The sequence below is a fragment of the Agrobacterium sp. YIC 4121 genome, assembly GCF_002008205.1.
GTDB lineage: Bacteria > Pseudomonadota > Alphaproteobacteria > Rhizobiales > Rhizobiaceae > Agrobacterium > Agrobacterium leguminum.
The window spans coordinates 279150-736281 of sequence record NZ_MRDI01000001.1; the positions used below are offsets into that span (position 1 = coordinate 279150).

439 protein-coding genes, 8 tRNA genes, 1 pseudogene and 1 riboswitch (1 of these 449 running past the window's edge) are annotated in these 457132 nt (G+C 59.7%); of the genes and pseudogenes, 201 read left to right on the forward strand and 247 right to left on the reverse strand.

The genetic code is table 11. The features are described 5' to 3' along the window. Nucleotides 1-154 precede the first annotated feature (154 nt). The 5 genes from BTE54_RS01460 to BTE54_RS01485 form a co-directional block, all read right to left on the reverse strand. Nucleotides 155-1030, reverse strand: coding sequence for a dienelactone hydrolase family protein (locus BTE54_RS01460; protein ID WP_078051230.1), 876 nt, complete (start codon nt 1028-1030; stop codon nt 155-157). 118 nt (nt 1031-1148) lie between these two features. Further along, the gene (adhP, locus tag BTE54_RS01465) at nt 1149-2177 is read right to left on the reverse strand and encodes an alcohol dehydrogenase AdhP (protein ID WP_004432721.1); all 1029 of its coding nucleotides are present in this window, start codon (nt 2175-2177) and stop codon (nt 1149-1151) included. 149 nt (nt 2178-2326) lie between these two features. Next, nucleotides 2327-2728, reverse strand: coding sequence for an MAPEG family protein (locus BTE54_RS01470; protein ID WP_065654414.1), 402 nt, complete (start codon nt 2726-2728; stop codon nt 2327-2329). A 112-nt stretch (nt 2729-2840) separates the two neighbouring features. Next, nucleotides 2841-4346, reverse strand: a complete 1506-nt coding sequence (gene guaB, locus BTE54_RS01475) for an IMP dehydrogenase (protein ID WP_065654415.1) — start codon at nt 4344-4346, stop codon at nt 2841-2843. Between the two features lie 284 nt (nt 4347-4630). Continuing rightward, nucleotides 4631-5632, reverse strand: coding sequence for an MBL fold metallo-hydrolase (locus BTE54_RS01485; RefSeq protein ID WP_198939046.1), 1002 nt, complete (start codon nt 5630-5632; stop codon nt 4631-4633). Nucleotides 5633-5841: 209 nt separating this feature from the next. Here BTE54_RS01485 and BTE54_RS01490 point away from each other — a divergent pair, with 209 nt between their 5' ends. Next, complete coding sequence (locus BTE54_RS01490) at nt 5842-7239, forward strand: MDR family MFS transporter (RefSeq protein WP_078051232.1); 1398 nt, start codon at nt 5842-5844, stop codon at nt 7237-7239. On the opposite strand, the gene BTE54_RS01495 is transcribed toward BTE54_RS01490, so the two are convergent. The 3 genes from BTE54_RS01495 to BTE54_RS01505 form a co-directional block, all read right to left on the reverse strand. After that, nucleotides 7240-7980 carry an RlmE family RNA methyltransferase gene (locus BTE54_RS01495; protein ID WP_078051233.1) on the reverse strand — a complete coding sequence of 247 codons (741 nt, stop codon included), beginning with the start codon at nt 7978-7980 and terminating at the stop codon, nt 7240-7242. After that, nucleotides 7977-9605, reverse strand: a complete 1629-nt coding sequence (locus BTE54_RS01500) for a Ppx/GppA phosphatase family protein (protein ID WP_198939047.1) — start codon at nt 9603-9605, stop codon at nt 7977-7979. Before BTE54_RS01500 ends, BTE54_RS01495 begins: the two co-directional genes overlap by 4 nt. A 234-nt stretch (nt 9606-9839) precedes the next feature. After that, nucleotides 9840-9916 (reverse strand) — tRNA-His (locus BTE54_RS01505). Nucleotides 9917-10232: 316 nt separating this feature from the next. Here BTE54_RS01505 and BTE54_RS01510 point away from each other — a divergent pair. Continuing rightward, a complete protein-coding gene (locus BTE54_RS01510) occupies nt 10233-14027 on the forward strand; it encodes an ATP-binding protein (RefSeq protein WP_078051235.1) in 3795 nt (1264 codons plus the stop codon). Between the two features lie 78 nt (nt 14028-14105). Next, complete coding sequence (locus BTE54_RS01515; RefSeq protein WP_198939048.1) at nt 14106-15770, forward strand: iron ABC transporter permease; 1665 nt, start codon at nt 14106-14108, stop codon at nt 15768-15770. A gap of 310 nt (nt 15771-16080) precedes the next feature. On the opposite strand, the gene BTE54_RS01520 is transcribed toward BTE54_RS01515, so the two are convergent. From BTE54_RS01520 to BTE54_RS01540, 5 genes are all read right to left on the reverse strand, one after another. Further along, nucleotides 16081-16893, reverse strand: a complete 813-nt coding sequence (locus tag BTE54_RS01520) for an ABC transporter permease subunit (RefSeq protein ID WP_065654420.1) — start codon at nt 16891-16893, stop codon at nt 16081-16083. Nucleotides 16894-16897: 4 nt separating this feature from the next. After that, nucleotides 16898-17806: an ABC transporter permease subunit gene (locus BTE54_RS01525; RefSeq protein ID WP_078051236.1), complete on the reverse strand. Its 909-nt coding sequence runs from the start codon at nt 17804-17806 to the stop codon at nt 16898-16900. A gap of 11 nt (nt 17807-17817) precedes the next feature. Beyond that, a complete protein-coding gene (locus tag BTE54_RS01530; RefSeq protein WP_065654422.1) occupies nt 17818-18975 on the reverse strand; it encodes an ABC transporter ATP-binding protein in 1158 nt (385 codons plus the stop codon). A gap of 165 nt (nt 18976-19140) precedes the next feature. Further along, on the reverse strand, nt 19141-20238 hold the full coding sequence (locus BTE54_RS01535; RefSeq protein ID WP_078051237.1) for a polyamine ABC transporter substrate-binding protein: 1098 nt from the start codon (nt 20236-20238) through the stop codon (nt 19141-19143). A gap of 152 nt (nt 20239-20390) precedes the next feature. Further along, nucleotides 20391-21806, reverse strand: coding sequence for a helix-turn-helix domain-containing protein (locus tag BTE54_RS01540; protein WP_078051238.1), 1416 nt, complete (start codon nt 21804-21806; stop codon nt 20391-20393). Nucleotides 21807-22061: 255 nt separating this feature from the next. Between BTE54_RS01540 and aceA the strand changes: the two genes are divergently transcribed. Continuing rightward, complete coding sequence (aceA, locus tag BTE54_RS01545) at nt 22062-23351, forward strand: isocitrate lyase (RefSeq protein WP_004432607.1); 1290 nt, start codon at nt 22062-22064, stop codon at nt 23349-23351. An 84-nt stretch (nt 23352-23435) separates the two neighbouring features. Then, nucleotides 23436-23693, forward strand: a complete 258-nt coding sequence (locus tag BTE54_RS01550) for a hypothetical protein (protein ID WP_003493954.1) — start codon at nt 23436-23438, stop codon at nt 23691-23693. Nucleotides 23694-23706: 13 nt separating this feature from the next. Here BTE54_RS01550 and BTE54_RS01555 read toward each other — a convergent pair whose 3' ends face one another. The 3 genes from BTE54_RS01555 to BTE54_RS01565 all read right to left on the reverse strand — a co-directional run bounded on the left by BTE54_RS01555 (nt 23707) and on the right by BTE54_RS01565 (nt 26504). Next, nucleotides 23707-24579 (reverse strand): LysR family transcriptional regulator, encoded by an 873-nt coding sequence (locus tag BTE54_RS01555; RefSeq protein WP_078051239.1) that lies wholly within the window; start codon nt 24577-24579, stop codon nt 23707-23709. 252 nt (nt 24580-24831) lie between these two features. Then, a complete protein-coding gene (locus tag BTE54_RS25410) occupies nt 24832-24966 on the reverse strand; it encodes a hypothetical protein (RefSeq protein WP_262621252.1) in 135 nt (44 codons plus the stop codon). 353 nt (nt 24967-25319) lie between these two features. After that, nucleotides 25320-26504, reverse strand: coding sequence for an NAD(P)/FAD-dependent oxidoreductase (locus BTE54_RS01565; RefSeq protein ID WP_078051241.1), 1185 nt, complete (start codon nt 26502-26504; stop codon nt 25320-25322). 123 nt (nt 26505-26627) lie between these two features. Here BTE54_RS01565 and BTE54_RS01570 point away from each other — a divergent pair, with 123 nt between their 5' ends. The 6 genes from BTE54_RS01570 to BTE54_RS01595 all read left to right on the forward strand — a co-directional run bounded on the left by BTE54_RS01570 (nt 26628) and on the right by BTE54_RS01595 (nt 35215). Beyond that, nucleotides 26628-28064 (forward strand): glutamine synthetase family protein, encoded by a 1437-nt coding sequence (locus tag BTE54_RS01570; RefSeq protein WP_035260676.1) that lies wholly within the window; start codon nt 26628-26630, stop codon nt 28062-28064. Between the two features lie 14 nt (nt 28065-28078). Next, nucleotides 28079-29365: an FAD-binding oxidoreductase gene (locus tag BTE54_RS01575; protein WP_078051242.1), complete on the forward strand. Its 1287-nt coding sequence runs from the start codon at nt 28079-28081 to the stop codon at nt 29363-29365. A 136-nt stretch (nt 29366-29501) separates the two neighbouring features. Beyond that, nucleotides 29502-30977: a glucose-6-phosphate dehydrogenase gene (gene zwf, locus BTE54_RS01580; protein WP_065654429.1), complete on the forward strand. Its 1476-nt coding sequence runs from the start codon at nt 29502-29504 to the stop codon at nt 30975-30977. A gap of 10 nt (nt 30978-30987) precedes the next feature. Beyond that, nucleotides 30988-31686: a 6-phosphogluconolactonase gene (gene pgl, locus BTE54_RS01585; protein ID WP_078051243.1), complete on the forward strand. Its 699-nt coding sequence runs from the start codon at nt 30988-30990 to the stop codon at nt 31684-31686. A 128-nt stretch (nt 31687-31814) separates the two neighbouring features. Beyond that, entirely contained in the window at nt 31815-33635 is a 1821-nt protein-coding gene (gene edd, locus BTE54_RS01590) for a phosphogluconate dehydratase (protein ID WP_078051244.1), read from the forward strand. Nucleotides 33636-33850: 215 nt separating this feature from the next. Further along, nucleotides 33851-35215 (forward strand): metallophosphoesterase, encoded by a 1365-nt coding sequence (locus BTE54_RS01595; protein WP_078051503.1) that lies wholly within the window; start codon nt 33851-33853, stop codon nt 35213-35215. Nucleotides 35216-35236: 21 nt separating this feature from the next. On the opposite strand, the gene BTE54_RS01600 is transcribed toward BTE54_RS01595, so the two are convergent. From BTE54_RS01600 to BTE54_RS01625, 6 genes are all read right to left on the reverse strand, one after another. Next, entirely contained in the window at nt 35237-35593 is a 357-nt protein-coding gene (locus BTE54_RS01600; RefSeq protein ID WP_035236048.1) for a hypothetical protein, read from the reverse strand. A 240-nt stretch (nt 35594-35833) separates the two neighbouring features. Continuing rightward, a complete protein-coding gene (gene ugpC, locus BTE54_RS01605; protein ID WP_078051245.1) occupies nt 35834-36922 on the reverse strand; it encodes a sn-glycerol-3-phosphate ABC transporter ATP-binding protein UgpC in 1089 nt (362 codons plus the stop codon). Between the two features lie 20 nt (nt 36923-36942). Further along, the gene (locus BTE54_RS01610) at nt 36943-38598 is read right to left on the reverse strand and encodes an alpha-glucosidase family protein (RefSeq protein WP_078051505.1); all 1656 of its coding nucleotides are present in this window, start codon (nt 38596-38598) and stop codon (nt 36943-36945) included. A gap of 37 nt (nt 38599-38635) precedes the next feature. Continuing rightward, complete coding sequence (locus BTE54_RS01615) at nt 38636-39796, reverse strand: carbohydrate ABC transporter permease (protein WP_078051246.1); 1161 nt, start codon at nt 39794-39796, stop codon at nt 38636-38638. Nucleotide 39797: 1 nt separating this feature from the next. Then, nucleotides 39798-40811, reverse strand: coding sequence for a sugar ABC transporter permease (locus BTE54_RS01620; protein ID WP_078051247.1), 1014 nt, complete (start codon nt 40809-40811; stop codon nt 39798-39800). Nucleotides 40812-40916: 105 nt separating this feature from the next. Further along, complete coding sequence (locus tag BTE54_RS01625; protein WP_078051248.1) at nt 40917-42278, reverse strand: ABC transporter substrate-binding protein; 1362 nt, start codon at nt 42276-42278, stop codon at nt 40917-40919. Between the two features lie 273 nt (nt 42279-42551). Between BTE54_RS01625 and BTE54_RS01630 the strand changes: the two genes are divergently transcribed. Then, nucleotides 42552-43577, forward strand: a complete 1026-nt coding sequence (locus BTE54_RS01630) for a LacI family DNA-binding transcriptional regulator (protein WP_078051249.1) — start codon at nt 42552-42554, stop codon at nt 43575-43577. 196 nt (nt 43578-43773) lie between these two features. On the opposite strand, the gene folD is transcribed toward BTE54_RS01630, so the two are convergent. The 29 genes from folD to motA all read right to left on the reverse strand — a co-directional run bounded on the left by folD (nt 43774) and on the right by motA (nt 71292). Next, nucleotides 43774-44673, reverse strand: coding sequence for a bifunctional methylenetetrahydrofolate dehydrogenase/methenyltetrahydrofolate cyclohydrolase FolD (gene folD / locus BTE54_RS01635; protein ID WP_078051250.1), 900 nt, complete (start codon nt 44671-44673; stop codon nt 43774-43776). A 77-nt stretch (nt 44674-44750) separates the two neighbouring features. Next, nucleotides 44751-46523: a GumC family protein gene (locus tag BTE54_RS01640; protein WP_078051251.1), complete on the reverse strand. Its 1773-nt coding sequence runs from the start codon at nt 46521-46523 to the stop codon at nt 44751-44753. Nucleotides 46524-46637: 114 nt separating this feature from the next. After that, entirely contained in the window at nt 46638-47312 is a 675-nt protein-coding gene (locus BTE54_RS01645) for a WecB/TagA/CpsF family glycosyltransferase (RefSeq protein ID WP_078051252.1), read from the reverse strand. A 202-nt stretch (nt 47313-47514) separates the two neighbouring features. After that, nucleotides 47515-48048, reverse strand: coding sequence for a flagellar basal body-associated FliL family protein (locus tag BTE54_RS01650; RefSeq protein ID WP_004432561.1), 534 nt, complete (start codon nt 48046-48048; stop codon nt 47515-47517). Further along, the gene (locus BTE54_RS01655) at nt 48048-48416 is read right to left on the reverse strand and encodes a hypothetical protein (RefSeq protein WP_026363659.1); all 369 of its coding nucleotides are present in this window, start codon (nt 48414-48416) and stop codon (nt 48048-48050) included. Before BTE54_RS01655 ends, BTE54_RS01650 begins: the two co-directional genes overlap by 1 nt. Nucleotides 48417-48445: 29 nt before the next feature. Beyond that, complete coding sequence (locus BTE54_RS01660; RefSeq protein ID WP_065654443.1) at nt 48446-49003, reverse strand: rod-binding protein; 558 nt, start codon at nt 49001-49003, stop codon at nt 48446-48448. Between the two features lie 115 nt (nt 49004-49118). Further along, on the reverse strand, nt 49119-49538 hold the full coding sequence (locus BTE54_RS01665; protein ID WP_004432556.1) for a hypothetical protein: 420 nt from the start codon (nt 49536-49538) through the stop codon (nt 49119-49121). Nucleotides 49539-49552: 14 nt separating this feature from the next. Continuing rightward, nucleotides 49553-50308: a flagellar biosynthetic protein FliR gene (gene fliR / locus BTE54_RS01670; protein ID WP_004432553.1), complete on the reverse strand. Its 756-nt coding sequence runs from the start codon at nt 50306-50308 to the stop codon at nt 49553-49555. Further along, a complete protein-coding gene (gene flhA, locus BTE54_RS01675; protein WP_004432552.1) occupies nt 50305-52392 on the reverse strand; it encodes a flagellar biosynthesis protein FlhA in 2088 nt (695 codons plus the stop codon). The genes fliR and flhA overlap by 4 nt, the downstream gene beginning before the upstream one ends. A 157-nt stretch (nt 52393-52549) precedes the next feature. Beyond that, nucleotides 52550-52816: a flagellar biosynthesis protein FliQ gene (gene fliQ, locus BTE54_RS01680; protein WP_003503352.1), complete on the reverse strand. Its 267-nt coding sequence runs from the start codon at nt 52814-52816 to the stop codon at nt 52550-52552. Nucleotides 52817-52864: 48 nt separating this feature from the next. Further along, nucleotides 52865-53335, reverse strand: coding sequence for a flagellar hook assembly protein FlgD (gene flgD / locus BTE54_RS01685; protein WP_065654445.1), 471 nt, complete (start codon nt 53333-53335; stop codon nt 52865-52867). Then, a complete protein-coding gene (gene flbT / locus BTE54_RS01690) occupies nt 53326-53775 on the reverse strand; it encodes a flagellar biosynthesis repressor FlbT (protein WP_003503362.1) in 450 nt (149 codons plus the stop codon). Before flbT ends, flgD begins: the two co-directional genes overlap by 10 nt. Beyond that, nucleotides 53772-54116, reverse strand: a complete 345-nt coding sequence (gene flaF / locus BTE54_RS01695; RefSeq protein WP_004432537.1) for a flagellar biosynthesis regulator FlaF — start codon at nt 54114-54116, stop codon at nt 53772-53774. Before flaF ends, flbT begins: the two co-directional genes overlap by 4 nt. A gap of 34 nt (nt 54117-54150) precedes the next feature. Beyond that, nucleotides 54151-55254, reverse strand: a complete 1104-nt coding sequence (locus BTE54_RS01700; RefSeq protein ID WP_078051253.1) for a flagellar hook-associated family protein — start codon at nt 55252-55254, stop codon at nt 54151-54153. Between the two features lie 3 nt (nt 55255-55257). Further along, nucleotides 55258-56736: a flagellar hook-associated protein FlgK gene (gene flgK, locus BTE54_RS01705; protein WP_065654447.1), complete on the reverse strand. Its 1479-nt coding sequence runs from the start codon at nt 56734-56736 to the stop codon at nt 55258-55260. A 22-nt stretch (nt 56737-56758) separates the two neighbouring features. Further along, nucleotides 56759-58054 carry a flagellar hook protein FlgE gene (locus tag BTE54_RS01710; protein WP_065654448.1) on the reverse strand — a complete coding sequence of 432 codons (1296 nt, stop codon included), beginning with the start codon at nt 58052-58054 and terminating at the stop codon, nt 56759-56761. 105 nt (nt 58055-58159) lie between these two features. Then, nucleotides 58160-58831, reverse strand: a complete 672-nt coding sequence (locus BTE54_RS01715; protein WP_004432529.1) for a response regulator transcription factor — start codon at nt 58829-58831, stop codon at nt 58160-58162. 282 nt (nt 58832-59113) lie between these two features. Continuing rightward, entirely contained in the window at nt 59114-59680 is a 567-nt protein-coding gene (locus tag BTE54_RS01720; protein WP_059760571.1) for a lytic transglycosylase domain-containing protein, read from the reverse strand. Further along, nucleotides 59628-60989, reverse strand: coding sequence for a flagellar hook-length control protein FliK (locus BTE54_RS01725; RefSeq protein ID WP_065654449.1), 1362 nt, complete (start codon nt 60987-60989; stop codon nt 59628-59630). Before BTE54_RS01725 ends, BTE54_RS01720 begins: the two co-directional genes overlap by 53 nt. Next, the gene (motC, locus tag BTE54_RS01730) at nt 60986-62263 is read right to left on the reverse strand and encodes a chemotaxis protein MotC (RefSeq protein WP_078051254.1); all 1278 of its coding nucleotides are present in this window, start codon (nt 62261-62263) and stop codon (nt 60986-60988) included. Before motC ends, BTE54_RS01725 begins: the two co-directional genes overlap by 4 nt. After that, entirely contained in the window at nt 62260-63567 is a 1308-nt protein-coding gene (locus BTE54_RS01735; RefSeq protein WP_078051255.1) for a MotB family protein, read from the reverse strand. Before BTE54_RS01735 ends, motC begins: the two co-directional genes overlap by 4 nt. After that, nucleotides 63564-64220: a hypothetical protein gene (locus BTE54_RS01740; RefSeq protein ID WP_078051508.1), complete on the reverse strand. Its 657-nt coding sequence runs from the start codon at nt 64218-64220 to the stop codon at nt 63564-63566. The genes BTE54_RS01735 and BTE54_RS01740 overlap by 4 nt, the downstream gene beginning before the upstream one ends. A gap of 313 nt (nt 64221-64533) precedes the next feature. Further along, a complete protein-coding gene (locus BTE54_RS01745; protein ID WP_065654453.1) occupies nt 64534-65826 on the reverse strand; it encodes a flagellin in 1293 nt (430 codons plus the stop codon). Between the two features lie 308 nt (nt 65827-66134). Continuing rightward, the gene (locus BTE54_RS01755; protein ID WP_004432518.1) at nt 66135-66572 is read right to left on the reverse strand and encodes a hypothetical protein; all 438 of its coding nucleotides are present in this window, start codon (nt 66570-66572) and stop codon (nt 66135-66137) included. Between the two features lie 5 nt (nt 66573-66577). Then, complete coding sequence (gene flhB / locus BTE54_RS01760; protein WP_004432517.1) at nt 66578-67660, reverse strand: flagellar biosynthesis protein FlhB; 1083 nt, start codon at nt 67658-67660, stop codon at nt 66578-66580. 128 nt (nt 67661-67788) lie between these two features. Beyond that, a complete protein-coding gene (gene fliG / locus BTE54_RS01765) occupies nt 67789-68832 on the reverse strand; it encodes a flagellar motor switch protein FliG (protein WP_020811423.1) in 1044 nt (347 codons plus the stop codon). A gap of 27 nt (nt 68833-68859) precedes the next feature. Beyond that, nucleotides 68860-69399 (reverse strand): flagellar motor switch protein FliN, encoded by a 540-nt coding sequence (gene fliN / locus BTE54_RS01770; protein WP_065654454.1) that lies wholly within the window; start codon nt 69397-69399, stop codon nt 68860-68862. Nucleotides 69400-69463: 64 nt separating this feature from the next. Continuing rightward, on the reverse strand, nt 69464-70423 hold the full coding sequence (locus BTE54_RS01775) for a FliM/FliN family flagellar motor switch protein (protein WP_065654455.1): 960 nt from the start codon (nt 70421-70423) through the stop codon (nt 69464-69466). Further along, a complete protein-coding gene (gene motA, locus BTE54_RS01780) occupies nt 70420-71292 on the reverse strand; it encodes a flagellar motor stator protein MotA (protein WP_020010426.1) in 873 nt (290 codons plus the stop codon). The genes BTE54_RS01775 and motA overlap by 4 nt, the downstream gene beginning before the upstream one ends. Before the next feature lie 186 nt (nt 71293-71478). Here motA and BTE54_RS01785 point away from each other — a divergent pair, with 186 nt between their 5' ends. The 17 genes from BTE54_RS01785 (at nt 71479) to BTE54_RS01865 (ending at nt 85090) form a co-directional block, all read left to right on the forward strand. Next, the gene (locus BTE54_RS01785) at nt 71479-72258 is read left to right on the forward strand and encodes a DUF1217 domain-containing protein (protein ID WP_035263933.1); all 780 of its coding nucleotides are present in this window, start codon (nt 71479-71481) and stop codon (nt 72256-72258) included. Between the two features lies 1 nt (nt 72259). Beyond that, a complete protein-coding gene (gene flgF / locus BTE54_RS01790; RefSeq protein WP_065654457.1) occupies nt 72260-72994 on the forward strand; it encodes a flagellar basal-body rod protein FlgF in 735 nt (244 codons plus the stop codon). A gap of 11 nt (nt 72995-73005) precedes the next feature. Then, the gene (fliI, locus tag BTE54_RS01795) at nt 73006-74412 is read left to right on the forward strand and encodes a flagellar protein export ATPase FliI (RefSeq protein WP_078051257.1); all 1407 of its coding nucleotides are present in this window, start codon (nt 73006-73008) and stop codon (nt 74410-74412) included. A gap of 3 nt (nt 74413-74415) precedes the next feature. After that, nucleotides 74416-74979 (forward strand): hypothetical protein, encoded by a 564-nt coding sequence (locus BTE54_RS01800; protein ID WP_143240687.1) that lies wholly within the window; start codon nt 74416-74418, stop codon nt 74977-74979. Between the two features lie 171 nt (nt 74980-75150). Further along, nucleotides 75151-75543: a flagellar basal body rod protein FlgB gene (gene flgB, locus BTE54_RS01805; RefSeq protein ID WP_078051258.1), complete on the forward strand. Its 393-nt coding sequence runs from the start codon at nt 75151-75153 to the stop codon at nt 75541-75543. Between the two features lie 3 nt (nt 75544-75546). Then, nucleotides 75547-75966: a flagellar basal body rod protein FlgC gene (gene flgC / locus BTE54_RS01810; RefSeq protein ID WP_004432501.1), complete on the forward strand. Its 420-nt coding sequence runs from the start codon at nt 75547-75549 to the stop codon at nt 75964-75966. Beyond that, nucleotides 75963-76298 (forward strand): flagellar hook-basal body complex protein FliE, encoded by a 336-nt coding sequence (locus BTE54_RS01815; protein WP_020811276.1) that lies wholly within the window; start codon nt 75963-75965, stop codon nt 76296-76298. The genes flgC and BTE54_RS01815 overlap by 4 nt, the downstream gene beginning before the upstream one ends. Before the next feature lie 18 nt (nt 76299-76316). Beyond that, nucleotides 76317-77105: a flagellar basal-body rod protein FlgG gene (gene flgG, locus BTE54_RS01820; protein WP_004432499.1), complete on the forward strand. Its 789-nt coding sequence runs from the start codon at nt 76317-76319 to the stop codon at nt 77103-77105. Nucleotides 77106-77125: 20 nt separating this feature from the next. After that, nucleotides 77126-77614, forward strand: coding sequence for a flagellar basal body P-ring formation chaperone FlgA (flgA, locus tag BTE54_RS01825; protein ID WP_078051259.1), 489 nt, complete (start codon nt 77126-77128; stop codon nt 77612-77614). Further along, nucleotides 77611-78732, forward strand: coding sequence for a flagellar basal body P-ring protein FlgI (locus BTE54_RS01830; protein ID WP_078051260.1), 1122 nt, complete (start codon nt 77611-77613; stop codon nt 78730-78732). Before flgA ends, BTE54_RS01830 begins: the two co-directional genes overlap by 4 nt. Next, the gene (locus BTE54_RS01835; RefSeq protein ID WP_078051261.1) at nt 78729-79265 is read left to right on the forward strand and encodes a MotE family protein; all 537 of its coding nucleotides are present in this window, start codon (nt 78729-78731) and stop codon (nt 79263-79265) included. Before BTE54_RS01830 ends, BTE54_RS01835 begins: the two co-directional genes overlap by 4 nt. Beyond that, nucleotides 79262-79981 (forward strand): flagellar basal body L-ring protein FlgH, encoded by a 720-nt coding sequence (gene flgH / locus BTE54_RS01840; protein ID WP_078051262.1) that lies wholly within the window; start codon nt 79262-79264, stop codon nt 79979-79981. The genes BTE54_RS01835 and flgH overlap by 4 nt, the downstream gene beginning before the upstream one ends. A 28-nt stretch (nt 79982-80009) precedes the next feature. Further along, nucleotides 80010-80510 carry a flagellar basal body-associated FliL family protein gene (locus BTE54_RS01845; RefSeq protein ID WP_065654462.1) on the forward strand — a complete coding sequence of 167 codons (501 nt, stop codon included), beginning with the start codon at nt 80010-80012 and terminating at the stop codon, nt 80508-80510. Continuing rightward, nucleotides 80507-81244, forward strand: coding sequence for a flagellar type III secretion system pore protein FliP (gene fliP, locus BTE54_RS01850; RefSeq protein WP_059760555.1), 738 nt, complete (start codon nt 80507-80509; stop codon nt 81242-81244). The genes BTE54_RS01845 and fliP overlap by 4 nt, the downstream gene beginning before the upstream one ends. Nucleotides 81245-81616: 372 nt before the next feature. Next, nucleotides 81617-82537, forward strand: a complete 921-nt coding sequence (locus BTE54_RS01855; RefSeq protein ID WP_065654464.1) for a flagellin — start codon at nt 81617-81619, stop codon at nt 82535-82537. 408 nt (nt 82538-82945) lie between these two features. Beyond that, entirely contained in the window at nt 82946-83908 is a 963-nt protein-coding gene (locus tag BTE54_RS01860) for a flagellin (protein ID WP_078051263.1), read from the forward strand. Between the two features lie 240 nt (nt 83909-84148). Next, nucleotides 84149-85090: a flagellin gene (locus BTE54_RS01865; RefSeq protein WP_065654466.1), complete on the forward strand. Its 942-nt coding sequence runs from the start codon at nt 84149-84151 to the stop codon at nt 85088-85090. A gap of 187 nt (nt 85091-85277) precedes the next feature. Here the strand turns inward: BTE54_RS01865 and BTE54_RS01870 are convergent. Continuing rightward, nucleotides 85278-85352 (reverse strand) — tRNA-Thr (locus tag BTE54_RS01870). A 227-nt stretch (nt 85353-85579) separates the two neighbouring features. Here BTE54_RS01870 and BTE54_RS01875 point away from each other — a divergent pair. From BTE54_RS01875 to BTE54_RS01920, 10 genes are all read left to right on the forward strand, one after another. Further along, nucleotides 85580-85774, forward strand: coding sequence for a hypothetical protein (locus tag BTE54_RS01875; protein ID WP_316965206.1), 195 nt, complete (start codon nt 85580-85582; stop codon nt 85772-85774). A 106-nt stretch (nt 85775-85880) separates the two neighbouring features. Continuing rightward, on the forward strand, nt 85881-87173 hold the full coding sequence (gene murA, locus BTE54_RS01880; protein WP_004432483.1) for a UDP-N-acetylglucosamine 1-carboxyvinyltransferase: 1293 nt from the start codon (nt 85881-85883) through the stop codon (nt 87171-87173). A gap of 113 nt (nt 87174-87286) precedes the next feature. Beyond that, nucleotides 87287-87727, forward strand: a complete 441-nt coding sequence (locus tag BTE54_RS01885; RefSeq protein WP_078051265.1) for a DUF2948 family protein — start codon at nt 87287-87289, stop codon at nt 87725-87727. A 132-nt stretch (nt 87728-87859) separates the two neighbouring features. Next, nucleotides 87860-89158 (forward strand): histidinol dehydrogenase, encoded by a 1299-nt coding sequence (hisD, locus tag BTE54_RS01890; protein ID WP_078051266.1) that lies wholly within the window; start codon nt 87860-87862, stop codon nt 89156-89158. A 3-nt stretch (nt 89159-89161) separates the two neighbouring features. After that, nucleotides 89162-89635 carry a UPF0262 family protein gene (locus BTE54_RS01895; RefSeq protein ID WP_004432477.1) on the forward strand — a complete coding sequence of 158 codons (474 nt, stop codon included), beginning with the start codon at nt 89162-89164 and terminating at the stop codon, nt 89633-89635. Between the two features lie 2 nt (nt 89636-89637). Beyond that, nucleotides 89638-90126 carry a low molecular weight phosphatase family protein gene (locus tag BTE54_RS01900; protein WP_004432476.1) on the forward strand — a complete coding sequence of 163 codons (489 nt, stop codon included), beginning with the start codon at nt 89638-89640 and terminating at the stop codon, nt 90124-90126. A gap of 143 nt (nt 90127-90269) precedes the next feature. Next, nucleotides 90270-90488, forward strand: coding sequence for a translation initiation factor IF-1 (infA, locus tag BTE54_RS01905; RefSeq protein WP_003503453.1), 219 nt, complete (start codon nt 90270-90272; stop codon nt 90486-90488). A gap of 33 nt (nt 90489-90521) precedes the next feature. Beyond that, nucleotides 90522-91145, forward strand: a complete 624-nt coding sequence (locus BTE54_RS01910; protein WP_020010410.1) for a Maf-like protein — start codon at nt 90522-90524, stop codon at nt 91143-91145. 3 nt (nt 91146-91148) lie between these two features. Beyond that, nucleotides 91149-91376 carry a DNA gyrase inhibitor YacG gene (gene yacG, locus BTE54_RS01915; RefSeq protein WP_065654468.1) on the forward strand — a complete coding sequence of 76 codons (228 nt, stop codon included), beginning with the start codon at nt 91149-91151 and terminating at the stop codon, nt 91374-91376. Nucleotides 91377-91526: 150 nt separating this feature from the next. Beyond that, the gene (locus tag BTE54_RS01920) at nt 91527-92360 is read left to right on the forward strand and encodes a DUF6030 family protein (RefSeq protein ID WP_198939049.1); all 834 of its coding nucleotides are present in this window, start codon (nt 91527-91529) and stop codon (nt 92358-92360) included. Nucleotides 92361-92372: 12 nt separating this feature from the next. Here the strand turns inward: BTE54_RS01920 and galE are convergent, their stop codons facing one another. The 3 genes from galE to mscL form a co-directional block, all read right to left on the reverse strand. Beyond that, complete coding sequence (gene galE, locus BTE54_RS01925) at nt 92373-93404, reverse strand: UDP-glucose 4-epimerase GalE (protein ID WP_078051267.1); 1032 nt, start codon at nt 93402-93404, stop codon at nt 92373-92375. A 327-nt stretch (nt 93405-93731) separates the two neighbouring features. Next, complete coding sequence (locus BTE54_RS01930) at nt 93732-94898, reverse strand: pyridoxal phosphate-dependent aminotransferase (RefSeq protein ID WP_078051268.1); 1167 nt, start codon at nt 94896-94898, stop codon at nt 93732-93734. Between the two features lie 154 nt (nt 94899-95052). Beyond that, nucleotides 95053-95481 (reverse strand): large conductance mechanosensitive channel protein MscL, encoded by a 429-nt coding sequence (mscL, locus tag BTE54_RS01935; protein WP_065654472.1) that lies wholly within the window; start codon nt 95479-95481, stop codon nt 95053-95055. A gap of 219 nt (nt 95482-95700) precedes the next feature. Here mscL and BTE54_RS01940 point away from each other — a divergent pair, with 219 nt between their 5' ends. Further along, nucleotides 95701-99210: a hybrid sensor histidine kinase/response regulator gene (locus BTE54_RS01940; RefSeq protein ID WP_078051269.1), complete on the forward strand. Its 3510-nt coding sequence runs from the start codon at nt 95701-95703 to the stop codon at nt 99208-99210. Between the two features lie 55 nt (nt 99211-99265). Here the strand turns inward: BTE54_RS01940 and BTE54_RS01945 are convergent, their stop codons facing one another. From BTE54_RS01945 to BTE54_RS02005, 13 genes are all read right to left on the reverse strand, one after another. Next, a complete protein-coding gene (locus tag BTE54_RS01945; RefSeq protein WP_078051270.1) occupies nt 99266-101113 on the reverse strand; it encodes a methyl-accepting chemotaxis protein in 1848 nt (615 codons plus the stop codon). Between the two features lie 143 nt (nt 101114-101256). After that, complete coding sequence (locus BTE54_RS01950) at nt 101257-101958, reverse strand: helix-turn-helix transcriptional regulator (protein ID WP_003522758.1); 702 nt, start codon at nt 101956-101958, stop codon at nt 101257-101259. Between the two features lie 53 nt (nt 101959-102011). Then, a complete protein-coding gene (locus BTE54_RS01955) occupies nt 102012-102743 on the reverse strand; it encodes a helix-turn-helix transcriptional regulator (RefSeq protein WP_065654475.1) in 732 nt (243 codons plus the stop codon). A gap of 370 nt (nt 102744-103113) precedes the next feature. Then, nucleotides 103114-104796 carry a flagellar basal-body MS-ring/collar protein FliF gene (gene fliF, locus BTE54_RS01960; RefSeq protein ID WP_035262795.1) on the reverse strand — a complete coding sequence of 561 codons (1683 nt, stop codon included), beginning with the start codon at nt 104794-104796 and terminating at the stop codon, nt 103114-103116. Nucleotides 104797-104925: 129 nt separating this feature from the next. Further along, nucleotides 104926-105309, reverse strand: coding sequence for a hypothetical protein (locus tag BTE54_RS01965; protein ID WP_065654477.1), 384 nt, complete (start codon nt 105307-105309; stop codon nt 104926-104928). A 14-nt stretch (nt 105310-105323) separates the two neighbouring features. Continuing rightward, nucleotides 105324-105869 carry a chemoreceptor glutamine deamidase CheD gene (gene cheD, locus BTE54_RS01970; protein ID WP_003522762.1) on the reverse strand — a complete coding sequence of 182 codons (546 nt, stop codon included), beginning with the start codon at nt 105867-105869 and terminating at the stop codon, nt 105324-105326. Next, nucleotides 105866-106255 carry a chemotaxis response regulator CheY2 gene (cheY2, locus tag BTE54_RS01975; protein WP_003503467.1) on the reverse strand — a complete coding sequence of 130 codons (390 nt, stop codon included), beginning with the start codon at nt 106253-106255 and terminating at the stop codon, nt 105866-105868. Before cheY2 ends, cheD begins: the two co-directional genes overlap by 4 nt. Then, nucleotides 106255-107310 (reverse strand): protein-glutamate O-methylesterase CheB, encoded by a 1056-nt coding sequence (cheB, locus tag BTE54_RS01980; protein ID WP_003522763.1) that lies wholly within the window; start codon nt 107308-107310, stop codon nt 106255-106257. Before cheB ends, cheY2 begins: the two co-directional genes overlap by 1 nt. Continuing rightward, on the reverse strand, nt 107307-108215 hold the full coding sequence (gene cheR / locus BTE54_RS01985) for a protein-glutamate O-methyltransferase CheR (protein WP_003522764.1): 909 nt from the start codon (nt 108213-108215) through the stop codon (nt 107307-107309). Before cheR ends, cheB begins: the two co-directional genes overlap by 4 nt. Nucleotides 108216-108228: 13 nt before the next feature. Then, a complete protein-coding gene (locus tag BTE54_RS01990) occupies nt 108229-110484 on the reverse strand; it encodes a chemotaxis protein CheA (RefSeq protein WP_078051273.1) in 2256 nt (751 codons plus the stop codon). 16 nt (nt 110485-110500) lie between these two features. Further along, a complete protein-coding gene (gene cheY1 / locus BTE54_RS01995) occupies nt 110501-110866 on the reverse strand; it encodes a chemotaxis response regulator CheY1 (RefSeq protein WP_003493773.1) in 366 nt (121 codons plus the stop codon). Continuing rightward, entirely contained in the window at nt 110863-111162 is a 300-nt protein-coding gene (locus BTE54_RS02000; RefSeq protein WP_003503483.1) for an STAS domain-containing protein, read from the reverse strand. The genes cheY1 and BTE54_RS02000 overlap by 4 nt, the downstream gene beginning before the upstream one ends. After that, the gene (locus BTE54_RS02005) at nt 111162-112820 is read right to left on the reverse strand and encodes a globin-coupled sensor protein (RefSeq protein ID WP_348555731.1); all 1659 of its coding nucleotides are present in this window, start codon (nt 112818-112820) and stop codon (nt 111162-111164) included. The genes BTE54_RS02000 and BTE54_RS02005 overlap by 1 nt, the downstream gene beginning before the upstream one ends. Before the next feature lie 454 nt (nt 112821-113274). Here BTE54_RS02005 and BTE54_RS02010 point away from each other — a divergent pair, with 454 nt between their 5' ends. The 8 genes from BTE54_RS02010 (at nt 113275) to BTE54_RS02050 (ending at nt 120399) form a co-directional block, all read left to right on the forward strand. After that, a complete protein-coding gene (locus BTE54_RS02010; protein WP_078051275.1) occupies nt 113275-113652 on the forward strand; it encodes a hypothetical protein in 378 nt (125 codons plus the stop codon). A gap of 106 nt (nt 113653-113758) precedes the next feature. Beyond that, on the forward strand, nt 113759-116677 hold the full coding sequence (locus BTE54_RS02015) for a monovalent cation/H+ antiporter subunit A (RefSeq protein WP_003522769.1): 2919 nt from the start codon (nt 113759-113761) through the stop codon (nt 116675-116677). Further along, entirely contained in the window at nt 116677-117012 is a 336-nt protein-coding gene (locus BTE54_RS02020) for a Na+/H+ antiporter subunit C (RefSeq protein ID WP_020810384.1), read from the forward strand. Before BTE54_RS02015 ends, BTE54_RS02020 begins: the two co-directional genes overlap by 1 nt. Continuing rightward, entirely contained in the window at nt 117009-118655 is a 1647-nt protein-coding gene (locus tag BTE54_RS02025) for a monovalent cation/H+ antiporter subunit D (protein WP_035239397.1), read from the forward strand. The genes BTE54_RS02020 and BTE54_RS02025 overlap by 4 nt, the downstream gene beginning before the upstream one ends. Next, nucleotides 118652-119140 (forward strand): Na+/H+ antiporter subunit E, encoded by a 489-nt coding sequence (locus tag BTE54_RS02030; protein WP_198939050.1) that lies wholly within the window; start codon nt 118652-118654, stop codon nt 119138-119140. The genes BTE54_RS02025 and BTE54_RS02030 overlap by 4 nt, the downstream gene beginning before the upstream one ends. Further along, nucleotides 119137-119418: a K+/H+ antiporter subunit F gene (locus BTE54_RS02035; RefSeq protein WP_078051276.1), complete on the forward strand. Its 282-nt coding sequence runs from the start codon at nt 119137-119139 to the stop codon at nt 119416-119418. Before BTE54_RS02030 ends, BTE54_RS02035 begins: the two co-directional genes overlap by 4 nt. Further along, nucleotides 119415-119759: a monovalent cation/H(+) antiporter subunit G gene (gene mnhG, locus BTE54_RS02040; protein WP_003522773.1), complete on the forward strand. Its 345-nt coding sequence runs from the start codon at nt 119415-119417 to the stop codon at nt 119757-119759. The genes BTE54_RS02035 and mnhG overlap by 4 nt, the downstream gene beginning before the upstream one ends. A gap of 379 nt (nt 119760-120138) precedes the next feature. Continuing rightward, entirely contained in the window at nt 120139-120399 is a 261-nt protein-coding gene (locus tag BTE54_RS02050; protein ID WP_078051277.1) for a helix-turn-helix transcriptional regulator, read from the forward strand. Here BTE54_RS02050 and BTE54_RS02055 read toward each other — a convergent pair whose 3' ends face one another. The 7 genes from BTE54_RS02055 to BTE54_RS02085 all read right to left on the reverse strand — a co-directional run bounded on the left by BTE54_RS02055 (nt 120400) and on the right by BTE54_RS02085 (nt 127747). After that, the gene (locus tag BTE54_RS02055; RefSeq protein WP_078051278.1) at nt 120400-120990 is read right to left on the reverse strand and encodes an alpha-ketoglutarate-dependent dioxygenase AlkB; all 591 of its coding nucleotides are present in this window, start codon (nt 120988-120990) and stop codon (nt 120400-120402) included. It abuts the gene before it with no gap. Between the two features lie 160 nt (nt 120991-121150). Continuing rightward, nucleotides 121151-121226, reverse strand: a tRNA-Phe gene (locus tag BTE54_RS02060). A 238-nt stretch (nt 121227-121464) separates the two neighbouring features. Next, the gene (locus BTE54_RS02065) at nt 121465-121890 is read right to left on the reverse strand and encodes a hypothetical protein (protein ID WP_078051279.1); all 426 of its coding nucleotides are present in this window, start codon (nt 121888-121890) and stop codon (nt 121465-121467) included. A 154-nt stretch (nt 121891-122044) separates the two neighbouring features. After that, the gene (locus tag BTE54_RS02070) at nt 122045-124261 is read right to left on the reverse strand and encodes a 3-hydroxyacyl-CoA dehydrogenase NAD-binding domain-containing protein (RefSeq protein ID WP_078051280.1); all 2217 of its coding nucleotides are present in this window, start codon (nt 124259-124261) and stop codon (nt 122045-122047) included. Nucleotides 124262-124449: 188 nt separating this feature from the next. Beyond that, complete coding sequence (locus BTE54_RS02075; RefSeq protein ID WP_078051281.1) at nt 124450-125658, reverse strand: acetyl-CoA C-acetyltransferase; 1209 nt, start codon at nt 125656-125658, stop codon at nt 124450-124452. Between the two features lie 38 nt (nt 125659-125696). Next, nucleotides 125697-125936, reverse strand: coding sequence for a hypothetical protein (locus BTE54_RS02080; protein ID WP_078051282.1), 240 nt, complete (start codon nt 125934-125936; stop codon nt 125697-125699). Nucleotides 125937-125950: 14 nt separating this feature from the next. Further along, complete coding sequence (locus tag BTE54_RS02085; RefSeq protein WP_078051283.1) at nt 125951-127747, reverse strand: acyl-CoA dehydrogenase C-terminal domain-containing protein; 1797 nt, start codon at nt 127745-127747, stop codon at nt 125951-125953. A gap of 375 nt (nt 127748-128122) precedes the next feature. Here BTE54_RS02085 and podJ point away from each other — a divergent pair, with 375 nt between their 5' ends. The 4 genes from podJ to BTE54_RS02110 all read left to right on the forward strand — a co-directional run bounded on the left by podJ (nt 128123) and on the right by BTE54_RS02110 (nt 134484). Next, entirely contained in the window at nt 128123-131872 is a 3750-nt protein-coding gene (podJ, locus tag BTE54_RS02095) for a cell division protein PodJ (protein WP_078051284.1), read from the forward strand. A 263-nt stretch (nt 131873-132135) separates the two neighbouring features. Next, complete coding sequence (locus BTE54_RS02100) at nt 132136-133062, forward strand: sulfite exporter TauE/SafE family protein (protein WP_003522786.1); 927 nt, start codon at nt 132136-132138, stop codon at nt 133060-133062. After that, nucleotides 133059-133886 carry a TIGR02186 family protein gene (locus BTE54_RS02105; RefSeq protein WP_035265149.1) on the forward strand — a complete coding sequence of 276 codons (828 nt, stop codon included), beginning with the start codon at nt 133059-133061 and terminating at the stop codon, nt 133884-133886. The genes BTE54_RS02100 and BTE54_RS02105 overlap by 4 nt, the downstream gene beginning before the upstream one ends. 160 nt (nt 133887-134046) lie before the next feature. After that, on the forward strand, nt 134047-134484 hold the full coding sequence (locus BTE54_RS02110) for a universal stress protein (RefSeq protein WP_035265148.1): 438 nt from the start codon (nt 134047-134049) through the stop codon (nt 134482-134484). A 48-nt stretch (nt 134485-134532) separates the two neighbouring features. On the opposite strand, the gene pdeM is transcribed toward BTE54_RS02110, so the two are convergent. After that, nucleotides 134533-135261 (reverse strand): ligase-associated DNA damage response endonuclease PdeM, encoded by a 729-nt coding sequence (gene pdeM / locus BTE54_RS02115; RefSeq protein ID WP_065654494.1) that lies wholly within the window; start codon nt 135259-135261, stop codon nt 134533-134535. 34 nt (nt 135262-135295) lie between these two features. Beyond that, nucleotides 135296-137815: a ligase-associated DNA damage response DEXH box helicase gene (locus tag BTE54_RS02120; protein WP_078051515.1), complete on the reverse strand. Its 2520-nt coding sequence runs from the start codon at nt 137813-137815 to the stop codon at nt 135296-135298. A 121-nt stretch (nt 137816-137936) separates the two neighbouring features. Here BTE54_RS02120 and BTE54_RS02125 point away from each other — a divergent pair, with 121 nt between their 5' ends. Continuing rightward, nucleotides 137937-138440 carry an Rrf2 family transcriptional regulator gene (locus BTE54_RS02125; RefSeq protein WP_003519926.1) on the forward strand — a complete coding sequence of 168 codons (504 nt, stop codon included), beginning with the start codon at nt 137937-137939 and terminating at the stop codon, nt 138438-138440. Between the two features lie 97 nt (nt 138441-138537). Next, nucleotides 138538-138999 (forward strand): carboxymuconolactone decarboxylase family protein, encoded by a 462-nt coding sequence (locus BTE54_RS02130; RefSeq protein WP_078051285.1) that lies wholly within the window; start codon nt 138538-138540, stop codon nt 138997-138999. 26 nt (nt 139000-139025) lie between these two features. On the opposite strand, the gene BTE54_RS02135 is transcribed toward BTE54_RS02130, so the two are convergent. The 3 genes from BTE54_RS02135 to BTE54_RS02145 all read right to left on the reverse strand — a co-directional run bounded on the left by BTE54_RS02135 (nt 139026) and on the right by BTE54_RS02145 (nt 141426). Next, on the reverse strand, nt 139026-139667 hold the full coding sequence (locus tag BTE54_RS02135; RefSeq protein WP_078051516.1) for a YitT family protein: 642 nt from the start codon (nt 139665-139667) through the stop codon (nt 139026-139028). Nucleotides 139668-139738: 71 nt separating this feature from the next. Continuing rightward, nucleotides 139739-140350: a YitT family protein gene (locus BTE54_RS02140; protein ID WP_035236585.1), complete on the reverse strand. Its 612-nt coding sequence runs from the start codon at nt 140348-140350 to the stop codon at nt 139739-139741. Nucleotides 140351-140484: 134 nt separating this feature from the next. Then, a complete protein-coding gene (locus BTE54_RS02145) occupies nt 140485-141426 on the reverse strand; it encodes a class I SAM-dependent methyltransferase (RefSeq protein WP_198939051.1) in 942 nt (313 codons plus the stop codon). A gap of 168 nt (nt 141427-141594) precedes the next feature. Here BTE54_RS02145 and BTE54_RS02150 point away from each other — a divergent pair, with 168 nt between their 5' ends. After that, a complete protein-coding gene (locus BTE54_RS02150) occupies nt 141595-141861 on the forward strand; it encodes a DUF6460 domain-containing protein (RefSeq protein WP_003493739.1) in 267 nt (88 codons plus the stop codon). A 1-nt stretch (nt 141862) separates the two neighbouring features. Continuing rightward, nucleotides 141863-142360 carry a CAP domain-containing protein gene (locus BTE54_RS02155; RefSeq protein ID WP_078051286.1) on the forward strand — a complete coding sequence of 166 codons (498 nt, stop codon included), beginning with the start codon at nt 141863-141865 and terminating at the stop codon, nt 142358-142360. A 190-nt stretch (nt 142361-142550) separates the two neighbouring features. Here the strand turns inward: BTE54_RS02155 and BTE54_RS02165 are convergent, their stop codons facing one another. After that, the gene (locus tag BTE54_RS02165; protein ID WP_078051287.1) at nt 142551-143642 is read right to left on the reverse strand and encodes a quinone-dependent dihydroorotate dehydrogenase; all 1092 of its coding nucleotides are present in this window, start codon (nt 143640-143642) and stop codon (nt 142551-142553) included. Continuing rightward, a complete protein-coding gene (locus tag BTE54_RS02170) occupies nt 143642-143995 on the reverse strand; it encodes a DUF952 domain-containing protein (RefSeq protein ID WP_078051288.1) in 354 nt (117 codons plus the stop codon). Before BTE54_RS02170 ends, BTE54_RS02165 begins: the two co-directional genes overlap by 1 nt. Before the next feature lie 244 nt (nt 143996-144239). Between BTE54_RS02170 and BTE54_RS02175 the strand changes: the two genes are divergently transcribed. Together BTE54_RS02175 and BTE54_RS02180 are read left to right on the forward strand one after the other, a co-directional pair. Next, nucleotides 144240-144890: a response regulator transcription factor gene (locus tag BTE54_RS02175; RefSeq protein ID WP_035265127.1), complete on the forward strand. Its 651-nt coding sequence runs from the start codon at nt 144240-144242 to the stop codon at nt 144888-144890. A 112-nt stretch (nt 144891-145002) separates the two neighbouring features. Further along, entirely contained in the window at nt 145003-145653 is a 651-nt protein-coding gene (locus tag BTE54_RS02180; RefSeq protein ID WP_003519935.1) for a helix-turn-helix transcriptional regulator, read from the forward strand. A gap of 55 nt (nt 145654-145708) precedes the next feature. Here the strand turns inward: BTE54_RS02180 and BTE54_RS02185 are convergent, their stop codons facing one another. Then, complete coding sequence (locus BTE54_RS02185; protein ID WP_078051289.1) at nt 145709-146461, reverse strand: polysaccharide deacetylase family protein; 753 nt, start codon at nt 146459-146461, stop codon at nt 145709-145711. A 26-nt stretch (nt 146462-146487) separates the two neighbouring features. After that, nucleotides 146488-147783 (reverse strand): Wzy-type polysaccharide biosynthesis protein UppY, encoded by a 1296-nt coding sequence (gene uppY, locus BTE54_RS02190; protein ID WP_078051518.1) that lies wholly within the window; start codon nt 147781-147783, stop codon nt 146488-146490. A 287-nt stretch (nt 147784-148070) separates the two neighbouring features. On the opposite strand from uppY, the gene uppX reads away from it, so the two are divergent. Continuing rightward, the gene (gene uppX / locus BTE54_RS02195) at nt 148071-149363 is read left to right on the forward strand and encodes a Wzx-type polysaccharide biosynthesis protein UppX (RefSeq protein ID WP_162934018.1); all 1293 of its coding nucleotides are present in this window, start codon (nt 148071-148073) and stop codon (nt 149361-149363) included. Between the two features lie 36 nt (nt 149364-149399). Here uppX and BTE54_RS02200 read toward each other — a convergent pair whose 3' ends face one another. Next, nucleotides 149400-150161 carry a transporter substrate-binding domain-containing protein gene (locus BTE54_RS02200; protein WP_078051290.1) on the reverse strand — a complete coding sequence of 254 codons (762 nt, stop codon included), beginning with the start codon at nt 150159-150161 and terminating at the stop codon, nt 149400-149402. 170 nt (nt 150162-150331) lie between these two features. On the opposite strand from BTE54_RS02200, the gene BTE54_RS02205 reads away from it, so the two are divergent. Beyond that, on the forward strand, nt 150332-152302 hold the full coding sequence (locus tag BTE54_RS02205) for a glycosyltransferase family 2 protein (RefSeq protein ID WP_174038779.1): 1971 nt from the start codon (nt 150332-150334) through the stop codon (nt 152300-152302). A 177-nt stretch (nt 152303-152479) separates the two neighbouring features. On the opposite strand, the gene BTE54_RS02210 is transcribed toward BTE54_RS02205, so the two are convergent. The 4 genes from BTE54_RS02210 to BTE54_RS02225 form a co-directional block, all read right to left on the reverse strand. Continuing rightward, a complete protein-coding gene (locus tag BTE54_RS02210) occupies nt 152480-152773 on the reverse strand; it encodes a hypothetical protein (protein ID WP_003519942.1) in 294 nt (97 codons plus the stop codon). 52 nt (nt 152774-152825) lie between these two features. After that, a complete protein-coding gene (aqpZ, locus tag BTE54_RS02215) occupies nt 152826-153551 on the reverse strand; it encodes an aquaporin Z (protein ID WP_078051291.1) in 726 nt (241 codons plus the stop codon). Nucleotides 153552-153683: 132 nt separating this feature from the next. Then, a tRNA-Gly gene (locus tag BTE54_RS02220) sits at nt 153684-153757 on the reverse strand. A 56-nt stretch (nt 153758-153813) separates the two neighbouring features. Then, nucleotides 153814-154911 (reverse strand): 2'-deoxycytidine 5'-triphosphate deaminase, encoded by a 1098-nt coding sequence (locus BTE54_RS02225; RefSeq protein ID WP_078051522.1) that lies wholly within the window; start codon nt 154909-154911, stop codon nt 153814-153816. Nucleotides 154912-154984: 73 nt separating this feature from the next. Next, nucleotides 154985-155063: riboswitch (SAM riboswitch) on the forward strand. A 43-nt stretch (nt 155064-155106) separates the two neighbouring features. Between BTE54_RS02225 and BTE54_RS02230 the strand changes: the two genes are divergently transcribed. Next, nucleotides 155107-156291 carry an O-succinylhomoserine sulfhydrylase gene (locus BTE54_RS02230; protein ID WP_078051292.1) on the forward strand — a complete coding sequence of 395 codons (1185 nt, stop codon included), beginning with the start codon at nt 155107-155109 and terminating at the stop codon, nt 156289-156291. A gap of 232 nt (nt 156292-156523) precedes the next feature. After that, nucleotides 156524-156916: a Co2+/Mg2+ efflux protein ApaG gene (gene apaG / locus BTE54_RS02235; RefSeq protein WP_003503545.1), complete on the forward strand. Its 393-nt coding sequence runs from the start codon at nt 156524-156526 to the stop codon at nt 156914-156916. Between the two features lie 49 nt (nt 156917-156965). Here apaG and BTE54_RS02240 read toward each other — a convergent pair whose 3' ends face one another. From BTE54_RS02240 to BTE54_RS02250, 3 genes are all read right to left on the reverse strand, one after another. Further along, nucleotides 156966-157955 carry an Hsp33 family molecular chaperone gene (locus tag BTE54_RS02240; protein WP_078051293.1) on the reverse strand — a complete coding sequence of 330 codons (990 nt, stop codon included), beginning with the start codon at nt 157953-157955 and terminating at the stop codon, nt 156966-156968. A gap of 242 nt (nt 157956-158197) precedes the next feature. Next, nucleotides 158198-159115, reverse strand: a complete 918-nt coding sequence (gene argF / locus BTE54_RS02245) for an ornithine carbamoyltransferase (RefSeq protein ID WP_003519982.1) — start codon at nt 159113-159115, stop codon at nt 158198-158200. 57 nt (nt 159116-159172) lie between these two features. Beyond that, complete coding sequence (locus BTE54_RS02250; RefSeq protein WP_035265073.1) at nt 159173-160372, reverse strand: aspartate aminotransferase family protein; 1200 nt, start codon at nt 160370-160372, stop codon at nt 159173-159175. 431 nt (nt 160373-160803) lie between these two features. Here BTE54_RS02250 and BTE54_RS02260 point away from each other — a divergent pair, with 431 nt between their 5' ends. Beyond that, nucleotides 160804-161337 carry a GcrA family cell cycle regulator gene (locus tag BTE54_RS02260; RefSeq protein WP_078051295.1) on the forward strand — a complete coding sequence of 178 codons (534 nt, stop codon included), beginning with the start codon at nt 160804-160806 and terminating at the stop codon, nt 161335-161337. Nucleotides 161338-161716: 379 nt separating this feature from the next. Here BTE54_RS02260 and phoB read toward each other — a convergent pair whose 3' ends face one another. The 7 genes from phoB to phoR all read right to left on the reverse strand — a co-directional run bounded on the left by phoB (nt 161717) and on the right by phoR (nt 169651). Then, a complete protein-coding gene (phoB, locus tag BTE54_RS02265; protein ID WP_078051296.1) occupies nt 161717-162400 on the reverse strand; it encodes a phosphate regulon transcriptional regulator PhoB in 684 nt (227 codons plus the stop codon). Between the two features lie 30 nt (nt 162401-162430). Further along, nucleotides 162431-163156 carry a phosphate signaling complex protein PhoU gene (gene phoU / locus BTE54_RS02270; RefSeq protein WP_065654531.1) on the reverse strand — a complete coding sequence of 242 codons (726 nt, stop codon included), beginning with the start codon at nt 163154-163156 and terminating at the stop codon, nt 162431-162433. Between the two features lie 96 nt (nt 163157-163252). Beyond that, a complete protein-coding gene (gene pstB, locus BTE54_RS02275) occupies nt 163253-164068 on the reverse strand; it encodes a phosphate ABC transporter ATP-binding protein PstB (RefSeq protein WP_003519986.1) in 816 nt (271 codons plus the stop codon). Between the two features lie 14 nt (nt 164069-164082). After that, entirely contained in the window at nt 164083-165405 is a 1323-nt protein-coding gene (gene pstA / locus BTE54_RS02280) for a phosphate ABC transporter permease PstA (protein ID WP_003519987.1), read from the reverse strand. Beyond that, nucleotides 165402-166886, reverse strand: coding sequence for a phosphate ABC transporter permease subunit PstC (gene pstC / locus BTE54_RS02285; protein WP_065654532.1), 1485 nt, complete (start codon nt 166884-166886; stop codon nt 165402-165404). Before pstC ends, pstA begins: the two co-directional genes overlap by 4 nt. A gap of 263 nt (nt 166887-167149) precedes the next feature. Further along, nucleotides 167150-168184: a substrate-binding domain-containing protein gene (locus BTE54_RS02290; protein ID WP_065654533.1), complete on the reverse strand. Its 1035-nt coding sequence runs from the start codon at nt 168182-168184 to the stop codon at nt 167150-167152. A 195-nt stretch (nt 168185-168379) separates the two neighbouring features. After that, nucleotides 168380-169651: a phosphate regulon sensor histidine kinase PhoR gene (phoR, locus tag BTE54_RS02295; protein WP_078051297.1), complete on the reverse strand. Its 1272-nt coding sequence runs from the start codon at nt 169649-169651 to the stop codon at nt 168380-168382. A gap of 233 nt (nt 169652-169884) precedes the next feature. On the opposite strand from phoR, the gene ppk2 reads away from it, so the two are divergent. Next, on the forward strand, nt 169885-170766 hold the full coding sequence (ppk2, locus tag BTE54_RS02300) for a polyphosphate kinase 2 (protein WP_078051298.1): 882 nt from the start codon (nt 169885-169887) through the stop codon (nt 170764-170766). A 49-nt stretch (nt 170767-170815) separates the two neighbouring features. Here ppk2 and BTE54_RS02305 read toward each other — a convergent pair whose 3' ends face one another. Next, complete coding sequence (locus BTE54_RS02305) at nt 170816-171961, reverse strand: hypothetical protein (protein ID WP_078051299.1); 1146 nt, start codon at nt 171959-171961, stop codon at nt 170816-170818. 255 nt (nt 171962-172216) lie between these two features. On the opposite strand from BTE54_RS02305, the gene BTE54_RS02310 reads away from it, so the two are divergent. Together BTE54_RS02310 and BTE54_RS02315 are read left to right on the forward strand one after the other, a co-directional pair. Beyond that, complete coding sequence (locus tag BTE54_RS02310) at nt 172217-173179, forward strand: nitronate monooxygenase family protein (protein WP_078051300.1); 963 nt, start codon at nt 172217-172219, stop codon at nt 173177-173179. Between the two features lie 136 nt (nt 173180-173315). Further along, nucleotides 173316-173391: transfer RNA gene (locus BTE54_RS02315), tRNA-Thr, on the forward strand. Nucleotides 173392-173489: 98 nt separating this feature from the next. On the opposite strand, the gene BTE54_RS02320 is transcribed toward BTE54_RS02315, so the two are convergent. Next, nucleotides 173490-173753 carry a hypothetical protein gene (locus BTE54_RS02320; RefSeq protein ID WP_078051301.1) on the reverse strand — a complete coding sequence of 88 codons (264 nt, stop codon included), beginning with the start codon at nt 173751-173753 and terminating at the stop codon, nt 173490-173492. Between the two features lie 262 nt (nt 173754-174015). Here BTE54_RS02320 and BTE54_RS02325 point away from each other — a divergent pair, with 262 nt between their 5' ends. Both BTE54_RS02325 and BTE54_RS02330 read left to right on the forward strand, forming a co-directional pair. Next, nucleotides 174016-174174, forward strand: coding sequence for a YqaE/Pmp3 family membrane protein (locus BTE54_RS02325; RefSeq protein ID WP_020811433.1), 159 nt, complete (start codon nt 174016-174018; stop codon nt 174172-174174). Nucleotides 174175-174491: 317 nt separating this feature from the next. After that, nucleotides 174492-174734 carry a DUF982 domain-containing protein gene (locus BTE54_RS02330; RefSeq protein ID WP_065654540.1) on the forward strand — a complete coding sequence of 81 codons (243 nt, stop codon included), beginning with the start codon at nt 174492-174494 and terminating at the stop codon, nt 174732-174734. A gap of 82 nt (nt 174735-174816) precedes the next feature. Here BTE54_RS02330 and BTE54_RS02335 read toward each other — a convergent pair whose 3' ends face one another. The 6 genes from BTE54_RS02335 to BTE54_RS02360 form a co-directional block, all read right to left on the reverse strand. After that, nucleotides 174817-175209 (reverse strand): PRC-barrel domain-containing protein, encoded by a 393-nt coding sequence (locus BTE54_RS02335; protein WP_078051302.1) that lies wholly within the window; start codon nt 175207-175209, stop codon nt 174817-174819. Nucleotides 175210-175337: 128 nt separating this feature from the next. Then, nucleotides 175338-176219 (reverse strand): AraC family transcriptional regulator, encoded by an 882-nt coding sequence (locus tag BTE54_RS02340; protein ID WP_198939052.1) that lies wholly within the window; start codon nt 176217-176219, stop codon nt 175338-175340. Between the two features lie 109 nt (nt 176220-176328). Next, nucleotides 176329-178518, reverse strand: coding sequence for a TonB-dependent siderophore receptor (locus tag BTE54_RS02345; protein WP_078051303.1), 2190 nt, complete (start codon nt 178516-178518; stop codon nt 176329-176331). A gap of 179 nt (nt 178519-178697) precedes the next feature. Beyond that, nucleotides 178698-180374, reverse strand: a complete 1677-nt coding sequence (locus BTE54_RS02350) for an iron ABC transporter permease (protein ID WP_078051304.1) — start codon at nt 180372-180374, stop codon at nt 178698-178700. Nucleotides 180375-180447: 73 nt separating this feature from the next. Beyond that, nucleotides 180448-181464 (reverse strand): extracellular solute-binding protein, encoded by a 1017-nt coding sequence (locus BTE54_RS02355; protein WP_003503602.1) that lies wholly within the window; start codon nt 181462-181464, stop codon nt 180448-180450. 148 nt (nt 181465-181612) lie between these two features. After that, on the reverse strand, nt 181613-182668 hold the full coding sequence (locus BTE54_RS02360) for an ABC transporter ATP-binding protein (protein WP_078051305.1): 1056 nt from the start codon (nt 182666-182668) through the stop codon (nt 181613-181615). Nucleotides 182669-183027: 359 nt separating this feature from the next. Here BTE54_RS02360 and BTE54_RS02365 point away from each other — a divergent pair, with 359 nt between their 5' ends. Next, a complete protein-coding gene (locus BTE54_RS02365; protein ID WP_078051306.1) occupies nt 183028-184740 on the forward strand; it encodes a long-chain fatty acid--CoA ligase in 1713 nt (570 codons plus the stop codon). A 139-nt stretch (nt 184741-184879) separates the two neighbouring features. Then, a complete protein-coding gene (gene pgi, locus BTE54_RS02370) occupies nt 184880-186505 on the forward strand; it encodes a glucose-6-phosphate isomerase (protein WP_078051307.1) in 1626 nt (541 codons plus the stop codon). A 61-nt stretch (nt 186506-186566) separates the two neighbouring features. Here the strand turns inward: pgi and BTE54_RS02375 are convergent, their stop codons facing one another. The 17 genes from BTE54_RS02375 to BTE54_RS02460 form a co-directional block, all read right to left on the reverse strand. Next, nucleotides 186567-187295, reverse strand: a complete 729-nt coding sequence (locus BTE54_RS02375) for an alpha/beta hydrolase-fold protein (RefSeq protein WP_078051308.1) — start codon at nt 187293-187295, stop codon at nt 186567-186569. Continuing rightward, nucleotides 187292-188257, reverse strand: coding sequence for an acetylxylan esterase (locus BTE54_RS02380; protein WP_078051524.1), 966 nt, complete (start codon nt 188255-188257; stop codon nt 187292-187294). The genes BTE54_RS02375 and BTE54_RS02380 overlap by 4 nt, the downstream gene beginning before the upstream one ends. Nucleotides 188258-188381: 124 nt before the next feature. Continuing rightward, nucleotides 188382-189308 (reverse strand): carbohydrate kinase, encoded by a 927-nt coding sequence (locus tag BTE54_RS02385; protein WP_003520009.1) that lies wholly within the window; start codon nt 189306-189308, stop codon nt 188382-188384. 100 nt (nt 189309-189408) lie between these two features. After that, on the reverse strand, nt 189409-190107 hold the full coding sequence (locus BTE54_RS02390) for an orotate phosphoribosyltransferase (protein WP_003520012.1): 699 nt from the start codon (nt 190105-190107) through the stop codon (nt 189409-189411). A gap of 164 nt (nt 190108-190271) precedes the next feature. Further along, nucleotides 190272-191309: a dihydroorotase gene (pyrC, locus tag BTE54_RS02395; RefSeq protein ID WP_078051525.1), complete on the reverse strand. Its 1038-nt coding sequence runs from the start codon at nt 191307-191309 to the stop codon at nt 190272-190274. Nucleotides 191310-191422: 113 nt separating this feature from the next. Further along, nucleotides 191423-192460 carry a 4-hydroxyproline epimerase gene (locus BTE54_RS02400; protein ID WP_065654548.1) on the reverse strand — a complete coding sequence of 346 codons (1038 nt, stop codon included), beginning with the start codon at nt 192458-192460 and terminating at the stop codon, nt 191423-191425. 127 nt (nt 192461-192587) lie between these two features. Continuing rightward, entirely contained in the window at nt 192588-193910 is a 1323-nt protein-coding gene (locus BTE54_RS02405; protein WP_078051309.1) for an alpha/beta hydrolase, read from the reverse strand. Nucleotides 193911-194093: 183 nt separating this feature from the next. Further along, nucleotides 194094-195590: an acetyl-CoA hydrolase/transferase family protein gene (locus BTE54_RS02410; protein ID WP_078051310.1), complete on the reverse strand. Its 1497-nt coding sequence runs from the start codon at nt 195588-195590 to the stop codon at nt 194094-194096. Nucleotides 195591-195881: 291 nt separating this feature from the next. Beyond that, nucleotides 195882-196682, reverse strand: coding sequence for a phosphodiesterase (locus BTE54_RS02415; protein ID WP_078051311.1), 801 nt, complete (start codon nt 196680-196682; stop codon nt 195882-195884). A 66-nt stretch (nt 196683-196748) separates the two neighbouring features. Continuing rightward, on the reverse strand, nt 196749-198041 hold the full coding sequence (locus BTE54_RS02420) for an ABC transporter substrate-binding protein (protein WP_003503651.1): 1293 nt from the start codon (nt 198039-198041) through the stop codon (nt 196749-196751). 42 nt (nt 198042-198083) lie between these two features. Next, nucleotides 198084-198905 carry a carbohydrate ABC transporter permease gene (locus BTE54_RS02425; protein WP_065654553.1) on the reverse strand — a complete coding sequence of 274 codons (822 nt, stop codon included), beginning with the start codon at nt 198903-198905 and terminating at the stop codon, nt 198084-198086. Then, a complete protein-coding gene (locus BTE54_RS02430; protein WP_078051312.1) occupies nt 198905-199831 on the reverse strand; it encodes a sugar ABC transporter permease in 927 nt (308 codons plus the stop codon). Before BTE54_RS02430 ends, BTE54_RS02425 begins: the two co-directional genes overlap by 1 nt. Next, nucleotides 199828-200973, reverse strand: a complete 1146-nt coding sequence (locus BTE54_RS02435; RefSeq protein ID WP_198939053.1) for an ABC transporter ATP-binding protein — start codon at nt 200971-200973, stop codon at nt 199828-199830. The genes BTE54_RS02430 and BTE54_RS02435 overlap by 4 nt, the downstream gene beginning before the upstream one ends. Nucleotides 200974-201190: 217 nt before the next feature. Then, nucleotides 201191-202003, reverse strand: a complete 813-nt coding sequence (locus tag BTE54_RS02440) for a class I SAM-dependent methyltransferase (RefSeq protein WP_078051313.1) — start codon at nt 202001-202003, stop codon at nt 201191-201193. A 175-nt stretch (nt 202004-202178) separates the two neighbouring features. Further along, nucleotides 202179-202255 (reverse strand) — tRNA-Arg (locus tag BTE54_RS02445). Nucleotides 202256-202472: 217 nt separating this feature from the next. Continuing rightward, nucleotides 202473-203891 (reverse strand): HAMP domain-containing sensor histidine kinase, encoded by a 1419-nt coding sequence (locus BTE54_RS02455; protein WP_162934014.1) that lies wholly within the window; start codon nt 203889-203891, stop codon nt 202473-202475. A 250-nt stretch (nt 203892-204141) separates the two neighbouring features. Then, a complete protein-coding gene (locus BTE54_RS02460; RefSeq protein WP_078051315.1) occupies nt 204142-206190 on the reverse strand; it encodes a methyl-accepting chemotaxis protein in 2049 nt (682 codons plus the stop codon). A gap of 352 nt (nt 206191-206542) precedes the next feature. Here BTE54_RS02460 and rpmH point away from each other — a divergent pair, with 352 nt between their 5' ends. From rpmH to yihA, 4 genes are read left to right on the forward strand one after another with little or no spacing between them, the layout of a single operon-like run. Further along, nucleotides 206543-206680, forward strand: a complete 138-nt coding sequence (gene rpmH / locus BTE54_RS02465) for a 50S ribosomal protein L34 (protein WP_003493611.1) — start codon at nt 206543-206545, stop codon at nt 206678-206680. Between the two features lie 36 nt (nt 206681-206716). Further along, nucleotides 206717-207100, forward strand: a complete 384-nt coding sequence (gene rnpA, locus BTE54_RS02470; RefSeq protein ID WP_065654558.1) for a ribonuclease P protein component — start codon at nt 206717-206719, stop codon at nt 207098-207100. Next, nucleotides 207100-208902 carry a membrane protein insertase YidC gene (yidC, locus tag BTE54_RS02475; RefSeq protein WP_078051316.1) on the forward strand — a complete coding sequence of 601 codons (1803 nt, stop codon included), beginning with the start codon at nt 207100-207102 and terminating at the stop codon, nt 208900-208902. The genes rnpA and yidC overlap by 1 nt, the downstream gene beginning before the upstream one ends. Further along, nucleotides 208899-209552 carry a ribosome biogenesis GTP-binding protein YihA/YsxC gene (gene yihA / locus BTE54_RS02480; RefSeq protein WP_078051317.1) on the forward strand — a complete coding sequence of 218 codons (654 nt, stop codon included), beginning with the start codon at nt 208899-208901 and terminating at the stop codon, nt 209550-209552. Before yidC ends, yihA begins: the two co-directional genes overlap by 4 nt. A gap of 12 nt (nt 209553-209564) precedes the next feature. On the opposite strand, the gene BTE54_RS02485 is transcribed toward yihA, so the two are convergent. Continuing rightward, nucleotides 209565-209942, reverse strand: coding sequence for a hypothetical protein (locus BTE54_RS02485; RefSeq protein WP_078051318.1), 378 nt, complete (start codon nt 209940-209942; stop codon nt 209565-209567). 270 nt (nt 209943-210212) lie between these two features. Here BTE54_RS02485 and argB point away from each other — a divergent pair, with 270 nt between their 5' ends. After that, nucleotides 210213-211097: an acetylglutamate kinase gene (gene argB / locus BTE54_RS02490; RefSeq protein WP_003503698.1), complete on the forward strand. Its 885-nt coding sequence runs from the start codon at nt 210213-210215 to the stop codon at nt 211095-211097. Nucleotides 211098-211143: 46 nt separating this feature from the next. On the opposite strand, the gene BTE54_RS02495 is transcribed toward argB, so the two are convergent. Continuing rightward, nucleotides 211144-212061 carry a DMT family transporter gene (locus BTE54_RS02495; RefSeq protein ID WP_078051528.1) on the reverse strand — a complete coding sequence of 306 codons (918 nt, stop codon included), beginning with the start codon at nt 212059-212061 and terminating at the stop codon, nt 211144-211146. A 106-nt stretch (nt 212062-212167) separates the two neighbouring features. Here BTE54_RS02495 and BTE54_RS02500 point away from each other — a divergent pair, with 106 nt between their 5' ends. Next, nucleotides 212168-212881, forward strand: coding sequence for a pyrimidine 5'-nucleotidase (locus BTE54_RS02500; RefSeq protein ID WP_078051319.1), 714 nt, complete (start codon nt 212168-212170; stop codon nt 212879-212881). A gap of 100 nt (nt 212882-212981) precedes the next feature. After that, entirely contained in the window at nt 212982-213599 is a 618-nt protein-coding gene (locus BTE54_RS02505) for an EF-hand domain-containing protein (RefSeq protein WP_078051320.1), read from the forward strand. Between the two features lie 41 nt (nt 213600-213640). Here BTE54_RS02505 and BTE54_RS02510 read toward each other — a convergent pair whose 3' ends face one another. Next, nucleotides 213641-213898, reverse strand: a complete 258-nt coding sequence (locus BTE54_RS02510) for a DUF1150 family protein (protein ID WP_003520040.1) — start codon at nt 213896-213898, stop codon at nt 213641-213643. 56 nt (nt 213899-213954) lie between these two features. Further along, nucleotides 213955-214380, reverse strand: coding sequence for an Hsp20 family protein (locus BTE54_RS02515; protein ID WP_003520041.1), 426 nt, complete (start codon nt 214378-214380; stop codon nt 213955-213957). A 206-nt stretch (nt 214381-214586) separates the two neighbouring features. Between BTE54_RS02515 and BTE54_RS02520 the strand changes: the two genes are divergently transcribed. Continuing rightward, nucleotides 214587-215531 (forward strand): nucleoside hydrolase, encoded by a 945-nt coding sequence (locus BTE54_RS02520; RefSeq protein ID WP_065654563.1) that lies wholly within the window; start codon nt 214587-214589, stop codon nt 215529-215531. Between the two features lie 70 nt (nt 215532-215601). Here BTE54_RS02520 and BTE54_RS02525 read toward each other — a convergent pair whose 3' ends face one another. Both BTE54_RS02525 and BTE54_RS02530 read right to left on the reverse strand, forming a co-directional pair. Further along, nucleotides 215602-217935 carry a methyl-accepting chemotaxis protein gene (locus BTE54_RS02525; RefSeq protein ID WP_078051321.1) on the reverse strand — a complete coding sequence of 778 codons (2334 nt, stop codon included), beginning with the start codon at nt 217933-217935 and terminating at the stop codon, nt 215602-215604. Nucleotides 217936-218101: 166 nt separating this feature from the next. Next, nucleotides 218102-218962, reverse strand: a complete 861-nt coding sequence (locus BTE54_RS02530) for a TIGR00730 family Rossman fold protein (protein ID WP_065654856.1) — start codon at nt 218960-218962, stop codon at nt 218102-218104. Nucleotides 218963-219106: 144 nt separating this feature from the next. Between BTE54_RS02530 and dapD the strand changes: the two genes are divergently transcribed. Genes dapD through BTE54_RS02545 form a run of 3 tightly spaced genes read left to right on the forward strand, consistent with a single transcriptional unit; the run spans nt 219107 to nt 221753 of the window. Continuing rightward, nucleotides 219107-219961, forward strand: a complete 855-nt coding sequence (gene dapD, locus BTE54_RS02535) for a 2,3,4,5-tetrahydropyridine-2,6-dicarboxylate N-succinyltransferase (RefSeq protein ID WP_059759385.1) — start codon at nt 219107-219109, stop codon at nt 219959-219961. A gap of 15 nt (nt 219962-219976) precedes the next feature. Then, nucleotides 219977-221173, forward strand: coding sequence for a succinyl-diaminopimelate desuccinylase (gene dapE, locus BTE54_RS02540; protein WP_078051323.1), 1197 nt, complete (start codon nt 219977-219979; stop codon nt 221171-221173). After that, on the forward strand, nt 221157-221753 hold the full coding sequence (locus tag BTE54_RS02545; protein WP_003520047.1) for a hypothetical protein: 597 nt from the start codon (nt 221157-221159) through the stop codon (nt 221751-221753). The genes dapE and BTE54_RS02545 overlap by 17 nt, the downstream gene beginning before the upstream one ends. Nucleotides 221754-221775: 22 nt before the next feature. Here BTE54_RS02545 and truA read toward each other — a convergent pair whose 3' ends face one another. Genes truA through def form a run of 3 tightly spaced genes read right to left on the reverse strand, consistent with a single transcriptional unit; the run spans nt 221776 to nt 224072 of the window. Further along, a complete protein-coding gene (truA, locus tag BTE54_RS02550) occupies nt 221776-222579 on the reverse strand; it encodes a tRNA pseudouridine(38-40) synthase TruA (protein ID WP_078051324.1) in 804 nt (267 codons plus the stop codon). Beyond that, a complete protein-coding gene (gene fmt / locus BTE54_RS02555; RefSeq protein WP_078051325.1) occupies nt 222579-223514 on the reverse strand; it encodes a methionyl-tRNA formyltransferase in 936 nt (311 codons plus the stop codon). Before fmt ends, truA begins: the two co-directional genes overlap by 1 nt. Nucleotides 223515-223559: 45 nt before the next feature. Continuing rightward, nucleotides 223560-224072, reverse strand: a complete 513-nt coding sequence (gene def / locus BTE54_RS02560) for a peptide deformylase (protein WP_003503724.1) — start codon at nt 224070-224072, stop codon at nt 223560-223562. 148 nt (nt 224073-224220) lie between these two features. Here def and BTE54_RS02565 point away from each other — a divergent pair, with 148 nt between their 5' ends. Both BTE54_RS02565 and BTE54_RS02570 read left to right on the forward strand, forming a co-directional pair. Next, a complete protein-coding gene (locus BTE54_RS02565; protein WP_003520050.1) occupies nt 224221-225414 on the forward strand; it encodes a DNA recombination protein RmuC in 1194 nt (397 codons plus the stop codon). A gap of 53 nt (nt 225415-225467) precedes the next feature. Then, nucleotides 225468-226367, forward strand: a complete 900-nt coding sequence (locus BTE54_RS02570; RefSeq protein ID WP_065654857.1) for a ribokinase — start codon at nt 225468-225470, stop codon at nt 226365-226367. A gap of 12 nt (nt 226368-226379) precedes the next feature. Here BTE54_RS02570 and trmB read toward each other — a convergent pair whose 3' ends face one another. The 27 genes from trmB to sppA form a co-directional block, all read right to left on the reverse strand. Beyond that, the gene (gene trmB / locus BTE54_RS02575; protein WP_078051327.1) at nt 226380-227078 is read right to left on the reverse strand and encodes a tRNA (guanosine(46)-N7)-methyltransferase TrmB; all 699 of its coding nucleotides are present in this window, start codon (nt 227076-227078) and stop codon (nt 226380-226382) included. A gap of 170 nt (nt 227079-227248) precedes the next feature. Then, nucleotides 227249-228511 (reverse strand): methionine adenosyltransferase, encoded by a 1263-nt coding sequence (gene metK / locus BTE54_RS02580; RefSeq protein WP_003520054.1) that lies wholly within the window; start codon nt 228509-228511, stop codon nt 227249-227251. A gap of 190 nt (nt 228512-228701) precedes the next feature. Next, nucleotides 228702-229121: a helix-turn-helix domain-containing protein gene (locus tag BTE54_RS02585; protein ID WP_003520055.1), complete on the reverse strand. Its 420-nt coding sequence runs from the start codon at nt 229119-229121 to the stop codon at nt 228702-228704. 133 nt (nt 229122-229254) lie between these two features. Next, the gene (lnt, locus tag BTE54_RS02590; RefSeq protein WP_078051328.1) at nt 229255-230844 is read right to left on the reverse strand and encodes an apolipoprotein N-acyltransferase; all 1590 of its coding nucleotides are present in this window, start codon (nt 230842-230844) and stop codon (nt 229255-229257) included. Nucleotides 230845-231066: 222 nt separating this feature from the next. Then, a complete protein-coding gene (locus tag BTE54_RS02595) occupies nt 231067-232212 on the reverse strand; it encodes a hemolysin family protein (protein WP_078051329.1) in 1146 nt (381 codons plus the stop codon). 15 nt (nt 232213-232227) lie between these two features. After that, nucleotides 232228-232734 carry an rRNA maturation RNase YbeY gene (gene ybeY, locus BTE54_RS02600; RefSeq protein ID WP_078051330.1) on the reverse strand — a complete coding sequence of 169 codons (507 nt, stop codon included), beginning with the start codon at nt 232732-232734 and terminating at the stop codon, nt 232228-232230. Between the two features lie 9 nt (nt 232735-232743). Next, a complete protein-coding gene (locus tag BTE54_RS02605; protein ID WP_078051331.1) occupies nt 232744-233799 on the reverse strand; it encodes a PhoH family protein in 1056 nt (351 codons plus the stop codon). A gap of 40 nt (nt 233800-233839) precedes the next feature. Beyond that, a complete protein-coding gene (miaB, locus tag BTE54_RS02610; protein ID WP_065654573.1) occupies nt 233840-235243 on the reverse strand; it encodes a tRNA (N6-isopentenyl adenosine(37)-C2)-methylthiotransferase MiaB in 1404 nt (467 codons plus the stop codon). Between the two features lie 65 nt (nt 235244-235308). Continuing rightward, entirely contained in the window at nt 235309-236103 is a 795-nt protein-coding gene (locus BTE54_RS02615; RefSeq protein ID WP_065654574.1) for a lysophospholipid acyltransferase family protein, read from the reverse strand. Nucleotides 236104-236133: 30 nt separating this feature from the next. Next, nucleotides 236134-236562, reverse strand: coding sequence for a Fur family transcriptional regulator (locus BTE54_RS02620; protein ID WP_003503749.1), 429 nt, complete (start codon nt 236560-236562; stop codon nt 236134-236136). 63 nt (nt 236563-236625) lie between these two features. Then, nucleotides 236626-237120: an N-acetyltransferase gene (locus BTE54_RS02625; protein WP_078051332.1), complete on the reverse strand. Its 495-nt coding sequence runs from the start codon at nt 237118-237120 to the stop codon at nt 236626-236628. Nucleotides 237121-237172: 52 nt separating this feature from the next. Then, nucleotides 237173-237841, reverse strand: coding sequence for a tRNA (adenosine(37)-N6)-threonylcarbamoyltransferase complex dimerization subunit type 1 TsaB (tsaB, locus tag BTE54_RS02630; protein WP_078051333.1), 669 nt, complete (start codon nt 237839-237841; stop codon nt 237173-237175). Nucleotides 237842-237860: 19 nt separating this feature from the next. Further along, entirely contained in the window at nt 237861-238424 is a 564-nt protein-coding gene (locus BTE54_RS02635; protein ID WP_078051334.1) for a NifU family protein, read from the reverse strand. A gap of 144 nt (nt 238425-238568) precedes the next feature. Beyond that, nucleotides 238569-239060 carry a universal stress protein gene (locus BTE54_RS02640; RefSeq protein WP_003503758.1) on the reverse strand — a complete coding sequence of 164 codons (492 nt, stop codon included), beginning with the start codon at nt 239058-239060 and terminating at the stop codon, nt 238569-238571. Between the two features lie 114 nt (nt 239061-239174). Then, nucleotides 239175-240239 carry a tryptophan--tRNA ligase gene (trpS, locus tag BTE54_RS02645; protein ID WP_059759352.1) on the reverse strand — a complete coding sequence of 355 codons (1065 nt, stop codon included), beginning with the start codon at nt 240237-240239 and terminating at the stop codon, nt 239175-239177. Between the two features lie 100 nt (nt 240240-240339). Then, the gene (locus tag BTE54_RS02650; protein ID WP_078051335.1) at nt 240340-240747 is read right to left on the reverse strand and encodes a VOC family protein; all 408 of its coding nucleotides are present in this window, start codon (nt 240745-240747) and stop codon (nt 240340-240342) included. Then, complete coding sequence (murJ, locus tag BTE54_RS02655; protein WP_078051336.1) at nt 240747-242336, reverse strand: murein biosynthesis integral membrane protein MurJ; 1590 nt, start codon at nt 242334-242336, stop codon at nt 240747-240749. The genes BTE54_RS02650 and murJ overlap by 1 nt, the downstream gene beginning before the upstream one ends. Before the next feature lie 4 nt (nt 242337-242340). Next, on the reverse strand, nt 242341-245169 hold the full coding sequence (locus tag BTE54_RS02660; RefSeq protein ID WP_065654578.1) for a [protein-PII] uridylyltransferase: 2829 nt from the start codon (nt 245167-245169) through the stop codon (nt 242341-242343). Between the two features lie 96 nt (nt 245170-245265). Continuing rightward, nucleotides 245266-247980, reverse strand: coding sequence for a DNA mismatch repair protein MutS (mutS, locus tag BTE54_RS02665; protein WP_198939054.1), 2715 nt, complete (start codon nt 247978-247980; stop codon nt 245266-245268). Nucleotides 247981-248107: 127 nt separating this feature from the next. Continuing rightward, on the reverse strand, nt 248108-248989 hold the full coding sequence (locus tag BTE54_RS02670; RefSeq protein WP_065654580.1) for a GNAT family N-acetyltransferase: 882 nt from the start codon (nt 248987-248989) through the stop codon (nt 248108-248110). 94 nt (nt 248990-249083) lie between these two features. Beyond that, nucleotides 249084-251330 carry an ATP-binding protein gene (locus BTE54_RS02675; RefSeq protein ID WP_078051338.1) on the reverse strand — a complete coding sequence of 749 codons (2247 nt, stop codon included), beginning with the start codon at nt 251328-251330 and terminating at the stop codon, nt 249084-249086. Nucleotides 251331-251385: 55 nt separating this feature from the next. Further along, a complete protein-coding gene (gene lspA / locus BTE54_RS02680) occupies nt 251386-251874 on the reverse strand; it encodes a signal peptidase II (RefSeq protein ID WP_078051339.1) in 489 nt (162 codons plus the stop codon). Beyond that, complete coding sequence (locus BTE54_RS02685; RefSeq protein WP_078051340.1) at nt 251874-252734, reverse strand: RNA methyltransferase; 861 nt, start codon at nt 252732-252734, stop codon at nt 251874-251876. The genes lspA and BTE54_RS02685 overlap by 1 nt, the downstream gene beginning before the upstream one ends. Then, nucleotides 252731-253864: a class I SAM-dependent rRNA methyltransferase gene (locus BTE54_RS02690; RefSeq protein WP_121490396.1), complete on the reverse strand. Its 1134-nt coding sequence runs from the start codon at nt 253862-253864 to the stop codon at nt 252731-252733. Before BTE54_RS02690 ends, BTE54_RS02685 begins: the two co-directional genes overlap by 4 nt. Before the next feature lie 93 nt (nt 253865-253957). Continuing rightward, nucleotides 253958-254299: a LapA family protein gene (locus BTE54_RS02695; RefSeq protein WP_065654584.1), complete on the reverse strand. Its 342-nt coding sequence runs from the start codon at nt 254297-254299 to the stop codon at nt 253958-253960. Nucleotides 254300-254361: 62 nt separating this feature from the next. Further along, the gene (locus BTE54_RS02700; RefSeq protein ID WP_219256707.1) at nt 254362-254688 is read right to left on the reverse strand and encodes an integration host factor subunit beta; all 327 of its coding nucleotides are present in this window, start codon (nt 254686-254688) and stop codon (nt 254362-254364) included. A gap of 2 nt (nt 254689-254690) precedes the next feature. Beyond that, complete coding sequence (gene sppA, locus BTE54_RS02705) at nt 254691-255644, reverse strand: signal peptide peptidase SppA (RefSeq protein ID WP_078051531.1); 954 nt, start codon at nt 255642-255644, stop codon at nt 254691-254693. Between the two features lie 234 nt (nt 255645-255878). Between sppA and lptC the strand changes: the two genes are divergently transcribed. The 6 genes from lptC to ptsN all read left to right on the forward strand — a co-directional run bounded on the left by lptC (nt 255879) and on the right by ptsN (nt 261109). Then, a complete protein-coding gene (gene lptC / locus BTE54_RS02710; protein WP_059759327.1) occupies nt 255879-256544 on the forward strand; it encodes an LPS export ABC transporter periplasmic protein LptC in 666 nt (221 codons plus the stop codon). Between the two features lie 16 nt (nt 256545-256560). After that, nucleotides 256561-257121: an LptA/OstA family protein gene (locus BTE54_RS02715; protein WP_170318979.1), complete on the forward strand. Its 561-nt coding sequence runs from the start codon at nt 256561-256563 to the stop codon at nt 257119-257121. Nucleotides 257122-257154: 33 nt separating this feature from the next. Then, the gene (gene lptB, locus BTE54_RS02720) at nt 257155-257940 is read left to right on the forward strand and encodes an LPS export ABC transporter ATP-binding protein (RefSeq protein WP_035236624.1); all 786 of its coding nucleotides are present in this window, start codon (nt 257155-257157) and stop codon (nt 257938-257940) included. Between the two features lie 267 nt (nt 257941-258207). Beyond that, nucleotides 258208-259758 (forward strand): RNA polymerase factor sigma-54, encoded by a 1551-nt coding sequence (rpoN, locus tag BTE54_RS02725; protein WP_078051342.1) that lies wholly within the window; start codon nt 258208-258210, stop codon nt 259756-259758. 234 nt (nt 259759-259992) lie between these two features. Next, complete coding sequence (gene raiA, locus BTE54_RS02730) at nt 259993-260565, forward strand: ribosome-associated translation inhibitor RaiA (RefSeq protein WP_059759321.1); 573 nt, start codon at nt 259993-259995, stop codon at nt 260563-260565. Nucleotides 260566-260647: 82 nt separating this feature from the next. Then, a complete protein-coding gene (gene ptsN / locus BTE54_RS02735; protein ID WP_003503792.1) occupies nt 260648-261109 on the forward strand; it encodes a PTS IIA-like nitrogen regulatory protein PtsN in 462 nt (153 codons plus the stop codon). Nucleotides 261110-261190: 81 nt separating this feature from the next. On the opposite strand, the gene grpE is transcribed toward ptsN, so the two are convergent. Both grpE and hrcA read right to left on the reverse strand, forming a co-directional pair. Further along, complete coding sequence (gene grpE / locus BTE54_RS02740) at nt 261191-261826, reverse strand: nucleotide exchange factor GrpE (RefSeq protein ID WP_078051343.1); 636 nt, start codon at nt 261824-261826, stop codon at nt 261191-261193. Nucleotides 261827-261938: 112 nt separating this feature from the next. Further along, complete coding sequence (hrcA, locus tag BTE54_RS02745; protein ID WP_020811203.1) at nt 261939-263030, reverse strand: heat-inducible transcriptional repressor HrcA; 1092 nt, start codon at nt 263028-263030, stop codon at nt 261939-261941. Nucleotides 263031-263165: 135 nt separating this feature from the next. Between hrcA and rph the strand changes: the two genes are divergently transcribed. From rph to hemW, 3 genes are read left to right on the forward strand one after another with little or no spacing between them, the layout of a single operon-like run. Further along, nucleotides 263166-263882 carry a ribonuclease PH gene (rph, locus tag BTE54_RS02750; protein ID WP_003503798.1) on the forward strand — a complete coding sequence of 239 codons (717 nt, stop codon included), beginning with the start codon at nt 263166-263168 and terminating at the stop codon, nt 263880-263882. 17 nt (nt 263883-263899) lie between these two features. Beyond that, nucleotides 263900-264544: an RdgB/HAM1 family non-canonical purine NTP pyrophosphatase gene (rdgB, locus tag BTE54_RS02755; protein WP_078051344.1), complete on the forward strand. Its 645-nt coding sequence runs from the start codon at nt 263900-263902 to the stop codon at nt 264542-264544. A 5-nt stretch (nt 264545-264549) separates the two neighbouring features. Further along, nucleotides 264550-265749, forward strand: a complete 1200-nt coding sequence (gene hemW, locus BTE54_RS02760; RefSeq protein ID WP_078051532.1) for a radical SAM family heme chaperone HemW — start codon at nt 264550-264552, stop codon at nt 265747-265749. Between the two features lie 72 nt (nt 265750-265821). On the opposite strand, the gene dnaA is transcribed toward hemW, so the two are convergent. From dnaA to mutM, 4 genes are all read right to left on the reverse strand, one after another. Continuing rightward, nucleotides 265822-267282, reverse strand: coding sequence for a chromosomal replication initiator protein DnaA (dnaA, locus tag BTE54_RS02765; protein ID WP_003520091.1), 1461 nt, complete (start codon nt 267280-267282; stop codon nt 265822-265824). 868 nt (nt 267283-268150) lie between these two features. Continuing rightward, nucleotides 268151-268417, reverse strand: coding sequence for a 30S ribosomal protein S20 (rpsT, locus tag BTE54_RS02770; RefSeq protein ID WP_003493474.1), 267 nt, complete (start codon nt 268415-268417; stop codon nt 268151-268153). 195 nt (nt 268418-268612) lie between these two features. After that, complete coding sequence (locus BTE54_RS02775) at nt 268613-269386, reverse strand: enoyl-CoA hydratase (protein ID WP_078051345.1); 774 nt, start codon at nt 269384-269386, stop codon at nt 268613-268615. Nucleotides 269387-269417: 31 nt separating this feature from the next. Beyond that, the gene (mutM, locus tag BTE54_RS02780; RefSeq protein ID WP_078051346.1) at nt 269418-270314 is read right to left on the reverse strand and encodes a bifunctional DNA-formamidopyrimidine glycosylase/DNA-(apurinic or apyrimidinic site) lyase; all 897 of its coding nucleotides are present in this window, start codon (nt 270312-270314) and stop codon (nt 269418-269420) included. A 143-nt stretch (nt 270315-270457) separates the two neighbouring features. On the opposite strand from mutM, the gene ubiE reads away from it, so the two are divergent. From ubiE to BTE54_RS02795, 3 genes are all read left to right on the forward strand, one after another. Next, entirely contained in the window at nt 270458-271234 is a 777-nt protein-coding gene (ubiE, locus tag BTE54_RS02785; protein WP_078051347.1) for a bifunctional demethylmenaquinone methyltransferase/2-methoxy-6-polyprenyl-1,4-benzoquinol methylase UbiE, read from the forward strand. Nucleotides 271235-271270: 36 nt separating this feature from the next. Next, nucleotides 271271-272845 carry a 2-polyprenylphenol 6-hydroxylase gene (gene ubiB / locus BTE54_RS02790; RefSeq protein WP_078051348.1) on the forward strand — a complete coding sequence of 525 codons (1575 nt, stop codon included), beginning with the start codon at nt 271271-271273 and terminating at the stop codon, nt 272843-272845. Between the two features lie 165 nt (nt 272846-273010). Beyond that, nucleotides 273011-273925: a sterol desaturase family protein gene (locus tag BTE54_RS02795; RefSeq protein WP_065654590.1), complete on the forward strand. Its 915-nt coding sequence runs from the start codon at nt 273011-273013 to the stop codon at nt 273923-273925. A 9-nt stretch (nt 273926-273934) separates the two neighbouring features. On the opposite strand, the gene BTE54_RS02800 is transcribed toward BTE54_RS02795, so the two are convergent. The 3 genes from BTE54_RS02800 to BTE54_RS02810 form a co-directional block, all read right to left on the reverse strand. Further along, nucleotides 273935-274309, reverse strand: coding sequence for an MmcQ/YjbR family DNA-binding protein (locus BTE54_RS02800; RefSeq protein ID WP_078051349.1), 375 nt, complete (start codon nt 274307-274309; stop codon nt 273935-273937). Beyond that, the gene (gene coaBC / locus BTE54_RS02805; protein ID WP_078051350.1) at nt 274306-275511 is read right to left on the reverse strand and encodes a bifunctional phosphopantothenoylcysteine decarboxylase/phosphopantothenate--cysteine ligase CoaBC; all 1206 of its coding nucleotides are present in this window, start codon (nt 275509-275511) and stop codon (nt 274306-274308) included. The genes BTE54_RS02800 and coaBC overlap by 4 nt, the downstream gene beginning before the upstream one ends. Before the next feature lie 69 nt (nt 275512-275580). Further along, entirely contained in the window at nt 275581-277164 is a 1584-nt protein-coding gene (locus BTE54_RS02810) for a peptide chain release factor 3 (RefSeq protein WP_003520100.1), read from the reverse strand. 90 nt (nt 277165-277254) lie between these two features. Here BTE54_RS02810 and dut point away from each other — a divergent pair, with 90 nt between their 5' ends. From dut to cysK, 3 genes are all read left to right on the forward strand, one after another. Next, nucleotides 277255-277725 (forward strand): dUTP diphosphatase, encoded by a 471-nt coding sequence (gene dut, locus BTE54_RS02815; RefSeq protein ID WP_078051351.1) that lies wholly within the window; start codon nt 277255-277257, stop codon nt 277723-277725. Between the two features lie 87 nt (nt 277726-277812). Continuing rightward, a complete protein-coding gene (locus tag BTE54_RS02820; RefSeq protein ID WP_078051533.1) occupies nt 277813-278430 on the forward strand; it encodes a LysE family translocator in 618 nt (205 codons plus the stop codon). A gap of 141 nt (nt 278431-278571) precedes the next feature. Next, entirely contained in the window at nt 278572-279540 is a 969-nt protein-coding gene (gene cysK, locus BTE54_RS02825) for a cysteine synthase A (RefSeq protein ID WP_003520103.1), read from the forward strand. 218 nt (nt 279541-279758) lie between these two features. Here cysK and BTE54_RS02830 read toward each other — a convergent pair whose 3' ends face one another. The 10 genes from BTE54_RS02830 to rsmI all read right to left on the reverse strand — a co-directional run bounded on the left by BTE54_RS02830 (nt 279759) and on the right by rsmI (nt 289600). Then, entirely contained in the window at nt 279759-281291 is a 1533-nt protein-coding gene (locus BTE54_RS02830) for a YifB family Mg chelatase-like AAA ATPase (protein ID WP_078051352.1), read from the reverse strand. A 185-nt stretch (nt 281292-281476) separates the two neighbouring features. Beyond that, on the reverse strand, nt 281477-282436 hold the full coding sequence (gene gshB / locus BTE54_RS02835; protein ID WP_065654862.1) for a glutathione synthase: 960 nt from the start codon (nt 282434-282436) through the stop codon (nt 281477-281479). A gap of 244 nt (nt 282437-282680) precedes the next feature. Continuing rightward, a complete protein-coding gene (locus BTE54_RS02840) occupies nt 282681-283193 on the reverse strand; it encodes a cupin domain-containing protein (protein ID WP_065654595.1) in 513 nt (170 codons plus the stop codon). A gap of 109 nt (nt 283194-283302) precedes the next feature. Continuing rightward, complete coding sequence (locus tag BTE54_RS02845) at nt 283303-284403, reverse strand: sn-glycerol-3-phosphate import ATP-binding protein UgpC (RefSeq protein WP_078051353.1); 1101 nt, start codon at nt 284401-284403, stop codon at nt 283303-283305. A gap of 10 nt (nt 284404-284413) precedes the next feature. After that, nucleotides 284414-285256, reverse strand: a complete 843-nt coding sequence (ugpE, locus tag BTE54_RS02850; RefSeq protein WP_003520108.1) for a sn-glycerol-3-phosphate ABC transporter permease UgpE — start codon at nt 285254-285256, stop codon at nt 284414-284416. An 11-nt stretch (nt 285257-285267) separates the two neighbouring features. Further along, nucleotides 285268-286236 (reverse strand): ABC transporter permease subunit, encoded by a 969-nt coding sequence (locus BTE54_RS02855; protein ID WP_170985783.1) that lies wholly within the window; start codon nt 286234-286236, stop codon nt 285268-285270. A gap of 83 nt (nt 286237-286319) precedes the next feature. Then, nucleotides 286320-287618 (reverse strand): extracellular solute-binding protein, encoded by a 1299-nt coding sequence (locus tag BTE54_RS02860; protein WP_078051354.1) that lies wholly within the window; start codon nt 287616-287618, stop codon nt 286320-286322. A gap of 108 nt (nt 287619-287726) precedes the next feature. Next, nucleotides 287727-288287 (reverse strand): sugar O-acetyltransferase, encoded by a 561-nt coding sequence (locus BTE54_RS02865; RefSeq protein ID WP_078051355.1) that lies wholly within the window; start codon nt 288285-288287, stop codon nt 287727-287729. A gap of 13 nt (nt 288288-288300) precedes the next feature. Next, complete coding sequence (locus BTE54_RS02870) at nt 288301-288669, reverse strand: YraN family protein (protein ID WP_065654598.1); 369 nt, start codon at nt 288667-288669, stop codon at nt 288301-288303. Beyond that, nucleotides 288659-289600, reverse strand: coding sequence for a 16S rRNA (cytidine(1402)-2'-O)-methyltransferase (gene rsmI / locus BTE54_RS02875; protein ID WP_065654599.1), 942 nt, complete (start codon nt 289598-289600; stop codon nt 288659-288661). Before rsmI ends, BTE54_RS02870 begins: the two co-directional genes overlap by 11 nt. A 267-nt stretch (nt 289601-289867) precedes the next feature. Between rsmI and dnaN the strand changes: the two genes are divergently transcribed. The 6 genes from dnaN to BTE54_RS02905 all read left to right on the forward strand — a co-directional run bounded on the left by dnaN (nt 289868) and on the right by BTE54_RS02905 (nt 294587). Beyond that, a complete protein-coding gene (gene dnaN, locus BTE54_RS02880; protein ID WP_065654600.1) occupies nt 289868-290986 on the forward strand; it encodes a DNA polymerase III subunit beta in 1119 nt (372 codons plus the stop codon). Nucleotides 290987-291179: 193 nt separating this feature from the next. Further along, a complete protein-coding gene (gene pmtA / locus BTE54_RS02885; RefSeq protein WP_078051356.1) occupies nt 291180-291773 on the forward strand; it encodes a phospholipid N-methyltransferase PmtA in 594 nt (197 codons plus the stop codon). A gap of 95 nt (nt 291774-291868) precedes the next feature. Next, on the forward strand, nt 291869-292465 hold the full coding sequence (locus BTE54_RS02890; RefSeq protein ID WP_078051357.1) for a histidine phosphatase family protein: 597 nt from the start codon (nt 291869-291871) through the stop codon (nt 292463-292465). Between the two features lie 4 nt (nt 292466-292469). After that, complete coding sequence (gene pyrF / locus BTE54_RS02895; protein ID WP_003503850.1) at nt 292470-293177, forward strand: orotidine-5'-phosphate decarboxylase; 708 nt, start codon at nt 292470-292472, stop codon at nt 293175-293177. Between the two features lie 20 nt (nt 293178-293197). After that, a complete protein-coding gene (locus tag BTE54_RS02900; protein ID WP_065654603.1) occupies nt 293198-293485 on the forward strand; it encodes a DUF1330 domain-containing protein in 288 nt (95 codons plus the stop codon). Between the two features lie 121 nt (nt 293486-293606). Further along, entirely contained in the window at nt 293607-294587 is a 981-nt protein-coding gene (locus tag BTE54_RS02905; RefSeq protein ID WP_078051358.1) for a complex I NDUFA9 subunit family protein, read from the forward strand. A gap of 607 nt (nt 294588-295194) precedes the next feature. Here BTE54_RS02905 and BTE54_RS02915 read toward each other — a convergent pair. Next, the gene (locus BTE54_RS02915) at nt 295195-296001 is read right to left on the reverse strand and encodes an undecaprenyl-diphosphate phosphatase (protein WP_078051360.1); all 807 of its coding nucleotides are present in this window, start codon (nt 295999-296001) and stop codon (nt 295195-295197) included. Between the two features lie 159 nt (nt 296002-296160). On the opposite strand from BTE54_RS02915, the gene BTE54_RS02920 reads away from it, so the two are divergent. The 13 genes from BTE54_RS02920 (at nt 296161) to guaA (ending at nt 309722) form a co-directional block, all read left to right on the forward strand. Beyond that, entirely contained in the window at nt 296161-296853 is a 693-nt protein-coding gene (locus tag BTE54_RS02920) for a glutathione S-transferase family protein (protein ID WP_003520121.1), read from the forward strand. Nucleotides 296854-296983: 130 nt separating this feature from the next. Beyond that, complete coding sequence (gene queG, locus BTE54_RS02925; protein WP_078051361.1) at nt 296984-298135, forward strand: tRNA epoxyqueuosine(34) reductase QueG; 1152 nt, start codon at nt 296984-296986, stop codon at nt 298133-298135. Nucleotides 298136-298138: 3 nt separating this feature from the next. Next, complete coding sequence (locus BTE54_RS02930; RefSeq protein WP_078051362.1) at nt 298139-299011, forward strand: SDR family oxidoreductase; 873 nt, start codon at nt 298139-298141, stop codon at nt 299009-299011. Between the two features lie 428 nt (nt 299012-299439). Next, the gene (locus BTE54_RS02935) at nt 299440-299808 is read left to right on the forward strand and encodes a septal ring lytic transglycosylase RlpA family protein (RefSeq protein ID WP_059759243.1); all 369 of its coding nucleotides are present in this window, start codon (nt 299440-299442) and stop codon (nt 299806-299808) included. 61 nt (nt 299809-299869) lie between these two features. Then, nucleotides 299870-301159 carry an RsmB/NOP family class I SAM-dependent RNA methyltransferase gene (locus BTE54_RS02940; protein WP_078051363.1) on the forward strand — a complete coding sequence of 430 codons (1290 nt, stop codon included), beginning with the start codon at nt 299870-299872 and terminating at the stop codon, nt 301157-301159. A 155-nt stretch (nt 301160-301314) separates the two neighbouring features. Then, complete coding sequence (locus BTE54_RS02945) at nt 301315-302592, forward strand: imelysin family protein (protein ID WP_078051364.1); 1278 nt, start codon at nt 301315-301317, stop codon at nt 302590-302592. Nucleotides 302593-302650: 58 nt separating this feature from the next. Beyond that, on the forward strand, nt 302651-304174 hold the full coding sequence (locus BTE54_RS02950; RefSeq protein ID WP_078051365.1) for a di-heme oxidoredictase family protein: 1524 nt from the start codon (nt 302651-302653) through the stop codon (nt 304172-304174). Then, nucleotides 304174-305295, forward strand: coding sequence for an imelysin family protein (locus BTE54_RS02955; RefSeq protein WP_078051366.1), 1122 nt, complete (start codon nt 304174-304176; stop codon nt 305293-305295). Before BTE54_RS02950 ends, BTE54_RS02955 begins: the two co-directional genes overlap by 1 nt. Nucleotides 305296-305299: 4 nt before the next feature. Further along, a complete protein-coding gene (locus BTE54_RS02960) occupies nt 305300-306394 on the forward strand; it encodes a DUF1513 domain-containing protein (protein WP_078051367.1) in 1095 nt (364 codons plus the stop codon). Between the two features lie 51 nt (nt 306395-306445). Then, complete coding sequence (locus BTE54_RS02965) at nt 306446-306898, forward strand: TspO/MBR family protein (protein ID WP_078051368.1); 453 nt, start codon at nt 306446-306448, stop codon at nt 306896-306898. Nucleotides 306899-306976: 78 nt separating this feature from the next. Continuing rightward, nucleotides 306977-307426 carry a PaaI family thioesterase gene (locus tag BTE54_RS02970; protein ID WP_078051369.1) on the forward strand — a complete coding sequence of 150 codons (450 nt, stop codon included), beginning with the start codon at nt 306977-306979 and terminating at the stop codon, nt 307424-307426. Further along, nucleotides 307423-308061, forward strand: a complete 639-nt coding sequence (locus BTE54_RS02975) for a 5'-methylthioadenosine/S-adenosylhomocysteine nucleosidase (protein ID WP_078051370.1) — start codon at nt 307423-307425, stop codon at nt 308059-308061. Before BTE54_RS02970 ends, BTE54_RS02975 begins: the two co-directional genes overlap by 4 nt. Nucleotides 308062-308144: 83 nt before the next feature. Further along, the gene (guaA, locus tag BTE54_RS02980; protein WP_078051371.1) at nt 308145-309722 is read left to right on the forward strand and encodes a glutamine-hydrolyzing GMP synthase; all 1578 of its coding nucleotides are present in this window, start codon (nt 308145-308147) and stop codon (nt 309720-309722) included. A 40-nt stretch (nt 309723-309762) separates the two neighbouring features. Here the strand turns inward: guaA and BTE54_RS02985 are convergent, their stop codons facing one another. Continuing rightward, complete coding sequence (locus BTE54_RS02985) at nt 309763-310251, reverse strand: hypothetical protein (protein WP_065654663.1); 489 nt, start codon at nt 310249-310251, stop codon at nt 309763-309765. A gap of 143 nt (nt 310252-310394) precedes the next feature. Further along, nucleotides 310395-310973, reverse strand: a complete 579-nt coding sequence (locus BTE54_RS02990) for a TetR/AcrR family transcriptional regulator (RefSeq protein WP_065654664.1) — start codon at nt 310971-310973, stop codon at nt 310395-310397. 189 nt (nt 310974-311162) lie between these two features. Between BTE54_RS02990 and BTE54_RS02995 the strand changes: the two genes are divergently transcribed. After that, nucleotides 311163-311879, forward strand: a complete 717-nt coding sequence (locus tag BTE54_RS02995) for a 2'-5' RNA ligase family protein (protein ID WP_078051372.1) — start codon at nt 311163-311165, stop codon at nt 311877-311879. Nucleotides 311880-312071: 192 nt separating this feature from the next. Here the strand turns inward: BTE54_RS02995 and BTE54_RS25035 are convergent, their stop codons facing one another. After that, entirely contained in the window at nt 312072-312239 is a 168-nt protein-coding gene (locus BTE54_RS25035; RefSeq protein WP_003503889.1) for a hypothetical protein, read from the reverse strand. Between the two features lie 237 nt (nt 312240-312476). Here BTE54_RS25035 and BTE54_RS03005 point away from each other — a divergent pair, with 237 nt between their 5' ends. The 3 genes from BTE54_RS03005 to BTE54_RS03015 all read left to right on the forward strand — a co-directional run bounded on the left by BTE54_RS03005 (nt 312477) and on the right by BTE54_RS03015 (nt 314640). Continuing rightward, nucleotides 312477-312824: an ArsC family reductase gene (locus BTE54_RS03005; protein ID WP_078051373.1), complete on the forward strand. Its 348-nt coding sequence runs from the start codon at nt 312477-312479 to the stop codon at nt 312822-312824. A gap of 12 nt (nt 312825-312836) precedes the next feature. Then, complete coding sequence (ybaK, locus tag BTE54_RS03010; protein ID WP_078051374.1) at nt 312837-313313, forward strand: Cys-tRNA(Pro) deacylase; 477 nt, start codon at nt 312837-312839, stop codon at nt 313311-313313. A gap of 88 nt (nt 313314-313401) precedes the next feature. After that, nucleotides 313402-314640, forward strand: a complete 1239-nt coding sequence (locus BTE54_RS03015; protein WP_078051375.1) for an aminopeptidase — start codon at nt 313402-313404, stop codon at nt 314638-314640. Nucleotides 314641-314646: 6 nt separating this feature from the next. Here BTE54_RS03015 and BTE54_RS03020 read toward each other — a convergent pair. Then, nucleotides 314647-315508, reverse strand: a pseudogene (locus BTE54_RS03020) (EamA family transporter). Nucleotides 315509-315589: 81 nt separating this feature from the next. Between BTE54_RS03020 and BTE54_RS03025 the strand changes: the two are divergent. From BTE54_RS03025 to BTE54_RS03035, 3 genes are all read left to right on the forward strand, one after another. Then, on the forward strand, nt 315590-316090 hold the full coding sequence (locus BTE54_RS03025) for a MarR family transcriptional regulator (protein ID WP_174024128.1): 501 nt from the start codon (nt 315590-315592) through the stop codon (nt 316088-316090). A 107-nt stretch (nt 316091-316197) separates the two neighbouring features. Then, a complete protein-coding gene (locus BTE54_RS03030; RefSeq protein ID WP_078051376.1) occupies nt 316198-316905 on the forward strand; it encodes a FadR/GntR family transcriptional regulator in 708 nt (235 codons plus the stop codon). A gap of 48 nt (nt 316906-316953) precedes the next feature. After that, nucleotides 316954-318156, forward strand: coding sequence for a mandelate racemase/muconate lactonizing enzyme family protein (locus tag BTE54_RS03035; RefSeq protein ID WP_078051377.1), 1203 nt, complete (start codon nt 316954-316956; stop codon nt 318154-318156). Here the strand turns inward: BTE54_RS03035 and xseA are convergent, their stop codons facing one another. After that, complete coding sequence (gene xseA / locus BTE54_RS03040; RefSeq protein ID WP_078051378.1) at nt 318157-319755, reverse strand: exodeoxyribonuclease VII large subunit; 1599 nt, start codon at nt 319753-319755, stop codon at nt 318157-318159. Between the two features lie 189 nt (nt 319756-319944). Here xseA and BTE54_RS03045 point away from each other — a divergent pair, with 189 nt between their 5' ends. Both BTE54_RS03045 and BTE54_RS03050 read left to right on the forward strand, forming a co-directional pair. Beyond that, entirely contained in the window at nt 319945-320187 is a 243-nt protein-coding gene (locus BTE54_RS03045; protein ID WP_078051379.1) for a hypothetical protein, read from the forward strand. A 12-nt stretch (nt 320188-320199) separates the two neighbouring features. After that, nucleotides 320200-320571 carry a hypothetical protein gene (locus BTE54_RS03050; protein WP_078051380.1) on the forward strand — a complete coding sequence of 124 codons (372 nt, stop codon included), beginning with the start codon at nt 320200-320202 and terminating at the stop codon, nt 320569-320571. Here the strand turns inward: BTE54_RS03050 and BTE54_RS03055 are convergent. After that, nucleotides 320568-321551, reverse strand: a complete 984-nt coding sequence (locus BTE54_RS03055) for a Gfo/Idh/MocA family oxidoreductase (RefSeq protein ID WP_078051381.1) — start codon at nt 321549-321551, stop codon at nt 320568-320570. The genes BTE54_RS03050 and BTE54_RS03055 overlap by 4 nt on opposite strands. 180 nt (nt 321552-321731) lie before the next feature. Between BTE54_RS03055 and BTE54_RS03060 the strand changes: the two genes are divergently transcribed. The 4 genes from BTE54_RS03060 to BTE54_RS03075 all read left to right on the forward strand — a co-directional run bounded on the left by BTE54_RS03060 (nt 321732) and on the right by BTE54_RS03075 (nt 324779). After that, the gene (locus BTE54_RS03060) at nt 321732-322292 is read left to right on the forward strand and encodes an isochorismatase family protein (protein ID WP_078051382.1); all 561 of its coding nucleotides are present in this window, start codon (nt 321732-321734) and stop codon (nt 322290-322292) included. Further along, on the forward strand, nt 322292-323275 hold the full coding sequence (locus BTE54_RS03065) for a GlxA family transcriptional regulator (protein WP_078051383.1): 984 nt from the start codon (nt 322292-322294) through the stop codon (nt 323273-323275). Before BTE54_RS03060 ends, BTE54_RS03065 begins: the two co-directional genes overlap by 1 nt. A gap of 108 nt (nt 323276-323383) precedes the next feature. Further along, nucleotides 323384-324334 carry an aldo/keto reductase gene (locus BTE54_RS03070; protein WP_078051384.1) on the forward strand — a complete coding sequence of 317 codons (951 nt, stop codon included), beginning with the start codon at nt 323384-323386 and terminating at the stop codon, nt 324332-324334. A 1-nt stretch (nt 324335) separates the two neighbouring features. Then, nucleotides 324336-324779: a GNAT family N-acetyltransferase gene (locus tag BTE54_RS03075; RefSeq protein WP_078051385.1), complete on the forward strand. Its 444-nt coding sequence runs from the start codon at nt 324336-324338 to the stop codon at nt 324777-324779. Here the strand turns inward: BTE54_RS03075 and BTE54_RS03080 are convergent, their stop codons facing one another. After that, nucleotides 324780-325670 carry a LysR family transcriptional regulator gene (locus BTE54_RS03080; RefSeq protein ID WP_078051386.1) on the reverse strand — a complete coding sequence of 297 codons (891 nt, stop codon included), beginning with the start codon at nt 325668-325670 and terminating at the stop codon, nt 324780-324782. Between the two features lie 115 nt (nt 325671-325785). On the opposite strand from BTE54_RS03080, the gene BTE54_RS03085 reads away from it, so the two are divergent. Beyond that, complete coding sequence (locus BTE54_RS03085; protein WP_078051387.1) at nt 325786-326787, forward strand: aldo/keto reductase; 1002 nt, start codon at nt 325786-325788, stop codon at nt 326785-326787. Nucleotides 326788-326846: 59 nt separating this feature from the next. Here BTE54_RS03085 and pheT read toward each other — a convergent pair whose 3' ends face one another. From pheT to infC, 6 genes are all read right to left on the reverse strand, one after another. Next, nucleotides 326847-329270, reverse strand: coding sequence for a phenylalanine--tRNA ligase subunit beta (gene pheT, locus BTE54_RS03090; RefSeq protein ID WP_078051388.1), 2424 nt, complete (start codon nt 329268-329270; stop codon nt 326847-326849). 24 nt (nt 329271-329294) lie between these two features. Further along, nucleotides 329295-330377: a phenylalanine--tRNA ligase subunit alpha gene (gene pheS, locus BTE54_RS03095; protein ID WP_078051389.1), complete on the reverse strand. Its 1083-nt coding sequence runs from the start codon at nt 330375-330377 to the stop codon at nt 329295-329297. Then, on the reverse strand, nt 330370-331248 hold the full coding sequence (locus BTE54_RS03100; RefSeq protein WP_078051390.1) for a phosphotransferase: 879 nt from the start codon (nt 331246-331248) through the stop codon (nt 330370-330372). The genes pheS and BTE54_RS03100 overlap by 8 nt, the downstream gene beginning before the upstream one ends. Before the next feature lie 176 nt (nt 331249-331424). Beyond that, nucleotides 331425-331829, reverse strand: a complete 405-nt coding sequence (gene rplT / locus BTE54_RS03105) for a 50S ribosomal protein L20 (RefSeq protein WP_003493358.1) — start codon at nt 331827-331829, stop codon at nt 331425-331427. Between the two features lie 40 nt (nt 331830-331869). Then, nucleotides 331870-332073, reverse strand: a complete 204-nt coding sequence (gene rpmI / locus BTE54_RS03110) for a 50S ribosomal protein L35 (RefSeq protein ID WP_035264590.1) — start codon at nt 332071-332073, stop codon at nt 331870-331872. Between the two features lie 189 nt (nt 332074-332262). Beyond that, nucleotides 332263-332799, reverse strand: coding sequence for a translation initiation factor IF-3 (gene infC, locus BTE54_RS03115; protein ID WP_078051391.1), 537 nt, complete (start codon nt 332797-332799; stop codon nt 332263-332265). Between the two features lie 187 nt (nt 332800-332986). On the opposite strand from infC, the gene BTE54_RS03120 reads away from it, so the two are divergent. Beyond that, nucleotides 332987-333775, forward strand: coding sequence for an alpha/beta hydrolase (locus BTE54_RS03120; RefSeq protein ID WP_065654682.1), 789 nt, complete (start codon nt 332987-332989; stop codon nt 333773-333775). Nucleotides 333776-333893: 118 nt separating this feature from the next. Continuing rightward, nucleotides 333894-334508 carry a transglutaminase-like cysteine peptidase gene (locus BTE54_RS03125; protein WP_003524508.1) on the forward strand — a complete coding sequence of 205 codons (615 nt, stop codon included), beginning with the start codon at nt 333894-333896 and terminating at the stop codon, nt 334506-334508. Nucleotides 334509-334564: 56 nt separating this feature from the next. On the opposite strand, the gene mbfA is transcribed toward BTE54_RS03125, so the two are convergent. Continuing rightward, a complete protein-coding gene (gene mbfA, locus BTE54_RS03130; RefSeq protein WP_078051392.1) occupies nt 334565-335548 on the reverse strand; it encodes an iron exporter MbfA in 984 nt (327 codons plus the stop codon). 140 nt (nt 335549-335688) lie between these two features. On the opposite strand from mbfA, the gene BTE54_RS03135 reads away from it, so the two are divergent. Together BTE54_RS03135 and BTE54_RS03140 are read left to right on the forward strand one after the other, a co-directional pair. Further along, nucleotides 335689-336159 carry a truncated hemoglobin gene (locus tag BTE54_RS03135; RefSeq protein WP_142844134.1) on the forward strand — a complete coding sequence of 157 codons (471 nt, stop codon included), beginning with the start codon at nt 335689-335691 and terminating at the stop codon, nt 336157-336159. A 162-nt stretch (nt 336160-336321) separates the two neighbouring features. After that, nucleotides 336322-337425, forward strand: coding sequence for a TRAP transporter substrate-binding protein (locus tag BTE54_RS03140; RefSeq protein WP_065654685.1), 1104 nt, complete (start codon nt 336322-336324; stop codon nt 337423-337425). Between the two features lie 6 nt (nt 337426-337431). Here the strand turns inward: BTE54_RS03140 and BTE54_RS03145 are convergent, their stop codons facing one another. Then, the gene (locus tag BTE54_RS03145; protein WP_174035470.1) at nt 337432-338526 is read right to left on the reverse strand and encodes an AraC family transcriptional regulator; all 1095 of its coding nucleotides are present in this window, start codon (nt 338524-338526) and stop codon (nt 337432-337434) included. A 145-nt stretch (nt 338527-338671) separates the two neighbouring features. Between BTE54_RS03145 and BTE54_RS03150 the strand changes: the two genes are divergently transcribed. After that, nucleotides 338672-339745: an alpha/beta fold hydrolase gene (locus tag BTE54_RS03150; RefSeq protein ID WP_078051394.1), complete on the forward strand. Its 1074-nt coding sequence runs from the start codon at nt 338672-338674 to the stop codon at nt 339743-339745. Between the two features lie 18 nt (nt 339746-339763). Here the strand turns inward: BTE54_RS03150 and BTE54_RS03155 are convergent, their stop codons facing one another. The 3 genes from BTE54_RS03155 to BTE54_RS03165 form a co-directional block, all read right to left on the reverse strand. Further along, nucleotides 339764-340282: a GNAT family N-acetyltransferase gene (locus tag BTE54_RS03155; protein ID WP_078051395.1), complete on the reverse strand. Its 519-nt coding sequence runs from the start codon at nt 340280-340282 to the stop codon at nt 339764-339766. A 20-nt stretch (nt 340283-340302) separates the two neighbouring features. Further along, nucleotides 340303-340884 carry a helix-turn-helix domain-containing protein gene (locus BTE54_RS03160; RefSeq protein WP_078051396.1) on the reverse strand — a complete coding sequence of 194 codons (582 nt, stop codon included), beginning with the start codon at nt 340882-340884 and terminating at the stop codon, nt 340303-340305. Between the two features lie 95 nt (nt 340885-340979). Beyond that, entirely contained in the window at nt 340980-341381 is a 402-nt protein-coding gene (locus BTE54_RS03165) for a ketosteroid isomerase-related protein (protein WP_078051397.1), read from the reverse strand. Between the two features lie 73 nt (nt 341382-341454). Here BTE54_RS03165 and BTE54_RS03170 point away from each other — a divergent pair, with 73 nt between their 5' ends. From BTE54_RS03170 to lepA, 3 genes are all read left to right on the forward strand, one after another. Next, nucleotides 341455-342063 (forward strand): GNAT family N-acetyltransferase, encoded by a 609-nt coding sequence (locus tag BTE54_RS03170; RefSeq protein ID WP_161987707.1) that lies wholly within the window; start codon nt 341455-341457, stop codon nt 342061-342063. Further along, a complete protein-coding gene (locus BTE54_RS03175) occupies nt 342060-342929 on the forward strand; it encodes a carbon-nitrogen hydrolase family protein (RefSeq protein WP_078051399.1) in 870 nt (289 codons plus the stop codon). The genes BTE54_RS03170 and BTE54_RS03175 overlap by 4 nt, the downstream gene beginning before the upstream one ends. A 61-nt stretch (nt 342930-342990) precedes the next feature. Beyond that, nucleotides 342991-344829: a translation elongation factor 4 gene (gene lepA / locus BTE54_RS03180; RefSeq protein ID WP_035240402.1), complete on the forward strand. Its 1839-nt coding sequence runs from the start codon at nt 342991-342993 to the stop codon at nt 344827-344829. Between the two features lie 69 nt (nt 344830-344898). Here lepA and BTE54_RS03185 read toward each other — a convergent pair whose 3' ends face one another. Next, on the reverse strand, nt 344899-345306 hold the full coding sequence (locus tag BTE54_RS03185; RefSeq protein ID WP_078051400.1) for a DUF2000 family protein: 408 nt from the start codon (nt 345304-345306) through the stop codon (nt 344899-344901). Nucleotides 345307-345400: 94 nt separating this feature from the next. On the opposite strand from BTE54_RS03185, the gene BTE54_RS03190 reads away from it, so the two are divergent. Then, nucleotides 345401-346177 carry an AraC family transcriptional regulator gene (locus BTE54_RS03190; RefSeq protein ID WP_198939055.1) on the forward strand — a complete coding sequence of 259 codons (777 nt, stop codon included), beginning with the start codon at nt 345401-345403 and terminating at the stop codon, nt 346175-346177. Here BTE54_RS03190 and BTE54_RS03195 read toward each other — a convergent pair whose 3' ends face one another. After that, entirely contained in the window at nt 346178-347065 is an 888-nt protein-coding gene (locus BTE54_RS03195; protein WP_078051401.1) for an NAD(P)/FAD-dependent oxidoreductase, read from the reverse strand. A gap of 154 nt (nt 347066-347219) precedes the next feature. Here BTE54_RS03195 and BTE54_RS03200 point away from each other — a divergent pair, with 154 nt between their 5' ends. Beyond that, nucleotides 347220-347678, forward strand: coding sequence for an Rrf2 family transcriptional regulator (locus BTE54_RS03200; protein ID WP_059759145.1), 459 nt, complete (start codon nt 347220-347222; stop codon nt 347676-347678). 71 nt (nt 347679-347749) lie between these two features. On the opposite strand, the gene BTE54_RS03205 is transcribed toward BTE54_RS03200, so the two are convergent. After that, nucleotides 347750-348067, reverse strand: a complete 318-nt coding sequence (locus BTE54_RS03205; RefSeq protein WP_003524488.1) for a hypothetical protein — start codon at nt 348065-348067, stop codon at nt 347750-347752. Between the two features lie 72 nt (nt 348068-348139). Beyond that, complete coding sequence (locus BTE54_RS03210) at nt 348140-349552, reverse strand: PLP-dependent aminotransferase family protein (RefSeq protein ID WP_198939056.1); 1413 nt, start codon at nt 349550-349552, stop codon at nt 348140-348142. A 116-nt stretch (nt 349553-349668) separates the two neighbouring features. On the opposite strand from BTE54_RS03210, the gene BTE54_RS03215 reads away from it, so the two are divergent. Further along, nucleotides 349669-350544 carry a DMT family transporter gene (locus tag BTE54_RS03215; RefSeq protein WP_078051402.1) on the forward strand — a complete coding sequence of 292 codons (876 nt, stop codon included), beginning with the start codon at nt 349669-349671 and terminating at the stop codon, nt 350542-350544. A 12-nt stretch (nt 350545-350556) separates the two neighbouring features. Here the strand turns inward: BTE54_RS03215 and BTE54_RS03220 are convergent, their stop codons facing one another. The 4 genes from BTE54_RS03220 to BTE54_RS03240 all read right to left on the reverse strand — a co-directional run bounded on the left by BTE54_RS03220 (nt 350557) and on the right by BTE54_RS03240 (nt 353407). Further along, nucleotides 350557-351669 carry a GH25 family lysozyme gene (locus BTE54_RS03220; RefSeq protein ID WP_078051403.1) on the reverse strand — a complete coding sequence of 371 codons (1113 nt, stop codon included), beginning with the start codon at nt 351667-351669 and terminating at the stop codon, nt 350557-350559. 178 nt (nt 351670-351847) lie between these two features. Then, nucleotides 351848-352036, reverse strand: a complete 189-nt coding sequence (locus tag BTE54_RS03225) for a YegP family protein (protein WP_059759498.1) — start codon at nt 352034-352036, stop codon at nt 351848-351850. A gap of 58 nt (nt 352037-352094) precedes the next feature. After that, the gene (locus BTE54_RS03230; RefSeq protein ID WP_198939057.1) at nt 352095-352820 is read right to left on the reverse strand and encodes a type 1 glutamine amidotransferase; all 726 of its coding nucleotides are present in this window, start codon (nt 352818-352820) and stop codon (nt 352095-352097) included. A 137-nt stretch (nt 352821-352957) separates the two neighbouring features. Next, nucleotides 352958-353407, reverse strand: coding sequence for a DoxX family protein (locus tag BTE54_RS03240; protein WP_003524478.1), 450 nt, complete (start codon nt 353405-353407; stop codon nt 352958-352960). Between the two features lie 145 nt (nt 353408-353552). Between BTE54_RS03240 and BTE54_RS03245 the strand changes: the two genes are divergently transcribed. Together BTE54_RS03245 and BTE54_RS03250 are read left to right on the forward strand one after the other, a co-directional pair. After that, nucleotides 353553-353858: a SelT/SelW/SelH family protein gene (locus BTE54_RS03245; RefSeq protein ID WP_003524477.1), complete on the forward strand. Its 306-nt coding sequence runs from the start codon at nt 353553-353555 to the stop codon at nt 353856-353858. 119 nt (nt 353859-353977) lie between these two features. Further along, nucleotides 353978-354064: transfer RNA gene (locus tag BTE54_RS03250), tRNA-Leu, on the forward strand. Nucleotides 354065-354250: 186 nt separating this feature from the next. Here the strand turns inward: BTE54_RS03250 and BTE54_RS03255 are convergent. Then, a complete protein-coding gene (locus BTE54_RS03255) occupies nt 354251-354634 on the reverse strand; it encodes a pilus assembly protein N-terminal domain-containing protein (protein ID WP_003507407.1) in 384 nt (127 codons plus the stop codon). A 440-nt stretch (nt 354635-355074) separates the two neighbouring features. Between BTE54_RS03255 and BTE54_RS03260 the strand changes: the two genes are divergently transcribed. The 9 genes from BTE54_RS03260 (at nt 355075) to BTE54_RS03300 (ending at nt 363981) form a co-directional block, all read left to right on the forward strand. Continuing rightward, complete coding sequence (locus BTE54_RS03260) at nt 355075-355266, forward strand: Flp family type IVb pilin (RefSeq protein WP_003524475.1); 192 nt, start codon at nt 355075-355077, stop codon at nt 355264-355266. Between the two features lie 99 nt (nt 355267-355365). Continuing rightward, a complete protein-coding gene (locus tag BTE54_RS03265) occupies nt 355366-355878 on the forward strand; it encodes a prepilin peptidase (RefSeq protein WP_078051406.1) in 513 nt (170 codons plus the stop codon). A gap of 127 nt (nt 355879-356005) precedes the next feature. Next, nucleotides 356006-356812 carry a Flp pilus assembly protein CpaB gene (cpaB, locus tag BTE54_RS03270; protein WP_078051407.1) on the forward strand — a complete coding sequence of 269 codons (807 nt, stop codon included), beginning with the start codon at nt 356006-356008 and terminating at the stop codon, nt 356810-356812. Beyond that, nucleotides 356809-358392: a type II and III secretion system protein family protein gene (locus tag BTE54_RS03275; RefSeq protein ID WP_065654703.1), complete on the forward strand. Its 1584-nt coding sequence runs from the start codon at nt 356809-356811 to the stop codon at nt 358390-358392. Before cpaB ends, BTE54_RS03275 begins: the two co-directional genes overlap by 4 nt. Nucleotides 358393-358448: 56 nt before the next feature. Beyond that, nucleotides 358449-359141: a CpaD family pilus assembly protein gene (locus BTE54_RS03280; protein ID WP_078051408.1), complete on the forward strand. Its 693-nt coding sequence runs from the start codon at nt 358449-358451 to the stop codon at nt 359139-359141. Nucleotides 359142-359175: 34 nt separating this feature from the next. After that, nucleotides 359176-360459 (forward strand): CpaE family protein, encoded by a 1284-nt coding sequence (locus tag BTE54_RS03285; protein WP_078051409.1) that lies wholly within the window; start codon nt 359176-359178, stop codon nt 360457-360459. 33 nt (nt 360460-360492) lie between these two features. After that, on the forward strand, nt 360493-361965 hold the full coding sequence (locus tag BTE54_RS03290) for a CpaF family protein (RefSeq protein WP_065654706.1): 1473 nt from the start codon (nt 360493-360495) through the stop codon (nt 361963-361965). Between the two features lie 15 nt (nt 361966-361980). Further along, complete coding sequence (locus BTE54_RS03295) at nt 361981-362985, forward strand: type II secretion system F family protein (RefSeq protein WP_065654707.1); 1005 nt, start codon at nt 361981-361983, stop codon at nt 362983-362985. A 9-nt stretch (nt 362986-362994) separates the two neighbouring features. Then, nucleotides 362995-363981, forward strand: a complete 987-nt coding sequence (locus tag BTE54_RS03300; RefSeq protein ID WP_065654708.1) for a type II secretion system F family protein — start codon at nt 362995-362997, stop codon at nt 363979-363981. Between the two features lie 72 nt (nt 363982-364053). Here BTE54_RS03300 and BTE54_RS03305 read toward each other — a convergent pair whose 3' ends face one another. Beyond that, nucleotides 364054-364878, reverse strand: coding sequence for a tetratricopeptide repeat protein (locus BTE54_RS03305; protein WP_078051410.1), 825 nt, complete (start codon nt 364876-364878; stop codon nt 364054-364056). A 142-nt stretch (nt 364879-365020) separates the two neighbouring features. On the opposite strand from BTE54_RS03305, the gene BTE54_RS03310 reads away from it, so the two are divergent. Then, a complete protein-coding gene (locus tag BTE54_RS03310) occupies nt 365021-366415 on the forward strand; it encodes a M17 family metallopeptidase (protein WP_078051411.1) in 1395 nt (464 codons plus the stop codon). Nucleotides 366416-366516: 101 nt separating this feature from the next. Here the strand turns inward: BTE54_RS03310 and pncB are convergent, their stop codons facing one another. From pncB to BTE54_RS03345, 7 genes are all read right to left on the reverse strand, one after another. Continuing rightward, nucleotides 366517-367821: a nicotinate phosphoribosyltransferase gene (pncB, locus tag BTE54_RS03315; RefSeq protein ID WP_065654709.1), complete on the reverse strand. Its 1305-nt coding sequence runs from the start codon at nt 367819-367821 to the stop codon at nt 366517-366519. 210 nt (nt 367822-368031) lie between these two features. Further along, complete coding sequence (locus BTE54_RS03320; protein WP_078051538.1) at nt 368032-368391, reverse strand: hypothetical protein; 360 nt, start codon at nt 368389-368391, stop codon at nt 368032-368034. A 95-nt stretch (nt 368392-368486) separates the two neighbouring features. Then, nucleotides 368487-369338 (reverse strand): NlpC/P60 family protein, encoded by an 852-nt coding sequence (locus BTE54_RS03325; protein ID WP_078051412.1) that lies wholly within the window; start codon nt 369336-369338, stop codon nt 368487-368489. A gap of 18 nt (nt 369339-369356) precedes the next feature. Further along, nucleotides 369357-369701 carry a MarR family winged helix-turn-helix transcriptional regulator gene (locus BTE54_RS03330; protein ID WP_003524457.1) on the reverse strand — a complete coding sequence of 115 codons (345 nt, stop codon included), beginning with the start codon at nt 369699-369701 and terminating at the stop codon, nt 369357-369359. Between the two features lie 364 nt (nt 369702-370065). Next, the gene (locus BTE54_RS03335; protein WP_059759132.1) at nt 370066-371172 is read right to left on the reverse strand and encodes a DUF475 domain-containing protein; all 1107 of its coding nucleotides are present in this window, start codon (nt 371170-371172) and stop codon (nt 370066-370068) included. Nucleotides 371173-371463: 291 nt separating this feature from the next. Beyond that, nucleotides 371464-372381 carry a DMT family transporter gene (locus tag BTE54_RS03340; RefSeq protein ID WP_065654713.1) on the reverse strand — a complete coding sequence of 306 codons (918 nt, stop codon included), beginning with the start codon at nt 372379-372381 and terminating at the stop codon, nt 371464-371466. A 123-nt stretch (nt 372382-372504) separates the two neighbouring features. After that, nucleotides 372505-373386, reverse strand: coding sequence for a LysR family transcriptional regulator (locus tag BTE54_RS03345; protein WP_077984612.1), 882 nt, complete (start codon nt 373384-373386; stop codon nt 372505-372507). 106 nt (nt 373387-373492) lie between these two features. Between BTE54_RS03345 and BTE54_RS03350 the strand changes: the two genes are divergently transcribed. After that, nucleotides 373493-374989, forward strand: a complete 1497-nt coding sequence (locus BTE54_RS03350) for a CoA-acylating methylmalonate-semialdehyde dehydrogenase (RefSeq protein WP_003524451.1) — start codon at nt 373493-373495, stop codon at nt 374987-374989. A gap of 92 nt (nt 374990-375081) precedes the next feature. On the opposite strand, the gene BTE54_RS03355 is transcribed toward BTE54_RS03350, so the two are convergent. Next, nucleotides 375082-376131 carry a Fe(3+) ABC transporter substrate-binding protein gene (locus BTE54_RS03355; protein WP_223215597.1) on the reverse strand — a complete coding sequence of 350 codons (1050 nt, stop codon included), beginning with the start codon at nt 376129-376131 and terminating at the stop codon, nt 375082-375084. 173 nt (nt 376132-376304) lie between these two features. On the opposite strand from BTE54_RS03355, the gene rirA reads away from it, so the two are divergent. The 7 genes from rirA (at nt 376305) to BTE54_RS03390 (ending at nt 382574) form a co-directional block, all read left to right on the forward strand. Continuing rightward, nucleotides 376305-376775 carry an iron-responsive transcriptional regulator RirA gene (gene rirA / locus BTE54_RS03360; protein ID WP_059759126.1) on the forward strand — a complete coding sequence of 157 codons (471 nt, stop codon included), beginning with the start codon at nt 376305-376307 and terminating at the stop codon, nt 376773-376775. Between the two features lie 170 nt (nt 376776-376945). Then, nucleotides 376946-377992: an AbrB family transcriptional regulator gene (locus BTE54_RS03365; protein ID WP_078051540.1), complete on the forward strand. Its 1047-nt coding sequence runs from the start codon at nt 376946-376948 to the stop codon at nt 377990-377992. 141 nt (nt 377993-378133) lie between these two features. Next, a complete protein-coding gene (locus BTE54_RS03370) occupies nt 378134-379045 on the forward strand; it encodes an ABC transporter substrate-binding protein (protein ID WP_003524447.1) in 912 nt (303 codons plus the stop codon). A 93-nt stretch (nt 379046-379138) separates the two neighbouring features. Next, nucleotides 379139-380305, forward strand: a complete 1167-nt coding sequence (locus BTE54_RS03375) for an ABC transporter permease (protein ID WP_198939058.1) — start codon at nt 379139-379141, stop codon at nt 380303-380305. Then, nucleotides 380302-381240 (forward strand): ABC transporter ATP-binding protein, encoded by a 939-nt coding sequence (locus tag BTE54_RS03380; protein ID WP_078051414.1) that lies wholly within the window; start codon nt 380302-380304, stop codon nt 381238-381240. The genes BTE54_RS03375 and BTE54_RS03380 overlap by 4 nt, the downstream gene beginning before the upstream one ends. After that, nucleotides 381237-381977 (forward strand): ABC transporter permease, encoded by a 741-nt coding sequence (locus BTE54_RS03385; protein ID WP_020812937.1) that lies wholly within the window; start codon nt 381237-381239, stop codon nt 381975-381977. The genes BTE54_RS03380 and BTE54_RS03385 overlap by 4 nt, the downstream gene beginning before the upstream one ends. Before the next feature lie 108 nt (nt 381978-382085). After that, entirely contained in the window at nt 382086-382574 is a 489-nt protein-coding gene (locus tag BTE54_RS03390) for a gluconokinase (protein ID WP_162934145.1), read from the forward strand. On the opposite strand, the gene BTE54_RS03395 is transcribed toward BTE54_RS03390, so the two are convergent. The 7 genes from BTE54_RS03395 to BTE54_RS03425 form a co-directional block, all read right to left on the reverse strand. Continuing rightward, complete coding sequence (locus tag BTE54_RS03395) at nt 382571-383872, reverse strand: FAD-binding oxidoreductase (protein WP_198939059.1); 1302 nt, start codon at nt 383870-383872, stop codon at nt 382571-382573. The two genes, BTE54_RS03390 and BTE54_RS03395, sit on opposite strands and share 4 nt — an antisense overlap. Nucleotide 383873: 1 nt before the next feature. Beyond that, nucleotides 383874-385235, reverse strand: coding sequence for a glutamine synthetase family protein (locus BTE54_RS03400; RefSeq protein ID WP_198939060.1), 1362 nt, complete (start codon nt 385233-385235; stop codon nt 383874-383876). A 254-nt stretch (nt 385236-385489) separates the two neighbouring features. Next, the gene (locus tag BTE54_RS03405) at nt 385490-386737 is read right to left on the reverse strand and encodes an FAD-binding oxidoreductase (protein ID WP_078051417.1); all 1248 of its coding nucleotides are present in this window, start codon (nt 386735-386737) and stop codon (nt 385490-385492) included. A 101-nt stretch (nt 386738-386838) separates the two neighbouring features. Beyond that, nucleotides 386839-388479, reverse strand: a complete 1641-nt coding sequence (locus tag BTE54_RS03410; RefSeq protein WP_078051543.1) for an ABC transporter ATP-binding protein — start codon at nt 388477-388479, stop codon at nt 386839-386841. Between the two features lie 5 nt (nt 388480-388484). Continuing rightward, nucleotides 388485-389630, reverse strand: coding sequence for an ABC transporter permease (locus BTE54_RS03415; protein ID WP_078051418.1), 1146 nt, complete (start codon nt 389628-389630; stop codon nt 388485-388487). Beyond that, on the reverse strand, nt 389630-390724 hold the full coding sequence (locus BTE54_RS03420; protein ID WP_065654722.1) for a microcin C ABC transporter permease YejB: 1095 nt from the start codon (nt 390722-390724) through the stop codon (nt 389630-389632). Before BTE54_RS03420 ends, BTE54_RS03415 begins: the two co-directional genes overlap by 1 nt. Nucleotides 390725-390864: 140 nt before the next feature. Further along, the gene (locus tag BTE54_RS03425) at nt 390865-392709 is read right to left on the reverse strand and encodes an extracellular solute-binding protein (protein WP_078051419.1); all 1845 of its coding nucleotides are present in this window, start codon (nt 392707-392709) and stop codon (nt 390865-390867) included. Nucleotides 392710-392914: 205 nt separating this feature from the next. Between BTE54_RS03425 and mepA the strand changes: the two genes are divergently transcribed. The 4 genes from mepA to dapB all read left to right on the forward strand — a co-directional run bounded on the left by mepA (nt 392915) and on the right by dapB (nt 396451). Continuing rightward, entirely contained in the window at nt 392915-393964 is a 1050-nt protein-coding gene (gene mepA / locus BTE54_RS03430) for a penicillin-insensitive murein endopeptidase (protein WP_078051420.1), read from the forward strand. 100 nt (nt 393965-394064) lie between these two features. Continuing rightward, nucleotides 394065-394448 carry a methylglyoxal synthase gene (locus BTE54_RS03435; protein ID WP_003524431.1) on the forward strand — a complete coding sequence of 128 codons (384 nt, stop codon included), beginning with the start codon at nt 394065-394067 and terminating at the stop codon, nt 394446-394448. 22 nt (nt 394449-394470) lie between these two features. Then, entirely contained in the window at nt 394471-395493 is a 1023-nt protein-coding gene (locus tag BTE54_RS03440) for a glucokinase (RefSeq protein WP_078051421.1), read from the forward strand. A gap of 130 nt (nt 395494-395623) precedes the next feature. Beyond that, entirely contained in the window at nt 395624-396451 is an 828-nt protein-coding gene (gene dapB, locus BTE54_RS03445; protein WP_078051422.1) for a 4-hydroxy-tetrahydrodipicolinate reductase, read from the forward strand. A gap of 8 nt (nt 396452-396459) precedes the next feature. Here the strand turns inward: dapB and phnF are convergent, their stop codons facing one another. Then, nucleotides 396460-397197 carry a phosphonate metabolism transcriptional regulator PhnF gene (gene phnF, locus BTE54_RS03450; RefSeq protein ID WP_078051423.1) on the reverse strand — a complete coding sequence of 246 codons (738 nt, stop codon included), beginning with the start codon at nt 397195-397197 and terminating at the stop codon, nt 396460-396462. A gap of 82 nt (nt 397198-397279) precedes the next feature. On the opposite strand from phnF, the gene phnG reads away from it, so the two are divergent. From phnG to BTE54_RS03530, 16 genes are all read left to right on the forward strand, one after another. Then, nucleotides 397280-397741, forward strand: coding sequence for a phosphonate C-P lyase system protein PhnG (gene phnG / locus BTE54_RS03455; protein WP_078051424.1), 462 nt, complete (start codon nt 397280-397282; stop codon nt 397739-397741). Next, nucleotides 397741-398349 (forward strand): phosphonate C-P lyase system protein PhnH, encoded by a 609-nt coding sequence (gene phnH, locus BTE54_RS03460; RefSeq protein ID WP_198939061.1) that lies wholly within the window; start codon nt 397741-397743, stop codon nt 398347-398349. The genes phnG and phnH overlap by 1 nt, the downstream gene beginning before the upstream one ends. Nucleotide 398350: 1 nt before the next feature. Next, nucleotides 398351-399460: a carbon-phosphorus lyase complex subunit PhnI gene (locus tag BTE54_RS03465; protein ID WP_078051426.1), complete on the forward strand. Its 1110-nt coding sequence runs from the start codon at nt 398351-398353 to the stop codon at nt 399458-399460. 133 nt (nt 399461-399593) lie between these two features. Further along, nucleotides 399594-400496, forward strand: coding sequence for an alpha-D-ribose 1-methylphosphonate 5-phosphate C-P-lyase PhnJ (locus BTE54_RS03470; RefSeq protein ID WP_078051427.1), 903 nt, complete (start codon nt 399594-399596; stop codon nt 400494-400496). Further along, a complete protein-coding gene (gene phnK, locus BTE54_RS03475; RefSeq protein WP_003524419.1) occupies nt 400493-401269 on the forward strand; it encodes a phosphonate C-P lyase system protein PhnK in 777 nt (258 codons plus the stop codon). Before BTE54_RS03470 ends, phnK begins: the two co-directional genes overlap by 4 nt. A gap of 4 nt (nt 401270-401273) precedes the next feature. Continuing rightward, nucleotides 401274-401981, forward strand: coding sequence for a phosphonate C-P lyase system protein PhnL (gene phnL, locus BTE54_RS03480; protein ID WP_003524417.1), 708 nt, complete (start codon nt 401274-401276; stop codon nt 401979-401981). Then, nucleotides 401978-402595 (forward strand): DapH/DapD/GlmU-related protein, encoded by a 618-nt coding sequence (locus BTE54_RS03485; protein ID WP_065654732.1) that lies wholly within the window; start codon nt 401978-401980, stop codon nt 402593-402595. Before phnL ends, BTE54_RS03485 begins: the two co-directional genes overlap by 4 nt. 233 nt (nt 402596-402828) lie before the next feature. After that, nucleotides 402829-403689 (forward strand): phosphonate ABC transporter ATP-binding protein, encoded by an 861-nt coding sequence (phnC, locus tag BTE54_RS03490; protein WP_003524414.1) that lies wholly within the window; start codon nt 402829-402831, stop codon nt 403687-403689. Nucleotides 403690-403774: 85 nt separating this feature from the next. Beyond that, entirely contained in the window at nt 403775-404680 is a 906-nt protein-coding gene (gene phnD, locus BTE54_RS03495; RefSeq protein WP_078051428.1) for a phosphonate ABC transporter substrate-binding protein, read from the forward strand. A gap of 70 nt (nt 404681-404750) precedes the next feature. After that, entirely contained in the window at nt 404751-405737 is a 987-nt protein-coding gene (phnE, locus tag BTE54_RS03500; RefSeq protein ID WP_078051429.1) for a phosphonate ABC transporter, permease protein PhnE, read from the forward strand. Further along, nucleotides 405737-407086, forward strand: coding sequence for a phosphonate ABC transporter, permease protein PhnE (gene phnE / locus BTE54_RS03505; protein ID WP_078051430.1), 1350 nt, complete (start codon nt 405737-405739; stop codon nt 407084-407086). The genes phnE (BTE54_RS03500) and phnE (BTE54_RS03505) overlap by 1 nt, the downstream gene beginning before the upstream one ends. A gap of 271 nt (nt 407087-407357) precedes the next feature. Then, a complete protein-coding gene (locus BTE54_RS03510; protein ID WP_174014058.1) occupies nt 407358-408056 on the forward strand; it encodes a DUF1045 domain-containing protein in 699 nt (232 codons plus the stop codon). Further along, the gene (locus BTE54_RS03515) at nt 408053-409189 is read left to right on the forward strand and encodes an alpha-D-ribose 1-methylphosphonate 5-triphosphate diphosphatase (RefSeq protein ID WP_078051431.1); all 1137 of its coding nucleotides are present in this window, start codon (nt 408053-408055) and stop codon (nt 409187-409189) included. The genes BTE54_RS03510 and BTE54_RS03515 overlap by 4 nt, the downstream gene beginning before the upstream one ends. Then, nucleotides 409186-409785, forward strand: coding sequence for a phosphonate metabolism protein/1,5-bisphosphokinase (PRPP-forming) PhnN (gene phnN, locus BTE54_RS03520; RefSeq protein WP_162934000.1), 600 nt, complete (start codon nt 409186-409188; stop codon nt 409783-409785). Before BTE54_RS03515 ends, phnN begins: the two co-directional genes overlap by 4 nt. 87 nt (nt 409786-409872) lie before the next feature. Beyond that, nucleotides 409873-410913 carry an AraC family transcriptional regulator gene (locus BTE54_RS03525; protein ID WP_078051432.1) on the forward strand — a complete coding sequence of 347 codons (1041 nt, stop codon included), beginning with the start codon at nt 409873-409875 and terminating at the stop codon, nt 410911-410913. A 464-nt stretch (nt 410914-411377) separates the two neighbouring features. Further along, entirely contained in the window at nt 411378-411623 is a 246-nt protein-coding gene (locus BTE54_RS03530; protein WP_078051433.1) for a LuxR C-terminal-related transcriptional regulator, read from the forward strand. Nucleotides 411624-411843: 220 nt separating this feature from the next. Here BTE54_RS03530 and BTE54_RS03535 read toward each other — a convergent pair whose 3' ends face one another. From BTE54_RS03535 to BTE54_RS03570, 8 genes are all read right to left on the reverse strand, one after another. After that, the gene (locus tag BTE54_RS03535) at nt 411844-412833 is read right to left on the reverse strand and encodes an Ldh family oxidoreductase (protein WP_078051434.1); all 990 of its coding nucleotides are present in this window, start codon (nt 412831-412833) and stop codon (nt 411844-411846) included. Nucleotides 412834-412983: 150 nt separating this feature from the next. Next, on the reverse strand, nt 412984-413910 hold the full coding sequence (locus BTE54_RS03540) for a TonB family protein (protein ID WP_078051435.1): 927 nt from the start codon (nt 413908-413910) through the stop codon (nt 412984-412986). Further along, on the reverse strand, nt 413907-414383 hold the full coding sequence (exbD, locus tag BTE54_RS03545) for a TonB system transport protein ExbD (RefSeq protein WP_065654742.1): 477 nt from the start codon (nt 414381-414383) through the stop codon (nt 413907-413909). The genes BTE54_RS03540 and exbD overlap by 4 nt, the downstream gene beginning before the upstream one ends. A 6-nt stretch (nt 414384-414389) precedes the next feature. Beyond that, nucleotides 414390-415595 (reverse strand): tonB-system energizer ExbB, encoded by a 1206-nt coding sequence (gene exbB / locus BTE54_RS03550; RefSeq protein ID WP_198939062.1) that lies wholly within the window; start codon nt 415593-415595, stop codon nt 414390-414392. A gap of 193 nt (nt 415596-415788) precedes the next feature. After that, nucleotides 415789-416526, reverse strand: coding sequence for a histidine utilization repressor (gene hutC, locus BTE54_RS03555; protein ID WP_078051436.1), 738 nt, complete (start codon nt 416524-416526; stop codon nt 415789-415791). 34 nt (nt 416527-416560) lie between these two features. Next, nucleotides 416561-417346 carry an ABC transporter ATP-binding protein gene (locus BTE54_RS03560; RefSeq protein WP_020809178.1) on the reverse strand — a complete coding sequence of 262 codons (786 nt, stop codon included), beginning with the start codon at nt 417344-417346 and terminating at the stop codon, nt 416561-416563. Continuing rightward, entirely contained in the window at nt 417346-418119 is a 774-nt protein-coding gene (locus BTE54_RS03565) for an ABC transporter permease (RefSeq protein ID WP_078051437.1), read from the reverse strand. The genes BTE54_RS03560 and BTE54_RS03565 overlap by 1 nt, the downstream gene beginning before the upstream one ends. A 138-nt stretch (nt 418120-418257) precedes the next feature. Continuing rightward, nucleotides 418258-419199 carry an ABC transporter substrate-binding protein gene (locus BTE54_RS03570; RefSeq protein ID WP_065654746.1) on the reverse strand — a complete coding sequence of 314 codons (942 nt, stop codon included), beginning with the start codon at nt 419197-419199 and terminating at the stop codon, nt 418258-418260. A 206-nt stretch (nt 419200-419405) separates the two neighbouring features. Between BTE54_RS03570 and BTE54_RS03575 the strand changes: the two genes are divergently transcribed. Continuing rightward, nucleotides 419406-420116: a YoaK family protein gene (locus BTE54_RS03575; RefSeq protein ID WP_078051438.1), complete on the forward strand. Its 711-nt coding sequence runs from the start codon at nt 419406-419408 to the stop codon at nt 420114-420116. Between the two features lie 12 nt (nt 420117-420128). On the opposite strand, the gene BTE54_RS03580 is transcribed toward BTE54_RS03575, so the two are convergent. Beyond that, nucleotides 420129-420647, reverse strand: a complete 519-nt coding sequence (locus tag BTE54_RS03580; RefSeq protein ID WP_003524381.1) for a hypothetical protein — start codon at nt 420645-420647, stop codon at nt 420129-420131. Nucleotides 420648-420725: 78 nt separating this feature from the next. Here BTE54_RS03580 and BTE54_RS03585 point away from each other — a divergent pair, with 78 nt between their 5' ends. Then, a complete protein-coding gene (locus BTE54_RS03585) occupies nt 420726-421364 on the forward strand; it encodes a trimeric intracellular cation channel family protein (protein WP_003524379.1) in 639 nt (212 codons plus the stop codon). Nucleotides 421365-421439: 75 nt separating this feature from the next. Here BTE54_RS03585 and irrA read toward each other — a convergent pair whose 3' ends face one another. Further along, a complete protein-coding gene (irrA, locus tag BTE54_RS03590) occupies nt 421440-421859 on the reverse strand; it encodes an iron response transcriptional regulator IrrA (RefSeq protein ID WP_003507276.1) in 420 nt (139 codons plus the stop codon). Between the two features lie 317 nt (nt 421860-422176). On the opposite strand from irrA, the gene fabA reads away from it, so the two are divergent. From fabA to BTE54_RS03620, 5 genes are all read left to right on the forward strand, one after another. Then, complete coding sequence (gene fabA / locus BTE54_RS03600) at nt 422177-422692, forward strand: 3-hydroxyacyl-[acyl-carrier-protein] dehydratase FabA (protein ID WP_003507274.1); 516 nt, start codon at nt 422177-422179, stop codon at nt 422690-422692. A gap of 75 nt (nt 422693-422767) precedes the next feature. Then, nucleotides 422768-423991 carry a beta-ketoacyl-ACP synthase I gene (fabB, locus tag BTE54_RS03605; protein ID WP_003524377.1) on the forward strand — a complete coding sequence of 408 codons (1224 nt, stop codon included), beginning with the start codon at nt 422768-422770 and terminating at the stop codon, nt 423989-423991. Between the two features lie 6 nt (nt 423992-423997). After that, entirely contained in the window at nt 423998-424804 is an 807-nt protein-coding gene (fabI, locus tag BTE54_RS03610) for an enoyl-ACP reductase FabI (RefSeq protein WP_020812529.1), read from the forward strand. 187 nt (nt 424805-424991) lie between these two features. Continuing rightward, a complete protein-coding gene (locus tag BTE54_RS03615) occupies nt 424992-425588 on the forward strand; it encodes a TadE/TadG family type IV pilus assembly protein (RefSeq protein WP_003524373.1) in 597 nt (198 codons plus the stop codon). Then, entirely contained in the window at nt 425585-426178 is a 594-nt protein-coding gene (locus tag BTE54_RS03620) for a TadE/TadG family type IV pilus assembly protein (protein ID WP_003524372.1), read from the forward strand. The genes BTE54_RS03615 and BTE54_RS03620 overlap by 4 nt, the downstream gene beginning before the upstream one ends. Before the next feature lie 38 nt (nt 426179-426216). Here BTE54_RS03620 and BTE54_RS03625 read toward each other — a convergent pair whose 3' ends face one another. From BTE54_RS03625 to BTE54_RS03640, 3 genes are all read right to left on the reverse strand, one after another. Next, on the reverse strand, nt 426217-427986 hold the full coding sequence (locus tag BTE54_RS03625; protein ID WP_078051439.1) for a sulfite reductase subunit alpha: 1770 nt from the start codon (nt 427984-427986) through the stop codon (nt 426217-426219). Further along, nucleotides 427983-433484: a glutamate synthase-related protein gene (locus BTE54_RS03630; protein WP_078051440.1), complete on the reverse strand. Its 5502-nt coding sequence runs from the start codon at nt 433482-433484 to the stop codon at nt 427983-427985. The genes BTE54_RS03625 and BTE54_RS03630 overlap by 4 nt, the downstream gene beginning before the upstream one ends. 406 nt (nt 433485-433890) lie before the next feature. After that, entirely contained in the window at nt 433891-435219 is a 1329-nt protein-coding gene (locus BTE54_RS03640) for an MFS transporter (protein WP_065654755.1), read from the reverse strand. Between the two features lie 249 nt (nt 435220-435468). Here BTE54_RS03640 and cyoA point away from each other — a divergent pair, with 249 nt between their 5' ends. From cyoA to BTE54_RS03685, 9 genes are all read left to right on the forward strand, one after another. Next, on the forward strand, nt 435469-436599 hold the full coding sequence (cyoA, locus tag BTE54_RS03645; protein WP_065654756.1) for a ubiquinol oxidase subunit II: 1131 nt from the start codon (nt 435469-435471) through the stop codon (nt 436597-436599). 76 nt (nt 436600-436675) lie between these two features. Next, nucleotides 436676-438679, forward strand: coding sequence for a cytochrome o ubiquinol oxidase subunit I (gene cyoB / locus BTE54_RS03650; protein WP_078051442.1), 2004 nt, complete (start codon nt 436676-436678; stop codon nt 438677-438679). Nucleotides 438680-438685: 6 nt separating this feature from the next. Continuing rightward, nucleotides 438686-439312: a cytochrome o ubiquinol oxidase subunit III gene (cyoC, locus tag BTE54_RS03655; RefSeq protein ID WP_003524364.1), complete on the forward strand. Its 627-nt coding sequence runs from the start codon at nt 438686-438688 to the stop codon at nt 439310-439312. Then, a complete protein-coding gene (gene cyoD / locus BTE54_RS03660) occupies nt 439312-439707 on the forward strand; it encodes a cytochrome o ubiquinol oxidase subunit IV (RefSeq protein ID WP_003514416.1) in 396 nt (131 codons plus the stop codon). The genes cyoC and cyoD overlap by 1 nt, the downstream gene beginning before the upstream one ends. Before the next feature lie 278 nt (nt 439708-439985). After that, entirely contained in the window at nt 439986-440747 is a 762-nt protein-coding gene (locus BTE54_RS03665; protein ID WP_174038693.1) for an SURF1 family protein, read from the forward strand. A 113-nt stretch (nt 440748-440860) separates the two neighbouring features. Beyond that, nucleotides 440861-442081, forward strand: a complete 1221-nt coding sequence (locus BTE54_RS03670; RefSeq protein WP_078051444.1) for a phosphopentomutase — start codon at nt 440861-440863, stop codon at nt 442079-442081. Beyond that, nucleotides 442078-443055, forward strand: coding sequence for an adenosine deaminase (locus BTE54_RS03675; RefSeq protein ID WP_078051445.1), 978 nt, complete (start codon nt 442078-442080; stop codon nt 443053-443055). Before BTE54_RS03670 ends, BTE54_RS03675 begins: the two co-directional genes overlap by 4 nt. 95 nt (nt 443056-443150) lie before the next feature. After that, a complete protein-coding gene (gene upp / locus BTE54_RS03680) occupies nt 443151-443780 on the forward strand; it encodes a uracil phosphoribosyltransferase (RefSeq protein WP_003524359.1) in 630 nt (209 codons plus the stop codon). Between the two features lie 134 nt (nt 443781-443914). Then, nucleotides 443915-444436, forward strand: coding sequence for a TIGR02281 family clan AA aspartic protease (locus BTE54_RS03685; RefSeq protein ID WP_065654762.1), 522 nt, complete (start codon nt 443915-443917; stop codon nt 444434-444436). Here BTE54_RS03685 and deoA read toward each other — a convergent pair. The 10 genes from deoA to BTE54_RS03735 all read right to left on the reverse strand — a co-directional run bounded on the left by deoA (nt 444429) and on the right by BTE54_RS03735 (nt 453652). Continuing rightward, a complete protein-coding gene (deoA, locus tag BTE54_RS03690; RefSeq protein ID WP_078051446.1) occupies nt 444429-445745 on the reverse strand; it encodes a thymidine phosphorylase in 1317 nt (438 codons plus the stop codon). The two genes, BTE54_RS03685 and deoA, sit on opposite strands and share 8 nt — an antisense overlap. Next, nucleotides 445742-446515, reverse strand: coding sequence for a deoxyribose-phosphate aldolase (gene deoC / locus BTE54_RS03695; protein ID WP_003524355.1), 774 nt, complete (start codon nt 446513-446515; stop codon nt 445742-445744). The genes deoA and deoC overlap by 4 nt, the downstream gene beginning before the upstream one ends. A gap of 2 nt (nt 446516-446517) precedes the next feature. Then, nucleotides 446518-447318: a purine-nucleoside phosphorylase gene (locus BTE54_RS03700; protein ID WP_078051447.1), complete on the reverse strand. Its 801-nt coding sequence runs from the start codon at nt 447316-447318 to the stop codon at nt 446518-446520. Further along, complete coding sequence (locus tag BTE54_RS03705) at nt 447318-447707, reverse strand: cytidine deaminase (RefSeq protein WP_003524353.1); 390 nt, start codon at nt 447705-447707, stop codon at nt 447318-447320. Before BTE54_RS03705 ends, BTE54_RS03700 begins: the two co-directional genes overlap by 1 nt. 19 nt (nt 447708-447726) lie before the next feature. After that, complete coding sequence (locus BTE54_RS03710; RefSeq protein ID WP_078051448.1) at nt 447727-448698, reverse strand: ABC transporter permease; 972 nt, start codon at nt 448696-448698, stop codon at nt 447727-447729. 6 nt (nt 448699-448704) lie between these two features. After that, nucleotides 448705-449808, reverse strand: coding sequence for an ABC transporter permease (locus BTE54_RS03715; protein ID WP_003524352.1), 1104 nt, complete (start codon nt 449806-449808; stop codon nt 448705-448707). 7 nt (nt 449809-449815) lie between these two features. Beyond that, on the reverse strand, nt 449816-451321 hold the full coding sequence (locus BTE54_RS03720; protein WP_078051449.1) for an ABC transporter ATP-binding protein: 1506 nt from the start codon (nt 451319-451321) through the stop codon (nt 449816-449818). Between the two features lie 81 nt (nt 451322-451402). Further along, the gene (locus tag BTE54_RS03725; RefSeq protein ID WP_003524348.1) at nt 451403-452395 is read right to left on the reverse strand and encodes a BMP family ABC transporter substrate-binding protein; all 993 of its coding nucleotides are present in this window, start codon (nt 452393-452395) and stop codon (nt 451403-451405) included. Between the two features lie 214 nt (nt 452396-452609). Then, nucleotides 452610-453260 (reverse strand): peptide-methionine (S)-S-oxide reductase MsrA, encoded by a 651-nt coding sequence (gene msrA / locus BTE54_RS03730; RefSeq protein ID WP_078051450.1) that lies wholly within the window; start codon nt 453258-453260, stop codon nt 452610-452612. A 74-nt stretch (nt 453261-453334) separates the two neighbouring features. Continuing rightward, nucleotides 453335-453652, reverse strand: coding sequence for a hypothetical protein (locus tag BTE54_RS03735; protein WP_078051547.1), 318 nt, complete (start codon nt 453650-453652; stop codon nt 453335-453337). Between the two features lie 220 nt (nt 453653-453872). Between BTE54_RS03735 and BTE54_RS03740 the strand changes: the two genes are divergently transcribed. The 3 genes from BTE54_RS03740 to dnaJ form a co-directional block, all read left to right on the forward strand. Then, nucleotides 453873-453962, forward strand: a tRNA-Ser gene (locus BTE54_RS03740). A 309-nt stretch (nt 453963-454271) separates the two neighbouring features. Next, nucleotides 454272-456173, forward strand: coding sequence for a molecular chaperone DnaK (gene dnaK / locus BTE54_RS03750; RefSeq protein ID WP_003524342.1), 1902 nt, complete (start codon nt 454272-454274; stop codon nt 456171-456173). A 90-nt stretch (nt 456174-456263) separates the two neighbouring features. Next, nucleotides 456264-457132 carry the 5' portion of a molecular chaperone DnaJ gene (gene dnaJ, locus BTE54_RS03755; RefSeq protein WP_004439156.1) on the forward strand. The gene runs 268 nt beyond the window's last position, so 869 of the gene's 1137 nt are visible here — the first part of the coding sequence; it begins with the start codon at nt 456264-456266; its stop codon lies beyond the right edge, outside the window.

Genomic DNA, 457132 nt, shown 5'->3' on the forward strand with positions numbered 1-457132 from the left:
AGAGGCCCTCTTGTCGCTTTATCTCAAGCTTCAAGATGCACTAGACATCGCCGCAGATCGATCTCCCCCCTTGAGGGGGAGATGCCCGGCAGGGCAGAGGGGGGTGAAGCCGCACCCACCTCCGGTTCGCATACAATGCCCGCCCAAAACCCCATCACGCCAGATATTTCTTGAAGAACTCCGTCGTCCGGCCCCAGGCGAGATCTGCGGCCGCCTTGTCGTAGCGCGCCGAGGACGTGTCATTGTTGAAGGCGTGGTTGACGCCGTCATAGACGAAGATTTCAAAGGTCTTGCCGTTTTCCTCCAGCGCCTTTTTATAGGCATCGATGCCGGCATTGATGCGCTCATCGAGACCCGCATAGTGCAAAAGCAGCGGCGCCTTGATGGCTGATACATCGGCCGCCGGGGCCTGCTGGCCGTAATAGGCGACGCCGGCATTCAAACCTGCCGATTTGGTGGCGAAACGGTTGACCAGCCCGCCGCCCCAGCAGAAACCGACCGCGCCCACCTTGCCATTCGCCCCCTGCCGGGCCGCAAGCCACACCCGGCCCGCTTCGGCATTGGCAACGGTCGCGTCCATGTCAAGACCGCTGAACATCTGCCGTGCCTTCTCCTCATCGGCGGGCGTGCCGCCCTGCGGTGAGAGGAAATCGACAGCAAGCGCCCGAAAACCGGCGAGCGCCACCCGCCTTGCCACGTCACGAATATGGTCGTTCAGACCACGGTTCTCGTGGATGACGATGACGGAGCCGATGGGGCCGGAAACGGATTTCGGTGTAACGAGGTAACCCTTCATCTCGCCGCCGGCGGCGGGATAGGTCACCTCCTCGGCGACGATCCTGTCGTCATCGGCCGCGATGACAGCCGCACGGGCGCTGTTGGCCGAAAGAAGCGGGGCGATGGCCGCCGCCGCTGCACCAGACCCTGCCAATACGGTGAGCTTTTCCATGAATTTGCGGCGATCAAGGCTGAGATGGGTATATTCATCGTAAGCGTCGATCATGGCCTGCGTGATCTTGGGCTTGTCCATCGCTCTATCCTCCTTGAACGCACGGATGCGGAAGGATAGCGCAGATCGCCCCGTGGGGAACGAGGCGGGGGCAAGCGGCGCCACACATTTACGTGAGCGCCGCCAGCCAGTTTTCACATCAGGCGGCGAGGTCCACGACGATACGGCCGTCGATCTTGCCCTCTTCCATGCGGTGGAAGATATCGTTGATGTTTTCGAGCTTGTCCCACGAGAAGTGAGCCGCCACCTTGCCTTCGCCGGCGAAGGTCAGCGCTTCCTCCAGATCCTGCCGCGTGCCGACGATGGAGCCGCGCACCGTGATGCGCTTCAGCACCGTGTCGAACACCGGAATGGAGATGAAGCCCGGCGGCAGGCCGACAAGCGCCATGGTGCCCTTGGAGCGCAGGAAGCCGTAAGCCTGCTCCATGGCCTTGGGCGACACCGCCGTCACCAGCGCGCCATGGACACCGCCCGTCGCTTTCTGTACCTGCTCCACCGCATCTGGCGCGCGGCCATTGACGGTGACATCGGCTCCGAGTTTTTTCGCAAGCGCCAGCTTGTCGTCGAAAATATCGGCGGCAACGACATGCATGCCCATGGCCTTGGCATATTGCACGGCCATGTGGCCAAGCCCGCCAATGCCTGAAATGACCACCCACTCACCGGGCCTGACTTCGGTTTCCTTCAGCCCCTTATAGACGGTAACGCCGGCGCAGAGCACCGGTGCGGCCGGGCCGAAATCGAGATTATCCGGCAGGCGGCCGACGAATTTCGGATCGGCGAGGCCGTATTCCGCAAAGCTGCCATTGACGGAATAGCCGGAATTCTTCTGGCTCGGGCACAGCGTTTCCCAGCCCGTGCGGCATGGAATGCAGCATCCGCAGGCGGTGTAGAGCCAGGGCGTGCCGGCGCGGTCGCCTTCCTTGATGCCCGTGACGCCAGCGCCGATCTTGGCGACGTAACCCACACCTTCGTGGCCGGGGATGAAGGGCGGGTTGGGTTTGACCGGCCAGTCGCCGGTTGCGGCGTGCAGGTCGGTGTGGCAAATGCCCGTCGCCTTGTAGTTGATGAGAATTTCACCCGGGCCGGGATCCGGTATCGCCACTTCCTCGATGGTCAGCGGTTTTCCAAACGCGCGGACGACGGCTGCCTTCATTGTCTTAGCCATGACATACTCCCTAATCTCTGCTCGCCTGGAATCCTCGACGGCAGGCAGAGATTAACGGGGATGGGGCGTCATGGAATTGACCCATCGCAAATCGGAGCATTTTGCAAGGCGGGATTGTCTCACTTATGAGGCAACCTCACGGTGCTGATTTACTCCAGCGCCAACCATATGGCGAGCCACGCCCACAGGCAGACGACCAGCGCAAAGCCGATGCCGAACAATGCGCCACGCTGACGCAGGCGGTTGCTGGTGACGTGGACATAGGAATGGGCATAACGCGAGAGCACGAACAGCCATGCCAGAACGACGGTGACGATATTGTCCGCATCAGTGATGTAGAGCAGCAGGCAGGCGATGTGGAACAGCACCGGCAGTTCGAACTGATTGGCGATGTTACGGTTCACCAGATGGCTTTCACGCGCCTCTTCGCCCTGGTCGCGCAGCTTGATCGCCGATTCGCGATCCTTGAAGGTGTATTTGTTACGCCGGATGATCAGGAGCGCATAAAGGCAAAAGACCAGAAAGACATGGGCGATCATCGGCCAGAACATTGCGGTCGTGGGTGACATGCTTTCTTCTCCAATCATGAAAACGCTCCCCGATCCGGCATGAATCGGGGAGCGCCAAATACTCAGTATCCTTTTACGGATTCGCCTCGAAAGATCAAACCGCGCCGGGGTAGTTCGGGCTTTCGCGGGTGATCGTCACGTCATGGGCGTGGCTTTCGCGCAGGCCCGCGCTGGAGATGCGAACGAAGGTGGCGCGCTCCTGGAATTCCTTGATGTTGCTGCCGCCGACATAACCCATGGCGGCTTTCAGGCCACCTGCCAGCTGGTGCAGGACGCCGGAAACCGGGCCCTTATAGGGAACCTGACCTTCGATGCCTTCCGGAACGAGCTTCAGCGTGTCGCGTACTTCCGCCTGGAAATAACGGTCTGCCGAGCCGCGCGCCATGGCGCCCACGGAGCCCATGCCGCGATAGGCCTTGAAGGAACGGCCCTGGTAGAGGAACACTTCGCCCGGGCTTTCATCCGTGCCGGCAAGCAGCGAGCCGATCATGACGGCGGAAGCGCCGGCGGCGATTGCCTTGGCCAGATCGCCCGAGAACTTGATACCGCCATCGGCGATGACAGGAATATCAGCCGCATTGGCGACTTCAACCGACGACATGATAGCCGCAAGCTGCGGAACGCCGACGCCGGCGACGATGCGGGTGGTGCAGATGGAGCCGGGGCCGATACCGACCTTGACGCCATCGGCGCCGGCATCGATCAGCGCCTTGGTGCCGTCGGCGGTGGCGACATTGCCGGCGATGATGCGAACCGAGTTCGACATCTTCTTGACCTGCGAGACGGCATCCAGCACGCGCTGCGAATGGCCATGCGCGGTATCGACGACCAGAAGGTCGACGCCGGCATCGATGAGGCGCTCGGCGCGCTCGATGGCGTCAGCGCCGACGCTGATGGCGGCAGCGGCGCGAAGACGGCCCTGCGCATCCTTGGTGGCGTTGGGGTTGAGCTGCGACTTCTCGATATCCTTGACGGTGATGAGGCCGACGCAATTGCCCTTGGCATCCACAACCAGCAGCTTTTCGATGCGGTGCTTGTGCAGCAGGCGGCGCGCTTCCTGCTGATCGACGCTGCTTTCCTTGACCGTGACCAGGTTTTCGCGGGTCATCAGTTCGTAAATCTTCTGCTGCGGATCGGAGGCGAAGCGGACGTCGCGGTTGGTCAGAATGCCGACAAGGCGGCCGTTCTTGTGGCCGCCGGAACCGCCATTTTCCACGACCGGAATACCGGAAATGCCATGCGCCTTCATCAGCGCCTGTGCTTCAGCAAGCGTCGCATCCGGCCCGATGGTGACGGGGTTGACCACCATGCCGCTTTCGAACTTTTTCACCTGCCGGACTTCTTCGGCCTGCTCGATGGGGGTCAGGTTGCGGTGGATGACACCGATGCCGCCGGCCTGAGCCATGGCGATGGCAAGGCGGCCTTCGGTAACCGTATCCATGGCGGAAGACAGGATCGGCAGGTTGAGATCGATATCGCGGGCGATGCGGGTGGCGATATTCGTCTGTCCCGGCATGACTTCGGAATGTCCGGGTTGCAGCAACACATCGTCAAATGTGAGAGCGTCCAAACCAGTGGGTGTTTGAATGATGCGTGCCATGACCAAATTCCTTCATACTGAAAATGCGTGGCCGTTCCGGAACGAAAAGTTCACCCCGGCGCCCTGCAAGGATTGCTTGGAAGTTGGCGAGGGCTGGTAACACGTTCATGACAGGAAGGGAATAGAAAAAACCCGGAATTGCCTTCCGGGCTTTCTTTGTTGCTGCATTGCAGCAGACGTTATAGCGCGTCGTGTGGGTCCTTGCCCCACACGACGCGCTATAACTGCTTGTTTTTATGCATGTCGTTATCGCAAAACCGCTGAACACTTTTGCGCGACATGCATTAGATGTCGAACTGATAGGATTTCGGCACGAAACGATAGCCGGTATCCAGCTTTTCCGCGTAACCGACCGCCGGGAAAGGCATGTGATACCCAAGGAAAGGCAAACGGTCGGTGGCGATCATGTCATAGACCTTCTTGCGGGTCGCGGCGGCAGCCGCCTTGTCCATGTCGAATTTCACCTCCCAATCTGGCTTCTGAAGGGAAAGGACGAAATGGTTGGCCGTATCCGCCGTCAGGATGAGTTGTTTGCCTTCCGATTCGACACGGAAAATCATGTGACCAGGCGAATGACCGAAGGCCGCCACACCGGTAATCCCGGATACGACACTGGCGCCGTCGCCGATGAAGGTCGCCTTTTCCGCCAGCGGCTTGACCTTCGTGAGAACGCCCTTGTGACCGCCTTCGGCAGGCGTGCCGACACGTTTCTCATCCGTCCAGAAATCATATTCCGCCTGGCCGAACACGTAGCGCGCCTTGGAAAAAGCCGGAGCACCCTTTTCCATCAGCCCACCGATATGGTCGCCATGCATGTGGGTCAGCACCACCACGGTCACATCTTCCGGCGTATAACCGGCCGCCGCCATGCCCTCGATCAACCGGCCATTGCCCGCACCGCGCCCGGCTTCACCGAAACCGGTATCGAACAGCACGAGATCCGTGCCGGTATTGACGAGGACCGGCGAGAAGGAATTGACGAATTGCTCCTTCGGCAGAAAATTGTCTTCCAGCAATTTTCCGACCGTCTCGGCCGACTGATCGGTCCCGAAGGTCTCGCCGGGATTGGGGGCCGCGCGTGCGCCATCCTTCACCACCAGCACTTCGAAATTGCCGAGCTTGAAGCGGTTGGTTTCAGGCGGCATCGCGTGTTCTATCTCCATGGAGGTTTGCGGCTGGCTGGTCTGGGCCGTTGCCGTGCGCGCCATCAACAGCGGCGCACCGAGAACGCTTGCGCCCGCCGCACCGATGAGGCCGCGTCTGCTCATGTTCAAGGATTGGGTCATCATCTTTCTCCCGATATCGCCAACTGGCCGTGATCGCCAACTGAACCATGCCAACGGACAATAAAGCGATAAAGTTGCAAGAAAACCGGCCTCACGCAGGTTTGATCGGAACTTGAGAAATTGATAATTAACGTGTTGGCAAGCCCGCTTATCAGGCGTAGGAGGAACGGCGATATCCTTTGTCGCAGCGGAAAGCCGCAGGCAGCCTCATGAACCGCATCATTCCCCTCATCCTGGCAGTCGCTCTCTTCATGGAGCAGATGGACTCCACCGTCATCGCCACCTCGCTGCCGGCAATTGCCGCCGACCTTCATGTCGGCCCGATCACGCTCAAGCTCGCATTGACGGCCTATATGGTGGCGCTGGCGATCTTCATTCCCATCAGCGGCTGGATGGCCGACAAATACGGCGCGAAGAAAATCTTCCGTTTCGCCATCGGCGTCTTCGTGGTGGGGTCGATCTGCTGCGCAGTGTCGTCCTCGGTGTTCGAATTCGTGCTCTCGCGTTTCCTACAGGGCATGGGCGGGGCGATGATGACGCCCGTTGGCCGCCTCGTGCTTTTGCGCACGACCAAGCGCAGCGAACTCGTCTCCGCCATGGCGCTGCTGACAATTCCGGGGCTGGTGGGACCGCTTACCGGCCCACCCATCGGCGGCTTCATCACCACCTATTTTTCATGGCACTGGATTTTTCTGATCAATGTGCCGATCGGCGTCATCGGCATTTGGCTCTCGACGATCTTCCTGCCGGAAATCGAAACCACCAACCCGCCGCCGATGGATGGCAAAGGCTTCGTGCTATCAGGCATCGCCGCCTCCGGTGTGGTGTTCGGCCTCTCCGTCGTCAGCCTGCCGGCGCTGCCGCCGGCCATCGGCATCGCCTCGACGATCATCGGTTTCATCTGCGGTTTTCTTTATCTGCGCCACGCCGCGCGCCACCCCGCCCCCATTCTCGATTTTCGCATATTCCAGAACGCGACCTTCCGGGCGGCGTCCGTCGGCGGCACCGTTTTCCGCATTTCCACGGGCGCCATACCCTTCCTGATGCCGCTGATGCTGCAGATCGGTTTCGGGCTCAATCCGTTCCAGTCGGGCATGATCACCTTTGCCGGCGCAATCGGCGCGATCACCACGAAATTCATGGCCAAGCGGGTGTTTGCGGCAACCGGATTCCGCTCGACACTGATCGGGGCCGGCATCGTCGGCGCCTGCACCACGCTCGCCAACGGCTTCTTCACCCCGGAAACGCCTTATCCGCTGATCATGATCTTCCTTGTGACAGCGGGATTTGCCCGGTCCTTCTTCTTCACCGGATCGAACGCGCTCAGTTATTCCGATATCGAGGACAGTCAGGCCAGCCAGGCGACCTCGATGGCGTCGGTGCTGCAGCAGATTAGCCTGGCGCTGGGTGTTGCTTTCGCCGCCTCCATTCTGGAAGTCAGCAGCGTGATGTCCGGCACGCACCTGCAGCTCGCCGATTTCCACATCGCCTTCATCATCGTGGCGCTGGTATCGCTGTTCGCCATCGTGCCGATCATCCGCATGGACGGCAATGCCGGGGCGGCCGTCTCCGGCCACCGGGGCAAGGTCTCACAACCGGCGGAGTGATCAGTCTTCGGAAGCCTCTTCGGCTTCGGATGCGTCGGTCGGCTCGCCCTTGCGGCCCTTGAAGTGCTTAGCAAGCAGGAACATTTCCACAGATTCCGAGCGTGAGGACGCCGGCTTGATGTGCAGAACCTGCTTGAAGTTCTTCTTCAGCATATCCAGCAATGCCTTTTCCGTGCCGCCCTGAAAGGTCTTGGCAAGGAAGTGGCCGCCTTCCGCCAGCACCTGAACGGCGAAATCGGCCGCGACTTCGCACAGATGCATGGTGCGGATATGGTCGGTCTTCTGGTGACCGGTGGTGGGCGCGGCCATGTCCGACAGCACCAGATCGGGCGTGCCGCCAACAGCCTCCATCAGCTTTTCCGGCGCGGAGGGATCGAGGAAGTCGAGCTGGAGGATTTTCACACCGGGAATGGGATCGATCTCGAGGAAATCGATGGCGGCAACGCGAATATCGTCTTCGGTGGAATCCGTCACCTTCGAAGCGATCTGCGACCAGCTTCCAGGTGCCGCCCCAAGGTCGATGATGCGGCGCGCGCCTTTGAGGATCTGGTGCTTGTCGTTGATTTCCAGGAGCTTGAAGGCGGCGCGGGCGCGATAGCCCTCAAGCCTGGCGCGCTGCACATAGGGGTCGTTGATATGACGTTCCAGCCAGCGGCGCGACGAGGCCTTGAGCTTGGTCTTCTTGACCTTCTGGCCGATCTTGCGGCCGGTGCGGTTGTTGCTTGTCGGCGCCTTGCTCATGTCAAACCTTCCGTCCTGTCCTGCCGTGTCATCTGCATGCGCCTGATGCGGTTGCGCCGCCATGCGCCGTCATCCGCCATCATATCCGTCAAAAGGCCTTCGCGCAGACCGCGATCCGCCACGCGCATACGGCGTGCCGGCCAGCGGCGGCGAATGGCCTCGAGAATGGCGCAGCCGGCCAGAACCAGATCGGCCCTGTCAGGCCCGATGCAGGCATTGGCGGCGCGGCCGGCGAAATCCCAGGCCAGCAGCTTGTCCTGCATCGCCGTCACCTCGGCGTCCGACAACCACAGGCCATCCACCTTGCGGCGATCGTATCGTGGCAGATCGAGATGGACGCCGGCAAGCGTCGTGACCGTGCCCGAAGTTCCGATAAGATGAAAATCCTCGTGATGGGTTTGCGGCGCGAGAGGCGGGCAATGGAAGGCATCGAGCAACCCTTCGACTTCCCGCACCATGGCGGCGAAGACGTCCGGCGTCACATCGCGCCCGCCATGGCGTTCCGAGAGCGTGACGACACCGACCGGCAACGAGGTCCAATGGGTGATGTGATTGGCGAGCCGGTTCGAGCGGTTTTCGCCAACCTTGATGACGGCGATTTCCGACGATCCGCCACCGATATCGAACAGCACGACCGAACGCGCCTCGCGCCCAACGAGAGAAGCGCAGCCAGACACCGCAAGGCGGGCTTCCGTCTCGCGGCTGATGATTTCGAGCTTCAGTCCCGTTTCCCGCGTAACCCGCGCCAGAAACTCTTCACCATTCGACGCAGCGCGGCAGGCCTCGGTCGCGATGAGCCGCATGCGCCTGATCGGGCGACCGGAGAGTTTCGCGGAGCAGACTTTCAGCGCCTCGACAGCTCGATCCATGGCGTCGTCGGAGAGCCGGCCGCTCGACACCAACCCCTCGCCCAGCCGGACGATGCGCGAAAAGGCATCGACGACCCGGAACTGACCGGGTCGCGTCGGCTGCGCGATCAGAAGCCGGCAATTATTGGTGCCGAGATCGAGCGCGGCATACATATCCGCCTGCGGCTCCTGGCCATGCTCATGCTGGCGGCTTGCGTGCCGAGCGGGTAGTTCAGATTGCCGATGCGGTTCCTGCCCGGCCCCATTGGCGCGACCGTTCTGCTTGCCGACGTGTTTCGGCGCATGGGTTGGAACCAGCGGACGGCCCTGTGGGTCGCGGCTGCGCGGATCGCGGTGACCACGCTTGCGGTGGCGCGGCTTTCGCCCTGCGCCCGGTGGCACGGCGGATGGATTGGCGGCATCTGTTGCGGCTGGAGCCTGCGCCGGCACGATGGAAGCTGGGGCAGCCTGCTGAGACGCACCCTTGCCGCGAGAGCGCCTGCGGCGCTTTCTCTTGCGCGGCTCGGCATCCGGCTCAAGAGCCGATGCATAGGAGGAACCGGCCGGAACATCCGCGGCAACATCATGCGACAGCACAGCAGCGTCACGGGGCTGACCGTCACGCTTGTGTTTCTTGCCACGACGGGATCGCTTCGCTTTCCCTTTGTTCGCCACCGACGCCCCTTGTTCCGACGGCTTTGGGCCGTTTCCGGGGTCGATCACTGTCTTGTCCATTTCGCCGCGCACAAGCGTAGACGCTATGCTGCTGGCTTTCATAAGGTTTCGTTGGGCGGACAATACCAGCGCAAGCGATTTTAGCCAAATGGTTTTTGCCGGGCGGCGTGTGGCAAAGGCTCACACGTCACCAAGGTTGCGTGGGAACCACCACGGACATGGCAATAATTTTGCGGATTTTCAGAAATCGGGAGGTGCCTGCGCGGACCGGTCTGGATAAAGTATTCCCCTCTCCCGGAAAGTCCTTGTGACGCATAACTTACTGGGAGAGGGCAATGGTACGGTTGAGTGGGGTCGAACCACCGACCTCAGGTGCCACAAACCTGCGCTCTAACCAACTGAGCTACAACCGCACATGAAACGCCGAAGCGGCGTCACGGGGGGTGACATAAAAGGTGTTTTCCCCATTTGCAAGTGCCTCTTCGAATTTTGCGAAAAAAGGCTGAGAAAGGCAAGTGCTTTTCAAGGGGCCGGGCTGACATAAAGAGGCCGCAGCGGCCTGTTGATGTTAACTCTATTTGGCGATTCATCCGGCGGATGGTGGACCAGACCGCGCTGTGAAGTTATTTAAAATTCTGTTAACGTGATGCCTCGGCGGGTTTACGTTTAGAGCTTCATGAGGAAGCCGAAAAGCCCGCAAGGTCCGGTAGTGCCAGAATAGGTTTCGACATGCCCGCCGTCCAGTATCCCTTTATCGATATCGCAGTGCATGAACGGGTGCGTGAAGGTTTCGGGCGTGGCGAGGCCATGGCGTTGTTCTCGCTCGACCTTAAAAACGCCCTTTGGGCCAATGGCCGGGGTGCGGCGCTGTTCGGCACGCCGATGGTTTATGATTTTCTGGAACAGGGCCCGAAACCGCAGGACGTGACCTTCCGGCAACTGGCAGCCACGGCGGCGCGGCTTTCCAAAGCAGGCGACAGCCTGCCGTTTACCATTCGCATTACGTCGGGTTTCCGCAGCCTTGCCGTTACGGCGCGCGCGGAAATCATCGAGGCCGAGCCCGGACAGCCCGCCATCCTGTTTTCCGCCCTCACCGACCAAGTCGCACCCGACACGGCGGAATGCGCTCGGCGCATGATCGAAGGTTTCGACGACCCCGATATCCATATGGCGGTTCTGAACGGCGAGAACGAGATTGTCGCCGCCTCGCCCGGCTTTTCGTCGCTCGGCATCACACCGCATACCGCACGGACACTGGTGAAAATGGCAGCCGGACAGTCCGGCCATCTCGTCAAGCGGCCGGTGCCGACCGGCAAGGGCTATCTGCCCGCCGCCACCGGCCAGATTGCGGCATCGCCCGAACTGAACCTGATGTTCGTGGTCGAAACCGCGCTGGGCACACTCGATCCCGTCAATGGTTTCGCAGAAGACAGGCCGCAGGAAACGCCAGCCGCCGCCGAGCCCGCCCTGCCGGTTGCGGAGGTCGCGCCTGTTGCCGCTGCAACCTCCTTCGATTCCGTGCTCGATGCCGTCGCTGGCATCGAGGATGTGGAAGAGGTTCAGGAACTGCCGGCCGATCCCGAAGAGGAAGAGGCAGCGCAGCAGGATGAGAACAGCCTTTCGTCATTGCCGGAAAACGGAGCGGTGGCCCCGGCGGCGATTTCCGCGCAGGACGCCGACGCCGCGGCACATGTGGCGATGACCGACGACATCGCCGATCTTTTCGAACTCGATGAGGATGAAGCAGAAGCTCCCTTAACCGAGCGGGCAATCGCCGATGCCCCTGCCGAAGAGACCCGGGTCGAAGAAAACGCAGTCGCGGACGATGAAATCGTCGAAACAGTGCCGTCAGACGCTGCTCCTGCCGCGGATGGGGAGATAACGGCGGAGGCGGAGACCGAGGAGACGGACATCGGCGCTGGTGCAGAAGCACAGCCTTTTGTTTTCAATGCCGGTGCGCGCGCTTCCCGTTTCGTCTGGAAAATCGATGCGGAAGGACGCTTCAGTTCGATCTCGCATGAATTTGCGGAGGCTGTGGGCGCCAAGGCGGCTGCCGTGGAAGGCATGGGCTTTGCCGATGTCGCGGCCCTGTTCAATCTCGATCCCGACGGCAAGATCCGCGAGCTTCTCGGCCGTCGCGACACATGGTCGGGCAAGACGATCTACTGGCCGGTGGAAGGCACATCGCTAATGGTGCCGATCGATCTCGCCGCCCTGCCCACCTATACGCGCTCACGCGAATTCGACGGTTTCCGCGGTTTCGGCATCGTGCGGCTTGCCGATGCCGCCGAAGACCCGCATGCCACCGGCCTCACCTTCCTCAACGGCGAAGAGGCCGATGCGGAAGCACTGCCGCAGCCCGCTATTGAGGATGAAAGCCACGAATTGCTGGCCTTTATCGATGAGGATGACGAGGCAGGTGAAGATTCCGATTCCATCGCTGAGGATGCGATCCGGGTAACCGAGGCCGATGCGGCGGATGCGGCGGATGATGCATCGGACGTGGTTTCGGCCGAAGAACAGCACCATGATTATACCCCGCCGGAATTCGAAGCGCCGCTTGCAGCACCCGCGCTGGAGCCGGACTATTCCGACAAGGTCGTCCATCTGGAGGAGCGCCGCTCGCGCTCCCGCGAGGGGCTGACCGCAGGCGAGCAGGCCGCCTTCCGCGAAATCGGCCGGGCGCTTGCGTCGGCGGATGCTGCTTCCGAAGAAGACCGGGAAACGGATGCGGAAGCCATTTCCGCTGAGCCGACCATGCAGGATATCCAGCGGGATATCGATGCGGATGCTTCGGAAAGCGCGGCCTCCGAAACGGAAAATGACGACAGGGAAACCGAACCGGCGGAAGAAGACGATCTTTTCGCCGATTACGTTCGTGGCGAGCAGCCTGCGGCCATTCGCGCACCGGCGGATGAAAGCGGTTCCGACGAAAAGGAAGAGCCTGCGGCTGACGAGCGGCCGGCTGCCGATATTGCCGCCGCCATGGTCAGCCCGTCCGTTCGCCCCGCAAATGCCTTGACGGCCGAGACGCTGGACCAGATGCCCGTGGCGCTTCTGGTGCATGCCGGCGACAGGCTGATCCACGCCAACCCGGATTTCCTGCGCTTGACGGGCTATGGCTCTCTCGCCGAGCTCGAAGAGGTGGGCGGTCTGGAAGCGCTGCTGCAGCGGCAGGAGCTGGAGGAGATGCCGGACAACGAAGGCGGCATGGTGGTCGTCAGCTCTGACAACGACATCATTCCCGTCAAGGCGCGGTTGCAGTCCATTCGCTGGGAAGAAACCAAGGCGCTGATGCTGTCGCTGGTGCCGCTTGAGGAAAAGCAGGCGCCGGTTGCGGCCGCCAACGAAAATATTGCTGCCGGCGATGCCGAAAATGCGGAAGCAGGCAGCCTCTCCCTGTTGCAGGGCGAAGTGGAGGAACTGCATTCCATTCTGGAAACGGCCACCGACGGCGTGGTGCTTCTGGGAGACGAAGGCGAAATCCGCTCGCTCAACCGTTCCGCCAGCGCACTGTTCAACTATGACAATGGTGAAATCGCCGGCAAACCTTTCGTCACCCTCTTTGCCCATGAGAGCCAGCGCGCCGTGCTGGATTATCTCTCCGGTCTCGCCAATAACGGTGTCGCCAGCGTGCTGAATGACGGCCGCGAAGTGATCGGCCGCGAAGCATCCGGCGGCTTCCTGCCGCTGTTCATGACCATCGGCCGGCTGAAATCTTCGCATGGCTATTGCGCGGTTATCCGCGACATCACCCAGTGGAAGCGCACCGAAGAAGAACTGCGCAACGCCAAGCGGGCGGCGGAAACCGCCAATGCCCACAAGACCGACTTCCTGGCGCGCGTCAGCCATGAAATCCGCACGCCGCTCAATGCCATCATCGGCTTTGCCGACATGATGGCGACCGAACGTTTCGGGCCGATCGGCCATCCGCGTTATGTGGAATATGCCAATGATATCGGCCGTTCCGGCCGGCATGTGCTCGACATCGTCAATGATCTGCTCGATATTTCCAAGATCGAGGCCGGGCAGATGGATGTGGATTTCGTCGCCGTGCCGCTCAACGAAACGGTCGCCGAGGCGGTCTCGCTGGTGCAGCCGCAGGCCAACAACCAGCGCGTCATCATCCGCACCGCACTTGCGCAATCCGTGCCGCAGATCGTCGCGGACCTGCGCTCGATCAAGCAGATCGTGCTGAACATCCTGTCGAACGCGATCCGCTTCACGCCGTCCGGCGGCCAGATCGTGGTATCCACCGCCTATGAGGCCAATGGCAGCGTGTCGCTGCGCATTCGCGACACCGGCATTGGCATGACCCGGGCGGAACTGGAACAGGCCATGAAGCCGTTCCGGCAGGTGGCCTCCTCCGGCAAGCGCGTGCGCGGCGACGGCACCGGGCTCGGCCTGCCGCTGACCAAGGCCATGGTGGACGCCAACCGGGCGAATTTCTCCATTACCTCCACGCCGAATGAAGGCACGCTGGTGGAAATCACCTTTCCCTCGCAGCGGGTTCTTGCCAACTGAGGCCATGCGGGCGTAGCAATGCGGAGGCCGCCGGCACGATGGTCGCCGGTTGAGGCCTTTGCACGACAGTAGACTGGCATGTCCATGACGGTTTCCCTTCCGGCAACAAGACGCTTCTCGGTGTTGCCCATCACGGCGGTCATCGTCGCGGCCATTGCCGCCATGCCCATTCTGGCAATTTTCTGGCTGGCGCTGACCGGCAGCACGGAAGGATGGCAGCATCTTCTCGCCAATGTCCTGCCGCGCGCCGGGTTTCGCACCTTCCTGCTCCTGGGGATGACGGCCGCGACGACGGCTTTCTTCGGCATCGTCTGCGCCTGGCTTGTCACCACATTCGAATTTCCGCTGAGGCGGTTATTGTCCGCGACGCTCGTGCTGCCGCTCGCCATCCCCTCCTATCTCGCCGCCTATGCGTTCGGCGAGTTTCTCGACTTTACCGGCCCGGTGCAAAGCGCGTTGCGCGCCGCTTTCGGTTATCACAGCATCCGCGATTACTGGTTTCCAGACATACGCTCGCTCGGCGGTGCGGTGATCGTTCTCAGTTCGGTCCTCTATCCTTACGTTTATCTCTCGGCCCGCGCCGCCTTTTCCATGCAGGGACGGTTTGCGGCCGAAGCGGCCCGCACGCTCGGCGCAAAACCGCTGAACGTGTTTTTCTCCGTGCAATTGCCGACGGCCCGGCCGGCCATCGCCATCGGGCTTTCTCTGGTCCTGATGGAAACGCTGAACGATATCGGCGCGGTTGAATATCTCGGCGTCCAGACGCTGACCTTCACCATCTACGAAACCTGGCTCAATCGCGGCAATCTCGCCAATGCGACGCAGATCGCCGCCGTCATCCTCGTCATCGTCGGTGCGCTGATCGTCATCGAACGCAATGCCCGTGAAAAACAGCGCTTCGGCGCGCCGAAAGCGACAAGCATGGCGCAGCGTCACCGGCTGAAGGCGCTCACCGGCTGGCGGCGGTGGGGTGCAAGCCTTTTCTGCTTCGTTCCCGTGGCGAGCGGCTTTTTCATTCCCGTCATCGTGCTGGGCGGTTACGCCGCGAGGAGGCTCGATGCGCTGTTTGCGCCGAAGCTTCTGAAAGCACTCGGACACAGTCTCGAAGTCTCGCTTTCCGCCGCCTTCGTGACGCTGATTGCCGCTTTCGTGTTTTCCTATGCCATCCGCACCGAGCGCTCGCGCACCTCGAAGGTGGCCGCCCGCTTCGGCTCCATGGGATATGGCGTGCCGGGAACCGTGCTCGCCATCGGGGTGCTCATTCCGCTGGCCAGTCTCGACAATGGCGTCGATGGCTTCATCCGCGCACATTTCGGCTTTTCCACCGGGCTGCTGCTCTCCGGCACCGCCTTCGCCATCATTTACGCCCATGCCGTGCGCTTCATGACCATGGCGGAAGGCACGCTCGATGCTGGTTTCCAGAAGCTTTCGCCGCATATCGACATGGCCTCGCGGACGCTTGGGCGCAACCGGGCGCAGACGCTGTTCAAGGTGCTGTTGCCGAACATGCGGCCCGCGGCGCTGACGGCTTTTCTTCTCGTCCTGATCGAATCCATGAAGGAATTGCCGGCCACCATCCTGCTTCGGCCTTTCGGTTTCAACACGCTGGCCACGCTGGTTTATGAGGATGCATCGCGCTCAAGGGTGCAGGATGCGGCCGTGCCGGCGATCATCATCATCATTGCCGGGCTTATTCCCGTGCTGCTCGTCTCGAAATCGATGGATCATCCAGAAAACCGCTGAGTGGCACGGGCCTTTGCGGCAAAAAGAAAGGCGGCCTTACGGCCGCCTGGATAAGTTGTGCTTTTCAACGAGAGAAAGGGGGACAATCTCGCCAGATGGAAATTATCAGTCCCGGCTATCAAAAATTTGACGGCCCTGCGTTGGGTTTACTTTCCGCCAACTCCTATTAACAAGCGGTTAAAACCAAAATCGATCAATTACCGACGAAAATTCCTATTCTGAGACCGTAAAGCGCCGAAACTAAATTAACAGTTTCTACTTTTCTCGCGATTTCAACAGTAACGCGTAAAAATCAACGCGGGATATTCGATCAGTTCCGTGCCGCCGCATGTTCGTCCCGCATCCGCTGCAATTCGGTGCGTTTGGAAGCGATGGAGGCGACGATCACGCCGATGGTGACAAGCCCGATCAGGATCGTGCAGATGGCGTTGATTTCCGGCGTCACACCAAGGCGAACCTGCGAATAGATCTTGATCGGCAGCGTGGTTGCACCGGGGCCGGTGGCGAAGCTGGCGATCACCAGATCGTCCAGCGAAAGGGTGAAGGCCAGCATCCAGCCGGCAATGACCGCGGGGAAGATGAGCGGCAGGGTGATGCGAAAGAAGGTTTTGACCGGCGGGCAGCCGAGATCGAGCGCGGCTTCCTCGAGACTGCGATCAAAGGTCAGGAGCCGGGACTGCACGACGATCGCCACGTAACACATGGTGAAAGTCGTATGGGCGATGACCACCGTCCAGAAACCGCGATCCACCCCGACGGCCACGAAGAGCAGCAGCAGCGACAGGCCGGTGATGACTTCCGGCATGACGAGCGGCGCATAGATCATGCCGGAAAACAGCACCCGGCCCGGAAATCGCGCGAACCGCGTCAGCGACAGCGCCGCCAGCGTTCCGAGGATGGTGCCGATGGTGGCGCTGAGGATACCGACACGCAACGTTACCCAGGCCGCATCCATCAGCCCCTCGTTCGACCACATGGAGCGGTACCATTGCAGCGAGAAACCGCCCCAGACGGTGACGAGCTTCGAGGCGTTGAAGGAATAAACGATCAGGATGATGATCGGGATATAAAGAAAGGCAAAACCGAGGGTGAGGACGGTGATGTCGAATTTTCCGCGCTTCATGGTCTCACCCCACCTTCTTCTGCTGGTTCTGGAAGATGGCGATGGGTACCACCAGCAACAACAGCAGCAACACGGCGACGGCGGATGCCAGGGGCCAGTCGCGGTTGCCGAAGAATTCCGTCCACAGCGTCTTGCCGATCATCAGCGTCTGGGCGCCGCCAAGCAGATCGGGGATGACGAATTCCCCTGTTATCGGAATAAAGCAGATCATCGAGCCGGCCACGACGCCCGGCAGCGACAGCGGGAAGGTGATCTTCCAGAAGGCCTTCCATGGCGGGCAGCCGAGATCGGCGGCCGCTTCCAGCAGCGTATTGTCGAGCTTTTCCAGCGCCGAATAGAGCGGCAGCACCATGAAGGGCAGATAGGAATAAACGATGCCGATGAAGATCGCCGTCTCGGTGCGGAAGATATTGACCTGCTGGTCCGGCCCGAGAAGACCGAGCCATTGGAACAGCACCGTCAGCAGGCCTTCTGGCTTCAGAATGCCGATCCAGGCGTAAACGCGGATCAGGAACGAGGTCCAGAACGGCAGGATCACCAGCATCACCAGCGTCGGACGAACGGAAGACGGCGCGCGCGCCATGGCGAGCGCCATGGGATAACCGATCAGCAAAAGCAGAAAGGTGGAGATGAAGGCGATGCGCAGCGATGATAGATAGGCGTCAATGTAAAGCGGGTCTTCCGTCAGGAAGAGGTAATTTTCGAAATCCAGTTCGGAGAAGAAGGCGCCGAGCTTCGAAAACCCTTCGAAAACCGGCGTATAGGGCGGCATGGAGATCGCCGTATCCGACAGCGAGATTTTGAAGATGATGAAAAACGGTGCTGCGAAGAATAGCAGCAGCCAGAAATAGGGAACCGCGACGACCAGCCAGCGCCAGGGGCTTTGCCGGTTTTCGGGAGTGGTGATCGCCATGAAAGCCTCCCTCAGCGTGTCAGGACAAGACCTGAATCCGGTTTCCAGTTCAGCCACACCATATCGCCGAAGGTGATCGGGCGATCGACGAGACGCGAGACATTCGCCTGCGCGGCGCGAATGACGCGGCCATCGGCAAGCTTGACGATGAAGACGGAGAAGTCGCCGAGATAGCCGATATCCCAGACCTCGCCATAGGCGGAATTGATGCTGCTATCGGCGGGCTGATCGAGCGAGATGCGGACCTTTTCAGGGCGGATGGCGAAAGCCACCTGGCTGCCGGTCGCAGCGGCGCATTCCTGCTCCACCGCCACCTTCAGCCCTTCGCAATCCAGCGTCACCAGACCCGGTTTGCCAATATCGGAAGCATTGGCGACGACATTGGCGTCGAAAATATTGATATCGCCGATGAAATCCGCCACGTAGCGGCTGTTCGGCGCTTCGTAAATCTCGGCCGGCGTCGCCACCTGCACGACATTGCCCTTGTCCATCACCGCAATCCGGTCCGACACCGTCATCGCCTCTTCCTGATCGTGGGTAACGATGAGGAAGGTGAGACCGAGATTGGTCTGGATGTCCATCAGTTCGAATTGCGTTTCCTCGCGCAGCTTCTTGTCGAGCGCGCCGAGCGGTTCATCCAGCAGAAGCACCTTCGGCCGCTTGGCAAGCGACCGGGCGAGCGCCACGCGCTGCCGCTGGCCGCCGGAAAGCTGGCTGGGCTTGCGTTTGGCGAACTCACTGAGTTTGACGAGCCGCAGCATTTCCTCGACGCGCGAGGCGATTTCCGCTTTTGGCAGGCCGTCCTGTTCGAGACCGAAGGCGATGTTCTTTTCCACCGACATATGCGGGAAAAGCGCGTAGGACTGGAACATCATGTTGGTGGGGCGCTTATAGGGCGGCACGCCGGAAATATCCTTGCCCTGCAGCAGGATGCGGCCTTCGGTCGGTTCCTCGAAACCGGCCAGCATGCGCATCAGCGTGGTCTTGCCGCAGCCGGAGGGACCGAGCAGCGAGAAGAATTCGCGTTCATAGATATCGAGCGTCAGATTGTTGACGGCGACGAAATCGCCAAAACGTTTGGTGACGTTTTCAAAGCGGATGAAGGGCACCGCATCGGGATTGTCCCAAGGGCTAAATTTGCGTTTGACCGGCCCCAGAGTTTTCGCCATTCACCCTACCCTCAAATCCCGTTGGTCGTGTAGATTTGAGCATCGGATTTTCCGACTTTCGGTCCGATGCTTTGAGGCGGGCAGCGCCGGCAGGTAACGGAACCTGCCGGCAAAGGATCAGAGAAACAGGCCCGCCGGCCGTTCCTCAACCAGCGGGCGGAAGTGTCAGCTGCCGGTCTTTATCTGCGTCCAGACGCGGTTCAGGACGCGCTGTTCCTTCGGTCCGTAGGGCGAGATGGTGAAGAGCTTCTTCAGCGTCTCGGCATCGGGATAAACCGCCGGGTTCTTGGCGACGGCCTCATCCATCAGCGCCTGCGAGGCGAGGTTGCCATTCGCATACTGAACATAATTGGAAGCCTTGGCGATGACTTCCGGCCGCATCAGATAATTGATGAAGGCGTGGGCTTCCTCGACATTCTTGGCATCCGCCGGGATGGCAAGGTTGTCGAACCACATATAGGTGCCTTCCTTCGGAATGACGTAGTTCACCTCGACGCCGTTCTTGGCTTCCTCGGCGCGGCTTTTCGCCTGCAGGATATCGCCGGACCAGCCGATGGTGATGCAGCTGTCGCCGTTCGCCAGCTCATCGATGTAGGCGGAGGAGTTGAAGGTCTTCACATAGGGGCGAATCTTCATGTAGACGTCGCCGCCCGCCTCGAGATCGGCGGTTTCCTTGCTATCCGGATTCTTGCCGAGATAGTTCATGGCGATGGCGAAGGTCTCGTCCGACGCATCGAGAATATTGATGCCGCAGGATTTCAGCTTTTCGGCATTTTCCGGCTTGAAGAGAATATCCCAGCTGTCGACCGGAACATCGCCGAGCGCCGCCTTCACCTTGGCGACATTATAGCCGATGCCGGTGGTGCCCCACATGTAGTTCACGGCATATTCGTTGCCGGGATCGTATTTGGCCAGACGCTCGGAAACCTCAGGCCACATGTTCTTCAGATTCGGCAACTTGGACTTGTCGAGTTTCTGGAACACGCCGGCATTGATCTGGCGGGCGAGGAAGGGCCCGGTCGGCACCACGACATCGTAACCGGAGCTGCCGGCCAGAAGCTTGGTTTCCACAAGCTCGTTGCTGTCGAAAACGTCATAGACGACCTTGATGCCGGTTTCCTTGGTGAAATCGGCAAGGATCGATTCGTCGATATAATCCGACCAGTTATAGACGTGGACGACCTTCTCCTGGGCCATTGCCGAGCCTGCTGCAACGAGCGCGGTGGTGAGAGCCAAGGTCAGGCGGAGAGAACGGTTTTTCATGATGTCTCCTGTTAACGCATCCTCACGATGGGAGCGTGATCCCCTTTTTTGGGAGAGACTAGAAAGGAAAACAAAAGGGAGCAAGCGGGAAATGTGCAGCACAGCATTTTCAACCAAATGTGTTCCGGCCACAAAAAAGCGAATGGAAACACCTACTGGAAGTCGAAAACACTGAGACCGGTCACCATTTCATCGAGCCCGAGCGGCCGCGTCAGCGGCGCTTCGGCCCGCGACAGACAGCCCTGCCTTTCGCACAGCCGGCACGAAGGCCCGACGGCGACAGGCGCAGCACCAGAAGTTGCGGGGCCATAGACGGTCTCTCCGGCCTGGGCGAGATCGCAGCCGAGAAGCACGGCCGTTCGCCGCACCCTTTCGCCGAAACCCGCCTGCGGACCTTCCAGCGTGCGCGACACCGTGAGGAATGCGTCGCCATCCGGCATCTCCACCGCCTCCACCAGCACCTGTCCCGGCTGGGCGAAAGCGGCATGGATGTTGAGACGCGGACAGAGGCCGCCAAAGCGCGCCCTTGGAAAACCGCCGGCCCCTGCAAGGCGGAAACGGTTGCCGGCATTATCGATCTCCATCAGGAAAAACGGGATCGCCGCGGCTGACGGCCGCTGCAGGCTGACAAGGCGGTTGGCTGCCTGTTCGAAAGAAACGTTGAAGCGCGACCGCAAAACCTCGAGATCGTATTTCGCCCGCTGGGCGGCGCTGAGGAATGCGCCATAGGGCATCATCAACGCATGGGCGGCATAACGCGCCAGTTCGAAGCGGGCGATGCGCCTCGCCTCCTCCCCTTTCAGGCCGAGCCCTTCAAGCTCGGTCCCGATTTCTTCGCGAAGCGCCAGAAGACAGGTCTCCATCGCCATTTCCCTGAGCTGGTCCGGTTGCGACAGGCGTTCGGATAAAAATAGCCGCATCGAATGGCGGTCATAACGCCGCCTGAGGTTCGGCATGGCATGAACCGGCAGGGTGCGGACCACGATGCCGTGGTTTTTCTGAAGCCATGCACGAAGGCCGGAGGCCAGATCGTCGCCCGCCGACAGGTGTTTGTGAAGTTCTTCCGCCGCCGCATCGATGGCATGGAAATAGACCGGCCGGTTTTCAAAGACATGCCGCACCTCGTCAATCGGCAGGCGGGTGGAGGAGAGTGCCGTCTCATGCCCCTCCCGCGCCAGAAGATCGGAGAGATCGGAAAGGCGCTGCGCCTGTTCCCTATAGGCCCGGTAAAGCTTGAGGACACCGCTTGCCGCATTGGGCGCGGCATCGGCAACCTCGATCAGTTCCTGCGGTGATGGCACCTCACCCGCCAGCAGCGGATCGGCGAAGACCTCACGCAGCTGCCCGGCGGAACCGGCGCTTTCACCCTGCAGGTCATCCAGATCGACCTTGTAGACGGAGGCAAGCTTCAAAAGCAGCTGCACCGTCAGCGGCCGCTGGTTGCGCTCGATGAGATTGAGATAGGACGGCGAAATCGCCAGCGCCTCGGCCATTGCCGTCTGGGTCAGCGCCAGGCCGTTGCGAATGCGGCGCACGCGCGGGCCTGCAAAAATCTTGTTTTCCGACACCGCCTCACCTCCCCGTGCCTGCGACTCATACAAACCTGTTACAAACTCGCCGGGCAAAAGACTTTTACAAAATTTACAATTTTACATCTCCACCCTGTCACGCACACTACAGGATAACCTCTTTCAAGTCACTGTTTTTATGTTTGTTCTGGCGCTCAAATCTCGAAAAATGTAAATGTAGTCACATCAAACGGCGCCATATGATGTTGAAGAGGGCCCGTTACGGAAACCGCATTTATCATGGGAGAGAGAAGTATGACGGATTTTTACAAACTTGTTCCGGGCGCACCGCAGGGACGTTTCGATGGCATCGAGCGCACCTACACCGCCGCCGACGTGGAGCGGTTGCGCGGCTCCGTCGACATCCGCCATTCGCTGGCCGAAATGGGCGCGAACCGGCTGTGGAAGCTGATCAACGAGGAAAATTTCGTCAACGCGCTCGGCGCGCTTTCCGGCAACCAGGCCATGCAGATGGTTCGCGCCGGACTGAAGGCGATCTATCTTTCCGGCTGGCAGGTTGCGGCGGATGCCAATACGGCGTCGGCCATGTATCCGGACCAGTCGCTTTATCCCGCCAATGCGGCGCCGGAGCTTGCCAAGCGCATCAACCGCACCCTGCAGCGCGCCGACCAGATCGAGACGGCGGAAGGCAAGGGCTTGTCGGTCGACACCTGGTTCGCGCCGATCGTTGCCGATGCGGAGGCCGGTTTCGGCGGGCCGCTCAATGCCTTCGAAATCATGAAGGCCTTTATCGAGGCAGGTGCTGCGGGTGTTCATTATGAAGACCAGCTGGCATCGGAAAAGAAATGCGGCCATCTCGGCGGCAAGGTTCTGATCCCGACGGCGGCGCATATCCGCAACCTGACCGCGGCGCGGCTTGCGGCCGATGTCATGGGTGTACCGACGCTGGTTATCGCCCGCACGGATGCGGAGGCCGCGAAGCTCCTGACCTCCGATATCGATGAGCGCGACCGTCCCTTCGTGGATTACGATGCCGGCCGCACCGTCGAGGGCTTCTATCAGGTCAAGAACGGCCTTGAGCCCTGCATCGCCCGCGCGGTGGCCTATGCGCCCTATTGCGACCTGATCTGGTGCGAGACTTCCAAGCCGGATCTCGAGCAGGCGCGCAGGTTTGCGGAAGGCGTGCACAAGGTGCATCCCGGTAAGAAGCTCGCTTACAATTGCTCGCCGTCGTTCAACTGGAAAAAGAACCTCGACGACGCGACGATTGCCAAGTTCCAGCGCGAGCTGGGCGCGATGGGCTACAAGTTCCAGTTCATCACGCTTGCCGGTTTCCACCAGCTGAATTTCGGCATGTTCGAACTGGCACGCGGTTACAAGGATCGGCAGATGGCGGCCTATTCCGAGCTTCAGGAAGCGGAATTCGCAGCCGAGGCCAATGGTTACACCGCCACCAAGCACCAGCGCGAAGTCGGCACCGGCTATTTCGACGCCGTGTCTCTGGCGATCTCTGGCGGCACGTCGTCCACGACAGCCATGAAGGAATCCACCGAGCACGACCAGTTCCGCCCGGCGGCCGAATAAAATCGAGAAACTGCCCTTCCCGGTGACGGGAAGGGCTTGCAAACCGGATCAAGAACCCCAACCAATAATGAGAGGAGAAATGCCATGAATGCCCATAACCCCATCAAGACCCACGTCAAGGAACGCGCCGAGGAGCAGTCCTCCGCCATGACGCAGGATCAGCAGGCCGCCATCCGCATGCTGGCCAATGATCTGCACCGCCTCAACCAGGCCGTCATGAAAGCCGTCGAGGCCGGCGTTTCCGTCGAGCTAGTCCGCTCGGCCCGCCACCATGGCGGCGGCGGCAACTGGGGCGATCTGCTTATCCCCGTCATCGTCGCACAGGGAAGTGCCGCCGCCTGAAACGGCCTTCTTTCTATGCCGGGCGGCTCTTGCGCCCGGCATAGAGATCGGAATGGCTCTTGATCAGACGGGTCATCCGATCCGCCACCGTCCTGATATCGCGGCGGTGGCGATCGTCATTGTTCATCACGATCCATTGATTGTGGCGAAGGCTCTCCAGCTCTTCGCCTTCCCGAGCGAGCCGCGCATCGGCATCGCCCACGAAACAGGGAAGCACCGCGACCCCCGCCCCGGCCAGCACCAGATCGAGAAGCGCCGTCGGACGGTTCACCGTTACCACGATCCCGTTGTTACGATTTTCGTGCGGCCAGCGCAGATAGGTTGAAATGGCGTTTTCCTCCGCCACCGCAAGCCAGCGGTCGGCGACGGAAACGGCGGCGTTGCGCAGCCTGTAAGGCGCATAGGCCACCTCCCCCGTTCGGATGGCGGCAAGGTTCTTTTCCTGCGGTTCGAAAGCGCGAATGCCGATATCGTTTTCGCGATGGGCCAGAGACGCCCTCTGTTCGGCGATGAAAAGGTCGATGCGGAAATCGTCGCGGTCGGTGCAGATGGCGGAGAAATTCCCGGTCAGCAGCCAGGCGTTCCAGGTGCCGACGGCAATGCGCACGACAGACGAGGCCGACGACGCCTTCTGCCATCCCTCGATGTCCCTCGCCGCATTCTCCATCGCCTGAAGCCGATCGAACAGCGTGCGGCCGTCTGCCGTCAGGGCGTATCCCGTCTGGCTGCGCTGGAACAGCGCCTTGCCGATACGCTCCTCCAGCTCTACCATGCGTCGTCCCACCGTCGCGGGGCTCAAGCCCGTCAGCGACGCAGCACCCGTCAGGCCGCCGCTGCGTGACACATCGAGGAAAAGCTGATAGGAATCCCAAGTGACGTTTTTCATGGGTGAAAAACGTAGCGCATTTTCTTGCGCAGATAAATCAAGAAACGGCGTGCATCATGGCCCTCCGCATTAAAGGAGAGCGACATGCACGCGATTTTTGCAGCACGGGCCATCATCGAAAACCAGCAGCCGCGCACACGGCGCGAAGCCATTCTACAAGAAGAGAAATTTTATGCCGATATGGCGCAGGCATCTCGGCCGTGGCGGCTTTTCAGCGCGCTTATAAGCCGGATGAAGGCAAAGAGCCGCGGATCAGTGAAACAGAGCGATCAGAGCTGCCAGAGCACCGGCGGCGATGAGGCTCAGGCGAAAGGCCAGCTGACGGCTCTCGTTGTCAGTGCGGGCGATGGCAATGGCGCGAGGGCGGCGATGTGCAGATCTGTTCATGCGCGGGTTCCTGACGAAAAACTCAATCGACCCATGCCCTGTTAAGGCCTCCAGCAGGACATCATGTGCAGCGGGATCCGTGAGCGATCCGGCTTTGCTGGCATTTGGTCAGGATGCCTCCGGGCCCGTTAACAGGTTGTTAAAAGGGGCGAAGAGGGACAACTCAGCCAGCAAGTTTGGCGCACAGGCCTCATCATACTCCGTCACCCCGGACTAGATCCGGGGTCCAGCCGACGCACGTCTGTGCGGCGAGAGTAGTCTTTTCAGCCCGAAGACTTGGGCTGACTGGATACCGGCTCAAGGCCGGTATGACGGAGGAGAAAGTTGCGAACTTACTCCATGGCCAGAGACAGTCACGCGAATTCGCCTGCCGCCTGCCCAGACGCCCAGGCCCACTGGAAATTATAGCCGCCCAGCCAGCCGGTCACATCCACGCATTCGCCGATGAAATAGAGGTTGGCCAGGGATTTCGCCGCCATGCTGCGGGAATCGAGGCCAGTCGTATCAACACCGCCAAGCGTGACTTCCGCCGTGCGATAGCCTTCGGAGCCGGCGGGCTTGATCTGCCAGTCCTGCACCTCATTCGCTAACGTCGTCAGAGCCTTGTCGGACATATCGGCAAGATTGCCGGTGAGGCCTGATTTTTCGACCACATGTTGGGCCAGCCGTTTCGGCAGGATTTCCGCAAGAGCCGTTTGGGCCGACTGTCGGCCGTTCTTCTGCTTCGCTTCCTTTAGCAAGGCGACTATATCGCGCGCCGGTTCCAGCTTGAGGCGGATCGTATCGCCCTCACGCCAGTAGGAGGAGATTTGCAGGATGGAAGGGCCGCTCAAACCGCGATGGGTAAAGAGCAGCGCTTCCTCAAAAGAGGTCTTGCCGTGGAAAACCTCGGCCGGAACCGCGACGCCGGCAAGCGGGCTCAGCCTTTCAAGCGCTGCGGGATCGAGTGTCAGCGGCACGAGGCCCGGACGGGTCTCGATGAGCTTGAGGCCGAATTGTTCGGCGATCTGATAGGCAAAACCGGTCGCGCCCATTTTCGGGATCGACTTGCCGCCCGTCGCCACAATGAGGCTTTCCGCTTCGATGACGCCGGCGGATGTCGTGACGCGAAAACGCCCGCCATCATGGGTGACGGCCGAGACGGCAGTTTCGAGCCGCAGCTTTGCATTCACCGCCTGCATTTCGCCAAGCAGCATACGGATGATGTCCTTGGCGCTGTCATCGCAAAAGAGCTGGCCGAGCGTTTTTTCATGCCAGGCGATGCGGTGTTTTTCGACAAGGGCGATGAAATCGCGCGGCGTATAGCGGGCGAGCGCGGATTTGGCGAAATGCGGGTTGGCGGAGAGATAATTCTTCGGCCCGGCATGGATATTGGTGAAGTTGCAGCGGCCGCCGCCAGAGATGCGGATCTTTTCGCCCGGCGCCTTCGCATGGTCGAGAATGACGACGGAGCGGCCGCGCTGGCCGGCGCGGATGGCGCACATCATGCCGGCGGCGCCCGCCCCCAAAATCAGCACGTCACATTTCTCTGTCATCATTCCATCCGATCCGTTTCCTTTCCTCTTTTCGAAGTGCCGCCGCTTGTCAATGGCGCTTTCCCCCTCGCCAATTGCCAAACTACGGTTATGATGGCGCCAGTCGAAACACAGACCCGGTGATACATGCCCGCCAAGAAAACCATGCTCCGCCCGAAGAAACAGGCAACCATGGCAAAGACACCTCCCCTCGACCTTTCCTCCCCCCGTGGCGTTTCCTCCTGGCGCGAAGCCGCACAATGGCTGCGGGCGCGCGGGATCGAAGACATAGAATGCATCACGCCCGACCTTGCCGGCGTTCCGCGCGGCAAGATGATGCCGACGGCGAAATTCACGGGCGATACCTCGCTTGCCCTGCCCTCCGCGCTCTACCGCCATACGATCTCCGGCGAATATCCCGATGAGACCGCGAATTTCCGTTACGAGCCGCGCGACAGCGACCTGAAGCTGGTGCCAGATCTTTCCACCCTCTCCGTGGTGCCCTGGGAAACGGACCCGACCGCGCAGGTGATCTGCGACGTGGTGGATGCGGAAGGCAATTTCGTACCCTACACGCCGCGCAACGTGCTGAAGAACGTGCTTTCGCTCTATACCGAAAAGGGCTGGAAGCCGGTCGTGGCGCCGGAAATCGAGTTCTACCTCGTCGCCATGAATGACGACCCTGACTATCCGCTGCATCCGCCGAAGGGCCGGTCCGGTCGCTCCATTGTTGGCGGTCAGAGCTATTCCATCGCCGGCATCAACGAATTCGACGAGTTGATCGACGACATCTACCATTTCTCCGAAAAGCAGGGCCTCGAGATCGATACGCTGATCCATGAGGAAGGTCCGGCGCAGCTTGAGATCAACCTGCGCCATGGCGACCCGATCGAGCTTGCCGACCAGGTGTTCCTGTTCAAGCGCACCATCCGCGAAGCGGCGCTGAAGCACGGCATCTACGCCACCTTCATGGCCAAGCCCATGCAGGGCCAGCCGGGTTCGGCCATGCACATCCACCAGTCCGTGGTGGAGATCGACAGCGGCCGCAATATCTTCTCCAATGCCGATGGCAGCCCTTCGAAAGAATTCTTCTCTTTCGTCGGCGGCATGCAGCGTTATGTTCCGAATGCGCTCGTCATGCTGGCGCCCTATGTGAATTCCTATCGCCGCCTGACGCCCGACATGGCCTGCCCGGTCAACAATGCCTGGGGTTACGACAACCGCACGACCGCCTTCCGCGTGCCGATTTCCGGCCCGCAGGCGCGGCGTGTCGAAAACCGCCTGCCGAGTTCGGACGCCAATCCCTATCTCGCGCTTGCCGCCTCGCTCGGCTGCGGCTGGCTTGGAATCGTCAACAATATCGAGCCGACCGAACCCACCGCCGATACGGCCAATGAAGGCTCCATCGAACTGCCGCGCGGTCTCCTGGAGGCCGTGGCGCTGCTGGAAGGCGAAGAGCAGTTCGACCGGGTATTCGGCCATGAATTCGTGGGCCTTTATGCCGGTTTAAAACGCGGGGAATTCGAGACCTTCATGCAGGTCATCAGCCCCTGGGAGCGGGAATTCCTGCTTCTCAACGTGTGAGGGGTTCTTAAAGCATGACATGGCAGAGCCCGATTGCGCCGGGACTATCCTGGTATCAGGCAACCGTCGGAGAGCGGCCGGACTATCCGGCGCTCGACGGGTCGAAGCCGGTTGATGTCGCGATCATCGGCGGTGGTTATACCGGCCTTCAGGCCGCCTGTAACCTCGCCGAAAACGGCGTCTCCGTCGCCCTCATCGAGGCGCATCGTTTCGGCGATGGCGCTTCCGGCCGCAATGGCGGGCAATTCGGCACCGGCCAGCGTTCCTTCCCCGACGAGATGGAAGGCGAGATCGGCTTCGAGCAATCCAAGCTGCTGTTCGACATCGCCGAGGACGCCAAAAACTACCTGCGCGGCTTCGCCGTCAGCCGCGGCATCGACATGGAATATCTTCCCGGGCAGCTCTATGTGGCGCACAAGGCCGCCTACGAGGACGATTATCGCCGAAGTGTCGATGCGATGAACAACCGTTATGGCTATCCGCATATTTCCTACATGGAACGCGCAGAAGCACGCAAACGCGTCGGCTCCACCCATTATTTCGGCGGCACGCGCGATACCGGCACCGGCCATATCCACCCGCTGAAGCTGCTGGTCGGGCTGGCTAAGGCTGCAAAAGCGGCGGGTGCCGGCATTTATGAAATGACGCCGGCGAAATCCATCCGCCAGACGGGCGGCAAAACCATCATCGAAACGCCTTTCGGTACGATCACCGCGCCGCGGGTGCTGATCGCCACCAATGCCTATATCGGCAATCTGGAACCGGTCACGGCCGCCCATATCATGCCAATCCGTTCCTTCATCGGCGCCACCGTGCCGCTGGATGCGTTTCCCGACATCATTCCCGACCGGGAAGCCGTGGCGGATTCGCGGTTCGTGGTGCGCTATTTCCGCAAGACGGCCGATAACCGGCTGCTGTTCGGCGGCCGCGAAGCCTACACGGCCGATACGCCGCGCGATATTTCCAGCCACATCCGCCGGCAGATCGCGGAAATCTATCCTGCGCTGAAAGATATAGAGATCAGCCATTCCTGGGGCGGCTCCGTCGGCATTACCCTGCCGCGCAAAGTCTTCGTGCGCGACGTCATGCCCGGCGTCACCTCCATCGGCGGTTATTCCGGCCATGGGGTGATGCTGTCGAACTATTGCGGCAAGCTCTATGCCGATCTCGTTCTCGGCAAAAAGGACATGCTGGCGCCCTTCGCGCAGCTGAAGGTGCCCTCTTTTCCCGGCGGGGCGTCGCTGCGCGCGCCGCTGCTTTTCCTCGCGCTCTCGTGGTACGCGTTGCGAGACAGGTTTTAGGCCAATGTTTACAGACTGTTGCCGGCGGCGGACGAGTTGGCGGAAGCAAAATTCATAATTTCACATAACTGAGTCTGGCATTTTTAAATCGATTAGATTATTGATGCCCCAACCTTTGAAGATCGAGAGAATCGATATGAGCAGTCAGATCATTCCTGTTGAACCTTTTGATTGTGTCGTTTTCGGCGGCACGGGCGATCTTGCCGAGCGCAAGCTTCTGCCGGCCCTTTATCACCGGCAGGTCGAAGGCCAGTTCACGGAGCCGACCCGCATCATCGGCGCGTCGCGTTCGGTCATGACCCACGAGGAATATCGCAAATTCGCGCAGGACGCGCTGAAGGAGCACCTGAAGGCCGGCGAATATGACGATGCGCAGGTCGCCACCTTCCTGAACAGGCTTTTCTACGTGCCAGTCGATGCCAAGGGCAATAATGGCTGGGACGTGCTGAAGAAGCTGCTGGACGAGGGCAAGGAGCGCGTGCGCGCCTTCTATCTGGCCGTCGCGCCCGGCATTTTCGGCGATATTGCCGACAAGATCCGCGAGCACAAGCTCATCACCCGCTCGACCCGCATCGTCGTTGAAAAGCCTATCGGCCGCGATCTCGCTTCCGCGCAGGAACTGAACGACACCATCGGCCACGTCTTCAAGGAAGAGCAGATCTTCCGCATCGACCACTATCTCGGCAAGGAGACGGTGCAGAACCTGATGGCGCTGCGTTTCGCCAATGCGCTTTATGAGCCGCTGTGGAATTCCGCCCATATCGACCATGTGCAGATCACCGTTGCCGAAGCTGTCGGCCTTGAAGGCCGCGCGGGTTATTATGACAAGGCCGGTGCGCTGCGCGACATGGTGCAGAACCATATTCTTCAGCTGCTTTGCCTTGTCGCCATGGAACCGCCGGCATCGATGAATGCCGAAGCCGTGCGTGACGAAAAGCTCAAGGTTCTGCGCTCGCTGAAGCCAATCGACACCAGCAACGTCGAAAAGCAGACGGTTCGCGGCCAGTACCGTGCCGGCGCTTCCGCCGGTGGCCCGGTCAAGGGCTATCTGGAAGAGCTGGAAGGTGGCGTTTCCAACACCGAAACCTTCGTCGCCATCAAGGCTGAAATCGCCAACTGGCGCTGGGCCGGCGTTCCTTTCTACATCCGCACGGGCAAACGCCTCGCGACCCGCGTTTCGGAAATCGTCGTCACCTTCAAGCAGATCCCGCATTCGATCTTCGACGATGCGGCCGGCAAGATCGAGGCCAACAAGCTGGTCATTCGCCTGCAGCCGGACGAAGGCGTCAAGCAGTCGCTCCTCATCAAGGACCCCGGCCCGGGCGGCATGCGCCTGCGTCAGGTCTCGCTGGACATGAGCTTCGCCGAAGCCTTCAACGTGCGCAGCCCGGATGCCTATGAGCGGCTGTTGATGGATACGATCCGCTCCAACCAGACGCTGTTCATGCGCCGCGACGAAGTGGAAGCGGCGTGGGATTGGGTCGATCCCATTCTCAAGAGCTGGGAAGATCTGGGACAGGGCGTGCAGGGTTATACCGCTGGCACCTGGGGTCCGAGCGGCTCGATCGCACTGATCGAGCGTGACGGCCGCACCTGGCACGATGCCGATTGAGGGCCCGGCGATGAGCGAAACGATACACGTCTTCGACACCGCCGCCGAACTGGCAACCGCTCTTTCGGCAGAGGTTGCCAAGCGCCTTGATGCGGCAACGAAGGATCGCGGTGCGGCAAGCATTGCCGTCTCCGGCGGTTCGACGCCCAAGCTGTTCTTTCAGGCGCTTTCCAAACACGATCTCGACTGGCCCAATATCAGCGTGACGCTGGTGGACGAACGTTTCGTGCCGCCGGAAAGCGACCGTTCGAACCACCGCCTCGTTGCCGAGAACCTTTTGCAGGACAAGGCAAAGTCGGCCTATTTCGTGCCGTTGTTCCAGCCGGCGGCCTCGCCGGAGGATGCCGCGACGCTTGCGACCGTCAAGACCGAGGCGATCTGCGACCCGTTCGATGTCGTCATTCTCGGCATGGGAACGGATGGCCATACGGCATCGTTTTTCCCCGGTGGAGACAATCTCTACGAAGCGCTGGACCTCGATGAACCGCGCGGCGTTTTGACCATGGCGGCGGAGAATGCGGGAGAGGAGCGGTTGACCTTCAACTTCTCCAGCCTGCACGATGCCGGGTTTCTGGTGCTGCATATCGAGGGTGCTGCCAAGAAGGCGACGCTGGAGAAGGCACAGTCGGGCGAGGATGAGGATGAAATGCCGATCCGCGCCGTGCTGAACCGGGCAGAAACGCCCGTGGATATATACTGGGCGCCATAAGCCGAACGCCACCGCCGCGATTGCGGCCCGGCGACAAAGCGCCCCGAAGACATGAAGACTGAAACACGACAACCGGCCGTTCACCTCCCGGAACGCCGGTTGCCGACCAACGAACAGGATGAACGCCCATGTCCGCCGATTCCCGCATTCAGGCCATCACCGCCCGCATCGTCGAACGTTCCAAGCCCTACCGCGAGACCTATCTCGAGCGGCTGCGGCTGCAGGTCTCGAAGGGCGTTCACCGTTCCGTGCTTTCCTGCGGCAATCTTGCGCATGGATTTGCCGTCTGTTCCCCCGCCGACAAGGACATCCTTGCCGGCGACCGGGTTCCAAACCTCGGCATCATCACCGCCTATAACGACATGCTTTCGGCGCACCAGCCCTATGAGACCTTCCCCGCGATCATCCGCGATGCGGCAAAAGAAGCGGGTGGCATAGCCCAGGTGGCAGGCGCGGTTCCCGCCATGTGCGACGGCGTGACGCAAGGCCAGCCGGGCATGGAGCTTTCGCTGTTTTCCCGCGACGCCATCGCCATGGCGGCTGGCATCGGCCTGTCGCACAACATGTTCGACGCCGCCGTCTATCTCGGTGTTTGTGACAAGATCGTGCCCGGCCTCGTCATCGCAGCCCTCGCCTTCGGCCATCTGCCCGCCGTCTTCGTTCCCGCCGGCCCGATGACATCCGGCCTGCCGAACGACGAGAAGTCGCGCGTGCGCCAGCTTTATGCAGAAGGTAAGGTCGGCCGCGCCGAGCTTCTGGAAGCGGAATCGAAATCCTATCATGGTCCCGGCACCTGCACCTTCTACGGCACCGCCAATTCCAACCAGATGCTGATGGAGATCATGGGTTTCCACATGCCCGGTTCCTCCTTCATCAATCCCGGCACGCCGCTGCGCGATGCGTTGACGCGCGAGGCAACGAAGCGGGCGCTGGCAATTACCGCGCAGGGCAACGAGTTCACCCCGGCGGGCGAGATGATCGATGAAAGGTCGGTCGTCAACGGCGTCGTCGGCCTGCACGCAACGGGCGGTTCCACCAACCACACCATGCATCTGATCGCCATGGCGCGCGCCGCCGGCATCATCCTCACCTGGCAGGATATTTCCGATCTCTCCGACATCGTGCCGCTGCTCGCCCGCGTTTACCCGAACGGTCTTGCCGATGTGAACCATTTCCACGCCGCCGGCGGCATGGGCTTCCTCATCAAGCAGCTTTTGAAACAGGGCTTCGTGCATGACGATGTGCGCACCGTCTTCGGACAGGGCCTCGAGGCTTATACCGTGGATGCCATGCTTGACGAGAAGGGCGCGGTTGTCCGCCAGCCCTCCCCCGAGCAGAGCCACGACCCGAAGGTGCTTTCCAGCATCGAGACCCCGTTCCAGCCAACCGGCGGCCTGAAGATGCTGACCGGCAATCTCGGCAAATCGGTTATCAAGATTTCCGCCGTCAAGCCGGAACGTCACATCATCGAAGCGCCGGCTATCGTGTTCCACGACCAGCAGGAGCTTCAGGACGCGTTCAAGGACGGCAAGCTCAACCGCGATTTCATCGCCGTCGTCCGTTTCCAGGGGCCGAAGGCCAATGGCATGCCTGAGCTGCACCGCCTGACACCACCGCTCGGTGTGCTGCAGGATCGCGGCTTCAAGGTGGCGCTGGTGACCGACGGGCGCATGTCCGGCGCTTCCGGCAAGGTGCCGGCCGCCATTCATGTCACGCCGGAAGCCTCCGATTGCGGCCCGATCTCGCTTATCCGCGATGGCGACATCATCCGTCTCGACGCCATTTCGGGAACGCTGGAAGTGCTCGTTTCCGCCGCCGAACTGGCGAAACGCGAACCCGCGCGGGCCGATCTTTCCGGCAATGATTGGGGCATGGGCCGCGAGTTGTTCGCCCCCTTTCGCCGCAATGCCGGTCCGGCCGATCAGGGCGCCAGCGTTCTGTTCCATTGATTTTTGATGGGCGAAGGCCGGTGCGGCTTTCGCCTTTCAATCTCACTTTGCGGTATCGCCTGAATGCACCTCTCATCACCGAGAGCTGGCGCAGAAACCGCTTTATTTCCCCTGTCTTAAACGTCAGACTTGTCATGCGGCTGTGATGATCGCCCTTTAGGGCCTTCTTAACCGGCCGCGGGACGGCGGTGCAGTTTCGGATGATGGGGCCTGACATGACGATTTTCTCGAGCAAACGCCGCGATGTGCTGAAGCTTATGGCGGGCACCGCCCTGTTGCCGCTGATGGCGGCGGCAAAGCCAGCGCTAGCGCAGGACGTGGCGCTGCGTGCAATCGTCATCTCCGACCTGCATTCGGCCTATGAGCGTATCGGCCAGCTTCTCGCAGCCATCGAAACGCGCATCGCCGCCGACAAGGCGCCCCATATCGTCTTGCTGAACGGCGACCTTTTCGAAATCGGCAATGCGGTGGCCACACGGTCTGCCGGGGAAATCGAATGGACGTTCCTGGCGGCGCTCGCAAAGCTCGCCCCCACCGTCGTCAATATCGGCAATCATGAGCCCGATATCGACAACGATCTCGCCAATTTCGTAAGCCGCGCCCAGGCGCTCGGCATCACCGTGCTGTCCAACATCGTCGACAAGCGCAACAGCAAACCCTATGCGGCGGCCAGCGCCGAAGTAAGCGTCGGCGGGCGGAAGGTCGTTGTGGCGGGTCTCGCCACCAATGCGATCAACACCTATCCGAAGGCCACACGCGAGATGCTGGACATTCCGCAGCCGGTCGAATGGGCGAAGGCCAATCTGCCTGGGATCGTCAAACCGGATACTATCAACATCGTTCTCAGCCATGCCGGTGTCGTTGCCGACCGCGATATCCTGCCCCTGCTGCCGGACGGCACGTTGATGATCGGCGGCCATGACCACCTGAACTTCGTGCATGAACAGGGCGCGACCCGATATATTCACACCGGCTCCTGGTGCACCTCCATGACGATTGCGACCATTGCGACACCCGGCAAGGCGGCTGCCATGGAAACGGTCGCGATCGACCTCAATGCGCCTGCCTCCCCGGCTCTCAAAACGCTGATCGAGCAGACGCTCGAAAAGCACCTGACGGCGGAAGAGCGGGCCATCGTCGGTAAAAGCGCGAAGGCGATGAACGTCGATGAGGCGGGCCGCCATGTGGCGCAGCTCATCGCCGCAAAAACCGGCGCGGATGTCGGCTTCATTGCCCATACCTCGCTGGGCGCGGGCCTGCCTGATGGCGATATTCGCCGCTATGATTTTAATGCCTCGGTGCGTTTCGACGGCACGCTGATGGTGACGGAAGTGGATGGCGCGGCGCTTGCCCAAATCCTCAAGCGCTGCAACCAGCACGGCGACATTCCGCTCGCCGCGCGCACCGGCGATTATCTTTACGCCATGCCGGAAAAGCCCGAAACGAAACAGCGCTACAAACTCGTCTGCAACGACTGGTCCGCCATCAATCAGCAAAAATATTTCGGCCGCAGCGATCTTGCCTTCACGGAAGTGCCAGAGTTGAAGTTGAAGCAGACGGTTCTGGGTGGGCTCTCTTAAGCCCACTTCATCACATTGCCTTCAGAACGACCGGATATCGAGCTTCCGGTCTCTATGCGCCGGATGCGTGCTGAACACGAAAATGCGGTCCAGTTCCTTCTGCGTCAGCATGCGCAGGAAGCGGACGTGGATGGTGTTGTTGGCGTTGACGCGCAACATCACGCAGCCGATCTTGGTGATGCGGGCGTCGGGAATATCGAGATAGAACTGGTTCGGCAGGTTATATTTCGTCAGCAGCGCCAGCACCGCTTCGGTCTGAGAGATGCGGATGACATCGCAGCGGCGCGCCGCCATGTGCATCACGGCCTTTTCGGTATATTCGATGCGTGCGGCGTTCATGGTATCTTCCATGCGAAACCGGCTTTCGCGGTCATACATGAAGGATTCTTCCTTGCTCAGGTAATGGTTCCTGATGACACCCGTACCGCTCTGCACGCCCAGACTCCCATGCTCGATCAATGGATTGAGACTAGGTCATAGTCTTTAACAATTCATATCAGCGCAGGCTTAAACAGACCGGAAGCGGGACATTTCCGAGATTTTTCCACAGCGGTAAAAAGGTCAGCCCAAACCCCGGAACGAGGAGGTTCCGGGGCATGGTTTCGGTATCGACGGCGATTAGCTGCGATAGGTCTTGCCCTCGGCGTCGAAGAGGTGGAGCTTTTCCTGCGGTGCCGCAAAACGCAGGGTTTCGCCCTTGCCGATGGAAACGATGCCCGGCACCTTGACGATGATCGGCTCCTGCCCCTTGGGCGCTTCGAGATAAAGCAGCGTCACTTCGCCGAGCGCCTCGACGATCGCGACTTTTCCCTCGAAAAGATAATCGTCCCCGGTGACGATGCTCAGATCTTCCGGCCGCACACCGAAGCTCGCAGCCTTGCCCTTTTCGGTTGCGGGCGTCGGAACATAAACGGCGAGCGTCTTGCCGCCGGCAAGTTCGATGGAGGTCCTCTCACCGGTTTCGGTGATCTTTGCAGCGATGATGTTCATGGCGGGCGAGCCGATGAAGCGCGCCACGAAGAGATTGGCCGGCCTTTCGTAAAGTTCGAGCGGCGCACCCACCTGTTCCACACGGCCCGCATTCAAAACGACGATACGGTCCGCCAGCGTCATCGCCTCCACCTGGTCGTGGGTGACGTAGATCATCGTCGTATCGGCCATCTGCTCGTTGAGCTTGGCGATCTCGATGCGGGTGGCGACGCGCAGCGCCGCATCGAGGTTCGACAGGGGTTCATCGAACAGGAAGACCTTAGGATTGCGGCAAATGGCGCGGCCGATGGCGACGCGCTGGCGCTGGCCGCCGGAGAGCGCCTTGGGCAGCCGCTCCAGATATTGCGTCAGTTGCAGGATTTCGGCAGCGGCGCGAACGCGGCGGTCGATCTCCTGCTTGTTCTCTTTCGCGATCTTCATACCGAAGGCCATGTTGTCGTAAACCGTCATATGCGGATAGAGCGCATAGGACTGGAACACCATGGCGATACCCCGCCGCGAGGGCGGGATTTCATTGACGAGCTGGCCGTCAATATACATCTCGCCACCGGTGATTTCCTCCAGACCGGCGATCATGCGCAGCAGCGTCGATTTTCCGCAGCCCGAGGGACCGACGAAAACGATGAATTCGCCCTGTTCGATCTGAAGATCGATGCCGTGCAGGACCTTCACCTGCCCGTATGATTTGCGGATATCCTTGAGAACGAGACTTGTCATGGGTGTTCCTCCCTCATCTGTCAGGCGTAACGGGCGAAGAATGCGCCCCATGCCGGAAGTTCTACGCTTCTGCCTTCAAGACCGCCTGCAAAGCCGTGGCCTTCGAGAACCTCCCAGTTCCCTTCCGGCAACGTGGCCTTTGCCGGCGCTGCGGACAAATTGAAGAGGCAAAGAACGGTTTCGTTGCCCAGCTTGCGGGTATAGCTCAGCACCTCGCCCTGCACCGGCTGGAATTCGATACCACCCTTCGCGAAAGCCGGGTGCTGCCTGCGGAAAGCGAGGAAGCGGCGGTAATGTTCCAGCACCGAAGCTTCATTGCCCTGCTGGGCGCTGACGGCGCGCTGCTTGTGCTCGGCCGGAATGGGCAGCCACGTCTTGTCGGCGGTCGAGAAGCCCGCCTGCGCATGGCCGGCATCCCACACCATCGGCGTGCGGCAACCGTCGCGACCCTTGAATTCCGGCCAGAACTGTATGCCGTAGGGATCCTGCAAATCTTCGAAAGCGATGTCCGCTTCGGTGAGGCCGAGTTCTTCACCCTCATAGATGCAGACGGAACCGCGCTGTGTCATCAGCAGCGCCGAAAGCACCTTGGCGAAGGCGTCCTTATCTTCGACATGCTCGCCCCAGCGGCTGACATGGCGTACCACATCGTGGTTGGAGAAGGCCCAGCAGGCCCAGCCTTCCGGTGCGGCTTTCGCAAAATCCGCCTGCACATCGGCGACGCGCTGCGGGGTGAGCGCATCGGGGGCGAGGAATTCGAAGGCGTAGCACATCTGCATCTTGTCATCGCCGGAGGTATATTCACCGACGATTTCGAGGCCGCGCTGGCTGTCACCCACTTCGCCGACGGCGGCGATGTCGGGGAATTCGTCCAGCACCGCGCGGAAGCGCTTCAGGAAGGCGATATTTTCCGGGCGGTTCTTGTCGTAGAGATGCTCCTGGAAGTTATAGGGATTGACCGCCGGAGCCGTCGAGGCGTTGCGGCGCTCCGGCGCCAGCGCCGGGTTGTCGCGCAGCTCGAGGTCATGGAAATAGAAGTTGATGGTGTCGAGGCGGAAACCGTCGACGCCGCGCTTCAGCCAGAAGCGGGTGATGTTCAGCAGCTCTTCCTGAACTTCCGGATTATGCAGATTGAGGTCCGGCTGCGAGGTCAGGAAGTTGTGCATGTAATATTGCATGCGGGTCGGATCCCACTGCCAGGCGGACCCGCCGAAGATCGACAGCCAGTTATTGGGCGGTGTGCCGTCCGGCTTGCTGTCCGACCAGACGTACCAGTCCGATTTCGGATTGTTGCGGCTGGCGCGGCTTTCCACGAACCACGGATGCTGGTCCGACGTGTGCGACATCACAAGGTCGATCATGACGCGGATGCCAAGGCGATGGGCCTCGGCGATCAGCCCGTCGAAATCGGCAAGCGTGCCGAACATCGGATCGACATCGACATAATTCGAGACGTCGTAACCGAAATCCTTCATCGGCGAGGTGAAGAAGGGCGAAATCCAGATCGCGTCGGCACCCAGATTGGCAATATGCGCCAGACGGTCGGTGATGCCCTTGAGGTCGCCAATGCCATCGCCATTGGAGTCCTGATAGGAGCGCGGGTAAATCTGATAGATAACAGCGCCGCGCCACCAGTCCTTGTTGGGTGTCAAAGCGGAAGTCACCGAAGCGGTCATGGAAGTGTCCTGTCTGGTATGGGCGTTCATGGAATAATCAGCCTCCCTTGACGGAGCCTGCGAGCAGGCCACGCACGAGATAACGTTGAAGAGCGAAGAAAACGCAGAGCGGCACGACGATGGTGACGAAGGCCGAGGCGGTGAGGATTTCCCAGTTGCCGCCGCGCGAACCGAGCAGCGCATTGAGCGCACCGGTCAGCACCAGCTCGTCCTTCTGCGTGCCGAGGAAGACCATGGCCACGAGCAGGTCATTCCAGGTCCACAGGAACTGGAAGATGGCGAAGGAGGCGAGCGCCGGAAAGGAGAGCGGCAGGATGATCTTGACGAATATTTCAAAATCGCTCGCGCCATCGACACGGGCGCTTTCGATGATCTCTTTCGGCAGGCCGGAAATATAGTTGCGCAGCAGATAGATGGCGAGCGGCAGGCCGAAGGCGGTGTGCGCCAGCCAGATGCCGGCATAGGTCTTGGATGGCACGCCGAAGATGGTGCCGATTTCATTATAGAGCCTGAGAAGCGGGATCAGCGACATCTGCAGCGGCACGACGATAAGGCCCACTACCATGGCAATCAGCAGATTGCGGCCGGAAAAGCTCATCCATGACAGCGCATAGGCGGCGAAGGCGGCAATCAGGATCGGGATGACGGTCGCCGGCACGGCGACGGTGAGCGAGTTGACGAAGGACTGGCCGATGCCTTCCGAGGTCAGGACCGTGCGATAATTATCGAGCGTGAAGACGGGCGGCGTCGCGACGGAAATATAGACGCGCTTGCCGCGAGAGCCTTCGAAGCTCGCGGCCTTGCTGTATTCGTAGCTACCGTCCGTATTAACGAGTAATGTTTCGCCGTCACCGATCTCGGCCGCCTCGCCGGCTTTGAACGCCGTGGGTTCCTGTACGCGAACGCCGAAGGCCGCAACCTTGCCGCCCTGTCCGTTTTCGAAAACATTGCCTGATATGACATAGCGGCTGCCGTCCTGCTTCTGCACGGAAGCATCGGCGAGGCGCACTGCCGAGGTCTGTTCGGAACTGGAGAAGGCCGTCCACCAGCCCGACACGGTGATCTGGTCCTTGTCGCGCAGCGAGCTGACGAGAATGCCGAGCGTTGGCAGCAGCCAGAGCAGCACGACGACGAGAACACTGGCATGGACGATGAGGCGCGGCAGGCCGACGCGGCGAAGGCGTTTGAAAATATTCATCTCAGCGGCCCTCCATCTCGCGGTTTGCCTGGCGGATATTCCAGACCATGATCGGGGTGACGGCCGCCATGATGATGAGCGCGATGACCGCACTTCGGCCGCTGTCGCCACCGCCGCGGAACATCCAGTCGAACATGAGATTGGCGAGAACCATGGTGTTCCATTGCCCGTTGGTCATGGTCAGTACGATATCGAAGACCTTGAGCACGAGAATGGTGATCGTCGTCCAGACGACGGCGATGGTGCCCCAGATTTGCGGAACCATGATCTTCCAGAAGATCTGCCAGCCATTGGCCCCGTCGATGACGGCCGCCTCGATGGTTTCTTCCGGAATGCCGCGCAGCGCCGCCGACAGGATGACCATGGCAAAACCGGTCTGAATCCAGATGAGGATGACCATCAGGAAGAAATTGTTCCAGAAGGGCATGGAAATCCAGACCTCGGGATTGCCGCCGAAAAACTCGACGATGGCGTTCAAGAGGCCGATCTGCACCTGCCCTTCGGCGCGATACTCATAGATGAACTTCCAGATTACCGATGCGCCAACGAAGGAGATCGCCATCGGCATGAAGACGATGGATTTGGCGATATTGCCCCACCAGATGCGGTCGGTCATGACCGCGATAACGAGGCCGAAGAAGGTGCAGGCGGCCGGAACGACGGCCAGCCAGAGGATATTGTTGAAGATCGACTGCCGGAAACCGGCATCGAAAAACGCCCAGCGATAATTGGCAAGACCGACGAATTCGCTGCCGGTCCGGTCATAGAAAGACAGGATCAGCGTGGCGATGACAGGGTAAACCAGATAGACCAGCAGGAGGATCAAAGCCGGACCGATGAACAGCCAGGGCCGGACCGCCGCGCGGCGATTGAGGTTACGGGATGCCTGCAATACGTCTCCCGAGCGGACCGGAAAGATCGCCTGAAGCACCTTGTCGGATAGCCAGTAATAGGCAGCGCAGGCAAAGACCCCCGCCACCATCACGCCGATGGCCGAAACGAGTTGTTGAGCCATGTTCCCTCCCTTGATCCTCTCCGCGCCGCGCTGATTTATGCGGTCGTCGGGGCAGCGCCGTTGGTAAGGGCCCGGCAGCAAACCGCCGGGCCCGATCCGATATCTTTACTTCAGGCCGTCCCAGGCCTTCTGGATATCGCTCGCGACCTGATCCGCGGACTTGCCGCCGACGAAATCGATCATGCCGGTCCAGAATGCACCAGCGCCGATCTTGCCGGGCATGAGGTCGGAACCGTCGAAGCCGAAGCTTGTCGCGGTCGTCAGGATTTCACCCTGTCGCTTCATCTGCTCATTGGCATAGGCATCGACATTCACACCCTTATAGGGCGTGAGGAAGCTGGACTGCGCCATCCAGACCTCATGGGCGATCGGCGTTTGCAGGAATTCGACGAAAGCCTTGGCGGCAGGCGCTTCCTTGGTGATGGTGACCAGCGTGCCAGCGCCGAGAACCGGCTTGCCGAGGTCAGGCTTGGACGCGTAAGTCGGCATGTAGAAGAAATCCGCATCCGTCCCCACTTTGGTGCCTTCCGGGAAGAAGGACGGAATGAACGACGCCTGATGGTGCAGGTAGCACTTCGGCGGAATGTCGAAGAGGCCCTTGGGGCTGTCGCGGAAATCGGTGGAGGCCACGGCCGCGACGCCGCCGCTGACATATTTTTCGTTCTTGGCGAATTTGCCGAATTCGTTGATCGCTTCGACCACGGCCGGATCGGCGAATTTGACCTCGTTGGTCGTCCATTTCTGGTAGACGTCGAGCGGCTGGGTGCGCAGCATCAGGTCTTCCACCCAGTCCGTTGCCGGCCAGCCGGTGGCGCCACCGGAGCCGAGACCGATGCACCAGGGCGTGCCGCCATCGGCAACGATCTGGTCCGTCAGCTTGAACAGGTCTTCCATGCTCTCGGGCACCTTGTAGCCCGCTTCCTCGAAGTTCTCAGGCACGTACCAGACAAGCGACTTCACATCCGCCTTGAAGGGAAAGGCGAAATAGGCCTTATTGCCGTCCTTGCCCTTGTAGCTGCCGAGATCGACCCAGGACTGGCCCGCGCCGTAATTTTCCTTGACCCAGTCGGCGGTCTTGTCGCCGAGCGGCACGAGGAAGCCCTTGGCGGCCAGATCGGCCAGAAGGCCGGGCTGCGGCAGGATGGCGATATTGGGGGGCGAGCCCGCCTGCGTATCGATGACGATCTGCTGCTCGTAATTTTCCGACGAGGAATAACGGACGTTCACGCCGGTCGCATCAGCGAAATAGGCAAGCACCGACTGGAACAGGGCCTCGTCTTCACCGCGCCACGGGCCGAAAATCGTCAGCGTCTGGCCTTTCAGGTCGGCATGGGCCGCCTTGAAGTCCTCGTAGCTTTTCCAGTTGAACTTGGCGTCGCCGCCGGGTGCAAACTTCAGGTCGGCGGCAAAGGCCGCACCGGACAGCCAAGCCATGACGGCGGCCGTCGCCAAAAGAGTCTTCTGCATGTGATTTACCTCCCATCACATAAAAGGCTCAAAGCGTCCTCTCCAATCAAAGCGCTTTGGCTGCCTATTCATCTCATTGTCATTAAGACGGAGTCAAGAGGCTCTTTCTGCGGAAACGTTGCAGCGCCCTATGAATAGTCATATTTAATTCGGAAGGCGGCTATCCTTTTCGATTGAGAAATACGGTGGAGACTGGTAAAAATCTAAAGCGCTTTGGGAATTGAGGAGAGGCTTTGCCGTATTCCCGGGCGCGCGCATGGAGGAATGACAGACATGAACCTGAAACAGCTGTCGCAACTGCTGGGCATTTCACAGACGACCATCAGCAGGGCGCTCAACGGCTATCCGGAGGTCAGCGCCGAAACGCGCCGCCGCGTCATGGAGGCTGCCGAAAAGACGGGATACCGCCCGAATGCCGCGGCACAGCGGCTGGCGACAGGCAAGGTCGGCTCCATCGGGCTTGTCATGCCGATTGGCGAGCATCACCGTTCCGACGTGCATTTCGGCGAATTCCTGAGCGGTCTCGGAGAAGAGGCATCACGCAGCGGCTTTCATCTCGTGATCATGCCGACCGAGCCGGAAAAGGAGCGCGAAGCCCTGCGGGGGCTCGCCGCAAGCGGCAGCGTCGATGGCATCTATCTCGCCTATATGAAGAAGAACGACCCGCGCATCGCCATGATGCAATCGCTCTCCCTGCCCTTCCTCGTGCATGGCCGCTCCGTCGGCGTGGAGGAGGATTATCCCTATCTCGACGTGGACAATGAGGGTGCCTTCCGCGATGCGACCCAGCTTCTCCTCCAGCTTGGCCATACGCGGATCGGGCTTCTGAACGGCCCGGAGGGTTATGATTTCACCTACCGGCGCTGTCTCGGGGTCGAAAACGCGCTTTCGGCAAATGGCCTGACATTGCATGCGAACAACAAGAGACACAGCAGCATGACCGACGAGGAAGGTTATCTCGGCATGGAAGCGTTGCTGTCACGCCCGGAAAAACCGACCGCCATCCTTTGCGCCAGTACCGCGCTTGCGCTCGGCGCGATCCGTTCGCTCAACCAGCGGGGCTTGAAACCCGGCAAGGATATTTCGCTGATCGCCCATGACGACGTGCTGCCACTTTTGAAGCCCGATAATTTTTCCGTGCCGCTGACCACCACCCGTTCGTCGCTGAGGGCGGCGGGGGTGCGCGTGGGCCAGCGCCTGATCAATCGCATCAAGCTGAACCAGACGGAACCGCATCAGGAACTCTGGAAGGCGGAACTCGTGGTGCGCGCCTCGACGGGGCCGGCTCCGAAAGCGTAAAGTCTGGCCTCAATCCCCCGGCCGTCATACCGGCCTTGAGCCGGTATCCAGCCAGCCCAAGTCCTTGGGCTGAAAAGAGTCGTCTCGCCGCGCAGACGCGCGTCGGCTGGATTCCGGCTCCAGGCCGGAATGACGGAAGTGAGGGCGCAGCGCACAAAAATCGCTGTGCCGTGTAGTTTGATTGAACGCAACAGGATTAAAACTTTGGCGCGGTCAGACCCAGCGCGCGATGGGCGGCGATGACGGTGTTGGCCATCAGCATGGCGATCGTCATCGGGCCGACGCCGCCGGGAACCGGCGTGATAGCGGCGGCGACGGCGCTCGCCTCGTCATAGGCGACATCGCCCACCAGCTTCGACTTGCCTTCGCCTTTTTCCGGCGCCGGAATGCGGTTGATGCCGACATCGATGACCGTCGCGCCGGGTTTTACCCAGTCGCCCTTGACCATCGCCGCGCGACCGACCGCCGCGACCAGAATATCCGCCGTTTTGCAGATGCCGGCCAGATCCTTGGTGCGGGAATGCGCCATCGTCACCGTGGCATTGGCATTCAGGAGAAGCTGGCCCATGGGCTTGCCGAACAGGTTGGAGCGGCCGATGACCACGGCGTTGAGGCCGGAAAGGTCTTCGCCGTGAATACCACGTACCAGAAGCATGGCGCCGGCAGGCGTGCAGGAAATGAGACCGGTTGCGAGATCGCCGGTCGCGAGCTTACCGGCATTCAGCACGCTCAAGCCATCCACATCCTTCTCCGGCAGGATCGACTGGATGATCTCATCGGAATTGAAGTGTTTCGGCAGGGGAAGCTGCACCAGAATGCCATGGATGGAGGCATCGGCATTCAATTCGCCGACAAGCTTCAGGAGTGCGGCCTGCGTGGTTTCCTCCGGCAGCGTGTGCTGAATGGAGTTGAAACCGCATTGCTTGGCCATCTTGCTCTTGGAGTTCACGTAAGCGTGGCTGGCCGGATCGTTTCCGACGATGACAACCGCGAGACCGGGCTTTACGCCCTTTTCCGCCTCAAGCGCTTCTGCCGATTTGCGGACCGCCTCCGTTACCGAAGCCGCCTTCGCCTTCCCGTCAATCACAACTGCCATGCGTCCTGCTCCTGCTGGGTTACGTAGGCTCCGTATGGTGCCCCCTTCGCAGGAATGCAAGCGAAAATGCGGCGTTTTCAGGCTGTTTTGCGGTAGTCTTCGCGGCGATCGGCGTAATCGGCAAGACGCTCTCTCAGGAACGCCAGTTCGCGTCGCAATTCCATCAGTTCCTCGGCTTCGGCCTGGGCATGGTCGAAGTCCCCGGCCAAGGCTTCGGCCAGAAGCGGTGGAAGTCCGGAAGAGGCCGGATCAGCACTCCTGACCGTGCGGTTGCCCATCAGGACCTGCCGCACGCGCTCGTCCAGCGGCATGTCGTCGTCGTCATTGACGGCCTCGCCGTAATAATCGGCAAAGCCGTCTTCCTCCGGCTTGATGTCCTCTGCGGCGACGTCCGGCAGATCGTCGAACACAGCGGGCTCGATCGGTTCGAATTCGGAAATCTGCAGAGACTCGACCGGCGGCTCGACGGAGGATGGAAGTTGCGCGCCCTCTTCGCTGAGCAATGCGCCCTCCTCTTCCTCATCATGGCGACGGTAGCTCAGGAGATAAAGACTGCCCATCAGGCCGATCAAGGCGCCGCCGCCCGCCAGCATGGCAGCTTGCGTCAGATCGCGGGTCAACTCGCCGGGGGCGGCCTTTTTCACCAAACGGGTCTCGACCGCGGGCGTGGCGGAGGCGGAGAGGTCGCGGCGTTCGCTTGCCTCGAGATAGACATTTCGCGCCGTTTCCAGTTCGCCCTGCAATCTGGAGAACTCGCCGGGGGCGACACCGAGTTCGTTCAGGCGGTCGAGGTATTTCTTTTGCTCGCCATTGGCGGTCGCGATCTCCTGAGAGATGCGCTTTTCATCCGCCCGCAGCCCTTCCAGCAATTGCCGCAATGCGGGGGCGGCAAGCGCCTGTGCGGCATCCACCGCATTCTGGGCGGCGATGCGGCGGGGGTGTTTCGGGCCGTAATCGACCGAAACCGCAGCAAGCGCCATGCTAGCGGTCGAGTGTTTCTGCCTGATATCCTCAAGCGCCGAAAAACCCACGCCGGCCGGCAGAGGCTTCGCAAAGACATCATTCGGCTTCAGCGCCGATGCCGCCGTCAAATCGGCCTGAATGGCCAATTGCTGCCGGGTGGTTCGCTCCAGACTGTCGTTTACGTCGCGCAGCTGCTGTTCGAGTTGCTGCGCCTCGGCCATCACGGCGTCACCGTGGCGCATCTGGAAACCGTTCAGCGCCGCTTCCGCTTCATCGAGCCTTGTCCGCGCCCTCTCCGTCTCGCGCATGGCGGGCGTCATGGTGCCGGCCTTGCCATCGGCGATCACGCGCATCGAGAGGTAATCGGTCAGCCGCATGGCGGTTTCCGGCGTTGCGGCCTTGCCGGTCACGATCAGCGTATTTTCATCCGGAGTGAGTTCCAGCCGGATCGCTTCGCCCACCGCACCGTTCAGCGCCTCACGCTCGGATAGCGGACGCGCATCCGCGCCGGTCAGAAGGTCGAAAAGCAGGCCAAGCTCGCCCTGATTGCGAACGCCGACCATATCGGCGGACTTCAGCTTGAGATCGGCGGTTATGCGGTCGAGCCCGGAGTGTGAAAGCAGGGTACGACGCGCCATCGCCAGAAAGCGGGCAGCATCGGGGGCATCGTAAGCGGTCTGTGAGACCTCGATCCGGGCCTGCGAAACATAACCGCGAAAGCCCGAATCGACCAGCAGAAGCGGAAGGGCAGCCCCGGCAACGGTGGCAGCGGCGATGCAGCCGGACGTCAGGAGCCGCCGACAATGTCTGCGCCATTGCGATACGGGCACAGCGACATCATTCTCGTCAGGGCGGATCGCCATCATGTCCGGATTGTCATCAACCATCTGAAGCCGTCTGCCGCCCTCGGTGCCGCCCGTAACGGGCGACTGTCAAAACCTTACGAGAGGTTAAAGGATCGTGGCAAACAAATGGTTAACGCAACGCCTGCGAGAACGGCATCAGCTCTTGCCGAGCGCGATGTGCCAGGGTTCGGCGCAGAGGCTGTAGAGCCAGCTCATGTGAAGCTTGCGGAAAATTTCCGGCATGCCGGCCACTTCCGAAGACAGGACCTTGAACAGCGGGCCAACCGCGATGGTGACCCGTGCATTCTCACGGCTGACGGTGCGGTGCAGCCATGTCTCCTGGTTTTCCTTCGACATTCCCGCCAGCAGAACATCCACCTTAACGCCCGATGCATCGCGGTTCAGCATGACGAAATCGTGCCAGGGCGCGTGCGCCCGCAACCTGGCGAGAACTTCGCCGATCTGCGCCGCATCATCTCCCGCCACACCGATACGCTTCGGCACGGCCATATAGGTCAGAAGCGCCATCACAAAGGCGACGCCGTCGATGGGCGCAGGCAAAGGCTCACCATTCTCGTTGCGCGCGGCGACCCTCATTGCCTTGCCCTGCGGCAGAAGCAGGCAGCTTTCCAGAATCTGCCGGTAGGCGTTGTCCCTGAGCGAAAGCTTCGCCTTTTCGATGGTGAGAAAGGACAGCATCGTGTGTCCTTCACAGGCAGACGCCCTGCCGCTGACCAATTCCAGCGCCCCATTCCAGTCGAGATCACAGACGCGCAGTCCGTGGATATTCCGTTGCGATTCCGGCCGCGCGAAACCTGACGCAAAACTCATTGCCAACCCCCAAATGCCAAACCCATCGCCACCGATCCAATGCAGGGTCTGCGGGATGGTGGTTCATGGGTTCGTTATACAGGTGCAGGTTGAATTTAGCTTGAAAGCAATCTCTAGAATGCCTGGGGATGCGGCAAGAGACAATTAACCAGAAGGATGCTCCGCATCCCTTATCCGGCCGACGCCCCTCGCCTGCTGGTCGTCAGTGGCTTGGCGCCGCTTCTTTGCCGGCTTCGGCCTTCTCGCCCTCGACGAGCTTGACCGAACGGGGCGTGCCATTGCCGTTCTGCTCGCGGATGTCGGCTTTCGACAGATAATCGAGCTGTTCAATCAGCACGTCCTCGACCACCTCGTCATCGAGCCTTTTGTTCAGCCCCTCGCGGATGCGCTGCTTGAAGGCTTCGGGATCGAAGGTGGAAATATTGGCGATATTGACCATGGAAGAACCCGCAAGCAGCGTGAACAGTTCATCGGTCATCAACTGCGTTGCCGGCAGCTCGATCTTCGCCATCTTGGTCTTGTCGACGCGCAGCGAAATGCGGCTGAGGAAATAGCCGTTTACCCCGCCATCATTGATGACGGGGATCGTGATGCTTTCGCCCTTGACCAGTTGCAGATTGGCCTTTTTCGCCCCCGCCTCATCCGGCGCGGGCGCCGTCGCCAACTGGACGGAGAAATACACCGCGCCGAGCGTGACGGCGCAAACCCAGACGCCAGTGAGAAGAAGCTTCAACATCAGGAGGCTGCGCCGTACATGAACTGTTCCTGCGAATAGGTGCCGTCCGTATCGGCTTCCTGAATGGCGTTCTTCAAGAGGTCCGCAACCGCGCGAACCGCATTCAGATGCGCCTCGACGCGGCTGGCATTGGTGGCGAGCTTGGACTTGATGCCCTTGACCTGCTCCATGTAACCGGCGGCGATTTCCTCGCGCGGCGTATCGCGGAACAGCATCGTCAGCTCATAAAGGCAACGGCTCTTGTGGGCGTTGGAGACCTTGAAATCGAACTGGGGGTCCTTACCGATATTGTCGTTCTCGTTGTCGATGATCATCTCAAGGCGGCCGAGAACGGATTGGATACGGTGGTCGTTCGACATAAGGTCCATGCTTGTCTCCTCGTTAAGGTTTTTCATTCTCAAGCCTCGTCCGTTTTCTCATTGGAAACGCCGAGGACCTGCCGCTCGAACTCCGCCACCATCCGAATTGCAGCATTATTGTCTTTTTCATTCATCGATACGTCGGTAATGCCTTTGCTTTCAGCCTTCCGAAGCGCATCCTTGTAAGCCTGTTCCGCGATGCCGACGCCGCCATTTCTGGAAATCGTGTCGGCAAACTGTTCGGCCATCATGCTCTTCCAGATCTCGCCGGCATTGCCCTTGCCGTAAACTTCCTCGCTGTCTTTCGGCAGCATGTTGGCCACGAAGGTCTGGAGCACCGAGGCTTCATATTTACGGTATGTTTCCGGGATTTCGGTGCGGGCCGCGCGAATATTGGTGTCGCCGAGACCGGCCTTCGAGGAGGCGCCATCCAGCATGTCGACCGCAGCGCCAAAACCCTTGCCGGCATCGGCAAGGCTGGTTGCGGCAAAAGCCGCCTTGTTCGCCTTGAGTTTTTCCTGGGCGACCTGAACTTCCTGGGGGTCCGCAGCGCGAACCACATCCATCACCAGATCACTTATCACCGATATCGCCACGTCCAGATCTCCCGAGCTGACGAATGGGCGGCACAGAAAGCCGGCGCATCCGCTCCATCAAGAAACATCGCCGGAGACGTCGTCAAAAACGCCCGCGATGCAACAATGGGACAGACTATGGATCGCCAACCTTGCTGGAGGCTGGTGTGTGGGAAACATTCGTAATTTCTAACAAATCATAGATTGCATTATCGTCGGCCTCGCGGTCCTCAAGATCGCGCGCAAGGTGCATCCTGTCCTCGAGCCGGTCAGCCTTGGTCTTTTCCTTCAGGACCTTGTTTTCCTGAAATTGCTGAACGCCTTCAAGCTGGCGGTCCTGGACGACGAGACGGCCGTACCGGTCCGAATAGTGCCGGGAAAATGTCTGATGCACCGGTTCCATGGAACTCATGGCCTCCAGCACGTTCTCCATGGATTGCGCAACTTCCGCCCGTGTGCGGGTGGTATCGGCCAGTTCCACCTCGGCCATTTTTTCCATGTGCCGCTGGACAGTTACCAGACGCTTGAGTTTGGCCGAGCGCTTGTCCGAAGCCATCGTATTTCTCCCGATCAAAAACCGATGAAGACCGGGCCGAAACCATCCACGAATTGGCGGATGAGGGCCGCAATCGACAAATAGAGCATGAAAAGACCACCCGCGAGAACGAAGGGCGTCGAGATAAAGAAGACCGGAATCTGCGGCGCGAGCTTGTTGATGAGGCCGACCGCGACGTTGAACATCAAGCCATAAATCACGAAGGGGCTGGCAAGCCGAAGCATGATCGAAAAAGACGCCCTGAGCGTGTCGGTCAGCGTAATCAGCATCTTCTGGCCGCTGATCAGTGCGCCGACCGGCGTGGCGGTGTAGGAATCCACCAGCGCTTTGAGGACGATGTGGTGGAAATCGAATATGAACAGCACCAGCAGGCCGCCGAAGGTGATGAAGTTGGATATCTGGTTTTCCTGCACGTCTTCGATCACATCGGCCCCGCCCGGCGCACTGAGACCGATGGAAGCGCCGATGAGCGCACCGGTGAACTGGAAACCGAGGGTGTAGAACCGCGCGATCAGGCCATACATCGAACCGATGACGACCTCTGTGAAGATGAGGCCGACGACCGTGCCCTGGCTTGCGCCGGAAACTTTCGGATAGATCGTGTCCCACAGCACGGGCAGAAGCGCCATGGACACCGCGACGCACAGAAGCATGCGAATCTGCGGCGAAATGCGCGAGCTTGAAAAGCCCGGCATGGTCATGAAGCATGCGCCGATACGGCAGATGGCAAGGAACAATGCAATGATTGTCCCCTGCGGGTCGGTTATCATGAAATGGCGCCCAGAATCTTGATCTCGAGACCCTTGGCCAGTTCCACATGCGAAAGAACCGGCAGGGTCGCAAAGAGTCGCTCGATAATCATGCGCACATAGGACCGCGTTTCCGGCGAGGTTACAAGGACAAAGGGCAGGCCGCGATCCATGAATTCACGGATAACTTTGGATGCCTGCTCGGAAAACTCCTCAAGATGGCGGGGATCGATGTCGAATTCGACGATTTCGCCCTTCTGGTCGCGCTTCAGCGCCTGATGGAAGACCATGTCCCATTTGTTGCCGAGGCGCAGGACGCGCAACACGCCATTGTCGGCAAGATCGCCGCAGAGCTGCTGCGACATGCGCACCCGCACATGTTCGACGATCTGTTCCGTCTTGCGCACATGCGGCGCAAGTTCGGCGACCGCTTCGAGAATGAGATGCAGGTTGCGGATTGAGACGCGCTCGGCGAGCAGCAGTTTCAGCACCGCCTGCAGGCCGGAATAGGACATGTGCGACGAGCAAATCTCGTCGGCCAGCTTCTTGTATTCCGGATCGAGCCTGTCGATGAGGATTTTGACATCCTTGTAGGACAGGAGCTGCGGCAGGTTGTTTCGGATGACTTCGCTGAGATGCGTCAGCACCACGGAGACGTTGTCGATCGGATGGAAGCCTTCGCGTTTCAGATCCTCGGTGAAGGTTTCGAGAATCGAGACGGCGGGCATGCCGAAAGCCGGTTCGCGGATTTCGTCACCGGGAATGCTCGGCTTGCGCCCTGCCCCGGTCACGACAAGAACGTCGCCGACGCGCAGGTTGCTGGACGCGATGGTCGTGCCGTGAACGCGGATCTGATAGGCCTTTTCCGGGATCATGATGTCGTCGGAAACCTTGATCTCCGGCACGACGAAACCGTATTGGGTCGCGAATTTCTTGCGCATCTTGCCGACACGGAAGGCCAGTTCCTGATGCGCCCCGAGAAGGCGGGTGGAAACCTGCTTGCCGAGCGCCAGTTCGATCTCGGCCGTCTTCAGCACCTGCTTGACCGAATCCTTTTCCGCCTCGGTGGTCTGGAGAACCTTGTTCTCCTCTTCCTGACGCCGCAGCGCGCTTTCGGCCTCCGCCTGGCGCGGAATATACCAGCTGCCGAAGGCCATGATGCCGCCGAGGAAGATGAAGGGCAGGAAGGGAAGGCCCGGAATGATGGCGAGCAGTCCCATCAGCATGGCCGAGACCATCAGCGCGCGCGGATAACCGCTCAGCTGGTTGACGACCGCCTGGTCCGTCGAGCCGGCGGTGCCGCCGCGCGAGACCAGAAGGCCGGCTGCCAGCGATACGATCAGGGCCGGGATCTGCGAGACGATACCGTCACCGACCGAAAGCTTGACGAAAACGTCGGCCGCTTCGCCAATGGGCATGCCGTGGCGGAAATAACCGATGATGATGCCGCCGAAAATATTGATCGCGGTGATGATGAGGCCGGCAATGGCGTCGCCGCGCACGAATTTCGAGGCGCCGTCCATCGAGCCGAAGAAGGAGCTTTCCTCTTCCAGCTCGCGGCGGCGGCGCTGCGCTTCCTTTTCGTCGATGATGCCGGCGGACAAATCCGCATCGATCGACATCTGCTTGCCGGGAATGGCGTCCAGGGTGAAACGTGCGCCGACTTCGGCGATACGCGTCGCACCCTTGGTGATGACGATGAAGTTGACGGTGATCAGGATCAGGAAGACGATCAGACCGATCACGAAATCGCCGGACATGACGAGGCTGGAGAAGCCCGCAATCACCCCGCCCGCCGCCGTCGGCCCTTCATTGCCGTGGGAGAGGATAACGCGCGTCGTCGCGATGTTCAGCGACAGGCGGATCATCGTCGCGATCAGCAGCACGGTCGGGAAGGACGAGAAATCCAGCGGCCGCTGAATCCAGAGCGCCACCATGAGGATGAGGACCGAAAGCGCAATCGAAAAGGCCAGACCGATATCCACCAGCATGACCGGAATGGGCAGGAAGAGAACGCAGAGGATCGCCACGATGCCCAGTGCGAAACCGATGTCACGCGTGCTCGGACTGACCTTGGGCAGGGAGATGACTGGTGGTTGCGCCATAAATTCGTCCTGTCTCTTCATGAGAAGGGCGACGGAAAAGCCGCCGCACGGTTCCGTAACAACGGTTTTCGAAAAGCGCACGCAATTCGGCCCGATGCTTTGCGCCTATCACTAGCGGCTGAAGCTTGCGCGAAGGTGGCATCCGCAGCGGACGGCGTCAGAAGCCGGACTGGATGCGGGAAAAGACGAGATTGGAAAAGAGCGATATCTGCGCGCCCACAAAGGGCGCGGCGACGCCGAGCACGAGCATGATCGTGACGATCTTGGGAACGAAGGTCAGCGTCATTTCCTGAACCTGGGTCAGGGCCTGAATGAAGGCGATGACGACACCGACGATCATGGCGGCGAGAACCGCGGGACCGGCCGCGACGAGAACCGTCCAGACAGCCGCCTGCATGATGTCAAGCGCATCGGCCTCGTTCATCGTCGCATCCTTAATCCGGAAAGGCGGCGTCATGCCGCCTCTTCAATGTCAGGAACCGGTCGCGCTATCCGAATCGGTTCCGCTATCAGATGTACTCGTAATCGGGCCGTTGGAGAAGGTCACGCCGGCCTGCAGCAGCACCTTGTCACCAGCTTCGGTGATGGCGACAACGCCGTCCGAATAGACCTCGACTTCCTTCACCACGCCGGTGACGGTGTCGTCGGCGCTCTTGACCGTCTTGCCGACCAGATCGGAGGCGCGCGTCAGGGCTTCCGCCTGCAGCATGCTCTTCAGATGGGTGTTGGTCTTGATGGTCTGCTCGACCTGCGAGAAGCTTGCGAGCTGCGACATCTGCTCGCCGGCATCCATCGGGCTGGTCGGATCCTGGTTCTTCATCTGGGCGATGAGGAGCTTCAGGAAGCTGTCGTAGTTCAGCGACGCCGCGCTGCCGTCGGAGCTGCTCGCCCCGGCATTGGCCCAGGGATTTGACGCTGCCGAAGTGACTGCATCTACCGCCATGGTGCGATCTCCTTGCGAATCTGCTCGATCGTTGCGGGGGTCATTTCCTGATTGTTGAGGATTTTTTCCTCGATCGGGTAGAGACCGCGAATGGCCTTCAGCGCTTCGAAAGCCTTGCCCGAGGCAACCAGCCCGTCGATCCGCTTGAGTTCCGCCAGAACCTCGTCATGCTGGAAGCAGTTCAGGAGCATGCTGACCGACTTGCGGAACATGTTGGTAGACTGGTCGCGCCCTTCCGGGTTGATGAGGATCATCTGCGCGATGAAATAAAGCTGTCTCAGCGGCGTCGTCGCCTGATCGGGCTGCAGAACGTGGTTTTCAAGCAGAAACGTGACATCGTTCAGGAATTCGAGCGCCACCTTGCGATCCACACGCAGAACCGCGCCGTTGATAAAAATCTTTTCGCCCGATTTCAGCGAAATCCGAAGTGTACTTTTCATTTAAGTCCATCCCTGATGATGGTTGTCACGTCAATTATGCCCTGGAAATTCGTCGACTGACGTTTCCGGATCAGTTCGCACTCTTTCAATATCCAGATCGCGATGGAAATCAGATTGGCCCTGAGCTCCATGGCAAGCTGGTTGTCGGGTTGCTTGAGATCCTCAATGAAGCGGATCCAGACCCGTCGAGTGTAAAAAAGCGCTTCGATCGTGTGGCGCTGCGAAGAGGAATCCCTTGCCTCCACCAGAAGGTCGATCGATTTTGTCAACGCCTGCCGCTCGCGATCCTTCGCGTTGGCGACACCATCCTCCATGATTTCGGCGTAGGAAAACTGGTACATTCATGTATCCTTTATCTGCCGCCACCCCTGTTCATCAGAGGTAGTTCACCAGACTCATTTTTTGCAGACGCGACGTGAGGCTGTATGCGATTTCAATCTGCTGCTGCAGCAGATCGAGGCGGGTCTTCGCCTCGTAGGTATCGATCCCCTCAATATCCAGCAGATGCGTTTCGATGATCTTCTTCTGGGCTGCCAGCGAATCATTGGCTTTCGAAACGCGGCTTTCGGAAAGGCCGAGCTGGCTTTGCTGCTGGTTCAGGCCACTGATGGCGGCGCCGATATTGGTCACCGACTTGGTCGCCACCATTTCGCGAACGCCGCTATCCACCTTTTCGTCGAGGAAGGTCATCGCCGTCATCGCCGTCAGTGCAAAATAACGCATGCCCTGCGAATTGCTGTTGCTGGAGGTTTCCACGACCTCGTTCTGGCTGATGCGGCTCGTCATGTTGGTGTCGCTCGCCTTGGAGCCGAAAGTCGTCCAGAAATCGTAGTTCTGGCCGGCCGTCAGGCTGCTATGGGGCGGGTTCGTTACCGTCGTGGTGCCGTTGAACACACCTTCGATATGCGTCATGAAGGCTTCGGCCTGGGTCTTGGACAGGCCGGTAATGTCGCCAACCGCCGGCGTCTGCGCCGCCATGAATGCGTTCAGCTCGGTCTCATAGGCTTCCTTCAGGGTAGACCCTTCAGCGAAATAGTCATCGACGGGCTTCACATCCGTATTGATGCCGGAGAACAGAAACTCGCCATTGACCGCCGTATTGGCGAAGCTGGTGAAATTGTTGAAGGCATTCGAGATGGTTTTGGCAACCGTCGTCAGCGTCGGCGCTTCGCTGCTGGTATTGGGGACGAGAACCTTCTGAATTTCCTGTGCGGCCTGCGCCATGCCGTCCAGCGCCGTCTGCGAGGATTTGAGGCGTTGCGTTGCAATCGAATTGACGCTCACCAGCGAAGAGATGCGGTCGATATCGCGATTGAGATCGAGGCTGCGGGCGGTGTTGGCGCCCAGCGTCACGCCGAGATCGGCATGCTTGCCCGTCGTCAGCTCGGTATTGAGATTGGTCATCTCGAGCTGAGCCTTGAGGATGGTGCTGCGCATGCTGTTCTGCATCGCCAGCGATGAAATGAATGACGTTTTCATCGTTTACCTCACCATGTCCATCAGGGACTTGAGCATTTCGTCAACGGTCGTCACCAGTTTGGTCGCGGCCTTGTAGGATTGCTCGATATCCATGAGCAGCGACAGTTCCTCGTCCAGACTGACCGCCGTATTGTTCGAATAGGACGTGGCGGAGCGCTCATAAAGCGCGCTTTTCGCTTCGTTCGCAGAAGTCGCGCCGGAACGTTCCTGTTCGAGCCACCCCATCGAGTTGGTGCCGTATTTCAGGATGCTGGTATTCGTATCGATACGTGTCGACGCGGCAAAATTCATGGGCGCGTCGAAAGCAGTAACATAGCTGCGGATCAGCTCGGAGAAACCGGTTCCCCCCGACGCTGCGGTATTGATCACGTAATCGGTACCGTTGATACCGCCGTCGCGCAACAATTCCGGATTGCCACCTTTGGAAATAATTAACGCCGGGTTGACGGTAATGCTGGCTGCGAGCCCGGGAGAGACAATCCCGTCGGCCGGAATGGTCGTCGCCGCCGGCGAGCCGTAGGTGAAGAGACCCGGCATATCCGGCAGGCCGCTGGTCGCGTCGGCCGGCTTTTCCGCAAACATGGTGATGAGGCCGCGGGCGATTTCGTCGAGCTGGCTCTGCATCGTCGGCGCCAGATCGTCACGAACCTGCATCAGGCCCTGAAGCGAGCCCTCAGACGTCGTGTTGCTGCCGCTTCCTGCCTTCAGCGCTACGCCATCGACATAGATTGCGTTGCCCGTGGTCGTCGCATCATAGCCCGGCTGCGTCTTGAAGGTGACGCTGCGCGGCACGATTTCGAACAGCGTCGCGCCATCCGTCGTATAAAGCGCCACATCGTTGTTGGGACGATTGACGACATTGATGCCGATGATGGAGGAAATATCCTTCAGAAGCGTCTCGCGCTGATCGAGAGCGTCGCTTGGATCGCCGCCTATCGCCGTCTGCGCCTTGACCTCGTTATTGGCTTCCTCGAACTTCGCAAGCAGCCCGTTCAGCTTGTCGACCTGAAGGGCGATTTCCTTGTCGGCGCGCAGACGCATCGCCTGCAATTCGTTCGAGGCCTTGTTCAGGGAACTGGCAACATCGGTGGCCGAGGTGACGGCCGTTGCGGCCAGAGCGGCATCGCTCGGCTTGGCGGCGTAAGCGTCCAGGCTCTTCAGCAGTTCCTTCATATAGGTGGCCGGCGAACTCTCATAATCGTTGCCGCCGAAAATGCTCTTCATTTCCTCAAGGCCGGTCAGAACCGTGCTCTGGCCGGAAGCGAGAGAAGAGCTGGAAATCGTCTGCCTGAGAAGACTTTCATTCTGGGCACGGCCGTTGGAGACGATACTCGCTCCAGCCATGGTCGTGCCGAGAATGGCGGTTCGCTTGACGTAGTTAGCATTGCCGACATTGGCAATGTTCTTGGAGGTAACGTCCGTCTGCTTACCTGTATTATTGAAAATCGACTGCGCAGTATTCATTGCTGACGTGAGCGACATTCATCTGTCCTCGTGAGAAGTATTATCTCTTCAGATTGATCAGGACGTCCATCAAATCCGATCCAGTCTGGAAGACTTTCGAATTCGCTGTGTAGATACGCTGGGATTCAATCATGTCGGTGAGTTCGCTGGCGATATCGACGTTCGAGCCTTCCAGCGCGCCCTTCTGGATGTAACCGAAGCTGCCGGTCTGCGCGAAGCCGATGGTGACGACACCCGACTCGTTGCTAGGCAGATAGACGTTACCGTTCTGCGGGCTGAGATTGTCGACGCTCGGCACCGTGGCTAGCGCCAGCTGGTAGATATTGCGGCGACCGCCATCCTGATAGACCGCCGTCACCAGGCCATCCTTGCCGATTTCGACGTCCTTGATCTGGCTCGGGCCGTTACCGTTCAGAACAGCGGTGCCAGGCGTGAACTTCGAGGAGAACTGCGTCATCTGCGACAGGTCGATCTCGATCGCCTGCGCCACGCCGCTGTTGTTGTCATTAATCGTGATCGAGCTATCCGATCCGGTGGTGAGCTTGTTGGTGGCGGGATCGAAGGTCAGGGTGACCGTTTCCTTGACGAGCGTAGCCGGGGCAGTTGCCGTATAGGGGAAGCCGCCATCCGTCGACTGATCCTGACGATAAACCGACACTTCCCACTGCGGATTGCCGGACGCATCGTTGTCAATGCGCGTGTAATAGAAGTCGTAAAGAACCTTGGCTCCGCCGCTGTCGAACGCCGTGAGCGACGTCTTGCTGCCAACCGTCGACGTTGCGACGTTGGCACTTGGGCGCGATCCCGCAGCAACGATTGCCTCATCACGATTAAGGTTGGCCGGGAAGCTGCCCTGTGTGGAGGGAGACGCCGTCAGACCGAAGTCATTGATATTGATGGCCTCAAGGCCGGTAAAGCCGTTGACGACCGCAGCCGGCGGGTTGGCGCCGTAAGGGTAACCCATCAGCATGAAGCCTGCCGCATTCTCCAGATAGCCTTCCGAATTCTTCTGGAAGGAGCCGGCGCGGGTGAGGTAGGGCGTGCCTGCACCGTCCTGAACCACGAAGAAACCGTTGCCCTGAACGGCAAGGTCGGTGCTGGAGGTCGTGTAGGAGAGGTTGCCCTGCTCCGAAATGCTGTAGCGAACGTTGGACTGCACGCCGCCGGACGCATAGCTGCCCGACGAGGAGGGCAGAACGAGCGAGGAGAACGACGTCGATGCGCGCTTGTAGCCGGTGGTGCTTGCGTTGGCGATGTTGTCGCCCACGGTGCCCAGCTTGTTCGCCTGCGCATTCATGCCGGACACACCGGTTCGCATAGTGCCGAAAATACTCATTCAAAAACCCTCGTGGTCATCTTTCAGGGAGAAGGTAAAGCGTTTGGCTTGCGTGAAGCTGTCGGAAATACCGCGTTTGAAAAAGACCACGCGGGTCAATGAAAATCATTGCCAATCAATGCTGTAGCCGAGGAAACGTTTGGAATCGACCGGATCGTAGCCAAGCTTCTTACGCAGCTTCTTGCGCAGCTTGCTGATGTGGCTTTCAACGACGTTTTCTTCGACGTCGTCATCGAAGATGCCGTAGATGGCATTGAAAATCTGCGCCTTGGAAACGCGGCGTCCGCGATTGGCGATCAAATATTCGAGGATGCGGCGCTCACGGCGCGGCAAGGGGAACACTTCACCACCCACTTCCGGGTCGCGGCCGTCGGAGAAAACCCGGATCGGACCAGCATCGGTGAAGTTCGAGATGACCTGCAATCGGCGACGGATCGCCGCCGCACGTGCAAGGATTTCACGGGGGTGTACGGGCTTGCGCACGACGTCGTCGACGCCGCTGTCGAAAAGCGCCAGCGTCGATTCCAGCGAGGGCTGGTCGCTGACCGCGATCACCGGGGCCGTCGTGCGATCCCTGATCGCCTTCGGCAAAGAAAAGCTCCGGTCGCCCTGGCCGATCAGGAAGGCTTCCACAGCCGCAAGATCGCTTTCCGCCGCCGTCGAGACCCACTCCCCGAATTCGACCGGATCGAACCCGGTCGAGGGAATGCCCTCACGCCCAAATAGAGATGTATAGCCGTCTTTAACGAGCTCGCGCTCATCAACCACTACGATCATTCGTCCGCCTCCGAATCAGTGTGGTGTTTTCCAATGAGGCATTGGTACGAATCGGGCGATTCAGGGACAACTGTAGGAAATCATCGATATATATTAATAATTGATTAACCATTTTGTGCCGATTTGATCTATATATAGTGGGTGTTAACCATATATGGCACAAAATTTTTGTGTAGAAATTTCAAAATTCCGAAAAAACCGCTTGAAATGCCTTTTTTCGATCAATCTATCGCCACATTTCAAAATACGAGTCCCGCGGCGCCTTAAAGCAATTTCCGGTTGTTAACCGTCGCAGAAATTTTTCGCGTTGGCGGTCCATTTTCCGTAGCCCGTCGCCACCAGATTGGCGATGACACGGCAGACATATTTCTTCTGCGCCGGATCATTGTTGGGGCCGGCATGATAACGGGCGACCGCCATGGTCCAGGTTTCATGCCTGTTGTGGAGGTTGCGCAGAAACATGGCGGCATATTCCACATTGCGGCGAGGATCGAACATTTCCCGTGCGGATGCGAAGTTTTCGCCATGGAAATAATGATTTATCTGCATGCATCCGAGGTCGATCAGCTTGGCGCCGTTGCGCTTCGCCGCCTCAAAAGTGGTCAAAGCTTCCTCTGTGGAGGAGGCAAATACCGGTTTTCCCTCGATATTCATGGCATTGGGGTCGAGACGCCCCTTGCGGCCCGTTTCGGTCAGCCCCACCGAATAGAGAATTCCCTCCGGCACGCCATATTTGCGGGCCGCCGACTGGATCTCTCTTTCACAGACACCTGACGTTGCCGAAGCGGACGCGTTCTCAGAGGTAGACGCCATTGTCAGCAGAAGAGCGGGCAGAGCCAGAAACGCCATCCATGCCTTCATTATGCACCCCCAAATTATCGCCATTGCCTTGCCGGTCGCCCCGTGCTCCGGACTCGTCACGGTTGCGCCCGGCGGCGGCCTGCTGACCCTGCTGCTGCGCCTGCTGATTTTGCTGATTGTTGCCTTGTGTGCCCGTTTGGTCACTCTTGTCGGAAGAAGCGATGCTGATGGTGATGTTATCGACCGTCAGACCCTGCGCCTTGAGGCCATCGAGGATGCTCTTGCTGTCTTCCTGGAGCTTTTTATAGGCCGCAACACTCTCCACCGTCATGTGAACGGCAAGCTCGTCACCGGCAAGACGCAGCGACATTGTCACCGATCCAAGCTCGATCGGCGTCATGTGCAGCTTCAGCGTATGGACGACTTTGCCGGTGCTGCTCTGGGCCGCCGCATTGGAGAGCGACGAACCGGGCTGCATGGCGCTCACCCATTCCGGATCGTTGACGATCAGGCCGGTCAGGGCCGACGCGTTGGTCGAGGGCGCCAGGCCGATGAACCGCCGCGAATCGAGAACCGTTATGGTGTCGGCCGCCTTGCCGGTGCTTTCGCGTGCATCGAACTCGACACGGCCTTCACGCTGAACGGTGCTCATATCCAGAGCCCGCGCCGCGCCTGAGCGCGGAGACGAAAAACGGAATGCCGAGGCATCCCCCTCGTTTTCCGAAGCAGAACCCGCCTCGTTACCGGCTGGTGCGATCCCTGTCGGCATGTCCTTGACCGAATGCTCGACCTTGCCCCGGACAGGTTCAGCGCGGTCTGATTTCACCGCGTCGGCCTTGCCGGCAATCGCCTGTGCAATTTCCTCAAGCGGTGTCTTGGCCGTCGCCATATCGGCGGCATTGGCGCTCACCAGCTGCAGTTCCGCCAGCTTCGGATCGATCGTATCGTCCGTCACCTCGGCGTCCTTGTCGGCGTCGTCCTTGAGCTTCTTGCCGGTCTTGCCGTTTTCCGGCGTCGTGCGGGCCGTTTTCACGGCGTTTTGAAACTCGGCCACCGTCTCCTGGGCACGACCTTCGCCGGCATGCTCGTTGACGATCACATTGAGAAATGTTGCGGGCCGCTTGACCGGGACATCCATCTTTTCCGCCTCGCCATCGGGCTGCGCCTGCTGCTCTTCAGCCGGGTTCTCGTCCTGCTGATGCCGCGAATGCAGCGCCTGCGGCGGGCGCTCGTCCCGAACCGTGGAAAGGGCATCGCCGAAACTGCCGCCCTTGGCGTCGTCCCTGACGCTGGCGCTGCCGGCGCGCGGATCGGATGGCGGCGCATTCATTATCGCATTGATGGCTGCGTCGATCATGGGGCCCCCTCGCCTTTCTTCAACAGGCTGTCGATTTCATCGAGCTTGCTGCGACCGCTCGTCACGAGTTGCCGCACGTTGTCGCCCTCATCGTCAGCCTTCTGGGTTTCGACCCGCCATATGCTCTTTGCATCGGCAGCGTTCGCTTCGTTTTCGGGCGCATTCCGCCCGGTGTCCTTCGTGGCCGCAGTGTCAGCCTCGACGCCGGACTGCGGGGAAGGAGGACGAACCACCTGCTCGGCAATCGCCCTTGCCGCCTCCCGCAAGGCCCTGTCCCGATCCGAAAGCTGCGCTTCGGGAATCTGCCCTATTGTCTCGATTGCGCTCACCACATCGGGCGTGCCGATGTTGGAAAGGCTTTCATAGAGATTTGCCTGCACTTCCGGCTCACCCGGCAGAGCAGGAGACAGCGCCTTCGCCTTCAACGCCGCCATGCGCGCCAGCGAATCCTTGCCGCTGATCGCCGCGAGGCGGGAAAGCCGCAGATAGGCTTCCTTCTGCCTCTCTGTATCCATCATGGCGAAGGTTTCCTGTATCGCCTCCTCCCCGATGGAATCGGCGCGCTTGACCACCAGCGAGACCAGAAGGTCCGCGAACTGGCTGGCATAGGGCGAATGCAGGAACCGCCGCGCATAACGCTGCGCATATTCGACGCCTCGTGCCGCATCGCCGTCCTCGACCGCGATGGCGAGCGAACGGCGCAATGCGGCCTCCTCAACGATGGTGCCCGGCGCTTCGAGCCGGGCGATATCGTAAAAACCAAGCGCCGCCAGCGGATCGCGCGGGATCGTCACATTGCCGCCGATCAGCGCCAGATAAGCGCCAATCCGCTTGCCGCGATATTCCGGCACCATGGCCGCAATGCTCTGCGCGACAAGCGTTCCCTTGCCGGAGAGGTATTTGCGCAGGATATCGGCAACGCGGCTATCGAAATTGCCATCCACATCGCGCGCGACCAGCAGTTCCAGCGTCGCCGGATTGCCGCCGCTCATCGCATAGATGAGCGCCGCATCGACATTACGCGGATCCTTGAAGATCGCCGAAGGCGCGCTCTTCAGCCGCTCGTCGATGGTCTGGAGTAGAAACCGCTGCATTTCCGAAGCGGAATGGTCGCCCATGGCGACCGAATCCTGCACGAATTGCAGTGAGCGGAGCATGGCATAGGGCATGAGATTGTCTTGCGACTGCGAAAACGCCCTGCCCGGCTCGGAGCCGAGACCGCAAAGCGTCGCCGCAAGAAGAAGCCAGCGTTTCGAGGTTTTCGTCACACTCACCCCCGATCGGCCTCAAGCAGAATTTCGATGCGGCGGTTGGCGTCCGCCAGAGGGTCCGCCGGCACCTGCAATCTGCGGTCCGCAAAACCCGAGACCTGCTTTACCCGCTCTTCCGACAGGCCGCCGCGCACCAGCATGTAATAGGCGCTATGGGCGCGATCCATGGAAAGCCGCCAGTTGTCATTGGCCTCACCCTTGAACTGCCGTCCGTCGGTATGGCCGCGTATCACCACGCTGCCACCGCGCTCCTGAAGCAGTTTGCCGATTTTTTCCATGGCCAGAACCATTTCACGCCGGGGAACGGCCGATCCGATATTGAACATCGGCGTTTCCGTCTGGTCGGAAATGGTGAGCAGCAATCCGCCTTCGGCCGGCGTCACCACCAGACCTTCGGAAAGCTTGCCGGTAATGCCGGATATCTGCTTCTCGATCTCTTCGCGCAGCGTGTCGGCCTTTTCCCAGTCGGCGTCGCTGGCCTTTTGCTCTGCATCGCTTGCCTGGTGCGGCTCGTCCGGCTTTGGCTGTGCGAGCGCTGCCTGCTCGGCGGCATCCGGGCGCTGCTGCGGCACAACGGCGGCGACTTCCATCGGTTTGCCGTCTTCCACCTTGTCGGCCGGTGTCTCGGACGCCTTGAGCGCGACCGCCTGAGCGTTTTCGGCCGCATCCTCCTGCTTGTTCTCGGCGACTTGCTGCTGTTCAACCGGTTTCTGCGGCTGATCGGCGCGGGTGATTTTCACCTGCTGGGTCCAGAAATCGGGATCGAACGGATCGCGATAGGCTTCACCGCCGCTTGCGCCCGTCGCCGGGCCGGAATCGGCGGCGCCGCCCTCGCCCTTGGCGCTGACATTGGCCTGCTGCCCCACCTGCTGGGCGATTTCCGCCAGCACGGAATAGGGATTTTCGAAAAAGTCGGCTTCGGAGAAGTTCGACTGCTCACCGGTTTGCGAGGTAAGGTCTTCGCCCGTCGCCGCGGCCGAGCCTTTGGTGACCTTTTCCGCCTGGATGTTGGACTGGTCCTTCTTCTGGACGCCCTCCTCCTTGTCCACTGGCTTTTCCAGCCCCTTGGACGAGGGTTTCTCATCGGACAGCTTGATCGGGTTGAAATAGCTGGCGACCGAGGCCTTGGTTTCCTCATTGGCGGCATTGACCAGCCACATGACGAGGAAGAACGCCATCATAGCCGTCATGAAGTCGGCATAGGCGATTTTCCACGCGCCGCCATGAGCGCCGTCATGACCGCCCTTGTGGCGCTTGACGATGATGATCTCATTTTTACCGTGGTGGTGATTTTCGCCTTCACTCATTTCATCACCTTGCGAAGACTGGACGCCCAGGCGGACATGCGCGTCACGAACACGCTTTCACCCAACTCGACGGAAAGATCGATATCGGTGGTCTCGGTAAATTTCATCGTTTCTTCTTCAAAGCCCGGCTGCGTCTTCAGCCGCTCGAACAAATCTTTCGGGCCTTTCACGACAAGCGTGACCCCTTCGCCATCCGGCATGGCGCTACGCACCACATCCGCCAGCGCCGAGACTGCCTTGAGCGACAGTTTTTCCGTCAGGACCGGAGCAAGGATGTTGGCGGTCTGTTCGCTGAGATTGGCCGCAATCGCGTCGATACCCTCGCGCAGACCACGGGACAGGGAAGACGCGATTTCTTCGAGATGACCCGAACGCAGGGCCTCCAGCTCGGCCGCATGGGCAGCGATCAGCTCTTCCCGCTCCGCCTGCATCTTCTCGGTGATCTCGCGGGTAGCATCTTCCCGGCCGCGGTCATAGGCCGCCTGCTTCTCGCTCTCCACATCGACGGGAGCAAATTCGTCAAAACCGGAAGCGCCGTCGTCAAAGCCGGACAGGAAATCCGTATCGGCCAACGGGTCGCCGAAGGCCTGCGCCGCCGGTTGCGGTTGCGCTTCACCGAAGTCCTTGAGAAACCGTGCGATGGACGCGCTCATGCCTGCCCCCGGCAAAACAGGAGAAAGCGGCCAGACATGTTTCGTTGCCCGCGCGAATCGCAAAAGCCTCGCCGCATTTCCGGACGGAAAACCGGGGTCCACTTTTCCTGGAAATGCTCTAAGCCGTTTGGCGGCACCACCGTCATCCTTGCTACCCTGCCCGTCTCTTCCATGTTTCCCGGCCGGATCACGCCATGCGATCCGCCCCATATTGACCCGACGTTAGGTGTTCAAACTTGTGCGAGGATGAAGGCGGGCTCGATCAGGAAGCCTGCGCCAATTCATCCCCGCGCGCCCACGCCGGCCAGAGCCGTTACTTGAAGAGCTGGAGGATATTTTCCGCATTGGCGTTGGCGATGGAGAGCGCCTGGATGCCGAGCTGCTGCTGCGTCTGCAGCGCCTTCAGCCTGGTCGATTCCTCGTTCATGTCGGCATCGACGAGACGGCCGATGCCCTTGTCGATCACATCCATCAGGCTGGAAACGAAGTTGTCCTGCATGCTGATGCGGCTCTGCAGCGAACCCAGGCTGGAAGCCGTGCTGGTCATCGCCTCAAGCTGCCCGTCGACGAAGGACATCATCATGTCGATGGCGTCTGCGTCGGTATAGGTCGTGCCACCGCCGGCAAAACCGCCCATGGCCGCGGCAACGATATCGAGATTGCCGAGATCGAGGGTGGAAACGGAAAAGCCGAGGGAACGAGCGGCTGAAGCCGCTCCGCTGCTGGTATCGTAAAACCAGTCGTTGCTGCTGGTGTCGCGATAGGCAGGAGAAACGGTGGTGCCGCCGCTCGACGGATCCGTCCCCGTCACCTTGACCCATACATTTTCGGCAAGGCGGAGATAATTGGCGGTGCCGTCGCTATAGACATTCGGATCCGTATTCGTATCCGTCGTTGCGGCATTCAGCGCGCCGATTTCTGCGTCGGTGAGCTTCGGTACGACAAAACCCGCCTGCGTCGCCGTGCCGGCGGTCGTCGAGGTCTGGGTGACTTCATATTCCGTCTTGCTGACGAAAACGGCGTTTTTGTCGAGAATGCCGAGCTTTCCGCCACTGAGGTCGAAAAGCACGGTGCTGCTGTCGAGCGTGTAGTCAACGGTGGTGACCCCGACATTGCCCGAGCCAGTGCGGGTGAAGGATGCAACAACCTTTTTGGTGATCGATTCTTCAACCGGAGGCGTGCCACCGTTGCTGATACTGGCCTGCAGCCAGTTTTCACCCGAGAAGGAGGCCGATTCGGAGATGCTCTTCAGCTGTTCCTGAAGCTGCTTGATTTCATCCTGAATCTTGCTGCGGTCGGCACCCACGCCATAGGCGGCGACGAGCTTGGCCTTGATCTGCTTGACGACCTCGATCGTGCTTTCAAGCGCGTCATAGGCGGTATCGACCTTGGCGGCGCCCAGACCCAAAGCATCCTGCACGGCCGAAAGCGCATTATTGTCGGAGCGCATTGTCGTTGCAATGGACCAGTAGGCCGCGTTGTCCGCCGCAGTCTCGACACGATAGCCTGAAGACACGCGCGCCTGCGTCGTTTCCAGATTCTTGTCGATCATCCGCAGGGTTTGCAGCGCGGCCATTGCCGCCGCATTGGTCAAAATGCTGGTCATGGGGTCCACCCAACTCAAAATTTAAGAAAAAATCCGGCGCTGTGCCGACAACGAGCAGGGGCATCATGCGCATCGGCAATGGTCTGAACCGACCACCGCGACCTGCCGTTCGTTAACAAATCGTTAATACGATAGGTAACAAACAACGAGACTGATTTGCAAGGCGTTCCTCGCTTTCGCAGCCGGGTTTCGCATAAACCGGCAGGCTTCAGGCAAGCTCGGATTAAAACGCACCGGAATGAGGCTGCTGCGCCCGCGATTTCGGCGCGCGCAACGGAGATGACGGAAATAGGGAGCGGGTGATCCGGTTAAGCCGCTTCGCCCTGACGGGTGGGCACGAATCGGGCAGCCGTCAGGCTTTGACGAAGAAACTCGGTGTTCTCGTCCGGATTTTCCGAAGGATTCTGAAACGAGACGTGATTGATTTCAATCGCCGCATGTTCGTTGGCGAGCGTCAATCGCGCATAGACCGTGGCGCCCTTCGGCTTCAGTTCGAGATCGAGAACGATCTCCGGCGCGCCTTCCCATTCGAGCTTATATTCGCCGCCGGCGCCGAAATTGATCGTACCGGGATGATAATAAAGCTCCGCAGCCGATGAAACGAGGTCGGCGATACTGCCGTAGCACTCGAATCGAAGCAGCGAAATCAGGTCGGCCGGGTCTAACAATCGAAGTTCGGTGGCAATCGGGTTGATCGCCTCTGCGACGATCATTTCCCGCTGTTCGGAATAGGCGGATTTTTTCATTGGTTTTATTGAACCCGTATTTTCGATGACTTCATGGCGTAAACCCGGTGAACGAGCTCAGCCACAGCCTTGTAAAAGACTGGTGGAATCACACTATCTACCGAGACTTGCGCAAACATGGAGCGTGCAAGCGGCGGGTCTTCAAAAACGGGGATATTGTTTTCTTCCGCAATCTCGCGGATTTTCAATGCGATAAGGTCCTGACCCTTGGCGACGACGACAGGTGCGTCGCCTTCTTCGCGAACATAACGCAGCGCCACCGCAAAGTGTGTCGGGTTGGCGATGACGAGTGTGGCGCGCGGCACATTGTTGATCATGCGGCGGCGGGCACGGTCGCGGGCGATGGAGCGCTGGCGGGATTTGACCACGGGGTCGCCCTGCGACTGCTTGTATTCTTCCTTCACCTCATGCTTCGTCATCTTCAGCTGGCTGAACCAGTGGTGGCGCGTCCACAAAACGTCGACGGCGGCAAGCAGCGCGGTCGAAAGCAGAATAACGACCATCATCTTTTTGACGATCTCGACGACGCGGACGAAAATCACCTGCGGATCGGAGAACATCAGATCGATGAGGCTGTAAAAATCGCCACGCAGGGCAAGGAACATGATGACCGAGACGATCATGATCTTGAATACGGATTTGCCGAATTCAACGAAGCCCTGCTTACTATAGATGCGCGTGAAGCCCTTCGCCGGCGAGACGCGCGACCATTGCGGACGCACCCGCTCAAGCACCGGCGACGGCAGGTTCTGGAAAAATGACGAGGCAAGCCCGAAGACGATGAACATAATCATCGCCGGCATGAGCAGATAGGCCATCGAGGTGCCGAGAAAATATAATAGCGACAGGGCATCCGGCCGGGTGCTGAGGTCCCACTGTTCGGGCTGGCCGAACAGGTCCTTCAATGTGACGCCAAGACGACCGGCGCCATCGGGCAGGAAGAAGACCAGGTAACAATAAAAGGCAAGCGACGAGGCAAAGATCGGCACTTCGCGGGAAAAGGGAAGATTGCCCTTCTCCGCCGCATCGCGGAGTTTTTTCTCCGTCGGGGCTTCTGTTTTACTGTCCTTGTCCTGATCGTCTGCCAAGGCACGTCCCCGGGATCAAAAAAAGGCCCGCCGATCCCGGCAGGCCGTCATTCCCGAAACTAGCGCCCGTGACCGGCCATCGCAATGGCCGCTTCCGCCGTAAGGGCGGGTTATCAACCGGCTTCCGCTCAAGCGGCGGCCGGTTGTTCCTCCGCGGAAGCTTCCTTCAGCTGGATCTGGCCGGAATTGGCCAGCCGGATCGCTTCCTGCGCGACGGCGCGGCGTGCGATTGCCACTTCGCGGGTGTTGATCGAGGCCTGCGGCACCGCAAGGTCCGATTCGATCATGCGGCGCTGGCGCGGGCTGATGCTGGAGAGCACGCATTCCTTGATTTCCATCGTGGCGCCGCGCAGCGCCATCGTCAGAACATCGGCCGAGACATCGTTGAGCAGCAGGACACGGCTGCGCTGCGGCATGAACATGAGGTCGTCGAAGAGGAAGATCTTTGGCTTGACCTTGTTTGCGGCTTCCTTGCTGAGCGTCTCGAGCGAGCTGAGCAAGGTATCGACCTGCGGCTTGTCCAGTTCGTTCATCAGATCGGCAACCTTCGTGGAACCGCCGGCATTACGCTCGGCCTCGATTTCGTTGATGAGGTTGACCACACGCTTCTCGATGATCTGGGCAGCCGTCGGGCTGACTTCCTTCATATTGACGGTACGGTTCATGATATCGGCGCGCTGCTCTTCCGGAATGGTCAGGAGAACCTTAGCGCCGAAGGAAGAAGGCAGCATGGAGAGGATATAGGCGATGGTTTGCGGATGTTCGCGCAGCAGGAACTTGCCGACGAATTCCGGCTCGGCTTCCTGCAGGCGGTCCCAGATCGACGCTTCATAGGCCTGGAAGGCCGCGCGACGGCCAAGAAGGCTGTCCACCTCTTCAGGGGTGAGGCCTTCTTCGAGAATGCTTTCGATTGCCTTGGCATTGTCCATCAGACCCGTTCCTTCGGTGAACAGGTCCTCGAACTCGGCGACTATCTGGGCAAGTTCATCGGGAGGAATGACGCGCAGGGTCTGGGCCGAGGAAATGATCATCTGCAATTCGTGCTGCGTGAAAAATTTCAGCAGCTTGCCGGCGACGCCCTTGCCCATGGCAAGAAGCACCGCGGCCGCCTTGTCGGCCTGAGACAACGGTTTCCCTGCCAGGGGGTTACCGAAATCCTCGAAGTCCATCATGGTCTTTCCTCTCCGTCCCCACAGGGATCAGGCTTTCTTCGTACTCAGTACTTCAATCAATTTTACGCCGAAGCGCGTATCGTCGTCTTCCAGAACCGTTATTTCACCGCGCGCAATACGGCGGCCATTCACCATGATCTCGACCGGCTCGCCGATCTTGCGATCAAGCGCGATCGTTGCGCCCTCTTCAAGGCTCATCAGCCCCGAAACGAGCATTCTGCTGGTGCCAAGCACGATCTGGACATCGATCGGGATGTCCATGATCATTTCCATGTTTTCGGACAATCCGCTGCCAAGCGGGGCCTTAACGCCCGCAACCTGCGGGGCGGCGGCAAAATCATCCATCCCAAAATCGGCCGTTCCGCCACCGAAAGCGGAAAGGTCGGTATCCGTCGAGACCTCGTCCGTGCTGCCGAAATCGCCGAAGTCGCCGAAATCGGAGAGCGAACCTTCCGCATCCGTCTTGAGGACGCCACGCAGATCGCCGATAGCCTGGTCGAGGTCGCCGCCGTCTTCAAACGACGGCAACGCCGCATCATCGGTCACAGGTGTTTTCTTCGTAGCCATGCGCTGATTATTCCCTTTGAAACTTGCGTCAGCCTGCCCAGAACCCGAAAAGGCCAGGCAGGATTTAACCCATCAAATGTCGTAAGATCTCGTCGTCCGTGCTGACATTGTTCTTCACCCGAACCATGTACCGGTCGCCGGACTTGCCGAATTCGCAATTGTAGAGCTTGGAACCGTTGGCGCTGACCTCGACGCCGATATCGTCCTGCTTCAGAGCCTGGAACGGGATGACATCACCGGCCACCAGCTTGGAAATCGTCCTGAGCGTCAGTGTTTCAAGCTTGATGCGCGCCTCGAGCGTGACCTGCGACCGCTTCACCTGCTCCGAGATCATCTCCATCCATTCCTCCTGCTTCTTCAGCGCCTGGGCTGAAGCCTTGGGGGCAACGATGGAGGTCTTGAGCAGGGGGCGCTGCGGCACGATCAGCGAGAATTCCGAGGATACCTTGCCGATAACGATCTTCATGCGGATGGTCACGCCGTAAAGGCCGGCGATCATCTCGTCGAAGGCGCTCTTTCCGTTGGAATTGAAGGGCGGCTCAATGGTCGCTTCAAAACCGCCCGGCGCGTTGACACCGGAGCGCAGGACGCCAGCGATGCGGCCAAGAACCATGGCCGCGAGGTCGAGCTCGATATGGGACAGGCTGCGCTCGTCCGGTTCGCCGATCATGTCCGGCGACGCGCCCAGCATGCGCTCCATGAGCGCGATGACGAAGCCGTTGCCGACCGTCATCATGAAATTGGGGCACCAGTTGCGCAGGGAACAATCGGCAACCGCGACGTTGCGCCCGACATTGGCGATCAGGTCGGTCATCAGTCCCGATTCGGAGCCGACATATTCGACGTCGATGGCGATGCCGGTCTCGCTGTGGAAGATATCAGGCAGGAATTCGCTGTAGAGATGGCCGATATCGGAACCGATCTTGGCGATCGTCTTGCGGTCGGACAACCCACCCGTCAATTTTGCGAGAAGGGCGGTGTCGATGGCGGGTGCTTGTTGTGCTGCAGCTTTTGCCATCGTCATGCCGCCTTGTTTTCGCCGCCGGGGTTCATCATCTCCTGTTCGACGGCGTCAATCGACGGCCGCTCGTAGTTGGAGATGGTCTTGCGGCCGTATTCGAGCGCGACCTGCGGCACCGAGCCGTTCATGTAGGCGATCAGCGTCTGCTTGACGATGATGTACAGGCGGTGCTGCTTGGTGCGGACGATCTTGACCTGGGACGCCAGCGGGTTGCAGATCGAATAGGACAGGATGATGCCGAGCATGGTGCCGACGAGTGCGGCGCCGATCAGGCCGCCCAGCACTTCCGGCGATTCGTTGATCTTGCCCATGGCCTTGATGACGCCGAGAACCGCCGCGACGATACCGATGGCGGGGAAAGAATCGCCCATGGTGGTGATCGCGTGATAGGGTTTCAGCTTGTCGTTCAGGATGGTCTCGATTTCCTCATCCATCAGCGCCTCGATTTCGTGGCTGCGGGCGTTGCCGATGATGATGAGGCGGACATAGTCACAGATGAACGAGGTCAGTTCCTTGTTTTTCAGAACCGAGGGCGCGCTCTGGAAGATCGAGGATTCTTCCGGATTGTCGATATGGGCCTCGATCTCGTTGCGCGATTTCGTGCGCAGATCGCGCATCAGCGAATAAAGCACGCCGAGCACGTCGAGATAGTTTCGCTCCTTCGGGACCGAATGCTTGAAGGCCTCGCCGAGCGCCTTGCCCGAGTCCTTCACGACCTTCATGGGGTTCGCCATGATGAAGCCGCCGAGACCGGCGCCGCCGATGATCATCAATTCGAACGGCTGAACCAGCACGTCCAGATGACCGCCCATCGCCATATAGCCGCCGATGATGCAGCCGAAGGTGATTATAAGTCCAATTACAATATTCATTGATCGACCACGCCCGAACAGTGTTCCATGCCCCCATGTCTAAAAAATGTGGCTTGCGTGAACCTGTCCGCAAAGCCTCTCCAGCGCTGCCGCCTCCAGCCAGTTTCGCACAAGCAAGCCACGGCACTATGCCGGCAAAGGCGGACGTGCGCCTTGAGATCGGGATCAAACGAGAGCGGCGGTTCAGTGACTTCCACCTACACCAGCTACAGACTGATCAGTCAGGATATCGGCAAATCGCTTGAGCGTGTGTCGGAGCAGCCCGACGTGGCGCGCGAGACCGAATATTACCGCGCGAAGATCGGCGATGTGAAATCCATCGACGACTTCATGGCCGATACGCGCCTTTACAATTACGCGCTGAAGGCCCACGGGCTCGAGGATATGGCCTATGCGAAGGCCTTCATCCGCAAGGTGCTGACGGAAGGCACCTCGGACAAGGACGCCTTCGCCAACAAGCTCTCCGACAGCCGTTATGCGGATTTTGCGAAGTCGCTGGATTTTGCCGGCCTGGGGGCCGCGGCGACCTCCACCGAGGCCGCCAAATCGGGCGTCATCGGCAAATACACCCGCCAGACGCTGGAACAGGAAGCGGGCGACGACAATAACGGCGTCCGGCTTGCCCTTTATTTCGAACGCAAGGCGTCAACCATTACATCCGGCCTCGACTTTCTGGCGGACGATGCGCTCGCGCAGGTGTTTCGCACGGCCTACAACCTTCCCGACGAGTTTGCCGCCGCCGATGTCGACAAACAGGCGGCGCTCATCGAAAAAACCATCGATATCAAGGATCTGCAGGATCCCGAAAAGGTCGGCAAGCTGCTCGAGCGTTTCACCATCATGTGGGAAATGCAAAACCCCTCGACGACCTATGATCCTCTTGCCGTTTTCGGCTCCTCCAGCGGCTACGGCATTTCCCCGGACCTGCTGATCTCCATCAACTCCCTGAAACTCGGAGGCAAATGATATGCAATCCGGACTATACGTCGCCCTGTCCTCGCAGATCGCGCTTGAGCGCCGTCTCACCACCATTTCCGACAATATGGCGAATGTGAACACGGTCGGCTTCCGCGGCTCCGAAGTGAAATTCGACGAAATGGTCGCCAAGAACCACAATGACATGAATGCCAAGGTGGCTTTCGTTTCGCAGGGCAACGACTATCTTTCCACCCGTCAGGGCGCTTTCGAGCAGACCGGCAACTCCTTCGATTTCGCCATTAAGGGCGACGCCTGGTTTTCGCTGGATACGCCCGATGGCCAGATTCTGACCCGCGACGGCCGCTTCACCATGCGTCCGGACGGCGCGCTCATCTCCTCCAACGGTTATCCCGTTCTCGATGCCGGCGGCGGCCCGATCCAGCTCAACCCGAATGGCGGCCCGATCACTGTCGGTCTCGATGGCGCCATCCGGCAGAACGAAAACATCGTCGCCACCCTCGGCATCTTCCAGGCGGATTTCTCGCAAGGGTTCCTGCGTCATCCCAATAGCGGCGTGAAGCCGGTAGCCCAGCCGGTTCCGGTGGTCAACAATCATGAAGTGGGCGTCGTTCAGGGTTATCTCGAACAGTCGAACGTCAATGGCATTTCCCAGATGACCCAGCTCATCCAGGTCAACCGCGCCTTTGAAAGCATCTCCTCGCTGATGCGCGATACCGAATCGACCTTCGGCGAAGGCATCAAGACGCTTGGCGGCGCGCGTTGAGGAACTGAGTAATGACAATGCCGGAATCCATGCTCTCGGCTGACGCCATTTCACCGAAGCTCGCACAGCTGGCCAGCCTTGCCGGGCATTATGCCGATCCTGAGTTCTCGGTGGCGCATGGCGGCCATGTCCGCACCATCGCCGCCGGGCACTATACGGTTTCCGGCCTGTCACGGCATGTGCGGCTCGGAGAATTCGTCGCCCATCGCAGCGCGACCGGCATTCATCTCGGCGAAGTCGTGCGCGTGGAGCCGGACATCTGCTATGTCTGCCCCATCGAGCCCGGCGAGCCGATCGGCATTCACGACACCGTCATCCGCAAGGGCGCCTTCCGCGTCTCGCCCGACGACAGCTGGTGCGGACGCACCATCAATGCGCTCGGCGAACCCATCGACGGCCAGGGGCCGCTGGCCTCCGGCATCGAGCGCCGTTCGATTTCCAACAATGCGCCACCCTCGATGACGCGCAAAAGGGTGGAAACGCCTTTCAAGACCGGTGTGCGGGCAATCGATATCTTCTCGCCGCTTTGCCTCGGCCAGCGCCTCGGCATTTTCGCCGGTTCCGGTGTGGGCAAATCCACGCTGCTGTCGATGCTCGCCAAGGCAGACGCCTTCGACAAGGTGGTGATTGCTCTTGTCGGCGAACGCGGCCGTGAAGTGCGCGAATTCATCGAAGACACGATGGGCGAGAATATGAGCAAGTCCATCGCCGTCGTTGCGACAAGCGATGAAAGCCCGATGCTGCGCAAGATGGCGCCGCTTTCCGCCGTCACCATCGCCGAACATTTTCGCGATCAGGGCGACAATGTCCTCTTGATCATCGACAGCGTGACGCGCTTTGCCCATGCCATCCGCGAAGTGGCGGTCGCTTCGGGCGAGCCGCCGGTGGCGCGCGGCTATCCGGCCTCGGTCTTCACCGAACTGCCGCGCCTTCTGGAGCGGGCGGGACCGGGCGCGGAAGGCACCGGCACCATCACCGCCATCGTCTCCATTCTGGTGGATGGCGACAATCACAACGACCCGATTGCCGATTCGACGCGCGGTATTCTCGATGGCCATATCGTGCTTGACCGCAGCCTTGCCGAAGAAGGCCGTTACCCGCCAATCAATCCGCTCGCCTCGATCTCGCGTCTCGCCAAGAAGGCCTGGACACCGGATCAGGAAAAGCTGGTGTCGCGCCTCAAGGCGCTGGTGCATCGCTTCGAGGAAACGCGCGATCTTCGCCTCATCGGCGGTTATCGGCCCGGCACCGATCCTGATCTCGACATGGCGGTGAAGCAGGTTCCGATCATCTACGAAACGTTGAAGCAGCTGCCGAACGAACCGGCGGCGCAGGATGCCTATGCTGATCTGGCGACCGCCTTGCGGAGCGGCGCGCAGAACGGTCAGCCGCAGGTAACTCCCAGAGCGAGAGGCTGACCCGTGAAGAAAAAACGGACCAACGATAGCCATGATGAAGACGTGCTGCCCAAGCCCGCTTTCTTCACGCCCGACCGTATTCTCGCATGGACAGGCATTACGCTTGCTGCCGCAGCAGCCTTCTTTCCCTGGTACGTTTTCTTCAACGAAGAAAAGTTCGGCATGAAAGTGGCGGGCGGCGACCGCACCCGCGATCTGCCACATACCGGCCCGCGGGAAGTCTTCAGCGTTTCGCCGATGGCCATGACCAATCGCAACAAGGAAGACACCCCGCCGCCGGCGGAGTTGCCCGACATGCTGACGACGGCGACCGTGAACGCAGGCGGCAAGGAAAAGCAGAACAATCTGGCAGCCGGAATCGAGGACCAACCGTTCCCCGGCCAGACCTCCTTCCGTCTGCTGCATGTTTCCAACGGGCGCGCCCTGATCGAGGACGGTTCGGGCATGTATATGGTGAGGGTCGGTTCGACCCTGCCGGACAATGCGTTGCTGACGAAGATCGAACAGCGCAACGGCGAATGGCTGATAGAGACGTCTTTCGGCAAGACCTATCGTCCTGAAAAATAAAAGATTTTTCTCTGGTTCAAAAGGCGCGCCGCATCTGCCGGCGCGCCTTTTTTGTTTTTGGCAGGCCGCATCCATATCGGCGTCTTGCGCCGTTCCACGCCTTCTCCCCTCTCCGCAAGTCTGACGCAAGATTAGCCCCGTAGGTTCGGGCCATACGAGATGGAGAAGTCTATGCAACCGATTCAACTGTTCGATCTGGCATCCCGCCAAGCGGAATGGCTGAGCGTGCGGCAGGAAGTCGTGGCGACCAACATCGCCAACGCCAACACACCCAAGTTCCGCGCCAAGGATGTCAGCCCTTTCGAAGCGGTCATGCAGGCCACCAGCCAGCAGGTCGGCATGGTGAGGACCAACCCTGCCCACTTCGGCGAGAGCACACTCAGCGACAATATCGCGGTGCGCGACAACCCGGTCAATAACGAGATCGGCATGCAGGAATCGGGCAATTCGGTCGCGCTTGCGGAAGAAATGACCAAGACCGGCGAGATCAAGCGGCAGTACGAGCTGAACGCCAATCTCGTCAAATCCTTCCATCGCATGATGCTGATGACGGTTAAGAGGTAAGCCATGGATCCCTTGAGTGCGGCGAGCAAGATTGCCGGCAGCGGCCTGGAAGTGCAGTCCACGCGACTGCGCATCGTCTCCGAAAACATCGCCAACGCCCGATCGACCGGCGACACCCCCGGCGCCGACCCCTATCGCCGCAAGACCATCACTTTCGGTTCCGAGCTGGACCGCGTCAGCGGCGTGGAACGCGTGACGGTGAAAAAGCTCGGCGTCGACCGTGGCGATTTCGTCAACGAGTACGATCCCGGCAACCCGGCCGCCGACAGCAATGGCATGGTGAAGATGCCGAACGTCAATATCCTGATCGAAATGGCGGACATGCGCGAAGCAAACCGCAGCTACGACGCCAATCTTCAGGTCATCCGCCAGACACGCGACCTCGTCGCCTCCACAATCGACCTTCTGAAGGCATCGCAATGATCGACGGTATCAAGCAAGTCAGTTCCCTTTCGCTCACCCGCGGCGCAAGCGGCATTTCCTCACTGACGGAAAGCGTGTTCGGCAGCGAGCAGACGACGCCCGCCCAGCAGACGGGCGCAAGCTTCGCCAGCGTTCTCGGCAATATCTCGGTGGATGCGATGAACAATCTGAAGAAGGCGGAAGTCGCTTCCTTCGAAGGCATTCAGGGCAAGGCGAATACGCGTGAAGTGGTCGACGCCATGCTTTCGGCCGAACAGTCGCTGCAAACCGCCATCGCGCTCCGAGACAAGATCGTGTCGGCCTATCTCGACATTACCAAGATGCAGATCTAGCCCAGCAGGAATATTGACATGAGAGCTCTTGCCATCGCTGCCACCGGTATGGACGCCCAGCAGACCAATCTGGAAGTCATCGCCAACAACATCGCCAATATCAACACCACCGGTTACAAGCGCGCGCGTGCGGAGTTCACCGATCTTCTTTACCAGACCGAGCGCATGCAGGGCGTGCCGAACCGCGCCAACCAGGCGATCGTGCCCGAAGGCGCCAATATCGGCCTCGGCGTGCAGACCTCGGCCGTGCGCAACATCCACACCCAGGGCAACCTGATCGAGACCGGCAACAAGCTGGACGTGGCGATCATCGGCCAGGGCTGGTTCCAGATCGAGGCGGCGGACGGTTCGACGCTCTACAGCCGCGCCGGCGCCTTCAACAAGAATGCCGATGGCAATCTGGTGACGATCGATGGCTATAACGTCATTCCGAATATCAATATCCCGACCGATGCGCAGGACATCACCGTTACCCGCACGGGCCAGGTGACCGCCCGTATCGGCAATGCCACGGAATTCACCGAACTCGGCCAGCTCACCATCGCCAACTTTGCCAACGAAGCCGGCCTGAAGCCGCTCGGCGACAACCTCTTCGCCCAGACGCCGGCCTCCGGCGACGCGGTGATCGGCGTGCCTGACGATCCGAGCTACGGCTACATTAAGCAGTCCTATCTCGAAGGCTCGAACGTCGACGCCGTCAAGGAAATCACCGACCTCATCACGGCGCAGCGCGCCTACGAGATGAATTCCAAGGTCATCACCACCGCTGACGAAATGGCTTCGATTGTCAGCAAGAACCTGAAGTAAGAACGGAAAGGCAGGCGAACATGAGGTTTGGCCGGAAACATAGCAGCAGCAGAACGGCGCTCGTCCGTATATGCCTTGCGTCTGCCTTTTCACTGGGCGCCCTGACGCCCGCTCTTGCCCAGGCGCCGATGGCGCTGGTTCCCACCCGCACGATCTATCCGGGCGAGACGATCACGCCCGAACAGGTAAAGCCGGTGGAAGTGACCAATCCCAATATTTCCTCGGGTTATGCGAGCGATATCAGCGAAGTGGAAGGCATGATCTCCAAGCAGACCCTGCTTCCCGGACGCACGATCCCCGTTGCCGCCCTGCGCGAACCCTCGCTTGTGGTGCGCGGCACCAGCGTCAAACTCTTCTTCACCATCGGCAACATGACGCTGATGGCTTCGGGAACGCCGATGACCGACGGCTCGCTCGGCGAAATCGTGCGGGTGCGCAACATCGATTCCGGCGTCATCGTCAACGGCACGGTCATGAAGGACGGAACCATTCAGGTGATGGCGAAATGAGAGTGCTTCGTATTCTGGCCGCGGCCATTCTGTTTTCGGCCCAGCCCTTCCTTTCCGTTCCGGCAGCCCACGCGGATACATCCCGCATCAAGGATATCGCATCGCTGCAGGCGGGGCGTGACAACCAGCTGATCGGTTACGGTCTCGTGGTCGGCCTGCAGGGCACGGGCGACAGCCTGCGCTCCTCGCCGTTTACCGAGCAATCCATGCGCGCGATGCTGCAGAATCTCGGCATCACCACGCAGGGCGGCCAGTCGAACGCCAAGAACATCGCCGCCGTGATGGTGACGACCAATCTGCCGCCCTTCGCCAGCCCCGGCAGCCGTGTCGACGTGACGGTCAGCTCGCTGGGCGACGCCTCGTCGCTGCGCGGCGGCACGCTCATCATGACCTCCCTTTCCGGCGCGGACGGCCAGATTTACGCGGTCGCCCAGGGTGCGCTGATCGTCAACGGCTTTTCGGCACAGGGGGATGCCGCGACGCTGACGCAGGGCGTCACCACCTCCGCCCGCGTGCCAAACGGCGCGATCATCGAGCGGGAACTGCCGTCCAAGTTCAAGGATTCGGTCAATCTGGTCCTTCAATTGCGCAATCCCGATTTTTCGACAGCGGTGCGCGTCGCGGATGTCGTCAACGCGTTTGCGCGCGCCCGTTATGGCGATCCCATCGCCGAGCCGCGCGATTCGCAGGAAATCGCGGTGCAGAAGCCCCGTGTCGCGGATCTGACCCGGCTGATGGCGGAAATCGAAAACCTGACCGTGGAAACGGATACGCCGGCCAAGGTCGTCATCAACGAGCGCACCGGCACGATCGTCATCGGCGCGGATGTGCGCATCTCCCGCGTCGCCGTCAGCTACGGAACGCTGACCGTGCAGGTAACGGAAACGCCGCAGGTCATCCAGCCGGCGCCCTTCTCACGCGGCCAGACGGCCGTTCAGCCGCAGACGGATATCATGGCATTGCAGGAAGGCAGCAAGGTTGCCATCGTCGAAGGGCCTGACCTTCGCACGCTGGTTGCCGGTCTCAACAGCATCGGGCTCAAGGCGGACGGTATCATCGCCATTCTGCAAGGCATCAAATCCGCCGGCGCCCTTCAGGCGGAGCTTGTGCTGCAATGATGGAAACTCGGAAGAACAACTCTTTCCCGAACGGCCTTGTCCGCTTCGCGGCCGTCGCCTCGCTGCTTTTCCTGCTTCCCGCTGCTGGCGCGGAAAGCCAGCAGAACGTGGTTTCGGAACTCAGCACGCAGGATGAAATCCAGAAATTCTGCACCAACATCGCCGATGCGGCCCGCGACCAGCGCTATCTGCTGCAAAAGCAGGAGTTGGAAAAGCTGCAGTCCGACGTCAATGAGCGCATTGCCGTGCTGGAAGACCGCAAGGCGGAATATGAGGACTGGCTGGCCCGCCGCGAACATTTCCTCAATCAGGCGAAAAGCAATCTCGTCGATATCTACAAGACGATGAAGGCCGATGCCGCCGCGCCGCAGCTCGAAAAGATGCATGTGGAAATAGCGGCCGCCATCATCATGCAGCTGCCCCCGCGCCAGTCGGGCCTCATCCTCAGCGAGATGGATGCGCAGAAGGCCGCCGTCGTCGCCGGCATCATGTCGCAGGCAACCGATAAAAACACTTCGAAGGATCCTTCATGAGCACGCGTCGTCTTCCGGCCCTCCTCCTGCCGCTCGCCTTGCTTGCCGGCTGCCAGAACAACCAGACCCTGAAGGAAATCGGCAACGCACCCGCGATGAGCCCGATCGGCAGCGGCCTGCAATTCAGCCAGACGCCGCAGATGGGCATGTATCCGAAGCAGCCGAAGCACATGGCGAGCGGCTATTCGCTGTGGAGCGACAGCCAGGGCGCCCTGTTCAAGGATCTGCGCGCGCTCAACATCGGCGACATCCTGACCGTCAACATCCAGATCAACGACAAGGCCGACTTCGACAACGAGACCGAGCGCAACCGCACCAATTCCAGTGGGCTGAACTGGAAGGCCAAAGCTCAGATTCTGGGATGGACGCCGGATGCGGATTCCAGCATCAATTACGGTTCCGACACCGACACCCAGGCAAAGGGCAAGACCAAGCGTTCTGAAAAGCTGACGCTGCTGGTGGCCGCCGTGGTGACCGGCATTCTGGAAAACGGCAACCTCATCATCAGCGGTTCGCAGGAAGTGCGCGTGAACCACGAAATCCGCATCCTCAATGTCGGCGGTATCGTCAGGCCGCAGGATGTGGATGCGCAGAACATGATCTCCTACGAGCGCATCGCCGAAGCGCGCATCTCCTATGGCGGTCGCGGACGTCTGACGGAAGTGCAGCAGCCCCCGGTCGGGCAACAGGTCGTCGACCTGTTCTCGCCGCTCTGACCTCGGCACACGGGAACGGGACTGACCCATGGAAAACGAACAGGCTGAGGGCAAGAAAAAATCCTCCCCTCTGGTCATGACCATCGCAGGCGTTGCGATCCTCACCCTGCTCGGCGCGGGCGGCGGCTGGCTGGTGGGCGGCATGATCGCGCCGAAGATCGCCGGCGCGGAGGCGCATGCCCCGGCTGCCGCCGGCGGACACGGCGAGAAAAAGGAAGAGGGCATCGAGAAAATCTCGGCCGAGGCCAACGGCATCGTCCAGCTCGATCCCATTACCACCAACCTCGCCTATCCCTCGACGAACTGGGTGCGGCTGGAAGTGGCGCTGATGTTCAAGGGGCCGGTCGAGGTGGGTCTCGCGGAAGAAATACACCAGGACATCATGGCCTATGTCCGTACCGTTTCCCTTCAGCAGCTGGAAGGGCCGCGCGGCTTTCAATATCTTAAGGATGACATTCAGGAACGAGTTGACCTGCGCTCTCAAGGGCGCGTATCCAAGGTCATGTTCCGGACCTTTGTCATCGAATGATTCGATTTCTTGTAACCATCGCCGTCCTCCTTGCCTTGCCGGGTCTTGCCAGTGCCCAGCAATTCCCGTCCGATCTGTTCAACACGCAGATAGACGGCTCCGTCGCGGCATGGATCATCCGCACCTTCGGCCTGCTGACGGTTCTCTCGGTCGCGCCGGGCATCCTGATCATGGTCACGAGCTTTCCGCGCTTCGTGATCGCCTTTTCGATCCTCAGATCCGGCATGGGACTGGCTTCGACCCCGTCCAACATGATCCTGCTGTCGATGGCGATGTTCATGACCTTCTACGTCATGTCGCCCACCTTCGACAAAGCCTGGACCGACGGCGTGCAACCGCTTCTGCAGAACCAGATCAACGAACAGCAGGCCGTGCAGCGCATCGCCGAGCCCTTCCGCACCTTCATGAACGCCAATACGCGTGACAAGGATCTGAAGCTTTTCGTGGACATCGCCCGCGAGCGCGGCCAGGAAGTGATGACCGACAATGTCGTCGATTACCGTGTGCTGGTTCCGGCCTTCATGCTGTCGGAAATCCGGCGCGGTTTCGAGATCGGTTTTCTCATCATCCTGCCGTTTCTGGTCATCGATCTGATCGTCGCAACCATCACCATGGCAATGGGTATGATGATGCTGCCGCCGACCTCGATTTCGCTGCCGTTCAAGATCCTGTTCTTCGTGCTGATCGACGGCTGGAACCTGCTGGTCGGCAGTCTCGTCAGATCGTTCAACTGACGGCCTCTGTGCCTGATTGACACCCGTTAACCCTGTTTTTTAACCCCGCGTGCCCAGCTACGCGGGTTTTGCGCGTTTTTACGTTTTGGTTACCAGTTTTTATGGCGACTTGGTAACTATATTTTTCAATAAAAAAATTACCATTTAACTAAATCAAAAAGTAACTATAAGTATTTTCCAATATTTCTTGGCGCTCAAATTAATAATTGGGCAATTTTTCGCTGCGAGTTTCTTTCTACACGCAGCGGGTTTGGTTTCTGAAACTAAGCATTTCCGAACCGAGTGGCATGAAGCCGAAACGTTGCGACCGGTAATACCAAACCCGGTATGTCCCCACTCCAGTATCTCGTAAAAACAAGGGACACATTTATTATGGCAAGCATTCTCACCAACACCAACGCAATGGCCGCTCTCTCGACCCTGCGTTCCATCGCTTCCGACCTGTCGACCACGCAGGACCGCATTTCTTCCGGCCTGAAGGTTGGTTCGGCTTCGGACAACGCTGCTTACTGGTCGATCGCGACCACCATGCGTTCGGACAACAAGGCTCTCGGTGCAGTATCTGACGCACTGGGCATGGGCGCTGCCAAGGTTGACACCGCATCTGCCGGTATGGACGCCGCCATCAAGGTTGTCACCGACATCAAGGCAAAGGTCGTTGCCGCCAAGGAACAGGGCGTTGACAAGGCCAAGGTTCAGGAAGAAGTCACGCAGCTGCTCGACCAGCTGAAGTCGATCGGCACGAGCGCGTCTTTCAACGGTGAAAACTGGCTCGTTTCCAGCGCCAACGCCACCAAGACGGTTGTTTCCGGCTTCGTTCGTGACGCCAGCGGCAACGTCAGTGTCAAGACGACGGACTACGCTCTCGACGCCAACTCCATGCTTTACACGGAAGCTACGCCCGGCACGATCGACGCCAACTCCGGCATCCTGAACGCCACCGGTGCGACGACGACTGTCGGCGCCAAGACCTACACCCAGATCTCCGTTCTCGACATGAACGTCACCACCGACGATCTCGACAACGCCCTCTACTCCGTTGAAACCGCTCTGACGAAGATGACCAGCGCCGGCGCCAAGCTCGGTTCGCTGTCTGCACGTATCGACCTGCAGACCGACTTCGCCGACAAGCTGTCCGACACCATCGAAAAGGGTGTTGGCCGCCTCGTCGACGCCGACATGAACGAAGAGTCCACCAAGCTGAAGGCTCTGCAGACGCAGCAGCAGCTGGCAATTCAGGCTCTGTCGATCGCCAACAGCGACTCGCAGAACATCCTGTCGCTCTTCCGCTAAGAGCTGAGCTTCTCATAGCCCTTCGGGGCTGGGGGACCCATTTTCTTCCCACATGCATTCGGGGGCTGACCAAATGCATATCCGGGCAGAAAGCATAAAGGTTCGATAGGCTGAATCGAACCGAATGCACCAGACAGGCCGCATCCCGAATAAGGATGCGGCCTTATCTTTTTTTTAAATATTTCGGGATACGCGCGCGCACGCGCGAGAGTTGTAATTTTGAATTTTCATAATGCTGATTTTCTTTTCCCGCTTATCAATTCATTAACCAAACTGGCGTTACCTAAGCTCATCGAAACGGCGAGCTAACGTTAAAAATCAGCCAGTTAGCAGGCATGATGCTGTGCGCCGTTCCCGGTGAAACCGGAATGTCCCTTCTTTAATCAGCCATTCAAGGGGCACACTACTATGACGAGCATTATTACCAATGTCGCAGCAATGTCTGCGCTCCAGACTCTGCGCACCATCGGCCAGAACATGGAATCCACCCAGGCACGCGTTTCCTCCGGCCTCCGCGTTGGCGAAGCTGCTGACAATGCTGCCTACTGGTCGATCGCGACCACCATGCGCTCCGACAACATGGCGCTTTCCTCGGTTTCCGACGCTCTCGGCCTCGGCGCCGCCAAGGTAGACACCGCTTCTGCCGGTATGGAATCGGCAATCGAAGTCGTTAAGGAAATCAAGGCAAAGCTGGTCACGGCAACTGAAGAAGGCGTCGACCGCACCAAGGTTCAGGAAGAAATCGATCAGCTGCAGAACCAGCTCGTATCGATCGCACAGGGCGCATCCTTCTACGGCGAAAACTGGCTCGTAGGCACTTCGACCCTCGGCGCTGCCACGCCCGGCACGGACCCGGACAAGTCGGTCGTTGCTGGCTTCGTTCGCTCCACCGGCGGTGCCGTTAACGTCACGACCACGAAATACGCCCTCGACAACACCGCAACCGGCAACACTCTTTTCGGTTCGGTTGACGCCACGGGCGCCCCTGACACGAGCGGTATTCTCGGCACGACCGGAACGTTCACGACCGTCGCCGCCCAGTCCGTCTACACACTGGACATCACCCAGTATGCAGCCGCAGACCGCGCCACCAACATGGCCGAAGCACTGACGCTGGTTGAAAACTCCCTGAAGGCAATGACGAGCGCCGCAGCCAAGCTCGGCTCGCTCTCCATGCGTATCGGCCTGCAGGAAGACTTTGCTTCCAAGCTGTCCGACTCCATCGACAAGGGCATCGGCCGCCTCGTGGACGCTGACATGAACGAAGAGTCCACCCGCCTCAAGGCCCTGCAGACCCAGCAGCAGCTCGGCGTTCAGGCTCTCTCGATCGCCAACAGCAACTCCGAAAGCATCCTGTCGCTCTTCCGTTAATCGAAGACCGAAAGCGAAAAAATCAACCGCGCCGAAAGGCGCGGTTTTTGTTTGTGCAATTGACTGCAAAATTTAGAAATTTCTTGATTAAGACTTCATTAACCAAATCACCGCTAAATCAGGCCATCGAAACGACTCGTTAACCAAGACGAAAAAGAGGTTAACAGGCATCACGCCGCGTTGTCGTTTCCGGCGATCCCGGAATGTCCCTTCCCATTTAGCCAGCTCAGAGGGGCAATTATGACAAGTATTCTGACAAACACCGCCGCCATGTCGGCGCTTCAGACACTGCGTGCGATCAGCGGCCAGCTCGAAGAGACGCAATCCAGAGTTTCTTCCGGGCTGCGCGTTAAAACGGCTTCCGACAACGCCGCTTACTGGTCGATCGCGACCACCATGCGTTCGGACAACATGGCCCTTTCCGCGGTTCAGGATGCACTGGGACTGGGTGCTGCGAAGATCGATGTCGCTTATTCCGCAATGGAAAGCGCCGTCGAAGTCGTGAAAGAAATCAAATCGAAAATCGTCGCGGCAACTGAAGAGGGCGTCGACAAGACGAAGATCCAGGAAGAAATCGACCAGCTGAAAAAGCAGCTGGAATCGATTGCGCAGGGCGCATCTTTCAGCGGCGAAAACTGGTTGCTGGGCACCGGCGCAAAGACCGTCGTTTCCGGCTTTGTCCGTGACGGCAGCGGTTCCGTCAACGTTACGAAAACCGATTATACCCTTGTTGACACGACGACCGCGACGGAAACACCCAATGTGATTTTTGGCCTGACCGGCACGCCCGCAACGCTCGATACCACAAAAGGCATCATCGGAGAGGCCGGCGTAGCCTCGGGCATTTCCGTATGGGACATCGATCTCAAGCTTTTCGATAGCGCAACGCCGCCGACCTACACCATCGGCAATCTTCTCACCGATGTCGAAACCGCGTTTCAGTCGCTCAGCAGCGCATCTTCCGCCCTCGGCTCCATCAAGATGCGCATCGGTCTGCAGGAAGATTTCATCTCCAAGCTTACCGACTCCATCGACAGTGGCATCGGTCGCCTGGTGGATGCGGACATGAACGAAGAATCAACACGCCTCAAGGCATTGCAGACACAGCAGCAGCTGGGCATCCAGTCGCTTTCCATCGCCAATACCAGTTCCGAAAATATCCTGTCGCTATTCCGTCAGTAAGCGGCGCCCGATGGCTACGGGCGGTTTCGTCCCGCTCTGGCAGCAACAGAATATTCGGATATGGAAACCGCGCTTCGCAAGGGGCGCGGTTTTCCATTTGCCGCGAAATGCGTGGCGCGCGCATGCATCAACCGCTGCAGGCGACCGGTTCAACAACCGCGTAAACATTTGAAACTTTGGAGAGAAATGGTGCTGCTAGAGAGATTTGAACTCTCGGCCTCTCCCTTACCAAGGGAGTGCTCTACCCCTGAGCTATAGCAGCATCCGGTGCCGAAGCGTTTGCTTCAGCATCAAGCGTGGCGGCCTATTGCCATAGGTTTTTGACGAGCGCAAGTCGCAAAACGATATTCTTCATCAAGCGAGGCAAAAAAGCGTGCCCCCTGTTGAAAAATACATTTTTCAGATATTGCTGAATCTATGAACGAACATCATGACAAACAGGCAAAGGCAGCGGTTTCCGCCGGCTCTTCCGCGCAAGCATCCGCCCCGGTGGCCGATGGCAAGCCGCAGGCGGGGCCAGGCGAAAAGGCGCGACAGCGCGAGGCGGAACGCAAGGCGCGGGCGGCCAAGAAGCTTCGTGAAAATCTTTTGAAGCGCAAACAGCAGGTTCGCGCGCGCCGTGCCGGCGAAGAGGACGAGACGATTGGCCTGCCTGCCGCAAAAACGGACGAATCATCCTCATAGAGAATTCACCAAGCATAAATTGAAACGCCGCGGAAATTCGTCTAAGGACGCGCCTTTCCGCAAGGCACGATAAAGAAAGGCGGGCACAACAGGCCCGTAGGGACGCATGGATCGCATCAGAATTACGGGTGGCAACAAGCTAAACGGCATCATTCCCATCTCCGGCGCCAAAAACGCCGCCTTGCCGTTGATGATCGCATCGCTTCTGACCAGCGACACGCTGACGCTCGAAAACGTGCCGCATCTGGCGGACGTGGAGCAGCTCATCCGCATTCTCGGCAATCATGGCGTCGATATTTCCGTCAATGGCCGCCGCGAAAGCCAGGGCGAAGCCTATTCCCGCACCGTGCACTTCACCTGCCGCACCATTGTCGATACCACCGCCCCTTACGAGCTGGTCTCCAAGATGCGCGCAAGCTTCTGGGTCATCGGCCCGCTTCTGGCGCGTGAGGGCCGCGCCCGCGTTTCCCTGCCCGGCGGCTGCGCCATCGGCACGCGCCCGGTCGACCTGTTCATCGAGGGCCTCGAAGCGCTCGGCGCAACGATGGAGATCGATGGCGGCTACATCAACGCCACGGCACCCAAGGGCGGCCTGATCGGTGCGGTTTACACCTTCCCGAAGGTTTCCGTCGGCGCGACACATGTGATGCTGATGGCCGCAAGCCTTGCCCGCGGCACCACCGTCATCCACAACGCAGCCCGCGAGCCTGAAGTGGTGGACCTGGCGCAATGCCTGATCGCCATGGGCGCGAAGATCGAAGGCGCCGGCACCTCCACCATCACCATCGAAGGCGTGACCTCTCTCTCCGGCGCGCGCCACCGCGTTCTGCCGGATCGTATCGAGACCGGCACCTATGCCATGGCAGTGGCAATGACCGGCGGTGATGTGGTGCTGGAAGGCACGCGCGCAGCGCTGCTCGACAACGCGCTCGACACGCTCAGACTTGCGGGCGCCACGATCAGTGAGACGGAAACCGGCCTTCGCGTCGTGCGCAACGGCAATGGCATCCAGCCGGTCGATATCGTCACCGAGCCCTTCCCCGGCTTCCCCACCGACCTGCAGGCGCAGTTCATGGCGCTGATGACCCGTTCGCAGGGTGTTTCGCATATCACCGAAACCATCTTTGAAAACCGCTTCATGCATGTGCAGGAACTCGCCCGTCTCGGTGCGAAGATTTCGCTTTCCGGCCAGATGGCCCGCATCGAGGGCGTCTCCCGCCTGAAGGGCGCGCCTGTCATGGCGACCGATCTGCGCGCTTCCGTATCGCTGGTCATTGCCGGCCTCGTGGCGGAAGGCGAGACCATGGTTTCGCGCGTCTACCACCTCGATCGCGGCTTCGAACGCCTTGAGGAAAAGCTCACCCGCTGCGGTGCGCTGGTCGAACGCGTCAGCGATTGATCCTGTCTTCGCCGCTCATCCGTTTTCTACCGTTGCAGAGTGAGCCCGGACTGCCTATTTCCAATGTAAGTCATGGAAATAGCGGTCCGCACCGCAAAAGAAGGAAGAAAAAGATGAGCGGCCTGAAATTGCTCGCGCTGGATACTGAAGATCTCTCCGTCATCTCGACGCATATGCAGGACAGTGTCTTCAAGCTGAAGGATGTTGCCTTCGAGCCGAAGCACGGCCAGTTCACGCTTTCCGCCAACCGTTTCGTCTGGGAAAGCACTGACAAAAAAAACCTGCCGCCGGAACGCTGCCGCAGCGTCGTTTTCCTGAAACGTGTCTCCGCCGTCCGCTCGCACGGCATCAACCGTGCCGACGGGGAACAGGTGCTGTCGCTTCTCGCCATCCGCTTCGTGCAGAACGGCGAAGGACCTGATGGAGCCGTGGAATTGACGCTTTCGGGCGGCGGCGCCATCGCGCTCGATGTCGAATGCATCGAGGCGCAATTGACCGATGTGAGCGGCGCCTGGGAAACGGCTGCCAAACCGCATCATCCAGACAGCGAATAAGCACACCGCACCATTGCAACGGTTGCCTTTCGTCACCGTTTCGATTTATGCCACATACCAGAGCCGCAATTTTTCTGCGGAAGTTCGTGCACCTCGCGGGATCGCCCGCGGGGACAATGAAAGGGTAATGGCGTGGCAATCTGGCTGGAGCAGGCGTCGGCGGATTTCGAACAGAAATTCGCGGCCTTCCTGACAACCAAGAGAGAAGTTTCCGAAGACGTCAACGCAACCGTTCGCGACATCATCAACGATGTCCGCCATCGCGGCGATGCGGCCCTTGCCCATTATTCCCAGAAATTCGACGGCATCGATTTCACCAAGGTCTCGATGCGTGTCACGACGGACGAGATCGATGCGGCCTTCGCCGCCGTCGACAAGAGCGTCATCGAGGCGCTTGAACTCGCCGCCCGGCGTATCGAAAAACACCATGCACGGCAGATGCCAAAGGATGATATTTACGAGGACGATATCGGCGTGGGCCTCGGCTCGCGCTGGACCGCCATCGAGGCCGTGGGCCTTTATGTGCCCGGCGGCACGGCCAGCTATCCAAGCTCGGTGCTGATGAATGCCGTTCCTGCCAGAGTTGCCGGTGTGGAGCGCATCGTCATGGTCGTTCCGGCCAATGGCGGCGCGGTCAATCCGGCGGTGCTGGCTGCAGCGCGTATTGCGGGCGTCGAGGAAATCTATCGCATCGGCGGCGCGCAGGCCGTCGCAGCCCTTGCCTATGGCACGGAAACCATCGCGCCGGTCGCCAAGATCGTCGGCCCCGGCAATGCCTATGTGGCGGCCGCAAAGCGCCAGGTTTTCGGCACCGTCGGTATCGACATGATCGCCGGTCCCTCCGAAGTGCTGGTTATTGCCGACAGGGACAATGATCCCGACTGGCTTGCCGCCGATCTTCTGGCGCAGGCGGAGCATGATCGCGGCGCGCAATCCATCCTCATCACCGACAATGCCGAACTCGGCAAGGCTGTTGAAGCCGCTGTCGAGCGGCAGCTGAAGCGCCTGTCGCGCTCCGAGACGGCGGCGGCAAGCTGGGCCGATTTCGGCGCGGTCATTCTGGTCGAAAAGCTCACCGACGCCATTCCGCTCGCCAACCGCATCGCTGCCGAGCATCTGGAACTCGCCGTCGATGACCCGGATGCCCTGATGGGGCATATCCGCAATGCGGGCGCGATCTTCGTCGGACGCCATACGCCGGAAGTGATCGGCGATTATGTCGGCGGCTCCAACCACGTGCTGCCGACAGCGCGGTCGGCGCGCTTCTCGTCTGGCCTCTCGGTGCTGGATTTCGTCAAGCGCACCTCGATCCTGCGGCTTGGACCGGAGCAGCTGCGACAGCTTGCGCCCGCGGCCATCACCCTTGCCCGGTCTGAGGGACTGGACGCGCATGCGCGTTCCGTCTCCATTCGCCTCAATCCGGAAAGTTAAGCGATGGCTTCAGGCGATTTCCGGCTCTGCGACGTGGTACTGGACGACAGCATCGGCCGGTCCACGCCCGACGTGGAGCATGAACGCGCCGTCGCCATTTTCGACCTGATCGAAGAAAACAGCTTCGAACCCTTCGGCCATGATGGCGGCCCCTATCGGCTGCATATATCGCTGGTCGACGCCAAGCTGGTTTTTTCAATCCGCACCGAAGACGAGAAGGATGTCGCGACCCACATTCTGTCGCTGACGCCGTTCCGCCGCATCATCAAGGATTATTTTCTGATCTGCGAAAGCTATTACGAAGCGATCCGCTCCTCTACGCCGAGCCAGATCGAGGCGATCGACATGGGCCGGCGCGGCATTCACAATGATGGCTCGCAGACGCTGATGGACCGGCTTTCGGGCAAGATCAGGATCGATTTCGACACGGCGCGCCGCCTCTTCACCCTTGTCTGCGTGCTTTATTGGCGGGGTTAGAGATGATCGATCCTGCCGCAGCGCCAAACGAGGGACGAGCGCCCAAATCGGTCCTCTTCATGTGCGGCATGAACTCCATCCGTTCTCCCATGGCGGAGGTCATTGCCAAACGGCTGGTGGCGCCCGGCATCTACATCCAGTCCGCCGGCGTGCGAGCCGGCGAGCGCGATCCATTCGTGGATGCGGTGCTGGAAGAACAGGGTTTTTCGCTGGGCAAACACAAACCGCGCACTCTGGACGAGATCGAGGATGATTTTTTCGATCTGATCATTACATTGACGCCAGAAGCCCATCACGCCGCACTGGAACTGACGCGCTCAAATTCGCTGGACGTGGTCTATTGGCCGACCATGGACCCAACGGTGATCACAGGCACGCGCGAGCAGATTCTCGACGCCTATCGCGAGGTGCGGGACCATCTGGCAAAGCTGATCTCGGAACGACTGCCGAGGCGGCAGCAGCCGGTGGCGGATACGCTTTCAAAAGACTGAAAACTGCCTCGGCCTGTTAAAATCAATCGCGATTTTCAAGCCGATGCTTTAGAGGTTCACAAATGTGCCGGGATTGTGTAGTTTCCGCGCAATTTTCCCGGACTCGATATGTCCGGCACTATCAACAGGAAGAAAACCCTTACATGACAAAAGAAGAAGTCCTTGAATTCCCGGGCATCGTAACCGAATTGCTGCCGAACGCAACATTCCGCGTGAAGCTTGAGAACGACCACGAAATCATCGCCCACACGGCGGGCCGCATGCGTAAGAACCGTATCCGCGTTCTGGCAGGCGACAAGGTGCTGGTCGAAATGACGCCTTACGACCTCACCAAGGGCCGCATCACCTATCGCTTCAAGTAATCCACCTTCCGCATCGGACGCCCGGGCAGCGCAATGACCAATTCAAAACAAAAGCTCGTTCTGGCATCCGGCTCGCCGCGGCGTCTGGAGCTGCTGCATCAGATCGGTATCGAACCGGCACGTCTGATGCCGATGGATATCGACGAGACGCCGGCCAAGCTCGAGCATCCGCGCACGCTCTGCCGCCGTCTGTCCTTGCAGAAGGCGGAAGCCGCGCAGGCGGCGCTGAAGAACGAACAGGCGTGGAAAGACGCCTATGTTCTGGGATCCGATACGGTGGTCGCCGTCGGTCGCCGCATCGTCGGCAAGGCCGAATATACGGAAGAGGCCTCGGCGGCGCTGCATCTTCTCTCGGGACGCAGCCATTGGGTCTACACCGGCATCTGCCTTGTGACCCCCGGCGGCAAGATCCGCCAGAAGGTCGCGGAGACCAAGGTGCGCTTCAAGCGCCTCTCCACGAGGGAGATCGAGGCTTACATCGCGTCGGGCCAGTGGCGCGGCAAAGCGGGAGCCTATGGCATCCAGGGCATTGCCGGCGCATTCGTGCAGAAACTGACCGGCTCCTATACCAATGTCGTCGGCCTGCCGCTTTATGAAACCATGTCGCTTCTTTCCGGAGAAGGATTTGAGGTGACTTCGGGCTGGCTCGAAGGATAGGCCATGGCAAAGTCCCCCACCGAAGGCGCTGGAAACGTCACCCCGCTTCGCAAATCCCAGCCATGCCCTGAATGCGGGCGGCCCTCGACGCGCGAAGACTATCCTTTCTGCTCGGATCGCTGCCGCTCGCTCGATCTCGCCCGCTGGCTGAACGGCTCCTACGCCATTCCGGTTGCGGACGATGAAAGCAGCGCCGGCGGACAGGACGGCGGCAAGAATAACGCCGAATGAGAACCTGCACCGCCGAAAACTTCGGCGGTGAATTGCATAAGATTTTCAGAGCCACCGCTCGCACCACATATTCACCGGGTTGCAGACAGCCCGAAAAACCATATCAGAACCGGCTGGCGCCTTTTTCCGCCAGCCCCTTAAGGTCTTGCGATGGACGCAGGCTTGCAGAAGAGAGTGAGCCATGGCGCGCTGCTGTTTGCGGTGCTGGCCGTTTGCCTTGCCATAGGCGCGACGGTGCTGCTGGCCAATGACAAGAAGCACCTCAAAAGCCTGCTGGCCTATCTCAATCTGGCGCCGGCCATACAGTCCGCCACGCCACCGAAGATGAAGCCCGTCAAACGGCAGAAACTCGCCGTCCAAAAAGTCTCTTTGCCGCCACATCTGCTGAAGTTCGAGCAAGTGGGCGACAGAGCATCTTTCGCCCGCGATTTCGTTGTTTCCGGCAAGGAGCTTTGCGACCGCTTTACCGCCTCTGGCTTCTCCAACCCGCGTGGCTGGCACGCGAGCCCGGTCAACATCCGCAGTTTCGAATGCATGGCCGATTTTGCGGCAGGAAACGCATCGGACCCGGCCGAGCGGGCATCGCTCTTTCTTGAAATCAGGGGGGAAGCCTCGGGAGAAATTCGCTCCATCCGGATAAAGGCCGTTGCGCCCAAGACACCGGACGGGGCGGCCGTTCTGACGAAGCTCGATGATACGCTCGCCATGATTATCGGACAGACACGCTGGGCCGATCTGGCGGACATGCTTGAGCCTGCACGCCGGATGCAGCCCTATCAGGCACAACATTTCGGTATTTCGGTTTCCATGAAACCGGAACCGACGGCGCCGCATCGCCTGAACGTGATTTTGCTCGCAAGCGAACAATCGCCGGGATTGAAGCTGACACGCAGCTTCTTCGACAGGGATCGCTGGCTTAGCCCAGCCGCTCCACTGGATCGGCCGGCGCTCTATGCGTCCGTCAAGATAGACCGTGTCCGGTGAGGCGAAGGCCGCTCAGCCTATTGCAGCCAGCTTGCGCCGCACCGGCGGAATCCTGTCGCTTTGCTGGGCCTGACGTTTGGCTTCCCACTGAAGCGCGGTGCGAACGATGATCGCCAGATCGTCGAATCGGGGACGCCAGCCCAGTTCCGACTGGATACGCGACGAATCCGCTACCATGGTCGCAATATCGCCCGCGCGGCGCGGACAATGGATGATCGGGAAATCACGTTCCGATTCCCGCTGCACGGCCTGCAGGACATCCAGAACCGAATAACCGACGCCATAACCGCAATTGAGCGTGCGGGTGCCGCCACCGGCGCGCAGATGCGCCATGGCCAGCATATGGGCGTCGATCAGATCGCTGACGTGAATATAGTCGCGGACACCGGTGCCATCGGCGGTCGGGTAATCCGTGCCGTAAATTTCCACCCGGTCGCGGCGACCGGTTGCGGTTTCGCAGGCGACTTTGATGAGGTTCGCCACGCCCGTGGGCGAAGGCCCGGCGCGGCCCTGCGGGTCGGCTCCGGCGACGTTGAAATAACGCAGCGCCACATAGTTGAAATCATGCGCCTGCACGACATCGCGCAGCATGATTTCAGAGGCGAGTTTCGACAGGCCGTAGGGGTTTTCCGGGCTGAGGATCGCGGTTTCAGGAACCGGGCCATTAAAGGGCTGGTTTCCATAGACGGCGGCTGTCGAGGAGAAAATGAAATTGCGGATGCCATGGGCGACCGCCGCAGCGACGAGGGCGCGGGTCGTGCCCGTATTGTTTTCGTAATATTCGAGCGGCTGGCTGATCGATTCAGGAACGCTGACAGAGCCCGCGAAGTGGAAAATGGTCTCGATCTGGTTTTCTTCGAAAATCTGGTCGAGCAGGGCGCGGTCCGCCGCATCGCCCAGATAAAAACGCGCCGCCGGCGCAACAGCCCAACGCGACCCCGTCGAAAGCCGGTCGACAACAACGACCTCTTCCCCGGCATCGAGCAAAGCCCACACCATGTGGCTTCCTATATAACCGGCCCCACCCGTGACCAGAACAGCCATGACACTACTTCCCTGTTTGCTTTTCTTAAGCTCATCAAAGCCAATAATTCTTCATCATTGATTACTTGCACAGCGAATACGCGACCAACCCCCCGCCCCATTTAAAAGGTGGCTTACGATTGGTTAGCGCAATGAAGTGCTTTTTATCGATTAGTGAAAATGTTCTCATAAATGGAACAAGGAGCGCATATCACAGAAAATCCCCCACGTCGATGGTTGCGCCGTGGGGTTGCAGTTTTAGGTCTTCGCTGTGATTTTGTTGTCGATTTCCCTACCGCAGCGCGATCCCGGCGCGGCAGGAGAAACCATTGCACGGAAAGCCGACGCTTACCTGCCGAGGATATAGGATGCCAGCCGGCCAGCCGCGTCTTCTATCTGCCTGGGGTTGCGCAGGAAGCAGGCCCGGAGAAACAGTTCCCCTCCCGGACCGAAGGCCGTGCCGGGCGCAAGACCAACCCCGGTCTTGTCGACGATATCGAGCGCCGTCGCCCGGCTGTCGGTTACGCCGTCAATCTTGAGAAAGGCGTAAAGGGCGCCGTCCGGCTTCAGGGTTTCCACACGGTTCGTCGCGATGAGCGCATCGCAGAGAATGTCGCGGGATGTCAGAGCGCGTTCGTAATTCTCACGGACAAAACCATCGCCGTGATCGAGGGCGGCGACCGCGCCGCGCTGCATGAATTGCGCCACGCCTGAGGTGGAATATTGAATGAGATTCTCGATCACCTGACCGATGGCCGGCGGGGCGACAAGCCAGCCGACGCGCCAGCCAGTCATGGACCAGTTCTTCGAGAAAGAATTGGCGAAGACGATCTTGTCTTCCGGCTCCATGACGTCGAGGAAGGACGGCGCACGGCTGCCGGAATAATGATAGAGCGCATAAATCTCGTCAGCGACGATCCACAGATCGTGTTTGCGGGCGAGAGCCAGAACGTCGCGGAGATTGTCGAGCGTCGCCGTCCAGCCGGTCGGGTTGGAGGGCGTATTGATGAAAAGTGCCTTCGTCTTATCCGTGATCGCGCTTTCCAGCCTGTTGATGTCGAGATCCCAGCGGCCGTCGCGGAAATCGATACCGACCGGAACCGCCTTCGCACCCGCCACGCCGATGGCGGCCACGATATTCGGCCATGTCGGAGACAGATAGACCATTTCGTCGCCCGGCGAGGTCAGCGCCTGCACGGCTAGCACGATGGCCTGCATACCGGAACCGGCAGCGTAGAAATGCTCCGGCGGCAGCGACGCCGCGAAATGGCGCTCGTAATAACGGCTCAGCGCCTGCCGCAGTTCGGGAATGCCACGCTGCCAGGTATAGAAGGTTTCGCCATTATTCAGCCCGTCGATGGCGGCCTGATTGATGAAGTCTGGGCTCGGCAGATCGCCTTCGCCAACCCAAAGCGGCAGGAGATTGTCCCGCCCCCGGGCATAATTCACGACTTCAACAATGCCGCTCTCGGGAGCCGCCAGAGAGCGCGCACTCAGACTGTTCAAAATGGACATTAAAGACACTCCGTTTGGTGCCTTCTTATCGCATCGAACCAGCCGTGTGCATGATATTCCGTGAGGCGATCATGGATTTTCTTTATGGGTCATCCCCGGCAGGAGATCGCCGGCCGCATGGGGCGGCACATCAGGCCGGGGACGATGACGACAATCAACGCGTCTTCAGCAGATCGCGGATTTCGGTGAGGAGCTTGACGTCTTCCGGCGGCGGTGCTGCTTCCGGCTTTTCCTCGACCTTCTTGCGCTCAACGGACTCACGAAGCTTGTTGACGCCCTTGACCATCAGGAAAATGATCCAGGCCAGGATAAGGAAGTTGATGAGAACCGTCAGAAAGTTGCCGTAGGCGAAGACGGCGCCCTGCTCGCGGGCGGCGGCGAGCGAGGGGGCGTTGACGTTGGAACTCAACGGCAGGAAGTAGTTCGAAAAATCGAACCCGCCGAAGATCGCGCCGACAATCGGCATGATGAGATCGTTGACGACGGAGTCGACGATCTTGCTGAAAGCCGCACCGATAATAACACCCACGGCCAGATCCATGACATTGCCGCGGGCAATGAAGGTTTTAAATTCGTTAAGCATTCAGATTGTCCCTCTCTCCTGCTTCGCGAGCTGAAGCTATGTGACTGTCCCTACGGGTCAAACCATATAGGGTACGGGCTTCATTTGGAATCCGCGGGATTGCATTTATTAGCTTTTTTGCACGCTCACCTTGAACTTTATGCTCAGACCGCGCTCATTCTCAACGGCGCGGAATTCGCCTATGCTTGATATCAGGGAATTCTTGCATGGGGAGGATGCGTGCTTCCTGGGTGGATCATATTCGGTTCGGCCTTCGCTTATGTCCTGCTGCTGTTTGCGGTTGCAAGCTATGGGGACAGGAAGAGCCGCAAAAGAAACGCTCCGAACAAGGGGCGTCCGTTCGTCTATGCGCTCAGCCTGGCGATTTATTGCACCTCCTGGACCTATTTCGGCGGTGTGGGGCTTGCGGCAGACAGGGGGCTGGAATTTCTCGGCATCTATACCGGTCCGATCCTCGCCTTCACCATCGGCATGCCGATCATCCGCCGCATCGTCGAACTGGCGAAAACGGAAAAGCTGACGTCCGTTGCGGACTTCATTGCCGCCCGTTACGGCAAGAACTCTACAGTGGCGATGATCGTCGCCATCATCGCTCTCGTCGGCGCCATTCCCTATATCGCTCTGCAACTGAAAGCCGTTTCCAGCTCGGTGGCGACGATGGTCGATCCCGGCGATTACGGCATTGGCAGCGGCAATCTTTATTTCCTCGATCTGCCGCTGGTCGTCACCATCGTCATGGCGGGGTTTGCCGTCATGTTCGGCACCCGCCACACCGATGCCACCGAACATCAGGACGGGCTCATTCTGGCGATCTCGATGGAATCGCTGGTCAAGCTCGTCGCCATGTGCACCGTCGGCTTTTATGTGCTCTTCGTGCTCTTCGACGGTCCCGTGCATCTGTGGCAGCTCGCCTCCGATAACGAACAGGCCATGCGGGCCATATCCTATCACACGCCCGTCAGCCGCTGGATCGTTATGACCCTGCTTTCCGGCTTCGCCATCATCCTGCTGCCGCGCCAGTTCCACGTTACCGTGGTTGAAAACCGCACGCCGCAGGAGCTGCGCATGGCTGGGTTCCTGCTGCCGCTTTATCTCATCGCGATCAACATCTTCGTGCTGCCGATAGCGCTGGCCGGCATTCTGACGCTCGGCGCCAATGGCGATGCCGATCTCTACGTGCTGCAATTGCCGCTCAATCACCAAATGCCGGTCGTGTCGCTGATCACCTTCATCGGTGGATTTTCGGCGGCGACCGCGATGGTGATCGTCGCTTCGGTGGCGCTATCGATCATGATTTCCAATGATATCGTCATGCCGATCTTCCTGCGGCAGAAGCTGCTGAACCGTTCTCCGCACCGGGACGACTTCGCCAAGACGCTGCTCAACATCCGCAGGACGGCAATCTTTGCGGTGCTGCTTCTGGGCTATGGCTATTATCGCGCCGCCGACAGCGCCACGGGCCTCGCCTCCATCGGCCTTCTCGCATTCGCCGCCATTGCGCAGATGGCCCCTGCCTTATTCGGCGGGCTGTTCTGGCGGCGCGCCAATGCGCGCGGCGCAATCGCCGGCTTAAGTTCCGGCTTTTTCGTCTGGGCCTATCTGCTGTTCCTGCCAAGCTTCGGCGGGCCCGATAATTCCGAGGTCGCGGCGAATATTCTCGGCTTCCTGTTTTCCGGCAGCACGGTGTTCAATGGGCCTGAAGCCGACCCGTTCGTGAATGCGGTCATTCTCAGCCTGCTCGTCAACAGCCTTGCCTTCGTGCTCGGCTCGCTTTCGCGCAATCCGAGGCCGGTGGAGCGCATCCAGTCCGGCATCTTCGTCAAGCGCCACTCGAAATCGCAATTTGCGACACGCGGCTGGAAAACCCGTGTCAGCGTCGGCGACCTCAAAAGCGCGGTGGCGCGCTATCTTGGCGAAGAGCGCATGCTGCGGTCACTCGCGACCTATGAAAAGACGGCGGGCAGGAAGCTCAATGACGATCAGCCGGCGGACATGGCGCTGATCCATTTCTCCGAACAGTTGCTGGGCAGCGCCATCGGCTCCTCCTCAGCCCGCCTGGTCCTTTCGATCATTCTTCAGAAGGCGGAAGATACCAGTGCGGACACGGCATGGCTGCTCGATCAGGCAAGCGAGGCCCTGCAATATAATCAGGACATGCTGCAAACGGCGCTCGCCCAGATGGATCAGGGCATTGCGGTTTTCGACAGTTCGCAGCAGCTGACCATCTGGAACCGGCGCTTCCGCACGCTGCTGGATTTGCCCGAGCAATTCGGGCAGGTCGGCGTACCGCTGACGGATATCGTTTCGATGCTGCAGGAACGGGGCGATATGCCTGATGGCGACACGAATGAGCTGATTACCAGCTTCCTGACCATGGACCTGCCCTTCTCGCTGGTGCTGGCGGGCGGCGAGCGCATCATCGAAGTGCGCTCCAACACCATGCCGGACAAGGGCATCGTCGCCACCTTCACCGATATCACCCAGCGTGTGGCGAGCGATCAGGCGCTGAAACAGGCAAACGAGACGCTGGAGCAGCGCGTGGCGGAGCGAACCGTGGAGCTTACCCGCGTCAACCGGGAACTGGCAGAAGCGCGAGCATCCGCCGACGAGGCTAATATCGGCAAGACACGGTTTTTCGCCGCCGCCGGCCACGATATTCTCCAGCCGCTGAATGCCGCCCGCCTCTATTCCTCCTCCCTGGTCGAACGGCTTGGCGCATCGGGAGAAAGCGATCTCGTCCACAATATCGATTCGGCGCTGGAATCGGTCGAAACCATTCTCGGCGCGGTTCTCGATATTTCCCGTCTCGACACCGGCTCGATGAAGGCGCGCATGACATCCGTGCCGCTGAATGAGCTGCTGAAACGCATCGAAACCGATTTCGCGCCGATGGCGCAGGAAAAGAACCTCGACCTTGTGGTCATGCCAACCTCGCTCACGGTCCGCTCCGACCCCAATCTCCTGCGGCGTCTGATACAGAATCTCGTTTCCAACGCCATCAAATACACGTTGAAGGGCAAGGTGGTCGTCGGTGCGCGCCGCCGGGGCGGCGAAGTGGTCATTCAGGTGACGGATTCCGGTATCGGCATTCCCTCTTCCAAGTTTCGCACTGTCTTCAAGGAATTCGCCCGATTGGACGAGGGCGCAAGAACAGCATCCGGCCTCGGGCTCGGTCTTTCCATCGTCGACCGGCTGTCGCGCATGCTGCACCATCCGGTACAGCTGATTTCCACCCCGGGAAAAGGCACGACCTTCCGCATCCACCTGCCGCGCGAGGCGGATCGCCTCGTACCGGCTAAAGCCGATAGTGGGTTAACCAGTCCGGCAGCCAGCGACCGCCTTCAGGGCGTCCGGGTGCTCTGCATCGACAACGAGCCGAAAATCCTCGAGGGCATGACGCTGCTCTTGACGGGATGGGGTTGTGAGGTTTTACCCGCAGGTTCCGTGGCGACGCTGGAGGAGCCCTTCCTCACTTTGGCCGCAGCCCCCGACGTCATCGTCGCCGATTACCATCTGGACGATGGCGACGGCATCAGCGCCATCCGCCTCATCAGGACATTTTACGGCAAGACGATCCCGGCCCTGCTGGTGACGGCGGATCGCAGCCCGGAAGTGCGCAGCGATGCCGAAAAATACGGGATTTCGGTTCAGCACAAACCGGTCAAACCGGCAGCGCTGCGGGCCTATATCAACCAGATATCCAGTACGGTGCGGGCAGCGGCCGAATAAAAACTCCCGGACCTTGCGATCCGGGAGCGGTTTTGACCTTCAAAAAACAGACGTATCAGGCCGCCTGATTGTAGCGATCCCTGCCGGTCGCCGAACCCTGTTCCATCTGGAACCGCTGCACCAGATCGAGCAGTGCTTCCACCTCTCCTGACAATACCCGGCTGGCCGCGCTCGATTGTTCGGCAAGCGCCGCATTCTGCTGCGTCATCTGGTCCATCTGGTTGACGGAGCTGTTGACGTTATGAAGCGCGGAGGACTGGTCCTGCGTTGCCGTCGCGATGGTTTCGACATGCTGGCTGACGGTAACGATCTGCTGGCTGATGGCGGAAAGAACCGTGCCCGCCTCCTGTACCAGCTTCGAGCCGGAGCTGACCTCATGCGTCGACTGGTTGATGAGCTGCTTGATCTCGCGGGCCGCGTCGGCGGAGCGCTGGGCGAGCTCGCGCACTTCCTGCGCCACCACGGCAAAACCCTTACCCGCCTCGCCTGCACGCGCCGCCTCGATGCCGGCATTGAGCGCAAGAAGGTTGGTCTGGAAGGCAATATCGTCGATGACCTCGATGATCTGCTCGATCTTGCGCGAGGCGTCTTCGATGCGTCCCATGGCGTCGACGGCGTTGCTGACGACCGAACCGGAACTGTCGGCGCTCTGCTTGGTGATGCGCACGGCCTCATTGGCCTCCCGCGCCCGCTCGGCCGACGATCTGACTGTAACCGTGATTTCGTCCACGGCGGCGGCGGTTTCTTCCAGCGAGGCGGCCTGATTTTCGGTGCGCTTTGACAGATCGACCGACGATTGCTCGATTTCAAAGCCGCTATGCTGGATGATGAGCGTGCGCTCGCGGATCTGCCCCAGCGCATCGCGCAGGTTGAGAAGAGATTCGTTGAAATCCGTGCGCAGACGATCAAGACGACCAGCGAAAGGAGTCTCGATCGTGCGGCTCAGATCGCCACGCGAGAGCCTGCCGAGGCCGGAAGCAATCTCGCTGACCGCAAACTCGATCTGCCCGTCGAGCTCCTGTTTCTCGGCGTCGTTGCGGTGACGTTCGGACTCGGCTGCGGAGCGTTCCTCGGCGCTTTTGCCTTCAATCGCCAGTTTCTCGATCGCATTCTCGCGGAAAATCACCAGCGCGCGGGCGATGTTGCCGAATTCATTGGTGTTAGTGGCATAGGGGATCGGCGTGTCGAGATTGCCGTCCGAAAGGGACTTAACCGCATCGGTCAGCTTGCCAAGCGGCTGGAGCGTGCGCTTGATGACGAAATAGGCGAGCAATCCGACGCCGAGCATGGCGAGCGCGCCGCAGATCAGCATCATGTCGCGCAGGCTGTATATCTGCGCATCGTAGACATCCATGGGAACGCCCACGAACAGGATGCCGACGGTTGCGCCGGTCTTGTTCGTAACCGGCATGTAACCGGTCATGTAGCTGGTGCCGAACAGCGTGGCGGTGCCGAAATAGGCCTCACCCTTGGAGACTTTCGCAAAAGCGGGATGATCGGTAGCAAGCTTGGTGCCGGCTGCTCTCTCGCCCTTTTCGTTCTTCAGATTGGTGGTCATGCGAATGAACTCGCCGCCCTTGGCTTCAAACACGGTAGAAATACCGCCGTTACCGGCTGCGGTGCGGTCGACGAGATCATTGTCGCGCATCGTTCCGATGCTGGCGCGACCCACACTTTTGAGGTCCCCATCCACCATTTCGAGGGCGACGCCGCCGACCTTCAGTTCGTAAAGGATCGCCATGCTGCGCATTGCGCTGTGCGTATCACGCAGCGCGGTGGTGATGATGTTGTCCTTCAAGCGAATGTAGGTCGAAAAACCAACTGCCGCCACGCTGAGCGTGATCAGGCCGATCGTCAACGCGACGACCTTGCCGGCAACGGACTTAAAGAGCCGGTTGTGCATGAAACAGTTCCCCAAAACCAAACTTATAAAAGTTCTAGTAGGCAACTGTTAAAAAAACGCGAAGCGTCGGTAGCGCCTTTTAGGGGGGCACAAGCCGGGCCGGCGCCTGCCGGCTTATGAGGGACGGGAAAACCCGTCCACCATCAGTGGATATAACCGAGCCGGATGGCCTTGGCGATCGCCTGGATACGGTTGACGGAATCGAGCTTGATCGTCGCCGAACCGAGATAGGCGTTTACGGTATGCACGGAAAGCCCGAGCTTGACCGCGATTTCTTCGCTGATACGGCCGTCCCCCGCCAGTTGCAGACAGGCGATTTCCCTCTCGCTCAGCGCTTCCGAAGGCGCCGCCTTGCGCTCGTCCAGCGCCAGCATGTCCACCATGATCTCGCAGCATTTGATGTGCTGTTCGATCACGACCTCATTGTCGAGAACGAGGTTGGTGCCGCAGAAGACAATGTAACCGTTGCCGATGGTGCCGAGCCGCACCGGGAGCGCCAGCCCCGCATAGGGCAATGTGTCATTTTCGATGCGGCGCAGAAGTGCGGGCACATCGGGAAGATCGGCAAAGCCGCCGGCATTCTTGTTGCGCCAGATGACCGGCAGGAGCGATGTCTCGATATGATCGAGAAGAATGTCGCCGACGGCGCGGATGAACTGCGCGCTCTGCTCTGCGGCATTCATGCCCCAGTTTTCCAGCTCGCAGGTCAGCTTCTTCTTGTTCGGGAAACCGGAAGCCGCAGCCTTCGTCACCACGAAATTGCGCGCGCCGACCAGCTTCTGCATGGCGACGAGCTTCGGAAAAAGATCCGACCGGCTCGTCACGACAGGGCTGCGGTAAAACATGCCCGTCTGACCTGAACCCTCATTGTCTTTCGTCTGTACCATCCGTCCGACCATTATACGAGGTTGTTGCGCACGGCGTAGGCAATTGCCTCCGAGCGGGTTTTCGTCGCGGTTTTACGCATCACGCTTGTAATGTAATTATTGATCGTATTGCGCGAAATGCCAAGGATCATCGCAATTTCATCGCTCGTCTTGCCTTCCGCAATCCAGAACAGGCATTCGAGCTCGCGCTCCGTGAGATCGATATCGCGCACGGTTTTTGCTTCGCTGGCAATGCCGAAGCTGACGCAATAGCCCGTCAGCAAGGCGATTTCGCGCAGCCTTTCCGGCGAAGGCACCGCTTCTTCGGGAAACAGAAGCAGCAGCGAAAGCCGGATGCGTCCCACACAGAAAGACAGCGCCGAATATTGCCGGTCTATGCCGTAGGGAACCGAAACATCGTCGGGAAGGAAGAGCAGCCGCGGCTGCAGAAGCGAAAGGCATTTCTCCATTTCGCTCGATCTGTTCTGGCTGTTGGCCAGTTCGACACCAAGCCTGCGGACCAGATCGAAAGGCCAGTCGGAGGTGACGATGAATTTCAGTCCGGTTTCTTCGAGAAGATCATCCCGCGCCAGCAGATAATGCGAGGCGCCAGCGTAGGTTACGAGCAGATCCAGTGCGCCTGCAACGTTACCGGCAGCAGCCGTGGCTGCGACGTTTTTAGCAAGCTGATCGCGCGGCAAGGGTTTACCCATGCCCTCCATAGGCTTGGCAGACAGCCTGCGGATATCAACATCGACTTTCAATCGCCTACGCCCTCTTGCTCCCAGTGGGAGATTATACCTCGGGATGGAATCATTCCATTCGAGAAGCTTACCAAAATGGGACGGCAAGCCCCCGGAGACCGAATCACTTCATTTTATGGAACGGACTGGGATTTGCCATTACCTGACACCAGCCTTTCCACGTATTTCCCTGCTCGTCTATTACTAAAAAAACATACTGAAAAGCTGTTCAATCCATAAACGGCATTCTCAGCCAATTCCCAGCAAACTGTATCGTTGCTGAATTTTTTGTAAACACTGTCCTGAAACGAGATTGCCACGGCTCGCCCGCCAAGCATAGTGAAAAGCCCAAAAACGGAAAAAAGGCCGGGTAAAACCGGCCTTTTCGATATTATGCTGCTTTTTCCACCGCCCATTTGCGCAGGATCTTGGCGGCTCTTTCCTCGCTGATTTCCACCATGCGGGAGAGCCTGCGTTCCGGTCCTTCGCGAACCCGGCGGTTGAATGTGCCCTCGCCATCGCCGCCCGCCAGAAGGTCGTCGGTGCTGTCGAAGCCGAAATCCGCCCCGAAACCCTCCATGAGACCGCCTGCGCCCGCATCCATGCCGGGAGAGAAATCCGGCAGTTCGAGACCGGCGGCCTCCTGGCTCAGCTGGCCTGCGGCGGCACCGTTGCCGGTCACCGTGCGGACCAGAGGGCGTACGCCGAGCCAGACGACAAGGAAGGCAACCGCGACAAAGGCAAGCGAGTTGATGATGCCGGCGGAATTGCGGCTCAGCACTTCCATGATGCCCGGGCCGGTTGCGGCCTCATCCAGCAATTGCGTTTCGAGGAAGTCCATCGCCGTCAGCGAGACGATGTCGCCACGGTCGGAGGAAATGCCCGCTGCCGAGGTGACGATCTTCTGCATTTCGGCAAGATAGGCGTCGATCTTCGCCTGATCGGCGGGCTCGCCGACCATCTTGGCGATCCGGCCCTTGTTGACGACGACCGCGACCGAAATCTTCTCGACGGTGTAGCCGTTCTTGACCGTGGCTACCGTCTTGGAATTGATCTCGTAATTGGTCTGCTCTTCCTTCTTGGCCGACTGGTCGGAGGACTGCGGACCGCCGCCGCCGCCCTGGGGCGCTGCCTGCGGTACGTTCTGTTCCACGGTCGCGGCCGTGTCCGGCTGCGTTTCCTGGGACTTCTGGTCTTCCTTCACCGTGCGCACGGAGCGCTCAACGCGCGATTCCGGATCGTAGACGGTTTCCTGAATCTGACGGCTGTCGGTATTGAGCTGCGCCGTGACGCTGGAGCGGAAATTGTCCATGCCGAGGAAAGGCGCCAGCGCCTTGTCGATATTGGTTTCGATTTCCTGCTGCACATTCTGCGCCAGCGTCAGCGAGCGGTTCATGGCTGCATTGGTGACATCATCGCCGGAAGCGAGAAGCTGGCCGGTCGAATCAAGCAGGGTCACATCATCGACTTCAAGGCCGGGAACGGCCGAGGCGACGAGGTGGCGGATGGATGCGGACGCCTTGCGGCCGGCCGAAGCACTGGCGCGAATCATCACCGATGCGGTGGGCTTCTGTTCGCCACGGCGGAAATTGCCGACGTCAGGCATGACGATATGGACGCGTGCGGCCGCAATGCCGTCAATCTGCTGGATGGAGCGGCCGATCTCGCCCTCAAGGGCGCGAACGCGCGTCACTTCCTGCATGAAGGAGGTCAGGCCGAGAGAGCCGACATTGTCGAAAAGCTCATAACCGGCATTGGCGCTGTCGGGCAGGCCGCGCTCAGCCAGAAGCAATCTTGCCTTGCTGGTGAGGCCGACGGGAACCTGAAGGCTGGAACCATCGGTCCCCACCTGAAAGTCCAGACCCGATTCGGCAAGCGCAATGCTGATCTTGTTAAGGTCGCTTTTTTCAAGCCCCACGTAGAGGGTCTCGTAAGCGGGACGGTTCACGTAAAGAGCTGCGGCAAGGATGATGGCCATGGACACAACGCCCACGCCGCCCAGCATCAGCAGCCGTGTCTGCCCCAGCGCCGCGACATTCTTTAAGACCTGAGGGATTTGATTTAACAGATTCATTCTGTTCCGCACCGTCATTCATAGAGTCCGAGACCTTTTGGCCCCGTCGTGACAATAGGGTGCGAAGCTTGCGCGAGCGTTGCCTTTCTCCGCATTCCGCGAAGGACGGCAACGCTGGCCGAAATAGTTCTAGAACAGGTCGAAGTCGCCCGAGGCCTTGTCGAGCGGCTGGGAATGGCCATGGCGGAAGGCCGCGCCGAGCGCCTTCTGCATTTCGGCCAGCTTGACCAGGCTGAGGGCGATGGAAACATCCACGATCCAGTCTCCGGGGATGGAACCGGTGATGGTATCGATGAATTCCGCAAGGCCGCGGGTTTTCTGGACGGCAAGGTCGATGCCCTGCAACAGCTTGACGCCTTCACTGGACAATTGACCGCTGGTCACTTCAAGCAATTGCGGCTCGATGCGCTCGATGAGATAGGCGACGTCGTGCAGTTCCGATACCACGCGCATCAGAACGTCCGGCAGGGCTTCTTCGAACGGAGTGGCGGCGGTGTGCTCTGCAAGCTGCATTGGAAACTCCGTGACTAGAAAAATTCGATGTCGTTGGCGACCGGCTTGGGGGCCGGCACCGGACGCGTTTCCATGGCAACCGTCTTCTGGGTTTCCGCGCCGCTGAGCGGATGCTGACGTGCACGCCCGGAGACCGGCCAGAATTCGATCTTTCGGCCGTGGTCCCCGCCCGTGGAGGAGCTTAAGACCGGAATACCTTCATCCTTCAGAAACTGCATGGCGAAGATGGCATTCTGCTCACCGACATTGGAGAAGCTGGCAATCGTCTTGGCGCCGCCGAAAACCTTGGCTTCCAGCCGGTCGCGCCTTGCCCCCTGCTTCAGGAGGCCGTTGATCAGGAGCTCCATGAGGTGCACGCCGTAACGCGTGGCGTCTCCGCCGGTCACATTTCCCGTTCCCGGCAGCAGGAAGTGATTCATGCCCCCTAAGCCGGCAACGGGGTCTCTCAGACAGGCGGCCACGCACGAACCGAGTATCGTCGTCAGCACCACATCGGGATCGCTGACGACCTTATACTCGCCCTGAATGATATGTACGCGCTTGGCCGCAGCTTCAATCATTTCAGCGATCCGAAAACCGCCTCGATGGCAGCGCGCATCTTGTCGATCGTGAAGGGCTTGGCCAGCACGTTGTTGGCGCCGAGCTGGGCTGCCTTCTGCACCAGCGCGCGGTCACCCTGCGCGGTGAGGATGATGAAGGCGGCCTTCTTGGTGGTCGGGTTGGCCCTGACGGCGTGCAGGAAACCGAGACCGTCCATCTTCGGCATGTTGAAATCGGAAATGACGAGATGATGGGGCTGCTGCTCCATGATCTTCATTCCCTGCTCGCCGTCACCGGCGGCGGTGATCTGCTTGAAGCCGAGCTGTGTCAGCGCATCGCTGAGGAGCAGCCGGCTGGTCACCTGATCGTCGACGATCAGAACTTTGATCTTTTCTGCGAGAGACATTAGTCAGCACCTTCTTTACGGGCAGTGGTTAGTTTCAGGATTTCTTCGCCGATGGAGGCCAGCGGGAGTTGCTGTTCCACGGCGCCAAGTTCATAGGCCACGCGGGGCATGCCGTAGACGACACATGTTTTTTCGTTCTGGCCGACGGTGCGCGCGCCGGCATGACGCATCTTCAACAGCCCGGCTGCGCCATCGCGGCCCATGCCGGTCAAAATGACGCCGACGGCGTTACGGCCGGCAAGCTCGGCCACCGAATCGAACAGCACATCGACGGAGGGGCGATGGCCGTTGACGGGATCACGCTCGACAAGCCGGCAGCAGGGTGCGGACCGGTTGGCGATCTGCAAATGGCGCTCGCCGCCCGGCGCAAGATAGATCTTGCCGGTTTGCAGACGCGCACCGTCTGTCGCCTCTTCCACCACGGGGGCGCAGATGCGGTTCAGCCGTTCGGCAAAACTCTTGGTGAAGGTCGGCGGCATGTGCTGGGTGATGACGGTCGGCGGGCAATTGGCCGGGAATTTCTGCAGCACGGCGATCAGCGCTTCGACACCGCCCGTGGAGGAACCGATGGCCACGACCTTGCGCCCAGCCCGATATTCACTGACCGGGACCGGCTGCGGCGCGGCGGCGGCTTCCGGGCGCGCCGCACGGTAGGCGGCGTGTTGCGAGCGGGCTGCGGCCTTCACCTTGTCGGCGAGATCGCCGAAGGGGCGTGCATCGCCCGGCGCCGGCTTACCGACACAGTCGAAGGCACCGATTTCAAGCGCGGCCAGCGAAGCATCCGCGCCGCGATGGGTCAGCGACGAGACCATGATGACCGGCATGGGCCGCAGGCGCATGATCTTTTCGAGAAATTCGAGACCGTTCATTTCCGGCATCTCGATGTCGAGCGTCACGACATCGGGATTAAGCTGCTTGATGGCAGCGCGTGCTTCCATGGCGTTGCCGGCCTGCCCGACCACCTCGACTTCCGGATCGGCCTTGAGGACAGCCGAAATCAGGCCGCGCATGGTGGGGCTATCATCGACGACGAGTACCCGTGCGAGTGCGCTCATGCCTTCCTCCCCGAAGCGTGGCCAGTGAAGCGGTAGGTGGTGATGCCCGTATTGTCGAACAGGTTCTTGGCGTCACCGGAGACGCGTTCGGAATGCCCGATATAAAGATGACCGCCTTCCGGCAGCAGCCCGGCAAAACGCGACCAGATGCGCATCTGCGTCGGCTCGTCGAAATAGATGACGACGTTGCGGCAGAAAATGACGTCGAAATTGCCTTTGAAGGGCCATTGCGTCATCAGGTTCAATTCGTTGAAGGTGATGAGGCGCTTGACCTTGTCATCGATGCGGAACTTGCGGCGACCGCCGGCATCGACTTCCGTGAACCATTGCTTGCGCATGGCGGGAGACACGGTTTCGAGCGCATTGTCATCATAGACCCCTGCCCGGGCCTGCGCCAAAATCTTGGGGTCGATATCCGTCGCCAGGATTTTGAAATCGTAATCCGCCGCATTCGGGAACATGGCAAGCACGGTAAGCGCGATGGAATAGGGCTCCTGCCCGTCCGAGCAGGCGGCCGACCAGATGCGGACACGCCCGCCGCTCTTCGCCCGGGCGATGAGGCCCGGCAGGACCTCGTCACGCAGATGTTCGAAATGATGGTTCTCGCGGAAGAAGCGGGTGAAATTCGTCGTCAGGTGCGACAGCATTTCGCGCCGCGCCTGCGCGCCATCCGGCGAGGACACCAATGCGCAATATTCGCGAAAACCCGACAGGCCGAGATTGCGGATATGCTTCGACAGGCGGGAATAAACCAGCGACGCCTTGGTGTCGTTGAGATAGATGCCCGCATCGGCATAGATCATCGCCGCGATTTCCGACAGGTCGCGTCTCGTCAGCGGGTATTCGCCGCTGGCAAGAACCTCGTCGGGAGACTGGCGCTGATCGCTGAAATTAAGTGCTGCCATGAACGATCCGCTCTCAACCCGTCGCCGCAAGCGACATTTCCTGCTTCAGGGGCTGTCCGCGCGAGGCGCTGACGATGGCATCGACATCCAGGATGAGCGCGACACGTCCGTCACCGAGGATGGTGGCGGCGGCAATGCCCGGAACATGGGTATAGTTGGCTTCCAACGACTTGATGACAACCTGACGCTGGCCCTGGATCGCGTCGACCATCAGGGCGCGCTGGCCGCCGCCTTCCGATTCCACCAGAAGGGCGACGCCTTCAACCGGATCGGCCTGGGTCGGGCGGAAGTTCAGCACGCGACCGACATCGACCAGAGGGCAGAAGGAGTTGCGGATGGAGATCAGCCGCTGGTTCGCGCCGAAGGAATGAATGTTCTTCGCTTCCGGCTGCAGGGTTTCGACGATTGCCGTCAGCGGCACCACCAGCGTCTGGCCCGCAACGGTTACCACCATGCCGTCAAGAACGGCGAGCGTCAGCGGCAGGCTCATGGTGAAGGTCGAGCCATGGCCGGGGCGCGAGGAGATGCTGATACGGCCGCCAAGCGCCTGAATGGAGCGCTTGACCACATCCATGCCAACGCCGCGGCCGGAAATGTCGGAAATCTTGTCGGCGGTGGAGAAGCCCGGCGCGAAGATCAGATTGTCGATCTCTTCATCCGTCAGGTTCGCATCGGCGGCGATGAGATCGTTGTCGATTGCCTTCTGGCGAACGCGCTCGCGGTTGATGCCCGCGCCATCGTCCTGAAGCTCGATCAGGATACGGCCCGAACGGTGCTTCGCCGAAAGCTTGATGGTGCCTTCCGGGTTCTTGCCCGCCGCTTCGCGTTTTTCCGGCGTTTCGATGCCGTGGTCGACGGCGTTTCGGATCATATGCGTCAGGGGTTCGGCCAGCTTGTCGATGACCGTCTTGTCGACTTCCGTGTTCTCACCTTCGGTGACGAGGCGGATTTGCTTGCCGATCATGTCGGCGACTTCGCGGACGATACGCGACATGCGCTGGAACACCGGCTTCACCGGCTGCGCACGGATCGCCATCACGCTATCCTGGATTTCGCGCGTCAGCTGCTGCAGCTCGTCCAGACCCATATTGACGGCGGACGTGCCGCTCGCATCGTTTTCGATGACGCTCTGCGAGAGCATCGCCTGATTGATGACGAGTTCGCCGACGAGGTTGATCAGGCGGTCGACACGGTCGAGGTCGACGCGGATGGTCTGGCCGGCGCTGGCATTGGCCGCCGCGTTGGCATTCGCCTGGGCTGCGGCAGGCGCTGCCGCCGCTTCACGCTTTTCGATGGCGGCATTGACGCTCTGGGCGATCTGCGTCGTCGCAACGGCAGTTTCGACGGCTGCGGCAACGTAGGACGCTTCAGCCGTGGCGGTTTCAACAGCGGGCTGCTCTTCCGGTCCGCTATCGAGGGCCGAAAGATCGAACGGCACCGGGATCATCGGAAGCTCTTCCGCGTCGTCTGCGGCATCCGAAACAACCGGCACGATTTCGAGATCGCAGTCCCATTCGGCGAATTCGAAGACGCTGCGGATGCCCTCTTCGCCCTTGTCGGTCGCAATCGAAACCGTCCAGGAGAGATAGGATGCTTCAGGATCGAGCTTGTCGAGCGAGGGCAGCTCCGACATGTCGCAATTGATGCTCATTTCGCCGATGCGCGAAAGATCGCGCAGGAGAAGTGCCGCCTCGTTGCCTTTCGAATAAAGCGACGCATGCGGCTTGAAGGTGATCTGGAAGGACGGCGCTTCCATCAGCGGTGTGGTTTCGTCGGCAAAGTCCGTGAAGGAGAACGGGATCGGCTCGAAACCGCTCTCATCCGTCGGTTTGGCCTTCACGGGTTCCGGCGCCTTCACTGCGACGGGAGCGGATGCCGGAACGGCTTCGCCGTTTGCCAGCGCTTCCAGTTCCTTGACGAGGCCGCGGGTGCGGCTTTCATCGACGCTGCCGCCGTCTCTTGCCGCATTGGTCAGGTCCGCCAGCACGTCGGCGGAGCGTAGCATGACTTTCAGAACATCCTGTGTCGGCTCCAGCTTGTTGGAGCGGACGCAGTCGAGGGTCGTTTCAAAAACGTGGGCGAAGGCCACGAGATCATCGAGACCGAAGGCACCCGCCCCGCCCTTGATGGAATGAACGGCACGGAAAACGGCGTTGACGGTTTCCGGATCGCGGTCGCCGTCATTCAATTTAAGAAGCCCCGATTCCAGTTCAGCGAGCTGCTCCTCGCATTCCTGGAAAAAGATTTCCTTGATTTCGTTCATATCCATCGTGAAATGTCCCGTATCAGGCGGTTACGCGTTCAATGGCATCGATGAGTTTCGCAGGGTCGAACGGCTTGACGATCCAGCCCGTCGCACCGGCCTGACGGGCGCGGTTCTTCTTCTCTGCGTCGCTTTCGGTCGTCAGAACGAGGATCGGGATCGCACGATACTTTTCGTTGCGCCGTACACCCTCGATGAAGCCGAAACCATCGAGACGGGGCATGTTGATGTCCGTCACGATAACATCCGGGTTGCTCTGCTCGAGCACTTCGAGGCCCTCGATGCCGTCTTCAGCCTGAATGGTTTCGAAACCGGCATTGTTGAGCGTGACCAGGAGCATGTTCCTGATCGTCCGGGAATCATCCACGGTAAGAACTTTTTTCTTCACTTTTGCATCTCCTTGGGGAGCAAATGGTCAATATCGACGCCTATCAGTTTCATCGTCTTGTCGAATGCATCGGACACCCTGGCAAAACCGAAGGGCTTGCCATCCTCTTCCCAGGATTTCGCGCCGGCCATGAGGACCTGGGCGCAAAGCGCACCTATACGCTCCACCTCGGACGCATCTACCGACAAAGGTGCTCCCCTCAACGTCATCAGCTTGCCGTGCAGGGCCGATGCTTCGTTGAGATCCAGCACCGGTGACAGTTTCAGCGTCGCCTCAGCTGCTTTTCTGGCTGCCATTACATGACTCCCTGACGTCTGAATTGTTGGTAATCCTGGCCGTAATCCGTGCGATTATCCGCACGGGCCATAAATGAAGTGTCCTGTCGGTCCGCACCGGACACCGCTCTCGCCTGTACCTGACGGGCAATGCGGAATTCGCGGATGGTGCGGCCGAGTTCGAGGATGACGGTTTGAAGCGCGTCCGCCTCGGAGGCGCTCGCGCTGATATCGACGGCGTTCCGGCCGGCCTGCCTTTGCTGCTCGCCAACATCGGCGGCAACCGATTGCAGTTCGCCGGCCTGCTCGGCCGTATGCCGGGAGACTTCCGCGATCATGTCGTTGATGCCAGAGACCTGCCGGACGACACCGCCGATTGCGTCCTGCGTGCGGTTGACCATGCGCACGCCGCCCTCAACCTGCGTCTTGGTGGTGCCCACAAGGCTCTTGATTTCCCTTGCAGCGTCGGCGGAACGCTGGGCGAGCGCCCGCACCTCCTGCGCGACGACAGCGAAACCACGTCCGCTTTCACCCGCGCGCGCCGCCTCGATGCCAGCATTGAGGGCGAGAAGGTTGGTCTGAAAAGCGATCTCGTCAATCGTGCCGATGATCCTGCCGATCTGTTCGGCGGATTGTTCGATATCCGACATGGCGTCAATCGCCTCGCCGATAGCCTTGCCGCTTTCGACCGCCGCCTCGCGGGCGCGGGAAACAGCCGTTTCCGTGGCCGATATGCGCGCGCCGTTTTCAGCAACGTTCCCGATCATCGTCTGGATGGCGCGGGAGGTTTCGGCAAGGGCTTCGGCCTGCTGGCGGGAGCGCTCGGCCATGGAGCGGCCCATATTGGCAAAGCGCGCGCCGAGCGCCTCGGCCTCGCCGATGCTGTTTTGCGCCGCGATCAGCGATGCGCCAATCGTTTCCAGGGCCGTATTGAAGGAAGCAGCAACATCGCGATAGGCTTCCGGCACTTCTCCGTCGATGCGGGCCTGCAAATCGCCAGCGGCAAAGGCCGTCAGCGCTGTGCCCAGCAACTTCGCCGCTTCGGAGCGGTCATTGTCGCGCTGTTCCGCCAGTTCGCGGCCATGGCGCAGGCGCAATTCGTTGAAGCGCAACGAGACAGCGATTTCGGTATCGACCATCACCAGACGGACGACATTCTTGACGGCTTCCGCCAGTTCACGGGTCTTCTTGCGGTTGCCGGGCAGGATGGAGCGCGGCGCATGTTCGGCCACCAGCCCGCCGACGAGATGTTCCAGAACCACCGCGTGGCTGGCGATCTGCCAGCGCGGATCGAGACCCATGCGGCTGGCATTGTCGGAAAGAACCTTCACCCGCTCGGCATAGAGCGCGTCGAAACGCGCATCGGTCAGAACGCTCCAATGCGAGGATTGCAGATCGTGCAGGCGGTCGAGCTGGTTTTCGCTTTCGAAAGACGGAGAACAGTCCGGCATGGACTGGAAACGGGTCATCACGTCCCGCAGGCCGGCCTTGACGTAAGGCTCCAGCATGCTGCGATAGCTGCGCAGGAAATCGGATTGCGTCTCGTCGAGGCCGGCAAAACGCAACCGTCCCGCCAGGCTTCCGCCTGCCGATCTGCGCGCTTGATCTGATGGCAAATCCTGCCCCAACCGACGTCCCCAACAACATGACGGCCGGTAAAACCCGGCCAAATTGGCCAAGGTTCAGAACGCCAGCACCCTAAGGGGATTTTTGAACGAACATACCCATCGCGGACGATGCGGCATCGACGCCTGCCAGACCTTCTTGAACCAAGAAACGAAAATACCGGATCGGCACCGGTACGGCAGTGCGGCGTCATGCCTGGAAGGGGAGAGAACCCCATTCCGCCGTGGAAATACCATCAATCTTTATGGTTAATTCCTTGCTTGAAAGTTAAGAAACACAGGCGTCGGCGTCAAACGGTAAAATTTGTAAAAGCTTTTAGCCAATGCCGCCCTCACTTTGCCGCAAACGGGCAAAAACGAAAAGGAATCGGACGCTGCGGGCGGTTTTTCCCGCATGCGCGCTGGACAAGCATGTCCGGCTTCCCCTAAAACAAATCAACAGGATATTCGCTCAACGGTGATGCTTTAAAGAGACCTTTACGATCAAGGAGATGCCAACTTGCCATGGATGGAGAAAAGCCGCAGTTCAAGGCGCCATCCGCAAGTGTTGATCGGCCTCGTGGTCGCGAGCCTGCTGGTCATGATCGGCTTTCAGGCGCCGGCCGGCGTCAAGCCCCTTTCCAAAACCAGCCGTCTCGAACGATTGCAGAGCGTCGATCCGGGCCGTTCCCTTTCTCTTCGCCAAAAGGATTGCGATAGCGGCAATGATTTCGGCTGCAGGACCGGCGATGCTGGTTCAGGCCTTCGCCTGGACGCGTTTGCCTCACCCACGCCAAGCCTCAGGGATAATGCCGACGTCTCGCTCGTTGCTGTTGCCATCGTGCCACAAGCTTTCCGAGACTTTGCCAGCGTGGTTCCACGCGCGCCTCCGCATATTATGTATTAGTCATTCCGGCGGTCCTCATCATTCGGTTCATTGCGAACCTTGAGGGATCGGAGTCGTCGGAAACCCGCCGTAGGCTCCCATTCCAGAGAGAAAACCGCCGCCGCATATGACACTTGCAACCATTCTTCCATTCATTGTCGCATTGCCCTTCGTTGGCGCGCTTCTGACGGCCTTCATGCCGCGCGAGGGTGCGGCCGCCGGTCCCGCCTCCGTTGCGGGCGCAGTCGCCCTTTTCGGCCTTGTCAGCAGCATTTTTCTTTATACGAGCGTCAGCGGCGGCGCGGTTCTCAAGTATGATGTGGAATGGCTGCCCCAGCTCGGCCTGAACTTTACCCTGCGGCTGGACGGATTTGCCTGGATTTTCACGATGCTCATTACCGGCATTGGCCTGCTGGTGGTGCTCTACGCGCGTTATTATATGTCGGCCGAAGACCCGATCCCCCGTTTCTTCGCCTTCCTGCTCGCCTTCATGGGCTCGATGCTCGGCGTGGTGCTCTCCGGCAACGTCATCCTGCTGTCGATCTTCTGGGAAATGACCAGCATCTTTTCGTTCCTGCTGATCGGCTACTGGCATCAGAACGCCGGTGCGCGCGACGGCGCACGCATGGCGCTGACCGTGACCGGCATCGGCGGCTTCAGTTTGCTGGCGGGCCTGCTGATCCTCGGCCATATGGCGGGAAGCTATGATCTCGACAAAATCATCGAGGCCGGTGCGGCCATCCGCGCCCATTCCCTCTATGTGCCCGCGCTCATCCTCATCCTCGGCGGCGCGCTGACCAAGAGCGCGCAGTTTCCGTTCCATTTCTGGCTGCCCAACGCCATGGCGGCGCCCACACCCGTTTCCGCCTATCTGCATTCGGCCACGATGGTGAAGGCCGGGGTTTTCCTGCTTGCGCGGTTCTGGCCGGTGCTGGCGGGCACGCCGGAATGGTTCTGGCTGGTGGGCGCGGCCGGCATCATAACCCTGCTGCTCGGCGCCTATTTCGCCATGTTCCAGCAGGACCTCAAGGGTCTGCTCGCCTATTCCACCATCAGCCATCTCGGCCTCATCACGACGCTGCTCAGCCTCGGCAGCCCACTTGCGGCAGTGGCGGCCATCTTCCACATGGTCAACCACGCCACCTTCAAGGCCTCACTCTTCATGGCGGCCGGCATCATCGACCATGAGACGGGCACGCGCGACATGCGGCGCTTAAGCGGGCTTTATACCTATATGCCCGCAACCGCGACGCTCGCCATGGCGGCAAGTGCGGCCATGGCCGGCGTGCCGTTGTTTAACGGCTTCCTTTCCAAGGAAATGTTCTTTGCCGAGGCCGTTGAAACCCATGCCGACTCGCTGCTGGACCGGGCCCTGCCCTATGTCGCGACGCTGTCGGGCGCATTTGCCGTCGCCTATTCGCTGCGCTTCATCCATACGGTCTTCTTCGGCCCCAAGCCCGTCGATCTGCCGAACCCGCATCCGCACGAGCCACCGCGCTGGATGCGTTTCCCCATCGAATTCCTCGTCTTCGCCTGCCTGATCGTCGGTATCGTGCCGAGCCTCTCCATCGGCCCGTTCCTGCACTCGGCCGTGCTTTCAGTGCTTGGTGCGCAAACGCCGGTCTACAGCCTGTCGATCTGGCACGGTTTCAACCTGCCGCTGATCATGAGTATCGCGGCGCTGATCGGCGGGGTTACGATCTATGCCCTGCTCGGCGGTTATTTCTCGCGCTGCGACGACGGCCCGCCGGTCTTCCGGCATTTGCGTGGACAGCGCATCTTCGAGCGCATTCTCGTCACCGTGTCCTGGAAATGGGCGCGGTGGCTGGAAAGCACGCTCGGCACGCGGCGTCTGCAGCCGCAGCTGAGGCTTCTTATCCTCGTGGCGCTTCTTGCCGGTTTCTCGCCTCTCTTCCTTTCGGAATTCTCCCTGTCGCTGCCGCGCGTCACGACCTTCGATCCGATCTTCGCCATTCTCTGGCTGATCGGCATGATCGCGGCCATGGGTGCGGCCTGGCAGGCGAAATATCATCGCCTCGCCGCGCTCGTCATGCTCGGCGTCTCGGGCCTCGTCACCTGCCTCACCTTCGTCTGGCTTTCCGCGCCGGATCTGGCCATCACCCAGCTGCTGGTGGAAATCGTCACCACGGTTCTCATCCTGCTCGGCCTCAGATGGCTGCCGAAACGCGTCGAGAAGGTCGACAGCAGCGATGAGCTGCCAGCGCAGCTTCGCCGCGCCCGCGACTTCCTGCTCGCCGCAGGCAGCGGTATCGGCATGTCCGTCATCGCCTATGCCGTAATGACGCTGCCTGTGCCGAACGCGATTGCGACCTATTTCCTCGAACGCGCCTATACCGAAGGCGGCGGCACCAATGTCGTCAACGTCATCCTCGTCGACTTCCGTGGCTTCGACACCTTCGGCGAGATCGCGGTGCTGGCCATCGTGGCGCTCACGGTCTTTGCGCTGCTTCGCCGTTTCCGCCCCGCCCATGAAAGCATCGGGGTGCCAGAGCAGCAGCAGATGCAGAACGCCTTCGATGCCGAACGGCCGGACCGCAGCAATGGCGATACGGTTCGCGACTATCTCTATGTACCGTCCATCGTGATGCAGTGGATGTTCCCGGTCATCATCACCTTCTCGATCTTCCTATTCATGCGCGGGCACGACCTGCCGGGCGGCGGCTTTGCGGCCGGCATCACCATGGCCATCGGCTTCCTGCTGCAATATCTTGCCGGCGGGGCGCGCTGGGCGGAGGACCGCATCCGCATCCTGCCACTGCGCTGGATGGGTTTCGGCCTTTTGATGGCGGCGGCGACGGGTATCGGCTCCTGGTATTTCGGCTACCCGTTCCTGACCTCCTATTTCCAGTATACGGAGATACCCTATATCGGCAAAATGCCGACGGCATCCGCCCTGCTGTTCGACCTCGGCGTCTTCTCGCTGGTCGTCGGCTCCGTTGTTCTTATCCTGATAGCACTGGCACACCAATCGTTGCGTAACTACCGCGTTCGCACGCCTGAAGCCGCAAAAGCGGAGGACGTGTAATGGAACTCATTCTTGCCATCGGCATCGGCATCATGACCGGCTCCGGCGTTTGGCTGGTGCTGCGCCCGCGCACCTATCAGGTCATCGTCGGGCTTTCGCTGCTGTCTTACGCCGTCAACCTCTTCATCTTCGGCGTCGGCGGCATCAAGACCAATGCGCCGCCGGTGCTGGTCAACGGCGTCGACAGCTCCACGCTCGCCGACCCCGTGCCGCAGGCGCTGGTGCTGACGGCCATCGTCATCGGCTTTGCCACCACCGCATTGTTCCTTGTCGTGCTGCTTGCCGCCCGCGGCCTCACCGGCACCGACCACGTGGACGGGAGGGAGACGAAATGATGTCGTTCCCCTTCCACATCGTCATCGCGCCTATCCTGCTGCCGCTGATTACCGCAGCCCTTCTGCTGTTCTTCGACGAGCGCCAGCGCGTGGCGAAAGCCGCCATCAGCCTCACCTCGACGGTACTGTTGCTGGTGGTCGCCATATTGCTGTTCCGCGAGGTCAACTCGACGGTCAATACCGAGATCGCCGCCGTAGTGTCGAGCGGTGTCTATCTGCTCGGCAACTGGCCGGCGCCCTTCGGCATCGTGCTCGTCGCCGACCGTCTTTCGGGCCTGATGGTGCTATTGACGGCGCTGCTCGCCATTCCATCCTTGATCTATTCGATGGCGAAGTGGCACAGGTCGGGCGCGCATTTCCATTCGCTGTTCCAGATGATGCTGATGGGCGTCAACGGCGCATTCCTGACCGGGGACCTCTTCAACCTCTTCGTCTTCTTCGAAGTGATGCTGGCCGCGTCCTACGGTCTGCTGCTGCATGGTTCCGGCCAGCAGCGCGTCAAGGCCGGGCTGCATTATATCGCCATCAACCTCGTCGCCGCCCTGTTCTTCCTGATCGGCGTCAGCCTCATCTATGGCGTTACCGGCACGCTGAACATGGGCGATCTCGCCCATCGCATCGAGGGGCTCAACCCCGATCAGCGCATGCTCTTGGAAACCGGCTCGGCCATCCTCGGCATCGCCTTTCTGGTCAAGGCCGGCATGTGGCCGCTGAATTTCTGGCTGCCCTCTGCCTATGGCGCGGCGTCGGCCCCGGTGGGCGGGCTCTTCGCCATCATGAGCAAGGTCGGCATTTATGTCATCGCCCGCCTGTCCTTCCTGCTTTTCGGACAGACGGCCGGGGAATCGGCCGGTTTCGGCCATGATGCCCTGCTGGTCGGCGGCATCGCCACCATCATCTTCGGGGCTATCGGCGTTCTGGCGTCGCAGGCGCTGGGGCGGCTGGCCGGCTTTTCGGTTCTCGTCTCGTCGGGAACGCTGCTTGCCGCCATGGGCACCGGCAATCCCACGGTTGCGGCCGGCGCGCTTTATTACATGGTCAGCTCCACCCTCACCATCAGCGCCTTCTTCATGCTGATCGAACTGGTGGAGCGTGGGCAGGATGCCGGCGCGAACGTTCTTGCCGTGACCATGGAGGCCTATGGCGAGGGCGACGAGGAAGAGGAGGAAGAAGAGGTCGGCGTGACCATGCCTGCCACCATGGCGGTGCTCGGCGCCTGTTTTGCCGCCTGCGGCATTCTTCTGGCCGGCCTGCCGCCGCTTTCGGGCTTCATCGCCAAATTCTCGATGCTGACCGCCATTCTCAACCCTTCCGGGCTCGGTGCCAATGACAGCGTGTCCACGCTGTCCTGGTGGCTGGTTTTCCTGATCGTCTTTGCCGGTTTCGCCTCGCTGATCTCGATGACGCGCGCCGGCATCCGCACCTTCTGGGCCTCCATCGAAGGCACTGTGCCGCGCGTGCTCGTCATCGAAATCGCCCCCGTGATGCTGCTGCTCGGCCTGACGCTTGCCATGACCGTGCAGGCAGGACCGGTAATGCGATACATGCAGGAAACGGCGCGTATTCTCGACCTGCCGGCAAGCTATATTCAGGGCGTTATTTCCGCGCCCCGGGCGGGAAGCAACCCGGAGGCAGAGCCATGATAAGCCGTGTCCTGCCCTACCCGCTGCTGACAATCTCGCTGATATTCTTCTGGATGACGATCAACAGCTTTTCGCCGGGGCATCTGCTGCTCGGCACCGGTGTCGCGCTCATCGCCTCCTGGGCGATGGCGTCGCTCCGGCCCGCCAAGCCGCGCATCCGCAACTGGCACAGGCTGGTGCAGCTCATCCTGATCGTGCTTTACGATATCGTCAGGTCCAATCTCTCGGTCGTGAAGATCATCCTGTTCAAGCGCGAGAGAGACCGCAAATCCGGCTTCCTGGCTGTGCCGCTCGATATTCGCGACCCGATGGCGCTTGCGGTGCTGGCGACGATCCTGACCTCGACGCCGGGAAGCGCATGGCTCGAATATAATTCCAGCCAGGGTACGCTGCTGCTTCACGTTCTCGACGATGTGGATGAGGCGGCCTGGATAAGCCTCATCAAGAACCGTTATGAAAAACTGCTGATGGAGATATTCGAATGAGTTCGATTATCCTTTTCTGGTCCTTTTCGCTGGCGCAGTTCATGCTCGCCATCGCCATGGCGATCTCGGTCTATCGCATCGCCATCGGCCCGCGCGCGCAGGACCGCGTGCTGGGCATGGATACGCTCTATGTCAACGCCATGCTGCTTCTTTTGACCTTCGGCCTGCGCACCGGCAATGACATCTATTTCGAGGCATCGCTGCTGATCGCCATCCTCGGCTTCGTCTCCACCGTCGCCCTTTCCAAATTCCTGATGCGCGGTGAGGTGATCGAATGAGCGAGGCGCACGAATTTCCCCTCTGGGCCGCCATTGCCGTGGCCTTCTTCGTCCTGCTCGGCGCCTCGCTGACACTGATCGGCACCATCGGCTTTGCCAGGCTCAACAGCTTCTATGAGCGCCTGCATGCGCCCACACTGGGCACCAGCTGGGGCACCGGCGGCATCGTCATGGCCTCGATCATCTATTTTTCCGTCTCCGGCGACCGTTTCGCCTTCCACGAAATCTTCATCGGCATTTTCATGACGGTGACGACGCCGGTTTCCCTGATGCTGCTGGGGCGCGCTGCGCTTTATCGGGACCGGGCGGAGCAGAATACGGACAATCGGGAGCATCTGTAGGTTAAGGCTCTTTACGGCGGCGAAGCTCCGCGCGCACCCGCCGCCATTTGCCCTGTTCGAAATTCCGGGAATATCGCCAGGCGCGATCTTCCTCGATGACCGCGAATTCCTCGGCAGCATTTCCATATGTCTTGCTTAAGATATCGGCGATGCGCGTTATCTCGGCGCGCGGGACAAGCATGGGTCGCACAGCTTGCTGCCAAGTGACATATATAAGAGCAAATAGCCCACATGCTCCAATTACCCCAATTAAAAGCAAGCTTGACGCGGATAGCTCCATGACCCCACTCCATGCAAATCCGCATGAATATATCCCATAATGGGATAATTCCAAATCAGGATTAATCCGTGAGCTCCTGAAATTTCGGGTCTGGAGCGCGTGACAAAGTCTACACATACAACCGAGTATCGGCTTCTTGTTGAGATACTGACCGACACGCGGCGAAAAGCAGGGTTAACCCAGCAGCAAGTCGCAGATCGGCTGGGAAAGCCTCAGTCCTATGTGGCAAAGGCTGAAGGAGCTGAAAGGCGAATAGACGTCGTTGAATTTGCAAAATTGTCGGCCGCAATGGGCGAAGACCCGACCGCGCTTCTTCAGCTGTTGCTCACAAGAATGGAGGAACGAGGCGTTCCTCTCTGATCAAGACTGTTTCGAAGCGATAACCTTGCGAAAAGTGAGGGAAATTCGCCTGTCTCGGGCTTTCCTAACTCCGTTCACGATATCCGATTTGCGAGCCGGAATTTCATGGGTCCAGCCGTAGCGGCCAGCGTCTCTCAGCAAGACGCCGGAGCGAGGTTGAAGCAAGACGCCGCATATGGCTGACCCACGCAATTCGCGGAAAACCATCTCGCAGGCAGATAGAAGGCTTAGCGATACGATCCCATCGTCAAAACAGGGCACACAATCGACATGCGCACTGATGCCCTGCCCCGGAAGATATTCGTTCGCGATAACCTGATCGGGCAAATCCCGACAATAACCTGTGGTAACCAATCGCTCCGCGAACACGCCAAGCCATGGCGGCAACGGCCCGATATACGCATCCGCGGTAACAGCGCGCGCCTTATAGTCGTACCGATAACCGAAATGCTGCACGCGGCGCTTCAACTCCGTGCTCCACACACCCGCATCCAGTTCGTCGGCGACGGCGATCTCCTCTTCTGGAGAGAGAAAGCCGTCAAAATAGACTATGCCGGGCGGTAGAAGAGGTAGGCTTGTGACACGATCCATTTGCGGGCTGCTCTCCAACTGCCTGCAACAAACAGGGTTGGCCTATGGTTACACCGGGCCTATCAAAAGCATAAGATGGCAGTAGCTACTCATCGAAATTTGCCTGCAAATTGACAAGCCGTCCATGCGCACAATTCATCAACAATGCTATTGAGATAAATGGTGCCCGGAGGCGGATTTGAACCACCGACACGCGGATTTTCAATCCGCTGCTCTACCAACTGAGCTATCCGGGCACTTCAGGTCCTTGAAGAACCTCCGCTTTTGGCGGGCGGGGCTGTTTGGCGCCCCGAAAGTGAGCGGGGTTATAACATCTTGTTCGGACATGGCAAGCGCCATCGCGAAGTTTTTTGACAGTTTTTTCACGGCACCTGTGGATGGTTGAAATCTATGCCCGACGAAGGCGGGATTGCGGCGGAAAACCGCTCTTGGGCATCCGCCGGGCCGGCGGGTGGCGGCACGGCAGGTGGCGGCTTACGCCCCTTCGCTGCGCCGTGCGGCAAGGCCAAGCGCAATTGGCACCACGGCCACCAGCGCCGCCATGACGGGCGAGGAGGCGAAGATGCGGCTTGCCAGCGAGGTGACGGCAACCGAGCGCACCACCGTCATCAGGCGCGAATTCTCGCGGTCGCGCTCGTGCCGGGCATCGGCGGATTTATGATGCGGCGTGTTGGAGGCGGCTTCCAGCCGTTTGACGTCGCGGCGAATTTTTTCGAGCTGTTTGCGAAGGTCTTCCAACTCCTCCCTCAAGGATGATTCCGCCGGGGCGGCGGCACGCGCCCTTCGGGCAGCAGCGGGTTTTACAGCCTCCTTCTCCGCGGCCTCTTCGTCCAGTTCGGCCAGATGGTCGTCAAGGTCCGAGGGCTTGTCGAAACCGTGGGATCGCAGTGGTGCTTTCATCGCTATCTCCTGGGGCCTGCTGAATTGCGGCGGCGGGCGCTTTTGCCCGGTCAGCCTTTTCAACGCCTCAGCCGGGCAAAAGGATGCACGAAAAGCGGGGAGACAGGCATAATAAAACAGGCCCCGAAGGGCCTGTTCAATGTCTCGCGGAGCCTCAGGCCGCCTTGGCAGCGCTGGCATAGGGATCGAAGCGGCCGTAGAAGGTCTCGCCCTTGGCGGCCATGTCCTTCAGCAGCGGTATCGGCTTGAAGCGCGGGCCATAGGTCTCGCTGAGTTTCTCGGCGAGTGCCACGAAGTTCTTCACGCTCATGCCGTCGATGTAGGACAGCGCGCCGCCGGTATAGGGCGCAAAGCCGAAACCGAGGATGGAGCCGACATCCGCCTCACGCGGGTCGGTGACGATGCCTTCTTCCACCGTGCGGGCGGCTTCCAGCGCCACGGTGACGAGGAAGCGCTGTTTCAGCACCTCCATATCCACCGCTTCAGGCTTCTGCTGCGGATAAAGGTCCTTCAGGCCGGGCCAGAGGGATTTTTTGGCAGGCTTTGGCGGATAGTCGTAAAAACCTTTGGCGTTCTTGCGGCCGAAACGGCCCTCGCCTTCCACCAGCGTCTTCACCAGCTCCATATGGCGCGGATCGACGGCCTTTTCGCCGAGATCGGCAACGGTGGCTTTCAGGATCTTGTAGGAAAGATCGATCGCCACCTCATCGTTCAGCGCCAGCGGGCCGACCGGCATGCCGGCGAATTTCGCGGCATTTTCGATCATGGCGGCGGGTACGCCTTCGATCAGCATATCGTAGCTTTCCGCCATGTAGCGCAGCACGCAGCGATTGACGAAGAAGCCGCGCGTATCGTTGACCACAATCGGGGTCTTCTTGATCTTGGCCACATAGTCCAGCGCGACGGCGAGCGCCTTGTCGCCGGTTTCCTTGCCGAGGATCACTTCCGTCAGCATCATCTTCTCGACCGGCGAGAAGAAGTGGATGCCGATGAAATCCGCCGGGCGCTTCGAGTTCTTCGCAAGGCCGGTGATTGGCAAAGTGGAGGTGTTGGAAGCGAAGATAGCGCCCTGCGGCAGCACGGCTTCCACGGCTTCGATGACGGCCTTCTTCACGTCGCGGTCTTCAAAGACGGCCTCGATGACGAGATCGGCATCGGAGAGCGCCTTGTAATCCGCCGTCGGGGTGACGAGGTCGAGCAGAGCCTTGCCCTCCTCCTGCGTCAGCCTGCCCTTGCCGATGGCCGCCTTGACGCTTTCTTCGCAATGACCCTTGCCCTTGTCGGCGGCTTCCTGATCGCGATCCACCAGCGTGACGGGGATGCCGGCGGCAGCCGTGACATAAGCGACGGCAGCGCCCATGAAGCCCGCACCAACGACGCCAACCTTCTTGAACTCGGTCTTCGGCTGGCCGGCCGGGCGGCGCGCGCCCTTGCCCAGTTCCTGCATGGAAATGAACAGCGAGCGGATCATGCCGAAGGCTTCCTTCGAGCGAAGGATTTCGGTGAAATAACGCTGCTCCACCTTCAGCGCCGTGTCGAAGGGCAATTGCAGGCCTTCATAGACGCATTTGAGGATGGCGAGTGCGGCCGGGTAATTGCCGGCGCTTTCACGGCGCAGAATGGCCGGTGCTGCGGGCCAGAGCTGGGCAGCGGCCGGCGTCCAGATGCCGCCGCCGGGAGCCTTGAAGCCCTTTTCATCCCAGGGCGCGACTGGTTTCAGGCCGTCCTTGATCATCTGCTTAGCAGTGGAGACCAGCTGATCCGGCTCCACCACCTGATGCACCAGACCCATAGCCTTGGCGCGCGCGCCGGTCAGCGACTGGCCGGTGGTCATCATCTGCAATGCCGATTGCGCATCCGTCAGACGCGGCACACGCTGGGTGCCGCCGGCGCCCGGGAAAATGCCGACCTTGACTTCCGGCAGGGCGATCTTGAGGTTCTTGGCGCTGGAGGCGACCCGGCCGTGGCAGGCGAGCGACAGTTCGAAAGCGCCGCCCATGCAGGTGCCGTTGATGGCCGAGACCCAGGGTTTGCCGTTGGTCTCGATCTTGCGGAACAGGCCCGTCATGCGGCCAACCAGTTCGAACAGCTTTGCCGCCGCCTGATCCGGGTTCTTCGTCTTCTCATCATTATAGAAGGAGAACATCGACTTGATCATCGAAAGATCGGCGCCGCCGGAAAAGGTGCTTTTGCCTGACGTGAAGACAACGCCCTTGACGGCGCTGTCGGCGACGGTGGCATCAACAATCGCTTTCAGCTCGTCCATCACTTCTGATGTGAAGACGTTCATGGATTTTTCCGGCATATCCCAGGTGACGAGGGCGATGCCGTCTGCGTCCGTCTCGATGGTGAAATTGGTATAAGTGCTCATTTGGGATTCCTCTTCCCTGAATTTCGTTGTGCCATCTTCAATCCCTAGCCGTCATTCCGGCCCTGAGCCGGAATCCAGTGACGCGACGTCTGTCGCGTCAAAGAGCCCTTTCGCGCGGCAGACGCCGCGCTGCTGGATCCCGGCTCAAGGCCGGGATGACGGAGGAGGGGTTGGCGGCCATACCCAAATCAAACCCGCTCGATAACCGTCGCCGTGCCCATGCCAGCGCCGATGCAGAGCGTGACGAGCGCGGTGTTCAGATCGCGCCGCTCCAGCTCATCCAGCACCGTGCCGAGGATCATCGCGCCGGTTGCACCGAGCGGATGGCCCATGGCGATGGCGCCGCCATTGACGTTCATCCGATCGTGCTCGATGTCGAAGGCCTGCATGTAACGCAGCACGACGGCGGCGAAGGCTTCGTTGAGTTCGAAAAGGTCGATATCGGCAAGCGACATTCCGGTCTTTTTTAGAAGCTTCTCAGTCACATCCACCGGGCCGGTCAGCATCAGCGCCGGATCGGAGCCGATATTGGCGAAAGCCTTGATGCGAGCACGCGGTTTCACGCCCATTGCCTCGCCGCCAGCCTTCGAGCCAACCAGCACGGCGGCAGCGCCATCGACGATGCCGGACGAATTGCCGGCGTGATGGACATAATTGATCCGCTCCACTTCCGGATGCGCCATGATGCCGACGGCTTCGAAGCCGCCCATTTCACCCGGCATCTGGAAGGAAGGGTTGAGCGAGGCAAGCGCCTGCATGTCCGTGCCGGGGCGCATATGCTCGTCACGGTCGAGGATCGTCAGGCCGTTTGAATCCTTCACCGGAATGACCGACTTGTTGAAATAGCCTTTTTCCCAGGCATGCGCCGCGCGCTTCTGGCTTTCGACGGCATAGGCGTCGACATCGTCACGGGAGAAACCATACTTTGTGGCGATGAGATCGGCCGACACGCCCTGCGGCATGAAGAAGGCCGGGAAGTTGACCGAAGGGTCCATGTACCACGCGCCGCCAGACATGCCCATGCCGACGCGCGACATGCTTTCGACGCCGCCGGCGATGACGATATCGTCAGACCCCGCCTTGACCTTGCCGGCCGCGAAGTTGATGGCGTCGAGACCCGAAGCGCAGAAGCGCGAGATCTGCATGCCCGGCGCTTTGTTGGAATAACCGGCCTCGAAGGCGGCGGCCTTGGGGATCACCGCACCGGCATCCATGACGGGATCGACGCAGCCCATGATGATGTCATCGACGGCAGAAGTGTCGAGCCCGTTGCGGTCGCGGATGGCTTCCAGTGTCTTGGCGGCAAGGCGAACGGAGGGCACCTCATGCAGGCTGCCATCCTTCTTGCCGCGTCCGCGCGGGGTGCGGACATGGTCGTAGATAAATACGTCGGTCATAACTCTCTCCCTTGCACCGTATTCTCAGTGCACCAAACTCATTTAAGCGTCCATTTTCCGCGGCGATCGTCATCAGCGGCAACGAGACGGCCCTTTTTTCTCAACTCCGTCGCTGCCCATCGCATGTCGTATTGCCAAGAATAAAAAAGATCGTGCCCGCGCAGGTCCTTTTCATGATGGTCCCAAATGTACTGCGCTACGTACAGAATTGATCCTTCGCCTTTGTTCGCCTTAAGCGCCTCGACTACCCAATCTGTTAAATCTGCCTTGGTAACCATCGAAACCCTCGTTCTCAGAATGCTTCCGCAGCCAGTTCCATCATGGTGTCCGCGCCGGTTTCGATGCGGGCCTTGCGCAGCGCCGTTTCCGGCATGATGCGCTCCATATAAAACTTCGCCGTGACAAGCTTGGTCTTGAGGTAATCCTCGTCCGAAGCGCTGCCTGCTGCAAGCGCTTCGCTGGCGGCTTTCGCCATGCGCGCCTGCATGTAGCCCAGCACCACGATGCCGAAGAGATGCATATAGTCGGTCGAGCCGGCACCGGCATTGTCGGGTCTCGCCATGGCGTTCTGCATGAACCACATGGTTGCGGCCTGCAGGTCGTTCAAGCCCTTCTTCAGGCCCTTGGTGTAGAGGCTGAGCTTTTCGTCAGCACGGTTTTCCTCACAGAAATCGCCGATTTCCTTGAACAGCGCCATCACGGCGCGGCCGCCATTCATGCCGAGCTTGCGGCCCACCAAATCGAGCGCCTGAATGCCGTTCGCGCCCTCATAGATCATGGTGATACGCGCATCGCGGACATATTGGCTCATGCCATGTTCCTCGATGTAGCCGTGGCCACCGAAGACCTGCTGCGCCATCACCGCATGGTCGAAGCCCTTGTCGGTCAGCACACCTTTCAGGATCGGGGTGACGAGGCCGAGCAGGTCGTCCGCCGCCTGCCGCTGTTTTTCGTCAGTGGCGCGGTGGGCGATGTCGGATTGCAGCGCGGTCCACAGAAGGAAGGCGCGGCCGGCCTCGTTATAGGCCTTGATGGTCATCAGCGTGCGGCGGATATCGGGATGCACGATGATCGGGTCGGCCTTCCTGTCGGGGAACTTAGCACCGGAAAGCGAGCGGCCCTGAATGCGCTCACGGGCATATTCGACCGCGTTCTGATAGGCGATCTCACCGACCGAAAGACCCTGAAGGCCGACGCCGAGGCGGGCTTCGTTCATCATCACGAACATGGCCGAAAGGCCCTTGTTCTCAGCGCCGAGCAGATAACCGGTCGCGTCATCGTAGTTCATGACGCAGGTGGCGTTGCCGTGAATGCCCATCTTGTGTTCGATGGCACCGCAGGTGACGCCGTTGCGCTCGCCCGGCGTGCCGTCTTCCTTCACCAGGAACTTCGGTACGATGAAGAGCGAAATGCCCTTGGTGCCCTCAGGCGCGCCTTCGATGCGGGCGATTACCAGATGAACGATATTGTTCGTCATGGAATGTTCGCCGGCGGAGATGAATATCTTCTGGCCGGAAATTTTGTAGCTGCCGTCAGCCTGCGGCACAGCCTTGGTGCGCAGCATGCCGAGATCGGTGCCGCAATGGGGTTCGGTCAGGTTCATGGTGCCGGACCATGTGCCTTCCACCATCTTCGGCAGGTAGGTGTCCTTCTGCTCCTGCGTGCCATGCACCAGAATGGCGGCAATCGCACCCTGCGTCAGACCGGGATACATCATCAGCGACAGGTTGGCCGACGACATATATTCGCCAATGGCGGCGTGCAGCGTATAAGGCAGGCCCTGACCGCCGAATTCCGGCGGAACGGCAAGGCCGATCCAGCCGCCCTCGCAATAGGCGTCATAGGCCTCCTTGAAACCATCCGGCACGGAAACCGAACCGTCATCGGCGCGCTTGCAACCCTGTTGGTCGCCGGAAAGGTTGAGCGGGAAAAGCCGCTCTTCGGCAAGCTTGGCAGCTTCACCGGTAATGGCCTCGATCATGTCGGGGGTTGCATCCTCGAAGCCGGGCAGGTTGTTATACCGCTCCAGGCCGAGAACGTCGTTCAGGATAAAAAGCGTGTCTTTAACTGGGGCCTTGTAAACAGGCATTACCGATGTTCCTCCGCATCGTGGGCGCCGGCGATAATCCGGCCGATATGGGATGACAATATTTGACGTGCGCGTAAACGTCAAATAAATTTCAGCGGAATATCCTTCTCCTTTTTCGCGGAATGGACCTCCGACCCGGCGCAGGGCTGTCGCCTGCCGTAAAAGTTAAAAAATTCCGACCATAGTTAACCACTTCTTTACCACGTTTCGTGAATTCTCCCGACAGAGGTAACTGCTTCGTACTCCGGCGCATTTTCCTCAACGGGGGCGAATACCGGCTCTAGGATTGCTGCATGTTGCGGCGACGGCGTGTCCAGGCAGGCAACGTCGCACAGATAACCGGGCACGGCGGGCGGAAGCGAAGCGAGCGAAAAGATGAACGGATTGCGATCGAAAACCCAACAGCCAAGCGACAGATCGTCTCTTGATGCGCTCAATCGCACCATTGAAGGCCTCGAAGCCCGTATCGAAGGGCTGATGAGCCAGAAGTTCCCGCGCGACCCCCGGGCCGCGAGCGCTCAGCCCGAAGCGAAAAGCGAGGCTTATGCCGCGTCGCGCGAACCGCGCACCAGTGTTACCCCGCCGCAGCTCGATCCCGTCAATGAAATCCGCCAGCGCCAGCGCCTTCTCGAAGCGAGCTTCCAACGTCCGCAGGAACCCGCTCTCCGCCCGGAACGGACGATTACCAGACCGCTTGCACCGGAATACCGGCCGAGGGACGCCCAGCAGGCGGCCGCTTCCGCACCGCGGGCCCGCGCCATTCCGCCCCATCAGGAACAACAACGCAATGACGCAGCCCTGCAGGAAATCGCCCAGGCGCTCGTCAATCTGCGGCATGAGCTGAAGCACGACATTGCCGAAGGCGTTGCCCGCGAAGCGCAGGGCCTGCGCACCGAGATCCGCAATATTCGCGCGGTGGCGGAAGACCAGCAGTTCATCGGCGATCTGCGCGACGACATAGCGCGGTTGGCCGGCAGCATCGACCAGCTCGGCAATCTGGCGTCTCCGGATGCCTACGGGCTGCGCAACGAATTCGAGGACCTGCGCCTGACGATCGACCAGCTTGCGCGCGAGGACAGCGTGCACCGGATCGAAAGCCGCTGGAACAATGTGGAAGACACGCTGCGCGGTTTCGACGCCGGCGCGTTGCAGGATGAGATCGTTTCGCTCGCCTATCGTCTCGATGACATCAAGACTCAGCTCGGCGGCATGAGCAACAATCCGGCCGTGCGCGTGCTCGAAGACAAGCTGATCGCCATTGCCAGCGCCGTGGAGCAGCTCGGCAAGCACATGCAGCCGAACGAAGCGGCCTTTACCGAACAGTTTTCCGGCCTCGACCAGCGGCTGGACGAAATCAGCCGCGCCATTGCCGCAACCGGCACGCGCGCCAATGCGCAGGCAACGGACAATGCGCTAGCGCAGCGTCTGGAAAACCGGCTGAACGGCCTTGCCGAACAGCTCGGCGACATCAACCGCCTTGCTGCCGCAAAACCTGAACCGGCGCTGGACCTGACCGCCCGTCTTGAAGCGCTGGCCGGCAAGATCGACGAACTCAGCACCGCCCGCGACGCCGCCCAGTTGCATGAGCGGCTGGACCAGCTTTCCCTGCTTCTGGAGCGTTCGCAGCGCCCCTCGCAACAGGCGGAGCTGACGTCTTTCCTCAGCGACATTTCCCGCAAAATCGATGCGCTGGATCACGGTGCCGTCAATGACGGTCTGGCAGAGCGGCTCGACCTGCTCTCGCGCCGGATCGAGGACCTCGATTATCGCTACAGCCAGCCGCAGCCGGCATCGGGCCTCAGCGAAAGCGCCTTCTCGCGTCTGGAAGAGCGGCTCGGCAATATTGCCGCCCGTCTCGACGAGACCGCCCATGCCGCGCCTGCCGACAGCCACGCGCTGGCAAGCCTCGAAAACCAGATCGCCCATCTCTCGACGCTGATCAGCCAGCCGGTGCAGATGCAGGCCGCAGGCATGCCGCCTGAACTCGATGCCCGCATGGCGGCCATCGAAGACTACATGGCGTCCAACGACGAATATATCATCGAAGCAGCCCGGCAGGCGGCCGAGGCCGTTCTCGACGCCTATACCCGCAATAATCTATCCGCCGGCGCAAACCTTGCCGACATGACCATGCTGACCGATCTTGCGACCGATCTGCGCAATCTCGAAGCTTTGAGCCGCAACACCGAAGAACGCACGCACCGCACATTCGAAGCGCTGCATGAGACGCTGGTACAGATCGCCGGCCGGCTGGATAACCTCGACAATGCCCCCGTCTACCGCGAAGAGGCCGCGCCCCGCAACGTCGCGAAGCCTGTGTCGGCCCCCGCGCACGAAGATGTATCCATGCCGGCCGCCATCTTCCCGAAAGAGGGTTATATCGCCGAAGAACAGGCCATTCTCGACGCCGACGGGAAAGATGGGGATGCCATCGTGCCTCCCGCTGCGGCAAAGCCCGCGAAGGCGGAAAAAAAGAGCCTGCTTGCCGGCCTGACGAAGCGTTTCAAGACGGGTACTGCAAAGACCGTCAAGGCCGCAGAAGAACCCGTATCGGCCTCCTCCTCCGCCCGCACGCAGGTCGAGCCCGCCCCGTCGCTCGATCCTATCGACGTTCTGCCGGCGGGTCAGGAGAACGAACTTCTGGAGCCGGGTTCGGGTGCGCCCGATATCAAGAAAATCCTCGAGCGCGTGCGCGCCAGCCAGGTGGCCGCCAGCGGCAAGGCCGCAGACGCCGAAGGACGGACGGATTTCATTGCCGCCGCCCGTCGTGCGGCGCAGGCCGCCGCCATGGAAACATCGCCGGAGAAGCTTGATACCGGCAAGAAGGGCCGCAAGGCCGAGGCATCGGGGCTCTCGCGCTATCGCCGCCCGCTGCTGCTCGGCATCGGCGCCATTCTTCTGGCGATGATGGCCATGCCGCTCGTCAAGACGCTGATCGGCGGCGCGGAAGCTCCGGCTCCGGTCATCGAGCAGAAGCAGGACAATGGCCCGGTTTCCGCGCTTCCCGAAGCCGGCGACAAGGCCGTGACCATTCCGTCCGATCTCGCCGTCGATCCGGAACAGGCCGCATCCTCCGACAGCATCGAAAACACCGCACCGGCGGAAAACATCATCGATCCCCGCACCGTCGGCGGCGCACCGCTGCCTGACGAGCCGCCGGTTGCCGACGTTCCTGCCGTGGATGCGGCAAATTCCGGCACCGTCGCGCAGAACGAACCTTCGGCTCCGGCACAGGTCGCCGCCACGGCTGCTCCTGCCCAGGACGCCATCACCGTTCCCGCCGGCATCGAGCCGGCATCGCTTGCCGAAGCGGCCGCCAAGGGCGACACACAGGCGCTGTTCGAGATCGCAGCCCGCTACACCGATGGCCGCGGCGTTGCCGCCGACCGCACCGAGGCGGCAAAGTGGTACAAGCTCGCCGCTGATCGCGGCCTTGCACCCGCGCAATATCGTCTCGCCAATCTCTACGAGAAGGCGAACGGCGTCGAACGCAACCTTCCCGAAGCCAAGCGCTATTACACGCTGGCTGCGGAACAGGGCAATGCGGGCGCCATGCACAATCTTGCCGTGCTGCTTGCTTCCGATGCAGCCGGCCAGCCGGATTTCGCCGCAGCCGCGCAATGGTTCATCAAGGCTTCCGACCTCGGCGTTCGTGACAGCCAGTTCAACCTCGCCATTCTCTATGCGCGCGGCAGCGGCGTGAAGCAGGACATCGAGGAATCCTACAAGTGGTTCGCCATCGCAGCTAAGGATGGCGACGCCGACGCCGCCCAGAAGCGCGACGAAGTGGCAGGGGCCCTGAACCCGCAGCAGCTTCAGAGCGCCAAGGCCAAGGTGGACGCCTGGAAGGTCAAGCCGCTTTCGGAAGATGCCAACAGCGTCAACCCGCCCGAGGAATGGGCCGGCAAGGAAGGCGTGAAAACCGCCTCCGTGGACATGGAAAAGGCGATCCGCAACATTCAGGCGATCCTGAACAAGAACGGTTTCGATGCCGGCCAGCCTGACGGCAAGCTCGGCAAGAACACGGTGATGGCCATCAAGGACTTCCAGAAGTCCGTGGGCCAGACGCCGGACGGCCGCATTACCAACGAGCTGGTAACCGCGCTCCTCGCCCGCAACAAATAAACATTCGAGAACCGGCGAAGCGGCCCCCGGGCCGCTTTCGATCAGCCCGCCGCAGGAATGTGGCCGGCTGCCGACACACGGCCGCTATCTTTCCAAATTATCAACGTATTTACCGTTGAATGTTGACAGGTCAGGCCCTCGCGGGCATGACGGATGAAGGCCGGGCATGCCCGGTCTTTTCAGACAGAAAGTGTAAATCGCGGCGCGGCCCCCTCACCCGGACAAGCCCTGCCGCCCGGAACCATTTGCCCGAGGTCCGAGCCGTGACTGTCTATCTGCCGATCGCAGAACTGTCGGTGAATATTTTCATCATTCTCGGCATGGGCGCGGCCGTCGGTTTTCTTTCCGGCATGTTCGGCGTGGGCGGCGGCTTTCTGATTACCCCGCTTCTGATCTTCTACAATATTCCGCCTGTGGTGGCCGTGGCGACGGGGGCAAACCAGGTGGTCGCCTCCTCCGTGTCAGGCTCGATCACGCATTTTCGGCGCGGCACGCTCGACGTCAAGCTCGGCAGCGTGCTGCTTGTGGGCGGTCTGGTGGGGGCGACGGTCGGCGTGTGGATATTCTCCTTCCTGCGCAGCATCGGCCAGCTCGATCTCATCGTCTCGCTGCTTTATGTCATCCTGCTCGGCACCGTCGGCGGGCTGATGCTGAAGGAAAGCATTTCGGCGCTTCGCCGCGCCGCCCGCAACGAAACCGTGACGCTGCGCCGGCCGGGCCATCACAACTGGGTGCACCGCCTGCCGCTGAAAATGCGGTTCAAGAAATCGAAGATCTATCTCAGCATCATTCCCATCGTCACGCTGGGTTTCGGCATCGGCATCCTGACCTCGATCATGGGTGTGGGCGGCGGCTTCATCATGGTGCCGGCGATGATCTATCTCTTACGCATCCCCACCAGCGTGGTTGTCGGCACCTCGCTGTTCCAGATCATTTTCGTAACCGCCTATACGACCGTGGTTCAGGCGGCGACCAACTATTCCGTCGATGTAGTGCTGGCCTTCATCCTGATGGTGGCGGGCGTCATCGGCGCGCAATATGGCGTGCGCGTCGGCCAGAAACTGCGCGGCGAACAGCTGCGCGCCCTGCTGGCGCTTCTCGTTCTCGCTGTTGCGCTTCGCCTTGCCGTATCGCTGGTGGTGCGCCCGGAAGACCTGTTTTCGGTGGCCGTCGGGGGGTTAGGTTATTGACCCGCCATTTGCTGCTTGCCGCCCTTGCGCTGGCCTCATGTCTCACTTTCGGGCAGACCGCTTCGGCCCAGACGCCGCCGCTTGCCCTGCCGCCCGGCCCGCAGCAGCGATCCCTGCTGGAAAATATCGAAATCGGCGCATCGACGACCGAAATTCCAATTGCTTCCGATTTTCGCGGCGCGGATTTCACACTTTTCGGCGCGCTGAACAATACCGACCAGTTGCTGCTCGCCATCGGGCAATACGACATTGTCGTGACGCTCGAGGGACCGAGCGACTATATGACCGTGCGCAAGAAGGAACGCGTGGCGGGCATCTGGATCAATACCAGCGCCATCACCTTCACGCCGCTGCCGGAATCCTATTCCATGGCCAGCACGCGCAATATCAGCGATGTCGCTTCGCCCGGAACGCTCCGCGCCATGGGGCTTGGCGTCGATCATCTGTCACTGAAAAGCGCGGTCTTTTCCGGCGTGCCCGACAATGTCTTCGATTTTCAGGAAGCCTATCGGCGTCTGAAGCTTTCGAGCGGCATCTATCGCAACGACACGACCGGGGTGCGGCTGGAGCGCACCGGCCTGTTCTGGGCGACTTTGCGCCTGCCGGCCAACGTGCCGAACGGCGTGCACACCGCCCGCGCCTATCTCTTCAAGAGCGGCAAATTCATTGCCCAGCGCGAACTGAAACTGCGCGTCGTCAAGACCGGCATGGAACAGGCGATCACCGACGCCGCGCATCAGACGCCGCTTGCCTATGGTGCGCTCTGCGTTCTGCTCGCCGTCGTGACCGGCTGGGGCGCCAGCATCATCTTCCGCAAGGACTGATCGGTTTTCATCCCGCAAAAGAGAGCGTTTGCCGCCCCTGTCGGCAAAGATAGCATTCGCTTCCGTCATCGGTTTGCAGTAAAATTCAAGGCGTTACAATCATACGTGCAGCTCCAGGCGAGCATGTGTGGTTGTGACCGGGATGAAAAGGAGAAATGTCATGTTCAAGCACATTCTCATTCCCACCGATGGCTCGCCGCTGGCGCAGATCGCAATCGACCAAGGGTTCGCTCTCGCCAAGGAGGCAGGCGCAAAGGTGACCGTCGTGACGGTATCGGAACCCTTTCACGTGATTGCCAGCGATGTCGAGGACATTGCCGCCATTGCCGAAGAAGAATTCCACCGCTGCGAGGAAGCGGAACATCTGCTGAGGGATACGCAGGCGCAGGCCACTTCCATGGGGCTGAATTGCGAAGCGCTGCTGGCGCGAGCGGGAAGGCCCGACGAGGCGATCATCGAAGCCGCCAACAGGAGCGGCTGCGATCTCATCGCCATGGCCTCGCACCGACGCAGGAGCTTCGTGGAGATGCTGCTCGGCAGTGTCACGGCCAAGGTGCTGAAGAATTCGAAGATACCGGTGCTGGTCTACCGGCAATAGAGCATTTCCAGTAAAGCTGCGTTGCGGTTTTACGTCCGGAAGAGACGCTCAGCCGAGAAGATTTGAAAACCGCACCGAATAGATGCGGTCCCTCCCCATCAGATGCGCGACGAGAGCGGCATGATCGAACAGGCCGCGCATGGCTTTGTGCCGCAGATCCAGCCCGCCGCTCATCACCCCGAAAGCCGGCATCAACAGACGCGAACCGTCGGTGGCGAAACAGGGCCGCCGCACCGTCTTTTCACGGCGGCGGACCGTGGCAGAGGGATGCAGGTGCCCGGCGATCTCGCCGGCGGCATCGCCCGGTTTCGGCTCGTGGCGGAAGACGAGAGTGCCGTAAAACATTTCGTCCACCGAAGAGCCCGGTAGATCGACCGTGCCGTCGGGATCGTGATTGCCGTTGATCCATATCCATTCGCGGCCACGGGCCATGTCGCGAATGAGTTCGCGCAGCGGCAGCGGCAGGTGCTCGGAACCGACCCGGTCGTGGAAATTATCGCCGAGGCTGACCACGATCTTCGGATCGTAACGGCTGACAAGGGAGGAGAGGATTTTAAGCGTGGCGATGGTGTCGTAAGGCGGCAGCATGCGTCCGCGCCTTGCAAAGGCCGCGCCTTTTTCCAGATGCAGGTCGGAAACGACGAGCAGCGACAGGTCCGGCAGGTAAAGCCCGCCCAAAGGATCGCACCAGGCGGCGACGCCATTGATGGCAGTTTCGCTGCCGAGGCATTCGAAGCCATTGGAAAACCTGTCGCTCAATGTCAGCCGGCTCAGCACTTTTGCCTTTGTTCCTTCATTCCGCCCAGATGTTTCAGGACATGGCCTCGGCGATCAGCTCGTCGGCGGCCTCGGCCAGCACATCGTCCATCGCCTCACCCGCCACCGTCTCGCGGCCAATTTCCAGCATGACCGGAACGGCAAGCGGCGAGACATGTTCCAGCGCGCGATGGGTGGTGTGGCCCTTGATTCGCTTCAGCATATCGCCAAGACGGCCAATGTCCAAAAGTCCCGCTGCGGCATCGCGCCGCGTCGCTTCCAGCAGGATATGATCCGGCTCATGGCTGCGAAGAACGTCATAAATAAGATCGGCGGAGACCGTGACCTGCCGGCCCGTCTTTTCCTTGCCGGGATGGCGGCGTTCGATCAGGCCGGAAATGACGGCGCAGTTGCGGAAGGTGCGCTTCAGCATGAAGGATTCATCCAGCCATGCCTCCAGATCGTCGCCCAGCATGTCCTCGTCCAGCAGGTCCGCAAGCGAAAGGCGGCGGGATTTCAGCCGCATGCCGATATCCTCCATGGCCCAGATGGCGAGTGAATAATCGGTGGCGACGAAACCCATGGGTTTTGCGCCCGCCCGTTCCAGCCGCCGCGTCAGCAGCATGCCGAGCGTCTGGTGCGCCAAGCGTCCCTCGAAGGGATACATGACCATGAAGAAGCGCTTGCGGAAGGGAAAGGTCTCCACCAGCAGCTCGTCGCGCTTGGGAATGATCGACTTTTCCTTCTGGATCGCCAGCCAGTCGCGCACCTGATCCGGCAGCGCATGCCAGCGCGTCGGGTCCGAGAGCATGGAGCGCACCTGATCCGCGAGATAGGTGGAGAGCGGAAACTTGCCGCCGGCATAGGAGGGAATTTTCGGGTCCATCGAGAAGGCCTGGGAGACCAGGCATTCATTCTCCCTGATACCCTCGAAGCGCAGCACCTTGCCGGCGAAGAGGAACGTATCGCCCTGCACCAGCTGCTCGAGGAAATATTCCTCGACCTTGCCGAGCGACATACCCCCGCGCCCGACCGTGCCCTTGGCATTGCGCTTGACCATGCGGACGTTCAATTCCGCCGCCTCGACGATGGTGCCGAGATTCAGGCGATATTGCTGCGCGACCGCCGGATTGGAGACGCGCCAGCGACCGTCCTTCATCTGGCGGATGCGGGCGTAACGCTCATAGGTGCGTAGCGCATAACCGCCGGTGGCGGTGAAATCCACCACCCGGTCGAAGGTGGCGCGCGGCAGGTCGGCATAGGGCGAGGCGCTGGTTACTTCGCGATAAAGATCATCCGCATCGAAGGGCTCGGCGCAGGCCATGCCAAGTATGTGCTGGGCGAGAACATCGAGCGCGCCCTCGGCAATCGGCGGCGTATCCTGCGCGCCGATATAGTTCGCATCAAGGGCTGCCCGGCACTCCATCACCTCGAAACGGTTGGCGGGAACGAGGATCGCCTTTGACGGCTCGTCCATGCGGTGATTGGCGCGGCCGATGCGCTGGGCAAGACGGCTTGCCGCCTTCGGCGCGCCGACATGCACGACGAGATCGACATCGCCCCAGTCTATGCCGAGATCGAGCGTGGAGGTGGCGACAACGGCACGCAATTTGTTTTCCGCCATGGCCGCTTCCACCCTGCGGCGCTGGCCGGCATCCAGCGAACCGTGATGCAGTGCAATCGGCAGATTGTCGTCATTGATGGTCCAGAGTTCCTGGAAGATCCGCTCCGCCTGCGAGCGGGTGTTGACGAAGATCAGCGTCGTCTGATGGTCCTTCAGCGCGGCATACAAATCCTTCATGGCGTAACGTGCCGAATGGCCGGACCATGGGATGCGCTCTTCCGTGCTCAGGATGGAGATATCCGGCTTTGCCCCGCCTTCGACGGTGATGAGGCCGGCGGGCGGCTCATCCTGCCCCTGCGGCGCGAGGTAACGGCGCAAATCCATCGGCTCCGCCACCGTGGCCGAAAGGCCAATGAAGCGCACATCGGGTGCGTGCCGGCGCACACGGGCGAGCGCCAGCGCCAGCAAATGGCCGCGTTTGGAGGTGACGAGCGAATGCAACTCGTCGAGCACCACATATTTCAGGTCACGGAAAAAGCGCTCGGCCTCCCTGTTGGCGAGCAGCAGCGAGACCTGCTCCGGCGTCGTCAGCAGAATATCCGGCGGCTTTACCTTCTGGCGCTGGCGTTTGCCCTGCGGCGTATCGCCGGTACGGGTCTCGATGGAAATCGGCAGGCCCATTTCGGAGACGGGTCTGGTGAGGTTGCGTTCGATATCCACCGCCAGCGCCTTGAGCGGCGAGATATAGAGCGTGTGCACGCCGACGAAGCCGGAGCCCGGCGGCACCTTGCCGCGCTCTGCCAGATCGGTGAGAGAAGCCATGAAGCCGCCCAGCGTCTTGCCGGCGCCCGTGGGCGCGATCAGCAGCATGTTCTCGCCGCCGCGTGCGCGCGCCATCAGATCCAATTGATGTGCGCGCGGAGACCACCCCTTTTCGGCAAACCATTTCTGGAATGGAAGGGGTAAAGCGCCGACATGGGTGCCGGAAATGGGAGACTCGGTGTGTTTCACATCTTCAAGGTAGTGAAAAACCTGCAAAAAAGAAGGGCGGAACGGGGCCGCTTGACAGAAAGCATAATCGCGGATAAATTTTATCCATGATATTGAAACGAACCGCACGGGGACAAGTCGGATGAAACTCGGCGACGGCGTGGAACAGGCCATTCACAGCGTGGGCATGCTGGCGGGACTTTCCGAAGGCGGCGTGCTGTCGGCGGCGGCGCTGGCGGAATTTCACGGCGTTTCCACGAGCTATCTGCTGAAGCATCTCCAGTCGCTGTCCAATGCCGGGATTGTCGCCACCGTGCCGGGGCCGAAGGGCGGTTACCGTCTGGCTAGGGCGACCGACAGGATCACTCTGCTCGATATCGTGCTGGCCGTCGAAGGGCCGCAGCCTGCCTTCCGCTGCGCGGAAATCCGCCAGCGTGGGCCGAACCCCTTGCCGGGGCGTTATTTCACCAAGCCCTGCGGCATCAATGCCGCAATGCTGAAAGCGGAAAAGGCCTATCGGGCCGAACTCGCCAAGACCACCATCGCCGACATTCTGGGCGATCTTGCCGCCAATGACGATGGCGGGATTGCCGCGCGTGGCTGCGCCTTTCTGGAGCTGAACGAGCGCAAAACAGCGACGCGCTGAGACCCAAAAAGACAGGATCACCGAAATACCGGAAACCTCACAGCTTTCCGGACCGATGACGCATGACTTCAAACAGACCCAACCAATGGAGAGACCCATGAAAACCCGTATCAACTATGCCAAAGCATCCCCCGAAGCCTTCAAGGCCGTCATGGCTCTGGAGAATTATGTCCAGAGCAGCGGGCTTGAGCGCCGTTTCGTTCACCTTATCAAGCTGCGTGCCTCGATCATCAACGGCTGCGCTTTCTGTGTGGACATGCATGTGAAGGAGAGCCGCCATGACGGGCTTTCCGAACAATGGATCAACCTGATGAGCGTGTGGCGGGAATCCCCCGTTTATACCCAGCAGGAACGGGCGCTGCTCGGCTGGGTGGACGCGGTGACGAAGATTGCCGAAACCGGCGCCCCGGATGACGCCTTCGAGACGCTGAAGGCGCATTTTTCCGATGAGGATATCGTGAAGATCACCGTCGCCATCGGCGCGATCAACACCTGGAACCGCATCGCCGTCGGTTTCCGCTCGCAGCATCCGGTCGATGCGGCTGCGAAGGCGGCCTGACTCCTTAAACCCGAAACGGGCGGCCGCTACATGGCAATGTAGCGGTCGTTTCTGTGATTGATGGCGAGCGTGAGGTTCATGACCAGCGCGCCGAGGACGGAGCAGATGATGACGAAGGGTGTGGCCACGAAAAACGAGCAGGCCAGCACCATGCCGTCGAAGGCGAGCTGCACGAGGCCTGCACGCCAGCCGAAACGATCCTGAAGATAAAGCGCCAATATGCCGAAACCGCCGAGGCTGGTGCGGTGGCGAAACAGCGCCAGCATGCCGGCCGCGACCGTCAGCCCGCCGAAAAGTGCGGCGGCAACCGGATTGATGCTCTGAAATGCGAAAAAGCCGGGCATATATTCCGACAGCAGCGCCGTCATGGCGATGGCGCAGAAGGTCTTGACCGTGAAGGCAGGCCCGAGGCGACGGAAGGCGAGATAATAAAACGGCAGATTGACGAGGAAGAACACCGCGCCGAAGCTTAGATCGGTGCCGTAATGCACGAGAAATGCCAGCCCGACCGTGCCGCCCGTCAAAAGGCCGGCAGCGGAAAACAGCGTGACGCCGAGCGAAACCAGCATGCTGCCCGCGAGAACGCCCTGCGCGTCTTCCAGCAAGGAATGACGATCCGGCGCGGAGGCCCACAGGTTCAGACGCCTGCGCGCAGTCGTATCATCCATGCCCATTCCCCTGTCTTTCGGCCCCTGCCGAGCTATTGCGCCGAAGCGCGACGGATTTCAACCGCTGTCGCTCAGCGCACGACGATATATCTGTCCGAGCGGTGATTGATGGCCAGAAACATGTTGAGCACGAAAGCGCCGACAATCGAATAAACGACGGTGGCCGGATCGATGACGAGGAAGGCGCAGAGCATCACGAAGGCGTCGAAGGCGAGCTGGATGAGACCGGCGCGGATGCCGAAGCGATCCTGAATATAGATGGCGAGAATGCCGATGCCGCCGAGGCTGGCGCGGTGACGATAAAGCGCCAGCAAGCCGTAACCCAGAAGCAGACCGCCCAGCAGCGCCGCCCAGAGCGGGTTGATGCTGTCGATCACCATCCAGCGCGCTTCGACTTCCGTCAGCACCGAAACAAGGCCGATGGCGATGAAGGTCTTGAAGGAAAAGGCAAGACCGAGGCGGCGGAAGGACAGGTAATAGAAGGGCAGATTGACGAGGAAGAACAGGAGGCCGAAGCTGATACCGAAGGCATAATGAAGCAGGAAGGCGACGCCGGCGGTGCCGCCGGTCAGAAGGCCGACCTTGTTCAGAAGATAAAAGCCGAGCGCCGAGACGATGGCGCCGGTGACGATGCCCTGCACGTCTTCCACCGGTGCATGCTTGGCCGGATCGGAACTCCACATGCCGTAAACGCTTCTCGTTCTGCTCACGCTTTTTTCCTCAGCTTCAGGCATATTTTGCACTGCAAAAAACATCTGAGCAAGATGGATACGTAAGGAAGCCTGACCTATCGCGAAAATGGCAAGAAACGGAATGTTCAGGCTTTGGCACGGGCAAGAAAAAGAATGCCGGAAAGGGGTTTTCCGGCATCCTTGCGAATGGTGGTTTTGCGGATTTCGATGAGGGAAAAGCCCGTCCGCTCAAGAAGCTCGCTCACATAGCTCTTCGAATGGGCGTAACGAAGGGATTCCCGCAGCACGAAACCGTCTTCCTCCCCCGCATCCTCCACCGAAAAGGCAAAAAAGCCTGAAGGCGCAAGCAGGGCGGAAACGAGCGGCATGACGGTTTCGAGACTGCCGAGATACATCATCACATCGGCGGCGGCCACAAGGCCGGCGCGGTGCTGCGCAAGCGTGGAGGTGAAGAGCCCCGAGGCCTCCGGCTCCAGCGAAAGATCGGCCTGATCCAGATGATCGTAAAGCCCCTTTTCCTCCGCCTTGGCCAGCATGTTCTGGGAAATATCGAAACCTTCCAGCCGGTTTGCGAAGGTGCGGATTTCAACGCCAAGGAGACCGGTGCCGCAGCCAATATCGACAATGGTGTCGAAGACGCTGCCTTTCGCCGCCTTGCCGATCAGTTCGGCCAGCTTTTGCGGCACGCTGTAATCCAGCTTTTCCACGAGCGAGGTTTCGAAACGGTCGGCATAATCGTCGAAGAGCCCTTCCACATAGCGGCTCGGCGGTTGCTCAGGCGTTTCGGCGGCGCCGAGAACCGCGAGTTTCAGCTCGGCTGCAAACAGTCCTTCGGTGTCCAGCTCGGCGACTTTCCCGTAGGCCGCCACGGCTTTTTCAGTTTCGCCCGCTTTTTCGTGATATTCCCCGAAGCGAAACCAGCCCGCCGTCCACCGCGGCGCAAGCTCCAGCGCCTGTTCCATGAGTTCGGCGGCGGCGGGAAAGTCACCGCTCTCCGCCAGCATGCGGGCATAGTCCGCCCGGCGGTCGGCAATGACGTCACCGGAAGAAAACTGGTTTGGGGCCATTCAAGATTCCTGAGAAGATGTCGGCTGTCATTTATCAAGCCATAAAAAAACTCAAGTCCTATTTCATGGCGGCCTCGTGGAATTGGCGAATTTGACGCGATATAGTGCGGCGAAACTTGCATCGAAGCGTCGTGCTTCATATGTCAGGACAAAACAGGAGACGTGCTGATGGCCGGTGAGGTCAACAAAATGCTGGGTGACACGGTGGCCCGTACCGTGGTGAAGCTGCTGGTGGTTTCATTGCTCGTCGGCTTTCTGATGGCGATCTTCGGATTGACGCCATGGAACATCATCTACGGCGCGCGCGATTTCGTGGTCGACCTGTGGCGCAGCGGTTTCCATGCGCTGGGCGCAATCGGTGACTATCTGATCCTCGGGGCAACGATCGTCATTCCGGTTTTCATCATCCTGCGCCTCCTGAGCTACCGCCGCTGACATGACCCACTCCACGTTTCAAACGCTTTCACGGCGCGGCTTCGTGCTGTTTTCCGCCGGCTCCGTTCTTTCCGCCTGCGTTTCCATGCCCACCAACAAGGGCATGCCCTCCGGCACCCGCGACGAGACGGCGGCGGCGCTTCCCATGGTCAACGATCTGCGCCGCTCCAAGGGGCTTTCGCCGCTTGCCATCAATGGCGCGGCAAGCGGTGCTGCCGCCTATCAGGCCGGCCGCATGGTCAAGGCGCAGAAGATGGCGCATCTGATCGGCCTGACCGACAGTTTCCTGATCCGCATGAAAGACGGCAATGTGCCGCTTCCGGCAGCGGAAAACGTGGCCGCTGGGCAGGACAGCGTCGAGCGGGTGGTGAAGGCCTGGATCGGCTCACAACATCACCTCGAAAACATGCTCGGGCCTTATAACGGCCTCGGCGTCGCGGTCGCTTATGACGCGGCCAGCCGCAACCGGCCCTATTGGGCGATGGTGCTCTGCGCCTGAGATAGTGGTGGGGAACTAGGGCTACCCTCGTGATCCTCATTCCTGTGCTCGTCACAGGAATCCAGCCGACGCGCGTCTGCGCGGCGAGAGGACTCTTTTCAGCCCAAGGACTTGGGCTGGCTGGATCCCTGTGACAAGCACAGGGATGAGGGTAGAGAGGAAGCGCTACCTCAACCTTCCAGGTCTGCGCTCAACCGAGCTTGCGATCCGCCCAGCGGTCCACCGCGCTGTCCCGCAGGTCGCGAATGGACTGTACGCCCTCGCGGGCGACCAGCTTCGACAGGCCCTTGACGATGGCCGAGGGCAGGCCGGGACCTTCATAGACCATGCAGGAATAGAGCTGCACGAGATCGGCCCCTGCCCTCACCTTTTCCAAAGCTGTCTCTGCCGATGACACACCGCCGACGCCGATGATCGGCAGGTTGCCGCCGACGCGGCGGCGCATCTTGGCGAGAACCGTGGTGGAAAGCTCGAAGAGCGGCTTGCCCGAGAGACCGCCTGCCTCGCCCTTGTGCGGGCCTGGCCTCAGACCTTCGCGGGAAAGCGTGGTGTTCGAAACGATCAGGCCATCGAGATCATGGGCGAGCGCCTCTTCGGCAACGTCGTCCAGCCCCTCTTCGGTCAGATCGGGGGCGATCTTGAGGAAAACCGGGATGCGTTTGCCGAAACGTTCGGCTTCCACTTTCCGGCGTTCCAGCACGGCGGCGAGAAGCGCGGCAAGGCTTTCGCGCACCTGAAGATCGCGCAGGCCGGGCGTGTTGGGCGAGGAAATATTGACGGTGAAATAGGATGCAACCGAATAAAACGCCTCGATGCCCTGCACATAATCGGCAATGCGGTCTTCGCTATCCTTGTTGGCGCCGATATTGACACCGACGATGCCACGCAGCTTTGCCTGCTTCAGGCGCTCCAGCGCGGCCGCATGGCCTTCATTGTTGAAGCCGAGGCGATTGATGACACCTTCGTCTTCGACCAGACGGAAGATACGCGGCCTGGGATTGCCGGATTGCGCCTTGGGCGTGACGGTGCCGATTTCGGTAAAGCCGAAACCGAGCCTCAGAAGCGGCCCCGGCACTTCCGCATTCTTGTCGTAACCCGCCGCCATGCCGAGCGGATTGGGGAAGACGAGGCCAGCCACGGTCTGCTGCAGACGGGGATCGTGCGGCACCATGCAGGTGGGCAGGAAGCCGCTTTTCAGCGCCGCAATGGACAGGCCATGCGCCTTTTCCGGATCGACCAGAAACAGGCCCTTGCGGCCGATTGAGGAAAATAATCCGCTCATCACAAAATCTCCGGAAACTGGTGCTGGCCGTCGTGACCGAGCGAAAGCGGCGTTTCCCAAAGCACGGCGGTCAGGGGAAGAGGCGCATAAAGATGCGGGAAAAGATCGCCGCCTCTGGAGGGTTCATAAACCAGCCTGTCGCCGAGGGCCGCGCCGTCGACCGCGATCAGAAGCAGATCGACCTGGCCGGAAAAATGCCGCGCGGCGGTCTCTGCCGCCTGTTTTGCCGTTGAAAAATGAATGAAGCCGTCGGTCAGGTCGATGGCCGCACCTTCGAAGACGCCCTTCGCCTTTGCCGCGCTCCATAACGTCTCCGGCACGATTTTATAGATGATCGCGGGCGTTTCCTGCATAGGGCTCTCCAAGGCTTTCCACTCAGCGGGATTTGCCGCAAAGCTCGAAGATTGTCCACAGTTTCCACGGCATTTTTATTGCGGAGAGCCTGAAAGACCGCCTGTCCACAAGCTTTTCCTTGTAATGCGGGACCGATTGGCGCAACCTTTCGCGGAGGAGCCGGACGTGTTTTCGACCGCCGGCAAATGGGAGTGAGCCAGTATCAGAAAAAGAACCGCATAACGCCCTTGGGAGGGGGCCAGAATGTCGGAACTTGTCATTATCATCGCAGATGACCACCCGCTTTTTCGCGGCGCCCTGAAACAGGCCGTATCCGGCCTCGACGGGCAACAGAGCATTATTGAAGCTGGGGATTTCGAGGCCGCCCGCAGTGCAGCCGCAGCGCGCAACGACGCCGATCTCATGCTTCTCGACCTCGCCATGCCAGGGGTCAGCGGATTTTCAGGCCTGATGGCGCTCCGGGCGGAATTCTCCAGCCTGCCGATCGTCATCGTTTCGGCAACGGACGATGCGACAACCGTGCGCCGCTCCATCGAACTCGGTGCTTCCGGTTTCATTTCCAAATCCTCGGGTATCGACGATATCAGGGACGGCATCCGCGCGGTTCTGGAGGGCGATGTCTGGATACCGGCGGGTCATCAGGGCGATAAGGAACAGGATCCTGACGTGGCCGATCTCATCGGCCGGCTCAGAACGCTGACGCCGCAGCAAAGCCGGGTTCTGGGCATGCTGGCCGAAGGGTTGCTGAACAAGCAGATCGCCTATGAGCTCAATGTTTCCGAAGCCACCATCAAGGCGCATGTCTCCGCAATCCTGCTGAAGCTCAAGGTCGACAGCCGCACCCAGGCGGTGATCCAGCTCGCCAAGATAAATACATCGGCCATGGTGGCGTAGAAAAGGATTTTATTCCTTTCCTTGCTTTACTCCTGACCGGATATGGTCTAGATTCCGGTCAGTAAACGACAGGAGCTTTTCCGCTATCGGCTCCACTTGCGGGCTTTCTATCATGCTGTCACACGAGACGATCTGGAGCGCCATCGATACGCTTGCCGAACGCCACCAGCTAACGCCTTCGGCATTGGCGAAGCGCGCCGGCCTCGATCCCACCTCGTTCAATAAATCGAAACGTTTCGGGCCGGATGGCCGCAAACGCTGGCCTTCGACTGAATCCGTCTCCAAGGTGCTGGAGGCGACGGGGGCAAGCGTCGACCAGTTTTTCGGTTATGCTTTCGGCAGGGCGCAGACCATGCAGCCTTCCGGCGCCGACAACGCCATTCCCCTGCTCGGTTTCGCCCAGGCGGGCTCCGGCGGCTTTTTCGACGATGGCGGTTTTCCGGCGGGTCAGGGCTGGGATGTGGTGGAATTCCCCTCCTCTCCAGAGCGCAGGCAGGGCGTCTATGCACTGGAAGTGCAGGGCGAGAGCATGATGCCGCTCTACCGCGACGGAGATATCCTCATCGTGGAGCCCGGCGCGCAGGTGCGGCGCGGCGACCGCGTGGTGCTGAAAAGCCGCGACGGCGAAGTGATGGCCAAGGTGCTGGCGCGGCAAAGCCCCAAAAACATCGAGCTTCTTTCGCTCAACCCGGAACATCCGAACCGCAGCTTCGACATGGCCGATGTGGAATGGATCGCCCGCATCATCTGGGCCAGCCAATAACCCGCAACTGCGTTTTCCGCGGTATCGACCGGGCACGCGCGCTGAGAATATTCCTCTAAAGACCGAGTGTCCTTGCGGCGGCATCGACCGTCATGATCTTCGCGCCACCCGACACCGCCCTGCGGACGAGGCCCTGAAATCTGCCTTCCGGGCAACCGTAAAAGCTCGGCGTCTGCGAAACATCATGGGTGAAGATGATGAGCCAGCCACCTTTTTGCAGAACATCCTCCAGCCAGCCATCGGCGGCGTCGAGATAGTTTTGATCCGAACGCAACTCGACTGCGGCAAGATTATGCGGGTCGACACTGCCCCGGTTGATCCCTGGCATGATGCCGCGCGCCGTCCTGAACCGGCGTCGCAGCAGCGGCTGCATGACCGGTGAAGCCATGCCGAAGGGAACGGAAAAATTGCGCCCGTGGCGGCTTGTATCGAATGAGCCGAGCACGCGGTCATTGCGATCGAGATCCTCCTCAAGCCCCCGTCGGGAAAAGCTCGAGAGTTTGCGATGGGAAAAGGTGTGGCAGGCAAGCTCATGGCCGGCTGCCGCCAGTTCCGAGCAGCCTTTCGCGGAAATCATCTGCTGCTGTTCATCGTATTGGTCGATAAACACGCCGGCGATATAAAACGTGCCGCAAACGCCCTCGTTTTCCAGAATGCGCGCACCCGCCGTCCAGGCGCTTGCCGGCACATCGTCGAATGTGAAGGACACGATCGGTTCGGACGTTTCGATCCGCACCGCCGGTCCCGGGAAATAGCGCACCAGCCGGTTATTGATCCGGTCGGTAAAAGTCCCGATTTTTTGCGTCATACAAAGCCCCCCGGCCTGTCTGCAAATTACTGTCCCTCTTCGAGTATGTCGTAAGCCTGATGCCTCAAACAATAGATGGCGATTAGAAGAGAAGACCAGATAGGCCCGGTTCCGGTAAAGAAATTGCTCTCTAAACACGAAGAAAGTAACGCATACACCCAAATTCTGGCAAAAAGTCGGGTAAGTGCCGGGTCCGTGCCCTTGTCCACCGCAGTGCGGAAATCGTTCGCGGGTATGATGACCAGCCAGATGACGGTGAGAATGAAGGCCGGCAGGCCGCCATTCAGCAGGCTTTCAATATAGCCATTATGGGCATGGAAGGCCGTTACCGCCCAGGTGCCGGCAATATCGGCCTGCGACAGGAGCCTGTCGCTCGTCCAGAATGCCTGGAACCCCTGCCCGAAGATCGGCGATTGCGCGAAAGTGTCGAAGGATAGCCGCCATATGTCCGTCCGCCCGGTGAAGGTGGAATCGATGCCCAGGCCTTCGACGAAATTCTGTATACTCGGAAAATAGGTGGAGCCGACCGCGGATATGTTGATGAAGGCCAGAAGACCGCCGATCATCAACAAAGTACGGTTGGCATGCCTTTCCATGATCCAGATCAGCGCCACGGTGACGGGCAGCAGCATGGCCGCGGTTTTTCCGTTGGTCTTCCAAAGGAAAAACCCCGCCAGCAGCGTGATGGCGAGGCCGCCCAGCGTCGACCAGGCATTGCGCAGGTAAAGCCCGATCATGAAGAGAATGATCATCGCCGGCGCGGCGGCATTCTTGTGATTGAAGATACCGCGCCAATCACCCGCCAGCGCTTTTTCATCGAGATCATAGGGCTGATGGATCGAGCGCGAGCTAAGGAAGATCACCCCCAGATAGCACAGCGCCAAGAGAATGATCGCGAAGATGGCCATCATCCGGTCGAACTGCCGCCGGTCGCGCGGCATGACGACAAGGACGCTGGTTATGAAGCACAGGAGCGCCGTGAAGATTAGACGTTGCAGCGACGTGCCGGGCTGGGTTCCGACCACCGAGCATATCGCCAGCCAGAAAAACAGCAGCAGAATGGGCAGCCGCGGCCGCAGCAGAAGCCCCGTCAGCCGGTGGCGCAGCGCAAAAACGCCGAGGATCAATGCGATCACGAGGCCGGTCAGCTGGTTTGCGGCAGCGTGCGGCACCGGCGGTGCTGCGAGATTTTCGAAAGGCGCGACGGAAATCCAGATATAGAGCATGGTGGCGACGAAGAAAAACGCGTCGCGCCGGCCGCCGGCAAGGGAAATGGCGCTGCCTTGCGCAGAGACGGGCTGCGTATCAGCCAAACGCGGCATGGTCGCCTGCATCGAAAATGGATAGTCGGATCATTGGCCTGCCTTGTGACGAACAACGAAACCCTTCTGAAACAGGGCCATGTCCAAATAACCATAAACAGTCATTATCATCATTATTATGCAATTGCTTTAACCCTCTCTTACCTCAAGAGGGATAAGACAGGATAAACTGCCATTCATTCGGGTCGCGGACTTTCGCTTTATTGGCCGGTTGCGGCTTTTTCAGTTCGCCAGATTTTAAAAAGCAGCGCAGTCATTTTTGAATTCGCCCGGCAATGCCGGAAAACATGGAGAATGAGGTGTCGTTCAATACGCCGCGGCTCGGCCATCTAGTCAGATTGGGATTGACCTACATGGCATCCGGCGGAGCGCTCCTCATGTCCAGCGCCGCCCAGCTTCTGACCTTTGCGCTGCTTGCCCGCCATCTCGGTGTCGAACAATTCGCGCTTTACGCCTCCATCACGGCCGTCACCAATCTCGGCGTCCAGATCTGCGGTATCGGCTCGCAGGAATCGCTGATCCGCCGTGTCGCGCAGGATCGCAGCATGTTTCCCGTCATGCTCGGCCACAGCTATCTTTTGAGCGCCGCGACAGGCGTGGTGCTGACCATCATCGGCATGGTGACGATCCCGGTATTTTTCCCGACCTCGGAAACATTGCTGCACACGCTGATCACCACCTTCCTGATCCTGTTCACGAACCTCGTCCTCCTGAAAGTCATCTCGCTTTCTACGCAAAGCTTCATCGCCCATTCCGACTTCGCCTCCGCCAACAAGCTGGAAGTGATGTTTGCCGTCGCCCGCACCATTGCCGCGGTGGTCGCCTGCCTCATCTTCAAGGTGGAAACAGTGGAGGCCTGGGCGCTATGGAACCTTGCCGCCCACACCATTGCAGCCATGATCTCGGTCAAGGCGATAGCGAGACTCGGCCGCCCGGTGTTCCGCATCGTGCGTGAGGAAATCCGCATCGGCGTCCTGTTTTCCACCCAGTTCCTGTTCAAGGCCGTGCGCGGCAATGCCGATATTCTCGTTCTCGGCGCCATTGCCAGCGCCGAGGTGCTGGGCAGCTATTCCATCGCCCGGCGCATTCTCGACAGTTCCTATCTCTCCGTCGAGGCCCTCAACCGGCTGATCTATCCGGGTTCGGCTTCCGCCGCCCTGCAAGGTATCAGCAAAACCATAGAACGCGCCTATAACGTGCTGAAGGCCGCACTTTTCATCGCGACCGGCAGTGCGCTCGTCATTTTCATCATCGCGCCCTTCCTGCCACTTTTGTTCGGCGATGAATATGTTTCGCTGCCCATCATCACCCGCGTGCTTTGCTGGGCGGTTCTGCCCATGGCCGTTGCCGCCACCGCGCTCGAGGCGCTCGGCGCATCCGGGCGGCAGGATATTCGCGCGAAGATCTGGAACAGCGGCAACCTCATCGGCTCCGTCATCGTCGCTTTCTTCACCTGGTCCTTCAGCATTTCAGGAACGATCGGCAGCTATTTCATGGTGGAAACCGCCATCGCCGCCGCCGTATGGATCGCGCTGCTACGACTGCGCCGCAATGAAGAAGTTTTCGCGCCAGCCAAATAGGAGCGGCACAGGAACCGATCCGGTGGCCTGCTCTCCCTAATAGAGCCCATAAGGGAAATAACGCCGGTAGATTTCTTCCAGCCTGCCGTTGCGGGAAAGGGCCGCCAGCGCCTGATCGAAAGCCGGAACGAGCACGTTATCGGGATCGACAGTCATGATGGACAGGCCTTCACCGAGAAACCTGTCGGACATATAGGGACCGCCGAAGAGTGCGCAACAGCCTTCGGAAGCGCTTCCTGAAACCCAGAAAGGCAGGCGCAGGCCGTCGGCGAAGATGGCGTCCACCTTGCCTTTCTTCAGCGCGTCATACATCGGCTCGTAACCATCGAAGCCCTCAGCCGCGGCCTTTGGAAAGAATGCCTTCAGCATCTGTTCGTGCCGCGAGCCGGCAACCACACCCACCTTCTTTCCCGAAAGCGCATCGGCACCCGCGCCGGTGAATTTGGCCGCCTTGTTCACCGCAAGACGGGCGGGCATCAGGAGATAGGGCCGCGAGAAGGTAAAACTCTTGCGCAGGTCGGCGGTGGTGGCGAGGCCGGAAATCACCGCTTCGCCCTCGCCCATTTCCAAAGCCGCCTCCAGCTCATCAAACGGCAGCGCCTGCACCTGGCATTTGCTTTCGACCTTCAGTTGCGCGCAGATTTCACGCACCAGATCGACATGGAAACCCGCAAGCCGGCCTTCCTGATCGGTAAAATTGAAGGGCGGGAAATCGACCGACATCAGAAATCTGATGCGGGGAACGGAAGAAAGATCGCCGCCCGGAAACCGCTCCTGCGCATCGAACAGCACCGGCATCCGGTTCCCGTCCGACAGGCCCTCCGCACGTACATCGCTAAAAAAACCAGTAAATTGTAAAGCGAAAGCTAAAGTAAATCCGAGACCTATATTCCGCGTTACATTCGTCATTCTCATCTATACTATCCGTGACAGGAAGTGGGGCGTTACCATGACGGCGGCGGCGATGCATGGATTATTTTAGGCAATATACACGAGATTCGTTTCGCACGACGCCGGCGACACGAAAAATTACATTTTCCCACGCCAGTGAAAATCCCCTTTCAACCGCTCCCGAACAGGACCAGACCGGACAGGCCCGCTTTCTCTCTTCGCTGGGATTTGGCAGGCCCTATATCGAGGCATTCGAACAACGGGCTCTGGAAAATGGCTCGACTTTGGAGGACGAATTGCTGGCAAGCGGTCTCGTCACGACGGATGCCTATTTCGGCGCTTTCGCCCGATTCCTGCGATTGCCGTTTCTCCCTGAAATCGGCCCGGACCGTGTGACGGATTTGAATAAGCTGGACACTCAACTCTCGGAACCGAGGTTTCTGCGGCTGACACCGCTGAGCGGCACGCCAACGCTGCTGATCGTACCGGAACTGGCGCGAATGGCATCGCTGAAAAACATGCTGGATCAACGTCCGCGTCTTCTCGACGAATTTGCCGTGACAACCCCGCAGGCCATGCGCAGCGCAATCTGGAAAGCGGGCGAGGCCCGCCGCTCGGCGGAAACCCAGCAGCGGCTTTTCAACACGGCGCCGCACCATTCCGCCAGAATCACGCTACAGGGCCAGCAGGGTTTTTACAGCGGCGTTCTCCTTACACTGCTCATTCTGTCGCTCCTATTTTACACGGAAGCGGCATTTGCTTATCTGCACGTCACCCTGACGATGCTTTACCTTTTGACCCTGCTTTTCAGGCTGTTCGCACTCGTCCATGCGCCCCGGGGAAACGACGCGAAGAGCATCTTGCCTCTTCGGCAGGAAAACGAATTGCCTGTCTATACCGTTCTGGTGGCGCTTTACCGGGAAGAGGCCATCGTCGGGCAGCTCATCGGGGCATTGGAACGTCTGGACTGGCCCAAATCCCGGCTGGACATCAAGCTTGTCTGCGAAGCAGACGACGCTGCGACGATCGAGGCGATCCAGCGGATAAATCCCGGCCCGCACATAGAGGTCGTCAGGGTGCCGCCCTCCCTGCCGCGCACCAAACCAAAAGCCCTCACTTACGCGCTTTCCGGCGCGCGTGGCGCATTCGTTGCGGTCTATGATGCCGAGGATCGGCCCCATCCGCAGCAATTGCGTGAAGCCTATGCCACCTTCCGCAACGAGCCGGACGAGGTGGCCTGCCTGCAGGCGCCGCTCATCATCAGCAATGCCTCTTCCTCCTGGCTCAGCGCCTGTTTCGCACTGGAATATTCCGGTCTCTTCCGCTGCATGTTGCCTGCCCTTGCCGCACACGGCTTGCCGCTGCCGCTTGGCGGCACCTCCAATCATTTCCGGACCGCCGTGCTGCGGAAGGCCGGCGCCTGGGACCCCTATAATGTAACTGAGGATGCCGATCTCGGCCTCCGGCTGCATCGGCTGGGTTATCGTTGCGGCGTCATCCGGCGACAGACGCTGGAGGATGCGCCGACCTCGCTACCCGTGTGGCTGAACCAGCGAACACGCTGGTACAAGGGCTGGCTGCAAAGCTGGCTGGTGATGACCCGTGCGCCCTTTGCGACCGCGCGCGACATGGGATGGTTTGCCTATGTGGTCTTTCAACTGCTGATCGGCGGCATGCTTCTGTCGTCGCTGGCGCACCCCCTGCTCTTCGTTTCGCTCGCATTCATGACCATCGCCCTCCGGGAAAATGGCGCTGACCTGCTGCTCACCTGGCAGGGTCTTCTGTTTTTTATCGATGTGCTGAATATCGTCGGAAGCTACACGATCTTCGTGCTGATGGGCCGCGGCAGAATGATTGCCTATGAAAGAAGGCATGTCGGAAGGCGGTGGCTGGCAATACCCGCATATTGGCTGATGCTGTCCATCGCGGCCTGGCGGGCCGTGGTGGAACTCAACACCAAACCCTTCGCATGGAACAAGACGCCACACGCGCCTGTCGCCAAAAATACTCATGATCCGGCATCTTCGGCAGAGCCGAAACAGTCCTGATACTTTTTCCGATCAGCCGCGACAGCCGTTCTCGGCTTCACTCACATTGCCGCTCCGGCAAAGCCGTTTCAGGCCTTACGTTACTGCCGTCATCGGTAACGGCAGCCAGTGCCTTGCCGAACGAAGCTCCTCCCTCGGCAAGGACCGTCATTTCATCCTGAAGGTGGCCGAACCGCTCTACTTGGTAACGAGCTTGTTCTTGATCAGGCCGACGATGATCTGCACGATCAGACCGCCGACACCGCCGCCAACGAGCTGGCCGGCGAGAGCGCCGATATCCACGCCTCCGGCTGCCGCATCGCCCGCCGCGCCGAGCAGCGAACCGAGCACGGTTCCGCCGCCGAGGCCGCCGATGGCGCCGGCAATCAGATTGCCGAGCGAACCAAGATCGGAGTCCTTCACTATCTTTCCGCCTGCCGTGCCGCCTACCGCACCGCCGACGATCTGGGCCAATATCGAAGCAAGATCCATGTCATCCTCCTCAGTCGTTTCCCCGACTATTCGAGGAAACAAAGCCTCTTATTCAAGTCTGCGCAGGTTGAACCGAACCGGCATGGCCGGCCTTCTCTTCCTCGCCGAAGATTTTCCAGATCACGGCCCCGATGGCGCCGCCGAGGATCGGAGCGAGCCAGAACAGCCAGAGCTGCTGCAGCGCCCATCCGCCAACGAACAATGCCTGTCCCGTGGAGCGGGCCGGATTGACGGATGTGTTGGTGACCGGAATGGAAATCAGATGAATAAGGGTAAGGGCAAGACCGATGGCGATCGGCGCGAAGCCGGCAGGAACCCTGCCATGCGTAGAGCCCAGAATGACGATCAGGAAAAACGCCGTCAGGATGACTTCGATCAGCAGCGCCGATACGAGAGAATATCCGCCCGGCGAATGTTCACCATAACCATTGGCGGCAAAACCGCCGATTTCAGCCCCCGCCTTGCCGGTGAGGATGACATAAAGCGCCGCAGCCGCGACGACCGCCCCCAGAACCTGCGCCACTATGTAAGGCACGAGGTTCGCCGCCGGGAACTTACCGGCAACAGTGAGGCCGACTGAAACGGCCGGATTGAAATGACCGCCCGAAATGCCGCCAACCGCATAGGCCATGGTCAGAACCGTCAGACCAAAAGCGAAAGCGACACCAAGGAAGCCAATGCCGAGTTCAGGAAAAGCGGCGGCAAAAACCGCACTGCCGCATCCTCCGAAGACGAGCCAAAAGGTTCCCAGAAATTCCGAAAGAAGTTTGCGACTCATAACACTTCCCCCATGTTACGACCGCATCAACTACTACGTGCAATTTAATCGTAGTCAAGCTAAATTGCATATTCGCGTGGCTACCGACACAATGGTGGCTAAACGCAGCAAGAGTGTCAGATGTCTGGAAAATGGAGCGGGTGAAGGGAATCGAACCCTCGTATTCAGCTTGGGAAGCTGCTGCTCTACCATTGAGCTACACCCGCACCGCGCATAAGACATCGGATAGTTCGCAGCGGGTGTCAAGCACCCGCCGGGGTCGTTATTCGGCTCGAAAATGCTTGGAGAGCTTCAGCCCCTGCGCCTGATAATTGGAGCCGAGGCCGGTGCCATAGAGGCCTTCCGGTTTCTGCAGCATGTGCTCGTAAACCAGCCGGCCGACGATCTGGCCATGTTCGAGGATGAAGGGAACCTCGTGGCTGCGCACTTCTAGCACGGCCCGGCTGCCGGTGCCGCCGGCCTGCGCATGGCCGAAGCCGGGATCGAAGAAGCCGGCGTAGTGCACGCGGAATTCACCTACCAGCGGGTCGAAGGGTGTCATTTCGGCCGCATAGAGCGGTGGAACGTGCACGGCTTCGCGCGAGACGAGAATATAGAATTCATCCGGGTCGAGGATCAGTTCGGCGCGGCCGCGGGCATAGAGCGGCTCCCAGAAATCGAGAACGTCGTGCTGGGCCTTCTTGTCGACGTCTACCACGGCCGTGTGATGTTTGCCGCGATAACCGATCAACCCGTGTTCACCGAAACCCTTGAGGTCGATCGAGAGCGCAATGCCGCCGCCGGTCACGTTGGGCGTGTCGCTGGCAACCAGCGTTTCCGTCTCGTGCAGCTTCAGCAGTTCACTTTCGTTGAGCAGCGAATGGCCGATGCGGAAGCGGATCTGCGACAGGCGCGAGCCGCGTCGCACCACGATCGGGAAGGTGCGCGGGCTGATTTCCAGATAGAGCGGGCCGGCATAACCGGCCGGTATCTTGTCGAATTCCTGCGCACTGTCAGTCATGACGCGGGTGAAGATATCGAGACGGCCGGTCGAGCTTTTCGGATTGGCCGAGGCCGACATGTCCGCGGGCAGCGCAAGGCTTTCCATCAAGGGAACGATATAGACACAACCGGTTTCCAGCACCGCGCCCTGGGTAAGGTCGATCTCGTGCAGGCTGAGACGATTGAGTTTGTCGATGACGCGGTTTCCGGGGCCGGGCATGAAGCTGGCGCGCACGCGATAGGCCTTCGAGCCGAGCCTGAGATCGAGGCTGGCGGGCTGCACCTGATCAGCATCGAGATCGGCCTCGCTCTTCAGCTTGCCGCCCGCAAACAGCGCCTTGATTGCGCCATCCGCCAAAATGCCCGTGGTTCTGGTCATGGTCATCATTCCTTTTTACGGCGACAAAACCAAAAGGAAAGCATTGACGCAAGCCGGTAACGGCAGTATGGCAAGCTTATCCCGTGGTGATTTGGCCGGTCGGCTTGCAGCCACGTTAAACAAGTGGCTAAAAAGACCGGGTGCTAGGAACCGGTCTGCTTTTGCGGCCGGTTTTTTTGTTTTGAAGGTGATCACATGAGCAATAAATGGCGCCCGGCAACCCAGCTCGTTCACGGCGGTACGCTACGCTCCCCTTACGGTGAAACGTCGGAAGCGATCTATCTGACCCAGGGTTTCGTCTATGAAAACTCCGAAGCCGCCGAAGCGCGCTTCAAGGGTGAAACGGATGGGTTCATCTACGCCCGCTATGCGAGCCCGACCAACGACATGTTCGAAAAGCGCATGTGCCTGCTGGAAGGCGCTGAAGACGCCCGTGCACTTGCCTCCGGCATGGCTGCCGTCACCGCCGCCATCATGTGCCAGCTGCGCGCCGGCGACCATATCGTTGCGGCCCGCGCCCTCTTCGGCTCCTGCCGCTGGGTGGTCGAAACGCTTGCTCCGAAATATGGCATCGAATGCACGCTGATCGACGGTCGCGATCTCGGCAACTGGGAAAAGGCTATCCAGCCGAACACCAAGCTGTTCTTCCTCGAAAGCCCGACCAATCCGACGCTTGAAGTGGTGGATATTGCCGGGGTAGCAAAGCTCGCCAACCAGATCGGCGCCAAGGTGGTAGTCGACAACGTCTTCGCCACGCCGCTTTTCCAGAAGCCGCTCGAACTTGGCGCCCATATCGTGGTTTATTCGGCCACCAAACATATTGATGGCCAGGGCCGCTGCCTTGGCGGCGTGATCCTTTCCGACAAGAAGTGGATCGAAGAAGAGCTGCAGGATTATTTCCGCCATACCGGCCCGGCCATGTCGCCTTTCAATGCCTGGACGCTTCTGAAAGGCATCGAGACCCTGCCGCTGCGCGTCAAACAGCAGACGGCCAATGCCGGCAAAATCGCCGATTTTCTCGCCGACAGCGTCAAGGTCGCCAAGGTCATCTATCCCGGCCGCGCCGATCACCCGCAGGCCGATATCATCGCGCGGCAGATGTCCGGCGGCTCGACGCTGGTGGCTTTCGAGCTGAAGGGTGGCAAGGAAGCAGCCTTCAAGCTGCAGAACGCGCTTGAGATCGTGAAGATTTCCAACAATCTCGGCGATGCCAAGAGCCTCATCACCCATCCCGGCACGACGACGCACAAGAACCTCACCGACGAGGCGCGTGCCGAACTCGGCATTTCCGGCGGCACCCTGCGCCTTTCCTGCGGCATCGAGGATACCGACGATCTGCTGGAGGATCTGGCGAAGGGTCTGGCGGCCGTTTCGGCCTGAAATTCAATCCGCAAGGCACCATGGCCTGACCGCGTGTCGGGCCGTGGTTCGCCTGTCCGGTCCGAAAAGACCGCTTCAGGCAACCAATATTTACCTTTACCGTTATCCCTAACGGTGGAAAACAGCGCAACAGGAGACGCCTCCTGCCCGTCAAGTCATTCATTTTCTTGACGATAGCCAGAGCCTATAGTGTAGGATGCGGCGGCAGGCATAATATCGAGGTGTGGCGCGTATGTATCGTGCTCTGACAAGGGATATCGAGGTAACGGTCGATCCGTATTATCTCGAGGAACAATCCGACCCGGATGACGATCGTTACGTCTGGGGCTACAAAGTCGTGATCGCGAACAATTCCGATATTCCGGTTACCCTCGTCAATCGCTATTGGCACATCACCGATCAGAACGGACAGGTGGATGAGGTCTATGGGCCGGGCGTTGTGGGTGAGAAGCCGCATCTGAAACCGGGCGACAGCTACGAATATTCTTCCGGCTGCCCGCTGGACACACCTTCCGGCCTGATGTTCGGCCATTATGAAATGGAAACGGAAAATGGCGAGGTGTTCAACGTCACCATACCCGCCTTTTCGCTGGATTCTCCCGGCCTGATGCGGGTCCTGAACTGACATTCAACCGGCAATGAAAAAGCCGCGCCCTTCAGGACGCGGCTTTCATTCAGGCATTCTCAAATTCCCTGACATCGTAGCGATAGGTGGTGGAGCAGAACTCGCAGGTCACGGCAATGGCGCCGTCTTCTTCGCTTGCCTCGATCTCCTCAGCAGTGAAACCGGACAGGACGCCCTTAATCTTGTCCCGCGAGCAGCTGCAACGGTCGAAAACCGCCTGCGGATCGTAGATGCGCACACCGCTCTCGTGGAAAAGCCGGAAGAGAAGGCGTTCCACCGGCACCTGCGGATCGGTCAGCTCGTCGGTATCCACCGTGTTCAGCAGCGTTACCGCCTCCGTCCAGGCATCGTCTTCCTGAACCTCGTGACCGCCTTCATCGCCATCGCCGCCATGCAGGTCGCGCATACGCAGCCGCTCAGGCGCCTGCGGCAGGAACTGCGCGATAACGCCGCCCGCACGCCAGCCATGGCGCGGCTTGCCTTCGCCATCACGGTCGAAGAATTCGGCAACGCCCAGGCGCACGCGGGTGGGAAGCTGTTCCGACTGGCGAAAATAAACCCCGGCAATGTCTTCCAGCGAGGAGCCATCGAGCGGCACGATACCCTGATAAGGCTGCATGCCCGCACCCTGATCGATCGTGAAGGCCAGAATGCCGTTGCCGAGCAATTGCTCCGGCGACGTCGCCCCGGCCGCAATCGCCTCCGCCAGCCGCTCCTCATCGAAACGGGCATAAGCGCGCATGCTTTCCGGTGCGGTGAAATCCGCAACCAGCAGGTCGACCGGGCCGTCACCCTTGGTCTGGACGGTCAGCTTGCCGGAAAACTTGAGCGACGTGCCGATCAGCGCCGTCAGAACGGTCGCTTCCGCCAGCAGGCGGGCGACCGCCGGGGGATAGTCATGCCGCTCGAGGATGGCATTCAGCAGCGGACCCACCTGTACGGCGCGGCCGCGCACATCCAGACCTTCGACCTGGAAGGGCACAACCTTGTCGTCGCCAGCAAAATCGAGATCGTCCAGTTCAACCGTTACATCTGCCATGTCATACTCCCTGGCGCAGCCGTGGCGCCGCTACCGTCCAAAAGTCCGGCTTTTAAAATGTGCTTTTTTCGCTTGTCGCACAGAGACCCGGGAAGAGAAACCGCTTCCGGGGAAAAACGTGCAAATCGTGAATGTGGCCCGCCAGCAAAACCGACGAGCCTCTTCGAAGTCCCACAGATGGTAATCTATGCGGTCAAGTTCAAGCACCCGGCGTGACGCGTGTCAGGCCGGGCGATTGCTCATCAAATGACGCCCATGCACCATGCGATGATGGACTTCTGTGCGTGGAGGCGGTTTTCCGCCTCGTCGAAGACGACGGATTGCGGACCGTCGATCACGGCATCCGTCACTTCCTCACCGCGATGGGCCGGCAGGCAATGCATGAACAGCGCGTCTTTTTCCGCCTTGGCCATCAGGGCTTCATTGACCTGATAGGGCTGGAAGATGTTATGGCCGCGCGCCTTGTGTTCCTGGTTCATGGACACCCAGGTATCGGTGACGACGCAGTCCGCACCCGCAACGGCCTTGTCGGCGTCGTGGCACAGCATGATCTCGCCGCCATTGTTGCGCGCCCAGTTCAGGAACTTGTCATGCGGTTCGGAGCCCATCGGCACGGCCATCGTCATGCGGTAACCGAAACGGGCCGAGCCCTCCACGAAGGAATGCAGGACGTTGTTGCCGTCACCCGTCCAGGCAATGGTCTTGCCTTTGACCGGGCCGCGATGTTCCTCGAAGGTCATGATATCCGCCATGATCTGGCAGGGATGCGTGTCGTCCGTCAGGGCGTTGATGACTGGCACCGTCGCATGTTCGGCAAGCTCCAGCAGGCGCGAATGATCCGTCGTGCGGATCATGATGGCGTCGACGTAACGCGACAGCACCTTGGCCGTATCGCCGATCGTTTCGGCGCGACCGAGCTGCATTTCCGTACCGGAGAGGAAAAGCGTCTCGCCACCGAGCTGGCGCATGCCGACATCGAAGGAGACGCGGGTGCGGGTGGAAGGCTTTTCGAAGATCATTGCCAGCATCTTGCCGGCAAGCGGCTTTTCCGCCGTTCCGGCCTTCGTGGCCGCCTTGCGTGCGCGGGCATCGTCGAGAATTGCCCGCAGGTCCTGCGAGCTGACGGCCGACAGGTCAAGAAAATGTTTAGGTGAAGCCATTTCAAACTGTCCCATGCTCGCGAGCCTCGGGGAAGAAGCCCGCCCTTTATTGTTTCCTCAGGCGATTTTTGCCTGTTTCGCTGTCAGGGAAGCGGCAGCCGCTTCCACGCGTGACAGACCCTCGCGGGCCTCTTCCGCCGTGGTGACGAGCGGCGGCAGAAGACGGATGACGTTGTCGCCCGCCGGCACACCCAGCAGATGCTCGGCGCGCATGGCCTGCAACAGCTCGCCCGATGGAACCTTGGCCTTGATGCCGAGAAGCAGGCCTTCGCCACGGATTTCCTCGATAACGTCAGGATAACGATCCTTCAGCGAAGCAAGGCCCTGGCGGAAGACCAGCGCGACATCACGAACCTTTTCCAGAAAGCCCTCGGAGAGGACGACATCGAGCACGGCGTTGCCGACAGCCATGGCCAGCGGGTTGCCGCCATAGGTGGTGCCATGCACGCCCGCCGTCATGCCGGAAGCGGCATCCGCCGTCGCAAGGCAGGCGCCGAGCGGGAAACCGCCGCCGATACCCTTGGCAACCGCCATGATATCCGGTGCAACGCCCGTCTGCTCATAGGCAAAGAGTTTGCCCGTACGGCCAACGCCGGTCTGGACCTCGTCGAAAATCAGCAACATGCCATGCTCGTCGCAGAGCGACCGCAGCAGCTGCAGGAATTCCTTGGCTGGTGCGCGAATGCCGCCCTCACCCTGAATGGGCTCGATCAGAAGCGCGGCCGTCTCGGCCGTGATGGCGGCTTTCAGCGCATCGACGTCACCGAAGGGCACCTGGTCGAAACCTTCGACCTTGGGGCCGAAACCTTCGAGATATTTCTGCTGGCCGCCGGCGGCAATCGTCGCCAGCGTGCGGCCATGGAAAGCGCCTTCGAAAGTGACAATCCGGAATTTTTCCGGATGCCCCTTGGAATAATGATAACGGCGCGCGGTCTTGATCGCGCATTCAAGCGCTTCCGCGCCGGAATTGGTGAAGAAGACCTTGTCTGCGAATGTCGCTTCCGTCAGGCGCTTTGCAAGCTTTTCCTGGCCCGGCACTTCATAAAGGTTCGAGACGTGCCAGACCTTCTCGGCCTGGGTCTTGATCGCTTCCACGAGGTGCGGATGGGCATGGCCTAGCGAGTTGACCGCGACGCCGGCCGCAAAATCCAGATATCGTTCGCCGCTTTCCGTGAACAGCCAGACGCCCTCGCCTCGCTCGAAGCGCAGGGGGGCTCTTGCAAACGTATCGAACAATGGCGCGGCGGCTTCGGCCATGGCTGTATCACTCCTTGCGCGGATGCGCTGTCAGACGGTTGTCAATAGGCTTTCGGGGTTATCCCTTGCCTGAAAATCAAAAATGCCGCCTCGCGGCGGCAGGGGCACTATTGTCACTTCGCCTGCCGATGTCAACAAAAGTCCGCGTTTCCCGGGCTTCTCAAGCCCTAGTAGGTGGCGGCGAATGAGGCCCAAGGTGTTGCCTTTCAGACTCAACTCGCCAGCAAGTTGGGGAAAACCGGAAAATCGATTCGAGATGATTCCCGCGACTCTTGCCACGGAGTCTGCGTGGCACTAGGTTAATCGCTAATTACTAGACTGCATTGCGGCGGAACTAGTCACCAAAAATCAGGCAGAGACCACGCTCGCGGCACGCCCGCGAGGCGGAGAGGGATTCTGCCGACATTATACGCGACGAGCGGAGAAGCGGCATGAACTGGACAGACGAACGGGTCGAAAAACTCAAGAAATTGTGGTCCGAGGGGCTTAGCGCCAGCCAGATAGCAGCACAGCTGGGCGGCGTCAGCCGCAATGCCGTCATCGGCAAGGTCCATCGCCTCAACCTGCCGGGACGCGTGAAGGCCGGCGGCCCGGTTACTTCGGCGCGTTCCGCGCCCAAGCGCACTGCCGCCCCTGCCCCGCGCGCGACGAATTTCGCAGCCCGCGTCAGCGCAGCACCTGCACGCGCCCTGAACCGCTCGAGCGCGGCAACGGCGCTGCACGAGGAGATCGATATCGAGACCGCCGAAGTTCTCGATTACGTTCCCTCCAAAAATGTCGTGACGCCAATCTCCCGCCGCCTGACGCTGACGGAACTGACGGAGCGCACCTGCAAGTGGCCGGTCGGTGATCCGCTGAAGGATGATTTCCATTTCTGCGGTTGTGAAGCACTGGAATCTTCGCCCTATTGCAAGTTTCATGCAAAGCTTGCCTACCAGCCGGTAAGCGAGCGTCGCAAGGCTTGAGTGTTGCGGCACGCATTCGACACTCAAAAACTACGGGCCTTCGGGCCCGTTTTTTTACGGCAAAATCCAAGGTGGTTCTGGAACAGAGCGCACGCTGTCTAAGAGGCGCTCCCTATCCCTGTTCTTGCGCATTCTCCGGATGTAAAACCGCGATGGGCCCCTTGCGGCAAATGCTCAGAATTTATCGGCGACGTGCCGCGCCCTTCCTCCCGACAGGTTTCACCGCGCAATCCGGCTTTCAGCAGACCTTCTATCGCTCAAAAGAACAAGGATACGCATGTGCGGAAGGTTCAAAATCGAAAGGCCCGACACCGTTCCGGTCTCGGGCCTTCTGATTTTTAGGGAATTTATCCCGAGTGAAACCATCGGTTTCGGTTTTTCAGGCTTCCATTGAATATCCGGCGCCGCGCACGGTGCGGATGACATCCTGCATATGCGAAAAATTGAGCGCCTTGCGCAGACGTCCGACATGCACGTCGACGGTACGTTCATCCACATAGATATCGTGACCCCAGACGCCATCCAGCAATTGCGAGCGGGAAAACACCCGGCCGGGAGAGGTCATCAGGAATTCCAGCAGGCGGAATTCCGTCGGGCCGAGGCGCACTTCGCGGCTCTTGCGGTGAACGCGATGGGTCTCGCGATCCAGTTCGATATCGCCGCATTTCAGCACCGAAGACAGAACCTCGGGGCGGGCGCGGCGCAGCATCGCCTTGACGCGGGCCATGAGTTCCGGTGTCGAGAACGGCTTGACGACATAATCGTCGGCGCCGGTGGCGAGGCCGCGAACCCTTTCGCTTTCCTCGCCGCGCGCCGTCAGCATGATGATGGGCAGGCGCTCGGTTTCCGGCCGCATCCTGAGCCGACGGCACAGTTCGATACCGGAAACGCCGGGAAGCATCCAATCCAGGATAAGGAGGTCCGGAATACGTTCCTGCAGCCTGATTTCTGCCTCGTCTCCACGGGGTATCGTGTCGACCTCATATCCCTCAGCCTCGAGATTGTAACGAAGCAGGACGCTCAGCGCTTCCTCATCTTCCACAACTGCAATCTTGGGCACCATATACTAACTCCGCAAGCCGCTGCCTGTCTGTTACTCGGTCACCGAACCGAGGGTGTTGGAACTGTCGTCCTTCGGACGCTCGCCTTCCGGCTGGCTGCCGGTGGTCATGTAATAGATCGTCTCTGCGATATTGGTGGCGTGGTCGCCGATACGCTCGATGTTCTTGGCGCAGAACAGAAGATGCGTGCAGGTGGTGATGTTGCGCGGATCTTCCATCATGTAGGTCAAAAGCTCACGGAAGAGCGACGTGTACATGGCGTCGATTTCTTCGTCGCGCTCGCGAATGGCATTGGCCTTCTCGGCGGAACGCGTGGAATAGACGTCCAGCACTTCCTTGAGCTGCACCAGCGCCAGTTCCGACAGGTGTTCGATGCCACGGGCGAGCTTGCGCGGCACGCCGGTGCCGGCAACCGCGATGACGCGCTTGGCGGTGTTCTTGCCAAGGTCGCCGACGCGCTCAAGGTCAGCTGCAATACGCAGAGTGCCGATGATCTCGCGAAGGTCGGCCGCCATCGGCTGGCGTTTGGCGATGGTGACGATGGCCTTGTCGCCGATCTCACGCTCGGCGTGGTCGAGGATCGCATCGTCGGAAATGACCTTCTGTGCGAGCGCGGCATCGGAATTGACGAGCGCACGCACGGCGTCGGCGCACATCTGCTCCGCAAGACCGCCCATTTCGGCGATACGACGCGTAAGGAATTTCAGTTCGTCGTCATAGGCCGACAGAATATGCGAATGGGTCGTTGTCTGTGTCATGGTCTAGTCCTCCGGCTTGGCCTGCATGCGCGTACCCGGAAGCGGGCACGGCAGAAGCACCAGTCTTGTTCGGTTTCGATAAAGCGCCGGCCGGGATCAGCCGAAGCGGCCCATGATGTAATCCTGCGTGCGCTGGTCGTCCGGATTGGTGAACATCTTGTCGGTTTCGTTTTCCTCGACAAGATGACCAAGATGGAACATGGCCGTGCGCTGGGAAACACGCGCCGCCTGCTGCATGGAGTGCGTAACGATGACGATGGTGTAATTGGTGCGCAGCTCGTGGATCAATTCTTCGACCTTTGCGGTCGCGATCGGGTCGAGAGCCGAGCAGGGCTCGTCCATCAGGATCACTTCCGGGCTGACGGCAACTGCGCGTGCGATGCACAGACGCTGCTGCTGACCGCCGGAAAGACCGGTGCCGGATTCGTGCAGACGATCCTTAACCTCGTTCCAGAGACCCGCTTTCTGCAGGCTCTGCTCGACGATCTGGTCCATATCCGCCTTATTGCGGGCGAGACCATGGATGCGCGGACCGTAGGAAATGTTTTCGTAGATCGACTTCGGGAAGGGGTTCGGCTTCTGGAACACCATGCCGACGCGGGCGCGCAATTCCACGACGTCAATCGCCTGATCGTAGATATCGTCGGTGTCGAGCGTGATCTTGCCGGTGACCCGGCAACCGTCGATCGTGTCGTTCATACGGTTCAGGGTACGCAGGAAGGTGGATTTGCCGCAGCCGGACGGGCCGATAAGCGCGGTCACCGTATTTTCCCGAACGTTGAGGTTCACGTCGTAAAGCGCGCGCTTTTCGCCGTAATAAACCGAAACGTCCTTGCCGATCATCTTGTATGAGACTTCATTCATTTTCTTGTCCAGCGCCTTTTCAACTGCTGCTTCCGACAACATGTTCATTGCTCAAGCTCCCTCTACCAGCGCCGTTCGAAGCGGCGACGCAACAGGATTGCGCCAACATTCATGACGATGAGGAACAGAAGCAGAATGATGATAGCGCCGGATGTCCTTTCGACAAAGGCGCGCTCGGCTTCGTTCGCCCACATGTAAATCTGCACCGGCAGGGCCGTGGACGGATCCATCGGCGTTGTCGGATAATTCGCAACGAATGCCACCATGCCGATCAAGAGCAGCGGCGCCGTTTCGCCCAGCGCGTGGGCGAGACCGATGATGGTGCCGGTCAGAATGCCGGGCATGGCGAGCGGCAGCACATGGTGGAAGATCGTCTGCATCTTGGAAGCGCCGAGGCCAAGGGCGGCGGCGCGGATAGACGGCGGCACGGCTTTCAGGGCAGCGCGCGTCGCGATGATGATCGTCGGCAGGGTCATCAGCGTCAGGACGAGGCCGCCGACCAGCGAGGCCGAGCGCGGAAAGCCCATGAAGTTGATGAAGACCGAGAGGCCGAGCAGGCCGTAAACAATCGAAGGGACGGCCGCGAGATTGTTGATATTCACCTCGATAAGATCCGTCAGACGGTTCTTCGGGGCGAATTCCTCGAGATAGATGGAGGCCGCAACGCCAATCGGCAATGACAGCACCAGCACGATCAGCATCATGTAGAAGGAGCCGATCAGCGCCACACCGACACCCGCCGCTTCCGGACGGCTCGACGCGCCGTTGACGAAGATGCCGGTGTTGAAATGTTTGCCGAGCTGGCCGCTTTCGGCGAGCTGGTTCATCCAGCCGAGTTGCTGGTTCGAGATACGGCGATTGGCTTCATCCGCCGTCAGGTCGACCTGGCCCTTGAAGGCGCTGTCGACGTCGCCCGACGCCAGCAGCGTGACGGTGCGCGTGGTGCCGATGACGGCGGGATCGGCGACGACGATATCGCGAAGCTGCGTGCGCACGCTGTCCGAGATCAAGAGGTTGACGGCGCGAAGACCGGCGCGGTCAGTCGGTGCAACACCAAGGACCTTGGCGACAGCATCGCGGGCGATGACGGGATAATTGGCCGTCATCAGCTTAGTGGGATTTGTGGCACGCTCATTTTTCGGATCGATGATCTGTTCCGAAAACTCAACCGGAACGGTGATCATCGTCTGCTGGAAAGCGGTGTAACCCTTGGAAACCACCGAGAAAAGCAACAGGAAGAGAAAGATGAGGCCGAAGGAAATCGCTGCCATGCCGTAGGCACGGAAGCGGCGTTCGGCGGCATAACGGCGCTTGATGCCGATATCACGGCGCGTGGCCTTGTTGACGGCGCTCGCGCCGGCTGCGGGAGAGACGATGTCGGTCATTCATATTGCTCCCGGTATTTGCGCACGATGTAAAGCGCGTAGATATTCAGGCAAAGCGTGATGGCGAAAAGCGTGATGCCGAGCGCAAAGGCAACCAGCGTCTGCGGCGAGGTAAATTCAAGGTCGCCGGTAAGCTGGCTGACGATCTTGACCGTCACCGTGGTCATGGGCTCGAAGGGATTGAGCTGCAGGCGGGCAGCAACACCGGCCGCAAGAACCACGATCATGGTTTCGCCGATGGCGCGCGAAGCCGTCATCAGCACGGCGCCGACGATGCCGGGAAGAGCGGCCGGAATAATGACTCTCTTGATCGTCTCGGAACGCGTGGCGCCAAGACCGAGCGAACCGTCACGCAGCGAGCGCGGCACGGCGGTGATGATATCGTCCGACAGCGACGACACATAGGGGATCAGCATGATGCCCATGACAAAGCCGGCGGTGATGACGCTCTGCGCCTGGATGAAGTTGGCGTAGTTGCCCGTCGCCAGACCGTTGATCTGCGTGGAAATGTCTCTGAGGAAAGGACCGACCGTCGTGAGCGCGAAGAAGCCGTAGACGATGGTGGGAATGCCGGCGAGCACTTCAAGCAGCGGCTTTGCCATGGAGCGGAAGCGCGGCGAGGCATATTCCGCCATGTAGATCGCCGAGAAGAGACCGACCGGAACCGCAACCAGCATGGCGACGAAGCCGATATAAAGCGTGCCGGCGAGCAGCGGGATCAGGCCGAACTGGCCGGAGGAATCGGTGGCGCCTGCCGCCGCAAAACGCGGATCCCAGACCGTTCCGAAGAAGAACTGGTGCGCAGGGACCATGGTGAAGAACTGGATCGCCTCCGTCAGCATCGACAGGACGATGCCGATGGTCGTGAGGATGGCGATGGACGAGGCGACGAGCAGGGCCGCGAGAATGACTTTCTCGACCTGGTTGCGCGCCCGGAAACGCGGCGCGATTGCACGCAGCGCATAGGCGCCGCCGCCGAGCGCGGCCAGCAGCACGACGGCGATCATCGCAATACGGCTGGTGGAGGTCATGCTGTTGAGCGTGTGGGCGGCATCGACCATGAACCGCTCGGGATCGCCGGCGATTGCAACACCCTTCGATGCCAGAAGCGGCCGAACCGCAGCCGTATCGGCCTCGACCTGCGCGGTTTCCTCCGGCGTCAGCCGCTGGAGGCCACGGGCGATGGAGGTCACCATACCGTAGGTCAGGCTCTGCTGCGCTTCGGATTGCGCCCGGACATCCTCGGGGAAACTACCGCGCACCGCCGAAGTGACGAGCAATGGGCTGACAATGAGCCAGGCACAGAGAATGAACGCCGCGGGCAGCACCGCCCAGACGACCGCGTAGGAACCGTGATAACCGGCACGGGAATGCATGCTGGAGGGGCGACCGCCAGACAGGGCAACGGCACGGCGGCTGCCGAGCAGATAGCTGCCGATGCCGATGAGCGCCAGTATCAGCAAAAGGATCGATGTGTTCATTAGAGTTCCCTCGGCGTGCCTCAAGAGCACGGTGCGATATCGGGCAAATCAAAAAGTCATCAAAACGAGACCGCTGGACCATCCCATGATGCCTGCCGCCTGACTGTATCATAGTCTGGCAAGCGTCAAGGTTGATACATCCTATCCATCTGTAATCCATCGACAATCATGTGGATGGCGATGAGTAGGAACTGTCAACCGCGGACGACGGCCCAAGCGAAGCCGAATGAGGGGCACGGCAAAGCCGCACCCCTCTTTCTTCATTACATCGTGGAGCCGGCCGAGAACTTCGAGCGGATTTCTTCGCGCTCTGCGTCCGGAGCAGCAACCAGGCCGTAGTTGGCGAGCGGGGAATCCGGGCCGATCATTTCATCGGAAACGAAGAACTCGACATATTCCTTAAGGCCCGGGATAACGCCCAGGTGAGCTTTCTTCACGTAGAAGAACAGCGGGCGGGAAACCGGGTACTTGCCGCTGGCAACGGTTTCGGTGGACGGAACGACGCCCGAAACGGTCGCGACCTTCAGACGGTCAGCGTTGTTTTCATAGAAAGCGAGGCCGAAAACGCCGAGGCCGGTCTTGTTGGCATCGATGCGAGCAAGCGTTTCGGTGTAGTCGCCGTCGATGTCGACTGCCGCGCCGTCCTTACGGACTGCAACGCACTTGGCAGCAGCCTGCTTGGCGTCGGTGATGAGCGTCTTGATGACGTCGGTCGCCTTGGCTTCCTTGCAGCCGTCAGCCATGATCTTCTCTTCGAAGACTTCGCGCGTGCCGTGCTTGGAACCCGGGATGTAAGCAGCGATTGCTACATCAGGCAGTTCCTTGTTGATTTCCGACCATTTCTTGTAAGGGTTGGCAACGAGCTTGCCGTCCTTGACGACTTCAGCGGCGAGCGCAAGGTACAGATCCTTCGGCTCGAGCTTGATGTCCTTGTTGGAAGAGTCCATTGCGAAGACGATACCGTCGTAACCGATCTTCACTTCCTGAACGTCGGCAACGCCAGCAGCCTTACAGGCGGCCAGTTCGTCGCTCTTGATCTTGCGCGAAGCGTTTGCAATGTCGATGGTGCCTTCGCCGACACCCGAGCAGAAAGCCTTCAGACCGCCGCCCGTGCCGCCGGACTCAACAACGGGAGCCTTGAAGTTCGGGAAGGTTTCGGCAAAGGTCTCGGCAACGATCTTGGCGTAAGGCAGAACTGTGGAGGAACCGGCAACCTGGATCTGGTCGCGAGCAGCGGCGGCGCCAGCGAAGGCGACAGAAGCCACCAGAGCTGCTGCGGAAAATTTAACGATGTTCATTTGTCTCTCCCGTCGTGGGCTTTGTTGTGGACGCAGCCGATAGCGACACTCGCTCTTAGCTTGCGCTCGGCGACCTTTTCTTAACCACCGTAGCCCCATCCTTTTATGTCACTTTGACGAAAGATTTGTGACAATCTAACCTATTGATTTTATTTATAAATATTCGCGACATTAAAAGCAGATACATATTTTATGTCAGAATCTCACAGTGAAGTCCGTGCCGCTGCCCAATTCCGATTTAATGATGAGGCGGGCGCGGTGGCGGGTGAGGATGTGCTTGACGATGGCAAGTCCGAGACCCGTGCCCTTTTTCGAGCGGCTGTCGGCGACGCTGACACGATAAAAACGCTCCGTCAGCCGCGGCACATGTTCGGCGGGAATGCCCGGCCCCTTGTCGATAACGCTCACCTCCACCGGCTTGCCGGGTTCGGCCCGCAGCCAGACATCCACGACCTTGCCTTCCTGGCCGTATTTGCAAGCATTTTCAACGAGGTTCTGGAATACCTGCACCAGCTCGTCGCGGTCTCCCTGCACCTCTGCCGGCCGGTCGGGCAGGTGCAGCGTGATGGTCACATCCAGCTCGTCGGCAAGCGGCAGCAGGGTATCGCGCACATGGCCGATGACGGGAACAAGATCGACCTTCTGGTCGGGCGCGATGTTGGCCCGCAATTCCAGCCGCGACAGCGACATGAGATCGTCCACCAGCCTGCTCATGCGGGTTGCCTGATCCAGCATGATGGCAAGGAAACGTTCCTGCGCCTTCGGGTCGTTGCGCGCCGGCCCCTGCATGGTTTCGATGAAACCGCGCAGCGAGGCGAGCGGTGTGCGCAATTCATGGCTGGCATTGGCGACGAAGTCGCTGCGCATGCGGTCGATGCGGCGAAGCTCCGAGACGTCGCGGAACGACAGGATATAGAATGGCGGGCCTGCCCCCTCTCCCACATCCGCACGGGCGATACGAACGATGAAGACCCGTTCGGAAGGGAAGCGCTCCGAATGTTCGACCTGGTTAGGCTGGCCGGTGGTGATGGTTTCGCGAATGACATCCAGGAGGCCGGGAGAGCGCAACCGGGCGGAAATATGCGCCCCGGCGGGCAACTGGCCGAAGGCACGCTCGGCCGCGCCGTTCTGAAACAGCACGCTGGCGTTCCTGTCGAGAATGAAAACGGGGGTATCCAGAACCGCGAGGCCCGCCCTTACGCCGGAAATGACGCTTTCGCCGGGCATTTCCTGCTCATCTGCCTCCTCAACCGGGCTCCCGTCGTTTGCGGGAGCCGCCGCCGGCCCCTCCCGGGCGGCGAGGATGGCAATGACGGCGCAAAGCCACAGGGCGGCGGGCATATAGGGCGTGTTGAGCTCGGCAACGGCCACGATGGCTAGCATGCTGACGATGAGAACGGGCAACCAGTTTCGACCGAGCTTCCTTCCCAAACGCCTTAACCCACCATCGCCTTCCATGACTGCCATTTCAGCCTGCTCTTTCCACTTTCATCTGACAGCGCATCGAAATCTCATAGGCCAGTTTCATGACAGAGATTCATCATCGCGCATTTTCCACAACGTATATGCGCAAAATCGACGCCGCAATCGCTGCCGCCGCAGCACCCCGGTCAAGCGCTCCTGTTTCACTTGAATTCTGGCTATGGATGTGAACTCATTGGCGTCGAGTTGCCTTTACACAACAACAGCCGGAGGAAACCATGGGCGAAGAAACGAAGAAGCGGGCGGTCGATATCACCATAGGCGGCAAACTGCGCAGCTTCGACATCGACGATCCGGTTCTTCCTGACTGGGTTGAGGAAAAGAAACTCTCCGCCGGCGATTTTCCCTACGACAAAAAGATGAAGCGGGAGGACTACGACAGCGCCCTTGAGGCGCTGCAGGTGGAGCTGGTCAAGGTGCAGTTCTGGCTGCAGGCCACCGGCAAAAGGGTCATGGCGGTTTTCGAGGGCCGCGATGCGGCGGGCAAGGGCGGCGCGATCTTCGCGACCCGGGCCTATCTCAACCCCCGCTATGCCCGTGTGGTGGCGCTGACCAAACCGACGGAAACCGAACGTGGCCAATGGTATTTCCAGCGCTATATCTCACATTTTCCGACCGCCGGCGAATTCGTTCTCTTCGATCGCTCGTGGTATAACCGCGCCGGGGTAGAGCCGGTCATGGGTTTCTGCACGCCGGAGGAACACAAGCGTTTCCTCAAGGAAACGCCGCGCCTGGAAAAGATGCTGGTCCATGAGGACGTTCATCTGTTCAAGTTCTGGCTCGACATCGGCCGCGAAACGCAGATCGAACGCTTCCATGACCGCCGCCACAGCCCGCTGAAATGCTGGAAGCTTTCGGATATGGACATAGCCGCGCTGACGAAATGGGACGACTACACGCAGAAGCGCGACGAAATGCTGGAAAAGACCCACACCGACGCCGCCCCCTGGACGGTGGTGCGCGCCAACGACAAGCGCCGCGCGCGGGTAAACCTCATCCGTCACATTCTTCTTGCGCTCGACTATGAGGGCAAGGACAAAAAGGCAATCGGCGAAATCGACGACAAGATTTTGGGATCTGGGCCGGATTTTCTCAAATAGGACCGGAAGACGCTGACAGGCGCCTCCATTCGAGACGCCTGTCTTTCCCTTACTGGCCCGGCAGAATGCGCACGGAATAAAGATTGACCGGGCGGCCGCTGCCATCGATATCGCTGTTGATGAAGATCCTGCCCGGCGCATTGGGGGCAAGAGATCGTTCGAATGTCGCGTTCAGCAGCATGTCCGCGCGCTCGGCCGTGGCGGTGAAGCGGTGGCGGGAGCAATCGCCCAATGTCGCGAAATCGCAGGCGACGGACACCTGGGTCTGACGGTCGCTGGAGGATTGCAGCGTGATCGAAATGGTCGAGGACTTGCCCGCCATATCCCGCATCACCTCCACCGGAACCTCGACGCTGACGGCGCCATCCTGCGAGACACTTCTCGAGGTTACCTTTATAGCCTTGCCGGCGGGTGTGGCGATGTTTTCGACATTGGCGCGTGGACCAGCCGAAACACCGGAACTGCCACGCTCCGCATTGAAGACTTCCACCCAGTCATCGGAAAAACCACGACCGGCGGAAAGGCTCGGCGCGGGCTCCGTCCCGTTGAAATCCTCCGCCTGCACCTGCGCCGGCGGATTGGGCACGCTGGTATCGCGCTGCTCCGGCGAGAGCAGGAGGCCTGAGGAATAGACCCACCAGGCGCCGAAACCGATAAAGGCCAGAAGAGTCACATAAATGAAAAGCCGGGCGAACAGCCCCCGGCGCTTGCGGCGGCCAACCGCGCCTTCCGGCCGGAAGGCAAGCGAAGAATCGCCCGCGCGGGAGCCTCTCTTCGGCGGCTTGCCATTGCGCTGCCCCGCACTCAGCGGCTCCGCAGCAGCGGCGGCGCCCGGCCGGACATCGCGTGTTTCGCCACGCAGTTCCGGCTCAACACCCATATCGCCGTGATCGGACGGCTGCGAAACGGGATCGACCGAGTGATCGTCCGGCGCCGGACTTTCCGGTGCGGGCGGGCGCAATTGCTGCTCCACCCTGTCCAGAAGCCGGTTGCGCTCTTCATTCTCGATCTGGTGGATCAGGCCTTCAAGCCGCTGGCGCTGCTGGGAGACAACCTGCGGATCGTCTATGCCCTGCTTGCGCAGGCCCGCTTCCAGTGCCTGGCGGGAGGATTGGTAAATCCGTGCACGAACTTCGGCGTTCGATCTGTCCGATTTTTCCAGAGCATTTCTGATTGCCGTTTCCAGTCCGCTCACGACCGATCCTTGTTCTATTGCGCTTTGCAAAAAATATGCGGCGCTGCGCCATGGGTTCACGATTCGGTAACGGCTATACCGCCCCTCCGCAAGCATCGTTTGTGATAAAGACCGGATTGCCTTGGGGAAAATCAATTCATTGTGGCGCTACGAACGCAGATTCCATAGGCGAACGCCACGCTGTTTTCGCTTTCAATCTGCTGCTGAACGCGATATTGACTTACGTGCGCGTAAACGTAATTCGTGGGAGGAGACATGCTACCGTCCGTGCTGAAAGACAATCTGCGTCTTCCGGTCATAGCATCACCGCTATTCATCATTTCACATCCGCAGCTGACGCTGGCGCAGTGCAAGGCGGGCGTCATCGGCGCTTTCCCGGCGCTTAATGCGCGGCCCGAAAGCCAGCTCGACGAGTGGCTGGCAATGATCACCGAGGAGCTTGACGCTCACAACCGGGCCAATCCCGAGCGCCCGGCGGCGCCCTTCGCGGTCAACCAGATCGTGCACATGTCCAACCGGCGGCTGGAGCACGATCTCGGCCTTTGCGTGAAATACAAGGTGCCGGTGGTGATTTCCTCGCTTGGCGCTGTGCCGGAGGTCAATGCGGCCGTGCATTCCTATGGCGGCATCGTGCTGCATGACGTCATCAACGACCGCCATGCCCGCTCCGCCATTCGCAAGGGCGCGGATGGGCTGATCGCGGTGGCGACGGGTGCCGGCGGACATGCGGGCACGCTTTCGCCCTTCGCCCTCGTTCAGGAAATTCGCGAATGGTTTGACGGCCCGCTGCTGCTGGCCGGCGCCATCGCCAATGGCGGCTCCATTCTCGCGGCGCAGGCCATGGGCGCGGATATGGCCTATATCGGCTCCCCCTTCATCGCCACCGAGGAAGCGCGCGCTTCCGAAGGCTACAAGCAGGCTATTGTGGACGCGCAGGCCAAGGATATCGTCTATTCGAACTATTTCACGGGCGTACACGGCAACTACCTGAAAAGCTCGATCGTCGCCTCCGGCATGGATCCCGACAATCTGCCCGAAGCCGATCCTTCGAAAATGGACTTCGAAACGGTCTCCGGCGGCGCCAAGGCCTGGAAAGATATATGGGGCGCAGGGCAAGGCATCGGCGCCGTCAAGGCGGTGGAACCGGTGGCAGCGCTCGTCGATCGTCTGGCAAATGAATATGAAACGGCCAAAAAGCGCATCTGCTGGAAAGGCTGACGTCTCCGGCAAACAATGGACAGGCAAAGCTTTTTGCGGAAATTTCAAAACCAGCACATTCAAGGCTTGAAATCCATCGGCATTGCCTGTATCAGCCCGCCATGAAGCTGATCCGCAACAAACGGGTCATAATCGGGCCGCTTTAGCTCAGTTGGTAGAGCACGTCATTCGTAATGACGGGGTCACGTGTTCGAGTCACGTAAGCGGCACCATTTTTCTCACAGACTATTATCTGAATAGAAACGCGCTGTCAGGACCAGCCCGAGACATAGGGCCGGCCGTGCAGACCCGCGAGATAAAAGCGCCGCGATTAACGAACAATCACGCCGTACTGACCGTAATACGGTGGGCGCGGGCGGTGGCGATAGTCACCGCGCCATTCCCTGCGATCCCGCCACTCTCTGTGTTGCCGCCAGTTCCGGCGGTCATAGTCGCGGTAATATCTGTCTCGATCATAAGCTCGATAATAGACGCCGGACGAATAATATCCGCCCGTGCGGTAACCGCCATCGTCAACGCATCCGCTCAGGATGCCGACCGACAAGAGGCAGATTGCTGCGGTTAGAATCTTCATGAACTCATCTCCCAATAACCGACCTCAACGTCCGTCCGTGTCCTCGGTTCCGTTAGGAAGAGTGATGCGGCAGGCCTGAACGAGGGCTGAATGATACCGGTCGCTCTGACCTGATGCCTCATACGGGAGTGGGTTCATCAGAATTGGCGGCTTCCGGCTGCCGGCTACACCGATGGAAGGAAGGTATTCGTCGTCACGCTGAAACCAACCGGGCTCCACTCACGTTGATTGTCTAGTTTTGATTAACTTGAAAGCTCTCAACATGGACGTCATTCGTATCCTGATCGCGATCATCCTTCCGCCCGTCGGCGTGTTTCTTCAGGTCGGGCTCGGCCTGCATTTCTGGCTTAATATTCTCCTCACGCTGTGCGGTTATGTTCCCGGCATTATCCACGCGATCTGGGTGATCCTGCGGAGGTGATATCCGCTCTCATCGGCGATGGGACGTCCGCAACATTTTAGTACGTGATTAAATTCTCATTGGCTGCTGGAACCTCGTCTTCTCCCTCACGTTATGGTGATGACACCAGTCAAGGAGAAAATCATGAACCAGATCATCTACATCGTCGGCCTCGTCGTCATCGTTCTGGCGATCCTGTCGTTTTTCGGCTTCCGCTGATCCCAGTTGTCAATTCGATCGCTTGCGCATATCCTAAGCAGCAGTGACACACGACTGCGTTCATGGGTTGCTTCGCTGTCGGGTGTATTTCGGGATCGCGTTGCTCTGGGAGGTGCACGATGAAGAACGAGAGATGGACAGAGCCTGTCGAGGTCAATCTCGAGGCGAATGGCAAGAGTGTCATCGCTGGCCCCTTCGAAGCATTGACATTATTGACCGAAGGCTGGCCCAAAACTGGCGGATTGAGCTTTGTGAGAGCGAGAAGCGCCTGCCGTGCCGCCCTTGACGGACGTAAATCGCCCGAAGAAGCACGCAAGTGCTTCACCGACGCGGTTTCCGAGATGCAGAAAAACCCGCATTGACGCACCCAAAAGAAAACGGCTCCTGAAAAGGAGCCGTTCTTTTATTTACGACGCGTTCGGCGATCGAACGGCCGGAAGCGCTTTACATCCAATAGGGTGCGATGCCGTAATAATCATAGACCTTGCTGTCCTTGGCGTTCAGCAGATCGTTATCGTCGAGATTGGCGAAGTGCGGCGCGTTTTCGATCTCTTCTTTGGTGAGATCGATGCGGTAGCCGTCGAGTTCTTCGTCGTAATGCAGCTTTTCCCAGGGCAGCGGATAATAGTCGTCACCGATGCCGAGGAAGCCGCCAAAGCTCAAGACCGCATAGGCAACGCGCCCGCCGCGCTTTTCCAGAATGATGCGCTGGATCGAGCCAATATGCTTGCCGTCGGCGCCGTAAACACGCGTGCCTTCCACCTTGTCGCTGGCGATCAGGCTCGGCGTATCCTTGACATAGGGGTCCTGTCCGGCGCGGGGTTCCTGATGCATCATCTGCCTTTCCTCCTTGATTTTCCTCGTTTGTGTCACGTCTGGTAAACCCTTCGACGGACAATTCGTTCCGCGGCGTTTCAGGCGCTTCGGCGGGAATTTTTTTGAAGTGGAATGGAACGAAAACGACCTTATTGGCGGATTTTCTGCCAGACAGAGGGAGAAACACCGACCATCTTGCGAAAGACGCGGGAGAAATGCGCCTGATCCGAAAACCCGGCGGCAATGGCGATGTCGGTCAGCGCCATGTCTGTCCGCATCATCAGTTCCTTGACGTGATCAATGCGCGCCTGCATCTGCCATTGGTGGGGCGGCACGCCGGTGGAGGCCTTGAAGGCATGGCTGAAATGCGATTGCGACAGGTTGGTGAGGTCCGCCAGCTCCTCCAGCCGGATCGACCGCAGGCAATGTTCGCGGATGTAATCCGTCGCCGCCCTTAACTGCCAGGCGGCGAGCTTGCTGCGTTTTTTGACCGGCTCCCTTTTCACTTTCAGGAAATCCGTCAATAGCGCCAGCACGAGGCTTTCGCCATAAAGGTCATGCAGCGGATCGGGATTATCGCATTCGGCGGCAATCAGTCGCGCCAGCGCCAGCAGGCGCTCATCCTCGAACATCAGATGCGGATCGAGCAGGCTGTGCGGGTCGAAGCCCTGCACCAGCCGGGCACCCAGCAATCCCGCATCGAAATGCAGATCAAGGTGGCGCACGAAGGAGACGTTGCTCAGTTCGGCATGCACATCCAGATCGGCGGGGACGAAGGAAATTCGGTTCGCCTTGGACGACCCGTAATTGTCGCGGCGGAAGCGGTTTATCATGAACCTGCCGTCATCCGTCCCGTCCATATCCAGCAGGAAAACGAAACGCGGATCCTTGCCGACGTAACGGCCGCCGGCCTTCGGGGCGCAACGCACATCCCAGAGATCGGCGACGATGCCGTTCCAGACCCGCGAGCGCGGCCCGCCAATGACGGCAAAGCCCTCGATCTCATTTTCCATCCGCACGCGGAAAGCCATGGCCTCTCGATCCCGCAGGGCGCCATGGCGCCACTATAAACATGATAAATCTATTCATGTTTATAGTGGCAAACTGCTTTCCCCGCAACTGCCGGCCTTCAGCCAAGTCTTACCACTTCTTGGAAAGCTTGAAGGTGATGGTGCGGCTATCGCCCCAGCCGCAGACGGAGACGCCGGCGCAGCTCTTTACATATTCCTTGTCGAAGACATTGGCGACGTTGATCGATGCGGTCCAGTCGTTCTTCTCATAGCGGATTGCGGCGTCGAAGACGGCAGCATCCGGAACGCGCAACGTATTTGTCTCATCCGCCCAGGACTTGCCCTGATACCGCACGCCGCCGCCGAGGCTGAGGCCTTCCAGCGCGTCTGTGGTAAAGGCATAGTCCAGCCACAGCGAGGCGGTGTGGGCGGGCACGATCCATGGCGATTTGCCGATAAGGTTAGGATTGGCATCGCGGGTAATCTCCAGATCCGTATAGGAATAGGAGGCGATCGCCTTCCAGTTGTCGGTGAGATTGGCCTTGGCCTCCAGCTCGAGGCCAGTGGCTTCCACCTGCCCGAACTGGCCGCTCGTGGTGACCCCGCCAGCCGTATAGGAAACGATGGCATTGTCCTTCACCAGCTTGAAGACGGAGGCCGTGATGCTGCCATCGAAGAAGGTCGGCTCATATTTGATACCGGCCTCGAACTGGTGTCCCTCTTCCGGAGAAGCGGGAGTGCCATCCGCAAGCGTATCGATGAGCGGATTGAAGAAAGTGGCGGCCGAGACATAGGGTGTCAGGCCATTGTCGAATTCATAGGCGAGACCGGCGCGGCCGCTCAGCGCATCGTCATTCGAGCGGCGGGAGAGGCCCGCAGGCAGCCTGTTGTTCAGTTCCGTGTCGACATAGTCGTAACGGCCATTCAGCGTGACCAGCCAGCCATCGCCGAAACGCAGCTGGTCCTGCGCGTAGATGCCGATCTGCTGCTGGGTCACGATATTGTCGGCATAAACGAAATTCGTTCCCTGCGTCGAGCCATAGACCGGGTTGAGCGCACCGATTGCATTCGATCCGCAGCAGGCCTGCACCTGGTCCAGCCGGTAATATTTATAGTCGAGACCGAAGAGCAGCGAATGATTGACCGCACCGGTATCGAACTGGCCTTCGACCCGATTATCCACGCCGAAACTGTCGACTTTCGACACGCCATCGTAACCGAAGCGGGTCAACATATAGTCGTTGGTGGTGGCATCGAGGATCGGCTGACCGTTTGCATCTGTATTGGCCCAGCCACCGGCATAGGGTCCGGTTTCGTGCTTGTAGAGGTGGCCATAGCGGGCGTTCTGGCTGATCTTCCAGCCATTGTCGAATTCGTGGCTGACCTCGTAACCCACCATGGACTGATAGACGCGGCCATTGTCGATATCCGGCTCGCCATAAAAGGCCTTGCGGTCGAGCTTGCCGAAGGGCGCGTCGACCACGGTGCCGACATAGGGCAGGAAGCCGTTGCCGATATGAACCTGATCGAGCGCCGAGAAATAACCGTAAAGCGTGGCGCTTGTCTGCGCGTCCGGCTCGAAGGTGATCTGCGGCATGATGAAGCCGCGCAAATCCTCGGAATAATCGGTGTAATTGTCGCCGCCGGAGACCTTGCCGGTGACGCGGTATTTCCACACGCCTTCACCATCGACCTTGTCGCCGAGATCGAAACCGAAGAAGGCATTGCCGAAATTATTGATGCCGATTTCCGTTTCGCGCACCGGCTCATCCTGCGTGCGCTTGCGGACCATCTGCACGATACCGCCGGGATTTGCGCCGCCATAAAGCACCGAGGCCGGGCCTTTCAAAATTTCCACGCGCTCCAGACCGTAGGCATCCATCTGGAAACCGCCGAAACCGTAGCTGAACAGGTTCAGACCATCCAGAAACACGCCGGTCTGGGTGGCCTGAAAACCACGGATGTAAATCCAGTCCGTGTCCGGGTCGGTGCCGAAGGGCTCCGCCGTCACACCGGGGGTGTAACGCAGTACCTCGTCGATTTTCGTCACCGCGCCGCGGTCATCCATTTCCTGGCGGCCGACGACCGATACGGATTGCGGAATATCCCTGGTTTCCGTCTCGGTTTTCGAACCGGTCGCGCTTTTCTTCGCGACATAACCCCGGACCGGACCCGTCGCGTTTTCCGCGCCCTGCCCTTCAACGGTAATCTGCTGCAGAACGGTCGTGTCCTGCGCGTGGCCCATCGCTGGCGCCAGCAAAACAACGGCGGCCGTGCCCAAAGCCAGACGGCTCAAAAACATCCCATGCAAATTTTTCAAGATATGCCCCGAAACAGATCGCGGCCGATGTCCAAATTCGACAGGCCGCGGCACCTCAATTAAGCTGAGTATTTACATCAGGATTAAGGCGGGATGCTTGTCGTTTTCTGGCAGGATTTGAAGCTTATTGGCCTCTCGCACAGTTTTGCGTCCATCATTTATCAGGCAGGGCTTCGATATCAACCCTTGCGCCGGCCGATCCTTGCAAGCTGCATGACCGGAAGCATGCCGATGACGACGATTGCCAGCGCTGCGATTGCCGCCTCCTCATAGGTGCCGCGCGCCGCTTCGCCATAAAGATGGGTAGCGAAGGTTTCGAAATTCAGCGGCCTCAACAGAAGCGTGGCGGGAAGCTCCTTGACGCAATCGACAAAGATCAGCAGCGCCGCTGCCGCAAGCGACGCCTTGGATAACGGCAGATGAATCTGGCGGAATGTCTGCGTCGCGGATCGCCCGAGCGTTCGCGAAGCGTGATCGAAGGATTGGGGTATGCGGCTGAGGCCGGCATCCACACCGCCCGCCGCAATGGTGAGGAAACGCGCCGAATAGGCGTAGATCAGCGCGGCACCGCTGCCGATGAAGATGAGGCCGGTAGACATGCCGAACCAGTCACGCATGGTCTGGTCGACAAACCGGTCGAAGCCGCCAAGCGCGATCAGCACGCCGATGGCGATGACCGTGCCGGGGGCCGCATATCCGACCGTCGAAAGGCGATAGGACCAGAGCGAGAGACGCCCCGGTGCAAGGCGCATGGCGTAAGCAACCGCAAGGCCGAGGATAAGGGTGATGATCGTCGCCAGGCCGGCAAAGACGATGGTGTTCAGAGCCTCATCGGCAAAGCGGGCGGAGAGGCCGCTGAAACGGAACCGTTTCCATGCCTCGATGACGAGATAGGCGGCCGGCGCCACAAAGCCGATCAGGACCGGCAGGCCGCCGAGTACGAAAGCGGCCCAGCCCTTCAGGCCGTTGAGTCGCAGCGGCTCCAGTTCCCTGCTTTTCTGCGCCGAAACGGCATAACGCTGCTTGCGTCGCGCCCAGCGCTCCAGCGCCACGAGGGCGACAACGATGAACAGCATGGAAAGCGCGATCTGCGCCGCACCCGGCAGGTCGGATTTCGTGACCCAAGTGGTGTAGACGGAAACGGTGAGGGTGCGGACGCCGAGGAATTCCGATGCGCCTATATCGTTCAGCGCTTCCATCAGGGCAAGGCTGATGCCGACCGCAATCGCCGGGCGCGCCAGCGGCACCGCGACCTTGAAGAAGGCCGCGCGTCTGGAAACGCCGAGCGTTCGCGCCGCTTCCAGCAGGTTGCCCGCCTGTGTCAGGAACATGGCGCGCACGGGAATATAGACATAAGGAAACAGCACGAAGCCGAGAAGGACGATGCAGCCCGCCATGGACCTTATGTCCGGCAGGCGAAATTCGCGCGGGCTGGAATAACCGAGCAGCCAGCGGATCGCGCCCTGCACCGGTCCTATGGGATGCAGAATATCCAGATAGGCGTAAGCGACGATATAGGTGGGCATGGCCAGCGGCAGCAGCAGCGCCCATTCCAATATTTTGCGGCCGGGAAAATCATAGGCGGTGACCAGCCAGGCGGCATAGGTTCCGACGACGCCGGCCAGCAACCCGACCCCGGCGAGAAGGATCGCCGTATCCGGAAGCGCCGTCCAGAGCACGGTCGAGCCGAGATGCGCCCACAGGCCTTCAGAACCCTGCAACGCCTGCGATACAAGCGCCAGAACCGGCACCATGGCGCCGCAGACCCCCAGCACGGAAAGGCACAGCCACCAGAAGGAGGATGAAAACCTGGCTCGGGCACGAGGTGTCAATGGCTGGATGGCGTCTGGATTCATGTGCTTTTAGAAAATACGCGGAAAGGCGCCCGCGAATGCGAACGCCTTCCACCATGTTATCGCTGATTGGCCCTTACTTGTCGAAACCGACCTTGTCGACCAGCTCGCTCGCCTGCTTGCGGTGCGAGACGATTTCCGTCAGCGGCTTGTTATCGATCTTCAGCGTACCGAAGGAAGCGATGATCTCGTTGAGAGCCGCACCCTGCTTGACCGGATATTCGTAGTTGGCTTCAGCATAGATTTTCTGGGCTTCGTCGGAGACGAGATATTCCAGCAGCTTGACGGCTTCCGCCTTGTTCGGTGCATTTTTGGCCACAGCCGCGCCGCTGATATTGACCTGCGTGCCGCCATTCTTGAAGGTCGGCAGAACCACCTTGATGGCGTCGCCCCACTTTACCTGCTCCTCGCCGCCCTTGCCCGAGCGCATCAGACCGACATAATAGGAGTTGGCGATGCCGATATCGCAAATGCCGCCGAGGATATCCTTGGCAACGTCACGGTCGCCGCCGCCTGCCTTGCGGGCCAGGTTTTCCTTGACGCCGGCAAGCCACTTTTCGGTGTCCGCAGCGCCGTAATGGGCGATGTAGTCGGCAAAAAGCGCCGTGTTATAGGGGTGCTGGCCGGCGCGAATGCAGACCTTGCCCTTCCACTTCGCATCCGCCAGATCTTCATAGTTGAAGGAGGCGAGATCGACATCCTTCGCCGCATAAAGAACGCGGGCGCGCATGGAGAGCGCGAACCAATGGCCCTTGGCGTCGCGAAGTTCAGCCGGGATAGCCTTGGTCAGGGTTTCGGATTCGACCGCCTGGGTGACGCCCTTTTCGGCGAGATCGACGAGGTTGCCGGCATCCACCGTCATCAGAACGTCGGCAGGCGAGCTTGCGCCCTCGCTCAGAACGCGCTCGGCAAGACCGTCCTTCAGGAACACGGTATTGACCTTGACGCCGCTCGAGGCGGTGAAGGATTCCAGCAGCGGCTGGATCAGGCCCGGTTCGCGGGTGGTGTAAATGTTGAGTTCCGCAGCGCTGGCCGTTCCAGCTGCAAAGGCAACCGTGCTGGCAAGCAGGGCAAATCTGGTAAATTTCGTCATGTTTTGTCTCCCTCTCCGATAGCGGCATATAGAGGGAGCAGACATCATACATGATGACCCAAATCAAGTTTTATTTCTCTGTTTTTCGGGCGGATTCGATCACCAAGAGTTGAAAATGGAGCGGAAATGAACATGCAAATCCGCTCACTCAACTTGCAGTAAATATCAGCACTCCCTTGGGGTCGATACCGAAGCGCACCGCTGTCGTCCGTGCGGGTGTGCGCTGCATTGTCCTCACACGCAGATCGGCCGACAGTCCGGGCACGGCTATGCCAAGCTGCTCGATTTCCCCGAGGAAGACACGGCTCGATATTTCGCCGGCAATTCCTTCTTTCGCCGCACCGTCCTCGATGATCGAAATCGCATTTGGGCGAACATAGGCAACGGCGGCGAGACCGTCAGGCAGATCGGACGCATCGCCCAGAAGCCCGAGCGGCGTTTCGACTCTTCCCTGTTTTACCCGGCCTTCGATTTTGTTGAAGGCGCAGAAAAAATCGGCGGCATAACGGGTCTTGGGATGATCGTGGATTTCGTAACCCGTGCCGCTCTGCACGATGCGCCCGCGCTGCATCAGAACCACGCGGTCACCTGCCGAAAGCGCCTCTTCCGGATCATGCGTCACCATGATCGCCGTCGTGCCCAGTTGCCGCAACAGGCCGAGCGTTTCCTCGCGCACGCTGTCGCGCAATCCCCTGTCCAGATTGGAAAAGGGCTCGTCCATCAGGAGCAGGCCGGGCTGCGGGGCAAGCGCGCGGGCGAGCGCCACACGCTGCTGCTCGCCGCCAGAAAGCGTATGCGGATAACGTTTCGCCAATTCCTGCAGGTGAACATGTTCTATCATCTCGGCAGCGCGGCGGCGGGCTTCCACCTTCGGCAAAGACCGAAGACCGAACATGACATTCTGCTCGACGGTCAGATGCGGAAACAGCGCATAATCCTGAAAGACAAAACCGATATTGCGCTTTTCCGGCTCGACGAAAACAGCAGGGCCGGCAACGACAGCGCCGTTCAGGGAAACGCTGCCATGGTCCGGCGTCTCCACGCCCGCCACGATGCGCAGCAGGGTCGATTTTCCACAGCCGGAGCGCCCTACCAGACAAATGATTTCGCCGCGTTCGACGGAAAGATCGATATCGGACAGCACTTCCGTCTCGCCGAATCTCTTCCCGACCGATTTCAGTTCAAGCGCTGCCCTGCCTGCCATTTCCAATCCTGCCCTGCTTTGCGAATTATGTTGATCGCTCAAATCAGGATTAAAGTCAAAAAAGCCGGGCAAAATGCTTTTCCCTTCACGAGTTGGCGAGATGTGCGGCAGCAATATTGACGTTTACGTTAGAGTTAAATAGGTTTTGCCGACGAGATAGACGTCAAGGGATTAGGCGTCTATCATTCGTCACCGGGGAGCGAGAGGAGCGGTCGATCCGGTGACGCCACATGAGGTTCCCTCAACCCGGCCGATTGGGCCGGCTGAATGCGGGAGCTTCGTGAACATCAGGCAGCCGAAAGCGCCCTTCACGCGTTTCAAGGAATGCGCGGCGCGACAAAGACTCTGGGAGGAGAAGCATGAGTGAACTGTCCCTGGGACACCCGGAAAACGTCAGCGCAGAGAAGCGTTGGCTGGCATCCTATCCGCCGGGCGTACCCTCCGAAATCCCCGCATCCGCCCATGCCTCCCTTGTCGAACTTCTCGAAAAGAGCTGTGCGCAATTTGCCGACCGCAAGGCCTTTTCCAGCATGGGAAAGTCCCTGACCTATCGGGAACTGGACGCTGAAACCCGCGCGGTCGCTGCCTGGCTGCAATCCAGAGGGCTGGAAAAAGGCGACCGGGTTGCCGTGATGATGCCGAATATCCTGCAAAATCCCGTCGCGGTGTACGGGATTTTGCGGGCGGGCATGATCGTGGTCAATGTCAATCCGCTCTATACCCCGCGCGAGCTGGAACATCAGCTCAAGGATTCCGGCGCAAAGGCGATCTTCGTTCTGGAGAACTTCGCCCATGTGGCGCAGCAGGCGGTGCCGAAAACCGCGGTGCGGCATGTGGTCGTCGCGGCGATGGGCGATCTCCTCGGCCTGAAGGGACATATCGTCAATCTGGTGGTTCGCAAGGTCAAGAAACTGGTGCCCGCCTACGCCATTCCCGGTTCCATCAGCTTCAAGGCGATGCTGAAGGAAGGCCAGGGATTTTCGCTGAAGCCGGTCAGCCTTACGGCGCAGGACATCGCCTTCCTGCAATATACCGGCGGCACAACCGGCGTATCCAAGGGTGCGGTTCTCACCCATGCCAATCTTCTGGCCAACAAGCTTCAGATCAGCCTGTGGCTGGACGCCGCTTTTAATGGCCGAAAGGACCGCCCGGAAGTTCTCAACTTCATCTGCGCGCTGCCGCTCTGCCACATCTTCGCATTGACGGTGAATTCGCTGATGGGCATTGCGCTCGGCGGTCATAATCTGCTCATCGCCAATCCGCGCGACATTCCCGGCTTCGTGAAGGAGCTGACGCATTATCAGCCGCATGTTTTCCCTGGCATCAACACGCTTTTCAACGCGCTGATGAACAATGAGGATTTCCGCAAGCTCGATCTGTCGTCGCTTATTCTGGTTCTCGGCGGCGGCATGGCGGTGCAAAGGCCCGTGGCGGAGCGCTGGCTTTCGATCGTCGGTTGCCCGATTGCAGAAGGCTACGGCCTCTCCGAGACATCCCCGGTCGCCACCGTCAACCGCCTCGATTCCACGGAATTCAGCGGCACCATCGGCCTGCCCATCTCCTCGACCGAAATCGATATTCGCGACGAGGACGGCAACAGCCTGCCGACAGGCGAAGTCGGCGAGATCTGCATTCGCGGGCCGCAGGTCATGGCCGGCTATTGGCAGCGGCCGGATGAAACCGCAAAAGCCATGACCGCCGACGGCTTCTTCCGTTCCGGCGACATGGGTTTCATGGACGAGCGCGGTTACACCAAGATCGTTGATCGCAAGAAGGACATGATCCTCGTTTCCGGTTTCAACGTCTATCCGAACGAGGTGGAAGAAGTGGCCGCCAGCCATCCGGGCGTGCTGGAATGCGCCGCAATCGGTGTTCCGGATGAACATTCCGGCGAAACCGTCAAGCTTTTCGTGGTCAAGAAGGACCAGTCACTCACGGAAGCGGAGCTCAAGGCCTTCTGCGCCAAGAACCTGACGAACTACAAAAGGCCGAAAATCATCGAGTTCCGCACCGAGTTGCCGAAATCGAATGTCGGCAAAATCTTGCGGCGCGAATTGCGCAATCTGAACTGATTGTCTCGCGCAATGGGGAGAGCCGGGCGACCGGCTCTTTCTTTCGTCCCGGCCCTTTTCTTTTATCAAAGTCGCCTTGATTTGGCCGCCTGAAAAAGAATAGTTTCCTCATCCTTCCACGGAAGCCGAGGAGCACAAGATGCAGGCCACCATCGAAAAACTGAAAGCAACGGCGAGCAGCACAGCCGCAACCGATCTTCGCGCCGCCTTTGCGGCCGACGACAAGAGATTCAGCCGTTTCAGCGCCAAATTCGATGACCTGCTGATGGACTATTCCAAATGCGCCGTGAATGAGGAGATCGTCACGCTTCTCGAACAGCTCGCACGCGAAGGTGGCGTCGAGGCAAAGCGCGAGGAGATGTTCTCGGGCAAGGCGATCAACTTCACCGAAGACCGCGCCGTGCTGCACACCGCACTGCGCAATCGCTCCAATACGCCGGTTCTCGTGGACGGCAAGGACGTGATGCCTGACGTGAACGCCGTTCTCACCGCCATGGGCAAGTTTGCCGATGCGATCCGTTCCGGTTCGCTGAAGGGCGCGACCGGCAAGAAGATTACCGACGTCATCAATATCGGCATTGGCGGTTCCGATCTCGGCCCTGTCATGGCGACGCTGGCGCTCGCGCCTTTCCATGACGGCCCGCGCGCGCATTTCGTCTCGAACATCGATGCCGCCCATATCGCCGACACGCTGAAGCTCGTCGACCCGGAAACCTCGCTGTTCATCGTCGCGTCGAAGACCTTCACCACCATCGAGACGATGACGAACGCCGCCACCGCGCGCCGTTTCATCGCCGAGAAACTGGGTGAGGCAGCTGTCAAGCATCACTTCGCCGCCGTTTCCACCGCACTGGAAAAGGTTGCCGCCTTCGGCATCGAAAGCGACCGCATCTTTGGTTTCTGGGACTGGGTGGGCGGACGTTATTCGATCTGGTCGGCCATCGGCCTGCCGCTGATGATCGCCATCGGGCCGGATAATTTCGGCAAGTTCCTGGATGGCGCGCATGCCATGGACAGGCACTTCCGCGAAGCGCCGATCCGTGAAAACCTGCCGATGCTGCTCGGCCTCATCGGCTTTTATAACCGCAACGTGCTGAATTATCCGACCCGGGCGATCCTGCCCTATGACCAGCGTCTGTCGCGTTTCCCGGCTTATCTGCAGCAGCTCGACATGGAATCGAACGGCAAGGGTGTGACCATCGACGGCACGCCTGTCGAAGGCCAGTCCGGCCCGGTCGTCTGGGGCGAGCCCGGCACCAATGGCCAGCACGCCTTCTACCAGCTGATCCACCAGGGCACGAGCGTCATTCCGGCCGAATTCATGATCGCCGCCAACGGTTTCGAGCCCGAACTGCGCCACCAGCACCAGCTTCTCATCGCCAATTGCCTGGCACAATCGGAAGCGCTGATGAAGGGCCGCACGCTGGCTGAGGCAAAAGCCCAGCTCACCTCCAAGGGCATGGAAGACAAACTCGCCGATTTCATCGCGCCGCATCGCGTCTTCACCGGCAACCGCCCCTCCATTACCTTCGTCTACGACAAGCTGACGCCGTTCGCGCTTGGCCGTCTGATCGCACTCTATGAGCATCGCGTTTTCGTCGAAGGCGTGCTGTTCCGCATCAACTCCTTCGACCAATGGGGCGTAGAGCTTGGCAAGGAACTGGCGACCGGCCTGCTGCCGGTCGTGGAAGGCAAGGAAAGCGCTGCCGGCCATGACAGCTCTACGCAGGGGCTGGTGAAAGCGCTGGCCGGTCTGGCAGGCTGAGTGACGTTACGACCGCAATCTTAAAAGCCGGAGACACCTCCGGCTTTTTTATGCGGCGGCCTTAAATATAAAGCGCCGCCATCTTGCGCCACGCTCCGGCCCGGTGGGCGCGGCCATCCCAGACATGCATTTGATGCCCCACCTGCTTCTCCGATAGAACCCGGCTCAGATGATGGTTGTTGTGGAGAAACGGGTCAGCATCGCCGATGGTGAAAACCATGTCGATGTGGCGCAGGTGTTCAAGCCGCCATGGGCAGGCGAGGCCCGGCAGGAAATGGCTCGGCATGTGGAAATAGATGTCGTCGTCGTAATAGCCATCGAACAGATCGCCGAAGAATTCCACCTTCATCGTCAGATCGTAACGGCCGGAAAAGGCGACGAGCTTGCGAAAAAGATGCGGGTGGCGAAAAACGAGACTGGCGGCCTGAAACGCACCCAGGCTGCAACCCTGCACGATCGTATCGTTATTCGGGTTTTTCTCTGCCATCAGCGGCAGCACTTCGTTCAGAATATACTCTTCGAAGGCGGCATGGCGGCGAATGCGATCGGCGGGATGATGCCCGGCCGCGTAGAAGGTCTCTCTGGCAAGCCCCTCTATGCAATAGAGCTGAAGGTGGCCCGCCTCCAGCTTGTCGGCCAGACTGCCGACAAGACCCAGTTCCTCATATTCGAAGAAACGCCCGTCGCGGGTGGGAAACATCAGCACCCTGGCGCCGGAATGTCCGAATATTAACAGCTCCATGTCGCGATGGAGCCTTTGACTATACCAGCGGAGATATTCGCGTTTCATGGCACCTTGAAAAACCGTCTGACCTTGTCCTTATGGACCGCATCTTGCGATGCGCTGTCAGGGTAATCGAAATGCCCGGCGTCGAGGATGAATATTTCATTAAATTTTGATTTCGGCAGCGCATTGGCCACCGCGAACTGGCAGGGCGGCGCGACCGCCGGATCGAAAAGCGCGGGTGCGACCAGCATCGGCACTTTTATGCGGGTGGCGGCAATGGCGGCGTCGAACAGGCGAAGCGTCTCAAGCACATTGGCATGGGTCTTCTGATAGGTCTGAACCGCATCCGCGCTGCCAACGGTGGGCAACGTCAGCCAGAACGGCCGGTGACCGAATGTCGGCACGACAAGATGGCCGCGATCAATGCGCTCGTCGAAAGGGATGGCCAGTGCACCGATGCCGCCGCCGAAACTGATGGCGCTATAACCCACCTGCCCTTCCAGCCACGGATAGAGGCTGATGAGCGTGGAAACGGCAACCCACAGATCATCGACGCAGCCGCCGATGATGTAATCGTCTTTCCTGTCGATATTATAGAGAACATGAAGCGACGGGTCGGACGAAATCGGCGGACAGGCGCTCAGCGAAAGCCCGCGAAAACAGGGAAACAGCACGGCCGTTTCTTCCACCGGCACGTCGAAATCGGGTTCCCCTCGCCCACCATAACCATGGCCGACAACGAGGCCGCGGCGCACCTGCCCTTCGCGCGGCAAAAGCAGCCACCCGCCGATGCGAAAACCGCCGGTGGAGGTGTAGGTCATATCGAGGACATGCCAGCGGGGGTCGGTGAGCCTGCTCTTGCGTAGCACCGGCCGGGAATCCGTGGCGAGCGCGCGGCGATAGCGCTTTTTCCAGAAATCATCGAAGCCCGGCGGCGCTTCGGGCGGGGTGATGGCCAGCAGCTGCTCGCGCTGCATGCCATAGGTCGGGTCGAAATCGAAAGGATGGGACTTGGGAACGCTCATGCGACGCTTGTTTCGTGAAAAAACAGCGGACACAAGCTTCATAATATCGAAATAACGGTTTTTTACGGTTCTAAAGCCGCGAAGAGTGTTGAACCACCTTTTCAAAATGGTTCAACCGCGCTCATCACAAACCGATTTCATGCGCAAAGGGTGGGTTCGCGCCGGCCCGCGAAACGGTGACAGCGGCCGCTTTCGCGCCGAGCGCCAGAGCCTTCCTGATCTGGTCTTCCGTCAGCGAGGCAACCTGCGCCTTGGTCAGCAAACCCTGCATTTTCAGCGAGGCAAGAATGCCGGCATCGAAGGTGTCACCCGCGCCGACAGTGTCGACCACTTCCACCCGCTCGGAGGCCACTTCAACCTTGAGATTGGCGCTATACCCCACCGCGCCTTTGGCGCCACGGGTGACGACGACGAGTTTCGCGCCATGGTGCAGCCAGTGGCGGGCAAGCGTGTCCTCATCGCCTTCCAGCCCGAACCAGGCAAGGTCCTCATCCGAGAATTTCACGATATCCGACATGGCCGCCATGCGGCGGATGCGGGCCATGTGGGACTGCTTGTCCTTGATGAAGCCGGGGCGGATATTCGGATCGAGCGAGATGACACGGCTTTCATGCTCGCGCGTCATCAGCGCCTCATAGGTGCTGCCGCAAGGCTCCGGGATGAGGCTGATCGCACCGAAATGCAGCGCCTCGCAATCGGCGCCCAGTGCCGGAAGCTCCGCTTCGGTGATCATCCGGCCGGCGGTGTTTTCGTCATAGAAGGCATAGGTCGCATGGCCATCCACCAGCTTCACGAAGGCGATGGTGGTCGGCCGCGAAAGGGTGGCGCAATAGCTGAAGTCGACATTGCTGGCGCGCAGGGTTTCCCGCAGGATATCGCCCATCATGTCATCGGAAAGGCCCGTGAAGAAGGCGGATGGAACGCCGAGACGCCCCAGCGCAATCGCCGTGTTGAAGACCGCTCCGCCTGCATAGGGGGCAAAACCCGCCTCACCCAGCGTCGTCTGCCGGGGCAGCATGTCGATCAGGGCTTCACCACAACACAGGATCATTACGGTCCTCCTCAAAACAGCAAATCAAATGGACTTAAATCGATTTAGACGAAGATCGATCGGAAGGCCAGCCGCAAAACCGGGCTGGCCGCATCCGAAATTAAGATTGCGGCAATTCGCTGACACCGCCGCGTTTTGCCGACCATGGCAGCGGGTTATCGAGGAAGGCTTCGACCTCCGAGAGGGTCTTTTCGTCGAACAGTTTTTCAGCCCGGGCAACCGCCAGAACATCGCGCCAGGTGGTCAGGTAATGCAGCTTGACATTGCCGTTGGCGAAGCGTGCTTCAGCCTCTTCGAAGATGCCGTAATAGAACAGCGCGATACCGTGATCGACAATGCCGCCCGCCGCACGGATGGCGTCGATGAAGGTGAACATCGAGCCGCCGGCCGTCGTCAGATCCTCGATGACGAGAACGCGGGCGCCTTCCGGCATATGGCCTTCGATCTGGGCGTTGCGGCCATGGCCTTTCGGCTTCTTGCGGCAATAGATCATCGGCAGGCCGAGGCGCTCGGCAAGGAAAGCGGCAAAGGGAATGCCCGCCGTCTCGCCGCCTGCCACACAGTCAAACTTCTCGAAACCGGCCTCGCGCATCACCGCCGCCGCCGCGAAATCCATGGCGGCGGAGCGGATGCGCGGGAACGAGATGAGCTTGCGCATGTCGATGTACACCGGGCTCTTCATGCCCGAAGCGAAGGTGTAGGGGCTTTCCGAATTAAAATGGACCGCCTTGATTTCCCACAACATCTTCGCAACCAGTTCCGCAACGACGGCGCGGTCAGTGAATGTGAAATGGTTCATAGGCGTTCTCCTTTTTCGGCCTTGGTTTATCGCTCCGAAAACCCGGATCGGTTTTCGGAAAGCACAACGTCTCGGTTCAGCATTGCAGGCATCCGCAGGCGGCGCCGAAGGGCGAATGCCTGAGGACCATAACAAAACCGCCGGCAGTGCCGGCGGTTAAAAAATCAACTCACATCCCAATGGAGCGGGAACATCGGATCGAACACGGTGACCGGCCCGGCGCCCGTCTCGATTTTTTCAGGAAAGGCCACCGCTTCCTCGCGCTTGACCAGCGTGATCGTCTCCTCGTTCGGCGCAAGACCATACCAGGCCGGGCCGTTCAGCGAAGCGAAGGCTTCCAGCTTATCGAGGGCGTTTTCATCCTCGAAGACGTGGGCGAGACAGCTCATGGTGTTGATGGAGGTATAGATGCCGGCGCAGCCGCAGGCGCATTCCTTCAGCGGGTCCACATGCGGGGCGGAATCCGTGCCGAGGAAGAAGCGTGCATCGCCCGAAGTCGCGGCAGCCCGCAGCGCCAGCCGGTGTTCTTCGCGCTTGGCGACGGGCAGGCAATAATAATGCGGCTTGATACCGCCGACCAGGATGGCATTGCGGTTGATGATGAGGTGATGGGTGGTGATGGAGCCGGCGATGTTGGCCTTGGACGACTGGATATAGTCCACGCCGTCGCGGGTGGTGATGTGCTCCATCGTTACCTTGAGTTCCGGCAGGCGCTGGCGCAGAGGCTCCAGAACCGTATCGATGAACACCTTCTCGCGGTCGAAAATATCGACTTCCGGCGTCGTGACCTCACCATGCACGCAGAGCGGCAGGCCGATCTTCGCCATGCGCTCCAGAACCGGCATGGCCTTGTTGAAATCGCGCACACCGCCGTGGGAATTGGTGGTCGCACCGGCCGGGTAGAGCTTTACGGCCGTGATGAGACCGCTTTTTTTGCCCTCTTCCACATCGTCGGCCTGCGTGTCCTCGGTGAGATAGAGGGTCATCAGCGGCTCGAAACGGTCACTCGCGGGAATGGCCTTGACGATGCGTTCGCGATAGGCGCGGGCATCGGCCGTGGTGACAACCGGTGGCACCAGGTTCGGCATGATGATGGCACGGGCGAAATGGCGGCTCGTATCCCCGATCACCCCTTCCAGCATTGCCCCATCACGCAGGTGCAGGTGCCAGTCATCAGGGCGGCGCAGGGTGAGCGACTTCATCGGGATACCTCGGAGCATGACGGAATTGGCGCCCGCTTAGCATCTTTTGCCGCGGGAAAACAGCCGCCAAAGTCCATCCGGCGGCTGTAAATGGCATTTTTTTAAAGCACGCTTCAGATGTTGCCCGCTTCCGGACCCCAGACATCGGTCATGGCGAAACCATCGGCCAGCGGATCAAACGGATCGAGACCCACCTGATGCAGGCCGAAGGTGAAGCCGCGCCCGGCAATGGTGGGAATGACGGCCGGGCGGCCGGCCACCTCGGTGACGGCGGAAAGGCCGACATCGAATTCCGAACCGATGATCGAGCGGGATTTATACTCGTCTCCCACCTTCACCTTGCCGCGCGCATATAGCGTGGCGAGATTGGCCGAATTGCCGGTGCCACAGGGCGAGCGATCCGCCCGGCCCGGCCACATGGTGGTGCAGGTGCGGATGGAGCCATCCGCATCCACATCGCGGAACATGACATAGGCGACGCCGGAAATGGCCGGGATTTCCGGATGAACGACGGTCATTTCACGGTTGACCAGATCTTTCAGGATCATGCCCGCCGAGACCAGCTTTGCCGCATTGGTCTTTTCGATGGTGAGGCCGATCTGGCGGACATCGACCAGCGCATAAAAAATGCCGCCATAGGAAATATCCATCGTCACCCTGCCCCATTCGGGCGTGTCGATGCTGACATCCAGCTCATGCACGAAAGATGGCACCATGGTCAGCTTGACCTTTTCGCAACGACCGTCGCGGCAGGTGGCTGTGGCCTTGACCAGACCGGCCGCCGTTTCGAGGATGATAACGGTTTCCGGCTCCTGCATTTCCACCATGCCGCTTTCCAGAAGCGCCGTCGTCGCGCAGATGGAATTGGACCCGGAGCTGGCATGCGCCTGGTCCGGCTGGAGAATGACGAAGGCGGCGTGCGCATCCGGGTGCTTCGGCGGCAGGAGTAGATTGACCGACCCCATCGGCGTGCCGCGCGGCTCCAGCGTCAGGAAGCGACGAAGCGCCTCTCCCTGCGGATCGGTGTTCATCCAGTGAAGCTGTTCGGCCACGGTGTTGCCGGGGATTTTCGGCGCGCCGCCGGTGACGACACGGCCGATTTCGCCTTCACAATGAACATCGAGAAGCTGGAGGGTGCGTTTCCAACGCATGGGGGTCTACTCCGGAAGTTAGGTTATGGACATGACCATACAGATAAAAATACAAGGTGTATACAAATCTGCGGACGCGTGATGACAAAAACGCTTAACGTTTTCGCCACCCTGCACGCATTGTCGTTTAGCGGCTACGGCATTCCGCCCGGTTTCGATTGGCGGCGGCATCGCAATTCACTCTGGAGGATTGAACCGCCTGATCGTCCACCACGGAACCGGCTGTATCGCCCACCGATCCGACGGTGTTTTCGACGGAACGGCCGAGCCGCTCCACCTGCCTGCCGTAATTCTCCCGCGTCCGTGGATCGAAGACCGCAATCGGCGCGCTGACCACGACGCTGGCCGCGGTTCCGACTGTTTGCGCGGCACCGATACTGACGGCACCCAGCGCCTCGCCCAGACCGACGTCGGAATCCGTCACCGTCTGGCCCGCGATAAGACGGTCGCCGATCAGGCGAACGACCTCCGGGCTCTCGGCAAATTTTCCATGGTTCAGACGATCACCGGATTGCAGCTTGGTGAGATCGAGAACCGTGATGCCAGCCTTCTCAAGCTGGCTGCGATAGGGCTCGACGGAAGGATCGATCTGACCGAGTCGATCAACATTGCCGGAAATGCGGCGCGACAGGCTGAGCGCGCGGTCATCCTGCGAGACGAAAAGCGTGAATTTCGGCGGTATCTTGCCGAGGCTGGTGAATTGCCGGCTGAAGACGTCCACATCGAGATCAGGCGCCGCCAGAATGACATTGCTGATCTTAGAATCAACGCGGCCGTTGCGGATGGCCATCTGGCGCAGCGCCTCCACCGCAAGCCAGGTGCCCATGGAATGGGCCATGACCGTGACTTCGCGAATGGATTTGTCCTTCGCCAGCCGCGTCAGCATCTCCTCCAGCGAATCGCGGGAATAGTTGGTGCTTTCCTTATCGTAATTATAGTCGAAGATGCTTGCGCGCGACGGCCAGGTGAACACGACAGGCACGACATCCGTGCCGGAATCATGGACGATCTGGGCGAAACGATAGACGGATTCCTCGTAACGATTGTTGAAACCATGCACGAAGACCAGCACCCGGCGGTCCTTCGCGATATGCTTAGTGATCCAGCTTCTGGTCTCTGCTTCGGAGCGGATCGGCTCAATCGCAACCGTGGTGAAATCTTTCAGCGGATTGGGCGGCAGTTTTTTCGGCCATTGCACCTGACCAACCTTGCGGTTGGCAGCAGGCGGAATGGAAACCGTGACCGCATCGACCTTCAGCCCCGTTCCCCGCTCGCCGCCGAAAAGAACCGCAGGATTTTCGGAAGGCGCGCGCGTTGTCGCAACGAGGAGATTGACCGGCGTCGTACCAGCCACAGTTTGTCCCGTTGGCGTCATCACACCGATCGGCCGCCCGCCGCAACCGGCAAGCAGGGCGACAATCGCGATCATGGCGACGAAGCGAATGGGCATTACATCACTCTCCTGCAACCCTGAGGCAGCTCGATAGCGGCCGGGAGGAGAGGATTTTCTACCGGAGGCGGAACAGTCGCGCCAGCAACCTAAGCGGCGTGGCGGGCACTTTCCCCAGCGGTGTGTCCAAACAGACCCAATTACTAATCGAAAAACCGGCAAGTGGACACCCTGTTTCAACACCTATTGCTGAGGTCGCATCGTGCTCTTTTCCCGCAGCGCCTGATGCCACGACAGCGCCTCTTCGATGAGATGCGGCGTATGCCCGCCCCGCGCTGCCGCCCGGTGATAATAGTCAGCCAGTGCATCGCGATAATCGGGATGGACGCAATTGGCGATGATGACAGCCGCGCGCTCGCGGGGGGCGAGACCGCGTAGATCGGCGAGGCCCGTTTCGGTGACCAGAATATCGACATCATGTTCGGTGTGATCGACATGGCTGACCATCGGCACCACGCTTGAGATCGCGCCACCCTTGGCGATCGACTTGGTAACGAAAATGGACATATAGGCATTACGGGCAAAATCGCCGGAACCGCCAATGCCGTTCATCATATGCGTGCCACCGACATGGGTGGAATTGACGTTTCCGTAGATATCGAATTCCAACGCGGTGTTGATGCCGATGATACCGAGGCGACGGATGACTTCCGGATGGTTGCTCACCTCCTGCGGACGCAGGATCAGCCTGCTTTTGTAATCGCCCAGTCGCGGCATCACCTGCTCGTTCATGACAGAAGAAAGCGTGATCGACGAACCGGAGGCAAAGGTCAGCTTGCCAGCATCGAACAGTTCGAAGGTCGAATCCTGCAGGACTTCCGAATACATTTTCAGATCGTGAAACGGCGTGTCGATGAAACCATGCATCACCGCATTGGCGATGGTGCCGATGCCGGCCTGAAGCGGCTGGAGTTCATGGGTCATGCGACCATGACGCACCTCGTTCAGCAGGAACTCGGTGAGATGGCCGGCAATCGCCTTGGTCTCGTCATCCGGCGGCAGCACCGTGGAGAAACTGTCGCTCTTGTCGCTCAGCACGATGGCGGCGATCTTTTCAGGCGGCACCGGAATAAACGGCAGGCCCACACGGCTGTCCGTCGCCACGACAGGAATGGGCATGCGGGTCGGGCGTTTGGCGGGAATGAAGATGTCGTGCAGCCCTTCCAGCACCTCGGGCTGCGACAGGTTGATCTCAACGATGACCTTGTCCGCCAGAATGGCGAAGCTTGCGGAATTGCCGACGGAGGTGGTGGGCACTATGCCGCCGTCTGCCGTAATCGCAACTGCTTCAACGATGGCGATATCGACGCCGTGGATCTGGCCGCCGCGCAATTGCTCGACCGTTTCGGAAAGATGCTGATCGATGAACATCACCTTCCCGTCATTGATCGCCTTGCGCAAAGCCGGATCCGACTGGAACGGCATGCGGCGCGCCAGCATGCCCGCCTCCACCATGGTCTTGTCGAGATCGTTGCCGAGGGAGGCGCCAGTCATCAGGGTGATTTTCATGGGGTTCGTCTTGGCGCGTTCGGCCAGCGCCAGCGGCACCGCCTTCGCTTCGCCGGCGCGCGTAAAACCGCTCATGCCCACCGTCATGCCGTCCTGAATGAGACTGGCGGCCTCTTCGGCGCTGACGATCCTGTTCAAGAGGGACGCGTTGCGGATACGCTTTTCAAGCATGCAATTCTCCATGATCTGTCATCACGATGGCACGGCATTCGGCTGGCCACCTTTCGGCGACTATGACGTGCAGTTTCATCGATGAAACTGACATAGATCAAGGGTGCGCACGGAACCATGGTTCCGACGCATCACATCCCGTTCAACAAACCAGAAGTGGCGCATCGGCGCGACAGGCCACGGGGCTCTTCTCACCGCCGCAGCCTTGCAATCGTCAAAAATCTCTCCCTCACCACCGGCAACAGGCGACGAGGCGAAGGTCATCTTCGTGCAACGCGGAAAAGTCCGGTGTCAGGGGCCTTCGCAGACGGGCGCCTGACCAAGCACGACCTGCCCCACTTCCGCATCATAGGCCCGCAGACCGAATGCACCCAGACTTATGACCCGGTAACAGGGATTGCCACCCGTCCACAGCGGATCGACAACATCAATATCGGTGATGAAACGGTGGGCGCAGGCCTGACCGGAACTGTAGGCGATGCCTTCGGCGGTCGTACCTGCCATCGGCACATGGATATGGCCAAAAATGATATGACGTATACCGGCCGGATGAGCGGCGAGACGGCGCATGACAGCTCCGTCATCATGCATGCCGATATGTTCGAAATGGCGGATGCCGCAATCCATCGGCGGGTGATGAATGAACACCGTCACCGGCAAGTCACCCGCGCTTTCCAGCGCACTCTCCAGCCATGCCAGACGATCCGCACCATACATACCGCCGATCACATCGGCCTCATGGCTGTCGAGAAACAGCAGCCGACCGAATTCGGTATCGATGAAGGATTGGATATATCCGTTATCGTCGCGCGGCTGCTCCGGAAAGGCGGCGACGAATTCCGGGCGGCGGTCGTGATTGCCGAGCATCAACCGCACGGGGATCGAGACGGGCGCGAGGATGTCGCGAAGCAGCTCATAGGCTTCCGGTTCGCCGTAATTGCAAAGATCACCCGTCATCACAAGAAGATCGGCGTCGGCATGTTTTTCGACAATATCGGCCACCGCCGCGCGCAGCTGCTTTTCCGGGTCGACGCCGTTTACAGCAATGCCGGGGGGTACGAGATGGGTGTCGGTGATCTGGATGATCTTCATAACAGGTCTTTCTGCGCAAAATGGCTGCGGGAACGGATTTCCCCGCAGCCTTTTCGATGGTTTTGCTTATTTCAGCAGGGCGTTCGTCTGCTCGACGATCTGCTTGAGACCGGCTTCCGGCGTCACCTCACCGCGCATGACGGTGCCGATGATGTCGCGCTGGGTGCGCCAGATACGGACGGAATCGCCACCCGGATAACCGGCCCAGGGCAGAGAACGGTCAGCCTGAAGGGAAGCGGTCTTCACATTCGGGTTCTCGACATAATAAGGAGCGAGGAAATCCGGGCCGGTGGCCAGCTTGTTGGTGGGCAGGTAACCGGTGATGCGAACGATGGTGTTCTGCGCTTCCGGACCGGTGATCCACTTCAGGTACTTCCAGGCGGCGTCCTGCTTGGCCTTTTCCTGGGTCAGGATAACAGCCGAGTTGCCGCCGGTCGGAACGCCGCCCTTTTCCTTGTTGTCGAGCGGGAAGGTCGCGGTCTTCAGCTTGAAGCGGTCGCCGACCAGACCCTGGATCGTCTGAACATGGGCAGGCGTCGAGAAGATGAAACCGGTGAGGCCTGCACCGAACTGCTGGCGCGACTGATCCCAGTCGAGCAGGTTCTGGCCGCCTTCGGTGACGAACTGACGGGTCATCTTCAGGGCGTTGAGGCCGATCTCGTTATCGAAGCCAACGGTCTTGGCCTTCTCGTCAACGAGCTTGCCGCCCTGTTCGACGATGAGCGCCTGCCACAACCAGTCATCCGGCCAGCCGTTGATGTCGTAGCTCATGCCGGCGAACTTGGGGTCGAGAGCCTTGATCTTCTTTGCTAGAGCAATGAGCTCCGCAAAGGTCGTCGGCATCTTGTCCGGATCGCCGCCAGCCTTGGTGACGAGGTCGGAGTTGATGTAAATGATCGGCGAGGACGCGTTGACCGGCAGGCCGTACTGCTTGCCGTCGATCTGGCCGAGGGCGGCCATCTTTGGGCTGTAGTTCTTGTCGAGGAAGGCCTGACCGCCTTCAGCCTGAATGAACGGGCCGAGATCGGTGATCTGGTTGCGCGGTGCGAGCGTGTGAACGAGTTCCGCCGTCAGGTTGTAGCCAGAGAAATAAACATCCGGCAGATTGCCTGTGACGGCGGAACGCAGAACCTGCTGCTGGCCTTCATTATAACCGGCGGCCGGAGCGAGGAAGTTGATCTTTACGTCCGGGTTCTTCTTCATGAATTCATCGGCCAGCGGCTGATGGAACTTGGTGAAGCCCGGCAGGTTGTAAAGAACGTTGAGCGTGATTTCATTGGCCAGAACCGGCTGAGCGAGGCCCGCAAAAGCCATGCCGAGAGCCAGACCGCCCATCACAGCGCGTCGGTTGAGTTTCATGTCAGTCTCCAGAGAGGTTGGGAGGAGGAAATCTGAACGGCGTCACTTGACGCCGGTCATGGTAATACCGGCGATGAAGTGCCGCCGTGCGAGGAGGAAGCACAGCACCATCGGCGCGGTAATCAGTGTGGCGCCCGCCATCAGCGCACCGTAATTGGCGCCAGATTCGACGTCGGCGAAAAGCATCATGCCGAGCGGCGGCGGGGCGAGATTGGTGTCGGAGACCACGATCATCGGCCAATAAAGGTCGTTCCAGTGGGCGACGAGCGAAAAGATCGAGAAAGCGGCGAGCGAAGGCAGCGACCCGCGAAGGACCAGCCCCCAGCAAATCTCCATTTCCGAGAACCCATCCATGCGGGCAGCCTCGATGATCTCATTCGGATAGCTGCGGAAGGACTGGTTGAACAGGAAGATGGCGAAGACCGAAAGGAAGAACGGCATCATCATCGCAAAATAGGTGTTGAGAAGCTGCGTCTTGGCCAAACCGACGAAGAGCGGTAACGCCAGCGCCTGAATGGGAACGCAGAGCGCCGCAATGACGAGGCCCAGCAGCAGCTTGCGGCCCGGGAACCGGAGCTTCGCCAGCGCATAGGCAGCCGGAACCGAAGTCAGGATCTGCACGACGAGAATGCCGACGCAGACGATGACGCCGTTCAGCATGAAACGCGCCATCGGCACCTGACCCGCCGCCCGGGCGTAATTATCGGCCGCGTCGAATTTCTGCGGGATTGGCCAGAGCGAGACATCGAAAATCTCTGCCGGTGAGCGGATCGAGGTCAACACCATCCAGTAGAACGGCAGGAGCATCACGAAAGCGCCAAGGGCAAGCACGAGATGTGGGAGATATTTGCGGAGTGCGGCCATCAGTAATGCACCTTCCGGTCCATGTGCAGCGTCTGGCCGATAGACAGGACCAGCACGATCGCGAGGAAGATAATCGTCAGCGCGGCGGCATAACCGGTGTTCGAATATTCGAAACCTTCGAGATAGAGATCGAACAGCAGAGTTTCCGATCCGAAGCGGCCCTTGGTGAGCACAGCCACCGTCTCGAACACCTTGAAGGCCGAGATGGAGGTGGTGACCACCACGAACATGGTCGTCGGTCCGAGCATCGGCCATGTGACGGTTAGAAACCGGTCTATCGGGTTCTTGGCGCCATCCAGCCGAGCGGCCTCGTGCAGATCCTTCGAAATGGCGGTGAGGCCCGCGAGGAACAGCACCATGTTGAAACCCAGGATCTGCCAGACGCCCATCAGCGCCATGGTGGGAATGAGGAGGACGGGATTGGAGAGGAAGGCGACCGGCTCGAAGCCCAGCCATTTGATCGCCGCATTCACCGGACCGAGCGAGGGATGCAGCAGGAACTGCCACACGGTCGCCATGGCAACGAGGGTTGCGGTGACGGGGAGGAAATAAGCCACCTCCCAGAAAGCCCGGCTGCGCTTGCGGTTATAAACTAGCAAAGCCACGCCGAGCGCCAGAAACACACCGAAGGGAATGACGATGAGCGCATAGATGGCGGTATTGGCCAGAGAGCGCAGGAAAACCGGATCCTGAAACGCCTTGACGAAGTTTCCGAGGCCGACAAAGCGGGTGGAGAGCGAACCGAGCTGGTAATCGGTGACGGAAAAACCGGCCAGAACGAGCATCGGCACGATATAGATTGCCAGAAGCAGCAGGCTTGCGGGGGCCGCGAACATCAGGCCGCGCCAGATCATCCGCCGGTCCGCCTTTGACAGCCGCGGGCGAGGCTTCGCGCGCGCGGCCGTGGAAAAATCGACCGCCGTCATGCCGGCACCCGTTCGCGCACCGTCACCTTGCGGCGCAGGCCATCGGCCGCGAACAGATGCGCGCGTTCCGGTGCAAAGCCAAGATTCATCACGCCATTCATATCCGCGCCCACGGCATCGCCGGCGCCCTGACGCAGGGTGATGGCGACCGTCTCGTCGCTCAGCAGGCGGCAGCTCACGAAGCGGTCGGCGCCGTGGGTTTCACTGCGCACCACACGCACGGCAAAACCTTCTTCGCCCGGGCGCAAATCTTCGGCACGAAGGCCGAGCGTCGCCGGGCCAGCATCGCGGCCCACACCCTCGATGCCAAGATCGCGCCCAAAGGCCGTGACTTTACCCTGCGCGTCGATTTCGACCGGCAGCAGGTTGATCGATGGCGTGCCGATGAAACGCGCGACCGTCAGCGTCGCGGGCTTGCGGTAAAGCTCGTCGGGCGTGCCAAGCTGCTCGATGCGGCCTTCCGACATCAACGCGATACGGTCTGACATGGTCATGGCTTCGATCTGGTCGTGGGTGACATAGATGAAGGTCGCCCCCAGCCGACGGTGCAGGCCGGCCAGTTCCTCACGCATGTGGGCGCGGAGCTTCGCATCGAGGTTGGAGAGCGGCTCGTCCATCAGGAAGGCAGCGGGCGAACGCACCAGCGCCCGGGCGAGCGCCACGCGCTGACGCTGGCCGCCGGAAAGCTGCGCCGGCTTGCGATCCAGCAAATGCGCGATCTGTAGCGTCTCGGCCGCCTGTTCGACGGCGGCGTCGATCTGGCTTAGTGTTTCTGCCGGGGCCGCAAACCGTCCGACCAGCGGCAGGCGGGCGGCAAAGGGCAGACGCCGCATCCTGAGCGGCGTGGCAATGTTCTGGCGCACGTTCATATGCGGATAAAGAGCGTAGGACTGGAAAACCATCGCCAGATTACGATCGCTTGGATCAACCCCAGTCACATCCTGATCGCCGATGGAGACCGAACCGCGATCCGGTGTTTCCAGCCCCGCAATGATACGCAGAAGCGTGGACTTGCCGCAGCCCGACATGCCGACGAGAGACAAAAACTCTCCGGGACGGATGGAGAGATCGATCTCATTCAGAACATCGTCAGCCCCGAAGCCTTTGCCGATGCCCGAAAGTTCAAGTGATTGTGGCGTCATTCTGCGCTCCTTTTCTGGAGCGCATATGCTTATATTGTATGACAATATGACGAAGGTTTGCGGAAAGTTCGATGACACTCGAAAGCCCGGTAATCTCGGACTATCGGAAAATCCTTTGGTACAGGCCTCCACCCAAAACCACTAATATTTAGGGGGGTATTGCTCAAATATTCCCCGTTCGCACTTATAGACTGAGAAGCGGGCCGGCAGCGTCGGTTTAAACGGCGGCGAGAATCACATGCGCCTGAATTTTCGCGGCAACCGCGCCACCGCCATGCCGCGCTTCGATGGCCGCGGCGGCACAATCTGTCGCGGTGTCGAGCCCTCCCGGTACTCTCGCCTCAATTTCCGTCCGAAGCACGGTTCCCTGACAATAAGCCATGGCCGGAATGCGCGGTGAAGAGGCGCGGCTCTGCGCGGCCACCGTCTCAATCGTCACGCGGGAAAAACCGGCCTCCTCCAGCTCGCGGCGAATGAGTGCCGTGTCATGATAACCGTGCGGGGTACGGAGCATGAAGCGCGGCGGATCATCGGGGAACAGGCGCGCCAGGGCGTTCGTCACGTCATCCGCGAAGTGATTTTCCTCGATGCGGTCCCATACATTGAATAGATAATGTCCGCCGGGCTTCAATACCCGCTTTGCCTCGCGATAGGCCGACAAGCGGTCAGTAAAAAACATCGCGCCGAACTGGCAGAAAACGAGATCGAACACAGCGTTTTCAAAAGGCAACGTCTGAGCATCCACCTGCTGCCATTTTATGCGGCGATCCGGCGCCTGTTGCGACGCCGCAAAATCGAGCATCGGCTGGTTGAGGTCGGTTACCACATAGTTTGCCACGGGCAATAAGCGGGGAGCCAATTCGCGCGTGACGGCGCCGGTGCCTGCGGCGATTTCCAGAATATCAATCGGCATCAAGGCAGCCGCCCTGCGCGCCAGATCGGCGGCGAATGGCGCAAAAATCAGCGGCACCATATAGCGGTCGTAATTTTCCGGAATCGAACCCGCAAACACCTTGTCCGCTTCCAACATGGCTTTCACCCCGGGGGACATCTGATGACGGGGTGACTTTAGCACATATTCGGGATCTTCGGAATTCACTCGGTCCTGCGGAGCGTCGAAGCATTCGCCTGAACGGACTTGCCGATATCAGCGATATCGCGCGTGAAGGCGATTGTTTCAGGACTTTATTTTATGGGAAGAGAAATGGCGCACCCGAAGAGATTCGAACTCCTGACCCCCAGATTCGTAGTCTGGTGCTCTATCCAGCTGAGCTACGGGTGCGTGCCGTTCCGGTCGTTTCCGGTGGCGTGGCGATCCTCTAAAACGTCCTCATTCCGAATGCAAGCGATTTCGCTTCGAAATTGTCATTTTTCCGCAGCAATTCATGTATCTCATTGATTTTATTATAAATTCCATGCGGATCATTTTCCACGGGCCAGATACCCTGTCCGTTTGGGCGGGGAGAATGACTGCGCGAACCGGCTGCGGAGCTGGTTTTTCAGGCGGTTCTGGCCGCCTGTACGGAGGCGGCGCGGTCGGCTATCTCGATGCGGAACTGCGTGCCGGGACCGGGCTTTTCGACGAGCGCGATCGTGCCGCCATGGGCAAGCACGAGTTCGCGGGCAATGACCAGCCCGAGGCCCGTGCCTCCGGAGCGCGCCGAACCCCTGAAAGCGGAGAACAGGTTTTCCTTGGCCTTGCGCGGCATGCCCGGCCCATTGTCGTCGATGACGATGCTGACGACGCTGCCGGCCCTCTGGGCCGAGATGGAGAGATACCGAAGCCCGGCATTCGCGGTATCGGATTGCAGGGCCTGAACGGCATTGCGACAGAGATTGTGGATGACCCTGAAAAGCTGCTCGGAATCCGCATCGACTGTGAGGTCGGATGGAACGCTGTCCTGAAATTCGATGCCACTGTCCGGATCGAGCGCAAGAATATCGCGCACATCCCGCACCAGAAGGCTCAACTGCACCATCTTGCGTTTCGGTGCGCCTTCGGTCGCCTGGCCATAGGCCAGAACCTCGCCGGTATAGGCCACGGCGCGGTCGATGGTGCGCAGCAGTTTCGGCGCAAAGCTCCTGACCATCGGATCCTTTGCATCCACAAGACGGTCCGACATGAGCTGCGCGGAAGACAGGATGTTGCGCATGTCGTGATTGATCTTCGAGACCGCGAGGCCGAGATCCACGAGGTTTTTCTGCTGGCGCAGGGTCTTCTGCAGTTCGGTCTGCATGTCGGCGAGGTGGCGGCCGGCAACCGATAGTTCATCCGTTCCCTCCTCAGGTACGAAAATCCGCTCGGGATTGCCCGGATCCTCCGAGAAGTTCTGCATGCCGAGCGTCAGTCGGCGTATGGGCCGGATCATGATGCGGTTGATGGAGATGAAGATCAGGCCTGCGGTGATCAGCGACAGGACAATGGAAATCAGGAAAACGTTGCGCGCATAGGCAAGCATTGCCGCCCGCAGCTTGTTTTCGCCGAGCACCAGTTCGATGATCGTATCGCTGTCGCCGACGACATCGAAAACACGGATGACGCGGTTGCCGCCGAACAGCAGGGTGGAAAAGGCGTCCCGCACCGCCGCCACCTGCGAAACGTCGGAAAGGTCATATTGCTCATCGACGCCAGGAGGCGTTTCCGCCACGGCGAGCAGGCGTGAGGTGCCGTCCTTGCGCAGCGCGATAAGCTTCGCCCCGGTTGCCATCAGCGTGTCGTTCTGCACGCTTCGCGGCAGTTCGGCCTGCAGGCCGTCGATGACAGCGCCGGCGGCCGCGGCCGTATTCAGGCGGTCGCGCAACCACGAAAGTCGCATATTGGCGACGGAAGGCACGAAGATCAGCACTTCGGCGATCATCACGAAGATGACAGTGAGCAGCAGCAGCCGTCCCGAAAGACCGGCGGTCAATCCCGGCATGCAATGCACCGGATCGTCTTGCGTGCGGTCCAAGCTGTCTACGCCTTTAGAAAACACCGGGCCATGATCCTGTATGCGCGCCGCTGCTTGCGTGGAACGGCTCGGTTTATATGCAGCGATGATAATAGGACCTAATGGATATTTTTCCAATGCGCTGCAAAATAAAGGTTTTCATTGCCGGAAAAACAAACGCCGCCCGGCAGGGGCGGCGTTCGAAGGTCAGCCGGTTTTGAAGCGGACCGCTGGTCGTCTAGAACTCCTGCCAGTCGCCATGTGCGGGTGCTGCCGCAGGCTGGGCATTGAGCGCGCGGCTGACGCTGTTCATCAATTTGCGGGCCGGAGACGCCACCGCCGGCGTCCTGCCAGACACTGCCACCGGTCCGGCGGAAACCGTCATCGGCCTCGCGGGCTGCTCGATGCGGGGGCTGCGCTGCACATTCTCCGCGCCGACATTGAAGCGCGCCACGAGCGTCACAAGATGGTCGGCCTCGCTGCTCAGCTTATGGGTTGCAGCCGAGGTTTCCTCCACCATTGCTGCGTTGCGCTGCGTTACCTGGTCCATCTGGTTGATGGCGGTATTCACCTCATGCAGACCGGTGGACTGCTCCCTGGCGGCCGTGGCAATCGAATGGATGTGCTCGTTGATTGCCAGAACGCGGGTCTCGATCTCGCTCAGTGCGCCGCCGGTTCTCTGCACCAGCGATACGCCACGCCCGACCTCTTCGCCGGATTTTGTGATCAGCGCCTTGATGTCCTTCGCTGCCGTTGCGGATCGTTGCGCAAGTTCTCGCACTTCCTGAGCGACGACGGCAAAGCCCTTGCCCGCTTCACCCGCACGGGCGGCTTCCACGCCGGCATTCAGCGCCAGCAGGTTGGTCTGGAAGGCGATTTCGTCGATGACGTTGATGATCTGGCTGATTTCGCGCGAGGCATGCTCGATGCGATCCATGGCGGACACGGCGTCGCGCACGACATTGGCGGACTCTTCCGTCTTCTGCTTCGTTTCGGCAACCATGGCGCTGGCTTCCTGCGCACGGTCGGTCGAATTGCGGACGACGGCGGTAATCTCATCCAGAGCGGCGGAGGTTTCCTCCAGCGCCGCCGCCTGCTGTTCGGTCCGCTTCGACAGGTCGTCGGCCGCCGAGCGCAATTCGTTCGCGTTGCCGCTGATGCCCTCCGTGCTGCCGCGCACTTCGCGCATCGTCTCGCGCAGCTTGGTCAGCGTCTGGTTGACGTTCCCCTGGAGTTCAGCAAATACGCCCCGGAACTCGCCATCCATTCTCTCCGTCAGATCGCCCCGCGCAAGGCCTTCGATGACGCGGCTGGTCTCGGATACGCCATTATGGACACCGGTGAGGAGCGAATTGATCGTCGCGGCGAAACGATTGAGGTTGTCGTCGCCATAGTCCTTGTTGATGCGGCGGCTGAAATCGCCCTGGGCCGCAGCGTCGACGACGATGGCCATGCCGGCCTGCAGATCGTCGCTCTTGGCGCGCATGGCGGCTTCCTGCGCATTCATGCGGCGCACTTCGCTGCCGTTTTTCTTAAAGACCTCGACGGCCGCAGCCATTTCGCCGATTTCGTCGTTGCGGCCGAGATAGGGAACGTCCGCGTCGAGATTTCCATGGGCCACGGCATTCATCACCTGCGAAACCCTGCGGATGGGGGCGCTGAGCTGCCGCGTTCCGATGTAGAGACCGAAGGCGGCTCCCGCGCCGACACCGGCAACCGTCACCCCGACGATCACCCAGAATATCGCGGTGCTGAAAGAATCTACTCCTGCCTTCACGACTTCGAGTTCGGCGAGGTCGTTTTTCACGACGCTGTCGATCTCCGCCTGATAGGCTTTGCGGTTGGCGCGGTTCGCCTCGTTATTGCCCTGCTGGCTGGCCGCCTGCGGCCCGTTTTCCTTCGCCAGCCGCACGGTTTCCAGACGGAAAGTGCGGAATTCCTTGGAGCGGCCGACAAGCTTGTCGAAACTCGCCTGTTGTTCCGCCGGCACGAGCGGCGCCCAGCTGGCAATGAGCTTTTCCATGGCGTCGAGGTTTTTGACCATACCGTCGGCAAAGGGGGTGGCTGCCGCCACATCGGCTGCCGCGTAGACACCGCGTGCCTCCATGACGACTGCCGTTACCAGACGGTTGAGCGCCTCGCCCTTGTAAGCCCTTTCGGCGGTTCCCTCGAAATGATGCGACCGAACCCAGAATTCGTTGATCGCATAGATGGACAACCCGCCAATGGTACAGGCGACAAGGCTCATCAGCCCGACAAGTAGATTGATACGACCGCGAATTCTCAACTTCGTTCCCCCAACAAAAACCAGCCGCGCGATGAAAATGGGAAGCTGGCATAACTTTTTCGCGTCACAAGATTTATCAACGCTGCGTTAAGAAAGAATTTCGGATTTTATCGATTGCGCGCCGGAATCGGCCTCCATCGGCGGTCGGCGAAGGAGATGGCGGTGCGTTTTCCGCAAAAGGTGAAGCGCGAAAACCCCTTCGGCAATTGACTTTGCTCGGCCTATGCCCTTATAAGCCGCGCACGCTCGGCCATTGAAAGCTCGCCCAGGCGGGGTTAGCCGTGCAAAAAACGAAACGCTCTTGCAAATTATTGCAAATTCAAGAAGGGCCGCACACCGCGGTATTAAATAAATGTCGAAGCGTACTTACCAACCGTCCAAGCTTGTCCGCAAGCGTCGCCATGGCTTCCGCGCCCGTATGGCTACCGCCGGCGGCCGCAAGGTTCTCGCAGCCCGCCGTGCGCGCGGCCGCGCTCGTCTTTCGGCTTAATTGCCGCCTCTGTGACCCGGTGAAAGTCGCGGGCACATGAGTAAGACAGGAAAACTGCCCGGCCGGCTTAAAAACCGGTCGGATTTCCTTGCCGTTCAGGCAGGAGAAAAACGGCGGGGAGGCACCTTTCTTCTGGAAGTGCTTGACCGGAAAACCCCGGAAACCGAGCCTCGCGTCGGTTTTACCGTAACGAAAAGACAAGGCAACGCGGTAGAGCGAAATCGCATGCGCCGCCGTCTCAAGGAAGCCGTCAGGCTTTCTGCCGGATTCGCAATGAAGCCCGGTCATGACTATGTGATTGTCGCCCGCAGGGACGTGCTCGATACGGCCTTCCCGAAACTTCAGTCTCTCCTTAACGAGCGAATTGAAGGAACGGCGAAACCGAAACGGTCCCAGGAGACCCGCTCCAGGAAAGAATGATGGAAAAGAACCGTAATTACTTCATCGCGATAGCCCTTTCGGTTGTCATCGTCCTCGCCTGGCAATTCCTTTACATGAATCCGCGTATCGAGCAGCAGCGCCGCGCCGAAGAGGCCCGCCAGGCGCAGCAGCAGACGACGCAGCAACAGCAGCCGGCGCCGGGCGCCGCACCAGGTGCTGCCGTTGAAGGCGCACCGCCCGCCTCCTCACCGCAGACTGCCGCCACGGCGACCCGCGAAGAGTCGATTGCAAGAACCCAGCGCGTGGCCATCGAGACCAACGCCATCGCCGGCTCGATCAACCTTACCGGCGCCCGCTTCGATGACATCCGGCTCAAGGACTACCATGAGACCGTCGATGACTCGAGCCCGATCATCACGCTGTTCTCGCCCTCCGACACCAAGGACGGTTACTTCACCGAACTCGGTTACGTTGCAGCACAGGAAGTCGGCGGCGTTCCCGGCCCGACCACCGTGTGGACGCTGGCAAGCGGCGAAAAGCTGACGGAAACCACCCCGGTCACCCTCACCTACACCAATTCCAAGGGCGTGATTTTCTCCCGTACGGTTTCGATCGACGAGCATTACATGATCTCGGTCGCCGACAAGGTGGAGAACCCCGGACAGGCGGCGATCTCCTTTGCCACCTATGGCCGCGTGACGCGCAACAACAAGCCCGCAGTCCCCCCGGTCTTCGTCATCCATGAAGGTTTCCTCGGCGTTTCGGGCAAAGACGGCAGCCTGACGGAAGAAAAATACAAGGACGTCGAGGAAGCACCGGTAACGGTTGCCAAGGCGACCGGCGGCTGGCTCGGCATCACCGACAAATATTGGGCCGCGGCCATCGTTCCGCCACAGACGACGCCGTTCGAGACCCGTTATTCGCACATCACCGGCAATCAGCCGAGCTATCAGGCCGATTTCAAGAGCGACCCGCTGACGGTCGAGCCCGGCCAGTCGATCGAGCTGAAGAGCCTCGTTTTCGCCGGCGCCAAGGAAGTGCCGCTGGTCGACCGTTACGAGACGACCTACGCCATTCCGAAGTTCGACCTTCTGATCGACTGGGGCTGGTTCTACTTCATCACCAAGCCGATGTTCAAACTGATGGATTTCTTCTTCCGTTATTTTGGTAATTTCGGCGTGGCGATCCTGCTCACCACCATCGTCGTCAAGGCTCTCTTCTTCCCGCTCGCCAGCAAGCAATATGCTTCCATGGCGAACATGAAGCGCGTGCAGCCGAAGATGGAAGAGCTGAAGGCCAAGCATGGCGATGACCGCATGGCCATGCAGCAGGCGATGATGCAGCTCTACAAGGAAGAGAAGATCAATCCTGTTGCCGGCTGCTGGCCGATGCTTTTGCAGATCCCGGTCTTCTTCGCGCTCTACAAGGTCATCTACGTCACCATCGAAATGCGGCATGCGCCGTTCTTCGGCTGGATTCACGACCTTTCCGCGCCGGATCCGACGTCGCTGTTCAATCTCTTCGGCCTTCTGCCTTATGATGTGCCGCACTTCCTGATGATCGGTGTCTGGCCGCTTGTCATGGGCATCACCATGTTCCTGCAGATGCGCATGAACCCGACGCCGCCCGATCCGACGCAGGCGATGATCTTCAACTGGATGCCGCTGATCTTCACCTTCATGCTGGCCTCCTTCCCGGCCGGTCTGGTCATCTACTGGGCATGGAACAATACGCTCTCCATCACCCAGCAGGCCGTCATCATGAAGCGCCAGGGCGCCAAGATCGAGCTGTTCGATAACATCAAGGGGCTGTTCAAGCGAAAGCCGGTGCAATCGAAATGAGTGAGACCGGCACGACAACCGAAAAGCCCCTGTTCGGGCGACCCTGGATTTTCATTCGCGGCGTTCCCGCAATGAAATTCCTGCCGCCCGAAGGCCCGCCGGAGATTGCCTTCGCCGGCCGTTCGAATGTCGGCAAGTCCTCGCTCATCAATGCGCTGGTGGGCCACAAGGGGCTTGCCCGCACGTCCAATACGCCCGGACGCACGCAGGAACTGAACTATTTCGTTCCGGATGGTTATTCCGGCGAAGCTGGCGACCTGCCGCCGATGGCGCTGGTCGACATGCCCGGTTACGGTTATGCGCAGGCCCCGAAGGATCAGGTCGATGCCTGGACCAAGCTCGTCTTCGATTATCTGCGCGGCCGTGCGACGCTGAAGCGCGTTTACGTGCTGATCGATTCCCGCCATGGCGTGAAAAAGAACGACGAGGAGGTTCTGACCCTGCTCGACAAGGCGGCCGTTTCCTACCAGATCGTGCTGACGAAGACGGACAAGATCAAGGATGCCGGCGTTCCGCGGCTGATCGGCGAAACGCTGGAGAAAATCCGCAAGCGTCCCGCCGCCTATCCGGAAGTTCTCGCCACATCCTCGGAAAAATCATTCGGGCTGGATAGCCTGCGGGCCGAGATCGTCAGAACGATCTCTCTTTGAAAGACACGCCTCTCAGGCGATGGTGAAAAGCAGAACGGCGGTCCAGAGCATCGCCGTCAACGCCAGAAGGCGCCAGAAGCGCACGGAATGCCAGACCTCCGAAAGCATGGCTGCGAACATGCTGCCACCCCGTAACGGCTGGCCCCTGAATGGCAGGCCGGAGCGGCTTGGCTCCCGTTCCAGCAGCGCGGCGACGGTCGCGTTTTCGCGATGTTCGGTTTCCGCCAGATTGTCCCGCCAGCGCCTGACCATGGCGGCGAACTGGCGGTCGCGTTTGACGCGCTTGGCAAGCTCCGCCATGCTTTCCGGCGGCAGGGCACCCAGCACATATTCGCCCGCAAGGACTTCATCCCGCAAACCGCTTTGCTTGTCTCTATCGGGTGCCGTCATGTGGTCTCTCGCTCCTCGGTCGTTCAGGTCAGCATCGCTCCCGCGGCGCGCGACATCCCATGTCGCCCTGAATTAACCCCTCCCCTTTCCATGGAAGGCTGGTCCCATTGGGCCTTTATGTCAATCTCATTACGGGGCCGGGACAGCCAAAAAAAAGAAATTTGACCGCTGCCGACACAATAAGGCCAGGAGGTTATTTCATCCGTCAAAGACTTGCTTTAGAGCGGTGACAGGCTTTCAACAGCCGCAACCACAGACCGAGGTTTTTAGATGACGTCTTCCGAAAGCGAAACTCAGGCGCGGCTGCTCGCACAGGCTCTGCCTTTCATGCAGAAATACGAGAACAAGACCATCGTGGTGAAATATGGCGGCCACGCCATGGGGGATTCCACGCTCGGTAAGGCTTTCGCGGAAGACATCGCCCTTTTGAAGCAATCGGGCATCAACCCCATCGTCGTGCATGGCGGCGGCCCGCAGATCGGCGCGATGCTGACCAAGATGGGCATCGAATCGAAATTCGAGGGCGGCCTGCGCGTCACCGACGCCAAGACGGTCGAGATCGTCGAAATGGTTCTGGCCGGCTCGATCAACAAGGAAATCGTCGCCCTCATCAACCAGACGGGCGAATGGGCCATCGGCCTGTGCGGCAAGGACGGCAACATGGTCTTTGCCGAAAAGGCGAAAAAGACCGTCATCGACCCCGACAGCAATATCGAACGTGTGCTCGATCTCGGCTTTGTCGGCGAAGTCACGGAAGTCGACCGCACCCTGCTCGACCTGCTCGCCAAGTCGGAAATGATCCCGGTCATCGCCCCGGTCGCGCCTGGCCGCGATGGCGCCACCTATAATATCAACGCCGATACCTTCGCCGGCGCGATTGCGGGTGCGCTTCACGCCTCGCGTCTGCTGTTTCTCACCGACGTTCCCGGCGTTCTCGACAAGAACAAGGAACTCATTAAGGAACTCACCGTCTCGCAGGCGCGTGCGCTCATCAAGGACGGCACGATTTCCGGCGGTATGATCCCAAAGGTCGAGACTTGCATCGACGCCATCAAGGCCGGTGTTCAGGGCGTGGTGATCCTCAACGGCAAGACGCCGCATTCCGTCCTTCTGGAAATCTTCACGGAAGGCGCCGGCACGCTCATCGTGCCCTGACAGGCTTCAGGTGGCGGACGGCAAGCCGGTCCGCCACAACTGGCATTCAGCCGAATGCCAAAAGTGACAGCACGCCCACGACAATCAGCAGGCAGCCGGACAGTTCGAGCCGGTTGATCTTCTCCTTGAAGAAAAGCACGGTCGATGCGAAGGCGAAAAGCATCTCCACCTGCGCCAATGCCTTCACCACGGCGGCCTGCTGCAGGGTCATCGCCGTGAACCAGCCGAACGAGGCCGTAGCGCCCACGAAACCGACCGCCAGCGACGGTTTCCATACCTTCGCGATGCGCCGCAACTCTTCCCGCTCGCGCCAGACGATCCACAGGAACATCGAAACCGTCTGCATGACGATGACGACAACGAGGGTAAAGCCCGCCTGCATCATCGCGTCCGGAGCGGGAAGGCTCGGTGCAAGCGCGAGCGACGCCGACCGGTAGGCAACCGATGACAGGCCGAAGAAAGCCCCCGAGGCAAGGCCGATACCCGCTGTCCGGCTGAAGATCGACGTGAAGAAGGAAGCGGGCGTGACTTCCGTGCGCGCCACCGAAATAAGCATGACGCCGGCGACCGTGATGGCGATGGCCGCCAATGTGCCGCCATTGACGCTTTCCCCGATGAAAATAAGCGCAAACAGCGCCGCCTGCGCCGGCTCGGTGCGGGAATAGGCCGTTCCAACCGCAAAATTACGGAAGGAGAACAGGTGCACCAGCAGGAAGGTGGCGGCGATCTGCGCCATGGCGCCGACCGTCGCCCACACGGCGAAGGACATGTTCGGCACCGGCAGAGGGCGGCCGAGCCCGAAATGCAGAAAAGCAAGATAGGCGAGAGCGAAAGGCATGCCGAAAACGAAGCGCACGAAGGTCGCGCCCGTGGTGCCCATCATGCCCTTGAGGTGCTTTTGCAGGGTCGAGCGCAGGTTCTGCAAGAACGCGCTTGCGAAAGTGATGCCTATCCAGAGTTCCATGGCCTTGGCGGTATCATGCACCGGAGGCCCCAGCCAAGCCCGATTTTCTGATCAATCGTCGTCTTTTCGATTTTCTTCGGCCTTCGAAACGGGCATAAAGCAGCCCATGGACACAAAGCCGAAAAACCTGCCCGAAGCCGCCGATTTCGACCATGTGAGCGAATGGGTCTTCGATCTCGACAACACGCTCTATCCGCATCACATCAATCTGTTTTCGCAGATCGACCGTAACATGACGGCCTATGTGGCGGAGCTTCTGAAGCTCGATCCCGACGAGGCCCGGGCGCTGCAGAAGCGCTATTATCATGACCACGGCACGACGCTTCAGGGCCTGATGATCCACTACGGCATCAGCCCGGACGAGTTTCTGGAACGCGCCCATGCCATCGATTATTCGGCGCTGAAGCCGCATCCGGAACTCGGCGAGGCGATCAAGGCTTTGCCGGGCCGCAAATTCATCCTTACCAACGGCAGCGTCAAACATGCGCAGGCGGCGGCCGGTGCGCTCGGAATTCTCGATCATTTCGAGGATATTTTCGATATCGTCGCTGCGGGCTATCTGCCGAAACCGGCCAGCGCGACCTATGAGAAGTTCGCGGCGCTTGCGAAACTCGACACGCAAAAAGCCGCCATGTTCGAGGATTTGCCGCGCAATCTCGCGGCGCCCAAGGCGCTCGGCATGAAGACCGTTCTGCTCGTCCCCGCCAATCTCGAGGGCGTCATCATGGAACGCTGGGAAATCCCAGCGGCCACGGATGCGCATATCGACTACATCACCGACGACCTGACCGGCTTCCTGACGAAAACCATCGCAGGCTGAGCAGCGAACATTACCGAAGCTTCATGCACCTTACGGATGTTTAAGTGGTGAGGCGTGCTGGACGTCATTATCTTCTCTTCAGGGACACCAAAGAAAGGTAATGACGATGACCACACGAAAAATCGCCCTGTCTGCTCTTGGCGCAGCCCTTTTGATCGGCACGGCCGCGACGGCAAGCTTCGCCGCCCCACCCGCTCCGGGCAAAGGCCATGGCGAGCGCATGCCGATCCGCCAGGAAGCGGCCTTCGTTCACCTGCTGAAGGTGGCTGACAGCAACAAGGACGGCAAGATTTCCAAGGAGGAATTCGCCGCCCGTCAGGACGCGCTCTTCACCGAGATCGACAAGGACAAGGACGGCTCGATCACGCCGAAGGAAATGCGTGAGTATCGTCAGGCGAAGATGGAAGCTTTCCGCGCCGCCAATCCGCGCCCCGAGCGTGAGGACGCCAAAGCCGAAGACGGCAAGGGCCCCCAGGGCAAGCGCGCCGAAAGACATGCCGAGCGCGAACATGGCGGCCGTTTCGGCCATCAGGGCTGGGGCAAGCATGGCGGCAAGGGCGCAGGTTTCGCGCTGATCCGCTGGGCCGATACCGACGAGAACGGTCAGGTCAGCAAGGCCGAATTCACCGCCGCCGGCGAAAAGATGTTCGAACGGCTGGACAAGAACAAGGACGGCGTCATCTCCATCGACGACATGCCGGACCGCCCGTTCCTTTAACCCGCTAAAGAAAAAGCCCGCTCAAAAGCGGGCTTTTTTCTTCAATGCAGGCTGACGGTCTGGAGATCGTCTTCGGCAGCCTTGAAAAACGTACTGGACCGGTTGTCCGTCAGGAGGATCGGCGTACCATCTGCACCGAACAGCGCCCAAAGGTCCAATTGCGGATCGAGATCGGGCGCTTCCGGGAAACAGCGGCTGACGTCTTCCGCGCGGATCTTGCGGATATATCCCACTTCTCCTTCGCCGATATGGGCGAGCTGGGATTGGGTGAGACGCGCATGCGCTTCTTTCAACAGCATATTTCAGCCTCCTTCTTCACGCCGAGCGATTCGTGTCGGATTCCGGCGTTCACGTTCTACTCTGAGACGGAAATATTAATTTTCTTCACCACGTTTGAAATTTCCGGCCGCACCAGATCGATGGAAAGAAGCCCGTTGCGCAGACGCGCTTCCCTGACCTGCATGCCATCGGCAAGCACGAACACCCGCTGGAACTGGCGGGCCGCGATGCCGCGATAGAGAAAATCGCGTTTCTCCTGTTCCTGCTGGCGTCCGCGAATGACGAGCTGGTTATCGGCCGTCGTCACATCCAGATCGTCCTGCGAGAAACCGGCAACCGCGATGGTGATGCGCAGGCGTTCCGGCACATCGCCGCTACCCGGCAGGCGCTCGATATTATAGGGAGGATAGCCGTCATTGGCCTTCGCCATGCGCTCCAGCGTTTTTTCCATGGCATCAAAACCCAGCAAAAGCGGGTGGGTGAATGGCGTCATGCGGCTCATGTCTCTTTTGTCCTTGCAACCAAGCGACGTTTCGCGGTCCCGCTTCCGGCAACCTCGCCGGTCAGTCGCACCGGCCCCTGCAATATGGGAAGCACAACCGCAATACGCAAGACGCGGCGACGAGCAAAGGGGACACCGGGGAATGAGGCTTGACAAGTGAGCACCCGCCGCTCGAAAAAAGCGCTCATCTCAACGGCGGGCAAGACATGGCAGAACGCAGAAAAATCATTATCGACACCGATCCGGGCCAGGACGACGCGGCGGCAATCATGCTCGCCTTCGCAAGCCCGGAGGAAATCGACATTCTCGGATTGTGCGCCGTCGCCGGCAACGTTCCGCTGAAGCTGACCAGCCGCAACATCCGCATCATCAGCGAATTGTGCGGCCGCACCGATATTCCCGTCTATGAGGGCGCCGAGAAGCCGCTGGTGCGCAAGCCCATCACCGCAGAGCACGTTCACGGCAGCACCGGCCTCGATGGCCCGGTTCTCGATGAGCCGACCATGGAAGCGCAAAAGCAGCACGCGGTCGATTTCATCATCGAAACGCTGATGCGGGAACCCGCCGGCACCGTAACGCTCTGCACGCTCGGCGCGCTGACCAATGTGGCGCTGGCGCTCCTGAAGGCGCCGGAAATCGCCGACCGCGTCAAGGAACTGGTGATGATGGGCGGCGGCTTCTTCGAGGGCGGCAACATCACCCCGGCGGCGGAATTCAACATCTATGTCGACCCACAGGCCGCCGATATCGTCTTCCGCTCCGGCATGCCGATCGTCATGATGCCGCTCGACGTCACCCATCAGTTGCTGACAACCAAGGCTCGGGTCAGCCGCATTCGCGACATTGGCACGCGGCCGGCCATCGCCATGGCGGAAATGCTGGAATTCTTCGAGCGTTTCGATATCGAAAAATACGGCTCGGACGGCGGCCCGCTGCATGATCCGACCGTCATTGCCTATCTCGTCAAACCCGAACTGTTTCAGGGTCGCGAGTGCAATGTCGAAATCGAGGTCCATTCGGAACTCACCATGGGCATGACCGTGGTGGACTGGTGGAATGTTACCGAACGACCCGCCAATGCCCGCGTGATGCGCAATGTGGATGCCGACGGCTTCTTCGAATTGCTGACGGAACGTTTCGCCCGTCTGTAACGGAAGCGGACATGAAAAAGGGCCGCTGGCGATACCAGCGGCCCTTTTTATTTGAGACGGAAATGGCGCGTCAGAATTCCGTCCAGTCATCCTGCGCCAGCGCGTTTGCGCCGCTGGTTCTCGGACGGGCGCGGGGCGCGGCCGGGCGGCCCGACGCCTGGGTCGGAGCGGCGGGTGCGCGCATTGCCGCCGCCGTGGCGCGCAGTTGCTGGCTGGAATGGCCGCCGGAAACAGAGAAACCGGCAACGAGCGACTTCAGCGTTTCGGCCTCGCTGTTCAGCGTCACACTCGCAGCGGTAGTTTCTTCCACCATCGCCGCATTCTGCTGGGTCACCTGATCCATCTGGGTGACGGCGGAGTTGATCTCCTTGAGGCCGACTGCCTGCTCGCTGGCGGAAGCGGAAATCTGCCGTATCAACTGGTTGATCTGCAGAACCTGATCGGCGATCTTTTTCATCGTCTCACCGGCCTTGCCGACCAGCTGGACGCCCTCGCCCACCTGCATGGCCGAGGTGTTGATGAGACCCTTGATCTCCTTGGCGGCAGTGGCGGACCGCTGCGCCAGTTCGCGCACTTCCTGTGCGACGACGGCAAAGCCCTTACCGGCATCACCGGCACGGGCGGCTTCCACGCCCGCATTCAGCGCCAGGAGGTTGGTCTGGAAGGCGATCTCGTCGATAACCCCGATGATGCGCGAGATTTCGGCCGAGGATTGCGCGATGCCTTCCATGGAATTCACGGCCTGCTGCACGACCTCACCCGACTTGCCCGCATCGTCGCAGGCATGGCTGACGGCTCCGGCCGCCTCTGCGGCGTTTTCCGCGCTGGAATTAACCTGCGCGGTCAGCTCATTGAGGGCGGCAGCGGTTTCTTCCAGGCTTGCAGCCTGCTGTTCCGTGCGATGCGAAAGATCGCTGGCGGCGCGGGTGATCTCGCCCGTGCCGTTGCCGATGCTGACGACGGTTGCGTTGACGGTGGAAACCGTTTCCTCAAGGCTCGCAAGCGCCGAGTTGAAGTCTTCGCGCAGCTTCGCATATTCGCCGGGGAACTCGTCCTCGATGCGGTAGGTGAGATTGCCCTGCGAAAGCGCATTGAGACCAGCACCCAGCACGCCGACAATGTGCTGCTGCATCCGGCTGTTTTCAGTACGCTCGGATTCCGAGCGCTGGCGCGCCGTTTCCGCGTGACCACGCTGGGCCTCGGCTTCGGCCTCCATCTCGCGGATGCCGGCAAGCTTCGCGCGGAAACCTTCAAGCGCAGTAGCCACGGCACCCGTTTCATCCCGGCGCTCCTGTCCGGAAACGGGCACATCGTAGCGACCGTCGCTCAGCGTCCTGACGTCGGACACCAGGGAGGCAAGCGGATTGCGGACGAAATGGCGCACGGCGAAATAAAGCGCGGTGATGACGGCGGCGAGAATGACGATCGCGCCGATGATCATCATGTAGGTCTGTTCCTGAACCGGTGCGTTCAGGGCCTGATGGGGAATATCCACCAGCACCACCCAGGTCGCGTTGAGACCCGGAACGGCGAAGGGATAAACGAGACGATTATAGGGCGCGTCCGTATCGAGGCCGAGATTTTCGATGAGGCCCTGCTTGCCGGACGTGATCGCCGCCTGAACGGTGCTTGCACCGTCTCCGTCATAGGCTTTCATGTTCTGCGCGGGCGTCGGCGGCACCAGCCACTGGCCACCCTGCGAAACGAGCGTTACGCGGCCGGTCTCAAAAGGGTGCAGCGCCTGCAGCTTCTGCGACAGCGAGGCCAGCGAAATATCGACACCCGCCACGCCGATCATCTTGCCGTCCGACATGACCGGATAGGCAAGCGAGGTCATGGTTGTGGGTACTTCCGTGCCCTCTGCGAGATAGGGCTGGGTAATGGCGCCCTTACCGGATTTGGAAGCGAGCGCATACCATTCCGCCGCATAATCATTCTTGAAGGTCGAGAACTGGATGTCGCCCTTCTGGGTCTTCGACCAATAGGGCGCAAACGCACCGTTTTCATTGGTGCCGAGATCAAGCCTGCCCGCAATCTCCTTGCTCTGCCCGTCAAAGAGACCGAGCTGCTCGCAGAACCAGCTTCCGAAAGCGAAGGCATTCTGCTCGACATTGGCCTTGAGGATGTTGACGATGCCGGGGCGATCCATCGATTTCGCCTGATGCGCACGGCCGATGACGCCGGCCATGGAGCGCGCGGCGCTGCCAAGTTCACCGACATCGGCGGCGATTACGTTGGCGATGGCGCGGGCTTCCGTATTGGCCTGATCCATGGTCAGCGCGTGCACGCGCTCACTGGTCTGGGAGATGAGGAAAGAATTGGATGCAACGAGAACCGTGGTGATGGCACAGCCGGTTACGAGGATCAGCTTGGTCGCAAGCGACTTCACTTTGAGATTGAACATTTAGGCCCCAATGGAAATCGTCAACCCGAAGGAGCTGACGTCAACGGATGACAATCTCCGTCATGGAGGCCCGTCCGCATGGGACAGTGCGCTGCAGCGCGACGGGGCAAAATTAGAATATGATTGCTAATTAAGCCCTAATATTACTTCGCCGCGCCGTGCATCTTCAATGTTCGTAGTAGTCGGAAATGATTTTCCAGGCATCGTCCGCCGTTTCGGCAAAGTGCAGGAGATTCATATCCTCGGGAGCGATGGTGCCGAAATCCGCCAAAAACTCAAAATTGACGACGGATCGCCAAAACTTTTCTCCAAAAAGAATGAGAGGGATCGGGGCCATTCGCTTGGTCTGGATCAGCGTCAAAGCCTCGAAAAGCTCATCCAGCGTACCAAAACCGCCGGGGAAAACCACCACGGCCTTCGCCCGCATCAGGAAGTGCATTTTCCGGATCGCGAAATAGTGGAAATTGAAGCTCAGTTCCGGCGTTACATAAGGGTTGGGCGCTTGTTCGTGCGGCAGGACGATATTGAGGCCGATGGAGGGTCCTCCGGCATCCATGGCGCCTCGGTTACCCGCCTCCATGACGCCGGGACCGCCGCCGGTGACAACCACATATTCCAGGTGACCGGATTTCGCGCCGTAGTCGGTGCAAAGGCGAGCGAATTTGCGCGCTTCGTCGTAATAGACCGAGGATTGCTCCAGATTGCGCTTCTGCGTCTCATTGCGCGCCGCCCAGGCTTCGCCGCCGGGTTCGGGAATGCGGGCGCCGCCGAACATGACGACGGTGGATTTGATGCCGCGCTCGGTCAGCGCCATTTCCGTCTTCAGCAGTTCCAGTTGAAGCCTGACGGGGCGCAATTCCTCGCGGCAGAGGAAATCCATGTCCACATAGGCGAGGCGATAGGACGGGGAATCCGACTGCGGTGTTTTTTGAACGACCTCGGCCTGCTGCTTGTCCACGGCACTGCGCTTCAACGGGTCCCATACCCCGTCCTTGCGCCGCAACTTGCCGTTTTTCAGTCGTGTCATTTCCATGCCTTTCGTCTGACGCGCCAAATCACCCAAATCACATTGACGCCTTTCCAACACTCCCTTAGATCAAATGACCAAAGCCTTCCAGCGGCGCGGGACCATCCGTGACCACGAACACCACGCGACTTTAAGGAATTTTCCATGAGCCTTACGGATCTCACCTCCCTCGAAACCATCATCGAAACCGCTTTCGACAACCGCGATGGTGTGAACGTATCGACGAAGGGCGAGGTTCGCGACGCCGTGGACACATCTCTTCAACTTCTCGATAGCGGCAAGGCACGCGTGGCCGAAAAGCAGGCTGACGGAAACTGGAAGGTGAACCAGTGGCTGAAAAAGGCCGTGCTTCTCTCCTTCCGCCTGAACGACATGGAGATTGTTACCGGCGGACCGGGCGAATCCACCTGGTGGGACAAGGTGCCGTCGAAATTCGAAAACTGGGGCGAAAACCAGTTCCGCGCCGCCGGTTTCCGCGCCGTGCCGAACGCCGTCGTGCGCCGCTCCGCCTATGTCGCCAAGAACGTGGTGCTGATGCCTTCCTTCGTCAATCTCGGCGCCTATGTCGATGAAGGCACGATGGTAGACACCTGGGCAACCGTCGGCTCCTGCGCGCAGATCGGCAAGAATGTGCACCTCTCCGGCGGCGTCGGCATCGGCGGCGTTCTGGAGCCCTTGCAGGCGGGCCCGACGATCATCGAGGACAATTGCTTTATCGGCGCCCGTTCGGAAGTCGTCGAAGGCTGCATCGTGCGTGAAGGCGCCGTTCTCGGCATGGGCGTCTTCATCGGCAAGTCCACCAAAATCGTCGACCGCGCCACCGGTGAGATCACCTATGGCGAAGTGCCGCCCTATTCCGTCGTCGTTGCCGGCACCATGCCGGGCAAGCCTTTCCCGAACGGCGAACCGGGCCCGAGCCTTTATTGTGCCGTCATCGTCAAGCGCGTCGATGAAAAGACCCGCTCCAAGACCGGCATCAATGAGCTTCTGCGCGACTGATATAAAGCGACTGCCATGACCACGACCGATCCCGTTGCCAATCTCGCCGCCCTCATCCGTTGCCCTTCGGTGACGCCTGCGGAAGGCGGCGCGCTTTCCCTGCTCGACACCCTGCTTTCACCGCTTGGTTTCCAGGTGGACAGGATGGTGGCGAGCGAGGCGGGAACGCCTGACGTGGAGAACCTTTACGCCCGGCTCGGCACCGAAGGTCCGCATCTGATGTTTGCCGGCCATACGGATGTCGTTCCGGTGGGCGATGAGGCCGCATGGAGCCATCCGCCCTTTGCGGCTGAAATCGCCGGCGGCGAAATGTTCGGTCGCGGTGCAGTGGACATGAAGGGCGGCATCGCCTGTTTCGTTGCCGCCATCGCCCGCCATATTGAAAAACACGGCAAACCGCAGGGCTCCGTTTCCTTCCTGATTACAGGCGATGAGGAGGGCCCGTCGATCAACGGCACCTCCAAGCTGCTGGAATGGGCGGCCGCCAAGGGCGAGACCTGGGATGCCTGCGTGGTGGGCGAGCCGACCAATCCCGACCAGCTTGGCGACATGATCAAGATCGGGCGCCGGGGATCGCTTTCCGGCCGCATCACGGTCCATGGCGTGCAGGGCCATGCGGCCTATCCGCATCTCGCCGACAACCCCATTCGCGGGCTGCTGCAACTGACCCATGCGCTGATGCATCCGCCCTTCGATCATGGCACCGACGATTTCCAGCCCTCCAATCTGGAAGTAACGACCGTCGATACAGGCAATGCCGCCACCAATGTAATCCCGGCGCGGGCGACGGCCTCCTTCAACATCCGTTTCAACGATACGTGGACTGCAGAGAGCCTGCGCGCGGAAATCATCCGCCGCCTCGATGCCGCCGCGGCGGAAGGCGAGCTTCGCCCCGACCGTGCACCGGTGAAATACGATATCGTCTGGGCCGACCGCCCGGCCCATGTCTTTCTTACCCGGAACAATGCCCTCATCTCGTCGCTTTCCGGCGCGGTGGAAGCCGTGACGGGCAAGGAACCGAAGCTTTCGACCACCGGCGGCACCTCGGATGCACGCTTCATCAAGGATTATTGCCCGGTGGTGGAATTCGGCCTCGTCGGGCAGACCATGCATATGGTCGATGAGCGTGTGGCGGTTGCCGATCTCGAGACGCTGACGCGCATTTACGAGACCTTTATCGAACGCTGGTTCGCCCATGCCGACGGCGAGTGAAATAAGGCTCTATCTGACGGGCCTGTGGCTTCTGCTGCTCGGCGACCATAATGGCGCTCGTTATCTGGACCTTTCAGAGCGCGGCATGTGGCGGTCCTTCTATTCCGCCCTCTGGTGCCTGCCCGCCATGCTGGTTTCCTGGCTGTGGCTGCGCGCCGCCTTCCTCGCCAGCTATCCGCCCGGCACCGGAACGGGCTTTATCTTCTTCTTTCGTCTGGCAATGGTCGAGGCGATCTGCTGGATCGTGCCGCTACTGTTGATCGGCATGCTGCTGTTTGCCTTCGGCGCACGGGAAAAATTCGCGCCGCTCGTCACCACCATGAACTGGCTGTCGCTGCCCTTTTCCTACGCCTATGCGGTTCTGATCCTGATCGCATTCTTCCTGCCGCCCTTGCAGGGGCTGATCGCCATTCTCTGGCTGGCGCTGCTTCTGTCGCTGGTCTTCGCCTTCTCGCGAATTGTGCGGTTCTTCATCCGCGACCAGTCACTGCTCGTCTCGGCCATCGTCATGACGCTGCTGGTGCCCGGCATGCTTCTGTCAGAAGCGCTGCAGCGTTTTCTCGGCGTTTATCCGGCCTGAGAGCCGGCGTGGGTTTTAGCGGTCAATCCGCGTCCTCAGCCATATCGGCTTCAGGGTACCTGCGACGCGGCGGAATGACGTCGGGATAATCCACCTGCATGAAGTAGAGACCGTCCGGCGGTGCGACCGGGCCGCAGGCCTTGCGATCGCGCGCCTCCAGTGCGGCGCGCACATCCTCGGGCGTCGTCGTGCCTTCGCCCGCCAGTTTCAGCGTGCCCGCAAAAGAGCGGATCTGGTTATGCAGGAAGCTCTGCGCGGTCGCACGTATCTCGATGAGATCGCCGGTGCGCGTCACATCCAGCCGGTCGAGCGTGCGCACCGGGCTGTTCGCCTGACAATGCACGGAGCGGAAGGTCGTGAAATCATGCCGGCCGACGAGCATCTGGGCGGCTTCATGCATGCGCTCATGGTCCATGTCCTTCGAAACCCACCATGCCCGCTTGTGCTCCAGCGCCAGCCGGGCCTTGCGGCAGATGATGCGGTAAAGGTAGTGCCGACGAAGGGCGGAAAACCGGGCGTCGAAATCCTCGGTCACGGAAGCAGCATCGAGGACGGCCACGGCTTCACCCGCCATGGCGAGATGCGCATTGAGCGCGTTGCGAAGCTTGTAGGGCTCCCAGTCTCGGGAAAGATCCACGTGGACGACCTGCCCGACGGCATGCACACCGGAATCGGTGCGGCCGGCGCCGCGAATGGAGACGCTCTCTCCCGTCAACGAGCGAACCGCAGCCTCCAGCGCACCCTGAACCGAGGGGCCGTTATCCTGTCTCTGCCAGCCATAATAAGGCGTGCCGTCATATTCGACGGTCATGCGGAAACGTGGCATCAGCCGAGCCTCGTTGTGGTCGGAACCGGTGTGCCGCGCACGAAATCGGCCGCCGACATCGGCTTGCCGCCCGCCTTCTGCAGACGGGTGAGCCGCACGGCGCCGCTGCCGCAGGCAATGGTAAGGGCATCATCGAGCGCCGCACCCGCTTCTCCCATACCGCTTGCCAGTGCAGAGGCCAAAACCTTTACGCGCTCCGCCTTGCCGCCAATGTCCATTTCCAGCCATGCACCGGGAAACGGCGAAAGGCCGCGAATGTGGTTATGCACGTCCTGCGCCGGCCTCGAAAAATCGATGCGGGTCTCGCCCTTGTCGATCTTCGCGGCATAGAGCACGCCTTCTTCCGCCTGCGTGACGAGCGGCAGGTCGCCGGTTTCCAGCTTGTCCATAGCCTGCCGCATCAGCCGCGCACCGGCCAGCATCAGGCTATCGTGCAATTCTCCGGCGGTCATGTTCTCATCGATCGTGACCCTGGCGGTCAGCGCGACGGGGCCGGTATCGAGCCCCTTTTCCATTTTCATGACCATCATGCCGGTCTCGGCATCGCCGGCCATGATCGCCCGCTGGATGGGGGCAGCGCCGCGCCAGCGCGGCAGCAGCGAGGCGTGGCCGTTATAACAGCCAAGGCGCGTGCCGCTGAGGATCGCTTCCGGCAGCAGCAGACCGTAAGCCACGACGACCGCAACATCGGCATTGAAATCCCTGAACTGCTGTCGGTCTTCCTCTGCCTTGAAGTTCACCGGCGTCAGCACAGGCAGGCCCAGCAGTTCGGCGGCCTGATGCACCGGTGACTTCTGCAGATCGAGGCCACGGCGGCCGCCGGGACGCGGCGGCTGGGTGTAGACCGCAGCAATCTCGTGGCCGGCCTCCACCAGTGCACGCAGGGTGGGAACGGAAAAATCCGGCGTACCCATAAAAATGACGCGAAGAGCCATCGTCGCCCCCTGCCCCGTCGTCCATTCCGGTCCACAGAGGACGGATCAGATCTTTGCGCGGGCCGCTTTCGTGAATTTCTTGATGACCATGTCGCGCTTCAGCCGCGAAATATGGTCGATGAAGAGAACGCCGTTCAGGTGATCGATCTCGTGCTGCAGGCAGGTGGCGAGCAGGCCGTCCGCCTCGACCGTCTGCTGCTTGCCGTCACGGCCGACATATTGCACCGTGAGCGACGCGGGACGCTCAACCTCGGCGTAATAATCGGGGATGGAGAGGCAGCCTTCTTCATAGGTCGAGACATCGTCCGACACCTTGAGGATTTCCGGATTGATGAAGACGATCGGGGTCTTTTCCTCGCCTTCACGCGCAACGTCGATCACCAGCATGCGGCGCGCCACGCCGATCTGAATGGCGGCGAGGCCGATACCCGGCGCATCATACATGGTTTCCAGCATGTCGTCGGCAAGACGCAGCACCTCGGCATCCACCTTTTCGATGGGCTTCGATTGCTGGCGCAGCACGGGATCGGGCAAAATGATAAGCGGTTTGATGGTCATGGCTTCCCATAACGTATCTCTTGCGCGGAGGAAATAAAAAACACGAGGTTCAATCAGCCTCCGGCATCCGTCCCGCCCGACTCATTTCCGCCGCAGGAATGTTCTTGTTTTGATCTTCCGAATCACAAGAAACCTGCTAGATTTAATTATGAGCATAGATTTCTCCGTTCTCCTCGATCCCGCGTTACGGGCCGGCTCCGTCGACATCAGCTTCGGCGCGCTGCTCGCGGCTCTGGTTTTCGGTCTGGTCACGACCTGGCTGGTGACGGCGAACCGTGCGAAAAAAGCAGGAGCCGACGGCGAAATCTCCGACCTCCTGAAAACACAGTCCGAACTGCATGGCCGCATCGCCGCCATGGCGGAAACGCTCGGCACCCGCCAGACCGAGATGAGCCAGACGCTGAACCAGCGCCTCGACGGCATGTCGCAGCGCCTTGGCGAAACACTGACGGAGCAGACCCGGTCGACGCATGAGAATCTGAGCCGCCTGCAGGAGCGCCTCGCGGTCATCGATGCCGCGCAGGGCAATATTCAGGATCTGGCCAAGGACGTCGTCGGGTTGCAGGCCATCCTTTCCAACAAGCAGACGCGCGGCGCCTTTGGACAGGCCCGCATGGAGACGCTGATTGCCGATGCGCTTCCGGCCGGGGCCTTCCAGTTGCAGCCGACGCTTTCGAACGGTTATCGGCCGGACTGCACCATCAAGATGCCCAACAATGCCCCGCCGCTCGTCATCGACGCCAAGTTTCCGCTGGAGGCGTGGAACGCCATCAAGGCGGACGAGACGCCCGAAACCAAACGCGCCGCCGTGCAGCAGTTCCGCCGCGATATGGAGGTGCATATTCGCGATGTCGCCGAGAAGTATCTCATTCGCGGCGAAACCCAGGATACGGCCTTCATTTTCGTGCCGTCCGAATCGATCTTCGCCGATATCCACCAGCACTTCGAATATCTGGTGCAGCGCGCTCACCGCGCCCGCGTCGTCATCGTTTCGCCGTCACTTCTGATGCTGTCGGTACAGGTCATCCAGTCCGTGCTCAAGGATCAGCGCATGCGCGAGCAGGCGCATCTCATTCAGGGTGAAGTGGCATTGCTGATGGACGATGTGCGGCGGCTGGACGACCGGACGCGCAAGCTGCAGGCCCATTTTGGATTGGCGCAAAAGGATATCGACATGATGCTGATCTCCTCCGACAAGGTGCTGGCGCGCGGCCAGAAAATCGAAGGTCTCGATTTTTCACCGACGGAAAAAGAGACGTCGCATGGGGAAATAGAGCAGGCTCGACGCTTTGCCGAGAACAGGGCGGGAACGGCAAAGTTGCGGGTGGTTGACGACGAGTGATCCGCTCGGGCAAAGTCGCCGCCTTGCTTGAATTCTATACGGATACGCCCTCCATGATTACTGTTTTCGGCTCCATCAACATGGACCTCGTCGCCACCGCCAAACGCCTGCCCAAGCCGGGTGAAACCGTGACGGGCGAGACCTTCTCCACGGCCGCCGGCGGCAAGGGAGCCAACCAGGCGCTGGCCGCACGGCGTGCGGGCGCCACGGTCAAGATGGCAGGAGCTGCGGGCGATGACACCTTTGCCGCGCCGGCGCTGACATTGCTGCGCGACGCCGGCACCGATCTCTCACTCGTGAAGACCACGCCCGGCCCTACCGGTACGGCAGTGATCCTTATCGGCGAAGGCGGGGAAAACATGATCTCGGTCATTCCCGCCGCCAATGGTGAAGTCTCCGCATCCGACGCCGCGAAAGCCCTGGCGGAAATGTCGGCGGGCGATATTTTGATGCTGCAGTTCGAGATACCCGCGCCCGCTATCGAAGCGGCGCTGACGGCTGCGAAGGCAAAGCGCGTCACCACCGTCATCAATACTGCGCCACTGACCGCCGATGGGCCGCGGCTTGCGGGCCTTGCCGATATCGTCATCGCCAATGAAACCGAGTTCGAATTGCTGATCGGAAAGAACGGCCTTTCCGGTTCTGAGCGGGAAACCGAACTGAAAGCCCTGCATGACAGGACCGGCCAGACATTGATCGTGACGCTCGGTGCCGATGGCGTGATCGCCATGCGCAACGGCAAGGTTTTCCGGGCTTCCGGCCTCAAGATCGAACCGGTCGATACGGTCGGTGCGGGCGACACCTTCTGCGGTTATCTCGCCGCGAGCCTCGATCAGGGTATGGATTTCGAAAGGGCGCTGAAGCGAGCCGCCGTCGCAGGCTCACTTGCCTGCACCCGCGCCGGCGCCCAGCCTTCCATTCCGCTTGCCGCGGAAGTGGATGCGGCACTCTGAGGGATCAGCCGCTCAACGACGAATGAAGGTGAGATAGGCCGAGCTGCGGCCTTCTCTTTTCGCCTTGTTCTCATAACGCGTTCCCGGCCAGTTGGCGTAGGGCGTGCGCCAGTCATCAGCACTCGTCGCCGTCCATTCGAAGCCGCCATGGCGGGCGCAATGCTGCAGCGTCCAGTTCACGTAGGTATCGATATCGGAAGCGAAGCAGAACTTTCCGCCGGGTTTCAGCACACGATGGAAACGGGCGAGGTTGACGTCTGAAACGAAACGACGCTTCCAGTGCTTCTTCTTCGGCCACGGGTCAGGATAGAGAAGGTCGATATGATCGATCGATCCCTCGGGCAGCCAGTCCAGCAATTGCGTCGCATCATCGTCGTAAAGGCGGATATTCATCAGCTCGCGTTCACGCACGGCGGCGAGCAGCTTGGCCATGGAATTGACGAAGGGCTCCACGCCGATGAAACCCGTCTCCGGGTTTTCAACCGCGCGGTGGGCGAGATGCTCGCCGCCGCCAAAGCCTATCTCCAGACGGATCGACCGCACATCCGCGGGAAAAAGAGCGGCGAGATTTTGCGGCGGGGCGCTTTCCAGATCGATTTTCAGCAAAGGCAACAGGTTCTCGATTGTATCGACCTGCTGATTGCGCAGGGGCTTGCCCTTGCGTCTGCCAAAAAACGCTTCCGTCGCGCGCGAACGCCGTTCTTCCGTCATCTCATACTCTCAAGAACAAATAGACTTAACCCGCACAGCGCCACATGAGGCACTGTGCGGGTTACAAAATTGGTGACGGTATCTCTCAATCGCCGTCAAATAACAAGCGCGATATCTGGTTGACGCATTTTCCGGACGTAAAACCGCTACGCGATTTTACCGGAAATGCTTCAAGCGCTCAAAGCTTCCTTGAGCGGCTTCACCAGATCGAGCTTCTCCCATGAGAAGGAGCCGTCACGGCCGGCCTTGCGGCCGAAATGGCCGTAGGAAGACGTCTTGGCGTAGATCGGCTTGTTGAGATCGAGATGACGGCGGATGCCCGACGGCGACAGGTCCATGACCTTGCGGATCGCGGCCTCGACCTGATCTTCGCTGACCTTGCCGGTGCCATGCAGATCGACATAAATCGACAGCGGCTGGGCGATGCCGATTGCGTAGGAAATCTGGATCGTGCAGCGCTCGGCAAGACCGGCAGCCACGACGTTCTTGGCGAGATAACGGGCGGCATAGGCGGCGGAACGGTCAACCTTGGTCGTGTCCTTGCCGGAGAATGCACCGCCGCCGTGGGGCGCTGCGCCGCCATAGGTGTCGACGATGATCTTGCGACCCGTCAGGCCGGCGTCACCATCGGGACCGCCGATGACGAACTTGCCGGTCGGGTTGATGTACCACTGGCAATCGTCAGCGATCTTCAGGTCGCCCAGAGCTTCGCGAATATAGGGCTCGACAACGGCGCGAACCTTCTTCGAATCCCAGCTTGCATCGAGATGCTGCGTGGACAGAACGATGGATACGGCTTCCGCCGCCTTGCCGTCGACGTAACGAACCGTGACCTGGCTCTTGGCGTCGGGGCCGAGCTTGGCCGCCTCGCCTTCGCCGCTTTTACGGGCGGTGGCGAGCAGCTGCAGGATGCGGTGAGAATAATAGATTGGAGCCGGCATGAGGTCAGGCGTTTCCTTGCAGGCGTAACCGAACATGATGCCCTGGTCGCCGGCGCCCTCGTCGCCCTGCTTGTCGGAGGCGTTGTCCACGCCCTGCGCGATATCAGCAGACTGCGGATGCAGGAGAACGTCGATCTTGGCGGTCTTCCAGTGGAAACCATCCTGCTCGTAGCCGATGTCGCGGATCGCCTTGCGGGCGGCGGACTTGAACTTCGAGGGGTTGATGACCGGGTGGCCAGCGGCGTCCTTGAGGACCTTGCCGTCCTTGTCCTTCTTCAGAAGCGTATCGGGAACCCGAACCTCACCGGCGATAACGACGCGGTTGGTCGTCGCAAGCGTTTCGCAGGCAATGCGCACGGTCCACGGGTCAACGCCCGTCTTGGACGCTTCACGATAGATGAGATCCACAATTTCATCGGAAATACGATCACAAACCTTGTCCGGATGACCCTCGGCCACGGACTCGCTGGTGAACAGATAATTGGCACGCATGCGGGATTCCCCTCAAAGAACGGTCTTGGAGTTTGTTAGTCATTTCGGCCGTGAAAAACAAGGACACAACCACATAAATATATCTTTATGTGAGAATTCCTTTCCAATCGGGCACAAAAAAACGGTCCTTGCGGACCGTTGAGTGCCCGGCATCCCGTGCCGGAAATTTTCTGCGTCGCGCGGGCTGCGCTTACTCGGCGTCACCTTCGGCGGCGAGCGCCTTGACGAGATCGACGAGACGGCGGCGAACCTTCGGGTCGGCGATCTTCACGAAGGCGCGGTTCAGCTGCAGACCTTCAGCCGAGGACAGAAAGTCGACCACATAGTTGGAGCTCGACGCCTCCGCCATGCCGGGTGTGCCGCCAGCCTGATCGCCGGGTGCATCTTCGAAAAAAAAGGAAACGGGCACATTAAGGATCGCGGAAATATTCTGGAGGCGGCTGGCGCCAACGCGGTTCGTGCCTTTTTCATACTTCTGGATTTGCTGAAAGGTAATTCCGAGACTTTCACCCAGCTTCTCCTGGCTCATTCCGAGCATGGTTCTGCGAAGGCGAATTCGGCTTCCGACATGAATGTCGATGGGGTTAGGCTTTTTCTTATTCTCGGTCATCATGCGGTCCTGACACTCGGAAAGGGTTGATATCTCGCTTCATTACTATTCGAAGAAATGAGTCGGCAATTCGACAGCGTCTAAACTTGTTTTACGACTGACGTATTCACTATGCAATTACAGGGGTTCCCGGTCAATTCTGGCGCCGAGCGAAACTCAAGGCGGGAAATACCGCAACGATCATCAAGATAGAAAAAATCAACCAGAAATACGTCCGATGTATGTCGTAAGTAAATGCGTCGTTTGACCCACCACTCAAAGTGGCGTCAACAATTCCCACCCGGCCGTAATCGAGCCCCGCAATAATGCGGCCATAGGGGTCTATGACGGCGGAAATTCCGGTATTGGCACCGCGAATCACCGGCACGCCCGTCTCAACGGCCCGGACCCTCGCCTGCAGAAAATGCTGATAGGGGCCGGGCGTATCACCGAACCAGCCATCATTGGTCACATTCAGGATGGCGGCCGAGCCGGCCAGCCCCGGCGTCATCTCACCCGGGAAAATGATCTCGTAACAGATGAGAGGATAGAAGGTCTTGCCCGAAGGAAGCGTGAGCGGCGTGCGCGAGGAAGCGGCGGAAAAACCTCCCGGCAGGGCGATGACATTGTCGATGCCGAACTCCCGCAGGATGCCTTCAAAGGGGACATATTCGCCAAAAGGAGTGAGATGCACCTTGTCGGTCGCGCCGATGATCTCGCCCTGGCTGTCGATCGCATAGACCGAATTATAATAACGCGGCGGGCGGCCTGCCCCCTGATCTTCCATTCTCACGGCGCCGGTGAACAGCACCTGCCCATCTTCCAGGGTTTTGGCGATTTCCGCCAGAGCATCCGGGTTTTGCGTCAGAATGAACGGCACCGAGGTTTCCGGCCAGACGATGATATCAGGGCGCTTTTTCCCTTCGCCGGGCGGCAGAGCCGAGAGCCGCAGGTGCTCGCCAAAAATCTCCGCCCTGTCCGCGTTCAGCATCTTGCGTGACTGATCGATGGAAGGCTGCACGATCCGAACGGTCAGTGCGTCTGCGGGCACCTCCGCCGGCGTCTGGAGACGGTAGAAGCCATAACCGAAATGGCCGGCCAGTAGCAGCCCCGCCACGGCGAGACCCGACCACATTCCTTTTTTCGTGCCTATCAGCGCCGGCGAGGCGAATATGAAAACCGCAAGCGTCGTCACGCTGAAAAGACCAAGCAGATGTGCCGACTGCATCATGATCGGGATGGGCATGATGCCGTAACCGATGGCGTTCCAGGGAAAGCCGGTGGCTAGGAAGCTGCGCAGCCATTCCGAAAAGCCGAACGCGGCAGCAAGTGCAGCGATACGGCCGAGGCCCTCCGACCAGAGGAGATTGGCTGCGGCAACCGCAAAACCGTAAAACAACGCCAGAAAAGCGGGAAGACCAAGGATGGCGAGCGGCAGCGCCCAGGCGAATTCATCGGCTTCCAGCAGGAGAGCATTGCCGAGCCACCACAGGCCAGCGACGAAGTAACCAAGCCCGAAACACCAGCCGATGCCGAAGGCTGGCAGGATGCGGCTGAAGAGGCCGCCGCCCGGTTTTCCAGTGCAGCCATCCACAAGCCAGACAAGCAGAGTGAAAGAGAAAAACAGCGCTGCAAAAAAGCCGAATGGAGGCAAAGCGAGCGCCCCGACCGCACCTGCGGCAATCGCCATAACTGCGCGGCTCATGCCGCCGGCCAGCATTACCCTGCCTGCAAGACGCTCCATGCCATCTCCGTTTATGCGCGTCCGGAAAAGCCCGCCGCCGACAAGGCCGCGCCACGGAATTTCCCCTCAGACCCGACGTAAAGGAAAAAAGATTCGCAGTCCACAGGAGGCGTGGCGACCGAAGCGCCACTTGTTCTTTTCGACGCCGAACACGGGCATTCATACCTGTCGCATTGATATGTCGAAAGGTGGAAGCGACGGGGAAAAACCCGTCGACCTTCCTTAATCGGCGTTCTGCTGGTGCGTGATAAGGCGAACATCCGGAGCAGGCAGCGCAATCACCTCATTGGCGCCCGCTTCGCCCGGAGCGCGATCATCCTCACCTTCGGAGCCGTGATCCCGGACGATACGAACGCCCTTGATACGCCTGCTATCCGCATCGAGGATCTGGAACTCGAAACCTGGCACGGCCCTGACCACCTCGCCCTTGGCCGGAATGCGGCCGAGCGCGAAGAAGATGAGACCGCCGAGCGTATCGATTTCCTCCAGATGTTCACGCACATCGAATTCCGGCCCGATCGCCTCGGCGAGTTCGGTGAGTTCTGCACGCGCATCCGCGACAAGCACGTCGGCTGAAAGACGCGAAAACATCGCCTCGTCCTTGTCGTGCTCGTCATCGATGTCACCCACGACCATCTCGACGATATCCTCATGGCTGACGAGACCGTCGGTGCCGCCATACTCATCGATCACCAACGCAAGCTGGGTTCTCTGGGCCTGCATCGTCTTCAAAAGGTCGGAGGCCAGCATGGAGGGCGGTGCGAAAAGAATTTTGCGCACCAACCCGGCAGCGGCGACCGTCTGCTCCAGATCGACACGTGCCAGGTCGAAATTCGGCCGCGGTGAACGCGGCGCCTTCACCTCACCGTAAGCGACGCTTCGCGAACCGGCCCGGCGTTTGTTGCGGGCTTGCTTGGCGACATAGGCCAGCAGATCGCGAATGTGGATCATGCCCTTCGGATTATCCAGCGTCTCGTCATAGACCGGCATGCGCGAACGCCCGGTTTCCTCAAAGAGGATCAGCGCATCGCCGATCGTCATATTCTCATCGAGACCGTCGATGTCCACACGCGGGATCATGATATCTTCGACCCGAATCTCGCGGAAACGCAGGATATTGTTGAGCATCGCCCGTTCTTCGGGCGAAAAAGCCGCACCGATTTCGGTGTCGTCCATCAGCGCGTCGGTCAAATCCTCGCGCAGGCGCTCGCCCTGGGATGGTTTCAGCAACCGTGCGATGCGTGACCAGATGGTCGATTTCGGCTTGGCGTTGTAGTCGTGACGTAAGTGACTACTGCCCTCCTCCGAAGAGGACTGCTCGCCGTTTTCTCTGCCCTCATTGGCAGGTCGTGCAGAATGTTCGTTCATGGCTCCAGACAATATTTAAAGCGGTTCCTGACCCGCGTAAGGATCAGATAGGCCAAGCACCGCCAAAATGCGAGTCTCAAGCGACTCCATTTCTTCCGCTTCTTCCTCGTCCATGTGGTCGTAACCGAACAAATGCAGGAACCCATGAACGAGCAGATGGGTCAGATGATCCCCGAAACTCTTCTCAAGTTCAAGGGCCTCGCGTTCAACCGTCTCGCGCGCGATGACGATATCGCCCAGCATGGGGCCCGGCATTCCGCCCGGCTTCAGCGGAAAAGCCGGGAAAGACAGGACATTGGTTGCCTTGTCCTTGTCGCGCCACTCAGCGTTGATTTCGCGAATATTTTCGTCGTCGGTGAAAACCAGCGACAGTTCCACCGGCATTTTCGGGAAGGGTTGGTCCTCTTCCCGCTTCAGGAAATCGACCGCCGCATCCAGCACCCTGGTGGCGAAGGCCAGCAGATCCCCTTCCGAGGACCAGCCTTCGGCCTCGACGCTGATTTGAATATCCAGAGCTGTCATTGCTTTACGTCAGCTGCCCTTTACGAGGCTTTCATCCGGCACGGCCGTGTGGGATTCGTAAGCCCGGACGATACGCGCCACCATCGGATGACGAACGACATCGACATCCTTGAAGCGCACGACGGACACGCCTTCGACATCGGTGAGGATTTGCAGGGCCTCGACAAGACCGGATTTCACGCCGCGCGGCAAATCCACCTGGCTTGGGTCACCGGTCACGATCATGCGGCCGTTCTCACCAAGGCGGGTGAGGAACATCTTCATCTGCATGGTCGTGGTGTTCTGGGCTTCGTCCAGAATGACGGCGGCATTGGCCAGCGTGCGGCCGCGCATGAAGGCCAGCGGTGCGATTTCGATGACGCCCGCCTGAATGGCTCGCTCCACCTTGTCACCCGGCATCATGTCATAAAGCGCGTCGTAAAGCGGACGCAGATAAGGATCGACCTTTTCCTTCATGTCGCCCGGCAGGAAGCCCAGACGCTCACCCGCTTCGACGGCGGGGCGCGACAGGATGATGCGGTCAACCGCGCCGCGCTCCAGAAGCTGCGCCGCATGCGCCACGGCAAGATAGGTCTTGCCGGTGCCGGCGGGGCCGACGCCGAAAACCAGTTCGGACTGCTCCAGCGCCCGCATGTAGACATCCTGTGTCGGCGTGCGGGCAGCGATGGTCTTCTTGCGGGTGGAAATCTGTGCCATGGAAATCTTCGCCTTGCGTTCCATCGTCGGCAAGGTCAGCTGGTCGTCCGCGGCCATGGCCATGCGGATCGCGCCTTCGACATCGGAGACCTCGGCGGTTCCGCCCTTGAGCAGCCGTTCATAGAGGAAATCCAGCGCCCGACGAGCCTGATTGGTGGCAACGACATCGCCGGTGATGGCAACGGAATTACCGCGTGGGCGAGCGTCGATATTGAGGCGCTGTTCCAGAAGCTTCAGGTTCTGATCGAACTGACCGAATAGCTCTCCCGCTATCCTGTTATTCTCGAACGTGAGGACGAAGTGATTGGCGTCGGTCGCGGCTTGGCGTGGCTGGCGCGATGAATTTGATACCAATTCGTGTGCGTTCAAGCGGTCAGGCTCCTGTCCCAATCAGTGTCGGCTCCTCACTCTAACTCCCTGCCACCTCGGCAAACAAGCTGTTTGGACCCGTTGCGGTGATTCGTACATTAACAATGTCACCGATTTTCAAAGTCTTTGCATCAAGATTCACGGATTGCAGCCATGGAGAGCGACCTATCAACTGCTCAGGCATGCGGCCGGGCTTTTCCAGCAGCACATCCATGGTTTTTCCGACCAGCGATTCCGCAAATTCCTTCTGCTGCCGCAGCAACAGGGCCTGCAATCTTTCCAGTCGCTCGGCCTTCACCTCTTCCGCAACCTGATCGGTGAGATCGGCTCCCGGCGTGCCGGGACGGGTGGAATATTTGAACGAGAAGGCCTGCGCATATTTCACCGTCTCGACCATCGCCATCGTATCTTCGAAATCGCGATCCGTCTCACCGGGGAAACCGACAATAAAGTCTCCCGACATGGCAATATCAGGGCGGGCAGCGCGGATTTTTTCGATAAGCTGGATATATTCCTCACCCGTATGGCGACGGTTCATCGCTTTCAGAATGCGGTCCGAACCCGATTGCACCGGCAGATGCAGATAGGGCATCAGGATGCGCAAATCGCGATGCGCGCCGATCAGGCGCTCGTCCATGTCGCGCGGATGGCTGGTGGTGTAGCGAAGCCGTGCAAGGCCGGGAATTTCCGCCAGCCGGTAAAGCAGCTCGGCAAGGCCCCATTTCTCACCCTTCGGGCCTTCGCCCTGCCAGGCATTGACGTTTTGGCCGAGCAGCGTGATCTCGCGCACGCCGGCATCGACGAGCTTCATCGCCTCATCGACGATCTGGCGCACGGGGCGGGAGACTTCCGAACCGCGCGTATAGGGCACGACACAGAAGGTACAGAACTTGTCGCAACCTTCCTGCACCGTCAGAAACGCCGTTACGCCGCGCGTGCGCAGCGTCGCCTTTTCGGCGACAGGCAGGTGCTCGAACTTATCCTCAACCGCATATTCGGTCTCGATGACACGCTCGCCGCCGCGCACCCGCTTCAGGGCGTCCGGCAGGCGATGGTAGGTCTGCGGGCCAATGACGACATCAACGGCGGGCGCACGGCGAAGGATTTCCTCGCCTTCCGCCTGCGCAACGCAACCGGCAACGCCGATCATGAATTCGCGGCCCTGCTCTTCGCGCGATTTTTTCATGTCGCGCAGGCGGCCGAGCGCCGAGTAGACCTTTTCAGCCGCCTTTTCGCGGATATGACAGGTGTTCAGCAGAACCAGATCCGCCTCGCCCATATCTTCCGTCTGAACGTAGCCGTCCTTCGCCAGCGCATCGCTCATACGGACGGAATCGTAGACGTTCATCTGACAGCCATAGGTCTTGATGAAGACCTTTCTGCTGTTCGAACCCTCGCGGGCAATCATGGGTGGGGCGTCGAGGCCAAGCGTTTCCTGGGTCATGGCGGCTATCTAGTGTTTTTCACGGCCAGATTAAACAGAAAAATGCCGGAAAAGCTACGATCTCGCTAATTCCGCCAGCCGCCGCGCAGGCTGAAGGCCAGCATGGAGCGGATGGAGGCGGCGATATCGGTCGCCAGGCGCTTGCGGTTATCCGTGCTGTGAAACGGAACGCTGTCACCGAATGTCACGTCGACATCGATGGCGCCGGCCCTGATGATGCCGAGCAGATGCGGCACGAGCGTGATGCTGCCCGGCCAGGCGGCGATGACGCGATGGTAACGCCCCATGGCCATGCCCTGCACCCTTGTATAGGCGATGGCGACCGGCTGCACATAAACCAGCTTGCCCGGAACCTGTTCAGCGGCGGTGGAGGCCGCACCGAACAGCGAGGATTTGACGGCAAGCATACGGTTGCCGTCGGAGGTGGTGCCTTCGGGAAACAAAACGACGATCTCGCCATCGGCCATGCGGCTGGCGATCTCGCTCACCTGCGCGCCGGTGCTGCGTTTCTGCTCACGCTGAACAAAGATGCTTTTCTGCAAGCGGGCAAGCCAGCCGAACACCGGCCAGTCCCGCACTTCCGTTTTGGCGATGAACACCACGTCGGCAATGCTGCCGAGAACGAGGATGTCCTTCCACGAGGCGTGATTGACCGCAAGCATCAGCGGTTTCGCCCGCTCCACATCGCCATGCACATGCACGCGGATACCGAGAACATGGCAGGCGATGCGATGCCAGAGGCGCGGAATGCGGCGGCGAAGCCGCCAGTCGAAGGCAAGGCCCAATAGTTGCAGCGGCAGCAATATGATCGTGACGATCAGAAGAACGACCGCGATATAGGCTGTCCGGAGCCACATCATGATTGGAACGCCCGTCTGCTCACCGGCGTCTCAGTGTTCGCCGGGCTTCAACGGCACGCCGTAAAGTTCCAGCCGGTGATCCACGAGCTTGAAGCCGTGTTCCCTGGCGATCTTTTCCTGAAGTGCCTCGATCTCGGCGGAATGAAATTCGATGACCACGCCGTTCTTCAAGTCGATCAGGTGATCGTGATGTTCCTCGGGCACGGTCTCATAGCGCGAACGGCCGTCGCGAAAATCGTGACGCTCGATGATGCCGGCATCCTCGAACAGCTTCACCGTTCTATAGACGGTGGAAATCGAGATGCGCGGATCCACGGCGGAGGAGCGGCGGTAAAGCTCCTCGACATCGGGATGGTCGGCTGACTCCTGAAGGACGCGGGCGATGACACGGCGTTGATCCGTCATCCGCATGCCGCGTTCGGCGCAAAGCTCCTCCAGCGTTTTCGAAAGGTCTGTCACGTCTTCTGGCCTTTTGAGAATTCCGGTTTGCGGCTTTCGCCGAAAAATGCCTGTCGCAGGGAACTAGCGAAGATCGCGGCGCATGACAAGCGCCGTCGACTTCGTTCCATCCTTTGCTGCGTAATAGGCCTTGCGTTCCGCGACGGTTTTGAAGCCGAGCTTCCTGTAAAGCCCCAGCGCAGAGGCATTATTATTATCCACCTCAAGAAACATGGTTTCGGCGCCGCGCATCATGGCCTCGCGGATGGCCGACTGCATCAGACGCCAGCCGAGACCGGCGCGTGCGAACTTGTCGGCCACGGCAACGGTCAGGATTTCCGCCTCGCCCGCCACTTCCCGCGCCAGCACGAAACCACCGAGCGGCTTACTGAAAAAGGCGTTGGTCTGGCGTGCGACAGCACCGAAAACCGACCCTTGCGTCAGCAGCCCGGAAAACTCCCCGTCGTTCCACGGGCGCGGAAAGCGCAGCGCATGCAACTCCGCCACCGCGGCGCAATCCTCATGCTGCATCGGCACGATCTCGAAATAGGGCTTCCAGGTCAGATAGTCGTCAAACATAACAGGAATCGGGCATCACAGGAATCATTCGCACATGTTGACGAATGCCCTATCAGGCAACGCCCTGACGTGCCAGCGCAAAACCGGTCTGCGGCCGGGCATCCGGCCCGCGCAGATAAAGCGGCGCGGGTTTCGGCTGGCCAGCTGGCTTGCGCGCAGCAGCACGCGCGACCGAGGCAATCGGGAAGTGATCCGGTCCCGAACCCGCCTCCAACCCCGCCAAAAGCGGCGCGGCTGAACCGATAACGGCGCCATCAAAACCGGTGGTAACCGTTTTGGCGTCGTCCAGGGGCAGAAGCGCAGCATCGCTCAGCGGCGATCCATCCGCACCGAATGTCTGGAGATAGGCTTCGCCGCGCTTGGCATCCAGCGCAACGGCCACGGACCGGCCGGGATTTGCAAGCAGATGATGAAGCGCCAGCGTTTCAAGCGTGGTGACGCCCACGGCCTCGACGCCGAGCGACAGGGCAAAGCCGCGCGCGGCGGCGACCCCGACGCGGATACCGGTGAAAGACCCCGGCCCGATGGTCACGGCGATGCGCCCGACATTCTGGAGCGCCAGTTGCGCCTGCTCCAGCGCACCGTCGATCACCGCCATCAACCTTTCGGCATGGCCCTTGCCGATCGTTTCGCATACCTCGCCGAGCACCCTGTCGGAGGCGCTGTCATAAACGCAGGCGGAACAATCCACACCTGAGGTGTCGAGTGCGAGAACAATCATGATGGCCTGGCTTGCGCTTTTATACCGCTTCGACTTCGCGCACTTCCGGCACGAAATGGCGAAGCAGATTCTGAACGCCATGCTTCAGCGTGGCGGTGGAGGACGGGCAACCCGAGCAGGCGCCCTTCATGTTCAGGAACACCGTGCCGTCGCGGAAACCGCGGAAGGTGATATCGCCGCCATCCTGCGCCACGGCGGGGCGAACGCGGGTATCCAGCAACTCCTTGATGGTGGCGACGATGGTTTCGTCACCCTCTTCGAAGAATTCGCCTTCCTCATCCGATACTTCAGCCGCAACAGCCGTGCCCATGATCGGGCGGCCGGACATGAAATGTTCCATGATCGCGCCCAGAATGGCGGGCTTTAGGTGCTGCCATTCCGCGCCGTCCTTGGTGACGGTGATGAAATCGAAACCGAAATAAACGCCGGTCACGCCCGGAATGGTGAAGAGGCGCTCTGCCAGCGGCGAAGCCTGCGCCTGCGACGGGTTGAGAAACTCCACCGTGCCGCTTTCCAGCACCACCTTGCCCGGCAGGAACTTCAGCGTCGTCGGGTTCGGCGTGGCTTCCGTCTGAATGAACATCGTCTGTCTCCTTCGAGGTCGCCGTTCACGCCCCGTAATTTAGAATTCTTCCAAAAAATACGCCCGGCGAAGCTGCACTTCAAGCCCTGACATGATAATTACATTCAAGAAATCGTCAGCCCCTCAATCTTGCCCGAACAAGGGTCAGCAGAGTGCGTCGATTTCCTCGTCCGACAGCGTATCCGGCAACACGGTGACGGGAATGGGAAAGGCTGCCCCACGTCCGGCGATGGAGGAAACAAGCGGTCCCGGCCCTTCCTTCGTCGAGCCTGCTGCCAGAACGAGAATCGCGATATCGCGGTCTTCCTCGATCAGCCCGTGGATCTGCTCGGTTGCGCTGCCTTCTCGAATGACTGCTTCCGGCTCTATGCCGATTGTTTCGCGTACCTTCTGAGCGATCTTGGCGAGAGTGGCTTCCGCTTCCTCACGCGCTTCGGCCCGCATGATCTGCTCGACACCCAGCCATTGCTGGAAATCGCCTTCCGGGATCATGTAGAGCAGCACCAGCCCGCCATTGGAGTTCTTGGCACGACGACCGGCATAGTGCACGGCCCTTTCGCATTCCGGTGTGTCATCGATAACAGCGAGAAATTTGCGACGATGCCCTTCCAGACGCGACAGCCGTTTTGAAACCATTCTGCACTCCCTAGGTCCGCCGTGATCCGTAAAACCGCCCGACGGTTCGGGCGGAGATTATATCAAATCACGGCAGGCGCAAACCGCCCGCCGCATTCGCGCAGCAGCGACCTGTCAGCGCAGGAAGCCGATGATGTCGCGTACCTCGTTCATCGTCTTTTCGGCGATGGTGCGTGCCCGCTCGCCGCCCTGTTTGAGGATGGCGTCGATATGGGTCGGGTCATCGAGAAGGCGGCGCATCTCGTTGTTGACGGGGGCCAGAACATTAACCGCAAGCTCGACGAGGGCCGGCTTGAACGCCGAGAACTGCTGTCCGCCGAATTCGGAAAGAACATCCGCCTTGGTCCTGTCGGAGAGAGCAGCATAGATGCCGACGAGGTTTTCGGCCTCGGGACGGCCCTTCAGGCCTTCCACTTCGCTCGGCAGCGCGTCCGGATCGGTCTTTGCCTTCTTGATCTTCTTCGAGATCGCATCGACATCATCCATCAGGTTGATGCGCGAAAGATCGGAAGGGTCGGACTTCGACATTTTCTTGGTGCCGTCCTTGAGCGACATCACGCGCGGCGCCGGGCCGCCGATCAACGGCTCCACCATCGGGAAATAGGCGTGCACCGGCTCATCGCCCACGGTGATATCGAGCCCGAGACCCGCCTTGCGGATATGATCGCCGAAATCGATATTGAACTTCTGGGCGATATCGCGGGCAAGTTCCAGATGCTGCTTCTGGTCATCACCAACCGGAACATGCGTGGCGCGATAGACGAGAATGTCGGCAGCCATCAGGCTCGGATAGGCCAGCAGGCCGAGCGAGACCTGTTCGGCATTCTTGCCGGACTTGTCCTTGAACTGCGTCATGCGCTCCATCCAGCCGATGCGCGCCACGCAGTTGAACACCCATGCGAGTTCCGCATGCTGCGGCACGGCCGACTGGTTGAAGACGATATGTTTTACAGGGTCGATGCCCGAGGCGATGAAGGCGGCCGCAATCGAGCGGGTCTGCGCCTTCAGGTCCGTATGAACGAGCTGGGCGGTGATGGCATGCATATCGACGACGCAATAGATGCAGTCGTTATCTTCCTGCAGCGCCACGAATTTGCGGATGGCGCCGAGATAATTACCGAGATGCAGATTGCCGGTCGGCTGGACGCCCGAGAAAACCAGCGGCTTGAATGCGTTCATTGTCGTCCTCGAAAAGGCTTGTGGAGGGCCCCGCCCCGTGATTGGAATTGCACGCGCGCTTATGCACCCGCAGCCCCTCGCAATCAAGCGGTTTCAAGGGCTATCCAAGGCGCGGCTGAAGGAGGTCCCAGCGATTTCCGTAAGGGTCGGCAAAGACCGCGACGGAACCATAAACCTCATGGCGCGGCTCTTCCAGAAAGCGCACGCCGCGGGCGAGCATGGTCTCGTAATCGCGCTGGAAATTATCGGTGTGCAGGAAAAATCCGACACGGCCGCCGGTCTGGTTGCCGATCGCAAGGCGCTGCTCTTCGCCATCGGCCTCGGCAAGCAGCAGGCCCCCGCCATCGGTTCCTTGCGGCTTCACCACCAGCCACCGCTTGCCGTCGCCAAGCGGCTGATCGGACAGGCATTCGAACCCGAGAATGTCGCAATAAAACGCCTTCGCCCGATCGTAATCGTCCACGACAAGCGTGACGAGCGCGATGCGGCGGTTCTCGGCAAAGGACATCAGCCCGCCTCCGTTTCGACGTTCTTTTTGCCGCGCTTGCGGATGGCTCGCTTGACCATGCCGATATCGGCTCCACCCGAAACAAAGGCCAGCACGAAATAGACCAGCATGGCTGCGAAAACGAGAGCCATGATGGTGCCCGCCCGCACGAAAATGGACGAGGCGGAAGACAGTTCGAAAGTCAGCCAGGTCAACGCGTAGTGCACGAAAACAGCCATCAACGCCGCAGCCAGCAGCAAACGCGGAATGCGGGTGAGCAGCGGAATATCCACATGCCAGTGCCCGCGCCACAAAAGCATGCCGAACAGAAGGGCGGCATTGACCCAGCCGGCGGTGATTTCGGCGATGGCGATGCCCGGACCGCCAAGACGCGGGAAGAGCGTCAGCGCCAGGGATACGTTCACGACGACGGAAATCGCCGCGAAGATCATTGGTGTGCGCGTATCCTCACGGGCGAAGAAGCCCGGAATGAAGGCCTTAATCAGCACAAAAGCCGGCAGACCAAGACCATAGATACCAAGGATTTGCGCGACGGTGACAGTGGCTGAAGGCGAGAAATTGCCGCGCTCGTAAAGAAAACGAACGATAGGCTCCGCCATGACGAGAAGTGCTGCGGCAGCCGGCAATGTCAGGAACAGTACGAATTCGACCGAGCGGTTCTGCAGGCTTCCGGCCTCCACCATATGCCCGCCGCGCAACGCCCGCGCCAATTCCGGCAGAAGCACGGTGGCCACCGCGATGCCGACGACGCCGAGCGGCAGCTGGTAGATTCGGTCGGCATAGGCAAGCGACGAGATCACGCCCTCGCCGGCAGAGGCGATATTGGTGTTGATCAGCAGATTGATCTGGGTGATGCCGCCGGTAATCGCTGCCGGCAGCGCAAGAACCAGGAGGCGCTGCACATTCTTCGTCAGCCGGGGCCTGCGGAAACCGATGCGCATGCCGGCATTGCGCACGGCTATCCAGACAATGGCGAGCTGCACCAGACCCGCTGCCATCACACCCCATGAAAGCGCATAGCCGACTTGAAGCGGATCGTAATTCTTCCACCAAGCCAGCGCGAGCACGCCGATGAGAATGATATTAAGGAATACGGGAGCAATCGCCGCCGCAAAATAACGGTGCAGAGAGTTCAGCATGCCGCCCATCATTGCCGCCAGAGACATGCAGGCGAGATAGGGGAACATGATGGTGGCGAGATGCACGGTGTTGTCGAATTTCACCGGGTCTTCCAGAAAGCCCGGCGCGATCACCGTGCGCACGATGAATGGCATCGACAGTTCCATCAGGATCGTCAGGGCCAAAAGCACGGTGAACAGGACGCCGAAGACTTCCTCGGAAAAGCGTCTCGCGCCTTCCATGCCGTTCGCCTCGATTTCCTTGGCGAAAAGCGGCACGAAGGCCGAGTTGAAAGCGCCTTCAGCAAACAGCCGCCGGAAGGTATTGGGGAAACGGAAAGCAGCATTGAAAGCATCCGCCACCGGGCCGGTGCCGACGGCGGCTGCCATCAGGGTTTCGCGCAGGAAGCCGAAAATGCGGCTGCCGAGCGTGGCTGTGCCGACGGTGGCGAACTTGCCGATCAGGCTCATAATCTCAAGCCTTTGCCGTGCGCGCGGCCGGCAGGGCCGCCACGTCTGGGTGGGCGATGATGCCATTCGGCATACGGTCTCGCAATTCGTCTTCCTGCTCGCTCATCACCGCCTTCAGGCGCGTGGCGATGCTGGCCTGCCGGTTGTCATTCGTCACCTTCTGGCCGAAGAGGTCCGTCACATAGAAGGTGTCGATGACCTTCTCCCCGAAGGTGGTGATGCGGGCGGAGTGAATATCGAGCGACAGATCCGCGATAACGGCCGTCATATCCGCCAGAAGCCCCGGCCGGTCGAGGCATTCCACTTCGATGACGGTGAACTTGTTCGACAGCCCGTTGGAGATGATGACGGAGGGCGGAATAGTGAAGGCGCTCTTCTTCTTGCGGCTCTTGGTGCGGGTAGCGATCATTTCCGGCAGGCGCTGCTTGCCGGAGAGAACCTCCTCGATGAGCTTGCCGACATTGTTGCCGCGCCGCGTCTCGTCCTCATCGATCGGAAATTCGCGGTTGATGAGGATCGTATCGAGCGCCCGCCCATCGGACGTCGTGAAGATTTGCGCATCGGCGATATTGGCGCCGGCGGCAGCACAGGCGCCGGTGATGATGGACAGCAGACGCGGATGGTCGGGCGCCAGCACGGTGATTTCGGTGATGGCGTGGAAGGAATGGGTGCGCACCATGGTCGACAGCGCTTTTTCCTGCTTGTCGGCCTCCCGGATGAAGCGGGTGTGACGCACCTGGTCTTCGAGCGCCACCGTCAGCAGATAGGGCTCGTAGTGCAGCTTGGTATATTTGCGCCGCGCCTTCTGGCCCCAGTCGTCGAGGGCGTCGTAGAGCGCCTGCCGGGCGATCTGCGCGCGCTCCTTGCGGGAGACTTCCGAGAAGCCGCCCGACAGCAGCAGTTCGGTCTCGTAATAAAGCGAACGCAGCAGCTGCCCCTTCCAGCCGTTCCAAACGCCGGGACCGACGGCGCGGATATCGCAGACCGTCAAGATGAGCAGCATCTTCAGCCGCTCCATGGATTGCACCTTGTCGGCAAAATCGGTGATGGTCTTGCGGTCATGCAGATCGCGCGTCTGGGCGACCATGGACATCAAAAGATGCTGCTCGATCAGCCAGACCACCGTTTCGGTCTGCTTGCCGGTGAGGCGAAAACGTTGGCAGAGCTTGCGGGCAACACGCGCGCCGGCAATCGAGTGGTCTTCCTGCCGGCCCTTTGCCACATCGTGCAACAGAACGGCAACATAGAGCGCCTCACGTTCCTCGACGCTGGGCATCAGCTGGTTGGCAAGCGGATGGGCATCGACGGCCGTTCCCTTGTCCACTTCCGACAGCACGCCGACAGAGCGGATCAGATGCTCATCCACCGTATAGTGATGATACATGTTGAACTGCATCATCGCGACGATCTTGCCGAATTCGGGGATGAACTTGCCGAGCACGCCTGCCTCGTTCATGCGGCGCAGGGTCAACGCCGGATCGCGCCGTGATGTCAGGATCGACAGGAAAAGCCGATTAGCCTCCTCGTTTTCCCGCAGCTCGTCATTGATGAGCGACAGCGAGCGGGTGACGACACGCAGCGCATCGGGATGCAGTTCGAGATTGTTGATATCGGCAATGTGGAACAGCCGGATCAGATTGACCGGGTCGTTCTTGAAGACGTCGGGTTTGGCAAGCGCGATACGCCCCCGATCCTCGACGAATTCCACCGAGCCGGGGATTTTACGCACGCGATGGGCAAAGCGGCTCAGCACACCGGAAAGGCCCGGCACATCCTTCGCCTGCCGGTCTTCCAGTGCGGCGCAGACGATGCGCGTCAGATCGCCGACATCCTTCGCCACGAGAAAATAGTGCTTCATGAAACGCTCAACGGCGGAGAGGCCGGGGCGCGGCTGATAATTCAGGGCATCAGCAATCTCACGCTGGATGTCGAAGGAAAGGCGCTCTTCCGCCTTGCCGGTGATGAAATGCATCTGGCAACGCACAGCCCAGAGAAAATCATCGGCCTTTTCGAACAGCCTGAGTTCAGGCCGCGACAGGACGCCGAGCTTGACCAGATCGGCCGTATCGCGGACGTGATAATAATATTTGGCGATCCAGAACAGCGTGTGCAGGTCGCGCAGGCCACCCTTGCCTTCCTTGACGTTCGGCTCCACCAGATAACGCGTATCGCCCGCCTTGCGGTGGCGCTGGTCGCGCTCGGCGAGCTTGGCGGCGATGAATTCCGGGCCGGTTCCGGTGACGACTTCTGACTCGAAGCGCTTTTCGAGATCGTCGGTCAGGGATTTCTTGCCGCAGATCGCCCGCACTTCCAAAATAGCGGTGCGGATCGTCATGTCGGATTTGGAGAGGCGGATGCATTCATCCACCGTGCGGGTGGCGTGGCCGACCTTGAAGCCGAGATCCCAGAGGAGATAGAGCACGAACTCCACGGCCTTGTGCATGTCAGGTGTGTTCTTGGTGGGAAGCAAGAACAGGAGGTCGATATCCGATCCCGGCGCCAGTGTGCCGCGTCCATAACCGCCAACCGCGGCGACCGCGATCTGCGGCGCATCTTTCGGATAGACGTATTGGCAGGCGAGATCATAGAGCGTTTCGATCAGCCGATCCTGGAGCCAGGAGATGCGCCGGGCGCAGTCAATGCCGCTGCCATCGGCTTTCAGTAGTTCTCTGGCCTTTTCCCGGCCTTCCGTACTGGCCTTGCGGAAGATCGGCAGTAGATCGGACTTGATATCGGCGATGCGTTTGCCGTCTTCCTTGAAGATGATGTCACAGTCACGCTTCAGCGCCGATACATCGAGAATGTCGGAAAAATCCAGGTCCTTGATGGCCATCTATGCCGGTATCCATGTCCTGTGGGAAATCCCACCACTTGCGATGGGAGTGTCCTATAGCGAGTTTTAAAGGCGATGGACAGGCAGTCTATCCTCTTAAGCCTTGCCAAGTTCTTTCTTCAACGCATAGAGCGCGTCCAATGCCTCACGCGGCGTCATTTCGTCGGGGTTGAAGCCTTTCAGAGCTTCCTCCAGCTTCGATGGTCCGGCCTTGCGGGTTTCCTCGCGGCGAACCGCGATCTGGAACAGCGGCAGATCGTCGATCAACTGGCTGGCCGGGTTCTTGCGGTCGGCATCTTCAAGCTTCGTCAGCACCTCGCGGGCGCGTTCCACCACCGATGCAGGCAAGCCCGCAAGCCGGGCCACCTGAATGCCATAGGAACGATCCGCAGCACCCGGTCCGACCTCGTGCAGGAAGATGACGTCACCTTCCCACTCCTTCACCCGCATCGTGGCATTGGAAAGGCGGCCGAGTTTTTCCGACAGCACTGTCAATTCGTGGAAGTGGGTAGCGAAGAGACCACGGCAACGATTGACCTCATGCAGATGCTCCACCGCCGCCCAGGCGATGGAAAGACCGTCAAAAGTTGCGGTGCCCCGGCCGATCTCATCCAGAATGACCAGCGAGCGATCCGTCGCCTGATTGAGGATGGCGGCGGTTTCCACCATTTCCACCATGAAGGTCGAGCGGCCGCGCGCCAGATCATCGGAGGCACCGACACGGGAAAACAGCCGATCGACGACACCGATATGGGCGGCTTCCGCCGGAACGAAGGAACCGATCTGCGCGAGGATGGCGATCAGCGCATTCTGGCGCAGGAAGGTCGATTTACCGCCCATATTCGGGCCGGTGAGCAGCCATATCGCGCCGTTCTTACCACCGTTGACGGCTGACAGATCGCAATTATTGGCGATGAAGGGTCCGGCAGACTGCCGCCGCAACGCCTGCTCCACCACCGGGTGCCGCCCGCCCTTGATGACAAAGGTCATGGAAGCATCAACGATCGGTCGGCAATAGGCCTGTTCGGTAGCGAGATAGGCAAGGCTCGAGGCAACATCGATCACCGCAAGCGCCAGTGCGCCGGCCTTGATCGCTTCCGCCTGTTGCACAACGGCCCTGACCATGCGCTCGAAGGCTTCCAGTTCCATGGTCAAAGCCTGCGCAGCGGCATTGGCGATGCGGCTTTCAAGATCGGAAAGCTCGGTGGTGGTGAAGCGCATGGCGCCTGCCATGGTCTGGCGGTGGATAAAACGCGCCTTGGCCTCGTCCGTCGCTGTCATCACATCGGCATTGCCAGCCGTCACCTCGATAAAATAGCCAAGCACATTGTTGTGCTTGATCTTGAGCGACTTGATGCCGGTCTCATCGGCATATTTCAGTTGCAGCCCGGCAATCACCCGGCGCGACTGGTCGCGAAGCGCCCGCACCTCGTCGAGTTCGGGATTGGCGCCTTCACGCAGGAAACCGCCATCACGCTTCAGAAGCGGGAGATCGTCGGCAAGCATCGAGCCGAGCATGGCTTCGAGACCGCCGGGCAGGGCTTTTAAATCGGCGAGCGCCGCCGCCAGCTCGTCCGGCAACAATCCCTGATCGAGAATGGCGGCAATCCTCTCGGCAGAAGCCAGCCCCTGCCTGATGGCGCCGAGATCGCGCGGGCCGCCGCGCTCCAGCGCAAGACGGGAGAGCGCACGCGGCATATCCGCAACCTGTTTCAGCGCATCACGCAGGCCGTCACACAGCGAGACGTCATCGATCAGATAGGCCACGGCATCGAGGCGAGCGTTTATTTTTTCCGGGTCGGTCAAGGGCGACATCAGCCGCTCGGCCAGAAGCCGCGCGCCACCGCCTGTTACCGTACGGTTCAGGGCATGCAGCAGCGATCCGTCCCTTTCGCCCGACAGCGTCTTCACCAGCTCCAGATTGGCGCGGGTGGCGGGGTCGATGAAAAGGGTCGAAGCGGCGCTTTCGCGCTCCGGCGCACCGAGTGGCGGGCGCTCGGCGATCTGGGTCTTTTCGACATAGGCAACGGCAGCGGCGGCGGCCGCCATTTCCACCCGCGAAAAGGTGCCGAAGCCGTCCAGCGTCGAGACGTTGAAATAACGCGCGATGCGCCCTTCCGCCGTGGCGCTGTCGAAGAGGATCGCCGGCTGCGGCACCGCCACGCGGCCAAGCACATCGAAGACCGGCCGCAGTTCCTCGTCATGGAAGAGGCTGTCGGCGACGATCAACTCGCGCGGATCGATGCGCCAGATATCGGCCAGAAGCCGCGTCAGCGTGGTTTCCGCCAGACGGAAGACGCCGGTGGAAATATCGATCCAGGCGAGCGCAAACTGCGCTTCGGCGCTGCCGCGAATGCGGGCGAGCGCCATCAGATAGTTGGATTCCGTCGGCGACAGCAGTTTTTCTTCGGTCAGCGTACCGGGCGTGACAAGCCGCACCACATCACGCTTGACCACGGATTTCGATCCGCGCTTCTTGGCTTCCGCCGGATCTTCCACCTGTTCGCAGACGGCGACGCGATAACCGCGCAGGATGAGTTTCTGCAGATAATCATCCGCCGCATGGACGGGGACGCCGCACATGGGGATATCATGACCCATATGCTGGCCGCGTTTCGTCAGCGTGATGCCCAGAGCGCGGGAAGCCTCAACCGCATCGTCGAAGAACAATTCGTAAAAATCGCCCATGCGGTAGAACAGCAGCGAACCGGGATTGTTCGCCTTGATCTCGATATATTGCTCCATCATCGGAGTGGCCGTCGCGCGGCTCTCTTCCGAGATCAGGGAAGCGGTTGTCAGAACGTCCGTCAATGGCCTGCCGATGTCATATCGTGTTGCGGAAAAGAAGGGCCGACACTAGCGGCAATCTCCACCTCAACACAACACGCGCGGGAACGCTGCCCACAGGAACATCCCGCCCGACTGCGCCGAAACCCGGTCAGCCGTTGATGCGCTCGGCCTCGCCGCCATAATAGCTGATGTAACGGCCGGCGATGGACGAAACCGGCAGGACCACGAGGACGTCTGTAGTATTGAAGGCATGGTCCACGACCGCGCCGGAGCCGAACATGGCGCCAAGGCGCATATAGCCCTTGATCAGCGGCGGCATGGCGTTCAGCGCCTTGCGGGCGTTGAGCGCCTCTGCCGGAACGAGGTCCATCTCATGATAAAGCTCGGGAAGGGCGGAGGCTTCCCACTCGCCCTTGGCCACGCAATTATGGTGCAGGAAGGACAGGGCAAGCGCGTGGGCTTCCGGCTGCACGCCGGGGAAGGAGGCGCAACCGATCATGGCATCCATGCGGTGTTTCACGGCATAGGCCCAGTTGCCCTGCCACAGAAGCTCGACGGTGCGTTTGGTGCGATATTCGGGCAGCACGCAGGAACGGCCAAGCTCCATGAAACGCTTGCCCGGATGGCGCGCAACGAGACCGGCGATGTCGAATTCGCTGGCGGAATAAAAACCGTTATTGGCAAGCGCGATTTCCTGCCGCAGCAGGCGATAGGTGCCGACGATCTGGTCTTCGCTGTCGCCTTCGATCGCCTTGTCGAGCACCAGCAGATGATCGCAGACACTGTCCCAGGCGTCGATGTCGCGCTTGCGGCGCATGGCTTCCGCGGGAAGCCGCGCCTTCATTTCCTCGACGAAAACCCGGTAACGCACGGATTGCGCGGCATCGATCTCGCGTTCATTTCTGGCGAGCCGTGTTTCCAGCGTGCCGATACGGCCGAAAAGACCCTCATTGTCCTGAGCTGCCTCGGGACGAGGATGAATGACAACATTGTTTTCACAAATGTCGTGATTGAGGATTTCGGCAACCATGGGGAATCGCTCCGCCACCAAAGAATTTTCCTGTCATAAATCACTAATTGACGACAGAATAGTGACAAAATGCCGCCAGCGCGAGTCTGTCAAGTTATGATAGCGACAGGCGTTTCGCCTCCAGCAGACGGCGAATTTCCTCAACCAGCCGTCGCGGGTCGGCAGGCTTGGTCAAAACCGCACCGACACCGGCCCCAAGCAGGATTTCGGCAGTCGCGTCACTTGCATCTGCGCTGAGCACGATGACGGGAATATTTCTTTCGCCCTTCATCTTATGGAGAAGGTCGGGAAGCACATCGAGCCCCTCGCCGCCCGGCATGTTGAGATCGGAGACGATGAGATCAGGCAGGCGGGTTGCGCCCGGCTCCACAGAAAGCCGCAACGCCTCAAAATCCTCGACAGCGCGGACGATATAGCCGCTTTTTTCCAGAACGGCGCGGATGATGCGCTGATTGACGGCATCGTCTTCGGCCACGAGTATCTCGATACCGCTCGCCCCTTCCGCCACCCGCGAGGAAAATCCCACATCCGGGTGGTTGTCGTTGATGGCGTCGCGCCTCTCAATGCCGCGCAGACGGCCGCACAGGACGTCGATCAGGGATTTTTCCCGCAATGGCCGGATCAACCAGGCATCGAAGGCCACATGCATGGTCGACGGCCGCTCTTCGGGGCTGACCAGCAGCGTGCGGCGGACATTCTGTTGCGGCCAATCCTTCAGGGCGTCCCTGAAGAGCGGCGAAATGCGCCGGTCGACGATGATATCGGTAAGGTCGGCCGCTCGCGTGGCAGAAACCTTCCTCAGCTTTTCCAGATCCTCAGGCTGATGGATGAGAGTGCATTGACCGCCGAAAGCCTCGATCGCCTCCATCGTCACCGCCGCCGCGACGCCCTTCGGTGCGATGAGCAGGACATTTGTATGCCGCAGGCAATGACGCCGTCCCGGATCCGCCATTTCGGCAGGCGCACCCGCCGGGCGAAACGCCAATTTGAAAGTGCTGCCCTTGCCCTTGCGGCTGGAAACCGTGAGGCGGCCACCGAATTCCCGCACAATACGGGCGGAAATCGCAAGTCCAAGGCCGGTGCCGGCACTTCGCTGCGACAACGGGCCCGCCTGCTCGAATTCCCCAAAAATACGGGCCTGTTCCGCCCGGCTCATGCCCGGGCCGGTATCCTCGACGGCAATGTGCAATTCGTCGTCGGCCATGCGCGCCCGGATGACGACGCCGCCTTCCTGCGTGAATTTGACGGCATTGCCGAGGAGATTGAAGAGGACCTGACGTAGCCTCGCCGGGTCGAAATCGAGATGATCGGGCACATTCGGCGCAACGAAGGAGGTGATTTCTATGCCTTTTTCATGGGCGCGATGGGCCAGCATCTCGACGATGCTCTCGATCAGCCGGCGCAGGTTTTCCGCGCGCGGATTGAGCCTGAAACGGCCGGCCTCCATGGTCGAATAATCCAGCAGATCCTCGACAAGCTGCACCAGCGACTGGCCGGATTGCCGCATGCCATCGAGATAATTTCGCTGCTCCTCGTTGAGCCTCGTCTGCGACAGAAGATGGTTCATGCCGAGCATGCCGGAAAGCGGCAGGCGAATTTCATGGCTTACGGTGGCAAGCAGCCGCGCCTTTTCGGCATCGGCCTTTTCGGCGCGCAGCCGGGCGTCCTCGCGCTCGCCGAGCGCAAGCCGCTCTTCGGTCACGTCTCGGGCGACGCTGCTGATGAGAAGACGGCTGCTTGCCAGATCGCGGGTCACGACATCATGCCAGGAAAAGATGCGCTGACCGAACGGGGTTGCGATCTCCACATCATAGGCATGGACCTTGTCGCCCGGACGGAAAGCGATGCCGATTTCCTCGCAGCTCAGCCCTTCGGGCGCCGCACAGCCGGTCATTTCGCGAAAGACCCGGTTCGCTTCGACAATGCGCCGGTTCATGTCACGGATCACGACGATATCGCCCATGAATTCCTGCATCTCGGCAATCAGCGAGCGGTTTTGCGTTTGCCGCAGCTGAAGATCGGAATCCGCAGCCCGCACGGTGGGCTGATGGAAAGATTCATCAAAGAGCGCATAGAGCAGCACACCGACGAGAACCGCGCCAAAGAAGGTCGCCAGCGCAACGGTAACCGCATAAGGCACCGCAAGCGCGATCAGGGCTGCGGAAAAAGCCCCGACCGATAACGACGCGGCGACATAGAGCGCAATCGACCTGGTATCGGTCGCATGTTCTTCATCAGCATGGCGCGTTGTTGCCTCGACACGATCCGCCGGCTGCGCCGCCGTCGCGGCCAGGCCCAGCTCGTCTGAAACCTTCTGCCGAAGTCTTGCCAGTTCGCTCATAGGCAACCGCTACCACGGCAGCGGTTTTGATATGTTTGGCTGAAACCCTAAAATTTTACTTTTTAGCCGTCCGGGCGTGCAAAAACTCGTCGAGAATGACGCAGGCTGCGCCGATGGTTATGAAACTGTCAGCCAGATTGAAGACCGCGAAAGACCATGTCTGCGTATGAAACAGGATATAGTCGATGACATGTCCATAAAAAAAACGGTCGAGCAGATTGCCGGCAGCACCTGCGATAATGAAGGCAAAGCCGAGATGGGCAAAGGTGCGGTCCGCCGCCGTCTTGCGCCACAGCCATAAGACGAAGACCACGATGACGAGCCGCATGCTGACGATGAACCAGCCATGCATGTCCTCCAGCATCGAAAAGGCCACGCCGAGATTATAGGTGCGGTAAAGCGCCAGGAACGGGGCAACGGGAACCATCTCCTGCAGCGGCAGATAGGCTTCGACCAGCTGCTTGACGATCTGGTCCAGCACCAGTGCGGCGACGATCAGAGCAAAGGCCGGGCCGAATTTCGAGAACAAAGCCGCTTTGGGCATTACGTCACCGGTGCGAGTTCGAGGAGATGTCGCCGTGCTTCAAACAGCATGACGGCAGTTGCGATGGCGAGATTGAGGCTGTCGGCGCGGCCCTGCTGGGGAATGCGCGCAAGCTGGTCGGCCTTGCCGGCGAGTTCCGGCGGCAGGCCGGATTGTTCATTACCCATCAGGAGCACGACCGGCTTTCCGGCATAATCGATCTTTCGATAATCCACCGAGCCGGCCAGATGGGTGGCGACGACGCTGACCTGCGCCGATTTTTTCCATGACAGGAATTCCTCGACCGAAGCGCGGGCGACGGGCGTGGCGAAAACCGACCCCATGGTGGCGCGCACCGTTTCCAGCGAAAACGGATCAGTGCAATCCCCGACGAGAATGACGCCTGAAGCACCCGCCGCATCAGCCGTGCGGATGATGGTGCCGAGATTGCCGGGATCGCGGACCCGGTCGAGCGCGATATAGGTCTCGCCCTTTTCCGGGCGGATATCCTTCAGCGCCTTCCATTTCTGTTCGAAAATGCCGACGACCATCTGTGGATTGTCGCGGCGGGTGATCGAGGCGATAACCTTTTCGCTGACTTCGAGCACCAAACCGCCCGATGCGACCGTCTTCACCGCCGCCTGCTCCACCAGCGGCTTGCCCTTGGCGGCCTTGGCATAAACCAGCGTCTTGATCGTCCAGCCGAGTTCAAGCGCGTCGATGACCAGCTTCAGGCCTTCCGCCATGAAGGCGCCGGTCTCTTCCCTGCCCTTTTTCTGGGTGAGCGCCTTGATATCCTTGATGATGGGATTGGCAAGGCTGGTCACTTCCTTGACCTGGCCAACCCGGCGCGTGGTGTTTTCGCGCATATCTTTCATCATTTCGGCTCCCAGCGGCTGAACAGCGATGTGGAAAGCACACGGCCCGGCGTCTTGCCATCAAGCCCGGCCTCGCGAATGACGAGTTCGCCGGACGCGACGACGCCACCGGCGCCGCGCATGGTTTCACGCATCAACTCATGCATCGAATAGAAGCTGGCCCGGATCGAATAGGCCGTAAGCACAAGGCCGAGCGCCTTGGGCGACAGGATTTCCCGGCAGATATCGAGCATCAGCGGCAGATGGTCGAACAATTGCCAGACCTCGCCATGGGTGCCGCGGCCGAATTTCGGCGGGTCGGTGAGGATGATGTCGTATGTGCTGCCGCGACGTTCCTCGCGCTGTATAAACTTCATCGCGTCTTCGCAAATCCAGCGGATCGGCGCCTGTTCGAGCCCGGCAAGCGCCTGATTTTCCTTCGCCCAGCCAATCGCCTTCTTGGAGGCATCCACGTGGGTGACTTCAGCGCCTGCGGCCGCCGCGACCAGCGACGCGACGCCGGTGTAACCGAAGAGGTTCAGCACTTTCAGCGGACGGTCTGCGGTCTCGACGGCATTTTTCAGCCATTCCCAATGGACGATCTGTTCCGGAAAGACGCCGACGTGACGGAAAGCGGTGAAACGGCCAAGAAAGTCGACCCCGAGCAGGGAGAGAGGCCAGGTTTCACCCAGAGCCGCCTTGGGGAAACGCCAGCGCCCCATACCGTCCTCATCCGTGTCGCCGGTAAAGACGGCATCGGCATTCTGCCACACACGATCAGGACCGGAAGGCTGCCACAGCGCCTGCGCCTCGGGACGAACGACGCGGTAGTCACCGTACTGTTCGAGCTTCAGGCCGTTGCCGCTGTCAATCAGATGAAAATCGCCCGCGCCGCTTGATTCCAGAATGACTGGAACCTGTTCTGCCGGCAGTTCACCGGTGCGCTGCATAAGCGCGCGCGCAGGAACCTGTTCAACAGCGACCGCTACAACGGTTTTTTCCTTCGGCGCGGCCTTCTGCACGTTGCGCACCGCATCGGGCTCGCGCCTTTTCGGTGCGGCATCCGCACGGCGCGCCGGCTTTGCGGCATGGACCTGTTTTTTATCGCTCCCGGCGCGCGCGCGATTGCCCGGCCGGCTGTCTTTTTTCTTCAATGGAAATCTTTCCGCTTCTGCCCGCGTCTTATTGCGCCAGCAAATAGCATTCCGAACGCCGCTCGACTAGAGCCGGAGCGACTGTCGGCACCATCACTTTGCCGGGAGTTGGCCCGCATGCGGCAGCTGCCCGGTTGCGGCCGCCTTCTGGCGGTTCGCCTCATCGTGCCAGCGAACGGCTTCTTTGGCTTCGATACGAGCGCGTTTGCGATGTTTGCCCTGAGCGAACCATGTAGCCGCCGACCCCAGGAGAACGCCAAAAATGACCGCCAGAAAGAGGAAAACGAAAAACGGCGCGGTAAAGGATAGAACACCATCTTCCGGTCGGAATGGATTGAGCGCCAGCGTCACGGATTGACGATTGGCCACGCACAGGATGACGAGAATAATCGCCAGCGGAAGCAGGATGATGAGGTTGATGATTTTTTTCGACATCCGAGAATACTCCATCGCTGCGGGGCTCCGCTCGCTCCGTTTCCGGCGCGGGCTGAGGACGATCAATCGTCCTCTTCGTCACCCATGCCGGGGTTCAGGCGCTCGCGCAGTTCCTTGCCCGTCTTGAAGAAAGGCACCCATTTTTCCTCGACGAAAACCGACTCACCCGTGCGCGGGTTCCGACCGGAACGCGACGGACGGTTTTTCACCGAAAATGCGCCGAAACCACGAAGCTCGACACGATTTCCTGCCGCCAGGGCGTCGGTGATTTCATCCAGCACCGCATTGACGATGTTTTCCACATCGCGGTGATAAAGGTGCGGGTTACGCGCAGCAACGATCTGCACCAGTTCAGATTTGATCACGGTTGCCCCCTGAAAGAATTGGATTTTTAACGCGGCTCAACCTGCCAAACGGAAACAAGACCGTCAAGAAACAACTTGTCCGTACCGAGCTGGCCGGGGCCTGCGAAGGGAATTAAATCGTCATATCCCAGAAACTTCGCTATTTGCGCAACACTGAGAACCGCAAAAGGCGAGCGGGATGACGGCGCGCGCCATTCGACGATCGGCAAATCCTTGGCAACACCGCGTGTTTCGAAATAGCTGCGAATTTCCTTTTCGCCTCCAAGCGTATCGACCAGCTTGTTGGCGAGCGCCTGCCTGCCGGTGAAAATCGATCCATCCGCCAGTTTCAGCACGTCTTCGCGCGGCAGCTTGCGGCGATCGGCCACAAGATCGACGAACCAGCCGTAGCTGTCCATTACCATGGCGCGGATCATCGTCTTCGCTTCCTCCGGCGCCTCGTGGAACGGCGAAGGCTCCGCCTTCATCGGCGACGACTTGATTTCCTGCAACGAAACGCCGAGCTTTTCCATCAACTGGCCAAGCTGGGGGTATTGGAAGATCACGCCGATCGAGCCGGTTATCGAGGTCTCGCCGGCGACGATGACATCGCCTGCCGATGCGATCATATAACCTGCCGAAGCAGCGAGCGTGCGCACATCCGAGACAACCGGCTTCTTTTCCGCAACGCCACGAATGGCCTTGAAGATGCGCTCACCGCCATAGGTGGTGCCGCCTGGCGAGGAAATCGACACGATCAGCCCTTTGACGTTCTCGCTCTTGGCGATCTTGTCGAGCCGCTCGAGAAGTTCGGTATTGTCGGTGATCAGGCCGGAGACCTCGACGCGGGCAATATGGGGCTTCGCGCTTTGCTGCGGTCCATCCCATAAAAACCGGTAAAGACCGAAAGCGACGGCGACAAGCAGGAGAACGGCGGCAACCCGCCAGAAAGTCAGCTTGCGGCGCAACCGCCTGCGATCCGCTATCGCCATGTTGTCCATAAAAACCTCTGTCATCCGCTTTTGCGCTTCAGGCCATATGGTTCTTCTAACGCGAAGCCGCAAGGAAACAATAAGGAAACCAGAATTACGATAAAATTCGCATTTCCCTTGCACCTCTCCAGACAAAAACCATATTGGCAGGACAAAGCACTCATGCCAAAGACATTTAGATAGAGACACAAGCTTCGATTGTGCGCCACAATGGTGCCCTAGAAGCATTCCGGACCCACTCTTATGCTCGAAAGACTCCGCGAACCCGCGCCAGCATTTTCGCTGCCCAATGACCAGAACGGCGCCTATGACACCGCGCTGCGGCATTCTGCGCGCGTGAAGCGGCTGAAAATCATTCTGCCGCTCGGCGCGGCAATCATTTCGCTCGCCTTCATCGCCGTTTCGGTTATCCGAACCTGGGCGCCCGATGAGGTCTCTCTGGAGAGCGCACGAATTGAAGACGGCAAGATCGTGATGGAAAAACCCGCTGTTGCCGGCCGCAACGAGAAGGGGATCGATTATTCCATGAACGCCGACCGTGCGTTGCAGGACATCGCCAACCCCAATCTCATGACGCTTGAGAAGGTTCTGGCGGCAGTGCCGGTGAACGACAGTGTCGCGCAGGTGATCGCCCAGGAAGGCATTTTCGACCGGGCCACCAACAAGCTGAAGATGACCGCCCCTTTTGACATCAATCTCAGCAATGGCATACAAGCGAAGTTCCAGTCTGCGGATGTCGATCTGAAGGCCGGAAAAATGAGCAGCCAGGAGCCGGTTTCGATCAAAACAAACGACGGCTCGATTGTTGCGCAATCGATTGACATCGCCGATAATGGCAAGACAATTACATTTTCGGGGCAGGTACGGGCACGTATCGCTGCATCCAATATCAAGAATGAAGGCAAGTGAGAGCCCGGTCCAGATGATGCAAATTTCCCGTCCCGTTTCCCTTGGCAAATCCGCCGGCCTTGCAGCCGCAGGCCTTGTCTTTTCGTGTCTTGCAACTGTGGCTTTCGCCCAGAACACCACCAGCAACATGCAGGGCGTCAAGCTCTCAGGCGACCAGCCTATCGCGATTGAAAGCGATCAGCTCGAGATTCGCGATCAGGAGCGCAAGGCCTATTTCACCGGCAATGTGAAAGTGGTGCAGGGAACGACCACCCTTCAGGCCGGCAAGATGACCGTGAATTACAAGGGCGAGGGTTCTTCGCTCACCAGCGGCGACGCCAATATCGAAAAAATCTTCGTCGACAATAATGTCTATCTGACGTCCGAGACCCAGAAGGCGACGGCCGATCACGGCGAATTCGACATGGCGGCGCAGACCTTCATTCTGACCGGCAAGCAAGTCGTGCTGTCCGAAGGCACGAATGTCTTCACCGGCTGCAAGCTCACCGTTCTGATGAATACGGGACAGGCCAAGCTGGAAAGCTGCGGCGGCCCTGTCCGGATCATGCTCGATCCGAAATCGCAGAAAAAACAGTAGTCTTTCCTCGTGAAGATACCCTCGATCTCAAAGATATTCGGCGGCGGGCGCAGCCGATCCGCGGATGCGGCCTCGCCGGCGGACAAGACCCCCTATCAGGGCACGCTGATCGCGCATGGCCTGACGAAGACCTATAATACGCGCCGTGTCGTCAACGGGGTTTCGCTGGTCGTGCGCCGAGGCGAGGCCGTGGGACTGCTCGGCCCGAACGGTGCGGGTAAAACCACCTGTTTTTACATGATCACGGGCCTGGTGCCCGTGGACACCGGCAAGATCGCTATCAACGGCAATGATGTCACCACCATGCCGATGTATCGACGCGCCCGTCTCGGCGTCGGTTATCTGCCGCAGGAAGCATCGATCTTCCGGGGCTTGACGGTCGAGGAAAACATCCGCGCCGTGCTGGAAGTGCATGAGCCGGACGCTGCCAAGCGCAACCGCAAGCTCGATGAGCTGCTGGAAGAGTTTCATATCGCGCAACTGCGAAAGTCGCCTGCCGTGGCGCTTTCGGGTGGCGAGCGGCGACGTCTGGAAATCGCGCGCGCACTCGCGACCGATCCGACCTTCATGCTGCTCGACGAACCTTTCGCGGGCGTCGATCCGATTTCGGTCAGCGATATCCAGAATCTGGTGAGACACCTGACAGCGCGCGGCATCGGCGTTCTCGTGACTGACCACAATGTCCGTGAAACTCTCGGTCTTATCGACCGCGCCTACATCATCCATGCCGGCGAGGTGCTGACGCATGGACGTCCGGACGATATCGTCAACAATCCGGATGTACGCCGCCTCTATCTCGGCAATAATTTCAGCCTTTGAACCCCTGGAGCGGGATAGCGAAAAGTGTGCGCGGTTTTCGCTTGAAATCCCGCTCTAATTATATGATCTAGATCATGATTTAAGATTTTAGGTCGTTTCCGCCTAAAATCATCATGATCGGCGCGCGAAAGATTCTTCATCGCGCCCCGCCCTGACGCTTGACCAAATGAGATAAAAAAGCAATTTTTGGGCCAAGTTCCGTCGTCTCAGTAAAATTTCTGGAAAATCAGGCGATGGAGAAGCTGTAAGGGGAGTTTCGCGTCCGCCATGGCATTGTCTGCCAGCCTTTTGCTGCGTCAAAACCAGTCTCTCGTGATGACACCGCAACTGATGCAGTCCATCCAACTGCTTCAGATGACGCATTTCGAGCTGACGCAGTTCATTGCGCAGGAGGTGGAGCGCAATCCACTGCTGGAAATTGCGGCAAACGATGGCGATTTGAGCAGCGATGCCCCGGCAGAGACTGAGAGTTTCGGTGACGTGGACGGCGAAGGCCCGGAGAGATCCGCGACGGTGACGTCCGACAGCGACGACTGGTATGGCGACCGCGCCGCAAATCTCGGCGAGCAACTGGACACCAGCTTCGAAAACGTCTTTCCCGACGATGCCGAGCCCAGAAAGGCCGATGCGCCCGAACTGGCCGGCCAATGGAAATCCATGCCCGGCCAGGAGTCGGGGGAAAGTTACGACCTCGACGATTTCGTCGCGGCCAGACAGAGTCTCGGCGACCATCTCAATCAGCAACTGCCGCTCGCCATATCCGCCGCCGAGGACCGGATGATCGCCGATGCGCTGATCGGCCAGCTTGATGAGACCGGCTATATTGCGGCGGATGCCGTCGACGACGTCGCCGAACGGCTGGGAGCGGCACCGTCAGCGGTCGAGCACGTTCTGAAGACGCTTCAGGGTTTCGACCCACCGGGTGTATTCTCCCGCTCCTTAAGCGAATGTCTGGCAATCCAGCTTGCCCAGAAGGACCGGCTCGACCCGGCAATGCGGGCTTTCGTCGACAATCTGGAACTTCTGGCGAAACGCGACTTTGCCTCCTTGAAAAAAATCTGCGGCGTCGATGAGGAAGATCTTCTCGACATGCTGGCGGAAATCCGCACGCTCAATCCCCGCCCCGGCGCGGGTTACGATTCGATGATTTCGGAGACCATCGTTCCCGACATTATCGTTCGTCCCTCCTCCACCGGCGGCTGGCTGGTGGAAATCAATCCCGAGACCCTGCCGCGCGTGCTCATCAACCAGAGTTATTTCGCAGAGGTGTCTAAACATAAGGCACGTGCAGGCGAGGATCAGGATTTTCTGGCTGAGTGCATGCAGACGGCGCATTGGCTGACCCGCAGCCTCGATCAGCGCGCCCGGACAATCATGAAGGTCGCGACGGAAATCGTGCGCCAGCAGGACGCCTTTCTCGTCAATGGCGTGGATCATCTGCGCCCGCTGAACCTCAAGACGGTGGCCGACGCCATCAAGATGCACGAATCCACCGTCAGCCGGGTGACGTCCAAAAAATACATGTTGACGCCGCGCGGTCTGTTCGAACTGAAATATTTCTTCAGCGTGTCGATCAGCGCCGTGGAAGGCGGAGACAGCCATTCGGCAGAAGCGGTGCGCCACCGCATCAAGGCCATGATCTCGCAGGAGGCCGCCGAGGCGGTTCTTTCAGACGATGATATCGTCGACAATCTGAAAAAGAGCGGCATCGATATCGCCCGCCGCACCGTCGCTAAATATCGCGAGGCTATGAACATCCCCTCCTCCGTGCAAAGGCGCCGGGAAAAGAAGGCGATGGCCAAGCTGTCCGCCTTCTGAGCGGCGGCCGCGATCACGTTTATGGCGGTTTTTTGCCGCACCATTGACTCTTGTCACGGCAAGGGCTAGAAGCCCGCCGCACACGTAAGCAAGGTCATTTGTAACGGATTCATCTCCACCGTCCATGGGCGTAAAATTCGAATGAGGGCTTTTTAAGGTCTTCGAAACGCTTGGATGCGCGCGCGGCTTGACGTAAGCTGGTACTCGCAAATCACTACAAAAAGGAAAATTTCCATGAGTGTGCGTGTATCTGGTAAACATATGGAGATCGGTGAATCTTTCCGTCAGCGGATCGAGGACAATATAGGTCTGGCGGTTACCAAATACTTCGATGGGGGGTATTCAGGCCAGGTGACCGTGGAGAAGTCCGGATCGCGTTTTGCCGCGGACTGCAAGCTGCATCTCGATACCGGCATTGTATTGCATGCGGCGGGTCAGGCAAATGATCCGCAGGCCAGCTTCGATGCCGCCGCAGAGCGGATCGAGAAGCGCCTGCGCCGCTACAAGCGCAAGCTTAAGGACCACCACAATGGTGCGAATGGCGTGTCGCAGGAAATCGCCTATACGGTGATGGATGCTATTCCCGATGAGGACCACGAGGTTCCCGAAGATTACGCACCCACCATCGTAGCGGAGAGTTCGAAACAGATTAAGACAATGTCCGTCGCAAGCGCCGTGATGGCGCTCGACATGACGGACGAACCGGTTCTGCTGTTCCGCAGCCCCGGCAAGGAATATCTCAACATCGTTTACCGGCGTCATGATGGCAATATCGGCTGGATCGACGCGGAAACGATCAAGAGCTGAACAGTCTGACAAGACGTGGGAGGCAGAGTGCGCAAATGCACCTGCCTCCTGCATCGTCTCGATGGCATGAAGGAAAAAGAGAATGGCGTTGGCAGATTTGCTGCAACAAGATGCGATTATTCCCGCCCTCAAGGTGAATTCCAAAAAGCAGTTGCTTCAGGAGCTGGCCGCAAAGGCAGCCAGAATTACCGGAGTCTCGGAACGGGAAGTTTTCGACGTCATCCTCCAGCGTGAGAAACTCGGCTCCACCGGTGTGGGCCACGGCATCGCCATTCCGCATGGCAAGCTCAACAGCATCCATCAGATCACCGGCGTCTTCGCACGTCTTGAAACACCGGTCGATTTCGAAGCGCTGGACGACCAGCCCGTCGATCTGGTTTTCCTGCTGCTCGCGCCCGAGGGCGCCGGCGCGGATCACCTGAAGGCTTTGTCCAGAATTGCACGCGCCCTGCGCGACCCTGAACTGGTCGCCAAGCTGCGCGCCACCGATTCCGACACCGCAATCTACGCCTTCCTCAATCAGGAACAGGCGACGGCGGCCTGATCGTGGGCTAACTCCCTCAGTTTAACGGCAATAAAAAACGCGCCCTGAAGGCGCGTTTTTTATGACGTAAAGATAGATGCCTTACGCGTCTTTTTCATTGAGAGACGAGGTGCCCGGCTCGGCCGATGCGGCAACTTCCGCCTTCGGGCCGCCCTTGGCGACGCCGACCATTGCCGGGCGCAGAACGCGGTCGCCGATGGTGAAACCGGCCTGAACCACCTGCAGCACGGTATTGTTCGGAACTGCCGGATTCGGAATTTCGAACATGGCCTGATGGAAATTCGGGTCGAACTTCTGGCCCTCCGCGTCGATCTTCTTGACACCGTGGCGTTCCAGCGTCGACAGCATCGAACGTTCCGTCATCTCCACCCCTTCGATCAAACCATTGAGACCGGCTTCGCCATTGGTCTTTAGTTCATCCGGAATTGCTTCCAGCGCGCGGCGAAGATTATCCGAAACGGCAAGCATGTCGCGTGCAAAGGCAGCCAGCGAATAGGCCTTGGCGTCCTTGACATCACGCTCGGTGCGGCGGCGAAGATTGTCCATCTCGGCGGCAAGGCGCAGAAATTTATCGCGCAGATCGGCGTTCTCAGCCTTGAGCAGCTCCACCGGATCGGGCTCTGCCGTTTCGGCCTGTTCTTCACCTGCCTGAGCAAGATCGACAAACTCTTCCGCGACGTCCGCGTCAGGTCCGGGCTTTTTTGTATCGTCGGTCATGACGTTCTCCAGATTTGAATATGTTGGTTGCGCCCGATATCGAGCTTTGACGGGCAAAAATCAAGGCTTGCGGCGAAAAGCTTGCCGCATTCCCTAACCTTGCGGGTCTGTCCTATCTCTGCTTGCGGGAAAGGCGGGCCATGATCTGCGCCGTATAGTCCACCATCGGCACGATACGGGCGTAATTCAGCCGGGTCGGGCCAATGACGCCGACCGCACCCACGACACGATTGTCCTCATCGCGATAGGGCGCGACGATCAGCGACGAACCGGACAGCGAAAACAGCTTGTTTTCCGAGCCGATGAAAATCCTGACCCCCGAGCCGCTTTCCGCGAGATTGAGGATTTCGATGAGATTTTCCTTACGCTCCAGGTCGTCGAACAGCAGGCGCACCCGATCAATATCTTCCTCACCGGCGAGACCTTCAAGCAGGTTGGAGCGACCGCGAACGATGAGACGGCCGAGCTTGCCTTCCTCGTTATCTCCCGCCCATACCGCAAGACCGCGCTCCACGAGGTCCTGCGCCAATATGCCGAGTTCCGATTGCAGCTCCGCCCGCTGCGTCTGAAACTGACCGCGCAACTCATGCAGCGTCTGACCGGAGAGATGGGCATTGATGAAATTCGCCGCTTCGGTCAATTGCGACGAAGAGATGCCGGCCGGCAATTCGATGATGCGGTTTTCGACCTGATTGTGGTCGCCCACCAGCACGGCGAGCGCCTTGGTGGGCTCCAGCCTTATGAATTCGACATGCTTGAGGATGACGTCGTTCTTCGCCGTCAATACGAGGCCCGCGCCGCGCGACATGCCGGACAGCATGCGGCTCGCCTCCGTCAAAAGCCCTTCCAGCGACTGTTCGTGGCCGGCGACCGGCCCGATCTGACGGTCGATAGTCGCCCTTTCCTCGGCGGGCAGGTCACCCACCTGCATGAAGGCGTCAACAAAGAAGCGCAGCCCCGTCTGGGTCGGCAGGCGACCGGCGCTGATATGCGGCGAATAGATGAGGCCAAGCTCTTCGAGATCGCTCATGACGTTGCGGACGGAGGCGGGTGAAAGCGACATCGGCAACAGCCGCGACAGGCTGCGCGATCCGAGCGGCTCGCCCGTATCGAGATAACCTTCGACGATGCGCCGGAAAATTTCCCGAGACCGTTCATCCAGCAGCGATGCCTGATCTTTTGATAGCGGTGCGGAAAAACCCATTTCGTCCGTTCTTTGTCGTTCAAACCAGCTCACATCAATATAATGCGTTGCAACGCCGCGGCAAAATGGAAATTGGCTTTGCAAAAGCCCGGACCTCGCCTTAGAAGGCAGGGACCAACATGGAGAGTGGATCATATGCGGCCTTCAGGCAGAAAAACCGACCAGATGCGCAAGGTTTCCTTCGAGCGCAATTTCTCGAAACATGCCGAAGGTTCCTGTCTCGTGAAATTCGGCGACACGCATGTGCTCGTTACCGCCAGTCTTGAAGAAAAGACGCCGCCATGGCTGCGCAACAGCGGCAAGGGCTGGGTCACCGCCGAATATGGCATGCTGCCGCGCTCCACCCATGAACGCATGAAGCGCGAGGCTGCCTCCGGCAAGCAGGGCGGTCGCACGCAGGAAATCCAGCGCCTCATCGGCCGTTCGTTGCGCGCGGTCGTTGATCTGCAGGCACTTGGTGAGCGCCAGATCAGCATCGACTGCGACGTGATCCAGGCCGATGGCGGCACCCGCACCGCCTCCATCACCGGCGCATGGATTGCGCTTCACGATTGCCTGAAGTGGATGGAAACCCGCAATATGATCAAGGTCGAGAAGGTTCTGAAGGACCATATCGCCGCGATCTCCTGCGGCATCTTCGCCAACCAGCCGGTGATCGATCTCGATTACCTCGAGGATTCCTCCGCCGAGACCGACGCAAATTTCGTCATCACCGGCTCTGGCGGCATCGTTGAGGTTCAGGGCACGGCGGAAGGCGCGCCCTTCTCCGAGGAGGAATTCCTGACACTGCTCGGTCTTGCCAAGGCCGGTTGCAGCGAACTGGTTGCCCTTCAGAAACAGGCGATCGCCTGAGCCGACAGGAAAGCACCATGCGCAAGCTCGATACCAGAACGATCGTCGTCGCCAGCCACAACAAGGGCAAGATCGCCGAAATCGCCGATCTGATCGGACCTTTCGGCTTTTCCGCCAAATCGGCGGCGGAGCTGAATTTCGAAGAGCCGGATGAGACGGGTACGACCTTCGAGGAAAATGCCGCCATCAAGGCGCTTGCCTCCGCGAAGGCATCGGGTCTTCCGGCTTTGTCCGACGATTCCGGTCTGGTCATCGATGCGCTGGATGGTGCGCCGGGTGTCTATACCGCCAATTGGGCGGAAACGGCCGATGGCACCCGCGATTTCGCCCTGGCGATGCAGAAGGTCGAGGATGCGCTGGCCGAGCGAGGAGCTTCGAAGCCGGAAGACCGCACCGGTCGCTTCGTCAGCGTGCTGTGCCTCGCCTGGCCTGACGGGCATCTCGAATATTTCCGCGGCGAGGTGGAAGGCACGGTGGTGTGGCCGCCGCGCGGAACGAGCGGTTTCGGTTACGATCCGGTCTTCAAACCGGAGGGATACGACACCACATTCGGCGAGATGAGCGCGGATGAAAAACACGGCTGGAAACGTGGCGACACCTTTGCGTTGTCGCACCGCGCCCGCGCCTTCAAGAAATTCGTAGAAACCTGCCTGGAGGCATGAACCCGATGGTCGGGGAGCATCAACTTTCTGCCCCCGGCGCGTCGCTTCTGCCGGATACGGGCGATCCCGGTTTCGGGATCTATCTGCATTGGCCCTTCTGTGCGGCCAAATGTCCCTATTGCGATTTCAACAGCCATGTCCGCCACCGGCCGGTGGATCAGGAACGGTTTACGGTGGCCTTTCTCCGCGAAATGGAACATATGCGGACGCTGAGCGGTCCGCGCGTCGTGACCAGCATTTTTATGGGCGGCGGCACGCCGTCGCTGATGGACCCGCAGACGGTCGCAGCACTTCTCGATGGCGTCTCGCGCTTCTGGCATGTGCCGGATGGTATCGAGATCACAATGGAAGCCAATCCTTCCAGCGTCGAGGCGGAGCGTTTTCGCGGTTACCGCGCGGCGGGCGTCAACCGTGTCTCGCTCGGCGTGCAGGCGCTGAACGACCGGGACCTGAAGTTCCTTGGCCGCCTGCATGATGTTGCCGATGCCTTGAAAGCCATCCGGCTGGCGCGGGAGATTTTTCCGCGCATGTCCTTCGATCTCATCTATGCCCGCCCGAACCAGACGGTGGCCGAATGGGACGCAGAGCTGAAAGAGGCTGTCTCCTACGCTGTCGACCATCTGTCGCTCTATCAGCTGACCATAGAGGAAGGCACGCCCTTCTACGGGCTGCACAAGGCCGGCAAGCTCATCGTGCCGGATGGCGAACATTCGGCCGTGCTTTATGAAGCGACGCAGGAAATCACCGAGCGTTACGGCATGCCGGCCTATGAGGTCTCCAACCATGCACGGCCGGGGGCTGAAAGCCGCCACAACCTGACCTACTGGCGTTATGGCGATTATGCCGGCATCGGCCCCGGCGCGCATGGACGCCTGACGAGAGGCGCTTCCAAGCTCGCAACCGCCACCGAGCGCCACCCGGAAAACTGGCTCGAAACCGTCGAGCGGGAAGGCCACGGCATGGTCGATCAGGAGCTGCTCGGCGTCGACGAGCAGGCCGATGAATTGCTGCTGATGGGACTTCGTCTGCGCGAAGGCATCGATCTCGCCCGCTGGAGCGATCTTTCCGGCCGCGATCTCGATCCGGAAAAGGAGGAATTCCTCCTCCAGCACGGTTTCGTGGAGAGGCTCGGCAATTCCCGCCTGCGCTGCACGCCGTCCGGCATGCTTATTCTGGATGCGGTGGTGGCCGATCTCGCCTGCTGACGCCAGCCTCCACCCCAGCTTTAGCCCAATAAACAAGACGACAATAAAAAAGCGGCCCGAAGGCCGCTTTTTTCATGCGTTGTTTTCGTTGATCAGGCGTTTCAACAGCTCAACCTCATGGCCGAGCTTGGTGTCGCCGGAAATCAGTTCCTCGATCTTGCGCACGGCATGCAGAACCGTGGTGTGATCGCGACCGCCGAAACGGCGACCGATCTCGGGGAAAGAACGCGGCGTCAGCATCTTTGCCAGATACATGGCGATCTGGCGCGGCTTGACGATGACGCGGGTGCGGCGGTTGGACACCAGCTCCTGTCGCGACACATTATAGTGCTTGGCGACGATGCGCTGAATATCCTCGATGCGTACACGCTTGGCCTCACCCGTCCCGACGAGATGCGACAGCAGCTCATCGACACGATCAACCGAAAGGTTCGGCTCGAAGGAGCGACGGAACATCAGCTGGTTGAAGGCACCTTCCAGTTCGCGTCCGCTTGCAGTCACGCTCTTGGCCACATGAGTCAGGATTTCATCCGAAATCTCGAAGGACGGATCGTCCTGACGTGCCGAGCCGAGGCGACGGTTGAGCATTTCATAGCGCATGTCGTAATCGGGACCTTCGATCTCGATGGCCATGCCGCCCTGAAGACGGGAACGGACACGCGGATCGAGCGATTCCAGCTCCCATGGCGCACGGTCAGCCGCAACCACGACCTGCTTGGCGCTGTCGAGCAGCATGTTCAGCAGATGGCAGAATTCGTGCTGGATCATCTTGCCCTGCAGGAATTGCATGTCGTCGATGACGAGCAGGTCGATATTGCGCAGCGTATCCTTCAGCGTCAGCGCGTCATTATCGCGGATCGCGGTTGCGAAACGCCACATGAAATATTCGGCCGTCAGATAGACCACGCGCGGATTGCGCGGGCTGTCTATGGCGGCATTGGCGATTGCCTGCAGAAGATGCGTCTTGCCGAGGCCGACACCCGCATGGATGAACAGCGGATTGAAGCGCACGGCGCCGGCACCGGCTTCGGCGATCGTCTTTGCCGCCGCAAGCGCGACGCGGTTGGACGAGCCTTCGACAAAGGTATCGAAGGTGAAACGTGTGTCGAGCGGCGAACCGAACAACGGCCCGGAACCGCCCTGACGCAGGGTCGCCTGCGAAGCCGCAGGCTGTGCGGCAGGCGTCGCCGGCTGCGACGGAATGAAGGACTTGTTACGCTGAACCGCGCCGACTTCCGGAACGGGCTGCGCCCTTTCCTCTGTCTGTGCCGGACGGACCGGGCGGCTGGCCGAGCGGACCAGAATCTCCACCTTCAGCACATCCGGATCCTCGCTCTGGACGAGGTTCGTGATCAGATCCATGTAACGGTTGTTGATCCAGGACTTCAAAAAGGTCGTCGGAACGGTAAAACGGACGACGCTTTTCGAAACGGAATGGAGTTTGAGCCGTGCAAACCAGCTTGCATAGACCTCCGGACCAACCTGTGCCTTGAGCCGCGCGCTAAAACGTTCAAACAGCGCATCGTGCGTCATTGCCGATTTGTCCCCTGCCGCATCTGAGCAAGCTGCATCACGCGTCTTCGGTGCGCGGTCCCCATCAGCCACCGCACCCATCGCCAAATTCAATTGCATATTGCCGCCTTTCAAATTGCCAATCATAGCCTGACGATCAAAGATCGATCGCCAGAGATCCCCCTCGTATATTTTTGCCTCCAGCGTTCCCCTCGAAAGAACGTCAAAGGCGACTACTCGTTTGCGAGCCGGTTATCCCATTTCCCTCCCCCTCATGGAGAGGCCTGCGACACGCTAAAACGCTCCTTTCGTTACAACCTTAAGGCGCACCCTTGAGGACAAAAGCTCCCGCCCGTTCCGGAGACCGAAACGGCACAAAAAGCTCCATGACCTGAAAAAACGGACCCCGAAAGACCCGCCAGCAAGAAGGTGAATATCGTCGATACGATCATCGAGATAATCTGTGGACTGAGATCCGCACCCCTTGTTGAAATGCATTTAGGCAGGATCGTGGGGAGAGATCAATGGCGTTTTTTCTGCAAAAACTCAGATCGGCCATTGACTCGCAAAGGCCGTTTTGCATCACCGACAGGGTGCGAAGCAGAATCGCTTATGAATCAATGAGATTCAATTTTGGCAATTTTTGAGAGCTGATTTTGGCAAAAAAATAAAAATCTTCTTGACTCAAAACTGGCCGCGACTTCCGTAGAGAAAGCCCCCGAGTTTTCCAGAGACCTCCAGCAAGCTGTTGTTTTTATTGCAAATTTCCTGTCGTCCATCTGACATGCGTTTGTCACGTTACGGCAGCAATGGTTAACGGGCAGTTAGAATCACAAAAAGCCCGGTCAAAAGACCAGGCTTTTTGAATAATTATTTGTGATTAGCCGGATTAGGCGGAAAGAGCCTTAACGCGCTGTGCGAGACGCGACACCTTGCGGGATGCGGTGTTGCCATGCAGAACGCCCCGGGTGGCGGCGCGCTGGATCTCGGGCTGAGCTGCCTTCAGAGCTTCGGTGGCGACTGCGAGATCACCGGAAGCGATGGCTTCCTCGACCTTGCGGATGAAGCCGCGAACGCGCGAACGGCGAGCCTTGTTGACTGCGGTACGGCGAGCGATCTTGCGGGTCGCCTTTTTCGCCGAAGTTGTATTGGCCATGTATGCCTCTCTTCGAATTCAAACCAAATTCCGCAACCATAGGATCGGGTCGTTCGAAGACCTCACGTAACCCAAGAATGCGGGAGTAATTTCGGACAAGCCGGATGGCTTTCCTTAACCGTGGGCGGGCATATACCGCTAAAGCTTACGCCCGTCAACGCGCAAAACGCTTAAAAGCGCCGATATTCCGAATCCTTAGCGATTCCGGAAAGCGGGTTTGCGCTTTTCCACGAAGGCGGCCATGCCCTCCTTCTGATCCGCTGTCGCAAAGAGCGACTGGAAGGATCGTCTTTCATATCTCAGTCCTTCCGTAAGCGGCACCTCGAAGGAGCGATTGACGCTTTCCTTGGCCATGAGAACGGAAGCACGCGACAGGGAAGCGATGCGGGTTGCCGCCTCCACCGCCTCGTCCATGAGATTTGCAGCCGGCACGACACGCGACACGAGACCGGCGCGCTCAGCTTCCGCCGCATCCATCATGCGCCCGGTCAGAACCAGATCCATGGCCTTCGCCTTGCCGACCGCCCGTGTCAGCCGCTGCGAGCCGCCCATGCCCGGAATGACCCCGAGGGTGATTTCCGGCTGGCCGAATTTTGCCGTGTCCGAAGCGATGATGAAATCGCACATCATCGCCAGTTCGCAGCCGCCGCCAAGCGCAAAGCCGGATACGGCGGCGATGACTGGCTTGCGGGTGGCCGCAACCTCGTCCCAGCCGCCGAGAAAATCACCGACATAGGCATCGACGAAATCCAGCCCCTGCATTTCCTTGATATCGGCGCCTGCCGCAAATGCCTTTTCCGAACCGGTAATAATGATCGCACCGATGGAATCATCGGCGGAAAACGAAGACAGAATGTGCCGCAGCTCTTTCAGAAGCACCGAATTGAGAGCGTTGAGCGCCTTGGGGCGGTTGAGGGTGATGACACCCACCTCATCGCGTTTCTCGACCAGTATCGTTTCATAGTCCACGGCAATCTCCCCTTCCGGCACTCCGGCTCCGTTACTTCTGGCAGGCGGCGCAATAAAAGGTCGAACGACCGGCCTGCACCACCCTTTCAACCGTACCCCGGCAGCCGGGCGTCCGACAAGGCTGGCCTTCCTGATCGTAGACCGAAAAGGAATGCTGGAAATAACCGAGCGTTCCGTCCGTCTGTATATGGTCTCGCAATGAGGAGCCGCCAGCGGCGATCGCATCCGCGATCACGTCGCGGATTTTCTCCGTCAGATCGACGAGCTGCGCTTTGGGCTTGCCACCTTTCGTCACCAGCGTCCCCGCCGCCCGCAAAGGCGAAAGATGCGCGCGCCACAGCGCCTCGCAGACATAGATATTGCCGAGACCGGCAATGACTTTCTGGTCGAGCAATGTGCTTTTCAGGGGCTGGCTTTTGCCTTCAAACCGGCTCGCCAGATAATCCGCGCTCAGCGCATTGCCTGTCGGCTCCGGGCCGAGCTCGGCAAAAGCGGGGTAAAGGTCGAGCTTGTTGCGCTCCACCAGATGCATGAAGCCGAAGCGGCGCGGATCATTATAGATGACGCAGACGCGCTTTTCTCCTTTATCCAGATGAAAGACGACATGGTCATGCTTGCCGTCCTTGGAACGGGCATGGTGAAACACGCCGGGAGCATCGCCGGCCTCATCTGCCTCCGCCTCGATACGGAACGAGCCGGACATGCCGAGGTGGGAAACGATGGTCAGCCCATCCTCCAGTTCGATCAGAAGATATTTCGCCCTGCGCCCGAGCGACAGGATCGTCTTGCCTTCGATAAGCGCTGCGAAATCCTGCGGGAATGGAAAGCGCAAATCGGGGCGGCCGAGATGGAGCCTGCGGACCCTTGCGCCTTCCATGGCGGGCGCAAGGCCGCGTCTGACGGTTTCGACTTCTGGCAGTTCTGGCATCTGGCTTATCCGACAGTTTATCGTTAGGACCATGTGGTCTATACAGTGCACGCGAAATGTCGCGCCCAGGCGATGCGGCAACAGATAGCGTTGCCATGGCGTTTCCGCTATGGTCCGCCACGCAATAAATATGGAGACAGACGATGACCGACGCCCGTACCACTGCCCAAGGCGGCATGGAAACGTCCTATGGCTTCCACAAGGTGGACGAAGGCAAAAAGCAGGGGCTGGTCAACGAAGTCTTCCACAAGGTGGCCAAACGCTACGACATCATGAACGATGTGATGTCGGCCGGCCTGCACCGGCTGTGGAAAGACGCCATGGTCTCTTCGCTTTCGCCGCGCAAGGACGCGTCCTACAAGGTTCTGGATGTTGCCGGCGGCACCGGCGATATCGCCTTCCGTATCATCGAAGCCTCCAACCGCCTGGCGCATGCCACCGTTCTCGACATCAACGGCTCGATGCTTGCCGTCGGCGAAGAACGCGCGGCAAAAAAGAAGCTTTCCGACAATCTGACCTTCGTCGAGGCCAATGCCGAGGAACTGCCTTTTGAGGCAAACAGTTTCGATGCCTATACGGTCGCCTTCGGCATCCGCAACGTGCCGCGCATCGACGTCGCGCTGAAGGAGGCCCATCGCGTGCTGAAGCGCGGCGGACGGCTGCTGGTGCTGGAATTTTCCGAGGTAGAAATGCCGTTGCTCGACCGCGTTTACGACGCCTGGTCGTTCAACGCCATCCCGCAATTTGGCAAGATGATCACGGGTGACGCCGAGCCCTATCAATATCTGGTCGAATCGATCCGCAAATTCCCCAATCAGGAGGATTTCGCGACGATGATCCGCACCGCCGGCTTCTCCCGCGTCACCTATACCAATTACACCGGCGGCATCGCCGCCCTGCATTCCGGCTGGAAGCTTTAAGACCATGGCCGGCAGACGCAGGAGACAAGCATAAGCATGAGTACTTTGGGCGCATATTTCCGCCTCGCAAGGGTTGGCTGGGTTCTCGTGCGCGAAGGCGTCGTGCTGGCCCTGCCTTCCGATGACCTGCCTGCTCCCGCCCAATTGTTGAAAGCGCTGCTGAAACCGTTCGCCCGCAGCAAGGCGAAAAGGGCGCAGCGCAGCGACCGTCTGGCGGTGGCTGTCGAGCGGCTTGGTCCTTCCTACGTGAAGATGGGCCAGTTTCTGGCGACCCGGCCGGATGTGGTGGGTGCCGATTTCGCCGACGATCTTGCGAGCCTTCAGGACCGCATGGCTTTTTTCCCGGCGGTTGCGGCGAAAGCCAATATCGAAGGCTCGCTCGGCCGTTCGGTGTCCGATCTCTACAGGGAATTCGGCGATCCTATTGCCGCCGCCTCCATTGCCCAGGTTCATCCGGCAATGGTGGATACGCCGAAGGGGCCGCGCAAGGTGGCCGTCAAGGTCATCCGCCCCGGCGTGCGCCAGCGTTTCCAGAACGATCTCGAGGCGATGTATCTGATCGCCGATCTGCAGCAGCGTTTCGTCCGCTCCGCCCGTCGCCTGCGCCCCGTCGAGGTGACACGCACGCTGGAGCAGACCACCAAGATCGAGATGGATCTGCGGCTCGAGGCCGCCGCCCTTTCCGAACTTGCGGAAAACACCAAGGACGATCCCGGATTCCGAGTGCCCGAGGTCGACTGGGAACGCACCGGGCGCGATGTCGTCACCATGGAGTGGATCGACGGCGTCAAGATGTCGGATATCGAAGGGTTGAAGGCCGCCGGCCACGACCTGAACAAACTCGCAGACACGCTGATCCAGTCCTTCCTGCGGCACACGCTGCGCGATGGCTTCTTCCATGCAGACATGCATCCCGGCAATCTCTTCGTCGATGCTGAGGGCGAGATCGTCGCCGTCGACATGGGCATTGCCGGACGTCTCGGCAAAAAGGAACGCCGCTTCCTTGCCGAGATCCTCTACGGCTTCATTACCCGCGACTACATGCGGGTGGCGGAAGTGCATTTCGAGGCCGGTTACGTGCCGGGCCATCACGATATAGCAAGCTTCGCCCAGGCGATCCGCGCCATTGGCGAGCCGATCCACGGCCAGCCGGCCGAAACGATCTCCATGGGCAAGCTTTTGACGCTGCTGTTCGAAGTGACCGAGCTTTTCGACATGGAAACGCGGCCGGAACTGGTGATGCTGCAAAAGACCATGGTGGTGGTGGAGGGCGTGTCGCGCATGCTCAATCCACGCTTCAACATGTGGAAGGCGGCAGACCCCGTCGTCGGCGGCTGGATCAGGGACAATCTCGGCCCGAAACGCATCGTCACCGATCTGAAGGACGGCGTGAAGGCGGCCCTGAAGCTCGCCGAGGCAGCGCCGGAGATCGCCGCCAAGACCGAAAAGCTGCATTCCGAGTTGATGTATATGAGCGAGAACGGCCTGCGTTTCGACGCGCAGACGGCGGAAGCCATCGGCAAGGCGGAAGCGCGCCACACCAAATGGGGACGGGCGGCACTCTGGGTCATAGCGCTGACGCTTCTTTACATCGCCATCAGGATAAGCTGAGCATCTCGGCACCGGTGAGTGCCATGTTTGTGTAATGCATTGGAGCGATAAGGGCCTGATCTCCAATCGAGACAGGTGATCGATGCGGGGTAAGGGCTGCTTTGATGCCTGCGCGGAATTGCGCCGGCGGTATAGACGGACGATGCCGGACGGGATTTGATTTTGATGGCAAAAGCGCAAGTATTGAAAGAGGCCCTTTCCTATTCTTCATGGCCGCTGGTGTTCGTCGGCGGCCTCGTGGGGTCCTATTTCGCTTTCACGAGCAGCCATCCCATCGCGGCCTTTTTGACCGTTTATGCGGGCGCGGTTTTAAGCCTGTTTCTTCTCGAACGTTATATTCCCTACGAAATCCAATGGCTTGAGGGTGACGGCGAAACCGTGAACAGCATCGGCCACACGCTTTTGACGAAAGGGCTGGTCCAGCTCGCAGCCGCCGCAGCGGCAATCTTCCCGATGGTGACCGCCAATGTGCTGCAGCCGCTCGCCGCCATGCGGTTCGACCTCTGGCCGTCTCATCTGCCGATGATCGTTCAGGTCGCCCTTGCGGTGACGATTGCCGAATTCGGCCTCTACTGGTCCCACCGTATTGCGCATGAAACCGTATTCTTCTGGCGTTTCCATGCGCTGCATCACAGCGTCGTGCGGCTCTGGGTCGTCAATACGGGACGGTTCCATGTGGCCGATTCCCTGTTCAAGATCGCGCTCAGCCAGATTCCGCTCTATTTCATGGGAGCGCCGCTACAGGTTTTCTGGTGGCTGGGCGCCGTTACCGCATTCATCGGTATTTTGACCCATTGCAACGTCGATATGAAAACGGGGCCGCTCGATTACGTATTCAGCACCCCGCGCCTGCACCGCTGGCACCATTCAAAACAGCTTCCGGAAGGGAACACCAATTACGGCGAGAATCTCGTCTTCTTCGATCTGATCTTCGGCTCCTACCATAATCCCGACAGGCCCTCTTCCACCGATATCGGTATCAAGGGCAAGATTGCGAAAGGATTCCTGCCGCAGCTCCTGCAGCCCTTCACCAAGGAAGGCGTCCGCCAGATCATCGGCAAGGACACCAAGCTCGACTGAACCGAAAAACTACAGGGCACGCGCAGTATCGATCACGATACCCAGTTCGCCCCGCAGTTTTTTGGTCAGACCAGCCGCGACAAGCTCATAGGAGCGGCGCACATAATGCTCCAGTTCTTCCTGTTCGAGCGGGGAATGATCGCCAATCGATATCCATTTGCGTTTGGCGAAATAGGGCGCCTGCCCTATGCCTTCCAGCGAGGTCAATATTTCGAAGCTCTCTTCCGAGCATTTCACGACCAGCCGCCAGTCCTCCCGCTCGCCAAGCACGGCAAAGACTTTGTCGCCCACCTTGGCAACGTGCGAATCCCATTGGTCGACGAAACGCACGCCCGGCCATTTGCCGAGCACCCTGTCGAATGTCTTGCGATCGAACAGGCTCATGCGAGTTTCTCCGCGATCAAGGCCGCCAGACGTTTTGCAACGTCGGCCTTATCGAGATCCGGCCAGACGTCGATGCCATCCGCGGAAATAATCTTCACGCTGTTGCGGTCTCCGCCCATGATGCCGGTTTCCGCCGAAACATCATTTGCGACGATATAATCCGCCCCTTTGCGCTCCAGCTTCGCCCGGCCGTTCTTCTCGACATCCTGCGTTTCGGCGGCGAAGCCCAAGACAATCTTCGGGCGCTTTTCATGATGGCCGACGGTTTTGAGAATATCGGGATTTTCCGTCAATTGCAGCGCCGGCGGGGCATCGCCCGGCTGCTTCTTGATCTTCTGCTCCGACGAGCCCGTCACCCGCCAGTCGGCGACGGCAGCGACCATGACGGCGATATCCGCCGGCAGTCTCGATATCACCGCATCGCGCATCTCCTCGGCGCGCTCGACATGGATCGTCGTGACCCCGGCAGGATCGGCGATGGTGACCGGGCCGGAAACCAGCGTAACCTCTGCCCCCAGTTCCGCCAGAGCCGCCGCAATGGCATGGCCCTGCTTGCCGGAGGAGCGGTTGGCGATGTAGCGCACCGGGTCAATCGGTTCATGCGTGGGGCCGGAGGTCACGATCGCCGTTCTGCCCTTCAGGGGCTTTGGCCCCTCATCCAGCAGTGCGGCGACGGCTTCGACGATCTGCAATGGCTCGGCCATGCGGCCAAAACCAGCCTCGCCTTTCTCTGCCATCTCACCGGCCATGGGGCCGATGAAAAACACGCCATCTTCTTTCAGCGTTTCGACATTACGCAGCGTGGGCTTCGCCGCCCACATTTTTGGGTTCATCGCCGGTGCCACCAGCACCTTGCGATCCGTCGCGAGAAGAATGGTGGAGGCAAGATCGTCTGCAAGACCATGCGCCATCTTCGCCATCAGATCGGCGGTGGCGGGCGCCACAAGCACGAGGTCGCAGTCACGCGCCAGCCTGATATGGCCGACATCCTGTTCATCCTGCCGGGAAAAGAGCTCGGTGAAGACATGGGTGGCGGAAAGTGCACCGACGGCAAGCGGCGTGACGAATTCCTGGGCGCCCTTCGTCATCACCGGCGTCACCTTCGCGCCGCGCTCTTTCAGGCGGCGGATGAGATCGAGGCTTTTATAGGCTGCGATGCCACCGGAGATGATGAGGAGAATATGTTTGCCTGAAAGCGTCATGATGCCGGACCAGTTTCCCGTTTGAGGGGAAACTAAGCCCTTGGCATACAAAGTGCAATCACGCCTTTGTCACGCCGCCTTGGCGACGTGATATTCCTTGATCGCGACCATCTTGATCGCCGGAAAACGCTCGGACTCATAGCGGAGCGAGAAGGCGTCCTGCGCCAGAAACACCGGATCGCCATCCAGATCGCGGGCGATATCGCCGCGCTTGACGTTGAGGAACTTGTCCATTTCCGCCGGCTGATCGGAGGAAATCCAGCGGCAGACGGAAAAGCGCGACATTTCGAACGAGACCGGCAGGCCATATTCGCCCATCAGACGCTCCTTCAACACGTCGAGCTGCAGCGCACCGACAACACCGACGATGGCCGGCGAGCCGTCTTCCGGCGAAAAGAGCTGCACGACGCCTTCTTCCGCCATCTGCTGCAGGGCTTCCTTCAGCTTCTTCGCCTTCATGGCGTCCTCAAGACGCACGCGGCGGAGAATTTCCGGAGAGAAATTCGGCACGCCTTGGAAGACGAGGTTTTCACCCTCGGTCAGCGTATCGCCGATGCGCAGCGTGCCGTGGTTCGGGATGCCCACCACGTCACCCGCAAAGGCCGTATCGGCAAGCTGGCGCTGCGAGGCGAAGAAGAACTGCGGCGCAGTGAGGCCCATCTGTTTGCCGGTGCGAGCAAGCCGCGCCTTCATGCCGCGCTCCAGCTTGCCGGAGCAGATGCGGGCAAAAGCGATGCGGTCGCGATGGTTCGGGTCCATATTGGCCTGAATCTTGAAGACAAAGGCCGTCATTTTCTCTTCAGCTGCATGGACGGTGCGGGTGTCCGCCACCTGATCGCGCGGCGGCGGTGCGAAATCGCCAAGCGCATTGATGAGATCACGCACACCGAAATTGCGCAGCGCCGAACCGAAGAACACCGGCGTCATATGACCTTCGAGAAACGCCTGACGATCGAAAGGACGGCAGGCTTCCAGCGCCAGTTCGGTTTCTTCGACGAAAAGATGGCGCTCATTTTCCGGCAGGCGATCGGCAACCGCCTGCGGACCGTTGACCGGCATGGCTTCCACCTGCGTATCGACACCACGGAAGGTGCTGTCGGCGAGATTATAGGCGCCGCAGAAGGTCTTTGCCCGACCGACCGGCCAGGTGATGGGCGCGGTATCGAGTGCGAGCTTCTCTTCCACCTCATCCAGAATCTCGAAGGGGTCGCGGCTTTCGCGGTCCATCTTGTTGATGAAGGTGATGATCGGAATATCGCGCATGCGGCAGACTTCGAAGAGCTTCAGCGTGCGCGGCTCGATACCCTTGGCGGCATCGATAACCATGATCGCCGCATCCACCGCCGTCAGCGTGCGGTAGGTGTCGTCGGCGAAGTCCTCGTGGCCGGGCGTATCGAGGATGTTGAAGACCCGGTCATTATATTCGAAGGTCATGACCGAGGTGACGACCGAAATGCCGCGCTCGCGCTCGATCTTCATCCAGTCCGAACGGGTCTGGATGCGATCCTTCTTCGCCTTCACCTCACCGGCAAGCTGAATCGCTCCGCCGAACAGCAGCAGTTTTTCCGTAAGCGTGGTCTTACCCGCGTCCGGGTGCGCGATAATAGCAAAGGTGCGGCGGCGGGAGACCGCCTCGGCAAGTGTTTCGGCCATCTGACAAATCCTGTGGAATTGCGGGCTATCTAGCGTTTCAGGCCCGCATTTGCAATTGACCTTGCCGCGATCTCGGCAAACTAATGCCGTATGACCCTTCAAAACGACAATCGCCCCCCTCTCCGGCTCGTCCGCCTCGCCAATGGCGCTGACCTCGAATTGCCGTCTTACGAAACCCGTGGCGCCGCCGGCATGGACCTGCGCGCTGCCGTACCTGCCGGTGAACCGCTGACCCTGCAACCGGGCGAACGCGCCCTGGTCCCGACCGGTTTCATCTTCGAGGTTCCGCAGGGTTATGAGGCGCAAATCCGCCCCCGCTCCGGCCTCGCCATCAAGAACGGCATCACCTGCCTCAACTCTCCCGGCACGGTGGACAGCGATTATCGCGGCGAGGTGAAAGTCATCCTCGCCAATCTAGGCCAGGACGTTTTCGTCATCGAGCGCGGCATGCGCATTGCGCAGATGGTGATTGCGCCGGTAACCCAGGTTGTTGTGAGCGAGGTGACGGAAACTTCCGAGACGGCGCGGGGCGCCGGCGGTTTCGGCTCCACCGGGGTTTAGCGACACCACTGGGACAGAAGCGCGGACTGATTGTCTTTACCCGGCAATTTCGCTATGGATTCGGCGGATTTTTCGGGAAATACGATCATGACGCTGACGACCCTTTTCGCCTATGCCACCGCCCTCTTCATCGCCGCCGCCATTCCCGGCCCCGGCATGACGGCGATCGTGGCGCGGGCGCTGGGTTCGGGCTTTCGCGAAACCTTCTTCATGGGTCTCGGGCTGGTGCTGGGCGACATGATTTACCTGACCGCTGTGATCCTGGGCCTGGCCTTCGTCGCGCAGACCTTTCAGGAAGCCTTCATGGTGCTGAAATTCGCGGGCGCGGCCTATCTCCTTTATATCGCCTGGAAGCTTTGGACCGCCGGTCTCTTGCCGCAGGACCTGAAGGCGAAGAAGAGCACCAGCATGTCCATGTCCTTCCTGTCCGGCCTGCTGATCACGCTCGGCAACCCGAAAACCATGCTGTTTTATGTGGCGCTGGTGCCAACGCTGATCGATATCCGCATGATCGGCCCTTCGGAATATGCGACCCTTCTCGCCATCACCTTCATCGTGCTGATGGCGGTTCTGCTGCCTTACATCCTGCTTGCGGCCAAGGCGCGTAACCTCCTGAAAAGGCCGAGCGCCTTGACGATCCTCAACCGCACGGCGGCGGGTATTCTGGCCGGAACCGCGACCATGATCGCGATCCGCAGCGCGTAAAACAAATTAGTGCATTTAGGCGATTTATCGTGAAATTATTCCTGCATTTTAGGGATATTAGGACGAACGTTCGCTAGCTTGCGAAAGCTATTGCTCCTATTCTGCCGCTCAAATCTTGCGGTCTTTACACAGGAGAGCATCATGCCCGAAGCCAGAAAGCCCGGACGCGGACGCGTCTATTCCTCGATTACGGAAACAATCGGCGACACACCGATCGTGCGGCTCGACAAGCTGGCGAAAGAGAAGGGCGTGAAGGCCAACCTTCTCGCCAAACTCGAATTTTTCAATCCCATCGCTTCCGTAAAGGATCGCATCGGCGTCGCCATGATCGAAGCTCTGGAAGCGCAGGGCAAGATCACCCCCGGCAAAACCACGCTGGTGGAGCCGACCTCCGGTAACACGGGCATCGCGCTTGCCTTCGCTGCCGCTGCGAAGGGCTACAAGCTGATCCTGACCATGCCTGAAACCATGTCGGTTGAGCGCCGGAAAATGCTGGCCCTGCTCGGCGCCGAACTGGTGTTGACCGAAGGCCCCAAGGGCATGAAGGGCGCCATCGCCAAGGCGCAGGAACTGGCCGAGACCCTGCCTGACGCCATCATTCCGCAGCAGTTCGAAAACCCCGCCAATCCCGATATTCACCGCAAGACGACGGCTGAAGAAATCTGGAACGACACCGAGGGCACGGTCGATATTCTCGTCTCGGGCATCGGCACCGGCGGCACCATCACCGGCACGGGTCAGGTGCTGAAGTCGCGCAAGCCCGAGGTGAAGGTCATTGCCGTCGAACCTGCCGACAGCCCGGTTCTTTCCGGCGGCAACCCCGGCCCGCACAAGATTCAGGGCATCGGCGCCGGTTTTGCACCCGCTATCCTCGATACCGGCATTTATGACGAGATCGTCACCGTGACCAATGACGAGGCTTTCGAAACCGCACGTCTGGCGGCAAGGCTGGAAGGCGTGCCGGTCGGCATCTCCTCGGGTGCGGCGCTGGCGGCGGCCATCAAGGTTGGCGCGCGGGAAGAAAATGCCGGCAAGAACATCGTCGTCATCATTCCTTCCTTTGCGGAACGCTACCTTTCGACAGCGCTTTTCGAAGGCCTCGGGCTTTAAGCCAGGCTTTCAAGCGCGGTAAGGATCGCGCGCCAGAGTAGCGAATATTCTTATGTGCCGCCGGCTTCCGCTGGCGGCACAGTGTTTTTTCAGGGAAGGTACAACAGGCGACCTTCTGGAGCATATCCGGTTTAAACGGAATCGTTAGATGTGCTCTAATTACTTGTTTTTACACACTTCCCCACCAAAAACCGCTTCGTGCGTTTACTGGAAATGTTCTATGCCGCCGTCGTCAGCCTCTCGCCAGCGATACGATAGGACACGGCTTCCGCCACATGGATACGGCCGACCGTCTGTTTGCCATCCAGATCGGCCAGGGTGCGGGCAACCTTGAGAATGCGATGATAACCGCGCGCGGAGAACTTCAGCCGCTCGGCCGCATCGCGCAGCAATTGCAGCCCGGACGCATCCGGCTCGGCATATTTTTCTATCAGGGTCGTCGTGCAGCGGGCATTGGTGCGAATGGCGGCAAATCCCGCCGACGCGTAACGTTCTTGCTGCGCAAGACGTGCCCGGGCGACACGGGCGGCCACCGCGGCACTCGGCTCGGACGCGACGGGGCGGATGAGATCGGCGGCGGAGACGGCGGGAACGTCGATGCGGATATCGATACGGTCCAGCAGCGGGCCGGAAATGCGGGCCTGATAATCCGTCACACAACGCGGGCCTCGGGCGCAGGTGAAACCCGGCTCTCCCGCCATGCCGCAACGGCAGGGATTCATCGCCGCAACGAGCTGGATTTCCGCCGGATAGCTGACGCGGTGATTGGCCCGCGCAATGATGCATTCGCCCGTTTCCAGCGGCTGGCGCAGTGCATCCAGCACCTGCGGCGAAAATTCCGGGAACTCATCCAGAAACAGAACGCCGTTATGAGCAAGCGAAGCCTCACCCGGCTTGGCGCGAAGCCCTCCGCCGATCAACGCCGCCATGGTGGCGGAGTGATGCGGGGTGCGGAACGGCCTGCGGTCCGAAAGCTTGCCGCCGGATAATTGGCCGGCGATGGAATGGACCATCGACACTTCCAGCAATTCCGCAGCTTCCAGCGGCGGCAGGATGGAAGGCAGGCGAGCTGCGAGCATGGATTTGCCGGAGCCGGGCGGCCCAACCATGAGCAGGTTGTGGCCGCCGGCGGCTGCCACCTCCAGCGCGCGCCGGGCGCTCTCCTGTCCTTTGATATCCGCTAAATCCGGCAGATTGACCGGGTTGGCGCGAATGGCGGGCGTCGGGCGCGAGAGAAGCTGGGTGCCGCGAAAATGATTGGCCAGCGCAATCAGGCTGCGCGGGGCGAGAATATCGATACCGGCGCCGGCCCAGGCCGCTTCCGGTCCGCTTTCAGCCGGGCAGATCAGCCCCTTGCCAAGCGCATTTGCGCCGATCGCCGCCGGCAGGGCGCCCGAAACCATACCGATGGTGCCATCGAGATTGAGTTCGCCGAGAACCACATAACGTGCCAGCATTTCTGCCGGTATCGCGCCTAAAGCGGCCATGAGGCCAAGCGCAATGGGAAGATCGAAATGCGATCCTTCCTTGGGCAGATCGGCAGGCGCGAGATTGACGGTGACTTTTTTTGCCGGCAGTGCCAGACCGGAGGCATGCAGGGCGGCCTGCACCCGCTCGCGGCTTTCGGCCACCGCCTTATCGGGCAGGCCGACAATCTGGATGCCCACCTTTCCCGGCGCGACCATGACCTGCACCTCGACGGGCACACCCTCTATGCCCTGAAATGCAACCGTATTGACCCTTGCCACCATGGCCTGCCCCCGCAAACCGGCCGCGCTGGTTAGAGCTTCATGCCCTGTCGCGGCCACCCGCAAGCAACGTGCCACAGGGCAAAGAATAAAACAAGAACATCCAGCGAACAATTTCTCGCTGACGATGTATTTTAGTTGTGTCTAGTTGTACTCGCGGAACAAAGCTGGACCGGCGAAAGCCCGCCTCAGAAATCCTGGGCTTCGCGCTTTTTCTCGATCGCATCCCACAGCAGGCTTGCGACATCGGCACCGCCGAATTTCCGCACTTCGCGAATGCCGGTCGGCGAGGTGACGTTGATTTCCGTCATATAGTCGCCAATCACATCGATACCGACGAAGAGGAAACCACGCTCGCGCAAGGCAGGGCCGATGCGGCGGCAGATTTCCTTCTCGCGCGCCGTCAGTTCCGTCGGTTCCGGCCGGCCGCCGGCATGCATGTTGGAGCGGGCGTCGTTTTCCGCCGGCACACGGTTGATTGCGCCCACCGGCTCGCCATCCACCAGCAGGATACGCTTGTCGCCTTTGCGGACATCAGGCAGATATTGCTGGGCGATATAAGGTTCGCGGAACATCTGGCCGAACATCTCCAGCAGAGAAGAGAAATTGCGGTCGTCGCGCGCGGAATGGAAGACGCCGGCGCCACCATTGCCGTAAAGCGGCTTGAGGATGATATCGCCCATTTCATTACGAAAGCGGGCGATTTCGGCCACATCCTTGGTGATCAGCGTCTTCGGCATCAGATCGGCGAATTCGGTGACGAAAATCTTTTCAGGCGAGTTGCGCACCCAGACGGGATCGTTGACCACCAGCGTTTTCGGATGAATGCGCTCCAGCAGATGGGTCGAGGTGATGTAAGCCATGTCGAATGGCGGATCCTGACGCAGATGGATGACATCCATGGTCGACAGATCGACGCGCTCCGGTTCGGAGAGCGAGAAATGGTCACCCTTGATGTCACGCAGTTCCATCTGCTCGACAGTGGCGTAAATCTTGCCATCGCGCATGGAGAGGCGCTCGGGGGTATAATGGAACAGCCGGTATCCCCGCGCCTGCGCCTCAAGGCTCATGGCGAAGGTGGAGTCACCGGCGATATTGATGCCGGAGACATGATCCATCTGGATCGCGACGTTCTTGATCTTCGCCATGCGCATGTTCCTCTTGCAGCATGCGGACACTTTGTCGGCCCGCGGTGCCCATTGCCTCGCCTTTTCAAGCTTCCCTGCAGGACCGGTAGAAACCCGGAAATGCTTCAGAAAACCCTGAAGATGTAGGGCAGCGACCATTCAAAGGCAACTGCTGCAAGCGGTGGTTTGTGTGAGTTTTATTGAACCTTCACAATTCCGTCGGCGAAGCCATGCAGGTCCCCGCCGACTGGAATGTTCTATGGGTTCAGGCCGCCAGCTTATAGGAACGGCCGGCAAACAGCTTGTTCTTGACGCGATAGGCAAAAGCCAGCGCCTTGGGGAACGGACGGCGCATGAAAGCGACCTTGCGGACATAATCATCCACCCGCCAGGTGGCCCATGTTCCCGCAGGGAAATAAGCGACATCGCCGACCCGCAGGATGCTGATGGAACCGTCTTCCGCGGTCACATGCACTTCGCCTTCGAGAATATAGACGGTTTCATCCCAGCCGAAGAACCAGCGGAACTCACCCGCCGTGCAATCCCACATGGCGGTGCTGGACGCACGGTCGCCGCTTCTGGAATGATCCGCCGCGCGCGCCTGGGGGTTGCCGGAAATGATCCACTCCGGATTGATGGGGGCCGGCTGAAGCCGCAGATCGGTGCAGGATGCGCTGACGACAACTTCGTCTTTTGACCGGCGCAAATAGGCCGGCAATATCGGCACCGTGCGGACCGCCATGGTTGCTGCGGCGGCGAACATCATTTTGAAGGACATATTAGAAAACCCCCGTGAAATATTGGAGGTCTTCTATCATCGGGATCGTAACGAAGCGGTTTTGACAATCGGCGCAATTTTAGTCATCGCGCCGATTTCTGCGAAGCACTCAGGCTGTCGCCATTTGCGCGGGCTGCGCCGCCAGCTGCTCCGCTTTGCCGGCGATGCGCTTGCCGGTTTCGCTGGAGAAGAAATGAAGTTTTTCCGGCGCGATCGTGACGGAGAGCGCAGACGGAACCTCGACATCCGGCGGGAAAGCAACTGTCAGGCTCTGGTCGCCGATCATGCCGTGGATAAGGCGCTGCGAACCCAGTTCCTCGATGTAATCGACCCGAAGCGGGAAGCCCTGCTCACCTGCCGCTGCGAGGCGGAAATCTTCCGCCCGCATGCCCACCGTCACGGGGCCGGAGGCAGGCGCGAAACCGTTGAGCGCAAAGAGCGACGGACCGATGGCGAGGCTATCGCCATGCAATTCGGCGTTCAGCAGGTTCATGGCGGGAGAGCCGATGAAACTCGCAACGAAGGTCGAGGCAGGCGTATGATAGACATCCAGCGGTGCGCCGATCTGTTCGATACGGCCGCCATTCAACACCACAAGACGATCGGCGAGCGTCATGGCCTCCAGCTGATCGTGGGTGACGTAGATCGATGTGGTGCCGAGACGCTTTTGCAGGCGCTTGATCTCGCCGCGCATGGAAACGCGCAGCTTGGCATCGAGATTGGAAAGGGGCTCGTCGAACAGGAAGGCCGCCGGTTTGCGCACGATGGCGCGACCCATGGCGACACGCTGCCGCTGGCCGCCGGAAAGGGCACGCGGCTTGCGGTCCAGATAGGGCTCAAGCTGCAGCATACGCGCGGCTTCGGCCACACGCGCATCGATCTCCGTCTTCCGCGTCTTGCGGTTCTTCAACCCGTATTCCAGGTTCTGGCGCACCGACATATGCGGATAAAGCGCGTAGTTCTGAAACACCATGGCGATATCCCGGTCTGCCGGATCGGCCTGATTGACCACGCGGTCACCGATCTTCACAGTGCCTTCGGAAATATCCTCAAGCCCTGCGACCATGCGCAGAAGCGTGGATTTGCCGCAGCCGGAAGGGCCAACGAGAACGATGAACTCGCCGTCCCTGATGTCAATATCGACGTGATGCACGGCGCGCACGCCGCCATGATAATCCTTGCAGACCTGACTGATTTCTATCGCGGCCATTTCGGTCTCCTCATTTATCGCTTTCGGTCAGGCCCTTGATGAACCAGCGCTGGAAAATGACGACGATCAGCACCGGCGGCAGCATGGCCAGCACGGCGAGCGCGAAAGCTTCGTTGTAATCGGGAATTTGCGAACCGACCCAGACCTGCAGGATCGACTTGATACCGCGCATCAGGGTGAAGAAGCCCTCATCCGTCGTCATCAGCATGGGCCAGAGATACTGGTTCCAGCCGTAAACGAACATGATGATGAAGATCGCCGCCATCATGGTGCGGGACAGCGGGATGAGAACGTCGATGAAGAATTTCACCGGCCCTGCGCCGTCAATGCGGGCAGCCTCCAGCAACTCCTCCGGCACGGATTTGAAGAACTGCCGGAAATAGAAGGTGCCCGTCGCCGAAGCGAGAAGCGGCACGATGAGGCCGGTATAGGAGTTCAGAAGGCCGAGTTTGCTCATCACCTCGTAGGAGGGCATGATGCGCACTTCGAGCGGCAGAAGCAGCGTGGTGAAAATGATCCAGAAGGCGAGCGTTGCGAACCGGAACCGGAAATAAACGATCGCATAGGCCGCCGTCATCGACAGGACGATCTTGCCGACGGCAAAACCGATGCCGAGGATCAACGAATTCAGCACCATGTTGAGACCCGTGATCTGCCCGGTGAAGCCGCCCTTCTGGGTCAGAACCTTTTCATAAGTCTCGATGAAATTGTCGCCGGGAACCATCGTCAGACCGCTGCGGTGGATTTCCGCAGCGGTGTGGGTGGAGGTCATGAAGGCCACGATGACCGGCAAGATCAGGAACAGCGCGCCGATGATCAGCACCAGATGATCGAGGGGTTTTGTCTTGTACATGGTCTTTTCCCTCAATTGTAATGGATGCGCTTTTCGATGAAGCGGAACTGGATGATGGTGAGAACGAAGACGACCAGCATCAGGATGACGGACTGGGCCGAAGAGCCACCGATGTCATTGCCGCGGAAACCATCCAGAAACACCTTGTAGACCAGCGTGATCGGGTTGTTGGCAGCCTTGTCCTTCACCATCACGTCGATGACGCCGAACGTGTCGAAGAGTGCATAGGTGATGTTGATGATCAGCAGGAAGAAGGCCGTGGGCGCCAGAAGCGGCATGATCACCGTCCAGAACCGGCGAAAGCCAGAACGGCAGTCGATGGCGGCGGCTTCCCGCACGGAGACCGGAACGCCCTGAAGACCGGAGAGGAAGAAAATGAAGTTGTAAGGGATCTGCTTCCAGACCGCGACAACGATCATGGCGAAGGCCGTATCGAAATAATTGAGGCCGACCTTCATGTCCCAGCCGAGGAATGCGGCCATCTTCACGAAGGGGCCAATATGCTGGTCGAAAAACATCATTCCGATGAGACCGGCGACCGGCGGCGCGATGGCATACACGGAAATCAGCAGCGTCTTGTATGTCGAGCTGCCGCGAATGACCGCGTCGGCCTTGACGGCGAGCAGCAGGCCGAGCGCCAGCGAAAAGAAGGTGACCAGCACGGTGAAGACAACCGTGAATTTGGCGATGCTGAGATATTCGGGGCTGAAGATCGCATCCGAATAATTGGCAAGTCCGACGAAGGAAGCGCCAAAACCGAACGGGTCTTCGATATAGAAGGACGAATGTATGGCCTGAACCGATGGCCAGTAGAAGAAGATGAAAATCACCGCAAGCTGCGGCGCCAGAAACAGGTAAGGTACGTAGGACGAGGAGAACTGCACGCGCTTCATGCCGGCGTCGGCAGGTTTGGCTGGCTTTCCAGCCTTTGCGGACCAGCCGGACAAAAACCGGCGCGGTTGAGACGATGTATAGGCCACGCTTGCGCTTCCTTATCCGAGAGCGAGCCTCCCTTCCGTGAGAAAGGAGGCTCGGCAATGGTCATTGGTTTCGAAACAGACGATCAGCCGGCCGTTTTGGCGAAACGGGCGAGCAGGTCGTTGCCTTCCTTCTCGATGATCTCGAAAGCGGCCTTCGGGGTCACTTCGCCGGAGAAGATGCGGTTATATTCGCGCTCCATGACGGAGCGGATCTGCGGGTAGAAGCCGAGGCGGTAGCCCTTGGACCATTCGCCGCCCGGCAGCGAGAGCTGCTGGATACCGACTTCCGCGACCGGCTTTTCCTTGTAGAAGCCTTCAGCCTTGGCCTTTTCGTAAGCCGCCTTGGTGATGGCGACGTAACCGGTTGCCTTGTGGTAGAAGACCTGGATTTCCGGCGAGGTCAGGAACTGGAAGAAGTCGGCCACGCACTTGTTTTCGGCTTCAGACTTGCCCGACATTGCAAAGAGCGCAGCGCCTCCGATGAAGGAGTTGGTGCCAGCGCCCTTGATGGAGCCCCAGTAAGGAAGGAAGGTTGCCGAGAACGGCATGGTCGCCGTCTTCTGCAGGCCGCCGAAGGAGCCCGAAGAACCGATCCAGAACGCGACCTTGCCTTCTTCGAACGGCTTCTGGTTGTCGTTCCAGCCGGCGCCGTAATAGGCGAACAGGCCCTTGTCCTTCCAGTCCTTCAGCTTGTCGAACATCATGACGAGGTTCGGGTCGGTGACCTTGAGCTTGGTGTCGGTGACGCTGTCATAGCCGTTATTGTTGGTGGCGAACTGGATGTTGTTGCGGGAGAAGAAGTTCTCCGTGAACTGCCAGGTGAGCTGCGACTGAACGAGCGGAATGTAGCCGGCTTCCTTCAGCTTCGGCGCAACCTGCTCGAACTCTTCCCAAGTCTTCGGCGCTTCGACGCCGGCCTTTTTCAGGGCTTCGTCGTTGACGTACATGATGGGAGCGGAGGAGTTGAACGGCATGCCGACGAACTTACCGTCAGCGGCAGCGTAGAAATAACGCACGCCGTTGATGAAGGCATCGCGGTCGAACTTGTAACCGGCCTTGTTGATGAGATCTTCGGCAGGAATGACAGCGCCCTTGGCGTTGATGATGGTCGCGGCGCCAGCATCGAAAACCTGGAGGATGTTCGGCTGTTCGCCAGAGCGGAAAGCAGCGATGCCGCTGGCCAGGGCTTCTTCGTAGGAGCCCTTGGAAACCGGCGTCAGAGCACATTCTTTCTGGGCTTCGTTGAACTTCTGGGCGACTTCGTTGATGACTTCGCCATTGCGGCCGCCCATGCCGTGCCACCAGGTGATGTTGGTAGCAGCCATGGAAGACGTCGCCGAAATGCTGACGGCCACTGCGGCCATGGAAATCTTCTTCAACATTACTAAATCCTCTCCACCATTTATTGGGATGAGGATGCGAATAGAGACGTTCCATGACGCCTCTTTGACAGTTCCATGTCAGATTTATTACAGCGACTGACGAAAATCTCAGTCGGTCATGCGCTTTATCGGCCGAGCCGGATTTCCGACCACCGTCACGCCCGGCGGCACATTGCGCGTCACCACCGAACCGGCGCCGACAATCGCGCCGTCACCAATAGTGATGCCAGCCAGAACGATCGCTCCGCCGCCGATCCAGACATCACGGCTGATCGTCACGGGCTTTGCGATTTCAATGCCTTGCGCTCGCGGCACCGGGTCCAGATGGTGTTCCGCACAATAGATCTGCACCGCAGGCCCGAGCATCGCGCCGTCGGCTATCGTAACTTTCGCGGAATCCAGAATGGTGCAGCCGGCATTGAGATAAACATTTTTACCAAGTGTGATGTTGAAGCCGTAAGCGCAATGAAACGGCGCTTCGATAAATGCCCCTTCACCAACAGAAGCGAACAGAGCCCTTAGCAACGGGGCCACTGCCCCGCGCTCATCCGGCGGCATCGTATTGTGCTGGTGGACGGCCCCTCGTGCCCGCCAGCGCAATATATCCAGCTCGGCATCCATGCAGCTGTACCATTCGCCCGCGGCCATTTTTTCCCGCTCGGTGGACATGTTTCCCTCCCCTTTAAAAGGCGTCGATAAAATGCTGCGGCAGGCGTCGTGGCAAAACGGCGATGATATCGAAACGCAGCGAAAAGCGCGCGGCATCCTTGCGACGGGCGAGCCACAGATCGGCCGCCGCCCGAATGCGTTGCTGCGAATGGAAACCGACGGCATCCACGGCACCTTCGCCGGACGTTCGCGCCTTGACCTCGACAATGGCGACGAGGTCCTTCTTGCGGGCGATGAGATCGATTTCCCCCAGCCGGGTACGATAACGAATGGCGAGGATGCGATATCCCTTCAGCAGCAGATAAAGTGCCGCCCAATATTCCGCGGCATGGCCGCGTCGCTCGGCCTTGCGCCTGTTATTGCTTCGCCCGTCAGCGGCCATCCGTTTCCTTCATATCCAGCAGCCTTTGATAAAGCTCCTTGCGCGGCAGGCCCGTCAGCTTGGCGGCTTCGCCTGCCGCCTTGGCGGCGGGCATGGTGGCGACGAGGTCCTTCAGCAGCTTCTCGACATCCTCGATATCGGGAATCTCGTCATAAGAGGGCGGCTCCACCAGAAGCACGATCTCACCCTTCACCACACGGTCACCACCGTAATAATCCGCAAGCTCGCCAAGCGTGCCGCGCCGGAACTCCTCGAAGGTCTTGGTCAGCTCGCGGCAGACCACGGCGCGGCGGTCGTGGCCAAGAACTTCGGACGCCACCTTGACGGAAGCGCCGATGCGATGCGGCGATTCAAAGAAGATCAAGGTGGCCGGGATTTTTGCGAGTTCGGCAAAACGGTCGCGCTTGCCGCGATCCTTCACCGGCAGGAAGCCCGCAAACAGGAAAGCATCGCTCGGCATTCCCGAACCCACGAGGGCGGCGAGCGGCGCGGATGCTCCCGGCACCGGCACGACACGATGCCCGGCCTCGAGCGCGAGCTGGCCGAGGCGGTAACCGGGATCGGAAACGAGCGGCGTTCCGGCATCCGAGACCAGCGCCACGGATTTTCCTGCCTCAAGCGCTGCAATGAGCTTCGGCCCCGCTTCGTTTGCATTGTGCTCATGATAGGCGAGCGGGCGGGTGCGAATACCGTAACGTTCGAGCAGGATGCGGGTGACGCGGGTATCCTCGCAGGCGAGAACATCGGCCGAGGCCAGCGTTTCCAGCGCGCGGATGGTGATATCGCCAAGATTGCCGATGGGCGTAGCCACGAGATAAAGCGCAGGCTCCAGCGGCCGGGCCGGAATGGTGGCCGTGCCGATCCTGAAGCTCTTTGTTGCATCTCTCAAGTCGCTGTTCGATATTTCTTCCGTCACACGGCTTCCAATCATTCTGGCCGATTATTCGCGGCCGGTCGCTCTGGTTTCCTCTCTTTATGGGCAATAGAAAACCGGCGAACAAGGTCCACGGACGCCCCCAGCCTGTGGATCATGCTGTATAGCAGCAAAATGACCCGCGGCAGATGCACTCGGCTCTTGCATTTCCTGCAATAACTCTGCCATTTTGCCCGTCCACATTATCCGGCTTTCTGGCCGGTGAAGACTCTTCTTGCCGATCCGGCGGTGGCCGGTTCGCAACGGTTGAAAGCGGTAGCGTCCATGCGTATTACTCTTGAGCGGTCGAACCTTCTGAAATCGCTGAACCACGTCCACCGGGTCGTCGAGCGACGCAACACGATCCCGATCCTGTCCAACGTCCTGCTGCGCGCATCCGGCGCCAATCTGGACATGAAGGCGACCGACCTCGATCTCGAAATCACCGAAGCGACACCGGCCATGGTGGAGCAGGCAGGCGCCACCACCGTGCCGGCGCATCTGCTTTATGAAATCGTGCGCAAGCTGCCGGACGGTTCCGAAGTGCTTCTGGCCACCAATCCGGACGGCTCATCGATGACGGTTGCCTCCGGCCGTTCGAAATTCTCGCTGCAATGCCTGCCGGAAGGGGACTTCCCCGACCTCACGGCCGGCACCTTCAGCCACACCTTCAAACTGAAGGCGACCGATCTGAAGATGCTGATCGACCGGACGCAATTTGCGATCTCGACCGAAGAAACGCGTTATTACCTGAACGGCATTTTCTTCCATACCATCGAAAGCAATGGCGACCTGAAGCTGCGCGCCGTCGCGACCGATGGCCACCGCCTGGCGCGCGCCGATGTGGATGCGCCTTCCGGTTCCGAAGGCATGCCGGGCATAATCATTCCGCGCAAGACCGTCGGCGAGTTGCAGAAGCTGATGGACAACCCCGAGCTGGAAGTCACCGTCGAAGTCTCGGATGCGAAAATCCGCCTGACCATCGGTTCGGTCGTTCTGACCTCGAAGCTGATCGACGGCACATTCCCGGATTATCAGCGCGTGATCCCGACCGGCAACGACAAGGAAATGCGGGTCGATTGCCAGACCTTCGCGCAGGCTGTCGACCGCGTCTCGACCATTTCTTCCGAGCGCGGCCGCGCCGTGAAGCTCGCGCTCACCAACGGCCAGCTGACGCTGACCGTCAACAACCCGGATTCGGGAAGTGCTACGGAAGAAGTGGCTGTCGGTTACGACAATGATTCGATGGAAATCGGCTTCAACGCCAAATATCTCCTCGACATCACCTCGCAGCTTTCCGGCGACGACGCGATTTTCCTGCTGGCCGACGCCGGCTCGCCGACGCTCGTTCGCGACACCGCTGGCGACGATGCGCTTTATGTTCTGATGCCGATGCGCGTTTGAAACGGGACTTTTTTGCAGGTTTCATCAAAAAAGCCGGTGGAACGCTTCACCGGCTTTTTTTGATTCGGCGACGGTGTATTTCAAACCGTACGCGAATTTTTCCAGTTACGACATTTTGCCTTGTTTTTGCGCCAAATGGGATCAACATTGCGTAACAGTTTTTTGACAATGACCAAAAGCATCTGAGGGAACTATGGCACTTAACCTGAAGCAACGGCTTGAACAGAAATTTGAAGAAGAAATCCGCTTTTTCAAGGGCATGGTCAGCCAGCCGAAAAAAGTCGGTGCCATTGTGCCGACATCGTCCATCACGGCGAAAAAAATGGCGAGTCTCATCAATCCCCATTCCGGCCTGCCGGTTCTCGAACTCGGCCCGGGCACCGGTGTCATCACCAAGGCCATTCTGGCGCGCGGCATCAAGCCGGAGAACCTGACCGCCATCGAATATTCGACCGATTTCTACAATCAGCTCCTCAAGAGCTATCCGGGCGTCAATTTCGTCAATGGCGACGCCTTCGATCTCGATGCGACGCTTGGCGAACACAAGGGCCAGATGTTCGACAGCGTCGTCTCCGCCGTGCCGATGCTGAATTTCCCCATGGCCGCCCGTATCAAGCTTCTCGATGAATTGCTGAAGCGCGTGCCCCATGGCCGCCCCGTCGTGCAGATATCCTACGGTCCGATTTCCCCCATCGTCGCGCAGCCGCATCTCTACCACATCCGCCATTTCGATTTCATCGTGCGCAATATTCCGCCGGCGCAATTGTGGACCTATACGCGGGCCTGATCTTCGACAGAGTGCGGGAACCCGTCATTTCCCGGTCGTGACGAATGGTTAGGGTGTCGATTTGCCCTTTCCATCGTCCTTGAGGACCGATTGTCATGCATGCGCTCTACATCACCCATCCCCAGGTCAAGATCGATCCGGCTGTTCCCGTTCCCGAATGGGGGCTTTCGGACAGGGGTGCCGAGCGGACGCGCGAGGCAAGCCGCCTGCCCTGGGCGCGGTCATTACGCCGCATCGTTTCCAGCGCCGAGACCAAGGCGATCGAAACCGCCCGCATCCTGGCTGAAACCTCCGGGGCGGAAATGGACATCGTCGAGGCGATGCATGAAAACGACCGGTCCGCCACCGGTTTTCTGCCGCCGCCGGAATTCGAAAAGGCGGCGGACTGGTTCTTCGCCCATCCCGAGGAAAGCTTTCACGGCTGGGAGCGTGCAATCGACGCGCAGGCGCGGATCGTCGGGGCGGTCAAAGCCGTTCTCGGCCGGCACGACCCGCAGCAGCCAATCGCCTTTGTCGGACATGGTGGCGTAGGTACGCTTCTGAAATGCCATATCGAAGGCCGCGGCATCAGCCGCAGCAAGGACCAGCCGTCCGGCGGCGGCAATCTCTTTCGCTTCTCCATCGCCGACTTTTCACTTGCAGCCGCGTCCCCCACATGCGACTGGACGGCAATGGAAACATGGCAGGGATAAGACAATGACCGCGCGCGAAAAACTCATCGTCGGGCTGGATGTTCCGACTGTGCAGCAAGCCGAAGACATCGTGTCGAAAATCGGCGACGAGGTTCTGTTCTACAAGATCGGTTATCAGCTGGTCTTTGCCGGCGGTCTCGAATTTGCGCGCGACCTTGTCCAGAGCGGCAAGAAGGTCTTTCTCGACATGAAACTGCTCGATATCGACAATACCGTCGCCTCCGGCGTCGAAAACATCGCCCGCATGGGCATGTCGATGCTGACGCTGCATGCCTATCCCAAAGCGATGCGCGCCGCCGTCAAGGCCGCCGAAGGCTCCGGCCTCTGCCTGCTGGGCGTCACCGTGCTGACGTCGATGGACGACGTCGATCTCGCCGAGGCAGGTTATGCCTCTGACGCCCGTTCGCTGGTGCTGCGCCGGGCGGAGCAGGCACGCGAGGCTGGCATGGGCGGCATCGTCTGTTCGGCGGAAGAATCGACCGCCGTGCGCGAAATCCTCGGCCCGGACCTTGCCGTCGTCACCCCCGGCATTCGCCCGGCCGGCGCGGATCTCGGCGATCAGAAGCGGGTGATGACGCCCTACGACGCCATCAAGGCCGGATCGAGCCATCTGGTGGTCGCCCGCCCGATCGTCAGGGCGGAAGACCCGAAAGCGGCGGCCCGCGCCATTCTTGACGACATGCTGCGCGCCAGCTTTCCGGCCAATCAGTAACGACAATCGGAGGAGATGAAATGGCAAAGGGATACTGGATCGCCCGCGTCGATGTGCGCGATAGTGAGCGTTACAAGGACTATGTCACGACGGCTAAGCCCGCTTTCGAGCGGTTCGGCGCCAATTTCCTGGCCCGTGGCGGCGCGCTGACCGAGCTGGAGGGCAAGGCGCGTGCGCGCAACGTCATCATCGAGTTCCCGTCGGTGCAGCACGCCATCGACTGCTATAATTCTCCCGAATATCAGGCCGCGGCCAAAATCCGCCAGGAAGTCGCGGATGCGGAGATGATGATCGTCGAAGGAATTTGACGTCCGTCAACCGCATTTCCCAAACCGTCTTCCAGCCTCGCGACAACATCTCTTCACGCGCGCGCGGCTTTGGGCTAAGAGACTGAAAAACGCTTTATCGACAGCTTCTGAGGAGCCTCCCATGACCTTGGCCAACCTTCCACCCCTCGTCACCGTTTTCGGCGGTTCGGGTTTTGTCGGGCGGCATGTCGTGCGGATACTTGCGAAGCGCGGTTATCGCATCCGCGTCGCCGTACGCCGCCCGGATCTCGCCGGGTTCCTGCAGCCGCTCGGCAATGTCGGCCAGATTTCCTTCGCCCAGGCGAACCTGCGTTATCGCGATTCCATCGTCAAAGCCGTGGAAGATGCCGACCATGTGGTCAATTGCGTCGGCATCCTGACCGAAAGCGGCCGCAACACCTTTGACGCCGTACAGGAATTCGGTGCGAAAGCCATTGCCGAGGCGGCCCGCGATGCCGGCGCCACGCTGACGCATATTTCCGCCATCGGCGCGGATGCCGGTTCGCCGACCGGTTATGGCCGCACCAAGGGCCACGCCGAGGCCGCCATCCATTCCATTCTGCCTGGCGCCGTGATCCTGCGCCCGTCGATCATTTTTGGACCGGAAGACGATTTCTTCAACAAGTTCGCAAAAATGGCCCGCAGCATGCCGTTCCTGCCGCTGATCGGTGGCGGGAAAACCAGGTTCCAGCCGGTCTATGTCGAGGATGTCGCGGAAGCCGTCGCCCTTGGCGTCGATGGCAAGCTGAAGCCCGGCGCGATCTATGAACTCGGCGGTCAGGATGTCATGACGTTCCGTGACTGTCTCGAGGCGGTTCTTGCCGCGACCTACCGGGAGCGTCCCTTCGTCAACCTGCCCTTCGGCGTCGCGTCGATGATTGGCAAGATCGCTTCAATGGTGCCGCTGATTGCGCCGCCGCTGACGCCCGATCAGGTGACCATGCTGAAAAAGGACAATGTCGTTTCCACCGACGCCGAAAAGAACGGCCTGACGCTGGAAGGCATTGGCATCACCCCCGTTCGCGTCGCGTCCATTCTGCCTTCCTACATGGTGCAATACCGCCCGCACGGCCAGTTCTCAAATGCCGGAAAAGCGGCCTGAAGCCCACCTTCAGCCTCATCGAACACAAACAAAGCGGGAGCCATTCCCGCTTTTTGTTTTTGCGCAATTCAATCGCAACCAAACCGCTATTTGTGCATTTTCCCCTCAACTGCAGGGGAGGTGTTGAATGAACCAGGGCTGTTTTGCAAAGCCGGGTAAAAGTTAACGGTGGTCCGGCCTCCACAGGCAAGCGTGGCACAAGCGCAACTGTGGAAAAGACTTCGTATTAACCCGGTATTCAACAAGCTGCTTTATTGATATTCGCCACATTCCAAACATATCCCGACCACTCAATTCACACACGGCGGCATGATCCGCGCGAACGAACGTCTGAAAGGCAATCATAAAATGGGCAGATCTATCGCACTCTTTTTTGCGTGTGCGGCTTTGGTGGTTCTGGCGGGTTCTTTCATGGCGCCGGGAACGGTTGCAGCGGGTAAGAGCGGTTGCGCTCCCGCCTATGGCGTCGACCCCTGCGCAACGGCTTCGATCAGCACCAACTGATCGGCCTTTAAAAGTTTCAAAGAAAAAGCGCCGCCGGTTCTCCGGGGGCGCTTTTTCTTTTTCTGTTCGTTCGTCGCGGGCGGAGATTATTCCCGCCCCTGGTTCAACCCAGAACCATGAGTGCGATCAGTCCCAGCGAACCGATGGCGATGCGCCACCAGGCGAAGGGTGCAAAGCCCCGCCGCGATACGAAATCCAGCAGGGAGCGAACAACGAAGAGGCCCGAGACGAAAGCGGCGATGAAACCCACGGCGATCAGCGCACCGTCATCGAAGCTCAGCGCATCGCGGTTCTTGTAAAGATCGAGCGTGAAAGCACCGAGCATGGTCGGCATTGCCAGGAAGAACGAAAATTCGGCGGCGGAGCGCTTGTCCGTTCCCATCAGCAACGACCCGACGATTGTGGCGCCGGACCGCGACGTGCCGGGAATCATCGCAAGGCATTGGAAGAGGCCGATCTTGAAGGCAAGCGACGGCGGATAATCCATGATGTCGGTATATTTCGGCTTCAGCGGCATGCGGTCGACGCCGAGCAGAATGACGCCGCCGATGATCAGCACCACGCAGATGAGCATCGGCGTTTCAAACAGCACGGTCTTGATGAAGTCATGCGCCAAAGCGCCGATTATCGCCGCCGGCAGGAAAGCGAGAGCGACGGCCAGCACGAAACGGCGCGCTTTCGCGCTTGTCGGCAGAGCGAGCGCAAGCGACACAAGCTTTTGAAAATAAACAAGAAGGATCGCAAGGATCGCGCCGAGCTGAATGAGAACGGCAAAGGTGTTGCCGGGTGATTTAAAGCCGAGGAAATGCCCGGCCAGCAGCACGTGCGCCGTTGAGGAGACGGGAATGAACTCCGTCAGACCCTCGATAATGCCCAGCAGAAGCGCGCTGATGATCGATTGGTCACCCATGAGGTATCCTTCTTTTCAGGGGGAAAGTGGCAATGGAAGGCAATTGCGTTAAACTTGTTTTAAAGTAGCCAAGCTCTTATAGCGTCTTGATGAAGCGAAACTGAAAAAGTTTTTCGGCAAATGCCGATCATGACAACCAATCGTAAAAATTGAGTACCGATGCCAACTCTCTATCACTCTCCGATGTCGACCGCATCCCGGTTCGTTCGTCTGATCCTCGCGGAATACGGGTTCCAGACCGATCTCGTGGAGGAGCAGCCGTGGGAAAGACGGCGGGAGTTTCTGGCGCTCAATCCGGCCGGCACCCTGCCGGTCTATCTGGACGACAATATGCGCTCGCTGAGCGGGCCCTATGTGCTTGCGGAATTTCTTGACGAAACGCATGGGGTTCTGAAGCGCGACCGTCGGCTTCTCGCCGAAGACCCGTTTCAGCGTGCGGAAATCCGCCGGCTGACGGAATGGTTTCTGCAGAAGATGGAAAACGACGTGACCCGGCCGCTGGTGCGGGAAAGGGTCTATAAATTGCAGATGACGGCGGCGCAGGGTGGCGGACCGCCGGATTCCAAGCTGCTGCGCACGGCCCGTAACAACATTCGCCAGCACATCAAATATCTGGAATGGCTGGCTGGCTCACGCACCTGGCTTGCCGGCGACCGGTTGAGCTATGCCGATCTTGCCGCTGCTGCCGCGGTCTCGGTGCTGGATTATCTCGGTGAGATCAACTGGCTCGAAGCGCCGATTGCCAAGGAATGGTATCAGCGGGTGAAATCCCGTCCTTCCTTCCGGCCGTTCCTCAGCGAACGCATTCCGCGCCTTGCCCCTTCCTCCCACTACGCCGATCTGGACTTCTGAGGTCTGGCCTCCCGGTTATTTGCTGTGGCCTGCGGTTTTATCTAAAGCATGTCGTTGTCCCGAAACCGCTGCACACTTTCGGGCGACATGCATTATATATGCCGCAGAATAACCCGCAGGAGAAACGACCATCGACGTCGCGAGCGAAAAGCAGCGAATACGCGCGCGTAAACTGACGGACTTCGTTCGTCAGGAAGCGCTTTCGCTCGGCTTCGATCTGTGTCGCATCACCGCGCCGGACAGCATTCCGCTCGCACCCGAACGGCTGAGACAGTTTCTCGACAATGGCTATCACGGTACGATGGCGTGGATGGAGGAAACCGAGGCCCGCCGGGCAGAGCCGAAAACGCTCTGGGGAGACGTGCGCTCCATCGTCATGTTCGGGCTGAACTACGGCCCCGAGGAAGACCCACGCGACCTGCTTTCCAAACCCGACAAGGCGGCCATTTCGGTCTATGCCCGCAATCGCGATTATCACGACATCATCAAGGGGCGGCTGAAGGAAATCGCTACCCGTTTAGCCGCGCGCGCCGGCGAGGATGTGAAAGTCTTTGTCGATACCGCACCGGTAATGGAAAAACCGCTTGCCGCCGCCGCCGGTCTCGGCTGGCAGGGCAAGCATACCAACCTTGTCAGCCGCACCCATGGTTCGTGGCTGTTTCTCGGTAGCATGTTCACCACGGCCGAACTCTGTCTTGACGAGGCTGAAAGGGACCATTGCGGCTCCTGCCGCGCCTGTCTCGATGCCTGTCCGACGGCCGCTTTCCCCGCGCCCTATCAATTGGATGCGCGCCGCTGCATCTCCTATCTCACCATCGAGCACAAGGGGCCGATCCCGCAAGAATTCCGGCCGATGATCGGCAATCGCATCTATGGCTGCGACGACTGTCTTGCCGCCTGTCCGTGGAACAAGTTTGCAGCGAGCGCCTCCGAGATGAAATTGCAGGCGCGCGAAGATCTGAAGGAACCCTCCATCGCCTTCCTGCTCACGCTCGATGACGCAGCCTTTCGCGGTTTCTTCAGCGGCTCACCCGTCAAGCGCATCGGCCGCAATCGCTTCATCCGCAATGTGCTGATCGCGGCGGGCAACTCGGCCGACCGGCAATTCGTGGAACGATGCAAGGCGCTTGCCGAAACCGACCCTTCGCCCGAAGTACGCGGCATGGCCGCGTGGGCTTTGTCGCGGCTTATGGACAGGGACGAATTCCGTACATACTCTGCCGGTCGCGCGCCGGAGCCTGATCCGGAGGCGGAAATGGAATGGCAACTGGCAGAGGCGTGACGCATGCATGTGATGATTTTTGGCGCGGGATATTCTGGGAAAGCCATCGCTAACGCGCTGAGAACCGAAGCAGCAAGCGTTTCCGGCACCACACGCAGTCAGGACAAGTTTCCAAACCTCACCGCCGCAGGCATGACGCCCTTCCTCTTTGATGGCGTTCAGCTCAATGACGAACTCGTCGCCGCAATGGGCAACATCACGCATCTCGTACAATCCGTCGCGCCGGGCAAGGATGGCGATCCGCTGCTTGCGCTTCTGGGTGGCGATCTGAAAAAGCTCACGCCCAATCTGAAATGGGTCGCTTATCTTTCCACCGTCGGCGTTTATGGCGACCATGGCGGCGCCTGGGTGGACGAGACAACGCCCTGCCGCCCGGTCTCCGCGCGATCCGTGGAACGGGTGGCTGCGGAAACCGCCTGGACTGCGGCAGCGGAAAAGGCGGATGTGCCGCTTGCCATCCTGCGCCTTTCCGGAATTTACGGCCCCGGACGCAATGCCTTCATGAATTTCGAGAAAGGAACGGCGCGGCGGCTGGTGAAGAAGGACCAGGTGTTCAATCGCATCCGGGTCGAGGATATCGGTGCCGCACTTGCCTTTCTGGCACGGAAAAACGAACGCGGCATCTTCAACGTGACCGACGAGGAACCCTGCCCGCCGCAGGATGTGGTGAGTTTCGCAGCAGCATTGATGGGGGTGGAACCGCCACCCGAGCAGGCCTTCGAGACCGCCGATCTGACGCCGATGGCGCGCTCTTTTTATGGCGAGAACAAGCGCGTTTCCAACGCCAGAATACGCAATCTCGGCTTCGATTTCCGCTTCCCGGAGTACAGGTTCTCCCTGAGACAATTGTGGGAAAACGGCCTCTGGCGAGGCTGAAAAATTCCCTCTCGAAAAGCGATGAAAAATCCTTCCAATCCCGCTTTTGCGGATGGTTTTCGTCTTATTTCAGCCAATTAGGATTTTATTAACCGTCCAAAAATCACTAAAATCGTAGTCATTAGAAAAATATTTCACTCACATTTCGTGAACTGGATTCACGAAGCCGTGACCCGCAACAGCATTTCCGTTATCCATTGATTCTGCGTTATTTTTTCCAGCTTTTGGCCGGGACGCCCTGCCGACAGCTTTCCGGCTAACGATCACGAATATTACATACTGTAACAGTTCGTGATTTGAGGTCAGCTTTTTTTCGCCATTTTTCCCTCGCCCTACAATCTCGCATCAAAAGGCGTTCAGGCCAGTTCATGGCCGTTTAGCAAGGGCACAATCAATCGGCGCGGGGCCGATTTTCAGGGAAGCACAGTTTGTTGAATATCCGTCGTATAACTTTCACCGCTGCAACTATCGCCGCCTGTTCCATCATTGCGCCTCTTCAGGCGAATGCGGCAAATGGTTGTGGAGGCGCATCGTGGTATGCGTTGACCTCCAAGACTGCTTCGGGCGAGCGCATGAACGCCGCCAACCTGACCGCCGCCCACCGCTCGCTGCGGTTCGGCACCAAGGTCAAGGTGACCAATGCGCGCAATGGCAAGGCCGTTGTGGTGCGCATCAATGACCGTGGGCCGTTCATCAAGGGCCGCGTTCTCGATCTTTCCAAGGCAGCCGCCAAGAACATCGGCATGATCAACTCCGGCACCGCCAAGGTCTGCTACGAGGTCGTCAAGGCCGATTGAGCCTTGCCCTCGCCGCCATTCGCGTCTACCAACCGGGCTTAGCACAAGAACGAGGTAGACAATGCGTTTAGGCGGGCGTTTGGCCGGAGCAATCGAAGTATTGGCGGATATTGATGGACGCAGGCGTCCCGTCGCCGATGCTCTGAAAGATTGGGGCCTTGCCCATCGTTTCGCCGGCTCCGGCGACAGGGCTGCAATCGGCAACATCGTCTATGACGCGCTGCGCATGAAACTGTCGCACGCCTGGCTGATGGATGACGACAGCGCTGCCTCGCTAGGTTATGCCGTGCTGCTGCGCCAATGGGGCAAAAGCTTTTCGGACCTTTCGGCGGAATTCGACGGCGACAAATTCGCCCCCGCCGCACCGGATGAACAAAGGCAGCAGGCCTTTCTGTCCCGTTCCCTCAGCGATGCACCGGCCCATATTCAGGGCGACATACCCGAATGGGTGCAATCCTCCTTCGAAACCGCCTTTGGCGAGCGCTGGCTCGCCGAGGCGCAGGCGCTGAATGAGCGGCCCACGCTTGATCTGCGCGCCAACACCTTGAAAGCGACGCGTGACAAGGTGCTGAAGGCTCTGGAGGAAAGCGGCGCAGAAGCCACGCATATCGCCCGGCAGGGCGTGCGCATTCCCGCCGGCGAAGGTCCTTCTCGCCTGCCGAACGTTACCGCCGAACTTTCCTTCCAGAAGGGCTGGTTCGAGGTGCAGGACGAAGGCTCGCAGATCGTTGCCGACCTTGCCGGCGCGCATGAAGGCGAACAGATCCTCGATTATTGCGCGGGCGGCGGCGGCAAGACGCTGGCCATGGCGGCCAGCATGAACAATAAGGGCCAGGTCCACGCCTTTGACGCCGACCGCAAGCGCCTTGCGCCGATCATCGAACGGCTGAAGCGGGCCGGCACGCGCAATGTGCAGGTGCACGACCGCGCCTCCGGCCTTACGCCGTTTCAGGAAAAATTCGACCGCGTTCTGGTGGACGCGCCCTGCACCGGCACCGGGACATGGCGTCGCCGGCCCGACACCAAATGGCGGCTGACGGCCCGCAATCTGGAAGAGCGCGTGCAGCAGCAGGGCGAGGCGCTTTCGCAGGCCAAGGGGTTCGTACGCCCGGGCGGAGAGCTGCTTTATGTCACCTGTTCCGTGCTTCCCGAAGAAAACGAACAGCAGGTAAGGCGTTTCTGCGCGGAAAATCCGGAATTTTCCATCGGCTCCGCACTGGAGCGCTGGCAGACGACTTTCGGCGGCAACGCGAATAAACCGCATTCTTCTGACGGCAAGACAGTGACGCTGACGCCTGCAACCACAGATACGGATGGCTTCTTCTTCTGCTTGATGAAACGCAAAGCATAACACCGTCTTTGCAAGCACTGATTTTACTTGGAAAACAACACCAGGTCTTGTTTCAAAGCATTCTAAACTAGAATGTTTGACACAAGTTTGTGATTGGGTCAGAACTCGCTTGCCGCGGCGCGAAGTCATTTCACGCCTGCCGAAGGAGAGGGATCATGATCCGCAAAACCATTCTCAGCGCTTCTTTTGCGCTTCTTGCCGCATCTGCGGCTTTCACCGCGCTTCCCGCCCGGGCCGCCACCGACGCGGCCGCCGTCGTCAAGCATTATGCCGATGTCGCGCATGCGAAATATGAGGATTCGCTGACCACGGCGAAGGCGCTGGACAAGGCCATCGATGCGCTGATCGCAACGCCGAGCGAAGAAACCCTGAAGGCCGCCCGGGAAGCATGGATCAAGGCCCGCGTTCCCTATCAGCAGTCGGAAGTCTATCGTTTCGGCAACCCGATCGTCGACGATTGGGAAGGCAAAGTGAATGCCTGGCCACTGGATGAAGGCCTGATCGACTATGTCGACGGTTCTTATGGCACGGAAAGCGACGAGAACGAGCTTCACGTTGCCAACATCATCGCCAATCCGAAGATCAAGATCAGCGGTGAAGAGGTCGACGCCTCCAAGATCACCCCCGAGCTGATCGAAAGCCTGCACGAGGCGGGCGACGTCGAAGCCAATGTGACGACCGGCTACCACGCCATCGAATTCCTGCTCTGGGGTCAGGATCTGAACGGCACCGGACCGGGCGCAGGCAACCGCCCCTACACCGATTACGACAAGGCGAAATGCACGAACGGCAATTGCGACCGCCGCGCCGATTACCTGAAATCCGCCTCGACCCTGCTGATCAAGGATCTTCAGGAGATGGTGGATGCCTGGGCGCCGGAAGGCGAAGCCACGAAAACGGTGGAAGCCGATCCGAAAGCGGGCCTGACCGCCATTCTCACCGGCATGGGTTCGCTCTCCTATGGCGAGCTGGCGGGTGAGCGCATGAAGCTTGGCCTTCTGCTGCACGATCCGGAAGAGGAGCATGATTGCTTCTCCGACAACACCTACAATTCGCATCTTTACGACGCGATCGGCATCGCCTCGGCCTATACCGGCGACTATACCCGCGTGGACGGAACGAAGATGACGGGCGCCTCGCTGTCGGAACTGGTCGGCGCCAAGGACAAGGCACTGAACGACGAGATGCTGGCGAAGCTGAACAAGACGCTCGACGCCATGCATGCCATGGAAAAGCGCGCGCAGACCGTCGAGGCCTATGACCAGATGATTGGCGAAGGCAACAAGGAAGGCAACGCCGTGGTTCAGACGGCCATCGACGGCCTTCTCGACCAGACCAAGACTGTCGAACGCGTCATCGCGGCGCTCGATCTCGGCAAGATCGAGCTCGAAGGCTCCGACAGCCTCGACAATCCGAACGCCGTCTTCAAATAAGCGGTAAAACGGGTCGCAGGTCGCTGCGGCCCGTTACTTTTCACCCGCCCTTATTGTCATGCAATTTTTGCTGCCGCGGATCCGCAAGCCATTCTTCTTCGCCGGGGCAGCCTGCCTTGTGGCGTCGATGGCGCTTGCCGAACCGCTGCGCAACGATCTGACGGAGAAAGATCGAAGCCGCGTGCTGGCCGTGACTGCGCCAACGGCAGATTTTACTCGGCCGGAACCTTTCGAAGCCATGTCCGGCGGAGCAACAACCAGCACCAGCAAGGCCGACAGCGGCGCGTTCTCCCATCCTTCCGCTACAATGCCGCTCGAACGGAAGCAGGATTTCAAGCTCGGCAATGCACTGTTCCAGAAGCTCTGGGTCTCCTCTCCTTCCTCCACACAGGCCTCGGACGGGCTCGGGCCGCTCTTCAACGCTCGATCTTGCCAGACCTGCCATGTGAAGGATGGCAGGGGTCGACCGCCTCTTGCCGGAGAAGACGCCGTCTCGCTGTTTCTGCGGCTGGCGCGACCGGCCCGTGATGAACCCGAACGACAGGCCATTGCCAGCCACCAGACCTTAAATTTTCCCGATAATACCTATGGCCGGCAGCTTCAGAACCTGGCCATTCCCGGCCTCGCCGCCGAAGGCAAGCCGGTCATCACCTATACGGAAGAGCCCGTTCAGCTGGCGGATGGCGAGGTGGTGATGCTGCGCAAGCCCGACTATGCCGTGGCGAACCTGCAATATGGCCCGCTTGGCGCCGACACGACGCTTTCGGCGCGCATTGCCATGCCCACCCTCGGTCTTGGCCTGATCGAGGCCATTGCCGAGGCCGATATTTTGGCCCAGGCCGACCCGGACGACAATGATGGCGACGGCGTTGCCGGGCGTCCCGCATGGGTCAAAGACCATCGCACCGGCGAGGTGAAACTCGGTCGGTTTGGCTGGAAAGCGCAGAATGCGAGCGTGCGAGACCAGAGCGCCAGCGCCTTCTCCCACGATATCAGCATTTCCTCACCGGATGCGCCGAATGCCTATGGCGACTGCACGGACGTCCAGAAGGACTGTCTTGCCATGCCGACCGGCGTGCAGCTAAGGCTTGGGCCGGTGGAGGCGCCTGATCCGGTTCTCGATCTCGTGACCTTCTACACCGAAAACCTCGCCGTGCCGCGCCGCCGCAATGTCGATGATCCGACGGTTCTGCACGGAAAGCAGCTTTTCTACGCCTCCGGCTGTATGGCCTGCCACACCCCGAAATTCGTCACACGCCGCGACGCTGCCGACCCCATGCATTCTTTCCAGCTGATCTGGCCCTATTCCGATTTTCTGCTGCATGACATGGGCGAAGGACTTGCCGATGGCCAGCAGGTGGGCGAAGCCAGCGGACGGCAGTGGCGAACCCAGCCGCTCTGGGGCATAGGCCTGACGCAAAAGGTCAATGGCAACGGTTTTTACCTGCATGACGGGCGGGCGCGCAGCCTGACGGAAGCGATATTGTGGCACGGCGGCGAAGGGCAAAAAGCGCGCGACGCCTTTGCCGCCTTGCAAAAATCCGACCGGCAGGCTTTGCTGGCCTTTCTGGAGTCCCTTTGATGAAAAATGCCATGCGAAAAATTTCTGGCGTCATGTCCGTGCTGCTGCTTCTGACCACGCCGCCGGCAAGGGCGCAGGATGTGGAGCTGATGCCGCCGCCGCCGCTCGACCCGGTTGAGGTGCGAGGCGTGATGGAAAAGGCGGTGAACGGCTTCATCCGTCCCGGCTATGACCGCTTCCGGCAGTCGGCGGAGACGCTGGAAGGCCGCATGAAAGCTTTCTGCACCGCTCCCTCCGAAACGACCGCAGCGGCGGCCAAGGCGGCCTTTGTCGATACGGTGTCAAGCTGGTCGACCATTGAGATCGTGCGTGTCGGCCCTGTCATCGAGAAGAACCGTTTCGAACGCGTGCTTTATTATCCCGACAAGAAGGGTCTCGGGCTGAAACAGGTGCAGCGTTATCTCACCGAAAAGGATGAAAGCGTCACGAGTGCGGATGGCCTGAGCGGCAAGAGCGTTGCGGCGCAGGGGCTCGGCGCTCTTGAGTTCGTGCTTTACGGAACCGGAGCGGAAGAGTTGCTCGACAGGAAGGGTGATTTCCGCTGCCGCTATGGCGCCGCTATCGCCGGCAATATCGCCAATGTGGCAACGGAACTTTCTGACAGCTGGAATGCGACTGACGGCGCGCAGAAAAACTGGACGCAGCCCGGAGCGGACAACCCCGTCTTTCGTGACGAGCGCGAGGCGCTGGTCGCCCTGCTCGGCATTCTTGTCCATGGCTCCGAAGCCATTCGCGACCAGCGGATCGAAACCTTCTACAAGGGACCGGACAAGGCAAGATTTCCCCGCACCGCCATTTATTGGCGCTCCGGCCTGACATGGCAGAGCATTGCCACCAATATCGAGGCGGTTCAGACCCTGCTGCACACGGCGGATATGGTCGAACTCGTACCGCCCGATCAGCGCTCCATCGTCAACTCCATCGATTTCATCGCCAAATCGATGATCCGCGTTGCCGGGACCATCAATACGGATGTGCAAAAGGCGCTGGATCAGGACGATCAGCGCGCCAAGGTGGATTATCTGCTGCTCAATGGCAAAGACCTGATCTACCGCTTGAACGATCAATATGGCGGCGCCATTGGCCTCAGCTCCGGCTTCTCCTTCGCCGATGGGGACTGAGCCGATGATCTCCGGCACCAAACGGATGCTGATAGATCGGCGCAGCTTCATCAAAGCGGCGGGAGTTCCCTTCATCGCCGCGCTGGCTCCCCGTTCACTTTATGCGCTGGAGCGGACGGACGCGGTCTTTGCCTCCGCCTTCCGCGCCCGTGACGGGTCCTACGGCATTGCGACGGTAAGCGAACGCGGCGAGATCATCGACCGCGTCGCGCTTCCTGCCCGCGCCCATGGAATGGCGACGAGCCATGCAACCGGCATGACCGTGGCGTTTGCGCGCCGGCCCGGCACCTTTTTCATGGCCTTCGACCCCGCGCGGCGCGGCGAACCGATCGTGATGCACACGCCGGAAAACCGCCACTTCTACGGCCACGGGCAATTCTCCCCCAACGGGGCAATCCTCTATGCCAGCGAAAACGACTTCGACGGCAATCGCGGCGTTATCGGGCTCTATGACGCCCGCAACGGCTTTACCCGCATCGGCGAATATGATGCACAAGGCATCGGCACACATGACATGACGGTGAGCGATGACGGGCGGCTGATCGTGATCGCCAATGGCGGCATCGAAACCCATCCGGATTTCGGCCGAACCAAGCTCAATATCGACAATATGCAGCCGTCCCTCGTGCTTCTGGATGCGGCGACCGGGCAAGTGATCCAGAAACAAGCCATGCCGGCGCATCTGCGGCAGCTTTCCACCCGCCATGTCGATCTCGGCGATCACGGGCGTATCTGGTTCGCCTGCCAATATGAGGGACCGCGCAACGATCTCCCGCCGCTTGTCGGCCATTTCTCCAGGGGCGAAGCTCTCACCTTCGTCGATTTGCCGGAAGAAACGACGGTGCGCCTTGCCAATTATGTCGGGGCCATTGCCGTCAACCGGCGCGATGGGCTGGTGGGCCTGACATCGCCCAACGGCAACGCCGCCGTGACGCTGGATGCGAAAACCGGGCGCGTCGTTTCAGAGACGACCGTGCGGGAAGCGGCAGGCGTCGCGCCCGCCGCGAGAGGCATTGCGGTTTCTTCCTATGACGGATTTTTCGAGACCCGGCGCAGCGACGTGGCGTGGGATCAGCACATCGTGCGTCTGTCCAGCTAAAATACTGAAAAGACAGGGGAACAAAAGCACGGCCGGCGCATTTGACGGATCATGAGAAACCTTGCCGTCTATGTCGTTTTTGTGGTTGCTGTTGTTGCCGTGGGGGCGCTGATCGGCGTCAACAATGTGCCCGGCGAATGGTATCAATCGCTGCAGAAGCCTTTCTTCAATCCGCCCAACTGGATTTTCGGGCCCGTCTGGACCGCGCTTTACGTGCTGATCGGCATTGCCGGCGCACGGACATGGATCCGCAAGCCGATGGGAACGCGCATGCGGCTGTGGTTCACGCAGATGGTGCTGAACTTCCTGTGGTCTCCGATTTTTTTCGGAATGCAAAGCCCGGCGGGGGCGCTCGTCATCATCGTTCCGATGCTGATCTGTATCGTCGCCTTTATGGCGCTCACCTGCCGCCGTGACCGCATATCCATGTGGCTTTTCGTGCCCTATGCCGTATGGGTCGCCTTTGCCACGGTGCTGAATGCAAGCATCGGCATGTTGAACTAAATCCCCGCACCGCCCTTGCCTTGCCTGCCGCCACGCGCCATGTCAGTTTGCGATGAGGCAGAAGCAGGCGGGTAGGACATGGAGATCACGGATCCCGGCGATTTTCGTCAGCGGATAGAAAGAAGCTTTGCGCGGCAGGGCGTGGTGCAGGCGATTAACGCCGAGATCACCCGTATCGAACACCGGCTGGTGGAAATCGAGCTTCCTTTTCATGAAAAGCTGACGCAGCAGCACGGCATATTGCATGCGGGCGTCATCGCCGCCGGTCTGGATACGGCCTGCACCTATGCCGCTTATACGATCATCGAGCCGGAAGCCTCGCTGCTGACCATCGAGTTCAAGGTCAACCTCATGTCGCCGGGACGCGGCGAGCGGTTCCTGTTTCGCGGCGAGATCATCAAGCCAGGGAACAACCTGATCGTCGCCGATGGCCGCGCCTATGCGCTGTCCGACGGACCGGCGAAGCTGATCGCCTCCATGACGGGCACGATGATGGTGGTAAAGGGTCGCGAGGATATTACCGGATGAGCTACCGGCTTTTGCATGTTGCGGATAAATCCGTCCTCTTTGTCATGGCCGCTTCCCCCGAATACGGTCCCCATCTTCAGGCACGCATTGCGCCGCTGATGACCGGTATCGGCCCGGTCGAGGCGGCGATTGCGGTCACGGCCGTTCTTGCCGGTCTCGATGCGGCCGATCACCTGCCGGACCTCGTCGTTTCGCTCGGTTCGGCCGGTTCGCGGACGCTGGAGCAAACCGGCATCTATCAGGCGATTTCGGTTTCCTATCGCGACATGGACGCCTCCGCCTTCGGTTTCGAAAAGGGCTGCACGCCGCTGCTCGATCTGCCCGCCGAAGTGGCCTTGCCTTTTCGAATACCTGAAATTGCCGAAGCCCGGCTTTCCACGGGCGCCAATGTCGTTTCGGGTGAGGCCTACGGGCTGATCGACGCCGATATGGTGGAAATGGAAACCTTTGCGGTTTTAAGAGCCTGCCAGCGCTTCGGCGTACCGCTCGTCAGTCTGCGCGGCATTTCCGATGGCAAGGTGGATGTGAACCATGTGGACGACTGGACGGAGTACCTGCACATCATCGATGAAAAGCTGGCGGATGCCGTCCACCGGCTTTGCCGCGCCATCGAGGACAGCGTGATTGCCCTTTAGAACCTTGCGATTTTCGTAAATTTCCGCTGTTTGACGCCCGCTTCCGGGTTGCCTAAAGCCGCCATTTTCTTTAAAGGCTCGCCATGACCCAGATAGCCCATCCCGACAGCATTCTCATCATCGATTTCGGCAGCCAGGTGACGCAGCTGATTGCGCGCCGCATCCGCGAAGCCGGGGTCTATTGCGAAATCCATCCGTTTCAGAATGCCGCAGAGGCGTTCGAGAAGCTTCAGCCCAAGGGCGTGATCTTCTCCGGCGGCCCCGCATCTGTCACGGCGGAAGGAAGCCCGCGCGCACCGCAGGCGGTGTTCGACAGCAAGGTTCCGATCCTCGGCATCTGCTACGGCCAGCAAACGCTCTGCACGCAGCTCGGCGGTGTGGTCGAAGGTGGCCATGCGGCGGAATTCGGCCGCGCCGATATCGACATCAAGAAGGCGAGCCCGCTTTTCGAAGGCTTCTGGGAGCAGGGCAAGAGCTATCCCGTCTGGATGAGCCATGGCGACCGCGTGACGAAGCTGCCGGAAGGTTTCGAGGTCATCGCGACCTCTGAGAACGCACCTTTCGCCATCGCCGCGGACGAGACGCGTCACTACTACTCCACCATGTTCCACCCGGAAGTGGTGCATACGCCTGACGGCGGCAAGCTGCTCTCCAACTTCGTGCACAAGATCGTCGGGCTCAAATCCGACTGGACGATGGCGGCCTATCGCGCGGAAATGATCCGCAAGATCCGCGAGCAGGTCGGCACCGGCCGCGTGCTCTGCGCGCTTTCCGGCGGCGTCGACTCCTCGGTTGCGGCCATCCTCATCCATGAGGCGATCGGCGACCAGCTCACCTGCGTTTACGTCGATCACGGCCTGATGCGGCTTGGCGAAAGCGAGCAGGTCGTCGGCATGTTCCGCGACCATTACAATATTCCTCTGGTGCATGTGGATGCCGCCGACCTGTTCCTCGGCGAACTGTCGGGCGTTTCCGATCCGGAAGTGAAGCGCAAGACCATCGGCCGCCTGTTCATCGAGGTCTTCGAGGCCGAAGCGGCCAAGATTGCTGCCGATGGCAAGGGTGCACCGAATTTCCTGGCGCAGGGCACGCTTTACCCTGACGTCATCGAAAGCGTCTCCTTCTCCGGTGGCCCCTCGGTCACCATCAAGAGCCACCACAATGTCGGCGGCCTTCCCGAGCGGATGAACATGCAGCTCGTTGAGCCGCTGCGCGAACTCTTCAAGGATGAAGTGCGTGCGCTTGGCCGTGAACTCGGCCTGCCGGACAGCTTCATCGGCCGCCACCCCTTCCCCGGCCCGGGCCTGGCAATCCGCTGCCCCGGTGCGATTACCCGTGAGAAGCTCGATATTCTGCGCAAGGCGGATGCGATCTATCTCGATGAAATCCGCAAGGCCGGTCTCTACGACACCATCTGGCAGGCTTTCGCCGTGCTGCTGCCGGTGCAGACCGTGGGCGTCATGGGCGATTACCGCACCTATGACTTCGTCTGCGCGCTTCGCGCCGTGACCTCGGTGGATGGCATGACGGCGGATTTCTATCCCTACGACATGAATTTCCTCGGCCGCGCGGCAACCCGCATCATCAACGAAGTGCGCGGCATCAATCGCGTCGTCTATGACGTGACGAGCAAGCCGCCCGGCACGATTGAGTGGGAATAAGGACGATACTCGACATCGTCCTGTAAAGATGACGCCGCGACTAGTTCGCGGCGTTTCTGTTTTGCCGTGCGAGATAGATGATCTGGGCGGTCAGGCCAACCACGAGGATCGCCAGCAACCCTGCCTGAGCGCCGAGAAGCAGCGGCGATTTCAGGTCCGTAACCAGAGGGTGACCGTCTGGAACACGACGCAGGATTTCGCTCACCGTCGGGACCATCAAAAGAAACGCACTGATGCTGAGACAGATGGTTTCGATATATCTGGCCATGCGCGTTGAACCCAGAACGCCTTCGATGCCGTAACCTGCGAGCAGGAACAGGATGGTCAGGACGCCAACGCCGTAACTGATCGGCTGATGCGCCACGAGGAAGACCGTCGCAGCGCCAATGAGCATGGAGACAAGATAAAGAGTGCCTGGCGCTGATCGGGGAACGATTCGGCCGTGGCGGGCAAACATGTAAATGGCGGCGGGAATGGCCGGCAGGCTTCCAAGCGTATGGATCCAGCCGAGCGGAGAAATTCCGAACATGAGAGATTGCCTTTCTCGTCCAAAAGGACGTGGTGGTCCGGGAAGCAGTCCGTCATCGACAAATCTGCCAGCTTACTACGGTCTATTTTTTCGGTGGCGTGCCGCTCGGGTCATGCATCGAGCTCCCTCGCGAAACTGCAGTTTCAAGCGGCCATGCGCTCCAGCATGGGGCGGGTTATTGCGCCAAAAGTCGTCGCATCACCATGGGCACGGGCGGAAAGCATCGCGCCATGCACGGTAGCCATGAAGATTTCAGCATTGGCTCTGGCGGTTCCGTTCAGCGCGAGGCGCCCCTGGGCAACGCCACGTTCCAGAACGGCGGTGAGCCAGTCGGAGAGACTTCGAAAATGCGTGCGCACTTCAAGAGCGACTGTTTCAGGAAGAACCGGAATTTCACTGGCGAGCAGAGCGCAGACGCAGAAGGGGTGAGTGGCCTCGGCGATACAGCCCTCCCAATAGCCGATATAGGCGCGGAGCTGTTCGAGCGGGTCGGAAATGTTTTGCTCCAGTTCGGCGATACCCGCTTCCGCCTCCTGCCTGTATTGCGCAACCAGTTTTTGGACCAGATCGGACTTGCTGGGAAAGTGATGGTGAATGCTCGCATTGCGAATGCCGACCACGGCGGAAACGTCGGCATAGCTGAAACTGTTGTAGCCGCCCTTTATGATCAGGGAGCGTGCGCAACGGAGGATTTCATCGGCTTTGGTCTGTGGATTTTTCATGAGAACTACCTACCAATTAGTAGGTAGAATGTCAACACCAGGCGGTTTTAACCTGCGGCTGCGAACAGGCGCTACCGGCTATTTCCCGGCATCTGGTAAGCACCCAAGGGTTTTGTTCTTTTTTTGTTCTTTTAATTATTGCCGTTGGTGATAATATCCCGGCCCGGGCAAAGGCCGTGGAGCATCGCTATGGGTTTCGGGTTGGCAGATGAAGGAGGTTTAAGGCAGCTTTTCTTCGAAGGATGGGAGCCGGAGAAAATACGGCATTTCAATCCGCGATTTAGCAGCAAGCTCTTGATCACAGTGAAACCGCCGGCAGCCCTGGCGGAACGAATTTTTGCCGATGCGGCGCGCCATGCCGCAGGGCGGACGAAGCGTGAGGCCTATCCGCCGGAGCTTCTGCATATAACCCTGCTCTGTATCGGAGGTTTCAAGACCGTGCCTCACGGGCTAGTAGAAAGGCTGAAGGCAGCGCTGGGGGAGATCAAGGCTCGGCCCGTTCCGATCACATTCGATGAAACATCGCTTTTCGGCAATCGCAACAGTCTGGCGCTACACAGCTGCCGCGAGATGCAGGAACTTAGGGCTCTGGCGAAAATGGTGCAGCGCGCCCTGCGGAGGGCAAACCTGCCCTATGTCGCCGCATCGTCGTTTACGCCACATCTCACCGTTATCTACGGCTGCGGGAAAATTGAGCCGATGCCGGCTGACAAACCCTATAGCTGGCTTGCGGGGAGCTTCGAACTCGTTTTCAGCCACAATGGCGAAACACGGCATGAACTGCTCGGGCGCTTCGCACTCTCGCCGAAAGCGGAGCGTTATGAACGGCCTGAAAGCCAGCTAAATTTGCCGGAAAAAGTGATCGGACCTTCGAAACGGCTGACACAAAGGGCGTCAGTGCGATAACATGCACCTGAAGCGGCGTAGCGCTCTGATACCGACAATTTTTCCGCACTCTCCATTGAGAACTGTGCGGAGCTTTCTTGTGCGACTCCGACGCTTTTTGCGCCAGCCGCATATCCGCCGCGCCAGCCGAAAACCGATCCGGTTATCGAACGCAAGCGAGGCGATATCGCCTCGCAACGGATGATGACCAGCTTAGAGCTGTACCTTGTCGAAAGCCTTGCCGTCGATGCCGAGGGCTTCGAGATCGGCGCGGGCGGGCTTGCGATGTGCGCGAACAGCGGCCGAAACCGAGAGCGCTGCACCGAGAACGGCGAAAGTTTCACCGAAGAAGTTACGCGATGTCTTTGCAACCTGACGCATTTTTCTCTCCATCTTTGATGCCCAGATAATGGGCATTTACGGCCCGTTCTACAACTCATGATGCAGCAGGGAAGCCATGCAGCTTTGCTCGCGCTCGTTTGGATATCAGCCATTGCGATTTTGCATGGCTTAAGCGGCAGGACGGGGTATATGCGCAGGGCACTTCAGGAGGCGGGTTGAATAAGACGGATATTTTGTTATGCCGGAAGTGCTTTTAGAGACGACGAGGCAGATGGCATGACGGTCACGATTTACGGCATCAAGAACTGCGACACGATGAAGAAGGCCAGAAGCTGGCTGGAAGCCAATGGTGTCGACTATTCTTTCCATGACTACAAGGCGGCCGGCATCGATCGTGCCCATCTGGAAACATGGTGCGATGCCGCGGGCTGGGAAACGGTTCTCAACCGGGCCGGCACCACCTTCAAGAAACTCGATGACGGCCAGAAGGCCGATCTCACCCATGAGAAGGCCATCGGGCTGATGCTGGAACAGCCCTCCATGATCAAGAGGCCCGTGCTGGAAGCGAAGGGCAGGATAACCGTCGGTTTCAAGCCTGAAACCTACCAGACCCTTTTTGCGTGAACGCAGCCCGCCATGTCCAAAACAACCCGCGCCACCCAGATGCTGACCAAGGCCGGCGTTGCCTTCACCACCGTCACCTATGACTACGATCCGAATGCCGATCGCATCGGCCTGCAGGCGGCCGAGGCGATCGGTGAGCCACCGCATCTGGTGCTGAAAACGCTGATGGCGGAGCTGGACGGCAAGCCGGTCTGCGTCGTTGTCCCTTCGGATCGCGAGGTTAGCATGAAGAAACTAGCCGCCGCCTTCGGTGGCAAATCCGCCAGCATGATGAAGCCTGCCTATGCGGAGCGCGCCACCGGTTACCATGTCGGCGGCATCAGCCCTTTTGGGCAGAAGAAACAGGTGCCGACGGCCATCGAGGCCGGGGCCATGACGCATGATTATGTCTACATGAATGGTGGGCAACGCGGCCTGCAGGTGAGGCTTTCGCCCCGCGATGCCCAAAGCGCGCTGAAGGCCATTGCCGCGCCGCTGGTCGCCGATTGAAGCGCGGGATGCGCGCCTGAAAGCATTTGGCTTTCGGAAGGAATGGGCTATGGTCGGCGCCTCCTATTGAAATAGACGAAGGCAGATCATGACCGTTTCCCCCATCGATCCCGTCAAACTCGAAAAACTGGCCGAAGTCGCCGTCAAGGTCGGCCTGCAATTGCAGAAGGATCAGGATCTGGTGATTACCGCACCGCTGGCAGCCCTGCCGCTGGTGCGATTTTTGACCAAACACGCCTATATGGCGGGTGGCGGACTGGTCACCACTTTCTATTCCGACGAAGAAACCACGCTTGCCCGCTATCGCCACGCCAGCGACGCCAATTTCGACCGGGCTTCCGGCTGGCTTTATGAAGGCATGGCGAAGGCCTATGCCAATGGCGCGGCGCGGCTGGCGATTGCCGGCGACAATCCCATGCTGCTGGCCGAACAGGACCCCGCCAAGGTAGCCCGCGCCAACAAGGCCAACTCCACGGCCTACAAGCCGGCGCTGGAGAAGATTTCTAATTTCGACATCAACTGGAACATCATCTCCTATCCGAACCCCTCCTGGGCAAAGCAGGTTTTCCCCGGTCTCGCGGAAGACGAAGCGGTCCGCAAGCTCGCGGACGCCATCTTCGCCGCGTCGCGGGTGGATCTGACCGATCCGGTCGCGGCCTGGGCCGAGCACAATGCCAATCTCGCCAAACGTTCGGCATGGCTGAACGGTGAGCGCTTCTCTGCGCTGCATTTCACCGGCCCCGGCACGGATGTGAAGATCGGTCTCGCCGACGGCCATGAATGGCATGGCGGCGCCTCCACCGCCAAGAATGGCGTGACCTGCAACCCGAATATCCCAACGGAAGAGGTCTTCACCACCCCGCATGCGCTGCGTGTCGACGGTTACGTCTCCAGCACCAAGCCGCTATCGCATCAAGGAACGCTGATTGACGACATCCAGGTGAAGTTCGAAGCCGGCCGCATCGTCGAAGCCAAGGCTTCGAAGGGCGAAGCGGTGCTGAACAAGGTGCTCGACACCGACGAGGGCGCGCGGCGTCTCGGCGAAGTGGCGCTGGTGCCGCATTCCTCGCCGATCTCTGCAAGCGGCATCCTGTTCTACAATACGCTGTTCGATGAAAACGCCTCCTGCCACATTGCGCTCGGCCAATGCTATTCGAAATGCTTCCTCGACGGTGCTTCGCTGTCGCAGGAAGAAATCAAGGCGCAGGGCGGCAACTCAAGCCTGATCCACATTGACTGGATGATCGGCTCCGACAAGGTGGATATTGACGGTGTGAAGCCGGACGGCTCCACGGTTCCGGTGATGCGCAAGGGCGAATGGGCCTGACGACACCTATCTCGGCAACTGGCTGCGCTGACTGAGCCAGATGCTGAAAAGCACCGCAACGAAACCGACGATCTGCGCTGGCGTGAGGCTTTGGCCGAGCGCCAGCCAGCCGAGCAGGGTTGCAACGACCGGGCTTAGGAAGCCGAGCGATGCGGCGGCGGAAGGTTCGATGCGGGCAAGCCCGCGAAACCACAGAAAATAGGTCAGGGCAGCACCGACAAGTCCCAGATAGGCCATGCCGAGAATATTGGCCGCTGTCGGCGTCGGCAGGGCCGGCTCCAGGAAATAGGCGACCGGCAGCAACAGAAGGCCGCCCGCCGTCAATTGCCAGGCGGTGAATGTGAGGTTCGACCGGCGGCCGCCATTTGCGGGTCAACACCGTTCCGAAAGCCATGGAGACGGCACCGGCAAGACCTGCCGCCACACCGATACCATCCAGCGCAGCGCCCGGCGCCAGAACCAGAAGCGCGACGCCGACAATGCCCAGAAAACCGGCCGCGATGGCCAGCGGCCGGACGGGTGCGGCGAGAAACAGCCGGGAAAGGCCAATCACGATCAGGGGCTGGACCGCACCCACCGTTGCCGCCACGCCGCCCGGCAGCCGATAGGCCGACACAAAAAGCATCGCCCAGAAGAACGAGAAATTCAGCGCCCCGAGAATGAAGCTGCGCGGCCACCAGATACCGTGCGGCAGCTTTCTTACAAAAAGCAGCAAAAGCACGCCGGCCGGGAATGCGCGCAGCATCGCGACATGAAAGGGATAGCCGTGCGGCAAAAATTCGGTCGTCACGAAATAGGTGGTTCCCCAGATGGCGGGGGCAAGGGCGGTCACCACCACATCGGCGGCATAGGTCGGATTTTTCTTCATTTCAAGAATCTCTATATCAAGATAAATGCAATCTAGCCGATTTTATCTTGACGTCAAGACATCAATTGTTATGCCTTGGTGATGAGCAAAGAACCGTTGGACCATGTCGATCACATTCTGGCGCAATGGCGCAGGGAGCGGCCCGATCTCGATGTCGGTCCCATGGGGCTGCTCGGGCGCCTGAACCGGCTCGCCACCCATCTCGGCCGGGAGGTGGAGGCGGTGCTGCTGAAGCACGGGCTCTCCTCGTCCGCTTTCGATGTGCTGGCGACATTGCGGCGCTCCGGCTCACCCTACAGGCTCTCCCCCGGCGATCTTTTGGCCATGACGATGGTGAGTTCCGGCACCATGACCAACCGGATCGACCAGCTCGAGAAAGCCGGGTTGGTGGAGCGTATCCATAACCCGAACGACCGGCGCAGCGTCCTGATATCGTTGACGGAACGAGGATTTGCCATTGTCGAGGAAGCGGCAGGCGCTCACGTCGAAAACCAGCACCGCCTGGTCGCCGGTCTCAGCGAAGAAGAGCGTGCGACGCTGAACCGGCTGCTGAAACGGTTTTTGCGGGATTTCGAAGAATAGGCTTTTCGGCCCGACAAACACACAATGGCTCCGGGATGGCGCTTGTTTCGCTCCAAAAAATCCTGTAAGCAATTTTCCATAAACCTGTACTACAGGTTGGAGGAAAAATGTTAACTGCCATTTCGCATGAGTCCGGTCTCGTCAGCAGCACGATCGGCGCTATCACCCGCCATATCCGCGAAAACGAACTTGCACCGGGAGCAAAGCTCCCCAGCGAGCTTTCGCTCTCGCAGCAGCTAGGTGTCTCCCGCACCGTCGTTCGCGAGGCTTTCCGGTCCCTCTCGGCCATGCGGTTGATCGACGTGAGTGCCGGCAAGCGCGCGACGGTGGCGACGCTGGATCACGGTGCAATGTCCTTGATGTTCGAACATGGCATTCACACCGAACAGATCAACATCCAGCAGATTTACGACGTGCGCCGCACGATCGAAGTCAGAACCGTGACGCTCGCGGCACTGAGGCGAACGGATGCGGAAGCGCTCACCATTCTCGACCATGCCAACAATATGGAGCGGGATTTCGGTGACAATGACAAGGTCATGGAACACGACCTTGCTTTTCACCTCGCCGTTGCCCGAGCCTCGAAGAACCCGGTTTTCGAACTCATTCTCGGCGCCTTTCAAAACGTGACGCGTCAGACATGGCCGATCGGATGGAAGAGCCGAACATCCGACGCGCAGCGTCATGCAGCCGGGGAACTTCATATCGCCATCGGGCAGGCCATTGCCGCCGGTGACCCGCAAACGGCCTCAACGCTGATGGCGCGGCATTTCGATGAAAGCGTGCATGCGCTTCTGGCCGCCGGCATAGCCTGATTTTTTTCAACGAAATCCCAGACGAAAATCTCTGGAGGAGACACTTTCATGAAAATCACGAAACTCGAGACCGTTCGTGTGGCGGAACGGGCAAACCTGCTCTGGGTTCTGGTCCACACCGATGAGGGCATTACCGGGCTTGGCGAAACCTTTTATGGCGCCGAGACGGTGGAGACCTATGTTCACGAATATATAGCCCCCCGCGTGATCGGCCGCGACCCGCTGCAGATCGACCTTCTGGCGCAAGACCTCGTCGGTTATCTCGGCTTCCGTTCATCGGGCGCGGAAGTGCGCGGCAACTCCGCTTTCGATATCGCGCTGTGGGATATTTTCGGCAAGGCCACAAACCAGCCCATCGCCCAGCTGCTCGGCGGTTTCAGCCGTAAGGAAATCCGCACCTACAACACCTGCGCGGGCACCGAATATATCAAGAAGGCGACCGGGCAGCAGACCGCCAATTATGGCCTTTCCGGCGGCAAGGATTATGACGACCTGAACGGCTTCCTGCACCGGGCGGACGAGCTTGCCCATTCGCTGCTGGAAGACGGCATCACGGCCATGAAGATCTGGCCGTTCGATGCGGCGGCAGAAAAGACGCGCGGGCAATATATTTCGATGCCGGACCTGAAGAGTGCGCTCGAGCCTTTCGAGAAAATTCGCAAGGCAGTGGGTGACAAGATGGATATCATGGTGGAGTTTCACTCCATGTGGCAGCTTCTGCCCGCCATGCAGATCGCCAAGGCGCTCACTCCCTACCAGACGTTCTGGCATGAAGACCCGATCAAGATGGACAGTCTTTCCAGCCTGGCGCGTTATGCCGCCGTTTCGCCTGCACCCATTTCCGCCTCGGAAACGCTCGGTTCACGCTGGGCCTTCCGCGATCTGCTGGAGACAGGTGCTGCCGGTGTGGTGATGCTGGACATCAGCTGGTGCGGCGGGCTTTCGGAGGCGCGCAAGATCGCTTCGATGGCGGAAGCCTGGCATCTGCCAGTCGCCCCGCATGATTGCACCGGGCCGGTGGTGCTCTGCGCCTCCACCCATCTGTCGCTCAACGCGCCGAACGCGCTGGTGCAGGAAAGCGTGCGCGCCTTCTACAAGACCTGGTATCGCGATCTCGTCACCGCATTGCCTGAGGTGAAGAATGGCATGATCACCGTGCCGCCGGGCGCCGGCCTTGGCATGGAACTTCATCCCGATATCGAAAAGACCTTCACCGTCAGCCGCCGTTTTTCGGATGCGGCATCGATCTGATCAGAACAAGCTGCCCTGATTGCCCGGATCGGAAGAAGCCGGTTTGGCCGGCTTCTTTTTGGGCACTACAGGGTTATCAGGGGATGGCATCCCCTCCCCCGTCGTGATGGCCGAGACGCGGCCATCGGCAAATTCCATCGAGACCACAGCACCTGAAGCGACAGCGGCAGCGCGGGTCAGCGGCCGGTTTTCTTCATCGCGGATCACGGCATAACCGCGTTTCAGCACGTTTTTATAAGACAGCGATTGCAGGATGCGGTCATGGGCGGCAAGGCCTGCGCGGCTCTGCGCCATGCGGTGCAATACGGCTGTATCGGCCCGGCGCGCGCCGGTGACGACCCGCTCCTTCTGCCGCTCCACTTGGCCGAGCAGCCGGGCGGGAAGCGAACGCAGCGCGGAATCGAAGGCATCGACACGGCCTTTTCCTTGCAGCAGACGGCGCTCCACCAGGGTTTCGGCCCGGTGCATGCGCTCGGTAATCCGTTGCCTGTGCTGTTTGAGACCATTCAGCAAGGTTTCCGGCCTGAGACCCGAGGCGGATCGCTCAAAGGCGCGGCGCTTGTTCAGCGTGGTCAATTCCAGTCCACGCCCGAGACCGCTCGCGGCCTCGTCGAAACGGCGGCGCGGCAGGGCCAAAAGCTGATCGAGCGACGGCAGCGCGCGCACCAGCGCCCGCACACCCTGACGGCGATTGTCCATCTGCCGCGAGACCGAGCCTGAAAGACGCGCGGCAAGGCCGGAGAGCTGCGCTTCCAGTTCCGCACGCACCGGCACGGCCATTTCGGCGGCCCCCGTCGGGGTCGGCGCACGCACATCGGCGGCGTAGTCGATCAAGGTCGTATCGGTTTCATGCCCGACGGCGGAAATCAGCGGGATTTCGCTTTCGGCAGCGGCGCGTACGACGATTTCGTCGTTGAAGCTCCAGAGGTCCTCCAGACTGCCGCCGCCGCGCGCGACAATCAGCACATCCGGCCGCGCAATCTCACCGCCGGGCGGAAGCGCATTGAAGCCGCGAATGGCGTTCGCCACTTCTTCGCCCGAACCTTCGCCCTGCACCTTGACCGGCCAGACGACCACATGGACAGGAAATCGATCCGAAATGCGGTGAAGAATATCGCGAATGACAGCGCCCGTGGGCGAAGTAACGACGCCGATGACATGCGGCATGAAGGGCAGTCGGCGCTTGCGGGCCGCATCGAACAGCCCTTCCGCCGCCAGACGCCGGCGGCGATCTTCCAACAGCGCCATTAGCGCGCCGGCGCCGGCAGGCTCGAGGCTTTCTATGACGATCTGATATTTCGACGAGCCGGGAAAAGTTGTGACCTTGCCGGTGGCGATGACTTCCATGCCCTCTTCCGGGCGGAACTTCAGCCGCGAGAAGGTGCCTTTCCAGATCACCGCATCGATACGGGCGCGGTCGTCCTTCAGCGAGAAATAGGCATGTCCTGAAGAATGCGGACCGCGATAGCCGGAAATCTCGCCGCGCACCCGCACCTGCTCGAAAGCCGTCTCCACCGTGCGCTTGATGGAACCCGACAGTTCGGAGACCGAGAACTCGGCAAGATTGCTCAATGCTGCGTGGGAGAAGATATCGCTCATGCCCGTTTGTAACCAAAACCCGTCGATTCGGAAATGCCGGCGCCGGCCAGCCTCATTTTAACGGCGATGAAACCATATCCTCAACTAACGAGTTAGGAAAATGGGGATTGGAGGAGGAAACAAGGGTTCGTTAGGGAAAACGGCGTTACGTCTTGCCCCAGGCCCGGCAACCAAAGAGGAGGCGGCATCATGATTTTTCTTACCGCCACAGCACTCGGCGTAACCGCAGTTGCGCTTCGTTCGGTTTTCAGCATCGTTTTCATCTGCATGATGATTATCGGTGCCTATGGCGTGGCGATTGCACTTTCTTCCACGGCCGTGCCCTTGATGTCGCTGCTTCTGGCGCTCGCCGGTTACAATTTCGGTGTCGTGGGTGTCGTCCTTAGCCTTCTGGTGCTGCAGCGCCCGCGCTCCACCCAGCCAACCCTCTAAAAGCCCACAGTCTTGAGGCGTCCGCACTTTGCGCTGACCGAGATTTGCGGACTGGCCGCTGACCTTGCCGTGACCTGTCTGGTTATTTTCTATCTCGGCGTCGATCCGCTGGCCGCCCGTTTGCCGGGCGCAGCAACGGGGCTTGCAACAAGCTGGCGGCTGAACCGTGCAAATGGTGAGGCGTCAGCCAGGCTGAACAGCTTTCTGATGAATGCCGTCACAGTCACCTCACGTATCGTCAGTGTCGGCCTGTTTGCCCTGCTGCAATGGCGCAATCCTCTCGTCCAGCCGCTCGTCCCACTTGCCTTTTCAGCGCTGGCGGCACTGGCGCTGGCGCTTTACGGTTATTGGCGGCTTCAAAAGCAACGGCAAGATCAGGACTAAACCGTCTCCCAGCCATTCTTTTCCGCCGCCCGGTAGATGGCGTCGATGAAAAGCTGGTTCTTTCTCGAGCTTTCCAGCGTCACGACGTCGCCCTCGCCCTTCGCCGCACGGGCAAAGGCCTCCGCCTCCAGCTTATATTGGCGGCTATCCTGAAACCGGAATATTTGCGACTGGTTATGGGCCTGATTGGTCAGCTCGATCTCTTCCGCACCCCAGCGATTGGCGTTGAAGGGAGATTTGACCTCAATGTACCCCTCAGTGCCATGGAAAACCATCACCTGACGGGCGGCAAGCTGTGTCGCCAGATAAAAACTCAGTTCGAAATCGCCGAAATCGGCCCTGACACTGGAATAGATATCTGTGCCGAATTCCTTATCGCGCTCGACGGTGGCCTGTACGCGCCGGGGCTCCGCGCCGGTAGCGAAGCGCGTCACGATGGTCGGGTAAACGCCGATATCCGGCAAGGCTCCCCCACCCAGTTCGGGAATATTGCGCATATTGCCGGGATCGCGGTTGAAATAGCTGAAAGCGCCCTGAACATGCTTCAGTGTGCCTATCGCGCCGGACGCCAGCAACTCCTTCACCTTCGCCCAGACGGGCGCATAGGTGACCATGAAAGCTTCCGAAATGACAACACGGTTGCGGTCACGCGCGGCGATGAGGGTGTCGATCTCCCCAGCCTTCAATGCAATCGGCTTTTCGCACAGAACATGCTTGCCGGAATCGGCGGCCTTGATGGTCCATTCCACGTGCTGCGAGGTCGGAAGCGGAATATAGACGGCGTCGATCACATCCGAGGCCAGCATCTCCTCATAGGAGCCGAAGGCGTGGGGCACGGAAAAACGATCCGCCACCGCGCGCGCCTTGGCGAGGTCACGGCTGGCGATAGCGCTGACCACGCAGTTCTGCGCATCCTGTATCGCCGGAATGACGTGATCCTGAGCGATTTTCGCCGTTGAGATTATTCCGAAACGCAGCATTCCAATCTCCCGCTCTGCCATCCGCCGGAAACTTACCATCGTCATACGGTCTGGCAAGCCGCACATGCATGACAGAGCAGAGTATGGCTGAATGTGTCCTGTCTTTGTCGGAATGCCTGCTTTTCTCCGATCTGGATAAGAGGAATTATGCTATGCATGAACCCAATGGAGAAACATGAAATGTCCTCTTCTCGTACAGCGCTGCTTGTTATCGACGTTCAGGAGTCCTTTCGGCACGCCCCTTACTTCGAGGAAAGCGAGCTTACCGCCTATCTGGAGAAGCAGCAGGCACTGATCGACGGCGTCAGGGCTGCGGGCATTCCCGTCGTACAAATCTTCCACGTCGATGGCGACAGGGCCTTTTCAAAAGACAGCGGCTATATCCGGGCGCTGGAGGGTGTGCGGATTACCCCTGATGTCACCTTTCACAAAAACCGCCATTCGGCTTTTGCCGGCACCGGCCTCGAAATCTGGCTGACGCAGAAGGGCATCAACCGGCTGATCGTCTCCGGCATCCGCACCGAACAATGCTGCGAAACCACCACCCGGCATGCTTCCGATCTTGGTTACAGCGTCGATTACGTCACCGAAGCGACGCTGACTTTCCCGATGACACATGCTTCCGGCACCGTCTTCAGCCCGGACGATATCCGCAAGCGAACCGAGCTGGTGCTGGCCGGCCGCTTCGCGCGCATCGTGACCGTCGATGATGCACTGGCCACCGTCAAAGAGGCCGCCTGATGGATAAAGGCGGCACGCGCACCATTCCCTTTTATACGCTTGTGCCGCCACATGCGCTGTTGCTCGATATTGCCGGCCCGCTCGAAGTGATCCGTTATGCCAATGGGGAACAGCGGGACATCCATTTCGACTGCCGCTACATTGCTGCGACTGACAAACAGCAATCTTCCATCGGTCTTGCGCTTTCAGGGCTGGAGAACTTGCCTGCGACCCTGCCGGAAAATGCTTTCCTGCTGATCTCCGGCAGCACATCACGCTTCGACAACGATCCGGAGACAGGGCGAGAGCGGCAAGTGCTGGCGGCATGGCTGCGCCGTGTTGTGCGCCCCGATACGACAGTCATTTCCATCTGTTCCGGCGCGCTGCTGGCGGGCGAAGCCGGGCTTTTCGATGGGCGCAACTGCACGACCCATGCCGATTGCCTTGAAGGGCTGCGCCGCATCGCTCCACTGTCCCAGGTGGCCGAAAACCGCCTTTTCGTCGAGGATGGCAACCGCTTCTCGAGTGCCGGTATTTCCACCGGCATCGACCTGATGCTGCATGTGGTTTCCCGGCTGACATCCCCGGCTGTCGCCGCGCGTATTGCCAAAACCATGGTGGTTTATCTCAGGCGCAGCGGCAGCGATCCGCAAATCTCCCCCTGGCTCACCGGCCGTAACCACATCCATCCCGCCATTCACCGGGTTCAGGACCGTGTGATGGCAGAGCCGGCGCAGGACTGGTCGCTGGAGCGGCTGGCCGATATTGCGGCGCTCAGCGAAAGGCATCTGTCGCGCCTGTTTCGCGAGCATACCGGCATCAGCGTCATCGACTACGTCAACCTGATGCGGGTCAATCTCGCCCGCGACATTCTCGCCAACAGTCGCCTGGATATGGAAGCCATTGCCGAACGGGCGGGCTTTGCCTCCGCCCGGCATTTGCGGCGCGTCTGGCAGCAGCATAATCGTTACCCGCCCAGCCATTATCGCGGTTTTCAGGCCTGATAATCTCAAACCCTGCCGCTGCCTGATGAATGCCATCAAAGGAATTGAATGGTTATGCGGATGAGCAGTTGCTACCTTGCCACCAAGACAGCAACAGGAGCATTCCCCGTGGAAAAACGAAGCCTCGGCCGCACCGGCCTCTCCATCGCCCCGATCGTCTTCGGGGGCAACGTGTTCGGCTGGACAGCGGATGAGAAGACTTCCTTTGCCCTGCTCGACGCCTTTTTCGACGCCGGGTTCAACGCCATCGACACGGCGGATGTCTATTCCGCATGGGTGGACGGACATGTGGGCGGCGAGTCCGAGACGATCATCGGCAAATGGCTGAAGCAATCCAGTGTCAGGCGTGAAGATGCGGTGATCGTCACCAAGGTCGGTTTTGACAATCGCGGCCAGAAGACAGGCCTCAGCGCCAAGTGGATCGCGGAGGCCGTGGAAGCGTCGCTGAAGCGGCTGCAAACCGACTACATCGACCTTTACCTCGCCCACAAGCCGGATGCGGATGTGCCGCTGGAGGAAACGCTCGCCGCTTTCGGCAAGCTGAAGGAACAGGGAAAAATCCGCGCCATCGGCTGCTCCAATTATTCCGCAAGCCAGCTTCAGGAGGCGCTGGACACGGCCGCAAAAAACAATCTTCCCCGTTATGACGTGCTGCAGCCGGAGTATAATCTCTATAACCGCAAGTATTTCGAAGGTCCGCTTGCCGAGCTTTGCCAGAAGGAAGAAATCGGCGTCATCAATTATTACAGCCTCGCCGCCGGCTTCCTCACCGGGAAATATCGTGCCAAGGCCGATACGGAAGGCGTCGCCCGCAGCTATCGCGTGGGTGAATATGTCAATACGCGCGGGCTTGCCATTCTGGGCGCCATGGATGCCGTGGCAGTGGAAACCGGGGCCAAACTTGCCGACATCGCACTGGCCTGGCTGTTGCGCAAGAAGGCGATAACCGCGCCGATCGCCAGCGCCACCAGCCTCTCCCAGCTTGAAAGCTTCAAACGCGCCGTCGAGTTAAAGCTGACGGATGAGATGATGACACTGCTCGACAAGGCGGGTGCGTAACATGGAGCTCAGAATTCGCGATGCGCAGCCGGCTGACCGGACGGAATGGCTGCGCCTGTGGAACGACTATCTTGCCTTTTATGATGTCGAACTTGCCGATGAGGTGACCGAGCACACCTGGGCACGCATTCTCGATCCCGCATCCCGTGTTTCCATGCGCCTGGCCATGCTCGGCAACCGCATGGCCGGTTTCGCCATTCACCACTTCCATGATTCCACCTGGGTAAAGACGCCCGACTGCTATCTGGAAGACCTGTTTGTCGATGGCGAAATCCGCGGCAAGGGAACGGGCCGGGCGCTGATGGATGATCTTGTCGCCATCTGCAAGGACAAGGGCTGGTCACGGCTGTACTGGCACACCGGCGAGGACAATCACCGCGCCCAGAAGCTCTACGACAGCTATGTGAAGAGCGACGGCCATATCCGCTATCGCATCAAGTTCTGATCAAATCCTGAAGCGGAAGAAATCCACGAAAGCCCTCAGCGCCGGCCTCATCTGCCGGCGCGAGGGATAATAAATGTAAAAACCGTCGAACGGGGCGCACCAGTCGTCAAGCACGCGGATAAGCCTGCCCGCCCGGATATCGTCTTCAACACGCTGCTCGAAAACGAACGCAAGCCCTGCCCCGTCGATGGCAGCCCGGCGAATAAGGCTCTGGTCCGACAGGATCAGCGGCCCCTGCACATCAACCACCAATGGCTTGCCATTCTTCTCCAGTTCCCAGCGATAGATAAGGCCGCTGGCGAAACGCCGGCGGATACAGCGATGCCGGATGAGATCCCTTGGATCCTGCGGTGGTGGATTTTCTGAGAAATAGGAGGGCGCGCCGACAATCGCGCCGCGCCATGCGCCGCTGGCTTTTACCGCAATCATATCCGCATCGAGGTGCTCGCCAAGCCGCAAACCCGCATCGAAACCTTTCGCGACAATATCCTCGAAACGATCATCCGTTGAGATTTCGAGGGAAATATCAGGATAGAGCCGCAGGAACTCACCCAGCCGGGGCACGATGAGGTCCTCGGCAGCAAGCCGCGGCAGGGTGATGCGCAGGGGGCCGACCGGTCTTCCGCCCTGCTCGGCAAGCGTCTCGATGACCGCATCGATATCGGCAAGTGCCGGACCAAGTGTTTCGAGAAGCCGCCTGCCCTCCTCTGTCGGTGAAACGCTGCGGGTGGTACGATGAAGCAGACGCAAGCCAAGGCTCGCCTCCAGCGACGACACCGCATGGCTGACAGCGGAAGGGGCAATGGCAAGTTCGGCGGCGGCCTTGCGAAAGCTGCGGCCTTCGGCAACGGCGGCAAGAACAGCCAGTTGGGAGAGTTGCACACGGTTCATTGTTCTAAATGATAGAACAACCCACGCGGATTTGCAGCGATTATTTTTGCCGCCATGAGACGCTATTTTCTCATAACGCCCTGATGACGGGCGGTTCCTTTGGAAGGACGAACAGATGAAAAAAAGAACCCTTGGAAACAACCTTTCCGTTTCCGCGCTTGGCCTCGGCTGCATGGGCATGACACACGCCTATAGCCCGACCGGCGATGAGAGCAGCGCAATTGCAACGCTGCACCGCGCCGTCGAACTCGGCGTCACCTTTTTCGATACGGCAGAGGTTTACGGGCCTTACAACAACGAAATCCTTGTCGGCAAGGGTTTGAAGCCCTATCGCGACAGGGTGGTCATCGCCACCAAGTTCGGCTTCAAAATCGACACCAGCAAACCCGCTGGCCAGATGATGGTGGGCACCGACAGCCGCCCGGAAAATGTGCGCGCCGTCGCCGAAGCCTCTCTCAAACGCCTCGGTGTCGATGAGATCGACCTGTTCTATCAGCATCGCGTCGATCCGAATGTGCCGATCGAAGACACGGTAGGCGCTATGGCCGAGCTGGTAAAGCAGGGCAAAGTGAAGCATCTCGGCCTTTCAGAAGCGAGTGCCGAAACGCTTCGCAAAGCGCACGCCGTTCATCCCATTGCGGCAATTCAGAGCGAATATTCGCTGTGGACCCGCGACGTGGAGGAAAACGGCGTGCTGGAAACCTGCCGAGAACTCGGCATCGGCTTCGTCCCCTTCAGCCCGCTCGGGCGCGGTGCCTTGACGGGCGCGCTGAAGTCGCTTGACGGCCTTGCATCCGACGACTTCCGCCGCGGCCTGCCGCGCTTCCAGAGCGGAAACTTCGACGCCAATCTGGCGCTCATCAAGCTTCTGGAGGACATGGCGACTGAGAAGGGTGTGACCGCCGGACAACTGGCGCTGGCCTGGGTGCTGGCACAGGGCGACTTCATCGTTCCTATTCCCGGCACGACAAAAATCGCCAATCTGGAGAAGAATGTTGCCGCGGCGGAGGTATCGCTGACGGCAGAAGAAGCCGCCAGCCTCGGCGCGCTGCTCTCGCCCGCAAAAGTCGCCGGCGCACGTTATCCAGAACAGATGTCACGGATGGCCAACCGATAAAAACAAAAAAGCCGCGGCAATTGCCGCGGCTTTTTTCATTCCGTCAGCTGCTTTCAGACTCAGGCGCGCAGGACGCCGCCCGTCGATTTCTCGACATTGCCGACGATCTTGGCCGTCAGCGCCTCGAAATCCTCGTCCGTCAGCGTCTTGTCGACCGGCTGGATCTGAACTTCGATGGCGACCGACTTGCGGTTTTCGCCGAGCGATGCGCCCTCGAAAATATCGAAGACATTGACGCCGGTGATCAGCTTGCGGTCAGCGCTCGTTGCAGCCTTGATGATGGCGCCCGCCTCTACCGACTTGTCGACCACGAAGGCGAAGTCGCGCTTCACCGCCTGGAAGGGCGAAAGCTCGAGCGCAGGCTTGGTGCGGGTGGCCTTCTTCTTCGGCTCCTGCATGGCGTCGAGATAAATCTCGAAACCGCAATAGGCGCCGGAGACATCCAGTTCGGAGAGCGTCTTCGGATGGAACTCGCCGAAATAGCCGAGCACGACCTTCGGACCCATCTTGATGGTTCCGGAGCGGCCGGGATGATACCAGCCGGGGCCGCCGGCTTCGATCTGCACATTGGCCATGGGCAGGCCGCCAGCTTCCAGCACCGAGAGCGCATCGGCCTTGGCGTCATAGACATCCACGGGCTTGCCGCCGCCCTTCAAAGCATTGGACCACATGCGGCCGCTGCCTGCGAGCGAGGCCGTGCCACGACGAACACCGCCGGCAACGCGGCGTTGCTTATCAGGTGTATCGCCCTCATAGGTGCCGGAAACCTCGAAGATCGCGACGTCACCATAGCCCTTGTCGGCATTGCGCTGTGCGGCAGTCAGCAGGCCGGGCAGCAGCGAGGGCCGCATGTCCGACATATCGGCCGCAATCGGGTTTGCGAGCTTGAGGGCCGGCGAACCACCGCCGAAGAGTTTCGCCTGCGCTTCCGGGATGAAGGACCAGGTGACGGCCTCGAGCATGCCGCGGCTTGCCAGCGCACGGCGCGCGGTGCGGGTGCGGATCTGCAGCGTGGTCAGGATACGGCCGTTGACCGCGCCGAAGCTTTCCAACGGCTCGGGCTTGATGTTGTCGACGCCATGGATGCGCATGACCTCTTCCACCAGATCGGCCTTGCCATCGACATCCGGACGCCAGGACGGCACGGTGACGGAGACGCGCTCGCCCGTTCCCTCGACGCTGAAACCCAGGCCTTTGAGAATGGCGAGGCTCTCTTCCGCCGAGACTTCCAGACCTGTCAGGCGCTTTACTTCCGCGAGCGGGAAATCCACGACCTTGGGCTGATGCCCCTTGTAACCAACGACCTTCGCCTCGCCGGCAATGCCGCCGCACAGTTCGAGAACCAGCTCGGTGGTACGCTCCAGACCCGGAACCATATATTCCGGATCGACGCCACGCTCGAAACGATAACGCGCATCGGTGATGATGCCGAGCGAACGGCCGGTCTTGGCAATGTTGATCGGATCCCAGAGAGCGGATTCGATCAGCACGTCGACAGTATTGTCATCGCAGCCGGAATGTTCGCCGCCCATGACGCCGCCGATGGATTCGAGACCTTTCTCATCGGCGATGACGACATTGTTCGGGCCGAGCTTATATTCACGCTGGTCGAGCGCGAGGATCGTCTCGCCCTCTTTTGCGCGGCGAACCGTGAGATCGCCCTTGACCTTTGCGGCGTCGAAGACGTGCATCGGCCGGCCCTGATCGAAGGTCATGTAGTTGGTGATGTCGACAAGCGCATTGATGGGACGCAGGCCGATTGCCAGCAGGCGCTGCTGCATCCATTTCGGGCTGGGGCCGTTCTTCACGCCACGAACGATGCGCAGCGAAAAGCCGGGGCAAAGCGCCGCATCGTCCAGCTCAAGCTTCACGTCGACCGGGGTTGCGCCTTCGATCTTGAAGGACGGCGCGGGTCTCGTCTTCAGCTTGCCGAGACCGGAAGCGGCGAGATCGCGGGCAATACCGTAGATCGAGGTGCAGTCCGGGCGGTTCGGGGTCAGGTTGATTTCGATGACCGGATCGTCGAGCCCGGCATAGGCGGCGAAAGAGGTGCCGACCGGCGCATCTTCCGGCAGGTCGATGATGCCGTCGTGATCGTCGGAAATGTTCAGCTCCTTTTCGGAGCACATCATGCCGTGGCTTTCCACGCCGCGTATCTTGCCGACGGCAAGGGTGACGTCGATGCCCGGAACATACACGCCCGGACGCGCGAGCGCACCGACGAGGCCGGCGCGTGCATTCGGAGCGCCGCAGACGATCTGCACCGGCTTGCCGTCTCCGGCGTCAACGGAGAGAACCTTCAGGCGGTCAGCTTCCGGGTGCTTCTCGGCGGAGAGCACCTTGGCGATGACGAAAGGCTTGTAGGCCGCCTTGTCGTCAACGTCCTCGACCTCAAGGCCGATTGCCGTCAGCCGCTCGCAAATCTCGTCCAGCGTCGCATCGGTATCGAGATGCTCTTTCAGCCAGGAAAGAGTGAATTTCATGTCTTTGCTCCTTGGCTAACCGGATTAAACGCTCAGACCGCCGAACAGCGTCGGCATGTCGAGCGGGCGGAAGCCGTAATGGGTCATCCAACGGACATCGGCGTTGAAGAAATCACGCAGGTCCGGCATGCCGTATTTCAGCATGGCGATGCGGTCGAGGCCCATGCCCCAGGCAAAGCCCTGATATTCATCCGGGTCCAGCCCGCCAGCACGCAGCACATTGGGGTGCACCATGCCGCAACCGAGGATTTCCATCCAGTCCGTGCCTTCGCCGAACTTCACGATCGGGCCGGAACGGTCGCACTGGATGTCCACCTCGAAGCTCGGCTCCGTGAAGGGGAAGAAGGACGGGCGGAAGCGCATGACGACGCTGTCGACCTCGAAGAAGGTCTTGCAGAATTCTTCCAGAATCCAGCGCAGATTGCCGACATGCGCCTTCTTGTCGATGACAAGGCCTTCGACCTGATGGAACATCGGCGAATGGGTGGCGTCGGAATCCTGGCGATAGGTCTTGCCGGGAATGACGATGCGGATCGGCGGCTTCTGGCTTTCCATGGTGCGGATCTGCACTGGCGAAGTGTGGGTGCGCAGCACCTTGCGCTCGCCCTTTTCATCCGGCTGGAAGAAGAAGGTATCGTGCATCTCGCGGGCCGGATGGCCTTCCGGGAAATTCAGCGCCGTGAAGTTGTAATAGTCGGTTTCGATATCTGGACCTTCGGCGATAGAGAAACCCATATCCGCGAAGATCGCGGTGATTTCATCGACGATCTGGCTGATCGGATGAATGCGGCCGCGCTCGGCCGGAGACTGGCGGACCGGCAGGCTGACATCCACCGTTTCCGCTTTCAGCCGGGCGGCGATGGCAGCGTCCTTCAGCGCGTTCTTGCGCTCGCCGATGAGGTCGGTGATTTCAGTCTTGAGCTGGTTAATCGCGGCGCCGCGGGTCTGGCGCTCTTCCGGCGTCATGCTGCCAAGCGTCTTGAGAAGCTCCGAAACCGAGCCCTTCTTGCCAAGCGCGGAAAGGCGCACGGCTTCGATGGCCGGCTCATCGGCAGCCGTGGCGATCTCCGACATCAATTGCGATTTCAAGGTATCAAGTTCAGTCATCTTTTCCTGCCTTGCCGGTCTTTTTAACAGCGGCTTCGGGGTTCACAGCATTCATGAGATAGTCGGTCGCCATGATAAAGCGTCGCAGATCACTACCCATCCGCACGCGCCCGATCAACCGGGCAACCGGTAAAAAACGCCCCAGAATGCCGGTCAGACGGCACAATTCTTCCAGCGCCCGGGGCGGGGCGTTTTCCCGCCAGCGGGTGAAGGCGGCATCGCAGGTTTTCCGCGCATCGCAGGCGCGGGTCGCGACCTGTAAAAACAGCAGCCAGATATCGCGGGCCTGCGCCGTCTCGAGCGGCATGACTTCCTGCGGGCGCTCCTCGAAATCCATGAAACCGACGCGGCCGTCTTCGAGAAAAAAGTCGCGCACATGCGGGCGCCCATGGCAAAGGCCTGCCGCATGCAATTCGCCGAGTGCCTCGGCAGATTTTACCAGCAGGGCATCATGTTCCGTCGGCGCGGCTGCCTTTATAGCGTCCATGCGCTCGATGATGGTGGGGCCAACGTCGCCCAGCACAACTGCGGTCCGGGAAGAATAGATCACGGGCGGAACCGGAAAACCACTGGCCTTGAAGGCCTGCAGGGTGTCGAGTTCGCGACGCATCAGGCCGGCACCGTCGAGCGGCGGCGAAGGGCGCATGAAGGTGTAAGGAAGCAGCTTTGCGAGAAAGGTCTGCAGCTTTATCCACCAGGACGGCGTTTCCGTGCCCTGGCGCTTGATCCATACTGTCAGTTGCGACAGCTCAACCTTCTGGACCCGCCGCTCACTTTTTAACAAAGCGTGCATGAGAGTGGCAATATCTGCATCATCAAGATGTACTCGAAACCCTTCGGCTGTTTCAGCCTGATTTTCATTAACCAGCATTCTCGTCCACCAGGAGATTTTTCAGGGCAGACGCGCTGGATACTCTATTTTTCCTAAATTTCTAAATTAAAAACTACGATACATTCTCGACCAGGCGGGTGCATCAGCCAAACGCAAAACCCGCGCCGGAGAACCGGCGCGGGTTTCAAATGAACAACAGATTGTCCGCGCCGTAATTACTTTACAGCGGTTTCAAACTCGTTGGCCGTACCAGCATCCTTGAGGTACTCAAGCGCCTTCTTTGCTGCTTCGACGAGCGCGCCGAATGCTGCCGGCTCGTGGATAGCCATGTCGGACAGAACCTTGCGGTCGACTTCGATGCCAGCCTTGTTCAGGCCGTCGATGAAGCGGCCATAGGTCAGGCCGAATTCGCGAACGGCAGCGTTGATACGCTGGATCCACAGAGCGCGGAAGTTGCGCTTGTTGACCTTGCGGTCGCGGTAAGCGTACTGCTTGGAACGATCCACGGCAGCCTTTGCTGCGCGGATGGTGTTCTTGCGGCGGCCGTAGAAGCCCTTGGCTGCCTTGAGTGTCTTGGTGTGCTTGGCGCGGGAAGTTACGCCACGTTTTACGCGTGCCATGTCATGATCTCCTTAAAGTGTCCAAATGTGCGGAAAAGTCTCAGAGACCGTTCGGCAGGTAGTTCTTGACGACCTTCTTGCCGTCAGCGTCGGCGAGAACCATGGTTCCGCGCGCGTCGCGAATGAACTTGTTGGTACGCTTGATCATGCCGTGGCGCTTGCCGGCGGCGGCTGCAACAACCTTGCCGGTTGCGGTGATCTTGAACCGCTTTTTTGCAGCGGACTTCGTCTTCATCTTGGGCATTTTGCTACTCCGTTTTTGTATCGAAACAGGCAGACGAGGCCTATTTCAAGCTATTCAGGAACGGCCTCGGCATGCCCTGCCGGACCGTTCGGACGCGCGCTTATAACCGCAGTCGGCTAAAAGCGCAACGGGGAAAGCAAACTTCCCCTTGCGATGGCGATTCATGCGGCCTTAAAAGGCTGGCGCAAATTATTTCGGGGCGAGAACCATCATCATCTGACGGCCTTCCAGCTTCGGCTCGGCCTCCACCTTGGCAATCGCCTGGGTGTCTTCCTTCACCTGAAGGAGAAGCTTCATGCCGAGTTCCTGGTGGGCCATTTCGCGGCCGCGGAACTTCAGCGTTACCTTCACCTTGTCGCCATCGTCAAAGAAACGGCCCATCGCCTTCATCTTCACGTCATAGTCATGCGTGTCGATGTTGGGGCGCATCTTGATTTCTTTAACTTCGACGATCTTCTGTTTCTTGCGCGCTTCAGCGGCCTTTTTCTGGGTCGAGTACTTCAGCTTGCCGAGATCGAGGATCTTGCATACCGGCGGTTCAGCGTTCGGCGAAATCTCAACGAGATCGAGACCGGCCTCCTCCGCCAGTTTCAAAGCCTGATCCGTCGGCATGCTACCGAGGTTCTGGCCCTCTTCATCAATAAGCTGAACTCTGGGAACCCGAATTTCCCGGTTGGAGCGCGGCCCCTCCTTGACGGGGGCATCGGCTTTGAAAGGTCTGCGAATGGTCGTATTCTCCTGATCTGTTTCTGGATCACGTCAGCAAAAAACAGCTTGTTTGGTACAAGCGGCGGAAATGTCGTTATTGCCGTGGCGAAGTCAATAGCATATCTGCCCGAAAAGATCACCTGTTGTCACGGTTTTTGCAAATACGCCGCCGTTGTTGCACCAAAATCAGGAGAATTGCATATACATGACCGAACAAGCCGCTGAATTCCTGCGCGTAGGCCCCGACAACGACACTCGCGACATCGCTTTCCTTCATCGCCCGGCGGCTTCGGGCGAGAATATGCCGATGCTGGTATGGCTCGGCGGCTATCGTTCCGACATGACCGGAACCAAGGCGGTTGAACTCGATCGCTTCGCCGCTGAAAACGGCCTTGCCTGCCTGCGGCTCGACTATTCCGGCCATGGCGCCTCCGGCGGCGACTTCAGGAAGGGCACGATTTCCCGCTGGCTGGAAGAGGCGCTTGCCGTGGTGCGCGCAAAGGCGCCGTCGCGCGTCGTTCTCATCGGCTCCTCCATGGGCGGATGGATTGCGCTACGCATGGTCGAGGAGCTGCGCAAGGCGGGCAGCGCGCCATCCGTCGCCGGTCTCGTCCTCATTGCGCCAGCGCCGGATTTCACGCAGGAGCTGATAGAGCCCAGCCTTTCGGATGCGGAAAAAACCTCTCTGGCGGAAAAGGGTTATTTCGAGGAACATTCGGAATATAGCCCCGAGCCCAACATCTTCACCCGCGCGCTGATGGAGGACGGGAAGCAGAACCGCGTGCTGCAGGGTATCATCACCACCGGCTGCCCCGTTCACATCCTGCAGGGCATGCGCGACCCGGATGTTCCCTATCAGCATGCACTGAAGCTTATCGAACATCTTCCGTCCGACGACGTCGTGCTGACGCTGATCCGCGACGGCGACCATCGGCTTTCCCGGCCGCAGGATATCGAGCGGATGCTCGCCGCGGTCAAAGCCCTTGCAATATAGGCATTTGCGCAACGCTCTTAACCATATTCGACGAGTCTTGCGCGCCGCCGATTGCTAGCGATTGACTCAAGCCCCCTATCCCTCTTAACTTTTCGTTAAGAATTAAGGGACGGGTTTCATGATGAACGCACCGCTGGCGCGTGCGCTGCTGTTTGCAGTTGCCGCCGGGCTAATGACTGCTGCCTCCGCCACGGCGGAAACCAAGGGAAGCCCTTCCATGGTGACGGGGGGGATTACCTCCCAGCCTATCGGCCATTATGAGTTCTGTCAGAAATATGCCGATGAATGCAATATTCGCAGCAAGGCGACGCCGCCGCCGCGCGTCACGGATTATGGCTGGGATGTCATTCGCGAGGTCAATACGTCCGTCAATACCACCATCGTGGCGATGACCGATCAGGAAATCTACGGCAAGGACGAAGTCTGGGAATATCCGACGACCGCCGGCGACTGCGAAGATTTCGTGCTGCTGAAGCGAAAGAAGCTGGTCGAGCGTGGTTTTTCCGTGGCCGATCTTCTGATCACCGTCGTGCGCAAGCCGGATGGCGAAGGCCATGCCGTGCTGACCCTTCGCACCACCGACGGCGATTATATTCTCGATAACCTCACCGACGACGTGAAGCTGTGGACCGACACCAACTACACCTATCTGAAGCGGCAGGCGTCCTTCAATACGGGCCGTTGGGTCTCCATTGAAGACGGTCGCGACGTGCTGGTCGGCGCATTGCGCTGACGCCTGTGCCAGGTTCGAAGGAATTAAGAGCCCGCTATTGCGGGCTCTTTCTTTTTTTACCCATTGCCGATGATAATGCCGGCCGCAAGCACCAGTGAGCCGCCGAGGACCACCTGAAACACCGCGCGCAGGAACGGCGTTTCCATGAAGCGGTTCTGAATGAAGGCGATGGCCCAGAGTTCCACGAAAACGACGACGGCGGCAATCGCGGTCGCCGTCCAGAAATGCGGAATGAGATAGGGCAATGCGTGGCCGAGGCCGCCTATGGCCGTCATGATGCCCGAGGCCAGGCCCCGCTTTACCGGAGAACCGCGGCCAGAAAGCTTGCCATCATCATGGGCGGCTTCGGTGAAGCCCATGGAAATACCCGCACCAACGGAGGCCGAGAGGCCGATAAGGAAGGTCTGCCAGGTATCCTGCGTGGCAAAGGCGGCCGCGAAAATCGGCGCGAGCGTCGAGACGGAGCCATCCATAAGCCCCGCAAGACCCGGCTGAATATAGGTCAGAAGAAATTGCCGTTTTGCGGTTTCCGCCTCTTCGGTCTTGCCGTTTTCATCGAGGTGTTTTTCTTGCAGCATCTGCGCAATGTCTTCGTGACCCCGCTCCGCCTCGGCCAGATCGCCGAGGAGCTTGCGTGTTGAGGCATCGCTGGTACGCTTGACGGCCTCATCGTAGAAGCGGATCGCCTGCGCTTCCATCAATTCGGCCTGGGCGCGGATTTTTTCGAGCGACAGGTTCTTCACCAGCCAGTCCGGGGTGCGCTCATAGAAACCACGCACATGTTCGCGGCGGATCAGCGGGATGGTTTCTCCGAAGCGGCGGCGATGCATATCGATCAGCACGTTTCGATGCTGCTGCTCGACCTCGGCCATATCCTCGAAGACTTTGGCGGATTGCGGATATTGCGCGCGCAGATGATCGGCATAGGAGCGATAGATGCGGGAATCGTCCTCCTCGGATGAAATGGCGAGCGCGAGGATTTCCTGTTCGCCAAGGGAGGAAAAGGGACGTTTGGACAGGGAAAAAAGACTGCGAAACATGGCTGAGACCTTTTTTAGAATAATTCTAAATACATCCGCATCGCACCGGGATCAAGCCTTCTTAGAATAATTCTAATAAGGCAAAGGGTCGCATTGCGGGCCGCATCGCAGCGGGGTAAATTCGCGAAAAAGGAAACACCATGCAGGACGACGTTGCGGCCAGAGCCGCTCACAGCGCGGAAATTCAGGACAGGGCGGAAAAAGCCATGGCGGAGATCGGCGTCGATGCCGGTTTCATCGATTTGCTGGTGGAGACATTCTACGGCCGCGTTCTTGCACATCCCACGCTCGGCCCGGTTTTTGATGCGCGGCTTGCCGGGCGCTGGCCGGAGCATATGGCCAGAATGAAACAGTTCTGGGCGGCTGTCGCGTTCAAGAATGGTGGCTATGGCGGCAAACCCGTGCAGGCGCATCTCGGCGTAAAGGGCATGTCGGCGGAGCTTTTCCCGCAATGGCTTGCGCTGTTTTCCGCTACGCTTGATGATATTGCGCCAAGCAAAGAGGCCCACGACTGGTTCATGGAAACGGCGGAACGCATCGCCAGAAGCCTGACGCTTTCACTGTTTTACAATCCCGCAATGGACGACCCGGCGTTGATGCGCAGCAAGTGACGCGGAAAGACGTGACGAAGCAACATTCGCCAAGCATCACCGGAGATCACGCAAGTTTCGAACATTCCCTCTTGATGGCTGCGGGGATAAATGATTAGTAACCTGCGGGAGGCGTACCGTGCGGTTCGCCTGTAATATGCAGACATAACGGGGCTTATCGACATGGATCGCAGATCATTTATACGCAAGGCGGGCGCTCTCGGCGCCGGTGTTACCGCAACGGCGCTTGCCGCTCCGGCCATCGCACAGGAAAACCCCAAGATCACCTGGCGCATGACGTCGTCCTTCACCAAGGGCCTCGACATTCTTTTCGGCGCGGGCCAGATCGTCGCCGACCATGTCAAGGAAGCCTCCGGCGGCAACTTCGTCATTCAGCACTTTGCCGGCGGCGAAATCGTGCCGGCGCTGCAGGCGGCGGATGCGGTGACGGCCGGGACCGTCGAAATGGCGCATACCTGCTCCTATTATTACGTCGGCAAGGACCCGACCTTCGCGCTCGGAACTTCGGTTCCCTTCGGTCTCAATGCACGCCAGACGAATGCCTGGTTCAACCAGGCCGGCGGCAATGAGCTGCTCAACGAATTCCTTGCCCAGCACAATATCTATTCGATCCTGCTCGGCAATACCGGCGCCCAGATGGGCGGCTGGTTCCGCAAGGAAATCAACACCATCGACGACCTGAAGGGTCTGAAGATGCGTATCGCCGGCCTGACCGGTCAGGTGATGCAGAAGGTCGGTGTCACGCCGCAGCAGATCGCCGGCGGCGATGTCTATGCGGCTCTGGAAAAGGGCACGATCGACGCCACCGAATTCGTCGGCCCCTATGACGACCAGAAGCTCGGCTTCTACAAGGTCGCGAAATATTATTACTACCCGGCATGGTGGGAAGGCGGCCCGGCCGTGCATGCCTTCGTGAACCTGCAGAAGTTCAACGAGCTTCCGGAGAACTACAAGCGCATCCTGAAAGACGCCTGCGCCGCCGGCAGCGCCAGCATGCTGGAGCGTTACGACGCGCGCAATCCGAAGGCACTGAAGGAACTCGTGGCGCAGGGCGCCATCCTGCGCCCCTTCAGCCAGGAAATCCTCGATGTCTGCCACAAGGCGGCACAGGACACCTATGCGGAGATTTCTGCCAAGAACGAGAGCTTCAAGAAAATCTACGAGAGCCAGCAGGCCTTCAAGAAGGACGCCTATCTCTGGGCGCAGATCGCCGAATACACCTATGACACCTACATGATGATCCAGCAGCGCAACGGCACGCTCTGATCCCCATCATTTCCCGACGATCTTCAAACGGTCATCCGGCATCTGCCGGGTGACCGTTTTGTTTGGCGAGACCAGCTTCCACACTTCACGCTCCCGCCAGTCGACCGGGCTCATGCCGGTGACGCGGCGAAATTCGCGGTTGAAATTGGACTTGGTCTGAAAGCCGGAGGACAGCATGATCGCGGTCACCGATTGCTCCGTCTCTTCCAGCAGTCGGCAGGCTTCGCGGATGCGCAACTGATTGACATATTGCGAGACATTGACGCCGAGCGAGCGGTTGATCGCGCCTGATATCTGCCGGCTCGGCAGGCCGAGGCGTCTTGCAAGCCGCGACAGGTTGAGATTCTCATCACGGTAAAGCGCCTGTGTCTCCATCAGCCGATCAACCCTTGCGACGATATCGCGGTCCTGTTCCGATGGCTCCGCCGATGCTGACAATTCCGCGACAGGTTCTATGCCTGTTTGCGGCGCCTTGCTCTTGCCGGCCAGCGCGGCCATGAGGCCAATCAACAGCAGGCCAAAAAGATTGGCATTGCTGACCAGCGCTGCAACATTCTGCCCATGCGCCCATTCGAAATCGAAAAACACGAGCAGATCGAACAGGGCAGAAACACAAAGAGCGATTGCAGCGATAATAAGCGCCCGGTGCGCCGAGGTGACGCTGGCAAATTGCGCCTCGTCCAGCCCATCCGGCCCCTTTCTGCCAAGAAGAAGCAGGGCAATGGCGTGGCCGACAAAGATGACGATCAGCGCAAGATCGATCGCCATCGGCCAGATGAATTCCATGATGACGATGAGCAAAGGCGACAAAGCGAGGTTGGCAAGCATCGCTATCCTGCTCTCCGCCGCCACTCTCATCAGCCCACGAAAAGCAATGTAGACGAGCGGCGGCAGGCAGGCGGCGAGGACCGGCAAAACATAACGCGTTTCGCTGACGCCATACCCCCAGCGCAGTCCGACAAGGACGGATTGAAGGGCACAAAGCGCGATCAGCGTCAGAAAGGCCCGATTGGTTCGCACATCGTCTCCGCCTCGAAAGAAAACGATGAACATGACAACCAGCAGAAGCGCCACGACGAAAGGCAGCGGAATGAACAGCACGAATGAATATCCCCGAAACAACGGCTTATATTGCCAATTCATGGACCAGATCGCGTTTCGGGACGACCTTTAACACGATCAAGGACGCAAAAAACATGTCGCGGCGCAGATTGAACCCCGTTCTTTCCAACCGCACGAGGTTTTCATGCGCCCTATCGCCACCGTCACGGCCATCCTGTTTTCCGCTCTCGTCAGCCAGCCTGTTCTTGCAGGCGAGGCTGTCGGCGTCAGCGAAACCGCCATCCATTCGCCGGCACGCGGCAAGGACCTTGCCGTCACCATCTGGTATCCCTCCGACGGAAAGGGCACGCAGACGGTTTCCGGCGATGACCGGATTTTTCAGGGCACGCCCGTGTTCAAGGATAGCGCGGTGAAGCCGGGTCGGCTGCCGCTTGTGCTTCTGTCTCACGGCTCGGGTTCACGAGTGTCCGGCATGGCATGGATCGCCGCGAAACTTGCGAGCGAAGGTTTCATTGTGGCCGGAGCCAACCACCCCGGCACCACCAGCGGCGATTCCACACCCGCCGATACACCGAAAATCTGGGAGCGAACGGACGATCTCTCCACGATTGTCACTGTTCTAACGGCAAAGGGCAAATTGTCGAGTGCTATCGACGCGCAAAGGATCGGCGTGCTCGGCTTTTCGCTCGGCGGCAGCGCGGCGATGGAGATTTCGGGCGCGCGCGCCGATCTCGATGCCTATGCGCGCTATTGCGAAGACTATGCCACGATGATGGATTGCCAATGGTTCGCCGGTGGCCGGGGTTACCTCAATGGCGAGCCGGTCAGCGTGCCGAAGCTCGATCTCAGAACCATCGACAAGGCACGTTTCGAGCAGCAGAACCGCGATCCCCGTATTCGGTCCGCCGTACTGGTCGATCCCGGTCTGGCGCTCGCCTTTCGGCCTGACAGCCTGAAGCAGATCGATATTCCGCTCACCTTCATCAATCTCGGCAGTAAGGGCAAAATTCCACCCGCCGTGCTTGCAGATAAACTCGCGAACGAAGTGCCCGGCGCGACCTATCAGCAAGTGGACGAGGCCAATCATTTCAGCTTCCTGCCGTTGTGCAAACCGGATGCCGACGCCTTTCTCAAATCCGTCGGCGAGCGCGATCCCATCTGCGAACCGGCCGGACCGCGGGACCGCGCGGATATTCACGCACAATTGGAGACGATTATCGCTGCCGCCTTCAACCGTACACTGAAGCCGGGTCAGTAAGGCGGCAGACTGAAAGGCCTAGCCGATCCGCTTATAGAAAAGGGTCGTGCCGCAAAAGCGTCCATCAGGAAACAGGGCGTAATCGGGGATGACGCCGACCCGCTCCCAGCCGAGGCGAGGATAGATCGCCTCGGCATCGCTGCCCGTGGCCGTATCCAGCACCAGCAGGGTACGACCACGTTTTGCCGCCTCCTCCTCCACTTTTTGCATGAGCTTGCGGGCAAGTCCGAGGCCTCGCGCGGACGGATGCACCAGAAGCTTCATCAAATCGCCGCGATGCGGCTGGTTGGGTTTGGAGGCAAGGCCGACCTGCACGGTGCCCATCACCTTGCCATCCACTTCCGCCACCACATGAATGGTCGCCCCCTCGCCCACTGTTTCCGCTGCGGATCGCCAGAAAGGTTCGGCATCCTGTGGAGAAAAGGGCAACATGAAGCCGACGGACGCGCCGCCGTTCACGCAGGCAGCCAGAACCTCACAGAGTTCGGGCAAGACATCGATGGTCTCTTCCCGGTTCAACACGCGGATGGTGGTCATAAAAACTCCTGTCGGGGAAATCAGCGCTGTCTTTGGTCCAGCACGACGGCATAACGGGCAGGTTTTTCGGAGGGGTTGTGGAAAACATGCCCCTCGCCAACCGGCATGAAAAGGCAATCTCCGGGTTCCAGCCGGTGAACGTCTCCGCCGCTCGTCATTTCCAGCACACCTTCGAAAAGCCAGACATATTGCGTCATCCCCCGGCTCGCCGCATGCGGAGGGAAGCCGACGCGCGCGCCGGGCGGAAATTCGACTTCGACGATATCGACATCGGATCCCACACGCGGCGGAGAGATGGCGCGGCGCACATAACCGGTCTCCGGATCTTTCCAGAGCTGCTGATCACGCATTTTCATGAGCGGGGAAACAGCCTCTTCGTTTTCAGCGAAGAAACCGGAAAGCGAAAGGCCAAGGGCTGCGCAGATGCGGGCCAGCAGCGAGGCCGTAGGGCTCGCCTCTCCACGCTCGATGCGGGAGATCATGGCGCGGCTGACGCCGGATTCGGCGGCGAGCCTGTCCAGCGTCAGGCCGTTTTCAGCCCGCAATGTTTTGATCCGCTCGCCGATGGAGCGCTCAAGAATATGATCTTCGTTTTCCATCATATGAGAATTGCACTCTCATATGATGGAGTCAATATCCACGATAATGGAAACTATCATCTTCTTTGCCGCCGGTTGCTTTGCGGCAAAAGAACGTCTCAGGCGCCGACCTGGGCAATCCAGTCGTTCAGATTATAGTAGTTCGTTACTCGGCTAACTTTGCCGTCCTTCAGGTCAAAAAAGGCACCGGCCGGTAGTACGTATTTCTGGCCATTCGCCTCGGGCAATCCCTCGTCGGTCTTGAGATATTCGCCGTTGACGATGAATTCTGCGGAAGCACGCTTGCCATCTTCGCTCGCCATGATGACCATGTCGGTGAGATTTTCCTTATAGCAGCGGTTCATATGGTCCATGAAGGAAGCGAAGGCGGCCTTGCCGGTCTGGCGCTCGCCCTGATTGATGTCGTGCACCACCTCATCGTGAAGAAGCGCCAGAAAGGCATCCATGTCCTGACGGTTGAAGGCTTCGTAGTAGGCGCGGATGGTCTCGGCAGCGGTCATCGTCTTCTCCGTTCAATGCTTGCGCGGGTTTTCCATGACGGTATAACCAGTGCAACCGAAAGTGAAAATGCCCATGACCGTCGAAATCAAGTCTCTTTCCGGCATTGACGCCACACCGTATTTCGATGACCTCGCGCGCCTGCGGATCGAGGTGTTTCGCGCCTTTCCCTATCTCTATGACGGCTCGCTGGACTATGAGCGCAAATATCTCGCGACCTATGCCGATACGGACGGCGCCGTCTTCGTGCTGGCGCTTGATGACGGCAAAGTGATCGGCATGTCCACCGGCATGCCGATGGCGGCCGAGACCGAAGAGGTGAAGGAGCCCTTCGTCAAAGCAGGTTACGATCCGGACCGGATATTCTACTTCGGTGAAAGCGTACTTCTGCCCGGCTATCGCGGCCACGGCATTGGGGTGCGTTTCTTCGAAGAACGGGAGGCGCATGCAAAGCGGCTCGGTTTCGACAGGTGCACTTTCTGTGCTGTGGAGCGACCCGCAGACCATCCACGACGCCCGGCGGACTACGTGCCGCTGAACGCCTTCTGGGAAAAGCGCGGTTATAGCCATCACCCGGAACTGCGCACCAGCTTCACATGGCAGGACCTCGACGAAAGCGTTGAAAGCCCGAAACCGCTGTCCTTCTGGATGAAGACCATTCTTGCCGGAGACGGAGACAAATGACACGCCTTGCCGCCAGCCAATATGCCATCGAGCTGATCGAGACATGGGAGGCTTATGCCGCGCATCTCTCCGCCATCATTCGCGAGGCGAAGGAAAAGGGTGCGGAACTGCTGCTTTTGCCGGAATATTCGGCAATGACGCTGACCGGGCAATTGCCGCCCGCCGCGCGCTCCGATCTGCACCGTTCCATCGAAGAGATACAGCCGTTGATCCCTTCCTGGGTAGAGCTTTGCGAGGAGCTGGCGCGGCAACATCAAATCCTCTTCCAGCCGGGAAGCGCGCCGGTGAAGGACCCGGACGGCAAGTTCCGCAACCGCGCATGGCTGTTCGGCCCGGATGGGCTGATCGGTTATCAGGACAAGCAGATCATGACCCGCTTCGAGCGGGAGCAATGGAACATTCATGCCGGCATCGAGGGCCTGAAAGCCTTCGAGACGCCGATCGGCAGGCTTGGCATCCTCATCTGTTACGACAACGAGTTCCCGATGCTAGGCCGCAGACTGGCGGAGCTCGGCGTCGAACTCGTGCTCGCCCCCAGCTGTACCGACACGTTGGCGGGTGCTTACCGGGTACGAATCGGCGCGCAGGCCAGGGCATTGGAAAACCAATATGCCATCCTCTCCTCCCCCACCGCGGGCGAGGCCCCATGGTCTCCCGCCGTCGATGAGAATCGCGGCCGCGCCGCCCTTTACGTGCCGTCCGACTACGGCATGCCCGCATCCGGTATCGTCGCGGAAAGCGAAAGCGATGCGGTGACACAGAGCACGCTTCTGATCGCCGATATCGATCTTGCCGCCGTCGCAAGGCTCCGCACTGAAGGACAGGTGGCCACCCGGCGCGACTGGCCGGAGCAATTTGCGATCTGAAAAGCCCATTTTAAAAGGCTTTTAACCAAATTCCCGCTTTGCGGTGTGACAAGCCCCTGCTATAGCGCGGGACATGAGCACAAATTCGACCCGCACGCCCCTGGACCATATCCGCAACTTCTCGATCGTTGCCCACATCGATCATGGCAAATCGACGCTGGCCGACCGGTTGATCCAGTCGACAGGCGGCCTTGCCGAACGCGACATGTCGGAACAGGTTCTCGATTCGATGGATATCGAGCGCGAACGCGGCATCACCATCAAGGCCCAGACCGTGCGCCTGCACTACAAGGCGAATAACGGCGAGACCTATGTGCTGAACCTCATCGACACGCCCGGCCACGTCGACTTCGCCTACGAAGTGTCCCGCTCGCTTTCGGCCTGTGAAGGTTCGCTGCTGGTGGTCGACGCATCGCAGGGCGTGGAAGCCCAGACGCTTGCCAACGTTTATCAGGCGATCGACAACAATCACGAGCTGGTCACCGTGCTCAACAAGATCGACCTGCCGGCGGCCGAACCCGACCGTATCAAGGAGCAGATCGAAGAGGTGATCGGCATCGACGCCTCCGACGCCGTGATGATTTCCGCCAAGACCGGTCTTGGCATTCCGGATGTTCTGGAAGCCATCGTCCACCGTCTGCCGCCGCCGAAGAGCGAAGTCGGCGAAAACGGACCGCTGAAAGCGCTGCTGGTCGATAGCTGGTATGACACCTATCTCGGCGTCATGGTTCTGGTGCGCGTCATCGATGGCGTGCTGAGCAAGGGCCAGCAGATCCGCATGATGGGCTCGGGCGCGAAATACGGCATCGAGCGCGTCGGCGTGCTGACCCCGAAGATGGTCAATGTCGACAGCCTCGGCCCCGGCGAGATCGGCTTCATCACCGCCTCGATCAAGGAAGTTGCCGATACCCGTGTTGGCGATACCATCACCGACGACAAGCGCCCGACGGCGCAGGCCCTGCCCGGCTTCAAGCCCGCGCAGCCCGTGGTGTTCTGCGGCCTCTTCCCGGTCGATGCGGCCGACTTTGAAGATTTGCGCGCGGCGGTGGGCAAGCTTCGCCTCAACGACGCCTCCTTCTCCTTCGAAATGGAATCCTCCGCCGCCCTCGGCTTCGGTTTCCGCTGCGGCTTCCTCGGCCTGCTGCATCTCGAAATCATTCAGGAACGCCTCGAGCGCGAGTTCAATCTCGATCTCGTCGCCACCGCGCCCTCGGTCGTCTATGAAATGACGCTGACCGATGGCACGGAGAAGGAACTGCACAACCCGGCCGACATGCCCGACGTTGTGAAGATCAAGGAAATCCGCGAGCCGTGGATCAAGGCGACGATCATGACGCCGGACGAATATCTCGGCGGCATCCTGAAACTCTGTCAGGACCGGCGCGGCCTGCAGACGGAACTGACCTATGTCGGCAACCGTGCGATGATCACCTATGAACTGCCGCTCAACGAAGTGGTGTTCGATTTCTACGACCGCCTGAAATCCATCTCCAAGGGTTACGCCTCGTTCGACTACAACATCATCGACTATCGCGAAGGCGATCTCGTCAAGATGTCGATCCTCGTCAATGGCGATCCGGTGGATGCGCTCTCCATGCTGGTGCACCGCTCGGCGGCCGACCGGCGTGGGCGTGGCATGTGCGAAAAGCTGAAGGAACTCATTCCGCCGCATATGTTCCAGATCCCGATCCAGGCCGCCATTGGCGGCAAAGTCATCGCCCGCGAAACCGTGCGCGCGTTGCGCAAGGACGTGACGGCGAAGTGCTACGGCGGCGACGCGACGCGCAAACGCAAGCTTCTGGACAAGCAGAAGGAAGGCAAGAAGCGCATGCGCCAGTTCGGCAAGGTGGAAATTCCGCAGGAAGCCTTTATCGCCGCCCTGAAGATGAACGACGAATAAGCGGCAAAATCATATTGCCGTCGCGATTGAAGGGAGGCCCATCGCCTCCCTTTTGCGTTTAGGCTTCTATCACGCGTGCAGCTTCGCACCCTTGGTAATCTTGTCGACGATCTTCCTGTCGGCCCTCAGCGCCATGCCGACCACCTTGGCATTCTCCGGTGAAAACTCCGAAAATACCTGGCGATTGGCGACATCGTGCCCCGTGGCGAACATTTCCTCGATATAAAGCGATGTCGTAACATCGCGCTCGAGGGATCGCTGGTGGATTTTGCGCAACGCCTCCTGATCCGTCGCCATGACGACAATCGGCTGGATGGACAGGGGATTATAGACGTTGCCCGCCCCGTCGCGGTATGGTTCTCCAATGATCTCCTTGGTCTGGGCGACGATCCCGGACATGAGAAATGCGGTAACGTTCAGTTTTTGCCACACGGCAAGGTCATCGCGAAGGATGACGGCGATCTTGGTATCAAACATGCGAACTCAATCTGGCTGTGGTTACGAAAGAGAAGCGATCCTAGCCCCTCGGGGCGTCGGCGATCTTGAACGTTCGTGCAAATTCGAAGGGATCGTGCAGGCACCCTCCAGCGAAGGCATAGAACGCATCGAAGCGCGCTCTCATGGCAACGCCTATGCGCCGCACCGTCATGATACCTATGCGCTGGGTGTCACGCTTTCCGGCGTCCAGACCTTCTCCTATCGGGGGAAATCGCATTTCAGCACGCCCGGAAGGGTAATTGTGCTGCATCCGGACGAAGTCCACGATGGTGGCGCAGGCACCGATGAAGGACTGCGCTACCGTATGCTTTATCTTCCGCCCGAAAAAGCAACTGAGGCGGGATATAATGCACTGCCCTTCGCCCAGAATCCCGTCATCGAGGATGAGGAATTCCGGCAATGCCTCATCGAGGCGCTTGGCAATCTGGAAGGCAAGCCGGACAATCTGCTTCTCACCGACTGGCAGTCGAGACTGGCGGATTTGCTCTGGAAACATTCAAACGGAAGCGCCAGAACCATCAAACGGATCGACCGGATCGCCGTTTTACGGTGCCGGGACTATCTGCTGGAGAATAGCGCCGACACCGTCGGTTCCGAAGAGCTGGAGCGGATAAGCGGGCTCGACCGCTTCACGCTCTTTCGGCACTTTCGCTTCCTGTTCGGCACCAGCCCGCACCGTTATCTCATCATGCGCCGGCTGCAAAAATGCAAAGAGATGATGCGTGCGGGTGCGGGCCTTGCGGAAACGGCATTTGCCTGCGGTTTTGCGGATCAGGCGCATTTTACCCGACATTTCAAAAATGCCTTCGGCATGCCGCCGGGCCGCTGGCTCAATCTTGTTTCGCATTGATCATTCCGGAAACAGGATTGACCGGTGCGCCGCAGCACCCGCCATGGCGCCGTCTCCCACCGAAAGGGCGACTGAGCCGGCAGGCCTTGCCACATCACCGCAGGCGAAGATACCGCGGGCGGTGGTCTGTTTCATGGGATCTGTCACGATGGTCGATCCCATCGGCCCCTCCTCCACGGCGCAGCCAAGTTTTTCCAGCCAGTTCGAGGCGATACGCAATTTCGGCTGGGTGAAAAGGCCAGCCAATGGGATGCTGCGTCCATCCACCAGAACGACATCCGCATGCCCCGTAATTTCCCGGATGCGGGTTGTTTCCACCCGCACGCCCCGGGCCGCCAACAATGCCTGCTGCTCCCCATCCGGCTCGAATACGCCATTGGTGAAAAAGGTCGTCTCGCCCCAGTCGGGCAGCATCAATGCGTGGTGAATGGCCAAAGGTGAAGCGGCGATGACGCCGATCTTTTCCTGATTGAGCTCGTAACCATGGCAATAGGGGCAATGGAAGACCGAAGAGCCCCAACGCTCTTTCAGCCCGGCAATAGCAGGCAATTCATCGGTGACGCCCATGGCGAGGATGAGCCGGTCCGCTGTCTCACGGCGGCTGCCATCGATCTCGACTACAAAATCGCCAAAGGAGCCTTCGGCATCGGTCACCCTGCCCTCAGCCCAATCTATGGTCGGATAACGTTCGATCTGGCGGCGCGCCTCGGCGATAATCTCACCCGGCGCCTTGCCATCCTGGCCGAGAAAACCGTGCGAATGGCTGGCGAAACGGTTTCTCCGTTCACCGGCATCCACCACCAGAATGTTTTTTCTGGCGCGTCCAAGCTGCAGGGCGGCCGAGAGGCCGGCATAGCTGCCGCCGATAATGATGACGTCGAATTTCATGATGCACCCATCGTTTCAGGAAAGAGGCGGAAGTGCCCGTTCATTTCACGATACTTATATTGTTACGTGATTTTCGGAGTCAATAGTCACGCAACTTATATTGTTACGTCACCTCGAAAGTGATAGCTTCGGTGTAAACAGACGGGCTTGGACAATGAGACACGACACGCGCCTTTCACGGGTGCTGCATATTCTGATCCATATGGAAAATCATAAGGGTGCGGCGACATCCGAAAGCATCGCGGCGATGCTTCAGACCAATCCGGTGGTGGTGCGCAGGACAATGGCCGGCTTGCGAGAGCATGGTTATGTCTCGTCGGAAAAAGGCCATGGCGGTGGGTGGGTGCTGGCGCGGCCGCTCAGCGAAATCACGCTGCTCGACATTTACCGGGCGCTTGGCGCACCGGAACTGTTCTCAATCGGGCTGGCGGGCGACAACCCGAACTGCGTTATCGAACAGGCCGTCAATGCAGCACTTTTCGAGGCCATGAAAGAGGCGGAAAACATTCTGCTGTCCCGTTTCGGAAGCATTGCCCTTTCGCAACTAGCACAGGAGTCCATCAGCCGCTGGTCCAGGGTTTCCAACCACCCTTCCGCGATGGAGCAGCTTTAGGGCGCGGAAAAGAGCCGCAAAGAAAAACCGCCTGCCCGGAGGCAGGCGGTTTTATTATATCAGTAGGCCCGTTACGGCTGGGTCTGCGTGCCGCCCGTATTCGGGCTTGCCGGTGCGGTGTTGTTCGCAGGCGGTGTTGCCGGAGCGGTCGGAGCCATGGGCGCCGGTGCCTGATCCGTTGCCGCAGGCGGCGTGGTGGAGGATGTCGTGGCCGGATCGGTGGTCGGGCCGCTCATCTGCGACCAGGCGAAAACGCCCACCAATACGACGACGATGATCGCCAACCACGGCACCCAGGACGACGACGTGCGGGCACGCGGTTCATTGCTGATATTCACTTCCGGACGAAGATCGCGGTCCGGACGCGGGTTGTTGGGATCGAATGTCATGGTGTTTCCTCCTCTTCATTCTGCGGAGAAAACGACGTTCACGGGATTTTGTTCCGATTCCTTCCAGAACGCTTACAACCGACGAGGTTCGGGTGTTTTCTGAAGCGCCTCCGCCAGCACCGTCATGACCTGCGGACCTGCCATTTGCGAGACATTGAAACGCATGAAACCGGAGGCGTTCTGCGAGGAACTGAACACATTGCCGGGGGCCAGCACCACCTGCCGCGAAAGCGCGCGGCGCGCCACATCGGCGGCATCAACCCCGTCCGGCAGACGGCACCATAAAAACATGCCCGCCTGCGGTTCGATCCACGGCACACATCCGACCGACCTCAGACGCGCCGCCACCTCCGGCATCGTTGCCGCAAGACGTTGCCTCAGCGCCTCGACATGCTTGCGGTAACTGCCATCAGTCAAAAGCGACAGGATCAGCGCCGCCGAAAAATGCGTTCCGCCAAAAGTGGTGGCGATCTTGAGATCGGTCAGGGCTTCCACCCATGCGGCAGGGGCTGCGATGAAACCGCACCGCACGGAGGCCGACAGTGTTTTTGAAAAACTGCCTATCTGGACGACGCGGTTAAGACCGTCGAAGGCCGCCAGCCGGGACGCGGCCTGGGTTTCGAAATCGGCAAAAATATCATCCTCGATGATGGTCAGCCCCACCTGTTCGGCGAGCATCAGCAGGCGATGGGCGGAAACGGCGGAAAGCCTTGCACCTGTCGGATTATGGATTGCGGAATTGGTAATATAAAGCCGGGGCTGATGGTCTTTCAGCGCCTGCTCGAAGAGTGCCAGATCCGGTCCGGTCGGCGTATAGGGAACACCGACGATCTTCACCCGATGCGCCCGCAAGAGGGCGTGGAAATTGAAATAACAGGGATCATCGACAACAACCGTATCCCCCGGTTGCAGCAGGAAACGGCACAGAAGATCGATCGCCTGCGTGCCTGAATCGGTGAGCATGATCTGGCTGGCGCCCGCCTGCACCCCGTGTTCGGCCAGCCTGCGTGACAGAAGCTGCCGCAGCGGCAACAGCCCCATCGGACTGCCATAATCCGTCAGCAGGGCGGCGTCGGCGCGGGCAAGCCCGCGCATCGCCCGCCTCAACGCCTCCTGCGGCATCCACGATGCGGGAAGCCAGCCGCAGCCGGGTTTGGCGAGAACGGAACCTTCATCCAGCGCCTGCCGCGAGACCCACAAGGGATCCACCGCCCTGTCGAGCTGCGGCTCGATATCGGCAAGCGACAGGGGCGCAAGCGGGCCCGAAACGAAAAAACCGGAGCCGGGGCGCGAGCTTATCGTACCATCCGCCACGAGCCGGTCGTAGGCCTCGACAACGGTGGAGGTGGAAACCTGCATGGTCTTCGCCAGTGCCCTGACCGACGGCAGGCGCGCGCCAGGCACCAGGCTGCGCGAGGCGATGCGTTGCCGCACACTTGCCATCACCTTTTCTATGCGCGTGCCCGCAGCGACTTGTCCGTCCACACTTCCTCCAACCGTACCCGCTTTTTATACCATAACAGTTTGTTGGAATTGTATGTGATTGTCGCTGTTCCTGCCAGCCATTCCGGATCAAGAAAGACAAAACGCAGGAGTTGACAATGGACAAGACGACGAGCGGCTGGCTGAGCGGCCTGACAGGCGTGGTGATATTCAGCGGTTCGCTGCCCGCGACACGCATTGCGGTAACGGGTTTCGATCCGGTGTTCCTGACCGTCGCCCGCGCCAGCATTGCCGGCGCGCTGGCGCTGGCGCTGCTGTTTCTGTTCAGGCAAAAGCGCCCGGCGCGCGATGACCTGACATCGCTTTTCATCGTCTCGCTCGGCGTCGTGGTGGGCTTCCCGTTACTGACCGCACTCGCCCTGCGGCATGTCACCTCGGCGCATTCCATCATTTTCGTGGGGCTCTTGCCGCTCGCAACAGCAATCTTCGCCGTGCTGCGCGGCGGAGAACGCCCACGCCCCGTCTTCTGGCTCTTTTCCTGTCTTGGAAGCGCGCTTGTTGCGGGGTTTTCGCTGTCGAATTCGTTTGCCGCCGGGATCGAGGCCTCGCTTGCCGGCGATCTTCTGATGCTCGGCGCAATCATCGTTTGCGGGCTCGGTTATGCGGAGGGTGCTGCCCTTTCCCGCAAGCTGGGCGGCTGGCAGGTCATTTCCTGGGCGCTGGTTCTTTCCCTGCCGGTAATGCTGCCGCTTGCTTTCTTCACCGGGCCGGAAACACTCGCCGGCATCGACCCGCAGGCCTGGGCCGGCCTTGCCTATGTTTCCCTGTTCAGCATGCTGATCGGCTTCATCTTCTGGTATCGCGGGCTGGCGCTTGGCGGCATCGCCGCCGTGGGCCAACTGCAATTGCTTCAGCCCTTTTTCGGGCTCGCACTTGCCGCGACCCTGCTGCATGAGGAGGTGAGCCCGGCCATGATTGCCGTTACGCTTATCGTGGTGCTCTGTGTTGCAGGCGCGCGAAAATTCGCGCGCTGATGATTGCCATCGTCAGCTCGAACGGCGGTCCACCCAGCGATGCCATGCATCCTCACTGCCGTTGAAGACATTGAGATCGATGCGACCATCGACGCCGTGCGACAGGCCGGAACCGGAATATTGCCAGAACAGCCACTTGCGGCCGGGATAAACCACCGATGGATGCTGGGCGACGGCGCGCAGCCAGAAGGGATAATCCTGGAATTCGCCCTGGAGGTTGTCCTTGTAAAAATCGGGCGCCGTATAAATGATCGGCCGCTGGCCGTAATGGCGCTCAAGCTTGTCCATGAAGACGCGCATCTTTTCCAGAACGCGTTCACGGGAATGGCGCATCTTGCAGCTCGATTCGCCGTTATATTCCACGTCGATGACCGGCGGCAGGGCGTCCGGGTCGCGCGGTACATTGCGAATGAACCAGTCCGCCTGTTCGCTGGCGTTGCGGCACCAGTAGAAGAAGTGGTAAGCGCCGCGGCGAATGCCCGCCTCCTTCGCGCGCTGCCAGTTGGTGCGGAACATCGGATCGAGATGGTCGCCGCCATCCGTCGCCTTGATGAAGGCGAAATTGGCGCCGCGTGTGCGCAGCTGCGGCCAGTTTATATTGGCCTGCCAGCGGGATACATCCACCCCGTGGACCTGGAAATGACGCGGCTGGACCCTGCCGAAATTGATCGGCTTGGCATCGCTGAAGCTGGAGCGGAAAATGCGCGAGCGAATCTGCGCACCGGCGCTCGCCGCCGGCGCCGCAGCCATGGCCAACTGGACCGGGCGCTCCATCTGGTTGATCGTGGGGCGCTCCGCCGGCCGCACCATTCCCGCCGCCTGTGACGGAACCGGCAAACGGATTTCAGGCGCATTCTGCGTTAACGACGCCCTGGGGGTGACAGCGGAAAAGGCCTTGGGTTCGTCAGGCACCGGCCCGCCCCATGCCAGAACTTCCTGCCGTGGCTTTGCTGAAATGGGCTGGGTACCGACACTTGCCTGCGGCACCGGCGCGGATGGCGTGACCGAACTCGTCGTTTCCTTCGAGGGCAAACCGGCCACCAGGCTTTCCGGCCCGGAACTGGACGTGCAGCCTCCAAGCAGGAAGCAACCGAAGAAAAGTGCTGGCACAGCCGATGAACGCATGAGAACCCGTACGCAAAACAAATCGGGGGCACTCTGATGCCGCCCGGAGACCTCGAAATACAAATGCTAACGGAAGATTATCAAAAAAGACTGAATCTTATCTTTACGTCGGCGCCCGCCGATGCGCCCGTCATTTCTGGCAGGCGAAACGGTTTGAGTTCTCGCGTCGTGGCGCGGCTCAGGCCGTCATGGCGGTCAGATCGACAGTGTCGGCGCCGGGGGAGTTTCTCTTGATCGATTCGATCGCATGGATAGCCGACGCCTTCGCCTTGTACCCTTCCGACGAGAACATTGTCTCCCCATTGGATGCCTTGAAGCGGAAACGATATTCGCCGGCCTTGTCCTGATAGATTTCGAATTTGTACATGATCTTTGCGCCTCCTTTCGCGCGGTAGTCCATCAGCCGCAACTCTGTTCGGCCTCGATCACTTTCGCAACGGAAAATCGCCGATCTCAATGAGCCGTACCCAGGCTCGAGCGATTTCCAGCCCGGCTGCATCGGCCATTTCTGCGCGCAAGCCACGGTGGTCACGATAATTCTCCAGCCAGCCCGGCGACATTCTTTCGACGGAAGCAGGAAACGCCTGGCACCAGCCATCAACCACGGCGGTCGAGGCCTCGAAATGGAATTGCGTGCCATAGACCGCCCGGCCGATGCGAAAGGCCTGATTTCGTGTCGCGCCATTGGTCGCAAGCCGCGTGGCGTCCGGCGGAAGCGTAAATGTATCGCAATGCCACTGAAAAATAGGAAAGGTCTTTTCCAGCCCGGCCAATAGCGGATCGGACACGCCCTCTTCCGTCAGGGAGACATCCTGCCAGCCGAATTCCGGCGGCCCCGAGAGAATATTCTCTCCGCCATAGGCGCGCGCCAGCAACTGGCTGCCGAGGCACACACCCATGACCGCTTTACCAGCATCGCCAAAGGCTTTCATGAGAAGGGCGAGATCGGCAAGATACGGATAAAACGCATCGTCAAGCGCGTTCTGTTCGCCGCCCAGAACGACAAGCGCATCATGGTCGGCGGCATCCGTTGGGAGAGGCTCACCCGCATAGGCGCGGATCACATGGATTTCCGCCGCCGCTTCTTCCAGCGCTACGCCGAGTTGCCCATGCGGCGTACCCGCCATGTTTTCTATGATTGCGACGCGCATAAGACCTCGTGGAGACGACAATGGATTCAACCGGCCAAGAGTGCCGATCGAATCCAGCTTCACCACGAGAAAAATCGATTTTCAAGAGCCGCGGCGTCGTCAGTGCGACGACAGGCGGATGACCTGACCTATGCGCCTTAGAATTCACGCGCCAGCTTGGCGTCTGCGGAATGCCGGTTGCCGCCACGAACTGCGAAGAACAGGAAAATCGCAGCCCACAGTATCGATTTTTCCGCGCCGCCCAGACCTTCCGCCTTTACGATGCCGTGAAAATAAACCGTTACCAGAAGAACGATCATGGCCGCGAAAGATGCCGGCCGTGTGAACAGGCCGATGGCGACCAGAATGCCGCCGAAAAATTCCGTGGCGGCAAGCAGCGGCGACCAGAAGACGCCGGGATAAAAACCGAGGCTCTCCACCATGCCGACTGCGCCGAAAGGATTGACGATCTTGCCGAAACCATGGGTGACAAGAAGAAGCCCGGCCGTGACGCGCAGGATCGTCTCCACCAGATCATGTGTCGCATTATAAAGCGGTGCGACCGCCGGAACGAAAAGACGCTGACGATTATTCTCGAACTGGGCCATAGGATCTCCACGTTTCAGCCTTCGACAGCTTCTCTGTTCGCAAAGCCGCATGATAAGAACAAGCGTACGCCCGGTAAAAACATGAGTATTATGGTTGACATTATCGTGAACATTATTGCCGCTGCGCGGTGAAGGAGACCTGAGGATGACCGAGACAAAACCCCGCATAACCATCCGCTATTGCACGCAATGCAACTGGCTGCTCCGGGCAGGCTGGATGGCGCAGGAAATCCTTCAGACCTTCGCTTCCGATGTCGGCGAAGTCAGCCTCGTTCCCTCAACCGGCGGCCTGTTCGAGATCACCGTGGACGGCACGACCATATGGGAACGCAAACGCGATGGCGGTTTTCCCGGCCCAAAAGAACTCAAACAGAGAATCCGTGACATCATCGACCCGGAGCGCGACCTCGGTCATGTGGACAGAACGAAGCATGAAGGGCTCGACACCTGACCCGGCGACATGTTTCAACAGCCCCAACCAAGTTTTTTCCCTTTAAAATCAATGATCGTCATAAAAGTTCAAAAAGCCTGTTGACACCGGGCGGCTGCCCTCGTACATCGCTCTCCGTCGCCCAGATGGCGGAATTGGTAGACGCGCCAGCTTCAGGTGCTGGTACTCGCAAGGGTGTGGAGGTTCGAGTCCTCTTCTGGGCACCATTCCATTTTTGATCTTAGCCAGATCAAGAACTTAGCCGAAAAAACAGCAACATATAGCCGACCGGTAAACGCCGGGAAGCGTGTTGCTTTTTCGCCTTTTCCACTTACAGAAAAGCTACGAACAGGCCGCTTCCGTTTTTGTCGGAAGGCCTGTTGTCCTGTCTGAAATATGATCGACCTTGCCTGTTATGGCTGAGCGTCTTTATCGCCACTATTTTGCGAATGCTGTTCGCAATTCGGCGTACAGGACAGAACCGTCCGCTCCGTTTGGCGGAAAACACGAACCGTATTGCCCTCGTCGATGGAGACGAGAATGCGTTCATCCACGATTGGATTGCCATCGGCATCCAGAAGCACGAGATTGGTCGTGCCGAAACTGCGACCCGTCAGAACAATCGTGGTGGCATCGGCAACCGTGGCGTCGGCGACTTTGGAGTTGCCGACGATAACCTTGCTGACGGCGCGGTCGAGACGAAGGACACGGGCGTGATTCATCGAGACGCGCAAGATGTCATCCTCAGCAAAGGCGGGCTGCAGCGAACCCGATAGAAAGACGGACAAGCCGACCACAATTTTCGCCAGTTTTCCGGATGACACGCGTTTGGCCCTTGCTCACTACCCGCACTTTATTCTCCACAGAATGCGCGGTTTTAGTGAATGAAGCGTTAAATGGCGGAAATCCGCAACGAGGACGGTAACCATTCGTAATGTATTGATATTTTCACGTCTCTCCGCCCCGCGTCAAAACTGAACAGCTGCGCCTCTTTCAACCGAAACTTAGCCGGACGAGAGAAGTGGTCAGCTTCGAAATATATTCGTTTATCAGCAAATATAAAAATGCAGACAATACTTTTTATGTTTATTTACCAAGAGAAACTCATCCTGCCGTTTACTTTGAGTTAATCGTTTTTTTTAAGCGCTTGGAAATCGCTCCGTTGTAGTTTGAACCCAACCGAACAACGGAGAACAGTTGTCGGCGTGCTGAACCAACACAAGTTAGGAGAGACCCTATGACCAAGATTTTCGCTCGTTTCCTGAAAGACGAATCCGGCGCCACTGCAATCGAATATGGTTTGATTGCTGCACTTATTTCCGTTGGCATTATCGGTGGTACAACGGCAGTCGGCGGTAAGCTGAAAGACACTTTCACTTTCATCAGCACCTCGTTCACGAACTCGAAAGCCTCCACCGGCGGCGTTTGATTGATAAAAAGTATAATGCAGGTGATTTACCCAGAATTGGGAAATCACCTGCATTTGCTATTCTTCCAGCTGAATTGGATAGATTAAGGCAGGGTAATCATGATCGTCGCAGCGATTTTTCTTATTGTCCCGCTCTGCCTCAGTTTCGCGGCCTTGAACGATCTTTTCAGCATGACGATCCCCAACTCGATAACCGTCGTGCTCTTGCTGTCTTTCGCTTTCGTTGCGCCCCTGTCGGGAATGGATTTGCAGACTTTTATCTTAAGTCTCGCAGGCGGCCTCGCCGTTTTTCTCTGCTGTTTTGTGCTCTTCGCTGCCAATGTCATGGGCGGAGGAGACGCAAAACTGCTGACTGGAGCGGCAGTCTGGTACGGCTTCAACATTTCTCTCATAGAATTTTTACTTGCGGTGACGCTGATCGGCGGCGCATTGACAGTTGGCATACTACTGCTGAGATCACGGTCACAGGAAATCGTAGCCATCGGCATACCGATCCCTGATTCCCTTATGGTTGCAAAGAAGATTCCATACGGTATCGGTATCGCTGCAGCGGGACTCCTGACCTATGGGAATTGCCCCCTCGTAAAAGCGGCGATCACAAGCCTATACTAGATCAGGATTTCGATCCCAATCGTTTATAGAATTGTTAACTACAAATCCAAGCACACTATTAACCATAATTATACCAATCGCGCGCCATCCTCGGGGAAGAAGAATCTGATTCCCTCAAGGATCGAGCATGAAACCCTCGCGTATCTTTATTCTTTCCGTTGCTCTGGTGGCCGCCGGTCTTGCCGGCCTTGTCGCCATGCAGATTTCCGGCGCGAAGCAGGTCATCGAAAAAGCAGAAACGATCATCCAGAAAGAACCGACGGTCAACGTTCTCGTCTCTTCGGTCAATCTGCCCGTCGGTAGCCGCCTGAACGACAGTTCCGTGCGCTGGACACCCTGGCCACAGGGCAATGTGGTCGACAGTTTCATAACGGAAGTAAAAAGGCCTGACGCCATTACCGAACTCACCGGTGCGGTCGTGCGGCTGCCTCTGTTCGAAGGTGAACCGATCCGGCCGGAAAAAGTGGTCGATTCCAGCACGCGCATCATGTCCTCCCTTTTGCCGGCCGGGAAACGCGCTGTCGCCACCGAGATTTCCGTCTCGACAGGCGCAGGCGGTTTCGTGCTGCCGAACGACCGGGTCGATGTGATCATGGTCCGCAAGGGCGACAATAATAACTTTCTGACCGAAAATGTTTTGAACAATGTTCGTGTCCTGGCAATCGATCAGCAGATCAAGGAAGGCGAGGACGGAACGTCGGCAGTGGTCGGCGCAACCGCCACGCTCGAACTCACACCGGAACAGGCGAAGATCATAACGGTGGCGCAGCAAATGGCGGACCGTCTCACGCTTGCTTTGCGCTCCGTCGCCGATGCGCAGGAAAACGATACGCTTTCGGCTGGCCATCTTCTCAGCGGCGGTTCCGGACAGCCGGAAATCCAGGTGATCAAATCCGGCTCGATCGTGAAGAGCGGTCAAGGAGCATCACAATGACCGGAAGGCTCATGACAAATCGTCTCAACCAACGCCTGCGTTCATCGATGGCGGGTGGGCTCGCATTCTGCCTGGCCTTTTCAGGCGTTCCCGGCCAGCATTCCCCCAAGTTTCTGCGCGTCAGCGAAGCGGAGGCGCAAAGCGCAAGCATCGTGCGGATTACCGAAAGCGGCACAGGCATTCGCAAGCGCTTAAAGCTGGGTTTAAACAAGGCGTTGGTCATCGACCTGCCCGAAGATGCACACGACATTCTCGTTGCCGATCCGAGCCTTGCCGATGCCGTCACCCGCACGTCCAGACGTATTTATCTTTTTGGTAAAACGGTAGGACAGACCAACATTTTCATTTTTGGTGAGGGCGGCCGGGAAATCGTCAGTCTCGATCTGGAAGTAGAGCGGGACATCTCCGGACTCGAGGCGAATATTCGCCGTTTCATTCCCGAGTCGGATATCAAGGTAGAAATCGTTTCAGACAACATCGTTCTTACAGGATCGGTGCGTACACCGCAGGACTCCGCACGCGCCGTTCAACTTGCCGACGCATTTCTAAAAGGCGGTGAGGCCACCACCCGTAATATATCTCTGACAGGCGGTGACAATGGCGGCGATGCAGCGATTTTTGCGGAGCGCCGGCAGGTATCGCAAATTGTGAACATGCTGACGATTGAGGGTGAAGATCAGGTAACACTGAAGGTCACCGTCGCCGAAGTAAGCAGACAGGTTCTGAAGCAACTCGGCTTCAACGGCTCCATCAGCAGTTCAACAAGCGGTAATGGTTTCGAATTTGCGAATCCGTCTAATCTTGGCAATGTGATCGATGGCGCGTCAAGAATTGCCAGTGGTGCGATAGGCTCGGGGTCTCTCAGATTCGCTTCTTATCTCACTGCAATGGAGCAGGCGGGCGTCATGCGTACATTGGCGGAACCAAGCCTGACGGCTATTTCCGGAGAGCAGGCAAAGTTCTACGTCGGAGGCGATTTCAGGATTGCCGGAGAACAGGAAGTCGACATCGACGAGGACACCGGGCGGCCCACAATTACGCGCACGACCAATACTGTCGATTATGGCATCACGTTAAACTTCAAGCCCGTGGTGCTTTCGCCAGGCCGAATAAGTCTCAAAATTGAAACCAATGTTTCCGAGCCCACCTATGAAGGCAATGTTGTAACTGGTAATTCGGGCCGCACGGTCCCAGGTTCGACCTACATGTCGGTCAGAAAGCGTGAGACCTCCACAACGGTCGAGCTTCCCTCCGGCGGATCGATCGTGATCGCAGGTCTCGTTCAAGACAATGTCCGCCAGGCCATGTCCGGGCTTCCGGGCATGTCGAAAATCCCGATTTTCGGCACGCTTTTCCGCAGCAAGGACTTCCTGCGCAACGAAACCGAACTGGTCATTATCGCAACGCCCTATCTGGTGCGGCCCGTTGCCCGCAATCAGATCGCCCGGCCAGATGATAACTTCAATCCGGAAAACGACGCTGCCATGTATTTCATGAACCGCGTCAACAAGGTCTATGGCCGCAAGGATCAGGTTCAGGCCGCGCCCTATCAGGGGTCAGTGGGGTTCATCTACAAATGACGACACGCACACAAAATCCCCTCTTCACAGCAAGCCCGGTCAGGGAAGGAAACGTCATGAAGGAACCCTATTCCTCCTTTTCCCCCTACCTTTCCGGAAGACGGACCGGCCTCGTCGTCGTTGCCGCGCTTGCCGCCGGCCTGTTGCAGGGTTGCGCACGCGATCCGATGACCACCAACGCCATTCCCGACGATTATCGCACACGCCACCCGATTACCCTGTCGGAAGCGGAGCATTCGCTGGATATTCCGGTCTCGGCCAGCGACAGTCGGCTGACCACCGCGATGGCGGATAATGTCCGCGGCTTTGCCCAGAATTATGCGTCGATGTCCACCGGGATCATCAATATTCAGACGCCGTCGGGATCGGCCAACTCGGCGGCCGCATCGCGAATGGCGAAACAGATTCGCTCGACGCTTTCCGGCGCGGGTGTGGCGCCGGGCAAGATCATGGAGACGCGTTATGCCGCTTCCCCCAATGGCGACGCCTCTCCCATCCGTTTGAGCTATGTCGCCGTTACCGCCATGACCGGTCAGTGCGGCCAATGGCCAGAGGATCTCTCGGACAATACCTTCGCCAATAAGAACTGGTACAATTTCGGGTGCGCGTCCCAAAGCAATCTCGCAGCGCAGATCGCCAATCCCATGGATCTGGTCGGCCCGCGTGGCATGAGCCCGATCGATGCCGAGCGCCGCGCGGTCGTCATCGACACCTATCGCGGCAAGACTTCGACCGCGGCAACAGATTGATGCAGACCCAAAATTTGTCACGGCAGGATAGACGATGAGCGCTGTAGAATACGATATCAAAACTAGCGGCGGCGGGGAAGCCGAGCCGCCCGTGCGCGCTTCGGATATGGATCGCCTGCGCCCCCTGCCCCGCATTTCCGTTCACGCTTTCTGCGTCAGCGACAACATGCAAGGCGTCATGGACGGATTGTCCAGCGACCGGCGCATGAGCAAGGTTACCCTGCGGGTGACCAAGGGCGATATCAATGCGGCAGCCACGATGTTTTCCACGTCGCCCACGCCCAATCTCATCGTTCTTGAAACGGCAAGCTCAACCGCCTCGCTGCTGGACGATCTCGCGCCCCTGGCGGAGGTTTGTGATCCCTCCACGCGTGTCATCATTGTCGGCCGACACAACGACATCACGCTTTATCGCGATCTCATCCGCAACGGCATTTCCGAATATCTCGTCGCCCCGGTCAATATGGCCGATCTCCTGGCTTCGATCGCCGCGATCTTCGTCGATCCGGAAGCGGAGCCGCTGGGCCGCAACATCGCCTTCATTGGTGCCAAGGGCGGCGTAGGTTCATCGACCATCGCGCATAATTGCGCCTTCGGCATTTCGAGTCTTTTCTCCACGGAAACCATTCTGGCGGATATGGATCTTGCCTATGGAACGGCGAATATCGATTTCGATCAGGACCCTGCCCAGGGCATGGCTGAAGCGGTCTTTTCGCCGGAGCGGCTGGACGAGGTATTTCTCGACCGTCTTTTGACGAAATGTTCCGATCATCTGTCGCTTTTGGCGGCACCGTCTCTTCTCGACAGAACCTACGATCTCGATCGTCAGGCTTTTCTGCCGATCCTCGAGGTTTTGCAGCGCAGTGCCCCGGTTGCGGTTCTCGATCTTCCACACCAGTGGTGCGACTGGACGCGCGCAGTCCTTGCGGAAGCCGATGAGGTGGTCATAACGGCGGTTCCCGATCTCGCAAATCTGCGCAATACGAAGAATCTCTTCGACGCTCTCATCAAGCTGAGACCCAACGATAAATTGCCGCACCTCGTTCTCAATCAGGTCGGCATGCCCAAGCGCCCGGAAATCGCGCCGGCGGACTTCCTTGAGCCGCTGGAAATCGAGCCGATTGCGATTATCCCATTCGACGCACAATTGTTCGGAAACGCCGCCAATAGCGGACGCATGATCAGCGAGATGGATGAAAAATCCCAGACGGCGGAAACCTTTTCGCAAATCGCCCATACCATCACCGGCCGCTCCGTGCTGCGCAAAAGCAGGCGCGGCGGTCTGGAAAAACTGAAGAATATTCTCAAGCGCAAGTAGGCCTTCTGCCTGCGTACTTAGACGGAAACGCCGATGTTCGGAAAACGCGGGCCTGAAGGCCCAGCCAGAAGCACGAAGCCGGATCTTGCTGCACCTGTGCCCATGCAGGTAACGGCGGCGCCTGAACCTCGTTCTGCTGCACTTGACACTCTTGAACCCGGCCAATCACCGGTGGTGCGTCAAGCAACCGCAAGTGCACCGCTCGCGCAGAGAAAACGCGCCCGCACGGAAGACTACTACAATACCAAGAGCCAGGTATTTTCCGCGCTTATCGATACGATCGACCTTTCGCAGCTCGCCAAGCTTGACGCGGAAAGCGCGCGCGAGGAAATTCGCGATATCGTCAACGACATTATCACGATCAAGAATTTCGCCATGTCGATTGCCGAGCAGGAAGAGCTGCTCGAAGATATCTGCAACGACGTTCTTGGTTACGGGCCGCTGGAGCCGCTTCTCGCACGCGACGATATTGCCGATATCATGGTCAACGGTTCCGGCCAGACCTTCATCGAAGTCGGCGGCAAGACCATCGAATCCGATATCCGTTTTCGTGACAATGCGCAGTTGCTTTCCATCTGCCAGCGCATCGTCAGCCAGGTCGGCCGACGCGTGGATGAATCGAGCCCGATATGCGACGCCCGCCTTCCGGATGGGTCGCGCGTCAACGTCATCGCTCCACCGCTTGCCATCGACGGTCCGGCGCTGACGATCCGAAAATTCAAGAAGGACAAGCTGACACTCGACCAGCTCGTACGTTTCGGAGCGATCACGCCGGAAGGCGCTACATTGCTCAAGATCATCGGTCGCGTCCGCTGCAATGTCGTTATCTCGGGCGGCACCGGCTCGGGTAAGACGACGCTTCTTAACTGCCTGACGAGCTTCATCGACAAGGATGAACGCGTCATCACCTGCGAAGACACCGCCGAACTGCAGCTGCAGCAACCGCATGTGGTGAGGCTCGAAACGCGTCCGCCCAATATCGAAGGGGAAGGCGAGATCACAATGCGCGATCTCGTCAAGAACTGCCTTCGCATGCGGCCTGAGCGCATCATCGTCGGCGAAGTGCGCGGACCGGAAGTTTTCGACCTTCTCCAGGCCATGAACACCGGTCACGACGGTTCGATGGGAACGCTGCACGCCAATACGCCACGCGAATGCCTCAGCCGTATCGAATCGATGATCGCCATGGGCGGCTTCACCCTGCCGGCCAAGACCGTGCGTGAAATCATTTCGGGATCGATCGATGTCGTCATTCAGGCAGCGCGTCTGCGTGACGGCTCGCGCCGGATAACCCAGATTACGGAAGTGATCGGTATGGAAGGCGATGTCATCGTCACGCAGGATCTGATGCGATACGAAATCGAAGGCGAAGATGCGAACGGCAAGCTGATCGGCAGGCACGTATCGACCGGCATCAGCAAGCCCAATTTCTGGGATCGTGCACGCTATTACGGCGAAGAGAAACGCCTGGCAGCCGCGCTCGATGAGATGGAAAAGACATCCTAAGGGAAAGCGACTGCCATGGACCCGACAATAGCGTTACTGGCCGTACTTGTCGCCATCTCGGCAGGAGCACTCGCCTACGTCTTTCTTTTCCAGCAGATAGAGGTCGAGAAAAAGACCACAAGCCGTTTCAAGCGGGTGCAGGCGGCAGAGACGGATCACGTAAATATCAAAGCTGCACGCGATCGGGTCCAGGAACTCAGCAAGCGCCGCAAATCCATGCAGGACAGCCTGCGGGATATGGAAAAGAAACAAAATGAAAAGGCGAAAAAAGCGAAGAATGTGAGCCTGCGCGATAAACTGGTGCAGGCTGGGCTGGCAATCTCCGTTCGGCAGTTTCATCTCCTGAGCGCAGGTGCTTCGGCTCTCGCCACTCTCATCGCGCTTCTATATGATCTATCATTAATAACCGCCCTGCTCATAGGCGCAGTAGTTGCTTTAGGGCTGCCCCGTTGGGTATTGGCGTTCATCCTCAAGCGCCGGCAGAAAAAATTCCTTGAGGAATTTCCCAATGCGCTGGATGTCATGTGCCGCTCAATCAAATCCGGATTGCCGCTGAATGACGCCGTGCGACTGATCGCGTCTGATGGTCAGGAGCCGGTGAAAACAGAGTTTCAGCGGGTCGTAGATGCGCAGCAGGTTGGTATCGGGATTCCCCAAGGGATAGAGCGCATGATGCTGACCATGCCGCTTTTCGAAGTCAGCTTCTTCAGCACCGTCATCAATATCCAGGCACAGGCAGGCGGCAATCTTTCGGAGGCATTATCCAACCTTTCAAAGGTATTGCGTGACCGAAAGAAAATGCGCGCCAAAGTGAACGCTCTATCGATGGAGGCAAAAGCGTCGGCGGTCATTATCGGCGCATTGCCTTTCATTGTGATGCTGCTGGTGCACTTCACGTCGCCCGACTATCTTGCAGTCCTCTTCACGGATATGCGCGGGCACATCATTCTGGGTGCATCCGGGCTATGGATGCTCATCGGAATTTTCATCATGCGTCAAATGATCAATTTCGATATTTGAGGGTCACCGATGACAGGAAATCTCCTTTCAGACCTGACGAATCCGCAAACTATAATTGCGATTCTTGTAACAGTGGCGGTTTTCGCCACCCTTTATACGCTCATTACACCTTTCTTCGAACGAAAGGACTTTGCCAAGCGAATGAAGGCCGTATCGTCCGAACGGGAACTTATTCGCAGCCGCGAGCGCGAGCGTCTGGCAACTGCAACCAGAGACGGCAAGGCCTCCCTGCGTGGCAACAACAACAAGTCCGCACGGCGAATCGTCGAAAAATTCAATCTCCAGGAAGCGCTCGCCGACAAGAACACAATGAACAAGCTGCGAGCGGCCGGTTTTCGTTCGCAAAATGCGCTTAATACATTTCTTGCCGCCCGATTCATATTGCCGTTCATTTTTCTGGCCGTCGCATTCACCTGGATTTTCGTTCTCGGAAATCTTGCGGATAAAGCCTTCTTCATTCGACTGATGGCCGTTCTTCTTTTCGGCTATATCGGCTTTTATGCTCCCAATATCTACGTTTCTAACCGCATGACCAAGCGACAGGTCTCGATCAAGCGGGCTTGGCCAGATGCACTTGATCTCATGCTGATCTGCATCGAATCCGGTGTTTCGATGGAAGCGGCCATGCGCCGCGTGGCGGAAGAGATGGGAGAACAGTCGCCTGAACTTGCGGAAGAAATGATCCTGACGACAGCGGAATTGTCCTTCCTTCAGGACAGGCGTGTCGCGCTTGAGAATTTTGGTATGCGCACACAACTGGACGGTGTCAAAAGCGTGGTGCAGGCCCTCATCCAGGCGGAACGATATGGCACGCCGCTCGCACAGGCTCTGCGTGTTCTGGCGCAGGAAGGTCGAGACGAGCGAATGAATGAAGCTGAGAAAAAGGCTGCAGCGCTGCCGCCCAAACTGACTGTACCGATGATAGTGTTCTTCCTGCCGGTTCTCATCGCCGTTATTCTCGGGCCTGCCGGCATTCGTGTCGCCGACACGTTCTAACGACGGAAACGCGCAGGAGCGAAACCGGAAATCGTTCGATCAGGGCAACCCTTCTATACCTGCGAAAGCGTATCAACCAGCCGGCTTGCCGTCCTTTTTCGCCAGTTGCTGCCAGGAGTTCTGCTGCGAAAGCATGGCACGCAGATAGGTGAGGTTTGCCTGTGCCTGCTGTGGCGAGAGTTCCTGAACCGCGATGCGCTCGGCTTCGGCAAAGCGGCCCTGTAGACCGACCACGAGCGCAAGGTTCTGGCGAACGCGGCTATCGGCGCCCGGCTGGGCGATGGCGGATTGCAGATATGTTTCGGCAGTGCGCGGATCACTCGACAGGACATAGGACATGCCGAGGTTGGACAATACGCTCGGGTCGTTCGGCTTCAGGTCAAGCGCCTGCCTGTAGCGGGAACGCGCCTCGTTCGAGCGTCCAAGCTGATCGAGCACGGCGCCCTCGGCGGAATAAAGCCGCCAGTCGGGCCTGTCCGGCGTCTGCGCCCGCTGGATGGTTGAAAGCGCCTGTTCCAGCTGGCCGGCGGCGGCCTGCGATTTGCCATAGGCGGCAAGGACATCGCGGTCGGCCGGATTGGCGATGGCGATCTGCTGCATGACGGCGAGAGCCTGTGTGTTCTTGCCGGTCATCATCAGCACGCTGGCATAATTCATGCCGACCGATTTATCCTTGGGGCTGCGTTCATAGGCTTTGCCGGCGCTCTCCTCCGCCTGCCGAAGCTGCTCCATGTTCATGTGATCATAGGAGCGCGTGGCGGCGGGAATGGAGCCGGTGGACATGCGATCAGGCTTGTTGGTGCTCGCGCACCCCGAAACCGCAAGAATCAATGCGGCAAGACATGCTCCCCGCAGCAACCCTGTCCGGCCTGTCTCGCCCAAAGAAAATGCAGTCATGGCAGCGCCCCCGCCCGAGAATGATCGATCTTGCGCCCGACACACGACAGACTCACATGACGCAACTTTCGCTTAAGCAATAATCTGTTAACCCTAACAGAGCGTTAATCGCACCGATTCTCGACATTTACGGAAGCATACAATGGCGCCCTATCAGTTCATCGAACGCCCGACCCCTTTCAGCTCCAAGGCCGGCAGCACATTGCCGGTTTTCGCCGTCACGCCGGCCCATATCGAACAGGGCGCCATCGACCCTGTCGCTCTGGATTGGGCGAAGAAGGCGGGGTTCAAGGCGGAGGCAGGCGCCATCCTCCTCGTTCCTTCCGCCGATGGCTCGCTGGGCGGCGTGCTTCTCGGCCTCGGCAGCAATCCCTCGGAAATCCCCTTCATCACCGGGAAACTCGCCCGTGAGCTGCCGGAAGGCGAATGGCACATCGAAACCGCACCCCTGACGGCCAATCGCCTCGCTCTCGGTTTCGGTCTCGGCAGCTACCGCTTCGACAAATACAAGACCACCAAGACGAACGGGGCAAAGCTCCTTATTCCGCAGGATGCGGAAGACGGCGAGATCAAGCGCGTACTGGCCGGCGTTTTCCTTGCGCGCGACCTCATCAATGTTCCGGCCAACGATATGGGGCCGGATGAGCTTGAGATTGCCTTTCGCGCGCTTGCCGCCCATTACAAGGCAAAGGTGAAGGTCACCACCGGCGATGATCTGCTCAAGGAAAACTTCCCCCTGATCCATGCTGTCGGCCGGGCCAGCGAAAGCGCGCCGCGGCTTCTGGAGATGAACTGGGGCAAGAAGGGCAATCCGCGCCTCACCCTTGTCGGCAAGGGCGTCTGCTTCGATACAGGTGGCCTCGATATTAAACCCGCCGCCTCCATGGCGCTGATGAAGAAGGATATGGGAGGCGCGGCCAATGTGCTCGGCCTTGCGCTGATGATCATGGATGCGAAGCTGCCGGTCGATCTTCGCGTTCTCGTGCCCGCGGTCGAAAACTCCATCTCCTCCAATGCCTTCCGCCCCGGCGATATCTACCGCAGCCGCAAGGGGCTGACGGTGCAGATCGACAATACCGACGCTGAAGGCCGTCTTGTTCTGGCGGATGCGCTGGCCTATGCGGACGAAGATGCGCCGGACCTGATGATCGACATGGCAACGCTGACGGGTGCCGCACGCGTCGCGCTCGGCCCGGATCTGCCGCCCTTCTACACTGATGATGAGGATCTGGCGCATGATATCGCGGAAGCCAGCATCGATACGGACGATCCGCTGTGGCGCATGCCGCTCTATATGGGCTACGACAAGGATATCCGCTCACGCGCAGCCGATATCACCAACGCGCCTTCGGGCGGCATGGGCGGATCGATCACCGCCGCCCTGTTCCTGAAGCGTTTCGTTACCAATACCAGGCGCTGGGCGCATTTCGATATTTACGGCTGGTCTCTGAGCGAGAGGCATCATTCATCGATCGGCGGGGAGGCGCAGGGTATCCGCGCACTCTTCCATTACATCGCACATCAGTTTGCGAAGTAATCTGCTTATAGGTGCAGGCTTCCACGGGCGCTTCCTCAACCGGAGCGCCCGTTCTCAATTCAGAGCATTTTCCGGGCGGAAAACCGGGCTCCACAAAAGCTCTAAACCAGAACCTTCTGTTCCTTGTGGTCCTCTTCGCCGAAGAACTTCAGGTAACGTTCCACTTCGGCCGGGTCGCCGGTGGCCTTCTGCGGATTGTCCGAGAGTTTCACGGCCGGCCGGCCATTGGCGTCGCTCACCTTGCAGACGATGGAAATCGGCTTGAGGCTGGCGATGGTTTTTGGCGCGCAACCGGCAAAATCATTGGTGAGGTTGGTTCCCCAACCGAAGCTCATGCGAACGCGGCCTTCGAAATGCCTGTAGGTATCGATGATGGCGTCGACATCGAGACCGTCGGAGAAGATCAACATCTTCTTGCGCGGATCGCGACCCATCTTCTGCCACCACTCGATGATCTTTTCCCCACCTTCGATCGGCGGCGCACTGTCGGGACGGAAACCCGTCCAGTCTGCCACCCATTCCGGCGCGTTGCGCAGGAAAGCCGCCGTGCCGAAGGCGTCCGGCAGCACGATCAGCAGGTTACCGCCATAAAGCCGGTTCCAGTCCTTCAGAACCTGATAGGGTGCTGCAGCGAGCTCCTCATCCGTCTGCGCCAGCGCCGCGACCACCATCGGCAGTTCATGCGCGTTTGTGCCCACGGCTTCGAGATCCGAATCCATGGCGAGCAGGACGTTACTCGTACCGGTAAAGGCGGGCCCGATGCCTTCCTTCAGCGCTTCGACGCACCAGCGCTGCCAAAGGAAGCTGTGGCGGCGGCGGGTGCCGAAATCGGAAATGCGCAGGCCCGGCAGTTCCCGCAGACGCTCGACCTTCTCCCACATCTTGGCCTTTGCGCGGGCGTAAAGCACATCGAGCGTGAAATAACCGAGCGAACGCATGGCGCTGCGCGAGCGCAACTCGTTGATGATGGCGAGCGCCGGAATTTCCCAGAGCGTCGTGTCCATCCAGCGGCCATGAAAATTCAGCTCATATTGCCCGTCGCGCTTGAAAAGCTCATATTCCGGCAATTGATAGCTCGACAGCCAGGAGAGAAATTCCGGCTCGAAAATCTGCGAGCGGCCGTAAAACGTGTTACCCGCAAGCCAGATGTTTTCCTTCTTGGAAAGACGCAGGGTGCGTGCATGATCGAGCTGTTCGCGCAGCTCCATCTCGTCGATTTCTTCCGCCAGCCGCACCGTCTTCGTGCGGTTGATAAGCGAAAACGTCGCATCGACTTCCGGATAGAGCTTCCAGATCATCTGCAACATCAACAGCTTGTAGAAATCCGTATCGATCAGGCTGCGGACGATAGGGTCGAGTTTCCAGGTATGATTATGGACACGGGTGGCTATATCGGTCTTCGTCATACTCGCATTCCCCAATATCGGCCAAAGGTCAGAATAGCCGATGTCACTCCGCACCCCGGCAGGTATCAACCTGTCATGCGGAAGATTTATCTGAAAAAGCGACAACAAGTCCAGAGCACCGGCCAGGCAAATGCCCGCCGCCGCCGCCCGCGCATCGATTTTCCGAAGAGTGCAATGGGGTTTTCGGTCCGCAGCTGGAGAGATGCCGCTTCAGAAGGTCGGATCTACGGGGTTTATGCCGGGATACCAGTCCTTGGAAACCGGGTTTCTGCCGCCGAAGCTGGAAATTCCGTTTTCATCGGTGCAACGGTAACCCTGAACAGGAAGTCCACGGCTGCCGAAAACATTCCGGTAGGGGCCGCGTGAATATCCGGTCGAGCCAAGAGCGCTGTGGCAATTGTAACGGACCTTCGGCTGCAGCGTGCGTGGATCCTTGACGCCGGGCAGGTTTGCATAGGCATCCGGCGCGGGGGCAAAACCATTCTGGAAAACAGTCTGCGCCTGCGCTGACGCGCTCAGCAAAACCGCCGCGAGGATCGCTGCCAATCGTGTCGCCGTTCTTGTCTTCATCGATGCCGGTCCCGAACCATCATCCAACCGATGTAGGCTGTCGGCGGCTCTCGCACAAAGGGCCTCACAGGCACAATTTCGTGAAAGCCGCCTTTTCAGTCTTCCAGGCGGCGGAAAGCCGTCGGCTTTTCGTACAGCCAGCCGATACGCTCGATGGCCGCATCGAGATTTTCGCGTGCGACATTCATCGTATGGCCATTGGCATGCAGCAGCGTTTCCTCGTTTTCCATGAGGCCGACATGGCCCTTCCAGAAGACGAGATCGCCGCGGCGCAATTCATCCCGCTCTATTTCTACGCCGAGCGACTTCACCTGCATGTCGGTATCGCGCAGAACCCGCCGGCCCGCCATGGCCATGGAAAGCTGCACGAGGCCGGAACAATCGATACCGAAGCCGGAACGGCCGCCCCAGAGATAGGGGGTCTCAATAAAGCGCAGTGCTACCGCCACATAATCCTCTTCAAGCGCCGCATCCACGGCGCGACAATGGGCGGCGATGATGCCTTCGCCCTTTTCGGTCAGCAGGTAACGGGTGCCGCGTGTCTCCGCCTCGCCGACGATGCGGATGAGACTGCCCATGGACAGCGCGGCGACCGGCGGTTTGCGCAATTCAGCGGCTGGATAGAGAAAAGTGCGCGGTGCAATCACCCGATGTGTGGCGACAACGACATCGCCAATCGCCGTTTCCGGCACATAGCCGGCATAACCATCTGCATCCGCCTGCACCCATGCCCAGCCATTCGCGTACTCGAAAACACGGATGGTTTCGCCAGACAGCAGCTCGGTATCGATGCCGGCGGCAAGGTCCGGCGTCGGCCGCAGGCCAACAACCGGCACAGCGATCTGCGCGGGCGAGCCGCTGACAAAACGCTCGGCCTGCACCACGCCCTGCAGCTTTTCATCGGCGAGATCGGAGCGGAAGACATTCAGGCGGCGGTCGAGCATCATGGGTTTCACATCCAGAGGTTAGATCTTGCGCGCCTGATCAATAATCAGATCGCCGAATTTTTCCAGATAAAGCGCACCGGCTACTGTGCGTTTTATCACGACATTGCGCTTGTCCCGCTCATCCCGAACCCGGTCGACCAATCCAAGAGCACCCAGACTGTCGAGGGCGCGGGTAATAACCGGTTTGGTCACACCCAGCATGGCGGCAAGACCCCGCACGGTGTGCGGCGGCGGCACAAGATAAATCTGCAGCAGGATGGCGGTTTGACGCAAGGTCAAATCCGGCTGATCGTCAATGACCTGCGCCGTGGATACACGATGCCAAAGACCCAGGGCCTCCGTGGGCGACAATTGTGCAGGCAAACCGTGACCCTTCCAGTCGTTGTCTTATCGTTTTCATTCAACCGAACGGAAAACTCAAGAACCATCCCGCACAAACAGAACCGCCGCACGGCGCAGATCAGAAAGATCGCGCGGCGCGGCGGTATTTGTCGACCCGTTTTCGAGCCATAATGTCCCCTCTGGACTTGCGGAATGAGATGCAGGAAGCGTGCCAATTTTGATGCAGCGCACAAATACTCGTAAAAACAGCAACTTAAGGCACGAACTCCGCCTTGTGGCGAAATTTTTCGCAAAGAGCAAATAGCAACAAAAACAGGCAAAAAAATAATTCAATGCTTAAAAACTGCCTTCCGCCGCGACAGCGGAAGGCATGGGTAATTGCGGATCAGATCTCCGCGCCGCGGGCGGCATCGACCGCATCGGCACTCTGTCGCCGGTTATAGCGGATCGACGACCAGAGCGAGATGCCGATCAGACCCGCGCCGCCAAGGCCCGTGATGACCTCCGGAATATGCACCATGGTCTGCACGTACATGATGACGGACAGGATGAGGATTGCATAAAAGGCGCCGTGCTCCAGATAGCGATATTCCGCCAGGGTTCCCTTCTCGACCAGCATGATGGTCATCGAACGCACATACATGGCGCCGATACCGAGGCCGATGGCGATGATGAAGAGATTCTGCGTCAGCGCAAAAGCGCCGATAACGCCATCGAAGGAGAAGCTGGCATCCAGCACTTCGAGATAAAGAAACGCACCGAAGCCGCCTTTCGCCGCGCCTTCCAGCATTTCCTGGCTGCGGTCGAGAATGCCGCCGACGACTTCAACCAGCAGGAAGGTCAAAAGACCCCAGATCGCCGAATGGAAGAAGGTGTTGGCCGCGACCGGACCAAGTTCCGGATTGTCGCTAGCACCGATGATGCGGGAAAAGATCAGCATGACGACCAGCACGAAGGCAATCTCGATGCCCTTCACGGAGGAATAGGTTGCAGCCTTTTCCTCGATCCAGCGCACCCAGTGCACGTCCTTTTCATGGTCGAAGAAGAAGTTGAGACCGACCATCATCAGGAAGGTGCCGCCGAAAGCCGCAATCGGCAGATGGGCGTCACGCATGATTTCCGCGTAACGTTCTGGCTGCGTAGCCGCCATGACAATCGCCGTCCACGGGCCGACATTGGCCGCGACGACCACGATGAGCAGCGGGAAGACGATACGCATGCCGAAAACGGCAATCAGGATACCCCAGGTCAGGAAGCGATGCTGCCAGACCGGTGTCATATCCTTGAGCTTATTGGCGTTGACGATGGCGTTGTCGAAGGAAAGTGAGATTTCCAGCACCGCCAGCACGACGCAGATGAAGAAGATCGTCGCCGTACCGCCGACCGTTCCGGTCATTTCCCAACCGAGATAACCGCCGAGGATCAAACCGACCACGGTGACGATAAAAGCCCACTTGAAGTAGGTAAGCGTGTTTTTCTGGGCAGCGCTCATGTCCGGTCGCCTCCCATAAAGAGGGCGTTCAGGGGCCGACGCAGGGCGTCAGGCCGCACGCAGAAAGCACGCGCGCGAAGCACATTCAGGTTTTTCATAGTTTTTAATCCGCCGGCCAATTTTTGCAGGCGGTACCGACATCGCGAGAGCGCCGTAAAACTCTCGCCAGAGGGGCCCGGCACCTTTGTTTCCTCTGCCGTTGCGAGACAAATCATCGCAGGGCTCTTTCTTACTCCCTGAAGATCACGCCTTCGTCAAGTCCCGTGATCGTGATCGAGGCTGTGAGGAAGATCAAACCTGCTCTGCTGCCAGGTCTTCAGCGGTTTCGCGGCGGCGTTTGAGAGTATTTTCGCGGAAGAAGATATAAAGGCCGGAAAGAACGATCAGACCCGCGCCGACGACGATACTCGTCTGCGGCACATCGCCGAAGAACAGCCAGCCGAAAATGACCGCCCAGAGCAGCAGCGTATATTGCAGCGGCGCGACGGTGGCGGCATCGGCGAGTTTAAGCGCCCGGTTGACCAGCACATGGGCCGTCATGGCGACGACGCCGAGCAGGCCGAGGAAGGCGAGATCGAAACTGGACTGAACCGGCAGCCATCCCGATGGCGTGATGAATACCGCGACAATGCCCGCAAGCGCCGCACCGATGATTTGCCAGAAGGCAAGCACCGTATCCGGCGTATTGCGCAGCTGGCGACCGGATAGCATCATGAAAGCAAAGGCGGCGCTGCCGAGGATCGAAAACAATGCTGCGGAGGTGAGGCTTGCCGAACTGGGTTTGAGCGCGATGAGAACGCCGACAAAACCGATGGCGATGGCCGTCCAGCGACGCCAGCCCACCTTTTCTCCGAGCAGAAACGGCGAGAGCGCCGCCACATAGATGGGGGCGGCCAGCCAATAGGTCATGACATCGGCGAGCGGCAGGGCCGCGACCGCGAAATAGAAACAGAAAAGCTCTGCGGTGGAAAAGAAGACGCGCGCAAACTGAAGGCCGGGACGTTCAATTCTGACAAGGCCGGAGAGGCCGGCACGCCAGACGATCGGAACGAGGATAATAAGCGCCGCCGCACTGCGAATGAGGATCACCTGACCCTGGCTATAGGTGGCAACGAGCCATTTTCCCATGGCGTCGTTCAGTGCGAAAAGCAGCATTCCAAGCAGCATGACGGCCACGCCGAGGCCAGTCGGCGAAAGCTTACGTATCATAGACATGTCAGTTCCGATCTCTCCCAATGGCTGCATTGGTCGTCCAGCCTGCCATCCTTTGTCAAGCCCCGAACTGCCGGGCCGGAACAATTAATAGTACTAATAATGTCGGCGTGTTGGATGTCAGGTGAAGATTCGCCGTTCTTCGGCAACCAGTTCCTGGAGAAAATCGACCACCGTGCGGACGCGGACCAGTTGACGGGCGGATTCGTGATAGGCCGTCCAGTAGGACCGGCTGATGGTGAGTTGCGGCATGATACGCAGAAGTTCGGGATATTGCCCGGCGATGTAATTGTGCAGGATGCCGATGCCCGCACCGGAACGCACCGCCTCGGTTTGCCCGGTAGCGCTGGAGATTTCAAAGGCGGCGTCCCAGTCGCGCATGATCTCACCGGTAAAGTTAAGTGAAGGCGAAAAGATCAGGTCTTCCACATAACCGATCCGCCGGTGGCGCTTCAGCGCCTCTACATCATCAGGCGTTCCATAATCGGCCAGATAATCCGCCGAGGCATAGAGGCCCAGCGAATAATCGGTGAGCTTTGAAAACATCAGCCTGCCCTGCTCCGGTCTTTCGATGGTGATGGCTATATCGGCCTCACGCTGCGACAGTGAGAAGGAACGCGGCACCGGCACGAGCTGGATTTTCAGATCGGGATAACGCGCCGTCAGCCGGCCGAGCCGCGGCGCGAGGAAAGAAACGCCGAGGCCATCCGGCGCGCCGATGCGCACCGTTCCCGCCACCGCCGTATCGACACGGCCGAGATTTGCCTGGGCATTCAGCATTTCGGTTTCCATCCGCTCGGCCCCGGCAAGAAGGCGCTGCCCCTCTTCGGTCAACTCGCAGCCATTGGTGCTGCGCAGGAAGAGCTGCGTGCCGATGGCCGCTTCCAGTGCGGAAATGCGCCGGCTAAGGGTGGCATGGTTGACGCCAAGCTTTCTGGCCGCCGAAAGAAACTGGCCGCTTCGCGCCACGCTTAGAAACAAACGCACATCATCCCAGTTCACGGCACCCTCCTTATGTCTATTTTTGCACAATGGATGCTTATTTCAGGCGATTGATTTGTGCAAATCGAAAGGTAATGCTGCGCCATCACATTCTGGAGGAACACCCATGAAGGAAATCGGTCATTTCATTAACGGCAAGCATGTGCCGGGCACCAGCGGCCGCACATCGAATGTCTACAACCCGGCCACCGGCGAAGTTCAGGCAACTGTCGCGCTTGCAAGCGACGCCGAACTGCGCGCCGCCGTAGAAAGCGCCAAGGCCGCGCAGCCGAAATGGGCCGCCACCAACCCGCAGCGCCGCGCCCGCGTTTTCTTCAAGTTCGTCGAACTTCTGAACCGCGACATGAACGAGCTGGCGGTGCTGCTCTCCAGCGAGCATGGCAAGACCGTTGAAGATTCCAAGGGCGATATCGTGCGCGGCCTCGAAGTCTGCGAATTCGTCTGCGGCATTCCGCATCTGCAGAAGGGCGAATTCACCGAGGGTGCCGGCCCGGCCATCGACATGTACTCGATCCGCCAGCCGGTTGGCATCGGCGCGGGCATTACGCCGTTCAACTTCCCCGGCATGATCCCGATGTGGATGTTCGCGCCCGCAATTGCCTGCGGCAATGCCTTCATCCTCAAGCCTTCCGAGCGCGACCCGTCGCTGCCGATCCGTCTTGCCGAACTGATGATCGAAGCCGGTCTTCCGGCCGGCATCCTCAACGTCGTCAACGGTGACAAGGGCGCCGTCGACGCCATCCTGACCGATCCCGATATCGGCGCGGTCTCCTTCGTCGGTTCGACGCCGATCGCCCGCTATGTCTATGGCACGGCCGCCATGAACGGCAAGCGCGCGCAGTGCTTCGGCGGTGCGAAGAACCACATGATCATCATGCCGGATGCCGATCTCGACCAGGCGGTAAACGCGCTGATGGGCGCAGGTTACGGTTCGGCCGGCGAGCGCTGCATGGCTGTTTCCGTTGCGGTTCCGGTTGGTGAGGAGACGGCAAACCGTCTCGTCGAAAAGCTCATTCCGCAGATCGAAAGCCTGAGAATCGGCCCCTATACCGACGACAAGGCCGATATGGGTCCGCTCGTCACCAAGGAAGCGCAGACGCGCGTCAAGGGCCTGATCGACAGCGGCGTCGCACAGGGTGCGAAGCTTCTGGTCGATGGCCGCGACTTCAAGCTGCAGGGCTATGAGGACGGCTATTTCGTCGGCGGCTGCCTGTTCGACCACGTGACCCCTGACATGGACATCTACAAGACGGAAATCTTCGGACCCGTTCTCTCCGTTGTTCGCGCCAAGAATTACGAAGACGCGCTGGAACTGCCGATGAAGCATGAATATGGCAACGGCGTTGCCATCTATACCCGCGACGGCGATGCCGCCCGCGACTTCGCAAGCCGCGTCAATATCGGCATGATCGGCGTCAACGTTCCGATCCCGGTTCCGCTTGCCTATCACTCCTTCGGCGGCTGGAAGGCTTCGAGCTTCGGCGACCTCAACCAGCACGGGACGGATTCGATCAAGTTCTGGACAAAGACCAAGACGATCACCTCGCGCTGGCCGTCGGGTATCAAGTCGGGCGCTGAATTCGTGATGCCGACAATGAAGTAAGCCGGGAAGCCGGTACACAAGCAAAAGCCCCGCTGGAAAAACAGCGGGGCTTTTTATTTGATTTCGGCTGGGCGGTAAGGGCTGCGCCGGGATCAGTTGGTCGGGCCGTCGTTGAAACCCACTTCATCCACCAGTTCGGACGCCTGCTTGCGATGGGCGGCTATGTCCGTCAGCGGCAGCTTGTCCGGATTGATGGGGCCGAAGCCCTTCACGACATCGGACGGCTCCGCGCCGGGCAGCACCGGATATTCGAAGACCTGCTTGGCATAGATTTCCTGCGCCTCGCGGGAGGCCAGGAATTCCATAAGCTTCAGCGCATTGTCTTTGTTGGGGGCGTACTTCGTCAGCGCCATGCCGGAAATATTTACATGTGTGCCGCGATCGCCCGCATTGGGGAAGATCACCCGCACCGATCCAGCCCATTCCTTTTCTTCCGGCTCGCGATCATTGGTCAGCATCAGGCCGACATAATAGGTGTTGCCGAGCGCGATGTCGCATTCACCGGAAAAGATCGATTTCGCCTGGCTGCGGTCGGTTCCGTCAGGCTTGCGGGCGAGATTGTTCTTCAGGCCGGTCAGCCATGTGCGGGTATAATCGACGCCATGATGGGCAATCATCGAGGCGATCAGCGCGATATTATAGGAATGCTGGCCGTCGCGAACGCAGATCTTGCCCTTCCATTTCGGATCGGCAAGCTCCTCATAGGTAATGTCCTTCTGGGTCACCCGCTCCTTCGACGCATAGACCACCCGACCGCGCGTGGTGAGACCAAACCATTCGCCCTCGGGATCGCGCAGATTGGCGGGAATATCCTTTTCGATGACGGGATCGTTGAGCACCGGCTGGGTAACCTTGCCCTCCTTCGCCTCGACGAGACGGGCGATATCGACCGTCAGCAGCACATCCGCGGGCGAATTGACGCCCTCGGCCTGAATGCGTTCCACCAGCCCCTTATCGAGAAAAAGCACATTCGCCTCTATCCCGGTTTCCTTCGTGAAAGCATCGAGCAGCGGCTGGATCAATTCAGGCTGGCGATAGGAATAGACGTTAACCTCCCCTTCTGCCAGAGCGACGGGCGCGGCGACAAGGATCGTCAACCCTGAAAAAACGGCAGCGGAAAAGTATGATTTCAAGCTTGCCATTATGAATGCCTCCATTACATTCCGATTCTTGACTTGTTTGTTCATGAATCATCCGGACGGTCAACAAGGCTGTTCGAGAAATATCGGATGGGTGCCAGTTTTTTCAGTTTCTGGAATTGTTCTAAACTGAAAAAGAGACTATATAACTCCACATTGAGAGTTAGGAGACCAGCATGCGCTTGACCAAACAGACCAACTATGCCGTTCGCATGTTGATGTATTGCGCCGCCAATGAAGGCCATCTGAGCCGCATTCCCGAGATCGCCAAGGCTTATGGCGTTTCGGAGCTGTTCCTGTTCAAAATCCTGCAGCCGCTCAACAAGGCGGGCCTGGTGGAAACCGTGCGCGGTCGTAACGGCGGCGTGCGTCTTGGCAAACCCGCCGAAAAGATCAGCCTGTTCGACGTGGTGAAGGTGACTGAAGACAGCTTCGCCATGGCGGAATGCTTCGAGGACGGTGCTGTGGAATGTCCGCTTGTGGATAGCTGCGGCCTCAACTCGGCGCTTCGCAAGGCGCTCAATGCGTTTTTCGACGTTCTGGCGGAATATTCGATTGACGATCTCGTCAAGGCGCGGCCCCAGATCAACTTCCTGCTGGGCCTCGATACGGAAATGCCGAAGATCGCCGCCCTTCCGGCTGCCTAATCATCCCATTGCCGTATCGGCAATTGCCATAGCCCGTGTCCTTCAGTCCACGGGCTTTTCTTTTATAGAATACGCATGAAATGTAATATTTTTGATCCTGCGTGTTGACGTCGCGAATGGAAGCGGCGCATTTGGTCGCGAGCTTTTTCAAGCAACCAATCAGCGTCGCAATGATCATCAAGCCTGAATTCCATACATTTGCACTCACCGCGCTCGTCGGCAGCATAGGGGCGCTCCTCGCCAGCCTCATCGATATTCCGGCGCCTTTTCTTTCCGGCCCGGCGCTTGCCGTGACGATCACGGGGCTGGCCGGTGTAAGGCTTGGCGTTCCCGCCTTCATCCGCAATGCCTGTTTCGTCGTCGTCGGCATCTCTATGGGAACGAGCGTGACGCCCTCCGTGATCGACGCCGCAAAGACCTGGCCCGTGAGCTTCGTCGTTGTGCTCGTCGCTGTCGTTATCATGCTCTATGTCGCCTACTGGATCCTGCATTACGGCTTCGGTTACGACCGGACAACGGCGATGCTGGGCGCCTCTCCCGGTCATCTCAGCTATATCATCAGCCTCGGCGCCGAGACGAAAAGCGACCTTGCGACCGTCAGCATCGTGCAAAGCGTGCGGGTCCTGGCGCTGACGCTTTCCGTGCCGCTGATCGTCGAATATTTCGATCTCGTCAGCACGGAACCGCTTGTGGCCAACCCGCCAATGGGTCTTTTCACGCTGGCGCTGACCATCGGCGCATCGCTTCTGACCGGCTGGCTTTTCCTGCGCTGGAAGTTTCCGGCCGCGCTGCTGCTTGGCGGCGTCGCCATTTCCATCGGCACCCACATTACCGGCCTTACCGAAGGCGGCGTTCCCACCTGGCTCAGCCTGCCCGTCTATGTGCTGATCGGCTGCCTTATCGGCACGCGCTTTTCGAATGTCTCACTGATGGACGTGCGGAAAGGCTTTCTGGCCGGCTTCGTCGTCACCATCGCCGTGATGCTGATTGCCGGAAGCATTGCCTGGATGATTTCCCGGGTGACCGGCGTTCCGCTCAATGCCGTCATGATCGCCTATTCGCCGGGCGGCCTGGAGACCATGGCAGCGATGGCGGTGATGATGCATGCCGATACCGCCTATGTCGGCTCCCACCACGTCATCAGGCTCCTGTTTCTTTCCGTTCTAATGCCGCTGGTCATGGGCAAGGACGCACGCAAGCGGGACGGCGAAACCTGACCGTCGGCGTGTAGCCGGAGCCATCGGCGCGAAAACGCAGATGGCATGCAACCATTTTTCCTCCCGGCCGTTTATATTCGGCCGCAATTGCGGCGGCGATCTTTTGCCTGTTTGGCAGGCTGACCCACCGGAGGAACATTCATGAACCGCTTGATGACGTTGACGGGCGCCGGACTTGCGCTTGCCCTTTCTGTTTCCATCGCTCAGGCGCAGGTGGTCGTGTCGTCGAAGATCGACACGGAAGGCGGTGTTCTCGGCAACATCATCCTCGCCGTCCTTAACCAGAACAAGATCGAAACGACGGATCGCATCCAGCTTGGCGCCACGCCGGTTGTGCGAAAAGCGATCACCGCCGGTGAGATCGACATCTATCCGGAATATACCGGCAACGCCGCGTTCTTTTTCTCCAAGGCGGACGATCCGCTCTGGAAAGATGCGGCTAAGGGCTATGAAGAGGCGAAAACACTCGACTTCGATGCCAACAAGATCGTCTGGCTGACGCCATCGCCGGCAAACAACACCTGGGCGATTGCGCTGCGCAAGGATGTCGCCGACAAGAACAATTTGAAGACGCTTTCCGATTTTGGCAAATATGTTGCCGATGGCGGCGAAGTCGTGCTTGCTGCATCTTCCGAATTCGTCAACTCCGCCGCCGCGCTCCCTGCATTTCAAACCACCTATGGCTTCACCATGAAGCCTGACCAGCTGATCACGCTTTCCGGCGGCGACACCGCGGCCACGATTGCCGCCGCCGCCAACCAGACCAACAATGCCAATGCCGCCATGGTCTATGGCACGGATGGCGGCATCGCGCCCTCCGGTCTTGTGGTGCTGGAGGACGACAAACATGTGCAGCCAGTCTATCAACCAGCGCCTATCATTCGCGAAGAGGTTCTGAAAAAGCACCCGAATATCGAAGAGCTGCTGAAACCGGTGTTCGAAAAACTCGATCTCGCAACGCTGCAGGATCTGAACGCCCGCGTTCAGGTGGGCGGCGAACAGGCCAAGACCGTGGCGCTCGACTTTCTGACAAAGAACGGCTTCGTCAAGTAGCCGCTCGCGGTGCCGGAGGGGGTTGCGGGAACCGGTGCGTTCCTGTGGTCCCCTCCCAAATCATACACGGGCCAAAAGACAGGGGAGCAGGATTTGACGAAATGGCCTGACAAAGTGGGCGTTGTGATTTCGTGCCTGCTTCTTTATGCGCTTTTTGCCTCACCTTTCATGACATTCCGTGCCAACCGGATCGTTCAGGGCGAGACACGAACGGTCTTTGAAGCTCTTCCGGGTTCGGCTGCAACTGTTCTCGTCACCATCGTTCTTCTTTCGGCCTTCATCGCCTTTTTCCGCTTTCCCACGCGATTGAAACTCGTATTCGCGCTCACCGGTCTTGCGGCACTGGCGGTTTTCGTCGGGCAGGCGGCATCTTTCCTCATGCCGGAGGGCAACGGTTTTGCCCGCGTTTCACCTGCCAGCGGCTTCTGGCTGATATTTGCCGGGCTGGCTCTGCTCGCTACGGATTGTATTGCCCGTCTTGAGCCGAAGCCCGCTGCCCGGATTTTGCTGCTGCTGGTGGCCATCGCCGCGCTCGCTGCCGTGCTGATAAGCGGCCTCTGGAACGACCTCTCCATCATCAAGGAATATACCGGCCGGGCCGATACATTCTGGACCGAGGCTTTGCGGCATGTGGAACTTGCCATCGGCTCGCTGATCGCAGCGACCGTGGTGGGCATCCCCCTGGGGATACTCTGTTACAAGGTCGAGCGGTTGCGCGCAGGCGTACTGAACAGCCTCAACATCGTCCAGACCATTCCCTCCATCGCCCTTTTCGGCCTTTTGATCGCACCGCTCGGGTGGATCGCGGCCACTGTGCCGGGTGCCGCGAGAGTCGGCATTGCCGGCATCGGCATGGCGCCCGCTTTCGTGGCACTGTTTCTTTATTCGCTGCTGCCGGTGGTTTCCAACACGGTGGTCGGTCTTTCCGGTGTTTCGCAGGCGGTCCGGGAAGCGGCGCGCGGGCTTGGCATGACGCCGGTGCAACGGCTGCTGCGGGTGGAATTTCCGCTGGCCATGCCGGTCATCCTCACCGGTATCCGCATCGTGCTGGTGCAGAATATCGGCCTGGCGACGATTGCCGCCCTGATCGGCGGCGGCGGCTTTGGCGTTTTCGTATTTCAGGGCATCGGGCAGACCGCGATGGACCTCGTGCTGCTCGGCACCGTGCCGACGGTTCTTCTCGGCTTTGCCGCCGCGATAACACTCGACGCCCTCATCGACAGCAATCTCTTCAGCGCAGGCGGAAGGCAAAAGGCATGATCGAAATCGACACCATCACGAAACGATATGGCGATGCAGCCGTCGTGGATCAGGTTTCGCTGACTGTCGCGCCGCGCACCGTCACCGTCATCGTCGGTACCTCCGGCTCGGGAAAAACCACTCTGCTGCGCATGATAAACCGGCTGGTGGAGCCCACCTCCGGCACGATCCGTATCGATGGTGAGGATGTCAGTGCGATGCCCGGTTTCAAGCTGCGCCGCCAGATCGGCTACGCCATTCAGGGCCATGGCCTGTTTCCGCACCGGACGGTGGCCGAAAATATCGCGACCGTTCCGCAGCTGATCGGCTGGGATCGCAAGCGGATCGAGGCGAAGATCGACGCGCTGATGCATCTCTTCCAGCTCGATCCCGCGCTTTATGCCCACCGTTTCCCGCATGAGCTCTCAGGCGGTCAGCAGCAGCGTGTCGGCGTGGCGCGTGCGCTGGCCGCCGAGCCGAACATTCTCCTGATGGACGAACCCTTCGGCGCGCTGGACCCGGTGATCCGCGCCAAGGCCCAGAACGATCTTCTCGATATCCAGAAAAAGCTCGGCGTGACCGTCGTTCTCGTCACGCACGATATGGACGAGGCCTTTCATCTGGCGGATCGTATCGCCGTGATGGACAAGGGCCGTATCGTGCAGGACTGCCCGCCGGCCGAACTGGTGCTGAAACCGGCAACAGATTTCGTGCGCACCATGATCGGCGACAACGAACGGGCGCTGAAACTGCTGTCCGTTCTCTCCGTTGCCGATGTCGTGGAGCCGGGAAACGCAGAGGGCGAACCGCTCAGCGAACATACAAGCCAGCGCGACGCTCTGTCGGCTATGTTATGGGCGGGCTGCGATGCCTTGCCGGTCGTCAGGGACAATGGGCAACCCGCCGGCCGGGTTCGGCGTGACGTTCTCCTCCAGCGTGCCGCCGGAGCCCCATGAAAAACGCCTTATCCTTGTTTGCCCTCGGTTTCCTGACGCTGGCGCTGGCCATCTTCCTTGCCGTGCCACAGGTCTTCGCACCGGTGTTTCGCCCTCTCGTGCAGGCCAATGCGCCGGCAATCTACACGCAGGCCAATCTGTTTTCCCTCACGCTGTCGCATCTGACCATTGTGGCGATTGCCACGGGGCTGGCCACGCTCACGGCGGGAGCGCTCGCGGTTCTCGCCACCCGGCCGTTCGGGGCGGATTTCCTGCCGCTGTCGCGCAGCATCGTCAATATCGGCCAGACCTTTCCGCCGGTAGCGGTGCTGGCGCTGGCCGTACCGATGATCGGTTTTGGCGAAAAACCAACGCTCATTGCCCTGTTTCTCTATGCGCTTTTGCCGGTATTCGAAAATACGCTGACGGGTCTTACAACCCTGCCCGCCACGGTGATGGATGCCGCGAGAGGCAGCGGCATGACCGGCTGGCAACGCCTTGTCAAAGTGGAGTTGCCGCTTGCCCTTCCAGCCATTCTCGCCGGCATCCGGCTTTCGGCGGTCATCAGCCTTTCGACCGCGACCATCGGCTCGACCGTCGCGGCGCGCACCCTCGGCGAAGTGATCATTGCCGGCCTGCAATCCAATAATCTGGCCTTCATTCTTCAGGGCGGGCTGATCGTTGCGGCGCTGGCGATCCTGATTCATGCTGCCTTTTTCGCCCTGGAGAAGAGTGCGGCGCGCAAAACCGGGCACTGACACAGGCAAGCCCCGCATTTTTATATTCCCGATGCCTGCCGCACATGGTAGGGGCTGACCGTCGAAACAGAAACATTCGAGGTTCGGGTGACACAGGCAATTGTCGTGATGGGAGTGAGCGGCTCCGGCAAGTCCACGGTCGCGGAAGCAGTGGCGGAGAAACTGGGCGTTGCTTTCATAGAGGGCGACAAGCTTCACCCGAAATCCAACGTCGATAAAATGTCCGAGGGTATTCCGCTGACGGACGAAGACCGCTGGCCCTGGCTCGATCTTATCGGCGCGGAACTGCGCAAGGGCAGCGAAAGCAACGGTGTCGTCGTTTCCTGCTCGGCGCTCAAGAAAATCTATCGCGACCGGCTTCGCAAGGCCACTGGCGGCCCGCTGGCTTTCGTCTATCTGGATGGCAGCCTGGAGCTTCTCAGCCGGCGCATGGGCGAACGCAAGGGCCATTTCATGCCGCTTTCGCTGCTGCAGACCCAGCTTGCCACGCTGGAAGTGCCGACCGGCGAACCGGGTGTCGTGACCGTCAGCATCGATGCCACACCGGAGGATATTGCGAATAACGCACTTTCCGGTTTGAAGACGGTGACGTTCTAAAATCCGAGCCTGTCGCGCAGGCCGTACCACCATGCGCCAAGCACGGTCAGCGGCACCCGGAAGGTCTTGCCGCCGGGGAACGGATAATTCGGCAGCGAGCTCCAGATATCGAAACGTTCGGCGTGGCCGGCAACGGCCTCGCCCAGTATCTTGCCGAGCAGATGGGTTGTCGTCACACCATGGCCGCTGTCGCCATGCGAGAAATAGATATTGTCCGACAGCCTGCCCATATGCGGAATGCGCGTCAGGGTCAGCGCGAAATTGCCGCTCCAGGCAAAGTCGATTTTCGTTTTTTCCAGTTGCGGGAAGGTTTTGAGCATGTTCGGGCGGATCACGCCCGTAAGGTCAGCCGGATCGCTGCCGCCATAACCGATGCCGCCGCCATAGAGCAGGCGATTGTCCGAGGTCCGGCGGTAATAATCGAGAATGTAATTGGCATCCTCGACGCAATAATTGGCGGGCAGAAGGGCCTCGATCAGATCGGCATCGAGCGGCTCCGTCGCCATGACCTGGCTTGAGACCGGCATCATGCGGTCGCCGATTTCCGGCAAGAGTTTGCCGAGATAGGCGTTGCCGCAGACGAGGACATATTTCGTCTTCACGCTGCCTGTTGCCGTGCGCACCACGGGGTTTGCGCCCTGCTCCACCGCAATGACCCGCGAATTTTCGAATATGCGAGCACCGAGGCTTTCCGCCGCCGCCGCTTCGCCCTGCACCAGATTGAGTGGGTGGATATGCCCGCCGAAGCGGTCGATCATGCCGCCGGCATATCGTTCGGTCTTCACATACTGGCCGACATCCGCCTTCGAGACCATTTCGAGACCGCCATGGCCATGTTTCTCCCAATGGGCCTTATGGGCCTCCATCTCGCGGATCTGTTTCGGCGTGAAGGCGGCGAAGAAACCGCCATCGACGAGATCACAATCGATGGCGTATTTGGCGATGCGGTTGCGGATGATCGCGCCGCCTTCAAGCGACATTTCGCCGAGTTTCACCGCCTTGTCATGCCCATAGCGGCCAGCGATGGTTTCGAGATCGCGGCTATAGCCGTTGACGATCTGGCCGCCATTGCGACCCGAAGCGCCGAAGCCGACGCGGACGCCTTCCAGAACGATGACGGAATAGCCGCGCTCACTGAGTTCCAGCGCGGCGGAAATGCCGGTAAAGCCACCGCCGATGATGCAGACATCGGCGTCCAGCGCGCCTTCGAGCGTCGGCCGCACGGTTTTGACATTCGCGGAGGCCGCATACCATGACGATGTGTGGCCGGGATTGGGAATGTTCGTTACCTCAGCCATTTCACACCGTCCTGATATAGGCGTCATATTCGACGTCGGTTACACGAAGGGAAAATTCGGAAAGCTCCTGCTGCTTGCAGGCGGAAAACAGCGTGCGGTACTTCTGGCCGAGCGTCGCATAGGCAAAGCTCGACCGCGTGAAGCGCTGCAACGCATAGTCCCAGTTGGTGGGCAGCGGCTCGTGATTGATCGCATGGCTGTCGCCGGCAATTGCGCCGCCCGGTTGGCGCTTCTCCTTCATGCCTGCCAATGCGGCGCTCAGGATCATCGCGACAACGAGATAGGGATTGGTATCGGCGCCGGCGACCCGGTGTTCGATACGCGTCGCGGCCTTGCTGGCAACGATGACACGCACAGCCGCCGAGCGGTTGTCAATGCCCCAGGAGGCGTAGGTCGGTGCGTGTTCGCTGGGGGTCAGACGTCGATAAGAATTGGCATGGGGGGCGAAGATCGCCATGCTTTCACCCATGTTTTCCAAAAGGCCGCCGACCGAATGCATCAAGGCATCCGATGGGCCATCCTCTCCGGCGTAGATGTTCCTGCCGTCCCTGTCGAGAACGGAAAAATGCACATGCATGCCATTGCCGGCCTGCAACCCGTAAGGCTTGGCCATGAAGGTGGCGTCGAGGTCATGCCGTCGCGCCACGCCCTTGACGATACGTTTCAGAAAGACCGCGAAATCGGCCGCCTGCAATGCATCCGGCACATGATTGAGGTTGATCTCATATTGGCCGGGACCGTTTTCCCGCAGCGTCGTATCGGCAAGCACGCCCTGTGCGCGGCAGGCCGTGGCAATATCATGGAAGACGTCCTCGAAATCCTGCAGTTCGGAAATCGACAGAACCTGGGTCTGGCCCGTGTGCCAGCGGCCCTCGCGGCTATGCGGCGGACGGACGGGATCGAGCGCGGAGCGGACGGGATCGATCAAGTAAAATTCGAGTTCGGTGGCAACGACCGGTGTGAGACCGGCCTTTTTATAAGCGTTCAGAACCTGCGTCAGAACATGGCGCGGATCGCCATAAAAGCCGGTTCCATCCGGATTTTTCATTGCCAGCAGAACCTGCGCCGTCGGGCGGCCAAGCCATGTCACCCGCGACAGTGTGCCTGGAACGGGGAAACAAAACCCGTCCGGATCGCCCGTGCCTTCCGCAAGGCCTGCGGCATGCACATCCCGGCCCCAGATATCCAGCGCATAGACCGACCGGGGAATGGCCATTCCCTTTTCAAGAACGTCGATTGCCCGTTCGCGCGGAATCCATTTGCCGCGCGGCACGCCGTTCGCGTCTATGACGAAAGCTTCGAGAATTTCGATATCGGGGTTATCGGCGAAAAATTTCTTTGCGTTTTCAATATCATCCATCATGCACCAGCAAGCCGTTTCCATCTCGTTTCATGCGCAGCGAGTTGCGCTAACGAAAGTCGTCCTGCTGCTGATAGATGAGAAACCTCGCCACCATGATGACGTTTCGCCCCTTTTCCCCTTTAGATCATTACATGATCTAAATTATATAGTTAGAACGGGATTTCAGGCGAAAACCGCTTACACTTTTCGCCATCCCGCCCCAGCATGCGACCATGTTACGTGGCCTGTCCCCGGAAGGCCAGCGGATTTAGCTATCAGGGATTGAACCTTTCAGGGCGATAGGCGTCGATGGCGATAACCGGCGTTTCACCCAGCATGGTTTCCGCCAATACACGGCCGGTGATCGGCCCAAGTGTAAGGCCATGGTGGGCGTGCCCGAAAGCAAACCACAATGTTTTATGGCGCGGCGCTTTGCCGATGATCGGCATCATATCCGGCGTGCAGGGCCGCGCACCCATCCACGGTTCCGCATCCAGCCGGCCGCCGAGAGGAAAGACGGTGCGCGCCACCCGCTCTGCCCGCTCGATCTGCACGGGAGATTTCGGTGCATCGCGTTCAGCAAATTCCGCGCCCGTCGTCAGGCGGATGCCCTTTCGCATCGGCGCGAGGAAATAACCGCGCTCGGCGTCGATCAGCCAGTTATTGAGCTTCGTGCCCTCCTGCGGCGCATAATGCATGTGGTAACCGCGTTTCACACCGAGTGGAAAGCGGTAACCCAGCCGTTCCGTAACGATATCCGCCCAGGGGCCAAGTGCCACGACGGCATGTTCGGCCTCGACCGCGCCGGTTTCGGTGCGCACCGTCCACCCGCTCACCGTCTGGCTGAGGGTGGAGGCATCGCCCCTGACGAAGCTTCCGCCGAGGCTCTCGAACAGCCGGACATAAGCGAGCGTCAGCGCATGCGGATCGCGCACCGACCAGGGATCGTTCCATTTCAGGCCGCCGACGAAATCATGGCTCAGATGCGGCTCGGCTGCGGCAAGCTCCTCGGCGTCGAGTTTCGTATGGGAAATGCCATGGTCGCGCGCCAGACGCTCAGCGAAAGCAAAATCGGCATCCCGCCTTGCGGCGGTTCTGTACGCCTCCATCCAGCCGTTCTTGACGATCAGATCACCGGCTTTCGCCTCCTCGATCAGGATATTGTGCTCCGAAACCGAATGCTCGATCAGCGGCGCATAGGCGCGGGCAATTGCCGCGTGGCGCGAGGCTGCGGAATTGTACCAGTAGCGGCCGAGAAAAGGCGCGATCTTCGGCAAAGCGGAGAGGTGATAGCGGGCATCGATGCTGTTGTTCAGGGAATAGCGCAGCAACAGGGCGAGATCCTGCGGGAAGGCATAAGGCACGACGCCTTCTCTCTGGATCAGCCCGGCATTGCCGAACGAGGTCTCCTCACCCGGCCCGCGCCGGTCGACCAGCACCACCGACTTACCCCTGCGGGCCAGTTGCAAGGCGATGGAGACCCCGATGATCCCTGCCCCCAAAACGATCACATCCGCTGCCATGGCAATCAATCCGTTTCCGCGTCACATGCCCCTCAACATGGGTCGGCATTTTCCGCGAAGCAACAGAAAAATCATCACCTTAACAGAAACAGCAATGCAGCCTAGTGGCTTATAGCGTTCGTTTTCATCGCCTCGATGTTGAAGGCGGCCGCCAGCAACGCCTTGGTATAGTCCTGCTGCGGGTCAGCGAAGATTTCCGCCGCCGGGCCGCTCTCCACCACCTTGCCATGGCGCATGACGATCAGGTCGTTGGCGAGCGCCTTCACCACCTTCAGATCGTGGCTGATGAAGAGATAGGCGAGTTCGTGCTTCGCCTGCAGATCGCGCAGCAGATCGACCACCTGCGCCTGCACGCTCATGTCAAGCGCGGAGGTCGGCTCATCCAACATGACGAAACGCGGTTTCAGCACCATGGCGCGGGCAATAGCGATGCGCTGGCGCTGGCCGCCGGAAAATTCATGCGGATACCGCCAGCGGGTGGCCGGATCGAGGCCGACCTCTTCCAGCGCGGTGGCGACACGCGTATCGCGCTCGTCGGCAGACAGAGACCGCTCATGCACCTTCAGGCCTTCCGCGACAATCTCGCCGACCGACATTCGTGGACTGAGCGAACCGTAAGGATCCTGAAACACCACCTGCAGCCGGTTTCTGAGCGGCTTCATCATTTCATAGGAATAGTGGTCGATCGACTGGCCGATGAAGCTGATACGCCCTTCAGACGCAATCAACCGCGAGAGCGCCAGACCGAGCGTGGTCTTGCCGGAACCGGATTCGCCCACCACGCCCACCGTCTGGCCGGCGCGGAGGGTAATATCGATGCCATCGACCGCCTTCACATGGTCGACCACCCGGCGCATCAGCCCCGCCTTGATGGGAAACCAGACCTTGATATCGTCACCCTGCATGACCACGGGTTTGCTGGCGTCGGAATGTGGCGGCTCGCCCTTCGGCTCCGCCGCCAGAAGATGGCGCGTATAGGCGTGCTGCGGATCGTTGAAAACCTGCTCCACGGTGCCAGTCTCGACAATCTTGCCCTTGGTCATGACGCAGACGCGATCGGCAAACTTGCGAACGATGCCGAGATCGTGGGTGATGAACAGCATGGACATGCCGTGCTGCCTTTTCAGATCGCCGAGCAGCTCCAGAATCTGGGCCTGAACCGTCACGTCGAGCGCCGTCGTCGGTTCATCGGCGATCAGCAGTTTCGGCCGGTTGGCAAGCGCCATGGCAATCATCACGCGCTGCCGCTGGCCGCCGGACAATTCATGCGGATAGGCCTTCAGGCGCTTTTCCGGTTCACGGATGCCAACCTGCAACAACAGTTCCAGCGTGCGCGCCCGCAACTGCGCTCCGGTGATTGCCTGATGCAGTTCCAGAATCTCGCCGATCTGCCGCTCGATGGTGTGGAGCGGGTTGAGCGAGGTCATCGGCTCCTGGAAAATCATGGTGACGTCGTTGCCGCGGACCGCGCGCAGGGAGCGTTCCGGCAAAGTCAGCATATCCTTGCCGTCGAACAGGATTTTCCCCGAGGGATGGCTTGCCGCCGGATAGGGCAGCAATTTGAGAATGGAGTTCGCCGTCACGGACTTGCCGGAACCGGACTCGCCGACGAGGGCAACGACTTCGCCCGGCATCAGATCGAAGGACACATGATCGACAGCGATGCTCGTCGCGCCGCCCTGATGAAAGGCGACGGAGAGATCGCGGACGGAGAGAAGCGGTTGGGTCTTTGTTTCCGTCATGGCGATCACCGGAACGTCTTGCGTGGGTCGAAGGCGTCGCGCACCGCTTCACCGACGAAAATCAACAGTGACAGCATGATGGACATGGTGAAAAACGCAGTGAGGCCAAGCCAGGGGGCCTGAAGGTTGTTCTTGCCCTGCGCGATCATCTCGCCCAGCGACGGCGAACCCGGCGGCATGCCGAAGCCGAGGAAATCGAGCGAGGTGAGCGTCGTGATCGAACCGGAGAGGATGAAGGGCAGGAAGGTCAGTGTTGCCACCATGGCGTTGGGCAGAAGGTGGCGGAACATGATCGTCCAGTTGCCGACGCCGAGTGCGCGGGCGGCGCGGACATATTCGAAGTTTCTGGCGCGCAGGAATTCGGCGCGCACAATGCCGACGAAGCCGACCCATGAAAAGAGCAGCATGATGCCGAGCAGCACGAAGAAGCCCGGCGGCAGGATGGCCGCGATGATGAGCAGGATGTAGAGCACCGGCATGGACGACCAGATTTCGATGAAACGCTGCAACAAAAGGTCAGTCCAACCGCCGAAATAACCCTGGATCGCACCGGCGGTGACGCCGACAAGGGCCGACGCGATGGTCAGCGTCAGGCCGAACAGCACGGAAATGCGGAAACCATAGATCATCCGCGCCGTGACGTCGCGGGCCTGATTGTCGGTTCCGAGCCAGTTGAGATTGCCAAGCGTGCAGCCGGGATCGGCATCGCCCTGCGGGTACGCCGAGCAGCGATCCTTTTTATCCATCAGCCAGAAGGGCGCGGTCGGCGCCGAATGCGGAATATTGGAATTGACCGTCTGATAGGAGTAGCGGATCGGTGGCCAGATCATCCAGCCATTGGCGTTGATCTCATCCTGAATGAAGGAGGATTTGTAATCGGTCTGGGCAAGGAACCCGCCGAATTTTTCCTCCGGATAATCCACCATGACCGGCACCAACAACTCGCCCTTGTAGGAAGCGAGAATGGGTTTGTCATTGGCAATGAATTCCGCAATCAGGCTCAGGAAAAACAGGAGCAGGAACAGCCAGAAAGACCAGTAACCGCGCCGGTTTGCCTTGAAATTTTGCCAGCGGCGCTTGGTGGTCGGCGAAAACCACGGGCGCTTCGGTTTTACCAGCGTTTCCGTTTCGGCGGCATGGGCAAGTGTCATCACACATCCCTCCGCTCGAAATCGATACGCGGATCGATCCATGTATAGATCAGGTCGGAAATAAGGCCGACGACGAGGCCCATCAGCGAGAAGATGAAGAGCGTGCCGAAGACGATCGGGTAATCGCGGTTGACGACCGAGAGATAACCGAGGCGACCTAGACCGTCGAGCGAGAAGATATTCTCGATCAGCAGCGATCCGGTGAAGAAGGCCGAGATGAAGGCGCCGGGAAAACCGGCGATCACGATCAGCATCGCGTTGCGAAAGACATGACCATAAAGAACCCTGCGCTCGGTAAGGCCCTTGGCGCGGGCGGTGATGACATATTGTTTCTTGATTTCGTCGATGAAGGAGTTCTTGGTCAGAAGCGTCGTCGTAGCGAAGGCCGAAAGCGACAGTGCGATGAGCGGCAGGGTCAGATGCCAGAAATAGTCGATGATCTTCTGCCACCAGTTCAGCTGATCAAAATTATCCGATACCAGACCGCGCAGCGGGAACCAGTCGAAGAAGGATCCGCCGGCGAAGAGGACGATAAGCAGGATACCGAACAGGAAGCTCGGCACGGCATAACCGATGATGATGATGCCGGAGGTCCAGACATCGAAGGTCGAGCCGTCGGACACGGCCTTCTTGATGCCGAGCGGAATGGAGATGATGTAGGAAATGATCAGGATCCAGAAGCCGAGCGAGGCCGAGACCGGCAGCTTGTCGATGATGAGATCGATCACCGAGGAATTGCGGAAGAAACTGTCGCCAAAATCGAAGCGGATGTAATTCCACATCATTTCGAGAAAACGGGTGAGCGGCGGTTTGTCGAAACCGAACTGTTTTTCGAGCTTGGCGATCAGTTCCGGATCAAGACCCTGCGCACCGCGATATTTCGAACCGCTATCATCGAAACCGCCGGACTGGCCCATGAGATCGCCGCCGCCCGATAGCCGGTCGGAGGCGCTGTCGCCCTGCCCGGTCAATTGCGCGACGACCTGTTCCACCGGCCCGCCCGGCGCGAACTGGATGACGAGAAACGAAATGCCCATAATGCCGATGATGGTCGGGATCATCAGCGCCAGACGTCTGAGGATATAGGCGCCCATCAGCCTCTGCTCCCGGCCGATACGTCAGCGGTTTTCGTTTCTGTCAAACCCGGTCCTTTCCTGAAAGCGCCTGCCTGCGCTTTAAGCGATTCGTCTCGCCCTATGTGAATCAAGCCTTCGCCACGAAAGCAAGGCCGGCGTCAGTTTCCGGCCTGACTGGACCACCATGCATCGGGAAAACCGACGCCATATTGGGGCAGGTTTTCCGGACGGATAAGCGTGTTCCAGTAAGCGATGAACATCTCGCCGCGATAGAATTGCGGGATGACATAGCTGTTTGCCAGAAGCACCCGGTCGAGCGCGCGTGCGGCGGCCACCTGTTCATCCCGGTTGGGCGCAAATATGACCTTCCTGACCAACGCGTCGACGGCGGGATTCTTGATTCCGGCAATATTGTTGGAACCCTGCCGGTCAGCGGCGGCCGAGCCCCAGAAATCCGCCTGTTCGTTCCCGGGGTTCGCCGAAGTCGCCCAGAGCTTGACGATCACGTCATAGTCGAAGCTGCGGGTGCGGTTGGTATATTGCGAGGCGTCGACGGTCCGGATCGTCGCGTTGATGCCGATCTTCTTCAGATTCTGGACATAGGGAAGGATGGTTCTTTCCATGCCGGCGGAATCGATCAGAAACTCCATGTCGAGCGGCTGTCCGGTTTTCGCATTGACCATGCGGTTGCCGCGCAGCTCGTAACCGGCTTCCTTCATCAGCCTGACCGCTTCGCGCAGATTGTCGCGCTGCTTGGCGGGGTCGCCTGCCACGGGGTTGCGGTATTCGGTGGTGAAAACCTCCGGCGGAATCTGATCCTTCAGTTCCTGAAGAATTTCCAGCTCGCGACCGGTCGGCAGGCCGGAAGAGGCCAGCTCACTGCCCATGAAAAAGCTGTTGATGCGCTGGAACTGGCCGTAAGCCAGCGTTCGGTTCAGCTCCTCGAAATCGAAGGCGTAGTTGAGTGCCTTGCGCAGGTTCGGGTTCTGGAACTTTTCGCGGCGCATGTTCGGCACAAAGGCCTGCATGATACCGACGGAACGATAGATATTCGGCAGTTCTTCCTTCTTGACGCGGCCTTCCTTGACGGCCGGGAAATCATAACCCGTGACCCAGCGGCTGGAGGAGGCTTCTTGGCGGAAATCAACGGTGCCGGACTTGAAGGCCTGGAATTCCACATCCTGATCGGCAAAGAAGGTGTAGGCGATGGTTTTGAAATTGTTCATCCCCACATTCACATTGACGTCCTTGCCCCAGTAGTCGTCGCGGCGTTCGTAAGCGATTGTCGAGCCGGGAGAGACTGAGGCAATCTTGTAGGGGCCGGAACCCATCACCGGTTCCAGCGTGCCACGCGATATGTCGCGCGGCTTGCCATCCGGGCCGGCGGCTTCCCACCAGTGCTTGGGAACGATCAGCAATTGCCCGACAATCTGCGGCAATTCGCGATTGTTCTTTTCGTCGAAAGTGAAGGTGATGTCCCTTTCCCCGCTCACCTCCGCCTTGGTGACATGAGTGTAGTATGTCGCAAGCTGCGGGCTCAAATCCTTGGCTTTTTCGAAGCTGAAGACGACATCTTCCGGCGTCACCGGCTTGCCATCGGCCCATTTCGCCTCGGCGCGCAGCCGGAAGGTGGCTTTCGAAATATCGTCCGGGTAGCTCACGCCCTCGGCCAGAAGACCGTAGGAGGCCGACAGCTCCTCTTCCGTCGATTTCATCAATGTATCGAAAACGAGCGACAGGCCGGTCGCCGCCTCCCCCTTGGCAAGCAGCGGATTAAGGGTATCGAAAGTGCCCGCCGTCGACAGGCGAAGGGTGCCGCCTTTCGGCGCCTTGGTGTTCACATAGTCGAAATGATCGAAGCCATCGGGATGTTTCAGTTCCCCGACCGTCGAAATCCCCTTCCGCCACACGTCGGCCGATTGTGCGGAGGCCGCCGCCGGTATCAGCAGGGCGGATGCCGCAAGAGCAATGAGGAGACGGGATTTCAGTGGTGCCAATATCATCGGGGGAATGTCCCTGTTTTCGCGTTTGTTGGAGAGAGCATAAAACAAAGATTGGCAAAAAACAGATGCGCTGGCTCACAAGCTCTTTATCCGCGCCTTTATCCTCCCGCTTTGCAACAGGCGGGGCGAAACATGGTTTCAACAAAATCCCGTTACAGTTTATCTTAAGGGGAAGAGAATCATCTGATCGGACGGGCACGACGATATGACGGCGGGATCATCGAGAGTTTTCAAGGCGGCCATGCTGGCGATTTCGGTCGTCTCCGCGCTGCAGTTGCAGATGGAAACCGCATCGGCCGAGGACAGGCCCGCGAAAGAAGTGTTTGGCCACATGGCGCTGCCTTCCGCCACGGGCTCGCAGCCGATCGGCTCCTATGCCAAGGGCTGCCAGTCCGGCGCCATCGCCATGCCGACGGACGGTCCCGGCTGGCAGGCCATGCGCCTTTCCCGCAACCGGCGCTGGGGCCAGCCGCAGATGATTTCCTTCCTCGAACAATTTTCGCAGGATGCCCAGAAGATCGGCTGGCCGGGCCTGCTGCTGGGCGATATTTCCCAGCCGCGCGGCGGGCCGATGCTGACCGGCCATGCGTCGCACCAGATCGGCCTTGATGTCGACATATGGTGGCGGCCGATGCCGACCCCGCGGCTCACCGCGGAACAGCGCGAAACGGTGCCTTTCATCTCCATGCTGGACAAGAGCAAGTTCCTGACGGTCGATGACCGCAAGTGGTCACCGCTCAATGCCCGGCTGGTGATGATGGCGGCAAGCTATCCGCAGGTGGAGCGTGTCTTCGTCAACCCGGCCATCAAGCAGAAACTCTGCCAGACATGGACCGGCGACCGCACCTTTATGGGCAAGATCAGGCCGATCTACGGCCATGACGAGCATTTCCACATCCGTCTCGAATGCCCGCCGGGCGCGCCCAATTGCAAACCGCAGGCGGCCGTGGGCAAAGGCGACGGCTGCGACAAGTCGCTTGCCTGGTGGTTCAGCAAGGAACCATGGGCGCCGCCGAAAAAGGATCCCAACGCCAAGCCGGTGAAACCGCGCCCGGTCATGGTTTCCGATCTGCCCTCGGCCTGCGCCGCCGTGGCTGCCGCCCCTTCCGCCAATCCCGAGGGACTTGCAGCTCAGGCCTATTCGCCTGCTCCGGCAACGCGCCAGCAAAACTTGGAACAGGTCATTCAGGCGGCCCCCGCCCTGCAGCCGCCTTCGGATATTCCGCTTCCCACCCAGCGCCCGACATTGAACTGAAACAGAAATGAGGCATTCAACAGCTTCCCTTTTCAAATGGCGGCAAGCTGTTATAGAAGGCTTCAAATCGATTTAATTCTTGATGGAACGGGCTGGAACCATGGAAGGACAACGCTGTATCGCGCTCATCGCTCACGACGAGAAAAAGGACGATATGGCGGATTTCGCCCGTCATCACCAGAAGGCGCTTGCCGGTTTCAGGATCGTCGCCACCGGCACCACCGGCGGGCGGGTACAGGAAGCCTGTCCGGGTCTCGAAGTCATTCGCCTCAAAAGCGGTCCTCTCGGCGGCGACCAGCAGATTGGCGCGATGATTGCGACCGGCGAGGTGGATATGCTGATCTTCTTCACCGACCCACTGACGGCAATGCCGCATGATGTGGATGTGAAGGCGCTGACGCGACTTGCTACGGTTTACGATATTCCCATGGCGCTCAACCGCGCCACCGCAGAAAATCTCATCGACTTCCACGTCGCCAACTGAACCTCCCAACATGGAACAGGCAATGCCGAAGACGTCCGATACCGAATATCTGTCCTTTCCGATCCTGCTTGGCGACATCGGCGGCACCAATGCCCGCTTTTCCATTCTGATCGATTCCTTTGCCGAACCGGTGCACCTCACCACCGTGAAGACGGCGGAATATCCGACTATCGACGACGCCATTCAGCAGGCGGTTCTGGACAAGACCTCGCTCCAGCCGGTCTCGACCATTCTGGCGATTGCCGGCCCGATCGAAGGTGACGAGATACCGCTCACCAATTGCCATTGGGTCGTCAAGCCAAAGGACATGCTGGCCAATCTTGGCCTGAAGGATGTCATCGTCATCAACGACTTCGAGGCGCAGGCTCTGGCGATTGCAGCGCTTGACGACAACAACCGCGAACCCATCGGCTCCGGCCGCAAGGATGTGCTGGCATCGCGCGTCGTTCTTGGACCCGGCACGGGGCTTGGCGTCGCCGGGCTGGTTTATGCCCGTCATATGTGGTTCCCGGTGCCTGGTGAGGGCGGCCATATCGATATCGGCCCGAGAAGCGCGCGTGACTATGCGGTTTTTCCGCATATCGAAACCATCGAGGGCCGTGTCGCCGGGGAGCAGATCCTGTGCGGGCGCGGGCTGGTCAATCTTTACCGGGCCGTCTGCACCGCCGATGGCATCGAGCCTGTCTTTTCCGATCCGGCCGACATTACCTCGCAGGGGCTTTCGGGCGACAACCCGCAGGCGAAAGAAACTCTTTCGCTGTTCAGCACCTATCTCGGCCGCGTGGCCGGTGACCTCGCGCTGATTTTCATGGCCAAGGGCGGTGTCTATCTGGCCGGCGGTATTTCGCAGAAGATCATTCCGGCGCTGAAGAGCCCGGAATTCCGGGCCGCCTTCGAAGACAAGGCGCCGCACAGTGCGCTGATGCGGACCATTCCCACCTTCGTCGTCACCCATCCGCAGGCGGCTCTTTCCGGCCTCGCCACCTATTCGAGAACGCCGTCCGATTTCGGCCTGTCGCTGGACGGACGACGCTGGAGGGCCTGATCGTTTCCAACGGTCAGCCCTTCGTGATGCTTGCGAAGCAGGCGGGCGGTCTTTAACGTCGCTGCTGAAAACATCAATCGACAAATACCGGCGGATTTCGATCCGCCCGAGATGAAAAGTGAGTGACAGCATGGGCAGCAGCGGCATGAAACTGGTGGTGGTCGGCGCGGCGGGCCGCATGGGACAGGCGCTGATCCGCCTCATTCACCAGACCCCCGGCGTCCAGCTGCACGCCGCCGTCGCGCGCGAGGGCTCTGCCTTTGTTGGCCGCGATGCGGGCGAAATCGCCGGTCTCGGCCCGATAGACGTCGAAATCACCAGCGATCCGTTGCAGGCATTTCTGCATGCGGAAGGGGTGATCGATTTCACTTCGCCGGCAACCAGTGTCACCTTCGCCGGCCTCGCCGCACAGGCCCGCATCGTGCATGTCATCGGCACCACGGGTTGCTCGGCGGAAGACGAGGAAAAATTCAAGGCGGCGTCGCGCCATGCCCGCATCGTCAAGTCGGGAAATATGAGCCTCGGCGTCAACCTGCTCAGTGTTCTCACACAGCAGGCAGCGCAGGCGCTGGATGCGCAGAACTGGGATATCGAAATCCTTGAAATGCATCACAAGCACAAGGTGGATGCGCCCTCAGGTACCGCCCTTCTGCTCGGCGAGGCGGCGGCGGCGGGCCGCAAGGTCGACCTCACTACATCGTCCGTTCGCGTGCGCGACGGGCATACGGGCGCGCGTGAAGCCGGGACCATCGGTTTCGCCACGCTGCGCGGCGGCTCGGTGATCGGCGAACACTCTGTGATCTTCGCCGGAGAGGGCGAGCGCGTCGAGCTTTCGCACTATGCCGGCGACCGCTCCATTTTCGCACGCGGCGCGATTGCTGCAGCCGTCTGGGCCTTCGACAAGAAGCCAGGCTTCTATTCCATGCTGGATGTGCTGGGGCTTTCGCAGGCGGAGTAAGCTTCGCCTTAATTCTCCACCGTGAATTCGACCGTATCAGCCGAGAAGCGGCTGATGGCATATTGCACCGGTACGCCATCCATATCGGCATTCAGCGCCTGGGTGACGAGCAGGATTGCACCCGGCGACAGCTCCAGATCGGCCAGATCCTGCGTGTCCGCATGGCTGGCGGAAATGACGGTTGAAATACGCACGTAATCCGCCACGCCCAGCATATTGAAGGCAGCCGTAATCGAGCCGCTCTTCTGATAGGCCTCTCCTATTCCGGCGAAACGATCGGCCGGGAACCATGTGGTCGAACGGGAGACCGGGCGATTATCGGCCTTGCGCAGCGTTTCCAGACGTATGAGCGGCGCACCCGCCGGCAATTGCAGCCGTGCCGCCAGATCGGCATTGGCCGGTTCGGTCGTGTGGGAAAGAAGCAGCGCTTCCATTTCCTTGACCTGATCGCCGATGCCCGCCGTAAATCGCGTGCGCCGTGAAATCGGAAAACTCAGGCGCTCCTTGCGGGCGATCATCGTGCCGCGCCCCTGCATCGGCTCGAGAATGCCTTCACTGGCCAGCGCCGCAATAGCGCTTCTGACGGTATGGCGGTTGACGCCGAATTTTTCGGCCAGCATCATTTCCGGCGGCAACATGCCGGTTTCATCGTGATCGCCCGCCGCGATCTCGCCTCTGATCCGGTCGGCGATCTGCCGCCAGAGCGCCACGCCGTTCTTTCTTTTCATCGCTGCCGAAGGGCCCATGTCACACGCTTGTCATTCACGAACGTTAAATGTACCTTATATTGTATAGTTGTCTATATCAATAGACATTAGAGGTCAAGCGATGATTCACGAAACTGCAGACTTGCATGCAGACAGAAAGCGGGTGGCGGCGCTTCTTGCCCGCGCCACCGTGCAGGAACTCGAAACCGTCTGGAACCGACAGGATGAGAGCCCCCGGACGGAAAATGTACGCGGGCCGGAAACCGGCCTCGTCATGGTCAAGGGCCGTATCGGCGGCGGCGGCGCGCCCTTCAATCTGGGCGAGACGACCGTGACCCGGGCAACCGTCAAGCTTGCCTCTGGCACAGTGGGTCACGCCCATGTTCTCGGCACCGGCCGCAAGAAGGCCTGGTACGCCGCCGTTTTCGATGCGCTCTGGCAGGAAAGCCCGACCCGCAGCTTTGTCGAGACCGAGCTTCTTTCACCGGTCGAGAAACGACTGGCCGAGGAGAAGGACAGGAAAACAAAAGAGACCGCCGCCACCCGGGTCGATTTCTTCACCATGGTTCGAGGAGAAGATTGATGAGCGTCAAGGCCGAAGCATTGACGGGCGGTTTTTCCGACGCCGTCTTCGATTCCCAACGGATTTTCAAGAAACTCATGGATGGCATGGCCCGGCCGGGCACGCCGCAGACAATCGAAACCGCAGTCGCCCCACCATTGCCTCTCGCCCCCGCCACCGGCGCGGTCCTGTTGGCGCTCTGCGATCACGATACGCCGTTCTGGCTGAGCGGCGCCCTGCGGAAAACAACCGTCCCCGGCTGGATCGGATTTCATACCGGCGCGGTTGCGACGGATGAAAAAAGCGCAGCGCATTTCGCCGTCATCGAAGCGGGCAGCGCCATAGCCTCCTTCGGTCTCTTCGCCCAGGGAAGTCAGGAATATCCCGACCGCTCCACCACGTTCATCATCGAGCTGCCTGATCTGGATGGAGGACGGGAATTGCTGCTCTCCGGCCCCGGTATCCGCCACGTCAACATCATCAGCCCCACGGGCCTGCTGGACATATTCCCGCGGCTGTGGGCGGAGAACAACGCCATCTTCCCGCGCGGCGTCGACCTCATCCTGACATCCGCCGACAGATTTGTCTGCCTGCCGCGCACGACGCGCATTCAACCCGTGGAGGCGTAAGATGTATGTTGCTGTCAAAGGCGGGGAAACCGCCATTGCCAACGCCCACCGGCTTCTGGCCGACAAGCGGCGCGGAGACCGCCACCTGCCCGCGATGACGGTTTCGCAGATCGTTTCGCAGCTTTCGCTCGCCGTCGACCGGGTGATGGCGGAAGCGTCTCTTTACGATCAGTCGCTTGCAGCCCTTGCCGTCAAGCAGGCCCGCGGCGACATGATCGAGGCCATCTTCCTGCTGCGCGCCTATCGCACGACCCTGCCGCGTTTCGGTTATTCGGTTCCGGTCGATACCGCTGACATGACGGTGCAGCGGCGCGTTTCCGCGACCTATAAGGATTTGCCGGGCGGACAATTGCTGGGGCCGACCTTCGATTACACCCATCGCCTGCTCGATCCTTCGCTTCTCGAGGATGAGGCCGTTGAGACAGCCACCCAGCGGGAAGGCGAGCCGGCACATGTCATGCGCGTCTCAGACATTCTGGCGCAAGAAGGACTGATCGAAACCGACGGCGATATGCCGGCTGACCATATTGCCGGCGACCTAACGCGGGAGCCGATGGAATTTCCAATGCCGCGTGACCTGCGCCTGCAATCGCTGGCACGGGGTGACGAGGGTTTCCTTCTGGCGCTCGCTTATTCGACGCAGCGCGGTTACGGCCGCACCCATCCGTTCGTCGGTGAAATCCGCATCGGCGAAGTGGAGGTGGAACTGGAGGTGCCAGAACTCGGCTTTGCCGTCTCGCTTGGCGACATACAGGTCACCGAATGCCAGATGGTGAACCAGTTCAAGGGTTCTGCCAAGGCGCCACCTCAATTCACACGCGGCTACGGTCTGGTGTTCGGCCAGAGCGAGCGCAAGGCGATGGCCATGTCGCTGGTCGACCGGGCGCTGCGGGCAGGCGAATTCGGCGAGGACGTCGTGGCCCCCGCGCAGGACGAGGAATTCGTTATTTCACACGCCGACAACGTTCAGGCGACGGGTTTCGTCGAACATCTGAAACTGCCGCATTACGTGGATTTCCAAGCCGAACTCGGTCTGGTCAGGAAAATGCGTGCCGATTTCGAGGCGATCAACGCCAATGGCGCGGAGTGGCTGGGCGATGCGGCCGAATAGCTCAGCGGCTGTGCTGCTCGCCAAACCAGTAAGCGCAAAAGACGGTCGATGCTGCAAATACAGCAAAGAACACGGCTGCAAGAATTCCAATCTCCATGAGCTTGTACTCCTTTTTTCACAAGGCTAACGCGCAATGCTTGAAGAAGTTTCATTTGACGACGGGCTGGCTGCCTACAACTTCGCCTATCTGGACGAACAGACCAAGCGAATGATCCGCCGGGCGATCCTGAAGGCCATCGCCATTCCCGGTTATCAGGTTCCCTTCGCTTCCCGCGAAATGCCCATGCCCTATGGCTGGGGCACCGGCGGTGTGCAGGTAACCGCTTCCATTCTCGGCCCAGACGATGTGCTGAAGGTTATCGATCAGGGTGCGGACGACACGACCAATGCGGTTTCCATCCGCGCCTTTTTCCAGAAGGTGGCTAATGTTGCCGTCACCACCCGCACCAAGGATGCGACCATCATCCAGACGCGGCATCGCATTCCCGAAGAAGAACTGCATTCGGGTCAGGTCCTCGTCTATCAGGTTCCCATTCCCGAGCCCCTGCGCTTCCTCGAGCCGCGCGAGACCGAAACGCGTGTCATGCACGCGCTGGAGGAATACGGCCTGATGCACGTAAAGCTTTACGAGGACATTGCTCGCAACGGACGCATCTCCACCACCTACGCCTATCCGGTGAAGGTGGCCGGGCGGTATGTGATGGATCCATCGCCTACCCCGAAATTCGACAATCCGAAAATGCATCTCTCGGACGCCCTGCAGCTCTTCGGCGCAGGACGCGAAAAGCGCATCTATGCCGTGCCGCCCTATACCGACGTCGTCAGCCTCGATTTCGAGGACCATCCCTTCGAAATCCAGCGCTTCGACAAGCCCTGCGCGCTGTGCGGTGCGGAGAATGTCTATCTGGACGAGGTGGTGCTTGATGATAAGGGCGGGCGGATGTTCGTCTGCTCCGATACCGACCATTGCGAGGACCGCCGCGTCCATGGCCACAAGGGCCACCTGCTGGCGGATGTGAAGGAGGCCGCAGAATGAGCGACGCACCGCTTCTGAAAGTCCGGGACGTTTCCAAATATTATGGCGACCGCGCCGGTTGCCGCAATGTCTCCTTCGAGCTTTACCCGGGCGAGGTTCTGGCCATTGTCGGCGAATCCGGTTCCGGCAAGACCACGCTCCTCAACTGCATTTCCACCCGGCTGATGCCGACGGCGGGCAGCGTGGAGTATCGCATGCGCGACGGTTCGGTACGTGACCTCTATCATATGGGCGAGGCCGAACGGCGTTTCCTGATGCGGACCGACTGGGGTTTCGTGCACCAGAACCCGGCGGACGGGCTGCGCATGGCGGTATCGGCCGGCGCCAATGTCGGCGAGCGGCTGATGGCCGTCGGTAACCGGCATTACGGCAATATCCGGCAATCGGCCAGCGAATGGCTGGAACGGGTGGAAATCGGCACCGACCGCATCGACGACCAACCACGCGCCTTTTCCGGCGGCATGCGACAGCGCCTGCAGATCGCCCGCAACCTCGTCACCTCGCCGCGCCTCGTCTTCATGGACGAACCGACTGGCGGCCTCGATGTTTCCGTGCAGGCACGCCTGCTCGATCTGGTCCGCGGTCTCGTCAACGATCTCGGTCTCGCCGTCGTCGTCGTCACCCATGATCTTGCGGTGGCGCGGCTGCTTTCCCATCGCATGATGGTGATGAAGGGCGGCGACGTCATCGAACATGGTCTGACCGACCGGGTGCTGGACGATCCGCGCGAGCCCTACACGCAATTGCTTGTTTCCTCTATTCTGCAGGTTTGATGCCATGCCGACGCCTCTTATCGTTTCGGAAGTCTTCAAAAGCTTCACCATGCATCTTCGCGACGGTATCGAATTGCCCGTTGTGCGCGATGTCAATTTCTCCGTTTGCGGCGGCGAATGTGTCGTGCTCGGGGGGCCCTCCGGCATCGGCAAAAGCTCGATCCTGAAAATGCTCTATGGCAACTATGCCATCGACAGCGGGCAGATTCTTGTTCGTCATGAGGGCCAGGTCGTCGATATCGGCAACGCCTCGCCGCGCACGATCCTCGATATCCGCCACCGCACCATCGGTTATGTCAGCCAGTTCCTGCGCACCGTGCCGCGTGTCGCTGCCATAGATGTCGTCGCCGAACCGCTTCTGGCGCGCAAGGTTGCCGCCGATGAAGCCCGCGAACACGCAGCCATGCTGCTTTCGAAGCTCAACCTGCCACGGGAACTATGGTCGCTTCCGCCCGCAACCTTCTCGGGCGGCGAGCAGCAGCGCGTGAATATCGCCCGCGGCTTCATCACCGACCATGCGATTCTGCTTCTGGACGAGCCGACGGCCTCGCTGGACGCCCTCAACCGGCGTGTCGTCGTCGATATGATCGTCGAGAAAAAACAGAAGGGCACGGCACTGCTCGGCATTTTCCATGACGAGGAGGTGCGGGAGGCCGTGGCCGACCGCATTCTGGACGTCTCACAGTTTTCTCCCAGGAAAGCAGCGGCATGAGCGTCAAGGTGGGTCTGGAACCGGTCATCCATGAGACCGCCCGTGTCAGCAACTCCACGATCGGCCGCTATACCGAAATTTCGGAACGCTGCCGCATCGAGGAAGTCGAGATGGGCGACTACTCCTATGTCATGCAGGATGGTGCGATCTGGTGCGCCACCATCGGCAAATTCGTCAACATCGCCGCCTCCGTCCGCATCAATGCCACCAATCACCCGATGCAGCGGGCGACGCTGCATCACTTCACCTATCGTGCCCACAACTATTGGGACGATGCGGAGGATGAGACGGACTTCTTTGCCGCCCGCCGCGCCAAGCGCGTCGTCATCGGCCATGATGTATGGATCGGCCATGGTGCGACGATCCTGCCCGGCGTCACGGTGGGAAACGGCGCTGTGATCGGGGCGGGTGCAGTCGTCTCAAAAGATGTCGCGCCCTATACCATCGTCGGCGGCGTGCCCGCCCGGCTGATCCGGGAGCGCTTCCCGGCGGAACTGGGCCGGCAAATGGATAATCTCAAGTGGTGGGACTGGGATCACGCGGCATTGCGCGTCGCTCTCGACGATTTCCGCAATCTGGACGCCGAGGTTTTCGTCGCGAAATATGGCGGATGAAACCTCCCTCTGCCGACCACCTGCAAATCCCGGGATACCCCCGGGATTTTTTTATGCGATCAAAAAAGACACGCGGATTTGAACGGTCTCAAGATTCCTCCAGAAAGCTTTGTCGGCGAACCCCTGGGCGTCGTATCTGCGAATTCTGTAATATTTTATTCATCAAACTGACATCCACACTTCACGCACCGCTGTTACGCCGAACCCCGTCAAAAAGAAGATTGGACGGGGAAATGAGCTTTCACCTGAAGCAAGTCACGCGCCGTTTCGGCAACCACACTGCGGTCGATTCCGTGAATGTCGAAATTCCGCAGGGCCAGATGGTCGGCGTGATCGGACGCTCGGGTGCGGGAAAATCGACGCTGCTGCGCATGATCAACCGCCTCGTTGATCCGTCCTCGGGTTCCATCCATTTCAACGACACGGAAGTTTCGGCGCTGAAGGGTGCTGCGCTTCGTAGCTGGCAGCGCGACTGCGCCATGATTTTCCAGCAGTTTAATCTGGTGCCGCGCCTCGATGTGCTCACCAATGTCATGCTAGGCCGCCTCAACCACCGCTCGACGGCGCTCAGCCTGTTCAACATCTTCACCAATGACGAGCGCCTGATGGCCATCGCCGCCCTGGAAAGGCTTGGCATCGAACATGTGGCCATGCAGGCGGCCGGCACGCTTTCCGGCGGTCAGCAGCAGCGCGTCGCCATCGCCCGCGCCCTTATGCAGTCTCCGAAGATGGTTCTGGCCGACGAGCCTATCGCTTCCCTCGACCCGCTGAACGCCAAGATCGTGATGGACGCGCTGCGCGACATCAACGAACGCGAAGGCATCACGGTCATCACCAACTTGCACACGCTGGATACGGCACGCAATTATTGCGAACGCATCATCGGCATGTCTCAGGGCCGCGTCGTCTTCGACGGAACGCCGGCGGAGCTGACGGCTGCGGCCGTCACGGAGATTTACGGAACCGATTCTCAAGGGTCCGGCATCGACGAGACCATGACCTCGACCAGCATCAATATTCCCGGCGCGCAGCTTCCCGCGCGTCCGGTGCAGCAATCTGCCGGCCCCGAACCGCTCGCTCTCGCCGGGCTCTGAGGAACCGCTCAGCATCGTTTGCGCCCGCGTCAAGGGCCGATACTTCACAACAAACTCCGGCTCGCCGGGAAACAGGAGAAAGTCCATGTTGAAGAAAGTCCTTCTTTCGGCAGTCGCGCTTGGCGTTCTGGCCGGTTCCGCCATGGCTCAGGACGTCAAGGTTCTGCGCATCGGTCTCGACGGCTCCGAAAACGAAGCCGACCAGATCCGCAACACCAAGTGCGTTGCCGATGGCCTGAAGGCCGCGACCGGCGTTGCCGAAGTTCAGGTTTTCCCGTCGCCGGACTATAACGGCGTCATCCAGGGTCTCCTCGGCGGCACCATCGACATCGCTTCCATGGGCGCTTCCTCCTATGCCAAGATCGCTCTTGCCGATCCGAAGGCCGTCGATCCGATCCTGACCACCGCTGGCGCCGATGGTTCGACCGGCTATTACACGATCATGGTTGCCCGCAAGGACAGCGGTATCAAGACGCTGGCTGACGCCAAGGGCAAGAAGATCGGCTTTGCCGATCCGGATTCCACCTCCGGCTTCCTCGTTCCGAACGTGGCTATCCCGAAGGAAACCGGTGTTCCGGTGAAGGAATACTTCTCCGAAACCGGTTTCGGCGGCGGCCATGAGAACCTCGTTCTTGCCGTTCTCGACAAGAAATTCGATGTCGGCACCACCTTCGGTTCGGGCGTCGGCAAGTGGGAAGAAGGCTACACCGCCGGCAACCTCTACCAGATGGTCAAGAAGGGCAACCTCGACATGGACGATATCGTCGAAGTCTGGAAGTCGCCGCTGATCCCGAACGGCCCGCTGATGGTCACCAACAAGCTCGGCGACGCGATGAAGCAGAAGGTCGAAGACTTCTTCATGGAACTGCCGAAGAAGGACCTTGCCTGCTTCCAGGGTTTCACCCAGGGCAAGAACACCGCCTACATCAAGGTCGATCCGTCCTTCTACCAGACGATCATCGACGCCCGTAAGTCCGTTATCGGCGGCTGATCCTGCGATCATACCCGGAAGCGGCGGTGCCTTGCGGCGCCGCCGCTTTTGCCAATAAAGGAAAAGCGGCATGGCGACCACACTGCATCATGGCACCCTCTCCCCCAAGGGATTGAGCGCATCGTCCCAGACGGTCATGCGTCATTATCAACAGCAGCTTGCGACAAGACGGATCTATACCGTTATTTCGCTTGTGATCTTCCTCGTCATCCTCACCGCTTCCCTGAATTTTGCCAACGCGGCCAATTCTGGTAAATTCTTCGAGCGCCTGCCCTATTTCTTCGACTTCATGAAAACCTTCGTGCCGGACAGCCCGCTTGAAATTTTCCGGGCGATGTTTGACCTGCCGTCACCCTATGCGGACGGTTCGCTGAAATATAATTACGTCGCAGATCGTGTTTACATCACTGACAGCTTCTACATCCCGCATTTCATCTATCAGCTGATCATCACGCTCAACATCGCGCTGGTTTCGACAATCATCGGCACCAGTTTTGCCTTCGTGCTGTGCTTTTTTGCCTCCACAAATCTCGTCGGTGCCGGGATCGTGCGCTGGGTCGTGCGCCGGGTCATGGAAGTGCTGCGCGCCTTCCCGGAAATCGTCGTCGCCGGGCTGTTGACCGCCATTCTATCCATCGGCCCTATCGCCGCGATCATCGCGATTTCTGTCCACACGATCGGTGCTTTGGGCAAGCTGTTCTTCGAAGTGGTGGAAAATGCCGACATGAAGCCGGATGAAGGCCTGCGCGCCGCCGGCGCCAACTGGCTGGAACGGGTGCGCTTCGCCATCGTGCCGCAGGTTCTGCCCAATTTCGTCTCTTACGCGCTGCTGCGCGCCGAAATCAACGTGCGCGCCTCCACCATCATCGGTGCCGTGGGCGGCGGCGGTATCGGCGAGGTCTTCCGCCTGTCGATCGGTAACGATCATGCGTCGAAGACCTATGCCATCATCATCCTTCTGCTGATCACCATCATCGCCGTCGACCAGTTTTCCGGCTGGCTGCGCCGCAGGCTGATCGGCCATCAATCCTTCGAATTCGGACGGGGAGCGGCCTGATGTCGTCCAGCTTCATTCTCAACACCGCCGACCGTGAGAGGCTGACGGCCGCGCATCCGCACGTGTTCAATCGCGGTTTCATGCAGCGATATGGTCTGCTCGTCGGCCTTCTCGCCGTCACCGTCTATCTCATCGGCTGCTTTTTCTTCTTCAACGTCGGCCCGGCCTTCATGCAGGGCCGGTGGGATCGTGCCTCGAGCTATATTCAAGACTGGTATTCCTGGCGTGCCCAGCCGCGCCTGCGTTTCGAAGACGGCAAGGTGGAGCCGCAATGGTCCAGCCGCGGGCAATATCCGGTCGATGCAAAAATCGACTGGCTGCAGCCCCTGCCTGATGGCGGCTACAGCGTCGTTTATGCGGGCATGGAAAACCGCCTCGACGTGACCCCGACCCGGGTGGATGTCTATGTCGACGGCAAGAATTATCCCGTCATCATCAATGGAGAACAGGCCCGGGCATCCGACGACGTGCCGCAGGAAATCCAGCAGGACGGCAACAAGGTTCTCGTGCATTTTGGTTTTGCCGGACAGGCGGAAATCCGCACCAGTCAGGTCTATGTCCAGCGTCGGTTCCTCGGATGGGCGAATTTCCTGTTCGACACCAAATCGGAATTCTGGGGCAAGGGCTATGGTGAACTCGCCGCTCTCGCGCTGTGGGGAGAAAGGCTCGATCCCGAGCGCTCCAATATCGGCCACATGGTGGATGATTTCCTCGACAACAGCGTCTGGCAACATGCCGATATTCTTTCCAAGCTGATGCAGACGCTGGTCATGGCCTTTGTGGGCACGCTGTTCGGCACGGTCGTCGCCCTGCCGCTCGCCTTCATCGCCGCGCGCAACATTACCGCCAACAGGGCCGCAAACTGGGGCATGAAGCGGTTATTCGACTTCCTGCGTTCCATCGACATGCTGATCTGGGCGCTGTTCTTCACCCGCAGCTTCGGCCCCGGACCGATCCCCGGCATTGCCGCGATCTTCTTCACCGATACCGGAGCGCTCGGCAAGGTCTATGCCGAGGCACTGGAAAATGTCGACGACAAGCAGCGCGAGGGTGTCAAATCGGTCGGCGCTTCCCCGATTGCGGTCAACCGCTTCGGTGTGCTGCCGCAGGTCCTGCCGGTCTTCATTTCGCAGTCACTCTATTTCTGGGAAAGCAATACCCGCTCCGCCACCATCATCGGCGCGGTGGGCGCCGGCGGCATCGGTCTGAAACTGCTGGAAGCGATGGGCACCAATGCCGACTGGGACAAGGTCGCCTATATGGTCCTGCTTATTCTCTTCGTCGTTTTCCTGTTCGACCACATCTCCAATTCGCTGCGTTCACGCCTGATCGGCAAAACACAACACTAGGTCTGAAGGGATGGAATGACGAACCTCGTAACGATGTTCGTCATCTCCGCCAGACACTCGCGCAGTCCCAATTTATGCCGGCCCTATCCCGTCATCATGTCCGCCTGTGTCTTCAGCACATTAGGAAGCTTGCCGCATTTCCAATGCGCTTTTTTCCTTCGGCATCATCATTCTGTCACGGAAACCAATTACCTCGCACTCCTGACCTTGCGGGAAGCTGGCGAGTCACGCCAAATAGCTTCTCATCCCTGGTCTCCCATGACACTGAAGAGTGCTTGCCGTGCGCTATGCCATCTATTTTTCTCCGGCTAAAGATCACCCGCTGACTGAGGCAGCGTCACGCTGGCTGGGCCGCAACGCATTTTCCGGCACGCTGCATGACGACCACGACGACTATGCCGAGATCACGGAGGAGCCGCGCCGTTACGGTTTCCACGCGACCCTGAAGGCTCCTTTCGAGCTTGCCGAAAAATACAGCGAAGCGGAGCTGCTCACGGCCTTCGAAGATTTCGCGGCCAGCCAGTCCACTTTCGAAATTCCGCGTGTCGTCGTCGGTGCGCTCGGGCCTTTTTTCGCACTGGTCCCGGACCGCACCTATCAGCCGCTGCAGGATTTTGCCGCCGAGATCGTCGATCATTTCGACCGGTTTCGCGCGCCCCTGTCAGAGACCGATATTGCCCGTCGGCGGCCACAGATGCTGACGGAGAGCCAGCGGCAAAATCTGTCGCTCTGGGGTTATCCCCATGTCATGGATGATTTCCGTTTTCATATGACGCTGACCGGCCGCATCGACGAGAGCGAGCAGCCCGCCATGCACAAGGTGCTTTCGGCGCGGTTTTCCGAATTCACCGATCGACCTCTCAGCATTTCCGGCCTCGCCTTGTTCATTGAAGAAACACGCGGGGCGCCCTTTACCGTTCATAGCTGGCACCCCCTTGGCCAGCCACCAAAGAAAGATGCGAACCCATGACCGAGCACGCCCTTTCCAATGCCCGTATCGTTCTGGAAGACGATATTATTCTGGGCTCCGTCCTGATCCGTGACGGCAAGATCGCCGATATCAGCGAAGGTGCCTCCAAAACCGGCGAAGATCTGGAAGGTGATTATTTGATCCCGGGTCTGGTGGAACTGCATACCGACCATCTTGAGCAGCATTATTCGCCGCGCCCCGGCGTGATCTGGGACAAGATCGCCGCCATTCAGGCCCATGACGCCCAGGTGGCCGCCTCCGGCATCACCACCGTATTCGACTGCCTGCGGCTCGGCTCGGATGAGGACGGCGGCTTCAAGAAGGGTGAAATGCGCGAAATGGCTGACGCCATCGAGGCCGCGGCAGATCAGAACCGCCTTCGTTCGGATCACCTGCTGCATCTGCGCTGTGAAGTCGCCTCCTCGGATGTGCTGGACCATTTCGAAGACTTCGAAACCGATCCGCGCGTGCGGCTGATTTCGCTGATGGACCACTCCCCGGGGCAGCGCCAGTTCCAGTCGATGGATCAATATATCTTCTATTACCAGAAGAAGCGTGGGCTGAGCGACGAGGCCTTCGCCGAGTTCGTGCGGCGTCGGCAGGCGGCGTCGGCGGAATATTCCGCCAAGCACCGCGATTATCTGGCGGCCCGCTGCGCCGAGCGCGGCATTACGGTCGCAAGCCATGACGACGCCACCGAGGCGCATGTCGGCGAAGCTATCGGCCACGGCGTGAAACTGGCGGAATTCCCCACCAGCGTCGAAGCCGCAAAAGCCTCGCACAGCGCCGGCATGAGCGTGCTGATGGGGGCGCCGAACATCGTTCGCGGCAAGTCCCACTCCGGCAACATCGCCGCCCGCGACCTCGCCGAGATCGGCGTGCTGGATGTTCTTTCTTCCGACTATGTGCCCTTCAGCCTGCTCTTCGCGCCATTCCTGCTCGCCGATCAGGTGGAAGCCATCAGCCTGCCGGAGGCGCTGCGCATGGTCACCGCCACACCGGCGCGCACCGTCGGCCTTCTCGATCGCGGTCGTATCGCCACGGGATTGCGGGCCGATCTGGTCCGGGTTCACCGCGAGGATGGTGTGCCGGTCGCCCGTTCCGTCTGGCGTCAGGGCAAGCGCGTGGCATGACCGACGATGGGCAGGATAGCCGGCGCGCGGCATCGCCCGGCACGATGATCGTGATTGTCGGCCCGAGCGGGGCCGGCAAGGACACACTGATGGACTATGCCGCAGCGCGATTGTGCGGACGGCCGGGCTTTCACTTCACCCGCCGCGTCATTACCCGCAGCGGCGATGCGGGGGGTGAAAACCACGATGCCGTTTCGATGCAGGAGTTCAACCGGCTGGAAGATGAGGGCGCCTTCGCGGTGTCCTGGCAGGCGCATGGGCTGAAATATGGCATCCCGGCCGCGGTCTATCGTCACCTCAATGCGGGAGACGTGGTCATTGCCAACGGTTCGCGTTCCGCCCTGCCGCATTTCGGCACCGCCTTTTCCCGTCTCAAGGTCGTGAACATCGTCGCTCGGCCGGAGGTTTTGGCAATGCGCCTGGAGCAGCGCGGGCGGGAAAGCCGGGACGATATTCTCCGGCGGCTGGAACGCAGTTCGTTGACAGTCGCTGGAGACTTCGACGTCACGACCGTCGATAATAGCGGCGCTATCGAAGATGCCGGCAAAGCCATCATGCAGGTGCTGGAGCAAAGCGCAGACACCGACCGCACTTAATATCCCGAAGCCGGGCTGCTCGACAAACGCTCTCTCAAGGCTTACCATCAGGCGACAATTTCCAAACATGGTACGCCAAGGCGAGGGATGCCCGAGAAAAGGGTCAGCGACGAGATAAGTGTGGTGGCCGGTCTGGCTGCCGGCGTCAGCAATTATGCCCGGTCACGGGGCATCGATATCGCACCGATCTGCAAGGCTCTGGACATTGATCCAGCCACATTCAACAGCCTGACGGAACGCATAAGCCTCGATAGATTTTCCCGACTGCTCGAAACCTGCGCACTGATTTCCGGCGACGACGCTTTCGGTCTGCAATGCGCCTCCACCTTTCCAGCGGGTGCATCCGGCGCGTTCGGATATGGGCTGATCAGCGCACCGACGGTAAGGGCGTTCCTGCGTTTTCTTCAGGACCATGTTTATTACGCCACCAATAACAGCAATTTCACCATGGTAACGGATGCCACGCAGGTAACCCTGTCATGGTCCTTCGCGCCGGTTATCGCCAAACGCGATCAATATGTGGATTTGTCGCTCGCCGTCCTGGTACAACGTCTCCGCGATATTCTCGGAGATCGTATCAACCAGATCGAGATCGGTCTGGAGCGGCCGAAACCGAATAATATTCAGCTATTTAAAGAAAGAATGACCAGGCGCGTCAGTTTTTCCCAGCCGATCCATACCATGCGTCTGCCGGTACCGCTTCTCGATGTCGTCAATCCGAATGCGGATGAGCGGCTGTTCGAGCTGATGAACCTGCAATGCCGTATGTTGCGACCGGAAACATCGGCGGACGCGACCCATTTCATTGACCAGGTGAAGCGGTATATGCAGATGCGGCTCTCGGATGCCGAGCTTTCGCTCGGCGAGATCGCTCCCTATTTCAACCTGTCGGAACGGAGTTTTCAACGGCGGCTCGCAGAGCTCGGCACCAATCTCAACGAGATAAAGGACGCCATTCGCAAAAATGCCGGTTTCAAACTCCTCGTGGAAAGTGATCTTCCGGTATCCGACATCAGTTACAGGCTTGGCTATTCGACACCCGGTGCGTTTTCGCGTTCCGTTTCGCGCTGGTTCGGGGCAACACCGACCGATATTCGCAAGAAACACGCGCATCATTCCGCCGGATGATACATGTTGACGGCATCAATATTTCGAAATGACGCATTAAATTTGAGAAATATGTCGGCGCTCATCGCGTTGTGTGCCGAAACATAACAATAAAACGAAAAACTTGGCGCGAGATGTTATTCTCTCGGTGAGGCACATCGCCTATTAGAGCGCCGCATATCCTTCGGGGTGTGACGAAAACATTCCAGAGCTTTGAAGCTGCATTTCACGCCAGACCCATTGTGGTCTCTGGCGATATCGGTGTTGCAGTTCCCTTCAGTGCACAGAATAGAGCGTCCGCGTCAGGATCGGCTGGCTGCGAAAGCGGCCCTTATTGCATAATTACCAATGCCCGATGAAACCTATTGGCGAAATTAGCGTTTCTGTTCGCGTATAGACAGAGCGGTAAACGAGCTGGTTTCGGGGAATGAATCATTGACTGATCGTGCCCCGGGAAGGCCAATCTCTTTTAAGGCTGAAAGAAAATGTCTTCAAACACGCCGCATGAACATCGCCAGACGCATGAAATCATCCTTTCGGAGCGTGAGCGGCATTATCTGGGGCTGGTCGCGCGGGGCAAGCATCCGTCCCACGTCGCCCTGATAACCGGCGCGGACGAAGCGGACGTGAAGGATACTCTTGAAAGAGTGCGCCACAGATTGGGCGCCACCAATCTGCTGAATGCCGTCAGCATCGCCCTGCTGCGCGGCCTGATCGTGCAGGACGCATAATCGCCAACCTGATCATCCAAGCTTACGCGAAACGTCCCCTCCCGTAAGCTGAAAACCGAATGAGCGGCTTTCTGCGTCAAAATCCTTCCATATCAATGGCGGGATGGCGGACCAAAGCGGGCTGGACATGATGTCCGGCCCTATCGACGCAAATGCAAAGCATGCCATTTACGGTTTGCCCGGCGGGTCATAGTCGACCCGCCGGGTTTTTATTGTCGCATCAGAGCGATTTAATTTCGGTCAGAATATCGCTTTCGATCACGATGCCGCTTTCCAGCGCCTGCTTGCGAATCCCCTGGCTGCGGCGGCCGGGCAGACGCACATTTTCCTGCTTTTCTATCTCGCCGGCTATGAGCCCCAGCCGCTCGGTAAAGGCCGTACCGCCTGACGATACCGGGTCTATGGCGATGATCGTGTGGCCAAGAGAGGGTGGTGCTCCCTTGTCATCGAGAAGGGAAGATGCCTCGAATGCGAAGTTTCCGCCGGTAATCGCAGCGGCCATGATCTCCACCATCAATGCCAGCGCAGCGCCCTTGGCCTCGCCTGCGGGCACCATGGTTCCCTCTATGGCCTCTTCGGGATCGGTCGTCGGCCGGCCGTTTCGGTCGAGCGCCCAGTCGCCGGGGATGGTTTCACCCTTCTGGCGGGCCGCCATGATCTTTCCACGCGCGACCTTGGAGAGCGCGAGATCGATGACCAGCGGATCGGCGCCGCCGACGGGGGTGGCGAAAGCGATCGGATTGGTTCCATAAAGCGGTTTGCTGCCGCCCCAGGGCGCCATTGATGCTGGTGCGTTGGCGAACATGAGCGCGACAAAACCCATTTCGGCGAGGCGCTCGACGGTCAGCGCCATGACACCCGCATGATGGGAGCGGTGGATCGCCGCAAGCGCAATGCCCTGCTGCCGGACCATGTCCGGCAATTCCTCAAGGGCGCAATCGATCGCCGGATAGGCATAGCCGTGATTGGCGTCGACCGAGAGCACGCCCGGCTTCACGCGGGTCGCCACCGGACGCGCCTTGCCATCGACCTTTCCAACCCGCGCCTGCCGGACATACACGGGGATGCGGCGAAAACCGTGACCACCCTGGCTGGCCGCCTCGGAGGCGACGAGCGCCTTTGCCACCGAACGGGCGTTTTGCGGCAGAACGCCGTTGCGCTCAAAGATAGAGGATACGAGATCCTCCGCCTCTGCGATTGAGAATTTCATGATTTTCGTGGTTCCTGTTGGCTTGCATGCGGTGGGACGGATTGGTCCTACTTTGCGGTATACGGTCGCTGCAAATCAACATGGAAAATAAATCGGGCATCCCATCCTCTCCAGAGTCGGGACGCCCATATGCGGTCGGACTGCTTCACCCTACTTGAAAAGAATCGGCAGGGTAAAACTCGTATTTGCGCCTGGCGGCGGCGGCGAGACGGACGCTCTTTGTATGACGGCCAGAAGCTTCTGATCCATCGCCGAGTCACCGGTGGATGAAATAATCCTCGCACCGCCGACGGAACCACCGCTGTCTATCTTGAATGAAACCGTAATGGTCATCCCCGATTTTCCAGCCGAACGCACCAGTCGCCGCTGCATCGCCGAGCGCACTTTCGCACCCCAATCGGCATTTGACATGGACGAGGACGAGAAGGAGCCGGCATTGCTGCGCGATGCCGCCGTCCGGTCGGACTGCTGGGCTTCAGCCTTCGCCGTTTCGCGCAGTTCCGATGCCTGCTGCGGTTTGGGACGCTGGCGCTCGACCTTCTTTTTCTCTTGCGGCTCTTTCTTTTCCACCTTCTTTTCGACGGGCGGCGGCGGAGGACGCATGACGGGCAGAGGGACCTCGACATTTTCGAGTTCCGCCATCATCTGCTCCTGAACGGGATCGACCGGCTCCACGGGTTCGGGAATTTCCTGCGGTTCGACGATCTCCTCGACCGGCGGTTCAGGCGGCTGCACCGGCTCTGGCGGCGGCGGCGTTTCCGCAACCGGCTCCGGTGGCGGCGGCTCTTCCGGGGCGGCTTCCTCCACCGGTTCGCTGCTGTCGCTCTTCACCTCTTCGGCGTCCTCAACATCCTGCGCGGGCGTCGTTTCTTCGGTCTTTACGGCCTCCGGTATCGCCGCCATTTCGATCATGATCGCAGCAGGAGGCGGCCCGCCGGCTTCCTGCTCTTCGGGCTCCTGCATCAGATAATAGGCAAAACCAGCGTGAACGCCCAGCATGAGCAGCGCCGCGACGGACCACAGCGTTACTTCCCCGAGACGGGAATGCCGGGCCTGCGGGTAGCCGTTTTCAGTCATGGCGTGGTTCCCGGCGCTGCGGGTTGGCCAACGGCGGCCGGCTGCGATGCGGCAGCCGCGTTTTCCAGTCCTACGAGGGCGATCTTCAGATAACCGGCATCTCTCAGCAGGTTCATGATTTCCATGAAGTGGCCGTAATCGACCGCCTTGTCGGCCCGCAGGAAGATGCGCGTATCCTTCTTGCCGCCCGTCTGCCGGTCGATGGCGGCGGCCAGTGCTTCGCGGGCAACCGCATCATTGCCGAGATTGAGCGAGAGGTCGTCCTTGACCGTCAGATAAAGCGGCTCCTCCGGGCGTTCCGCCGGCTTTGCGGTGGATGCGGGCAGATCGACATTCACATCGACGGTGGCGAGCGGTGCCGCCACCATGAAGATGATGAGCAGAACCAGCATCACGTCGATGAAGGGCGTGACATTGATCTCGTGGTTTTCGGAGAGATCGTCTCCGCTATTTTCGCGAATACCGCCAGCCATGGCCGATCACCGTCCTACCAGCGATACCGCGGGCTTGCTGGTGCTGCCCGGGGGAATACGGCGGAAATCGAGATCGCGGCTGACGAGTCGTTCCACACCGGCTGCGGCATCCGCCAGCAGATGGCGGTACCCGGTGATGGAGCGGGCGAAGACGTTGTAGATCACCACGGCCGGAATAGCGGCGACAAGGCCGATGGCGGTGGCGAGCAGCGCTTCGGCGATGCCCGGCGCGACGACGGCAAGATTGGTCGTCTGCGATTCCGAAATGCTGATGAAGGAGTTCATGATGCCCCAGACGGTGCCGAACAGGCCGACGAAGGGAGCGGTGGAACCGATGGTCGCCAGAACACCCGTTCCGCGCGACATGCGGCGACCCGCATGGGTTTCGATACGCGAAAGCGCCGACGAGACACGCTCCTTGATACCGCCGCCATCCGTGTGTTCGACCACCGCATCGGAAAGCTGCATTTCGTGGGTCGCCATGCGCAACATCAGTGCTGCCGGCCCGCCCTTCTTTTCGACGGCCTCGGTGGCCTCCGTCAGGGTTTTTGCCCTGCGAATGACCTTGAGCGTCGAGCCGGCGCGCACCCGCGCACCTGCAAGCTCGATAGACTTCGCGACCCAGACCGTCCACGTCACCAGAGATGCGAAGGCAAGGCCGATCATGACACCCTTCACGACCCAGTCGGCCGCCATGAACATGCCCCAGGGAGAAAGGTTGTGCGGGATATCCGCACGATGTTCGGCGCTCGCGGGCTCGGTGCTGACAGGCTCGATCGGGGTCGCGGCTTCATTCGGCGCGGTCGTCTGGCCCATCTGTGCGGGTTGCTCGGTCTGCGTCGGCTGCGGTGCCAGGCCTTCGGCTCCCGGTGCGGTATTCGTCGCGGGCTGAGCCGGTGCAGGCTGGGCCGGTGCGGGCTGAGTTGACTGAGGCTGCGAGGGTGCGGTGGCGGCCGGCTGGGCCGGTGCAGTCGCGGAAGGCTGGACGGGCGCGGAGGCCGGAGCGCTCGGCGTCGCAGGAGCTGCCGGCTGTGCTGGCTGAACCGCTTCCGTTTGCGGTGCGGGCTGTATCTGGGTTTCCGGTGCCGTCTGAGCGAAAACCGCGCCGGCACTCAAGCCGGCCAGCAAGGTGACAGTCATGGCAAGGGAGAAATGCCTTGTCGTGTTTGCCTTGTTGAAGGATGCGGAAGAAGTTGAGGTCTCAGCTGACATAATTTTTATCCCGGATTTCCGTCGATGAACTCATCCGCAGATTGACCGGTTCCTGAAAACCGGGGCCATGAACGGATACCGTCGTGAAAGCTTGACGTTCCGATAATAAACCTGAGTTCTTTTGACAACTATTATATTGTCAAAAGACCACCCGTAAACTCTTCTTTACAAAAAATTGACCGATCGACGGCCTTCAGCTGTTCTGCGAGGGCGAAAACTGCGCAACGAGGGCATGCCGGTCACCGGGATAGGTGACACGGACGCGGGTGATATAATCCGCCCCATGCCAGGTCCGGCGATCGATCACCAGACAGGCAGCACCGGAAGCAATGCCGAGCGCCGCCGCATTTTTACGGTCGGCGGAAACGGCGCTGATGCGATGTTCGGCCGCACTCCAGGGCACCATTTTCAGTAGCCATGTCCCCGGCCCGATCTGTGAAAAATCCGCGGCTTCCGCCTCCGGAACGGCGGTTACATTGATGATGCGCTCCTCAAGGCAAAAGGGAACGCCGCCGGCGAAGTGCGTGCAGGTAAGTTCCAGGACCGGGGCCTCGGCGGCAAGCGCCATGGCCGCGCCGTCTTCTTCCCCCGCAGGGCGCAGCCGTCGTTTGTCGAGACGGTAACCGTAGACCAGACCCAGCGCCTGCACCTCCCGCTCGATATCGTGGATTTCCAGAACGGCGGATTGCGCATGGGGCTGGCGAACGAAGGTGCCGAGACGGCGGCGTCTTTCGATGAGTCCGCGCTGCACCAATTCGCCGAGAGCCTTGTTCACCGTCATGCGCGAACAGGCATATTGCCGGGTCATCTCGTGTTCGAAGGGAATACGATAACCCGGCGGCCATTCGCCCGACATGATATGACGCTCGACATCATTGCGAATGCGCTCGTGCAGCGATTTTTCCTGAAGATCGGCGCCTGTGCTCCTCATCCCGATGCTTTTATCCTCCCCTTTGCCTGATCAACTATCCATGGGCAGCGGCGGCAATCGCCTCGCTGCGGATTTCCTCCGTAAGCTTGGCGCGCAGCTCAGAAAATTCCGGGCTGGCCTTGACGGTGTAGTGACGCGGATGCGGCAGGTCGACCGGCGTGATCGACTTGATGCGACCCGGCCTTGCGGACATGGTCACCACACGCGACGCCATGAACACCGCCTCCTCGATATCGTGTGTGACGAAAATGACCGTCTTCTGCTCCCGCTCCCAGATACCGAGCAGCAGTTCCTGCATCAGTCCGCGCGTCTGGTTGTCGAGAGCGCCGAAAGGCTCGTCGAGCAGCAGGATTTTCGGGCCGTTCGCCAGGGCACGGGCAATGGCCGTTCTCTGCTGCATGCCGCCGGAGAGCTGTTTCGGCCAATGGTTCTCGAAGCCGCGCAGGCCGACCTTGTCGATATAGCTGTCGACGATCTCCCATTTTTCCTTCTCGGCAACGCCGCGTTCGCGCAGGCCGAAGGCGACATTTTCGCGGATCGTCAGCCAGGGAAACAGGGTATAGGACTGGAACACCATGCCGCGATCCGCCCCCGGCCCCGTCACCGCCCTACCGGACAGCAGCACTTCGCCCGTCGTCGGGCGGTCGAGACCGGCGATGATGCGCAGCAAGGTCGATTTTCCGCATCCCGACGGGCCGAGGATGGTGACGAAATCATTGCGGGGGATTTCCAGATCGGTGGGCTGGAGGGCCAGCGTCGGCTGCCCGCCCTGCACACCCGGAAAAGTGCGGCTGACGCCCTTGATAACGAGTTCGCTCATCAGGCAAGCCTCCAGGCGAAAAGCTTCCGGTTCAGCGATTTGAACGCAAAGTCCGAAATAAGACCGATAATGCCGATGACGATGATGCCGAAGATGATCTGCCCGGTCGCCATCAGCGCCTGGCTGTTGATGATCATATAGCCGATGCCCGAGGAGGCGCCGATCAATTCCGCAACGATAACGTAGGTCCAGGCCCAGCCGAGAACGAGACGGAGGATTTCCGCAATATCCGGCGCATTGGCGGGAATGAGAACACGGCGAACAACGCCCCGGTCCTTCGCACCAAGCGTATAGGCCGCCTCCACCAGATCCCGTCTTGTGCCGGCGACAGCCACGGCCACCATCAGGATGATCTGGAACACAGCGCCGATGAAGATCACCAGCAGCTTCTGCATCTCGCCGATCCCGGCCCAGAGAATGAGGAGCGGCACGAAGGCGGAAGCCGGCAGATAGCGCGCGAAGGAGACGAAGGGCTCCAGCAGCGCCTCGACGGGCTTATAGGCCCCCATGGCGATGCCGACCGGCACGGCAACGAGCGATGCCAGCACGAAACCGCCGACCACGCGCCAGATCGTCATGCCGATATCGCTGGCAAAACCCTGATCGGTCAGCAGATAGATGCCGTCCTTCAGCATGGTGATGGGGTCGGCCAGAAAGGTTGGCGATACGAAACCGCCCAGCGTGGCAACGCCCCAGGCGGAAAAAAACAGCACGAAGAACAGGATGCCGAGAGCAATTCTCGTGCTGTTCCTTATGGGTTGAAGAGGTTGCATCTGTCGCCTGTCCGGAAAACCGGCGCGGCACCTTCGCCGCGCCATCGGAGCGCCGTGCGCGTTTCGCGACGCACAATCGACGCACTCACCTGTCTTTGGCTGCAATATTCCCTGCAGGGAACGCGGCCGCCTTTTCTGTTACTTGATGAAGGACGTATCCGCGAGGGTCGAAAGATCGGGTTTCGACTTTATCACGCCGATTTCCAGCAGCAGGTCCGCCGATTTTTCCGAGAATGTCTTGAATTCACCCTCGAAAAACTTCTGGTTGGCGGCCTTGTCCTGCCATTCGAGGAATTTTGCCGAAGCGGCAAAGGCCTCGCCGGTCTGCTTCACATCCGCGCCCATCGTCGCATAGGACTTTTCGGGATCGGCCTTGATGAGCTCGAGGGCCTGGAAATAGCTGTCCGCCAGTGCTTTCGCCGCCTGCGGATTGGCCTTCAGGAAATCCGGGGTGCAACCGAACGTATCCATGACGGCGGGATAATCCAGCGTCGTGGCGAGGATTTTGCCCTTATCGGGGGCGGCGCGGACAGTGGACAGATAGGGCTCATAGGTCATGGCCGCATCATTTTGACCGGCAACGAATGCCTGCGCGGCCGGTCCCGGCTCGAGGTTGACGACCTTGACATCCTTCAGGGTAAGGCCGTTTTCCTTGAGTATCCAGGCAAGGAAGAAATAAGGGGAGGTGCCCGGCGCGGAGGCGGCAACCGTCTTGCCTTTCAGGTCCGCGACCTTGGCAACATCACTGCGCACCGCAATGCCATCCGCGCCATGCGACTTGTCCATCTGGAAAATCTGGGTGGATTTCACGCCATTGGCATTCCACGCGATCCATGTTTCCACCGTGGTGGCGGCGCACTGGATGTCACCGGAAGCAAGGGCCAGATGGCGGCTCGCCTGCGGGATTTTCTTGATATCGACTTTCAGACCGTTCTTTTCGAAAATGCCGGCCTGTTTGGCGAGCGTCAACGGTGCAAAACCGGTCCAGCCGGACATGCCAATCGTCACCGACGTCTCGGCATAGGCGGAAGCGGATGAAAAGAGCGCGGCGACTGTGGCGAGTACCCATGTTTTCTTCATGATCTGAACCCCTTTTGATTTATTTTTGTGCGATGTTGTTTATCGCTTTATTTGAGGCATCGTAGGCAGGGATTTTATATTTGTCTAGACAAAATAGAAGTTTCCGAAGGCCTCCAGAAAGATTGCAAATACACCATCCGGCATTCTAGACATAGGATAACACGGCCCGGCGCACAGGCCCGCCGTTTTTCCATGTCGAGCTTTCCATGACCAGACAAAGACGTCGCAGTATCATCAGGGCAAGGCGAACCGGAACCGGAATTGCGCTGGTTGCCGCCATTTCCTTCATCGCGGGCATGACGGATGCGGTGGGCCTGCATATTTCAGGCGACTTCGTATCCTTCATGACCGGCAACACCACGCGCGCCGCAGTCTCGATAGAGGCTGGCCTCTATTCCCACGCCGCGAAACTGCTTTTCGCAATCATTGCCTTCGTGGCGGGCAATGCCGGCGGCATCGTGGTCGCGCATAAGTTCGACCGGCGCATCTTCGCCGTTCTGATGGCGGTGGGATTGCTGGTAACAATTGCCGCGCTGCTCGGCGGCGAGACTTCCGCTCTTGCGCAATTTTATCTCGTCGTTTTCGCCATGGGCATGGTCAACGCCGCCGTTGAGCATATTGAGGGACTGCCAATCGGGCTTACCTATGTGACCGGCGCGCTTTCCCGTTTCGGCCGCGGCATCGGTCGTTTTCTTCTCGGCGAACGGAGCCTCGACTGGGGCATTCAGATCGTGCCATGGCTTGGAATGATATGCGGCGCGATCTGCGGCGCTATTCTTGCCGCCACCCTGCAATCGAACGCCCTTTGGGTGGTCGCGGCCACGGTTTTCGTCGTCGCCATCGCCACTTTCATCATTCCGCGCTCGCTTCGCCAGCGCTACAATCAAAGGGTCAAAATCCGGCGGATTACGCCCTGAAAATCATCGCCGTCACTTTCGCGAGATGGTGACGAATTTCGTGCCCCGCACCCGCACCGTCATCAGGCAGGGTTCCTTGTCGGTACGCTCGCAATAACGCGGATGCATCTTCAGCACGAAAACCATGTTGCCGAAGCGCTTGATGAAATCATAGTCGTAAATCCGGGCCGTCGCGATCATCAGATAACCGCCCTCTTTCACCTGGACATAGAAATTATAAGGGCATCCCTCGTCGTCGCAGCTGCGGCCCTTTTCGCCGTCACAATCGAGAACACCGTGATTGACGACGGCGTCCATCAGCCCGTCATTGTTGATATCCAGCCGCGTGACGAAATCGTCGCCGAAGGCCGCCACCTTGCACTCGTTGCGGAAATGGTCCTTCTCGTAGATCTCGGGGTCGTTCACCAGCTGCTGCTGCGCCGAGAGCGCCACCGGAAACATCAAGAGAACCAGCGCCTGAAGAGCGGCAACGAGAGCGATTCGCACGGCATTTTCCTTTGCATCCGTTTCGGTTATGGATGTTGCGATCATCCGGGCGGCCAGCCTAGAGTTTAGTGCTTGCGCGACACTGACGTGTTCGCAGCCCGTGTTTCCGGGGGGAACCTTTTCATGACGCTTCTGGGTTTTCTCGACTATGCCGGGGTCGCCATCTTTGCCGCAACGGGCGCGCTCGCCGCCTCGCGCAAGCAGCTCGACCTGATCGGCTTCCTGTTTTTCGCCGCCGCAACCGGCATCGGCGGCGGCACGGTCCGCGATCTGGTGCTTGGCAGGACGCCTGTATTCTGGGTGGTGAACCCGACCTATATCCTCGTCTGCGTCTCGGTCGCGGTGCTGCTGTTCTTCACCGCGCATCTGTTCGAATCCCGTTACCGCGTACTGATCTGGCTCGATGCGCTGGGCCTTTCCGCTTATTGCGTCATGGGAGCAGCCAAGGGGCTTGCCGCCAGCGGCTCCGCAACCGTCGCCATCGTCACCGGCGTTCTGACGGCGACGTTCGGTGGTGTGTTGCGCGATATTCTCGCCGGCGAGCCTTCCGTGCTGCTGCGGCCGGAAATCTACATCACCTGCGCGCTCCTGGGCTCCTCCACATTCATTGTCGTCTATTTCCTCGGCGCACCGCTTTATGCCGCATCAGCCGCAGGCGTCCTGACGGCCTTCGCAGTCCGGTCCGGTGCGCTGATCTTCGGCTGGACTTTTCCGCCCTACAAGGCAAAGCCCGGCAGGCGGCCGGAAGATGTGATGAAGTGACAAATAGAAATGACCGCCGAAAACAGAGATGGCGCCCGTGGGCGCCATTTTCACATCCGCGATCGGACTGAAGCCTTATCCGCGCTTGCGGCGAAGGCGGATGACCACGTCCACATGGGCGATTTCCATGCCCTCGGGCGCTTCCGGCAAATTGTCGATCTGGAGGTTATTGACGGGAATATCCAGAACCTCGTTCTCGCCCTCCACGAAGAAGTGGTGGTGATCCGAGACGTTGGTGTCGAAATAGGTGCGGGCGCCTTCCACGGCGAGAACACGGATGAGGCCGGCTTCGGTGAACTGGTGCAGCGTATTGTAGACGGTGGCGAGAGAAACGGGCACGCCGGCGGTAACCGCCTCATCGTGCAGTTCCTCGACCGTCAGATGGCGATCGCCCTTTGCGAAAAGAAGATCGCCCAAAGCAACGCGCTGGCGCGTGGGCCGCAGCCCCGAGCGCCGCAACCTCGTTCCGATATCCAATGTGGCGTCAAATGCCATGCAATCCCATTCCAAACAGAGGTATGAAACTTACCAATTGCATTAGCATATATCTTTTGCGGCGGGTGCTTTCAATAGTTTCAGCGTGGCTTAGGCGTGGCAAATGGCGGCAAACCGGCCATTCCTGCAAATTTCCTCTGGTTCCAGCCGTACGGTTCCTGTATGCGGACGGCATATTGAGGTAATGACTTCTGCGAAGAAGGTTCGAAGACAAAGAATGGGGGCAGAGCGGCCTCTGCCCTTGCAGCGCTTCATTTTGAACCTAACTTGCTCTAGTGAAGTCGATCAACACCAGTAACTGGGGAAGTGAAAGCGGTATGGCAACGAGGCAATCAAGTTACAATTACGAGGAGATCCTGTCCTGCGGTCGCGGCGAATTGTTCGGCCCGGGAAATGCACAGCTCCCATTGCCCCCCATGCTCATGGTCCATCGCATTACCGAAATTTCCGAAACCGGCGGCGCCTTCGACAAGGGTTTCATCCGCGCCGAATACGATGTCAGCCCGGACGACTGGTATTTCCCCTGCCACTTCCAGGGCAACCCGATCATGCCGGGGTGCCTGGGCCTTGACGGCATGTGGCAGCTGACCGGTTTCTTCCTCGGCTGGCTGGGCGAAGAAGGTCGCGGCATGGCGCTTTCCACCGGCGAAGTGAAGTTCAAGGGCATGGTTCGCCCTCACACGAAGCTCCTTCAATATGGTATTGATTTCAAGCGCGTGATGCGCGGCCGTCTGGTGCTCGGAACCGCCGACGGCTGGCTCAAGGCGGACGGCGAAACCATTTATCAGGCGACGGACCTGCGCGTAGGCCTGTCGAAGGAAAAGGCTGCCTGAGGCAGACGGAATAGTCCTGACAAACGCCGGGCGGCTTCGGTCGTCCAGCCGAAATCTTAAGAAAAGGTCCCTTTCATGAGACGAGTTGTTGTCACCGGCCTCGGTATTGTTTCTTCCATCGGCGGTGATGCCGCTGAAGTCACCGCATCGCTGCGCAATGCCAAATCCGGCATTTCATTTTCGCCGGATTTTGCCGAACACGGTTTCAAATGCCAGGTCTGGGGCAAGCCGTCTCTCGACCCGACCGATCTGGTCGACCGCCGCGCCATGCGCTTCCTGTCGCAGGGCGGTGCGTGGAACCATGTCGCCATGAAGCAGGCCATCGCCGATTCCGGTCTCGAAGAGAGCGACATCAGCGGCAATGAGCGCACCGGCATCATCATGGGTTCGGGCGGTCCTTCCACCCGCACCATCGTCGAGGCGGCCGATATTACGCTGAAGAACAACAGCCCGAAGCGCATCGGTCCCTTTGCCGTGCCGAAGGCGATGTCCTCCACCGCATCGGCCACGCTTGCCACCTGGTTCAAGATTCATGGCGTCAACTACTCCATCTCGTCGGCCTGCTCCACCTCGGCGCATTGCATCGGCAACGCTGCCGAAATGATCCAGTGGGGCAAGCAGGACGTGATGTTTGCGGGCGGCCATGAGGATCTCGACTGGTCCATGTCCAACCTCTTCGACGCCATGGGCGCCATGTCGTCCAAATATAACGAGACACCGAGCGTCGCCTCGCGCGCCTATGACGTCAACCGCGACGGTTTCGTGATTGCCGGCGGTGCGGGCGTGCTGGTTCTCGAAGAGCTGGAACATGCCAAGGCGCGCGGCGCGAAGATTTACGCCGAAATCGTCGGTTACGGCGCGACCTCGGACGGTTACGACATGGTGGCTCCTTCAGGCGAAGGCGCAATCCGCTGCATGCGGCAGGCGCTTTCCACCGTGAAGGGCGACATCGACTACATCAATACCCATGGCACCTCGACGCCGGTTGGCGACAGCAAGGAAATCGGCGCGATCCGGGAAGTCTTCGGCGACAAAATCCCGCATATCCAGTCGACCAAGTCGCTCACCGGCCATTCGCTGGGTGCGGCCGGCGTGCAGGAATCGATCTACGGCCTGCTGATGATGCAGGAACGCTTCATCGGCGAAAGCGCGCATATTTCCGAGCTCGATCCCGAATTTGCGGGCGTTCCGATCGTTCGCAGCCGCATCGACAACGCCAAGATCGACACCATCCTTTCCAATTCCTTCGGCTTCGGCGGCACCAACGCCACGCTCGTCTTCCAGCGTCATAACGGATAATTGCCCATGAACGGCATCATGCAGGGTAAACGCGGCCTCATCATGGGCGTCGCAAACAATCATTCCATCGCCTGGGGTATCTCCAAGGCGCTTGCGGCACAGGGCGCGGAACTGGCCTTCACCTATCAGGGTGAAGCGCTCGGCAAGCGTGTGAAACCGCTCGCCGCCGAGCTCGGATCCGATTTCATCGTACCATGCGATGTCGAGGATATCGCCTCGGTCGACGCCCTGTTCGCGACGATCCGCGAAAAATGGGGCTCGCTGGATTTTATCGTCCATGCCATCGGCTTTTCCGACAAGAACGAGCTGAAGGGCCTCTACGCGGATACGACGCGCGAGAATTTCAGCCGCACCATGGTCATTTCCTGTTTCTCCTTCACGGAAATCGCCAAGCGTGCCGCCGAGTTGATGACCAATGGTGGCTCCATGCTGACGCTGACCTACAATGGTTCGCAGCGCGTCATCCCGAACTACAATGTCATGGGCGTCGCCAAGGCGGCTCTTGAAGCGTCCGTGCGTTATCTCGCCGCCGATTACGGCCCGCGCGATATTCGCGTCAACGCCATCTCGGCCGGTCCGGTCCGCACGCTGGCGGGCGCCGGCATCTCGGATGCGCGGGCGATCTACGCATGGAACCAGAAAAACGCACCGCTTCGGCGGACCGCGGATATCGACGATATCGGCGGATCGGCGCTTTACCTGCTGTCCAATCTGTCGCGCGGCGTAACCGGCGAATGCCATTATGTGGACTGTGGTTATAACATCACTTCCACACCCACGCTGGAGGTTCTCTCCAAAGCGGATGCGGAATAAGCGCCCGTTTCAGCGTCAACAAAAGCCCGGCCATGTGCCGGGCTTTTATATTTTGGGACGTATCAATTTCGGAAATCACTAAAGTATAATTCGTTGGAGTAACTGAATTTAAACATCGGGTGGTTATGGTCCGCAACAAATTCAACGGTTGCGCTTGCCGCATATTCTTAGAGATCGATATCGCCTCATGCGACTGGCCAGACTGAAGCCATTGCTGGAAAAATTCGGAGTCTCGCGCGACGGGACAGCGGCTATAGAATTCGCGATACTCGCGATCCCCTATTTCCTCGTCGTCTTTGCGATCATCGAGACCTTCATCGCCCTGATGGCGGAACAGGTCGTCGCCAATGCCACCGAGAACATGGCGCGGCGTCTGCGCACCGGGCAGATCAGCAGCTCGATTTCGAAAGAGGATTTCCGCAAGAGCTTCTGCAACGAAGTCTCGGTGATGATCACCTGCTCAGCGGATGAAATTCAAAAAGAACAGAAGCTCTATATCGATCTTCGCTCGTTTACCGCCTTCAAGGATATTCCGACCACGATACCGCTGAAGGCCTATGGCGAATATTACGATCTCGACACCGCCCAATTCGGCTTCAAGCCGGGCGGGCCGGAAACCATCAACATGTTGCGTGTCTATTATCGCTGGCGCGTGGTTGCCGATATCATCCGGCCATACCTGACGAAAATACGTCCGGCCGACGGATCGATGCCCTCACATTTCCTCATCGTCGCGACAAATGCGTTCATGAACGAGAAATACATCACAGGCGGGGGCTCATGATGGCAGGGCTGGTGTCCGTTGCGGCAAACGGCAAACGACGCCTGATGGCGCTCGTTTCACGCTTTGCCAAAGATCGCCGTGGCGTGGGTGCGGTGGAGTTCGCGATCCTCTTTCCGATATTGCTTGCGCTTTATCTGACCTCGTTCGAATTGACGATCGGATACAACACCTACAAGCGGGCAAGCACCGCTGCAGCCTCCATCAACGATCTGATATCGAAAACAGGTTCCGTCGATAAAACCTATCTCGCGGGCATGCAGGACGTCGCAGCCGCCGTGTTTGCGCCCTACAGCACCAAGGGTCTGCAGCTGAAGATCAGCGGCATCAAGATCGACGCGCAAAAACAGGCGAAAATCACCTGGTCCTGGGATGAGAAAAATCTGAGACCCTATGCGGTGGGGTCACCGGTCGCCGTTCCGACGCGCCTGCTCGTGGAAAACAGCTTTCTCATCCACGTCGAACTTTCCATCCCGCATGAATTGCTGATGTTCATGCCCGATCTTGCCTCGTCCGGGGTGAAGTCGATCACCATCGGCCGGGAGTATTTCTTTAAGCAACGCGACGCCGAGACCGTCTGCACCAATTGCTGAGCAATCGGTGCGCCAGAACGGTCTCGTCATGGCAATAGTTAGTAGACGTCGCGCAGATAACGTTTTTCGCGTTTCAGCCGGTTCACATACTCGCTCGCCGCCTCAGCGGAGATGCCGGCCTCCTCGCTGACGATGCCGTGCAGGGCATCATCGACGTCCTTCGCCATGCGGGTCGCGTCGCCGCAGACGTAGAAATAACCGCCCTCTTCAAGCCATTGATAGAGCGCCTTGCCGTTCTGCCGCATGCGGGTCTGGACATAAATCTTCTCCGCCTGATCCCGCGAGAAAGCGAGGTCGAGGCGGGTGAGCACACCATCGCGGCTCATGTCGCCAAGTTCGTTTTCATAGATGAAATCCGACTGCCGGTGCTGATCGCCGAAAAACAGCCAGTTTTTGCCGTTTGCGCCTCGGGCTTGCCGTTCCTGCAAAAAAGCTCGGAAGGGCGCGATGCCCGTACCCGGTCCCACCATGATCATAGGCGCGTCATTGTCCTGCGGCACACGAAACGCTTTGTTCGGCGAGACGAAAATCCCGGCACTCTGTCCGGCCTCCACGCGGTCGGCGAGATAGGTGGAGCACACGCCCCCACGCTCACGGCCCTCGGCGCGATAACGCACGCTGGCGATGGTCAGATGCACGCTATTTTTTGCGACCAGCGGGCTGGAAGAAATGGAATAGGCGCGATGTTGCAGGGGTTTCAGGAATGTTACAAATTCAGCAACATCGAATAGCGGCTTTCCGCCGAGATTGATGAGGTCGAGAATATCCTTGCTCCAGAGAAAGGCGGCCAGTTGCTCCCTGTCTCCGTTTGCGAGAATGTGGATGAGTTCGTCATGCCCCGCCCGCTTGCCGATTTCGGCGACGAGTTCGCGCGAAGGCGTCGATATCTCGAACATGTTGAGAAGCGCATCGCCGACCGGCCGGTCCAGCCCGGCGATTTGGCTATCCGCAGCCGCTCCGAAGTGTTCCAGCAGCGCGCCGGCCAGTTTCGGATCGTTCAGGGGCACGACGCCAAGAGCGTCACCCGCCTCATAGTCCAGACCACTTTCGCCGAGATCGAATTCGTAGTGGCGAATTTCCTTGGATGAGCCGGGACCGGACAGGCGGCGATTGACGCTTACCTCAGCCGAATAGGGATTTCTGCGGCCCCAGCCCTGTTTTGCCCGCACGGGCGGCTCGGCGATGTCGGGCATGGTGACAGATGCCGTATTGCCGCCATCGACAGCAAGCGCGAGCGGCAGGGTCTCACCGATCCATGCGGCGGCGGCGTCCTCGAAGTCGATATCGCAGTCGATACGCGTCTTCATGCGCTTGCCGCCGAGTTGTTCGAACCGCGTATCGATAAGCTTACCCGCCTGGCAGAAGCCGTCATAGCCGGTATCGCCGAGCGCGAGCACGGCAAAATTCATCTCGTCCAGACGCGGCGCGCTGTCCGCGGCGAGCGCTTCCCAGAAAAGCTGGGCATTATCAGGCATTTCACCTTCGCCATAGGTCGAGGTGACAACGATGACCCGCTTCATGGCGCCGAGACTGTCCATCGAGACATCATCGAGTGCCGTCACCACCGGCTGCATGCCCTGGGCGCGCGCGGCGGCGGCGACATCCATCGCCAGCGCCTCCGCATTGCCGGTCTGGGTGCCGAAGAGAATATTCAGCACGCTGGCCGCCGCCCGGGGAGCAGCGGCGGCAACCGATGTCTCCAGGCCGATGGCGGCGCGGGAATGGAGCCCCGCCAGAAAACCGGAAAGCCATGCGCGCTGATCACCGTTGAAGGGCGCGTCTTCGGGAATATAAGGTATCTTCATCATGCTGCCCTGTGGCTGGATGCGGTGGCGAGGTCGGGAATGGCGCGGGCTGCGAAAAGCTCCTCGAAGCCCGGCAGACGGCCGATCTTCTCGACGTTTTTCCGGTTCTGCTGAATGATCCAGCCATAGGTGCCGGGGCTGTCCACCGACCAGATGTTCCTGCGCGCCAGCGCCTGCTTGTAATCGTCGAGGCGCTTGGCGGCGATCATCACCGCAAGCTGTTCATCGCCATGGTCCGAAAGCGCCTCGCGGGCATATTTCAGTAACCGCTGCATCAGCGCATAGTCTTCCGTGAGGATGAGATTGCGCACGGCTTTTTCAATTGCCGGGTCGGAAGGACCCGACGCCATCGGCAGCCGCTGCAGGGCGATGGCCTGCGCCATGCTCAACACGGTATAATTGTTGAGCAGCGCGTACATTTCTTCGGTATCCGTCTCGCCATAACCCGGCACCGTTCCGTTCAGGACGGCCTTGCGGTCGCGATAGGCGAGCTTGAACTTTCGCAGTTGATGAGCGGCAAGCGCGGATGCCAGTTCCTCCAGCAGTTCCTTGCGGGGCTTCGCCTTCAGAATTTCATCGCTATCCTGATAAAGCAGCAGGGCGCGTGGCATGCCATAGACGAAATTATGCTGTTCACTTTCCCAGTTTTCCAGAAGCCATGCCGCCTTGGCCGAGCCGGTTTCTGCGACATGCCAGGTCAGAAGCTGGTGGATTGCCTGATTATGAATGGCGGCCTGTTCATCCTCACCGGTGACTGAACCGAGCAGGATGGAATCGTGGCTGACTTTCTTCGGCAGATCGCCATAGGGATCATACTGATAAACGAAGCCGCCGCTCATGCCGTTGCCGAAACCCTTGCCGAAGCTGCCGAGGTTCAGGACCGCGCCGTTGGTCATGTATTCGCAGGCGAAATCACCCACGCCTTCGACGACGGCGGTGGCGCCGGAGTTACGCACCGCGAAACGGTCGCCCGCCTGCCCTTCCACGAAGGTCCGACCGCCGGTGGCGCCGAACAGCGCGAAATTGCCGACCAGCACGTTGCCGCCCGCCTCTTCCGAGCCGCCGCCGGGGGAGCGCACGACGATGGTGCCGCCGCAGGCGCTTTTGCCGACGCCGTCATTGCAGGTGCCGGTATGGACCATGACCATGCCGTCATTGCAGAAAGCGCCGAAGGACTGCCCGGCGGAACCGGAGGTATCGATGCGCACCGAACCCGCCTCTAGGAACCGGCGGCCACGGCTGTCCCGCTTCACGGCCGGCAGAGCATCCGCCTCTTCGTCGGAAAGCTCATGGTTCAGCATGCGTTCGATATCGACGGCGAGCTGACCGCCGACGCTCTTGTTGCAATTGTTGAGGAAACGATTGCCGCCAAGCTCGATATTCTCGCGCCTGCTGTCGACCAGGGCCGAGCGCACGAGTTCGATGAAGGCATCGTCCAGTGCAAAGTCCTTTTCCATATAGACCGGGCTGTCGATCTTCACCTCTTCGACCACGGCGAGCATTGCCCGGAGGTCAAGCTGGCCGACGCTTGCCGGATGATCGAGGAGGTGAAGAAGATCGGAACGGCCGCGTGCCTCCCGCAGCGAGGCAACCCCAAGCCCGGCCAAAATCTCGCGCGTTTCATGGGCGATGTTCATGAGATATTGCGCCAGCGCGCGCGGATCGCCGTTGAAGGCCTCCTGATTGGTGGTGAGACCGGCTGGGCACTTGATATTGCAGTTCTTGGCCATGACACATTTCAGCATCATCAGCGCCGTCGTGCCAAATTCGAAACTGTCACCGCCGAGAAGTGCCGATTTCACCACATCGCTCGCCGTCTGGTGCGCGCCGGAGCAACGCAGCAGCACCTTGGCGCGCAGACCGGTGGCGCAGAGCGCCTGATGCACCTCGGCAATGCCGATCTCCGCCGCGCGGCCAGTATATTTGAGGCTGGTGACGGCAGCCGCCCCCGTGCCGCCGGTATTGCCGGCGACATTGATGACATCCGCCCCCGCCTTGGCGACGCCGACTGCAATCGTGCCGATGCCTTCAGACGAGACCAGCTTAACGATAACGCGCACGCGCGCCGCCTTGGCGTCATGGATGAGCTGGGCCAGATCCTCGATCGAATAGGTATCGTGATGCGGTGGCGGCGAGACAAGCTCGACGCCCGGCGTACCACCGCGTGCGGCGGCGATTTCCACCGTCACCTTGGGAGACGGCAACTGCCCGCCCTCGCCTGGCTTTGCGCCCTGACCGATCTTGATCTCGATCTCTTCCAGCATCGGATCGGCAAGATAACCGGCCCAGACGCCGAAACGGCCAGAGGCGAACTGCTTGATGCGCGAGGCACGGATGGTGCCATAACGGGAAATATGCTCGCCGCCTTCACCCGAATTCGACATGCCGCCAACCATGTTGGTGCCATGTGCAACCGCTTCATGGGCCGCAGCGACAAGCGCGCCGTGGCTCATGGCACCCGATGCCAGGGTCTTGGTGATCTCGCTCGCCTTCTGAACGGCATCGAGCGGAATGCTTTCCGGTGCAGTGCGGATAAGCGAGAGATAGGCGGATGCTTCACCCTGCGCCTGAACCATGAGCGCGCCACCTTCCAGCCAGTGGCCGGGAATATCCGCACCGAAACGGTCGAGCAGCGACTGGCCGAGCGCGGCAAGCCGGGCAAGCTCATGACCGTGCGGGCCGGTCAATTGCAGCCGGAAAGCGCCGTCTCCCGCCTCTTCGCAACGCAATCCGCGCACCATGAAGCTGTTATTGCCCTGCCGGGAAAAACGGCCCATTTCCCGGCGGAATTCTTCTGCGGAACCGGCGAATGTGACGTCGGCCGGCAATTCCAGAACGTCGCGCAGAGCGGCCGGGCGGCGCGCCCTTTCCTCGGCCATCATGCGGGCGAAGGCGCGGTAACCGGGCGTTACCTCGAATTTGTCGATGGCCTCCGGGGTCAGCCGGTCGAAGCTGTTGTGATAATAGGCCGCATCGTTGAGACCGAAGGCATCTTCCAGCCGGTTGAGCGGCAGGAGACGCAAAGCCTCCTCGTTTTCGGTTCCCTTGTCGAAACCGATCTTCTCCTCCGTCATGTCCACGAAACCGCGTACCGCCGTCGTGCCATAGGAATGGCCGGCGCCTTCCGCACGCTCCTTGAAGAGACCGAGCAGCGGAATGTCGTTTTCGCCCTTCACGGACAGCGCCTTGCGGTGCCAGTCCGCCACGGCCTGCGCGATGACGGCGAAGTTGACGCCGCCAACCGGGGTCTTCACATTGGGGAAATAGCGCTTCAGTACCGCATCGTCGGTATCGAGGAAGTTCGGTTCGAAGAACTCGCCGCCGATATAGCTTTCCGCCGTGCACAGGCCGACCTTGCCCATGGTCTTCATCAGCGACTTTTCCGCCGCCTTGGCAAAACGCTTGAAGGCCTTGTCGGCATCAGCACCGAATTTCTCCTCGGCGCGGAACTGCACGCCAAGCGGATAGACGGCAGAAGCGCCGAAGCCGAGGCCGGCTGCTATGTGATGCGAGGAAGAAAACTGGCCACTTTCCACGATCAGGGAAATGCGCAGCCGCAGACCTTCCTCGATCAGCCGCTGATTGATGGCGGAGACGACCATGATCATCGGCAAGGCCGCACGGCCTGCCGAGACATGCCGGTCGGTGATGACGGCGATGCCGCCTTCCTCAGCTGCGAAAGCCACAACCTCATCGCAGAGATCATCGATTGCCTGCCGCAGGGCCGTTTCATTGGCCTCCGCAACATCGAAGACCGGCGAATATAGCATTTCGAAACGGCGAAGGGGCGTCTCCGACTGCTCGCGAATGCGCAGCATATCGAGATGGGTCAAGATCGGGGAACGCACGACGATCTGGCGGGCCTTCTTCGCCCCGCTGTTCGGCTTCGCACCGAGGGCCACACGCAACGTCATGCCGTCGGCCTCACGAATACTGTCGAGCGGAGGATTGGTGACCTGCGCGAAACGTTGTGAGAAATACTTTGCGACGCCGCCTTCCTGATCGGACAGTGCGTTGATGGCATTGCCGTAACCCATCGCCGAAATCTTTTCCGCGCCTGAGGCCAGCATCGGGTCCATCAGGAATTTGAAGCTTTCCTGATTGTGCGAATAGGCGACATAACGCTGGTGGCGCTCCAGATCGCCATTGTAACGCAGCGGCGAGCCCTGCTTTTCCGCCGGCACTTCCGGCAGATCTTCCAGCATGACACGGGCTTCGCGCAACAGGGATGAATATTCGCGGCGTGAGGCGAGAAGCTCCAGCGCCTCGACGGTGGAAAAGGCGCGGCGTTCTGCATGGTCGTAATAAAGCATGCCGCCCGCCTCGATGCGGCCGCGGCGGATGACGCTTTCCGCCGGAAAGGCGATCTGCCCGGCCTCCGACATGACGCAGAGATAATCTTCCGTCTCGACGGTGCGCAGCGGGCGCAGGCCGAGGCGATCGAGCCGCGCGCCGATTATGGTGCCGTCGCCGAAGATCAGCGCGGCCGGGCCGTCATTCTTCTCCTCATAGAGCGAGAAATATTCCAGCATCGCCTTCACACCCGGTGACAGGGTATCGTCATTTTCCCAGGCTGGCGGCATCATCGAGACCACGGCGGTGACGAGGTCGAGACCGTCTTCCATCACCCGTGCCTGCAGGGTCTGATCCAGACGGCAGCTGTCCGACTGGCCTTTCGGCCGGATGATGCTGGCATTCTTTGCCAGCGCCACGGCCGCTTCCGACAGCCGGTTCTTCTTGTCGGTGTTGAGCTCGCCATTATGCGCCATCAGACGGAAGGGCTGCGCCATGGAAGGATGCGGATCGGTATTGGTGGAGAACCGCGTGTGGAAATACATCGTATGCACTTCATGGCGCGGATCGGTGAGGTCGCAGAAATAGGGCATGACCTCATGGGAGTTCAGGCGGCCTTTCAGAACCTGCGTGCGGGCGCTGAGCGACAGCGGATAAAAGCCAGCGAGTTCCGGCACCGTATAGGCAAGCGCCTCGATGGCCAGCAACGCCTTGTGGATGCGCCAGTCAAATTCGGTAAGGGTTGCGCATTCGGCCGGAGCCGAAAAGACCCATTGGCGGATCGGCAACTGGTAGGGGATAGCTGCGGGACGGATGGCCGCATCATTCACCGGCACATCGCGAACGAGCAGGATTGAAAAGCCCTGCTCTTTAAGGGCGTTTGCGATGATACCGACAGCCTCGCCATGGAAAGCCGGATTTTGCGGCAGAAAAAAATTGCCGACGCCGAACCGGCCAGCCTGCAAGCCGTCCTCACCGGTCAATTCCCGAAAGAAAGAGAGCGACAAATCCAGCGATACGCCCGCGCCATCCCCGACACCTTCCGCCGACATGCCGCCGCGATGCGGCACGGCACAGAGAGCCTCGTGGCCGCGCTTCAGCACATCATGCGTCTGCACGCCGTCCTTGCGGGTGATGAAACCGACACCACAGCTGCTTTTTTCAAAAGCCGCATCGTAAAGGCCGAATTTTTGCTCCGTCACACTCAAGGCACTCTCCTCTCGTTGCGCATTTCGCGCGGCATCGCCCTCTTTCCCGAAACCCGGCGCGTCAGCCGGCACTCTGCGGGCGGAGCCGCAGGCGACCTGGCTGCTCCTCATTCTTCTGCTTAGCGGCGTTTAATGGCGCGAACGGTCGTTTTGCGGCCGTCAAACGGCTTGGCGGCGATGGCCGCTTTTTCGCAAATAATGATCGTCGTCGTTCGCATCGCGTTCCCTGAAGGCCGGCTTTCCGGCAGTGAGATACACTGAATTACGTCAGTATTGCTTACATAATATTTCATGATCGACCAAGTCAAGATTAAAATCGACCCGGCGCAATAAAAAAACAAAAACGCCGCGAAATCCGACAGGATTCCGCGGCGCGATGGCTGCAGAGATTTTTAAATTGCCCGGATCACTCCGAAGGCATGTCCAGAGTGCGGCTGAACCAGAGGGCAATCAGCGTGCAGAGCGCACCCGACATCAGGTAAATGCCGACCGCGAAAAGGCCGAATTTGGACGAAAATCCGAGCGCGACGAGCGGTGCGAAGCCAGCACCGATCAGCCAGGAAATATCCGAGGTGAGCGACGCGCCGGTATAGCGGTACTCACGGCTGAAGCGGGAAGCAAGCGCGCCGCCTGCCTGACCGAAGGACAGGCCAAGCAGAGAAAAGCCGATCAGCACAAAGAGATAACGGCCAATATCACCGGAACCAAGAAGAACCGGTGCAACCAGACTGAAAAGGCCGATCAGCACCGCCGCGATGGCAAGAAGCTTCCGCCGGCCGATCCTGTCGGCCAGAATACCGGAGACCACGATCATCCCGCCGGCGATGATGGCGCTGACGAATTGCACGAAAAGGAAGTCCGAGACACGCTGGCTGGTGTTGAGCGAAACCCAACTCAGCGGGAAGACGGTGACCAGATGGAAGAGCGCAAAGCTTGCCAGCGGCACGAACGCTCCCGTGAGGACCACCGGAAACTGCGAGCGCAGCATCTTGAACATGGGGCGCGGTTCCAGCTCGTGCTGTTCCAGCATGGCCTGAAATTCCGGCGTCACGATCATGCGCAAGCGGGCGAAGAGCGCGAGAACATTCAGCGCCAGCGCCACGAAGAAGGGGAAACGCCAGCCCCAGGCGAGGAATTCCGCATTGGAAAGCTGTGTGACGAAGACGATGAAAAAGGCGCTGGCGAGACCGAAGCCCATGGCCGCACCGATCTGCGGCATCATGGCGTACCAGCCGCGCTGTTTCTGCGGCGCATTCATGGCGAGCAGCGACACCAGACCGTCCCATGCGCCGCCAAGCCCAAGGCCCTGGCCGATGCGGAACACCGCCAGAAGACAGGGGGCAAGCATGCCCGCTTCCGCATAGGACGGAAGAAAGCTGATCGCCATGGTGGAACCACAGAGCGTGAAGAGAGCGGCCATCAGCTTCACGGCGCGCCCGAATTTGCGGTCGATCTGGAGGAAGATCAGCGAGCCGATAGGCCTTGCGATAAAGGCCAGTGAGAAAACCGCGAAGGAATAGAGCGTCGCCGTCAGCGGGTCGACGAAAGAAAAGAAGACGTGGGGGAAAACGAGCGCGGAGGCGATGGCATAGATGAAAAAGTCAAAGAATTCCGTCATTCTCGCAAGAATGACCGCAATCGTGATGCGATCCGGATCGACCTTGACGGGACCGACCCCATTTCCGTTCGCCTCCGGCGCCTGCCCAAAGGATGGAGCAGCATTCGTATAACTCATAATATCCCTCCTGCGTCATGGACGAACCATTTCCTGTAACGCGCCGGCTCCTCTTCCGTTGCGTTACGATGCGGCGGATTGTCACACGCACCCTACGTAACGTCAATTGAAGTTTGGCAATAAAGGGTTGCCCAGTCAGCTGACCATGCGATAATGCACGCGCTCCGTCCTTAAACGCAGCTCTGCCCGAGACATGGTGCATCGCGAAGGTTTCGCTGCACCGCGACAATATACCTCATTTGAAAAATGATGTTCGGCAATTATTCGCGGCATAATCCAAACTGTACGAGTTCAAAGAACGTGCGCACGATCAAAAAAATCCTATCCGCCCTTCTGGCAATCCCGGCTCTGCTGCTGCTCAGCGGCTGTAACCTCGTGGTGATGAACCCTTCGGGCGACGTCGCCATCCAGCAGCGCGATCTTATCATCACGTCCACGGTCTTGATGCTGCTGATCATCGTCCCCGTCATCGTCCTGACGATTTTCTTCGCATGGAAATATCGGGAATCGGCAAAGGCCGAGGATTACGATCCCGAATGGCACCACTCCACGCGCCTTGAAATGGTGATCTGGTCGGCTCCGGTCGCCATCATCCTGATGCTCGGCACGGTGACCTGGATTTCCACTCACCGTCTCGACCCCTATCGTCCGCTGGAGCGTATCGACGAGAACCGTCAGGTGACCGCCGATGTCAAACCGATCACGGTGGAAGTGGTGGCCATGGACTGGAAGTGGCTGTTCTTCTATCCCGAACTCGGCATTGGCAGCGTCAATGAATTCGCCGCTCCGGTCGATGTTCCGATCAATTTCAAGATCACCGGCACGACGGCAATGAACTCCTTCTTCGTGCCCGCGCTCGCCGGCCAGATCTACGCCATGGGCGGCATGCAGACCAAGCTGCACGCGGTCATCAACAAGGAAGGCGTTTATGACGGCTTCTCGGCCAACTTCTCCGGCCCCGGCTTCTCCCACATGCGCTTCAAGTTCCATGGCCTCAGCCAGCAGGGCTTCGACCAGTGGGTTGCCAAGGCGAAAGAGGGCGGCAAGGGCTTCGGCCGTCAGGAATATCTGGAATTCGCCAAGCCTTCGGAGCGCGAGCCGGTACAATATTTCGCTTCGGTCGATCCCGAACTCTACAGCGCCATCCTCAACCGCTGCGTCGAGCCCAACAAGCTCTGCATGCGCGACATGATGCATATCGACGCCAATGGCGGCGGCGGCAAGGAAGGCATCGATATCGCCAAGGCGCTGAATTCCGTCGTCTGCACGCCGCTTGCGCCCTTTGGCGTCGCCAGCGGCCCCCAATCCACTCCGGCTGCGCTCGAAGGACAGACTTTCGAGCCTGCGGCGCTGCCGGAAACGAAACAAGTCGCTGGCTGACGGATACGTCCCGGCATTATGCGGCGCGGCCAATGGCTGCGCCGATCTTATGTCTTAGAATCGCAAGAGGCTAAAAATGATCGTCAATTCCGATCAAACGTCGTTCCTGTTCGGGAAGCTGACATGGGAGTCCATCCCGCTTCACGAGCCCATTCTTGTCGCGACCTTCGCGGCCGTGGCTCTGGGCGGTATCGCCGTCGTCGGCGCCCTCACCTATTTCCGCCTCTGGGGCTATCTCTGGAATGAATGGTTCACGAGCATCGATCACAAGAAGATCGGTATCATGTACATCATCCTGGCGCTCGTCATGCTGCTGCGCGGTTTCGCCGATGCCATCATGATGCGTGTCCAGCAGGCGATCGCGTCGGGCGGATCGGAAGGTTACCTCCCGCCACACCATTACGACCAGATCTTCACAGCCCACGGCGTCATCATGATCTTCTTCATGGCCATGCCGATGATCACGGGTTTGATGAACTTCGTCGTGCCGCTGCAGATCGGCGCCCGCGACGTTTCGTTCCCCTTCCTCAACAACTTCTCCTTCTGGATGACCACGGCCGGCGCCGTCATCACCATGATCTCGCTGTTCATCGGTGAATATGCGCAGACCGGCTGGCTGGCCTATCCGCCGCTCTCCGGCATCGATGGAAGCCCGGGCGTGGGGGTGGATTATTATATCTGGGGTCTGCAGATCGCCGGTGTGGGAACGACGCTATCGGGCATCAACCTGATCGTGACGATCATCAAGATGCGCGCGCCTGGCATGACCATGATGCGCCTGCCGATCTTCGTCTGGACATCGCTGTGTTCGAACATCCTGATCGTGGCCTCTTTCCCGATCCTGACCGGCACGCTGGCACTTCTCACCCTCGACCGTTACGTTGGCACCAATTTCTTCACCAACGATCTCGGCGGCAACCCGATGATGTATGTCAACCTCATCTGGATCTGGGGCCACCCCGAAGTTTACATTCTGGTCCTGCCGGCATTCGGCGTCTTCTCGGAAATCGTTGCGACGTTCTCCCGCAAGCGTCTCTTCGGTTATGCCTCGATGGTCTACGCCACGGGCGTCATCACCATCCTCGCCTATATCGTGTGGCTGCACCACTTCTTCACCATGGGTTCCGGTGCAAGCGTGAATGCCTTCTTCGGCATCACCACGATGATCATCTCGATCCCGACGGGTGCCAAGATCTTCAACTGGCTCTTCACCATGTATAAGGGCCGCATCAAGTTCGATGTCCCGATGCTGTGGACGATCGGCTTCATGATCACCTTCGTCATCGGCGGCATGACCGGCGTTCTCCTCGCCGTTCCGCCGGCGGACTTCGTGCTGCACAACTCGCTGTTCCTGATCGCCCACTTCCACAACACCATCATCGGTGGCGTGGTGTTCGGTGTGCTTGCGGGTATCGTCTACTGGTTCCCGAAGGCCTTCGGTTACCGTCTCGATCCGTTCTGGGGCAAGCTGTCCTTCTGGTTCTGGTTCATCGGTTTCTATTTCGCCTTCATGCCGCTCTATATTCTCGGCCTGATGGGGATTACCCGCCGTATCAGCCAGTTCGAGGATAATTCCCTGCAGATCTGGTTCGTGATCGCCGCCTTCGGCGCCTTCCTGATCGCGCTCGGCATCGCCTCCTTCGTCATCCAGCTCATCGTCAGCTTCCTGAAGCGCGACCAGCTGCGTGACGTGACCGGCGACCCCTATAACGGCCGTACGCTGGAATGGTCGACGTCTTCGCCGCCGCCCGCCTACAACTTCGCCTTCACGCCCGTCATCCACGATGTCGACGCCTGGGCGGATATGAAGAAGCGCGGTTACAACCGTCCCAAGGAAGGCTTCATCCCGATCCATATGCCGAAGAACACCGGCGCGGGCGTGATCATCAGCGCCATCAGCGTGGTTCTCGGCTTCGCCCTGGTATGGCACATCTGGTGGCTTGCGGCTCTGTCGATGCTCGCCATCATCGCGGTCTCCATCGCCCATACCTTCAACTACAATCGCGATTATTACATTCCGGCTTCCGACGTTTCGACGGTCGAAGCGGAACGTACCAAGCTGCTCGCGGAACAGGCGTAACGGAACATGTCTCATACACCTGCACAAAGCGTCGACGGCGCTGAACCACCGGTCTTCTACCTGAAGGAAGACCATCACCCGGAGAACGGCACCTCGCTGGGCTTCTGGCTCTACCTGATGAGCGACTGCCTTATCTTCGCGACGCTGTTTGCCACCTATGCCGTTGTCGGCCGCAACTATGCGGCCGGCCCTTCCGGTGCCGACCTGTTCGACCTGAAGCTGGTGGCGATCAATACCGGCTTCCTGCTTTTCTCCTCCATCACCTATGGCTTCGCCATGCTGGAAATGGAAAAGCAGAAGGTAAAGGCCACGCTGGTCTGGCTGGGTGTGACCGGCCTCTTCGGCCTCGCCTTCCTCGCGGTCGAACTCTACGAGTTCCATCACCTGATCGCGGAAGGTGCCGGTCCGCAGCGTTCGGCGTTCCTGTCGGCCTTCTTCGCGCTGGTCGGCACGCACGGTCTGCACGTCACCTTCGGCATCATCTGGCTCGTCACGCTCATGTTCCAGGTCGCCAAGCACGGCCTGATCGCGGCAAACAAGCGTCGCCTGATGTGCCTGTCGATGTTCTGGCACTTCCTTGACGTCATCTGGATCGGCGTCTTCTCCTTCGTTTACCTCATGGGAGTTCTTTGATGAGTTCCGAAGCACACGCACATCACGACGCGCATGGCGACGACCATCATCACCATGATGGCGCGAGCCATGGCACCTTCAAGAGCTACATGATCGGCTTCGTCCTGTCGGTTATACTGACGGCGATCCCCTTCTGGCTGGTCATGGGCGACGTTCTTGAAAACAAGACCCTGCTGGTCATCGCCATCATGGGTCTCGGCGTCATCCAGATTTTTGTGCACATGATCTACTTCCTGCACATGGACACCAAGTCCGAAGGCGGCTGGACCTTCATGGCGCTGATCTTCACCGTCGTGGTGCTCCTGATCACGCTCTCCGGCTCGCTCTGGGTCATGTACAACATGAACAAGAACATGATGCCGCTGCACATCGAGGATGTGAAAAACCTGCCCTGAGCAGCAGAGACCTACGGCCTGCCGGGTTTCCGGCGGGCCGCCTTCGCGCCAACACATAACCCCATGAATCCTGGTGCGATTTATGGGGTTATTTGCTGGAAGGAGCGCATGCGGGCGCTAGAGTTTTTTCGCTTTTCCTCGAATCGCAAAAACACTCTAACTCTTTGTTTTAGCGCATTTCCGGACGGAAAACCGGGTTCCACTTTTCCTGGAAATGCTCCGGGAAACCCGCCAAAGCAGACCGGTTTCTGCCGGGCGCGCTTCGCAAGGACCGTGACATGAGCGAAACCACACCCCATAACCGGCGCATCCGCCCTGCGGCCATCGTCGTCCTGTTCCTGACCGTCGTTCTGACGGGTCTGCTGCTCGCGCTCGGCACCTGGCAGGTCAAGCGCCTTTCCTGGAAGCTCGATCTTATCGAGCGGGTCGAAGCCCGTGCCCATGCCGATCCCGTCGACGCCCCTGCCGCCAAAGAATGGCCGGCGCTCGGCGATCCGGCGGAATACGAATATCGCCGTGTGAAACTGTCCGGCACCTTCCTCAATGACAGGGAGGTTCAGGTCTATACGGTCACGGACCTCGGCCCCGGTTACTGGGTGATGACGCCGCTCAAGCGGGACGATGGCTCCAGCATCATCGTCAATCGCGGCTTCGTGCCGTCCGACAGGCGCGACCCGTCCTCCCGCCAGGAAGGCGAACCGGCCGGAAATGTCGAGGTCGTCGGGCTGATGCGCGCGCCCGAAACCGGCGGGCTTTTCCTGCGCACCAACGATCCGGCAAATGGCCGCTGGTATTCCCGCAACATCCCGCAAATCTCGCAGGCATCCGGCCTTTCCGATGTCGCGCCGTTTTATGTCGATGCCGATGCAACCCCCAATCCGGGCGGCCTGCCGGTCGGCGGCAAGACCATGCTCACCTTCCCCAACAACCATCTCTCCTATGCCGTTACGTGGTATATTCTGGCGGCGATGGTGGTGGCTGCGGGCTGGTATGTCCTGCGCAACCTCAACGCCCCCAAACCGAAACGGGACGAGGATTGAGCAGCCGGTTTTACCGGATGGTTCATAAAATCACTTCCTTCTTCACGTTTTGCTGATCTATAACGACAGTTCGGCCTGACATTGCCCGTCGGCGCATTTTGTTTCGGTGAGTTATGGCAAGAGCATTTCTTCTCGTTCTGGATTCCTTCGGCGTCGGCGGCGCACCCGATGCGGAGCGGTATGGCGATCTTGGCGCAAACACGCTCGGCCATATCGCGGAATTCTGTGCAGCGGGCGCTGCCGACAAAGCGGGGCTTCGCTCCGGTCCGTTGAAACTGCCGAACATGTGTTCGCTCGGCCTGCTGGAGATTGCGCGACAGGCAAGCGGCGACATTCCCGCCGGCATGGAACCGCCGGAGCGCATTTTCGGCCTGCACGGTTCCGCCAGCGAAATCTCCAAGGGCAAGGACACGCCGTCCGGTCACTGGGAGATCGCCGGTACGCCCGTCACCTTCGACTGGGGATATTTCCCAACGGAAGGCGACGCCTTTTCTCCGGAACTGGTGGAGGCGATCTGCAAGGAGGCTAATATTCCCGGCATCCTCGGCAATTGCCATGCTTCCGGCACCGAGATCATCGCTGCACTCGGCGAGGAGCATATCAGGACCGGTAAACCGATCTGCTACACCTCATCCGATTCCGTTTTCCAGATCGCCGCGCACGAAACGCATTTCGGTCTGGAGCGCCTCATCTCGCTCTGCGAGACGGTGCGCAAGCTGCTCGATCCTTTGAATATCGGCCGCGTCATCGCCCGCCCCTTCATCGGCGAAACGGTGGCGACCTTCGAACGCACCGGCAACCGTCGCGATTTCTCCGTTCTGCCACCGGAACCGACCCTGCTCGACAGGCTTGTGGAGGCCGGCCGAAAAGTGCACGCCATCGGCAAGATCGGCGATATCTACGCCCATCAGGGTGTGACGCGCGTCATCAAGGCAAATGGCAACAGCGCCCTGATGGATGCGACGTTGCAGGCTATCGATGAGGCCGAAAACGGCGATCTCGTCTTCACCAATTTCGTCGATTTCGACATGCTTTATGGCCATCGCCGGGACGTTGCCGGTTACGCCGCCGCCCTTGAGGCCTTCGATGCGCGAATCCCCGAAATCCATCGCAAGATGGCGCCGGGTGACATCGCCCTTCTGACCGCCGATCACGGTTGCGACCCCACCTGGCGGGGCACCGACCATACACGGGAAAGGGTGCCGATCATGGCATTCGGACCGGGCATTCGCTCACGCGATGTCGGCATCCGTTCAAGCTACGCCGATATCGGCGAAAGCATCGCCCACCATCTTGGCATCGAGGCCGGTTCTCACGGCAGGAGCTTCATTTGACATCGCATTTGCTGAAGGCGGAAATTCACTGCCACATCGAAGGTGCGGCCCCGCCCGCCCTCGTCGCTAAACAGGCGGAGAAATACGGTATCGACACCAGCGGTTTTCTGAGGGACGGCCAATATGTCTGGTCGGATTTCGCCGAATTCATCCGTTGTTATGACGCGGTGGCGCAGGTGTTCAAGACGGATGAGGATTATGCCGTCCTGACTGAAACCTACCTGACCGAACTTGCGCAAGCCAATACCATCTATAGCGAGCTGATCATTTCGCCCGATCACGGCGACCGCATCGGGCTCGGCGCCGACGCCTATCTGGCCGGTATTGCCGAAGGTATCCGCATCGCAAGGGAAAAGACGGGGATCGAAACCCGCATCATCGTCACCGGCGAGCGCCATTTCGGCCCGGAGCGGGTAATCGCCGCGGCCGAATATGCCGCACGCGCTCAACATCCGCTGGTGACGGGCTTCAACATGGCCGGCGAGGAGCGCATGGGCCGCGTCGCCGATTATGCACCCGCCTTCGACATCGCCCGCGATGCCGGCCTTGGGCTGACCATTCATGCCGGCGAGGTTTGCGGACCGGAAAGCGTTGCCGATGCGCTCGATCTCGTCAAACCATCCCGCATCGGGCATGGCGTGCGCGCCATCGAAGATGCCGGTCTTATCGCGCGGCTGGCCGAGGCGGGAACGGTTCTGGAAGTCTGCCCCGGCTCTAATATCGCGCTCAACGTCTATCCCGATTTTGCCAGCCACCCGCTGAAAGCTCTCAGCGACGCCGGGGTGCGCGTCTGCATCAGTTCCGACGATCCGCCATTCTTCTTCACGTCGCTTGCACGGGAATATGCGCTGGCTGCGGATGAGTTCGGCTTCAGCGATGCCGAGATCAACCGTATGACACGGACTGCACTGGAATGCGCCTTCGTGGACGAGGCAACACGTGCGCGACTGCTTGCGAAACTTGATGGTGCCTGACGCTGCGGTTCGCGGGGGTAAAACCGCGAAGAAGGCTTGCGAAAAACGCACTTTCGGTGAATTACAGGGCATAAGATAAAAGGAAGGCCAGTTTCATGGACGGCGTCACAGTCATCGAACATCCGCTGGTGCGGCACAAACTCACCATCATGCGCAAGAAGGAAACTTCCACGGCCGGCTTCCGCCGCCTGCTCAGGGAAATTTCGACGCTGCTCTGCTATGAAGTGACGCGCGACCTTGAGATGACGATGGAAACCATCGATACGCCGCTCGAAACCATCGAGGCCCCCGTGCTCGAAGGCAAGAAGCTGGTTTTCGCCTCCATCCTGCGCGCCGGCAACGGCCTCTTGGAAGGCATGCTCGAACTCGTACCTTCGGCGCGCGTTTCCCATATCGGCGTTTATCGCGATCATGACACGCTGGAAGCCGTCGAATATTACTTCAAAGCCCCGGAAAGCCTCGATGCGCGCCTTATCATCGTTGTCGATCCGATGCTCGCGACCGGCAATTCCTCCATCGCCGCCGTTGAGAAGCTGAAGGAGCGCGGTGCGAAGAACATCCGCTTCCTGTGTCTGCTGGCGGCGCCCGAGGGCATCAAGAACTTCCGTGAAGCGCATCCCGATGTGCATATCTACACCGCCGCGATCGACAGCCATCTGAACGAGAAGGGTTATATCGTTCCCGGTCTCGGCGATGCCGGCGACCGCATGTACGGCACCAAATAAACCCGTTCATCATCGCTTAACCGTTTGAGCCATTCGCCGCTTCCACCAGCGGCGAATGGCTTTTTCTTTTAAGGATTCAGCATGTTTTGCGTCTATTCTGGGCAAGAATAACCTGCCCCTGGAGGAGCACAGACTTGCTGACGCGCGCGATTTTTCTGCTTGTTGGGCTTTCGGTCGGTGCGACGCAGATTCCAGTTCTGGTGGAAAAATTTCAGCCGCGCCCGGAAGCAAGCATCGAGAAAGCGGAAGCCAGACCTGAGGCAGCCAAGCCGGAGTCCGTCTCCCTTGGCGGCGTCAGTCTGAAAGCGGATGCGCGCGGCCACTTCAATGCCACCTTCCGCGTCAACGGCAAATCCTTCGACGGACTTGTCGATACCGGCGCTTCCATGGTCGCCATCAACGAGACGATTGCGCGCCGGCTCGGTTACGGCGTCAACAGCCTCGATTATAAATATGCGATTTCAACGGCGAATGGTCAGACCATGGCCGCCTATGTGAAACTCGACCGGGTGGAGATCGGCGCTATCCGGGTTCAGAATGTCGACGCCATGGTGCTGAAGGACAATGCGCTTAACAACATGCTGATCGGCATGAGCTTCCTGAAGCAATTGTCGTCTTTCAAGGTATCGGGCGGCGAGATGCGGCTGGTCAGGTGATCCGCTCAAGAATGGGCGCACCAATCTCCGGCGCGCTTTCAGCAATTCCGTAGCAGGCAGCTACCCTTTTCACGGCATGTTGCGCTTCGTCGCTGGAAGCGGCGTGGACAATGGCGATCCGCTCGCCCTTTTCCACCTTCGCACCGAGCGGCAGGATGTCCGAGATACCGACGGAAGGATTGATCGTGTCCGATGGCTTTCTTCTGCCGCCGCCGAGTTCGACGACAACCATGCCAAGATCGCGCGTGGCGCAGGAGGCGAGCAAACCGCTGCGCTCCGCCAGAACCGGAAGAATGACCGGCGCAGAGGGCAGATAACGGGACGGACGCTCAACGAAATCCGATGGACCGCCGAGTGCCGAAACCATCCCCGCAAAGACTTCCAGCGCTCGACCGGATGACAGCGCAGCCGACGCCAGCGCCTCTCCTTCCTCCAGCGCGGCCGCCTTTTGCGCCTGCATCAGCATTTCCGCCGCAAAGGACAGGACCACCTTTTCAAGGCGGGTGCCGGCCTTGCGGCCGGCCAGAAAATCCAGACAATTGACGATTTCCACCGCATTGCCGGCGGCATCGCCGAGCGGCTGGTTCATGTCGGTTATCAGCGCCGTTGTCGGCAGGCCTGCGCCATTCGCCACATCGACCAGCGCGCGGGCCAGATTGCGGGCATCCTCGACGCTCTGCATGAAAGCACCGCTGCCGACCTTCACATCCAGAACCAGCGTCTCCAGCCCGGCCGCAAGCTTTTTCGACAGGATGGAGGCCGTGATCAGCGGTATGGAATCCACCGTCGCGGTCACATCGCGAATGGCATAGAGGCGTTTATCGGCTGGGGCGAGATCGCCCGTCTGGCCGATGATGGCGCAGCCGACCGTCTTTACCGTCCGGCGAAACAACGCCTCGTCCGGCATGACGTTGTAACCGGGGATCGCTTCCAGCTTGTCCAGCGTGCCGCCGGTATGGCCAAGGCCCCTACCGGAAATCATCGGCACGGCGAGACCGCAGGCGGCAACGATGGGAGCCAGCATCAGGGAGACATTATCGCCGACGCCGCCGGTGGAATGCTTGTCCGCCACCGGCCTGCCTAGATCGCTCCAGGACAGGACCTCACCGCTGTCGCGCATCGCCAGGGTCAGCGCCACCATCTCACCCCGGTTCATGCCGCGAAAGAACACCGCCATGGCAAAAGCAGCCGCCTGCCCTTCAGAGATGCCGTCTTTAGAAAGCGCCTCTATAAAAGCGGCAATCTCCCGAGGCTCAAGTGACAGGCCATCGCGTTTGCGGCGGATGATTTCCTGCGGGATCAAGCTCAATACCCGCTGGCGGCCTTGGCGGGCTCGCCGCCGGCCAGCACGTTCAGCACATCATCGAGAACACCGGAAGCGCCGAAACGGAAGGTGGACGGCATGGCCCAGTTGGGCGCCATGATGGTCTCCGCAAGCCTGAGGTAAAGCGTGGCGTCTTCCACCGTGCCGATACCGCCGGCGGGCTTGAAGCCCACCTTCTGCCGGCTGTCGCGGATCGCCTGCAACATGATGTCGGCGGCCTCCAGCGTGGCATTGATGGCAACCTTGCCGGTCGAGGTCTTGATGAAATCGGCCCCTTCGGCAATGGCGAGTTCCGATGCGCGACGGATGAGCGCCTTGTCCTTCAACTCGCCGGTTTCAAGAATGACCTTGAGCAGCACGGGTGCAACGCAGGCCTTGCGAACGGCCGCCACCATGGTGGACACCGCCGTTTCATCGCCGGCTATGAATTTGCGATAGGGAATGACGAGATCGATTTCGTCAGCGCCGTCGCGGATCGCCGCCTCCGTTTCCGCAACCACGGTCGCGATGTCGAGATCGCCCGAAGGAAAATTGACGACCGTGGCGATGCGGATAGCATGGTCTTTTCCGAAAGCAGCACGCGCCTGCGCCACGAAGCGCGGCCAGATGCAGATTGCGGCCGTATTGCCGTATTCCGTATGCGCCCGCTGGCACAGAGCGGCGATCTGCTCGGGCGTGCAGTCTTCCTTGAGATTGGTCAGGTCCAGCAAGGACAGGGTGAGGGCAGCCGCTTCGCGCGGACGCTGGAGTTCCATGGTCACGCTCCTCCTGCGATCATTTCCTTCAGAATGGCGGCAAGCCTCCTGCCACCCACGGGAGCCATGTCCTTGGTTTCTTCATGGCTCAGTTCCGCGCCGGTCATGCCGGCACCGTAATTGGTAATAACCGATGCGGCGGCGACGCGCATCCCGAAAAAGCGCGCAAGGATGACTTCCGGCACGGTGGACATGCCAACGGCATCCGCCCCCAGCAGCCGCGCCATGCGGATTTCCGCCGGTGTTTCGAAGCTCGGGCCGGAAAACCACATATAGACGCCGCCGAACAAAGGCACTGTGGCACGGATGGCGGCGTTGCGCATGGCAAGCATCAGATCGGGATCGTAAGCGGTGGTCATGCCGACGAAGCGGCGGTCGCTTTCCTCGCCGATTAGCGGGTTCATGCCGGAATAGTTGATGTGATCGGTGATCTGCATGACCGAGCCGGGCGGCATATCCTGCCTGACCGAACCTGCCGAATTGGTGAGGATGAGCGACTGCACGCCAAGACCGGCCAGCGCCCCGATGATCGCGCGCATGGCGGACGGATCGCCCTTTTCGTAATAATGCACCCGGCCGGAGAGCATCATGACCGGCTCCCCGCCAAGATAACCCGCCACCAGCTCGCCCGCATGGCCGGAAACGCCGCTTGCGGGAAAACCGGGAAGTTCGGCATAGGGCACCCGGATCGGATCGCTGACGTCTTCCACCAGCGAACCGAGGCCCGAGCCGAGGACAATGGCGACGCGCGGCATCAGGCCGTTCAGGCGCTCCACCAGAATATCGATCAGCGTATCCGGCATCAGGGCAGCTCTGTCTTGAAGCTGAAGGGCAAAAGCTCTTCCATGGTCATGACCTTCTGCACGCCGGTTTCGTCGCAGAGATAGACTTTCGTGTCCGGCGTCGCGAATTCGGCGATCTTCTGCCGGCAGCCCCCACAAGGTGGGCAAAGAGCAAGCTTTTCGGCGATGACCGCGATTTCGCTGATCTTCTTTGCCCCACCCATGATCATGGCGCTGATGGCGGAAGGTTCAGCGCACCAGCCCTGCGGGAAGGAGAGGTTCTCGATGTTGGCGCCCTTGTAAATCTTGCCGTCTTCAGCGCGGATCGCCGCACCGACCGGAAATTTCGAATAGGGCGCGTGGGCAAAGGCCATGGCCTCCACCGCTGCCTCGAACAGGGCATGGGACATCGGATCTCGGGACATGGATTTAACGCTCCTTCGCATAGGCAACGCCACCGGCCTTGGGGGGCTTGGCGACGCCGATGAAACCGGCAAGCAGGATGCAGGTCAGAATATAGGGCATGGCCTGGAAAATCTGCACCGGCACCTCGCCAATACCGGGCACGGATTTACCCTGCATGAAGTTGGCGAAGGCATCCAGAAAACCGAAAAGCAGGCAGGCGAACATGACCGGCACCGGCTTCCATTTCGCGAAGATCAGCGCCGCAAGCGCTATATAGCCCTTGCCGGCCGACATGTTGGCGATGAAGGCCGCCGACTGCGCAACGGCGAGATAGGCGCCCGAAAAACCGCAGAGGAAACCGGCGACAATGACGGCGCGGAAGCGCATCCATGTCACCGAAATGCCGGCCGTATCCACCGCGCCCGGGTTTTCACCCACCGCGCGCAGACGCAGGCCAAAACGGGTGCGATAAAGCACCCACCAGGAGAGCGGCACCGCCAGAAAGGCGAGATAGGTGAGAATATTGTTGCCGGAAATGACATTGGCATAAAGCGGGCCGATGAAGGGCACCTCGCGCATCGCATCCGCACCGGGCAGGATGATCGGCGCAAAGCGGCCTTCGGCCGGCAATTGCGGCGTGCGGCCGCCCTGCCCGAACCAGGCCTGTCCGAGAACCACCGTCAGGCCGGCGGCGATGAAATTCAGCGCCACCCCGGATACGATCTGGTTGCCACGGTTGGTGATGACGGCGAAACCATGGATCAGCGAGAAGAGGATGGAAACGGTGATGCCCGCCAGCAGACCGGCCCATGGATCTGCCGTGAGATAGGCGACGCAGGCGGAGGCGAAGGCCGCCGCCAGCATCTTGCCTTCAAGGCCGATATCGAACACGCCCGCGCGTTCGGAAAAGAGCCCGGCGAGCGCGGTGAAGAGTAGCGGGATGGTGAGGCGGACGGTCGAGCCGAGGATGCTGACCAGCATATCGAAGAAATCCATATCAGCTCATCCCTTTGCCAAGCGCTGGTAGATGCGGACGACCGCCGGCCGGTACATATATTCCAGCGCGCCGGCAAAAAGGATCACCAGACCCTGAATGACCACGATCATCTCGCGGGTAATATTCGGCATCTCGAAGGAAAGGTCAGCGCCGCCCTGATAGAGAATACCGAACAGCAATGCCGCGAAGATGATGCCGAGCGGATGGCTTCGCCCCATCAGCGACACGGCGATGCCGACGAAACCCGCGCCGCCGACAAATTCCACCTGCAGGCGGGCGGAAGCGCCCATGACCGGGTTCAGCGCCATCATGCCCGCCAGACCGCCGGAAATCAGCATGGCGATGATGACCGTGCGCGCATAGGGAATGCCGGCATAGATGGCAGCCGACGGGCTGATGCCGAGCGTGCGCATCTCATAACCGAGCTTGGTGCGCCAGATCAGCACCCAGACAAGGAAACACATGACCAGCGCGATGATGAAGGAGACGTTGAACGGCGCCGGCCCGAGCTTGAGGCCGAACAGCGCCATCAGCCAGTCGAGCTTCGGCAATTGCCCGCCGGGCAGAAAGGTGCGCGTTTCCGGCGCCATCTTGCCCGGCACGATCAGCACATTCACCAGCAGATAGACCATCAGCGCAGCCGCGATGAAGTTGAACATGATGGTGGTGATGACGACGTGGCTGCCGCGTTTTGCCTGCAGCCATGCCGGAATGAAGGCCCAGGCCGCGCCAAAAAGCGCGGCACCGATGACGGCGAAAGGCATCGTCACATACCACGGCACGTAGCGATCAAGCGCCAGCGCCACCAGCGCAGCACCCAGCCCGCCAATATAGGCCTGACCTTCCGAGCCGATGTTGAAGAGGCCGGCATGGAAGGCCACGGCGACGGAAAGGCCGGTGAAGATGAAGCTCGTCGTGTAGAACAGCGTGAAGCCGATGGCATCGCCACGGCCAAGCGCACCTTCGATGAGCAGGCGCAGCGCCGCCAGCGGGCTTTCCCCGATGGACCAGACAACGAGGCCGGAAATCAGAAAGGCGGTGACGACGTTCAGCAGCGGCAACAGGCCGTAGCTGATCCAGTTTGGTAGGGGTACGGAAGCGGTGCTCATTCATGCCTCATGCGGCGATGCCGGCCATCATCAGGCCCAGCGTCTGTTCTTCGGCTTCCGCCGTTTTTTCTCCAACGACACGACCGGCGAACATGACCATGATCCGATCCGAAAGGGAACGGATTTCATCGAGTTCGACAGAAACCAGCAAAATCGCCTTTCCGGCATCGCGCATCTCGATGATGCGGCGATGGATGAACTCGATGGCGCCGATATCCACGCCGCGGGTTGGCTGACCGATGACCAGCATCTTCGGGTCACGTTCGATTTCGCGGGCGACGACGATCTTCTGCTGATTGCCGCCGGAAAAATTGGCGGTCTTCAACTGCGGATTCGGCGGGCGAATGTCGTATTTCTCGATCTTTTCGACCGCATCCCTGCGGATGGCCTCGGGGTTGAGGAAAGGCCCTTTGCCATAACGCTCATCATGGTGATAACCGAGGATGGAGTTCTCATATTCCTCGAATTTCAGTACCAGCCCCATATGGTGGCGGTCTTCCGGGATATGCGCGAGGCCGAGCCTGCGCAGAATGGCCGGATCGGGTCGGTCGACCTTCTGGCCATCCACCCATATCTCGCCCGAATGGGGCTTGCGGATGCCCGCGATGGCTTCGAGCAGCTCCGACTGGCCATTGCCCGCCACGCCGGCAATGCCGACGATTTCACCGGCACGGACATCGAGCGAGACATCATCCACCATGGTGACGCCGCGACTGTCCTTGACAGTCAGATTGCGGATGGAGAGCAGAACATCGCCCGGCGTCGTCTCGCCCTTTTCCACCCTGAGCAGCACGCGGCGGCCAACCATCAGTTCGGCCAGTTCCTCGACGCTGGTTTCGGAGGTCTTGCGGGTCGCGACCATTTCACCGCGGCGCATGACGGAGACGGAATCCGTGATCGCCATGATTTCGCGCAGCTTGTGGGTGATGAGGATGACGGTCTTGCCCTGCTCGCGCAGGACGCCGAGTATCTTGAAAAGGTGATCGGCCTCGGCCGGCGTCAGAACGCCGGTCGGCTCATCGAGGATCAGGATTTCGGCGCCACGATACATCGCTTTGAGGATTTCGACGCGCTGCTGCAGACCGACCGGCAATTCCTCGATGACCGCATCCGGATCGACTTCCAGACCGTAATCGTCCTCTAGGCGCTGCAACTCCTTGCGGGCCGCCGCCCGGCCCTTGGCGAGCGATGCGCCGCCTTCTGCGCCGAGCATGACGTTTTCCAGCACGGTGAAATTTTCCACCAACATGAAGTGCTGATGCACCATGCCGATGCCGGCATTGATGGCCGTCTGGCTGTCACGGATCGCGACGGGCGTGCCATTCACCCGGATTTCACCGGCGTCCGCCTGGTAAAAGCCATAGAGGATCGACATCAGGGTCGATTTCCCGGCACCGTTTTCCCCGATAATGCCGTGGATCGTGCCCTTGGCGACGGTCAGATTGATATTCTTGTTGGCGTGAACGGCACCGAATTTCTTGTCGATGCCCACCAGTTCGATTGCAGGGTCCATACTCAAACCGAAACCTCTCCGAAGGCTGGATATGAAAAGGGCGCAAGATGAAAAACATCATGCGCCCCCGTGCATATCATATCATTTCGGGCAGGAATTATCCGCCATATAGTCATGAACCTTGACGGCGCCGGAGATGATATCGGCCTTCGCCTTGTCCACGGCGGCGGTCATTTCCGGCGTGATCAGGGCCTTGTTGTTGTCGTCGACCGCGTAGGCGACGCCATCTTCCTTGACGCCGAGCGCAACGATGCCGGGGGTGAACTTGTCGTCCTTGGCATCCTTGTAGGCATTGTAGACGGCCAGATCGACGCGCTTGACCATGGAGGTCAGAACCGAACCCGGATGCAGGTGGTTCTGGTTGGAATCGACGCCGATCGAGAACTTCTTGTTGTCGGCGGCGGTCTGCAGCACGCCGATACCGGTCGCACCGGCTGCCGCGTAAATCACGTCCGCACCCTGGTCGATCTGGTTCTTGGTGAGTTCGCCGCCGCGCACCGGATCGTTCCAGGCAGCACCCGTGGTGCCGGTCATGTTCTGGAAGACTTCGATCTTGTCGTTGGCCGCCTTGGCGCCCTGCGCATAACCACAGGCGAACTTACGGATCAGCGGAATATCCATGCCGCCGATGAAGCCGACCTTGCCGGTCTTGGAGGCCATGCCGGCCAGAAGACCGACGAGATAGGAGCCTTCGTGCTCCTTGTATACGACGGAGCGAACATTCGGCAGCTCGACGACGGAATCGACGATGACGAACTTGGTGTCGGGGAATTCGGCTGCGACCTTTTCCATGGCCGAGGTCCAGGCAAAAGACACGGCAACGACCGGGTTGAAGCCCTTGCTGGCGAAGTTGCGGATGGCCTGTTCGCCCTGCGTGTCGCTGGTCGGTTCGAAATCGCGGAACTCGATGCCCGTTTCCGCCTTGAACTTTTCAGCGCCGGCCGCAGCGGCCTCGTTGAACGACTTGTCGAACTTGCCGCCCGTGCCATAGACCAGCGCCGGCTTGATATCCGCGGCGAGCGCGGAAGCCGACATTGCGGCAAGCGCAAAAAGCGTCAGAAGGGATTTTTTCATTGTGCAGCCCTGTTGTTGCAATTGATATTATAAGGGTCCTCCCGCAATCCCGTTGACCGGGAATGTCTGCGGAACCGCCAGCCGTTTTCCCGGCTGTGCTTGCCTCATATCCTTGCATGGCTCAATGAAAAATTCATCCGGTTTTTTTGACCCGGTGGAAAAACTTTATTCTGGCGCTTTTTTGGTCTTTCCACCGGGGCGACCTGCAAAAAATCTAGTCGATATTGCAGCTTACGCCGGTTCCCCTCAGGCCGCAGTAGCCGCCCGGGTTCTTGGCAAGATATTGCTGATGGTAGTCTTCAGCGTAATAAAACTTTTCAAGCGGCCCGATCTCGGTGGTGATGGCGCTGCCATGGCCGGCCTCGTCCAAAGCCTGTTGAAAAGCATCGCTCGCCTTCTGCGCCTGCTGCAACTGCCCTTCCGTCGTCGCGTAAATGGCGGAACGGTAGGTCGTGCCGACATCGTTGCCCTGCCGCATCCCTTGTGTCGGATCATGCTCCTCGAAGAATATCTTCAGCAGGCCCGGGAGCGAGATCACGGCCGGATCGTAGACAACCTTGACCACTTCGGCGTGGCCCGTCTGGCCCGTGGTCGTCTCCTGATAGGTGGGGTTGCGGGTGAAGCCGCCGGCATAACCCACCGCCGTCACCCACACGCCCGGCGTTTTCCAGAACAATCGTTCCGCACCCCAGAAGCAGCCCATGCCGAGATAGATGGTTTCAAGACCATCCGGATAAGGCCCCTTCAAAGGCCGGCCATTGACGAAATGGGCTTCCGGCACCGCAAGGGCCTCTTCACGGCCGGGCAAGGCGGTTTCTTCTGTCGGCATCGTCGTTTTTTTTGAAAGCGTATCGAACACGAACATTCGGTCCTCCATGCGGCCAGTTCCGCCGCTTCTCATGGTTCACATCTGCGGGCGCCCATTTCGACAGATACAAGTCAGGCCGATAAACGCCTCATCGCCTTGTGTTTCCTGTAACCCGCCATCCAGCAGAGCAGGGAAAGCGCCAGGGAAACGGCAAATGCGGGCACCGCCGACAGGGTATTTTCAATGAAGCGCCACGCTTCAGGGTGAATATAGTGAGCCATGGCCGCTTCCACCATGGTGCGCGAGGCAGGAAGCAGATAGTTCCAGACGGACAGGATGCCGGTGATGTTGACCGAGGAGGTGGAAACCGAGCGGATCGAATCGAGCACGCCCAGAAAAACCGCCGCAACGAGGAAAAGAAAGCTCAAAAACCGCAAAAAAGCTTTCATCAGGGACACCTCGTTTACGATCTGCCGGTCAGGCAGCCATATTTTGAAATCTATATTGCATCGATAAAGGCGGGAAAACCGGTTTGCAATCGCATCGGAACACAGGAAATTGCCCACATTTCAAAAAACTGTCAGATTCGTGTTGATCCCTGCGAATTCATCGGTATATATCGCGCCGTTCCAGTGATTTGCATTTCTTCAAACATGCAGATTTAAAAAAGGACAGGTGGCCGAGTGGTTTAAGGCGCACGCCTGGAACGCGTGTGTGCGTGAAAGCGTACCGTGGGTTCGAATCCCACCCTGTCCGCCATTTCACCCCACCCCGATACCGTTAAAAGCCAGTCTCAACGGGTCGCTCGCCGCGATGCCGGTCGGCATCGCCGTGTAGAGCCCGAGCCGCGTTTTCCCGCTTCCGCAAGCCGTGATGGCTATGCTTCTGCACAGACCGGGGTTTCCTGCGCTTTTTTGCTGCGCTTCCCCCTGTCTTGCGCCTTGCAGCAGGAAAAATCGCTCCTTATATACGCCGCATAACAGCAGCGAAGGCTGCAAATCCAAGTCAAGGAGTTGCCACAAGAATGCCTCACGGGGTTCCGGCAGCTCGCTTCAAGGAGAGAAGAGCATGGCAAAAGTAATCGGTATCGACCTTGGCACGACCAATTCCTGCGTCGCAGTGATGGACGGCAAGGACACGAAAGTAATTGAAAACGCGGAAGGCGCGCGTACCACGCCGTCCATGGTGGCATTTTCCGACGATGGCGAGCGCCTTGTCGGCCAGCCGGCCAAGCGCCAGGCGGTCACCAACCCGACCAACACCCTGTTTGCGGTCAAGCGCCTCATCGGCCGCCGTTATGAAGACCCGACCGTCGAAAAGGACAAGGCTCTGGTTCCCTTTGAAATCGTCAAGGGTGACAATGGCGACGCATGGGTGAAGGCGCAGGACAAGCCCTATTCCCCTTCGCAGATTTCCGCGATGATCCTTCAGAAGATGAAGGAAACGGCTGAATCCTATCTCGGCGAAAAGGTCGAGAAGGCCGTTATCACGGTTCCTGCCTACTTCAACGACGCCCAGCGTCAGGCAACCAAGGATGCCGGCCGCATTGCCGGTCTGGATGTTCTGCGCATCATCAACGAGCCGACTGCGGCGGCACTCGCCTATGGCCTCGACAAGAAGGACGGCAAGACGATTGCCGTTTACGACCTTGGCGGCGGCACCTTCGATATTTCCGTGCTGGAAATCGGCGACGGCGTCTTCGAAGTGAAGTCGACCAACGGCGATACCTTCCTTGGCGGTGAAGACTTCGACATGCGTCTGGTGGAATATCTGGCCGGCGAGTTCAAGAAGGATCAGGGCATCGACCTGAAGAACGACAAGCTTGCCCTGCAGCGCCTGAAGGAAGCTGCCGAAAAGGCGAAGATCGAGCTGTCGTCCTCGCAGCAGACCGAAATCAACCTGCCGTTCATCACGGCCGATGCTTCCGGTCCGAAGCACCTGACGCTGAAGCTGACCCGTGCGAAGTTCGAAAGCCTGGTCGACGATCTGGTGCAGCGCACCGTTGCGCCGTGCAAGGCAGCGCTCAAGGATGCAGGCGTCTCCGCTTCCGAGATCGATGAAGTCGTTCTCGTCGGTGGCATGAGCCGCATGCCGAAGGTGCAGGAAGTCGTCAAGCAGCTGTTCGGCAAGGAGCCGCACAAGGGCGTGAACCCGGATGAAGTGGTCGCCATGGGCGCCGCCATCCAGGCCGGCGTTCTGCAGGGCGACGTCAAGGACGTTCTGCTGCTCGACGTGACCCCGCTGTCGCTCGGCATCGAAACGCTGGGTGGCGTCTTCACCCGTCTGATCGATCGCAACACGACGATCCCGACCAAGAAGAGCCAGACCTTCTCGACCGCCGAAGACAACCAGTCGGCCGTGACCATCCGCGTCTCGCAGGGTGAGCGCGAAATGGCGCAGGACAACAAGCTGCTCGGCCAGTTCGACCTCGTCGGCCTGCCGCCGGCACCGCGTGGCGTTCCGCAGATCGAAGTGACCTTCGATATCGACGCCAACGGCATCGTGCAGGTTTCGGCGAAAGACAAGGGCACCGGCAAGGAACAGCAGATTCGCATCCAGGCTTCCGGCGGTCTCTCTGACGCCGACATCGAGAAGATGGTGAAGGACGCCGAAGCCAATGCCGAAGCCGACAAGAAGCGTCGTGCGGGTGTGGAAGCCAAGAACCAGGCCGAAAGCCTTATCCACTCCACCGAGAAGTCGGTGAAGGAATATGGCGACAAGGTTTCCGAGACCGACCGCAAGGCTATCGAAGATGCCATTGCCAGCCTGAAGACCGCCGTCGAAGCCGCTGAGCCGGATGCAGACGACATTCAGGCCAAGACCCAGACCCTCATGGAAGTTTCCATGAAGCTCGGTCAGGCCATCTACGAAGCGCAGCAGGCCGAGGCCGGCGATGCTTCCGCAGAAGGCAAGGACGACGTCGTCGACGCTGACTATGAGGAAATCAAGGACGACAAGAAGTCCGCTTAATCGCGTGACCTTCCGTCTCCTGAAAACATATGCAAGACATCCGGCTGCCGACGTGCAGCCGGAAATCCATTTGCGGGGCTTGTTAACTTAATGGCGAAAGCAGACTTTTACGAAACACTTGGCGTCAGCAAGACCGCGGACGAAAAAGAGCTGAAAAGCGCCTTCCGCAAACTCGCGATGAAATACCATCCGGACAAGAACCCGGACGATGCCGATTCCGAACGGAAATTCAAGGAAATCAACGAAGCCTATGAAACGCTGAAGGACCCGCAGAAGCGTGCGGCCTATGACCGTTTCGGCCACGCCGCATTTGAAAATGGCGGCATGGGCGGCGGTGGCGGCTTTGGCGGCGGTGGTTTCGCCAATGGCGGCTTCTCGGATATTTTCGAAGACATCTTCGGCGAGATGATGGGCGGTGGCCGTGCGCGCCGCTCTTCCGGCGGACGCGAGCGCGGCGCCGACCTTCGCTACAATATGGAAATCACGCTGGAAGAGGCCTTCACCGGCAAGACGGCGCAGATCAGGGTTCCGACCTCGATCACCTGCGATGTCTGTTCCGGTTCGGGTGCAAAGCCCGGCACGCAGCCGAAGACCTGCGCGACCTGTCAGGGTTCCGGTCGCGTGCGCGCAGCGCAGGGCTTCTTCTCGGTGGAACGCACCTGCCCCACCTGCCATGGTCGCGGGCAGACGATCTCCGATCCCTGCGGCAAGTGCCACGGTCAGGGCCGTGTAACGGAAGAGCGTTCGCTTTCCGTCAACATTCCCTCGGGCATCGAGGACGGCACCCGCATTCGCCTGCAGGGCGAAGGCGAGGCTGGCATGCGCGGCGGTCCGGCGGGCGATCTCTATATCTTCCTGTCCGTGCGTCCGCATGAATTCTTCCAGCGCGACGGCGCCGACCTTTATTGCACCGTACCGATCTCCATGACGACGGCAGCACTTGGCGGCACCTTCGATGT

What these genes read in the sequence shown, in the direction of transcription:
- BTE54_RS01460 (WP_078051230.1), bottom strand. Translation starts at nt 1,030, where the DNA reads ATGGACAAGCCCAAGATCACGCAGGCCATGATCGACGCTTACGATGAA.
- adhP (WP_004432721.1), bottom strand. Translation starts at nt 2,177, where the DNA reads ATGGCTAAGACAATGAAGGCAGCCGTCGTCCGCGCGTTTGGAAAACCG.
- BTE54_RS01470 (WP_065654414.1), bottom strand. Translation starts at nt 2,728, where the DNA reads ATGTTCTGGCCGATGATCGCCCATGTCTTTCTGGTCTTTTGCCTTTAT.
- guaB (WP_065654415.1), bottom strand. Translation starts at nt 4,346, where the DNA reads ATGGCACGCATCATTCAAACACCCACTGGTTTGGACGCTCTCACATTT.
- BTE54_RS01485 (WP_198939046.1), bottom strand. Translation starts at nt 5,632, where the DNA reads ATGACCCAATCCTTGAACATGAGCAGACGCGGCCTCATCGGTGCGGCG.
- BTE54_RS01490 (WP_078051232.1), top strand. Translation starts at nt 5,842, where the DNA reads ATGAACCGCATCATTCCCCTCATCCTGGCAGTCGCTCTCTTCATGGAG.
- BTE54_RS01495 (WP_078051233.1), bottom strand. Translation starts at nt 7,980, where the DNA reads ATGAGCAAGGCGCCGACAAGCAACAACCGCACCGGCCGCAAGATCGGC.
- BTE54_RS01500 (WP_198939047.1), bottom strand. Translation starts at nt 9,605, where the DNA reads ATGAAAGCCAGCAGCATAGCGTCTACGCTTGTGCGCGGCGAAATGGAC.
- BTE54_RS01510 (WP_078051235.1), top strand. Translation starts at nt 10,233, where the DNA reads ATGCCCGCCGTCCAGTATCCCTTTATCGATATCGCAGTGCATGAACGG.
- BTE54_RS01515 (WP_198939048.1), top strand. Translation starts at nt 14,106, where the DNA reads ATGTCCATGACGGTTTCCCTTCCGGCAACAAGACGCTTCTCGGTGTTG.
- BTE54_RS01520 (WP_065654420.1), bottom strand. Translation starts at nt 16,893, where the DNA reads ATGAAGCGCGGAAAATTCGACATCACCGTCCTCACCCTCGGTTTTGCC.
- BTE54_RS01525 (WP_078051236.1), bottom strand. Translation starts at nt 17,806, where the DNA reads ATGGCGATCACCACTCCCGAAAACCGGCAAAGCCCCTGGCGCTGGCTG.
- BTE54_RS01530 (WP_065654422.1), bottom strand. Translation starts at nt 18,975, where the DNA reads ATGGCGAAAACTCTGGGGCCGGTCAAACGCAAATTTAGCCCTTGGGAC.
- BTE54_RS01535 (WP_078051237.1), bottom strand. Translation starts at nt 20,238, where the DNA reads ATGAAAAACCGTTCTCTCCGCCTGACCTTGGCTCTCACCACCGCGCTC.
- aceA (WP_004432607.1), top strand. Translation starts at nt 22,062, where the DNA reads ATGACGGATTTTTACAAACTTGTTCCGGGCGCACCGCAGGGACGTTTC.
- BTE54_RS01550 (WP_003493954.1), top strand. Translation starts at nt 23,436, where the DNA reads ATGAATGCCCATAACCCCATCAAGACCCACGTCAAGGAACGCGCCGAG.
- BTE54_RS01555 (WP_078051239.1), bottom strand. Translation starts at nt 24,579, where the DNA reads ATGAAAAACGTCACTTGGGATTCCTATCAGCTTTTCCTCGATGTGTCA.
- BTE54_RS25410 (WP_262621252.1), bottom strand. Translation starts at nt 24,966, where the DNA reads ATGAACAGATCTGCACATCGCCGCCCTCGCGCCATTGCCATCGCCCGC.
- BTE54_RS01565 (WP_078051241.1), bottom strand. Translation starts at nt 26,504, where the DNA reads ATGATGACAGAGAAATGTGACGTGCTGATTTTGGGGGCGGGCGCCGCC.
- BTE54_RS01570 (WP_035260676.1), top strand. Translation starts at nt 26,628, where the DNA reads ATGCCCGCCAAGAAAACCATGCTCCGCCCGAAGAAACAGGCAACCATG.
- BTE54_RS01575 (WP_078051242.1), top strand. Translation starts at nt 28,079, where the DNA reads ATGACATGGCAGAGCCCGATTGCGCCGGGACTATCCTGGTATCAGGCA.
- zwf (WP_065654429.1), top strand. Translation starts at nt 29,502, where the DNA reads ATGAGCAGTCAGATCATTCCTGTTGAACCTTTTGATTGTGTCGTTTTC.
- pgl (WP_078051243.1), top strand. Translation starts at nt 30,988, where the DNA reads ATGAGCGAAACGATACACGTCTTCGACACCGCCGCCGAACTGGCAACC.
- edd (WP_078051244.1), top strand. Translation starts at nt 31,815, where the DNA reads ATGTCCGCCGATTCCCGCATTCAGGCCATCACCGCCCGCATCGTCGAA.
- BTE54_RS01595 (WP_078051503.1), top strand. Translation starts at nt 33,851, where the DNA reads ATGACGATTTTCTCGAGCAAACGCCGCGATGTGCTGAAGCTTATGGCG.
- BTE54_RS01600 (WP_035236048.1), bottom strand. Translation starts at nt 35,593, where the DNA reads ATGTATGACCGCGAAAGCCGGTTTCGCATGGAAGATACCATGAACGCC.
- ugpC (WP_078051245.1), bottom strand. Translation starts at nt 36,922, where the DNA reads ATGACAAGTCTCGTTCTCAAGGATATCCGCAAATCATACGGGCAGGTG.
- BTE54_RS01610 (WP_078051505.1), bottom strand. Translation starts at nt 38,598, where the DNA reads ATGACCGCTTCGGTGACTTCCGCTTTGACACCCAACAAGGACTGGTGG.
- BTE54_RS01615 (WP_078051246.1), bottom strand. Translation starts at nt 39,796, where the DNA reads ATGAATATTTTCAAACGCCTTCGCCGCGTCGGCCTGCCGCGCCTCATC.
- BTE54_RS01620 (WP_078051247.1), bottom strand. Translation starts at nt 40,811, where the DNA reads ATGGCTCAACAACTCGTTTCGGCCATCGGCGTGATGGTGGCGGGGGTC.
- BTE54_RS01625 (WP_078051248.1), bottom strand. Translation starts at nt 42,278, where the DNA reads ATGCAGAAGACTCTTTTGGCGACGGCCGCCGTCATGGCTTGGCTGTCC.
- BTE54_RS01630 (WP_078051249.1), top strand. Translation starts at nt 42,552, where the DNA reads ATGAACCTGAAACAGCTGTCGCAACTGCTGGGCATTTCACAGACGACC.
- folD (WP_078051250.1), bottom strand. Translation starts at nt 44,673, where the DNA reads ATGGCAGTTGTGATTGACGGGAAGGCGAAGGCGGCTTCGGTAACGGAG.
- BTE54_RS01640 (WP_078051251.1), bottom strand. Translation starts at nt 46,523, where the DNA reads ATGGTTGATGACAATCCGGACATGATGGCGATCCGCCCTGACGAGAAT.
- BTE54_RS01645 (WP_078051252.1), bottom strand. Translation starts at nt 47,312, where the DNA reads ATGAGTTTTGCGTCAGGTTTCGCGCGGCCGGAATCGCAACGGAATATC.
- BTE54_RS01650 (WP_004432561.1), bottom strand. Translation starts at nt 48,048, where the DNA reads ATGTTGAAGCTTCTTCTCACTGGCGTCTGGGTTTGCGCCGTCACGCTC.
- BTE54_RS01655 (WP_026363659.1), bottom strand. Translation starts at nt 48,416, where the DNA reads ATGGACCTTATGTCGAACGACCACCGTATCCAATCCGTTCTCGGCCGC.
- BTE54_RS01665 (WP_004432556.1), bottom strand. Translation starts at nt 49,538, where the DNA reads ATGGCTTCGGACAAGCGCTCGGCCAAACTCAAGCGTCTGGTAACTGTC.
- fliR (WP_004432553.1), bottom strand. Translation starts at nt 50,308, where the DNA reads ATGATAACCGACCCGCAGGGGACAATCATTGCATTGTTCCTTGCCATC.
- flhA (WP_004432552.1), bottom strand. Translation starts at nt 52,392, where the DNA reads ATGGCGCAACCACCAGTCATCTCCCTGCCCAAGGTCAGTCCGAGCACG.
- fliQ (WP_003503352.1), bottom strand. Translation starts at nt 52,816, where the DNA reads ATGAACGAGGCCGATGCGCTTGACATCATGCAGGCGGCTGTCTGGACG.
- flgD (WP_065654445.1), bottom strand. Translation starts at nt 53,335, where the DNA reads ATGGCGGTAGATGCAGTCACTTCGGCAGCGTCAAATCCCTGGGCCAAT.
- flbT (WP_003503362.1), bottom strand. Translation starts at nt 53,775, where the DNA reads ATGAAAAGTACACTTCGGATTTCGCTGAAATCGGGCGAAAAGATTTTT.
- flaF (WP_004432537.1), bottom strand. Translation starts at nt 54,116, where the DNA reads ATGTACCAGTTTTCCTACGCCGAAATCATGGAGGATGGTGTCGCCAAC.
- BTE54_RS01700 (WP_078051253.1), bottom strand. Translation starts at nt 55,254, where the DNA reads ATGAAAACGTCATTCATTTCATCGCTGGCGATGCAGAACAGCATGCGC.
- flgK (WP_065654447.1), bottom strand. Translation starts at nt 56,736, where the DNA reads ATGTCGCTCACGTCAGCAATGAATACTGCGCAGTCGATTTTCAATAAT.
- BTE54_RS01710 (WP_065654448.1), bottom strand. Translation starts at nt 58,054, where the DNA reads ATGAGTATTTTCGGCACTATGCGAACCGGTGTGTCCGGCATGAATGCG.
- BTE54_RS01715 (WP_004432529.1), bottom strand. Translation starts at nt 58,831, where the DNA reads ATGATCGTAGTGGTTGATGAGCGCGAGCTCGTTAAAGACGGCTATACA.
- BTE54_RS01720 (WP_059760571.1), bottom strand. Translation starts at nt 59,680, where the DNA reads ATGGCGTTTCTGGCTCTGCCCGCTCTTCTGCTGACAATGGCGTCTACC.
- BTE54_RS01725 (WP_065654449.1), bottom strand. Translation starts at nt 60,989, where the DNA reads ATGATCGACGCAGCCATCAATGCGATAATGAATGCGCCGCCATCCGAT.
- BTE54_RS01735 (WP_078051255.1), bottom strand. Translation starts at nt 63,567, where the DNA reads ATGAGTGAAGGCGAAAATCACCACCACGGTAAAAATGAGATCATCATC.
- BTE54_RS01740 (WP_078051508.1), bottom strand. Translation starts at nt 64,220, where the DNA reads ATGAGCGCGTCCATCGCACGGTTTCTCAAGGACTTCGGTGAAGCGCAA.
- BTE54_RS01745 (WP_065654453.1), bottom strand. Translation starts at nt 65,826, where the DNA reads ATGACCAGCATTTTGACCAATGCGGCGGCAATGGCCGCGCTGCAAACC.
- BTE54_RS01755 (WP_004432518.1), bottom strand. Translation starts at nt 66,572, where the DNA reads ATGAAAAAATCCGCCTATTCCGAACAGCGGGAAATGATCGTCGCAGAG.
- fliG (WP_020811423.1), bottom strand. Translation starts at nt 68,832, where the DNA reads ATGATGGACTTCGAGGATTTCGGTAACCCCCTGGCAGGGAAACCGTTG.
- fliN (WP_065654454.1), bottom strand. Translation starts at nt 69,399, where the DNA reads ATGGCTACGAAGAAAACACCTGTGACCGATGATGCGGCGTTGCCGTCG.
- BTE54_RS01775 (WP_065654455.1), bottom strand. Translation starts at nt 70,423, where the DNA reads ATGACGATGGCAAAAGCTGCAGCACAACAAGCACCCGCCATCGACACC.
- motA (WP_020010426.1), bottom strand. Translation starts at nt 71,292, where the DNA reads ATGAATATTGTAATTGGACTTATAATCACCTTCGGCTGCATCATCGGC.
- flgF (WP_065654457.1), top strand. Translation starts at nt 72,260, where the DNA reads ATGCAATCCGGACTATACGTCGCCCTGTCCTCGCAGATCGCGCTTGAG.
- fliI (WP_078051257.1), top strand. Translation starts at nt 73,006, where the DNA reads ATGACAATGCCGGAATCCATGCTCTCGGCTGACGCCATTTCACCGAAG.
- flgB (WP_078051258.1), top strand. Translation starts at nt 75,151, where the DNA reads ATGCAACCGATTCAACTGTTCGATCTGGCATCCCGCCAAGCGGAATGG.
- flgC (WP_004432501.1), top strand. Translation starts at nt 75,547, where the DNA reads ATGGATCCCTTGAGTGCGGCGAGCAAGATTGCCGGCAGCGGCCTGGAA.
- BTE54_RS01815 (WP_020811276.1), top strand. Translation starts at nt 75,963, where the DNA reads ATGATCGACGGTATCAAGCAAGTCAGTTCCCTTTCGCTCACCCGCGGC.
- flgG (WP_004432499.1), top strand. Translation starts at nt 76,317, where the DNA reads ATGAGAGCTCTTGCCATCGCTGCCACCGGTATGGACGCCCAGCAGACC.
- flgA (WP_078051259.1), top strand. Translation starts at nt 77,126, where the DNA reads ATGAGGTTTGGCCGGAAACATAGCAGCAGCAGAACGGCGCTCGTCCGT.
- BTE54_RS01830 (WP_078051260.1), top strand. Translation starts at nt 77,611, where the DNA reads ATGAGAGTGCTTCGTATTCTGGCCGCGGCCATTCTGTTTTCGGCCCAG.
- BTE54_RS01835 (WP_078051261.1), top strand. Translation starts at nt 78,729, where the DNA reads ATGATGGAAACTCGGAAGAACAACTCTTTCCCGAACGGCCTTGTCCGC.
- flgH (WP_078051262.1), top strand. Translation starts at nt 79,262, where the DNA reads ATGAGCACGCGTCGTCTTCCGGCCCTCCTCCTGCCGCTCGCCTTGCTT.
- BTE54_RS01845 (WP_065654462.1), top strand. Translation starts at nt 80,010, where the DNA reads ATGGAAAACGAACAGGCTGAGGGCAAGAAAAAATCCTCCCCTCTGGTC.
- fliP (WP_059760555.1), top strand. Translation starts at nt 80,507, where the DNA reads ATGATTCGATTTCTTGTAACCATCGCCGTCCTCCTTGCCTTGCCGGGT.
- BTE54_RS01855 (WP_065654464.1), top strand. Translation starts at nt 81,617, where the DNA reads ATGGCAAGCATTCTCACCAACACCAACGCAATGGCCGCTCTCTCGACC.
- BTE54_RS01860 (WP_078051263.1), top strand. Translation starts at nt 82,946, where the DNA reads ATGACGAGCATTATTACCAATGTCGCAGCAATGTCTGCGCTCCAGACT.
- BTE54_RS01865 (WP_065654466.1), top strand. Translation starts at nt 84,149, where the DNA reads ATGACAAGTATTCTGACAAACACCGCCGCCATGTCGGCGCTTCAGACA.
- murA (WP_004432483.1), top strand. Translation starts at nt 85,881, where the DNA reads ATGGATCGCATCAGAATTACGGGTGGCAACAAGCTAAACGGCATCATT.
- BTE54_RS01885 (WP_078051265.1), top strand. Translation starts at nt 87,287, where the DNA reads ATGAGCGGCCTGAAATTGCTCGCGCTGGATACTGAAGATCTCTCCGTC.
- BTE54_RS01895 (WP_004432477.1), top strand. Translation starts at nt 89,162, where the DNA reads ATGGCTTCAGGCGATTTCCGGCTCTGCGACGTGGTACTGGACGACAGC.
- BTE54_RS01900 (WP_004432476.1), top strand. Translation starts at nt 89,638, where the DNA reads ATGATCGATCCTGCCGCAGCGCCAAACGAGGGACGAGCGCCCAAATCG.
- infA (WP_003503453.1), top strand. Translation starts at nt 90,270, where the DNA reads ATGACAAAAGAAGAAGTCCTTGAATTCCCGGGCATCGTAACCGAATTG.
- BTE54_RS01910 (WP_020010410.1), top strand. Translation starts at nt 90,522, where the DNA reads ATGACCAATTCAAAACAAAAGCTCGTTCTGGCATCCGGCTCGCCGCGG.
- yacG (WP_065654468.1), top strand. Translation starts at nt 91,149, where the DNA reads ATGGCAAAGTCCCCCACCGAAGGCGCTGGAAACGTCACCCCGCTTCGC.
- BTE54_RS01920 (WP_198939049.1), top strand. Translation starts at nt 91,527, where the DNA reads ATGGACGCAGGCTTGCAGAAGAGAGTGAGCCATGGCGCGCTGCTGTTT.
- galE (WP_078051267.1), bottom strand. Translation starts at nt 93,404, where the DNA reads ATGGCTGTTCTGGTCACGGGTGGGGCCGGTTATATAGGAAGCCACATG.
- BTE54_RS01930 (WP_078051268.1), bottom strand. Translation starts at nt 94,898, where the DNA reads ATGTCCATTTTGAACAGTCTGAGTGCGCGCTCTCTGGCGGCTCCCGAG.
- mscL (WP_065654472.1), bottom strand. Translation starts at nt 95,481, where the DNA reads ATGCTTAACGAATTTAAAACCTTCATTGCCCGCGGCAATGTCATGGAT.
- BTE54_RS01945 (WP_078051270.1), bottom strand. Translation starts at nt 101,113, where the DNA reads ATGCACAACCGGCTCTTTAAGTCCGTTGCCGGCAAGGTCGTCGCGTTG.
- BTE54_RS01950 (WP_003522758.1), bottom strand. Translation starts at nt 101,958, where the DNA reads ATGTTTTACCGCAGCCCTGTCGTGACGAGCCGGTCGGATCTTTTTCCG.
- fliF (WP_035262795.1), bottom strand. Translation starts at nt 104,796, where the DNA reads ATGAATCTGTTAAATCAAATCCCTCAGGTCTTAAAGAATGTCGCGGCG.
- BTE54_RS01965 (WP_065654477.1), bottom strand. Translation starts at nt 105,309, where the DNA reads ATGCAGCTTGCAGAGCACACCGCCGCCACTCCGTTCGAAGAAGCCCTG.
- cheD (WP_003522762.1), bottom strand. Translation starts at nt 105,869, where the DNA reads ATGATTGAAGCTGCGGCCAAGCGCGTACATATCATTCAGGGCGAGTAT.
- cheY2 (WP_003503467.1), bottom strand. Translation starts at nt 106,255, where the DNA reads ATGTCTCTCGCAGAAAAGATCAAAGTTCTGATCGTCGACGATCAGGTG.
- cheB (WP_003522763.1), bottom strand. Translation starts at nt 107,310, where the DNA reads ATGAGCGCACTCGCACGGGTACTCGTCGTCGATGATAGCCCCACCATG.
- cheR (WP_003522764.1), bottom strand. Translation starts at nt 108,215, where the DNA reads ATGGCAGCACTTAATTTCAGCGATCAGCGCCAGTCTCCCGACGAGGTT.
- BTE54_RS01990 (WP_078051273.1), bottom strand. Translation starts at nt 110,484, where the DNA reads ATGGATATGAACGAAATCAAGGAAATCTTTTTCCAGGAATGCGAGGAG.
- BTE54_RS02000 (WP_003503483.1), bottom strand. Translation starts at nt 111,162, where the DNA reads ATGGCAGCCAGAAAAGCAGCTGAGGCGACGCTGAAACTGTCACCGGTG.
- BTE54_RS02010 (WP_078051275.1), top strand. Translation starts at nt 113,275, where the DNA reads ATGGAGAAAAGCCGCAGTTCAAGGCGCCATCCGCAAGTGTTGATCGGC.
- BTE54_RS02015 (WP_003522769.1), top strand. Translation starts at nt 113,759, where the DNA reads ATGACACTTGCAACCATTCTTCCATTCATTGTCGCATTGCCCTTCGTT.
- BTE54_RS02020 (WP_020810384.1), top strand. Translation starts at nt 116,677, where the DNA reads ATGGAACTCATTCTTGCCATCGGCATCGGCATCATGACCGGCTCCGGC.
- BTE54_RS02025 (WP_035239397.1), top strand. Translation starts at nt 117,009, where the DNA reads ATGATGTCGTTCCCCTTCCACATCGTCATCGCGCCTATCCTGCTGCCG.
- BTE54_RS02030 (WP_198939050.1), top strand. Translation starts at nt 118,652, where the DNA reads ATGATAAGCCGTGTCCTGCCCTACCCGCTGCTGACAATCTCGCTGATA.
- BTE54_RS02035 (WP_078051276.1), top strand. Translation starts at nt 119,137, where the DNA reads ATGAGTTCGATTATCCTTTTCTGGTCCTTTTCGCTGGCGCAGTTCATG.
- mnhG (WP_003522773.1), top strand. Translation starts at nt 119,415, where the DNA reads ATGAGCGAGGCGCACGAATTTCCCCTCTGGGCCGCCATTGCCGTGGCC.
- BTE54_RS02055 (WP_078051278.1), bottom strand. Translation starts at nt 120,990, where the DNA reads ATGGATCGTGTCACAAGCCTACCTCTTCTACCGCCCGGCATAGTCTAT.
- BTE54_RS02065 (WP_078051279.1), bottom strand. Translation starts at nt 121,890, where the DNA reads ATGAAAGCACCACTGCGATCCCACGGTTTCGACAAGCCCTCGGACCTT.
- BTE54_RS02070 (WP_078051280.1), bottom strand. Translation starts at nt 124,261, where the DNA reads ATGAGCACTTATACCAATTTCACCATCGAGACGGACGCAGACGGCATC.
- BTE54_RS02075 (WP_078051281.1), bottom strand. Translation starts at nt 125,658, where the DNA reads ATGACCGACGTATTTATCTACGACCATGTCCGCACCCCGCGCGGACGC.
- BTE54_RS02080 (WP_078051282.1), bottom strand. Translation starts at nt 125,936, where the DNA reads ATGGTTACCAAGGCAGATTTAACAGATTGGGTAGTCGAGGCGCTTAAG.
- BTE54_RS02085 (WP_078051283.1), bottom strand. Translation starts at nt 127,747, where the DNA reads ATGCCTGTTTACAAGGCCCCAGTTAAAGACACGCTTTTTATCCTGAAC.
- podJ (WP_078051284.1), top strand. Translation starts at nt 128,123, where the DNA reads ATGAACGGATTGCGATCGAAAACCCAACAGCCAAGCGACAGATCGTCT.
- BTE54_RS02110 (WP_035265148.1), top strand. Translation starts at nt 134,047, where the DNA reads ATGTTCAAGCACATTCTCATTCCCACCGATGGCTCGCCGCTGGCGCAG.
- BTE54_RS02125 (WP_003519926.1), top strand. Translation starts at nt 137,937, where the DNA reads ATGAAACTCGGCGACGGCGTGGAACAGGCCATTCACAGCGTGGGCATG.
- BTE54_RS02130 (WP_078051285.1), top strand. Translation starts at nt 138,538, where the DNA reads ATGAAAACCCGTATCAACTATGCCAAAGCATCCCCCGAAGCCTTCAAG.
- BTE54_RS02135 (WP_078051516.1), bottom strand. Translation starts at nt 139,667, where the DNA reads ATGGATGATACGACTGCGCGCAGGCGTCTGAACCTGTGGGCCTCCGCG.
- BTE54_RS02140 (WP_035236585.1), bottom strand. Translation starts at nt 140,350, where the DNA reads ATGTGGAGTTCCGATCCGGCCAAGCATGCACCGGTGGAAGACGTGCAG.
- BTE54_RS02145 (WP_198939051.1), bottom strand. Translation starts at nt 141,426, where the DNA reads ATGGCCCCAAACCAGTTTTCTTCCGGTGACGTCATTGCCGACCGCCGG.
- BTE54_RS02150 (WP_003493739.1), top strand. Translation starts at nt 141,595, where the DNA reads ATGGCCGGTGAGGTCAACAAAATGCTGGGTGACACGGTGGCCCGTACC.
- BTE54_RS02155 (WP_078051286.1), top strand. Translation starts at nt 141,863, where the DNA reads ATGACCCACTCCACGTTTCAAACGCTTTCACGGCGCGGCTTCGTGCTG.
- BTE54_RS02165 (WP_078051287.1), bottom strand. Translation starts at nt 143,642, where the DNA reads ATGAGCGGATTATTTTCCTCAATCGGCCGCAAGGGCCTGTTTCTGGTC.
- BTE54_RS02170 (WP_078051288.1), bottom strand. Translation starts at nt 143,995, where the DNA reads ATGCAGGAAACGCCCGCGATCATCTATAAAATCGTGCCGGAGACGTTA.
- BTE54_RS02175 (WP_035265127.1), top strand. Translation starts at nt 144,240, where the DNA reads ATGTCGGAACTTGTCATTATCATCGCAGATGACCACCCGCTTTTTCGC.
- BTE54_RS02180 (WP_003519935.1), top strand. Translation starts at nt 145,003, where the DNA reads ATGCTGTCACACGAGACGATCTGGAGCGCCATCGATACGCTTGCCGAA.
- BTE54_RS02185 (WP_078051289.1), bottom strand. Translation starts at nt 146,461, where the DNA reads ATGACGCAAAAAATCGGGACTTTTACCGACCGGATCAATAACCGGCTG.
- uppY (WP_078051518.1), bottom strand. Translation starts at nt 147,783, where the DNA reads ATGCCGCGTTTGGCTGATACGCAGCCCGTCTCTGCGCAAGGCAGCGCC.
- uppX (WP_162934018.1), top strand. Translation starts at nt 148,071, where the DNA reads ATGGAGAATGAGGTGTCGTTCAATACGCCGCGGCTCGGCCATCTAGTC.
- BTE54_RS02200 (WP_078051290.1), bottom strand. Translation starts at nt 150,161, where the DNA reads ATGCCGGTGCTGTTCGATGCGCAGGAGCGGTTTCCGGGCGGCGATCTT.
- BTE54_RS02205 (WP_174038779.1), top strand. Translation starts at nt 150,332, where the DNA reads ATGGATTATTTTAGGCAATATACACGAGATTCGTTTCGCACGACGCCG.
- BTE54_RS02210 (WP_003519942.1), bottom strand. Translation starts at nt 152,773, where the DNA reads ATGGATCTTGCTTCGATATTGGCCCAGATCGTCGGCGGTGCGGTAGGC.
- aqpZ (WP_078051291.1), bottom strand. Translation starts at nt 153,551, where the DNA reads ATGAGTCGCAAACTTCTTTCGGAATTTCTGGGAACCTTTTGGCTCGTC.
- BTE54_RS02225 (WP_078051522.1), bottom strand. Translation starts at nt 154,911, where the DNA reads ATGACCAGAACCACGGGCATTTTGGCGGATGGCGCAATCAAGGCGCTG.
- BTE54_RS02230 (WP_078051292.1), top strand. Translation starts at nt 155,107, where the DNA reads ATGAGCAATAAATGGCGCCCGGCAACCCAGCTCGTTCACGGCGGTACG.
- apaG (WP_003503545.1), top strand. Translation starts at nt 156,524, where the DNA reads ATGTATCGTGCTCTGACAAGGGATATCGAGGTAACGGTCGATCCGTAT.
- BTE54_RS02240 (WP_078051293.1), bottom strand. Translation starts at nt 157,955, where the DNA reads ATGGCAGATGTAACGGTTGAACTGGACGATCTCGATTTTGCTGGCGAC.
- argF (WP_003519982.1), bottom strand. Translation starts at nt 159,115, where the DNA reads ATGGCTTCACCTAAACATTTTCTTGACCTGTCGGCCGTCAGCTCGCAG.
- BTE54_RS02250 (WP_035265073.1), bottom strand. Translation starts at nt 160,372, where the DNA reads ATGGCCGAAGCCGCCGCGCCATTGTTCGATACGTTTGCAAGAGCCCCC.
- BTE54_RS02260 (WP_078051295.1), top strand. Translation starts at nt 160,804, where the DNA reads ATGAACTGGACAGACGAACGGGTCGAAAAACTCAAGAAATTGTGGTCC.
- phoB (WP_078051296.1), bottom strand. Translation starts at nt 162,400, where the DNA reads ATGGTGCCCAAGATTGCAGTTGTGGAAGATGAGGAAGCGCTGAGCGTC.
- phoU (WP_065654531.1), bottom strand. Translation starts at nt 163,156, where the DNA reads ATGACACAGACAACGACCCATTCGCATATTCTGTCGGCCTATGACGAC.
- pstB (WP_003519986.1), bottom strand. Translation starts at nt 164,068, where the DNA reads ATGAACATGTTGTCGGAAGCAGCAGTTGAAAAGGCGCTGGACAAGAAA.
- pstA (WP_003519987.1), bottom strand. Translation starts at nt 165,405, where the DNA reads ATGACCGACATCGTCTCTCCCGCAGCCGGCGCGAGCGCCGTCAACAAG.
- pstC (WP_065654532.1), bottom strand. Translation starts at nt 166,886, where the DNA reads ATGAACACATCGATCCTTTTGCTGATACTGGCGCTCATCGGCATCGGC.
- BTE54_RS02290 (WP_065654533.1), bottom strand. Translation starts at nt 168,184, where the DNA reads ATGAACATCGTTAAATTTTCCGCAGCAGCTCTGGTGGCTTCTGTCGCC.
- phoR (WP_078051297.1), bottom strand. Translation starts at nt 169,651, where the DNA reads ATGGCAGTCATGGAAGGCGATGGTGGGTTAAGGCGTTTGGGAAGGAAG.
- ppk2 (WP_078051298.1), top strand. Translation starts at nt 169,885, where the DNA reads ATGGGCGAAGAAACGAAGAAGCGGGCGGTCGATATCACCATAGGCGGC.
- BTE54_RS02310 (WP_078051300.1), top strand. Translation starts at nt 172,217, where the DNA reads ATGCTACCGTCCGTGCTGAAAGACAATCTGCGTCTTCCGGTCATAGCA.
- BTE54_RS02320 (WP_078051301.1), bottom strand. Translation starts at nt 173,753, where the DNA reads ATGAAGATTCTAACCGCAGCAATCTGCCTCTTGTCGGTCGGCATCCTG.
- BTE54_RS02325 (WP_020811433.1), top strand. Translation starts at nt 174,016, where the DNA reads ATGGACGTCATTCGTATCCTGATCGCGATCATCCTTCCGCCCGTCGGC.
- BTE54_RS02330 (WP_065654540.1), top strand. Translation starts at nt 174,492, where the DNA reads ATGAAGAACGAGAGATGGACAGAGCCTGTCGAGGTCAATCTCGAGGCG.
- BTE54_RS02335 (WP_078051302.1), bottom strand. Translation starts at nt 175,209, where the DNA reads ATGATGCATCAGGAACCCCGCGCCGGACAGGACCCCTATGTCAAGGAT.
- BTE54_RS02340 (WP_198939052.1), bottom strand. Translation starts at nt 176,219, where the DNA reads ATGGCTTTCCGCGTGCGGATGGAAAATGAGATCGAGGGCTTTGCCGTC.
- BTE54_RS02350 (WP_078051304.1), bottom strand. Translation starts at nt 180,374, where the DNA reads ATGAATCCAGACGCCATCCAGCCATTGACACCTCGTGCCCGAGCCAGG.
- BTE54_RS02355 (WP_003503602.1), bottom strand. Translation starts at nt 181,464, where the DNA reads ATGACGAAATTTACCAGATTTGCCCTGCTTGCCAGCACGGTTGCCTTT.
- BTE54_RS02360 (WP_078051305.1), bottom strand. Translation starts at nt 182,668, where the DNA reads ATGGCAGGCAGGGCAGCGCTTGAACTGAAATCGGTCGGGAAGAGATTC.
- BTE54_RS02365 (WP_078051306.1), top strand. Translation starts at nt 183,028, where the DNA reads ATGAGTGAACTGTCCCTGGGACACCCGGAAAACGTCAGCGCAGAGAAG.
- pgi (WP_078051307.1), top strand. Translation starts at nt 184,880, where the DNA reads ATGCAGGCCACCATCGAAAAACTGAAAGCAACGGCGAGCAGCACAGCC.
- BTE54_RS02375 (WP_078051308.1), bottom strand. Translation starts at nt 187,295, where the DNA reads ATGAAACGCGAATATCTCCGCTGGTATAGTCAAAGGCTCCATCGCGAC.
- BTE54_RS02380 (WP_078051524.1), bottom strand. Translation starts at nt 188,257, where the DNA reads ATGAGCGTTCCCAAGTCCCATCCTTTCGATTTCGACCCGACCTATGGC.
- BTE54_RS02385 (WP_003520009.1), bottom strand. Translation starts at nt 189,308, where the DNA reads ATGATCCTGTGTTGTGGTGAAGCCCTGATCGACATGCTGCCCCGGCAG.
- BTE54_RS02390 (WP_003520012.1), bottom strand. Translation starts at nt 190,107, where the DNA reads ATGAACCATTTCACATTCACTGACCGCGCCGTCGTTGCGGAACTGGTT.
- pyrC (WP_078051525.1), bottom strand. Translation starts at nt 191,309, where the DNA reads ATGAAGTCGCTCACCCTGCGCCGCCCTGATGACTGGCACCTGCACCTG.
- BTE54_RS02400 (WP_065654548.1), bottom strand. Translation starts at nt 192,460, where the DNA reads ATGCGTTGGAAACGCACCCTCCAGCTTCTCGATGTTCATTGTGAAGGC.
- BTE54_RS02405 (WP_078051309.1), bottom strand. Translation starts at nt 193,910, where the DNA reads ATGCCCATTCGCTTCGTCGCCATGATCGCGATTGTCGCCCTGCTTGCC.
- BTE54_RS02410 (WP_078051310.1), bottom strand. Translation starts at nt 195,590, where the DNA reads ATGCTTGAAAAGCGTATCCGCAACGCGTCCCTCTTGAACAGGATCGTC.
- BTE54_RS02415 (WP_078051311.1), bottom strand. Translation starts at nt 196,682, where the DNA reads ATGAAGATCATCCAGATCACCGACACCCATCTCGTACCCCCCGGCATT.
- BTE54_RS02420 (WP_003503651.1), bottom strand. Translation starts at nt 198,041, where the DNA reads ATGAAACTCAACCGACGCGCTGTGATGGGCGGTCTGGCTCTCGGCATG.
- BTE54_RS02425 (WP_065654553.1), bottom strand. Translation starts at nt 198,905, where the DNA reads ATGGCCGCACTCCGCAAATATCTCCCACATCTCGTGCTTGCCCTTGGC.
- BTE54_RS02430 (WP_078051312.1), bottom strand. Translation starts at nt 199,831, where the DNA reads ATGACGGCGGTCGATTTTTCCACGGCCGCGCGCGCGAAGCCTCGCCCG.
- BTE54_RS02435 (WP_198939053.1), bottom strand. Translation starts at nt 200,973, where the DNA reads ATGACGCCACAATCACTTGAACTTTCGGGCATCGGCAAAGGCTTCGGG.
- BTE54_RS02440 (WP_078051313.1), bottom strand. Translation starts at nt 202,003, where the DNA reads ATGTTGGAAGCGGACAAGGTGTTTGCGGGTTCGATTCCGGAAAATTAC.
- BTE54_RS02455 (WP_162934014.1), bottom strand. Translation starts at nt 203,891, where the DNA reads ATGCCGGGATTGACCGCCGGTCTTTCGGGACGGCTGCTGCTGCTCACT.
- rpmH (WP_003493611.1), top strand. Translation starts at nt 206,543, where the DNA reads ATGTCGAAGCGTACTTACCAACCGTCCAAGCTTGTCCGCAAGCGTCGC.
- rnpA (WP_065654558.1), top strand. Translation starts at nt 206,717, where the DNA reads ATGAGTAAGACAGGAAAACTGCCCGGCCGGCTTAAAAACCGGTCGGAT.
- yidC (WP_078051316.1), top strand. Translation starts at nt 207,100, where the DNA reads ATGGAAAAGAACCGTAATTACTTCATCGCGATAGCCCTTTCGGTTGTC.
- yihA (WP_078051317.1), top strand. Translation starts at nt 208,899, where the DNA reads ATGAGTGAGACCGGCACGACAACCGAAAAGCCCCTGTTCGGGCGACCC.
- BTE54_RS02485 (WP_078051318.1), bottom strand. Translation starts at nt 209,942, where the DNA reads ATGACGGCACCCGATAGAGACAAGCAAAGCGGTTTGCGGGATGAAGTC.
- argB (WP_003503698.1), top strand. Translation starts at nt 210,213, where the DNA reads ATGACGTCTTCCGAAAGCGAAACTCAGGCGCGGCTGCTCGCACAGGCT.
- BTE54_RS02495 (WP_078051528.1), bottom strand. Translation starts at nt 212,061, where the DNA reads ATGGAACTCTGGATAGGCATCACTTTCGCAAGCGCGTTCTTGCAGAAC.
- BTE54_RS02500 (WP_078051319.1), top strand. Translation starts at nt 212,168, where the DNA reads ATGGACACAAAGCCGAAAAACCTGCCCGAAGCCGCCGATTTCGACCAT.
- BTE54_RS02505 (WP_078051320.1), top strand. Translation starts at nt 212,982, where the DNA reads ATGACGATGACCACACGAAAAATCGCCCTGTCTGCTCTTGGCGCAGCC.
- BTE54_RS02510 (WP_003520040.1), bottom strand. Translation starts at nt 213,898, where the DNA reads ATGCTGTTGAAAGAAGCGCATGCGCGTCTCACCCAATCCCAGCTCGCC.
- BTE54_RS02515 (WP_003520041.1), bottom strand. Translation starts at nt 214,380, where the DNA reads ATGAGCCGCATGACGCCATTCACCCACCCGCTTTTGCTGGGTTTTGAT.
- BTE54_RS02520 (WP_065654563.1), top strand. Translation starts at nt 214,587, where the DNA reads ATGGCAGAACGCAGAAAAATCATTATCGACACCGATCCGGGCCAGGAC.
- BTE54_RS02525 (WP_078051321.1), bottom strand. Translation starts at nt 217,935, where the DNA reads ATGTTCAATCTCAAAGTGAAGTCGCTTGCGACCAAGCTGATCCTCGTA.
- BTE54_RS02530 (WP_065654856.1), bottom strand. Translation starts at nt 218,962, where the DNA reads ATGACACGACTGAAAAACGGCAAGTTGCGGCGCAAGGACGGGGTATGG.
- dapD (WP_059759385.1), top strand. Translation starts at nt 219,107, where the DNA reads ATGAGCCTTACGGATCTCACCTCCCTCGAAACCATCATCGAAACCGCT.
- dapE (WP_078051323.1), top strand. Translation starts at nt 219,977, where the DNA reads ATGACCACGACCGATCCCGTTGCCAATCTCGCCGCCCTCATCCGTTGC.
- BTE54_RS02545 (WP_003520047.1), top strand. Translation starts at nt 221,157, where the DNA reads ATGCCGACGGCGAGTGAAATAAGGCTCTATCTGACGGGCCTGTGGCTT.
- truA (WP_078051324.1), bottom strand. Translation starts at nt 222,579, where the DNA reads ATGCCACGTTTCCGCATGACCGTCGAATATGACGGCACGCCTTATTAT.
- fmt (WP_078051325.1), bottom strand. Translation starts at nt 223,514, where the DNA reads ATGGCTCTTCGCGTCATTTTTATGGGTACGCCGGATTTTTCCGTTCCC.
- def (WP_003503724.1), bottom strand. Translation starts at nt 224,072, where the DNA reads ATGACCATCAAACCGCTTATCATTTTGCCCGATCCCGTGCTGCGCCAG.
- BTE54_RS02565 (WP_003520050.1), top strand. Translation starts at nt 224,221, where the DNA reads ATGAGCATAGATTTCTCCGTTCTCCTCGATCCCGCGTTACGGGCCGGC.
- BTE54_RS02570 (WP_065654857.1), top strand. Translation starts at nt 225,468, where the DNA reads ATGATTACTGTTTTCGGCTCCATCAACATGGACCTCGTCGCCACCGCC.
- trmB (WP_078051327.1), bottom strand. Translation starts at nt 227,078, where the DNA reads ATGACGGAAGAACGGCGTTCGCGCGCGACGGAAGCGTTTTTTGGCAGA.
- metK (WP_003520054.1), bottom strand. Translation starts at nt 228,511, where the DNA reads ATGCGTGCCAATTATCTGTTCACCAGCGAGTCCGTGGCCGAGGGTCAT.
- BTE54_RS02585 (WP_003520055.1), bottom strand. Translation starts at nt 229,121, where the DNA reads ATGACCGAGAATAAGAAAAAGCCTAACCCCATCGACATTCATGTCGGA.
- lnt (WP_078051328.1), bottom strand. Translation starts at nt 230,844, where the DNA reads ATGGAGCGTCTTGCAGGCAGGGTAATGCTGGCCGGCGGCATGAGCCGC.
- BTE54_RS02595 (WP_078051329.1), bottom strand. Translation starts at nt 232,212, where the DNA reads ATGAACGAACATTCTGCACGACCTGCCAATGAGGGCAGAGAAAACGGC.
- ybeY (WP_078051330.1), bottom strand. Translation starts at nt 232,734, where the DNA reads ATGACAGCTCTGGATATTCAAATCAGCGTCGAGGCCGAAGGCTGGTCC.
- miaB (WP_065654573.1), bottom strand. Translation starts at nt 235,243, where the DNA reads ATGACCCAGGAAACGCTTGGCCTCGACGCCCCACCCATGATTGCCCGC.
- BTE54_RS02615 (WP_065654574.1), bottom strand. Translation starts at nt 236,103, where the DNA reads ATGATGTGGCTCCGGACAGCCTATATCGCGGTCGTTCTTCTGATCGTC.
- BTE54_RS02625 (WP_078051332.1), bottom strand. Translation starts at nt 237,120, where the DNA reads ATGTTTGACGACTATCTGACCTGGAAGCCCTATTTCGAGATCGTGCCG.
- tsaB (WP_078051333.1), bottom strand. Translation starts at nt 237,841, where the DNA reads ATGATTGTTCTCGCACTCGACACCTCAGGTGTGGATTGTTCCGCCTGC.
- BTE54_RS02635 (WP_078051334.1), bottom strand. Translation starts at nt 238,424, where the DNA reads ATGTTCATTCAGACGGAAGCCACGCCGAACCCGACGACGCTGAAGTTC.
- BTE54_RS02640 (WP_003503758.1), bottom strand. Translation starts at nt 239,060, where the DNA reads ATGGTTTCAAAACGGCTGTCGCGTCTGGAAGGGCATCGTCGCAAATTT.
- trpS (WP_059759352.1), bottom strand. Translation starts at nt 240,239, where the DNA reads ATGAACGCATTCAAGCCGCTGGTTTTCTCGGGCGTCCAGCCGACCGGC.
- BTE54_RS02650 (WP_078051335.1), bottom strand. Translation starts at nt 240,747, where the DNA reads ATGTCCTTTGCCGAGAACCGCCGCATCGCGCTCGTCACGCTTGTCGTG.
- murJ (WP_078051336.1), bottom strand. Translation starts at nt 242,336, where the DNA reads ATGAGCCTGATCGGCAAGTTCGCCACCGTCGGCACAGCCACGCTCGGC.
- BTE54_RS02660 (WP_065654578.1), bottom strand. Translation starts at nt 245,169, where the DNA reads ATGGCCATCAAGGACCTGGATTTTTCCGACATTCTCGATGTATCGGCG.
- BTE54_RS02670 (WP_065654580.1), bottom strand. Translation starts at nt 248,989, where the DNA reads ATGGTTGCCGAAATCCTCAATCACGACATTTGTGAAAACAATGTTGTC.
- BTE54_RS02675 (WP_078051338.1), bottom strand. Translation starts at nt 251,330, where the DNA reads ATGAGCGAACTGGCAAGACTTCGGCAGAAGGTTTCAGACGAGCTGGGC.
- lspA (WP_078051339.1), bottom strand. Translation starts at nt 251,874, where the DNA reads ATGCCCAAAGCGGCTTTGTTCTCGAAATTCGGCCCGGCCTTTGCTCTG.
- BTE54_RS02685 (WP_078051340.1), bottom strand. Translation starts at nt 252,734, where the DNA reads ATGATGAAAGATATGCGCGAAAACACCACGCGCCGGGTTGGCCAGGTC.
- BTE54_RS02695 (WP_065654584.1), bottom strand. Translation starts at nt 254,299, where the DNA reads ATGTCGAAAAAAATCATCAACCTCATCATCCTGCTTCCGCTGGCGATT.
- sppA (WP_078051531.1), bottom strand. Translation starts at nt 255,644, where the DNA reads ATGGACAACATGGCGATAGCGGATCGCAGGCGGTTGCGCCGCAAGCTG.
- lptC (WP_059759327.1), top strand. Translation starts at nt 255,879, where the DNA reads ATGCTCGAAAGACTCCGCGAACCCGCGCCAGCATTTTCGCTGCCCAAT.
- BTE54_RS02715 (WP_170318979.1), top strand. Translation starts at nt 256,561, where the DNA reads ATGCAAATTTCCCGTCCCGTTTCCCTTGGCAAATCCGCCGGCCTTGCA.
- rpoN (WP_078051342.1), top strand. Translation starts at nt 258,208, where the DNA reads ATGGCATTGTCTGCCAGCCTTTTGCTGCGTCAAAACCAGTCTCTCGTG.
- raiA (WP_059759321.1), top strand. Translation starts at nt 259,993, where the DNA reads ATGAGTGTGCGTGTATCTGGTAAACATATGGAGATCGGTGAATCTTTC.
- ptsN (WP_003503792.1), top strand. Translation starts at nt 260,648, where the DNA reads ATGGCGTTGGCAGATTTGCTGCAACAAGATGCGATTATTCCCGCCCTC.
- grpE (WP_078051343.1), bottom strand. Translation starts at nt 261,826, where the DNA reads ATGACCGACGATACAAAAAAGCCCGGACCTGACGCGGACGTCGCGGAA.
- hrcA (WP_020811203.1), bottom strand. Translation starts at nt 263,030, where the DNA reads ATGGGTTTTTCCGCACCGCTATCAAAAGATCAGGCATCGCTGCTGGAT.
- rph (WP_003503798.1), top strand. Translation starts at nt 263,166, where the DNA reads ATGCGGCCTTCAGGCAGAAAAACCGACCAGATGCGCAAGGTTTCCTTC.
- rdgB (WP_078051344.1), top strand. Translation starts at nt 263,900, where the DNA reads ATGCGCAAGCTCGATACCAGAACGATCGTCGTCGCCAGCCACAACAAG.
- hemW (WP_078051532.1), top strand. Translation starts at nt 264,550, where the DNA reads ATGGTCGGGGAGCATCAACTTTCTGCCCCCGGCGCGTCGCTTCTGCCG.
- dnaA (WP_003520091.1), bottom strand. Translation starts at nt 267,282, where the DNA reads ATGACGCACGATGCGCTGTTTGAACGTTTTAGCGCGCGGCTCAAGGCA.
- rpsT (WP_003493474.1), bottom strand. Translation starts at nt 268,417, where the DNA reads ATGGCCAATACAACTTCGGCGAAAAAGGCGACCCGCAAGATCGCTCGC.
- mutM (WP_078051346.1), bottom strand. Translation starts at nt 270,314, where the DNA reads ATGCCAGAACTGCCAGAAGTCGAAACCGTCAGACGCGGCCTTGCGCCC.
- ubiE (WP_078051347.1), top strand. Translation starts at nt 270,458, where the DNA reads ATGACCGACGCCCGTACCACTGCCCAAGGCGGCATGGAAACGTCCTAT.
- ubiB (WP_078051348.1), top strand. Translation starts at nt 271,271, where the DNA reads ATGAGTACTTTGGGCGCATATTTCCGCCTCGCAAGGGTTGGCTGGGTT.
- BTE54_RS02795 (WP_065654590.1), top strand. Translation starts at nt 273,011, where the DNA reads ATGGCAAAAGCGCAAGTATTGAAAGAGGCCCTTTCCTATTCTTCATGG.
- BTE54_RS02800 (WP_078051349.1), bottom strand. Translation starts at nt 274,309, where the DNA reads ATGAGCCTGTTCGATCGCAAGACATTCGACAGGGTGCTCGGCAAATGG.
- coaBC (WP_078051350.1), bottom strand. Translation starts at nt 275,511, where the DNA reads ATGACGCTTTCAGGCAAACATATTCTCCTCATCATCTCCGGTGGCATC.
- BTE54_RS02810 (WP_003520100.1), bottom strand. Translation starts at nt 277,164, where the DNA reads ATGGCCGAAACACTTGCCGAGGCGGTCTCCCGCCGCCGCACCTTTGCT.
- dut (WP_078051351.1), top strand. Translation starts at nt 277,255, where the DNA reads ATGACCCTTCAAAACGACAATCGCCCCCCTCTCCGGCTCGTCCGCCTC.
- BTE54_RS02820 (WP_078051533.1), top strand. Translation starts at nt 277,813, where the DNA reads ATGACGCTGACGACCCTTTTCGCCTATGCCACCGCCCTCTTCATCGCC.
- cysK (WP_003520103.1), top strand. Translation starts at nt 278,572, where the DNA reads ATGCCCGAAGCCAGAAAGCCCGGACGCGGACGCGTCTATTCCTCGATT.
- BTE54_RS02830 (WP_078051352.1), bottom strand. Translation starts at nt 281,291, where the DNA reads ATGGTGGCAAGGGTCAATACGGTTGCATTTCAGGGCATAGAGGGTGTG.
- gshB (WP_065654862.1), bottom strand. Translation starts at nt 282,436, where the DNA reads ATGGCGAAGATCAAGAACGTCGCGATCCAGATGGATCATGTCTCCGGC.
- BTE54_RS02840 (WP_065654595.1), bottom strand. Translation starts at nt 283,193, where the DNA reads ATGTCCTTCAAAATGATGTTCGCCGCCGCAGCAACCATGGCGGTCCGC.
- BTE54_RS02845 (WP_078051353.1), bottom strand. Translation starts at nt 284,403, where the DNA reads ATGGCCGCGATAGAAATCAGTCAGGTCTGCAAGGATTATCATGGCGGC.
- ugpE (WP_003520108.1), bottom strand. Translation starts at nt 285,256, where the DNA reads ATGTACAAGACAAAACCCCTCGATCATCTGGTGCTGATCATCGGCGCG.
- BTE54_RS02860 (WP_078051354.1), bottom strand. Translation starts at nt 287,618, where the DNA reads ATGTTGAAGAAGATTTCCATGGCCGCAGTGGCCGTCAGCATTTCGGCG.
- BTE54_RS02865 (WP_078051355.1), bottom strand. Translation starts at nt 288,287, where the DNA reads ATGTCCACCGAGCGGGAAAAAATGGCCGCGGGCGAATGGTACAGCTGC.
- BTE54_RS02870 (WP_065654598.1), bottom strand. Translation starts at nt 288,669, where the DNA reads ATGGCCGCTGACGGGCGAAGCAATAACAGGCGCAAGGCCGAGCGACGC.
- rsmI (WP_065654599.1), bottom strand. Translation starts at nt 289,600, where the DNA reads ATGATTGGAAGCCGTGTGACGGAAGAAATATCGAACAGCGACTTGAGA.
- dnaN (WP_065654600.1), top strand. Translation starts at nt 289,868, where the DNA reads ATGCGTATTACTCTTGAGCGGTCGAACCTTCTGAAATCGCTGAACCAC.
- pmtA (WP_078051356.1), top strand. Translation starts at nt 291,180, where the DNA reads ATGGCACTTAACCTGAAGCAACGGCTTGAACAGAAATTTGAAGAAGAA.
- BTE54_RS02890 (WP_078051357.1), top strand. Translation starts at nt 291,869, where the DNA reads ATGCATGCGCTCTACATCACCCATCCCCAGGTCAAGATCGATCCGGCT.
- pyrF (WP_003503850.1), top strand. Translation starts at nt 292,470, where the DNA reads ATGACCGCGCGCGAAAAACTCATCGTCGGGCTGGATGTTCCGACTGTG.
- BTE54_RS02900 (WP_065654603.1), top strand. Translation starts at nt 293,198, where the DNA reads ATGGCAAAGGGATACTGGATCGCCCGCGTCGATGTGCGCGATAGTGAG.
- BTE54_RS02905 (WP_078051358.1), top strand. Translation starts at nt 293,607, where the DNA reads ATGACCTTGGCCAACCTTCCACCCCTCGTCACCGTTTTCGGCGGTTCG.
- BTE54_RS02915 (WP_078051360.1), bottom strand. Translation starts at nt 296,001, where the DNA reads ATGGGTGACCAATCGATCATCAGCGCGCTTCTGCTGGGCATTATCGAG.
- BTE54_RS02920 (WP_003520121.1), top strand. Translation starts at nt 296,161, where the DNA reads ATGCCAACTCTCTATCACTCTCCGATGTCGACCGCATCCCGGTTCGTT.
- BTE54_RS02930 (WP_078051362.1), top strand. Translation starts at nt 298,139, where the DNA reads ATGCATGTGATGATTTTTGGCGCGGGATATTCTGGGAAAGCCATCGCT.
- BTE54_RS02940 (WP_078051363.1), top strand. Translation starts at nt 299,870, where the DNA reads ATGCGTTTAGGCGGGCGTTTGGCCGGAGCAATCGAAGTATTGGCGGAT.
- BTE54_RS02945 (WP_078051364.1), top strand. Translation starts at nt 301,315, where the DNA reads ATGATCCGCAAAACCATTCTCAGCGCTTCTTTTGCGCTTCTTGCCGCA.
- BTE54_RS02950 (WP_078051365.1), top strand. Translation starts at nt 302,651, where the DNA reads ATGCAATTTTTGCTGCCGCGGATCCGCAAGCCATTCTTCTTCGCCGGG.
- BTE54_RS02955 (WP_078051366.1), top strand. Translation starts at nt 304,174, where the DNA reads ATGAAAAATGCCATGCGAAAAATTTCTGGCGTCATGTCCGTGCTGCTG.
- BTE54_RS02960 (WP_078051367.1), top strand. Translation starts at nt 305,300, where the DNA reads ATGATCTCCGGCACCAAACGGATGCTGATAGATCGGCGCAGCTTCATC.
- BTE54_RS02965 (WP_078051368.1), top strand. Translation starts at nt 306,446, where the DNA reads ATGAGAAACCTTGCCGTCTATGTCGTTTTTGTGGTTGCTGTTGTTGCC.
- BTE54_RS02970 (WP_078051369.1), top strand. Translation starts at nt 306,977, where the DNA reads ATGGAGATCACGGATCCCGGCGATTTTCGTCAGCGGATAGAAAGAAGC.
- BTE54_RS02975 (WP_078051370.1), top strand. Translation starts at nt 307,423, where the DNA reads ATGAGCTACCGGCTTTTGCATGTTGCGGATAAATCCGTCCTCTTTGTC.
- guaA (WP_078051371.1), top strand. Translation starts at nt 308,145, where the DNA reads ATGACCCAGATAGCCCATCCCGACAGCATTCTCATCATCGATTTCGGC.
- BTE54_RS02985 (WP_065654663.1), bottom strand. Translation starts at nt 310,251, where the DNA reads ATGTTCGGAATTTCTCCGCTCGGCTGGATCCATACGCTTGGAAGCCTG.
- BTE54_RS02990 (WP_065654664.1), bottom strand. Translation starts at nt 310,973, where the DNA reads ATGAAAAATCCACAGACCAAAGCCGATGAAATCCTCCGTTGCGCACGC.
- BTE54_RS02995 (WP_078051372.1), top strand. Translation starts at nt 311,163, where the DNA reads ATGGGTTTCGGGTTGGCAGATGAAGGAGGTTTAAGGCAGCTTTTCTTC.
- BTE54_RS25035 (WP_003503889.1), bottom strand. Translation starts at nt 312,239, where the DNA reads ATGCGTCAGGTTGCAAAGACATCGCGTAACTTCTTCGGTGAAACTTTC.
- BTE54_RS03005 (WP_078051373.1), top strand. Translation starts at nt 312,477, where the DNA reads ATGACGGTCACGATTTACGGCATCAAGAACTGCGACACGATGAAGAAG.
- ybaK (WP_078051374.1), top strand. Translation starts at nt 312,837, where the DNA reads ATGTCCAAAACAACCCGCGCCACCCAGATGCTGACCAAGGCCGGCGTT.
- BTE54_RS03015 (WP_078051375.1), top strand. Translation starts at nt 313,402, where the DNA reads ATGACCGTTTCCCCCATCGATCCCGTCAAACTCGAAAAACTGGCCGAA.
- BTE54_RS03025 (WP_174024128.1), top strand. Translation starts at nt 315,590, where the DNA reads ATGAGCAAAGAACCGTTGGACCATGTCGATCACATTCTGGCGCAATGG.
- BTE54_RS03030 (WP_078051376.1), top strand. Translation starts at nt 316,198, where the DNA reads ATGTTAACTGCCATTTCGCATGAGTCCGGTCTCGTCAGCAGCACGATC.
- BTE54_RS03035 (WP_078051377.1), top strand. Translation starts at nt 316,954, where the DNA reads ATGAAAATCACGAAACTCGAGACCGTTCGTGTGGCGGAACGGGCAAAC.
- xseA (WP_078051378.1), bottom strand. Translation starts at nt 319,755, where the DNA reads ATGAGCGATATCTTCTCCCACGCAGCATTGAGCAATCTTGCCGAGTTC.
- BTE54_RS03045 (WP_078051379.1), top strand. Translation starts at nt 319,945, where the DNA reads ATGATTTTTCTTACCGCCACAGCACTCGGCGTAACCGCAGTTGCGCTT.
- BTE54_RS03055 (WP_078051381.1), bottom strand. Translation starts at nt 321,551, where the DNA reads ATGCTGCGTTTCGGAATAATCTCAACGGCGAAAATCGCTCAGGATCAC.
- BTE54_RS03060 (WP_078051382.1), top strand. Translation starts at nt 321,732, where the DNA reads ATGTCCTCTTCTCGTACAGCGCTGCTTGTTATCGACGTTCAGGAGTCC.
- BTE54_RS03065 (WP_078051383.1), top strand. Translation starts at nt 322,292, where the DNA reads ATGGATAAAGGCGGCACGCGCACCATTCCCTTTTATACGCTTGTGCCG.
- BTE54_RS03075 (WP_078051385.1), top strand. Translation starts at nt 324,336, where the DNA reads ATGGAGCTCAGAATTCGCGATGCGCAGCCGGCTGACCGGACGGAATGG.
- BTE54_RS03080 (WP_078051386.1), bottom strand. Translation starts at nt 325,670, where the DNA reads ATGAACCGTGTGCAACTCTCCCAACTGGCTGTTCTTGCCGCCGTTGCC.
- BTE54_RS03085 (WP_078051387.1), top strand. Translation starts at nt 325,786, where the DNA reads ATGAAAAAAAGAACCCTTGGAAACAACCTTTCCGTTTCCGCGCTTGGC.
- pheT (WP_078051388.1), bottom strand. Translation starts at nt 329,270, where the DNA reads ATGAAATTCACTCTTTCCTGGCTGAAAGAGCATCTCGATACCGATGCG.
- pheS (WP_078051389.1), bottom strand. Translation starts at nt 330,377, where the DNA reads ATGACTGAACTTGATACCTTGAAATCGCAATTGATGTCGGAGATCGCC.
- BTE54_RS03100 (WP_078051390.1), bottom strand. Translation starts at nt 331,248, where the DNA reads ATGCTGGTTAATGAAAATCAGGCTGAAACAGCCGAAGGGTTTCGAGTA.
- rplT (WP_003493358.1), bottom strand. Translation starts at nt 331,829, where the DNA reads ATGGCACGCGTAAAACGTGGCGTAACTTCCCGCGCCAAGCACACCAAG.
- rpmI (WP_035264590.1), bottom strand. Translation starts at nt 332,073, where the DNA reads ATGCCCAAGATGAAGACGAAGTCCGCTGCAAAAAAGCGGTTCAAGATC.
- BTE54_RS03120 (WP_065654682.1), top strand. Translation starts at nt 332,987, where the DNA reads ATGACCGAACAAGCCGCTGAATTCCTGCGCGTAGGCCCCGACAACGAC.
- BTE54_RS03125 (WP_003524508.1), top strand. Translation starts at nt 333,894, where the DNA reads ATGATGAACGCACCGCTGGCGCGTGCGCTGCTGTTTGCAGTTGCCGCC.
- mbfA (WP_078051392.1), bottom strand. Translation starts at nt 335,548, where the DNA reads ATGTTTCGCAGTCTTTTTTCCCTGTCCAAACGTCCCTTTTCCTCCCTT.
- BTE54_RS03135 (WP_142844134.1), top strand. Translation starts at nt 335,689, where the DNA reads ATGCAGGACGACGTTGCGGCCAGAGCCGCTCACAGCGCGGAAATTCAG.
- BTE54_RS03140 (WP_065654685.1), top strand. Translation starts at nt 336,322, where the DNA reads ATGGATCGCAGATCATTTATACGCAAGGCGGGCGCTCTCGGCGCCGGT.
- BTE54_RS03150 (WP_078051394.1), top strand. Translation starts at nt 338,672, where the DNA reads ATGCGCCCTATCGCCACCGTCACGGCCATCCTGTTTTCCGCTCTCGTC.
- BTE54_RS03155 (WP_078051395.1), bottom strand. Translation starts at nt 340,282, where the DNA reads ATGACCACCATCCGCGTGTTGAACCGGGAAGAGACCATCGATGTCTTG.
- BTE54_RS03160 (WP_078051396.1), bottom strand. Translation starts at nt 340,884, where the DNA reads ATGATGGAAAACGAAGATCATATTCTTGAGCGCTCCATCGGCGAGCGG.
- BTE54_RS03165 (WP_078051397.1), bottom strand. Translation starts at nt 341,381, where the DNA reads ATGACCGCTGCCGAGACCATCCGCGCCTACTACGAAGCCTTCAACCGT.
- BTE54_RS03170 (WP_161987707.1), top strand. Translation starts at nt 341,455, where the DNA reads ATGACCGTCGAAATCAAGTCTCTTTCCGGCATTGACGCCACACCGTAT.
- BTE54_RS03175 (WP_078051399.1), top strand. Translation starts at nt 342,060, where the DNA reads ATGACACGCCTTGCCGCCAGCCAATATGCCATCGAGCTGATCGAGACA.
- BTE54_RS03185 (WP_078051400.1), bottom strand. Translation starts at nt 345,306, where the DNA reads ATGTTTGATACCAAGATCGCCGTCATCCTTCGCGATGACCTTGCCGTG.
- BTE54_RS03195 (WP_078051401.1), bottom strand. Translation starts at nt 347,065, where the DNA reads ATGAAATTCGACGTCATCATTATCGGCGGCAGCTATGCCGGCCTCTCG.
- BTE54_RS03200 (WP_059759145.1), top strand. Translation starts at nt 347,220, where the DNA reads ATGAGACACGACACGCGCCTTTCACGGGTGCTGCATATTCTGATCCAT.
- BTE54_RS03205 (WP_003524488.1), bottom strand. Translation starts at nt 348,067, where the DNA reads ATGACATTCGATCCCAACAACCCGCGTCCGGACCGCGATCTTCGTCCG.
- BTE54_RS03215 (WP_078051402.1), top strand. Translation starts at nt 349,669, where the DNA reads ATGGACAAGACGACGAGCGGCTGGCTGAGCGGCCTGACAGGCGTGGTG.
- BTE54_RS03220 (WP_078051403.1), bottom strand. Translation starts at nt 351,669, where the DNA reads ATGCGTTCATCGGCTGTGCCAGCACTTTTCTTCGGTTGCTTCCTGCTT.
- BTE54_RS03225 (WP_059759498.1), bottom strand. Translation starts at nt 352,036, where the DNA reads ATGTACAAATTCGAAATCTATCAGGACAAGGCCGGCGAATATCGTTTC.
- BTE54_RS03230 (WP_198939057.1), bottom strand. Translation starts at nt 352,820, where the DNA reads ATGCGCGTCGCAATCATAGAAAACATGGCGGGTACGCCGCATGGGCAA.
- BTE54_RS03240 (WP_003524478.1), bottom strand. Translation starts at nt 353,407, where the DNA reads ATGGCCCAGTTCGAGAATAATCGTCAGCGTCTTTTCGTTCCGGCGGTC.
- BTE54_RS03245 (WP_003524477.1), top strand. Translation starts at nt 353,553, where the DNA reads ATGACCGAGACAAAACCCCGCATAACCATCCGCTATTGCACGCAATGC.
- BTE54_RS03260 (WP_003524475.1), top strand. Translation starts at nt 355,075, where the DNA reads ATGACCAAGATTTTCGCTCGTTTCCTGAAAGACGAATCCGGCGCCACT.
- BTE54_RS03265 (WP_078051406.1), top strand. Translation starts at nt 355,366, where the DNA reads ATGATCGTCGCAGCGATTTTTCTTATTGTCCCGCTCTGCCTCAGTTTC.
- cpaB (WP_078051407.1), top strand. Translation starts at nt 356,006, where the DNA reads ATGAAACCCTCGCGTATCTTTATTCTTTCCGTTGCTCTGGTGGCCGCC.
- BTE54_RS03275 (WP_065654703.1), top strand. Translation starts at nt 356,809, where the DNA reads ATGACCGGAAGGCTCATGACAAATCGTCTCAACCAACGCCTGCGTTCA.
- BTE54_RS03280 (WP_078051408.1), top strand. Translation starts at nt 358,449, where the DNA reads ATGAAGGAACCCTATTCCTCCTTTTCCCCCTACCTTTCCGGAAGACGG.
- BTE54_RS03285 (WP_078051409.1), top strand. Translation starts at nt 359,176, where the DNA reads ATGAGCGCTGTAGAATACGATATCAAAACTAGCGGCGGCGGGGAAGCC.
- BTE54_RS03290 (WP_065654706.1), top strand. Translation starts at nt 360,493, where the DNA reads ATGTTCGGAAAACGCGGGCCTGAAGGCCCAGCCAGAAGCACGAAGCCG.
- BTE54_RS03295 (WP_065654707.1), top strand. Translation starts at nt 361,981, where the DNA reads ATGGACCCGACAATAGCGTTACTGGCCGTACTTGTCGCCATCTCGGCA.
- BTE54_RS03300 (WP_065654708.1), top strand. Translation starts at nt 362,995, where the DNA reads ATGACAGGAAATCTCCTTTCAGACCTGACGAATCCGCAAACTATAATT.
- BTE54_RS03305 (WP_078051410.1), bottom strand. Translation starts at nt 364,878, where the DNA reads ATGACTGCATTTTCTTTGGGCGAGACAGGCCGGACAGGGTTGCTGCGG.
- BTE54_RS03310 (WP_078051411.1), top strand. Translation starts at nt 365,021, where the DNA reads ATGGCGCCCTATCAGTTCATCGAACGCCCGACCCCTTTCAGCTCCAAG.
- pncB (WP_065654709.1), bottom strand. Translation starts at nt 367,821, where the DNA reads ATGACGAAGACCGATATAGCCACCCGTGTCCATAATCATACCTGGAAA.
- BTE54_RS03320 (WP_078051538.1), bottom strand. Translation starts at nt 368,391, where the DNA reads ATGAAGACAAGAACGGCGACACGATTGGCAGCGATCCTCGCGGCGGTT.
- BTE54_RS03325 (WP_078051412.1), bottom strand. Translation starts at nt 369,338, where the DNA reads ATGATGCTCGACCGCCGCCTGAATGTCTTCCGCTCCGATCTCGCCGAT.
- BTE54_RS03335 (WP_059759132.1), bottom strand. Translation starts at nt 371,172, where the DNA reads ATGAGCGCTGCCCAGAAAAACACGCTTACCTACTTCAAGTGGGCTTTT.
- BTE54_RS03340 (WP_065654713.1), bottom strand. Translation starts at nt 372,381, where the DNA reads ATGATACGTAAGCTTTCGCCGACTGGCCTCGGCGTGGCCGTCATGCTG.
- BTE54_RS03350 (WP_003524451.1), top strand. Translation starts at nt 373,493, where the DNA reads ATGAAGGAAATCGGTCATTTCATTAACGGCAAGCATGTGCCGGGCACC.
- BTE54_RS03355 (WP_223215597.1), bottom strand. Translation starts at nt 376,131, where the DNA reads ATGGCAAGCTTGAAATCATACTTTTCCGCTGCCGTTTTTTCAGGGTTG.
- rirA (WP_059759126.1), top strand. Translation starts at nt 376,305, where the DNA reads ATGCGCTTGACCAAACAGACCAACTATGCCGTTCGCATGTTGATGTAT.
- BTE54_RS03365 (WP_078051540.1), top strand. Translation starts at nt 376,946, where the DNA reads ATGATCATCAAGCCTGAATTCCATACATTTGCACTCACCGCGCTCGTC.
- BTE54_RS03370 (WP_003524447.1), top strand. Translation starts at nt 378,134, where the DNA reads ATGAACCGCTTGATGACGTTGACGGGCGCCGGACTTGCGCTTGCCCTT.
- BTE54_RS03380 (WP_078051414.1), top strand. Translation starts at nt 380,302, where the DNA reads ATGATCGAAATCGACACCATCACGAAACGATATGGCGATGCAGCCGTC.
- BTE54_RS03385 (WP_020812937.1), top strand. Translation starts at nt 381,237, where the DNA reads ATGAAAAACGCCTTATCCTTGTTTGCCCTCGGTTTCCTGACGCTGGCG.
- BTE54_RS03390 (WP_162934145.1), top strand. Translation starts at nt 382,086, where the DNA reads ATGGGAGTGAGCGGCTCCGGCAAGTCCACGGTCGCGGAAGCAGTGGCG.
- BTE54_RS03395 (WP_198939059.1), bottom strand. Translation starts at nt 383,872, where the DNA reads ATGGCTGAGGTAACGAACATTCCCAATCCCGGCCACACATCGTCATGG.
- BTE54_RS03400 (WP_198939060.1), bottom strand. Translation starts at nt 385,235, where the DNA reads ATGATGGATGATATTGAAAACGCAAAGAAATTTTTCGCCGATAACCCC.
- BTE54_RS03405 (WP_078051417.1), bottom strand. Translation starts at nt 386,737, where the DNA reads ATGGCAGCGGATGTGATCGTTTTGGGGGCAGGGATCATCGGGGTCTCC.
- BTE54_RS03410 (WP_078051543.1), bottom strand. Translation starts at nt 388,479, where the DNA reads ATGACGGAAACAAAGACCCAACCGCTTCTCTCCGTCCGCGATCTCTCC.
- BTE54_RS03415 (WP_078051418.1), bottom strand. Translation starts at nt 389,630, where the DNA reads ATGACACTTGCCCATGCCGCCGAAACGGAAACGCTGGTAAAACCGAAG.
- BTE54_RS03420 (WP_065654722.1), bottom strand. Translation starts at nt 390,724, where the DNA reads ATGGGCGCCTATATCCTCAGACGTCTGGCGCTGATGATCCCGACCATC.
- BTE54_RS03425 (WP_078051419.1), bottom strand. Translation starts at nt 392,709, where the DNA reads ATGATATTGGCACCACTGAAATCCCGTCTCCTCATTGCTCTTGCGGCA.
- mepA (WP_078051420.1), top strand. Translation starts at nt 392,915, where the DNA reads ATGACGGCGGGATCATCGAGAGTTTTCAAGGCGGCCATGCTGGCGATT.
- BTE54_RS03435 (WP_003524431.1), top strand. Translation starts at nt 394,065, where the DNA reads ATGGAAGGACAACGCTGTATCGCGCTCATCGCTCACGACGAGAAAAAG.
- BTE54_RS03440 (WP_078051421.1), top strand. Translation starts at nt 394,471, where the DNA reads ATGCCGAAGACGTCCGATACCGAATATCTGTCCTTTCCGATCCTGCTT.
- dapB (WP_078051422.1), top strand. Translation starts at nt 395,624, where the DNA reads ATGGGCAGCAGCGGCATGAAACTGGTGGTGGTCGGCGCGGCGGGCCGC.
- phnF (WP_078051423.1), bottom strand. Translation starts at nt 397,197, where the DNA reads ATGGGCCCTTCGGCAGCGATGAAAAGAAAGAACGGCGTGGCGCTCTGG.
- phnG (WP_078051424.1), top strand. Translation starts at nt 397,280, where the DNA reads ATGATTCACGAAACTGCAGACTTGCATGCAGACAGAAAGCGGGTGGCG.
- phnH (WP_198939061.1), top strand. Translation starts at nt 397,741, where the DNA reads ATGAGCGTCAAGGCCGAAGCATTGACGGGCGGTTTTTCCGACGCCGTC.
- BTE54_RS03465 (WP_078051426.1), top strand. Translation starts at nt 398,351, where the DNA reads ATGTATGTTGCTGTCAAAGGCGGGGAAACCGCCATTGCCAACGCCCAC.
- BTE54_RS03470 (WP_078051427.1), top strand. Translation starts at nt 399,594, where the DNA reads ATGCTTGAAGAAGTTTCATTTGACGACGGGCTGGCTGCCTACAACTTC.
- phnK (WP_003524419.1), top strand. Translation starts at nt 400,493, where the DNA reads ATGAGCGACGCACCGCTTCTGAAAGTCCGGGACGTTTCCAAATATTAT.
- phnL (WP_003524417.1), top strand. Translation starts at nt 401,274, where the DNA reads ATGCCGACGCCTCTTATCGTTTCGGAAGTCTTCAAAAGCTTCACCATG.
- BTE54_RS03485 (WP_065654732.1), top strand. Translation starts at nt 401,978, where the DNA reads ATGAGCGTCAAGGTGGGTCTGGAACCGGTCATCCATGAGACCGCCCGT.
- phnC (WP_003524414.1), top strand. Translation starts at nt 402,829, where the DNA reads ATGAGCTTTCACCTGAAGCAAGTCACGCGCCGTTTCGGCAACCACACT.
- phnD (WP_078051428.1), top strand. Translation starts at nt 403,775, where the DNA reads ATGTTGAAGAAAGTCCTTCTTTCGGCAGTCGCGCTTGGCGTTCTGGCC.
- phnE (WP_078051429.1), top strand. Translation starts at nt 404,751, where the DNA reads ATGGCGACCACACTGCATCATGGCACCCTCTCCCCCAAGGGATTGAGC.
- phnE (WP_078051430.1), top strand. Translation starts at nt 405,737, where the DNA reads ATGTCGTCCAGCTTCATTCTCAACACCGCCGACCGTGAGAGGCTGACG.
- BTE54_RS03515 (WP_078051431.1), top strand. Translation starts at nt 408,053, where the DNA reads ATGACCGAGCACGCCCTTTCCAATGCCCGTATCGTTCTGGAAGACGAT.
- phnN (WP_162934000.1), top strand. Translation starts at nt 409,186, where the DNA reads ATGACCGACGATGGGCAGGATAGCCGGCGCGCGGCATCGCCCGGCACG.
- BTE54_RS03525 (WP_078051432.1), top strand. Translation starts at nt 409,873, where the DNA reads ATGCCCGAGAAAAGGGTCAGCGACGAGATAAGTGTGGTGGCCGGTCTG.
- BTE54_RS03530 (WP_078051433.1), top strand. Translation starts at nt 411,378, where the DNA reads ATGTCTTCAAACACGCCGCATGAACATCGCCAGACGCATGAAATCATC.
- BTE54_RS03535 (WP_078051434.1), bottom strand. Translation starts at nt 412,833, where the DNA reads ATGAAATTCTCAATCGCAGAGGCGGAGGATCTCGTATCCTCTATCTTT.
- BTE54_RS03540 (WP_078051435.1), bottom strand. Translation starts at nt 413,910, where the DNA reads ATGACTGAAAACGGCTACCCGCAGGCCCGGCATTCCCGTCTCGGGGAA.
- exbD (WP_065654742.1), bottom strand. Translation starts at nt 414,383, where the DNA reads ATGGCTGGCGGTATTCGCGAAAATAGCGGAGACGATCTCTCCGAAAAC.
- exbB (WP_198939062.1), bottom strand. Translation starts at nt 415,595, where the DNA reads ATGTCAGCTGAGACCTCAACTTCTTCCGCATCCTTCAACAAGGCAAAC.
- hutC (WP_078051436.1), bottom strand. Translation starts at nt 416,526, where the DNA reads ATGAGGAGCACAGGCGCCGATCTTCAGGAAAAATCGCTGCACGAGCGC.
- BTE54_RS03560 (WP_020809178.1), bottom strand. Translation starts at nt 417,346, where the DNA reads ATGAGCGAACTCGTTATCAAGGGCGTCAGCCGCACTTTTCCGGGTGTG.
- BTE54_RS03565 (WP_078051437.1), bottom strand. Translation starts at nt 418,119, where the DNA reads ATGCAACCTCTTCAACCCATAAGGAACAGCACGAGAATTGCTCTCGGC.
- BTE54_RS03570 (WP_065654746.1), bottom strand. Translation starts at nt 419,199, where the DNA reads ATGAAGAAAACATGGGTACTCGCCACAGTCGCCGCGCTCTTTTCATCC.
- BTE54_RS03575 (WP_078051438.1), top strand. Translation starts at nt 419,406, where the DNA reads ATGACCAGACAAAGACGTCGCAGTATCATCAGGGCAAGGCGAACCGGA.
- BTE54_RS03580 (WP_003524381.1), bottom strand. Translation starts at nt 420,647, where the DNA reads ATGATCGCAACATCCATAACCGAAACGGATGCAAAGGAAAATGCCGTG.
- BTE54_RS03585 (WP_003524379.1), top strand. Translation starts at nt 420,726, where the DNA reads ATGACGCTTCTGGGTTTTCTCGACTATGCCGGGGTCGCCATCTTTGCC.
- irrA (WP_003507276.1), bottom strand. Translation starts at nt 421,859, where the DNA reads ATGGCATTTGACGCCACATTGGATATCGGAACGAGGTTGCGGCGCTCG.
- fabA (WP_003507274.1), top strand. Translation starts at nt 422,177, where the DNA reads ATGGCAACGAGGCAATCAAGTTACAATTACGAGGAGATCCTGTCCTGC.
- fabB (WP_003524377.1), top strand. Translation starts at nt 422,768, where the DNA reads ATGAGACGAGTTGTTGTCACCGGCCTCGGTATTGTTTCTTCCATCGGC.
- fabI (WP_020812529.1), top strand. Translation starts at nt 423,998, where the DNA reads ATGAACGGCATCATGCAGGGTAAACGCGGCCTCATCATGGGCGTCGCA.
- BTE54_RS03615 (WP_003524373.1), top strand. Translation starts at nt 424,992, where the DNA reads ATGCGACTGGCCAGACTGAAGCCATTGCTGGAAAAATTCGGAGTCTCG.
- BTE54_RS03620 (WP_003524372.1), top strand. Translation starts at nt 425,585, where the DNA reads ATGATGGCAGGGCTGGTGTCCGTTGCGGCAAACGGCAAACGACGCCTG.
- BTE54_RS03625 (WP_078051439.1), bottom strand. Translation starts at nt 427,986, where the DNA reads ATGATGAAGATACCTTATATTCCCGAAGACGCGCCCTTCAACGGTGAT.
- BTE54_RS03640 (WP_065654755.1), bottom strand. Translation starts at nt 435,219, where the DNA reads ATGAGTTATACGAATGCTGCTCCATCCTTTGGGCAGGCGCCGGAGGCG.
- cyoA (WP_065654756.1), top strand. Translation starts at nt 435,469, where the DNA reads ATGTTCGGCAATTATTCGCGGCATAATCCAAACTGTACGAGTTCAAAG.
- cyoB (WP_078051442.1), top strand. Translation starts at nt 436,676, where the DNA reads ATGATCGTCAATTCCGATCAAACGTCGTTCCTGTTCGGGAAGCTGACA.
- cyoC (WP_003524364.1), top strand. Translation starts at nt 438,686, where the DNA reads ATGTCTCATACACCTGCACAAAGCGTCGACGGCGCTGAACCACCGGTC.
- cyoD (WP_003514416.1), top strand. Translation starts at nt 439,312, where the DNA reads ATGAGTTCCGAAGCACACGCACATCACGACGCGCATGGCGACGACCAT.
- BTE54_RS03665 (WP_174038693.1), top strand. Translation starts at nt 439,986, where the DNA reads ATGAGCGAAACCACACCCCATAACCGGCGCATCCGCCCTGCGGCCATC.
- BTE54_RS03670 (WP_078051444.1), top strand. Translation starts at nt 440,861, where the DNA reads ATGGCAAGAGCATTTCTTCTCGTTCTGGATTCCTTCGGCGTCGGCGGC.
- upp (WP_003524359.1), top strand. Translation starts at nt 443,151, where the DNA reads ATGGACGGCGTCACAGTCATCGAACATCCGCTGGTGCGGCACAAACTC.
- deoC (WP_003524355.1), bottom strand. Translation starts at nt 446,515, where the DNA reads ATGGAACTCCAGCGTCCGCGCGAAGCGGCTGCCCTCACCCTGTCCTTG.
- BTE54_RS03700 (WP_078051447.1), bottom strand. Translation starts at nt 447,318, where the DNA reads ATGCCGGATACGCTGATCGATATTCTGGTGGAGCGCCTGAACGGCCTG.
- BTE54_RS03705 (WP_003524353.1), bottom strand. Translation starts at nt 447,707, where the DNA reads ATGTCCCATGCCCTGTTCGAGGCAGCGGTGGAGGCCATGGCCTTTGCC.
- BTE54_RS03710 (WP_078051448.1), bottom strand. Translation starts at nt 448,698, where the DNA reads ATGGATTTCTTCGATATGCTGGTCAGCATCCTCGGCTCGACCGTCCGC.
- BTE54_RS03715 (WP_003524352.1), bottom strand. Translation starts at nt 449,808, where the DNA reads ATGAGCACCGCTTCCGTACCCCTACCAAACTGGATCAGCTACGGCCTG.
- BTE54_RS03720 (WP_078051449.1), bottom strand. Translation starts at nt 451,321, where the DNA reads ATGGACCCTGCAATCGAACTGGTGGGCATCGACAAGAAATTCGGTGCC.
- BTE54_RS03725 (WP_003524348.1), bottom strand. Translation starts at nt 452,395, where the DNA reads ATGAAAAAATCCCTTCTGACGCTTTTTGCGCTTGCCGCAATGTCGGCT.
- msrA (WP_078051450.1), bottom strand. Translation starts at nt 453,260, where the DNA reads ATGTTCGTGTTCGATACGCTTTCAAAAAAAACGACGATGCCGACAGAA.
- BTE54_RS03735 (WP_078051547.1), bottom strand. Translation starts at nt 453,652, where the DNA reads ATGAAAGCTTTTTTGCGGTTTTTGAGCTTTCTTTTCCTCGTTGCGGCG.
- dnaK (WP_003524342.1), top strand. Translation starts at nt 454,272, where the DNA reads ATGGCAAAAGTAATCGGTATCGACCTTGGCACGACCAATTCCTGCGTC.